Below are 454,470 nucleotides of genomic sequence, written 5' to 3' on the forward strand. Positions count from 1 at the left end.
TGACCGGCGGCTGGGCGCCGCTGGCCCTGGGCGCGGGCCTGTGTCTGCTGATGTCGATCTTCGTCAGCGCCACCGAGCGCCTGCGCACCAAGCTCAACAAGGACGGTCTGCCGTTCGCCGACTTCCGCGAGATGATCGCCCGCCGCCCGGCTGCCGCGACGCCCGGCACGGCCGTCTATCTGACCTCGGACCCCGAGACGACGCCGCCGGCCCTGATGCACAGCCTCAAGCACTTCAAGGTCCTGCACGAGCGCAACGTGCTGCTGAAGGTCGTCAACGAGACCACGCCCTACGTGCCGGACGACCAGCGTATCGAGACCAAGACCCTCGACGACCGCTTCTCGCTGGTCACCGTGCGCTACGGCTACATGGAGAGCCCGAACATCCCGCAGGCCCTGGCGGCCTGCCGCAAGCACGGGCTGAAGTTCGACATCATGAGCACGTCGTTCTTCGTCAGCCGCCGCACGATCGTGCCGTCGGTGGCGCCGGACGCCCTGCCCGCCTGGAAGCGCAAGCTCTTCACCTTCCTGACCCGCAACGCCGCCGACCCCACCACCTTCTTCCACCTGCCGCCGGGACGGGTGGTGGAGCTGGGGGCTCAGGTCAGCCTGTAGGGTTCAGCGCCGGGTCTCGAAGGCGATCCAGACGGCGGTCGCCAGCAGGGCGACCGCGAAGGCCCGCCGCGCCCGGATGCTGTCGCCGATGGCCGCGAAACGTCGCGCCAGGCTGTCGGAAGACAGGACTATGGTCCCGTGGACGGCGATGCTGACCAGGATATGGGTCGCGCCGAGGATCAGCGCCTGCAGCACGGGCGACGCGTGCCCCGCCTGGATGAAGCCCGGCAGCAGGGTGACGTAGAAGAGCGCGGCCTTGGGATTGAGCAGGTTTGCCAGCAGACCTTTTCGGTAAAGCGTCCAATCGCTTGCCTGTCGCGGCGCGACCTCGGCCGCCTCGCCGCCGCGCCAGGTGTCGACCGCCAGCCAGAGGATGTAGGCCACCCCGGCCCAGCGTAGCAGCTGGTAGAGCGAACGATTGACCCGCAGAACCTCCGTCACGCCCGCCACCGAGGCCAGCATGTAGAAGAGCAGGCCGGACGTGATCCCGGCCACGGTCACGAAGCCCGCGCGACGCCCCTCGACGGCCGACAGACCGGCCAGATAGCCCATGTTCGGGCCGGGGGTCAGTTCGACGAGGACAACCGCGACCAGGAACGGGACGATCGCGCCGGGATCAACCGGCCAGGCCTGGTGCGACAAGGTCCTCTCCCAAGGGGCGCGCGGATCGCGTTACCCCTCGACAGCCTGCTCCACCGCCAAGGCCAGGTCCAGCGCCCGCGAAGCCTCCTCCCCCGTCACCACCGGACGCGGGGCCTCGCCACGCACGGCCGCGAGGAAGCCGGCGACCGACAGGCCCAGGGGATCCTTGCCGGCCGGGGTCTCGGTGAAGTTCTCGATCAGCGGGAATGGCGTGGTGTTGCGGAAGGTGCGCGCCAGGAAGTCGATCTCGACCTCGCCCGAGGGGTAGGCGACCTTCATGGTCCGCTCACGGGCCTCGGCGACGCGCGAGCTGTCGAACACGGCGATGAAGCCGTTCTCGAACATCGCTTCGACCTTCACCCAGTCCAGCGACGACGAGCGGGTGATCGCGCCTTCGCCGTCCACCGTCATCGGCTGGGCCTCGCAGATCGCCAGGGCCAGGTCGATATCGTGGATCATCAGGTCCAGCACCACCGAGACGTCGAGATTGCGATCCGAGGGCACGCCCCGTCGCACGGCCTCCAAACGCAGCGGCTGCTCGGGAATGTCCAGCAGGCCCATGGCCTGGAACACCACCCGCTCCTGGTGACCGCAGGCCAAGGGGACCCCAGCCTTGGCGGCGGCGGCGACCATCCGGTCGGCGTCTTCGGGCGTCACCGCCAGCGGTTTTTCGGAATAGACCGGCTTGCCCGCCTTCAGCGCCTTCAGCGCCGCTTTGGCGTGGTGGACGGCGGGCGTGGCGACCGTGACCACGTCGACCGCCGCCAGGAAAGCGTCCATGTCGTCGAAGCCTTGGGCGCCCAGCGGCTCGGCCAGGGCCTGGGCGCGCGTCAGGTCGATGTCGAACACGCCGACCAGGGTCACGCCCTCCAGCTCGGCGTACTTCTTGGCGTGATAGCCGCCGAACACTCCGGCGCCGACGACGCCTGCTCTTAGAGTTTGGGTCATGGCCCGCTGTCTACTCCGCTTCGGCGACGCTTAGAAGCACTGGAGCCTTGCGTAAGGACGCGCTAAACATTCGTTTGAATTAGCAACACTGGCCATGAGCCAGGGAGGAACGACCATGACCACCTCGCGCGAAATCCGCCTGAAGAGCCGTCCCGTGGGCGTGCCCAAGGTCTCCGACTTCGACCTGGCCACGGTCGAACTGGCCGCGCCGGGCGACGGCGAGATCCAGGTCAAGAACCTGTGGATGTCGGTCGACCCCTATATGCGCGGCCGCATGTACGACCGTCCCAGCTACGTCCCGCCGTTCCAGATCGGCCAGGCCCTGCAGGGCGGCGCGATCGGCGAGGTCGTCACCTCGAACGATCCGGACTTCAAGCCGGGCGACATCGTCAATTCGATGTTCGGCTGGCGCGAGGCCTTCAACGCCAATCCCAAGGCTCTGGCCGCCGCCGGCATGGGCGCGATCACCAAGGTCGACACCCAGGGCGTGCCGCCCCAGGCCTTCCTCGGCGTGGCCGGCATGCCGGGCCTGACCGCCTATGTCGGCCTGCTGCGCGTCGCCGCGCTGAAGGACGGTGACGTGGTGTTCGTCTCGGCCGCCGCCGGCGCGGTGGGCTCGATCGTCTGCCAGATCGCCAAGCTGAAGGGCCACACCGTGATCGGCTCGGCCGGCGGCCCCGAGAAGACCGCGTTCCTCAAGTCGATCGGCGTGGACCACGTCATCGACTACAAGGCCACGCCCGACGTGGTGGCCGAACTGGCCAAGGTCGCCCCCAAGGGCATCGACGTCTATTTCGAGAACGTCGGCGGCATCCACCTCGAGGCGGCCATCAACTCGGCACGCCCCTTCGCCCGCTTCGCCCTGTGCGGGATGATCTCGCAATATAACGAGACCGGTAAGGCCGAAGGCCCGTCCAACATCATCCTGGCCGTCGGCAAGAGCCTGCGGCTGGAGGGCTTCATCGTCTCCAACCACTACGACCTCTATCCGCAGTTCGCCAAGGACATGGGCGAGTGGATCAAGTCCGGCAAGATCACCTGGAAGGAGACCGTCGAGGACGGCGTCGAGCGCGCGCCGGACGCGTTCATCAAGCTGTTCTCGGGTGAAAACATGGGCAAGATGCTGGTCAAGCTGGGCTAGTTCTCGCCATCGCCTGGGGGTAGATGACGCGCATCTGCCCCCAGGAGTCTCCCATGCCCGTCGCCCACCTCAAGCGCTGGAACATCTCGATCGGCGACGGCCAGCCTCTGGCCGTGATCGCCGGCCTGAACGTGCTGGAGAACCTGGACCTGGCCCTGGAGGTCGGTCGCGAGCTGAAGGCGACCTGCGCCGATCTCGGCCTGCCCTATATTTTCAAGGCCAGCTTCGACAAGGCCAACCGCTCGTCGATCAAGAGCTATCGCGGCCCGGGCTTGGCCGAGGGCCTGCAAATGCTGGCCGAGGTCAAGCGGCAGCTGAACGTGCCGATCGCCACCGACCTGCACGAAGTCGACCAGGCCGAGCCGGTCGCCGCCGTCGCCGACCTTGTCCAGATCCCCGCCTTCCTGGTGCGCCAGACCGACCTGATCGTCGCCGCCGCCAAGGCCACCGCCGCCCAGCAAGGCATCATGCACGCCAAGAAGGCGCAGTTCATCGCGCCCTGGGACTGCAAGAACATCATCAGCAAGGCCCGCGAAGCCGCCCCGGACCTGGAAATCGTGCTGTGCGAGCGCGGCGCCTCGTTCGGCTATAACAATCTGGTGGTCGACATGCTGGGCATCGCCGAGATGCAGGCCCTGGGCGTGCCCGTGTCGATTGACGCCACCCACGCCGTGCAGTTGCCGGGCGCGGACCCGCGCACGGGCGGCGCCTCGACCGGCGGCCGCCGCTCGGGCGTGCCGATCATCGCCAAGGCGGCGGTGGCGGCCGGCGCGGACGCGGTGTTCCTGGAATTCCACCCCGATCCCGACAAGGCCCTGTGCGACGGCCCCAGCTGCCTGCCGCTGGACGGCGCGGCGGCGCTGCTGAAGACGCTGAAAGCCCTGCATGGGGCGGTGCGCGCCTAGGCTCGCGGCTCCGTGATCGCGCGTGAGAATTCGGCTTTCCCGATCCGAAATCACGCGCGACACGTCAGCCTTTGGCGGGCAAATCGGCGCTCCTAAGCGCTCGCGCCAGGCGGGAACGTGAAGAGGCGTGTGGCCAAGCTTTGCGATCCATTTCGACTTATCGAGTTTAAGTCGCCACCATCAAGGTCTTGCCAATTCAATAGCTTATGTAAACTCCCTCAGCAGGCGAGCGGTCGCAACCCAGGTCGCCGAGGATGTTTTTTCTCGCACCTGCGAAAATCACGTGATTTCCGGTAGCGAATTTGTGATCGAAGTTTTACTCTAGGGGAAGTCGGCGGGTCTCCGCGCCGAAACAGCCCGAGATTTCAAGACATGAGCGACCGCTCCAGCCTCTTCGACGTGCGCTCCTCCACGAGCGTGACCCTCGATCAGGTCGTTCGCCGTGACTCGGTGGAAATTCCCGCCGAGGCGCCGCTGGCCATGCCGGTCCAGCCGCTGGGCTTCTGGCAGGGCGGCTCGCGCCGCGCCACCGCTCTTGCGGCCAACATGACCGTGCGCCGCTGGGTCGTGGCCCTGGCCACGATCGCCATGGGCTTCGCGGGCTGGAAGGCCACGTTCGACACCATCGCCCTGGGCGGCGTGACCCGCCTGGAAGGCGTGGTTCTGACCCTGCTGGCCCCGCTGTTCCTGGCCCTGTCGCTGTGGTTCTGCACCGCCGTCGCCGGCTTCGTGATCCTGCTGGGCAAGCCCAAGGATCCGCTCGGCATCGACGGCGAGGCCCCGATGCCCAAGCTGCACACGCGTACGGCCATCCTTATGCCCGTCCACAACGAGGACGCCGCCGGCGTCTTCGCCCGCCTGCGCGCCATGGACGCCTCGATCGCCGAAACGGGCATGAGCCGCCAGTTCGACATCTTCGTGCTCAGCGACACGCGTGACGCCCAGGTGGCCCTCGCTGAGCAGGCCTGCTTCGCCCGCTTCCGCCGCGAGGCGCACAGCAACGTCTTCTACCGCGTCCGCAAGGAAAACACGGGTCGCAAGGCCGGCAATGTCGCCGACTGGGTGCGCCGTTGGGGCAGCGCCTACGAGCACATGCTGGTGCTGGACGCCGACAGCCTGATGACCGGCGAGGCCATGGTCCGCCTGGCCGACGCCATGGAGCGTCACCCCGGCGCCGGCTTGATCCAGACCATGCCGATGATCATCAACGGCCAGACGATCTTCGCCCGCACCCTGCAGTTCGCCACGCGCCTGTACGGCCGCGTCGCCTGGACGGGCCTGGCCTGGTGGTCGGGTTCGGAGAGCTCCTTCTGGGGCCACAACGCCATTGTCCGCACGCGCGCCTTCGCCGAGACCTGCGGCCTGCCGCACCTGGCCGGTCCCAAGCCGTTCGGCGGCGAGGTGATGAGCCACGACGCCCTGGAAAGCGCCCTGCTGCGCCGCGGCGGCTGGAGCGTCCACCTGGCGCCCTATCTGGAAGGCTCGTACGAGGAGAGCCCCTCGAACCTGCTGGACTTCGCCACCCGCGACCGCCGCTGGTGCCGGGGCAACGTCCAGCACGTGCCGCTGGTCGCCCTGCCCGGCCTGCATTGGATGAGCCGCATGCACCTGGTGATCGGCGTGCTGAGCTACGCCCTGTCGCCGCTGTGGTTCATCGCCCTGACGGCCGGTATCACCTCGCGCGCCCTGATGCCCGAGCTGAAGAAGGCGGCCTTCACCATGGCCGACCTGCAGGCCGCCGCCCACGCCCTGATCGACTGGCGCGAGATCCAGGCCACCGCCTGGGCCATGATCATCACCTTCCTGCTGCTGTTCGGGCCCAAGATCATGGGCTCGATCCTGGTCTTTAGCCGCAAGGCCGAGATCAAGGGCTTCGGCGGCAAGCGCCGCGTCGCCGCCGGCCTGGCCGTCGAGATGCTGCTCTCGGCCCTGGTGGCCCCGATGCTGATGTTCACCCAGACTCGCGCCATCGTGGAAATCCTGGCCGGCAAGGTCGGGGGCTGGGCCACCCAGCGCCGCGACGCCGACAAGGTCGCCTTCAAGGAAGCCTCGGCCGCCATGGGCTGGATCAGCGTCACGGGCCTGGTTCTGGGCGGCGTGTTCTGGTTCACCCCGGACCTGTTCACCTCGACCGCTCCGATCCTGCTGGGCCTGGTTCTGGCCGTGCCGCTGACCATGCTGGGCGCCAACAAGATCGCCGGCCTGAAGGTCAAGACCAACGGCCTGTTCATGACCCCGGAAGAGCGCCGTCCGCCGGCCATCGTCCGCGCGGCCCTCGGAACCGCCTGCGAGCCGCCGATCCGCTGGTTCGCCCGCGACGGTCGCCCGATCGGCCCGACCACCCGGGTCCGCGACGCCGCCTGATCCACTGTTCGAACACGAACCAGAGCCTGTCCGAAAGGACAGGCTCTTTTCGTATGGGCGCTGCGCGTTGGGCTGGCCGTGAGGTTCGCGCCGGAGTAGAAGCGCGGCTCCTGTCCTTCCCGGGGAGCCGCCTGCCGTGTCGCGTCTGTTCAGCGCCTATGTGATCGTCGACTGGAGCGCCGCGGCCAAGCCGACGACGGGCGCTGACTCCATCTGGATCGGCGTGCTCAAGCGCGACGTGCGCTTCCGGCTGACCTTCGAGAGCTACAACCCCGCGACGCGCGGCGAGGCCGAGACGCGGCTGGCCGCCGTTCTGGACGACCTGAAGAAGCGCGGCGAGCGGGCCCTGGTGGGCTTCGACTTCCCGCTGGGCTTCCCGCGCGGGCTTTCGCAGGCCCTGTCGCTGCCGGGCGAGACCGCCTGGCGCGCGGTCTGGGACCAGCTGGCCAAGATGGTCAAGGACAAGGCCGACAACACCAACAACCGCTTCGGCGTCGGCTCGGAGATCAATCGTCGCCTGACCGGCGGCCCCTTCCCGTTCTGGGGCTGCCCGCCCAAGGACGCCCTGACGACGCTGCAGCCCAAGCGCCCGCGCGAACATGGCGAAGGCGACCTGCCCGAGTTCCGCTACGCCGACCAGGCCGCCAAAGGCGCGCACTCGATCTGGAAGCTCTATTACAACGGCTCGGTCGGCGGTCAGGCGATCATGGGCATCCCGGCCGTGCGCCGGCTGAAGGACGCGCGTGGCGACGCCGTGCGAGTCTGGCCGTTCGAGACCGGCTTCAAGGCCCTGACCGAGGCCGACCTCGAAGGCGTCGCCGTGGTGGCGGCCGAGGTCTATCCGTCGCTGCTGAAGATCACGGCCGCGCCGGGCGAGGTCAAGGACCTGACCCAGGTGCGCACCCTGGCCGAACACTTCGCCAAGCTGGACGAAGCGGGCAAGCTGGGCGCGCTGTTCGATGCGCCGAAGGGTCTTTCTGAAGACGCACTGGCGGCGGCCGAGACCGAAGAGGGCTGGATCCTGGGGGCCTGATCCCTTCTCCCCCTGCGGGAGAAGGTGGCTCGCGAAGCGAGACGGATGAGGGGTCGAAAGCCCTATCCGTCCTGCCCCTTACAACCCCTCATCCGACGGCTGCGCCGCCCCCTTCTCCCGCAGGGGGAGAAGGGGAATTGCGACGATCCCGCCAGTCCAGCATCCTGAACCTGAACAGCAGGAATGCCGCCGCCAGGAAACTGGTGACGATCACCGAAATGATCACCCCGTTCAGGCCCATGCCGCGCGGGATGGCCAGCCACCAGGCCAGCGGCCCCATGACCAGGGCGTAGCTGATCAGGTGGGTGAAGGTCGGGACCCACACCTCGCCGCGCGCCCTTAGCGCCTGGGCCACCACCACCTGCACCGCGTCGGGCGCCAGGAAGAAACAGGTCAGGACCAGGGCGGGCAGGATCAGGCCCAGGGCCGCCGGATCGGTCGTATAGGCCAGGGCCACCCAGTGGCGGGTCGGATAGAGCAGCAGGCCGCACGCCACGCCGATCACGGCGATCACCGCGAAGGCGATCCAGCCGGCGCGCTTCATGCCTTCCGGATCGCGGGCGCCATAGGCCCGTCCGACCTGCACGGCCGTGGCCGAGGCCAAGCCCAGCGGGATCATGAAGATCACGCCCGCCACGTTCAGCACGACCGCCCAGGCCGCAACGGCCAGGCCGCCGATCCAGCCGGCGACCAAGTTCATCCCCGCGAAGGCCGAGACCTCGAAGAAGTTCGACGCGCCGGCGCCGTAGCCGATCCGGCGCTGCTCGATCTCGGCCGGCCGGTCGCGCGCGGGCTTGTCGAAGACGCCCAGCGCCCGGGCGTCCTTCATGCGCAGGACGTAGATGGCCAGGGCGACGGCCAGCACGGTGCGCGCCACGAAGGTCGACCAGGCGCCGCCGACCGCGCCCAGGGCTGGCAGGCCGAAGGTCCCCGGCACGAACAGCAGATTGGCCGCGAGGTTCACGACATTGGCCAGCCACATCATCACCGCCCCCGGCGTCGGCCGCGCCAGGCCTTCCAGCCAGAAGGTCAACGCCACTGAGATCGCATAGACCGGCAGGGACAGCGAGAAGACGATCAACGGCGCCGTCGCCCCGTCGGCCAGGCCGTCCTTCAGGCCCAGGCTGTGCAGGAACAGCGGGCCGAACAGCGCCAGCACCGCCGCCGAGCCGACGCCCAGCCACGCGCCGTAGCTGAGGCCGCGCCGCAGCACCGCGCCGGTCTCGTGCCGGCGACCTGCGCCGATGGCGCGGGCGGTCATCACCTGCACCCCGACCAGCAGGCCGACCGTGGCGGTGACGAACACCGAGGTCGGGGCCCAGGCCATGGCGTGGAAGCCCAGCTGCCGGGCCGAGAAGTGGCCGACGACAATGGCGTCGGTCAGGCCCATCACCATGATGCCCAGGCGCGACAGCACGACCGGCCCCGCCAGGCGGAGCAGTTCGAGCAGATCGGTCAGAATGGGGCCGCGCGGCCGCTCCGGGGGGAGCGCCGTTCCGGCCGCGTCGCGCGGCATGGTCGTCACCAATGTCAAAGAGGGCGCAACCTGACCGATGCCCGTTTTGCAGGCAACCCGCTTTCGGTCAGGCTTGGAACATCGGCGGACGCCAGTGGTTTTCCGGGCTCAGTCCTTCAGGAGCACGCCATGGCCGAGACCCAGACCCCCGAGTTCGAGCACACCGGCGACCGCGTTGCGGAAGCCTATCGCGACATCCAGGCGCCGCTCGACGCCAAGGAGGAGCGGTCCTTCAAGTCCGACGGCGAGGAGGAAGGCGACAAGCCCAGCCACGCCATGCAGGCCGGGGCTCGCCCCTACCCCGCTCCGCCCTACCCCGAACAGCACCAGACCAAGCCCGGCGACGAGGCCGCGCTGAATCCCGCCCCGATGTACGACGCCCCGTTCTACAAGGGCTCGGGCAAGCTGGAGGGGAAGGTCGCCCTGATCACCGGCGCCGACAGCGGCATCGGCCGCGCCGTGGCGGTGCTGTTCGCCCGCGAAGGCGCGCACGTCGCCATCGGCTACCTGAACGAGGACGACGACGCCAACCTGACCCGCATGGCCGTCGAGCAGGAGGGCCGCCGCGCCATCCTGCTGCCCGGCGATGTCGCCGACCCCGCCTACGCCAAGGCCGCCGTAGAAAAGACGGTGGCCGAGTTCGGCCGCCTCGACATCCTGGTCAACAACGCCGCCTTCCAGGAGCACGTGCTCGACTTCGAGGACCTGACCGAGGAACACTTCGACCGCACCTTGAAGACCAACCTCTACGGCTATTTCTACATGGCCAAGGCAGCGGTGAAGCATCTGCCCAACGGCGGCGCGATCATCAACACAGGCTCGGTGACCGGCCTGCTGGGCAACAAGGACCTGGTGGACTACTCGATGACCAAGGGCGGGATTCACGCCTTCACCCGCTCGCTGGCCACGCACCTGATCGACAAGGGCATCCGCGTGAACGCCGTCGCCCCTGGCCCGGTCTGGACGCCCCTGAACCCGGCCGACAAGCTGGGACCGGACGTCGCCCAGTTCGGCGCCAAGACTCCAATGAAACGCGCCGCCCAGCCCGAGGAGATCGCCCCGGCCTATGTGTTCCTGGCCTCGCCCCAGACGGCCAGCTACATCACCGGCGAGATCCTGCCGATCATCGGGGGCTACAACGGGGGCTAGTGGCCTCATCGCTTTCCTTCCCGGCGGGATTGGCTAGGCTCGCGCTTCCCTGAAGCTCGAGTCTCGCCATGGCCCGCCGCGTCGCCCTCGTCTCTCTGCTGGTCGCCGACTATGACGAGGCCATCGCCTTCTATGTCGGCAAGCTGGGCTTCACCCTGGTGGAGAACACCGACATGGGCCACGGCAAGCGCTGGGTCGTGGTCTCGCCGGGGACCGACGGCACCAACTTCCTGCTGGCCCGCGCCACGGGCGAACAGGCCGAGGCGATCGGCCGCCAGGGCGGCGGACGCGTCTGGCTGTTTCTGCACACGGACGACTTCGCCGGCGACCACGCCCGCATGAGCGCCGCCGGGGTCACCTTCCTGGAGGAGCCGCGCCATGAGGCCTATGGCACGGTGGCGGTGTTCGAAGACCTTTCCGGCAACCGCTGGGACCTGCTGCAACCCAAGAGCTGAGACGACGATGCGCCGACTGCTGACCCTGTTCGCGGCGGTCGCCGCGCTCTTCTCCGCTTCCTTGGTCGCCCCAATCGCCGTCGAAGCCGCGCCGGCCAAGATCCGGGTGCTCTATCTCGATCAGTCCGTCGGGTTCGTGCACAAGCCGGTCACGCGCCCCGCCAACAGCAACGGCCCGACCCAGTCCGAGATCGCCCTGGCCGAGATCGGGGCCAAGACCGGCGCCTTCACCGTCGAGTCCACCCAGGACGCCCGCGTGATCACGCCTCAGAAGCTGAAGGATATCGACCTCCTGATCTTCTACACGACCGGCGAACTTCCGATCTCGAACGAGAACTGGGCCGCCGTGCAGCAGTGGGTCGAGAGCGGCAGGGGCGGCTTCATCGGCCTGCACAGCGCCACTGATACCCACTGGGACTACAGCGGTCCGGGCCAGACCTACACCGCCTACATCAACGGCAAGTTCGCCGGACACCCCTGGACGCAGGGCACGCCGATCACCGTGCAGGCCCTCGGCCAGAAAGCGGGCGGCGGCAAGGATCCCGTCAACACCGCCTGGCCCGCCCGCTTCCCCTATGCCGAGGAGATCTATCAGTACTCGGACTATGACCCCACCAAGGTCCGCGCGCTGCAGGCCCTGGACTTCACCGACATGGCCCTGAAGCGTCCATGGTTCGTGCCGATCACCTGGACCCGCCAGATCGGCAAGGGTCGCCTGTTCCAGACCAATCTGGGCCACACGCCCAGCACCTGGAACGATCCGCTCTACCGCGCCCAGATCCTGGAGGCCGTGCTCTGGACGGCGCATCGCAAGCCGGGCGCGGCCAAGCCCAATCCGGACGAGCAGGCCCTGTGGGCGCTGCGCTCGCTGCTGGCCTATGACGGTCGCCCAAAGGCCGAGATCGACACGCGCCTGGCCAAGCTGGCCAAGGCCGATACGGCCTGGCTGCGCGACGCCGCCGCCCGCACGGCCGCTCTTCGTCCGCTGTGGCCCGCCAAGCCCGACAGCGACAAGGCTCCGTTCGACGCGGCCTACAAGACGGTGCTGGACGACGTCGTGGCGAAGTCAGGCGGATAAGAACGCCTCCGCCGCATAGGTGCGTAGCTGGCTGGCGATGTCGACCGGCCAGCCTTGGATCCGCGCTTCGAAGCCCTTGTCGTCGCTGGCGAACAGGGCCCGCATGGCCTCTTCGAAGTCCGGCAGGTCGCCGCCGATCGCCGAGGCGAAGCGGTATGCGGCTTCGCGAGCGGCGCGGATGCGGTCTGGCCCCTCGCTGGCCCGCCGAGCGGCCTCGACCAGCTTGCGCAACGCCACCGAAGCGCCGCCGGGCTGCGCGGCCAGCCAGTCCCAATGACGGGGCAGCAAGGTCACCTCGCGCGCCACCACACCCAGCTTGGGCCGGCCACGACCGCGCGGGGCCTCTTCCGGCGGCGCGAGACGCGCGGCCAGGGCCTCGGGTCCGCCGCTGAGATCGAAGTCCACCGACCGACCTGCGGGGTCGAAGATCAGCACCCCCGCCTCGCCGATCAGCCTCTGGGCCGCCAGGGCCGCGTCGAGGCGCGAGCCGACCGCTACCCGCAACTGATCATGAAAGACGACATAGGGCTCTTCGCCCGGGTTGATTGGCATCAGTTCAGCCCCGTGGCGTTCAGCGTCGCGATCCAGTGGGCGCGACGGTCCTTGAGCTTGGCGGCTCGCATGGAGCCCTCAAGCCCCTCGATGTCGACCGCCTCCACGGCTTCGAACAGGAAAGCCTCCGCGCCATGGGCGTTCCAGGCGGCCTGCAGGCTTTTCTCGCGATGCGAGCCCTGGCGCAGCGAGAACCAGACGCCGTTCTGACGGTTGGACAGGTCGGGGGCGACGCCGATCCAGACCTCGCCCGTCGGCACGCAGCGCACGGCATAGACGCCGGACTCGACCTTGCGCTCCCTGTATTCGCGCAGCAGCGCCTTGCGGTCCGACATGCCAAACTTCTCCGGAGGCGAAACGCCTGGCGCGCCTTTTACCCGGACGAAACTCGAAGTCAATATTGCCCGGGTAATTATCCCTCGAGGGCGCGGAACGGCACGTAGCCTCGCTCGACCAGACGCCGGGTCGCCTCGTAGACCGCCACCAGCTCCTCATACGCCGAGCGCAGGTGGGCCAGACGCGCGACCTGAGCCTCGGACAGCGAAGCGGTGGCGTCGGCCATCGATGCGGCCTCGGCCACCCACTTGGCGCGGGCCGTCGCGGTGGCCACCGCCAAGCGCTGGAAGCGGCTGGCGTCGGCGTTCGGCACGGTCGCGCCCAGCACCGCCTTGTTCGAGGCGTAGGCGGTGTAGTCGATCTGCTCCAGATAGCCGCGTAGGCGGCGCTGGACCAAGGGATCGGTGTCGGTGGGCTCGAAGTGGTCGCCGGTGCGGCGCGTGCTGGAAGTCATGGTCGCCATGACGGCCTCCGATCCGGCCGAGGGCGGCCGTTCTAGCTGGAAGCGTGCGCCTGAGAGTTTAATGACATATTGAGCCGCGATGCGACCAATCGACTGACGCGCAGGTTGATCGCACTGGCTTGGCGGCCGGCGGCTTGGCCAAGGGCGGGTAGGCCGCCCCGGCCAAGCCGCGGGGTCTAAAGCAGCTTGCGGAAGCCCAGGCGCACCGTCCGGCCCAGCGGGTCCAGATAGTCGCGCTGATAGGCCTGGGGCGTCGCGCCGCTCTGGTCGCGCACCGACTGCTTGGAGTCGAACAGGTTCTCGAAGTTCAGCGACACCTGGGCGCCCTTCAGGAGCGGGAACTTGTCGACCATCGGCTTGCGCGCGGGGGCGCTGAAGTTGGCGAACAAGTTCACGCCCAGCGTGGCCAGGTCCGAGAAGTAGAGGGTCTGGCCGCCGGTCGAGCCGCCGTCGACCCAGGTCGAGGCCTTCCACGCGCCGTTGAAGCGGAAGCCCAGGCCGTCCTTGAAATAGCCGCCCTGGATCGAGACTTCGTGGCGCGCCTGGCCGTTGCGTGCGCTGATCGCCGCGCCGTCCAGTTGGTCCAGGACCGGCATGCCCTTGCGGACCGTGATCTCATCGCTGAGGCGCCAGGTGTGATAGACCGACAGCTGGAACAGGCCCTGGCCCGGACGCATCATGCCGACGGGCGGTCCCCCCATGCCGCCGCCGGGACCGCCGCCGCCGCCGCCCGGGGGACCGCCAGGACCGCCGCCGCCCATGCGCATCATGCCGCCGCCACCGGGCGGTCCGCCGCCCGGGCCGCCGAAGCGCGCGCCGGGACCGCCGCCGGCTCCAGGCGTCGGCGTGCCGACCGCCTTGAACAGGTTGAAGCCCCAGCGGATGTTCTCGTTCTGGGCGCTGGCGAAGTTCACCGGACGGGCGTCGATCGACAGCAAACGGCCCGAGGCGTCCCGCACGAAGCGGTCTGGGAAGGCGCGCTCCAGGTCCGGGGTGATCGCCGGGAAGGAAGCGATCACGTTCTTGGTCTCGGCGCGGGTATAGGTGGCGTTGAAGGTCAGCTCGATCTTCTCGAACGGCTTGTAGTTGACGCCGAACTTGCTGACCTGGCGATTGTCGTTCAGCAGGTTGGCGTTGCCGCCGTCCGTACGGCTGATGATCACCGTCTGGCCGGTCGTGAAGTCGAACACCGAGACGTTTGGCGTCACCACCAGCGGATCGTTGATCTGGTTGGTCGTGGGCGCGCCTTCTTCGTCGGTGTAGCTGGCGATGAAGCTGATCAGCTTGATCGGCGACCAGTTGAAGCCGCCGCCCAGGGTGGTCAGTCCGCCCAGGTCCGACAGGTTGTCATAGCCGGCGTTGAAGTTGGCCGAGAGGTCGCCCAGCTTGGCCAGCACGTTGTTGCGCGTGCTGGTGATCGGCAGGTTGAAGCTGCTCTGGAAGCTCTCGGTCGTGCGGGTGATGTCGCGCTTGGTGGTCACGCCCGAGCGGACGGTCTCGGAGTTCAGGCCCTTGCTGTTGGCCCCGACCTTGAACGTCGTCTGCAGGCCGCCGGCCGGCAGCATGAAGAGGTTGCCGTTCAGCACCAGTTCGGCGCTGGCCGCGGTCGAGATCGAGTGGGCCGTGTCCGGGGCCACGGTCTTGTAGAGGCTGGGCGCGATGACGCCGAACGGATTGACGGTGGGGTCGCCCGCCGCCACGGCGGCCTGGAACGCCGAGGCGTCGAGGCCGCGGCCTGTCTCGGTGTCGGTCTTGGTGCGGTCGAAATCGCCGGTGACGTTCCAGCGCCAGTCCTTGACCCGGCCGTTGGCGGCCATGCTGACCTGGGTGCGCAGGGTGTCGACGTCGCGCGACAGGGCGCCCGGCGCATCGATATAGCGATAGCCGGTCACGGTCTGCGAGAACGGCGAGAAGGGGCTGCCGCCCGGCAGGCTGAAGGTCACGCCCGGCAGGCCCAGCAGGGCGTGGGTGCTGGAGTCTTCCAGGTTGCCGCTGAGGGTCAGCTGGGTCTGCTTGTTGAGGTCGCGGCTGATCGAACCCCGGAACGTGCCCTTGTCCGCCTTGGAGATCAGCGAGCGGCTGGCGGTCAGGTCGCCGGTGTTGTAGCGGCCGGCCAGCGGACCGAAGTCGGCCAGCGGCGCGCGGCCGTTCACCGCCGAGTCCGGCACGCCGGCGAAGCTGGAGGCGATCGTCGGGTCGAGATTGCCGCCGTTCAGGCTCGAGACATTGCCCACCAGATCGAACGGCTGGCCGTTCGGCGCGCGGACGATGTTGCGGTCGGTCTCAAGCAGATAGGGGTCATGCGACAGCTGGACGTCGACGTTCCAGCGTTTGTCGCCGTTGATGTTCACCCGGTTGCCGCCCACGTTTGGCGAGGTCCGGCCGCCATCGGTGGCCACCGTGACTGCGGCTTGCGTCTGCAAGGCGTTGTAGTTCTTCTTGAGGATGATGTTCACGACCCGCTGGTCGGCCTTGTAGCCGTAGCTGAGCGCGACCTCTTCCGGCAACACCTGGAACTTCTCGATCGCTTCGGGCGGGATCCCCTGGATCTCCTGGAAGCCCGAGATACGGCGACCGTTGATCAGCAGCACTGGTCCGCTGCTGTCGCGGCCGCGCGTGCTGGTGGTCTGGGGCGTCAGCATGGTCAGCAGTTCGCCGATGCTGCCCGCGCCGAAGCTCTTGATCTCTTCCTCGTTCAGTTCGATCTCGGGCTTGATGTCGCCCTCGACCTTGCCGCGCGGATCGGCCTGGATGACCAGACCCTCAACCTCGTTGGGGCCGTCGTCCTTGACCTGCGGCTTCTTCGGATCCGCTTCGGCGACCGCCTCGGGCGGGGCCATGGGTGGGATCGCCGGCGCGGCCGAGGCGGCGGACACGGGGTCGAGCGCGGCCGAGGCCAGCCCGTACAGGAGGATGGTCGAAAGGGTCATATAGGCCCACGAAAACACGAGTGACAGGAACGTCGACGCTCGGCCGCGCCAACGCTGGGTTGCCGCTCCTTACGGGGGTGCGACGCCCTCCGCAACGCCCCCCGGCGTTAAGAAAAAGCAATGCGCCATAAAGCGCACACTCGTGTGTCTTCAGGCGCTCAAACAACGTCCAGGCATTGAAATATCGTCACATTTTCGGCCGTGGCGTGTTGCGCGCGAAACGATGTTGCAGCTTGGCAATAAAGCGCGCCAGCATGTCGCACCGACGCATGAGGCGCGGATTGGAGGCGTCGCGCGGCGGAGCCTTCAAAAAGCGCCTGCAACCTGAGCGTGCTAGCCCTTAGGGAACACCTGGCAGCCGCCGGCGACCTTTCGCTTGCATGACGACCAGGACGTTCAGCGGCCCGTCGTTCCGACAGCCCCCTCGCGAATTTTCGCGATCAGGCCGAGGATGGCCTTGGCGTGACCATTCGAGAGGTCGCCATCGGGAAAGACGGCCATCGGCACGTCGGGGACGAGCCCCCTGCCCTCCAGGTCCTGGCCCTCCGGTCCCTTATAGAGCTCGGCCGGCAGCGCCATCGCCCAGCCGTTCGGCAATGGCTTGGGCAACTGATCGGAGAACGCCCCGCGCGTCGTGCCGCCCACCTGGGTGACATTGGGCAGGGCCTTCATCATCAGGGTGAAGGTCTCGCCCGCGCTGACGGTGATGTCGCTGGTGACCAGATAGACCGGCCCGGTGAAGCGGACCGCGCTGGCGGGCTCTATCTTGATCGGCTGCGGCGGCGCCTTGGCCCCGACCGGAACCTTGGCGTAGGCCGCGCGCGGCCGCGCGGCGAAGCGGGCGGCGATGCGCTGGCCGATGGTGTCGTAACCCCCGCGGTTGTTGCTGACGTCGACGATCAACGCCTTGGCCCCCGCGAAGGCGGCCATGGCTTCGTCTAGCACGGGATCCAGGGGCCGGGGATCGTCCGGCGCCGCATTGCGGGCGAAGGCGCCCATGGTCACGATGTTCAGATAGCCGATGTCGTCGACCCGCCCCCAGAAGACGCGGTTATTGGCCGCCTGCCGACCGCGCCCCTGCAGGATCCCGGTCAGGATCCCTTCCCGATAGGCCTGCAGCCACGCCTTCTCCTCGCCCTGCGGATCTGCGGCGTGGACGCGGTTCAGGGTCGGAGACTCGCCGGGTTCCAGGTCGCGCCGGGAGCCGTCGACAATGCCGTGCAGCTCGACATGCGGATCATCAAGCCCGGCGATCAGACCCGACAGCGCCGTCCAAAGCTGGGCGTCGGTGGCGCTCGGCCCGACCTGGGCCAGGGCCGCGGCCTTGCGCGCCGGCCAGTCCAGCTTGCGCTCGGCCGAACGCGGGTAGTAGGCGGCGAAGGTGTCGGCGGCGAAGGCGACGATGCGGTCCGGGGTCCAGGCCGCTGCGGCGATACAGGGCGTGGGCAGGTTGGGCAGCTTGTCGAACAGATAGCGCGTGCCGTCCTGGCTGCCGGTCAGGGTGATCGTTCCCTGCCCCTCGGCGCGCCAGAGGGCCATGACGCCGTCGGGATCGGGCTCCCGGCGCGGATCCGGATAGCAGGCCTCGCCGGCGGTCTGGAACAGCTGGGCGCCGTCGGGGCCGAACTGCACGATCCAGCCGTAGCCGCGCGACTTCCAGGCCCCGCGCAGCTCCGCCGCCACGGGTTGTCCCTTGGCCTGCACCGGCCAGAACGGGCTTTCGGCGATGGCCGGAGCGGCGACGGCGAGGACGGCGACGGCCGCCAGCAGACTCAAGCGTTTCATTGAACGGTTCATGGGCCGCGACGGTGGAGATGTCTCCGCCGCCGCGCCAGTTAAATCGCTGCAAGGGCCGCCGCTAGGGGAGCAGAACGGCCTGAGGGGCGCGGCGCAAGGACCGAGGCAAATCAGGTCCGTAACCGAAGCGGACGACAAGATCGGGGCGTTTGGCCGGCTCACCCAGCCAGGCGGCCATTCGGCGGCGCGTCCACAGATCCTCGACCGGCTGGTTGAGAAAGGCCAGCTTCAAGCCTGCGGCGGTAGCCGTCAGCGCGAACCGGGTGAAGGCGCGTCCCACGGCGATCCAGCCGGCGGGCGTCTCCGCTGGACCGGTGAAGACCACCGCGCCCGCCGAGCTGCTCATCCAGCCCGCGAGGCGATCGGTCTCGCTCTTCTTCGTCATGACCATGGGAAGCAGCCGCTCGCCCAGCCAGCGCGGTGCGGTGAGGTTGCCGGAAGCGGCCGTGAACAGTCCGTCCCGCTTCACCAACGCTTCTCCGGCGTCGAAGCGGATCCAGTCCGTCAGTTCGCGCATGAAGGCGGGATCGGCCAGTTGGGCGCTATTCCCGGCGACGATCATGTCCGTCAGGTGAGCGCGCTCGCCTGGCTCCAGCACCCATCGAAGCTCCACGTCCCGTCCGATAGCGGCCTCAAGCTGTCGCAACGTGGCCGCGTCCACGGCTCTGCCGTCATATTCGGTCCGGGTCGAGGCGCGGCGGTGGATGGCCTGGAACAGGACGTCGGGGCGAGCCGGCGCGCTGGAGAAAGCGATGCTGACGCGGCCTTCCGGCAAGATTTCCGGCTCGCCCGCCCATCCGTAGCCGGCGCCCGCCTGTAGCAGCGTCTCCAGAGCGCAGCCCAGGCTGACGAACAGGTGATGGTCGTCCGGATCCACCACCGAGGTCCGCCGTGAAAAGTCCGGAAGAATCTCGATCGCGCGAGGCTCGATCCGAAAGCGCCAGGGCTGGGTGTTGTGTCCGTTCGCCGCCAGCGTCGCGGCATGGATCAGGGCGATCATCGGCACGCCGCCCCCGCCCAGGTCCGGCAGACGCCAGAGATCCCGGACCGCGCGTTCGTAAGGGCTTTCGCCGCCGGAACATCCCGCGACCAGCAAAGGCATGGCGGCGATCAGGGCGCGGCGGGAGGGCATGGCGGCGGCTCCGAAAGCCTGAGCTTTAGCCGCCGCCACTCGCCTCGCCTAGCGGCGAGTCAAACCCGCCCGCCCTATTCCGTCTTCAGATAGATCTCCGAGCCCTGTTCCTTGAACTTCTCGCTCATCTCGGCCATCCCCAGCGCCGCGTCGTTCGGCGCGATGCCGGCCGCGAAGTCGCGGACCTCGTGGCTGATCTTCATCGAGCAGAACTTGGGTCCGCACATCGAGCAGAAGTGGGCGGTCTTGTGCGCTTCCTTCGGCAGGGTCTCGTCGTGGAACTTGCGGGCCGTTTCCGGGTCGAGCCCGAGGTTGAACTGGTCCTCCCAACGGAACTCGAACCGCGCCCGGCTGATGGCGTCGTCCCACATGGCCGCGCCCGGGTGGCCCTTGGCGAGGTCGGCGGCGTGGGCGGCCAGCTTGTAGGTGATGACGCCAGTCTTGACGTCGTCGCGGTCCGGCAGGCCCAGGTGCTCCTTGGGCGTGACGTAGCAGAGCATCGCCGTGCCGAACCAGCCGATCATGGCCGCGCCGATCGCCGAGGTGATGTGGTCGTAGCCAGGCGCGATGTCCGTGGTCAACGGGCCCAAGGTATAGAAGGGGGCCTCGTGGCAGTGCTTCAGCTGCTCGTCCATGTTGGCCTTGATCTTGTGCATGGCCACGTGGCCCGGCCCCTCGATCATCACCTGGACGCCGTGCTTCCAGGCGACCTTGGTCAGCTCGCCCAGGGTGCGCAGTTCCGAGAACTGGGCCTCGTCATTGGCGTCGGCGGTCGAGCCGGGACGCAGGCCGTCGCCCAGCGAGAACGACACGTCATAGGCGCGCATGATCTCGCAGATGTCTTCGAAGTGCTCGTAGAGGAAGTTCTCCTTGTGGTGGGCCAGGCACCACTTGGCCATGATCGAGCCGCCGCGTGACACGATCCCGGTGACCCGCTTGGCGGTCATCGGAATGAACGGCAGGCGCACGCCGGCGTGGATCGTGAAGTAGTCGACGCCCTGCTCGCACTGCTCGATAAGGGTGTCGCGGAAGACCTCCCAATTCAGGTCTTCGGCCACGCCGTTGACCTTCTCCAGCGCCTGGTAGATCGGCACCGTGCCGATCGGGACGCTCGAGTTGCGGATGATCCAGTCGCGGATGTTGTGGATGTTGCGGCCCGTCGACAGGTCCATGACCGTGTCGGCGCCCCAGCGCGTGGCCCAGACCAGCTTGTCGACCTCGTCGGCGACGGTGGAGAGCACCGCCGAATTGCCGATATTGGCGTTGATCTTGACCAGGAAGTTGCGGCCGATCGCCATCGGCTCCAGCTCGCCGTGGTTGATGTTGGCCGGGATGATGGCGCGGCCGCGAGCGATTTCCTGGCGCACGAACTCAGGCGTCACGAAGTCGGGGATGCTGGCGCCGAAGTCCTCGCCGTCGCGCACGCACGGACGGTCCTGCTCGCGGCGCAGGTTCTCGCGGATGGCGACATATTCCATCTCGGCGGTGATGATCCCGGCGCGGGCGTATTCCAGCTGGGTGACCAGCTTGCCGGGCTTGGCGCGATAGATCGGACGGCTGTTGTCCGGGAATTCCGGAGCCAGGTGCTTGCCCTGGGCGAAGCCGTTGTCCTCGGGCTTCACCTGGCGGGGATTGGCGACCAGCTCGACATCGCCGCGCGCCACGACCAGGGCCTCGCGGGTGCGCGGCAGGCCTTTCTCGATGTCGATCGCGACAGTCGGGTCGCTGTAGGGGCCCGACGGGTCGTAGATGGTCACCGGCGGTTCGTTGGCCGACGGGTGGACAGCCACCTCGCGGAACGGCACGCGGATGTCGGGGAACAGCTGGCCGGCCTGGTAGACCTTGCGCGAGCCGGGGATCGGGCCGGTGGAGATGGTCTCGGCCACGGACTTGATGGTGGTCTGGATATTCATTTCGGGCGCTCCTCAAGCTTCTAAGGAGACCCGGACGTGTCGCGCTTGAGTCGGTTTACGGACGGACGACGGGCGCCCCGACCGCGTTCCCTCCCTTCGCCGGCATGACCCGGATCAGGTTCTACGGGTCAGGGCCTAAGCCCAATCTCAGCCGCGCGAGCGACCCCCCGGTGAACAACGGCCGGAGACTAGGCGTGTTGACGCAGGGGTCAAGGGCGAACGACGTGACGGTAAATTCACTTGCCGCCGACGGGCGGCCACGCGATCCGGAGACCTAAGTTCTTCGGAGATCCGCTGATGGCCTTCCGTCGCCTGCTCTTGCCCGTCCTCTGCGCCCTGGTCGCCACGCCCGTCCTGGCGCAGGAGACCTATCCGAAGACGATCCCGTCCTCGGGCGGCGAGGTGATCATCCCCGCCGAGCGCAATCAGAAGGCCTATGACGAGTTCAAGTACGCCCCCGCCCGTCGGGCCGGCGACATGCTCTACGTCTCGGGCGCGGTCGCCGGCCGGGGCAAGGACGAGGGCACGGACCCCGAGTCATTCAAGCGGCAGGTCCGCCGCGCCTTCGTGGCCCTGGACAACACGCTGAAGGCCTCGGGCGCCACGTTCGATGACGTGGTGATGATCAACAGCTTCCACGTCTGGGAAGGTCCCGATCAGCCCGCCCCGCGCTGGGAGCAGCTGGCCATGATCAACGCGGTCAAGAGCGAGTTCATCAAGGGCGCCCATCCGGCCTGGACCGCCGTCGGGACGAGCGGCCTGCTGCCAGAAGGCGGCATCGTCGAGATCCAGCTGATCGCCTACGCCCCGAAGAAGAAGTAGACCTTAGAGCCGGCTGGCCTTGAAGGTATCGCAGGCCGACGGGTCGCCCTGGTCATAGCCCCGCGTGAACCAGCGCATGCGCTGGGCGCTGGAGCCGTGGGTGAAGCTGTCGGGTACGACCTGGCCTTGGGTCTGCTTCTGGATGGTGTCATCGCCCACGGCGGCCGCGGCCCCCAGGCCGTCCTCGATGTCGGCGCGATTGATGACGATCTTGCCGCCCGAGGCCTCGCCCGCGTGGGCCGCCCAGACGCCGGCATAGCAGTCGGCCTGCAGCTCCAGCCGCACTGAGCCGCTCTCCTCACCCCGCGCGCCCAGGCGGCGGGCCTGCTGGTCGGCGCCCAGCAGGTGCTGCACGTGGTGGCCGATCTCGTGGCTGACGACATAGGCGCGGGCGAACTCGCCCTTGGCCCCGAAGCGGCTTTCCAGCTCCTGCCAGAACGACAGGTCCAGATAGACCTTCTGGTCGGCCGGGCAGTAGAACGGCCCCATGGCCGACTGGCCCGTGCCGCAGCCGGTGCCGGTGGCCTGCTTGTAGAGCACGATGGCTTCGGGCGGACGGTAGTCGACGCCTTCGTTGCGGAAGATCGGCGTCCAGACGTCCTGGTTGGAGGCCTCGATCACGTCGATGAACTGGCCCTCGCGGTCGGAGACCTCACCGCGCGTCCCCTCTTGCGCAGCAGGCTGCTGCAGACCTTGCGTGGCCTCCATTGTCGTGCGCGGATCGATGCCGAACACAAAATAGCCGATGGCGGCCAGCACCACCGCGCCGATGCCGCCGCCGGCGATGCCGACAGGCCCCAGACCACGCCGATCCTCGATGTTGCCGGATCGGCGACCGCCTTCCCACTCCATGCAGTCCTCGCTCAGTTCGGTTCGCTGGCGGGCTTGATGGCCCGCATGCGTGCATTGCTCTGGTCCAGCGCGTCCTGCGTCAAGCGTTCCATGCGGTTCGCGGAGGCCGCAAGCTCGGCATCGCGCCGCGCGGCCTCGTCACGCGGCGGGATCGTCCCGTTCCGCTGGTCGCTGAGATCGCGCAGAATCACCTGGGTTCTGGCCCGCTCATTGGCGTTCGAGGTCTCGATCTGGCTGGCCAGCGCATCGCGCCGTACGTCGTCCACCGCTTGAGCGGCGGCGTTACGCGCCTGGATGTCGCGCAAGGTCGTCTGGGCCTGAGCCGCGCCACTCAGCGCCAAAAAGCCAACCGTGAGCAAAAGAACCGTGCGCGTCATCGGGATACTCCTAGCCACTAGAGCGAGCCGACGACGCGCTGTGCGTCAGGGCCGCTTGACCGTGAAACGCGCGAGTTCGGTCTTCGGCGCCAGCCAGCCCGGCTTCAGTTCGGCCGCCCGCGAATAATCCCTGTAGGCGGCTGTCAGGTCGCCCAGGCCTTCATGGGCGAGGCCGCGATTGAAAAAGGCCTTTTCCGGCGCCTTGACGCCCATGCCCAGACCCTTGTCGATCTGCTCGACGCCTTCACGATAGCGCTCCTCGCCCACGAAGGTCGCGCCGCGGTTCACATAGGCCTCGCCCAGGTTCGGGTCGATGTTCGAGGCCTCGTCGAAGTCGGCGCGGGCGGCGCCGAACTGGCGCTGGCGCATCTGCAGCACGCCACGGTTCACATAGGTCCGGGCGCGGTCGCGGAAGTTCAGGGTCTCGACCTCGAGGGCCGTGGTGCAGGCCAGGACGGCGCGGTTGTCCGTCCGGCCCTTCTCGGCCGCATCGGAACATTCCCTGGCCGAACCGCCGCCGATGATCAGGTCCGAGGCGCCGGCGGCTCCGGCGGCGGCCAGGACGGCCGTGGCGCAGAGCGCGGCGAGAGGGATCGCTCGCATGTGTCTTCCTCCCATGGGGCCGGTCTCTATGGCCGGCCGCTTATGATGTGATCATAGCACCGTCGCGCGGTCCGTCGAAGCGTCGCCATCGCATCGAGCGCCGGGCGTGCTAACAGAGGCGGCGACTCCGTCAGGGACCTTACCGATGCACCTCGCCCGCTTTCCCCGCGCCCGCTTCGCCCACCTGCCGACGCCGCTGGAGCCCCTGCCCCGCCTGGGCGCCGCGCTGGGCATCGATCTCTGGGTCAAGCGCGACGACTGCACGGGCCTGGCCGGCGGCGGCAACAAGACCCGCAAGCTGGAATTCCTGCTCGGCGAGGCCCTGGCCCAGGGCGCCGATACGCTAGTGACGCAAGGCGCTGTCCAGTCCAACCACGTGCGCCAGACCATCGCCGCCGGCGCGCGCTATGGCCTGAAGACCGAGGTGATCCTGGAGGAGCGCACCGGCTCCAAGGCCAGCGACTACATGGGCAACGGCAACGTGTTGCTCGACAAGCTGATGGGCGCGGCGATCCGCTATGTCCCCGGCGGCACGGACATGGTCGCCGAACTGGAGAGCACGGCCGAGAGCGTCCGCCAGCGCGGCGGCAAGCCCTATGTCATCCCCGGCGGCGGCTCGAACACTGTCGGCGCCCTGGGCTATGTCGACTGCGCCCGCGAACTGGTGGTCCAGGCCGACCAGATGGACTTGAAGATAGACCGCTTCGTGACAGCCACGGGCAGCGCCGGTACGCACGCTGGCCTGGTCGCCGGCTTCGCGGCCCTTTCGGTCGACATTCCGATCCTGGGCTTCGGCGTCCGCGCGCCCAAGCCCAAGCAGGAAGAGAACGTGTTCAACCTGGCCGTCGCCACCGCCGAGAAGATCGGCGCGGCTGGCCGGGTCAAGCGCGAGATGGTCGTGGCTGACTGCGACTATGTCGGCGAAGGCTATGGTCTCGTCGACCAGGGCGTGATCGACGCCCTGGCCCTGGCGGCTCGCACCGAAGGCCTGCTGTTCGACCCGGTCTATTCGGGCAAGGCGTTGAAGGGCCTGATCGACCAGGCCGGCAAGGGCGCTTTCAAGGGTGAGCGGGTCGTGTTCCTGCACACTGGCGGCGCGCAAGGCCTGTTCGGCTACCAGTCAGTCCTGGAGCCCGCCCTCTGATGAGCAAGGTTCTGGGCGTTCTGGGCGGCATGGGTCCGGCGGCGACGCTGGACTTCCTGGCCAAGCTGCAGGCCGCCACGCCGGTCAAGCGCGAGCAGGACCACCTGCGGGTGCTGGTCGACATCAATCCCAAGGTCCCGGACCGCAACGTCTCGACCTCCGATCCCGGCCCGGTGCTGGCGGCCATGGCCGCTGGCCTGCGCGATGGCGGGGCCCAGGTGCTGGCCATCGCCTGCAACACCGCCCATGCCTATGCGGAAGACGTCCGCGCCTCGGGCCTGCCCCTGGTCGACATGCTGGAGACCGCCGGCCTGGCCGCACAGGCCAAGGGCGCCAGCGTCGTCGGCGTGCTGGGCACCGGCCTGGCGCTCGGTCTCTATCGTGACCGCTTCTCGCACATGGGCCTGGAAGTGGTGATGCTGGACGACCACGAGCAGGTCGAGTTCATGGCCCTGCTCTATCGCATCAAGCAGGGCCATATCGGCCCGGACTCGCGCGAGACCATGGCCGCCCTCGCCCACAGGCTGGTCGGCAAGGGCGCCCAGAGCGTGGTGGCGGGCTGCACCGAAGTGCCGCTGGTGCTGAGCGCCGCGGACCTCTCGGTCCCGTTCCTGGATGCGACGGAAGAACTGGCCCGGCGCTGCGTGGCCGTCTGCCTAGGCGAAACCGCCTAAAGGCTCAGAGCGGGCCGCTCATCGCCATAAGCCTCGAACAGCCCCATCAGGGCCGCCGCGCCGCGCGAGGCCTGGGCCATGCGCAACAGCGCCGCCCGGGCGTGGCCATTGTCGGCGATCTCGGCCTGACGCTCGAGATGCTTCGCTTCGCTGAGATGATCGTTTCGGTTCCCCATGCCGCAAACGTTTATAGAACATGAACGAGGCCGCCATGCGACCGCTGGACGCACACCGTTCATTAACCATTGTTTGGACACGCGCCGAATGTCACGACGGCTGGGGCATGGCGCTAAATGAAAACACCCCCGGACCTTATGAGGCCCGGGGGTGTCGTCCTGTTCCCCAACAGGACAGCGTCGGCTGCGCTCGTTCCAGCGCGGCGGAGTCGCCTCTAAATCGGTAGGCGTTGTTTCGCCGAACGAGAGTCCACAAGCAACGTGTCGCCCTGTCGCACCCCCCATTATGGGGACGCCACGACGCTTGAAATCCTTTGCCCACAACAACTCGGCCCAAGGTGCGGCGCGCTGCCGCAGACCATCCCAGAATGAGGGAAGCCGTCGCAAAAAGTGGGTAGCCAAATCCATGACACCGGTAGCAAGATGTCTGAAACCGTTGCAGCAGACGACGGGGCCTGGATGGGCTGGGAGGAACGCCAAAGCCGTACAGCGTGACAGCCACAAGGGGGCGCCGGTTTCGGCGCCGGTCACGCTTCGAGCTTTCAGATAGCGCCTGTCAGACAGGCGCCGGCGGCTTCCCGATCATCGATGGCTCCGCCTCACCCGGAGTTCCGCATGCCGCTCAGCCCCCTCTCCCGCCGCCGCCTGATGGCCACCACGGCCGCCGCCTTCGCTGCGGCAGGTCTGCCGCTCAACGCCGTGGCCGCGCCGACCAAGGCCGACGCCCTGGGGACCATGAAGAAGGCCGCCCGATTCATGGTCGAGAAAGCCGCCTACAAGGGCGGTTATGTCTGGTCCTACTCGGCCGATCTGACGCGCCGCTGGGGCGAGATGGAAGCCTTCCCGACGATGATCTGGGTGCAGCCGCCCGGCACCGGCACGGTCGGCCACCTGTTCCTGGACGCCTACCACGCCACCCGGGACGACTATTACTACGACGCCGCCTGCAAGGCTGCCGACGCCCTGATCGCCATCCAGAACCCGGCCGGCGGCTGGAACTATATCGGCGACTTCGCCGGCGAGGCCTCGCTGAAGAAATGGTACGACACCATCGGCAAGAACGGCTGGCGGCTCGAGGAATTCCAGCACTACTACGGCAACTGCACCTTCGACGACGAAGGCACCGCCGAGTGCTGCAAGTTCATGCTGCGCATGTACGTCGAAAAGAAGGATCCGAAGTACAAGGCCGCCTTCGAGAAGGCCCTGAAGTTCGTGCTGGAAAGCCAGTATCCGGTCGGCGGCTGGCCGCAGCGCTATCCGCTGAAGGACGAGTTCCACCACCACGGAAATCCGGACTACACCGGCTTCATCACCTTCAACGACGACGTGATCGGCGAGAACATCGAGTTCCTGATCATGGTCTACCAGGCCCTGGGCGATAAGACCGTCCTGGAGCCGATCCGCCGCGCCATGGACTGCTATATCGCCTGCCAGCAGCCGCAACCGCAGCCGGCCTGGGGTCTGCAGCATACCGTGGCCGATCTGAAGCCGGCCGGCGCCCGCACCTATGAGCCCAAGGCCTTCGCCACCCACGCCACGGCCAGTTGCCTGTCGCAGATGATGACCTTCTATCAGCTGACCGGCGATCCGAAGTATCTGGCGCGCGTGCCCGAAGCCCTGGCCTGGCTGGACTCGGTGCGCTTGCCCGACGACGTCATGCCGGGCAAGCCGCGCTATCCGACCTTCATCCAGATCGGCAACGGCCGTCCGCTATATGTGCACCGCACGGGCTCCAACGTAGTCAGCGGCCGCTACTTCACCGACGAGAACCCGCACAACACGGTCACCCACTATTCGTCATTCCGGAACGTGGACGTCAAAGGCCTGCGCGCCCGCTACGAGGCACTGAAGGCCACGCCGCCGGAAGAGGCCAGCAAGCACTCGCCGCTGAAGGGCCAGCGCCCGCTGCCTAAGTACTTCATGGTCAAGGACATCTCGGTCGAGGACCTTTCGGTCGGGGGCGACCTGTCGAGCTCGGCCCCCAAGGCCGTGTCGGCCGACGCCGACAAGGTCACCAAGCTGACAATGGAACTGAACGCCGAGGGCTGGTGGCCCACGCCCCTGACCTCGACCAGCCAGCCCTATGCCGGCGAGCCTCCGGCCACGCCGACGCCAGGCGACTTCTCGGAGACCAAGGTCGGCGACAAGTACGACACCTCGCCCTATCCCGATCCGAACCCGAAGATCGGCATCTCGACCGGCGCCTTCATCGCCAACATGGCGACGCTGATCAAATATATCGACGGCTAGTTGGTCAGGCGCTGAGCCTAAGGGACGGCGAAATCAGGTCCAGAAGGCGATCGACAGCGTAACGGTACAGGGCCAGGTCGAACTGGTTCTGGCCGTCCAGCTTCTGATAGGCCCGCCGCCCCAGTTGGCGGGCCGCTTCGGGGGCCTGGGTCTCGTTCAGGCGATCAATGGCCGCGAGGCGACCGTCGAAGGCGCTTTCGGCCCAGATCATCGACTCATAGGCGTGCTCGGCGACGAAGAACCACGGCATGTGGTCGATCAGGTCCATCGCCTGACCGAGCTCACCTTCGACCGCCCCTGACCAGCCCGAACCGGTCAGCTGACGGAAATGGTGGTCGCAGGTGTGGATGCGCACGGCCGGGTCGTCGCAGGTCACGTAGTCGTCCATCGTCAGGATCTTGGCCAGGACGACCGATCGGAACCGAGGATCGGCCGCCTCCGCGTCGGTGATCTCCACGACATGGCGAAAGTATCGGTACAGCGAAATGACCCGCGCCACGGGCCAGCGGAAATTGGTGACGCAGGCCATCGCCGGACCGATCGCCTGCTGAATGTCCCGCCCGTAATGGCCGCCGTAATAGTCATAGCCGCGATAGGCGCCGTAGCGCCCACGATGGGCGGCGTGCTCCACCGCGTCGTTCTCGATCCTGGGGCATCGTTGTTCGGCTTCGAAGAGACCGGCCAGCGCGGTGGCGACCGAGGTGCCGCCAGCCTTGGGATTATGGAAGAAGAACAGCTGCTTGATCATGCAACGCTCCGCGGAGAGGTCTGGACCGTCTCCGCGGCCCCATGATGCTCACACGGCCAAGCGTCGCCATTCCGTCGCAAGGAAAGCTTGATATTGATCGTTAAATTCGGTGGCTAACGCCGCCTACTCGCAGGCGCGCCTGAGGTTCATCAGGACCTTGGGCGTATCCTTGCGCAGCGCCTCGCGCATCATCCCCTTGGGCACGGGCCAGTCGACCGCGAGACGGTTGTCATAGAACACGCGCGTGCGGCGCCCGCCGTCCAGCGCCTGCAAGCGCCATTCGCCCTGCTCGACCTTCAGGTCGCCCTCCACCAGGTGAAAGCGGATCCGGCTGAACGGCTCGTAGTCGGAGCGAAAGACGATCCGCATGCCGGGAAAGACGAAGGTGCGTCGCGTGACATGCTCGCGGATGTCCCAGCCCCTGCGCTGGTCGCCGGACAGGATGCGGCAACTGGCCAGATTGGTGATCATCCGACCAGCCGTGGCGCAGTCGGTCATGATCGCCCAGACCTTCTCCGGCGGCGCGGCGATGTCGACCACCGCCCGCACCCGGCCGGAAATGCCGTCGGGATCAGGCGAGACCTCGGCATAGGCCTCGCCCCTGGCCAGCGCCGCCTGGGCCTTGGGCGTCAACTCGAAGGCCTGAGCGGACCCGCTCAAAGCCCACGCCATAACCGCCGTCACGATCCATCGCCGCATGCGTCTGCTCCTTCACCTGAAGCAGCTACGTCGGCCGCGCGCGCCTGGACGCTACAGCCCCGCTACAGACCGGCGCGCTCCAGCGCCTCGCGCACCACATCGGGGGCGTGATCGATCACGCGGAGGTAGGCGGTCAGGGCGGCGTCGGGGCGGACGTCGCCGTGTTCCAGGTCTTCCAGCAGCGTCCGGTCGATGTGAAACGCGCGGGCGAAGTCGGTCTGGCTGAGCCCGGTGCGCCAGCGCACCGCCTGCACCAGGGCCCTGGCGGATCGCGCCCGCGACGGGGCGGCGGCTTCGTCGATCGCGGGGTCGGCGGGTCTGATCATCGTTACGCTCCTACGGCCTATCCCCGAGGAGGCTTCTAGAGCGGCTCGATTGCAGAAATTCGACGGCTTTGAGTCAGGGCCGCTTTATCCACCAGCCTTCTTGGCCAGGAACGCCGCCGTCGCCTCGATAGCCTCGACCAAGCTGACCCGCTCCAGGGTGATGCCCTCGGGCAGGCTGGAGAACAGCCGGGTCGGGGCGGCGGCGTCCAGCATGACGAAAACGCCTCGGTCGTCGGCGCGGCGGATCAGGCGGCCAAAGGCCTGGCTGATCCGCGCTCGGGCCACGGCGTCGTCATAGCCCTTGCCGCCGAAGCGCAGACGGCGCGCCTTGTGCAGCACGTCGGGACGCGGCCAAGGCACCCGGTCGAAGACCAGCAAGCGCAGGGATCGGCCCGGCACGTCGACGCCATCCCGGATCGCGTCGGTACCCAGCAGGCACGCGTCCTCCTCGGCCCGGAAAATGTCGACCAGCGCCCCCACCTCCAGCGGATCGACATGCTGGGCGTACAGAGCCAGCCCCTGGTCGGCCAGCGGCGCGGCGATGCGCTCGTGCACGGCCTTCAGGCGTCGAATGGCGGTGAACAGGCCCAGCCCCCCGCCCCCGGCGGCCAGGAACAGCTCGCGCATGGCGGCCGAGACCTGACGCGGGTCTTCCTTGTTCACGTCGGTGACGACATAGGCCTTGGCGTTGTTCTCGTAGTCGAACGGTGAGACCAGCCGCAGCACCTTGGGCGCGGTCGGCAGGCGGGCCGCGCCGGTGCGCATCTCGGCCAGGGCGAACGGATCCTCCAGGGCTGGATCGACCAGGGTGGCGCTGGTCACCAGCACCCCGTGGGCCGGCGACAGCACCGCCGCGCGCAGCGGCTCGGTCGGGTCCACCCAGTGGCGGCGGCAGGCGGCGTCGACGACGCGGCCGTACAGGAAGGTGGCCTCGAACCAGTCGACGAAGTCCGGATCGGTCTCGCTGGGCTCGGCGTCCTCGTCCTCGATAGCCTTCAGGATCGAGCGCCAGGCCGGCAGGGTCATGCGGGCGCGGCGGTCCAGGCCGCGTAGCGCGCCTTCGATCCGGGCGCGCTCGGAGGCGCCCAGGTGCTCGGCGTCCTCATCCAGAACGTCTTCCAAGGCGCGGGCCAGGGCCAGCAAGGGCGCTTCGATGGCCGCCAGGGCCTTGGCGGCCTCCGGCGCGCGCTCGCGGACCAGATCGGTTGCAGGACGGGCGTCGCATTGCAGGCCCAGATCCGCGCCGCCGCCCCGCTCGCTGGTGCGCGCGCGCAGTTGCTCGATCACCGCGACCAGGAAGTTCTCGATCGGTCCGATCGGATTGATCTGGCCGTCCGGCGGCGCGACCCGGCCCGACCAGCCCTCGCCCGGCAGGGCGGCGGCCGCGTGCAAGGCCTGGGTCATCGCCCCGCGCGCACCTTCGCGGTCGCCCAGGATGTCCAGCAGGCGCGCTTCCAGGCCCCGCCCCCGCCGGCCACGCCCTTCCGGCCCGCGGATCCAGCGGCGCAGTTCAGCGGCCTCGGCCCCGGACAAGGCGGCCGAGAAGGCGCTGTCGGCGGCCTCGAACAGGTGGTGGCCTTCGTCGAAGACGATGCGCTTGAGACTGGTGGTCTCGTTGTCGCCCTTCAGGCCTCGGGCGGTCCGCGCGCCGTCGAAGGCGGCTTGCGTGAGGACCAGGGCGTGGTTGGCGATGACGATGTCGGCGCGCTTGGACGCCCGTACGGCCTTTTCGATGAAGCAGATTCGATAATGCTGGCAGCCGGCGTGGATGCACTCGCCGCGCCGATCGACCAGGTTCGACGGGCTAGCCTGGGCGGAAGGCGGTACGGCGGAAAGCGTCGGCAGCCAGGCGGGGAAGTCGCCGCCGGTCATGTCTCCGTCGCGCGTAGCCCGCGCCCACCGGGTCGTCAGGGCCAAGCCGATCAGGTCGCCATTGCCCAGCTGGGCGCCGTTGATCTGCTCCTGGAAGTTCAGCAGGCAGAGATAGTTCTCACGCCCCTTGCGCACGACCGCCTTCTTGGCGCGCTCCTTGGGGTCGGGATAGATCGATCGGCTCTCGCGCTCGATCTGCCGCTGCAGGGCGCGGGTATAGGTGCTGACCCAGACCGACGGCCCATTGGCCTCGGCCCACAGCGAGGCGGGGGCCAGATAGCCCAGGGTCTTGCCGACGCCGGTGCCGGCCTCGGCCAGCATCATGCGCGGCTCGCCCTCGCGCTCGCGCGGTTGGAAGGCGAAGGCAGCCTCCTTGGCGAAGGTGATCTGGGCCTCGCGCACCTCGTCCAGGCCGGAGCGCTTCAGCAGCTCGGCCAGGCGCTCGCCGGCGCGTTCGGGATCGATCGGCCGCGAGCCGGGCTCGCCGGGCGGGGCCTGGTCCTCCCACTCGACCAGACGCGCCCAGACGTCGAGGCCCGAGCCCCGGAACTGGTTGCCGGCCTGCACCGAGCGCAGCGCGCCGATCACGGCCGGCCCCCACGACCAGCCGGCCTTGGCCAGGGTCTCGGCGACGGCCAGGGCCTCCTCGCGCGACGGAACCGGCGTCAAGGCCAGGTCGCGTAGCAGCGCGTCGGCGCTCTCGCGCAGGCTCTGGGCCTGTTCGGCCGCGCCGTGCGGCTCGCGCAGACCCAGCGCCATGGCCAGGCCCACGGCCGACGGGGCGCAGAAGGTCGCCGGCCGGACAAAGGCATAGAGCTCCAGCACGTCGAACAGCCGGGCATGGCGTGACGGCGCCGACAGGTTCAGGCGACGGGCGGTCATGGCCGCGTGGGCCACCAGAACCGGCCCATGCTCGAACAGGTCGCGGGCGTCCGGGGGACGCAGCATCCGGCCCTCGCCCGCCCCGTCAGCCACGCCCGCGCGCGGCCCGGGCAGCACGACGAGCGCGGGGGCGAGATCCAGAGTCGGCGGGAAAGCGGTCACCCGACTCCGTTAGCAGAAACCGCCACGAAACAGAATAAGAACAGAGGCTTCAGACGACAGGGACCTCATCGTCGTCGAAGCCTTCCAGGCGGTTGATCGCCTTCTGGGCCTTCTGGCGCAGGTCGGCGTCCTTGCTCTCGGCCGCCTTGCGGTACATCCGCAAAGCCAGCTCATCGTCGGCCTTGATGCCCTGGCCGCGCTCGCACATGACGCCAAGGTCGTACCAGGCCTCCAGATAGCCGCGGTCGGCCGCCAGCTGGAACCAGTGCATGGCCTGGGTGTAGTTGACCGGCACGCCCTCGCCATTGTGGTGCACGACGCCCAGATTCGACATGCCGGCCGCCAGATCGTTGGCGGCGGCGGCGCGGTAGAACTTCAGGGCCTCGGCGTGGTCCAGGCGCACGCCCGTCCCTTCCGAGTGCAGCCTGCCCATCTCGTTCATGGCGTCGGGCGAGCCCATCTCGATCGCCTTGCGCAGCAGGGCCACGCCCTTGGCCGTGTCGGCCCGCGCGCCGTCGCCGTCCAGATAGGCCTCGGCGGCGCTGTAATAGCCGCGCGCGGAACCGGCGGCGGCGGCCTTCAGGTACCAGGCCAGCGCCAGGCGCGGATTCTCGGGCAGCCCCTCGCCGCCTTCGTAGGCGACGCCGAGATTGTACATGCCGTTGGGGTCGCCCAGCCGGGCGGCCTGGGCATAGAGCTTCATTGCGGCGCGGCGGTCGACCTTCACCCCATCCGCGCCGTCGAAATAGACATTGCCTAGCTCGACCATGGCGTCGGTGTCGCCGCCCGCCACGCCCTTGCGCAGCCAGGCCAGGGCCTGGGGCACGTCGCGGTCAACGCCCTCGCCGTCCAGGTAGAGCAGAGCCAGGTCGACATAAAGCGTGGCGTCGCCGCCCTGGGCGTCCTTCAAGGCTGCCGCGAAGATCGCCTTGGCCTCGGAAGAACCGTCCGGTCGTGCGAAGGCAACGCCGCCGCCCATCAACAATGACGGCGACAACGCCAACACCAACGCCAACACCACGGGCGGCACTCTGCTACGCATCACATCCCCACCGCTTCCGGATCGTCGCATCGACCAGGGGAGCGTCAAGGCAGACAACCGCGCGCTGGACGCCGCGCAACCGGACTCGCCCGATACGGGTTCAAAAGACGGATGAAACAGAAAGGGAACATGCTATATCGCGGTCAATGCTCGCGGCTGACGCCCTTCCTCCCAAGTTTCGAGACTGGTTCGCCGCCCGCGGCTGGAGCCCGCGCGAGCATCAGTTGGCCATGCTGGAGAAGGCGCGCGCGGGGCGCGGCGCCCTGCTGATCGCCCCGACCGGCGGCGGCAAGACCCTGGCCGGCTTCCTGCCCAGCCTGATCGAGCTGTCCGAGCGCCCGCCGCGCAACACGCCGGCTGGCGTTCACACGCTCTACATCTCGCCGCTGAAGGCGCTGGCCGTCGATGTCGAGCGCAACCTGATGACGCCCATCCGCGAGATGGGCCTGAAGATCGTGGCCGAGAGCCGCACCGGCGACACCGGCGAGGCCCGCAAGACTCGCCAGCGGATCAAACCGCCGGACATCCTACTGACCACGCCGGAGCAGCTAGCCCTGTTCTGCGCCTGGGAGGGCGCGCGCGAATACTTCAGCGACCTGCGCTGCGTGATCATCGACGAGGCTCACGCGATCTGGCCGTCCAAGCGGGGCGACCTGCTGGCGCTGGGCCTGGCGCGCCTGCAGCAGTTCGCGCCGTCAATGCGACGGGTGGGCCTGTCGGCGACGGTGGATGATCCGGATCTGGTACGGAAGTGGCTGGGGCGAAATGATCCTCCCCCGCAAGCGGGGGAGGTGTCGGCGGAGCCGACGGAGGGGGCCAGCACGGCCGACCTCCAGCCTGCCCCCTCCGGCCCTCTGGGCCACCTCCCCCGCTCGCGGGGGAGGATCTTTGACATCGACCTCGTCCTCGGCTCCGGCGGCGCCCAGCCGGTCGTCGAGGTGCTCGTCTCCGGCGGCCGTGTCCCTTGGGCCGGCCACACGGCCGAGCACGCCATGGCCGAGGTCTATGAGATTATCCAACAAGCCCAGACGGCGCTGATCTTCGTCAACACCCGCTTCCAGGCCGAGTTCGCCTTCCAGCGCCTGTGGGAGCTGAACGACGCCGACCTGCCGATCGCCCTGCACCACGGCAGTCTGTCGGCCGAGCAGCGGCGCAAGGTCGAGGCCGCCATGACGCGCGGCGAACTGCGGGCGGTCGTCTGCACCTCGACCCTGGACATGGGCATCGACTGGGGCGATGTGGACCTGGTCATCCAGTTGGCCGCGCCCAAGGGGGCCTCGCGGATGGTCCAGCGGATCGGCCGCGCCAACCACCGCCTCGACGAACCCAGCCGCGCCCTGTTCGTGCCCGCCAGCCGCTTCGAGATGCTGGAGTGCCGCGCCGCCGCCGACGCTATCCTGGAAAACCACCTGGACGGCGAGCCGGCCCGGATCGGCACGCTGGATACCCTGGCCCAGCATGTCATGGGCTGCGCCTGCTCAGAGCCCTTCAAACTAACCGCCCTCTATGACGAGGTCTGCTCGGCCGGGCCCTATGCCGAACTCAGCTGGGAAGACTTCGAGACCGTCGTCGACTTCGTCTCGACCGGCGGCTACGCCCTACGCACCTACGACAAGTTCCGCCGCATCGTGCAGACGCCCGAAGGCCTTTGGACCGCCCGCAACGCCCAGGCCCGCCAGCAGCACCGGATGAACGTCGGGGCGATCATCTCGCCGGGCATGATCAACATCCGCATCGGCGGCGGCAAACGTCCCATGGGCGGGAGAAAGATCGGCGAGGCCGAGGAAGGCTATTTCGAGCAGCTGACACCGGGCGACACCTTCGTCTTCGCCGGCCAGGTCTGGCGCTACAACAGCCTGGTGGGCGCCGACGCCTTCGTCTCGCCCGCGCCGAACGACGACCCGAAGATGCCCAGCTGGGGCGGCTCGAAATTCCCGCTTTCCACCTATCTGGCCAGCCGCGTGCGCCAGATGATGCACGACGAGCGCGAATGGGCCGCCCTGCCGCCAGACGTACAGGAATGGCTGAGCTGGCAGAAGGTCCGCTCGGCCATTCCTGGCGATGGCGAGATGCTGTTGGAGACCTTCCAGCGCGGCAAACGCTTCCACCTTGTCTGCTATCCGTTCGACGGCCGCCTGGCCCACACCACCCTGGCCATGCTGCTGACGCGGCGGCTGGACCGCCTGGGCGTCGGGCCGCTGGGCTTTGTGTGCAACGACTACGCGCTGAACATATGGTCGCTGCGGCCGATGGACGGTCTGGATCTCGACGAACTGTTCGCCCAGGACATGCTGGGCGACGACCTCGAGGCCTGGCTGGACGAGAGCTTCATGATGAAGCGGGCCTTCAAGCATTGCGCCCTGATCGCCGGGCTGATCGAGCGCCGCCACCCGGGCGCCGAGAAGTCCGGACGCCAAGTGACCTTCTCCACCGACCTGATCTACGACGTGCTGCGTAAACACCAACCCGACCACCTTATGCTCCGCTGCGCCCGCCACGACGCCGCTACGGGCATGCTCGACATCGCCCGCCTGGGCGACATGCTGACCCGCGTGCAGGGCCGCATCCGCCATGTGCGGCTGGATCGCGTCTCGCCCTTCGCCGTGCCGATCATGCTGGAGATCGGCCGCGAGCGCGCGCCGGGCGACGCCGCCGGAGAAATGATCCTGGCCGAGGCCGAGGAAGACCTGATCGCCGAGGCCATGTCGTGACGCGTTTCGAACCTTCCCTCTGCGGCGGCCTGCGGGTCGGCCTGGCCAATGTCGAGGTCATGCTGCGCTGGTCCGGCGCCCTGTGGTTGGAGCGCGAGAACACGCTGGTGGTCGCCGACCTGCACTTCGAGAAGGGCAGCAGCTACGCCGCGCGCTTTGGCCAGATGCTGCCGCCTTACGACACCCGCGAGACCCTGGACCGCCTGGACCGGGAGATCGCTCAGCTGTCACCGGCGACGCTGATCTTCCTGGGCGACAGCTTCCACGACGGCGGCGGCGAGGCGCGGCTGGCGGCGGACGACTATCGGCGGCTGGAGGGCTTGGCGGTTGGCCGGGAGCTCGTGTGGGCGGTGGGCAACCACGACGCCGACGGCCCCAAGGTGCTGCCCGGCGACATCATCGACGAGGCTTCGGTCGCGGGCCTGACCTTGCGCCACGAGCCCGTGCCCGGCGTCCAGCTTGGCGAGGTCGCCGGCCACCTGCACCCGGCCGCCAAGATCACCAGCGGCCGCGCCACGACGCGCCGCCGCTGCTTCGTGACGGACGGCCAGCGCCTGGTGCTGCCAGCGTTCGGGGCTTTCACCGGCGGGCTGAACATCCTGGACGAGGCGTTCTCGAACCTGTTCGCCGGGCCGCTCCTGGCGGGCGCGCTGGGGCCGAAGCGGGTCCACGCGGTGGGACGCAAGTCGCTGCGGCCGGATTAGGCAGCAAGCGCGTGCGCTACATATGCAGCGCCTGCTCCAGGGCGAAGGCCAGGGAGATGGCCGCGCCGGCGGTCATCAGGGTGCGCATGCGCGGGCGCCAGCTGGGGCCATCATGGTCGGTGACGTCCCAGACCCATTGCAGCAGGAACACCAGCAGGAAGCCCGACAGCTGCCAGGCCGGCTCGAACTTCAGCTCGCCCAGCAGCAGGCCGAAGCCCGACAGCGGGAACAACAGCGAGATGCCCAGGATACGCCAGCGCGGGCTGGGGTTCTCGATCTCCAGCCCCGTGCGCACGCCGCCGAAGTACGAGACCATGGCGGCAGAATAGGCCAGCAGCGCCAGCAGCGACGACTTCTGGATGCTGTCGGGGCCATAGCAGAACAGCACCGACGAAATGAAAAAGGGAATGAGGGTCGACAGACCAAAGACCCACACCGCCGGCGGAACCGGCGTCCGCTCGCCCGCGGACTCGTTCATGCTCAACTCCTTCGGAAGGCGACCGAAGCCGCCCACCCTGCCCCGAGGGCGACTATTACCGACACAAGCCCATAGGTCCACGGACGATCTTTGGCGAACAGATACAATGCTCTCTCCGCTCCGGCCTTCTCGACCACCAGGGTGCGGTCGCGGATCGACACGGGCTTGCCGTCCTGGAACAGCACGATGCGGGCGGTGTACTGGCCGATCGGCGCCTCGGCGGGCAGGTCCAGCTCGGCGCGGAACAGGCCCTTGTCGACGAAGCGGACGCCTTGCGGGTCGGCCGCGTAGAGGCCGGCCTTTTCCTTCAGGCGCAGCACCGCGCGCCGCCAGTCCAGATAGTCGGCGCCCAGCCGACTGACCACCACGTCGCGGACGCCGTAGGTCGTCTCGACGCGCTGCTCCAGGGGCGCGGCGATGGCCAGGTGCTCCAGCCCCGCGCCCAGGTGGCGCAGCGGCGCGAAGCCGGCGATGTCCTGCAGCCTGCGGGTCGAGGCCACGCGGTAGAAGCCCGGCGCGCCCCGGAACACCACCGGCCGACTGTTCAGCCACAGGCCGGCGACCTGGGTTTTGCGGGCGATGCGCAGCGGCTGGTCGGGGCCGCGCACGATGACGACGATGTCGCTGGGCCGGTCCTTGGGGTCGAAGACCGCGCCATAGAGCACGATCCGCGCGCCCCGGAAGCCCGAGCTGACCCGGATCTCGGTGTCGGTGAGCGCCGCAGAAACGGCGGGCGCGGGCGGGGCGGCGACCAACGGAATCATCGGCTCGTCCCCGTCATGATGACGAAGGCTTCCTCGGGCCTGATGAACAGGTCCGCGCCCATGCGCAGCCCGACCAGCAACACCAGCAGGGCCAGCAGCGCCCGCAGCTCCTCGGCGCGGAAACGGCCCGAGGCTCGCGCGCCCAGCTGCGCCCCCACTACCCCGCCGATCAGCAGCAGGGTCGCCAGCACGATATCGACCGTCTGGTTGCGGCCGGCCTGCAGCACGCTGGTCAGCGAGGTGGTGATGACGATCTGGAACAGGCTGGTGCCGACGACCACCGGCGCGGGCATGCGCAGCAGGTAGATCATGGCCGGCACCAGGATGAAGCCGCCGCCGACGCCCATCACCGCCGACAGGACGCCGACGAGCACGCCCAGCAGGATCGGCGGGATGACGCTGATATAAAGCCGCGAGCGCGGGAAGCGGACCTTGAACGGCAGGGCGTAGAGCAGCGCCGGCCGGCGGTCACGGCGCGGCTTGGGCGGCTGGCCGCTGCGGCGGCGCAGGATCGCGCCCACGGACTCCGTCAGCATCAGCGCGCCGATGACGCCCAGGAACAGCAGATAGGACAGCGATACGGCGAAGTCCGCCTGGCCGATCAGGCGCAGCCAGCGAAACACCTCGACCCCGATGAAAGAGCCGATCGCCCCGCCGCAGGCCAGCACCCCGCCCATCCGGAAGTCGACCGAGCGCTTCTTGCTGTAGGCGATGACGCTGGAGACCGACGAGGCGGCGACGTGGTTGGCCTCGCTGGCCACGGCCACGACCGGCGGAATGCCCATGAACACCAGCACCGGTGTCATCAGGAAGCCGCCGCCGATGCCGAACATGCCGGAGATGAAGCCCACGAGCCCGCCCAGCACCACCAGCAGCAGCGCGTTGACCGACACCTCGGCGATGGGCAGGTAGAAGTGCAAGGCGCGCGCGGCCCTTCCGGCGTCAGGGGTATCCCTGATTGCCGGGTGAAGTCCGGAGGGTCAACGCGATAGATGCTCCACCGCGTCGCAGGGGAGGATCAAGTCAGCGCGCGTAGACCGACAGGCGGTTCAGGGTTTCGCCGTCCATGCTGCCCGAGGCCGGCAGGCCCTGGTCGCGCTGGTAGGCGGCGATGGCCATGCGCAGGGCCGGCGAAGCGACGCCATCGCGCGGACCTTGGTAGTAGCCGAGCTGCGACAGCACCTTCTGGGCCAGGCCCAGATTGGCGTTGGCGGCCGGGGCCGACGCGGTCAGGCTGGCCGTCTGGGTTTGGGTCTGCGGACGGAAAGCCAGGGCCGAACGGTCGGCGGTCTGTTGGGCCTCGGCCGTCAGCTGGGCCCGCAAGGCGTTGGCGCGGCTGCGAGCCGTGGCGTCGCCCGAACGGCCAGCGATCACGTACCACTTGTAGGCCTCGGCCGGGTTCTGACTGACGCCCAGGCCGCTCTCATAGAGCTGGGCCAGGTTGAACTGGCTGTCGACCAGACCGGTGTCGGCGGCCTTGCGGAACCAGGTCGCGGCCGTGGTCGAGTTGCGCGGACCGCCCTCGCCCTTGAAGTAGTAGAGCGCCAGATTGTGCATGGCGCGAGGGTCACCGCCGGCGGCCGCGCGCTCGCTCCAGCGACGGGCTTCCGGCATGTCCTGCTTCACCCCGCCCTTGCCGCCCTCGTACATCTTCGAGAGATAGAACTGAGCGGCGGGGTAGCCGCCGTTGGCGGCCTTGCGCAGGGCGTCGAGGCCCGAGCGATCGCCGGTCTCGATCTTGCGGACGCCGTCCTCGAACAGAGCCTTGGCGTTGTCGGTGGCGACTGGCGCTGGGCCGACGTCGGCCTGGACCGGCGTCGGGGTCGTGGTCAGGGCCACGGCGGCGCGCGGCTGGCCCGGCGAGGTGTCAGCCTCGGGACGGGTGATCTCGACGTCGGACTTGCGGCCGGCGATGGCGTCGGCGACGCGGGTCGGCGTCGCCCCGCTGCCGTCGGCGCTGAGCAGCAGGAAGCCGCCGACCATGGCGCCCAGGGCGCCGGCGCCGCCGAACACCATCACGGCGGTGGCGACGGTCGCGCCCAGGCGGCTCTTGGACTTCTTGGCGAACCCAAAGCCGCTGAACAGCGGCGTTCCGGTCTTTTCGCCCTTGGCAGGCTTGGAAGCCTTGGCCTTCTTTTCCGGCTTGGCCTTGCCGAGGCTCTTGGCGTCGGCAGCCGCCGCGGCGCGGGCGGCGGCGCGGGCCTGCTCGATGATGTCGCGGGTCGACATTGGGCGAGCGGGCTCGACCGGGGCGAAGTCGGAGACCTCAGGCTCGACCTCTTCATAGCGCGGCGCTTCCGGCTCGAAGCCGTCGGCCATGGCGTAGTCGTCGTGCGCGAAGGTGCGCTCTTCCGGCTCGGCGGCCGGGAACTCGGCGATCTCGAAGCTGGGTTCACGCGACGGGGCGATGGGCGCGTCGAACACGTCCTCGTCGACGTCGTCGTCGAAAGCGGTCGACTGGCTGAACGAAGCCGACTTGCCGAAATAGGGGTCGTCGAAAGGCGAGACGGCCGGGGCCGGCGCGGCGCGGGACGGCGTGGGGGCCTGGGCGGGCGCCGGGGCCGGCGTCTCCAGCTTGCGGGCCGCGTCATGCAGGCGGGTGTCGATCTTGTCGCGCGCTTCTTCCAGCATGCGGAGCGTGCGCTCCTCGCTCTGGCGGATGCGGTCGACCAGTTCCTGGCTGGAGCGCTCGTGGCGTTGGTTCAGGCGCTCGGTGACGCGGGCGACCTGCTCGCCGACATCGTCGATGGCCAGGGCGTTGCGACGCTCGGCGCTGCCGATGCGCTCGGCCAGCTTCTCGGTGATGCGGGCGATTTCCGCGCCCAGCTTTTCCAGGGCTTGAGCCTGGACGCTGTCGGCGCGGTTCAGCTTGTGCTCGACGGTGGCGGCGATGCGGGCGACTTCGCCGCCGACCTGCTCGATGGCCGTGGTGTTGCGTTGCTCGGCGGCCTGGACGCGGCGATTGAAGGCGTCGGCGACGCCGACCACTTCGCGGCCCATGCGCTCGATGGCCTGGGCCGAGCGCTGCTCGGCGGCCTGAACGTGGGCGGCCATCTCGCCCAGCTTGCGCTCCATGCGGTCGAAGCGGCCGTCCGCGCTCTCGCGCAGCTTGGCGGCCATCTCCAGGCGAGCGGCTTCCATCTTCTGGGTCAGGCTCAGGGCCAGGCCGTCCAGGCGCTCCTGCACGCCGGCGACGGGATTGGCGCCCTCCAGCGCGCCCATGCGCTGGTCCAGGGCCGAGAACGACGAACTCATGTCGCGCAGGGCCTCGGTGGTGCGGGTCTCGGCGGCTTCCAGGCGTTCGGAGAGGCGCGCCACAACGGCGTCGACCAGGGCGGTGGGATCCTGCGGCGCGGCGGTGGCGTTGACGCGGGCTTCCAGGGCGGCGATCGCCTCGCGGGTGCGGGCCTCGCCGTCATAGAGGTGGCCGGCGACCTTACCCAAGGCGCCTTCGAGCGCGCGAAGCGCCTCGGCCGAACGCGGCCCAGCGGCCTCGGCTTCCATCCGACGCGCGCGCTCGGCGGCGCGGGCCTGCTCGGTTTTCAGCTCGTTGACGGCGCCCTCGAAACGGGCGGCCACGGCGATCTGTTCACGCTCGGACTGTCCCAGACGCGAGAGGGCGTCGCGGACGGAATGGTCGATGCCGGAGATGGCGGCGGCGTTGCGGCCTTCAGCGGCCTCGATGCGCTGGGTCAGGCGGTCCAGGGCCACGGCCACGCGGCCGACTTCGTCCGCCGGGTGTTCGGCGATTTCGATACGCGGGGGCGCGTCTTCCTTGACGATTTCCAGATAGGCGCGGTTGTGCGCCTCGCCCCGATCCCCGGGCTTGTCGGCAAACTGATCCGCCGCCTGACCATCGCCTTCGATGATCATGCGATTGAGCCATTCGCCAAGAGTCATGCCGGAGCGACGCGCGAGGTCCTTAGCGACCTCCCGTGCCTTGGGGTCTATCCCCTTAACGCTCCATGGCGAAGCCGCCGTCATGCGAATCGATCTCCCCGCATCTTGGGGAAACGCTAGTCATCGATTCCTAGATAGTAAACGCGACGAAAACGCCAGATGTAGTGGCGGTGCGGTTCACTGTGGAGGAATCAGGACAGAGTCTTGGAGTTCTGTAGCGCGCCTTAAAAGCAAGAGGGTTAACGCGGGTTAACCATTTGCCAGGCCGATTGTCGCAGGCCTAGAAGCGGCCATGGATCTGCCTCTGACCCTTTCCGCCGCGGCTGTGTTCCTGGCGCTTGCACTTGTCTGCGGGTGGCTGGGGGCGCGTCCCATTAACGTTTTAAAGGGCCCGCGCATGATTCCGTGGCGCCCGCTGATGATGGTCTGCGTGGTCGGATTGATGCTGATGCTGGTGCATCTGTTCAACCTGCTGGGTGTGCAGACCGGCAACCAGCCGCGCTACTAGGTCGCGGGCCGCGCGGGGGTCTTCTTGGGCCTTTTGGTCAGGCCCGACATGCCGCCCGAGGACAGCAGACCGATGTCGGCGAGTAGGAAAGGGATCGCCCACTTGTGAGGCGCGGCAATGTAGCGCGGCTGCCAGACGGGGTCGTACTTGTCCTTGTACCGCCGCACGCCCTGGAAATTGTAGATCTCCTCGCCGCGCTCGTAGAGCAGCCGGCCAACGCGCGACATGATCGGCGCCAGCGGCCGGTCCTCGAGACCCGCCAGGGGGGCCATGCCGAACTCGAAAGCCTGGTAGCCCTCGTCCTTGCCCCACTGCAGGAGCTCGACGAACAGATAGTCCATGACGTTCTTCGGCGCCTCGTCGGAGTAGCGCATCAGGTCCATCGAGAACGCGGTCTTGCAGGCCGTCAGCCACAGAGTGGCGAAGGCGACGATCTTGCCCTCTTCGCCCCGCACCACCGCGACCGGGAACTCGGCCACGTAGCGGGGGTCGAAGCCGCCCATCGAAAAGCTCTTCTCGCCGCCGGCGTGGTGGCTGAGCCAAGCATCGGAGATGGCCTTCAGCTCGTCCATGATCGCTACGGCAGCGCCGGCCGGCAGCACTTCGAAGGCCGCGCCGCCCTCCCCGGCCTTGCGCCAGTTACGGCGAAGCACCTCGCGGCGGCGGCCGGCCAGGCTGAACGCCTCCAAGGGGACCGCGGCGCTCTCGCCGGTTTTCTGGATGGCCAGGCCCAGGTCGACGGAGTCCGGAAGGTCGTCGGGACCCAGGCCATAGAAGCCGGCCCGCGCGGCGTGAGCGTCGGCCAGCTCCCGGAAGCGCCAGAAGAGCTCCATGCGCTCTTCCTCCTTGCCGATCGGCGCGCCCAAGGCGATCCACGACCGCCCGCGCACGCCGAACATCAGGAAGCTCTCGCCCGAGGCCGAGAACAGGAAGCGCTTGTCGCCCAGCAGGGCCAGGTTGGCGCTGGGCTCGGCGTCCTGAGCCTTGGCCAGGATGGCCCGGACGCGGTCGAATTCCGGATCGGTGTCGTCGACGACGGACGGGGTGGCGGCAGTGGCGATCAGGCGCCAGACGCCAACGGCCAGCAGCACGATGGCGGCCGCCACCGACGAGCGGATCGCCCGAAGCTCATCGTCCTGCAACACGCGCAGGAAGGACTTGTCGACATATTCGGTGTGGTTGAACGACCACCAGCCCAGCAGCGCAACCCCGCCGACGACCGCGCCGGCCGACAGCAGCCAGCCCGGCGTGACCTCCATCCGGGTCAGGGCCGCCTTGCGCGGGAAGGCGTCGTGGAAAGGAACGATCGAAAGGAAGCAGACGCTCAGCATCGCCGTCTCCTCCCAGTTCAGGCCCTTGAAGATCGCCAGCACCGCCGAGGCGGCCAATACGACCAGGGCCGCCCACCAGGCCGCCCCCAGCCGCGCCCGCAGGCCGAACGCCAGCAGCAGCAGGACCAGGCCCAGGATGGAAGAGAAGAAGTGGCTGATCTCGATCAGCAGATCCGGCGCGAAGGCCAGCAGCAGCAGGAACCGGGTCGGCTCGGACGGGGTGGCCCCCGAAGCCAGAAGCATGACGCCGGCCGACGCGGTCAGGATCGCCGCCAGGGTCGGGGCGATCGCCAGGGCCGCGGGCCTGAAAACTGTCGAGGACATCCAGATCCCGAAGTGACGAATCCCCTGCGGGATCCAACAGCGAGCCCTTCTATACCGCGCAAACCGTGACACGGTCGCCAGTCAAGATGCGAACGACCGTTTGAATCGACTTGCCGCCGTCGCGGGGCGGCGTAGTGTGTCGACCAATAACCGTCCGCTTAGGGAGATGAGACGATGGCCGATTTCGGGGGAACCGAGCTCGACGCCTTCCGCGCCGAGACCCGCGCCTGGCTCGAGGCCAACTATCCGCCGTCCCTGAGCGCCCCGATGGGCGAGGACGAAGCCCCGTGGGGCGGCCGCAAGATGGTCTGGAAGAACCCCGACGCCAAGCTGTGGCTGGACCGGATGGCCGAGCGGGGTTGGACCGCTCCGATGTGGCCGAAGGCATACGGCGGCGGCGGCCTGTCCAAGGCCCAGAACAAGGTGCTTGAGCAGGAACTGCGTCGCCTGAAGGCGCGCCCGGCCCTGATGAGCTTCGGCGTCTGGATGCTGGGCCCGGTTCTGCTGGAATACGCCACCGAAGAGCAGAAGCAGCGCTTCCTGCCGCAGATCGTGCGTGGCGAGACCCGCTGGTGCCAGGGCTACAGCGAGCCCGGCGCCGGCTCCGACCTCGCGTCCCTGCAGACCAAGTGCGAAGACAAGGGCGACCACTACCTGATCAACGGCCAGAAGGTCTGGACCAGCTATGCCGACCAGGCCGACTGGATCTTCTGCCTGGTGCGCACCGACACCACTAAGAAGCACGAGGGCATCTCGTTCGTTCTGTTCGACATGACCTCGCCCGGCGTCGAGGCCCGGCCGATCAAGCTGATCAGCGGCTCCTCGCCCTTCTGCGAGACCTTCTTCGACAATGTGAAGGTCCCCAAGGAACAGCTGGTCGGCAAGCTGAACGGCGGCTGGGACATCGCCAAGCGCCTGCTGCAGTACGAGCGCCAGAACATCAGCGCCTCGGGCTTCGGCGGCGGCGGCGGCCTGGGTCCCGTCGAGGCGGCCAAGAAGGAGATCGGCGTCGACAGCGAAGGCCGGATCGCCGACGGCGACTTCCGTGCGCGCCTGGCGGCCCATTCGATGGACGCCCACGCCTTCATGCTGACCGTGCGCCGCGCCGAAGCCGAGTCCAAGCAGGGCTCGGGCCCCAGCGCCGCCGTCTCGATCATCAAGTACGCCGCCGCCAAGATGAACCAGGAGCGCACCGAGCTGCTGGTCGAGGCCTTGGGCCTGCAAGGCCTGGGCTGGGAGGGCGAAGGCTTCACGTCGGAAGAACTGGCCGCCCCGCGCGCCATGCTGCGCGCCAAGGGCAACTCGATCGAGGGCGGCACCAGCGAGGTGAACCTCAACGTCGTCGCCAAGCGCGTCCTCGGACTCCTGGACCACCAGTAGAGCCATGATCGAATTCTGGCCATGTTAGAATTTTGGTACGAGTTCGCCTCGGTCAATTGGAAGGTTGCACACCCTTATTTCCAAGGACTCTGCTTCGCAAGGTAGGCGCCAGCGTCGCCTCGGGGTGCCTATTGCGCTCTAAGAAAGCCTGAGCGATCTTTCGCCGTGCGATGGCGGTCGTCCGCTTAGAGCGAATGACCGTGGGGCTCGGCGTCGCGTGGAAACGGCGCCGAGCCAACCCTCAAAGCGTTCAGTGCAGCGTCGCTTGCGGCCAGTGCTCATCGACAAAGGCCTGAATCCAACGTCGCATAGCCCGGTCTCGATCCGGCGGCTTCGCGGCCAGGATGGCCGCTCGCAGGCTGTCCACGATGACTGTGATCGTCTCGCGAAGCTCTTCCCAACGCTCAACCGTCTCGGGGTCCGCCGTCCCGGCCTCGACCTCCCGGCGGATCATCCAAAGGCGAGTGTAAAGCTCGTCGCCAAGCAGGTTGTCCTGATCATCCGGCATGAACGCCACCCAGAACGCCAAACAAGCCCATGAGGGCCAATACGGCAGCAACGCCCAAGCAGGCCCATCCGACCAGTGTCAACGGCCCATTGGCCCGCAGAAATCGGCGCCACCCAGCATCACGCCTCTCGCTCATTCCGCGATGGCACTTTTCAGATAGATCAGGGGTCAAACTCATCCTCCCCGGAACAGAGACAGAATCCACTTGGGAGCAGCGTTCGCTATCGCAAGTGCAGTTTGGGACAACTGAACTTGCGCTTTCCCAGCCTCCACCTCGGCAGCCTCTTTCGCCATATCAGCGTCGGTGATGTTCCCTACGCCGGTCTCAAGAGTGTTGCCCTGCGCGACCGCCTGAGCGGCCATTCCCTCGACGGCGTTTTGCTGTCGGCCAATGGATTGCCCCACGTCGCTGACTCGTGAGATCGCCTGCCCCACTGAATTCAGCAGCGTGGCCGGATCGTCTGAAAGCGGGTCAAGCCCAAGCGCGCTCTTCGTGATGTCGTAGTCCTTGAGGGCGTATCGCTCGCCCTCCGGGTTGGTCACAACTTCGTTGTGAACGACCTGCGGGCCATCAGGAATGAACTTGATCGACTTGATGTAAGTTTGATCGGAACCGTGAAAGCTCAGCCAGATCGCCGAGCTACCGGTGAATGGGAACGAAACAACCGGATTGGCCGGAGTATTCAGGGGAATACCCGACAAATAAACTTGGGACGGCGAGAAAGTCTGTGCCCCGTAGTTGATGGGGAACGAGGCTGAAACGGATGGTGGATTGATCCACGCAATCTCAATCTTTCCGCTTACCGCTGGCGCCGAGTCCCACCAGTCCCAAGCGTGCACATTTGGCCCAGCCAGCACCGGCGCCGGAGGGTGGAGGTCTATCGCTGTGGCCGACGATTGGGGCACGTTCAACAAGTTCACGCCGTCGAACTCCGCGCTACCCACGGCCCTGTCGGCCAGATCGACGAGTTGCTGAATGCTGGCCTTGATCGTCTTCCGCTGGTCGTCGGCTATGGACGGGTCCGTGTAAGCGAGAGCGAGTTCCTTGGCCTTGCTGAGAATGTCCTGGACGTTCTCCGAGGATGTTGCAGCAACGCCTAAGATCGACTGGCCACGATTGAGGCTGTCGCCGACCGTCTTCCATGCCTGAACGTCGGAGTTCATGCGCGTGGCTATGGAATAGGTCGAACCGTTGTCCTTCGCCGAGGAAACTCGCTTGCCGGTCGCGATCCGTGTTTGGGAAGTGGTCAGATTCCGCTCAGCAGCAGCCAGAGCTTGACGGGCTTGGTTCGCCCCAACACCTGACAACGACGACACCACTTATCGAGCCCCCTCAGAACGCCTTGTATTTGCTGCTGGCGTTGCAGCGCAGGCAGCGACCAGACGGGTTAAGCGAATGGTTCCCGCAACGCGGCTCCCGGCACCCAACAACCCCGCAGGCCAAACAGCGGAAAAGGCTCCCGCCATGGCGTCCAACACACCCGACCACTTGTCCCGGACAACTTGACATTCAACCTCACGCAGCGCGAGTCGCGCAAGTTGCGTGTCACACACTTTAGTTGATATTGTTATACATACTATAGTTGATAAACCCCACGTGTCCGAACGGCGACGTTGCCGTCATGGACATGAGGCTGACGGTCGGACAGAATGTGCGGAGGGCGCGTTTGGCGTTAGGCCTCACTCAAGAACAGTTGGCTGAACAATCGGGCTTCTCTCAACAATACCTCAGCGACCTTGAGCGGGGCCGTAGAAATCCGACGATTGTTTCCCTGTGGGAACTTTCGCAAGTATTGAAGGTTACTCCAGCCATTCTTGTTTCTTCTGAAAGTTAGTAACTGTTTTCAGACATGGCTCCGCCAATGCGGGCAAATCACCCGCAGTTCGACAAGAAATTTATGATGAAATCTGATTGCGCTGGATCAGCAATCAACCACGACAATCATCATCCCCTCTGAGCGTAGAAATCGCTTAGAATAACCATCGTCTCCGGGGAAGACGATGCGAACTGCTCCTTTGTGATGTAACGAGCAAAACCGGCAGGATCGTGGGCAGTTCTTACAAACTGTGTTCCTGACTTCCAAACATCTGACCAAATGCCGCGACCGCATTCCGGGAATAGCTCCATGAAGCGACCGACGCGGCTTGGCTGAACTTGCAGCAACCCGTGAGCGTGAATGTTTGAATTCACATGTTCAAAAAAGAACACACCCTCGGTTCTTGCATCTCTATACTTATTGAATCGCGACCCAAGAAGAACCCTGTCTACATCACGAAATAGCGTGCCTATGCACGCTCCAGCATTACCTACCGAGATAGGTCCATTGAAGTTCAGTGTAATCGCTACGTTGAAGGACGGATCGCCCAACCAACGCGCATAGTGCTCACGGCGACACGCATTGAACTGTGCCTCGAAGCTGATCTTGTCGTAGTAACTTCCCATACCAATACTATTTAGTCAACGAGACCATTCTGGCGGTAACACCAATTACCAGTCAATTTAATTCGCTGACTTCCGGGATAAATAGAAGTGGAACAATTGGAGACCACTCTATGATCGTCGGAGAACTTTACAACTACATGCTCGAACGTGAACTTACACAGTCCATGCGCTCTTGGAGTGAAGACTGGGCTGGAAAATCGCACAACTTCTGCTCGACGAACTGGCACCGCCCGCTTCCAGCCGACATCGCCGTTCGCCTACATCGAATGCTTCTGACTGAGGGCCAGCCCGACCTCGCGGCCCGCCTCCTCGTCTCGCTGCTGGATGACACGGCCCATGGATGATCAGCACAGCGAGTTCAGCGTCGCCGCACTCATCGAGAACGCACGGAAGCGGACACTCGACCGGGACTTCGCCGAGGCCTACGCGGCCCATGTCCGTCGCAAGATGGCAGCCACGCAGCGGGAGATCGACGAAGCCATGATCCTGAACCCCGACCTCCGGGATATGAGGCTGTGACATGCGCTATCGCGAACTAATCGAAACGGGCGGCGAACTGACCACGAAGATCGGGCATCAGCGAGAGCGCGTAACCTCCGCGTCCGCCGTCCTGGCCTCCAAGGAGGCCAGCGCGAAGGACGCCCGCGTCGCTGCTCAGAAACTCCCCCTTGGCAGCGAGAGAAGCCGTCGCCTTCAAGCTGCGGGGAGACGTGAAGCTGACGCCCGCCGCGCATACAACGACACTCGCAACACCGCGAACGACCGCATTCGCGATCTCATGGCAAAGAAGTAGAACAGATACTCTCAAAGACCATGCCCATGCGAGACGACCATTTTGAGTATCAGATGACTCTAAGTTTGACTTTTGAGATATAGAGTCTCATATGGTCTTTATGTCTAATGATATTATTTCGTCTAACGCCATTGTTGGATACGCTCGCACCAGCAGCGTTGAACAAATTGCCGGTCTGGAAGACCAAATTTGCGAACTCAAGGCGGCTGGATGCACGAACATATATTCGGAACAAATTTCGAGCGTTGACGCGAACCGGGACAGACTGAGGGAAGCTCTACTATTTCTCCGAAGCGGAGATGAGTTTGTTTTCACAAAGCCAGATAGGCTTGCTCGAAATACGTCCGAACTCGTCCGTATAGTCGATCAATTGTCGAATCGAGGGGTGCGCGTAAGAATTCTATCCATGAATATCGACACGCAAACTTCGACAGGAAAATTGCTTCTGACAATGATGGGAGCCGTTGCCGAATTTGAGCGCGAAGTCATGCTGGAACGCCAGCGAGTTGGCATCGCGAAAGCAAAAGCCGATGGCAAATTTAAAGGCCGACCTGCGACAGCACGGTCCAAGTCTGGTGAGATTTTTAAACTCTCGCGCGCCGGTTTCACAGCATCCGAAATTCAAAAGCTCGCGGGAGTTAGTCGCGCAAGTTATTATAGGATAGCAAAAGAAATGCCGCACTCATTGTAGCATACCTGATTTTACCTGCCGTCGCTATCCACCTCAATCAAGCCGGAGAATTCCAAGATTTCTTCCTGAGAAACGCGAATGTGTTCCACATGAACATCCCGCAGCCCGTCGAGTGGATGAGGATTGTGGGCCTTGCTACTTTCTTCTGTTTCTAGGCGCCGCATATAGTCTTCGGATGCCCGAGCCCACGTCGGCGTATGAGCCTTGAGCGCAGCAAGTTCAGCGGGCGTTGCCGGGGTGCCAACCGTCTGCCGGTAGACGACCTTGCCGTGATTGTCGAAGCGAGCCGTGAACAGGCCGCCAGCCATCACCAGCCAAAGAAACCGCTCCGCACCTTCAACACCGCACCGCACATCGACGCCCATCCCTTTGATGGCCGCCGCGACCTTCATTCGCGCCGCCGCTCTCGTCTCGTCATCCTCGGCGTAAAGGGCCTCACGGACCCCCACAACCCGTTCAAGGTGCTCCGCAGGGCTCACGGCTCCACGGGCCGCTTCTAAGGCCTTCTCAGCCTGTTCTATGACCGTCCTGGCCTCGCGCTGACGCGCAGTCAGGTCCGACAATACGGCTTGGAGATCAGCGTCGTCGTCTTCCAGCATCGACGACCTCACCAACAGCCGTCGCTTCTGCTCGGACAGGTCGGTCACGACCTTCTTGGCGTCAGCCAATTCGACCGTTCGCCTATAGCTGTCGTCAGCCTTTCGGAAATGGCGGTCGTCAAGAGCAAGGTGCAGGATTTCGTTTAACGCAGCCGCCTCAAACGGCGCGTAGGCGAACATGGCCTTCTGATCGCAGCCGCGACCGTGGAAGGCATTTGAGCACTGGAAGTAACGATACAGACGCGATTTCACTGCACTGGAACGAAGGTGCATCTTCGCTCCGCAGGCAACGCACTTTACCAGCCCCGCGAACAGGTTGACGACCTCAGACCGGCGGGCGCCACCGGTGCGGTCGCGACTCGTCATCCCGGCGCGGGCACGGGCGACCAAATCAGCGTCAACGATGCCCTTGCCGTAGTAGCCAACGAGTCGCTCACCGTTGCCGACCTTCGCGGGCGTGAGCCACCCCCGCACGTAATCACCCTCAACGGCTGGATGACGCAGCAGCATCGCCACGGACGACCCTTCCCACTTCCTCGGCCCCTTCCGCCAACCGCCCCACGGCTCGCGCTTCAACTCGTTCAGCTTGCGCGCGATGGTCGGCACGCCGTAGCCGTCCGCCGACATTTGATAGATGACCTGGATGGTCGCAGCACGGTCGGCGATCACACTGAAACCCGTTCGGCCTTCGTTCAGAACGAGCCACCCCGGCGGTTTGGCGGTTAGCTTTCGTCCCTTCTCCTTCGCCGCGTCCAGATTGCGAGCGAAGGCCTCTTGGACCCGTTCCGACTTGGCGTCCGACTCTTCCTTGGCAAGTTTGGCCTTCATCAGGATTTCGATGGTCGGAAGAAGGTCGCTGTCGGGTCCGAAGATCGTGTCACCAGAACCAACGGCGGCGATGGAAAGACCGTGGTCGAACATGTCGTTCATCCACTTGTGGGCCACCCGATGGCCTTCACGGGAGAGACGGTCGAGACGTTCGACGAGAAGAATTGCCCCCGGCGAAATGTCCCCGGCGCGAACGCGGTCGGCAAACTCGCCGAGATTGCCAGTGGCAAGGTGCGCGCCAGACCATGCCGACTTCCCAAGATCGCGGATGATCTCGACGACGTTCCAGCCACGACGCTTGGCGTAGTCCTCGCAGAGTTCCTGCTGACGGACCTCGGATGTCCCTTTGTCTTGCTTGGGCGTCGAGAACCTGATGTAGATGTAAACAGGCGTTTGAACTTCGTCCATCGGGCCACACTAGGGAGAGTTCGTTGAGACTGAGCGTATCCCTCGTTCGAGTGGACGAAAGGGCTTATAAACTAAGGTGTGTAACCTTCCAATTAGGCTCGACCTACTCCTATCCGGCGGCCATGCGCATCGAGCGACTGGCCGCCAACAAGGGGGTGGCCGTGGCCTGGCGGCCGTTCATCGTCGGCCCCCTGTTCCATGAGCAGCAGGGGCTGAAAGACAGTCCTTTCAACGTCTTCCCCGTGAAAGGCGAGTACATGTGGCGCGACCTGGAGCGGGTCTGCGATCAGCAGGGCCTGCCCCTGCATCGTCCCAGCCAGTTTCCGCGCAACAGCCTGCTGGCCGCTCGCGTGGCGCTGGTCGGACTGGAGGACGGCTGGACGCCTCAGTTCAGCCGCGCCGCCTATCAGGCCAACTTCGTCGACGACCTGGACATCGGCAGCCCCGAGGTCCTCAGCGCCCTGATCGCCGAGGTCGGCGCGGGTCCCGAACACGTCCTGGCCGCCGCTCAGTCCGATCCGATCAAGGCCCTGCTCAAGGACCATGTCCGCATGGCCAAGGAACGCGGCCTGTTTGGCGCGCCCAGCTTTCTCACCGCCGACGGCGAGCTCTTCTGGGGCAACGACCGTCTGGAACAGGCCCTCGACTGGGCCGTCCGTCATCAATCCAGGGAGCACGCCTGATGGCCGTCCTGACCGAAGAACAGACCATGCTGCGCGACGCCGCCAAGGGCTGGGCCAGCGAAAGCGCCCCCGTCGGCGCCCTGCGCAAGCTGCGGGACGGCAAGTCCAAGCAGAGCTTCGATCCCGCTGCCTGGGCGCAGATGGGCCAGATGGGCTGGGCTGGGGTGATCGTTCCGGAAGACTATGACGGCTCGGCCTTCGGCTATCTGGGCCTTGGTTTGATCCTTGAAGAGACCGGCCGCACCCTGGCCGCCTCTCCCCTGCTCTCCACCGCCTTGATCGGGGCGTCGGCCCTGCAACTGGGCGGCTCGGACGCGCAGAAGGCGGCCTGGCTGCCGAAGATCGCCACCGGCGAGGCCGTCGCGACCCTGGCCGTCGATGAGGGCTCGCACCACAATCCGGCCCGCACGGCCCTGACCGCGACCAAGGCCGCCTCGGGCTATGTGCTCAACGGAACCAAGACGCTGGTGCTGGACGGCGAGGCCGCCGACCTGCTGATCGTCGTCGCTCGCACCGGCGGCGCGCCGGGCTCGACCGAGGGCCTGACGCTGTTCCTGGTCGCCGGCGACGCGCCCGGCGTGGTGCGCACGCACCTTTCGCTGATCGACTCGCGCGGCGCGGCCCGGATCGCCTTCGACGGCGTCGAGGTCGGAGCCGACGCCGTGCTGGGCGAGGTCGACAAGGGCTGGGCGGTCCTGGAACCGGTCCTGGACCGCGCCTATGCCGGCCTCGCCGCCGAAATGCTGGGCAGCGCCTCGGCGGCTTTCGACATCACCCTGGACTACATCAAGACCCGCACCCAGTTCGGTCAGGTCATCGGCACGTTCCAGGCCCTGCAGCATCGCGCCGCCAAGTGGTTCACCGACATCGAGACCACCCGCTCGTGCGTCGAGGCCGCCCTGGAAGCCTTTGACGCCGGGGGTGACACCCGGGCCCTCGCCTCCCTCGCCAAGGCCAAGGCCAGCGACCTGGCGCACCTGGCCACCAACGAGATGGTCCAGATGCACGGCGGCATCGGCATGACCGACGCCCACGACGCCGGCCTGTATATGAAGCGCGCCCGCGTCACCGAGGCCCTATTCGGCGGCGCCAGCTTCCACCGCGACCGCTATGCGCGGCTGATGGGCTTCTAAGGCTTTTTCCTTACGCGCGTCCGGGCGGCGAACCGCTCACACGTCGCCCGACGCGCTTTGCCTACCCCCAGCCCTGGGGATAGGCCCTCCCGGCGCGCTCCGGATACCGTCGTTCTCGTACTGACGGACCGGGGTCTCGCGGGGAGCGGGTTTCATAGACGGCTTCCGTCCAAGGGAGCCATCATGACCAAGACCATCGCCGCCACCGCCCTCGCGCTGAGCCTGGCCCTAGCCTCTTCCGCCCACGCGCAGCTGCAGCTCAGCTATCCCGCCGACGCGATGATGAGCTGCGACCAGATCAGCGCCGAGATGGTCCGCATGGACCAGTTGATGGGCGTCTCGAATAACGCCATCGCCAGCGCCGAGGCTGGCGCGCGCGGAGCCGAGACGGCCGCCAGCCTGGGCGTCAACGCTGCACTCTACAGCGGGGCCCTGGGCCGCGTTCCCGGCCTCGGCATGTTCGCCAACGCCGCCGCCGCACAGGCCAAGGCCTCCGCCGCCGCCAAGGCCCAGCGTGAAGCCCAGGCCATCCAGGTCGCCCAACAGCGCCGGGCGATCATGGGCGGTCTCTATCAGGGCAAGTGCGGCGCGGCGGCTGTCACGCAAGTCTCGGCCACCCTGACCACCTCCGCGCCGGCCGCGTCCGCCGCGCCGAACCTGCTGGCCACGACCCAGGAAGTCGCCTTGCGCGGCGCCGCCTCGCCCACCGGCGCCATCGTCGGCAAGGTCAAGGCTGGCGGCACGGTCTATCCGACTGGCCAGCGCAACGGCGTCTGGATGGAGGTCGACGACGAGAACGGCGCGCGCGGCTGGATGTCCTCGGCCTTCGCCAAGTCGAAATAGGCTGAAACAGCGGAGGCGTCGGCGGTGCGCCTCCAAAAGACCCTCGAGCGTTCGAGCCTTCGCCTTCAGGGTAGCTGACGGGGGCTCGCACGCGTGGGACCAGATCGCCCGAGCGCCTCCCATCCCCGGGTGAGGCTCGGCGACCTGGGGCGCAGGAACCGCCGCCCGCGCCGACGGTTCTTCCTTGCGATTACCCGATCGCAAGGAAGACCTCCCATGCATGACACCGTTCAAGACCAGGGCGAGGCCGAGCGCCGCCTCTGGAAGGAAATCGACCACGCCCGCTTCGGCATGCTGGGCGTGCCCGCCACCGGCGGCCACTTCCAGCCCATGACGGCTTTCGCCGAACAGGACGACAACGCCCTGTGGTTCTTCACCAACGACGACAACGACTTGATCAAGGCCGTGCGCGATGGCCAGGACAAGGCGATGTTCATCGTCGAGGCCAAGGATCAGGAGTTCCAGGCCTGCATCGGCGGGCGCCTCTCCGAGGATCGCGACCGCGCGCGGATCGATCGCTACTGGACCCCGATGGCCGCCGCCTGGTTCCCGCGCGGCAAGGACGACCCGAGCCTCACCCTTCTGCGCTTCGACCTGATCGACGCCCAGACCTGGGCCTCGAAGGGCGGCGTGCGCTTCGCCTGGGAAATCGCCAAGGCCAATATTACCGGCGACAAGCCGGACGTGGGCCGAGAAACCCACGTCAATCTGTCCTGATCCCTTCCCCCTTAAGCCCCTACCAGCCGCCCTCGCGAGGGCGGCTTTTCTTTGCCCGCTTCAGATCACCTCAAGTTGCGACGCGCCTTGACTGAGCAGTTATGTCGGCAACCCGACGAACCTGCTCTCGATTAAATGATGGCGAAAAACAGACAGTTTAGTGGACTCCTCTGCTTTTGCGGCGCTCCTTACTGGATTGTGTCGGCTAAGCGACGGCGCCCCAGAACGGCCCCACCTATAGCTTGCAACCCTTGCCGTGAGACGGCGTTCGATTCCTTATGACTGGGCCGTTGGCGACCTTGAAGAACCGTTTGCTTTCCGCACTGCCGTCCGAAGACGCGGCCATCCTCGCGCCTCATCTGTCGACGGTCGATCTTGGGAAGGGGCGCCTGCTCTACGATCCGGGCGACCTGATCGATCAGGTCTATTTCCCGAACGACTGCGTCATCTCGCTGATGACCCTGATGGAAAGCGGCGCGGCCATTGAGTCGGCAACGATCGGTCGTGAAGGCGCTCTTGGCCTGATGGTCGCCGTCGCGCCGCGCCAGTCGCTGAGCCGCGCTATCGTCCAGGCTCCGGGCTCGACCCTCCGAATCGCCGCCGGGCCGCTGCATGACGCCTGGCGGCGCAGCGCGGCTCTGCGAGATCTGGTCGACCGTCACAACGAGGCGCTTTTCGGCCATGCCATTCAGTCGGTGGCCTGCAACGCCCTGCACGCCGTCGAGGCGCGCTTCTGCCGCTGGCTGTTAGGCTGCCACGACCGCATCGACAGCAACACGGTCAACCTCACCCAGGAGTTCCTGGCCGACATGCTGGGCGTCCAGCGCACGACCGTCACGGCCGTCGCCGGCTCGCTGCAAAGCAAGGGCCTGATCCGCTATCGCCGCGGCGTGGTCGACATCCTGGACCGCGCCGGCCTCGAGGCCATGGCCTGTGAGTGTTACAGCGCGGTGCGGCGTGGCTACGAGCGCCTGCTGCCCGCTTCCTTCGCCGGTTAGAGCCCTTTAACGCCGGCGAACCGGCGCGGGCGCGTGGGCCAGCCGCAGCAGGTTGGCCGCGCCCGGCGCGCCGAACGGCGTCCCCGCCACGACCAGCAGGCGTTCGCCCGGCGCCACGAGACCCAATTCCAGCGCCTTGCTCGAGGCGTCGGTCGTGACGACCTCCAGGCTGTCGGGCTGGGCGCTGACGCGCGGCTCGATCCCCCAGCACAGCGTCATGCGGCGCACGGCGTTGATGTCGGGCGACAGCGCCAGAACCGGCTGCAGCGGCCGTTCGCGGGCCAGGCGACGCGCGGTCGCGCCCGTGGTGGTGAAGGCCACCAGGCACTTGGTCGAGCCGGACTTGGCCGCGCCTGCGGCGGCGACCACCAGCACGTCGGCGTCGTCATCGTCGTGCTTCTGCTCGGCCTGCATCAGCTCGGGCCAACGCGGGTCGCGTTCAACGCGCTCGATGATGCGGTTCATCATCGAGACCGACTCTTCGGGATAGTCGCCGGCCGCCGACTCCGCCGACAGCATCACCGCGTCCGCGCCTTCGTAGACGGCGTTGGCCACGTCCGAGGCCTCAGCGCGGGTCGGGGTCGGCGAGCTGATCATCGATTCCAGCATCTGGGTGGCGACGATCACCGGAATGCCGCGCTCGCGCGCCGCCCGCAGGATTTCCTTCTGGGCCACCGGCACTTCTTCCGGCGCCATCTCGACGCCCAGGTCGCCGCGAGCCACCATGACGCCGTCGCAGAGGTCCATGATCGGCCCCAGCACCTTCAGGGCCTGGGGCTTCTCGATCTTGGCCAGCACGGCGGCGCGGCCTTCGACGATGCGGCGCAGTTCGGCCATGTCTTCCGGAGCCTGCACGAACGACAAGGCGATCCAGTCGACGCCCAGACGCAGAGCGAAGGCCAGGTCCTCGCGGTCCTTGGCGGTCAGGGGCGACATGGGGATGACGACGTCCGGCACCGCCACGCCCTTGCGTTCCGACAGCTTGCCGCCATTCGAGACGGTGGTGTTGGCATAGCCAGGACCCGCGTCGGTCACGACCATGCGCAGCTTGCCGTCATCCAGCAGCAGGGTGGCGCCCGGCCGCATGGCGGTCAGGATTTCCGGGTGCGGCAAGTGCACGCGGGTCTCGTCGCCCGGGGTCGGGTCGTTGTCGAAGCGGAAGGCCTGGCCGGCCTTCAGCATGACGGGACCGTTTGCGAACTTGCCGACGCGCAGCTTGGGACCCTGCAGGTCGGCCAGGATGCCCAGCGGACGGCCCACGGTCTTCTCTGCCTCGCGGATCGCCGCGTAGACGGCCGCGTGGGTCTCGTGGGCGCCGTGGCTGAAGTTGAGGCGGAAGACATCCGCCCCGGCCTTGGCCAGGGTGACGATCATTTCGGGCGAGCTCGAGGCCGGACCGAGGGTGGCGACGATGCGAGAGCGGCGGGCGCGGATCATGCCGTCGCTCCTTCTTTATTCAGCTTGGCGGACAGAAGGCGTCGCCCTCGTTGGAGACCAGCGTGATTTCCGTGAATGACAGGGTCATGCGCCCGGCGGTGGACAGGACGAAGGGGGACGAAACATGCGTCATCTCCGCGCCCTTGGCCTTGAAGCAGGAAAGTTTGATCTTGGCTGTACGCCATTCGCCGCGTTTCACACCTGACAACGTTGACGTTACGTCTACCGTCGCCCCGCAGGATTCGCCACAGGCCAAACCCAGGGAAACCGGTTTCTCTGGGGACGCCTCCACCCTGTATCGGATCGAGATCGCCATGTCGCCGGTGGTCTGACGCGACAGATCCGCAGGCGGGCCAGCGATGGTAACGGTCCCACTTCCTTCACCGTTCCAAGTCGCCTCGCGTGCATTTTCTTGAGCGCCCGCATCGACCGTTTTCAGCGACACCGCTCCGGCGACGGTCATCGTCCACGGCGCGGGGACGTGGCCGGCGACGAAATAGCGGTCCACATTGACCGCCGTCGACGCGATCCCGGCGTCTTCCGAAAGCTTCACGACCTTGCCCGGCTTGGCGTAGCTCAGCCCATAGCCGTAGGCGAACTGCGGGTCGTAGGCCTTGTCGCCGACATTCAGCGGCTCCTGGTCGGCGCGCTTGGGCCACGAGAATGAGAGCTTGCCGCTGAAGTCGTGGCGCGGCTTGCCCGCCTTGTCGCCGATCAGAACGTCAGCGACGCCGCCGCCTTCCGAACCGGGCAGCCAGGCCGCGACGAAGGCGTCCGAGGCGTTGATCTCGGGATTGGTCCACAGCGGCCGGCCGCTGAGGAACACCGCCACCACGGGAATGCCCGCCGCCTTCAGCGTCTTCAGCAGAGCCAGGTCGGTCTTGTCGCCCGGCTGGTACTCGACATTGGCGATGTCGCCCTGGAACTCGGCATAGGGGTTCTCGCCGAACACCACGATGGCGACGTCGGGCTTGGTCTTGAACGCGCCCGAGGGCGAGAGCTCGGCGCCGCCCCCGCCAGCCGCAAGCGCTTCCGCGATGCCGGCATAGATCGACTGGCCGTTGGGGAAGTCGCTGTTCTTGTTGCCCGTGCCCTGCCAGGTCAGGGTCCAGCCGCCTGCGGCCTTGCCGATGTCGTCGGCGCCGTCGCCGGCCACCAGCACATGGGCCGAGCTCTTCAGCGGCAGGACGCCGTCGTTCTTCAGCAGGACGAGCGACTTGCGGACCGCTTCGCGCGCCACGGCGCGGTGGGCGGGCGAGCCCAGAAGTTCGTACTTGCCCTCCAGCGGCCGCTTGTCCTCGAACAGGCCCGCCTTGACCTTGACCCGCAGGATGCGGCGCACGGCGTCGTCGATCCGCGCCATCGGTATCTGGCCGGCCTTCACCTGGGCGAGCGTGTTGTCGTAGAGGCCCTTCCAACTGTCGGGGGCCATGATCATGTCCATGCCGGCCAGATAGGCCTGGGCGCAGTTGGTGTTGGTGCAGCCCTCGACCTGGCCGTGGGCGTTCCAGTCGCCGACCACGAAGCCCTCGAAGCCCAGCCGCCCCTTCAGCACGTCGGTCAGCAGGCTCTTGTTGCCCGTGTGCTTGACCCCATGCCAGCTGGAGAACGAGACCATCACCGACAGGATGCCGGCGTCGATGGCGGGCGGATAGCCAGCGGCGTGCAGGCGCACGAGATCAGCTTCGGAGATCTGGGCGTCGCCCTGGTCCTTGCCGCCCGCCGTGCCGCCGTCGGCCAGGAAGTGCTTGGCCGAACCGGCCACGTGGCCGGCGGCCAGCGGCTTGCCGGCGACCAGCGCGCCCTGCAGGCCCAGGGTCATCGGACCGGAATAGCTTCTCACCACCTCCGGATCCTCGGCATAGCCTTCATAGGCGCGGCCCCAGCGCTCGTCGCGCGGCACAGCCAGCGTCGGGCCGAAGGTCCAGTCCGCGCCGGTGGCCGCCATCTCCTGAGCCGTGGCCTCGCCGATGCGGCGGATCAGGTCGGGATCGCGCGCCGCGCCCAGGCCGACATTGTGCGGAAACAGCGTGGCGCCGACGACGTTGTTGTGGCCGTGCACGGCGTCGACGCCGAAGATGATCGGGATTTCCTGGTGGCCGCCGCGGCTGGTCAGCGCTGCGGCGCGGAAGGCGCGGATCCACTCGACCCAGCGCTGGGGCGTGGCGCGGTCGTTGCCGTCCGGCGCGCTGTTGCCGCCGACCAGCACCGAGCCCAGACGGTACTTGGCCAGCTCCTCCGGCGTGATCGAGGCGCCATCGGCCTGGATGGTCTGAGCGACCTTTTCCTCGACGGTCATCTGGCTCATCAGCTTGGTGATGAAGGCCTCGGTCTTGGCGTCGGTGATCGTCGCGGGGCTGTGGGCCTTGGGCCAGGCTCTGGGATGGGCGGTCGCGGCCGAGGTTTGCGCGGGGGCCGTACCCGTCAGGCCGCCGGCCAGGATCAAGGCCAAGGCGGACGCGCGGACGAGGCTGGATGCGGACATGGTTCTTCCCAGGATGCCCGCCCCCGGGCGGATCGAATGAGGTGAGGGAGAAAAGCGCTCGACGCGGCGCTTGCGGGAAACCGCGCCGAGCGAAAGGCAGCGGTTAGGACCGCCTGGAGGGGAGTGATCGTGCGTCAAGCAGGACGCGACGGACGCTGTCGGGCGAAGTCATTGGCGTTTCCTCCGACGCCGCCTTCGTGGGCGACCGTCTTGATCGAAACGATCTCGCGCTAACGGGACAGCGCTGTCAAGCTCAATATGATTGCGGTAACACCGGGCGCGCGTCATCAAGTGGTCCTAGAGCCTGTCCGTTTCTGATGGAATCATCAGAAACGGATAAACAGGCTCTATCTCAAACACCTAGAGCGTGGCGGGCGCCGAAACCGCTCACACTTTCGGCTGCCACGCTCTAGTGAGCGGCCTGTCCGGTGGACTCTCGGACCACCAGCTCGAAGTCCAGCACCTTCGAGGGCGGCGGCGCGCCCTCCTCCTGCTCGACGCCCTGCATCAGCATGTCGGCGGCGGCGCCGGCCATGGCGAAGATCGGCTGGCGCACGGTGGTCAGCTGCGGCCAGGTGATCTTGGCGCCGGGCGTGTCGTCGAAGCCGGCGACCGACAGCTGGGCCGGCAGGTCCAGTCGCATGCGGTTGGCCACGGCCATGACGCCCAGGGCCATGTCGTCGTTGGAGGCGAAGATCGCGGTCGGACGGTCCGCGACGCCCAACAGCTTCTCGGCCGCGTCGAAGCCCGAGCGGAACGAGAAGAAGCCCTGCTCCACCCGGTCCTCGCGGACCACCAACCCGCTGTCGCGCATGGCGTCCAGGAAGCCCTGATGGCGCTGGCGCGAGGCGCCGTGGTCGGGGTGGCCGATGATGAAGCCGATGTCGCGGTGGCCCAGTCCGATCAGGTGCTTGGTCATCTCATAGGCGGCCAGGCGATCGTCCATGCTGACCCACGGGGCGCGGTCCAGATCGCCGCCCGGCGCGATGCGGACATAGGCGACGCCCGCCTGCTCCAGCGCGGCCAACACGAGCGGATGGTCGCTGAGCGGCGGCGTCAGGATCACCCCGTCCATGCGCAGGGTGGCCAGCATCGGCTCGACCTGCTCCTGGATGTCGCCCGTCGAATCGATCGGCTCGACGATCAGGTGGAAACCCTCCTGGCGGCAGCGCGCAATGGCGCCCAGCTGGACGTCGGTGACGTAGCCTGGGCTGGGGTTGTCGAAGAAGACGCCGATCAGATAGGCCTTGGACCCCGCCAGGCTGCGGGCCGAGATGTTGGGGCGATAGTTCAGCGCGGCCACGGCGGCCTGCACCCGGTCGCGGGTGTCGGCCTTGACGTTGGGCTCACGGTTGAGGACCCGCGAAACGGTCTTGATCGAGACCCCGCTCTCGCGGGCCACGTCGTGGATCGTGACTTTGGCGCTCAATTCCATCCCCCGCCGCACCGATTCTTTCCGGCGTTGCGGATACTAAGCCATGACAAGGTTGTCATGGCGAGCCCCTCATAGAGCAGACCTCTGGATCGCCCGCGATGGGTGGAGAGAGGACACGCTCCCTCTCCCATAGGGAGAGGGCTGGGGTGAGGGGTTACAGCGCTCGACGGAGTGCCGGCACGCCGTCAAACCTCGTAACCCCTCACCCTCCCACCGCTTCGCGGCGGGCCCCTCCCTCTCCCTAAAGGAGAGGGGCTCAAGATCGCCTATGGGTCGAAAGCAGCCCTTAGCTCGATCGCCGAGTCGAGACGCCAGCGAGGCAGACGCACCGTCGCCGCGGCGTTCGCCTACGAAACCGCCGCCCTGCCCTCCGGCGTCAGCGCCACCGCCGCGCCGATCAGGGCGGTGTGGGGATGCAGGATGACGTGGGTCGGGATCGCCAGGGTGAAGTGCGACAGGCGGCCCTTGGCGTCGAAGCGCTCGCGGAACGGGCTCTTTTCCAGGATGTCGATGATCCGGGGCGCGATGCCGCCGGCGATGAACACGCCGCCGCGGGCGCCCAGGGTCAGGGCGATGTCGCCGGCCGTCGAGCCCAGCACCGCGCAGAAGCGGTTCACCGTGGCCAGGCTGTCGGCGCAGCCCTCGACCGCGCGTTCGGTGATCTGCTTGGCGGCCAGGGGCTCCACCTTGCGGCCCTCGGCCTCGGCCAGCGCGACGTGCAGGTCTTCCATGCCGGGCCCCGACAGGATGCGCTCGACCGATACCCGGCCGCCGTCCAACTGCTTGGTCAAGGCGCGCAGCACCTCGATTTCGACCGCGTCGACCGGGGCGAAGGCCACGTGGCCGCCCTCGGTGGCCAGCGGGATCTCCTGGCCGTGACGCCGCACGAGGCCGGCGACGCCGAAGCCAGTGCCCGGACCGAGGATCGCCAGGTCCCCCTCGCCCGAGGTCGGCAGGTGGCCGACCTGTCGCAGGTCCTTGGGGCTCAGGCGCGGGGCGGCCAGGGCCTGGGCGGTGAAGTCGTTGATCAGCTTGGCGTTCCGGAAGCCGCCGGCGCGACGCAGGCTGTCTTCCGAGATCCGCCAGTCCAGGTTGGTCATGTGGACCGAGCCGTGCTCGATCGGACCGGCCACAGCCACCACCGCCTGGTCCGGATGCCGGACGCCGACCTTCTGCAGGTAGGCTTCGATGGCGTCCTCGGCCGAGCGGTAGTCCTGGCCCTTATAGGTCGTGGGCTCGATCAGGCGCGGGTCCTGACCGTCGAATTCGACCAGGGCGAAGCGGGCGTTGGTGCCCCCGATGTCGCCGACGAGGCCGAGCCCCACGCTGTGATTGCCGTCCATGACGATGCGCTTTTCCCTAGGCGAAGACGGAGGCCCCGGCGTCGGCCGCGCCGACCCCGCTGCGCATCCATCCGAACAGTTCCCTACCAAAGCCCGGCTTGGACGCCGGGACGTTCGCTGGCGTGCGAGCGCGCAGAACCGCCTCGTCCACCAGGATCTTCAATTCGCCAGTCTCGGCGTTGACGCTGATCACGTCGCCGTCCTGGACATAGGCCAGGGGTCCGCCCTTGGCGGCTTCCGGCGTCACGTGGATGGCGGCGGGCGTCTTGCCCGAGGCGCCGGACATGCGGCCATCGGTGACCAGGGCGACCTTGTAGCCGCGATCCAGCAGCACCGAGATCGACGGCGACAGGTTGTGCAGCTCGGGCATGCCATTGGCCGACGGCCCTTGGAACCGGACGACGACGACGACATCGCGGTCCAGCTCGCCGCGCTTGAAGGCGGCGATGAAGTCTTCCTGTTCCTGGAACACGGCCGCCGGAGCTTCGATCACGTGGTGCTCGGGCTTCACCGCCGAGATCTTCATGACGCCCCGTCCCAGGTTGCCGGCCATCAGGCGCAGGCCGCCCTCGGGGCTGAACGGGTCCGAGATCGGGCGGACGATGGCGGTGTCCAGGCTCTCATGCGCACCCTCGCGCCACTTCAGGACGCCGTCCTCGAGGTGCGGCTCCTGGGCGTAGAGCGACAGGCCGGGGCCGGCGATGGTCTGGACGTCCTCGTGGACGAGACCGGCCTTCAGCAGCTCGCGGATGATGAAGGCCATGCCGCCGGCGGCCTGGAAGTGGTTCACGTCGGCCGCGCCGTTCGGATAGACGCGGGCCAGCAAGGGCGTGGCCTTGGAAATGTCGTCCAGGTCTTCCAGCGTCAGCTGGACGCCGGCCGCGTGGGCCATGGCGATGATGTGCAAGGCGAGGTTGGTTGAGCCGCCGGTGGCCATCAGGCCGACCACGCCGTTGACGATCGACTTCTCGTCGATCATCCGGCCGACCGGGATGAATTCGTTGCCCTTGTTGGTCACGGCGGCGGCGCGGCGCGCGGCTTCCTTGACCAGGGCCTCGCGCAGCGGCGTGTTGGGGTGGACGAAGGCCGAGCCCGGCAGATGGAAGCCCATCAGCTCCATCAGCATCTGGTTGGTGTTGGCCGTGCCGTAGAAGGTGCAGGTGCCCGGACCGTGATAGCTGGCCTGCTCGGCTTCCAGCAGTTCGGCGCGGCCGACCTTGCCCTCGGCGTAGAGGGCGCGGATGCGGGCCTTCTCGCTGTTGGGCAGGCCCGAGGTCATGGGCCCTGCGGGCACGAACAGGGCCGGCAGGTGGCTGAAGGTCAGGGCGCCGATCACCAGGCCCGGCACGATCTTGTCGCAGACGCCCAGATACAGCGCGGAGTCGAACGCGTCGTGGGTCAGGGCCACGGCCGTGGCCATGGCGATGACTTCGCGCGAGAACAGCGACAGCTCCATGCCCGGACGGCCCTGGGTGACGCCGTCGCACATGGCCGGCACGCCGCCGGCGAACTGGGCCGTCGCGCCGACTTCACGGGCCGCGACCTTGATCAGGGCCGGGTATTCTTCCAGCGGCTGGTGGGCCGACAGCATGTCGTTATAGGCCGAGACGATGCCGATGTTCGGCGCGTTCGGGTCCAGCGCCCGCACCTTGTCGACGCCCGGCGAGGCGGCGAAGGCGTGGGCCCAGTTGGCGCAGGACAGCTTGGCTCGGCCCGGTTGGCTGTCGATCGCGTGCTGCATGTTGGCCAGATAGGCCGCGCGGCTGTCCTGGCTGCGCGCCACGATACGGGCGGTGACTTCGGCGATGACCGGGTTCAGGCTCATGGCGACTACTCCGCCCACAGGATGCGGACCTTGGCGCGGTCCTGGTTCAGAATGGCGGCGATCGGCAGGGTCGGGTCGACCTCGCCGTCCAGCAGGGCGCGCTTGGCCTGGCCGGTGATCAGCAGCACGATCAGCGCCGAATTGGTCAACGCCTGGAAGGTCAGGCTGATCCGGGGAATGTCCGGGGCGGGATCGCCCGGCGGCACGGCCAGCACCAGCCGGTCAGACGCGGGGTCGAGGCCGCGCGCCAGCACCGGCGAGCCGGGGAACAGCGAGGCGAAGTGGCCGTCGGGACCCACGCCCAGCAGAACGACGCCGAAAGGCGCGGCGGACGCGACGCCGGCCTGGGCCTTCAGCGCCGCCTCTTCATGGCTGACGCCTTCGAAATAGAGCGGCGAGAAGCCGGCCTTGGCCGCGTGGCCCCTCAGCAGATGACGGCGCACCAGGCCTTCGTTGCTGCTCGGATCGGACGCCGGAACCCAGCGCTCGTCGGTCAGGGTGACCATGACCTTGTCCCAGGGGGCGGTCAGGGTCGACAGGCGGTCATAGACCGGGGCCGGCGTCGAGCCGCCCGTCGCGGCGAAGCCGGCCACGCCATGCGTCGCCACCGCCGTGGTCAGCGCCTGGGCGATGGTCGAGGCGGCGGCGTCGTACAGCGCCTCGCGGGTCGGGAAGGCTTCGATTTCGGGCCTAGGAAACGAGGATTGAGCCATGGCTACGCCTTCCAGGCCCGGCCGCCGGGCGAGATCAGGCCCTGGGCCGACTGCGGTCCCCAGGTGCCGGCCGCGTAGGGCGCGGGCTCGATGCCGGCCTCGGCCCAGGCGGCCGAGACGGCGTCGATGAACTTCCAGGCCTGCTCGACCTCGTCACGCCGCACGAACAGGGTGCGGTCGCCGCGGAACGCGTCGACGAACAGCTTCTCGTAGGCGATGCGGCGGCGGCCGCCGCTCTGGCCGAACGACAGCGACAAAGGCAGCGATTGCAGGCGCATGCCCTCTTCCGACAGGCCCGGACGCTTGTTCATGATCGTCAGCGAGATGTCTTCGTCCGGCTGCAGGTCGATGACCAGACGGTTGGCGCACAGTTCGCCGTCGGTCGCCTGGCCGAAGATGTTGTGCGGCAGCGGCTTGAACTGCACGACGATCTGGGTGCGGCGGTCGGGCAGGTTCTTGCCGGTGCGCAGGAAGAACGGCACGCCGTCCCACCGCCAGTTGTCGATCGCCACCTTCATGGCCACGAAGGTCTCGGTCTTGGTGGGCTTGCCGACTTCCTCGACATAGCCAGGACGGGCGCCGCCCTCGACCACGCCGGCCACGTACTGGCCGCGCACGGTGTCGTGGGCCACGCTCTCCTTGGTGAAGGGGCGCAGGGAGCGGAGCACCTTGACCTTCTCGTCACGGACGGCGTCCGGATCGAAGCCCGACGGCGCCTCCATGGCGACCAGGCACAGCAGCTGCAGCATGTGGTTCTGCACCATGTCCCGCAGCGCGCCGTACTCGTCGTAATAGTGCCAGCGGTCGCCGACCTTCTCGGTCTCGGCGATGGTGATCTGCACGTGGTCGATCGTGTTGCGGTCCCACAGGGGCTCGAACAGCACGTTGGCGAAGCGCAGGGCGGTCAGGTTCTGGACCGTCTCCTTGCCCAGATAGTGGTCGATGCGGAAGACCTGGCTCTCGTCGACCACGGCGGCGACGGCGGCGTTGGTGACCTTGGAGCTCTCCAGGTCGCGGCCTAGCGGCTTTTCCAGGATCAGGCGGGCGTTGGGGCCGGTGAGACCGGCGGCTTGCAGCGCCTGGCAGGCCGGACCGTAGAGGCTGGGCGACAGCGAGAAGAAGATGACCAGCGAACCGTGCTCGCCGATGCGGTCGGCCAGCTTCTTGGCGTCGGCTTCGCTGGTGATGTCGGCGGGCACGTAGTCGAGACGCTCGGCCAGGCGCTTCCACACGCCCTCCTCGACCGTCGCGCGCTTGCCCAGCTGTTCGCGCACAAGCGCCTTGTAGCTGGCCGCGTCATGGTCCGCGCGGGCCACGCCGACGATGCGCAGATCATGCGGCAGCAGACGATCAAGCTCTAGGAAGTACAGCGAAGGCAACAGCATCCGCAGGGCCAGATCCCCCGCGCCGCCCAGCAGCACCAGCACTTCGCGCCCATTCTCGGCGTCTTGGTTCTTCTTAGCCAAAGTCGTCCACCCTATGACAACGTTGTCATGACATGCCTGCGACGGAAAGGCAAGCGGTCGGGGACCGCAAGCCCCTACGGGCGCAGGGACCGACCCTAACTAGGCTAAACGTCCGGACCCCGCCACAAGACCAATCCGCTTTCGACGGGTGAATTTTCGATGACGCGGGCCAAAGCGAGACAGTCGTGCCTCGACATCCCGCGCGAAGGGCGGTTTCGGGAAAGTCCCTGCCCTGCAAGAGCGCGACAGCGGAAAGTGAGCGCCGGTTTCGGCGCCCGTCGCGCTCTAGGCTAGTATATAGCTAAGCCTGCTTGGCAGGCTTAGCGGCCAGCGCGTGCGGGCGATCCGGCGGGCTGGCCGGTGCGGAACCTGTCCTTCATCCGGCCGATCCAGCCGTTGAAGGCCTCGTTGTCGGCTGTGACGCGGCTGAAATCCGAGGCCGACAGCGATTCGACGTTCATGCCCTGCAGGGCGACGCGCAGGCCGTCGGGATTGCCGGCGCTGTCGATGAAGCCCGACCAGCGCGCGCGCAGCCGGGCTAGCGCGGCGTCGTCGTCCGCCAGGCTGTAGGCCACGGCCGAGCGCAGCAGGCGGGCCTCGTCCCCCGCGGTCAGCGCGCCCGGGGTCTTGAAGCGGTCGCCCAGCGAGCGTTCGTACAGCGCCCCGGCCGTCGGCCAGGTGTGCTGCTTCCAGGCGATCTCGGCGCGAATCTCCTGGCCGTCGCGGCTGTTGTCCTTGTCGATCAGTTCGAGGGCGTCGTCGAAACGGCCCAGCCCCATCAAGGCGCGGGCGGTGGCCAGTCGGCGCTCGGCGTTCAGGGCCGGCGGCAGGATGGTCGTGCGCGTGTCGTTGATCGCGGCCAGAGCGTCCTCCGGCTTCTTGTTCATCAGGTAGATCCAGGCCAGGTCCGTGGCGACCTGGGCCTTGGGCACGCCGTTCAGACGGTTGTCGACCTGGTATTTCAGCAGCTTGCCGGCGTCGTCCAGCAGGTCGACATCGACCAGGCGGCGCACCAGGTTGCGGACCATCTGGTCGCCGTCCGCGCCGATCGGGGTCAGGTCCTGGAAGTCGTAGAACAGGCCCACGGCCTGGACCGGCTGCATGCCGTCGGCCAGGCCTTGCAGGAACAGCTGCCGGAAGGTGTTCGACAGGTCGTTCTGCAGCGCCACGGCTTCCGGGCGGTCCGGCAGCTGGCGGCCGGCCGAGCGCAGCACTTCCAGCGCCTCGCGATAACGGCCCTGGTCGATATAGAGGCGGCCCAGCGAGCGGATGACCTCCAGCTCGACGCCGTCGCCGCGCCAGCGATAGCGCAGCTGGTTCAGGGTCTCGGCGGCCTTCTGGGCGGGGATCTGGCCCTTGGCGTAGCCCAGTTCGGTGGCGTGCAGCATGGCCGGGGTGGCGATGCGGTCGTACGGGGCCTTGGCGATGGCCTCGAACATGCGCCGGGCGCGGACCTTCTCGCCCTTGGCTTCGAACGCGCGCGCCTGGGTCAGTCGGATGTCCAGCTGGTCCTCGAGCGGGACCTTGGGCACGGCCAGGGCCTTGGCGATGAGCTGCATGGCGCCGGTCACGTCGCCGACGCCCAGCGCCGCCTGGGCCTGGGCGTGCAGGAAGCGCGCGCGCCAGATCGGCGGGAACAGATCCAGGGCCCGGCCGCCGCCGGTGAACTTGGCGCGGGCGTCGGCCCACTGGCCCTGCCTGGCCGAGATATAGCCGCGCCACATCGCGCTGGACGGATCGTCGGCCAGCACCGGCGAGGAGAAGTCGGCGTCGGCCTCGGTCAAGCGGCCGGCGAACACCTTGGCCACGCCGCGCAGGCCGCGGAACTCGGCGTCGCCCAGCAGGGTCTGGTGCTTGCGGCCCGCCGCGTTCAGCACGCCAATGGCCTCGAACGACATCTGTGAGCCGACCAGGAAGCGGGCCAGCGACATGCGCGCGGCGCGGTCGCTGTCCTTACCCTCGCCATCCGGCGCGGCCGCGACGGCGCTTTGCAGGGCGTTGTAGCGCGCCAGGAAGCCGCCCGAACCGGTCTTGGGCCAGTTGTCCAGGTCGATCAGGGCGGGCATCGACATCGGCTGCGGCGCGCCGGCGGCGGCCTCTTCCGGCGGGGTGCTGGCCGAGATCGGCGACAGGATCAGCCCCTTGGGACGACCGATGCGCAGCAGGTCGCCGCTGGCCTGAACCACGAGGTCGCCGGCATAGGCCTCGGCGGCCAAGCCCTGCGCCGATTGCAGCAGGGCCATCTCGACATATTCGCGGCGCGACGGCAGCCCCTTGGAGGGCGCCAGGGCCGGGGCCACCATCAGCTTGTCGCCGACGGCGGGATCGTCGACCCAGACCGGCTTGGTCACGCCCGAGACGGTGGCTGACAGGGTCGCCGGACGCACGCTTTCGTCACGCGCCACCCTGACGACGTCCGGCGTCGCCTGCGTGCCGGCGCCCAGACTGATCTTCCACAGCCCGCCCAGCCCTTCGGCGACATAGGGCGTGCCGGACGGTGTGACGATGCGCAGCGCCGTGTAGTCCGCGCCCTTCAGGGCCTGGATCTTGGAATAGCGCAGGCTGGACGATGGCAGCTTGGAGATGTCGAGTCGCGCGGGGGTGTCGAACACGATCCAGACCGCCTCGCCGCGCCGGAAGACGGCGGCGCCGGCCTGGGCGGCCCACTCGAACGACAGCGTGACCTGCTGGTCCTGGCGGTCGAAGCCGACCTTGACCACGCCGCCCGCGGGCATCGGGTTGGGACGGCCGATCGGCGCCGCGGGCGCGGGCGTCGGACTGGCCGGCGGCGCGCCGGGACGGGCGAACAGATTGACGAAGTCAACACCATCGGCGACGCCCAGACGGGCGTCCGCGTCATCCGTCAGTGTAATGACGATCTCGAGCGCGCCGTTGACGTGGCGGGCCTCCGCGGCCTTCAGCCAGCGCGGCGGCGCGATCTTCAGGGTCGAGATATCGGGGTTGGCGTCGCGGCTGAACCGCAGCACCAGGGTCTGGCCTTCGCGACGGGAAACAAGCTTCGCGGCGCCGCTCCAGTGGAACTCGATGCGCGAGAAGTCAGCCGCCTGCGCCACGCGCACGTCCAGCGACGCGCGCGCGGCCGGGGGCGGCGGCGCGGCGTAGGCGGACGGCGCCAGAGTCCCCGCGATGACCGCGGCGGCGACGCTGGAGCGCAGGAGCTCGCGAAGGTTCATGGGCCTCCCTTAACCGGCCTTCTTGAGGGGCGACTTGGCCTTGGGCGCGGCGGGATCCGCGGCGCCAGCCAGACCCGCGTCGGCCTGTTGCTTGTTCGGCGCGGCGCCGGGGGCCGCCGGCGCGGCGACATTGTCCGCGATCGCGGCCTTGCCCTTCTCGACAGCCGGATTGGCCATGCGCGAGGCCAGGCGCTCGGTCAGGATCTTGGCGTCGCCGGGGCTCATGTTGGCCAGGATCTGCGACAGGGCCCGTTCCTTCATCTTGGCGGCGATGGGCAGGCGGACCTCGTCCGACAGAAGGGTCATGCGGGCGGCGGCGTCCTTGGGCTTCATGCCCTGATAGACCGTGACCAGGCGATCGACCTCGGCCTGCTTCTGGGCGTCGACCTGGCCCAGCAGGCCCGAGATGTCGCCCTTCAGGCCGGTCAAGGCCTTCATCTTGGCGTCCAGCTTGGCCTCGGCGGCGGCCAGCAGCTGCAGTTGGACGTCGATGTCCTGCTCGCGCTGGTCCAGCTGGCCGCGACGGGCGCCCAGGCTCTGCAGCACGCGCAGCTCGGCGGGCGAGAGGCCGGCTTCCTTGGCCAGGGCGTCGGCGGACGGGGCGCAGACGCGCGGCGGCGGCGCGTTGGCGGCGGCCGGCTGGCCAGCGCCTTCGGCCGACGGAGCCTCTTCGCCGCCCTTGGCGTCCTTCTTCTCGGCGACGCCTTCGGCGAAGGCTTTCGCCCCGCTCACCAGATCGGGCAGCGACTTCGCGCCGGCCATGGCGTTGATCGCCAAGACGCCGCCGACGGCAACGCCGACCAGGGGGAGGATGCGCGGAACGTTCTTCATCGGCGGGGAGCCCTGGGGTTGGCGGACGAGCTGTCGCTCGGTCCGTCGAAGAGGTCATCATCGATCCGCGCGCGTGAACGCGGCGTTTCGCTGGTCATGTTTGGCGCCACGCCTGGGCGCGAGGCCGGGCGCGGAAGGGGTTCGCCGCGGGCGGCGCGCTCGACGCGGTCCTCGCGGTCCAGCAGACGTTCGAAGTCGGCGGCCGACAGGCGGCGCTCCTCCTGCGGCGTGGGGGCTGGCGGCGTCTCGCGGCTCAGGCGCGGCGCGGGACGCTCGGCCGGGGCTTGCGGCCGCGGCTTCGGCGCCAAGGTCGGCGCCGACGGCGGACGATCGATGATCTCGCCCAGCTGGGCGGCCAGGGCCTGAGCCCGCTCGATCCGCATCGCCAGGGTCTCGGCGGCTTCGTCGGTGGCCGCGCGCAGGTCGGCCAGGCCCTGTTCGGCGCGGGCGGCTGCATGATCCAGGTCGGCCACGGCCTTGGCGAAGCCCTCGTGGCTGTCGCGCAGAGCCTTCAGACGACGCTCCAGGCGCCAGCCGAAGATCAGCGCCGCGATCAGCAGCACCGCCAGGAACCCGTTCATGGCAAAGGCGACGAGGCTCATTTCAGCTTCTGCACGGCCTTCTTGGCGGCGGGCGTCAGCGGCGCCTCCGCCCGCACGGCGATCGAGTGGTTGCGACGGCCCATGCGGCCGCGCGTCAGCGGAATGGCCCCGGCGCGCAGCTCGACCAGGCTGTCGGGCGTGGCGTTCAGCATCAGGGTGTCGCCGATCTGCATGTTCAGGACGCGCGACAGCGGCACCTGCTGCTCGTCGAGCACGGCGCGAACCTCCATCTGGGTGGTCCACAGCTCGGTGGCCAAGTGGCCTTCCCAGATGTTGTCGCGGCCGAACTTCTCCCCCATGAACTGCTGCAGCAGCATCTTCCGGATGGGTTCGAGCGTGGCGTAGGGCAGCAGCAGCTCGATGCGGCCGCCGCGATCTTCCATGTCGATACGCAGCTTGACCAGGATCGCGGCGTTGGCCGGCCGGGCGATGGCGGCGAAGCGCGGGTTGGTCTCCAGGCGGTCCAGCGTGAAATTGACCGGATGCAGCGGCTCGAAGGCGCTCTTCAGGTCATGCAGCACCACCTCGATCATCCGCTGCACCAGCACGCGTTCGATCGTGGTGTAGGGACGGCCCTCGATGCGCATCGCAGCCGTGCCGCGACGACCGCCCAGCAGCACGTCGACGATCGAATAGATCAGGTTGGAGTCGACCGTCAGCAGGCCGTAGTTGTCCAGTTCCTCGGCCCGGAACACCGCCAGGATGGCCGGCAGCGGGATCGAGTTCAGATAGTCGCCGAAGCGGATCGAGCTGATGTTGTCGAGGCTGACCTCGACGTTGTCGGACGTGAAGTTCCGCAAGGACGTCGTCATCAACCGCACCAGGCGGTCGAAGACGATTTCCAGCATCGGCAGGCGCTCGTAGCTGACCAGCGCCGAGTTGATGATGGCGCGGATGCCCGTCCGGTCCTCGCCGCCATCGCCGGAGAGATCGAAGCCCAGCAGGCTGTCGATTTCGTCCTGGTTCAGGATGCGTTCGGAACCGGGCTCGCCGCCGCCGCCGTCATCCCAGCCGCCCATGCCGCCGGAGAAATCGCCAAATTCATTGCCGCCGGCCGCAGCGTCACCTTCACCGAAGGCGCCTTGAGGATTTTGCGAGGCCCATTGGGCCATCGCGGCCTGATCGTCGGTTTCGTCCGCCATGATCGTTCGCCCAACCAGCCCGAAGGCTAGTTGATCAGCATCTCCTCGATGAGGACCGCATTCACCTTGGCCGGCGCAGCGACCAGGTTCACCCGACGCAGCAGCTCGTAGCGCAGCTGATAGGTGCCCTGGCTGCCGTTCAGGTCTTCAGGGCGCAGTTCGCGCAGGAAGGCCTGGAACATGTCCTGCAGTCTGGGCAGATTCGGCGTCAGCTCTTCGGCCGTATCTTCGTCCGGCAGCTCGAAGGTCAGCTTCAGCTTCAGGAAGGTCGACTTGCCGTCGGCGGTCTGCATGTTCACGACGATGTCGGGCAGGGTGTAGAAGACCACGCCGTCGGGGCCTTCCTTGATCACAGGCGCAGGACCGCCGGCCGCGGCCGCGCCGCCCTCGCCTTCCTTCTTCTCGCCGTGGCCGCCCTTTTCTTCCTTCTTTTCCTTCTTCTTTTCCTTCTTTTCGGCCCCGTGCTCGCCCGCCTCGGCGGCCGGCTTCGGCTTCATCAGGAAAAAGGCCGCGGCGCCGCCGCCACCCAGGACGAGGACGCCCGCGGCGATCGCGATGATCAGGATCGGCGGCTTCTTTTTTGCCGGAGCTTCGCCCTCGGCGCCGTCTTCGCCTTCGGGAGCCGGAGCTTCCTTTTCGGGTTTCTTGGCCACGCGCGCGTTTCCTTGGAATCTATACCCCGTACTCATGCGGGAGCATGGTTAACGATGTGTTTTTGAGGCCATTTGGTCGCAGGCTGAATCTGCCCGGCAGACTCCGACCCACACCCCGCCGTTAACCTTCCTATTCGTTGATTTAGAACGACTTTCGGCGTTGGCACGAAGGTTGCTTCAAGGGTTTCGGCGCATTTGTCGCGCCAGCCGCCCGAGTTAACTCGCCATGGACAACGCGCTCTACGTCGGCCTCTCGCGTCAGATGACGCTGCGCCGCCAGCTCGACATCGTGGCCAACAACATCGCCAACGCCAACACCACTGGCTTCAAGACCGAGGACCTGATGGTCCGCACGGAACAGGCCAAGCCGGCCAAGACCCTGGATGGCGCCTCGCCGGTGAAGTTCGTGCTGGACGACCGCGTCGCCCGCGACTTCACGCAGGGCGCCATGACCAAGACGGGCGGCGATTTCGACATCGCCATCGAGGGGACGGGCTTCTTCCACGTCCAGACCGCCGGCGGCGATCGCTATACCCGCGACGGCCGCTTCACCACCAACCCCGAAGGCCAACTGGTCACCCAGGCCGGCGCCCAGGTGCTGGACGACGGGGGCGGCCCGCTGCTGATCGACCCGACCCTGGGGCCGGTTTCGATCGGCAAGGACGGCACGGTCAGCCAGGGCGCGGTTCGCGTCGGCCGCCTGGCCGTGGTCCGCCCCGACAGCCTGGCCTCGATGGCCAAGGATGGCGACAACCTCTACCGCAACACGACCAACACCACCCTGCAACCCGCACCGGACGCCCGCGTCCACCAGGGCATGCTGGAATCCTCGAACGTCCAACCGGTTGTCGAGATCACCAAGCTGATCGAGATCCAGCGCGCCTACGAGGGCGTCGCCAAGATGATGGACAACACCGCAGAACTTTCGCGCAGCGCCGTCGAGCGTCTGGGCAAGCTGAATTAAGGGGCCTAGCCGATGCAAGCTCTCCGCACCGCCGCTTCGGGCATGTCAGCGCAACAGCTGAACGTCGAAGTCATCTCCAACAACATCGCGAACATGAACACCGTCGGCTTCAAGCGCCAACGGGCCGAGTTCCAGGACCTGCTCTACCAGCAGGTGGAGCGCGCCGGTTCGCAGTCGTCCAGCGACGGCAGCATCGTCCCGACGGGCGTGCAGGTCGGCGGCGGCGTCAAGGCCGGCTCGGTCTACCGCATCACCGAGCAGGGCACCCCGACCCTGACCGACAACCCGCTGGACGTCGCGATCCAGGGCAAGGGCTACCTGCAGATTCTGCTGCCGTCGGGCGAGACGGCCTATACCCGGGCCGGCAACTTCTCGACCAACGACCAGGGCCAGATCGTCACCGAGGACGGCTACACCGTCCAGCCGGGCATCACGGTCCCGCAGAACACCACCGACATCACGATCAGCAAGACCGGCCTGGTGCAGGTCAAGCTGGACGGCCAGCCGCAGCCGCAGACCATCGGCCAGCTGCAACTGGCCACCTTCATGAACGAAGGCGGCCTGGAGCAGATCGGCGACAACCTGCTGCTGGAGACCGCCGCCTCGGGCGCCGCCAACCTCGCCGCCCCCGGCCAGCCGGGCTTCGGCACCCTGCTGCAGCACTACACCGAAGCCTCGAACGTCGACGCGGTGACGGAAATCACCTCGCTGATCACGGCCCAGCGCGCCTACGAGATGAACTCGAAGGTGATCACCACGGCCGACCAGATGCTCCAAGCCACCTCGCAGCTACGGTCGTAAGCGCATGAAAGCCTTCCTCCTCGCCGCCGCCGCCACGCTGGTGATCAGCGCCCTCTCCGCCCCCGCCCATGCCGGCACGCCGGTCAGCCTGCGCCTGGACACCACCGACGCCGACCGCCGTATCACCCTGGGCGACCTGTTCGACGGCGTCAGCGGCCCCGCCGCCAACATCGTCGTCGCCGCCCGCCTGGGTCCGACGGCCGTGCTCGAGGCCGGCCAGGTTCAGGTCTCTGCCCGCCGCGCCGGCTTCGACTGGACCAACAGCAACGGCATCCGCCGCATCATCGTCCGCGAGGGCCAGGACTACGGCGGCGTCGCAGCCGGCGGCAAGACCCTGGCCGGCGCCGCGCGCGGCAATGTGGAAGTTCTTGCCTACGCCCGCAGCCTCACGGCCGGCGAAATCGTCCAGCCTCAGGACCTCGTCTGGGTAAAGATGGCCGGCGCCCCCATGGACGCGCCCCGCGACGCCGACGCCGTGATCGGCCTGGCCGCCAAGCGCCCCCTGCGTGAAGGCGCCGCGGTCCAGAGCCGCGACGTGGCCGCCGCCCAGGTCATCAAGACCGGCGACCTGATCAACGTCACCTATGACGACGGCGGAATTTCCCTTTCGCTTCAAGGCAAGGCCATGGCCGCGGCCGCGACCGGCGACGTCTTCGCCGTCCAGAACACGCTCTCGAAGAAAGTCATCCAGGCCGTCGCTACGGGTCCTGGCTCCGCAGCGGTCGGTCCGCAGGCCCAAGCCTTGCAAGCCCGCTCGCAACCCGTCCGTTTCGCCGCTCGCTAAGAGGTCATCCACCCCATGCGTCGCCCCGTCATCATCGCCGCCGCCCTCCTGCTCGCGCCGCTGGCCGCCTGCTCCACCGTAACCGAAGCCGTGAAGGGTCCGCAGCTGGCCCCGGTCGGCTATCCGGCCGAACTGGCCCCGATGCAGCAGCAGTATGTCTCGGCCCGCGAGCCCGCCCCGCAGGCGGCCTCGGCCAACTCGCTGTGGCGCGTCGGCGCCCGCGCGTTCTTCAACGACCAGCGCGCCAGCCGCGTCGGCGACATCGTCACCGTCATGATCGACATCGACGACAGCGCCAGCACCAAGAACCAGACGGCCTCCTCGCGCACCGCGAACATGAAGGCCGGCGTGCCGAACTTCCTGGGCCTGGAGTCCAGCCTGGGCAAGGTCCTGCCGGGCGGGTTCGATCCGGCCAACGCCATCAACACGAACTCGGCCACCACCAACGCCGGCGCCGGCAGCGTCCAGCGCTCGGAAAAGATCAGCCTGACGATCGCCGCCGTGGTCAGCCAGGTCCTGCCGAACGGCAACATGGTCATCCAGGGCACCCAGGAGGTCCGCACCAACGCCGAGCTGCGCCAGCTGACCGTGGCCGGCATCGTGCGTCCGGAGGACATCTCCTCGGCCAACACCATCAAGCACACCCAGATCGCCGAGGCCCGCATCAGCTACGGCGGCCGCGGCGACATCAGCCGCGTGCAGAAGACCCCGGCCGGCCAGTCGCTGGTCGAGAAATTCTCGCCGTTCTAGGCGCGACATTCGGGCGGAAAGATCCAAGGCCTCTCATAGGCCTGCAAGATCGTCGGGCGCGGCTACCGGAAGGTGGCCGCGCCCGATGCGTTTCAGGAGCCATTCAGGTTCAGGCTGCGTTGATTGGGGCGAGGAGAGCTTCATGGGACGCCGCATCACCGCCTTCGCCGCTCTGGGTCTGGCCGCCGCCCTGGCCGGCTGCGCGCATGAGAAGGTCGCGGTGGACGGCTATCGCTGGGCCTATCTGGCGGACGACGCCGAAGCCCCTCGCCTGGCCTATGGCCGCCCCAACTCCGATGACGTCGTACTGATGATCAGCTGCCGCCCGGGTCAGGATCAGGTCGACGTCTCGGCCGTGGGCCTCACCGGCGGCGAGATCGTCCTGGCCTCGGGTCGCACGGAGAGCCGCTTCGCCGCCGCCAAGGTCGATGACGCGCTGAGCCAGGGCGGCTTCCTGGAAGGGCGCGGCAAGGCCAGCGCCCCGGCGTTGGACGGCTTCCGGAAATCAGGCGACCTGGCTCTTCTGACGAAGGGCGAACGCCACAGCCTGGCGGCAGACTCTGCCGACCGGGGTCGCGTCAGGGCGTTCTTCAAGGCGTGCGGGGTTTAAGCCCACCGAGCTTACGCCCGACGGCCAGCCCCCGCCGCGCTGACATTGTCCATGCCCATGGCCGACAAGGCCCCGCGCAGTATGCCCTCGGCGTCGAGACCGGCCTGGGCGTACATGACGTCGGGCTTGTCCTGGTCCTGGAAGACGTCGGGCAGGCACAGGGTGCGGATCTTCAGGCCGCGATCCAGCGCGCCGTGCTGGGCCAGCGCCTGCAGCACGAAGGCGCCGAAGCCGCCCATCGAGCCCTCTTCCACGGTGATGATCGCCTCGTGCTCACGCGCCAGGCGCAGCAGCAGGTCCAGGTCAAGCGGCTTGGCGAAGCGGGCGTCGCAGACGGTGGCCGACAGGCCGCGCGCGGCCAGCAGATCGGCGGCCTTCAGGCTTTCGGACAGGCGCGTGCCGAACGAGACGATGGCGACGCTGGTCCCCTCGCGGACGATGCGGCCCTTGCCGATCTCCAGCGGCTCGGCGATCGCCGGCATCTCCAGGCCCAGGCCCTCGCCGCGCGGATAGCGGAAAGCGCTGGGGCGGTCATCGATCTCGGCGGCGGTGGCGACCATTCGGGCCAGCTCGACCTCGTCGGCGGCGGCCATCAGCACCATGCCGGGCAGAGCGCCCATGAAGCCGATGTCGAAGCTGCCGGCGTGGGTCGGGCCGTCGGCGCCGACCAGGCCGGCGCGGTCCATGGCGAAGCGCACCGGCAGACCCTGGATGGCGACGTCGTGGACAACCTGGTCGTAGCCGCGCTGCAGGAAGGTCGAATAGATCGCCGCGAACGGCTTCATGCCGTCGGCGGCCAGGCCGGCGGCGAAGGTCACCGCGTGCTGCTCGGCGATGCCGACGTCGAAGGTGCGGTCCGGGAACGCCTTCTGGAAGATGTCCAGGCCCGTGCCCGAGGGCATGGCGGCGGTGATGGCGACGATCTTGTCGTCGCGCTGCGCCTGCTTGACCAGTTCCTGGGCGAAGACCTTGGTGTAGCTGGGCGGGCCGGCGGCCGGCTTGTGCTGCTGGCCGGTGACCACGTCGAACTTGGCCACGGCGTGCAGCTTGTCCTCGGCCCCCTCGGCCGGGGCGTAGCCCTTGCCCTTCTGGGTGACGCAGTGGACCAGCACCGGCTTGTCGCCGAAGGCCTTGGCGTTCTTGAGCACGCTGACCAGGGCGTCCATGTCGTGGCCGTCGATCGGGCCGATATAGTAGAAGCCCAGCTCCTCGAAGAAGGTGCCGCCGGTGACCATGCCCCGGGCATATTCTTCCGCCTTGCGGGCCGCTTCGCGCATCGGCGTCGGCAGCTTTTCGACGACGGTCTTGCCCAGCTTGCGCACCGAGCGATAGGCGCCGCCCGAAACCAGGTTGGCCAGGTAGGCGCTCATGCCGCCCACCGGCGGGGCGATCGACATGTCGTTGTCGTTGAGGATGACGATCAGGCGCTTGGTGGTGTCGGTCGCCGCGTTCATGGCCTCATAGGCCATGCCGGCGCCCAGCGAGCCGTCGCCGATCACGGCGATGACGCTGTTGTCCTCGCCTTTCGCGTCGCGCGCGGCGCAGAAGCCCAGGGCCGCCGAGATCGAGGTCGCCGCGTGGGCCGCGCCGAACGGGTCGTATTCGCTCTCGGCCCGCTTGGTGAAGCCCGACAGGCCCCCGCCCTGGCGCAGCGTCTTGATGCGATCGCGACGGCCGGTGAGGATCTTGTGCGGATAGGCCTGGTGGCCGACATCCCAGATCAGGATGTCCTTGGGCGTCTCAAACACGTGGTGCAGGGCCACGGTCAGCTCGACCACGCCCAGGCCGGCGCCCAGGTGGCCGCCCGTCACCGACACCGCGTCGATCATCTCGGCGCGAACTTCCGCCGACAGCTGTTTCAGCTCTGGGAGGGAAAGCCCTCGCGTGTCAGCCGGCGAGGCGATCGAGTCTAGCAAGGGTGTGTTGGTGGGCATGTTTGAAGAAAGCGCGGTCAGTTCCGGCGGTCCAGCACGAAATCGACGCTTTCGCGCAGATGTCCGGCTCGTTCGCCAAAGATTTCAAGATGGGAGCGGGTCTGGTCGGCCAAAAGCGCCACGCGCTCTTTCGCCGCGTCCAGTCCCAGCAGGGTGACGTAGTTGGCCTTGCCCATGGCGGCGTCCTTGCCGCCGGTGGCCTTGCCCATGGTCTCGGGATCGCCCTCGGCGTCGAGAATGTCGTCGACGATCTGGTAGGCCAGGCCCAGGTCCTGGGCGAAGGCCATCAGGGCGGCGCGCTCGGATTCCTTGGCGCGGGCGATGATCAGCGGGATCTCGAACGCGAAGGCGATCAGGGCGCCCGTCTTCAAGCGCTGCATGCGGGCGACCGCGCCCAGGTCGTCGCGGACGCCCAGAATGTCGATCATCTGGCCGCCGGCCATGCCCTTGGCGCCCGAGGCGATGGCCAGCTTGCGCACCAGTTCCGACCGCACATGGCCGTCGTCGTGGGTGTCGGGGTGGGCCATGATCTCGAAGGCCGCCGTCTGCAGGGCGTCCCCCGCGAGGATGGCGGTGGCCTCGTCATATTGCTTGTGCACGGTCGGACGCCCGCGGCGGACGTCGTCGTCGTCCATGGCCGGCAGGTCGTCATGGACCAGGCTGTAGGCGTGGATGCATTCCAGCGCGCAGGCCGCGCGCAGAACCGGCCGCTCGGGCAGGTCGAACATCTTGCCGGTCTCGAGCGCGAAGAACGGCCGCAAGCGCTTGCCCGGCCCCAGGGCCGCGTAGCGCATGGCTTCCGTCAGGCGCGTTTCCGGACCATCGCTGCGGGGCAGCAGTTCGTCGAGCGCCACGGTGACGATGTCAGCGGCCTGGACGATCCGCTTCTCAAGATCACTGGACGGACGCGAACTCGCCATCAGTTGAACTCGGCCGGCTCGGCGGCGACGGCGCCGCCCTGACCCAGGACGATCTTCTCGACCTTCAGGCGCGCGGCCTCCAGCTTCTTCTCGCAGTGGGCCTTCAGGGCCGCGCCGCGCTCATAGATGTCGATCGACCGCTCCAGCGGAGCTTGGCCCGACTCCAGCTCGGCCACGATCCGCTCAAGCTGCGCCAGGGCTTCTTCGAAGCTCAGGGCGGAGATATCGGCGGGATTGCTGGCGGCGTCGGTCATTTCAACTCTCAGGTGAACAGGCGTGAGCCTAGTGTCCCGGGCCGACGCGAGCAACGGCCTAGAGCCTGGGCGTGGTTAAGGGAAGAGGGTTTGCGAGATCGGTGACAGATCAGCCGCGGCGGAAGCGCTTGAGGCTCCAGTAGGCGTGACCTTCATCAAGCAGTTTCGTCAGCCCACGCGCCTTCAGCGCATCGGCGATCATCCAGTTGAAGAAGCCGTGAGCCACGAGCAGTACGTCCTGGCCCTGGTCGGACAGCGCCACCAGCCGGTCGGCGGCCTTGCCGGCCCTGACCTCGGCTTCGGCGCGGGTCTCCTGGCCGCCGTGATTGTTGAAGAACCACCACCAGAAGCGGGCGAAGAAACCCAGGCGCTTGGGCGACATCCGCAGCCACAGCGGCCAGGGCGGCGGCGGCAGCGGGGCTTCGATGAAGGTCTCATCGGTGGTGAAGGTCCGCTCGCCGACCACCGCCTTGGCGGTCTCGATGGCGCGGCGGCGGGTCGAGACGATGATCACGTCCGCGTCACGGGCGATCTGGATCAGCCCGTCCGGCGGGGTCTGTCCGTCCTTCAGGCCGCCCACCTCGTAGCGCGCCCACCAGTCGCCGTATTCAGGCGCATTGAGGCGGACCTTGCGCGACAGGGCGGGCTCGCCGTGGCGGGCCAGGGTGACGGTCCCCGACTTCACGGGCGAGGACGCTTGGTCGGCGATGGTGACGTCGGCCATGTTGAAGAGAAGTCGGTGGGCCCAGCGGCCTTTCCGTCCCCTCACCCCTCCTGAAGAGCGCGCACATGCGCGGCGGCGGAACGCCCCAGCGCCTGGAGGTCGTAACCGCCCTCGAGCGAGGACACAACCCGGCCCTTGGCGCGGGCGTTGGCCACCGAGACGATCGCCCGCGTCGCCCAGGCGAAATCGTCCTCGTCCAGGCTCTGGGCCGACAGCGGATCGCGGACGTGGGCGTCGAAGCCGGCCGAGACGATCAGCAGCTCGGGCGCGAAGGCGTCGACCTTGTCCATCAGCCCCTCGAATCGCGACCGCCACAGTTCGCGCGGCGCATGCGGGGCCACCGTGGCGTTGGCGATGTTGCCCAGACCGGTCTCGGACGGATCGCCGGTGCCCGGATAGAGCGGCGACTGGTGGATCGAGGCGAAGAACACGGTCGGGTCGTTCTCGAACACGGCTTGTGTGCCGTTGCCGTGGTGGACGTCGAAGTCGACGATCGCCACCCGCTTCAGCCCGGCCGCCTGGGCCGCGCGGGCCGCCACGGCGACGCTGGAAAAGACGCAAAAGCCCATGGCCACGCCCGGCTCGGCATGATGTCCCGGCGGCCGCACGGCGCAGAATGCTCGCCTGGCCTCGCCCGCCGCCACGGCTCGCACCGCCGCGACGCTGGCCCCGGCCGCGCGACGGGCGGCCGCCAGGCTGCCGCTCGACATCACCGTGTCGGGGTCCAGCGCCAGCCGGCCCGACCTGGGCGCGGCCTCGAACACGGCGTCGACGAAGGCCTTGGGATGCACCCGCAGCAGGTCCTCGACCTCGACCAGCGGCGCATCCAGCGCCTCCAGCGCCAGATTGGGATCATCGTTCAGGGCGTCGATCACGGCGCGCAGGCGCTCTGGGCTCTCCACGTGGCCATGGCCGGGCTGGTGGTCGAGCATGTCGAGATGGGTATAAAGCGCCACGGTCATGCGAGGATTCTAGACCTTGAACGCTGCTCAGACCATCCGCCCGTCTTCCATTCGCCGCGCCACGATCGACGACGCCGACACCGTGTCCAGCCTGGGCGCGCGCACCTTCACGGAAACCTTCGCCCACCTCTATCCGCCCGAGGACCTGGAGACCTTCCTGGCCTATGCCTACGGCTTGGAGCGGACCCGCAACGACCTGGCCCATCCCGACAAGGCGACCTGGCTGCTGGAGGACGAGGACGGCGAGGCCATCGGCTACGCCCTGGCCGGACCGTGCGACCTGCCCCATGAGGACGTTGAGCCCGCCCATGGCGAGCTGAAGCGGGTCTATGTGCTCAAGAGCCACCAGGGCGGCGGGCGCGGCTCGGCGCTGCTGAACACCGCCCTGGACTGGCTGGAGAAGGACGGCCCCCGCCCGCTGTGGATCGGCGTGTGGTCCGAGAACTTCGGGGCGCAGAAGCTCTATGGCCGCCTGGGGTTCGAGAAGGTCGGCGAGTACCACTTCCCGGTCGGGGAGACGCGGGACCTGGAGTTCATCCTGCGGCGGGGATGAGGCTCGGCATTGCGTCGCGATTGAGAACCCTCCATTCTCCCGAACATCTGTTCGAAAGCCGCGCCGATGTTCCTTCGCTTCTTCTCCGAGCTCCGCCAGGCCAAGGTGCCGGTGAGCCTGCGTGAATACCTCCTGCTGATGGAGGCCCTCGACAAGGACGTCATCGATCGCAGGATCGAGGATTTCTACTTCCTGTCGCGCGCCAGCCTGGTGAAGGACGAGAAGAACCTCGACAAGTTCGACCGCGTGTTCGGCCACGTCTTCAAGGGGCTGGAGACCGTCAATGACGGCCTCGCCGCCGATATCCCGGAAGAGTGGCTCAAGGCCCTGACCGAGAAGTTCCTGACCGACGAGGAGAAGGCTCAGATCGAGGCCCTGGGCGGCTTCGAGAAATTGATGGAGACCCTGCAGGAGCGGCTGCGCGAGCAGCACAAGCGTCACGAGGGCGGCAACAAGATGATCGGCTCGGGCGGCACCTCGCCGTTCGGCAACAACGGCTACAACCCCGAAGGCGTGCGCATCGGCCAGGACAAGAGCCGCCACGGCCGCGCGGTGAAGGTCTGGGACAAGCGCGAGTACAAGAACCTCGACGACTCGGTCGAGCTGGGCACCCGCAACATCAAGGTCGCCCTACGGCGCTTGAGGAAGTTCGCCCGCACCGGCGCGGCCGAAGAGCTGGACCTGAACGGCACCATCAAGGGCACGGCCGAGAAGGGCTATCTGGACATCCAGCTGCGGCCCGAGCGCCGCAACGCCATCAAGGTGCTGATCTTCTTCGACATCGGCGGCTCGATGGACGGCCACATCAAGCTCTGCGAGGAGCTGTTCAGCGCCGCCAAGACCGAGTTCAAGAACCTGGAGTTCTACTACTTCCACAACTGCCTCTACGAGACCGTGTGGAAGGACAACAAGCGCCGCAACACCGAGAAGATCCAGACCTTCGACGTGCTCCACAAGTTCCCGGCCGACTACAAGGTGATCTTCGTCGGCGACGCGACCATGAGCCCGTACGAGATCACCTATCCGGGCGGCAGCGTCGAGCACTGGAACGAGGAGCCCGGCGCGATCTGGATGCAGCGGGTCACCGACATCTACCAGAGCTGCATCTGGCTGAACCCGACGCCGGAACGGCACTGGGACTACACCCAGTCGATCGGCGTGATGAAACAGATCGTCTCCGACCGCATGTATCCGCTGACCATCGACGGCCTGGACAAGGCCATGCGCGAGCTGGTTAGGGGCTAGAGCCCCAGCTAGACGGGGGACAGGCTCTAACGCCCGGTCGTCGTATCGCCGTAGTGGCCGGCGTCCGCAGTCGGCTGGCCGATCAGCGGCACTTCGGGCGGCGCGGTGTGGTCGTTGGCGATCGTCGTCCCGATCCGGAAGGTGGCGCTGGCGGCCCCGCCGAGCAGGATGAAGACGTCTTCTTTTCCGTCACCGTCGATATCGAAACCGACGCGAGTCCCCGACACCGCCGCACTAACGTCCGTCGCCTGCGCGAGGGTGGTGTCGTTCAGCACCTCAATCTGCGTCCCCAGCACGTTGCTGACGGCGGCGGTGCTGACCACGGTCACGTGGCCGTCGCCCATCACGGCCAGGTGGTCGCCCTTGGCGGCCGTGTAGTCGAGCACCACGCCGAGCAGCGCGGCGGTCTTGTCGGCCGGTGGCGCGGCGGAGATCAGGAAGGTGTCGGCCCCGGCCCCGCCCTTGGCGACCACGCGGGCGTTCATGACGATGCGATCGGCGCCTTCGCCGCCCTCCAGGTGATCGACCTCGCCCTTCGGCGCGCCGCGACCGTCGATATAGTCGTCGCCCGCCCCGCCCCGGATCGTGTCCGCGCCGGCCGTGCCATACATGACGTCGTTGCCAGAGGATCCCACCATGACGCTCTTGGTGGCGGCGAAGCCCTGGTTGCCCACGTCTTCGACGACCGCCCTTTCGTCCGCAGCAGCCGGCGCTTGAACGGGGCTCGGAGCCGGCGCCGGCGCCGGCGGAGCCTGCTCGCCGGTCAGATGGGCGATCTTGAACACCGACAGGCCCTGGGGAGCCTCGCTCGGCGCCTGGACCACGATCGACCCGGCGCTCTCCGGCTTGATCGCCGCCGGCGCCGCCGCTGCCTCGCCCGTCGCCGCGGCCGGCGTATGCGCCGGGGTCCGGTCGGCTTCGAGGTTCAGGGCGGCGACCAGCCTGGAGGCCATCGTCTGAAGGGCCGGATCATCGATGCGCGGCAGGTTGTCGAAGGTCAGGTGGCCCGCCTGGCCCAGTTCGGCGCCGCGCAGCTCGAGATAGAGACCGACGGCGATGACCAGCGACAGGAAGGACTGGGCCTCGCGGCTGGACGGATTGAAGGCCACGACCGTGCCGTTCTGTTCGGTCATGCTCGAGGACAGCACCTGGCGCAGCGCGCCCCACAGGCTGCCCACCTGGTGGAACATGTCGATCGCCGCATCGTGGACGACGAACTGGCCATCGATGCGGGCGACATGGACCAGGACGTCCTGGTTGGAGTCGGTGACCACGTACCAGGGGTCGCCCGAGTCGGTCTGGCCGAAGATCCCGTCGACCTCGCCATAGGCCGTCTCCAGCTGCTGCGTCAGCAGCATCAGCAGGCCGCGCTCGTTGGCGGACCAGTCGCTGGCCGGAGGCCGCGGGCTGAAGGCTAGGATCTCACCCATATTGTCGTCGCTCGTCAGGCCTGGGCCGCCCGTTCGGTCACGACCGGCTCAGCCTCTTCGGCGGCGCCGTCGAACAGAAGCCGGTACAGCTCGGGTTCGTAATATCGCAGCAGGGTGCGGGCGAACTGACCGGGATCAAGACCCAGGCTCTCCGCCCAGACGGCTTGAGCCTCGATCGGAACGCGACCAAGACCGTTCTCAACCTGCGAGACGAAGGTGTAGTAACGCAACCCGGTCTTCTCGGCCAGTTCCGCCTGCGTGAGGCCCGCGGCCTCGCGCGCGGCCTTAAGCCAGCGCCCCGCTTCGCGGCGCAGGGTCTTGGTCAGGGCCGCCTTGGCGGGATTCATCGCCGTTCTGGACATTGCAAAGCCGCTTCCTCGCCCACTACGCGGGCGCTGCCCTAGTTGTTACACAATGCGTAAAAACGCAACAATCGATCGCCGGTCTCGCTGTGAGGCCTTGCGGATCATCTTCGACCCACATACAGTTTTTATGCAACTATTTTGAATGCATCGGGCCGCATGTACGTTTCGATCGACCCCGCCCCCTTTCGCACCGCAGCCCCGCTGAAGCAGGATTGGGCCATCCGCCCGCGCCTGTCGCTGATCATGGTCGTCTACATGACCGGTCCGGCGCTGATGGAGAGCGTGCGCTACGCCCTGGCCGAGCCTCGGGTCGAGGAGTTCGTGATCGTCGACAACGGCTCGTCCCTAGCCGACGCGGCCTGGCTGCGCGATCTGGCCCGCCGCGAGCCGCGCGTGCGCCTGCTGCAGGGGCTGGGTAATATCGGCTTCGCCCGCGCCGCCAATCTGGGCGCGACCTCGGCGAAGGGCGAGGAACTGGTCTTCCTCAATCCCGACGCCTACCTGACCCCCGGCGCGGTGGCGGCCCTGTCCGACGCCGCCCGCGACCGCCCCTCGCCCTGCGTGATCGGGGCCAGGGTGTTCAATACCGACGGAACCGAACAGCGGGGCGCGCGGCGCGGCGAGATCACGCCCGTCACGACCCTGCTCAGCCTCTCGAAGCTTAGCGCCCTTCTGCCCCCGCTGCGCCGCTTCGAGATCCACCGGGAAAGCGAAGCCCCCCCTTCGCACCCGGTGGACACCCCTACGATCTCGGGCGCCTGCTTCTATATGCGGGCCGCCGATTTCCAGGCTCTCGGCGGCTTCGACGAGGGCTATTTCCTGCACGTCGAGGACGTCGACCTGTGCTGGCGGGCCCGCAAGACGGGCGGCAGCGTGCTGTTCCAGCCCGCCGCCCGCATCGTCCACGTCGGCTCGACCAGCAAGGAGAACCCGCTGATCGTCGAGTGGCACAAGGGCAAGGGCCTGGTGCGCTATTTCCTAAAGCGCGCCGACAGCCTGCCGCGCAAGGCCCTGGCCGTGCTGCTGGCGCCGCTGATCCTGGGCGTCGCCGTGGGCCGGCCGTTGCTGCGCCAGCTGCGGCGCGGTCGGATGGGCCGCCCCGTCGCGCGCCTCGCCGCCGCCGGCTGAACGCCCGCGATCGGGCGGAGCGTCACGCGCTTGACGGAAAATGCCACAAACAACCCTCGATCCGCGTTCGGACGATGATCTTGACGCTTGCGCCAAATTCGAACGCCCGTAAGACTTCCCCACGGGTAAAGGGGAATATGTAGTGAGTCCGACCACCGACGCCGCCGCTTCTAACGAAGTCGAGGCCGCCGAGACCGAAGCCGCCACCAAGAACCTGGTCTTCGTGGCCGCCGAGCGCCTGTTCGCGCTGCACGGTTTCCAGAACGTCTCCGTGCGCGACATCACCGCCGCCGCCGGCGTGAACCTGGCCTCGGTGAACTACCACTTCGGGTCCAAGGACGCCCTGCTGTTCGAAATCTTCCGGCGTCGCACGGCCGAGCTCAACCGCGAGCGGGCCAAGATGCTGCACGAGGCCAACGACCGTAACGACGGCAGCCCGCCACTGCGCGAGATCCTCGCCGCCCTGCTGACCCCGCCCCTGCGCTGGCTGGCGCCCGACCACGAGCGCCGCATCTCGCTGCAGTTCCTGATCCGCGCCCGCAGCGAAGGCACCGACGAGATCCGCGCCGTGCTGAAGACCGACGTCTCGCACCTGCGCCGCTTCTCCGACGCGCTGCTGAAGGCCCGTCCGGACCTGTCGCCGGAAGAGGTCTACTGGCGGCTCCACTTCACCCTGGGGATGCTGCACAACAACCGCTTCGCCGAGTTCGACCGCCTGAACGTGCTGTCGGAAGGCCAGACCAGCGAGGCCGACGTCGTGGCCCTGCTGGACCGCATGCTGGCCTTTGCCGAGGCCGGCTTTCTCGCCTAGCTCATAGGCGGAACGGTCTCCCGGCCGGCGCGTTGTCGCTCTGGCATGGGACGGCTGCGGATCCTTCACGAGACCCGATACTATTATGAACGGCCGGTGCGGTTCGGACCGCAGCGGCTGATGATCCGCCCGCGCGACAGTCACGCCCTGCGTATCGTCGAGGCCAGCTTGCGCCTCTTCCCGCCCGGCGGCACGCGCTGGAGCTACGACGCGAACGGAAACTGCGTCTGCATCTTCGAGCCGACCGGCGAGGCCGACGCCATGCGGGTGGCCAGCGAACTGGTCATCGACCGCTACCCCGCCCCGCTGGCGCCCCAGCGGATCGAGAACCCCGACACCCTGACCCCGATCGTCTATTCCCGCGAGGATCGGACGACTCTGGAGCCGTTCATCGCGCCCGTCACCGATGACCCCGACGCGGTGCTGCTACGATGGCTGCGGGGCCTGCAAGGCCATCGCGATGAGCCGGCGCTGGCCTTCCTGCTGCGCGTCAACGAACTGATCCATCAGCAGTTCGAGTACCGAAATCGCTACGAAGAAGGCGTTCAAACGCCGGTCGAGACCCTGCAGAAGCGCAGCGGCGCCTGCCGCGACCTGGCCTGGCTGATGGTCGAGGGCCTGCGCCGCCTCGGCTACGCGGCCCTGTTCGCCACCGGCTACATCCACTCGCCCGGCGCGACGATCCGCGGGGCTGGGGCGACCCACGCCTGGTGCGAGGTTTTCCTGCCGGATCTTGGCTGGCTGGAGTTCGACCCGACCAACGGCCTGGCCGAGTCGCCGGATTTGATCCGCGTCGCCGCCACCCGAACGCCGGCTCAGGCGTTACCCGTCTCCGGGGCGATCATCGGCGACCCGGGCTCCGCGCGTCTTCACGTCTCCGTGGAGGTGCGCCTAATCGATCCGATCAACCAGGTGGCGTGATAGAATGAGTGTGCGTACGGGAGGAAAAGCCATGACCAGCGGCTTCCAGAACCAAGACCCCATGCGGAACGTCTGCTTCCCGAAATCGGAGCCCAAGGCTCAACACGGCCAGAAGCCCGACCAGGACTGCCTGAAGGTGAAGGAACGACGGACCTTCGAACCCAGACCGGGGCACTGAATTGTAAAAAAGCGTGAACACGAGGGCCTTCCGCCACCCCTGCCACGCGAGCGACCTATACAGACACCCGCGGCGCCATTAATTTTTGACGCCAGGGGAATGGGGGAGCACTGCAAACATGCGGCGCGTCGCGCTCGGATGTCTGTTGGCGACGGCTGGTCTTGCGGTGGTAAGCGCCGCGACCGCCCTGTCGACTCGCGCCCCTGAGGAATTCAACCAGACCCTGACCTTGGCTGGCGGACCTGGGGCCGGCGCATCTGAAGTCCGCGCCCCGGTTGACGATCCCGACGCCCCGATCGCCACGGCCCGCTACGGCGGCGAGCGTTCGCGTGTCGCCGTCCCCGCGGTCGTCGCCGCCGAAACCCACGCCGTTCCCGCCGTCGCCATGATGGCCCTGGCCGGTGGCCCCCAAGACGTCGGCCTCGCCGGCGCCGCGCCGGCCGTCGCCCTGGCCGTCGCCACTTCGCGGACCCCGCCGCCGCCCGCGCCGGTCGCCGCCCCCGCAGGTCCATCTGCGCGGATCCTGGCCGAGGTCTCGGCCGCCCCTCACCGTCCGGTGCTGGCCCTCACGCGGGTCGAGCATCGCCGCCCGGCCGGCAAGATTCTGCAGATGCAGGTTGACGACCAGCCTCTAGCCTTCACGCCGATGGGCCTGCAGTCGGGCGCGGTGAAGCGCCTGACGCTGAACGCCTCGAACCTGATGTCCAAGGCCAGCGCCTCGGCCGAGGACCTGCGGCGCGGCCGCTGGATGCTGTACGCCGCCAGTTCGGGCAAGGCGTATGGCCTGAACCTGATCCGCGACACCTTCGGCGGCTGGCGCAACGCCGGCTACAGCGAAGAGAAGATGGCCCGCTTCGGCAGCCGCCAGATCGGCCTGGGCTATCGGAAGGGCAACAGCCTCATCTCGCTGAGCGCCACCCGCCGCAAGCTCAACTCGATCGACTATTCCAACAAGGACACGGTCTTCGGCGTCAGCGTCTCGGTGCGCGGCCGCTAGGCCGCCCATTTCGGTTCTGCAAGGATGTGACGCACGCGCGTATGGACCCCCGCTGTGCAGGGGCGTAAAGCGCCCTCGTGCCCGATCAGTCTCCAGCATCCTCGCCCCTCGCGACGCGCCTGATCTCCATCGCCGTGGCCAGCGCGCTGCTGATGGAGTTCATCGACTCCACGGCCCTGTCGACCGCCCTCCCCACATTGTCGCGAGCCTTCGCGGTCGATCCGATCCACCTGAAGCTGGCCCTGACCTCCTACATTCTGGCGCTGGCGGTTTTCACGCCGGCCAGCGGCTGGGCGGCGGAACGGTTCGGCGCGCGGCGGGTGTTCCTGTCAGCCATGGTCGTCTTCCTGCTGGGCTCGGCCCTTTGCGGCCAGTCGCGCAGCCTGGAGGCCCTGGTCGCCTCGCGGATCGTCCAGGGGATCGGCGGGGCGATGATGACGCCGGTGGCGCGGCTGATCGTGGTCGGCGCCACCCCCAAGGACAAGCTGCTGACCGCCATGGGCTGGTTCACCATGCCCGCGCTTGTTGGCCCCTTGATTGGCCCGCCGATCGCGGGGCTTGTGCTCAGCGTCGCCGAATGGCCCTGGATCTTCTACATCAACCTGCCGGTCGGGCTGCTGGGCGTGATCGCCGTCAGGCGTTTCGTGCCCAAGAGCGAGCCCAAGCGCGACCTGGGCCGCTTCGACACGCTCGGCTTCGTCCTGTCGGCCCTGGCGGTCAGCGGTCTGGTGGTCGTGGCCGAGACGGCGGGCGTCAACCTGCTGCCGCCCTGGGCGCAGATCACCCTGCTGGCGCTCTCCGTCGCCTGCGGGACCATCTACCTGCGCATCGCCAAGCGCACCGGTCGCCCGATCCTGGACCTGACCCTGCTGCGCTATCCGACCTTCCGCGCCAGCCTGGTCGGCGGGACGCTGGTGCGGCTGGGTATCGGGGCCAGTCCCTTCCTGATGCCGCTGCTGCTGCAGGTGGCGCTGGGCTGGAGCCCACTGAAGGCCAGCGTCGTCACCCTAGCGACCGGCGTCGGCGTGCTGGTCGCCCGCCCGTTCGCGACGGCGGGCCTCAAGCGGTTCGGCTTCCGCACCTCTCTGGCGGTCTTCGTCACCCTGACGGCGCTGTTCACCGCCGCGCCGGGCTTCTTCGGCCCCGCTACGCCGATGGCCGTGATGATGGTCGCCCTGACCCTGGGCGGGTTCTGCCGCTCCAACCAGTTCATCGCCGCCAACACCATCGCCTATGCCGATGTCCCGGAGACCTCGACGGCGGCCGCCTCGACCCTGTCGGCCGTGACCCAGCAGGTGGGCCTGGCCTTGGGCGTCAGCTTCGGCGGCATCATGCTGCACCTGGCGCGGGGCGCCGGCGGCGCCCTGACGCCAGACCGCTTCACCTTGCCGTTCGTGGCGATCGGCCTGGTGACCCTGCTGGCCCTGCCGGTCTACCTGTCGCTGGACAAGGACGCCGGCGCGGCGATCAGCGGCCGCAACCGGGCCTCGGCCTAGGACTTGGTCCGGCGACCGCCCCGGGAGTGGTTGGCGGTCATGGGATCCGGCTTCTTCGGCGGGACCCAGCCTTCGGGCGTCTTCGGAACCGGCTGGTCGGTGCCCAGGCCCATGCGGCCGGGAACCTGGCGCTGGAAATAGGACGCTTGCGCCGCATCCTCGACGCCCCGCACCAGAGCGCTGTGCTGGATGCCGCCGATCTCGTCGCGCAGCTTGGCCGCCGCCTCGAAGTCCTGAGCGGCGATAGCCTCTTCCATCTGCGTTTTCAGGTCGTCGATGTGCGACATGACGTTCTCCATGGGACCGCCAGGAAGAACGCCTGAGGCCGGTTTTAGCCGCGCGCCGCCGCAATGCGGGCGCGGGCGATCTCGTCGGCGACCAGATTGGCAGGACGCTTCTCGCTGATCGACTGGTCGATGACCTCGGCCAGGGTCTGGGCCAGGCGGTCCAGCTTGGTCGCCACCCAGGCGCCGTCGAAGGCCGCGCCGGCTTCCAGGCCCCGGATCTCGGCGGCCACGTTGATGATGCCGCCGCCGTTGATGACGTAGTCCGGGGCATAGAGGATGCCGCGATCGAACACGGTCTGGCCGATCATGGCGTCGGCCAGCTGGTTGTTGGCCCCGCCGGCGATGACCTTGACCTTCAGGCGCGGCAGGGTCGCGGCCGAGATCGCCCCGCCCAGGGCGCAGGGCGCGAACACATCGGCCTCGACGTCGAAGATGGCGTCGGTCGGCACGATCGTCGCGCCGGTCTTGGCGGCCACTTCGTTCAGGGCGGCCTGGTTGACGTCGGCGATGGTCAGGACCGCGCCGGCGGCGTGCAGCTTCTCGGCCAGATAGGCGCCGACATGGCCGACGCCCTGGATGGCGACCCGCACGCCCTTGAGGTCGCGGTTCAAAGCGCGCTCGACGGACAGGCGCACGCCGCGGAACACGCCCTCGGCGGTGACCGGCGACGGATCGCCCGAGGCGGCCGCGTGGCCTTCCAGGCCGGCGACGAAGCGGGTGGTCTTGCGGGTGTTTTCCAGGTCCGAGGGCGAGACGCCGACGTCCTCGGCGGTCCAGTACTGGCCGTTCAGGCTGTCGACCGCGCGGCCGAAGGCCTCGAACAGTTCCGGCGTCTTCTGGCTGCGGCTGTCGCCGATGATCACGGCCTTGCCGCCGCCCAGGTCCAGCTCGGCCATGGCGTTCTTGTACGACATGCCGCGCGACAGGCGCAGAGCGTCGGTCACGGCCGCCTGGCTGCTTGAATAGTCCCACATGCGGCAGCCGCCAGCGGCCGGGCCGCGCGCGGTCGAGTGGATCGCGATAATCGACTTCAGGCCAGTTTTTTCATCGAAGAAAGCGTGGACGCCTTCGTGTCCCTCGAAATCGGGGGAATCGAACAAGGTCATGCCGTCGGTCTCGCCTATGCCAGAATGAACGTGGCGGCTTTACGCCCCCTCGCCGCCCCTCACAACCCCGAAGGCTGACGCTAGGGCTTCTTGTGTTTGGCCGGCTTGGGCGGATCCAATGCCGTCATCGCCGCCACGCTGGACGGAATGGGCGGCGCGCCGGACGGGGGCCAGGGCCCCGGCGCGTCGCGCAGGAACGCCTCGGCGTCGCCCCAGACCTTGGCGGCCTGCTTGTCGACCAGCAGCAGGTGATAGCCGTGCGCATAGTAGGCGGTCTTCGCGCCCGGCTTCAGGCGGCCGATGGCCTCGACCGTCGGTTCGCGCGGGATGATGTGGTCGTTGGCGCCGTAGAACCAGGCGACCGGGACATTGATCCCGCCCGTCGACTTCCAGGCGCGCTCCATCAGCCCGACCAGCCCATAGATGGTGTCGGAGCGCGCCCCCCAGATCATCAGCGGGTCGCGGCCCATGCGGCGCAGTTCGTCGATATTGTCGGAGGCCATGACGTTGCGGACCAGCCAGTCGGGGGGCTTGACCACCCACTGGCCCAGCACGTGGGCGCTGACCCACAGGCTCATGCGGTTGGGCAGCGGCTGGTTCGACCAGCCCCAGACGGCGGGCGCGAACAGCATCAGCTTGTCGACCGGCGGCGGATTTTCGGAGGCCATGGCGCTGATCGCCAGCGCGCCGCCCATGCTGATCCCGGCCAGGGCGAGCTTGGCGTTCGGATGGCGCTCGCGCACCGCCGTGATCAGCGCCCGGACATCGTCGAGCACCAGTTCGGTCGGCGCCCAGACGCCCCGCTCGGGCGAACGGCCAAAGCCCCGGACATCCAGCGCATAGGTCGCGATCCCCTTCCCCGCCCACCAGCCAGCCGCCAGGTGAAAGGCGTTGGAATAGTCGTTCATGCCGTGCAGGCCGACCACGACCCACTCCGGCTCCGTGGCCGGCAGCCAGCGCATCAGGCCCAGGCGCGCGCCGTCGAAGCTGACGAAGGCGTCGGTCTCGATCCGAGGCCCTCGAAAGCCCAGCGGCCCAAGGCCCGGCCCTTGCCGCAACGGCGCGCAGGCCGAGAGCACGGCGGCGGACGCGGTCAGGATCAGGGCGCGGCGGTTCATCGTCCCAGAATGTCCGCGACACGCTGGCGAAGGAAGGGCACGACCTCTTCCTCGAACCATGGATTGCGTTTCAGCCAGGCGGTGTTGCGCCAGGACGGATGCGGCATCGGCAGGACGTTAGGTCCGAACTCGCGCCAGCGGGCGATGGTCTCGGTCATGGTTTTGCCGGTCCGCCCCGGCAGCGCCCAGTCCTGGGCGTAGCTACCGACCAGCAGGGTCAGCTCGACATTCGGCAGCTCGGCCAGCAATTGAGACCGCCACATCGCCGCGCAGCGGGGCGGCGGCGGGAAGTCGCCACCCTTGGGATTGGTGCCCGGAAAGCAGAAGGCCATGGCCGCCACGCCGATCTCGGGCCGGCCATAGAAGGTCTCGCGGTCGACGCCCATCCACTGGCGCAGACGGTTGCCGGACGGGTCGTTGAACGGCAGGCCGGTCTCATGGACCAGCCGGCCCGGCGCCTGGCCGGCGATCAGGATGCGGGTCTCCGCACGGACAAGCGTCACCGGGCGGGGAACGTGCGGCAGGTATGGCGCGCACGCCCGGCAGGCGGCGATGTCGGCCAGGATCTCGTCGAGCGGCATGGTCGCCACTTAAGCCCGATGCCCGCGAAAACAAGCGCGACGCGCGGTCGACGTCAGCTCCGCACCAAGGCTAGGACGTCGGCCAGGCGATAACCGGCGGCGGCGACGCGGGCATCGGCCACGGTCCGCATCTTGGCCATGTAGCCGGGCGGCAGCACCGGAGCCCGGGCCTTGTCCTTGGCCGGAACCCGGGCCAGCGCGCCGTTGCGGTAGGCGACGTCCTTGGCCAGGCCCCAGCTCTCGCGCTCCCAGCCCTTCAGGGCGGCCGAAGGATCCGCGCTCAAGTCGACGCGCGCGGGACGCGGATGGGCCGCCTCGACGGCCGCCGCCACCGCCTCGGCGCCGGCCTCGCGGTTGGCGATGGGACGATCGGGCGCGCTGTCCCAGAGGTCGTGCATGTCGACCGGCGCCGCGCCCGGCTGGCGGCGGACATAGGCGATGGAGCCCGCCCGGTCGCTCTTGGGAAAGTCCCACGACAGCCAGTGGCCGGCGTGCAGCGGCTGATGCTGGTCGCCGACCAGGTGCATGAGCCAGCACAGGGCCACGGCCCGCTCTGCGCGAGGCGCCTTGGGATCGCGGGCGATGGCCAGTTGTTCGTCGAACGCCTTCTCGGCCTTGCCCACCGTGAACGGCAGCACGAACCGCGCGGGCGAGACCAGCTTGAGGGCGTAGTGCCAGTCGGGACGGTCGTGCGGGCTGCCGCGCGTATCGTCGGGCCAGACGGCCATCAGGGCGAACAGCCGCCGCTCCCGCGCCTTGCCGGAGAGGCCGGCCAGGCGCTTCTCGAACAGCGCGTGGTCGGGATGGGCCTGCATGATCGCGACAATGGCGGCCACGGCCCTGGGATCGCGCGCGGCGAGCGTGTCGTAGGCGATGTCGCCGGTGGCCATGTGGCCCTGGTCGTTCCAGGCCAAGGCCGGCGCGGGCGTCAGCGCGCCCAGGGCCATGGCCGTCGACACGGCCACGGCGATCACGAGCTTGCGCATGGTCACTCCCCTTTCGCGGCAGAACACAGGCCCCGCCGCCTCGGGGTCAAGCTTCCGTAGCGTCGTCGCCGGCTTCATCTTCGACGACAGTGTCCTCGAAGCTGGTCGGATCGCCCTCAAGCCGCGTGCGGATGCGATAGACGCCGCGGAATTTCTCGGGATTGACCGGCTTGTTGTGGCGCAGGATCACGACCTTGCCCTCGCGGGCCAGTTCGATGGCGTTGGTGCGCACGTGGCCCAGGATCTGCTGCCAGCGCTCGGGCTGGACCGCCTTGGCGACGTTCATCGGGTCGATCGACTTGCCCTCGGCCAGCGGCGCGAGAAGGGACAGGATCGTGTCTTGGATCGGGGAGGTCATGAGCGCTCCCTTGCCATGGATTGCCAGCAGAGGCGAGACCGTAGGCAAGAACTGGCGGCTTGCACCGGATGCCGCGCCCTTCTAACTGAACAACGATAAGAACAAGCCGAGGGGATGCGCCATGGACGGCGGAAATGAAATCTTGAGCGGCCCGCGCCGGGTTGAGGCCGGCGACTGGGCCGGTTGGCAGACCTGGTCGGGCCTGGACCCGTTCGAGGACCAGTCGGGGCCCTTCTACTTCCGCGAAGACGAGAACGGCCGGGTCACCACCGCCTTCCGCGCCGAGACCAAGCACATGAACGGCGGCGGTTTCATGCACGGCGGCTGCATGATGACCTTCGCCGACTTCTCCCTGTTCGCCATCGCCTGGAAGGAACTGGCCGACAGCCGCGCGGTGACCGTCAGCCTGAACGGCGAATTCATCGGCCCCGCCCGCCCCGGTGATCTGATCACCGGCGGGGGCGAGGTGATCAAGGCCGGCGGCTCGCTGCTGTTCATCCGCGGCCTGATCTCGACCGGTACCGGGCCGATGCTGAACTTCTCCGGCGTGGTGAAGAAGATCAGGGGACGCTAGGCGGAGCCGAAAACCTCGTCCTTCGACAAGCTCAGGATGAGGTTTTCTACTGAACCGTCTCAACGGTCGTCCTCACCCTGAGCCTGTCGAAGGGCGAGGACGGCCGCACCAGACCTGCCCGCTAAACCCCCGCCTTCGCTGCAGGCCGCTCCATCATCGCCTTCAGCCAGCGGTTCACGTGGACCAGCTCCGCGTCGGGCCGGAAGCGGACCATGCGGGCGAAGTCGATGCCCGTGACCGCCAGGATGTCGGCGATGGTCAGGCGGTCGGCGGCGATGAACGCGCTGTCGGCCAAGCGGCGGTCGAAGACCTTTAGCGCCCGCTCGGCGGCCTTGCGGTTGGTCTCGGCGATCTCGGGCACCTGAGTCTCGATCGCGGCTAGGGCCGGATGACCGTGGCGCACGGCCATCATCAGCGGCGTCGACAGCAGCATCTCGGCCCGCCGAGTCCACATCTCGATCACCGCCGTCTCCAGCGGGTCGCGACCGAACAGGTTCGGCTCGGGATAGACGCTTTCCAGGTAGCGGCAGATCGCCACCGACTCGGTGATGGTGGTCGCCTCATCGATCTCCAGCGCCGGCACGTTAGGCAGGCCGGCCTTGGCCAGATAGTCGGGCTGGCGATGCTGCCCGCCGAAGATGTCGATGTCGACGATCTCGACGTCCTCGATCCCCTTCTCCGCCATGAACCAGCGGACCCGCCGAGGATTCGGCGCGCGACGGCTGTCGTAGAGTTTCATGCGTTCCTCCCGTTTCCCAACATAGGAGCCCTTCCCCCTTGATGGGGGAAGGGAGAGGCGGCTCAGCCCCGCGTGACAGAAGCCCTTCCCCCTTGATGGGGGAAGGGTTGGGATGGGGGTGACCGCTGAATTTCAGCCGCGACACGTTCGGCCACGCGGTACGGATTGCCGAACGCCTCGCCGTCGCGAACACGCATCACCCGATAGCCCTGCTCGGCGAGCCACGCATCGCGCTCCGCGTCACGCAGCTGCGCCTCGGGATGATCATGCCAGCCGCTATCGACTTCGATCACGAGTTTCGCGCCGTGATGGATGAAGTCGGCGATGTAGCGGCCGATCGGCGCCTGGCGGCGGATGTGGAGATCGAGGGCGCGAAGGACCTTCCAAAGGACCCTTTCGCTGGCGGTCATCTGTTTGCGAAGACGACGGGCGCGCTTTGCGGCGCCGGGTGCGTGTCTTGGTCTTGGCGCTTCGTCTGACACGCTGTCACCCCCATCCCCGACCCTTCCCCCATCGAAGGGGGAAGGGAGAACATAAGGGCAACTCTTAGTTGATCAAAGCCCGAACAGCGCCCGGGGCATCAGGCCGATCAGGGAGCCGGTCAGGCAGGTGGCCAGGAAGCCGGCCATCATGGCTTTCCAGACCAGGCTCAGCACCTCGGCGCGGCGTTGCGGCACCAGGACCGAGAAGCCGGCCACGTTCATGCCGACCGAGCCGATATTGGCGAAGCCGCACAGGGCGTAGGTCATGATCATGCGCGTGCGCTCGTCCAGCGCCACGCCGCCGACCTTGGCCAGCTGGATGAAGGCGGTGAACTCGGTGAGGATCAGCTTCACGCCCAGCAGGCCGCCGGCCGTGCCGGCCTCCTTCCAGGGCACGCCCATGGACCAGGCCAGCGGCGAGAAGACCACGCCCAGACCGCGCGCAATGCTCAGCGGTTGCCCGCCGATCGGGGGCATGGCGCCCAGGATCTTGTCGACCATGGTGGCCAGGGCCACGAAGACGATCAGGGTCGCGCCGACGTTCAGCGCGATCTGCAGGCCGTCGGTGGTGCCCTTCATCACCGCGTCGATCGAGGAGCCGTAGGTCTTGTCCTCGGTCGAGAGATCTAGGTCCCCGCCCTTCTCCATCGGGTCGGACGGCACGATGATGCGGGCTAGCAGCACGCCAGCCGGGGCCGAGATGATCGAGGCGGTCAGCACGTGGGCGGCGGCGTTGGGCAGCACGCCGGCCAGGATGGTGGCGTAGGCGACCATGGTCGAACCCGAGACGCAGGCCATGCCGACCGTGATCAGCATGAAGAGCTCGGAGCGCGACAGCTTGTCGAGATAGGCGCGGATGAAGATCGGCCCCTCGATCTGGCCCATGAAGATGGTGGCGGCGGTGGCCAGGGCCGGCGGGCCACGCAGGCCCAACGTCTTCTGGAAGATGAACCCGAAGCCCTGAGCGGCCCATTTCAGGATCTTCCAGTGCCACAGCAACGCCGACAGGGCGCAGACCACCAGGATCACCGGCATGACGCGGAAGGCGAAGATGAAGCCCGCGCCCGGATTGCTGACCGGATACGGCTGGTCGCCGCCGGCCAGGAAGCCGAACACGAAGGCGGTGCCGGCCTGAGTCGAGCTGGCCAGCCCTTCGACGGCGCCATTGACGCCCTGCAGCAGCTGGCGCGCCTGGGGCAGGCCGAACAGCACCACCACCAGCAGCACTTGCACGACGAGGGCGGCGATCGCCAGAACCCACGGGAATCGCTTGCGATTCTCGGAAACGAGCCAGCAGAGGCCCAAAGTGAGCGCCAGACCCGCGAGGGCCTGAACGTTCTCGGGACGGAACATCAAGACGACAACCTTACAAAGGGGCGACGCCCCCGCGACGCCGATCAAGGGGCGAAGAATGACACCAAGTCAGCCGTCGCACGCAAGCGCCTTGCGTAAGGTTTGGTTAAGGAAGGCGTCGAATGCCTAAGTCAGAACCCTATTACCAACGATCGCCGTCATCCCGCGCTTTAGGCGCGGGACCCATTTGTCCGTCGCGGGTGCGGAGCGGAAGAACGCTCTCACGTGAAAGCTGAACCATGGGTCCCGCGCATAAGGCGCGGGATGACGCCGTAGATTTAAGCCGTAACGTTCGTCCCGCCGCTCGCCGCCGTGCTGGTCGTCGACGACGACGTCATCGCCTTGTCCAGCTGGGCCAGCAGCTTCTGCATCAGGTCGGCGGCGACCGTGGAGCCCGATATCAGGCTGGACAGGGTCGTGGACGCGTCGGTCCCCGTCGACTTTCCCTGGTCGAGCAGGGCCGCGAACTCGCCGCCGCTCAGGGTCCCGTCGCCGTCCTGGTCGGCGGTCTTGATCAGGTCGGAGGCGGCGCTGGCTGCGCTCGTGCTGTCGCTGCTGTTGGCGGCGGCCAGCTCCTCGGCCGAGACCGTGCCGTCCTGGTTGGTGTCGAGGCTCTCGAACACGCCGCTCGAGCCCGACGCGCCCGACGCGCCGCCGGAGGGGGGCGGACCGTGGTGGTGGCCGTGGGCGCCGCCCATCGCCTGGGCGGACGACTCGTTCGCGGCGGCCGTGGTGATCGCCGACGAGATCTCGGACGACGACAGGCTGCCGTCGCCATCAGTGTCGAGGGCCGACATGATGTCCGACGCCATCTTGTCCTCGATCCCCTGCCCTTCCGCGCCCTCAGGAGCGTTGGCGGCCAGCGCCGAGGAGAGTTCGCTGGCGCTCATCTTGCCGTCGCCGTCGGCGTCGCCGGCCTTCATCAGAGAGCTGGTCAGGTCGTCGACCGACTGGGTCGAGAGCAGCGACGACAGTGTGTCGCCTTTGAAATGTTCGCCAGGTCCGCCGCCCCCGCGCATCGGCGGCGGGCCCTGCTGGCCTTCCGCCCCCTGCACATTTTGCCCAATGGACTGGAATTCGGTCAGCGAAAGCTGCCCATCGCCGTCGGCGTCCGCCGTCTTGAAGGCCGCCTGCTGCAGTTGGCGAAGCTGGGCCAGACTCGTCGATGAGCCAGCGCTGGTTATGGTCATAGTGCTCACCCTCTGTTGGAAGGCCGCCTGCGTGGGCGAGCCCCTTCCTTCGCGCCGAGTGTCGACGCCCGAGGGATCACGCGAGAAACATTCCAGTTTTCAGCATGTTGCAATTAAGACATGAGGCAATTTGCGGGCAAGGTTAACGCTGCACGGCCGCCGCGAAACGCACCCCTCCAGCTCGCGCTGAGCGCGCGCTACGGGCCTGTCAGTTCGCGGACCAGGGCCGTGCGGTCATAGACCTTGCGCAGCACCTCGACGATGGCCGCCGACGACACCGACACCGTCCGGTTCCTGGCCGCATCGTAGCCGTAGGCGCCGCCCAACGCATGGACATTGCCGTCGAAGGCCACGCCGATCATCCGCCCCTTGGCGTCCAGCACGGGCGAGCCGGAATTGCCGGCGATGATGTCGTTCGTGCTGACGAAGTCGAACACCGTGCCGGATTTCAGATCGTCCTTGGCGGCCAGCCAGCGCGGGGCGGCGGCGAACGGTTCGGCGCCGGTGACGCGGTCGTAGAAGCCGGCGAAAGTGGTGACGGCCGCGACCGGCCGCCCCTGCTCACGCCAGCCGGCGACCTGGCCGTAGGACAGGCGCAGCGAGAAGGTGGCGTCCGGATAGGCTGCATCGCCCAGCACGGCGAAACGGGCCCGAGCGATCTTCTCAGCGGCCTTGTCGACAGGTCCCGAGACCTCGGCCTCGTAGGCGGCGCGGGCCGCGCGGGCCAGCGGATCGACGCGCCGCACGAACTGGATCAGCGGATCGTCAGAGGCCTCGACGGCCTCCAGCCCGCCCTTCCACAGCGCCTCGCGCACGGCCGGATCGCCGAGCCGGCTTTCGGCCAGGCGTTCAGCGATGGCGTCGGGGCTTTCCTTGCCCAGCAGGGCCCGAACCTGCGGCGCGTCGACGGTCAGGACCTCGCGGGTCTTGAGCAGCCAGTGCTCCATATAGACCCGCTCCAGTACGGGATCGACGGGTGGCAGGTCGGCCAGCTTCCGTTCGATCATCGGCAGGCGGGTGTCGGCGTATTCGGGCAGCCGCGCGACGTTGGGCTTGGTCCGCTCCTGCGCCGCCCGGACCAGCAGGCGGGCATAGTAGAAGAGGTCCGAGCCGCCGCCCGCCCCGCTCTCCAGCATCCGCATGGACGGGTACAGTTCGGCCGCCTGGGCTTGGGCCCCGGCGATCTGGTCCCAGGCCTTGCCGGTCAGGGCCGCCAGCTTCGGATCGGCGGCGACCTTGGCGCGCAAGTCGTCCTCGGCCGCGCGCTTGGCGGCCATGAAGACCTTGTCGTTGAGCGCGGCCTGCTTGCCCAGCCCCGCCTTGTAGCCGTTCTCGACCCAGGCCAGGCCTTGTGTCGCGGCGCGGGCGTGGTCGTCATCCTGCTGGCGCAGCTGGATCAGGCGACCGCGCAACTCGGCCCGCTGCAGCTGCTGCATCGGCAGGACGAGGTCGCGCTGGGTCTCCAGCTGGGCCACCGTCAGCTGCCGGTCAGTCGCGCCGGGATTGCCGACCACGAAGGTCGGCTCGCCCTCGACCGGGGCGCTGGTCCGCAGGCGCAGGAAGCCCGGCGTCGCGGCCGGCTGGCCGTCGGCATACAGCCGCACGAAAGCCGCATCGAGCGCGTGACGGGGGAAGTTGTAGTTGTCCGGATCGCCGCCGAACGCCGCCGAGGCCCTTTCCGGCGCGAAGACCAGCCGCACGTCGTCGTAACGGCGGTACTTGTAGACCTTGTACTGGCCGCCCCGGAAAAAGCTGATCGCCTGGCAGCGCAGGGTCTGGTCCTGGCCGCAGGCCGCCAGTTCGGCCAGCGCCAGCGCGGCCTCGCGGGTCTGGACGAAGTCGCGGCCGCTCTTGCCGTCCACCGCCGCCCGCACCTGGTCGGTGACGTCGGTGATGGCCAGCAGCACCTCGGCCTGCAGGCCGGCGCACCTGCGCTCGTCCTCGCGCCCGTCGGTCAAGAAGCCGTCCTTGACATAGTCCGCCCTGCCGTCCGAGAGGGCTTGGGCGCAGTCGGCGAGACAGTGGGCGTTGGTGGCGACCAGACCCAGGGGACTGACGATCCCGCCCGAGCAGCCATTGGTCAGCCGCACCGCCGAAGCCTGGGCGGCGTCCAGCCAGGCCTGATCCAGGGTGACGCCATAGGCCTGGCGGATCGCCTCGACCGGGACCTTGTCGAAGGTCCACATCCCCTCGTCCGCCCGCGCTGATCCCGTCGCGGCCCCCGTCGCGGCCAGGGCGAGGGCCAGGACGCTGATCTGGGCGGATGCTGTGCGAAGAACCGTCATGAGCCCGTGGGTCGCTGCACTCTGCCTTGCCGCTTAGCCCCGGCGCCGAGGACTAGCCAGCCTCCTTCCGCGCACTTGTCCAATATTTCATGCCCGCAACGCCGCCTTACCTCGATTTAACTTGGCCGCTGGGCGATCGCCGTCCATTGCTGCAACCGTCGGTTTGGGGGAGCTAGAGTCCGGATGTCGTTGGCCTTGGCCACTCTTCTCTATGAGTGGCGTCGTTACATGGCGGCCGTGGTCGCCCTCGCTTTCTCAGGCCTTCTCGTCCTGGCGCAGGTCGGCATGTTCGTCGGCATCGGCAAGGGCTTCACGGCCCAGATCGACCGCGCCCGCGCCGACATCATGGTGCTGGGCCCGGGCGCCAAGGCGCTGTTCGGCGGCCCCTCGGGCCTGCCGCGCCGGATGATCCCGCTGGTCTACAGCCATCCGGAAGTCACCCAGGTGGCCCCGCTGGACGGCTCCGGCGGCCGCTTCCAGAACATCCAGACCCCCGAGCAGCAGGCCAAGGAAGAGGCCCGCGCCAAGAAGGCCGGCAAGGGCAAGGGCGGCGGCGGCGGCTCGTCGCGCAAGAGCGAGTTCGTCAACGTCACGGTGATCGACGCGATCCCCGGCTACGTGACCGTGCCCACCGACTACACCCAGTCGATGATCGAGGCCCTGCGCCGTCCCTACGCCGTGGCGGTGGACGAGACGGCCCTCAAGCGCCTGGGCGTCAAGAAGGGCGACAAGGCCCTCTACAACGGCAAGACCATCAACATCGCCGTCGTCACCCGCGGCTATCCCAACATCATCCAGCCCACCCTGGTCATGTCGCGCGACACCCTGCGGATGCTGGGCGAGGCCGACACCGGCCAGCGCGTCGGCCCGCTGATGGTCGAGATCCAGGATCCCTCGCGCGCCGAGATCGTCGCGGCCCAGCTGAACAAGAAGGCCGACGGCAAGTTCCGCGCCTGGACCCGTCAGGAGCTGGCCGACGCCAATTCCGGCGCCATGCTGGACGACCAGATCATCGGCATCATGCTGGGCTTCTCGGCCTTCCTGGGCCTGCTGATCGGCGTGGCCATCACCTGGCAGACCCTGCGCGGCGCGATCATGGCCAACATCAAGGAGTTCGCCTCCCTGCGCGCCCTGGGCGTGTCGATGGGCGACCTGCGCAACATCGTCATGGAGCTGAGCTTCTGGGTCGGCTGCGTCGGCGTGCTGGCCGCCGGCCTGCTGACCTGGCTGGTCTCGCTGCTGGCCGTGGCCGGCGGCGTGCCGATGTACTTCCCGCCGACGCTGGTGATCGTCGTCGCCGTGTTCCTGATCCTCATCGCCATGCTCTCCGGCTTCCTGTCGCTGGGCATCCTCAAGAACAGCCAGCCGGCGGACCTGCTGCGATGAGCCCCGAATACACACACGATCACAGCCACAAGCGCGGTCAGAGCGCGCTCTCCGCCCAGGGCCTGGTCAAGCGGTTCAAGACCGGCCGGACCTTCATCGAGGTGCTCAAGGGCGTGGACTTCGACGCCAAGCACGGCGACGTGACCATGGTCATGGGCCCCTCGGGCTCGGGCAAGTCGACCCTGGTCGCCGCCCTCTCCGGCCTCTTGATGCCCGACGAGGGCAAGGTCTCGGCGCTGGAGGCCAAGGACCTGTGGGCCCTGCCGAAAGGCAAGATCGACAAGTTCCGCCTCGACCACTGCGGCTTCATCTTCCAGGGCTTCAACCTGTTCCCGGCCCTGACGGCCAAGCAGCAGGTGATGACGGTCCTGAAGTACCAGGACGTCGGTCCGGGCGAGGCCTCGCGCCGCGCTCAGGCGGCGCTGGAGTCGGTGGGCCTGGGCCCCCGCGTCAACCAGCGCCCGTCGGAACTGTCGGGCGGCGAGAAGCAGCGCGTGGCCATCGCCCGGGCTCTCGCCAAGAACCCGAACCTGATCTTCGCGGACGAACCGACCTCGGCCCTCGACGGCAAGAGCGGCGAGATCGTGATCAAGCTGCTGCGCGCCGCCGCCACCGAGCGCGGCGCGGCAGTGATCTGCGTGACCCACGACCCGCGGCTCGAGGCCTATGCCGACCGCGTCATCCACATCGAAGACGGCCGGATCCTGGACGACGTGCGTAGAACGCCCGACGCCAATCCCGCGCCGCTCAGCCACTGATTTCCTGGGGGAACTTGAGAATGCCCGCGTTTCTGCGCCGACCCGCCTTCTGGATCGTGATCGTTGTCGCCGTGCTGCTTGGCGGCGGTTTCTTCTACATGAAGGGCCAGGCGGCCGAGAAGAAGAAGAAGCTCGAAGTCGCCGCCGCCCAGGAGGAGCCCTCCCCCTACGCGGCCATCGCCCAGGGCAAGGCCGACGTCGAGGGCGGCGTGATCCAGGTGGCCGCGCGCCGCCAGGGCATCGTCCGCGAGGTCTTCGTCCAGGAAGGCGACATCGTGAAGGCCGGCCAGCCCCTGGCCAAGCAGGAGGACGACGACGTCCGCCTGGCCGCCCAGACGGCCTCGGCCAACCTGGCCTCGGCCCGCGCCCAGCTGGCCCTGTTCCAGGTGCAGCTGCGCACGGCCCAGCGTGAATACGCCCGCCTGCAGAACCTCAGCGCCTCGAACTTCGTCGCCGCCCAGCGCCTGGACAACGCCCGTGACCAGATCGCCTCGGCCCAGGCCAATATCGGCGCCCAGCAGGCCGCCATCGGCGTCGCCTCGGCCCAGGTCGCCCAGGCCAAGTATAACCAGGAACTGACGATCATCCGCGCCCCGGCCGACGGCCGCATCGCCCGCCGCCAGGCCAATCCGGGCGCCGGCGCCTCGACCCTGAACGTCACGGCCATGTTCGACCTTGAGCCCAACACCCAGCGCATCGTCCGCGCCGAGATCGTCGAGGCCGACATCCCCAACGTGAAGATCGGCCAGGAGGTCGAGATCCAGCCGGAAGGCAATCCGGACCAGACCTTCACCGGCAAGGTCCTGCGCCGCGCCGCCGTCTTCGGCGCCCGCAAGCTGGCCTCGGACGACCCCAGCCAGCGCAGCGACGAACGCGTCGTCGAAGTCGTGGTCAGCGCCGACGGCGCGCCGTTCCTGGTCGGTCAGCGCGTGCTGGTGAAGTTCATGAAGCCCGGCCAGAAGGCCGGCGTGAAGCGCGATAAGCCGACCCAGCCGGTGGCTGGCGGGATGACGAAGAAGAAGGTTTAGGGGCGCTGATTCAATCCCTCTCTCTTTGAGAGAGGGAGGGGCCCGCCGCCGCAGGCGGTGGGAGGGTGAGTGGTTACGCCCTCGCCGATTTGAGCGCCGCCAGGATCTCGTCGGCTACCCCGCCGGGGTCGGTCATGACCCGCTCGTTGCGGAACCTCAGGACGACATAGCCGAGCCGCTCCAACGTCTCGGTGCGCAACTCGTCATAGTCCTCGCGCCCGTCGTGAGCCGCGCCATCAAGCTCCACGATCAGCTTGCCCGCCTCGCAGACGAAGTCCGCGAAATAGCGGTCGATCGCGATCTGCCGCATGAACTTGAAGCCGCCAAGGCGGCGATTGCGGACGAGGCCCCACAGGACCTTTTCCGCCAGGGTTTGACCTTGGCGCAAGCGACGGGCGTAAGCGGTCCTCTCCATGGCGCGAGCGTGAACAAGCCCCCGGGGCGCCTCAACCCAAGGAATCAGGATTTCCCGGCTGACGGCGTAACCACTCACCCTCCCACCGCTTCGCGGCGGGCCCCTCCGTCTCTCAAAGAGAGAGGGTTTCTTGAGGGCGACCTTGCGGGCGCCAATGTCGGCTAACGACCCTTACGCGATCTTGAGCCCCTCTCCTTTAGGGAGAGGGAGGGGCCCGCCGCGTAGCGGTGGGAGGGTGAGGGGTTACGAGGTTTGACGGCGTGCCGGCACTCCGTCGAGCGCTGTAACCCCTCACCCCAGCCCTCTCCCTATGGGAGAGGGAGCATGTCCGCCATCCACCCATAGCGGACATCTGGAGCGCTCACTTTTCGGCCGACGACGGGGATTGGCGCGTCCTTATCCTCGGCGTTCAAGATATCGACTTTAGAATAATCAATTGCTTGTCGATTTTTCACGCCCCTGAATCCCCCGCGTTCGCCACCACCCCATACTAACCCCACCTGACAGCGCGAAAGGGACGTCCGGCCGGCGATCGTGACGGCTGTCAGGGGTGGTCGAGCGGGTAGCGCTCGTCGGTGCGGGGGAAGCTCCGCAACCGCATCCCTCTGGCGGCGGTCGGCCCTGGAACACAGAAACGACGTGGGATGTCGGGCCGATGAGGCAGCAGGCGCGGGCTGAAATCGCCCGTGCGGTCCGGGACCGGGGTTCGTCGCCCTGGCCCGCCCGTCGGGGGCCTCCTTCGGAAGCGGGTTAAGACCCCGCGCGTCGTGGGGCTCACCGGATAACGGCTGCGCGGAGCGCTCGGCTTCGTCGAAACGGTAACCTCTACCCAACCCTCCGGGCGTCGCCCGGGCGCTCCGCTTCCCTTCCCTGCCTTCAGCGGCCAGCCGCGTGAAGTCGAACACGCGTGCGTGCCGCGCAGGAGGATCGCTCCCCTTGACGCCCCTTCTCCCGCGCCGCACAACACGGCCAAACCAAACATGCGTTTGAGGGAGACTTGGGCATGGCGGACATCCGCTTCGACGGCAAGGTGGCGATCGTGACGGGCGCCGGTGGCGGCCTTGGCCGGCAGCACGCCCTGGAGCTGGCGCGGCGCGGCGCCAAGGTCGTGGTCAACGACCTGGGCGGCAGCGTCGACGGCTCGGGCGGCTCGTCCGACGCGGCCCTGAAGGTGGTCGCCGAGATCGAGGCCTTCGGCGGCGAAGCCATCGCCCACGGCGCCTCGGTGACGGATGACGCCGGCGTCGCCAACATGGTCCAGACGGCCATGGACAAGTGGGGCCGCATCGACATCCTGGTCGCCAATGCCGGCATCCTGCGCGACAAGACCCTGACCAAGATGGAGCTGGCCGACTTCGAGCTGGTCATGCAGGTGCACGTGTTCGGCACCTTCAAGCCGATCAAGGCGGTCTGGGACATCATGAAGGCCCAGAACTACGGCCGCATCGTCGTGACGACCTCGTCGTCGGGCATGTACGGCAACTTCGGCCAGAGCAACTACGGCGCGGCCAAGATGGCGGTGCTGGGCCTGATGAACACCCTCAAGCTCGAGGGCGCCAAGAACGACGTGAAGATCAACGCCATCAGCCCGGTCGCGGCCACCCGCATGACCGAGGGCCTGATGCCCCCGGAAGTGCTGGCCAAGCTGGCCCCGGAATATGTCACCCCGGGCGTCGTCTACCTGTGCTCGGACGAAGCGCCCACCGGCGCGATCCTGACCGCCGGCGCCGGCGCCTTCGCCCTGTCGCGCATCTACGAGACCGAAGGCGTCTATCTGGGCGAGGACGGCCTGTCGGCCGAAGAGGTCCGCGACAGCTGGGACAAGATCACCGCCGAGGATGGCCAGAAGGCCTACTTCAACGGCGGCGAGCAAGGCCAGAAGTTCTTCCGCAAGATGGCCGGCGGCTAAATTGGCACAGGCCTTGCCGATTTATTGCCAAGTCGCGACTAGATTTTGACATAACGACGATTGATACGGGGCCTTTACGGCCCCGTATCTTTAACAGAACTGACAAAATTCATGTTCTCGACAATTTATAGCAACGGTATTTGAACAGATACGTTAAACGCGGCGCTCCTCGAGCGCCCAACAGGTGTTCGGCGAGCCTCTTCCTCCCCAAGAAGGTCGCACGTAACAATGTCTCTCTCGCGTACCAGCCTCGCCGCCGGCGTCGCTCTGCTGGCGCTCGCCGCCGCTTCCCAGGCCTCCGCTTCGGCCTTCTATCTGCAGGAACAATCGGTGCGCGGCACCGGCCGCGCCTATTCCGGTGAAGTCGCCGACAAGGGCGTCGGCAGCCTGTGGTGGAACCCGGCCTCGATCGCCGGCATCCAGCGCAACGAAGGCTATATCGGCCTGAACATGATCCAGGTGGACTCCAAGGTCACCAACACCGGATCGACCATCACCCGCCCGGTGCCGCCGGCCGGCCTGACCACCGCGGTGGGCGGCGACGCCACGGCCTATGACCCGATCAATGACGGCGTCGTGCCGAACGCGGGCGTCGCGTTCCGCATCAACGACAAGCTGGCCTTCGGCGTCTCGGTCGCCGCGCCCTACAACTTCACCACCGAATACAACACCAACAGCTGGACGCGTTACGACGCCCTGAAGTCGCAGCTGCGCACGGTCAATGTCGACGGCGTCGTCGCCTATCGCGTCAACGACATGATCGACCTTGGCGTGGGCGTCACCGCCCTCTACGCCGACGCCAAGCTGACCAACGCCCTGCCGAACATCTCGCCGCTGCAGGCCGATGGCAGCCAGTCGCTGAAGGGCGACGGCTGGGCCTATGGCTACACGGTCGGCGCGCAGATCCATCCGAGCAAGGCCCTGACCATCGGCGCCAGCTATCGCTCGAAGATCGACCAGAAGCTGGACGGCACGGTCACCGTCGGCGGCCTGCTGGCCCCGATCCCGGCCGCCAACAACTTCTCGGTCGACGGCCAGGCCAAGATCAGCCTGCCCTGGATCGCCAATGTCGGCGCCCGCCTGGCGGTGAACGACCAGTGGACCCTGAACGCCTCGGTCAGCCGCGTGGGCTGGAAAGAGTTCGACGCCATCCGCGTCAGCTTCCAAGGCGGCGGCTCGACCAGCGTGCAAGACTACAAGAACGTCACGACCTACGCCGCCGGCGTCGACTATCAGGCCTCGCCTCGCCTGACCCTGCGGGCCGGCGTCCAGTACGACCCGACCCCGACGCCGGACGTCGGCCGCACCGCTCGCGTGCCGGACGGCGACCGCATGATGTACGCCGCCGGCGCCACCTGGGCCGCGACGGACAACATCAAGCTGGACGCCGCGATCAGCTACATCAGCTTCGATGACAGCAAGATCAACCGCACCGACGTGACCGCGACCAGCTCGACCGTCCGCCTGAACGGCGACGTGACCGGCTCGGCCGTCGTCCTGGCGACCGGCGCCCGCTTCAGCTTCTAAGGCTGACGCAGCGCGATCAAGAGAAGCCCGCCCGGAGCGATCCGGGCGGGCTTTTTATTGATCAGAGGCTGATGCTCTTCCACAGCGTTTCCGCCGCCGCGACGAAGACCTCCGCCGCCTGGCCCTTGGGCTCGGAGATCACGGCCGGGACGCCCTGGTCGCCGCCGATGCGCACGGCGATCTCGATCGGCACGCGGCCCAAGAGCGGCACACCCAGGCGCTCGGCCTCGGCCACGCCGCCGCCTTCGCCGAAGATCGGGATCGGCGCGCCGGTCGAGGGATCGGGGAAGAAGGCCATGTTTTCGATGAGGCCCAGGATCGGCGTGGCGGTCTTCTGGAACATCGAAGCCGCGCGGCGGGCGTCGATCAGGGCGATCTCCTGCGGCGTCGTGACCAGCACCGCCCCGTCGATCCGCAGCTTCTGGACCAGGGTCAGCTGGACGTCGCCGGTGCCCGGCGGCAGGTCGACGACCAGCACGTCCAGCGGCTGGGCCTCCGAGCCCCAGGCCACGTCATGGATCATCTGGCGAACGGCCGACGAGGCCATCGGACCGCGCCAGATCATCGCCTTGCCCTCGTCGACGATGAAGCCGATCGACATCAGCTTGACGCCGTGGGCCTCCAGCGGCTGCAACTTCTCGTTCTCGAACAGCGGATCGCCATCGACGCCCATCATCTTGGGGGCCGAGGGGCCGTAGATATCGGCGTCCAGCAAACCGACGCGCAGACCCATTTTCGCGAAGGCCACCGCCAGATTGGTCGAGACCGTGGACTTGCCCACCCCGCCCTTGCCCGAGGCCACGGCGATGACGTGGCGGACGTGGGCGGGCTTTTCGGCTTCCGGCGGCGGGACCACGCGGGCCTGAGGGTCTTCACTGATCTTGGCGCCCTTGCGAACCCGGGTCGCGCCCTCGACGGCCTGGGCGGTCAGGACGACCTGGGCCTGCTCGACGCCCGGCAGGGCGGCCAGGGCCTTCTCGGCAGCGTCGCGGATCGGGGCGTAGGACGCGGCCTGGCTGGCCGGGACTTCCAGCATGAAGCCGGCGCGGCCGTTGCGGACCACCAGGCCCTGCACGAGGCCGGCGGCGACCAGCCCCTGCCCGCTCGCCGGGTCGGCGATGCGGTCCAGCGCCACGCGGGCGTCGTCGAGGGTAGCGGTCACGGGCGAGGCCTCCAATTGGGAGGGCCTCATATCCGCGCGACCGGCCGCTTTTACAAGGCCGTGGAGGCGCCTAGCGCTCCACGACCTTGCGCTGCATCGGCGCCAGCTTGGCCAGCAGCTTGCCCTGGACGGCGAAGGGCACGCCCTCCTTGTCCATCGCCCACTGCAGGTTCTCGACCAGCGCGTTGAAGTCGCGGTTGGTGACGCCCATGTCCTTGTGGACCGCCGCCATGTCCCGGCCGCTGTAGACACAGCCGCCGCCCAGCACGTAGCAGAACTGCTCGGCCAGCGTCCGCTTCAGACGCGGGACATCGGTGGTCGCGAAGATGTCCTTGATGCGCGGGTCAGCGATGCTGCGGTCGACCAGGTCGCCGGCGATGCGGGTCAGCCCCTCCTTGCCGTGGAAGGCCTGGAAGGCGGCCGGATCCGTCAAGGGCGCGGCGCCAGCGTTGGCGGGCGACGGCGTATAGGGATCCACCGGCTTTTCGCCCGGCGGCGTGGCGTCCTGGGCGAAGGCCGAGCCGACCAGGGTGAAGGCGGCGATGGCCGCGAGGACGAAGGTCTTTCTCATCACGCTCCCCCTAGAAGCCGGCTTGCAGCGACAGGTAGAAACCGCGCTGGTTCTTGAAGGTGGCGATGTCACCAAGGTCGACATAGGCCGCCGTGACCGACAAGTGCTTGTTGACGGCATAGGCCGCGAACAGGTCCACCCAGTCATCCTCCTTGGCGAAGGCCAGATTGCTGGGCTTGGTGCGATATTCAGCGCCGATCACCAGGCGTTTGCTCAGCAGGTAGCCCGCCGAGCCCTCGAACTGGGGCTTGTAACCGCCATTGACGCCGCCGAAGCCCAGCAGGCCCGTCTGGTTGGCCTTGGTCATCCGCACCGCGCCGTTCAGCACCAGCGACTGGCTGAGCAATAGCTTGGTCGCGGCGACATAGACGTCGACGCCCTTATCGTCCTTGGCGCCGACCGCGCGGACGATGGCGTCCTGACTATTGTCCTTGTACTGCGCCCCGACACTGACCTGCGGGACCCAGCTGTCCTGGGCGTAGACCGCGTCGCCCAGGATGCGGACCTTGGCGCCCAGCACCGTCTGCTTGAAGGTGAAGCCCTTGCCGAGCCCCAGCTTGGCGCCGGTCGCGCCGGTGTCGAATTCCTGGCGCGTGGCCGACAGTTCGAGGCGGTCATGCCAGCCGACCGCGCCGCCGAAGGCGCGCAGCTTGTAATCCTTGACGTCGACATAGGTCCCGTGGACCTCGCCGCCGACGCCGCGATTGGTCTCGGCGCCCGCGATCACGGCCCAGGTCGCCAAGCCGCCGCCCGCGCCGCCTTCCAGCGCGCTGACCCCGTGGGTGAGCAGCAGCTTGCCGCCAGTTTCGATCTCGCCCGCCGTTGCGGTCGACGCCAGACAGCAAGCCAGCGCGGCGCCGGCCGGCCCTCCAAGTCGCTTCATAACTCCTCCAGACCGGAGACGGCTGACGTCTCGGCGCGCGGAACCTGACGGGCAAAGCTTTTACGGAGCGTTTCGAAGTAGTTTCAAAACCCAAATCTGGTTCGACGCCGAATGCCGCACCCCAACTGGGGCGTTAACGCGCATTTCATCGGCAAAAGGATAGGAGAAGTCTGATGAGATACGTCGCTCTGCTTCTGATGGCTGCGCTTTGGGCCGGACCGGCTCTGGCGGGTGATTTCACCGTCACGGTGCGCGGGGCCGACGGCAAGCCCGTGCCCGACGCCGTGGTCATGATCTATCCGAACGGCCAACCGACCAAGGGACCGATAAAGTTCGCCTGGCCCTATCGCGTGGCGCAGCAGAACATCCAGTTCAATCCGTTCGTGCTGGTGGTCCCGGTCGGGGCGGACGTGGCGTTCCCGAACCTCGATAAGGTCCGCCACCACGTCTACTCGTTCTCGGCGGGCAACAAGTTCGAGATCAAGCTGTACGGCCACGAAGAGAACCGCACCGCCAAGATGAACACGGCGGGCGTCGCGGCCATCGGCTGCAACATCCACGACCAGATGGTCGGCTTCATCCGCGTGGTCGACACTCAATACGCCGGCAAGACCGACGCCACCGGCGCGGTGACCATCCAGGACGTTCCTGCCGGCGCCGTGGTCGCCAAGGTCTGGCACCCCTATCTGCGCGGCCTGAAGAACGAGACCGCCTTGCAGACGAAGAGCGTTGGCGCGGGTCCCGCCCGTGAACAGGTCACGATCGACCTCCGCGCCCCGGCCGGGCACTAGGCCGCCCGGATGTTCCAGCGCCTGCAGACCAAGCTGACCGTCCTCTACGCCGGGCTGTTCGCCCTGGCGCTGAGCGTCGTGGCGGTCGCGGTCTATGTGGCGATCACCAGCAACGCACAGCGCACCGTTCGCCAAGAAATGGCAGGGTCGGGCGCCGTGTTCGACCGCGTCTGGGCGCTGCGCACCCAGCGCCTGCACGACGGCGCCGAACTGCTGTCGCGCGACTTCGGCTTCCGCGCCGCCGTCGCCACCCATGACCGCCCGACCGTCGAGTCGGCCATCGCCAACCTGCGCCAGCGCCTGGGCCTGGACCTGGCCTTCACCGTCGGCGTCGACGGCGAGGTGGTCGGCCTGGATCCGGCCCGCCTGAATCTCGAGACTTTGTGGAGCGCGCTGGACGCCGAGGACGGCGCTCAGGGTGTCTTCACCATCGACAACAAGCCTTACCAATTGATCTCGGCCCCCATCCTGTCGCCGACCCTGACGGGCTGGATCGTCTTCGCCGCCAGGCTGGACGAGCCGGAAATGCTGGCCCTGGAGAAGCTGTCGGCCATCCGCCTGGACGCCCAGGTCTTCGATCAGCGCAGTGGCCACTGGGTTTCGGCGGACCGGGGGCCTGTCGACAAACCGCTGGCCGCCTTCGTCGGCCGGGCCATGCATGACAAGTTGCTTGAGCCGGTCCTCCTGCGCGGCGGCGCTGACAGCCTGGTGCTGGTCAAGCCGATCAAGGCCCTGGATCGCGGCGGCGGCGCGGCCCTGGTGCTGCGCTATCCGATGGCCCAGGCCATGGCCCCCTACCGTCCGCTGATGGCCGCCGTGCTCATCGTCGGCCTGCTCGGCGCGACCCTGGTCGCCGCCGCGAGCTGGGCCCTGTCGCGCGGCCTGGCCAAGCCGATCACCGCTCTGGACATCGCCGCCCGCCGCCTGCAGCGCGGCGAGGATGTCACCGTCGAGGTCACGACCCGCGACGAGATCGGCCGCCTGGCCGAGAGCTTCAACCTGATGGCCGCCGAGATCCGCGAGCGCGAAGCGGAGATGATCCGCCAGGCGTTGCACGACGGCGAGACCGGCCTGCCGAACCGCCGCGCCCTGGAGCGCGCCATCGAGAAGCGCCTGGCCGCCGTCGGTCCCGGCGAGCAAGTCATCATCGCCGCCATCGGCTTCGACCGCTTTACGCAGGTTCGCGCCGCCATCGGCTATGAACTGGCCACCGAGTTGGTCGCCAAGCTGGGCCAGCGGATCTTCGAGATCGCGCCCGGCGTGCTGGTGGCCCGCATGACCACCTCGATCATCTGCGTCGTGTCGGACAGCAACAACCTCGACGACCTCCTGAAGATCGTGGAAGAGGCCCTGCCAGCGCTGGAAGCCCCGATCGAGCTCGGCGGCGAACCGGTCGACGTACACATCACCCAGGGGCTGGCCGCCACGACCCTAGGCGAGCTGGACGCCGCCCGCCTGATAGAACGCTCCCTGATCGCCCTGGACCAGGCCCGCGCCGCGCACCGCAAGTTCATGGCCTTCGACGCCGCCGCGTATGGCGACCCCTCGGCCAACCTCTCGCTGATGAGCGAGATGCTGGAGGCGGTCCGCAAGGGCGAGCTCTATCTGAACCATCAGCCGAAGCTGGACCTGCGCACCGGCGCGATCACCGGTGTCGAGGCCCTGGCGCGCTGGAACCACCCGACCCGCGGCTTCATTCGACCGGACCTCTTCGTCGGGATGGCCGAGGAGACCGGCCACATCCGCGCCCTCACCGACTACGTCCTGGCCCAGGCCATCGAGGACCAGGCGCGCCTCCGCGCCGCCGGTCACGACGTGCTGATGTCGGTCAACATCTCGGGTCGCCTGATCGACGACCATGCGTTCGCCCAGTACGCCATCGCCCAGGTCGCCGCCGCCGGTGCGCGACTGTGCTTCGAGATCACCGAGACCGCCGTGATCGGCAATCCGGACGTCGCCCTCTCCGTGCTTGATCGCCTGGCCGAGGCCGACATCCCGGTGTCGATCGACGACTATGGCTCTGGCCTGTCGTCCCTGGCCTATCTCAAGCAGATCCGCGCCGACGAACTGAAGATCGACAAGGCTTTCGTCACGAGCCTGGAGGCCGGCGACAAGGACGCCCTGCTGGTCAAGTCCACCATCGACCTGGCTCACAGCCTCGGCATGAAGGTCACCGCCGAGGGCGTCGAGACCCGCGAAGGCCTGGCCGCCCTGCAACTGATGGGCTGCGATCTGGCGCAGGGCTATCACGTCGCCAAGCCGATGGGCCTGGAGAAGCTGATCGCGTTCCTCGGCGAATGGTCGATCGAGCTGCCGGCGCGGGACGACGCCCGCAAGACGGCCTAGGGGCTAGGCGGCGACCTCTTCCACCGACGCCCTCAACAGGTCCAGCACATGGTGCAGGCTGTCGGCGATGTGCACGCACTTGTCGTGCATCTCCTCGTTCGGATCGAGGATGTCGGGCACCATGATCGTCATCATGCCGGCCGCGTGGGCGGCGCGGACGCCTGGGTGACTGTCTTCCAGCGCCAGGCAGTGAGCCGGATCGACGCCGAGTCGCTGCGCGGCCAGCAGATAGGGATCCGGGTTCGGCTTGTGCTTGGTGACGTCCTGGTGCGCGACCACCGCGTTGAAGCGTTGCAGCAGATCGAAGCGACCCAGATACTTCTCGACCGCGACCATGCCGTTCGAAGTTGCGATGCCGCGCGGCAAGCCCAGATCGTCGAGATAGTCGAGGATCTCGATGACACCGGCCTTCAGCTTGGTTTCGGCCGCCAGCAGGTCTTCGACATCGGCCCAGACCCGCTCGAAATAGGCCTGGACAGGAAACGCCTCGCCGTACAGGTCGCGCAGCATGACGCCGCACTCAGGCGTCGTCTTGCCCACCATCGCCGCATAGGTCTCACCGGTGAAATGAACGCCGAAGACAACGCCTGCCTCGATCATGGCGGCGCGGTAGACGATCTCGGTGTCCAGCAGCAGGCCGTCCATGTCGAACACGACGGCCTCTACGCGGCGGGGAAAGCTCACTTATGGAACTCCTCGGTCCTGTAGCCCTGGAAGTAGAGCAAGGCGGTCAGGTCCGTATGGTCGACCTTGGCGTCGGCCTGGGCGGCGACGATCGGCTTGGCGCGGTAGGCGACGCCCAGGCCGGCGGCCTCGATCATCGCCAGGTCGTTGGCGCCGTCGCCGACGGCCAGGGCGTCGGCCGGGGTCACGCCCATGGCCGCCGCCTCTTCGTTGAGGGCGGCCAGCTTGGCTTCCTTGCCCAGGATCGGGTCGCCCACCTGGCCGGTCAGGACGCCATCCAGCTCGATCAGGGTGTTGGCGCGGTTCAGATGGAAACCCGCGGCCTGCGCCACCCGGCTGGTGAAGAAGGTGAAGCCGCCCGAGACCAGGGCGCAGCGCGCGCCGTGCTGGGCCATGGTGCGGACCAGGATCTCGGCGCCGGGGTTCAGCCGGACCCGCTGGTCGTAGCAGCTCTGCAGCGCCTCGACCCCCAGGCCCTTCAGCATGCCGACCCGCTCGCGCAGAGCGCCCTCAAAGGCCAGCTCGCCGCGCATGGCGCGCTCGGTGATCTCGGAGACCTGCGCCTTGACGCCGGCGAAGTCGGCCAGTTCGTCCAGGCATTCGACGTTGATGATCGTCGAGTCCATGTCGGCGATCAGAAGGCGCTTCCTGCGGTTCTCGGCCGGCTGGATCGCGTAGTCGACCGGCAGGTCAGCCAGGTCGGACTTGAGCGCCGGTAAGTCGCCGCTTTCGAAGAAGAAGTCGGCGGCCAGCGGCCCCAAGTCCTCGCGACGGCTGGACAGCCTGGCTTCGACGCGCGACACGGCTTGTGCGTATGCGTCGGGGTCGGCCCCCACGACGGTGAGGACGGTCGGAATGGTGGAGAGTTCGGACATCGCGCCCCGCATCTGGCTGATCGCGGGGCCGACCGCAAGCGGCAAGTCAGCCCATGCGCTGCAATTGGCCGAGTGGACGGGCGCGGAGATCGTCAACGCCGACTCCATGCAGATCTATGCCGGCCTTCGCGTCCTGACCGCCGGCCCGTCGCCCGAAGAGCGCGCCAAGGTCCCGCATCACCTGTTCGAAGTGGCCGACGCCGCCGTCGGCTGGTCGGTCGGCCGCTGGCTGGAGGCGGCGACCAAGGCGATCGCCGAGATCGAGGCGCGCGGCAATCCAGTGATCGTGGTCGGCGGCACCGGCCTCTATTTCCGCGCCCTGACCCACGGCCTGGCCGACGTGCCGCCGGTGTCGGAGACCCAGCGCGAGATCTCCGGCCTGCTCTACGCCGCCCGGGGCGAGGAAGACTTCCGTGAGATCCTCAAACCCCTCGACCCCGAGGCGGAGGCGCGCATCGAGGTCGGCGACCGCCAGCGCCTGGTCCGCGCCCACGCCGTGGCCATCGCTACCGGAAAGTCGCTGACCTCGTGGCAGACCGACACCAAGCCGGCGCTCAAGCCGGGCGCGTGGGAGGGCCGCGTCCTCGACCCGCCCCGCGCCGAACTCTATGCCCGCTGCGACGCGCGCCTGTCGGCCATGGTCGAGCAAGGAGCCCTGGACGAGGTGCGGGCCATGGAGACGCGGGGCCTGGACCCGTCCCTCCCCGCCCTCAAGGCCGTCGGCTATCGCGAGTTCGCCGCCCATCTGCGAGGCGAAACCACGCTGGAACAGGCCCTCGACGCCGCTCGCCAGGAAACCCGCCGCTACGCCAAGCGTCAGCTGACCTGGTTCCGTAACCAGACGCCGGACTGGGAACGGATCAGCGTTCCTTGACGGTGGCGCCCGTCCCAACCAGTTGCGGCTTGACCGCCAGCCTGTAGTCCTCGTCGAACAACTGGTCCTTGGTGCGATCAAGGGCGGCGATCGCGCGGCCTTCGGCCGCCTCGACCGGCTTGGCGGAAACCTCGCAGGCCGCGCCGGCGGGCAGGTCGGCCTGCCCCCGCTCACTGGCCATCAGCGGCTTGGTCATGGCCTCGGTGCAGCCCAGCAGGCCGGTGATCGAATAGAAGCAGATGTCCCGCTGCAGATAGGCCTCGACCGTCCAGACGCAGGGAATGGCCGACACGGATACCCCCTCCGGCGTCGCCACCGACGCGCCGGGCTTGACCACGCTGCGCAGAAAGATCTGCTGATGCACAACCACCGCCTCGGTCCGCCCCGCCTTGGCCAGCAATAGCTGCCGCGCTTTCTGGGACACCGGCGCCAGCCGTTGCAGCTGAGGCGGCTGGGGATCGGCGGGCGCGGTCGCGGCGGGCGGGGTGGCGGCTTGCAGGAACACGAACGGCCTCCAGGTTGAGCTTGGCCATGCAGAGCATGTTCGCTCAATCTTGGCGAGAGCTGTTGTTCGCACATGTTTGCAGGCTCGCCGGTTGCCCCTATGGAGAGGCGTCAGCACGAAGGAAACCGGATGTCCGATCTCAACGTCCACGCCGAACGCGTCGCCGCGCTTCTGACCGCCCGGGGCGAGACGATCGCCATCGCCGAGTCCTCGGCCGGCGGCCTGATATCTGCGGCGCTGCTGGCGGTGCCGGGGGCTTCGAAATTCTATATCGGCGGGGCCGTCGTCTACACCGCCCGCGCCCGTCTGACCCTGATGGACATCCCCCAGAAGGCCATGGACGGCCTGAGATCGGCCAGCGAACACTATGCGGTGATGCTGGCCCGCGTGGCCCGCAAGAACCTGAAGGCGACCTGGGCCCTGTCGGAAACCGGCGCGGCCGGTCCTGACGGCAACCGCTACGGCGACGCGCCGGGCCACTGCTGTTTCGCCGTGGTGGGCGAAGAGGTGTCTGTCAGCACGACGCTGGAAACCGGCAGCGACCAACGCGCCGCCAACATGCAGGCTTTCGCCGCCGCAGCGCTCGAGTTCCTGACCCAGACCCTGGAAACGCTGGAAGCCTAGACCGTTCCGAACAGGCTGTAGGCGAACTCGTCCATGGCCTTCTGGCTGATGCTGGTATTGTTCAGCAGCACGACGGTGGTCTGGTCGTCGAAGCGGTGGCCCAGCACAGAACGGTAGCCGGCCGCCCGGCCCGTCTCCCAGGCGAAGACGCGCGGCATGCCGTCGGCGAACAGGGTCTTCACCCGGCCGCCCAGCGCATAGTCCTGATCCGGCCAGCCGACCGCCAGCAGTTCCTTCTTGTGAGCTGGCGGCAGGAACCCGCTGTCGAGCACCGCATGCGCGGCCTTCAGCAGGTCGCCCGCGGTGCTGACATAGCCGCCGCTGGCCGCGAAGAATGGGAAGCGCTCATTGGATTGCCGGACCAGCGGCTCCAGCGTGCGGTACGAGATGGCGATGTCAGCCGGGTCGGCCGGCGTGGTGCGCGTCAGGCCCAGCGGACCGATCACAAGCTCGGTCATGGCGTCGGCATAGGCCTTGCCCGTCACCGCCTCGATGATAGCGGTGATGATCACCCAGTTGGTCAGAACGTAGTCGAACTTGGCCCCCGGCTCGAAGGCTAGGTCGCCCGAGCACCATAGCTTCACCGCCTGAGCGGTCGTAAAGGTCTTCTTGAACAGGTCCGGATCCGGATTGGCCTTGGTCCAGGTCGAAAAGCCGTTCGGTACGCCGCTGGTATTGGTCATCAGGTAGCGCAGCGTGACCTTGGCGCCCGTGTCGGCCCGGTAGTCGGGCAGATATCGGGTGATCGGCGCGTCGAGATCGATCTTGCCCGCCTCGGCCAGGCGCAGCAGCGCCGTCGAAGTCAGCCATTTGGAGATCGAGGCGATGACATAGGGCGTGCCCAGAGCGGCCGGCTTCTTGGCCTCGATGTCGGCGAACCCGATGGTCCGCGAGTAGATCGGCTTACCGGTCCGGCCGATCAGCACCACGCCTTGAAAGGGCTGGACCTTGAGGAACGCGTCGACCGCCCGGTCCGCCGCGTCACCCGTCAGCACGCTCGCGCTCGCCTTTTCGACCAGCCCCAGCGCCGCGGCGCCGGCCAGAAATTCACGCCGTCCGAACACCGATGCACTCCGTCATTCCAGGAGCGCGACCGTGCGGGGGAAAACCTGCCCCTGTCACGTGAATCTCCGGTAAGGTCACACCATCAAGAAAGGCAGAACGTTGCGGCAAAGGGCGCCTTGACGCTCTAAGGGGCGCATGTCATGACCCATTCCGTAGCTTTGGAGCAAGACTCGTGCGCAAAACCATGATCGTACTTATGGAGCGGCCGTTCGCGGGGTGACCTTGAAGTCACGTCGTAGCTCGGTCGCGCGCGCAAAGGTCCTTCGGGACCTTTTTTCTTTTCCGCTTCCCTCCAGTTCAGTTTCCCGCCCCTTCGCCACTCGGACCCGCCCCATGACCGCCCATCAAACCATCGAGAGCACTGCTCCCGCCGACACCTCGATCTCTTCTCAAGAAGGGCGCGCCCTGACCGGCGCCGAGATCGTGGTTCGCGGCCTCGTGGATCAAGGCGTCGAAGTGCTGTTCGGCTATCCTGGCGGCGCGGTCCTGCCGATCTATGACGCGCTGTTCCATGAGCCGCGCCTGCAGCACATCCTGGTCCGCCACGAGCAGGGCGCGACCCACGCGGCGGAAGGCTATGCGCGCAGCTCGGGCAAGCCCGGTGTCGTGCTGGTCACCTCGGGTCCGGGCGCGACCAACGCCATCACAGGCATCATGGACGCCCTGATGGACTCGATCCCGATGGTCGTCATCACCGGCCAGGTCCCCACCCACCTGATCGGCACCGACGCCTTCCAGGAAGCCGACACGGTCGGCATGACCCGCTCGTGCACCAAGCACAACTACCTGGTCAAAGACGTCCGCGACTTGCCGCAGATCATCCATGAGGCCTTCAAGATCGCCACCACCGGCCGTCCGGGTCCGGTGCTGATCGACATCCCCAAGGACGTCCAGTTCGCCAAGGGCGAATATTTCGGCCCGACCGAGGTCAAGTCCAGCCACGCCTACGCGCCGCGCACCAAGGCCGACGCCAGCCGCATCGCCGAGGCCGTGAAGCTGATCGCCGGCGCCCGTCGGCCGATCTTCTACACCGGCGGCGGCGTCATAAACGCCGGCCCCAAGGCCAGTGAAGCCCTGCGTGAATTCCAGGCCCTGACCGGGGCGCCGGTGACCTCGACCCTGATGGGCCTGGGCGCCTTCCCGGCCGCCGATCCGGCCTGGCTGGGCATGTTGGGCATGCACGGCACGTTCGAAGCCAACAACGCCATGCACGACTGCGATGTCATGATCTGCGTCGGCGCCCGCTTCGACGACCGGGTCACCGGGCGCCTGGACGCCTTCTCGCCGGGATCGAAGAAGATCCACATCGATATCGACCCATCGTCGATCAACAAGAACGTCCGCGTGGAGTTGCCGATCGTCGGCGACGCGGGCTCTGTGCTGGAAGACCTGATCGCCGCCTGGAAGGCCGCGAACCTGCAGCCGAACAAGGTCGCCCTGACCGACTGGTGGACCCAGATCGACCAATGGCGCGCCCGCGACTGCCTGAAGTACCGGACCTCGGACTCGGTCATCAAGCCACAGTACGCCATCCAGCGCCTGTACGAGCTGACCAAGGACAAGGACGTCTACATCACCACCGAGGTCGGCCAGCACCAGATGTGGGCCGCGCAGTTCTTCCGCTTCGAGGAGCCGAACCGCTGGATGACCTCCGGCGGCTTGGGCACCATGGGCTACGGCCTGCCCGCCGCCTTGGGCGTGCAGCTGGCCCACCCGAACAGCCTGGTCGTCGACATCGCCGGCGAGGCCTCGATCCAGATGTGTATCCAGGAGCTGTCGACCGCGATCCAGTTCGACCTGCCGGTCAAGATCTTCATCCTCAACAACGAGTGGATGGGCATGGTCCGCCAGTGGCAGCAGCTGCTGCATGGCGAGCGCTACAGCCACTCCTATTCGGACAGCCTGCCCGACTTCGTGAAGCTGGCCGAGGCCTATGGCGCCCACGGCATCCGCTGCTCGGACCCGGCCGAACTGGACGGCAAGATCCTGGAAATGATCAACAGCGACAAGGCGGTGATCTTCGACTGCCGCGTCGAGAAGCACGAGAATTGCCTGCCGATGATCCCCTCGGGCAAGGCCCACAACGAGATGATCATGGGCGAGGTCGAGGATATCGGAAACGTCATCGGCGAGGCCGGCGCGGGGCTGGTTTAAGGTACGGGACGGGTTAGAAACGACACATGACCAGCAACATCCAACCTGCCCCCGCCTCGGCCTACGACCTTAGCCCAACGGGCGAGCCCGAGCAGACCGCGACCTTCGCCCTGCTCGTCGACAACGAGCCTGGGGTGCTGCACCGCGTGGTCGGCCTGTTCGCCGCGCGCGGCTACAATATCGAGAGCCTCACGGTCGCCGAGACCGATCGCAAGGCTCACACCAGCCGCATCACCGTGGTGACCCGCGGCACGCGCCAAGTGCTGGACCAGATCGAGGCTCAGCTGAACAAGGTGGTCAACGTTCGCCGCGTGCACGACGTGACCCGCGACCCCAACGGCGTCGAGCGCGAACTGGCCCTGGTCAAGGTGCGCGGCTCAGGCGCGGACCGCGTAGAGGCCCTGCGCGTCGCCGAGATCTTCCGCGCCAAGCCTGTCGACACCACGCTGGAAAGCTTCGTGTTCGAGATCTCGGGCGCGCCGTCCAAGATCGACAAGTTCCTAGACCTGATGCGCCCCCTGGGCCTCGTGGAACTTTCCCGCACCGGCGTCCTTTCCATCGAGCGGGGCGTCGAAGGCATGTAGCGCGGAGAACGGCGGATGAGCCTGACCGGACTGATCGCGGGCCTCGCCCTCGCCGTCCAGCAGGCGCCGCCGCCCAAGCCCTATGCCGACCCGGCGGCCTGGTGGTCGCCCGAAATTCCCCGCCCGCCGCCCGAGGCCGAGCCGCTCCACAACCGCCGGCTCGGCAAGAACGAACAGCCTATTCCGATCGACAACGGCGTCGCGCCCCTGCTCTACCGCCTCTGGGGCCTGCAGCCGCTGCAGAGCCAGATCGTCCACAAGGGCGAGCTGATCCTGGAAGTCTGGGCCCGCCCCGCGCGCGGCGTGCGCCAGGCCGTGGTCCGCGTCACCCTGCGTCGCGACGGCCGGGCCTTCGTGCAGGCCCGCGCGGGCCTGGGCTGCTGCACCCCCGAGATCGGCCGCCGCGTCGACATCAACGCCGAGCTCGCCGACATCCAGATCGCGCCGTTGAAGGCCTTGCTCGACGATCCGGTCTGGAGCCAGCCGCGCTCGGTCATCGTCGACTATGGCGGCGGGGCGGTGTCGGCGCTGTGCGTGGACGGCGTCTCCTGGGACGTCACCCTGGTGGTCCCGGGCCAGGCGCGCCATCTGCGCCGCGCTTGCGACGACGCCGAGGTCGGCTCGGTCGCCGCGATCTTGTCGGCCGCTATCGGCGCGGCGGCGGGGCGTGATCCGCGCTTCGACGCGGTCTTGCCGCGCGGCGCCGACTTCTCGGCCCAGCGGCGAGCGTATGACGACCTTTTAGCCTCGGGCGGCCGGCTAACGGCCGGCGAAAGCAACCGGCCGCAACCGCCGGCGGTTCCCCTGCCTTCGGAGGAACCGCCCGAAGCGACGCCAAACGGCGTCAGCCGACCTTGAGGATCTTGAAGCGGTAGAGCAGCGCGCCGAGGATCGCGCCGATCGCCGGCGCCACAAAGAACAGCCACAGCTGGGCCAGCGCCTGACCGCCAACCAGGACGGCGGGACCGAAGCTCCGGGCCGGATTGACCGAGACGCCGGTCACCTGGATGCCGACGATGTGGATCACCGCCAGGGCGATGCCGATGCCGAGTCCAGCGAAGCCCGGCGCGGCGTCGGCCCCGGTGGCGCCCAGGATGACGATCACGAATAGCGCGGTCATCACCACCTCGAACACGAAAGCCGCCTGCAGCGGATAGGCGCCCAGATAGCCGGGACCCCAGCCGTTCTGACCCAGGCCGTGAGCGGTGCCGCCAGCGATGCAGGCCAGCACGGCAGCGCCGGCCAGGGCGCCGGCGAACTGGGCGATCCAGTACAGCCCCATCTCCTTGGCGCTCATGCGGCCGGCGACGAACGCCGCCAGGCTGACGGCCGGATTGACGTGGCAGCCCGAGACGGGACCGATCCCGTAGGCTAGGGCGATAATGGCGAAACCAAAGGCCAGGGCGATGCCCAACTGGCCAACATGATCAGCGCCCAGAACAGCCGCGCCGCAGCCAAATAGAACCAGAGCGAAGGTCCCGATGAATTCGGCAACAATTTTTGACATTTCCAAGATCTCCCCGATTTTGCTCCCGCAGGATCTGGAGCATGCGTGAGCTAACCATGGAGAATTTATCCGAGTATTGGAATACTCGTATCGGGCTAGGCGTCCGCCATCGGCTCCGGCTGCTCCCGCAAGCGCGCCACGTCCCGCAGCGGCGGCGCGCCGAACAGGCGGGCATATTCCCGGCTGAACTGCGAAGGACTGTCGTAGCCGACCGTATGGCCGGCGGTCGCCGCGTCCAGGCGCTGGACCAGGATCAGCCGACGGGCTTCCTGCAGGCGGATCTGCTTCTGGTACTGGAGCGGCGACAGCGAGGTCACCGCCTTGAAGTGCTGGTGCAGGGCCGACGCGCTCATCCTGGCCTCGTCGGCCACGGCGTCGATGCTGAACGGCTGATCGAAGTTGCGCTTGATCCAGCCAATGGCGCGGTTGACCTGGCGCAGGCGGCCGTCGCGGCGCGCGATCTGGGCCAGCCGCGGCCCCTGCGGCCCGGTCAGCAGGCGATAGAGCATCTCACGCTCGATCAGCGGGGCCAGGGTCGGCGCATCCTCGGGGCAGTCCATCAGGCTGACCATCCGGCAGGCGGCGTCGAACAGCTGCGGCGTCATCGATCCGACCGACATGCCACCGACCAGCGGCGCGGCGGCGTCCAGCCGCGCGGCCAGGCCGCACTCCATGATCATCTCGCTGATCAGGTTGGCGTCCAGCACGACACGGAAGGACAGATAAGGCTTCTCTGGCGAGGCCTCGATCACCTGACCGGCCACCGGCACGTCGATCGACGACAGGAAGAAGTTCAGGTCGTCGTATTCGTGGATGGCGTCGCCGACCAGCACGCGCTTGCGGCCCTGGGCCAACACGCAGAACGAGGGGTCGTGCACGGCGTGCATGGGCTCGGTGGGCGCGTGCACGCGGTAAAGGTTTACCCTGGGGCAGCAGGTGTCGACCGGACCTTCGTCCGGCGCGAATCGTTCAATCAGAGCGGCCAGGGCCTCGCGCGTACTCATGGAATTCCCGTTGCCTGTACGAGACCATTTGTAAGCCTTGCATGATCCTCCGTCACGCGACGCCGTTCGGTTCTGGATTTTCGTGCAATCAAGTCGGAGCATCGATCTACCGACTGGACGGACCCGTGCGCCATAGTGGCCTCGTTCCGCTTCCCAACGCGGCAACCCCCGAAATTCAGGTGCGCCTTGCGACGCTACACGCCCAGACGCGGCATGGCGGCTCCGCGCTGGTTCGTCGCCGCCCTGCTGGGCGGGACAGCCGCGCTGACCGCCATGACCGCCGCCCTTCCCACCGTTTCGGCCGCTCCGGCCTCCTCTTCACCATGGAGCATCGCCCGATGATGATGTCCGCCATCGTTCCCCATATCCCCGTTGCCGGCGTCTGGACTTCCCCCGACGGCCACATCTCGCTGGAACTGCGCGCCGATGGGCGGTTCATCGAGACCCGCGCCGACTTCGCCGACGTCTTCACCGGCGTCTACGTGCTGGTCGGCGAGCGACTGAAACTGTTCGAGGACCGCGGCGCGGTCATCAGCGGCACGCTGGTGGACGGTCGCCTGAGCCTGGGAACCGCCTAAGCCTGGGGACAGCTTGTCCCCGCCCTTCCCTTGGCGGGTCGAACCCCCTATATTGGAACTGTCCGACCTCGGTCGGACTATGGGGATAAACGCGCACGTAATAAGCGGACTGGACCCGGGTGCGATTCCCGGCGGCTCCACCAATCTCTCCCAAGTTATCATGGGACTGCATGGGGCCGATCAGCATCGACAGACGTGTAAAGGTGTATGCTTTCTCTCGGCTTGATCCACCGTTTCGGGTCATTTTTCTAAATGCGAACGATAACTTCGCTGAAGAGTTCGCCGTCGCCGCGTAATGCGGTGCAGGTGAATTCGCCTCTTAAGTCCTAGGGGTTCAGATCCCTAGGCGGGGCCCGGAGGGAGCCTGCCAACAGAATCCCTCCACTTTCCACGACATCGCTATAAATGACATCGATTGCGCTCTGGAGGAATCCGCAGGCGCCCGCTTTGCGCGAAGCCTTTGACGCGCTAGGTTCCGAACTTCGTTTTCAGTTCGAAGTACCCAACCCGCGCATGTCTCAGACCAATCCGCCCGAAGACCTCATGCAGTACGAGGCCATGGCCCAGGACGCCCTGCGCGGCGTGGTCAAGGCGGCCTTGAAGAAGGCGGCCGCGCCGGGCGGCCTGCCCGAGCCGCATCATCTGTACATCACGTTCAAGACCAAGGCGGCCGGCGTCTCGGGCCCGCAGGACCTGCTGGGCAAGTACCCGGACGAGATGACCATCGTCCTGCAGCATCAGTACTGGGACCTCGCCCCCGGCGAGACCTTCTTCTCGGTGACCCTGAAGTTCGGCGGCCAGCCCAAGCGCCTGTCGGTGCCCTATGCGGCGCTCACGCGATTCTACGACCCGTCGGTGCAGTTCGCCCTGCAGTTCTCCGCCCCCGAAGTGATCGAGGACGAACCGGAGCCCGAACCCGAGGCCGAAGACAAGACCTCGGCTCCGACCGGCGAAGAGGGTCCCAAGATCGTCTCCCTCGACCAGTTCCGGAAGAAATGAGCGACATCGCCTCGGACGCTCCGCAGACCCTGACGGACGAGGCGATCCTCGCGCGCTTCCGCGCGTCCAAGAACGCGCCCACCGGATCCCAAACCCTCGGCTTCGACCTCCTCGCCGTGCGCCAGGCCGATCGCGAGGTCGAGGTCGGCTTCACGGCGCGCGCCGAGCTGCTGTGCAATCCGATGGGGCAGATCCAGGGCGGCTTCGTCTGCGCCATGCTGGACGAGTGCATGTCCGTCGCCGGCATGATCACCTCGGGCATGAGCCACGTCGTACCGACCCTGGAGATGAAGACCAGCTTCCTGCGCCCAGCCATGCCTGGATCGCTGCGGGGCGTCGGCCGCGTGGTCAAATGGGGGCGGACCGTCTGCTTCATGGAAGGCGAGCTCTACGACGCGGAGCGGCGGCTGTTGGCCAAATCCACGGGCACGGCCATTCCAACGCCCTTCGCCAACTTCAAGAAGAAGTAGAGGACGGAACCATGCGGGGGACGGCGGCGGTCATCGGACTTCTGGCTTTCCTGCTCGCGCAGCTTTCGTCCGCACCGGTCGCCGCCCAGGCGCTCAAACCCGCAGGAACGTTCGCCAACTGGAGCGCGGTCGTGGTGGCCGGCGATTTCCACGCCCATTCCGGCGGCCCGACCGAGGCCTTCGACAACGCCCGCCGCGACGTCTCAAAGGCGCTGGTAGAACTGGGTTTCGACAAGGCCGCGATCCGGCAGTTCTCGGTGCGCCCCGAGCGCTATCCAAAGGACGCCCCCAGCAAGTCTGAAGCCCGGACCATCTACAACGCCCTCAAGGCCCAGGCTGCGACAACCTCCGCAGGATGCCTGTTCTACATCAGCACCCACGGCGATCCGGAGGGCGTGATTCTGGGTCAGCAGATGCTGCGCCCCCCGTTGCTGGCCACCCTGCTGGACGACGCCTGTCCCAGCCGGCCCAGCGTGGTGGTGATTTCCGCCTGTTTTTCGGGCGTCTTCATCCCACCGCTGCAGAAAGCCAACCGCCTGATCCTGACCGCCGCTCGGCCCGACCGCGCCTCGTTCGGCTGCGGCGAGGACGACAAATACCCCTATTTCGACGACTGCTTCCTGGCGGCGGCGCCCAGCGCGCACGACTTCGCGGCCCTGGGCGCGGACGTTCAGGCCTGCGTGGCGCGCCGCGAGAAGGAGACGGGGGCCGAACCGGCCTCCGAGCCTCAGGTGTGGATCGGCCCCGCCCTGCGACCGATGCTGCCGCTCTACGCTTTCCATCGGAAAACCAAACTGGATTGACCGGTTATCGGGTTTGACCCTCGCGCCCAGCACGTTACACCACCCCTAGAGCATGATAGCCGAAAGTGGCTGCCGGTTTCGGCGGCCATCGTGCTCTAAATGTTAGATTTCGAGCCTGTCGTCGTCAGATGGACTCATCTGATGACGACAGGCTCTTGGGGTTCTTCCGCTTTACCCAGGGGACATCGTTGACGTCGCGCGTATCGCCCGCAGCCGCCCTTGCGGCGGCCTTCATCGCACTATGGTCGATCACGGCATCGGAGGCGCAGGCGCAGGACGCGTCGCCGCCTCCCGCCGCGAGCGAGCCGACGCTGAATTCCGCCCCTCGCCCCTATAACAGCCTGCGTCCGCGCCGGGTTCGGCCCCGCCCAGCCGTGAGGGCGGTGACGCCGCCTCCCCTTGTCGCGACACCGACCGCCGCCGCCGTAGCGACGCCGGCTCCAGCAGCCCTCGCCATCCCGGCGCCGACCGTCGGCGCACCGATGTCGACGCCGGAGCTGGAAGCCTTTGTCGACGGCGTCGTCCGCCGCGCCATGAGCCGCGACCACATCGCCGGCGTCACCCTGTCGGTCGTGCAGAACGGCCAGGTGGTGCTGAAGAAGGGCTATGGCTTCTCGAACCTGGGCCAGCGCAAGCCGGTCGATCCCGACAAGACCCTGTTCCGCGTCGCCTCGATCTCCAAGACGTTCACCTGGATCACCCTGATGAACGAGATCGAGGCCGGCCACATGCGCCTCGACGGTCCGGTAAACCTCTATCTGCCCGAGCCGCTGCAGCTGAAGGACCAGGGCAAGAAGACCCAGGTGCGCCTGCGCGACCTGATGACCCACACCGGCGGGTTCGAGGATCGGGCCTTGGGCCAGCTCTTCGAGCGCGACCCCCGCCGGGTCCGCACCCTGGCGGACTATCTGCGCCAGGAGCGTCCGCGCCGGGTGCGCGAACCGGGCCTGCTGCCCAGCTATTCCAACTATGGCGCGGCCCTGGCCGGCGCTGCTGTCGCTAACGTCACGGGCAAGCCTTACGAGCAGCTGGTCAGCGAGGAGATCATCCTGCCGGCCGGCATGAACCACACGACCTTCCGCGAGGCTCGTCCGTGGCGAGACGGCCTGCCCGCGCCGATGAACGAGACCCTGGCCGCCGATCTTTCGGACGGCTTCTCGTGGACGCCGATGGGCTGGAAGACCCAGCCGCGCGAGTTCATGGGTCAGGTGGCGCCCGCCGCTTCGGCTTCGAGCACGGCCGGCGACATGGCGCGCTACATGACCCTGCTGCTGAACAGCGGCGTGATCGACGGCAAGACCATCTTCTCGCCCAAGACCGCACAGGCCTTCCGCACGCCGATGTACCGTCCCGCGCCGGAAGCGGCCGGCTGGAACGCCGGCTTCCAGGACAACCCGATGCCCGGCAATCGCCGCAGCTACGGCCACCAGGGCGCAACGCTCTACTTCTATTCCAACATGGTGATCGTGCCGGACCTGGGCCTGGGCATCTTCGTCTCGGTCAATACCGACAGCGGCGCGAACCTGCCCGCCACCCTGCCCGCGACGATCGTCGAGCATTTCTACGCCCCTGCCCCGGCCGTTCCGGCCGACAGCGCCATCAGCTACGAGCAGGCCAAGGCCTATGAGGGCGACTACCTGACCACACGCCGCGCCTATGGCGGCCTGGAGGGCTTCACCAACCGCATCATCGGCCGCGCCAATGTCCGCGCCACCGCCGACGGCCGCCTGACCGTGACCGAGGGCGGCGTCAGCAGCCTCTATAACGGTACGGGCCGCCCCGGCGTGTTCAAGGCCGTCGACGGGCCGCTGATGCTGGTGTTCGACGCCAATGGCGACCGGCCTTCGCGCTTCTACGCCGCGCGGGGCCTATCGACCTATGATCGGATCAGCTTCTTCCGTTCGGCTGGCCTGTTGAGCTGGACGGCGATCATCGCGGGTTTCGCCAGCGTCGCCACCATCCTGGGCGTCCTGTTCCGCAACCGCCGCGAGGCCCGCCAGACCCCGGTCCAGGCGCGCGCCGCCCAGATGCAGACCATGCAGGCGGTGCTGTGGCTGATCTCGGCCGGCTGCATGGGCGTGTTCGCGGCCAAGGCCTCGGACCAGACCGCGGTCTTCTTCGGCTGGCCCTCGGGCTGGCTGCTCAGCGGTTCGGCCTGCGCCCTGGTCGCCGCCGCTCTTAGCGTGATGACCCTGGGCGTCCTGCCGATGGTCTGGCGTGGCGGCCGCCGGGTCGACAGCTGGAGCAGCAGCCGCAAGCTTGCCTTCACCTTCACCGCCCTGCTGTTCATTCTGCTCAGCGTGCTCTTGGGCCTGTGGGGTTACCTGCTGCCCAAGAGCTGATCCTCCCGTCACGGCCCCCTCCCCCGTCTCGTTCCAGGCGCCTGCCTTGCAGATCAGCGTTCCAGAAGACGAGCGAGGGAGACGCGACGTGTCAAAACTGGACGGTCTGGCGTTTGGGGGAGCGGGGCTCGCGGCCTGGTCGGCGGCCACCCTGTTCTATGCCGCTTTCGGTGGGGGGCTTCTGGAAAGCGCCTTCTGGTTCTATGCGATCAATGCGTTCGCGGCGGCCGCCGCCGCGACGTTCACCTTCCAGGCGGTCGCGCGGCTGACGCACACGCCGCGCCGCCGCCGTCTGTTCGCGATGATCCTGTTCTCGACGCCCGGCCTCGTCGCTGGAGGCCTGGTAGTTTCGCGCTATGCAGAGGTGATGCCGGCAGGCGATCCGGTGAGCGTCGGCCGCTATGGCGCGTTTCTGGTGGTGCTGTACGTGGCCGTGGCCGCGTCAGTCTTCGAGCGTGCGCCGCATAAGGCTTGAGTTCAGCTTACGCACTTGAATGATGATCCGCTCGCGCTCGCCCGGACGCCGTTCGACCAGCAGCCGGGCGACCTGGGCGTCGTCGTGGAAGGCATAGCCCTTGATGGCGTCCAGCAAGGCCTTGGCCAGGTTGTCTAGGTCCATCCACGGCGGCTCGCCCAGATATTCCATGCCGATCTCGACGCTGAACTCGCCCCAGGCCGGCCGTGAACCGCGCCAGGACTTGCGGAAGAACTCGTAGATCAGCGGCTTGTAATACTTGCCCTGGGTGGTCAGTCCGTCGACCACGATGGTCAACTCGCCCCCCGCCTCGCGGGCGCGGACCTTGCCGTGGTGGGTCCAGTCGTCGTCGAGCAAATCAGAGCCTCAGGTGGATCCCACGCGGTGCGACGGGATCAGGATCACGGTGATCAGGCCAAGAACCAGAACCGCGCCGGCAAGGGAAGCCGGATAAGGATCGGACGCGTCCTCCACGCCCGGCGCCTAGCCGCCGATCAGCTCGGCCAGCTTCAGCACGGTGTTCCAGTTCCGTGTCGTGCCGACCGGATTGCGCTTGGTCTTCTTCCAATCCCGATCCAGCAGCGAGTCGGCGATGCTGATCGGAAAGTCGATGTAGAGCTCGCGCGCCGCGACCGCGAACCGTTCGGGCCCTGTATTGGCCGCGCGCAGGATCTCCTCGTCGCCGGCCGGCAGCGGAACCTTGAGGAAATTGACGATCACGTGGCTGGGATGGTCCTCGGCTTCGGCCTTGAACGGGTTGCCGTCGACGATTGCCCGCAGGTCCCCCGGCGCCCGGACCATGAAGTCGGTGCGCAGGCCGATGCGGGCCTCCAGGGCGTCCTCGAGCTGACGCTCCAGGGCCTCGCCGCCGACATGGTCGCCCCACAGCAGCAGGTTGCCGCTGGCCAGATAGGTCTTGGTCTCCTTGAAGCCGACGTCCTTGGCGATGCCCAGCAGGTCTTCCTTCAGCACCTTGCGCTTGCCGGTGTTGACCGACTGAGGAAACGCGACGAAAGCCGCCACCTACAGCGCCTCGACCCGCACGGCCGTGCCGTAGGCGAGGACCTCGGTGATGCCTTCCATGATCTCGTTGGCGTCGTAGCGCATGGCCAGGATGGCGTTGGCGCCGACCTCGCGGGCGTGCTGGACGAGGAGGTCATAGGCTTCCTGCCGGGCCGTCTCGGCCAGGCTGGTATAGATCGACAGGTTGCCGCCGAAGATCGACTGGATCGAGCCGCCGATATTGCCGATCACGCTGCGCGAGCGGACGGTCACGCCCCTGACCAGCCCCAGGTGCTCGACAATGCGATAGCCGACGAGATCGTTGGTGGTGGCGACAAGCATGGGCTTCTCCTGGCTGGCTTGAGCATAACGAACGGCGTTGTGCGGCGCCACACGTTGCGAACCTTCTCCCCAGGGTCTAGACCGCGCTCGACCGTTTTTCCGGAGATCGCCGCATGACCGCCACGCGCATCGAGACCGACACCTTTGGCCCGATCGAAGTCGCCGCCGACCGCTATTGGGGCGCGCAAGCTCAGCGCAGCCTGGGCAACTTCAAGATCGGCTGGGAGAAGCAGCCCCTGCCGGTCGTTCGCGCTTTGGGCATCGTCAAGCGCGCCGCCGCCGAGACCAACCTGAAGCTGGGCAAGCTGGACGCTAAGATCGCCGAGACGATCATCGCGGCCGCCAACGAGGTGATCGACGGCAAGCTGAACGATCACTTCCCGCTGGTCGTCTGGCAGACCGGCTCGGGCACCCAGTCGAACATGAACGCCAACGAGGTGATCAGCAACCGCGCGATCGAGATGCTGGGCGGCGAGATGGGCAGCAAGAAGCCCGTCCACCCGAACGACCACGTCAATATGAGCCAGTCGTCGAACGACACCTATCCGACGGCGATGCACGTGGCCTGCGCCGAACAGATCGTCCACGACCTGCTGCCGGCCCTGAAGCATCTTCACGCCGCCCTGGAAGCCAAGACCAAGGCCTGGGCCGGCATCATCAAGATCGGCCGCACCCACACCCAGGACGCCACGCCCCTGACGCTTGGCCAGGAGTTCGGCGGCTACACCCAACAGGTCGCCAACGGCATCGAGCGCATCGAGAGCACCCTGCCCAAGCTGATGCAGCTGGCTCAAGGCGGCACCGCCGTCGGCACCGGCCTGAACGCCCCCATCGGTTTCGCGGAAGGCGTGGCCGAGGCCATCGCCGCGATCACCGGCCTGGAGTTCACGACGGCCCCGAACAAGTTCGAGGCCCTGGCCGCCCACGACGCCATGGTGTTCAGCCACGGCGCCATCAACACGGTCGCCGCCAGCCTGTTCAAGATCGCCAACGACATCCGCTTCCTGGGCTCGGGCCCGCGCGCCGGCCTCGGCGAGCTTTCGCTGCCGGAAAACGAGCCGGGCTCGTCGATCATGCCGGGCAAGGTCAACCCGACCCAGTGCGAGGCCCTCACCCAGGTCTGCGTGCAGGTGTTCGGCAACAACGCCGCCCTGACCTTCGCCGGCAGCCAGGGCCACTTCGAGCTGAACGTCTACAACCCGGTAATGGCCTACAACTTCCTGCAATCGGTCCGCCTGCTGGCCGACGCGGCGATCAGCTTCACCGACAACTGCGTGGTCGGCATCGAGCCGCGCGTCGACAACATCAAGAAGGGCGTCGAGAACAGCCTGATGCTGGTTACGGCCCTGAACGGCCGCCTCGGCTATGACATCTGCGCCAAGATCGCCAAGACGGCCCATAAGAACGGCACCACCCTGCGCGAGGAAGCCGTCGGCGGCGGCTACCTGACGAACGAAGAGTTCGACCAGTACGTCCGCCCGGAAAACATGGTCTCGCCGGGCTGAGCCTGACTTGCTCCAGCTCGTTCGCCTCTTCGACGAGCTGCCGGACGGCTTCGACGACATGGTCGCCGAGGCCTCCAGCGAAGGCGTGCGCAACATGGCCCTGCTGGCGGTCGGCTGGGTGAAGGGCGCACGCTTCCAGGACGACGGCGAGGCCATCCTCGCCGCGTTCCAGGCCGGAGCGCTGGCGGGGATCGGCGCGCTCAGTGTCGAACCCGCCGCTCCCAAGCCGGCGCGCCGCCTGCGCCGCTTCTACGTCCGCCCAGCGATGCGCCGCCGCGGCGTGGCGACCGCCCTCGCCTCGGCCCTGATCCACGAGGGCTTCGACAGCATCGGCCTGCTGACCGTCAACGCCGCCGCCTCGCCGGCCGCCGGACCGTTCTGGGAAGCGCAGGGTTTCGTCCCCGACGCGACGGGTCCATGGACCCATGTGCTGCGACGGAGCGTTGGCTCCGACGATGCCCCACGCCCGTAGCCTCCTTCGCCTGTTACTCGCGGCCGTCTACGCGCCGTTCGGCGTCGTGCACGTGGTCGCGCCGCATGGCTTTCTGGCGATCATGCCGCCGGGCATCCCGTATGCGCGTGAGGTGGTGATCTTCACCGGGCTCTGCGAGATCGCCGGGGCGATCGGGCTGTTGATCCCGAAGACCCGGCGACTGGCCGCGATCATGCTGGCGCTCTACGCCGCCTGCGTCTGGCCGGCCAATATCTGGCACGCGCTGAGCGGCGTCGCGGTCCCGCCGCTGCCGAGTTCGTGGTGGTACCACGGGCCGCGTCTGTTGATCCTGCAACCGCTGTTCATCTGGGCGCCGCTATGGGCGGCGGGGGTGATCGACTGGCCATTCCGCCGACGCGCGACCGTCTGATTTCCCGTCGGCCTAAACCGCGTTATGCTCCGCCAATGGACGCGCCCGAACTCGACCTCGGCATCGACCCCGAGCTGCTGGCCCAGGCCAAGCGGCTGGGCCTCTCCGTCTCCGGCCTGAGCGAGACGCAGCTGCGGTTGCACCTTCAGAAGGTGGATCCTGCAGGAGCCGAGGAGCGGGCGCGGCGATGGGCTGAAGAGAACGCCGAGGCGATCAAAGCCTACAACGAACGGATCCAGCGTCGCGGCGCATTCGGGGACGACCTCCGGACGTGGTGATCCGTCAGTTCGACGTCTTCGCCAACCCATCGCTTCGAAGCCGTGACGAGGCCCCGTTCGTGGTCGTCTTACAATCGCACCATGCCGGCGAGTTACCCACGGCGGTGGTCGCCCCGCTTTATCGCCGTGAAGCCTTCCCGCTCCTCACGCGACTGACGGTGGAGGTCGAGAGGGATGGCCAGGATCTGATCCTTTCCATCCCGGAGCTCGTCGCCTTGAATTCGTCGTTGCTGCACAAGAAGGTCGGCAGCTTGGTCGAGCACGAGGACGCCATCCGCCGCGCGCTCGACCGCCTGTTCACCGGTTTCTAGTCGACCCGCACCACGTCCCGGCCGATCGGCGCCAGGGCGATGTAGGCCAGTTGCAGGTCCTTGATCGCGAACGGGATGCCGATGATCGTGATCGCCTCGGCGGCGGCGACCAACACGTGGCCCAGGGCCAGCCACCATCCGGCCAGGACGAACCAGATCACGTTCAGCACCACGCCCAGCGGGCCCGACGCCAGCCCGACCTCGCGGTGGACGATTTCCTTGCCGAACGGCCAGAAGGCGAAGCCCGCGATCCGGAAGGCGGCGCCGGCATAAGGTAGCCCGACAATTGTGATCGCCAAGAGGACGCCGGCCAGCAACCAGCCCAGGCCGGTGACCAAACCGCCGAAGAAGAACCACAGCACATTCAGGATGAAACGAATCACGTCCAAAAGTCCCCAAGAAGGCGAAGCGCCCAGACCATAGACGTGGCCCCGCCCGCCCCTCCTGTGAAGGGCGTTACGGCGAATTCACCTCAGGGCTAGGACTTGATCAACTGCCATTTGCGCGCCCAGCGCCCCTTGCCGAAGCGGCTGAGCGTCAGGAGGTAGATGCCGGCATAGAGCACGGTTCCGACGCCGATCAGCACCCAGCTCCAGGTCCCCGGCATATGCAGGGCCGGCGCGGTGGTGATCCAGTCATGGCGCGGCGAGGTGAATTCCAGCCACAGGCCGCCGACCCAGATCAGTGCGAACAGGGCCACGACCGGGTAGCGCACAATCGGGCTACGCTGGATCAGCAGCCAAGCCTGGGCGAGCGCGGCCAGCAAGCCCACGGCCAGGCCCGCCAGCCAAGCCCACAGGGGGTCGGGCGCGAGTCGCGCGACCCGCAGTCCCGCCCATAACGGGACCCACAGGATCGGGCCCAGCATCAGGATGATCAGCACGGCGCCGACCAGCAAGCCCAGACCGCCGCCAATCACCTTGCCGGCGACCTCGCCGGCCTCATGCGGCCGGATGTTTGGATCGCCGCCGGGATTTTCCGGCGATGTCGCGACGATGGTCTGCAGGCGCGGCAGGGGCTCGCCGGGCCGCGCGGGAGGAAGTCCGCCGTAGGAGGGTGACTTCCGCTTGAACATCAGGCCCTGCGACTGACCGCGAAATCGGCCAGGTCTTCCAGCGCCTCGCGCCAGTCATTGGCCGGGAAGATCGCCAGCGCCGCCTTGGCCTTGTCGGCATAGTCGGCGGCCAAGTCGAGCGTGGCGTCCAGAGCGCCCGAGCCGACAATCAGCTCGCGGGCGCGGCGGAAGTCGGCTTCGGTCTGCTCGCGACGACCTATGGCGCGCTCCCAGAACTCGGCCTCGCGAGGACCAGAGCGGGCGATGGCCAGCAACAGCGGCAGGGTCGCCTTGCCTTCGCGGAAGTCGTCGCCGGCGTTCTTGCCCAGCGTCTCGGTGGTGCCGCCGTAGTCCAGGGCGTCGTCAACCAGTTGGAAGGCCAGGCCGAGGTTCAGGCCATAGGCCTTCAGGGCGTCGGTCTTGGCGGCGTCGACGCCGGCCGAAACCGCGCCGGCCTCGGAGGCCGCGGCGAACAGCTCGGCGGTCTTGGCCTGGATGATCTCAAGATAGACCGCCTGCGACAGGTTCAGGTCGTGGCTGCGCATCAGCTGCAGCACCTCGCCCTCGGCGATGACGCGGCTGGCGCGAGCCAGGATCTCGAGCGCTTTCATCGAGTTGGTTTCGACCATCAGCTCGAAGGCGCGGGCGAACAGGAAGTCGCCGACCAGCACGCTCTGGGCCGCGCCCCAGATCAGGTGCGCGGCGACCTTGCCGCGACGCAGCTGGCTGCCGTCGACCACGTCGTCGTGCAGCAGGGTGGCGGTGTGGATGAACTCGACGGCCGCGGCCAGCTTCAGGCAGTGGTCGTTGTCGGATTCGGCTAGACGCGCGGCGGCGACGGTCAGCAGCGGGCGCAGGCGCTTGCCGCCGGCGGCGATCAGGTGCTCGGCCAGGGCCGGGATGATCGGCACGTCGCTCTGCATGCGATCGGTGATCAGGGCGTTGACGCCCTTCATGTCGGCCTCGGCGAGGCGCACGAGACGATCCACCGAACCCGACTTCCGGGTGAGGGTCGCTGTCGCTACGTCCAAAACCATAGTCTCCTTGCGGCTTCCCCCCTTGCCATTCAATTCGGCCGGCGAACGCCGGCCGTGGGATGAACCGTTGCGAGGGACAATGGTGGCGGGATAGGTCAGGGTCAAGGCGAGCACAAGGCCTAGAAAGCATTGGACGATCAGCAGGTGACAGAGGATCGGGTTCTGGGCGGCCGCGTGCGGCTGCGTCAGAGGCCCGACGGATACAGGGCTGGCATGGACGCGGCCCTGCTGGCGGCCGCCTGCGACGCCATGCCCGGCCAACGCGTGATCGAGCCCGGCTGTGGGGTCGGCGGGGCTTTGCTGGCGGCGGCGACTCGCCGGCCGGAGACGATCTTCCAAGGCGTGGAGCGTGATTCCACCGCCGCCGCCCTGGCCGCCGGCAACGCCGCGCTCAACGGCCTCGATGGTCGCGTCAGCGTGGCGGAGGGCGATGTCGAGGCAGGTTTCCGCGCCCTGGCCCTGCCGGTCTTCGACGCTGTGATGACCAATCCCCCGTTTTTCGACGACCCCACCGCCTTGCGCGCCCCTGCCCCGGCCAAGAGCGGCGCCTGGATGGCCGACGGCGGTCTGGCCGCCTGGACCGGCTTTTGCCTGAAGGCCGTGCGCGAGGGCGGGACGATCACTATCATCCACCGCGCCGACCGCTTGGCCGACCTTCTCGAACAGCTGGCCCCCAAGGCAGGTTCATTCAGGATTCGCCCGATCGCCCCCTTCGCCGACGCCCCGGCCAAGCGGGTGGTCTTGCGGGCCATCAAGACGGGCAAGGCGCCGCTCGTCCTGCTGCCGCCGCTCGTCCTGCACGACCGCGAGGGCGGCAAGCACTCGCCCGAGGCCGAAGCGATTCTGCGCGGGGAAGCGGCGTTGGGGTGGTGAGCTCGCCTACTCCGCGTAGAGCGCGAGGGCTTCGAGACAAAGCTCCAGGCCCGTCAGGTCGCGCAGCGGATCCTGGGTGACGATCACGAACAGCCGCCGGGCCTCGCCCCATAGCATGATCGTCTCGGGCAGGCCGTTGTCCTCGATCACGCAGCCGTCGCCGTCACGCCAGATTCGCGTCTCGTCCAGGGTCGCGCCCAGCAAGGTGTCGACCCGGGCGACATACTCGGCCTGGATCTCGCTGGTGACGTTCAGATAGGCGAAGATCGGCCGGCCCAGGCCCGCCAGGACGCCGGCTTCGAACACCGTCGCCGTGTCGGCCGACGGCCCGCGGAACGGCGTCAGATTGACCACGGCCGCATCGGCCTGGCGTAATTGCGCCATGCGGGCGGCATAGAATTCACGGGCCGCCATCTCGTCGCCGCCCTCGCCGGGCGGCAGACGGGTGGGAACAATGGCCTCCAGGCCGGACTCCAGGCACAGGGCGCGCTGACGCGCCGCCTGGACGTCGCTGTCGGGGAGCCAGAGTTCAGGGCCGGCGAGCCAAAGGGAACGGACTGGGCGCATACCCTCTTAGGTCTGGTCCCGGACCCTCGCTGTCAATGTATGTCGGAGATTCAATGGCGTCGATCGCGCGTAGAACCTTGTTGACGGGCGGCCTGGCCCTGGCCGCCGCGCCGCTTTTCGCCACGTCTGGATTCGCCGCATCGCCCCAACCGTGGATCGCCTATGACCGCCGCCTGCGGGGCCTTCTGGCAGATCCGCCCGAGGGCGGCGATTTCGACGCAGACTTCGAGCAGACCCTGTTCGACCTCAACAACATCTTTCGCGACCGCCAGGGGCCGCGCGCGCTCGCCTGGGACAAGGGCCTAGCCCTGGCCGCCCGGGCCCACGCGGCCGACATGGCCGTGACCGGCGACTTCGACCACATGACGCGCGAGGGCTATTCCCCGGCTGGCCGGGTCGGCCTGCTGGCCCGCGACCTGGTGGGCGCGCCGGGCGAAAACATCGCCATGCGCCGCAATGTTTCCACCACCGTGCGACCCGAACAGATCATGGAGCAGTGGCGCACCAGCCCCGGCCACCGCGCCAACCTGGTGGCCCCAGGCTTCACCCATGTCGGCTACGGCGTCTATCGCCAGGGCCAGCGGGTCATCGCCGTCGGTGCCTATGCCGAGGTCGCCGCGCGCCTGGCCGCCCCCGCGCCGCTGCGGGTGGCCTCGGCCGACACCATCGCCGCGGCCCTGTCGCACGCGGCGCCCGCTATCCAGCAGTTCTCGGTGTCCGAGCCCGGCGGCGAGATCCTGACCACGACCTATGTCGAGGGCCGTCCGGAAAGCGTGTTGGCCCCAGGCGCCTGGCAACTGCGCCCGCACCTGTCGACGGGCGACCACCGCTATGAGGTGGCATGGGGGCCGGTGTTCGTGCTGGGGTAGCTCGCGCTACCCCACACGGTATTATTGCGCCACCGCCAGCGTCTCGATGCGGATCGCGACGGTGTCGCCGATCGCGCCCGCGCCGCCGGCGCTGCCGAAGGCCTTGCGGCTGATCGAGCCCGTGATGGTGAAACCGGCCATCTTCTTCGGCCCCATCGGCCCCGTGCCGATCTTGTTGAGCTTGACGTCCAGGGTGACCGGCTGGGTCACGCCCATGATCGTCATGTCGCCCGTGACCTTGGCCGTGTCGGAGCCGGTCTTGACGACCTTGGTCGACTTGAAGGTCATGTCCGGGCTCTTGGCGGCGTTCAGCCAGCGCTCGCCCTTGATGTGCTCGTCACGGGTCGGATTGGCGGTCAGCAGGCTGTCGACGGACACTGTGGCCTCGACTCGCGACTTCTCGGGGGCGGCTTCGTCCAGCCAGATCGTGCCTTCGGACTTGGCGAAGATCCCGAGGATCGAGGTAAACCCGAAGCGGTCAATCGAGAAACTGGTCTCGGTGTGGGCCGTGTCGAGCTTATAGGCGACCTCGGCGGCGAAGGCGGGGGCGGCGGCGGCCGTCAGAGCGGCGCCGGCGATCACGGCGGCGAGCAGGCGTTTCATGGGGTGTTCTTCCCTCGCGTCCCCGAACGGGACCTGGGACTGACCTTTCCGCGCGCGGCCTCGCCACGCAAGCCACAAACGAAAAGCCCCCGGCCTTGGGAGGGCCGAGGGCTTCGTGGGATTTAGTGGGTAGACCTTAGATTAGTTCTTGGCCTGGTCGACCAGCTTGTTCTTGGCGATCCAGGGCATCATGTCGCGCAGGCGGCCGCCGACTTCCTCGATCTGGTGCTCGGCCGCACGGCGACGCGTGGCCTTGAACGAGGGCTGGCCCACGGCGTTTTCCAGCATGAAGTCGCGCACGAACTTGCCCGACTGGATGTCTTCCAGCACGCGCTTCATCTCGGCCTTGGTTTCCGGCGTGATGATGCGCGGACCGGTGACGTACTCGCCGTACTCGGCCGTGTTCGAGATCGAGTAGTTCATGTTGGCGATGCCGCCTTCGTACATGAGGTCGACGATCAGCTTCAGCTCGTGCAGGCACTCGAAATAGGCCATTTCCGGCGCGTAGCCGGCTTCCACCAGCACTTCGAAGCCGGCGCGGACCAGCTCGACGGTGCCGCCGCACAGGACGGCCTGTTCGCCGAACAGGTCGGTCTCGCACTCTTCGCGGAAGTTGGTCTCGATGATGCCCGAGCGACCGCCGCCGATGGCCGAGGCATAGGCCAGGCCGAGGTCGTGGGCGTTGCCGGTGGCGTTGTGGTGCACCGCGATCAGGCAGGGCACGCCGCCGCCCTTCTGGTACTCGCCGCGCACGGTGTGACCCGGGCCCTTCGGCGCGACCATCAGGACGTCGATGGTGTCCTTCGGCTCGATCAGGCCGAAGTGGACGTTCAGGCCGTGGGCGAACAGCAGGGCGGCGCCGTCACGGATGTTGGGGGCGATCTCGTTCTTGTAGATCGCGGCCTGATGCTCGTCCGGAGCCAGGATCATGATCAGGTCGGCCCAGGCGGCGGCCTCGGCGACGGTCATGACCTTCAGGCCTTCGCCTTCGGCCTTCTTGGCGGTCGGCGAACCGGCGCGCAGCGCGACCGCTACGTTCTTGATGCCCGAGTCCCGAAGGTTAAGCGCGTGGGCATGACCTTGCGAACCATAGCCTACGATCGCGATCTTCTTGTCCAAGATGCGGGCGAGGTCGGCGTCGCGATCATAATAGACGCGCATGTTTTATCTCCAAGGACTGGTCAATTTGGCCGCTTCGCGCAACGGCGTAGCGACAAAGGCCGGGCGTTTGAGCGTTTTTTTGCCGTTTCGTCAAGGTGAAGCCGACAGAACGCCGAAATGCGACAGCCGCTGCGGCCCCGTTTTAGACGCACACGCCGTGGATCGCCATGGCACGACCCAAAAAGGACGGCCACGATCCGCCAAATGAACCTCGCCCTGAGCTTTCAAGGGCGAGGTTCACGCGGGATCTACCAGAAGAGATCGTAGTAGACGCTCAGGACCTGGCCGCTCCAGACGTCGACCAGGAGGGCGTCATCGCCGACCCGGACCCACTCGCAGCCGATCGGCGGCAGCGGCAGGCCGTATGAGCCCCAGTTCAGGTAGTACGAGCTGCCGTACCAGCCGCCCGGCAGATAGTCGCCGAACGACCAGCTGCGCGCGTACCAGCCGCTCGGATAGCGGTAAGCCGGCGCCCTGTAGCGCTGCGAGGAGCGATAGCTGGGGCGGTAGTAGCTGCGATCGTACTGGTGACGGCCGCGGTCACGATCGCGGTACTGGCCCTGCCCCGGACGACGGTCGTTGCGGTCCCAGCCGCCACGGTTGCTGTCCCAACGATTGCTGTCGTTGCGATCCCAGCCGCCGCGATTGTCGTTGCGGTCCCAGTTGCCGGGACGGCCGCCGTCGCCACGGTTGTCGTTCCGGTCGGGCCGGCCGCCGCGATTGTCGTCGCCGCGATTCCAGCCGCCCCGGTTGTCGTTCCCGCCCCGGTTCCAGCCCGGGCCGCCGTTGTTCTGGGGCGGCTGAGCCTGCGGTTGCGGTTGAGGCTGTTGCTGCGGTTGGGTCTGCGGCCGGTCGCCACGATTCCACCCGCCGCGATCACCACGGTCGCCGCGATCGCCCCGGTCCCAGCCGCCGCCATTGTTCTGCTGCGGTTGAGCCTGGGGTTGCGGTTGAGCCTGGGGTTGGGATTGAGGCTGCGGACGCTCGCCGCCACCACGGTTCCAGCCGCCGCCGCCGGCTTGGCCACGGTCACCACCGCCGCGGTCGCCACGATCACCGCCGCGATCCCCCCGGGGGCCGCCGTCGCCGCGATCGCGCTGGGCGAACTGCTGCTGAGCCACCACCCCGGCGGCGGCTCCGGCCTCTGCCGCCGCGCCGCCCAGCAGCGAAAGCGCCAGCGCGGTCGTGATCAGACGTTTCATTTCTTGCTCCGAAGGGCCTTGAAGCGCGGCCCAGGCTTGTCCCTTGATAGCAGTGTCGGACTCGCCCGATGAACCGTGCTTGAACGAAGAACGCGTGAGGGCCTCGATGAGCGCGCACTACAACGACATCGTCGCCTTCTGGCGCGGCGCCGGACCCAAGAAATGGTTCAAGAAGGACCCCGCCTTCGACAGCGCCATCGCCCTGAAGTTCGAGCAGACCCACTATCGCGCCTCGATGCGCCGCTATGACAAGTGGACCGAGATACCGCTAGGCTCGCTAGCCCTGCTGATCCTGCTCGATCAGTTCCCGCGCAACATGTACCGCAACACCCCGCACGCCTTCGCCACCGACCCGCTGGCCCGGATGTTCGCCCACGAGGCCATCGCCGCCGGCCACGACACGGATCCGGCCATCGACGCGGACCTGCGCCCCTTCTTCTACCTGCCGTTCGAGCACTCCGAGTCCCTGGTCGACCAGGAGCTCAGCGTCCAGCTGTTCGCCGCTCTCCAGGCCGACACCGGCGACGAGGAGTCGATGAAGTTCGCGATCATCCATCGCGACATCATCGCCCGCTTTGGTCGCTTCCCCCACCGCAACGCCGGCCTTGGTCGCAAGACCACCGATGTCGAGCAGGAGTTTCTCGACGAAGGCGGGTTCGCCGGTTAACCGCCTCTCAATCTTGGCGCGATCGTCCCTCGCCTGTAGGGTGACGCCTCAAGTTCGGGCACCGACCGGGGAACACCACGTATGAAAGCCTTCCGTAGCGCGCTGGCCGTTGGTCTGGCGCTGACCACCCTGACACCTGTCACGGTCTTCGCCCAGGCCAAGGCCAGCAAGGGCCAGACCATGCAGACGCAGGCCTCGGCCGAGGTTCCGCACTGCGCCCACAAGCTGGGCACGCTGTCGATCGTCGACGGCGACGATTCCAGCGGCTGGACCCAGTACAACCTCGCCTCGCCGCAGAAAGTGCTGCGCGCCATCGTCCAGCGTTCGGGCTGCTTCAACCTGGTCGACCGGGGCGCGGGCCTCAGCGCGGCCGAGAAGGAACGCACCATCGGCGGTAACCTGGGCCTGCAGCGCGGCTCCAATGTCGGCCAGGGCCAGGTCAAGGCGGCCGACTATGTGCTGGTCGCCGAGGTCCAGGGCAGCAACAGCAATGTCGGCGGCGGCGCGGTGGCCGGCGCCATCGGCGGCCTGATCGGCGGTCGCGTCGGCGGCCTGGTCGGCGGCATCAAGACCAAGAAGCTGGAAGCCAACACGGTCCTGTCGCTGACCAACGTCCGCACCACCGAGACCATGTCGGTGTCGGAAGGCTATGCAGTGAAGAACGACATCGGCTGGGGCGCGGGCGGCGGCTACGGCTTCGCCGGCGCGGTCGGCGGCGGCTACGAGGACACCGACATCGGTCGCATTGTCACCCTGTCGTTCATCAACGCCTATTCGAAGATGATCGGCGACTTGGGCCTGCTGTCCGAAGCCGGTCCGGCCGCCGCGGCGGCGCCGTCGAAGACCTTCGTGGCCACCCGCGTCACCAACCTGCGCGCCACCCCGGTGGCCGCCGGCAAGCTGATCCGCGCCCTCCCCGCCGGCGCCATCGTCTATCCGACGGGCAAGAAGCAGGACCTGTGGTGGGAAGTCGCCGACGAGAACGACAATGTCGGCTGGGTGCTGAACACGGCGCTCGAGCCGGGGAAGTAACGCTGAAGTGAAAGTGGTCTCTCCTCCCCCGTTGGGGGAGGTGGATCGCTGCGAATACGCAGCGAGACGGAGGGGGTCAGCACCCCAGCGCGGAGCAAGACCCCCTCCACCGCCGTTCGGCGGTCCCCCTCCCCCAACGGGGGAGGATAGTTGGCGCCGCCCTGTGGACGCTTCCCCGCGCCGCAGTGTTCAAGCCCGCGATTCGCGACCACACTGGACGCCATGCACGCCCAAGTCCTCGACGCCCCGAAAGCCGCCGCCGACCATCCCGAGCGGCAGTATCTGGCCCTGCTCGCCGACATCCTCGAGAACGGCGTCCAGCGCGGCGACCGTACGGGCACCGGCACGCTGGGCGTCTTCGGTCGGCAGATCCGGTTCGATCTGGCCAAGGGCTTCCCGGTCCTGACCACCAAGAAGCTGCACCTGCGCTCGATCTTCATCGAGCTGCTGTGGTTCCTGAAAGGCGACACCAACATCGCCTATCTCAAGGATAACGGCGTGCGCATCTGGGACGAGTGGGCCGACGAGAACGGCGACCTCGGCCCGGTCTATGGCAAGCAGTGGCGCTCGTGGGCCACGCCGAACGGCCAGTCGATCGACCAGATCGCCAACCTCGTCGAGAACCTGAAGACCAATCCCAACAGCCGCCGCCACATCGTGACGGCCTGGAACCCGGCCGATGTCGACGACATGGCTCTGCCGCCCTGCCACTGCCTGTTCCAGTTCTTCGTGGCGGATGGAAAGCTGAGCTGCCAGCTCTACCAGCGCAGCGCCGACGTCTTCCTGGGCGTGCCGTTCAACATCGCCAGCTACGCCCTTCTGACCCTGATGGTCGCCAAGGTCGTGGGCCTGGAGCCCGGCGAGTTCGTCCACACCTTTGGCGACGCTCACCTCTATCTGAATCACCTGGACCAGGCCCGCGAGCAGCTGACTCGTGAGCCGTTCGACTTCCCGACGCTGAAGATCGCCGACAAGCGCGACCTGTTCGCCTTCGCGTACGAAGACTTCACCCTGGAAGGCTACCAGGCCCACCCGCACATCAAGGCCGAGGTCTCGGTTTGATCCCCCTCGCCATCGTCGTCGCCCGCGCGGCCAACGGCGTGATCGGTCGCGACGGCGACCTGCCCTGGCGGTTGAAGTCGGACCTGGCCCTGTTCAAGGCCAACACCCTGGGCAAGCCGATCCTCATGGGGCGCAAGACCTGGGACAGCCTGCCCCGCAAGCCCCTCCCCGGCCGCATGAACGTCGTGCTGTCGCGCGACGGATCGTTCGAGCCCGAGCAGGCCGTCGTCTGTGAAAGCTTCATGGAAGCCGTGCAGATGGCGCGCGAGCAGGCTGAAGACGACGGCGCGGCGGAGGTCTGCGTGATCGGCGGACGCAGCCTGTTCGAGGCCGCCCTGCCCAAGGCAAAGCGCCTTTACCTCACCGACGTCGCCGCCGAGGTCGAGGGCGACGTCCATTTCCCCGATTTCGACGAAAGCGCCTGGACCGAGGTCCGCCGCGAGGAATACCCGGCCGGCGAAGGCGACGACCACGCCTTCGTGTTCCGGGTGCTTGAGCGGCGCTAGTTCGCGCTGCCCACCGGCAGTGGCTTGGGCTTCTTCTCCAGATCGGCCAGCTTGCGCGTCTTCAGGTGCTTGCCCGTGCAGGCCTGGAATACGATCTCGACCTCGCCGCCTTTGTGGAGTTCTGGCATGGCGAACTTGGCCGGGCCGATCCGTTGAGCGGTGATCACGGTATTGCCCTTGTCGGTCTTGCTCCAGGCCAGCCGCACATGGATTCCGGTGTCGCCGAACCGCTTCTGAAGATCGCGATCGAAGGTCTTGTGGATCGCTTCGTCGACCACCGGGCGCCAGGCCTGGGTCTTCATCGGCGGGCAGCTCGCACGGGTCGGCATCGCCGAGGGCTTCCACGATCCCAGCAGAGGCAGCTTGGTCCCACACCCCGCCAGCAGCAGCCCGACCGCCCCGACCGCCCCGACCGCCCCGACCGCCATCACAGATGCGCGCATACCCAGAATCCCTTGTCCGTACATAGTCCCCACGCTCACCGCGAACCATGGCGCGCGCAAGGCCTCAGTCCTCGGTGAGGTCGTCGGCGCGCGCCGCCTCCCCTGCCAGCGCTGCCTCAACGGCGCCCTCGCCAGGTTCAAACGGACGTTTATAGTCGTCGCCAGCGCTCATCAGAGGCGCATAGGGAGACGTCGATGGACATCCAGCTGGTCGCCGAAGGTCTGCAATTCCCCGAAGGTCCCGTGGCCATGGCCGACGGCTCGGTGATCCTCACAGAGATCCAGGGCCAATGCCTGACCCGTATCTGGCCGGACGGTCGCAAGGAGACGGTGGCGCGGACGGGCGGCGGCCCCAATGGCGCGGCGATCGGACCGGACGGCGCGCTCTATGTCACCAACAACGGCGGCGCCTTCCAGTTCTTCGAGGCCAACGGGCTGAACATCCCCGGCCCTACCCCGCCGACCCACACCGGCGGTTCGATCCAGCGGATCGACATCGCCACGGGCGCCATCACCACGCTTTACACAGAATGCGACGGCAAGGCGCTGGTCGGCCCCAACGATCTCGTCTTCGACAAGCAGGGCGGCTTCTGGTTCACCGATCATGGCTGCTCGACGCCGGACGGCCGCAAGTACGGGGCGCTGTACTACGCCCTCCCCGATGGCTCGAAGATCACGCGCTGGCGCGACCACTTCGTCTCGCCCAACGGCGTGGGCCTCTCGCCCGACGAGAAGACGGTCTACATGGCCGACACCATGCTTGGCAGACTGTGGTCGTTCGAGGTGACCGCGCCGGGCGTGCTGGCTGACGCGCATCCGCTGATGCCAGGGTACGTGGTCTGCAACCTGCCAGGCTACCAGCTGCTGGACAGCCTGGCCGTCGAGGCCGGCGGCAAGGTCTGCGTGGCGACGATCATCAACGGCGGGATCACCGCCTTCGCCCCGGACGGCACGACCGAGCACTACGCCTTCCCAGACGTGATCGTGACCAACATCTGCTTCGGCGGCGCCGACATGTGCGACGCCTGGATCACTGCGTCAGGCACCGGCAAGCTCTACAAGGCTCGCTGGCCGCGCCCCGGCCTGAAGCTGAACTTCAACGCCTAAGCGTCCAATCGGTGAACTGAAGTCACAAGTCCTGTGCCTGTCCACGGCGTAGTTTCGCGTCGTGGCGGGCCCATCTGTGGAACCGTCAAAGCAACGGAGCCCAGCGATGGACCTCAAACTGAACGACAAGACCGCGCTGGTGACCGGCTCGACCGCCGGCATCGGCCTGGAGATCGCCCGCACCCTGGCCGTCGAAGGCGCCAAGGTGTTCGTGACCGGTCGCACCGAGGACAAGCTGGACGAGGCCTTGGCCAGCATCCGCGCCTCGGGCGGGAACAAGGTCGAAGGTGTGCTGGCCGACGCGGCCACCGCCGACGGCGCCGCCGCCATCCTCAAGGCCGTCCCCTCGGTCGACATTCTCGTGAACAATCTCGGCATCTACGAGATGAAGGCCTTCGCCGACATTCCGGACGAGGACTGGCTGCACCTGTTTGAAGTCAACGTGATGAGCGGCGTTCGCCTGTCGCGCGGGTATTTCCCCGGCATGCTGGAACGCGACTGGGGCCGGGTGATCTTCATCTCGTCCGAGTCGGGCCTCGCGATCCCGGGCGAGATGGTTCACTACGGCATGACTAAGAGCGCCCAGCTGGCGGTCGCGCGCGGCATGGCCCAACAGACAAAGGGCACCGGAGTTACGGTGAATTCCGTCCTGCCGGGTCCGACCCGCGCAGCCGGGATCTTCGAGTTCCTGAAGAGCGTCTCAGCCAATCCGAACGGGACGGCCGCCGAGCACGAGGCCGAGTTCTTCGAGAAGCACCGCACCTCGTCGCTGCTGCAGCGAATGATCGAGCCGCAGGAGATCGCCAGCCTGGTCGCCTATGTCGCCAGCCCGCTGTCGGCTGCGACCAACGGCGCGTCGCTGAAGGCCGAGGGCGGCCTGGTGACCACCATCGCCTAGATAAAAGCGGAGGGGGAGCGTCAGCCCCCGCTCCCCCGCCTACTCCCGGAGGAACGCGCCGGCGACCAGCAAGGCCATGGCCAGCAAGGCGAGCAAGCCGGACAGATAGGGCAACCAAGTCATCGACGCCTCCCTCTCGTGAGCAAGACGACGATGGTCCGGGGCCGGCCTCAGGCACAGCCCCGGAACAGGGGGTGTCGGCTATCCGACGCCTAGTAGAGCGTGCCCAGGGCCTCGCGCTCGAAGTTCTGCAGCTCGTCGTTGCGGCCGTCGCGGATCTTCACGACCCATTCCGGATCCTGCAGCAGGGCGCGGCCGATGCCGACGAGGTCGAACTCGTCACGCTCCAGGCGCTCCAGCAGGCCATCTATGGAAGCGGGCTGGCTGCCCTCTCCGCCGAACGCGGCGATGAACTCGCCCGACAGGCCCACCGAGCCGACTGTGATGGTCGGCGCGCCGGTCAGCTTCTTGGCCCAACCGGCGAAGTTCAGGTCGGATCCCTCGAACTCCGGCTCCCAGAAGCGACGTTGCGAGCAGTGGAAGATGTCGGCCCCGGCGTCGGCCAGCGGCTGCAGCCAGGCTTCCAGCAACTGCGGCGTCTCGGCGTTCTTGACCGCATAGTCCTGCTGCTTCCACTGCGACAGGCGGATGATGACCGGATAGTCGGGACCCACGGCCGCGCGGACGGCCTTCAAGATTTCTGCGGCGAACCGGCTGCGGTCGGCGATGGTCGCGCCACCGAACAGGTCGTCGCGAACATTGGTGCCGTTCCAGAAGAACTGGTCGATCAGGTAGCCGTGCGCGCCATGCAGCTCGATGGCGTCGAAGCCCAGGCGCTTGGCGTCGGCGGCGGCCGTGGCGAAGGCGGCGATGGTGTCGGCGACCTCGGCGTCGGTCATCGGCTCGGTGAAGGGATTGCCGCCAGCCTTGGACAGGCCCGAGGGGCTGTCGATCTTGCCAAGCACGTCCTTGCCGCGCGCGGCGCCCACGTGCCACAGCTGCGGGGCGATCAGGCCGCCAGCGGCGTGGACCTCGTCGACCACTTTCTTCCAGGCGGCCAGCTCGGCGTCGCCGTGAAAGCGCGGCACATTGGCGTCGTTCAACGAGGCCGGACGGGCCACGCCCGTGCCCTCGGTGATGATCAGGCCGACCAGCCCTTCCGCCCGACGACGGTAATAGGCGGCGACGTCGTCGGTGGCCACGCCGCCGGGCGAGAACGACCGCGTCATCGGCGCCATGACGGTCCGGTTGGGCAGCTTCAGCGACTTGAATTCGAACGGCTTGAACAGGGCGTCGAGCGACATGGGGGCTTCCGAAACAGGAGTTGTTGCGGGCGATCCAAACACACGTTTGGATCGCCGCGCCATCCAGAAAAACTGAGGCCCTAAAGCCCCAGCACCATCTTGGCCATGATGTTGCGCTGGATCTCGTTGGACCCCGCGTAGATCGAAGCCTTGCGGTAGTTGAAATAGGCCGGCGCTGCGGGGGCCGCGTAGTCCGGACCGGCGCGCAGCTCGTTGCTCTTGGACCAGGGGTCCTCGACGAACGGCGCGGCATAGGTCCCCACCGCTTCCAGGGTCAGCTCGGTGATCGCCTGTTGGTACTCCGAGCCGACGCATTTCAACATCGACGAGGCCGGGCCGATCGCCTTGCCGGCGGTGCGGCCGGAGAAGATCCGCAGCTCGGTGGCGTTCAGCGCCTCGACCTGGATCTCCAGATTGGTGATCTTGCCCCGGAAGTCGGCGTCGTCGATCAGCCTTCCGCCGTCGTCGGCCAGCTCCATCGCGGCGATCCGCTTGACCTTCTTGAGCATGTTCATCAGGCCCGGCGCATAGGCGTTGCCGCGCTCGAACTCGAGCAGGTACTTGGCGTAGGTCCAGCCCTTGTTCTCCTCGCCGATGCGGTTGGCGACCGGCACGCGGACATTGTCGAAGAAGACCTGATTGATCTCCTGCTCACTGGCCGGCGGGCCGTCCAGCGTCGGCAGCGGCTTGATCTGGATACCGGGGGTGTCCATCCGCAGCAGCAGGAACGAGATGCCCTCCTGCGGCTTGCCCGCGTTCGAGGTGCGGACCAGGCAGAACATCCAGTCGGCCCACTGGGCGTGGGTGGTCCAGATCTTTGAGCCGTTCAGGACGTAGTCGTCGCCATCGCGCTCGGCCTTCATCTGAAGGGAGGCCAGGTCCGAGCCCGAACCGGGCTCAGAATAGCCCTGGCACCACCAGATGTCGGACTTCAGGATCGGCGGCAGGTGCTGGGCCTTCTGCTCAGGCGTGCCGAACGCCATGATCACCGGCGCGACCATCTTCAGCCCCATCGGCGAGGAGGTCGGCACGCCAGCCAGGCTCATCTCCATGTTGAAGATGTAGCGCTGCGAGGTCGTGAAGCCCGCCCCGCCCAGCTCGACCGGCCAGTCCGGCGCGGCCCAGCCGCGTTCGGCCAGCTTCTTCTGCCAGGCCACCTGCCCGGCCTTGTCGAGATAGCCGTTCTTGGATTGGCTGAACTGCTTCCTCAGGCCGTCGTCATAGGCGGTCGCGATCCAGTCGCGGACCTCCTGCTGGAAGGCCAGGTCCTCGGGCGAGAAGGCCAGATCCATGGTCTGCCTACTCCACCGCGTCGAGATATTCGATCTCGGGACGACCGGCCATGAACGGCCCCATCGCTCCGCCGGCGGCCTTGAAATAGTCGGTGCCGCCATGGTGCTTCAGCGCGTCCTCGGAGGCATAGAGCTCCAGCACCTTATAGGTCCCTGCCTCGGTCTTGGACCGGGTCAGCTGGTAGACGAGACAGCCTGGCTCGTTGGCCTTGACCTTGTTCTGCAGGTCCAGGAACACCTTCTCGAAATCCGAAGCCTTGTCCGGCTGGACCTTCAGAACCGCGACGACGCCAATCATGCTTGCCTCCCAACATCTGTTTGAATGCAGGATGAAGGACGGGCGTGCGCGGAGCAAGGGGGACGTAGCGGTAATGCGGAATCGGTAGGACGGAGAGAGAGTTTAAGACCGCTCGTTCCAGCCATAGGCGACCCACGAATGGCCGCCGACATTGCGGGCTTCAATCAGGCTCGGATCCCCCGCTGGGGCCTTGGCGACCTTGCGGCCGCGGAAGGCGAAGGCGGCGAGGCCGAACAACGCGCTGCCCAGGAAGCCCACGGCGACCACCGTAGCGGCGAACACCACCGCCAGAACCGCGCCGATCACCACCGCGACCGAGGTCGCCAGAGCCCCGGCCATCCAGGCCAGGCTATGTAGGGGCGAAGCTGCGGCGCCTTGGCGGGTCATATTGATCCTCTCGTCCACGCTCATGATCAACTCAAGTTGGTTCACAAGCGCTGAACCGCAACAGAACACCCGCCGGATCCGGATGAAAAGCCTTTTTCCGGTCCTTACGGAGCGACGGATCGCCCCAACCGACACCCGACCTCAACCTGCGGCGGCCAGGCCCAGTTCCCTGCGCTCCTGCATCACCGTCGTGAAGGCTGCGTTGATGGCGGCGGCCTTGGCCTCGGCGACCTCGATGAACTCCGCCGGCAAGCCGCGCGCCCGCGCCCGGTCTGGGTGAGCGCTGGACAGGGCCAGCTTCCAGGCCTTGCGCACCGCGGCGTCGTCGGCATCGGCCGGCACTTCCAGGATGGCGTAGGGATCGTCCTTGCCCACGCCCAGGTGCGTGGCGCGCAGGCGCCGGAAGGACAGCGGCGACATGCCGAACAGGTCCGAGACCCGCTCCAGGTAGTCCAGCTCATCCTGGGTGACGACGCCGTCGGCCTTGGCGATGTGGAACAGGCCGTCGACCACGTCCTCCAGCAGCTGCGGGCAGGTGCTGTAACGCTTGGCCAGGCGCTTGGCGTAGCTCTCAAAGCCGTGAGTCGTCTGGCGCGCCAGGTCATACAGGCGGTGGATGTTCTGCTCCGAGGCCGGATCCGGCTGGAACACCTCGGTGAAGGCTAGGAACTCACCACCGTCCGCGCGACCGTCGACCTTGGCCAGCTTGGCGCCCAAAGCGGTCACTGCGGTCGAGAACGCCGGGTCCTCGCCGGGCAGACCGCTCGGACATTCCGTGCAGTCGGCCAGGTCCAGGCGCCGGGCGGCGATGCTCGCGATGTTGCGCCAAAAAGTCATGAAGCGCCTCGAAACCAGCGACGGACGTTAGAAATACGCGCGACGGGCCGATACGGATCACCCCGTCGGATCGCTTCTAGCACAATGAGAATGATCGTTCACATGACTTTAGTGCAATGCGGCAAAACGGCCATATCGTGCGACGAGGGAGCCGATTGACGCTTCGCTCGTTATGGCGACGCTTGATCGAAAGCGCCACGCAACGGTCCCAATCGGGATCGAAATGCTCTAGTCAGACTCGACAATTGTAAAAAGGACATCCGCCCACATGGCGAACGCCCTCTTCCTCGCTCTCGCGCTCTTCGCCCAGGACGGCCAGGCCAGCCAGTCGCCCAATGCGCCGCCGACCGACGAGTACGGCTATGTCGCCTGGTGCTACGGCGCCCTGGGCGGCTACGCGAACCTGTACGACCGCGTGATGCCGGAGGTGACGCGGATCGAGAAGGCGTTCCCGGGTCCCGACGGCGTGGCCGCCTCCCTGAAGACCTATCCGGAAATGCGCGAGCAGGCCCAGAAGGACCTCAAGGTCTTCGCCTCGGCGATCACGGCGGCCGAAAAGGCCAGCCCGCGTCCGATCTCGGAATATGGCGGCGCCCAGGTCAAGCGCGGCCAGTCCGTCTGGCAAGGCGCCGACACCGTCGACAAGGCCCGCCTGGCCCAGATGTGGATGAGCTGGAGCCCGCCCGGCGACTGCGAGAAGCGCGCCAAGGCGCTGGAAACCCGCTCGACCATCCTGGGCAGGGCCCTGAACTACAACAACGCCGCCGCGGCCACCAAGGTCGAGACCACGCCGGAAACGTCGAACCCCGCGTTCGACGCCACGCCCTCGGCCGCCCCGGCGCCGGCAGCGCCGCCGGCCCAGGATCCCACCCCGGTCGCCACGCCCGCGCCGAAGCCCTCGGCCGCCAAGCCGGTGCCGACGAAGAAGGCCGAAGCCAAGCCGGTCGCCGCCGCCAAGCCGCTGACCAAGGCTCCGGCCGCTAAACTGCCGCCCATCGGCGGCAACGAGGTGATCGTCGATCCAGCTAATCCCGTCCCCTGCGCCGGCAGCCTCGTCCCCGCCAAGCGCGGCGGACGCGACGTGCTGATCTGCAAGGCGGATTGACGGCTACTAGAGCCTGTCCCGTTTAGATGAGACCACCTAAACGGGATAAACAGGCTCTAGAATCAAACATTTAGAGCCCTTTTGAACGCTTTAGATGACCCCATCTAAAGCTAAAGGGCTCTAGGCCGGCAGCAAACCGTTACCGGCCAAGGCCTTGAACCAGGAATAGGACGCCTTCGGCGTTCGCACGCCCGTCTTGCGGTCCATCGCCACCAGGCCGAACTTCGAGGTGTAGCCCAGGTCCCATTCGAAATTGTCGATCAGGGTCCACTCGAAATAGCCGCGCACGTCGCAGCCCGCCTCGCGCGCGGCCAGCACCGCTTCCAGATGACGGCGCAGGTAGGTGATGCGGAACTGGTCATCCAGGATCGCCGGGCCGCTCCCGAACGGATCAGAGCACCCGTTCTCGGTCACCATCATCCTGGGCGCGCCGTACTCACGACGCACGCGGTCCAGGGTCTCGAACAGGCCCGAGGGATCGATGTGGCGGCCGAAGGCGTCCAGCTCCGCGCCCCTGGGCGGATTGGCCGGGGCGATCTTGCTGGGCGAGGACAGGTCCAGCCGCACATAGGCCGGGGCGTAATAATTCACCCCCAGGAAATCGACCGGCTGGCGAACCGTCTTCAGGTCGCCATCCTGGATGACGCCCTTCAAGAGATCGTCCATGTCCTTCGGATAGGTCCCCTTGAACAGGGGATCCAGCCACGCCTTGTTCCACAGCGCGTCGAGCCCGTCGGCGGCCAGGCGGTTCCAGAACAACCCGCCCGCCGGCCGGCAGGGCTGCAGCGCCATGGTCGTGCCGACCTGAAGATCGCCTTGAGCAGCCCTTAGCGCCCGCATGGCCAGGCCTTGGCCCAGGTTCATGTGGTGGACGACCTTGCCCAGCAGGTTGATGTCCTTCAGCCCCGGGGCGTGCTCGCCCAGCACGTGACCGAAGACGGCGTGCACGGCCGCCTCATTGAGGATGATGTAGTTCTTCAGCCGATCGCCCAGCTTGTCGACGACCGCGTGAGCGTAGTCGGCGAAGCGCAAGGCGGTGTCGCGATTGGCCCAGCCGCCCTTGTCTTGCAGGCCTTGAGGCAGATCCCAGTGGAACAGGGTCGCGTACGGCGAGATCCCCTTGGCCAGCAGAGCGTCGACCAGCTTCGAATAGTGGTCGAGACCGGCGGCGTTCACCGTCCTCCCCCCGGTCGGCATCACACGCGACCAGCTGATCGAGAAGCGATAGGCGGAAAGGCCCGCACCGGCGATCAGGTCGACATCCTCCTGAAAGCGGCGATAGCTGTCGGTGGCCACGGTGGCGTCGGACTTGTCCTTCACATGGCCCGGGACCTTCTCGAACAGATCCCAGACGCTGGGTCCGCGCCCGTCGACGGCCTGCGAGCCCTCGGTCTGGAAGGCGGCTGTCGCCACGCCCCAGACGAAGTCCTTGGGAAACTGTCGGCTCCTGGGTTTGAGGTCGGTCTCGTGTCCGCCCTCGCAGCCCGACAGACCCATGGCCGCGCTGCCCAAGGCTAGCGCGCCGAGCGCTCGGCGGCTGACGCCTGAACGTTCCATCGTCCCCTCCTCTTATCGTTGGGACGGAAGATGCGGCCGGGGCGTCGGCTTGGCTAGTTCTCGTGGCGGAAGCTAGCGAACCTTGGCCGCCTCGCGCACGCCCGCGATGGCGTCGGCGGGCATTGGGCGGCCCAGCAGGAAACCCTGGAACTCGCTGCAGCCCAGCTTCACCAGCGCGTCGAACTGGCCTCGAGTCTCAACGCCTTCGGCCGTGGTCTTCAGGCCAAGGGATTTGGCCAGGCTGACGATCGCCGAGGCGACGGCCATGCTCTCGGTGTTGCCCGGCAGGCTTGAAACGAACGAGCGATCAATCTTCAACTTGTCGATCGGATGGCGACGCAGATAGCTCAGGCTGGCATAGCCGGTGCCGAAGTCGTCGAGGGCCAGACGGAAGCCCAGGCGCTTGAGGCGACGCAGAGCCTCATGGACGCCGTCGCTGTCCTTCAGCAGAGCCGTCTCGGTGATCTCCAGCATGAAAACGTCCGCGCGGGCCCCGGTCTCGGCCAGGGTGGCGACCATCTCGTCCACGAAGCCGGGGCTGGACAGCTGGATGGCCGAGACATTGACCGACACCTCCAGGCCCGACCAGCGCAGACTGTCGTAGCAGGCGCGCCGGAATACGGCCGCCCCGACCAGGCCGATCAGGCCGCAGGACTCGGCCAGCGGAATGAAGATGGCCGGCGAGATTTCGCCGCGTTCCGGATGGGTCCAGCGGGCCAGGGCCTCGACCCCGATCATCGCGCCGCGCACGTCGGTCAGCGGCTGATAGGCGACGTTGAGCGCCTCGCTTTCAAGGGCCGCGCGGAGGTCCCGCTCCAAGCCCTTCCGCAAGCGCAGGGCGGCGTCCATCTCGGGCTCGAAGAAGGTGAAGCGGCCGCGGCCTGCTTCCTTGGCGCGGTACAGGGCGACGTCGGCCTGGCGCAGCAGCTCGGCCTGGCCTTGCTCGGCGTCCGACACCACCGCCACGCCCACCGAACAGGAAAGCTCGGCGCGGCCGATCGAGAGATCCACCTCGCCCGACAGGCCGTCGACCACGCGCTGGGCCAGGGTGGCCGCGCCGGACGGGGTGGTGTCGGGTTGGATGATCGCGAACTCGTCGCCGCCCAGGCGGCAGATGGTGTCGGTCTCGCGGCAGATCCCTACCAGCCGGCGGGCGACCTCGCGGATCAGCTGGTCGCCGGCGTCGTGGCCATAGCTGTCATTGACCTCCTTGAACCGGTCGAGGTCGATGCACAGCACGCCCAGATGGCCCGGCTTCCGGCGCAGCAAGGCGTGGGCGTGGATCAGGCGGTCGGTGAACAGGGTGCGGTTGGCCAGCCCCGTCAGCGGATCGTGCAGCGCCAGGTGCTTGGCCTCGGCCTCGCTGAGCAGCAGCTTCTTGGCCGCGCGTCGGGTGACGCGGAACAGCAGGAACGAGCCGACCGCCGCAGCCAGCACGGCCAGGGCCAGCATCGGCGAGGCCGACTTCATCAACTCTTCGCCCGGCCGGCGCGGCGTCCACCGCAGGACGACACGGCGTCCGTCCGCGGCCTTGCCCATCACGGCTTGGCCGGCGTCGGTGCGGATCGCGTCCGGCTTGACCACCTCGATATGGGCGTCGTGGAGCAGGAAGCGTTCGGAGAAGGTCTTGATGACGCTGTTGGCCACCGGGACGCCGGTCACCAGCAGCGGGGCGCGGGCCCCGCGGGTCTTGGCCTTCAAGTCCGGGCGGATCAGCGAGACGGTGATCAACACGGGCTCGTCGCCGATCAGTTCGACGCGGCTCGTATGGACGGCGCGAAGCTCAGCGACCTTCTTTGGGTTGGTCTCGATCTTGCGGATGGCGTCGACCAGGCGCCCGGTCGGCGCGGCGTATCGGGCATAGGCTTCCGGCGCGACGTCCTTACCGTTGAGGTGGCCGTAGATCGGCTTGCCGTCGGCATCGAGAACGAAGACGACCTTGTAGCCCAGGGCTCCGCCCAGCGAGGCGCCGATGTTCTGGCTGGCCCAGGCCGGATCATACTGGTTGTCCAGCTTGATGATCGCCTCGTCCCAGATGACGTAGGGATTGAGAGCGGTCTGCACCTCTTTGCCGCGCTGGCGCAGGCCGTTGCCGACCAGGGTCTGCTCGTATTGGCGCTCACGCACGTCGGCGTGGCGGGTGGCCACGGTCAAGGCGACACCGGCAAGCAGAATCATGCCCGCCGCCATGCTGGCGATCAGGCCAAAGATCTTGAGCTCGATGTTCCTGCGATCCATCCCACTCCCCGGAGATGGCTACATCCTTCATGGGAACGGTTGCGGAAATCCTTACCGCAACCGCACAGTGGACGATTTACCGCACACCGTTACGCGATTTGGGTTTCGCTCCCCCGCAAGGAGGAGGATCCCTCAAGCCGCCGCGTCGCGCGCCCTGGCGGCCGGGTCGTAGTTGAGGATCGGCGACAGCCAGCGCTCGGCCGTGGCCAGATCCCAGCCCTTGCGGCGGGCATAGTCCTCGACCTGGTCCGCATCGACCTTGCCCACCCCGAAATAGTGCGCCTTCGGGTGGCTGAAATAGAGACCGGAAACGGCCGCGCCCGGGGTCATGGCGTAGCTCTCGGTCAGCTTCAGGCCGGTGGCGGCTTCCGCGTCCAGCAGCTGGAACAGCGTGCCCTTCTCGGTGTGGTCGGGCTGGGCCGGATAGCCGGGGGCCGGGCGGATGCCCTGGTACTTCTCGGCGATCATCACGTCGGCGTCGGCCGCCTCGTCGGGAGCGTAACCCCAGAGTTCGACGCGGGCCTTGTAGTGCAGCCACTCGGCAAAGGCTTCTGCCAGGCGATCGGCCAGGGCCGAGGCCATGATGGCGCTGTAGTCGTCGCCGGCGTCCTTGAACGTCTTGACGATCTCGTCCTCGCCGTGGCCGGCGGTGACGGCGAAGCCGCCGACATAGTCCCCGCCCTGTCCGATCGGCGCGACGAAGTCGGATAGCGCCACATTGGTCTTTCCGGCGCCCTTGTCCATCTGCTGGCGCAGGGTGTGCAGGCGCGACAGCTCGACGGTGCGGGTGTCATCCGTATAGAGAACAATGTCGTCACCCTGGGCCTGGGCCGGCCAGAAGCCGATCACGCCCTTGGCCCCGAACCACTTCTCGGCGACCACCTTGTCGAGCATCTCGCGGGCTTCGCGATAGAGCTCGGTGGCGGCCTCGCCGACCACGTCGTCTTCCAGGATCTGCGGGAAGCGGCCGATCAGCTCCCAGCTAGCGAAGAACGGCGACCAGTCGATGAACGGGACCAGCTCTTCCAGGCTGGGCTCGAAGGTGCGCGCGCCGATGAAGGTCGGCTTGGGCGGAACGTAGCCATCCCAATCGATGGCGAACTTTTTCTGGCGAGCCTCGGCGATGCTGGTGCGCGCCTTGGCCGTCTGGCCCCGGGCGTACTGCTCGCGGATGCGAACATATTCGGCGCGGGTCTCGGCCTGCAGGCGGTCGCGCTCGGTGGCGGACAGCAGGCCTGAGACCACGCCCACGGCCCGGCTGGCGTCCAGCACATAGGTGGTCAAGCCCTTGTGATAGGCCGGCTCGATCTTGACTGCCGTGTGGGTGCGGCTGGTCGTGGCGCCGCCGATCAGCAGCGGGATGGTGAAGCCCTGGCGCTCCATCTCGGCGGCCACGAACACCATCTCGTCCAGCGACGGGGTGATCAGGCCCGACAGGCCGATCATGTCGACGTTGTGCTTGCGGGCTTCGTCGAGGATGCGGTCGGCCGGGACCATGACGCCCAGGTCGATGACCTCGTAGTTGTTACACTGCAGCACGACGCCGACGATGTTCTTGCCGATGTCGTGGACGTCGCCCTTCACCGTGGCCATCAGGATGCGGCCGGCCTGCTCGCGCGGCTTGCCGGCCTTCTCGGCCTCCATGAACGGCTCCAGCCAGGCCACGGCCTGCTTCATGACGCGGGCCGACTTGACCACCTGCGGCAGGAACATCTTGCCCGAGCCGAACAGGTCGCCGACCACGTTCATGCCATCCATCAGGTGGCCTTCGATGACATGCAGCGGCCGCTCGACCGACAGGCGCGCCTCTTCGGTGTCCTGGTTGATGAACTCGGTGATACCGTGGACCAGGGCGTGGGTGATGCGCTCGTTCACGCTGCCCTTGCGCCATTCCAGGTTGGCGGTCTGGACCTGGCCCTTCTCGCCCTTGTAGCGCGGGGCCATGTCGACCAGGCGCTCGGTGTTGGAGACGTTGGTCCGCTGCGGGCGGTTGAGGATCACGTCCTCGACGGCCTCGCGCAGCTCAGGGTCGAGGGCGTCATAGACCGGCAGGTCGCCGGCGTTGACGATGCCCATGTCCATGCCGGCATTGATGGCGTGGTACAGGAACACCGAGTGGATCGCCCGGCGCACCGGCTCGTTACCGCGGAAGCTGAACGAGACGTTCGACACCCCGCCCGAGATGCGGGCGTAGGGGCAGCGCTTCTTGATCTCGCGCGTGCCCTCGATGAAGTCGACGGCGTAGTTGTCGTGCTCCTCGATCCCGGTCGCCACGGCGAAGATATTGGGGTCGAAGATGATGTCTTCCGGCGGGAAACCCACCTTGTCGACCAGGATGCGATAGGCCTTCTCGCAGATCTCGATCTTGCGGGCGGCGGTGTCGGCCTGTCCGACCTCGTCGAAGGCCATGACCACCACGGCCGCGCCATAGCGCAGGCACAGCTTGGCCTGCTCGATGAACTTCTCTTCGCCTTCTTTCATCGAGATCGAATTGACGATCGCCTTGCCCTGGACGCACTTCAGGCCCGCCTCGATCACCTCCCACTTGGAGCTGTCGATCATCACCGGCACGCGGGCGATGTCGGGCTCGGCGGCCATCAGGTTCAGGTAGGTGACCATCGCCTGCTTGGAGTCGAGCAGGCCCTCGTCCATGTTGACGTCGATGACCTGGGCGCCGGCCTCGACCTGCTGGCGCGCGACCGACAGCGCCTCGGGGTAGTTCCCCTCGACGATCAGCTTCTTGAACTTGGCCGAGCCGGTGACGTTGGTGCGCTCACCGATATTGACGAAGACGGGTCTCATAAGTGGGTCTCGCGCCCCTCCCCTTGATGGGGAGGGGTAGGGGTGGGGTGACGCGGCGGTCAATGACGACCACGGCGCTCAATTCTGAAACGCTGCCACCCCCATCCCTGCCCTTCCCCCATCAAAATGGGGAAGGGAAAGAAGAGAGGCCGCGAAAGCTCCTACGCCAACTCGAACGGTTCGAGCCCCGCCAGGCGCATGGCCTTTGGGCGCTCGGGAATGGCGCGCGGCGCGACGCCGCGCACTTCGTCGGCCACATGGCGGATGTGGTCCGGCGTCATGCCGCAGCAGCCGCCCAGGATGTTAACGAGACCGTCCTTGGCCCACTCATGGAGGGCGTGGCCGGTCTCATGCGGCTCCTCGTCGTACTGGCCCATGGCGTTGGGCAGGCCGGCGTTGGGATAGGCCGCGACCAGGGTGTCGGCGATGCGGGCCATCTCGGCGATGTGCGGGCGCATCAAATCAGCGCCCAGCGCGCAGTTGAAGCCCACCGCGAACGGCTTGCAGTGTTTGATCGAGTTCCAGAACGCCTCTGCCGTCTGGCCCGACAGCGTACGGCCCGAGCGGTCGGTGATGGTGCCGCTGATCCAGATCGGCAGCTCCTCATGGCCCTCGTCGCGCAGGTCGAGGATGGCCTTGATCGCGGCCTTGCAGTTCAGGGTGTCGGTGATGGTCTCGATCAGGAAGAGGTCCACGCCGCCCTTGTAGAGCGCGTCCACCTGCTGGCGGTACGCCGCGTAGACTTGGTCGAAGGTTACCTTCCGCGCGCCAGGATCGTTCACGTCCGACGACATCGAGAGCATGACGTTCAGCGGCCCGATCGAGCCGGCGATGAACTTCGGGCTAGCCGGGTTTTCGGCGTTCCAGCGGTCGGCCACTGAGCGGCCGATCTTCGCGCCTTCGAAATTGATGTCCCAGACGTCCTGCTCGCCCAGGTGATAGTCGGCCTGAGCAATCGTGGTGCCCGAGAAGGTGTTGGTCTCGGAGATGTCGGCGCCGGCGGCGAAATAGGCGTCGTGAAGTTCCGCCACGAGATCCGGCCGGGTCAGGCACAGGATGTCGTTATTGCCCTTCATCTGGCCGTTGTAGTCGGCGAAGCGATCGGCGCGGTAGTCGGCCTCGGTCAGCCCCTTCTTCTGGAACATCACGCCCCAGGAGCCGTCCAGGATCAGGATCTTCTGCTTGGCAGCGGCCTTGAGGGCGGCGACGCGGCCAGCTCTCGTGGAAATGTCGCGGATGGACAGGTCGGTCATCGCTTTACTCCGGGAGCGGCGGCCTGCTGGCGCGCCAGTTCCTGGTTGAACTGGCCTTCATAGGCGTCGACAAAGCGGGAGAGCTCGGTCGGGTCGACGAAGGCGTTGGGGTCGCCCCGCAGCAGCTTCTGGCGCTTGGCCAGCAGGTCGCCCTGCTCCTCGTGGCTGGGCAGCATGACGTCGGTCGGGATGGCGCGCATCGCCGCGAAGCTCGCGCGATAGTCGGCGACGATGTCGCGGTAGGTCTTGTTACCGATCAGCTGGTTGCCGGCCACCGACAGTGAGCACGGGAACGTCACGTTCAGCGGACGGCCCTTCTCGGTCACCTGCGTCGTCCAGGTGGTGCAGCCGATCGTATGGCCCGGCGTCAGGTGGGCGATCAGCGCGGTCTCGCCCAGCTTCAGCTTCGCCCCGTCGCCGAAGCCCTTGTCGACCTTCACGGCCGGAAACGGCGTCAGGCCATTGTCGTTGTCGCCGAAGTGCTGCCCCTTCTCCAGGGCCGGTTCGTCGGCGCGCGAGGCCCAGACCTTGGCGGTCGGAATGTCGGCCTTCAGCTGGGCCAGACCGCCGGCGTGGTCGAAGTGGGCGTGGGTGTTGATCAGGATCTTAACGTCGGCCAGCTGGAAGCCCAGGGTGGCGATATTGCGCTCGATCAGCTTGGCGCCCTCGGCCGAGGGGCCGCTGTCCAACAGCACGTGACCCTGCGACGAGGTGATCAGCCAGGCCGACAGCCCCTCGGAGCCGACATAGTAGATGTTGCCGACCACGCGGTACGGGCGGATCGGCTTAGTCCAGTTGCTGTTGTCAGCGTGCGCCGCCGGGGCCGCGACGGCGGCCACGGCGAAGGCCAGGGCGATCAGGGTGCGTTTCATGCGGCGGCCTCCGCCGGGGCCGGCGCGGTCTCGCGAACGCCCAGCACGCGGCAGATCGCATAGACCAGATCGGCCCGGTTCAGGGTGTAGAAGTGGAAGTCCTCGAACCCCTGTTCCTGCAGCTTGGCGCACATCTCGGCGGCGACCGAGCAGGCGATCAGGCGGCGGGTTTCAGCGTCATGCTCCAGACCGTCGAACAGGTTGCCCAACCACGACGGGATCGCCGTCTGGCAGGCCGCGGCCATCTTCTTCAGACCCGCGAAGTTGGTCACCGGCATGATCCCCGGCACGATCGGGATGGTGATCCCCGCAGCGCGGACCTTGTCGACGTAACGCAGGAAGGCGTCCAGATCGAAGAAGAACTGGCTGATGCCCAGCGTCGCGCCAGCGTCGACCTTCTGCTTCAGCACGTCGATGTCATGCTCCAGCGACGGGCTTTCCGGGTGCTTCTCCGGATAGACGCCAACCAGCACCTCGAACGGCGCGATGCCGCGCAGGGCCTTGGTGAGCTCGGTGGCGTTGGCGTAGCCGTCGGCGCGCGGGACATAGACCCCGCCGATCCCGCCCTCGCCCGGAGGCGGGTCGCCGCGCAGCGAGACGATATGGCGCACGCCCGTCTCCCAGTACTCGCGGATCACCTCGTCGACTTCGTCGCGGCTAGCGCCGACGCAGGTCAGGTGGGCGGCGGGCTTGAGATTGGTCTCGTCCAGGATGCGCTTGACGGTGCGGTGCGTACGCTCGCGGGTCGAGCCGCCGGCGCCGTAGGTCACCGACACGAAAGCCGGATCCAGCGGGGCCAGGCGGGTGATCGCCTGCCACAGGCTCTCCTCCATCGCCGGGGTCTTGGGCGGGAAGAACTCGAACGAGACGCGCGGACGATAGGAGCGCTCGCCGGCGCGGGCGACGGGACCGATCACGCGGCGGGTGGGCGGAAGGGTCATGCGGCGTTCCTCTCGGCCACGGCGGCGACGGGTCGACGGGCCGTCCAGATCTTGACGGTCAGCCCCTCGTCGGTGGCCGGCGGCAGGGCGATATTGCTTTCCAGCGCAAGGCCAGCGGCCTGCAGCCAGGTGACGATCTCAACGTCGTCGAAGCCCAGGCGCCTGTGCTGGTGCACCTCGCGCAGGAACTCGTGGTCATGCGGGGCGAAGTCGGCGATCAGCAACAGGCCGCCGGGCGTGACCAGCCGCGCGGCCTCGGCCACGGCATTGGCGGGGTCGGTCAGGTAGTGCAGGACCTGGTGGACGGTGACCAGATCGGCGCAGCCGCCCGGCAGGCCGGTGCGGAAGATGTCGCCGTGACGCAGCTCGCAACTGGCCAGGCCCGCCTTGGTCACCTCGTCGCGGGCGATGTTCAGCATCTGCTGCGACAGGTCCAGGCCCAGGGCGTTGCTGACGCGCTTGCCCAGCAAGGTCAGCATACGGCCCGCGCCAGCGCCCAGGTCGACCATCTCGTCAAACGGCCCGTCCCCCGCTGCGCGCAGGATCGCCGCCTCGACCTCGGCCTCGTCGACATACAGCGAGCGGATTTCGTTCCAGCGCGCGGCGTTGCGGGCGAAATAGGCCTGGGCGTCGGTCGAGCGTTCGGCGCGCACGGCCGACAGCTTGTCGGCGTCCAGGCGCACGATCGGATCGGTGTCGTCGATCAGGTCAAGCGCTTGCTCCACAAGGAAGCGGCCCGGCGACTTGGCGGCCAGGCGGTAGAACACCCAGGCCCCATCCGGGAAGCGCTCGACCAGGCCGGCTTCGGCCAGGAGCTTCAGGTGCCGCGAGACGCGCGGCTGGCTCTGATCGAGGATTCGGCACAGCTCAAGCACCGACAGCTCTTCGGCCGCCAGCAGCGCCAGCAGGCGCAGCCGCGTCGATTCGCCGGCGGCGCGCAGCACTTCGACAACCTGTTCGGCGGTGAGCTTCATGGGGACATAAAGATATCTTTATGTCCGATTTGGCAAGGGGAATTTATGCCTCGGCGTCGGCCGCAGGGGGCTCCCAGAGCTCGATTTTAACCCCGGCTGGGTCCATCAGCCAGGCGAAACGGCCCATGCCGTCCTCGTCCTGGCGGCCGGTTGGCTCGACGCCCTCGGCGGCGGCCTTGGCCAGCACGCCATCGATATCATCGACCACGAAATTGATCATGAACGGCGCGGTCGACGGCGCGAAATACTGGGTGTCGGCCGCGAAAGGCGACCAGGTGGCCGTGTTGCCCTTGGAGGCCGTGAAAATCGTCCCGCCCCAGTCATGGACGTCGAAGCCCAGCACTCGCGCGTACCATTCGCGCACAGCCGTGGGATCCTCGACCTTGAAGAAGATCCCGCCCAGACCCAATACCTTGGCCATAATCGGGCCTCCGAACGTTGTGAGAGTTGATCGTAGCACGGTTCGGAGTTCCGTCATGCCGCTCCTCGTCGCCGCCCTGACCGTAGCCGCCTGCCTGTCGCATACGGGGCGCCAAAGCCTCGACGGCGTGCTGGTCGCTCACACTTTCGCCGGTCCACCGAACTTCGAGTCCATCAAGGATGGCGATCGCCCGGAGCGCTACTGGCTGCTGCGCCTGCCGAAGCCGATCTGTGTCGCTGACGACCCGTCCGATCCGGACATGGGCGCTGGCGCTCAGGGCGTGCGCGAGATCCAGCTGATATTAAAGGCCGAGGACTTCGACCGCTACCGGCCGCTGCTGGGCAAGCCGGTCACGGCGGAGGGCGACTTCATGAGCGCTATCAGCGGCCACCACCACACGCCGATCCTCCTCCAGGGCGCGACGCTCAAGAAGCGCTGACGTCCAGGTCCCGCGCCCAGGCCTCGGACCATTCGAGCAAGGGCCAAAGCGCCGCGATCAGCAGGCCGCCCCGCGCGCTGAGCCGATAGCCTTCCTCGGTCGACACCACATCCGCGGCGCGCAGCTCGGCCAAGCGCGTGTTCAGCGTTCCCGGGGGCAGTTCAGCCGCCGCTTGCAGCGCGCGGAAGGTCAGCACGCGGCCCTCGCGAAGCTCCCAGACGATCCTTAGCGCCCCGCGCCGGCCCAGCAGGTCCAGCGCCGCCATGATCGGCCTGCCGGTCTCCGAGCCACGGACGGCATGCCCGGGCAAAGACGCTTCATTTTTTGTAGCATTGTCGGAATTTTCCATGTTACAAATTTTGTAGCACGGAGAAGCCGCCCATGTCGCCAAGGATCCAGCCCGCTGAAGCCCCCTACCCGCCCAGCGTCGCGCGCACGCTGGACCAGTTGAAGACACCCGGCGAGCAGCCGCTGTCGCTGTTCCGCACCCTGGCCCGCGACGAGCGCCTGTTCGCCCGCTTCACCGGCGGCGGGCTGCTGGACCCTGGCCATCTGACCTTGCGCGAGCGCTAGATCGTCATCCATCGCATCTGCGCCCTGAACGGCGCGGCCTACGAATGGGGCGTCCATGCAGCGATCTTCGCTGGAGCGGCCGGTCTCGGCGCCGAGCAGTTGGCCGCCACCACCGCCCCGGGGATCAAGCCCTGCTGGGGCCCGCGCGAGGCATTGCTGATCGGCTTCTGCGACGCGGTCAACGCGCGCGCGGACATCGACGACGCCCTATGGACGCGTCTGGCCGCAGCCTTCTCGGAAGAGGCCCGGATCGAGCTGCTGATGCTGGCCGGCTTCTACCGGACGGTCAGCCTGTTGGTGAACGGTTTACGGCTGGAGCCCGAGCCCTTCGCCGCGCCTTTCCCAACTTAGGCCGCGACCGGCGTCGCCAGTGGCTCGCCGTGGAAGTAGCGGCGCAGGTTCTCAAGCGTCAGGCTGACCATGGCCGGGATGCTGTCCAGAGTCGCGCCGGCAGAGTGCGGGGTCAGCACGGTGTGCGGTACGTCCGCCCAGCGCGCGGCCGGGGTCGGCTCCTGCGCAAAGACGTCGAGGGCCGCCATGCCCAGCGCGCCGGTCTTCAGCGCCTCGATCAGGGCTTCCTCGTCGATCAGGGCGCCCCGCGCGACATTGACGATCAGCCCCTGCGGCCCGACCGCCTCTATGACCGCCCTGTTGATCAGGTGATGGTTGGAGGCGTCCGAGCGCGAGCAGACCACCAGGATCTCGCTGTCGCGGGCCAGGGCCAGCAGGCTGTCGGCGCGAGGATAATCGCTCTCCTTGGGGCGCGGCCCCCACCAGGCGACCTTCATCTCGAAGGCCTGCAGGCGGCGGGCGACGGCCTCGCCAATATGGCCCAGGCCGACGATGCCGACCTTGCGGCCGCGCAGGCCGTGACGCGGCGCCATCCGCTCGGCATGAGTCCAGTGGCCAGAGCGCAGGCGTTGGTCACCCTCGACGATGCCCCGCCAGGCCGCCAGCACGAGGCCTACTGCATGGTCGGCGACGTCGGCGGCGTTCAGGCCGGTGGAATGGGTGACGGCGATGCCGTGTGCCTTGCACCAGGGCACGTCGACGCCGTCATAGCCGACGCTGACACAGGCGATCAGCCCCAGTTGCGGCATCTCCGAGAGCATGTCGCGGCTTAGCGCGAACTCGCCTGCGTGAACGATGGCGCGCACCCGGCGGCCCGGCCCCTCGAAGAACACCATCCTGTCGGGATAGTCCCACAACCGGTGAACCTCGTAGGCGCTCTCAAGCAGCGGCTGCAAGGGCAGCAGCATCTCGTGCGAGAGCAGGATGTGGGGCTTGTCGACAGGCGGCTTCGCGAGGGTGGAATCCGGCATGCATATCCTCCATCTGCGCGGGTCGTTGGCCCCGCGGCGGATCTTTGTCTCGCCCCCGGCGCTTCGGTCGAAACGCCTCTCCGAAGCTAGGCAGAGCCCCGCGCGGACGCCAGTGTCGGGAACATCACGCTGTAGTGACGAGCTTCCCGCACGTCGGGCGCCCGCAGGACGAGCCCGCCAACAACCCAGCCTGGACGCGGCGGTTCCGCTCAGCGCCGCCTTTGCACGGCAGAGCTGTGAACAACCGGCGTTCTAGCGGGTTCTGCTAGCGGCGCCCCATGGCGCTTCAGGTCAGGAGACTATCCAATGTTGACCAAGATGCTCGCCGCGTCCGCGGCCCTGTCCATGCTGGCGTTCGGCGGCTCGGCGCTGGCCCAGGCCAAGGCGTCGGCCCAGCTCGGCCCCAAGCAGCCGATCCCCTACTCGCAGCTCAAGGCCTATTCAAAGGCCTCGCCCAAGGCCCAGGCTAGCAAGGACTGGTCGGCCGGCGCCGCCACGGGCATGTCGGCCGACACCTCGGCTACCGCCCCGGCCACGTCCGCAGCCGGCGCCGACACCAACGCGACTATGCCGCCGGCCACGTCCAGCGCGCCGGATACGGCCGTGAACCCGGCGCCGTCCGCCGCGCCGCCCAGCTTGCCGATGACCCCGCCGACCAACGCGCCGATGACCGAGGACAAGATGACCCAGCCCGGCGTCGCGGGCGCACCGCCCATGACGCCGCCGACCGATCCAAAGTAGACCTCTCAGCCGGGACGGCGCGAGCCGTCCCGGCGGCTCAACCGCCGAAGATGAAGTCGGCCTTGTAGTAGCCGTTGGCGGGATCGAGGATGTTGACCGCGAACGGCGCCGAGCCATCGGCGAGGTCCGCGAGCCACGCGTCGTTTGACTTGGCCATCACGCCCAGATTCTCGGTCGCGGCGGCGGCCAGCAGGAACCCGACCATGGCGGCCTTGGTGCCAATTCCGCTCGGACCATCGCCGCCATAGTAGGCCAGGTAGTCGACCCGCGTGTCGATCAGTTGATGGGCCTTGGCGTCGGTCGGCGTGGCGCCGAAGATCGCCGCATAGGCCTTCTTGGTGGCGTCGAGGAGCGACAGATCGCCATAGGCCGCCGCGAAGCTCGCCTTACCGTCGCCGTCCTTACCCAGGTTCACCGCGAAGTTGATGTAGCGGTTCACTGTGTCGAACTTGGCGTAGTAGGCGCTGTTTAGGTTGGTCGTGTTTGGACCGGTCGGCGAGATCAGGAAGTCGACGCCAAGCTGGCTAGGGACCTTGCCGGTGAAGAACTGATAGCTCATCGATGCGACCGAGGTCGTGGAGTCGGCGGCGTTGACGATGGCCTGGGTGACCTGGTCGGCGGTCAGCGCGCCAATCGTCCACTTGTTGATCAGGTCCTTGGTAAGATCCGAGCCGAGAGTCGCGCTGGTCGGTAGTCGCAGGATGTTAAGCATCCGGCTGGCGACCTCATTGACCGACGGGACAGACGAGAAGCTGATGGTCTCGACATTGACCAAGCGATCAACACCGTCGGGCGAGCCGTTCCGAAGATCCGTCACGGTGATCGAGCCATCGGCGTTCGTAATGACCCCGTAATCCGCCTTAGCGCCCGCATAGCGCACGGTGTCGCTCCCCGCGCCGCCATCAATCGTGTCGTTGCCAGCGCCGCCCGTTAGGATGTCGTCGCCGCCTCCGCCGCTAAGCGTGTCATCACCCGCGCCGCCGTCCAGCGTGTTGACGCCGGCGTCGCCGGTCAGGACGTCGGCGTATGCCGAGCCTTTGAGGCCTTCGATGCCATCGAGCAGATCTACGCCCGCGCCGCGCGTGTTCTGTAAGACGTCCGCCTTAGCCAGGTCGACGGTGACGCCGCTAGATGCGGTCTCGTACGAGGCCGTGTCGAAACCGGCGTTCCCAAAAAGGGTGTCGTCGCCCTCGCCGCCCATCAGGATGTCATCGCCGTCGGCGCCCATCAGGGTGTCCGCCCCGGCGCCGCCGGAGATCACGTCGTTGCCGGACCCGCCGTCGATGTAGTTGGCGTTGTTGTCGCCGGTCAGCGTGTCGGCATAGGCCGACCCCCACAGGTTCTCGATGGAGATCAGGGTGTCGACGCCCGCGCCCTTGGTGTTCTGCGCGGAGACAAAGCTCAGGTTAACGGTGACGGCCGACGTCGCGTCGCGATAGTCGGCCCAGTCGCTGCCAGCGCCGCCATCCAGCTTGTCGCCCCCCTCCCCGCCTTTCAGCAGATCGCTGCCGGCGCCGCCGATCAGGATATCGTCGCCGTCACCGCCGCTGAGCGTGTCGTCGCCGCCATAGCCCTGCAGGCGGTCGGCGCCGCTAGTGCCGACCAGGGTGTCGGCGTTGTCCGTGCCGCCTTCCGCCTTGAGCTTGGTCAGATCGACCGAAACGACGCTGACGTCGCTGCTGATCAGCATCCGCGCGCCGTCGGCGCTGACGATTACGCGGTCGCCGTACCCCGCCTCGTAGTAGCCCGAGGAGCTGAGGCCGACGTCGACGCCCAGGGCGTAGACCTGTTCGATGTTCCAGGTGGTGGTGGAGAACTGGAAGATGCGGTCCGTCGTGGCGTCGACCACATAGAGGCGTTGGCCATCGGCGCTGAAGTCCATGCCGAACACACCCGAACCGAGGTCCGGATGGGTCGCGGACACGTTCTGGATGAACTTTAGCGACCCGTCATAGACATAGAGGCTGCCCGAGAACTGAGCGACGAAGTTTCCGTTGTCCGCGATGGCGGCGACGGGGACACCGTAGCCGTAGACGCCATCGGCGTACATGCCGTGATAGCCGGTCTGTCCTGCGGCCGTGTAGATGAACAACGGAGCGTCGGAGATTCCCCCGATGCTAAGGAGCAGTTTGCTGTGGTCCGCGGTCGGGGAAATCGTTCCGTAGACGGAGAAGGATTGGCCCGTGCGGGAAAAGACACCCGTCGCCAGGTCGAGGGTCTGAGCCACGGAGCTGCTGCCATAGCCGTCCTGGCCGAACAGCACCTTGTTGTCGCTTGTGAAGGCGACGTCGTAAAAGCCGTTCGTAAAGCTACCCGTCTGGGCGTAGTCCTTCACCGCGCCGGTGAGGGTGTCCAGCACGTGGATCTTGATCGTGGCCGTCGAGCCGTACGCGGTATAGACGACGCTCTCGGTAGCCCGCTCGGCGATGACGACGTAGCGGCCGTCTGTCGACACATCCATGCCGCCTAGTTGCGTGCCGACCTTCCAGCGCCCCAAAATGTCGCCGGTCTCCACGTTCAGCGCGGTCAGATAGCCTTCGCTGTTGGAGACATAGGCCGTCCTGCCATTGGGCGAGAGCACCGCATCGGCGATCTGGCCTGTGGCGATGGTGTCGACCGCCTTCGACCTCAGCATATCGTCCACCGTGACCGTGGCGTCCGAGGGCGAGAGGCTCACAGTCCTGTCGGTGAACTTTAGCTGCTCGATGTTGAGCAGCGTGTCGACGCCTTCGCCGTTCGTCGCGCGCAGGTCGCGCACGGTCCAGGTTCCGTCGACGTTGGAGGTCCAGGAATAGTTCGTGGAGGCAGCGCCATAGATCGCCGTGTCGACGCCGGCGCCGCCGTCGATGACATCGTCGCCGCGTCCGCCCTGGAACGTCTCGTTGGTCGCAGAGCCCACGAAGACATCGTTGAACGCAGAACCCTTGACCCCTTCGATGTTCGTCAGGGTGTCGAAACCGTCGCCATGCGTGTTCTGCATCACGCCGGTCTTGTTCAGGTCGATGCGGACGCCGGCCGAGGCGTCCTCGTAGGACGCGATATCGACGCCGTCCCCGCCGTCGACGACATCATCGCCGGCGCCGCCATTCAGCAGATCGTCGCCCACCCCGCCCGACAGGACGTCTGAACCGACCTTGCCCTCGAGCACGTCGTTCCCGCCGCCGCCTTCGAGGCGGTTGGCGTTGAGGTCGCCGGTCAAGGTGTCGGCGAAAGCGCCGCCAACCAGGCCTTCGATTGACGTCAGCGTATCGAGGCCAACCCCGGTTTCTTGGGTGTACGCGCCGAGATCAACCGTAACCGAGCCCGAAGCGGCGGAGTAGTCTGCGATGTCGAAGCCGGCGCCGCCATCTAGGCTGTCGTTGCCCGCTCCGCCGACCAGGCGGTCGTCGCCCTGGCCGCCATAGAGCGTGTCGTTGCCGGCTCCGCCGTCGATGACGTCATTGCCGCCGTAGCCCCGGATCGTGTTGAACGCGGCGTCGCCGGTCAGGGTGTCGGCCTTGTCGGAGCCGTCCGGGGTCGTGACCGTCGTCAGGTCGATCACGGTCATGGCCTTGTCGCCGAGAAGCACGAGGTGCTTGCCGTCGGCGGAAACGGTCACGCGGTCGCCGTAAGCGCCGCCGTTGAAGAAGCTGTAGTAGGAGCCGTTCGAGGTCAGGCCGGAGTCGAACGCCTTCTGGATCGACCAGTCCGTCGTCGACAGTTGCATGACCTTGGCGGTCATCGTGTCGAAGACATAGAGGCTGGCGCCGTCCGGGCTGAACGCCATGCCGCCGACGAAGATCGCTTCCTTCTGAAGACTCGCCAGCGTCCCTTTGAACTTCAGGTTGCCGTCATAGACGTTGCCACCCTGGACGATCAGATCGCCAGACGGCGAGATGGCCTGGTAGCCCGCATTGTAGCCTTGAACGCCGTCCGCGTAGCCTTCGTGCCCGATGGTGATCCCCTTGCCGGCCTCATAGATGAAGATCGGCATGTCGGAGATGTTCTGGGGCGCGAAGATGATCTTCGAGCCCGTCTTGGAAGCCGAGAAGACACCGTCCTGGGAATAGGCTTGCGTCCCGGCCGCGAATAAGCCCGTGCTGGGATCCAACACGGTGATCGGCTCCCAGCCCGACCCCTGGTAGCTTTGCGAAAGCAGGACCTTGCCTTCCGACGTGAAAACCGCGTCGTAGAAGGGCCCATCGCCGTTGCGCGCAGCCGTGGTCGTGTAATCGCGCACCTGGCCGGTGACGAGGTCAAGCACGTGAACGGTCGCGACGACTTTGGTGTCGTACCCCGTCCCTGTCGTCGTGAAGGAACGCTCGGTGGCGACCAGGTACCGGCCGTCCTGGGACAGGTCCATGCCGCCCAACGTCGTTCCCAGCTTCCAGCGGGTGACGAACTCCCCCGTCGCCACGTCGAACGCATTGACCACGCCCTCGCCATTGGAAACGTAGGCGATCTTGCCATCATTGCTGAGGACGACGTCCTTGAGATCGCCCGTAGCGATCGTCTGGAAAGTACTCACGAAACCCCACCCGACTCCGAACGCTTCGAGGTTCGCACTACACTATGTTGAGTTGAGACGCATCAACCCACTAAATCGCCAGTGACGATCCCTACGAAAAAGGCTGCGGGTCACCCCGCAGCCTTCGATCGCCTGCCATCCGGATCACCCTGGAGCCTGTCCGGGTTAAATTGAACCATCCAACCCGAATAAAAAGGCTTTAGAATCCAGGCGTTAAACCCTCTTTTTTACTGCCTAGATGGCTCCATCTAAAGCTAAATCCCCCTACCGCGCGAACTTCTGGAACTTGATGCGCTTGGGAATAAGGCTGTCGGCGCCCAGGCGGCGCTTCTTGTCTTCCTCGTACATCTCGAAGTTGCCCTCGAACCACTCGACGTGGCTGTCGCCTTCAAAGGCCAGGATGTGGGTCGCCAGGCGGTCCAGGAACCAGCGATCGTGGCTGATGACCACGGCGCAGCCCGCGAACTCCTCCAGCGCCTCTTCCAGGGCCTGCAGGGTTTCGATGTCCAGGTCGTTGGTCGGTTCGTCGAGCAGCAGCAGGTTGCCGCCGGTGGCCAGGGTCTTGGCCAGGTGGACGCGGTTGCGCTCACCGCCCGACAGCAGGCCGACCTTCTTCTGCTGGTCGCCGCCCTTGAAGTTGAACGAACCGACATAGGCGCGGCTGTTGATCTCGCGCTTGCCGACGATCATCACGTCGGTGCCGCCGCTGATCTCCTGCCAGATGGTCTTGTTCGGGTCGAGCGCGTCGCGCGACTGGTCGACGTACGAAAGCTTGACCGTCTCGCCGACCTTGACCGTGCCGTTGTCGGGCTGCTCGCGGCCGGTGATCAGCTTGAACAGGGTCGACTTGCCGGCGCCGTTCGGACCGATGACGCCGACGATGCCGTTCGGCGGCAGGCGGAACGACAGGTCCTTGAACAGCACCTTGTCGCCGTATTCCTTTTCCAGGCCCTCGACTTCCAGCACCAGGTTGCCCAGGCGCGGACCGGGCGGGATCTGGATGTGGGCGTGGGTCTGGGCGGCGCGGGCGTTTTCCTGCGCGGCGACCATTTCCTCGTAGCTGGCCAGACGGGCCTTCGACTTGGACTGACGGGCCTTCGGCGAGCTGCGGACCCATTCCAGTTCGCGGGTGAGCGCGCGCTGGCGGGATTCGGATTCCGACTGCTCCTGGACGACGCGCTTCTGCTTCTGCTCCAGCCAGCCGGAGTAGTTGCCCTCGTAGGGGATGCCCTTGCCGCGATCGAGTTCCAGGGTCCACTTGGTGACCTGATCCAGGAAGTAGCGATCGTGGGTCACCAGGATGACGCAGCCCGGGAAGTTTTCCAGGTGGTGCTGCAGCCAGGCCACCGACTCGGCGTCCAGGTGGTTGGTCGGTTCGTCGAGCAGCATGATGTCGGGCTTGCTGAGCAGCAGGCGCGCCAGGGCGATGCGGCGCTTTTCACCGCCCGACAGGCTTTCGATGTTGGCGTCGTTCGGCGGGCAGCGCAGGGCGTCGATGGCCATCTCGACCTTGGAATCGATGTCCCACAGGTCGCGGGCGTCGATGATCTCCTGGAGCTTGGTCATCTCCTCCATCAACTCATCGGTGTATTCCTCACCGAGCTGAGCCGCGAGGGCGTTGTACTTGTCGAAGATCTGCTTGTCTTCGCAGTCGGCGATGACGTTGCCCCAGACGTCGAGCGTCGGGTCCAGCACCGGCTCCTGCGGGAGGTAGCCGCGGCGGATGCCCTCGGCGGCCTTGGCCTCGCCCGAAAACTCCTGGTCCAGGCCGGCCATCACCTTCAGCAGGGTCGACTTACCCGAGCCGTTGACGCCGACCACGCCGATCTTGGCGTCGGAATAGAACGACAGCCAGATGTTCTCGAAGACCTTCTTGCCGCCGGGATAGGCCTTGGTCAGGCCCTGCATCTGGAAAATATATTGCTGCGCCATGAGGCTCGCGTTCTCGCTGGACGAGGGTTTCTGGGATTGGGCGCTGAAATAGCGGTCCGGAGCGCTTCGCGCAATCGCGGCAGGCCCCAGACGGCCGGATCGCAAGCGCGCATGCGTCACCGTTCAGTCTTCAGACTGTCGAACAGCCGACACAGCCCCGTCGCCTCGCCGTCGTCGACCGCTGTTACCGCAAGCTCCCAACCGGCCCCTCCCCTTCTGTTTCGGGCCGGATTGGGGACTGTCATGAAAAAGCACGCCTTGTTGCTGAGCGCCGCCGTCTGCGCGCTCGGCCTGTTCGCGAACCCGGCCTTCGCGGCTGATGATGTGAAGCCCGCCGCCGACGCCGCCGCGCCGACCGCCGCGCCCGCAACCGCGGAAGTCGACGCGATCATCGTCCTGGGCCGTGGCGAAAGCCGCCAGGTCCAGACCGTCAACGCGCAGCAGGTCGCCCTGCAGGCCGCCGGCTCCAGCCCGCTGAAGGCCATCGAAAAGCTGCCCGGCGTGTCGTTCCAGTCGGCCGACGCCTTCGGCGCGTACGAGTGGTCGACTCGCATCTCGATCCGCGGCTTCGATCAAGGTCGCCTGGGCTTCACGCTGGACGGCGTGCCGCTGGGCGACATGAACTATGGCAACTACAATGGCCTTCACATCAGCCGCGCGATCGCCAGCGAAGACATCGGCAAGATTGAGCTGGCCCAGGGCGCCGGCGCCCTGTCGACCGCCTCGACCTCGAACCTGGGCGGCACGCTGCAGTTCTTCTCGCGCAATCCCACGGAAGACTTCGGCCTCCAGGCCAACGCCACGGTCGGCTCGGACAACATGCACCGCGTGTTCGGTCGCCTGGACACCGGCGCGATCGAAGGTTTGAACGGCCTGAAGGGCTATCTCTCGGTCGCCGAGCAGCAGGCCGACAAGTGGAAGGGCGGCTCCAAGCAGAAGCAGCTGCAGATCGACGGCAAGGTCGAGCTGCCGCTGGGCGACAACGGCTCGCTGACCGCGTGGTGGGATCACTCGGAACGCCGCGAGCAGGACTACCAGGACATGTCGTTCGACATGATCAAGCGCCTGGGCCGCGACTTCGACAACTTCCAGCCCGACTGGGCCAAGGCCGTCGGCGTCGGCGCCGTGCTGAACAACCCGGCTAACTACGCCGGCGCCACGCCGCTGCTGAACGGCGGCTACTGGACCGGCGTGGGCGTGAACCCCTACCGCGCCTACGGCGTCGACACCCCGGACGACGCCTACTACGCCGGCGCCGGCATCCGTGACGACGACCTGTTCGCGGCCACCTTCAAGCAGAAGATCGGCGACAATGTCCGCGTCGACCTGACCGGCTACGGCCACAAGAACAAAGGCCAGGGCCTGTGGTACACGCCCTACACGGTCAGCCCCGGCTATGGCACGGCCGGCTCGACCGCCGCGCCGCTGTCGATCCGCACCACCGAGTACGACATCGACCGCAAGGGCCTCATCGGCAACCTGGTCGTCGACCTGGCCAGCCACCAGATCAGCGCCGGCTTCTGGCACGAGGACAATGACTTCGCCCAGGCGCGTCGCTTCTACGCCGAGACCCTGTCTGCCCCGTCGCGTGACCCGCTGGACTTCCAGTCCAACCCGTTCACCACCTCGTGGGAATACAAGTTCAACACCAAGACCACGACCGGCTACCTGCAGGACGTCTGGTCGGTGACCGACGCCTTCAAGGTCAACTTCGGCTTCAAGGCCATGAAGGTCGAGAACGAGGTCAAGTCGATCGTCGGCAAGATGAACGGCAAGATCGAGAGCAAGGACAGCTTCCTGCCCCAGGTCGGCGCCGTCTACAGCCTGGACAACGGCGTCGAAGTGTTCGGTGGCTACACCGAGAACATGGCCGCCTTCGTGTCGGCCGCGACCTCGGGTCCCTTCGCCTCGCAGAACCAGACGGTCGTCGACTACGTCGCCAAGAACCTGAAGCCGGAAACCTCGAAGACCTTCGAGGGCGGCCTGCGCCTCAAGACCAGCCGCTTCCAGGGCGTGGCGGCCCTCTACCACGTCAAGTTCGATAACCGCCTGGACAGCGCCTCGACGGCTCCGCCGATCCTGGGCCTGCCGGCCGTGCTGTCGAACGTCGGCTCGGTCACGACCAAGGGCGTCGAAGTCGCCGGCGAGTTCCGCATGACGGACGAGTGGTCGCTGTACGGCTCCTACAGCTACAACGACTCCAAGTATGACGACGACGTCCCGGGCGCCGGCGGCCTGGTGGCCATGAAGACCAAGGGCAAGGACGTGATCTACACGCCCAAGAACCTGCTGAAGGCCGAACTGAAGTACGACAACGGCGGCCTCTATGCCCGCGCCGGTCTCTCGTATGTCGGCTCGCGCTGGTACACGTTCGAGAACGACGGCGGCAAGGTCGACAACTACACGGTCGCGGACCTGACAGTCGGCTATCGCTTCAGCGAAGACGCCGCCCCGATGCTGCGCGGCCTGGAGATCCAGGGCAACGTCACCAACCTGAACGACGAGGACTACATCTCGACGGTCGGTTCGGGCGGCGCTTCCAAGGCCGACCGCGCCGGCACGGCCATGACCCTGCTGCCGGGCGCCCCGCGTCAGGCCTACCTGACGATCAAGAAGCGCTTCTAGAACCTAAACCTTGTCCTCCCGGAAGCCTCGCAGAGGCTGTCCGGTAGGACAGAAAGAAATGGAGGGCCGGGAGCATGTCTCCCGGCCCTTTTTTTGATGTCCGGACACGAATTCCCGGACGTCCGGACAGGCCTTTGCTGGCGCTGGCGGCTGACGCGAGGCCTGCTTCAGACATGACCGACATCCCCTCCCCCGACACCGCCCCGACCTCGGCCAGCGCCTGGCGCGAGTTTGTCGAAATCCTTCGCACCGTGGGCTTCGCGCTGGCCATAGCGCTGACCTTGCGGGTCGTGATCTTCCAGCCTTTCACCATTCCCTCGTCCTCGATGGAGCCGGGACTGGTGACCGGCGACTACATCGTGGTCTCCAAGTCGTCGTATGGCTGGAGCCGGGCCTCGTTCCCGCTCAATCCGCCGCTGTTCAAGGGTCGGTTCCTGGAGCGCACGGCCCAGCGCGGCGACGTGGTGGTGTTTCGCCTGCCGCGCGATCCCTCGCAGACCTGGATCAAGCGCGTGATCGGCCTGCCGGGAGATCGTATCCGCGTGCGAAGCGGACAGGTCTTCGTCAAAGGCGTGGCCATTCCCCAGACGCCGATGGGCATGACCCAGGACCATGACGCGCCGGACCGCACCGTCCTGCGAGTGGGCGAGCGGACGCCGAACGGCCGCGCCTATGTCACCTATGACGGCGGCCCCGGCCAGCCGGGCGACGACACCGGCGTTTATGTGGTGCCGGCGGGCCAGTATTTCGTGATGGGCGACAACCGCGACAACTCGCTGGACAGCCGCTTCGCCCCATCAGACGGCGGCGTCGGCCTGCTGCCGGCCGAAAACCTGGTGGGCCGGGCGAAGTTCGTGCTGGTGTCCTGGCGACAGGGCGCGTCGCTGTTCAAGCCTTGGACCTGGCTGGACCTGCAGTGGGACCGGCTGCTGAAGCCGATACGTTAGCGCCCGCTGAATTCCTCGAAGCTCAGATTGCCATCGTGATTGGCGTCCAGTCGCTCGAAGGCCGTGTGCGAGGGCGTGGTCGGACGGGCGAGCGAGGGCGCGGCCACCGCGCCGACGGCGAGACCCGCCAGCGCCGCCGCCAGAAGACGTCCCCATGGGGCGCGCCAGACCGGGCCGTGTGAACGCGGCTTGGCCGCGCGTCCGTCCAGTTCCTGGTCGATGAAGATCCGCACCACCTCGCTGGCGGTGCGCTGTGTCTCGCGGCAGCGGGCCATGAAGGCGGTCTTGGTCTCGTACGGCAGACGGACCTCGAGCATTTCGCTCTTCTTGGGCTTGCCAGCGGTCATGTGGAGAAACCTCGCGACGTTCGTCCCTGACTATCATCTTTCGCGATGCGCAAAAAGAAAGCCCGGCCAAACGACCGGGCTTGAAGTCAATAGGGAGGAAACGCCCAGGAAGGGCAGAGGCGCTCGGCGCCTCACAGACCTCTGATAGCGCTAACACTCCGAACAGCGCAACCCTTTTCCGACAGGCGCGACGGCCTGCCGCATCTCCGCCTTGAGATCGTTTAACCACAGCGGCGCTTTACGACGGTGGCGAGAGGTCATACCAATGTTACCGCTACCGACGCAGCAAGTTCGGAGTGGGGAGAAACGTCGATGAAGATGCTCGCGCGGCTGGCCGTGTTCGGGGCCGCCCTGGCCCTCGCTTTCCCGGTTCATTCCGAGTCGCCCAAGAGCCCCCGCTGGGTCGGCGCCTGGGCCAGCGCCCAGATCGCGCCGGACGAAAAGAATCGCCTCGCCGCCGAGGACTATGCCGACGCCACGTTGCGCCAGGTCGTGCGCCTGACCCTGGGCGGCGAGACGCTGCGGGTGCGCCTGTCCAACGCTTTCGGGACCGCGCCCCTGACCATCAAGGCCGCCCATGTCGCGGTCTCGGCGAATCTGGCCAGCGCTCGCATCGATCCGGCCACCGACCGCGCCCTCACCTTCTCCGGCCGCGCCGAGGTGACCATTCCCGCCGGCGCCGACTACTGGTCCGATCCGGTCGCCTTGAAGGTCGCCCCCCTAAGCAGCTTGGCCATCAGCCTCCACTACGCTGCCGCGCCCAGCGTCCAGACCGGCCACCCCGGCTCGCGGGCGACCTCCTACGTCCTGGCCGGCGACCACGTGGCCGCCGCCGACCTGCCGGGCGCCAAGACCGCCGACCGCTGGCTGCAGATCTCCAGCGTCGACGTGGTCTCGGCCAAGGCTCGCGCCATCGTGGCGCTGGGCGACAGCATCACCGACGGCTACGGCGTCCAGCCCAACACCAATCTGCGCTGGACCGACGGCCTGATCGAACGGCTGAAGGGCAAGAACATCGGCCTCCTGAACCTCGGCATCGGCGGCAACCGCGTACTGCTCGACGGCCAGGGCCCCAACGCCCTGGCGCGGTTCGAGCGGGACGTCCTCTCCCAGGCGGGCGTCACCCACGTGGTGCTGCTGGAAGGCGTCAACGATCTGGGAACCCTGACCCGCGAGGCGCCCGCCGCGCCCGAAGCCCACAAGGCCCTGGTCGAGCAGGTCATCGCCGGCTATCGCCAGATGATCGACCGCGCCCAGGGCCGGGGGATCAAGGTGATCGGCGCGACCATCCTGCCCTATGGCCGCTCGGCCTATTATCACCCCGGCCCCGAGAGCGAGGCCGACCGCCAGGCGATCAACGCCTGGATCCGCGCGCCCGGGAATTTCGACGGCGTCATCGACTGGGACAAGGCCCTGCGCGACCCGACCAAGCCGACCGCCCTGCTGCCGGCCTACGACAATGACGGCCTGCATCCGAACATGGCGGGCTACAAGGCCATGGCGGACGCCGTGCCGCTGAGCCTGTTTGAGAAGTAAGCCATGATCGCCGCCGCTCTTCTTCTGGCCGCTTCCGGTCCCGTCATCGCCTTCACCTGGGATGACCTGCCGGCGCACAGCGCCCTGCCGCCCGGCGTCACACGCGTGCAGATCGCAGCCGATTTGCTGAAGGCCGCCGCTGACGCCAAGGCGCCGGCGTTCGGCTTCATCAACGGCGCCCAGGCGGCGGCGACCACCACAGAGCCGGACTCGACGCCGGTGATGAAGATGTGGCGCGCGGCCGGCCAACCGCTGGGCAACCACACCTGGTCGCACCGCAACATCGCCACCGCCACGCCGGAGCAATACACGGCCGAGATCGCCCAGAACGAGCTGCTGCTACGGGACCTGATGGGTAAGGAAGATTGGCGCTGGCTGCGCTATCCGTACCTGGCCGAAGGCGAGACGCTGGAGAAGCGCCTGACCGTGCGCGCCTGGCTGGCCGACAACCACTACAAGATCGCCAGCGTGACGATGAGCTTCGCCGACTACGCCTTTAACGAGCCCTATGCCCGCTGCGTGGCCAAGGGCGACCAGGCCGCGATCGCCGACCTGGAGAAGCGTTACCTGGACGGCGCCGCCGCCGTCGCCGACCGCGCCCGCACGATGAGCCGGACGCTCTATGGCAAGGACATCCCCTACGTCCTGCTGATGCACGCCGGCGCCTTCGACGCACGCATGGCCCCGCGTCTGTACAAGCTCTACCAGGATCGCGGCTTCGGCTTCACGACGCTGGCGAAGGCGCAGAAGCATCCGTTCTACCGCACCGACCTCGCCCCCGGCCTGCCGCCCGAGCCGACGACGCTGGAGAACGCCCTGAAGGCCAAGGGCCTACCGGTTCCGGCCGATCCGGTGGATGCGAAGGCGCTGGGCGAGATGTGCCGCTGAGCGTTTCACCCCCGCAACAACTTCGCTGCTGACAACGGCGACGCTCCCGCATAGCGTCCCGCGCCATGATCAAGCCCTCGCTCACGGCGCTCGCTGCCGTCCTCGCCCTTTCGACCCCGGCCATGGCGGAAAAACTCACCCCACAGCGCGTGTTCGCCGACCCCAGCCTGAGCGGCCCGACCGCCAAGGGCGTGGCCTTGTCGCCGGACGGCAAGCGCGTCACCTACCTGAAGGGCAAGGCCGAGGCGGCCAATGTCCAGGACCTGTGGGCGGCCGACGTAAAGGGCGGCGAGCCCTATCGCCTGATCGACTCGGCGACCCTGTCGTCGGGCGCCAAGGAGCTGTCGGAAGCCGAGAAGGCCCGTCGCGAACGCGCCCGCGTCTCGGCCCGCGGCATCGTCGAATATAGCTGGGACAAGCAGGGCCGCTTTATCCTCGTCCCCCTGGATGGCGACCTCTATCTGGACAGCATCGCCGACGGGAAGGTCACCCGCCTGACCGAAACCCCGGGCGACGAAGTCGACGCCAAGGTCTCGCCCAAGGGCGCGTACGTCAGCTACGTCCGCGACCAGAACCTCTATATAAAGCCGGTAAGCGGCGGGCCCGAGAAGGCCCTGACCACCGAGGGCAAGGACGCCCTGTCGTTCGGCGTCGCCGAGTTCATCGCCCAGGAAGAGCTCTCCCGCGCGACCGGCTACTGGTGGAGCCCGGACGAGGCCCATATCGTCTATGCCCGCGTCGATGAGAACGGCGTCGACATCGTGCCGCGCGCCGACATCGGCCCGACCGGCGCCACCGTGGTCAATCAGCGCTATCCGCGCGCGGGCCGCCCCAATGCCGTGGTCGACCTGTTCGTCCGCGACCTGGCCTCGGGCAAGGTGGTCCAGCTGGACCTCGGCGCGAACAAGGACATCTATGTCGCCCGTGTCGCCTGGGCCAAGGACGGCAAGACCGTCTATGTCCAGCGCTTGTCGCGCGATCAGAAGACCCTGGACCTGATCGCCTTCGACCCGGCCACCGGCGCCGGCAAGACGATCCTGACCGAGACCGACACCCACTTCATCGAGCTACTCGACAACTTCCGAGCGTTGCAGGATGGCACCTTCCTGTGGGGCTCGGAGCGGGACGGCAACAGCCACCTCTACCGCTACGCCGCCGATGGCAAGCTGATCGCCCAGATCACCAACGGCGACTGGCCGGTCGACAAGCTGGAAGGCGTCGACGAGGCCCGCAAGGTCGCCATCTTCGGCGCCTCGATGGACAGCCCGCTGGAGCGCCGCATCTATGAGGTCTCCTACGCCAAGCCTGGCAAGCCGAAGGCCCTGACCTCGGGCGGCGGCTGGTGGTCGGCCAAGGTCGCCGACGCGGGCGGCGCCTTCGCCGGATCCTACAGCGATCCCAAGACCCCGCCGCAGACCGCGCTCTATTCGGCCGACGGCAAGCGGGTCCGCTGGATCGAGGAGAACAAGCTGGCCGAGGGCCACGCCTACTGGCCCTACGCCTCGACCCTGCCGGTTCCGGAGTACGGCTCGCTGAAGGCGGCCGACGGTTCGGCGCTCTACTATGAGATCCTAAAGCCGACCGGCTTCGATCCGGCCAAGAAGTATCCAGCCATCGTCTCGGTCTATGGCGGCCCGCACGCCCAGCGCGTCACCAAGGGCTGGCATAGCCCGAACGAGCGCACCTATCTCGAAGCCGGCTATGTCGTCTTCAAGCTGGACAACCGCGGCAGCGGCAACCGCTCGGCGGCCTTCAAGCGCGCCCTCGACCGCAATCTCGGCACGGTCGAGGTCCAGGACCAGCTGCAGGGCGCCAAGTTCCTGCAGAGCCTGCCCTATGTCGATCCCGACAAGCTGGGCGTGATGGGCTGGTCGTACGGCGGCTTCATGACCCTGATGCTGCTGACGGCCGACAACACCCCGTTCAAGGCCGGCGCGGCCGGCGCACCGCCGACCGAGTGGGGCCTCTACGACACGGCCTATACCGAGCGCTACATGGGCACGCCCGCCGACAACAAGGCCGGCTACGCCTATTCGGACATCAACACCCGGCTGGACAAGCTGAAGCCCGGCAGCCTGCTGCTGCTGCACGGCATGGCCGACGACAACGTGATCTTCGAGAACAGCACCCGCGTCATCGCGGCCCTGCAGAAGAAGGCCATCCCATTCGAGATGGCGCTGTATCCCGGCGAGCGCCACAGCGCGCCGGGCAGCAAGACCAAGGGCCTCAGCGTGCTGAACACGCACCTGGAGTTCTTCGATCGCAAGCTGAAGGGCCAATAGGCTCTAAACCCTCGCGCGGCCCTGTCACACCGGGTGCGCGCGAGGCGCCTGCGACGGAATGCTCCACCCGCAAGCCGATTTGTCGCAGGCCTGAACCGCGAACCAAGCTCTACGTTCCGCCACAGTGGACTCCCGAGGAGCGCGCTGTGGCGAGAACGACCGAAGAAGCCATCGAGCAACTGATCGCGACCGTGAAGGAAGCGCTTGAGGACGGCCGCGCCTCGGCCTCGGAGCTCGAGGAATGGCTGCTGGCGGCGATCATGCTCGAAGAGATGGGGCTGGATGAACAGTGCGACGCGCGTGACGTCCGCACGTTATCCCGCTGGATGCTGACCGGCGCGACGCTGCACTAGCGACGCCGCCATTACGTCGAATTCACGTATCACGGGCTAGCCGCGCTACAGGCGTAGCGCTACACATGTAGCGGACACCGGATAGCGGAAGCCGCCATGATCGAATCCCTGCCCCGACGCGAACGCGAGGTCTTCGAGACCCTCTGTCGCCTGGAGACCGGCGCTGTCGCCAACGTGCGTAGCGCCCTGTCCGACCCAATCAGCGACTCGGCCATCCGCACCATGCTCTCGCGCCTGGAGGCCAAGGGCCTGGTAGAGCGCGAGGCCGGTCCCGACGGCTTCGTCTACCGCCCCGCCCCGCGCCCCGAGGCCGTCGCGGCCAGCGCGCTGAAGCGGGTGATCGACACCTTCTTCGCCGGCTCGGCCGCCAGCGCCGCCACCGCCCTCCTGGGCCTGGCCCAGCGCCTGACCACCGAGGAAGCCGCGGCCCTGGAGCGGGTCATCGACAAGGCTGTGGAGCGCAAGCCATGACCTGGACGCTTCTCCTTTCGCTGCTGATCAAGTCAAGCGTCGTCGCCGGCGCGGGCCTGGCCTGCGCCCGCTTTCTGGCCCAGCGCCCGGTAGATCGCGTGGACATCCTGCGGGCCACGGTCGGTCTGCTACTGGCCATCCCCGTGATCATGAACGTGCTGCCGGCGCTGGACCTGGCCCTGCTGCCGCCGATCGCGCCCTACTTCCCCGTAGAAGGCGCGGCCATGGCCAACGCCGCCGCGCCGGCCCCCGCCGCCCTGTCCTGGCCGCCCTCGGCCAGTCTGGTTGGCGGCCTGTGGCTGCTGGGCGTGGCCGCCGTGATCGGCCAACTGCTGCTGGGCCTTAAGACTCTCGACCGCTGGACCCGCCAGGGCCGTCCGGTCGAGCACGAGGCCTGGCTGGAGCCGCTGGAAGACCTGTCGCCCGAGGAAGACCGTCCGCGCCTGATCGCCAGCGAACGCATCAGCAGTCCGCTGAGCTGGGGCGTCGCGCCCGGCTTCATCGTCGTCGATACCGCCAGCCTGGACGAGCGTCACGCCGCCCGCGCCATCCTGGCCCATGAGCTAGCCCACCTGCGCCGTCAGGACTGGATCTTCCTGGTCCTGTCCCGCCTGGCCCTGGCGGTGTTCTGGTTCAACCCGCTGGTCTGGCGCCTGCACGCCGCACTGGCCGAACGCTCGGAAGAGACCGCCGACACCATCGCGCTCGAGGCCGTCGACCGCACCCTCTACGCCCGGACGCTGGTGCGTCTGGCCGCCCATCATCCCGCCCGCCTGATGAGCCCGCGTCCCGCAACCGCGATGGCCGCCAGCGCCCGCACGCTGAAGACAAGGATCGCCCACATCATGACCGACACCGCTTCACGCCGCCGCCCCGTGACCGTCGCCCTCAGCGTCATCGCCCTGGCCGCCGTCGCCACGCCGCTGGCCGCCCTGGGCCTGACGCACCAGGAATGGGTCGCCCCACCACCGCCTCCAGCACCCCCAGCCCCGCCTGCGGCGATGGCCGCCCGTCCGGCTCCGCCCGCGCCACCGGTCAGCGCGCCCGCCGCCCCGGCCCCGCCAGCGCCTCCCGCTACTCCGCCGGCCCCGCCCGCCTACACGTCGGGCTACGCCTATAGCTACTACCGTGTCCCAACGGACGCTGAGCGACTGGCTGCCGACCAGGCGCGCGCCGAGGCCGATCAAGCGCGTGTCGAGGCCAACCAGGCCCGCATCGAGGCCGACGTGATGCGGCGCCAGGCCGACCAGAGCCACATCCGCGCCGACGAGGCCCGCGCGCAGGCCGACATCGCCCGCCAAGCCGCCGAGGGCGCGCGGATCGGCGCCGAACAGGCCCGTCTCGCCGGCGAACAGGCTCGCATCATCGGCGAACGCGCGCGCGAGCAGGCCATGCGCCAGGTGGCCAACGCCCGCATTCACATGGCCAATGGCGCCGTGCAGATGCGGCGCGGCGCCCAGCAGATGCGCGAGGAAGCCGTCCGCCTGCGCGACCCGGCCTATCGCGCCAAGCAGATCGCCGAGAACCGCGAGCGCGGCGGCGACGTCACCGATGCCGAACTGCGCGATCTGGCCGAGACGCTCCCGGACAAGGCCAAGGACATGGAGCGTCGCGCCGACGAGCTGGAAGCCCGGTCGCGCAACCCGAGCTAAACCAGCGATCGGTTGCGACAACGGCGCTTGACTTCCGTAGCGAAAGAAAACGAACTTCTTTCGTATGACGCTCTACACCGACCTGATCGCCGCCGTCGCCGCCACCGAGTCCGGCTTTTCCGCCTTCGTCACTGACGACTGGAAGCAGGGCCGCACCACCTATGGCGGCCTCTCAGCGGCGCTCTGCGTCGAGGCCGCCTTGCGGACCTTCCCGGAGGCGCCGCCCCTGCGCTCGGCCCAGTTCGCCTTCGTCGGCCCCGCCTCCGGCGAACTGGCGATCCAGGTCAAGCCGCTGCGGCAGGGCAAGTCGACCCTGTTCGTCGCCGTCGACCTGGTCGGCGAACAGGGCGTGGCCACCCACGGGGTCCTGACCTTCGGCGCGGCCCGAACCTCGACGCTGTCGTACAGCGAGGTCCCCGCCCCGGATGTCGCCGCGCCCGAGGCCTGCGAGTCCTTCTTCCCGGAAAGCCGCCAGGGCGCACCGCACTTCTCGGCCCAGTTCGAAGTGCGCAAGGCCGGCGGCACGCGACCGCTGGCCGGCGGAGAGCCCGAATATCTACTTTGGATCCGCCATCGCGATCCCGCCGCCCGCTCGCTGTCGGCCTTGATCGCCCTGGCCGACATGCCGCCGCCCCCGGCCATGGCGCTGTTCACCCAGTTCGGTCCGATCTCGACCATGACCTGGGCCATGGACGTGGTGGGTCTGCCGGATGAGGGCGACGACGGCTGGCGTTTGCTGCGCACCAAGGCCGAGACCGTCGGCGAGGGCTATTCGACCCAGGAAATGCACCTGTGGGACAGGAACGGCCGCCCGCTGGTCCTGGCGCGCCAGAACGTGGCGGTTTTCGTCTGAACCTTCCTTTATCCGATCTCCCCGGCGAACGCCGGGGCCCAGATCGAACCCACGAGCGCTTGACGGACTGAAGGGGGCGTATCTCGGATCATCCCCAACCGCTCAGGCCGAACCTGGGTCCCGGCGTTCGCCGGGAAGATCGGAAGAGGGGGCAAATCAGAACTTCCTGCACGGACGTTCTCTGAAGCCTTGGCGAACGCGGATTTTTGACCTCATCCTCACCGCCGCGCACGCAGAGTCGAGGCGCGTTCGGGGAAACGTCCATGACCAAGTTCGCCTGCCTCCCTTCCGTGTATCTGGCCGGCGCGGCCGCCCTCGCCCTGCTCGCCGGAACCGCGCAAGCCCAGACCGCCGAACAGGCGACCAAGGCCTATCTGGCGGTCATCAAGGACAGGAACCCGACGCTGCATGCGGTGATCGCCACCAATCCCAACGCCGTGGCCGACGCCAAGGCGCTGGACGCCGAGCGCAAGGCCGGCAAGGTCCGCTCCGCCCTGCACGGCGCGCCGATCCTGCTGAAGGACAATATCGAGAGCGCCGGCCCGCTGCCAACGACCGCCGGCTCCCTGGCGCTGAAGGACAACATCACCGGCCGCGACGCTCCGATCGCCAGGCGCCTGCGCGACGCGGGTCTGGTCATGCTGGGCAAGGCCAACCTGTCGGAATGGGCCAATATCCGCTCGGGCAAGTCGATCAGCGGCTGGAGCGCGGTCGGCGGCACGGTGCGCAACCCCTATGTCCTGGATCGCAGCGCCTGTGGCTCGTCCAGCGGTTCGGGCGCGGCGGTGGCGGCGGGCCTGGCCCCCCTGGCCATCGGCACCGAGACCGACGGCTCGATCACCTGCCCGGCGGCGATCAACGGTCTGGTGGGCCTAAAGCCAACCGTGGGTCTGGTCTCGCGCACCTATATCGTGCCGATCAGCCACAGCCAGGACACCGCCGGCCCGATGACCACCACGGTCGAGGACGCCGCCAAGGTCCTGACCATCATCGCCGGCAGCGATCCCGCCGATCCCGCGACGAAGGAAGCTGACGCCCGCAAGAGCGACTATGCCGCAGGCCTCTCCAAGGACGCGCTGAAAGGCGTCAAGCTGGCCGTGGCGCGGTTCTACACCGGCTATTCGCCCAAGACCGACGCGGTGTTCGAGGCGGCGCTGAAGGACCTGCAGGCCCAGGGCGCGATCCTGGTCGACGTGAAGGACTTCGACGAAGGCCCGATCGGCAAGGCCGAGGGCGTGGTCCTCTATACCGAACTGAAGGCCGACATGGCCGCCTATCTCGGCTCCACCGATCCAAAGAAGGTCCCCAGCCGCACCCTGGCCGACCTGATCGCCTTCAACAAGGCGACCCCTAAGGAGTTCGAATGGTTCGGCCAGGAGAGTTTCGAGCGCGCCGAAAAGACCAAGGGTCTCGCCGATCCCGACTACCTGAAGGCCCTGGCGGATTCGAAGCGGCTGGCCGGTCCGGAAGGCATCGACAAGATCCTGAAGGACACCGGCGCGGTAGCGATTATCGCCCCGACCACCGGTCCGGCCTGGACCATCGATCCGCTAAACGGCGACAACTATGGCGGCTCGTCGACCACCCTCCCCGCCGTGGCCGGCTATCCGCACCTGACCGTGCCGATGGGCGCCGTCACCGGCTTGCCGGTCGGGCTGTCGTTCATCGGTCCGGCCTGGAGCGAGAAGCTGCTGCTGAACCTGGGCTACGCCTACGAGCAGGCTACGCATCACCGCAAGCCGCCGACTTTCTTGAAGACGATCGCGCCGTAAGGGATCAACCCCACGGAGAGATTGTCGCCGCCTCGCTTTCGACATATTACGTTTGTAATTGAAGAAAACGCATAAAGGGAGGCGACCATGGCTCATCGCACGCTTCGGTTCACGGGGGTCGGCGCGCTGTCGCTGGCCCTGGTCGGGTCCAGCGCCTCGCCGGGCCTGGCCCTGCCTCGCCCGCCGATCCAGGATGGCGCCGTCACCCCGGACGCCTGCGCGGCTTTGGGCTTCGCCGCCGCGCCATCGCGCGAGGACGTCCGCATGACGGCAACCCGCAAGGTCGGCATTGCGCGGTCCGGTCAGGCGATGCACGAGTCGCGGGCGCAGGTCGCTCCCGGACCGCCCCCGCCGCCGTTGCCGATCCCCCCGGTCCAGCGTCGCCTGGAGCCCGCCCTCGCCTATGCCGCCCCCCCGATCATCAGCGGCGTTCCGCCCGTTCCACGCGGCGTGCCGCCCCAACAGCAGGACACCGAGCGCTACCCCGGCGCGGCCTCCAATCCGGTCAAGCGCGTGGCCGAGGAGCCGGTCTCGACCTTTTCGATCGACGTCGACACGGCGGCCTACGCCAACACCCGCCGCTTCCTGAACGACGGCAGCGCGCCGCCGCGCGCCGCCGTCCGGGTCGAGGAGCTGGTGAACTATTTCGACTACGGCTACGCCCGACCGGCCAGCGCCCAGACGCCGTTCCGGGCCACGGTGGCGGTCACGCCCTCGCCGTGGGCGCAACAACGCCAGATCGTCCATATCGGCCTGCAGGGCTACGCCGCGCCGCGCGCCGACGCGCCGCCGCTGAACCTGGTGTTCCTGGTCGACACCTCGGGCTCGATGATGGGCGAGGATCGCCTGCCGCTGGCCCGCAAGGCGCTGAACGTGCTGATCGACCAGCTGCGGCCGCAGGACCGCGTGGCCATGGTCGCCTATGCCGGCTCGGCCGGCGCGGTGCTGGCCCCGACCGACGGCCGCTCGAAGCTGAAGATGCGCTGCGCCCTCGGGGCCTTGCAGGCCGGCGGCTCGACGGCGGGCGGCCAAGGCCTGGAACTGGCCTACGGCCTGGCCAAGCAGAACTTCACCAATGGCTCGGTCAACCGCGTGATCCTGGTCACCGACGGCGACTTCAATGTCGGCATTTCGGACCCCGCAAGGCTGAAGGACTTCGTCGCCGACCAGCGCAAGAGCGGCGTCTACCTGTCGGTCTATGGCTTCGGCCGGGGCAACTACAACGACACGATGATGCAGGCCCTGGCCCAGAACGGAAACGGCGTGGCCGCCTATGTCGACACCCTGAATGAGGCCCGCAAGCTGCTACGCGACGACTTCCAGGCCAGCCTGTTCCCCATCGCCGACGACGTGAAGATCCAGGTCGAATTCAATCCCGCGCGGGTCAGCGAGTACCGGCTGATCGGCTACGAGACCCGACTGCTGAACCGCGAGGACTTCAACAACGACCAGGTGGATGCGGGCGAGGTCGGCGCCGGGGCTTCGGTGACGGCGCTCTACGAGATCACCCCCGCCGGCGCGCGGCCGTCGTCGGATCCGCTGCGCTATGGCGACAAGGCCACGCCCGTCTCAACGTCGGGCGAACTGGCCTTCCTGAAGCTGCGCTACAAGCCGCCGGGCGGGAAGGATTCGAAGCTGATCGAAAGGCCGATCGGGGCCGCGGACACCTACGCCACGCTGGCGGCCGCGCCGGAGGCGACCCGCTTCGCCGTGGCGGTCGCCGCCTATGGCCAGAAGCTGCGCGGCGATCCGTGGCTGGACGAAGGCTTCGGCTGGCCGGCCATCACCGCCCTGGCCCAGGGCGCGCGGGGCGCTGATCCGGACGGCCTCCGCGCAGAGTTCGTGCAGCTGACCAAGGCGGCCGAGGACGTGAAGGCGCGCTAGAGCATGGCAGCCGAAAGTGTGAGCGGTTTCGGCGCCCGCCACGCTCTAAATGTTTGAGATAGAGCCTGTCCGTTTCTGATGATTCCATCAGAAACGGACAGGCTCTAAGCGCCGCCGGCTACGGGACCTTCGGCCGAATGACGTCGATCGGCGGCGGGGGCGGCGTCACCTTGTGCCGGTTCGGGGCCGAAGGCGGCGGCGGGCCGGCCGGCGGATAATACGGAATGTACGGCCTTTGCGGGGCGCAGGCCGCCAGGGCCGTCGTCGCCAGGACCAGAAGACAAACGGTTCTCAGCATCGACGGCCGCCGGCGGCGGCCGGGCCGAACAGGCCCGTGCCCGAGCGGAAGCAGTAGTTCTCGTAGCGCGGATCCCAGACGTCGGTCCGGCCGTCGGCGCGGGTGAACTGGTAGCGCTCGCCCCGATCGTCACGACCGCTGAGCGTCACCTGACCCGGACGGTCAGAGGTCACGCCGTAGGACTCGCGGGTCAGTCCATCGACCGCACAGGACGACACCAGGCCCGGCCGGCTGAGGTCGCCCGACAGGCCCGCGGCCGAGCCGGTCTGGGCGTTATAGGCGGCCACGTCCGTGCCGCCGCCGCGTTGGCCGCCGACGAATACCTGGGTGCCGGTGGCGCTGTCGTAGGTCATGATGTCCGGCGCCTGGCCGGCGATCGGCGCGCCGCAGATGTCGCGGCGCTTTGGGGCATAGCCTTGCGGCTGCCCCTGAGGCGCGGAGAAGGTCGGCTGATAGCCGCCCCCGCCCTGCTGGGCGAAGGCCTGCGTCGAGATCAGGGTCGAGGCCGCGACAGCGGCGACGACCAGACCATGGGCCAGCTTGCTCATTTGGGGGCTCCCCCTTGTTGCGGCGCCGGGGACCGAGGCGGTGGCGCGCCCGCCAGGCCCGTCGCGGCGGCGTCATTGGCCAGGTCGGCGGGCCCCGAGCCCATGGCCAGCGGCGCGGGACCGATTGACGGGGCCGGCCAGTAGGTTTCGTAGTCGAGACGGGCGCGGTCGCGCTGGGTGCGGTAAAGCTCCGGCGCCTCGAACCACGGGCGGCAGGTCAGCTCGCCGTCGAAGAAGCCGCTGACCAGGGCCTTGCAGCCTTCGGGACGGGCATAGATGCGATTGTCGACCGCCCGGATCTGGCCGCCGGCGTCGGCATAGATGCCCGAGCGCATGACGCCCACGATCTTGTTGTTGGCGGCGTAGACGATGCCCGAGGCGACATAGAGGCCGACATCGGTCGCCTCCAGCTCGCCCTCGTTCAGGCGCAGGTTGCCGTTCTCGACCGTCACGGCCCAGTCGCTGTCGCGGACCACCGGACGCAGCAGGGTCGTCTCGTCGCCGCCGCCGATATAGACGCCGCGCGAGAAGCCATCGACGTACAGGCCATCGATGGTCACCAACTGCTGGCGGTTCATGCCGCTGAGCACGAAGCCGGCCGAGTTGCGGGTGCGCGAGGAGCCGGTCCAGTCGCCCAGGCGGACGATGCGGATGTCGCGCAGGCGGCTGTCGCCGGAGGTCTCGAAGGCCCCGCCGATGGCGGCGGCGGCGATCTCGACATCCTGGGCCATGATCGTGCCGGTGGCCTTGACCACCGCCGAGCGGGTGCGGCCGATGAAGGCCACGCCGGCCAACTCGATCCGGCTGTCGCCGACGTCGAAGGCCGAGGCGTCGCCGTCATAGCGTACCGTGACGTTCTTCAGGGCGATCTCGGTGGCCCGGCCGGTGATGCACGAGGACGAACCGGCGCGCGAGGCCTCGATGCCAAGACCCTCCAACACGACGTACTGCACGCCCGGCTGGATGCGGATGCAGGGCTGTCCGGCCGGGGCCACCAGGATCGGACGATCCAGGCTGGGCGCGTAGTTTCGCACGACGATGCTGACCGACTGGGTGATGTTCAGCGAGTCGACGCAGGCCCCGCCGTTGGTCGAGGTCAGGGTCAGGGTGTCGCCGTCGTAGAGCCGCGCCAGGGTCTGCGAGACCTGGCCCGGATAGGCGTAATCGCAGTTGATCTCGCGCGGCGCATAGCCGCCGCCGTAGCCGGGACCATAACCGCCGCCCGCCACGCAGCGGCCGCGCGAGCGGTAGTAGCCACGGGCGCAGGGGCGCGGCTTGGCGTAGCGCACCTTGCAGCCCTGCGAGAGGTTCGGCTGGATCAGAAGGCCGAAGCACGGGCGGATCTGCTGGTCGATCCTGGCGTCCGGCGAGGCGATCGCGATCTCGGGCGCGGCGGCCGCGACGCCGAGGATCAGGGCGGCCCAAAGCGCCAGCAGGCGGCTGAGGCTGCGCATCTAGAAGTCCCTTTCGCTGTACGGACGGCCGCGATCGGCCGCGGGCCGAGGCGGACGCGAGACCTGGGCCAACAACTGCTGCAGCCGATACGCCGACGGCTTGAAGCCCGAGAGCGCCCCGTCGATCTGGTAGACCACCGCCTTGGCGCGATCCTGGTCGGCCACGCCCTGCAGGCCCAGGGAGAAGAAGGTCGACATGGCGTACTTGGCCTCGGCCGAGCCCTGGCGTTCGGCCTCTTCGTACCAGTGATAGGCCCGGGCGTAGTCGCGCGGGACGCCGACGCCTTCGGAGTACATCACCGCCAGCACCAGCTGAGCCTTGGACGAGCCGTTGACCGCCGCGAACTGGATGGCCCGCACCTTCTCGATCGACGACAGGCGGCCATTGGCCGGTCGGCCCAGCATGGCTTCCAGGCTCTGGGCGTCGTTGACGCTGAGCAGCTTCTCGTCGAGCACCGCCGAAGGAATCACGCGCAGGTAAGTCAGCGCCTCGGCCACGTGGACGAAGGGCAGTTCGTTGATCCGGCTCAGCGCCGCCTCGCGCGCCTCGCCCGACAGGTCGGACTCGTCGGAATGCGGCACGCCCGAGTCGGGCGATTCCGGCGGATAGAACTCGTAGGGCGGGATCCAGCGCTTGGCCTTGGTCTCGACGAACGAGCCGTAGGAAGCCCGCTGCGGCGAGCTGCGCTCGAAGTCCTTGAGCATGACATAGGCCGACACGTCGCCGGTCTGCACCGCCAGATAGTTGTAGAGATAGGCGTCGACGTCGTTGCGACGGAACAGGTCCAAGGCGGCCGGCGCGCCCGGCTGGCTGGGCTTGCCGTAGGCCGCGATGGCCTGGAGGTTGTCGGATGGCTCGCCGAACGGGCCGAAATAGGCGTCGTGGATGCGCGCCAGGGTGCGGAAACCGTCGGCGCCCTGGGCCGACAGCACGTAGATCACCCGGTTGCGGACCTTCTCGCGCTCTTCGGTCGACATGCGCGAGAGAAGCCGATCAAGGGCGAAATAGGCGCTGCGGCGCTCGAAGGCGCGGCAGTCGTCGAAGCGCGACACAGCCTTCGATTCGGAGCCTCGACGCTCATAGGACGAGATCGGCGCGTAGCCGCCAGCATTGGACAGGGCCATGGCGTACCAGACGGCCGCCTCGACCGGATCCTCGAGGTTCTTGTCGACCGCGCGCTGACCTTCATAGCGGCGGGCCAGCTCCAGCTGGGCGAAGAAGTCGCCGCGGAAGCCGCCCTGGCGCAGGGCGCGAATCTCTTGCTGCTGCTGATTGAATTGGCCCGAAACGCCCTGCGCCGCCTGCGGTCGCGGGCATGCGCTGGCGCGCTTGTGGAACCAGAAGCTGGGTCCTGTGTCGCAGCCCACCAGAGGGATCACCACCGCCGCCACCAACGCGCCCACGGGGGCACGGCGCAGCAGGACGGCGCGGCTGGCGAACACGCGCTCGGCCGCTGCACGGAGCATCCGAAGGCGCGCAAATGCGTCGCCGGCCTCGCGCATGAATCCCCCTTCAGCCCAGCCCGTTAACCATAAAACAACGATCTCTCATGTGCCTGGGATCGGCTACTGTCAAGGTCAGCCAAACCCACCGGCCAATGAAGACTTTGTCACGACAGTCTGGGTTCGCCCGGCAGGCGAATTTCCCGGATTTCGCGCGACTTCACCGCGCACGGAACATCTTCCCAAACATCGAGAAGCCGGCAGCTAACCTCGTTAGCTGCCGGCTTCAGTGTATCGACGGAAGACGAAGATTCGACGAAATCAGCGTCCGGTCGGCATGTCCTTGAACGCCACGTCCTTGTCGACGCGCACATCGCCGGGCAGGCCCAGCACCCGTTCGGCGATGATGTTCTTGAGGATCTCGTCGGTGCCGCCAGCGATGCGCAGACCCGGGGCCCACATCAGGCTCTGCTGGAACGCCGCCTCGGCCGGGGCATGGTCGGGATCGACGAGGATCCCGTACTGGTCCTCCATCTCGACGGCGGTGTTGGCCATCTCCTGCAGCTGATTGGCCGAGATGATCTTGCCGATCGAGCTTTCGGGTCCCGGCGTCTGGCCGCGCGACAGGGCGGTCATGGTCCGGAAGCGGGTGAACTTCAGGCCCTCGGACTGGACATACCAGTCGGCGATCTTCTCGCGGAACGCCTGGTCCTTGATCGCCGGGCCGGTGGGACCGGTGAGATCCCGCGCCAGCTTCATGACCTCGCGATAATTGGGACCGGCCGAGCCGCCGACCGCCAGGCGTTCATTCATCAGCGTGACCAGAGCCACCTTCCAGCCGTCGCCGACCTCGCCCAGGCGCTGACTGTCCTTGACCCGCAGGTCGGTGAAATAGACCTCGTTGAACTCGCGGCCGCCCGACATCTGGTGGATCGGCCGGCACTCGACGGCGGCGTCCTTCATGTCGATCCAGAACATGGTCAGGCCCTTGTGCTTGGGCACGTCCGGGTCCGTCCGCGTGAGCAGGATGCCGTAGTCACAGTAGTGGGCGCCGGTGGTCCAGACCTTCTGGCCGTTGATCACCCACTCATCGCCGTCTTTCACGGCGCGGGTGCGCAGCGCCGCCACGTCGGAGCCGCCTGCCGGCTCGGAGAACAGCTGGCACCAGATCTCCTCGCCCTTCACGGCGGGAGAGACGAAGCGCTTCTTGGTCTCGCTGTCGGAGAAGGCCATGACCGTGGGCACGCACATGCCCAGGCCGATCGTGAAGTAGCCGTAGCCCAGGCCCGCCTTGCCCTCTTCCTGGCCGAAGATCACCGACTGGATCGGCGTGCCGCCGCCCCCGCCGATTGCCGCGGGCCAGGTGATGCAGGCATAGCCGGCGGCGGCCTTGGTCGCCTGCCAGTCCTTGGCGGCGGCCATGTGCTCGGCCGTGTTGGGCTTGAGTTCGCCGAACTTGGCGCGGTGCGCGGCGGCGTTCTCGGCCAGCCAGGCGCGAGCTTTCTCGCGGTAGGCGGCTTCTTCGGGGGAGTCGTTGAAATCCATTTTCGTTTCCTCGCCTTACGCCGCGTTCTTCTTCTCGAGTTCGCTCACCAGCCGCTCTTTCCAGAGCTTGGGCGCGCCGGCCACCAGGCTCAGCTGCCGCGAGCGGCGGTAGTAGAGGTGGCAGTCGACGTCCCAGGTGAAGCCCATGCCGCCATGCACCTGGATGTTCTCCTTGCTAGCGAACCAGAAGGCGTCCGAGGCGGCGATGCGGGCGGCCGAGGCCGCGATCGGCAGCTCGGGCGCGTCGTCGTTCAGGGCCCAGGCGCCGTAATAGGCGTTGGAGCGGGCGACCTCGTTCTTGACGTACATGTCGGCCAGCTTGTGCTTGATCGCCTGGTAGCCGGCGATCACGCGGCCAAAGGCGTAGCGGCCCAGGGCGTACTCCTTGGCCATTTCCAGGCAGCGGTCGGCGCCGCCCAGCTGTTCGAAGGCCAGCAGCACGGCGGCGCGGTCCAGAATGGCCTGGACGATGTCGAAGCCGGCCCCAGCCTCCCCCACCCGCTCGGCGATCGCGCCGTCGAAGACGATCTTGGCCACGCCCCGCGTGGGATCGAGGCTCTTCAGGGTCTCGCGCGTCACGCCCGCGCCGGTCAGATCGACCAGGAACAGGCCCGGACGGCCGCCCTCGCTGGCCAGCACCAAGGCGGAGTGAGCGACATCGCCGTCGGTGACCGGGATCTTGGCGCCCGAGAGCTTGCCGCCCTCTACCCGGCACTGCAGCGTGTTGGGACCCACGACGCCCGGACCTTCGGAGGTCGCCAGGCAACCGATCACCTCGCCGGCGGCGATGCGCGGCAGGATCGCGGCCTTCTGGCCATTCGTGCCGTGGGCCATGATCCCTTCGGCCAGGATATAGACGGTGGAGGCGAACGGGATCGGCGCGACGGCGCGGCCAAGCTCCTCGGCGATAGCGCACAGCTCGATGCGGCCCAGGCCCAGACCGCCGTGCTCCTCGGGGATCGAGGCGCCCAGCCAGCCCTGCTCGGCCACGCCTTTCCAGAGTTTCTCGTCGAAGGAGCGGTCGGCATTATCGAGCACGCCGCGCACGACCGCCACGTCGCAATGGGCGGCGAGGAACTTGCGCGCCTCGTCCTTCAGGAACTTCTGGTCGTCGGAATAGTCGAAATCCACGAGCGTTCTCCCTGGACCGGACTCTGGTGGCCGATCTCGGGAAGCACACTGGACGACGTTCACGCGAAGGGAAAGATTGACCCGGCGTCAAGAATTTCAGGTTCTTATGCGCGTCTGTCAGCGCATTCGGACGTTACTCAACGGCATGGCCAAGACCGTCTTCCAGAAGAACCAGAGGGTGTGGGTCGAGAGCGTCGGCTGCTGGGCGACGGTCGACAAGATCGTGCCCATCTGGGCCAAGGGCTTCGACGAGCCGGTGCGGGTTACCTACGATGTCGGGCTGGGCCGCGAATTCCTGGCTCACGAGCTGAAGGCCGAGGACAAGATCGACCCTCAGGAAGGAGGCGTGACCTCCAACTGGCGTATCCTGCGGGCCCGCAACAAGTGGCAGCAAGAGAACGACTGCGCCCACCATCCCTATCCGGGCACCTATCCCGTGGTGGTCACGGACGCCCAAGACTGGGGCGGCTGGCGCACGCCGGGGGCCGAGTACGACCGCGACCCGCACAAGATGGAGCACCAGGCCCGGCTGATCGCCAGCGCCCCGCGCCTGCACGCCGTCGCCCGGGAATTGCTGACCCTTGTGGCCGACAATCCCGAGGACGCGCCGCCGGCCCTGACGGACCTGGCCCAGAAGATCGCGGCGATCGAGCGCTACCTGCAGGAAGCGCCCGCCGCCGGACCTGGCTCGGACTAGGTCGTAGTCACGATTTAGAAGCGCCGACCGAAGCCGACCGAGACGACCAGCGGGTCAAGCTTGACCTTGGACTTCAGGGCGCCGCCGTTGATCTTGGCGTCGGTGTCGAACCAGACCTTCTTGATGTCCAGGTTCAGGTTATAGGAGGCGTTGATCGGGATGTCCGCGCCGGCCTGCAGGGCGTAGCCGAAGCCGTTGTCCAGATCGACCGTGAAGCCGTTTTTGTCCTTGCTGCTGTAGAACAGCATGTAGTTCAGGCCAGCGCCCACGTAGGGGCTGAAGCGGGCGCCGGGCAGCGGGTGGTATTGCAGCGACACGACCGGCGGCAGCACCCAGGTCTTATGCACCTCGACGTCAGTCCCCGGGCCGACGGCCTTGACCGTGTGCTGGGTGGTGCCGGCGATCACCTCGACGGCCAGCTTGTCGGTAAGGAAATAGCTGAGGCCGATCGTCGGCTTGATGTCGTCATTGACGTCGGCCTTCAGGCCTGTGGCCGCGCCGGCGGCGGTCAGGATCGGGTCGCCAGCGTTCGGCGCCACGTCGGTCAGACGGACGTTCAGGACGATGTCGCCCTTGGCCTTGGGCGTGACGGGCTCGGCCGCGAAAGCGGGGGCGGCGCTCAGGCCAGCCGCCACGGTCAGGGCCAGGAAAAGTTTCGTGGTCATCGGTATCCCCTTTTCGACCTCGTTGTGTCGAAAGGGGTTTGCGCCCACGTCAGCCCGGTTTCGTTGACCCGGCTCAAGAAAAGACCACAAAAAGATTGCGGTTATTACGTAGTCACGTCGGGCCGGGCTTTGAAATTGCCCTGCTTCCAGGCCATCCAAAGCACCAAGATCGCCACCAGCGTGCCGACAACCATGGCCGGCAGCGAGGCCTCGGGACCGAAGGCGCCGCCGCTCAGGAACTCCGGCGCGCCCGGCTTTGGCTTGCTGACCAGCCAGCTCTCGGTGACCGGGATGCCCGACACCGAGGCCCCCCACACCCAGCCTTGGGTGAAATTCCAGGCAGCGTGGACGCCGACCGACATCCATAGGCGCCCGGTCAGCAGATAGAAGCCGGCGAGCATCAGTCCGGCCTCGACGGCGATGGCCGCGGCGGCGACCGGCGTGGCGTTGGGATTGGCCAGGTGCAACGCTCCGAACAGGGCCGCCTGCACAACCAGCGCCGGCCAGATCCCGAAGGCCCGCATCAGCAGGCGCAGCAGGATGGCGCGCATGATCAGCTCCTCCATGAAGCCGGACTCGATGGCCATGGCGATCGTGCCCCACACCGAGGCCGGGCGCGGACCGCTGATGTCATAGACGCCCAGCAGGTAGAGCCCGCCCACGGCCGCGCTCAGCATCAGCGCCCCGATCACAAGACCAATAGCCAGCTCGGCCGGCATTTGGCGAAGGTTCAGCTCCTCGGGCCAGCGGCCCTCGGCCAGTTTCACGACGACCGCGTAGAGGCCAAAGCCCGCGCAGCAGATCGCCAGCACTTCCAGGACTTCGAGAAGATGGCCGCCCTTCTTGAACATCGGGTTGGCCACAGCCTGGGCGCCCGCATAGACGACGCTGAACAGGACGAAGAGCAGGATCATCCAGGCCAACGCTCGCAGCCATCTCAGCGGTCCCGGATGCAGGAACCGCTGTCGCCCGACTTCCAGACCCGCCTGATCACTCGTGATTTCGTGCGTCATAGCCAAGCCCCTCCCGCCTTAACCCAGACGAGCACTGACCATTAATTCGGGCGCGGCCGTCAAGGTCCTCTCGCGGAGGCCGCCCCGGGCGACTAGGTTAGAGGAATGCGCACCGACACGCCCCAAGCCGTCCGTCTGGCGGACTATCGTCCGTTCCCGTTCGCCATCGAGACCACGCGACTGGTCTTCGAGCTGCATCCATCTCAGACCCGCGTCAAGGCTGAGCTCGCGGTGCGCCGGACCGGTGCGAAGGACGAACCGCTGGTGTTGAACGGCGAGCGGCTGAAGCTGGTGTCCGCAGCCGTGGACGGCCAGGCCCTGAGCGCCAACCAGTATGTGCTGGACGCCGAGCACCTGACGATACCGGATCTGCCGGACCAATTCGTCCTGACCACCGAGGTCGAGATCGATCCGTCGGCCAACAAGGCGCTGATGGGTCTCTACATGTCGGGCGGACGCTTCTGCACCCAGTGCGAGGCCGAGGGCTTCCGGACGATCACCTACTTCCCCGACCGACCAGACGTGCTGAGCCGCTACAGCGTGCGCATCGAGGCCGATCGCAAGTTCACGCACCTTCTCAGCAACGGCAACCTGATCGACTCGGGCGCCCTCGAGGACAATCGGTTCTTCGCCGAATGGGAGGACCCCTTCCCCAAGCCCTGCTACCTGTTCGCCTTGGTCGCTGGGCACCTGGACGTCCTGGTCGACAGGTTCATTACCATGAGCGGCCGCGAAGTGGCGCTGCGGGTCTTCGTCGACCCCGGCCAGGCCTCGCGCGCGGCCTATGCCCTCGACAGCCTGAAGCGGGCGATGAAATGGGACGAGGACACCTTCGGCCGCGAATACGACCTGGACCTGTTCATGATCGTCGCCGTGCGCGACTTCAATTTCGGCGCCATGGAGAACAAGGGGCTGAACATCTTCAACAGCTCCCTGCTGCTGGCTGATCCGCACACCGCCACCGACCTGGACTACGAGCGCATCGAGGCGGTCGTGGCGCACGAATATTTCCACAACTGGACCGGCAACCGCATCACCTGCCGCGACTGGTTCCAGCTCTGCCTGAAGGAGGGCTTCACCGTCTTCCGCGACCAGAGCTTCAGCGCCGACCAGCGCGGCGCGACGGTGGAGAGGATCAAGGGCGTCCGGGCTCTGCGCGCGCGCCAGTTCGCCGAGGACGCCGGCCCCCTCGCCCACCCGGTGCGGCCGTCCAGCTACATGAAGATCGACAACTTCTACACCGCGACGATCTACGAGAAGGGCTCGGAGATCATCCGCATGTTGAAGACCATCCTGGGCGCCGAGGCGTTTCGGAAGGGCAGCGATCTCTACTTCCAGCGCCACGATGGCCAGGCGACCACGGTCGAGGCCTTCATCGCCTGTTTCGCCGAGGCGTCGGGCCGCGACCTGTCGGACTTCTTCGGCTGGTACGAGCAGGCGGGTACGCCGGCCGTGACGATCGAGACGGCCTATGACGAGGCCGCCAAGGCCCTGACCTTGAACTTCACCCAGTCGACCGCACCGACGCCGGGCCAGCCCGACAAGAAGGCCCTGCCGATCCCGATCGCCATCGGCCTGCTGTCGGAGACCGGTGAGCCGCTGCGCGAAACTGAAGTGGTGCTGCTGGACAAGGACGCGCTGACAGTCCGCTGGGAGAACGTGCCCAGCAGGCCGATCCTGTCGGCCCTGCGCGGCTTCTCGGCCCCGGTGAACCTGTCGACCGACGCGCGACCGGCCGACCGCTACGTGCTGTTCGCCGCCGACCCGGATCTCTTCAACCGCTGGGAGGCCGGCCAGACCCTGGCCCGCGACCTGATCCTGGCCCGCGCCGCCGGGACGCCCGACGAAGTGGGCGAGGAACGCTACGCCGACGCGCTGGGCCGCGCCTTGGTCGACGACACCGCCGAGCCGGCCTTCAAGGCTTTGCTGCTGGCCCTGCCATCGGAGCAGGATCTGGCGCTGATGTCCGAGCCGGCCGAGCCCGCGGCCCTCCACGAGTCCCGCAAGACCCTGCGCACGCGCATCGCCGTCCACCTGGGGGACCTGCTGCGCCGCCTGCACGGCGAGATGCAGAGCGACGCCGAGTTCTCGGCCAGCGCCGAAGCCGCCGGTCGCCGCGCCCTGCGAAACGCCTGCGCCAACATGCTTTCGGCCGATCCCAGCGCCGACAACCTGTCGCGCCTGGTCGGCCACTACGCCGTCAGCGGCAACATGACCGATCAGATCGGCGCCCTGCAAGCCATGGTGGCCAGCGGCGACGCTCAGCGCGAGATCGCCCTGAACAATTTCCATGGCGTCTGGCGCAAGGAACCGCTGGTGCTCGACAAGTGGTTCTCCGTGCAGGCCCAGGACCCCTCGGAAAACGCGCTTGAGCGGGTGATCGCACTGACGAAACACCAGGACTTCGAGCCGACCAATCCTAACCGCCTGCGGGCCCTGGTCTCGACCTTCGCCAACTTCAATCCGGCGCGCTTCCATGATTCCAGGGGCGCGGGCTACCGTTTCCTGGCCGACCAGATCCTGGCCGTGGACAGCTTCAACCCGATGACGGCCGCGCGTCTGGTCGAGCCGCTTGGCAACTGGCGGCGCTACAAACCCGCGTTGGGCAGGCTGATGCGCGAACAACTGGAACGCGTCGCGGCCCACCCGGATCTGTCCAAGAACGTCCTCGAATTGGCGACCAAGGCGCTCGGCTAAGGCGCCTTTTCGAGACTCGTTCGGCCCTGAGTTGCGACCAATGGGCTCATACATGTCGAATCCGCCTTTCCGGCGGTGACGGAGCGGTTAGCGGTACGGTAGATTCATCAAGTCGGCGAAGTGACTCGCCCGAGGGCCCGTCCGTGACAGGCCTTTGACCAAGGTTGGAGCGCGCCCCCGCGCGCTCGGTGAATCCAGGAGCCGCGTGATTTGGACAGGGGCTTAGCGAGACACGGGGGGACGGCGCCCGCCGGACCGACCGCGCCCGCGGCCGTGCGCGCCAAGTCCGTCCGGGCCCCATCGCAGGCGTTCGTCCGCATAGCCATCCTGGCCGCCCTGCTGCTGCTGGCCGTCTACACCGCCTTCGGCGTCAAGCGCCTGCAGGAGGAAGCCTCGGCCCAGCCGGGCGGCGCGCCGCTGTCGGCCAAGGCCGGACTGATCGCCGGCCGCGTCGAAGCCAATCTAGCCGCCCAGCGCGCCGGTCTTTCGGCCGCCGCCGACATGCTTAAGCGCGATCCTGGCGCGACCATGGACGCCGCCGAGACCGCCCTGCGCGCGGCGGGCGGCGAGGCCGCGGCCGTCGCCGTGGTCAGCCCCGCAGGCGTCGTCTCCGTCGCGGGTCGCGATGACGGGGCCGACTGGAAAGCCGCCGCCCAGGCCGCCGCCGCCTCCGGCCGCACGACCTGGACGGGTTCGGTCAGCGACACCGGCCGGCTCTATGTCGCCACCACCGCTTCGCTGGACAAGGTCCGCGCCTTCGTGATCGCCAGCGGCGACGCCACGCGCCTGATCGACGAGCCCGAGAAGAACGACAGCGGAGCCCTCGCCTTGCCCAGCGGCGCGCTGATCGCCGCCCGAGGGCGCGCGGCCCAGGGCGCAGCCACCTTCCGCGAAGCCTTCGCCCTCGCGCCCGAAGACGTCACCGGCGGTCCCGTCGCCCTGCGCGGACAGGCCGTCGATGGCGCGACTCTCGACGTCGCCGTCCGCCCGGTGGCCGAGGGGGCGCTGCTGGTGATGGCCGCCACCCCGATCCACAGCGTCGCCAATATCGACCGCCAGGTCATGGAAGGCGCAATCAATCTGCTGGCCCCTCTGGCCGTCGGCATCGCCCTGGCGCTGCTGCTGATGATCCAAAGCCGCAAGGCCGAGCTGGCGCACCGAGAGTTCGTCGACAGCGAGCAACGCTTCCGCCTGGCGGTCGAGGCCGCCCGCTGCGGCATCTGGGAATGGGATCTCAACGCCGACCAGGTCTATCTCTCCGACGTCACCGGCGCGATGTTCGGCTGGGGCGGCGGCGGGGTCGTCTCGGGTCAAGACCTGCTGGAGCGGATCTCGATCGACCACCGCGAGCGCGTGCGCCAGGCCCTGGCCAACGCCGCCATGTACGGCGCCTTCGACGTCTCGTTCCGAGTGCCGGCCAACGAGCATGGCGCGCGCTCGCTATGGATCGACGCCCGCGGCCAGGGCTTCGGCAAACCTGGCGCGGACGGCTATGTCCGGATCATAGGCGTGGCCCTGGATGTCACCGAGGAGCGCCTGGCCCAGGCTCGCGCTCAGGCCGCCGAGAACCGCCTGCGCGACGCCATCGAGAGCGTGTCGGAAGCCTTCGTCCTCTGGGATCGCCAGGGCCGGCTGCTGATGTGCAACCGCAACTATCGCAGCGTCTTCTCGCTGGAGCCCAAGCTGCTCAAGCCCGGCGCCGCCCGCGCCGAGGTCAATCGCTTTGCCGCCCTCGCCATCAAGCACGACCACCCCGCGCCCGACGGGGCCAAGGGGGTGCGCGAGGCCGAGATGATGGACGGTCGCTGGATCCAGATCAGCGAACGCCGCACGGCCGAAGGCGGCCTCGTCATGACCGCCGCCGACATCACGGCCATCAAGACCCAGGAAGAAGCCCGCCGCCTCAATGAGGAGCAGCTGCAGAACGCCATCACCGGCCTGGAGCGCAGCCAGGAGCAGCTGGCCGAGCTGGCCCGCAAGTACGAGACCGAGAAGGTCAAGGCCGAGAGCGCCAACAAGGCCAAGAGCGAGTTCCTGGCCAATATGTCCCACGAGCTGCGGACGCCGTTGAACGCCATCAACGGCTTCTCCGAGATCATGATGAACGAGATGTTCGGGGCCTTGGGCGACGCGCGCTACAAGGGCTACAGCCAGGACATCCACTCGTCGGGCCAGCACCTGCTGGCGCTGATCAACGACATCCTCGACATGTCGAAGATCGAGGCGGGCAAGATGAACCTCAAGTTCGAGCGCATGCACCTTGAGGATGTCGCCGAGGACGCCGTGCGCCTGGTCCGCAACCGCGCCGAGGCCGCCGGCCTGAAGCTGAACGTCGACTTCCCGCACCTGCCCGAGATCGAGGCCGACTACCGTGCGGTCAAGCAGGTGCTGCTGAACCTGCTGTCGAACGCCATCAAGTTCACGCCGCGCGCCGGCAGCGTCACGATCAGCGCCGAGATCCGCCGCGATCCGTTCGGCGACAAGGTCAAGGTGTCGGTCACCGACACTGGCATCGGCATCGCCAAGGAAGACCTCGCGCGCCTGGCCAAGCCTTTCGAGCAGGTCGAGAGCCAGTTCTCCAAGACCACGCAGGGTACTGGCCTGGGCCTGGCCCTGACCAAGTCGCTGATCACCATGCACGACGGCCTACTGGAGATGCACTCCCAGCCCGGCGAAGGCACCACGGTCAGCTTTACGCTACCGATCCGCCAGAGCGAGCACAAAGCGTCCCGCGACTTCGTGGCGGCCTAGGCTTTAGGCGCTGAGTGATGTGCGCAGCGGTGGCCCTGGCCTCGTCAATCTCGGCGACGATCTGGACCGAGACCCGTCAATGATGCCAAATATTACTTTCGTTTCATAGACTTAATTCGAAGTCATGAAGCACTCGTAACGGGTGTTCGGCGAGGCCGGCGACTACACCCTCATTCAACGGATCGCCGCGGGCGACCACACGAATTGAGGGACAAGATCATGAGCAAGCTCGTCAACCGCATCGCCGCTATCGCCGCCCTGGCCCTGGCCGCTACCCCGATCATCGGCCTGACCGCCGCTCACGCCGCCGAGCCGGCCACGCCCATCGCCCGCGTCCGCGTCGGCGACCTGACGCTGTCGAACCCGGCCGACGCGCGCGAGTTCGCCCGCCGCGCCCATGCCGCCGGAACCCGCGCCTGCGACGCCAAGGGCTTCAGCGGCCTGTCGGCCAGGGCCTGCATGATGGACTTCCACCAGGACCTGCAGCACGCCCTGACCAAGCAACAGGCCGCCCAGCTACGGGTCGCCAAACGCGCCGGCGCCTGACGAGCCTCAAGTTCTAACCGCGACGCAGCCACGCCGCGACCGCCCACGAATGGGCGTCGTGGCGAAGGGCGACCACCGCGTCCTGTGGATCCAGCCAGACCAGCTTGTGGTCGTCCTCGACCTTCAGGCGCGGCTCTTCGCCGGTCACCTTGACCACGTAGACGCCGCCGAAGTTCCGCACCGGCTGGCCGTCGGACTTGAGGAACAGCTGCGAGACCGTCTCGACAAGCGCCCCGGCCTCGACCACCAGGCCAGTCTCCTCGCCGAACTCGCGGACTACCGCTTCCCGCTCGGTCTCGTCGCCGTCCACCGCCCCGCCCGGCAGGTCGAAGTACGGCGCCTTGCTGGGCTTGCTGACCTCCGCCAGCGCGATCTGGCCCAGGCTGTTCTCGGCGATGCCGAAGGCGGCGGCGCGGTCCTTGTAGGTCTTGCGCGCGACGGGCGCGCCGAAAGCCAGCATGCCTTAGTCCTTGCCGTAGAGGTCGTTCCACGGATCAGCCTTGCCGGACGCCACGTCCGCCACGCTGATCTCGGGACGGTAGCCGATCGTGCCGTTGGCGCTGGCGGTCCAGGCGTCGACCACCAGGTCGCGCAGGGCTGTGGCGCCGGCCGCGATGCGGGCCTGGACGAAGGTCTTGGCGCGCGGATCGGTCTCGACCATGCCGCCGGCCTTTTCCAGCTGATAGAGCGGCTCGGTCTGCTTCCAGGTGTCGGTCAGATAGCCGACCACGCGGGTCTCGATCGAGCAGTCGCAGGCCTTATAGGCCGGGACCAGCGCCTTGACCGAAGCCTCGTCGCCCAGCGTCTTGGCCAGCGGGCCTTCGAACTGGAAGTGGGTCGAGCGCGCGTTTGTGTAGCCGTTCGGGTTGGGATAGTCGCCCCAGCCATTATAGTGGACCGACAGGTGCAGCGGCTGGCTGCCGTCGCCCACATAGTGCGCCCAGACGCCCAGGTCGCGCAGCAGCAACGCCTCGCGACGAAGCAGGTCGGCCTTGTAGTAGGCCAGGCGGGTCTGATCCTTCTCGATCTTCAGCGCGGCGGTCAGCACGCGCCAATAGGTGAAGTCCTTCACCAGCTGCTGGTAGCCGTCGATGATCGCGTACGGCAGGTAACCGGCCTTCCAGCTGTCGACGCCGGCCGCCTGCAGGGCCTTTTCGTAGTCCGCGCGGGTTGGCGGCAGGGTCGCCACCGTGAACATCGGGCCGCCGTACATGCGGCCCTGGTCGTCGATGTCCAGGAAGTGCGCCGCGTCGCGGTCCGTGTCGTGGATCTTGCCGGAGCCCTTCCAGCGGTCCGGCTCGCGGGCGTACTCGCCGATCGCGGCGATGGCCGTCGGGGTGCGGAGGAAGGCCGGAACATCGGCCGGCAAGCTCTCGGCGCCGACGACGCCCACCACGCGGTGGCCCGACGAGCCCCAGGCCAAGGCCGAGGCGGCCGGCGCCGACAGGGCGGCGGCGAGGACGAGGACTTTCAGGCTGGACGACAGGCGCAAGGCAGGGGCTCCGAAGATCAGATAGGCCGGACGAGCCGGTGTAAGGCGCCGAGACGCTGTCGGCCAGTGTCGCGCGCTCCCAGACCAGAGACGCCCAGTGTTGCGGCCGTATTTCTGGCGAAAGCGGCGCTCCGGAACCGATTGGCGAGTCGCGAAGGACAGCCTGTTCAAGGCCGGGTTCCGCCTGTGAAGCTCGCAAAAGGTAAAAATCGACTCCTCCAAAGCCCCGTTTCAAGCGACTGAATCCACGTTGTTTTCTCGCCTTTCGGGCGAAAACGGCCTGGAGCGCGTCGACTCCCGGGGTTGTCACGGGTCCGTGATCGGAATATCCAAGCCGCCAACCGACAGACACGCCGATAAGAGGACCCCCTCGATGCGACGCAAGCTCGCCGGAATTTTGGCCACCGCGGTCATCTCCGCACTCGCCATTCCCGCCCTCGCCTATGCCGCCCCCGCGGACCCGGCGCCTGCCTCGACGCAGCGCGTCGATCCTCTGGGCGACCTGATCACCTCGGCCCTTAGCGGCGGCGCACTGCCCGGCTCGGTCGAGTTCACGATGAGGGCGACGATGTATCACGCCGGCGCCAAGGGCATCCGCGCGTTCGACTCCCTGGGCTGCAAGGTCGCGGCCATGCGCACTGTGGCGGTGGATCCCAAGGTGATCCCGCGTCGCACCGTGATCTTCATCAAGGAAACCGTCGGCCTGCCGATGCCCGATGGCGGCCGGCACGACGGATACTGGTACGCCTCCGATATCGGCGGTGCGATCAAGGGCCTGAAGCTGGACCTGTTCAGCGGCTTCGGCGCCAGCTCGATGAAGGCCCTGGGCGGTCTCGACCTCTCCAGCCTGTCGGTCAGCAAGGTCGGCGAATTCAAGGGCTGTCCGCCGCAATAGCGGCCTCCGCGCGCCGCGCGGACTAGAATTGTTCTCCGGACTCGGCTTGGATCCCCGCCTTCGTGGGGAGTTCGGGGAACATCATGCGCAATCTGTCCATCAGCGTCCTGGCCCTCGCGGCGGTGCTCGCGGCTGCTCCGGCCCACGCGGATGATCTCTCCCGCCTGAAGAAAAGGGCCGCGAAGGTCCAGATCATCCGCGACGACTGGGGCATCGCCCACATTCACGGCAAGACCGACGCCGACGCGGTGTTCGGCATGGCCTACGCTCAGGCCGAGGACGACTTCAACCGCGTCGAGACCAACTTCATCACCGCGCTTGGCCGCACCGCCGAAGCCGAGGGCGACAAAGCGATCTGGGCCGACCTGCGCCAGAAGCTATTCATCGATCCCGTCGTGCTGAAGGCCGACTACGCCAAGAGCCCCGCCTGGCTGAAGGCGCTGATGAACGCCTGGGCCGACGGCCTGAACTTCTACCTGGCGACCCATCCAGACGTGAAGCCGAAGGTCATCACCCACTTCGAGCCCTGGATGGCGCTCAGCTTCTCGGAAGGCAGCATCGGCGGCGACATCGAACGCGTGGCCCTGACCCAGCTGGAGGCCTTCTACGGCCAGCGCCAACTGGCCATGACCGCCGACGAGAAGGGCCTGCTGTTCAAAGAGCCGAAGGGCTCGAACGGCATCGCCATCGCCCCGTCCAACACCTTGGGCGGCCACGCCCTGCTGCTGATCAACCCGCACACCAGCTTCTTCTTCCGCTCGGAGATGCAGGTGGCCAGCGATGAAGGCCTCAACGCCTATGGCGCCACGACCTGGGGCCAGTTCTTCATCTATCAGGGCTTCAACGCCAAGGCCGGCTGGATGCACACCTCCAGCGGCGCCGACGTGGTCGACGAGTTCGCCGAAACCATCGTCGAGAAGGATGGAAAGCGCTTCTACAAGTACGGCTCTGAACTGCGCCCGCTGAAGAGCGAGATCATCGCCGTCCCCTACCGCGCCGCCGACGGGACGATGGCCGAGAAGAAGTTCACTGTCTTCAAGACCCACCACGGCCCGATCGTCCGCGAAGAAGCCGGCAAGTGGATCAGCATAGCCCTGATGAACAAGCCGATGGCGGCGCTGGAGCAGTCGTTCCTGCGCACCAAGGCCACGGACTACGCCAGCTTCATGAAGGTGGCCGAGCTTAAGGCCAATTCGTCGAACAACACCCTGTTCGCCGACAGTAGGGGCCAGATCGCCTATCTGCACCCGCAGTTCATCCCGGTGCGCGACGACCGCTTCGACTACACCAAGCCGGTCGACGGATCGGACCCTGCCACCGACTGGAAGGGCCTGACGCCGCTGGACAAGGCCCCGTACGTGCTGAACCCGAAGAACGGCTGGGTCTTCAACAGCAACAACTGGCCCTATGGCGCGGCGGGCGAGTACAGCCCGAAGAAGGCCGATTTCCCGAAGTACATGGACCAGGCCGGCGAGAACCCGCGCGGGCTCCATGCGCCGCTGGTGCTGAAGGACCGCAAGGACTTCACGCTGGGCGGCCTGATCACCGCCGCCTATGACCCTTATCTGACCGCCTTCGCGCGGCTGGTCCCGACGCTGGTCGCGGCCTACGACGCAGCCCCCGATCCCAAGGTCGCCGAGCAGGTCGCCGCCCTGAAGGCCTGGGACTGCAAGTGGTCGGCGCGCTCGACGGAGACATCGCTGGCCGTGTTCTGGGGCGAGGCGATGTGGGCCAAGGCCGCGCCGGCCGCCAAGGCGTCGGGCATGAACGTCTATGACTACATGGCCGACAAGCTCTCGCCCGCCGACAAGCTGGCGGCCCTGGCCGAAGCCTCCGACCGCCTGACCGCCGACTTCGGATCGTGGAAGACGCCTTGGGGCGAGATCAACCGTTTCCAGCGCAACGACGGCGCGATCGTCCAGGCCTTCGATGACAGCAAGCCCAGCATCCCGGTAGCCTTCACCTCGGCCCAGTGGGGCTCGCTGGCCTCATTCGGGGCCAAGCGCTGGCCGGGGACGAAGAAATACTACGGCACGCTGGGCAACAGCTTCGTGGCGGTCGTCGAGTTCGGCGACAAGGTCCGGGCCCGCGCCGTCTCGGCCGGCGGCGAAAGCGGCGACCCCGCCTCCCCGCACTTCAACGACCAGGCCCTGCGCTACAGCCTGGGCAACCTGCGGGATGTGTATTTCTATCCGGAGGACGTGAAGGCCCACGCGGTGAAGACGTACAGGCCTGGGGAGTAGCTAGATATCCCCGCCCACGTTCGGCGCCGCGCCGGGCGCGCGGGCGACGTGGATGCCGCACTCGGTCTTTTCCTGGCCGGCCCAGCGTCCCGAGCGGCCGTCTTCCGACGGCTGGGTGCAGGGCCAGCAGCCGATCGAGGCGTAGCCCTGGGCGACCAGAGGGTGGGACGGCAGGTCGTGCTCGGCGACATAGGCCTCGAGCTCAGCCTTGCCCCAGTTGGCCAGGGGATTGAACTTCAGCTTGCCGTCGGCCGCCTCGACCACCGGCAGGCTCAGGCGGTCGCCGCCGTGGAAGCGCTTGCGGCCGGTGATCCAGCCGTCGAAGCCGCTTAAGGCGCGGTCCAGCGGCAGCACCTTGCGGATGTGGCAGCAGCCGTCGATGTCGGTGCGCCACAGGTCCGACTTCGGGTCCTGGGTGGCGATGTCCGCGAAGGCCGGGCGCAGGTCGCGCACGTCGGTCAGGGCGAAGCGTGAGGCCAGGTTCTTGCGGTAGTCCAGGGTCTGGCCGAACAGCATGCCGGTGTCGAGAAACAGCACCGGGATGGTCGGCGACACCTGCGAGACCAGGTGCAGCAGCACGGACGACTCGGCGCCGAACGACGAGACCAGGGCCAGACGTTTTCCGAGGTGCTGGTAGGCGGCGCGCAGGATCGTCAGCGGATGGGCGTCACGCAGCTTGGCGTCCAGCCGGGCGGCGAGGCCCGCGGCGCTCCCCCCGATCTGGTCGTAAGCCATCAGGAGGTCCTTTCCTCGAACGCGACCGGTTTGTCGTCGACGGCGCGCTGATAGACGTGACGGAAGCGGTTGGCCGCCTTGGTCCAGGCGTCCGGCGTCGCGCCATCGGAAGGTTCGAAGGCGTCGAAGCCGCAGCGGACCATGAAGCCGGCCTGCTCCTGCAGCACGTCGCCCACGGCGCGGATCTGGCCCTCGTACTTGAAGCGCTCGCGCAGCAAGCGGGCCGAGGTGTAGGCGCGGCCGTCGCGGAACTTCGGGAAGGCCAGCGCGACCACCGCGATGCGCGGCAGGTCGTAGGCCAGCACCTCGATCTCCTCGTTCGACTCGACCCGCACGCCCACGCGGCGGCTGTTCGAGGACAGCAGGGCGTCGCCCTCGGCCTCGAAGCGGGCCAGGGACAGGATCACGTCGCCGGTTTCCGGGATGGCGTCCTCGTCGGTGACGTTGACGAAGGCGTCGTCGGCCCAGCGGGCCTGGCCGTCAGCCAGCTCAATCAGCCTGGGCATAGACCGCCTCCTTGAAGGGCTCGAGGCCGACGCGGCGATAGGTGTCGAGGAAGCGCTCGCCGTCGGCGCGGGTGTTCAGATAGGCCCCGACCAACTGGTCGACGGCGGTGGCGACCCGGTCGGCCGGCAGCGCCGGGCCGAGGATCTTGCCGATCGAGGCGTCTTCCGCGCCCGAACCGCCCAGCGACAGCTGGTAGAATTCCTCGCCCTTCTTATCGACGCCCAGGATGCCGATGTGGGCCACATGGTGGTGGCCGCAGGCGTTGATGCAGCCGCTGATCTTGATCTTCAGCTCGCCGACGTTCTCGGCGCGATCGGGATCGGCGAACTGACGGGCGATGTCCTGGGCGATGGGGATCGCGCGGGCGTTGGCCAAGGCGCAGTAGTCCAGGCCCGGGCAAGCGATGATGTCGCTGATCAGGTCGATGTTGGCGGTGGCCAGACCAGCGGCCTGCAGCGTGGCGAATACGGTCGGCAGGTCGTCCAGCTTGATGTGCGGCAGGACGAGGTTCTGCACGTGGGTCACGCGCAGGTCATTGAAACCGTAGCGCTCGGCCAGATCCGCGACGACCTCCAGCTGATGGGCCGAGGCGTCGCCCGGCGTCTGGTCGGCGGCCTTCAGCGAGACCTCGACGATCGCATATCCCGGCTGCTTGTGCGCCTTGACGTTATTGCGCACGAAGCGGGCGAAGGCGCTGTCATTGGCCTTGGCGACCTCGAAGGCCTCCGAGCGGGCCGGCAGCGCCTCGAAAGGGGTCGAGGCGAAGGCGGCGCGGATACGCGCGTACTCGGCGGCCGGCAGGTCGGCGCGCGCGGCGTCGATCTTGGCCCACTCTTCTTCCACCTGGCGACCGAACTCTTCGGCGCCCAGAGCGGCGACCAGGATCTTGATGCGGGCCTTGTAGATATTGTCGCGGCGGCCGTGGCGGTTGTAGACGCGCAGCACGGCTTCCAGATAGCTCAGCAGACGGTCGGTCGGCAGGAACTGCTTGATGGTCGGGCCGACATAGGGCGTGCGCCCCTGGCCGCCGCCGACGATCACCTCGAAGCCCAGCTGGCCGTCGCGGCCCTGGCGCATCAGCAGCCCGATGTCATGCACCTTGGCCGCCGTGCGGTCCTTGGCCGAGGCAGTGATGGCGATCTTGAACTTGCGCGGCAGGTACGAGAATTCCGGGTGCAGGGTCGACCACTGGCGGATCACCTCGGCCCAGACGCGCGGATCGTCGACCTCCTCCGCCGTCGCGCCGGCATAGGGGTCGGAGGTCGTGTTGCGGATGCAGTTGCCGCTGGTCTGGATGGCGTGCAGGTCGACCTCGGCCAGCTTGTCGAGGATCTCCGGCGCGTCCTTCAGCTTGATCCAGTTGAACTGGATATTCTGGCGCGTGGTGAAGTGGCCGTAACCCTTGTCGTAGTCGCGAGCGATCTCGGCCAGACGTCGCGCCTGGGCCGCGTTCAGCGAACCGTAGGGGATGGCGACCCGCAGCATGTAGGCGTGGAGCTGCAGATAGAGGCCGTTCATCAGCCGCAGCGGCTTGAACTGGTCCTCGGTCAGCTCGCCGGCCAGGCGGCGGGCGACCTGGCCCCGGAACTCGGCCGAGCGGTCGGCCAGGAATTCCTTGTCGATGAGGTCGTACTGATACATGCCCTACTTCCTGCGGATCAGGTCGACGCGGCCGGTCGAGCGCGCCGCGCCCGAGGCGTGGCGCAGGGCCTCAATGACGTCGCCGCCCTCGGCCTGCTTGCCGTGCGTGGGTTCGTTGGTGGGGCCCAGGGCCCGGATACGTTCGCGGTAACTGACGGGCGCCCAGTGGCCCTCCGACGGCGTCAGGTCGATCGGATAGACGTCCACGACCACGGTCGGCTGGCCTTTGCCCGTGGCGATGGCGGCCTCCAGGTCGGCCTCGGCGGTCTCGTCGAACAGCTGGGCGTCCCCGAAGCGCTCGACCCATTGGCCGGCCTTCCAGAACACGACATCCCCGTCCAGCAGGCGGTTGGCGGTGATAGCTTTCATCAGCGCGAGCTCCGCTCGAACGACAGGGTTTCAGAGACTTCGGGCGCGGCGGTGACCGTATCGGCCATGCCCATCGCTTCGCCGACCATCAGCAGCGCAGGGCCCTTCACGCCCTGCGCTGCTTGGGCCAGGCCCGCCAGAGTGGTCAGCACGCGGCGCTCGTCGGCGCGGCTGGCGTTTTCGACGATCAGGGCCGGGGTCGAAGCCGCGCGGCCTGCGGCGATCAGGCGCTCGGCGATCAGGCCAGCGGTCGAGACGCCCATATAGACGACGACGGTCTGGTTCGGCCGGGCCAGCGAGGCCCAGTCCAGATCCGGATCACCGTGAGCCGCGTGGCCGGTGACGAAGGTGACGGCCTGGGCCATGCCGCGATGGGTGAGCGGCGCGCCGGCGCCGGCGCTGGCGGCCAGGGCGGCGGTGACGCCGGGCACCACATGGCACTCTACGCCGGCCTCGCGGCAGGCCAGCAGTTCCTCGCCGCCACGGCCGAACAGGAACGGGTCGCCGCCCTTCAGGCGCACAACGTTCAGGCCGTCCAGAGCCAGACCCACGATCAGCTGGTTGATGTCGTCCTGCGGCAGGGTATGGCGCGACTTGCGCTTGGCCACATTTATCCGGCGGGCCCGACGCGGCGCCAGGTCCAGAATCTCGTCGGAGACCAGGCCGTCATGCACCACCACGTCGGCGGCGCGCAGGGCGTTGAAGGCGCGGAAGGTCAGGAGGTCCGGATCGCCTGGACCGGCGCCGACAAGCCACACCGCGCCGAGCGCCCGGTTGGCCCGCGTCCCGCCGACCACCACCAGGCCTGGCTTGCTGTTTCCGACCGGCGGGCGGGCCATGCGGTTTAGAACCTCTATCAACGCGCTTGGAATAAAACGTTAGAAAGCAAGGCGGGGTCGCCCCTAGAGACGACCCCGCTGATGCACGCTGACGAAAAGGGCCAATCCGGCAGCGAACGCTTGCAAACTCGTCGCGAAGGGCTCAATTCGCAAACAAGGACTTCTGCCGGGGCGTTCAGTAAAACTATGGAAAGACCCAACGAGCGCCGACGCCTGCCGCCGCTGAATGCGTTGCGCGCCTTCGAGGCCGCCGCTCGCCACCTGAATTTCAGCCGCGCCGCCGACGAGCTGTCGGTGACCCCCGGCGCCGTCAGCCAGCAGATCCAGAATCTGGAGGACTATGTCGGCGCGGCGCTGTTCAAGCGCACGCCCAAGGGCCTGTTGCTGACCGACGCGGCCCAGACCGCCCTGCCCGCCCTGCGCGAGGCCTTCGACCGCCTGGCCGAGGCCGCGTCCCTATTGACCGCCGCCGTCGACGGTCGCCGTCTGACCCTGACCGCGGCGCCCTCGTTCGCCGCCAAGTGGCTGGTCCCACGCCTGGGCAAGTTCGAGCAGGCCCATCCGCAGGTCGATGTGTGGCTGTCGGCCGGCATGGAGGTCGTGGACTTCGCCACCGGCGAGGTCGACATGGCCATCCGCTATGGCTCGGGCCGCTATCCGGGGCTGGAAGTCATCCGCCTGATGCACGAGACCGTGGTGCCCGTCGCCAGCCCCGAACTGCTGGAGACCAACGCCCTGGAGCGTCCTGAGGATCTGGCCCACCACATCCTGCTGCACGACGGCTCGCCCGACGCCGACGACAGCTGCCCCGACTGGGCGATGTGGCTGGCGGCGCGGGGGATCAAGGGCGTCGACGGCGCGCGCGGGCCGCGCTTCAACCAGTCCAGCATGGTCATCGAGGCGGCCGCCAACGGTCGCGGCGTGGCGCTGGCCAAGCGCACCCTGGCCCAGGCCGACCTCGACTCGGGGCGCCTGGTCATCCCGTTCGAGGCCTCCACGGCGGTCGACTTCGCCTATTACGTCGTCCACCCCAAGGCCAAGGGCCGCCTGCCGCAGGTGAAGGCCTTCGTGACCTGGCTCAAGACCGAGGCCGAGGCGCATGAGGCGGCGCTCCAGACCATGGACAACGGCTCAGGGATCTAGAGGCTCAGGCATTTGAGCCCTTACGGCTCTGGTTTTGCGGCGCGGAAACCGCTTAAAGGAGCCCATGAAAATCACGACTCTAACCGTCGACGAGCACCTCGCTCCCGCCGAGTGCCAGACCATGGCCGACGTGCGCCAGGGCGTGGACGCCTTGGACCGGGCCCTGGTCCAACTGCTGACCGAGCGCCAGGGCTTCATGGGCGCCGCGGCCCGCATCAAGGCCGACCGTACCAAGGTCTTCGACCGCGCGCGGATCGAAGACGTGGTGGAAAAGGTCAAGGCCGCCGCCCGCGAAACCGGCCTGTCGGAAGCCATCGCCGAACCGGTCTGGCGCACGCTGATCGACCGCTGCATCGCTTACGAATACGACAGCTGGGACAAGACCAAGGGCTGATGAAAAGCGCCCTCTCGCGAGGGCGCTTCCAAGCCTAGTTCCCGTCGATCAGATTACCGAACTGCCCGAGGATGCTGCCCTCCCCGCGATTGCCGCCCTGGCCTTGCGCGGCCTGCAGCATGCGGCCGGCCAGACGCGCGAACGGCAACGACTGGATCCAGACCTTCCCCGGGCCGCGCAGACGGGCGAAGAACAGGCCTTCGCCGCCGAACAGCACGCTCTTCACGCCGCCGGCCATCACCAGGTCGAAGTCGACGCCCGGCGTGTAGGCCGCCAGACAGCCAGTATCGACGTGCAGTTCCTCGCCGGGAGCAAGCTCGCGCTCGACCAGCGTGCCGCCCATCTGGACGAACACCCAGCCGTCGCCTTCCAGGCGCTGCATGATGAAGCCCTCGCCGCCGAACAGGCCGGTCATCACCCGCTTCTGGAAGTGGATGCCGATCGACACCCCGCGCGCGGCGGCCAGGAAGCTGTCCTTCTGACAGATCAGGGTCCCGCCCAGCTGACCCAGGTTCAGCGGCAGGATGGTGCCCGGCGTCGGCGAGGCGAAGGCGACGCGAGCCTTGCCCGAGCCCCGGTGGGTGAAGACGGTGGTGAACAGGCTTTCACCGGTGACCAGGCGCTTACCCGCGCCCAGCAGCTTGCCCATGAAGCCGCCGCCCTGATCGGCTGAGCCGTCGCCAAACACGGTGGTCATCTGAACGCTGGCGTCCTTCCAGACGAAGGCGCCGGCCTCGGCCACGGCGCTCTCGCCCGGATCCAGTTCGATCTCGACGAACTGCAGGTCCTCGCCCTTGATCTCGAAGTCGATATCGTCGGCGACGCTGGCGCTGCGGGTGTGGCTCCAGGGGCTCGGGGGCATGGAAAAGGCTCCTCATCTTGCGGAACATCGTTCTAGCCAGCCGCGGGCCGCCACGCCAATGAAGCATCCTTCATGTGCATCCGGCCTCTGGCGGAGCGGCCATAGGGAGCGTTGCCACTTGGCCGCACCTGGATACCAACATCGACGTTCGGTCATGTCGGTGGACCACGCTGGCCTTACCATTCATCAGATAATTGGCGACCATCGCCTCCCAGAACGTCAGTAGGACGGTCGCCAATTGCGGAATTTTCTCCAGATATTCAGCACCTAGAGTCATCCTCGGGCAATCGCGCCCCGCTCGCGGTGGAGACGCCCCGGGCCTTCAGGGCTGGCCTGACCAAGTGGTTACCACCCCCGACTAACTGGCATTACCAATTATTGACAACGTTCCCAACTGGTCGGATAAGTCAGTTAAGGGCGCCAAGTCAGTGCGCCGGGGGAGGCCATTTCATGAATCATGCTCGCAACACGTTCGTTCTTCGCGCCGCGCTGATGGCGTCGTGCGCCGCCCTGGCGGTTGGCTCGACCGCCCAAGCCCAGCAATCCGCCGGCGAGAAGAAGCCCGAGGCCGACACCGTTGAAGCCGTCGTCGTCACGGGTTTCCGCCAGGCCTACGCCAACGCCATCTCGACCAAGCGCGAGACCCTGGAAATCTCGGACGGCATCTCGTCGGACGGCCTGGGCCGCTTTCCTGACCTGAACGTCGGCGAGGCCATCCAGCGCATCCCGGGCGTTCAGATCAACCGCGAGGCCGACAGCCGCAACGCCACCATCAGCCTGCGCGGCCTGCCCGGCACCTTCGCCCGCACGACCCTGAACGGCGGCGCGTTCGCCGATCCGATCCTGAACGGCTCGACCCCGCTGGGCGCCTTCAACTCGGACATCTTCACCGCCATCAACGTCATCAAGTCACCGTCGGCGTCCAACCTGGCCGGCGGCCTGTCGGGCAATATCGACCTGCGCATCAATCCGGCGCTGGCGCGCAAGGACGGCGGCTTCGCCAAGCTGTCCTACGAGTATAATGACCTCGGCAACCTGGGCAGCCCGCTGGCCTCGCTGGGCTACAACAAGCATCTCTCGGACGATTTCGCCGTGTTCGGCGTCGTGGCCTGGAAGGACGAGAAGTTCCGCCGCGACTCGATCACGGTGAACTCCTGGGGCAACAAGCTGGGCGCGATCCAGGTCGGCAACCAGGCCGCCGCAGGGTCGAACCCGGTCTATGACGCCCTGATCGCCGCCAATCCGGGCGGCGTCTACTATCCCAGCCAGACCCGCCAGCTGGTGAAATTCAACAAGGGCACGACCCTGTCGTCGGCTGGCGGCTTCGAATGGCGCATCAACGACGAATGGAAGTTCGGGGCCAACGCCTTCATCACCAAGCGCAAGCTGGATGAGGGCACCAACAACCTGCTCTATATCGACGCGGGTCCGGGCAACGGCACCAATACCGCGCTGGGCGCGACCTCGGCCGTGGCCAAGATCACCGAGATCGGCACGCCCTATATCGTCAAGACGCCGAACGGCGACCGCGCCTACATCAACAAGTTCAAGGCCGAGAACATCAACACGTTCGACTCGGTCCGTTCCGAGCCGGCTGAAAACCGCACCTGGGCCTTCAACCCGACCCTGGAGTTCAAGAACGACCAGTGGAAGGCCACGGCCAACCTGACCGTGTCGAAGGCCAAGGCCCTGGCCAACCAGATCGAGCTGGACGTCGTCCAGAACCCCTATCGCAACCTGGGTTCGGCGGGCCTGAACGGCATCGTCACCACGGTTAACCTGGGTGGCTCTGACCTGTCGAATTACGCCGCGACCCTGGTCACGCCGCACGCCACCCACCTGCCGACGGGCGGTTTCCTGATCCCGTCCACCCCGGCCGCCGCGACCCAGGCCGGCGCCCAGATGCCGGGCCAGGCCGCCACTGTGGCCGGCGACAAGTTCGGCGTCACCGGCACCAACGGCCAGGCCGACAACGTGCTGAACGCGGCCCAGCTGGACTTCGACCGCTCGCTGGACAGCTCGTTCTTCACGAACCTGCAGTTCGGCGGTCGCGCCGAGCACAACAAGTTCACCTCGGCCGGCTCGCGCAACACCGCCTTGGGCGCCCTGACCCAGAACATCACGCCGGACATGGCCGGCCAGCTGTCGTACGCGCGTGACTTCTTCGGCGGCAAGGCCGAGGGCGCGACGACCAACTGGATGAACGTCGACGTTAACAAGGTCCTGTCGGTGATCACCCCGGTCAACACCGCGCCGCGCACGACGGCCAACCCGAACGGCCTGCCCGACCAGTTCGCCCTGGGCGCTCCAGGCGTGTTCCTGACGCCCTACGGCGTGGTCAACAACTACACCGACGGCAACTACTGGAATAACAACTTCAGCAACCAGAACGACGTCTTCTCGGCGTACGCGACGGCCAAGTTCAAGACCGAGCTGTTCAGCGTCCCGGTCCGCGGCACGGTCGGCATGCGCTACGAATATACCGAGCAGGAAATCGTCGCCCTGAACTGCAAGAACTGCGCGACCGGCCCGGCGTCCCTACCCGGCGCAATCAACCACTCGCTGTCGACCCAGACGACCAAGAACAACTACGACTACTGGCTGCCCTCGGCGATCCTGGTCGCCGACCTGCGAGACGACCTGATCTTCCGCGCCGCCGCCTACCGCACCTATGTCCGTCCGCAACCGCGCGACAACGTGCCGACCACCTTCCTGCAGGCGCCGGTCGATCCGAACATCGACCCGATCTACACCGTCACGCTGGGCGCCACGGACATCAAGCCCTACACCTCCGACTCGTATGACGCGTCGCTGGAATGGTACAATCGTCCGGGCGGCCTGATCTCGGTCGCGGCCTACCGCAAGGAGATCAAGGGCTATATCGGTCCGATCACCGATCAGTCGGTCCTCTGCCCGGCCAACGGCTTCCCCGGCCTGGACGTCAACCTGGGCACCCTAACGATCGACCGCTCGGCCGGCACACCCAAGTGCCTGAGCTCGAACGTCTTCGTGATCAACGGCGTGTCGAAGCAGGCTCAGGTCAATGTCAGCGGCAAGACCAACCAGTCGCCGATGACAGTCACTGGCTTCGAGTTCAACATCCAGCAGAACCTCGACTTCCTGCCGGGCTTCTGGAAGAACTTCGGTGGCGCGTTCAACTACTCGTATACGAAGATCGACGGCAAGGACACGGCCGGCAACAAGATCACCCTGCCCAGCGTGTCGAAAAACAACCTGAACCTGATCGGGTACTACGAGTCGACCAAGTTCGGCATCCGCGTGGTCTACAACTGGCGTGACAAGTACGACCTGGCCGCCGGCAACTCGTTCGTCGGCGACGCCCGCACCGTCAAGGCGCGCAGCCAGTTGGACGCCTCGGCCTCGTACAACCTGACCGAGGACCTGACGATCTCAGTCGACGCCTTCAACCTGACCGACGCGACCCGTTCGGAATATGAGAACGACCCGATGCTGCCGCGCCGCATCGACTACGACGGCCGCACCTATCAGGTGACTATGCGCGCCAAGTTCTAGGGCGTCGAGAACCACCCTCTCCCTGCCGGGGCCGGAGCATCGCTTCGGCCCCTTTCTTTTGGCCGCTATCCTTTAAGCGACCTCAGGGCCTGTTCGTGGGCGTAGGCGGCGATATCCATCAGGGCGGCGTCCAGGGCCGTCTTGACCGCTTCCAGGCCCTCCTGGCCCGCCTCGCAGCGTTCACAGACCTCGCCCAGCTGGAAGGCGCCTACCCCGCGCGCAGCGCCCTTCACCGTGTGGACCGCATCGCGCCAGCCCGGATGGGTCGGATCCAGCATCGGAGTCCACAGCGCGGCCTGTTCGCGAAACAGCGCCAGCACCTCCTCGACAACCCCGAAATCGCCCGCCGCGAACCCTTCCAGGTAAGCGAAATCCACGGCTCCGCTAATATCTCGTCTGGCCATGAAAAAAGCTCTTGCGCTCCCAAATTCATTGCGTATGTTCCGCGCCTCGCCGCCGGGGCTCGCAAGTGCTTCGGACCGTCGAATGGGTGTATAGCTCAGTTGGTAGAGCAGCTGACTCTTAATCAGCGGGTCGTAGGTTCGAATCCTACTACACCCACCATTCCCGCTTAATTTGAACGACTTACAGAAATTCCCCTCCGGGGACCCGGCCGCTCGCCGTGCGCCTGGAAGGTCAGTGAGCGCCGCGAACGGCGCGCGGGAAAGCAGCCGGTTCCAGCTTCGAACCGCCCTCGGCAAGCCACTGGCAACGTGGCTCGAGCGGGGCTCCAAAGCCAGCGGCGTCCGGGCGGATCACGTCGCGATGCGCGGCGTCAAAGCTCCCTGGCGCCCATCGCCCACGCCCCCCTTCAGACCGGATCGGCGCTCGCCCGTATCGCGGGACAGGTCCGCGACCGCAGCGGTGTGGCTCAGGTCACCGAACCGCCCACGTCAGGCCCTGCGGATGAGGTTGCGGCGTTAAACGCCCACGCAACGTTCTCTGCGCGCCGGCGAACAGCGAGGCGCGCCCCAAAAGAAAAGGCCCGGCCTTGCGGCCGGGCCAGGGGGAGGTCGAGAGGGCGAGCCCTGCGTCCTGAGCCTGGATCGGGCCGGCAAGGAAGGAACGCCGGCCCGATTTTGGAGAAGGCGAAGCCGGCGCCAGAAGCGCCGAGCCCGCCCAGAGGCTCTAGAAGCTCATCCGCAGGCCGACCACGTATTGGCGGCCGGGCTTGTAGTAGGTGAAGGTCGCGTTGTCGTACTGGAAGTGCGAGCGCAGCGACTCGTTGGTGATGTTGGTCACGTTGAACGTCAGTTGCGGCGCGTTCTTCATGCCGAAGATTTTCTCCAGGTCGTAGCTCGAGGAGAAGTCGGTCTGCTTGTAGTCGTCCGAGAACAGCGCGGCCGCCGTGACGCCGTTCTGGTTGGCGCCGCTGGACTGCGACCCCTTCCGGAACACGTGGCTGAGACGCAGGCTGACGCCGTTGTGCTCGTAGTAGCCCGTCAGGTTGTAGGTGTACTTGGCCACGCCGTAGGCGATCGCCGCGCCGTCGCTGGTCTGGTCGACGATGGTGGCGTTGGCGTTGACGCCCAGCCCCTCGACGCCGAACCGGCTGGTCAGGAAGTCGAGCGGTTGCACCCACTGGAATTCCAGGCCGTTGATCGTCAGCTTGTTAGGCACGTTGATCTGCGACTGAATCTGGACCTGCGCCGCGGTCGGACCGCCGCGCGAATTGATCGCCGTCTTCTGGGTGTCGTTCAGGGTGTCGTAGGTGATGCCGTACTGGGCCAGATACGCGAACGGCTGGGTCACGACGTTATTGGTCGTGAAGCCGGTCAGCGACTTGCGGAACGCATTGACGGCGATCACGCCTTCCTGGCCGGTATAGAACTCGAAGCCCAGGTCGATGTTCTTCGAGAAGTAGGGCTTAAGGGCCGAGTTGCCGATCGTGGCCTGGTCGGCGGACGGGGCGCCGAAGGACACGCCCGGCAGCTGGGCGGCGGGATCCGGACGGGTCATGGTTTCCGACACCGCCACGCGGGCCACGGCGTGCTCGCTCACGTCATAGGCGATGTTCGCGGCCGGCAGCCACTTCGAATAGGTGTTCTCGGTGTAGACGAAGTTGGTGATATTCGGATAGCGCGCGCCATCGGCCAGCTGAGCGCCGCCCGGCAGGGTGTTGCGCGGATCGGCGATCGAGACGCGGCCGCCGATCGTCTGCTTGGTGTGGACGTAACGGACGCCGATGTTGAAGCGCAGGTCGCTGTCCATCACCTGGGTGACGCCGTTGAGCTCGGTATAGGCCGCGCTGTTCTTCTCGTTGATGTAGCCGCCGCTGGCGCCGGTGTTGGAGCCGCCGGTCTCGACATACGCGTCATGCAGCTTGTCGTAGCCGGTGGCTTGCTTGACCTTGTCCCAGTCGACCGTGACGAAGCCCGCCGGACCCGGCTTGAGATAGCTGGCCAGGCTGGCGGTCGGGATCAGCGAGCCGGCATAGGTGAGCGTCCCGGTCTGGCCGGCCGTAGCGCCCGTGCCGTAGCCCGGGTAGGTCGGATAGCCGGCCGGGGCGGCGCCCGGCTGGTTCAGGCCTTGGCACGCCGGGGTGCTGTTCGGCGAGGTCAGGTTGATGCTGGGGTTGTTACCGCAGGTCGCGTTCTGCCACGGGGTGGTGTTGTCGTAGCCACGGATGGTGCGCGAGATGTCGTCGTAGTTGCCGCCGAACTTCAGGTTCAGCTTCTCGTCGCCCCAGGTGACGGCCGCGCGGGCGCCCTTGGTCTCATACCAGCGCTTCTCGTCCTGCATGTTCAGCCGGCCGCCGGTCCAGACGAAGTTGGCCGGGTTGTTCAGGTCGACGCTGCTCTTGATCGTCGGGATGCCGTTAGCATTGTAGGTGTAGTCGACGGTCGTGCCGACGCCCAGCGCGGTGACCGGACCGAAGGTCGGGCTTTCCCGATGGAAATTGCTCTTGGTGTAGTTGGCCTGGGCCTCGACCTTCAGCTTGTCGTTGATGCGCCACTCAGCGCCCGGATTGATGCCCCAAAGCTCGGTCTTTTCGATGTAGGGACGGTATTCCAGGAAGAACTGCGAGTTGGCGTAGGTGCCTGACGTGACCGTGCAACCGGCCGAGCAGTCTGTCTTGTCGTACTTGGTGTTGGTCGGGATGATCGCGCCGTTGCGCACGATCCAGGCCATGTCGATCCGCTCGAGATCGTTTTTCTTGTAGCCGTACATCCCGTCGACATAGAAATTCAGGTTGTCGTTAGGACGCCATTCGAGGCTGCCGACCAGGTTCAGTCGGTCGCGGCGGCCGTATTCGGCCGAGGGGCGGCCAAGGCGCGGCAGCAAGCCGTTATCGATCTGCTGGATCGTCGCGCCGGGGTTCTTCGACAACAGGAACGCCTGGTCGATGACCGTGCCAGCCACCAGGCCCGCGCCGGCGCCCACCGGCACCGTGGCCGGGATCGTCCAGTTGCCGCCGCCGGTCGGGTTACAGCCCGTGGCGGCGCCGCACTGGGCGGCCGACAGGTTCGGGTTGGTGAAGCCGATGGTCTCGTAGCCGCGCGTGTCGGTGTGCAGGCGCTGGCCCGAAACCCCGAACAGGACGCCGAAATTGTCCCAGGTCTTGCTGGCGATGACAGAGCCCTTGCCGCCCAACTTGGCGCCGTCCGGCTTCACGCCCTGGACGTTCATGGTCAGGTGCTGGCCGGGACGGTCGAACGGACGCGCCGAACGCATGTCGATGTTACCCGCCGCGCCGCCTTCCAGCAGGCTGGCCGAATAGCTCTTGTTGACCGTCAGCTTGGTGAACAGGTCGGTCGGGAAGAAGCTGAGGTCAACCGAACGGTCGGTGCCCTGCGCGTCGGTCGCGCCCGACGAGGCAACGGCGATCGAGGCGCCGTTCAGCGTCACGTTGGTGAAGTTCGAGCCCAGGCCGCGGATGGCGACGTTGGTGCCCTCGCCCGTGATGTCGCGGGTGATGGTGATGCCGGGGATACGGTTGAACGACTCGGCGATGTTGGAGTCGGGGAACTTGCCGATATCTTCGGCGAAGATGGCGTCGGCGAAGCCGGTGGTCTCACGCTTGGCGACCGTCGATTGCGCCAGGCTCTTACGATAGCCGGTGACAACGATTTCGGTGACCGCATCGGACTCGACAGCGCCGGCGGGCGGCGTGGTCTGCGCGTGGGCCTGGGCGGCGATCAGCCCGGAAAGCATCGTAGCGCCCAGCAGCGCGGCGCGCCGCAGGCGCGCGGCCATAAGTACCCGTTCCATCTCATTCCCCTCTAATTGGAGCTCGCCACCCGACGAGCCGTCCTAGTTTTTTGGGCGCTGGCGATTTTGTTAGCGCTACCAGACACTCACTCAAATCCGCACCGACGTCAATATGTAGGACAACCTTTGGTCTGACCATGAAAACGCCCTGGCCAGACCTTTGCGGTAGCCACGCTTCTATCTGTATTAATTGGATTATTTTTCCAGTCGTTCGCCCTGTCGCTCGCCGAAAGCCCGACGAGGGGCGCCGGAAAAGGACGGGATAACTGCGACAAATCGTCGTTCACAGTCCAGGCCAATTGGCCTATATGGGCTAGCCTACCCGGCGTTTAGCCGCATCCGGATCAAAAACGCTAATTTGCCTTTAGTCGGAGTTTATTCTGGCAAAATAGACGGTGTCGGACGAAGAAAGATGTGAGTTGGCGGCCTTCCCGTTGTGAGGCTCGTCAAAGGGCTTTGGCCAGGACACTCGGGCGCCCCGCTGTCGGGAGACGTGACGGGAAGCCAACCCATACCTAGGCCTTCTCGCGCCGAGGCTGTGGATTGATTACTCAACATCCACCGCCTGACGAATGAAAAACACCCGACGAGATCATCGCCCCGTCAGACAAGGATACCGCGCCTCATGATTCGAAAGACCCTGATCGCCCTTTGCCTCGTCGCCGGCGGCGTCGCTCACGCCGCGCCCTTGCCACAGCCGGCGCCTGATCGGATCTCGACTCCGGAAGCCAGGTTCGACTGGTTCGAGTACGAGGGGGCCGATCCGTCTGACGAGGCCTTCAGGCCGACCCCGACCCAGTACGCCAATCCCATTCTCAAGGGGACCTATCCCGACCCCGCGGTCATGCGGGTCGGCAAGGACTTCTACTACGTCAGCTCGACCTTCGCCTGGTTCCCCGGGCTGCCGGTCTTCCACTCCACAGACCTCGTGCACTGGAATCAGATTGGCAATGCGATCGACCGTCCCGGCATGCTCGATTTCGGACGCCTTGGCCTCTCGCGCGCGGTGTTCGCCCCCACACTGAGCCATCACGACGGGGTCTTCTACATCCTCAACACCTGCGTCGACTGCAAAGGCAACTTCCTGATCACGGCGACCGATCCCAAGGGACCCTGGTCGGATCCGGTCTGGCTGCCGGCGGTCGAGGGCATCGATCCCTACCTCTTCTTCGATGATGACGGCAGCGCCATGATCGTCTTCAACGGCGAGCCGCCCGGCCCGCCGGAGTACAGGGGCCATCGCGCCATCTGGGCGATCAAGTACGACATCAACGCCAAGAAGACCGTGGGCGAGCGCAAGCTGTTGCTCGACAAGGGGGTCGATCCCTCCACCAAGCCCATCTGGCCCGAGGGACCGCACATCCTCAAGAAGGACGGCTGGTACTATCTGATCGCCGCCGAGGGCGGCACCGCCGAGGGCCACAGCCAGGTCGCGCTGCGCTCCAGGAGCGCCTGGGGTCCGTATGTTCCCTACCCCAACAATCCGATCCTGACCCAGCGGGGCCTGCCCAAGGATCGCCCGCTGCCGATCACCTCGGCCGGTCACGCCAATCTGGTCGACACGCCGGACGGCAAGTGGTGGGCGACCTTCCTGGCGGTGCGTCCCTACGGCGATGACCTCTACAACACGGGGCGCGAGACCTTCCTCTTGCCGGTCGAATGGAAGGAAGGCTGGCCGATCATCCTGGAGAACGGCAAGACCATTCCCTACGTCCACGCCAAGCCGGATCTGCCGGCGACCACGCCCACGCCGCCGCCCACCTCAGGCGCCTTCAAGGTCCGTGAGGCGTTCGACGGCAAGGCCCTGCCGCTCAACTGGGTGACCATGCGGATCCCGCAGCAGCGCTGGTGGCGACTGGAGGGCGGGAAACTGGTCCTGAACGCGCGCCCCGAAGCCATCGGTGGCATGACCCAGCCCTCATTCTGGGGCCGCCGTCAGCAACATATCAACGCCAGCGCGTCCACGGAAATGCGGTTCCAACCGACCATGACCGGCGACAAGGCCGGCTTGGTCGCCGTGCAGAACGACGACCATTTCTTCTTCTTCGGCGTGACCCGCGACGCGGCCGGTCAAGACAAGCTGGTGCTCGAACGCCGCGCCAGCGCTCAGGACCCTGTCGAGGGCGTCGTGGTCGCCAGCACACCCGTCGCCTTGAAGGGCGGCGCGCCCATCCGGCTGAAGATCACCGCACGCGGCGGCGCCTATGATTTCTCCTACGCGCTCGCCACGGGGTCCTGGAAGACGTTGAAGGCGGACGAGGACGGAACGATCCTGTCGACGAAGAAGGCTGGCGGCTTCGTCGGCGCGCTTTTGGGGGTCTACGCCCACCGCGCGAGCCCCGATCCCATTCATTGACGGAACGCCCCTAGTCACCGAGTGATCCGGGGATAGCCTGCCGCGAACCCTATTCAGGCGCGTCCAGCAATCCTCGGATTACCGACGCCAGCTGGCTCTCGGAGACCGGCTTGAAGAGAATGCCTGCGGGATGGTCGCCCTCGATCCGCGTCAGGGTCGCCGGCTCGCGCGATCCGGTGATGAAGATCACCTTTGAGCCGACCTGCTCATGGATGTCGCTGGAGGCGTCGACGCCGTCGCGATCCCCCTGCAGACGCATGTCCATCAGGACGATGTAGGGCTGGTGCGTCAACGCCAGGTCGAGAGCCGCCTCGGCCGTCTCGGCCGTGCCGCAGACCTCCAGCCCCAGATCCTCCACATAGATGCGGAGCGTCTCGGTGATGATGAACTCGTCGTCGACTATCAGGACGCGGTCACGGTGCAACATCGTCAGGCGCTCCTCGGCGCGGGCAGGTGCGCCTCCCAGCAGACGCCGTCGGTCTGAAGGGACCGGATTGTTCCACCCAGTTGACGTACCAAGCCTCTGACGATCTTCAACCCCATCGATGGTTTGGCCTCGGCCGCGGTCTCGGAAAACCCCACGCCGTTGTCTGCGACCCGCAAGACCACCTCGCCCTCGGCGGCGGCGCCTAGCGTGACGGAGACTTCGCCCTCCCGTCCGGGAAAGGCGTGCTTCAGGGCGTTGGTCGTCAGTTCGGTGACGAGCAGTCCTAACGGCACGGCGAAGTCGAGGTCGACGCTCAAGGGCTCCGCGTCGATTCGCAGGTCCACGTTTTCGGGCGCGCCGACCTGGAGGTGGGCGATCAGCTGGGACAGGAAGGCCCCGACGTCGAACGTCTTCAGGTCGGCCGAACCCATCAGTTGGTGATGCACCAGGCCCAAGGCGTAGACCCGCTTGCGCAAGCCCTCGATCGCCGCGACCGCGTCGGGATCGGAGAGCTTCCGCGACTGCATCAGCATCAGGCCGTCGACCACCTGAAGATTGTTCTTCACCCGATGATAGACCTCGCGAAGGAGGAGATCGCGCTGCGCGAGGGTCGCCGTACGCTCTTGAACCAACTCCTCCAGCCGAAGATTGGCGGCCTCCAGCGCCGCCCTGGCCGCCTTCTGCTCCTCGAGGCCGTTCAGAACGCTCTGGCGAGCGGCGATCAGCTCGAGCTCGTAGGCGCGGCGCTCCGGCGCGGAGAACAATGCGCCGTAGCGCCGCCCCGCATCCTGGCCTGGCGTCACCGTCAACAGAACAGGGCGCGGGGCGCCATCCGCATGGGCGAGTTCCAGAAACACCTCTTCGGCCGAGCCGCTTGTCAACAAGGAGGGTTCGGCCTTGAGGGCATAGACGAATTGCGAGGACCGGGTGAGGAGCTCCCGGAAGGCGCGGCCGACAAGCGCGGCAGCCGGCGCGCCCGTCATGGCGGCCATGCGTGGGTTGACGGCTTGGATGACCATGTCGGCGTCCGCCTCGAACAGCGCTACAGGCGCCAACCTGCCCAGGGTGTCGCCGTCGTCTTCCCTCAAACGCCGGCCTCCTGGAGGAAGCGCTCGATGGCCTCGATGACCGCCGCGGGCGCGCTCAGATGCGGATAGTGACCCCGCGCGCCGAGCATCTCCAAACGGGCATTTGGAATTTGGTCGGCGAGGAAGCGCGCGGCCGCCAGCGGCACGACCGCATCGGCGCTGGCCTGCAGAACGAGCGTGGGGACCCGACATTCAGCAAGGCGCGCCCGGTGGTCCGACATGAACGTGGCCCGCGCGAAACGGCGCGTGAGCTCAGGATTGGCGCGACTGAAGCTGTAGACGAGTTCCTGCGTCAGGGCCGGCCGGTCGGGCTGGTCCATGACTTTTGGCGCCAGCGTCCTGGCCCAACCCTGGAAATCCAGTTCCATCAGGCTCAGCAGATCGTCCACGTCCGCCCGTTCGAAGCCTCCCTCATAAGGCCCGTCGTTCAGGTAGCGCGGCGATGAGCCGACCATGACGATGCGCCCGATCCGCGCGCTGCGCAGCGACGCGAGCAGTGCGATCATGCCCGACACCGAATGGGCGGTGAGCGTGACATCGCGCAGGTCGAGGGCGTCGAGAATGTCGACGAGATCGTCGGCATAGCCTTCCAGGGTCTGGTAGCGATCGACGTCGTACTGGGCCAGATCCGACGCGCCGCTGCCCATGTGATCATAGAGCACCACGCGCCGGGTCGTCGCCAGGTGCGGGGCCACCTCGCGCCAAACCGTCTGATCGGTGCCGAACCCATGCAGGAGCATGATCGGGGGCTCGCCGGTTCCCAACGCGCTGACGGCATGGGCCTGCAGCAGCGTCCGGTGCTCTCCCGGCGTCAAGACAGGGCGAACGATCCCCTGCGGCAAAGCTACTCTCCCCTAGTGCGAGCCACGCATGACTATACGTCCTCAGGAAGAACATTCACCGGGATTGGCGCGAAGCCAAGATGCGGCGGTGCGTCGCAGGCGCAAAAAGCCCAGCCTCATGTCCCGCCAAAGAGAGCGGACAAAAGTCGCCCCCCGCGAGTGTCGGCCATGGCTCCTGGCGCCATGACGTGCTTAACCGCCGCGGGGCCGCCTCGCGCCCGACCTCTGAGCTCGGAATGACCATGGCGCCATCGACCGCGAACCTGGCGATCTGGACAATCTCGGCGATAGCGACCGCCGCCGTCATCGTTCGCCCGTTCAAGGCTCCGGAAGCCTTATGGGCAATGGGCGGCGCGCTCCTGCTGCTGGCGACAGGCCTGCTGCCCTTTTCTGACGGCCTCGCGGCAGTGGCCAAGGGTTGGGACGTCTATCTGTTCCTGATCGGCATGATGCTGCTCTCGGAGGTCGCGCGCCGAGAGGGCCTGTTCGACTGGGTCGCGGCCTATGCCGTCAATCACGCCCAAGGCTCGCCGCGCCGCCTGTTCCTGCTGATCTACGTCGTCGGGGTGGTCGTGACCGTCTTCCTGTCCAACGACGCCACGGCCGTCGTTCTGACGCCGGCCGTGTTCGCGGCGGCGCGCAAGGCCAAGGTCGATCCCCTGCCCTACCTGTTCATCTGCGCCTTCGTCGCCAATGCGGCCAGCTTCGTCCTGCCGATCTCGAATCCCGCCAACATCGTTCTCTATGGCGACCACACCCCGCCGCTGGGCCGATGGCTGGCCAGCTTCGGCCTGCCCGCCTTGCTGGCCATCCTGGCGACCTATGGCGTGCTGCGCCTTGTCGAAGCCAACCGCCTTGGCCAGACCTGCGAGCGCGACATCGACCAGCCGGCCCTGTCGCGCGGCGGCAAGCTGGCCCTCGCCGGCATCGGCCTGACGGCCCTCAGCCTGGTGATCGTGTCGGCGTTCGATAGGCCGCTGGGGCTGCCGACCGCCCTGCTGGGCGTGGCCACCACCATCCTTGTCCCGATCGCCGCCCGCGCCTCGCCCTGGCCCGTTCTGAAAAGCGTCTCCTGGAGCGTGCTGCCGCTCGTGGCCGGGCTCTTCGTGCTGGTCGAGGCCCTCGGACGCACCGGGCTCATCAACCGCCTGGCCGACGGGCTCAAGACCTCGTCCGAAGCCGGACCATCGCTCACCGCCGCGGCGGGGGGCGGTATTCTCGCCATCGCCTCCAACCTGATGAACAATCTGCCCGCCGGCCTGATCGCCAGCACGGCGCTCGCCCAGGCGCAGCCGCCACGGGTGGTGACTGACGCCCTGCTGATCGGCGTCGACCTGGGCCCCAACCTGTCGATCACCGGATCGCTGGCGACCATCCTGTGGCTGACCGCGATCCGCCGCGAGGGCGAAGACGTCACCTTCTGGCGGTTTCTGAGGGTTGGCGCGCTGGTCATGCCGCCGGCCCTGGTGCTGGCGATCGGCGCCCGACTGCTCTTGGAGTCGGCGGGCTAAGCCTCGCCCAGCCCTAGACGAAGAGTGGGATCGGCGCGACCTTGTCCTGCGCCGCGTCGGGATGCTCCTCGTGCTCGACAAGCACCGTCGTGCCTGGAGCGGTCCCCACGACCTTAACGGTCGCCTTCAACTGAGTGGCCAGGGCCCTTACGATGCTGGTGCCCAGCCCGGGCTTGCCGCCCTCGGCGTCGGGAATACCGACGCCGTCGTCGGCGACAGAGAGCCGCCATGAAGCACCCTGCGCGTGATAGGCGACCTTGATCGCGCCGCCGCGATCACCCGGGAACCCGTGCTTCAGCGCGTTGATCACCAGTTCGGTGACGATCAGGCCAAGGCTGACAGACGTCTCGGAACTGGTGACGCTGGCGTCCGCCTCGACCGTCAATTTCAACAGGGCCGGATCCCGGATCATCGAGGCGCCGATGCTCTCGCACAGCTCGGTCAGGTAGGCCCGGATCCGGACCTCGTCCTCCCCCGTCGTGGCCAGCTGGCGCTGAACCGCAGCCACCGACATCACGCGATGATGGGCGCTGCGAAGATGATCGCGGGTTTCGTCGGATTGGACCCTGCGGGCGCTCTGCAAGAGGACGCTGGCGATGATCTGCAGGCTGTTGGCGACGCGATGCTGCAGCTCCTTGAGCATGGTCGCCTTCTCGACCAGGAGGTTATCCTTGACCCGCTCAGCCAATCGAAGATCCGTGACATCGGCCATGGCCAGGATCAGCAGCTCCTCCGCCTGGCCAAACTGCAGCTTCTCGGCATTGAGGACCAGTTGCCGCGTGGTGCGACCAGGGACCACCAAGTCCATTTCGTAGGCGGCGATCTTGGCCTTGCCCGATGCGGTGGCCTTGAGCAGGGATCTCAACTGCGGCACGTCCCATTCTCCCGCGCCGAGATCGGCGACGCGCAGGCCGGTCGTGCGGGCAGGGTCGATCTCGAACGCCCGGCAGAAACTGGTGCTGGCCGCGATGACGACCATGTCGTTGTCCAGCAGCAAGGTAGGTTCAGCCGAGGTGGCGATGATCGCCATGGCCAAGCCATGGCCGGCGTCGACGTGCAGGATGGGGTGGGCAGCCATGGCTGTCCTTAACCGACCAGAGGCTCGCGGAGCGAAAGCCATACCTGGCTAGGAACGTCTGGGATTTAGCCGCGAGCGAAAGCGGATTAAACAACCGTACCACGACCAGTCCAGCTTGCGCGCGGTTGTTCTGCCCGGGCAGAAGTTTACGCGTACGCTATGGCTTGATCACCGCCGCGGCTTCCACGCACTCGATCAAGGTCGAAGGGCGATAGGGTTTTTGGAGAAACCGCCCATTGGGAGGAAGATCCACGGGATCGACGGTCGCCGCGCCGGAGGTGGCGATGATCGGCAAGTTGGGCCATCGCAGGGACACGAGGCGCGCCAGACCCAGACCGTTGATCTCGCCAGGCATGTCGACATCGGTGAACAGCAAGGCGACGTCGGGGCGAGCATCGAGCAATACGAGCGCCTCTTGAGCATCAACCGCTTCCAGGGCGTCATAGCCGGCGTCCCTCAGGATGTCGCAGGCCAGCATGCGAACCAGGACCTCGTCCTCCACCACCAGCACCACAGGCGCCGCCGTGACAGCGCCCTCCGCGGCCTCGCCGATTTCACTGCTCATCGCCTTACCCCTAACCCGACAGCCGCGTTTCGACGGCCCTATAAGCGTCGGGTAGCCGACTAAATTCGAGATCACGGTTTTAGTTGCGTGGGGCGCGCCGATTTGTGGCCCCTTCCGTTGGAGCTGTTCCAACAGCCCACGGAAACCCGTTTTCAATCGCCCAATATCGGCAACTGCCGCCGCGCCTTGGCGTTGACCTGCCCCGGGATAAAGTCTGAACGGTGGGAGAAAGCCCTTGAGCTACGCGCCCTTACCCCTCGCCGACCAAGGCCCGCTCGACCGCAGGGAGCTCGTGTTCGCCGCTGTGGACCGCACCCGCACCCCCATGGTGATCTGCGATCCGAGGCAGGCCGACAATCCGATCGTCCTGGCCAACCAGGCCTTTCTGGATCTGACCGGCTATACGCGTGACGAGGTTCTCGGCCGCAACTGCCGGCTGCTGCAGGGGCCGGAGACCGACCGCTCGGCCATCGACGCCCTCGGCTCGGCGGTCCGCGACGCGCGCGAGGTCGAAGTCGAAATCCTCAACTATCGCAAGGACGGTTCAATGTTCTGGAACCGGGTCAGCCTCAGCCCCGTGCAGGATGATGCGGGCGGTCTCCTCTATTTCTTCGCCTCGCAGGTCGATGTCACCCGACATCGCCAGGCCGAGGCCAGCGAGGCCGAGGCCAACCAGATCCTGCTGCGCGAGATCGATCATCGGGCCTTGAACGCCCTGGCGATCGTCGAGGGCATCGTGCGTCTTAGCCAGGCCCAGGACGTTGGACGATACGCCGCGGCGGTCCAGCAGCGGGTGCAGGCCTTGGCCAGGGCGCACGCCTTCCTGTCGCAAAGGCGCTGGCAGCCCGCTCCGCTGGGCGACCTCGTACGGCTCCAGATCGCCCCATTTGATACAAGTCGCGTGACCCTGGACGGTCCTGACATCCCCGTCGGAGCGACGCTCATCCAACCGCTGGCGCTCGTTCTGCACGAGATGATTTCCAACGCGACGATACATGGCTGCCTGTCGGCGCCGTCCGGGGGCGTGACGGCGCACTGGCAGCCCTACAACAACGACGGCGGCTTCCGCCTGGTCTGGGAGGAAGCCGGCGGCCCGCCGCCGCCGCAGACGCGAAAGCCAGGCTTCGGCTCGGCCATGGTCACCGCCATCATCGAGCGCCAGCTACGGGGACGGGCGCGGCTGGAATGGCCCCCGACCGGCTTGCGTGCGGAGTTCATCGTTCCCGACACGGGACGAGATCCCAAGCCGTTCCAACTGGCCGCCCGTCGCTGACGCCGGATTGACGATCAGGAAGCGCCTGCCGGCTTCAGGTAGCCGTGCATGCCCAACCACCGGGAAAAGGCTTCGAACCAGCCGGTGCTGGTCGTTTTCTTCGGGTACATGCCAAAGCCGTGGCCGCCTTGTTCGTAGAGGTGGAACTCGACCGGCCGCTTGGCCGTCCGCCAGCTCTCGATCAGGCCAAATCCGCCGTTCGCGAAGAAGGGATCATCGGCCGCCAGCGCGACGAACAGCGGCGGCGCGTCAGTCGGAACGGCGACCGGCGCGAGTGAGCCGTAGATCGTCCCGATGAACGCGGGCTTGGCGTCCTGCCCCGCGAGCGTGGTGGCCATGGTCAGCATGGCGCCCGCCGAAAATCCCACCATCCCGATCCGGTCGGGATCGACATGCCATTCGGCCGCGCGCTTGCGCACCAGCGCGAACGCGGCGCGGGAGTCGGCGATCTGCGGGGCCAGGCCCGCGATAGCTTGCTCAGGGCTTGGCCGAGGGTTTCGGGCCGTGTTGGCGAACATCTCGGTCATCGAGCGTTCGAAGCCGGCCATGTCTGCGGGCGTCTGGTTCAGGCGATACTTGAGCACGAAGGCCGCCACGCCCTTGTCGGCCAGGGCCTGGGCGACCTGCCAGCCTTCATTTTCCATGGACAGGGTGCGAAACCCGCCGCCCGGCGCGACGATGACCGCTACGCCCGTGGCCTTGGCCGGGTCAGGCAGGAAAGGGGTCAGGGTCGCGACGGTGACGTTGCGGGCGAAGACGCTGCCATATTGGCTGTGCCAGGATTCAGCTGCGGTCGCGCCCGGCAGCGGGCCGGTGCCCAGCTCGATCGCCTTCGGCTGCGCCGGAATCGCGATCGGCGTCATCTTATTGGCCTGAGCCCAGACCGGCGCGGCGATCGCGCATGTGACGGCCATGACTCCCACGGCAAGGCTGGCGCGCGCCAGCCTCAGCCACGTCGACCGACCACGATTGTTCATCAACGCCACGGCGCAACCTCCCATTTCAACTTTGTGACCGGTATCATTCCGGCTTTTTACTCCTACAAATAAGCGAGAGGCTTGTCACGCGCCGATCACGGCCCGTTCTGGTTGAACGCCGTGGGCGGCCGCACATGTTCGGAAGGCAAAAAACGCCCGAGCCTGGCGCTCTGACCGGGCTCGGGCGGGCCGCCCAGGAGGGGGAAAGCGGGCAGTCGAAAGCTCGCGACCAAGAGCAGAACGCGACAAGGCGTCGGAAACACCCTCGGCGCGTCACGCCTTCGATCTGTAGTACAGATCGCGAAATGATTGCGTTAACGTAACCGTATTAACTTGAACCTCTCCAACCCATAACGGTGCGGATAGCGATGATCGTCGCGCGTGGTGAGGTCTAGCTTTCTCCGACGGGGTCGATTTTGCGTCGCGCCGACAATCGACTAGATAGGGATCAGATGACGGTGGCGGGATAAACGATTGGCTAGAAGCACTGAGGGCGCCCGCGGCCCAACGATCGTCGATGTCGCGGCCGCCGCCGGTGTTTCCCCGATGACCGTGTCGCGCGTGATCAATGCCCGCCCCGGCGTCGGCCCCGACACCCGTCTCGCCGTCACAGAGGCGATCCAACGCCTGGGCTATACTCCCAACGTCGCCGCCCGCAGCCTCGTGACATCGGCGGAACTGCGGATCGGCGTGATCTATTCCAACCCCAGCGCCGCTTTCATGAGTGAGTTCCTGACCGGGGTCTATGAAGAGGCCTCCACGCGCGGGGCCCGCCTGATCCTGCTCAAGGGCGGCGAAGGCGGACGCCCGCCGCAGGACGCCGAACTCAAGAACCTGATCGCCGCCGGCGTCCGCGGCGTGATCCTGGCCCCTCCCCTGGGCGAATCGCCCACGGTCCTGCAGGTGCTGCGCAAGGCGCGCCTGCCGCTGGCGGCGGTCGGCGCCTACAGCGTGGCGGGCGCCATCTGCGTGCGCATCGACGACCGGCGCGCGGCCTACGAGATGACGCGAGACCTGATCGCCGAGGGCCATCGTCGCCTGGGCTTCATCGTCGGCAATCCGGACCAGGCGGCCAGCGCCGAGCGGCTGGCGGGCTTCTATGCGGCCGTCCGCGAGGCCGACGACGTGCAGACGGTGATCGCCCAGGGCGATTTCAGCTTCACCTCAGGCCTCGCGGCGGCCGAGCTCCTTCTCGACTCCTTGCCGGCCCCGACGGCGATCTTCGCCAGCAACGACGATATGGCCGCAGCCGTGGTCTCGGTCGCGCACCGCCGCCACCTCGACGTGCCCGGCGAACTCACAGTCGCCGGGTTCGACGACACCGCCGCGGCCGTTACCCTTTGGCCGCCGCTGACCACGGTGCGTCAGCCCGTTCGCAAGCTGGCCGCCGAGGCGCTCGGCCTGCTGGCGGCGCAGATCTCCGGGGCCGAGGCCCATCTGAACGACCACCGCGATCGGGTGCTCGATCACCAGGTCGTTCGCCGGCTGTCTACCTCGCCGCCCTGAGCTAATCGTCCCCCCGACCTTCGTAGCGGAAGAAGGCGAAGTCGGCGGGCGTCGCCCTCCCCGACATGTCCTGGCAGGCCATACCCACAAAGGTCCCCGTGAAATTGGGCAGGCCGGGCAAGGACGCCTCGTCGGACAGGATGCTGGCGTCGAGTTCATCGGGCAGGTCGCGCCAGTCGTTTTCTCGATCGCCGCGCCAGGCGAACCGAAGCTGTTCCAGGTCTACCTCCACACGCAGGTCGATCGGTCCTTCGGGCAGGCTCTCGACCAGAACCTGGAGGGTGCAGCCGCCCGCGTCCGGCGAGGCGGTCATAAGTTGCAGCTGACGTTCGCTCCCCTCGCGGCTCACGTGGAGATAGTGGAACTTGGTGCTGTTGTAGTAGCAGACCAGCCCGGCCGCCTGCTGGAAGTCGACCGGGGCGAACTCGAGCCGCGTGGTGGCCGTGAACCGCAGATCCTCCTGGCGCCGGGCCACCAGCGCCTGGCGGAAGGGGCTGCCGATGGTCTCGCGTCCGTAGAGGCGCAGATATCCGGGCCGCGCCGCCAGACTGAAGAGCTCGTCAGGATAGGGCGTGCGCAGCCACTGAAATTCTGTCGGCAATGCGTCGACCGCAAAGCCGCCGTCCCACGCTTGTTGCGGCCAAGGCGCGGGCGGGAGACCAGGAGCAGCGGGCGCGGGATCCAGCGCGCCGCCGACCGTTAGACTTCTGAGCCAGCCATCCTCGCACCACCGCATCGGCTGCAGGGCCGTCTCGCGGCCCAGGACGCATCGCTGCCGGCCCGGCAGGGGCCTGCCGCACAGATAGGCCATCCAGGGCGTCTGGGCGGAGCCTTCGGTGAGGCCAAGGGCCAGGCGCAGCCCGGCGAAGGGGACCCAGCCTTGGGCGAAGATGTGGGCCATGGTGATCAGGGACCACAGGATAGCGCAGAGGGCGAAGCCGAGACGCAGCCCGACGCCGTCGAGGAAGTAGCCCACGAGCGGCTGGAACATCACGCCCAACTGGAAGGCGCTGGTGATCCACGAATACTGCTCGCTGGAGATCGACTGCTCGCTGAGCACCATCGGCGCGGCTACGCCCGGCACCGATCGCGACAGGTAGTTCAGCACCATCGCCAGGACGAACAGGCCCAGAATGGTCATCGGATGTAGGCGAAACGCGGACGTCGAAGCGCTCGATCGTCCTTCTGATCTGCTGGCACGCCCCCTCCTTCGATAACGTTATCATTCTCGATCAGCGAGAGCGCCGACCGGCTTTTTCGAGGCCTGGCGCGGTTTCAGCCGCCAGTCCACAACCGAATAGCGAACCAGAATGATCGCTTCAATGATAATATGTCGGAGTATTGACATCCGGGCGGCGACCATACCAAGATCGATGATAACGTTACCATGGCGGTTGGCCATGGCGACGATCAATCACGCAGAGCCGGTGAGCCTGCGGATAGGGAGGGATGAGAATGAACGCCAATGGCATGACGTCCTCTGAGGGCGGCGGCGCGCACAGCCGCGTCCAGATCGAGGCTCGGAACAACACCGCACAGATTCGGACCCGCATTCTGCGGTCGGCCAGCGCCGGCGCGATGACCGCGGCCCTGTTCGCCGCCGCGCCCGCCCTGGCCCAAACGGCTTCGGCGCCGGCCAACGACTCGGCCACGGTCACCGAGGTTGTCGTCACAGGCACGCGCATTCAGACCACGGGCTTCACGGCGCCCACCCCGACCTCGGTGATCGGTGAAGCCCAGATCCAGAACAACGCCCAGCCGAACGTCTTCGCCACCATCGTCCAACTGCCGTCGCTGCAGGGCTCGAGCGGTTCGGCGACCAACACCTTCAGCACGTCCAGCGGCCAGCAAGGCCTGAGCTCGTTCTCGCTGCGCGGCCTGGGTACGATCCGCACCCTGACCCTGCTGGACGGCCAGCGCGTGGTCGGGGCCTACTATACGGGCGTCACCGACGTCAGCCTGTTCCCGCAACTGCTGATCCAGCGCGTCGATGTCGTGAACGGCGGCGCCTCGGCCTCCTATGGCTCGGACGCGGTGGGCGGCGTCGTCAACTTCATCACCGACACCCGCTTCGAGGGCCTGAAGGGCAACGTCCAGGCCGGCATCTCGAAGTACAACGACAACGAACAGGGCCTGGTGCAACTGGCCGGCGGCCGCAGCTTCGCGGGCGACCGCATACACGTGGTCGGCAGCGTGGAGTGGGCTAAGGAAAACGGCGTCGGTCCGGGCGATTTCGGCCTGGATCTGGCCGGTGATCGCCACTGGTTCACCCAGACGACGATGATCAACCGCAACGTCACCAACGACGGTTCGCCGCAGTACCTGATGCGCGACAACGCCCAGCCCTACGCCTACACCAAGTACGGCCTGATCACGGCCGGTCCGCTGCAGGGCATCGCCTTCGACCAGAGCGGCAACCCGTTCCAGTTCCAGTATGGTTCGGGCGGCGTGCCCTCGAAGACGGCGGGCGGCGCGGTCACCGGTTGCTTCCCGGGCTTCTGTGTCGGCGGCGACCTGTCGGGCAATGTCGACAGCGGCCGCACGTTGCAGTCCAAGATCGAGCGCAAGGTGGCCTACGGGCGTATCGGCTATGACTTCGCCGAGAACAACGAGGCCTATGTCTCGTTCAACCTGGGCCAGGTCAAGACCAGCAACCAGCCCGTCAACGGCATGAACAAGACGGGCCTGACGTTGCAATGCGCCAACCCGTTCGTGCCGGCCTCCGTCCAGGCCGCTTGCGCGACAGCGGGTATCACCAGCTTCCAGTACGGCGTCAGCAACGCCGTGCTGCCCAACACCGAGGTTCACACCGATCGTCGCCAGTACCGGGTTGTCGCCGGCCTGAAAGGCAAGTTCGCGGCGGTCGGCTCCGACTGGACCTACGACGCCTACTACGAGCATGGCGTCAACAAGACCGCCATCGACGTCGACCACATCCTGCTGACGCCGCGTTTCAACCAGGCGATCCAGGCCATCACGCTGAACGGCGCGATCGTATGCGCCGACCCGGTCGCGCGCGCCAGCGGCTGCCAGCCGCTCAACATCTTCGGCGGCAAGGCCCCGTCGGCCGCGGCCCTGGAATATGTCCAGCCCGCCGCCGGCCCGTTCCAGCGCCTGCGCATGACCCAGGACGTCGCCAGCCTGAACTTCTCGGGCGCGCCGATCGACCTGTGGGCCGGTCCGCTGTCGGTGGCTTTCGGCGCCGAATATCGCCGGGAATTCTATACCGTCCGCGCCGACCCGTACGGCGCCGGCGTCGCTGACCGCAGCCCCAACGACGCTTCCTATCCCGCCGATCCGCTCCTCGCCTCGGTGGGCAACAACTGGCACGCCGGCAACTACAAGAACGGCAACGGCGTCTACAACGTCAAGGAAGCCTTCCTGGAGGCCGACCTGCCGCTGTTCAACAACGAGACCATCGGCCGCGCCAACTTCAACGCCGCGGCGCGGGTGACCGACTACAGCACCTCAGGCACGATCTGGACCTGGAAGGCGGGCGGCACCTGGGACACGCCGATAGAGGGCCTGCGCTTCCGCGGCGTGACCTCGCGGGACGTGCGCGCGCCCAACCTCTCGGAGTTGTTCGCCGCGCCCGTCACCACGACGCTGCCGAACTTCTTCGATCCGGTGAACAACCGGAACGTGGTGGCGATCCAGAACGCCGTCGGCAACCCGAACCTGACGCCGGAAATCGCGCGCAACTCGCAGATCGGCGTGGTCCTGGCCAATCCGTCCTGGCTGCCCGGCTTCAGCGCGTCGTTCGACTATTACAAGATCAAGGTTGACGACGTCGTCTCCAGCCTGGGGGCGGCCCAGATCGTCGACTACTGCTACCGCAACATCCTGCCGCAGACCTGCGGGGCCTATAACCTCAACAACACCAGCGGCCCGAACTATATCAACGTCCAGTCCTTCAACCTGGCGTCGATCAAGACCAGCGGCTTCGACATCGAGGCCAGCTATCGCTGGCGGCAGCCGCTGGGCCTCTCGGGCAACTTCACCCTGCGAGCCCTGGCCACCCACATCCGCGACTTCTGGACCGACACGGGCCTGCCCGGCACGGTGCCGGTCGACTCCGCGGGCGTGAACCAGGGCAACACCCCCAACTGGAAGTGGCTGGCGATCCAGAGCTATGAGACCGACCGCTTCTCCCTGACGCTGCAGGAGCGTTGGTTCACCGACGGCAACTACGGCAACCAGTACGTCGTCTGCGCCCCGGGAACCTGCCCGGTCTCGACGGCCAACGCCCCGACGATCGACAAGAACTTCATGCCAGGCGCCTTCTACATGGACGTCGGCGGCACCTACAACATCCGCAAGGACGTGAGCGCCTACTTCAAGGTCGACAACCTGTTCGACCGCGATCCGGCCAAGTCGCCGAACTACGCAAACCCGGCGCTGTACGACATCGTCGGCCGGATGTACCGCGCCGGCGTGCGCTTCCGCTTCTAACCGAGATTCCCCCTCGATCACTGAGGCCAGGCGTCCAGCGCCTGGCCTCTTTTTTTGGTTTAGGCGTCTCGCCGCGGCGCCGCGATCAGTTCGAGTCCATAGAGGACACTCGTCCCCTTGCGACCGATCAGCCTGACCTTCGAGCGCTTCTGGTCGCTCGGCGGCAAGGGATAGTCGACGGTGACCCAGTCGTTGCGCTTGGGTCCGGACCGACGCTCTACGGCGACTTGCTGTCCGTCGAACTCGATCGCCATCTCGCGGTCGGCGTCATTGCCCCAATAGGTCGCGCGCAGGAACGCGGCGCCGGGCCGACGGGCCATCGTGAACGACACCTCCGCGCCCTCGGGGATCGACCGGCTGTGGCGGCCATAGAAGGTCCCCGGCTGTCCGGCTGTCGCCGTCAGCCCGTGATCGCGCTCGGGCTGCATCTCGCCGATGTGGAAGACGTCGATCCTCCGCCGCGCCAGATCGGCTCGCTGGGCTTCGGACGCCAGATAGTCCCGGCGCTGAGCCTTCCAGTCCGCCGGCGTGAAGGTCTGGAAGTAGACCGCCGTGCGCCGGTCATAGAGCGCATTGAACGGCCGCAGGGTTTGGCTCTGCCCCAAGACATCGACCGTGGCGTAGCGATGAGCCCCGCCGCCGGGGACGAGCGTGTCGGTCGGCGCGGCCCTGGCCAGCAGCGCCGGCGCGGGGCCGTCGAACGCCTTGTCCGCAGGTCCGAGATCTGCCGCCAGGACCAAAGGTCCGCTGAGGAAGGCGTAGGTGGCCGGCGCGCCCTTGAGCGGCTCGGCGCGCAAGGTCATCGGCAAGGTCACGGTGATCGTGTCCCCTGCCCGCCACGCGCGCGTCACGCGCCAGTAGTTGTCCGAGACCGGCGCGGCGATCGTTTTGCCGTTGAGCGTGATCCGCGCGCCCAGCGCCCAGCCGGGTCGGCGAATGGCCAGGGTCGTGGCTGTCGCCGAAGGACGGGCCACCCGAAGCACGACCTCGCCCTGCTCGGGATAGCGGGTCCGCAGTTCCAGCTTGGCGTCGCCGGGAAGATCCAGCGTCGAGGGCGTGAAGAGGTTGACGTAGATCGCGTCCGGTCCGTGCCAGAAGATGCTGTCGGCGTGCTTGGCGTGGCTCTCCATGCCCGACCCCACGCAACACCAGAAGCTGTCTTCCGGCGTGGAATAGTCGCGCTTGGCGCCCGCCTGAAGCGGCATGAAATAGACGAACTGACCGGTGTCGGGACGCTGATGCGCCAGGATGTGATTGAGCTGCGCCCGCTCGTAATAGTCGAACAAGGCGCCGTCCGGCTTCCAGGCGTAGAGATGCCGCGTCAGCTTCAGCATGTTGTAGGTGTTGCACGCCTCGCACGTGCCCGTCGTCAGCGTGCCGCCCAGTTGGTCGGCCGGACCGAAGTGCTCGCGTTCGGAATTGCCCCCCAGCACATAGCTGTGGTGGTCGACGACCGTCTGGTGAGAGAACGCGGCCGCCTCGCCATGATCGGCCTGGCCACTGGTCTCGTAGAAGCGCGCCAGGCCGACGGCCTTGGGAATCTGGGTGTTGGCGTGAAGCCCCGCCAGGGCGTCGCGACGGGCCAGGAGAGGGTCGACGAAAGCGCGGTGGCGCAACCGCTCGGCGGTGTGTAGCCAGCGGGCGTCGCCCGTAATGGCGTACAGCTCGGCATAGGATTCCAGGATACCGCCGTGCTCGACGGAGAGGACCTTCTGGACCTGTTCCTCCGAGAGGGGCGCCAGGACGCCGGCCAGATAGTCGGCCAGGCCCAGGGCGATCGGCAGCGCTCTCGCATTGTGGGCCAGCAGGTGCGCGTCGATCACCCCCGCCAGCACCTTGTGGTACGCGTAGATCGGCACCCAGCCGCCGTTCAGCGTCCAGGTGACCTCGATCTGGCCGCGCCGGACTTCCTCGAAGATGACCTTTCCGGGAACCTCCTTGCCGCCCCGGTCGGCGGTCGTGCCGCCGGCATAGCCGTCACCCTCGGCGGCCTGGATCTTGGCCATCTCCGCGAGCGTGTGGTCGAGGACGGCCGCGACGGCCGGATCGCCGGTGTTGGCCACCGTCAGGCTGCAGGCCGACAGCCAATGCCCCACGGAGTGACCGGCGATGCTTTCGCTTTCCCATCCGCCATAGCGCGGCTTGTTAGCCGGCAGGCCCGCCGACCAATAGAAGTTGTGCAGCAGCCGCTCGGGGTCCAGCGAGAGCAGGTAGCGACGGTTGGCCGCCATGGCGTCGGCGAACGGCGACGGCTCCAGCGTCACGTAGCGGGCCGGGATCGGCTCGACCTTGCGCAACGACGTGGGCGTTTGGGCAGAAGCCTTGGCGGCGAACGTGACGGTCAGGCAGGCGCCGGCCAGGAGCACCGAACGCCGGCTTTGGGTGAGAGCTTGGCCGCTCATGCGCGCACCAGGGCGCCGTTGCGGACCGCGAGGCGGACGCTTTGACCTTGCTTCATCTCGATCTCCAGGGTCGACGCCCTATGAACTACAGTGTGGCGGCCGTGGGCCGTGGCGGTCAGCACCGCCTCTGAAAGCTTGCCGCCCGCCCAACGCACATCGACACCGACCGCGCCCCTCGCCCTCAGGCCGGTCATATGGCCGGTCGGCCAGGCCGACGGCAGGGCCGCCAGCAGGTAGATGCGGTCGTTGCGGCTCTGCAGGACCATCTCGGTCATGCCCGAGGTCCCTCCGAAATTGCCGTCGATCTGGAACGGCGGGTGGGCGTCGAACATGTTGGGATAGGTCCGCTCGGGGCCCAGCAGCAGCTTCAGCACGCTGTGCGCATGATCGCCGTCGCCCAGCCGCGCCCAGAGGTTCAGCCGCCAGGCGATGGCCCAGCCGGTGGTGATGTCGCCCCGCTTCAGCAGCGAAGTCCTGGCCGCCGCCGCCAGCTTCGGCGTGGTGTCGATCCCGATCTGGTCCGACGGGAACAGGCCATAGAGGTGCGAGACGTGCCGGTGCTGGGGTTCCTTGGCGTCGGCGTCCCAGTCCTCCTGCCATTCCTGCAGTTGGCCGTCCTTGCCGATCCTGTACGGCGCCAGCTTGTCGCGCGCCGCCGTCAGCTCGGTGACGAACGCCGGATCGGCGCCGAGGATGCCCTCGGCCTTCAGGCAGTTGTCGAACAGGTCCCGGATGATCGCCTGGTCCATGGTCGGACCGGCGACCAACGACGAGCCATGACCATGATCGTTCTCTGGCGATACCGACGGACTGGTGACCAGCACCCCGAACTTCGGATCGACGACCAGGGTGTCGAGGAAGAACCGCGCCGAGCCCTTCATCAGCGGATACACGCGGGCCAGATAGGCCTTGTCGCGGCTGTAGTCGTAGTGGTCGAAGACGTGCTTGCAGATCCAGGCGCCGCCCGTGGGCCAGACGCCCCAGAGCGCGCCGTCGATCGGCGCGGTGGCGCGCCACAGGTCGGTGTTGTGGTGGGCGACCCAGCCGCGCGCGCCATACATGACCTGGGCGGTGCGCGCGCCGGTCGTGGCCAGGTCCTCGACCAGCGCGATCAACGGCTCGACACAGGGCGCGAGGTTGGTCGGTTCGGCCGGCCAGTAGTTCATCTCGGTATTGATGTTGATCGTGTACTTGCTCTCCCACGGGGGCGAGGTCTTCTCGTTCCAGATCCCCTGGAGGTTGGCCGGCTGGCCGCCGGGGCGTGAGCAGGCGATCAGCAGGTAGCGGCCGTACTGGTAGTACAGCGCCGCCAGCGACGGATCGTCCGTGGTCGGCGACTGCCGGATGCGCTCGTCCGTCGGCAGCAGGTCGGCGCGCGTGCGGCCAAAGTCGACGCCGACCCGACGGAACAACGCCCGGTGATCGGCCTGGTGATCGGCCAGGATCTTCGCCCAGGACTTGCCGACCAGCCCGGCCAGCGTCGCGTTGTTCAGCGCCTGGGGATCGCCGGAGACGTCGTCGTACCTGCGATAGCTGGTGGCCGCCGCGATCAGCAGCACGACCTCGTCGGCGTTCCTGACCGTCAGCACGCCGCCCTGCCCCGTCAACGCGCCGCCCTTGGCGCGGACCTCGACGCGGCACTCGAAGGTCAGGGCGGCGGGGATTCCCTCCCGGCTCTCATTGGCGCCGACCAGGACCAGGGCGCTACCCTCGACCCTCGCGACGGGCTTAGACTTCAGCGGGCTGGCGAAGGAAAGATCGACGCTGATCGCGCCCTTGCGGCTGGCGCTCAGGCGCACGGCGATGACCCCGTCCGGATGACTGCCGATCACCTCGCGGCGATAGCGCACACCGCCGGCCGTGAAGGTCGTGGCGGCGATCGCCCCATCGATGTCGAGGTCGCGCACATAGTCGCCGCTCGCTTCGCCCAGCCCGGGAAAATCGAGCTTCAGATCGCCGATCGTCTGGTAGGCCATCTGCCGCCTGGGCTTGCCCAGGAACTTGGCGTCGGCCAGCTTCGTGGCTTGGACATAGTCACCGGCGTCGATCAGGCGGCGGATCTCCGGCAGCGCGGCCAAGGCCTCAGGATTGGCGGGATCGTAGGGGCCGCCCGCCCACAGCGTATCCTCGTTGAGCTGCAGCCGCTCGGAGGCGACGCCCCCAAACACCATCGCGCCCAGCTTGCCCGAACCCACCGGCAGGGCTTCGACCCACGCCTTGGCCGGCTGGCGGTACCACAGGCGCAGCGGCGAGGCCTTGGCCGTAGCAGCTTGAGACTTGGTCGCGGCGACGGAAGCGGCCACGACCGCCAGCGCGGACCGGCGGCTTAACCCCGCCCCCCGACGCGTGCGCATCGCTTGCGGTTCCGAACATCGCGCCATAGCTTCCTCACGCCAGTTCTTGGTGTGCGCCAGGTCCCCCAGCTGACGCGCCGCGACGGTTCGGTCGCTTGACGCATACCCTATCTACTCGGACAATTAAGGCAACCGACGAGCCTTGCGCCCGGAGCGTCAAGGGCCGCGCTTATTGGGTTATCATGGACGCTCAAGTCGAACGCGCCCAGCGTTCGCCAGCAGCTTGACCCGATATATTGTCTGACTATTATCGCGCTGAACCTTGGCGCGAAGCCTTCAAAAGACAAGATCCGCGAGACGGGTCGCCGCTCCGGGTCGCATCATGTCGATCCTGAGCGAGCACGGGGAGAAGACATGCTCAAAATCGCTCGGCCCATGGCCGCGTCCGTCCTGGCCATGATGATCGCCTCGCCCGCCCTGGCGCAGGCCAAGGCCGATGCGCCGATCGCGGTCCGCATCGAGGCCGGGGCGCCCGGCGCCAAGATCGATCGCAACATCTTCGGCCAGTTCGCCGAACATCTCGGCTCGGGCATCTATGGCGGCGTCTGGGTCGGCAAGGACTCGCCCATCCCCAATGTCCGCGGCATCCGCACCGATGTCGTCAAGGCGCTGCGCGACATCAAGGTGCCCAATGTGCGCTGGCCGGGCGGCTGTTTCGCCGACGAATATCACTGGCGCCACGGCATCGGCCCGGTCGAGGGTCGCCGCAAGACGATCAACTCCAACTGGGGCGGCGCGGTCGAACCCAACACCTTCGGCACCGACGAGTTCATGGACTTCGTCGGCCAGATCGGCAGCGACGCCTACATCTCGGTCAATGTCGGCTCGGGCACGGTCCAGGAAGCGGCCGAGTGGGTCGAGTACATGACCGCCGATCCAGAGACCACGGCGGGCAAGGAACGCGCCGCCAACGGCCACCGCGAGCCCTACAAGATCAAGTATCTGGGCCTGGGCAACGAGAGCTGGAGCTGCGGCGGCGCCATGCGGCCGGAGTACTATGCCGACGAGATGAAGCGCTACGCCCGATTCGTGCGCAACTACAACCCCAAGCAGACCGGCGCAGACGCCATGCAGCGCATCGCCGTCGGTCCCGACCAGGGCAAGCCGGCCTACACCGAGACGGTCATGGCCGCGCAGAAGGGCCACGACTGGGCCTGGAACATCGAAGGGCTGTCGCTGCACTCGTACACGACCGGCGGCTGGCCGCCGTCCTATTCCAGCACCAAGTTCGACGAGACCGCCTATGCCAAGCTGCTGAAGGAAACGCTGGGCATGGACGGGCTGATCACCCAGCACGCCGCGATCATGGACAAGTACGATCCGGACAAGAAGGTGCCACTGGCCGTCGACGAATGGGGCGTGTGGCTGGCGCCGCTGGAAGGCACCAATCCGGGCTTCCTGGTCCAGCAGAACTCGATGCGCGACGCGCTGGTGGCGGCGCTGAACCTGAACATCTTCGCACGTCACGCCGACCGCGTGCGGATCACCAACATCGCCCAGATGATCAACGTCCTTCAGGCGATGATCCTGACCGACAAGGACAAGATGGTCCTGACGCCCACCTATCACGTCTACAAGATGTACCTGCCCTTCCAGGACGCCACCTTCGCGCCCGTCAGCTTCGACGCCGGGACCTATACGCAGGGCGACATCACGCTGCCGCGGATCGACGCCATCGCGGCGCGCGACACGCAAGGCAAGCTGTGGCTGGCGGTCTCCAACCTCGACCCCGTCAAGTCGGCCAGCATCCGGGCCGACATCGCCGGCGTCAAAGCCGCCTCCGCCACCGGCCAGGTCATGACCGCGCCGCGCGTCGACAGCATCAACACGTTCGACGCCCCCAACGCGGTCGCGCCCAAGCCGTACACGGCCAAGGCCGGCGCGGGCGGCCTGGTGCTGCAGGCGCCGCCGAAGTCGATCATGGTCATCCGCCTGGACTGATGACATCTGACCACTTCCTGCATGATGAGAGAGGGCGCTCATCCATCATGCAGGAAGAAACTTCTTTGCGATCAATGCTGAAACGCTCGTGCGCAGCACGCAAACTAGCCTGACAACTTGCCAAGGGCCGTGTGCTTGCGCTTATAGAAACGAGCCCACCCACGCAGGAGCCTGTGCCCATGCCCACCGACGAACCGGACGACAAGTCGATCCCCCGATCGGCGAGAGGGTCTGGTCGACGGCTGCGGGGCGCGGTGGCGCACTATCTGGGCAGCGCCATCGTCTCGGGCCAGATCGCGCCCGGCGAAAAGCTGACCGGCGAGATCGCCAACGCCGAGGCCCTGGACGTCTCGCGCAGCGCCTACCGGGAAGCCGTCCAGGTTCTGACCGCCAAGGGTCTGGTCGAAAGCCGCCCCAAGGCGGGCACCCGGGTGCTGCCGCGCAGCCGCTGGAACATCCTGGATCCGCAGGTGCTGGCCTGGGCATTTTCGGCTGAACCCGACGTCAGCTTCGTGCGCGACCTGTTCGAGCTTCGGGCGATTGTCGAGCCCGCCGCAGCGCGCCTCGCCGCCGAGCGACGCGACAAGGACGACCTCAAGGCCATGAAGGACGCCCTGACCAAGATGCGACGCCACACCCTGGCGACCGAGGCCGGCCGGGCTGCCGACCGCGCCTTCCACGACGCCCTTCTGGGCTCGACGCACAATAGCGCGATGATGGCGCTCAGCGCCAGCATCAGCGCCGCGGTCAGCTGGACCACCGAGTTCAAGCAGCGCTCGCGCGCCCTGCCCCGCGACCCGGTGCCCGACCACGCCAAGGTCTTCGACGCCATCGCGGCGGGCGATCCCGAAGCGGCCAGCGCGGCCATGCGGGCCCTCGTCGACCTGGCGCTGGATGACACCCGATCGGCGATGTAGGCCGCCTTCCTAGGGCTTGCTCAGCGTGAAGCTGTCGACGTCCAGCCGCCCCTCGCCGCCCTTGGGATTGTAGCAGAACAGGCCGTACTGCTGCCCCTGGAAGGTTCCGGTCCGCCAGTCGAAGGCCAGGGGGAAATCGCCGGGCATGGCGGTCCAGGCCTTGCCGTCCAGGCTGTAGGCCAGGGCGGCCTTGTCGGTCGTGAAATCCATCTCGACCGACAACCACAGGTCCACGAGAGGGATCGCCAAGGCCTCGCCCAGAGGCGTCGTCTTGGGCCCCTCCTGGGTGCTCTCGACCAAGCGCGCGGACAGCGCGCCCCGCCCGTCGGCCGTCCGGGTGACGACCAACTGGCTGGAGAACTTGCCGAACGTGCCGAAGCCGCAGGCGTCGCCGCCCGTTAGTCCCCGCACGTCCAGCTTGACCACGCCCCGCCCGCGCGGCGCCTGGCCCTTTTGCAAGAGGGTGTTGCGCGCGGTCCAGAACTGGTCGCTGGTCGTGGCCTTCAGGCGCAGATAGCCGGGGCGCTCGCGGAGCGACCAACGCCGGTCGTCGGGATTGTGGTTCCACTGCCACTGCCGGCCCAGCACCCGGCCGCTGAAGTCGTCGGAGCTGGGCGGCTCGACGAAGGGGCCGCCGGCGATCGGCTTGACGGCGACGTCGGGCACGCGACCCGGTGCGTCCGGCGTTCCCCATACCGGCCAATCGTCCCGCCAGAACATCGGACTGACGTTCGTGACTCGGCCTACCGCTCCGGAGTCGCGCATGACGAAGCCGTACCAGCCGCCGCCCGGCAGATCGACCAGGGCGCCCTGGTGGCCGCCGGTGGTGTCGTCGATCTGGTCGCGCGTCTCCCACGGCCCGGTCAGGGACCGGGCGCGCGAGACCGTCAAGGCCAAGCGTCGGGGGATCGAGTTGAAGATGTAGTACCAGCCGTTCCGCTTGATCAGCTTCGAGCCTTCGGCGCCTCGGATATAGTGGATCTTGCGCGCGTCGGTGACCTTCGTGAGGTCCGCGCTGAGCGTCAGCAAGGTCGTCGTCCCATCGGCGCTGCTGGCGGTGGCGATATAGGCCTTGCCGTCATCGTCGAAGAACAGGGCCGGATCGAAGGCTTCTCGATCCAGTTCGCGCGCGGTCCACGGCCCCCTGATATCGGTGGCGGAATAAAGCCTGGTGTGGCGCCCGACGGGGGTGACGGCGATGTAGAAGCGGCCCTTGTGATAGCGCAGGCTCGGCGCGTAGACGCCATGGCGATAGTCCCCGCCATCGGCCAGGTCGTATTTGGGATTACCCGTCAGCCTCGGCATGACGTGGCCGGCGATGTCCCAGTTCACCAGGTCCCTGGAGTGCAGGAGGGTGAGCCCCGGCGTGTTCATGAAGGTGGTCGAGGCGAAATAGAAGTCCTGGCCGACCCGAATGATGTCGGGATCGGGATAGTCCGCATTGAGCGGCGGATTGTGATAGGTCCCTTGCCCGCTATCGGCGCGCCAGACCTGGGCCTGCACGCTCGCGGCGGCGCAGGCCAGGCCCAGAGCTAAGGCCGACACGATCAGCGTGGATGGCTTTGGCATGAGGTCCTCGGATCGTCGCCAGGCGACTAGTGGTTGTCGCGCGGCAGGCCCTTGGTCTGGGCGATGCGCTGATACTTCACGGCCGGTTCGAGGACCGCGCCGGTCTCCATCTGGCCAACCACCGCGCGCTGCATTTCCTGCCACGGCGTCTGGCTTTCCGGATAGGCGAAGCCGCCCGCCGCATCGAGCGCCTTGCGGCGCTCAACGATCTCGGCGGCCGAGACCAGCACGTCGACGCGCGACTTGCGCAGGTCGAAGCGCACGCGGTCACCGGTCTTCAGCAGCGCCAGGCCGCCGCCCACCGCCGCTTCCGGCGAAGCGTTGAGGATCGAGGGCGAGCCCGAGGTGCCCGACTGGCGGCCGTCGCCGACGCACGGCAACTGGTGGACGCCTTGTTTGATCAGGTAGTCGGGCGCGCGCATGTTCACGACCTCGGCCGCGCCGGGATAGCCGACGGGGCCCGCGCCGCGCATGAACAGGATCGAGTTGGAGGTGATCCCCACCGCCGGGTCGTCGATGCGGCGGTGATAGTCCTCGGGTCCGTCGAATACGACCGCGTCGCCCTCGAAGGCGTCCGGGTCATCGGGATTGGAGAGATAGCGCTCGCGGAACTCCGGGCTGACCACGCTGGTCTTCATGATCGCCGAGTTGAACAGGTTGCCGCGCATGACCACAAAGCCGGCCCGTTCGACCAGCGGTCGCGAGAACGGACGGATGACGTCCTCGTCCTCGATCACCGCGCCGCGATACTGCTCGCCGATGGTCTGGCCGGAGGCGCACCTGGCGTCTTCACGGATCAGCCCCTGCTCGATCAGCTGGCCGAACACCGCCGGCACGCCGCCGGCGCGGTAGTAGTCCTCACCGAGATATTCGCCGGCCGGCTGCAGGTTGACCAGCAACGGCACCTGCTCGCCGGTCTGTTGCCAGTCGTCGATCGACAGCTCGACCCCGATGTGGCGGGCCAGAGCGTTGAGATGGATCGGGGCGTTGGTCGAACCGCCGATGGCCGAGTTGACCACCACGGCGTTCAGGAAAGCGTCACGGGTCAGGATGTCGGACGGCTTGAGGTCCTCGTGGACCATGTCGACGATGCGCAGGCCCGTCCGATAGGCGTTCTCCTGGCGGTCGCGATAGGGCGCGGGGATCGCCGCCGAGCCGGGCAGCGACATGCCCAGGGCCTCGGTCAGCGAGTTCATGGTCGTGGCCGTGCCCATGGTGTTGCAGTAGCCGGTCGAGGGCGCGGAGCTGGCCACCAGCTTGATGAAGCCGGCATTGTCGATCTCGCCCGCCGCCAGCATCTCGCGAGCCTGCCAGACGATGGTGCCCGAGCCCGTCCGCTTGCCCTTGTGCCAGCCGTTCAGCATCGGTCCGACCGACAGCGCGATAGCCGGGATATTCACGGTCGCCGCCGCCATCAGGCAGGCCGGCGTGGTCTTGTCGCAGCCGATGGTCAGCACCACGCCATCCAGCGGGTAGCCGTAAAGCAGCTCGACGAGGCCGAGATAGGACAGGTTGCGGTCCAGGCCCGCCGTCGGGCGCTTGCCGGTCTCCTGGATCGGGTGGACGGGGAACTCCAGGACAATGCCACCAGCGGAGCGAACGCCTTCGCGCACGCGCTCGGCCAGAACCAGGTGGTGCCGGTTGCAGGGCGACAGGTCTGATCCGGTCTGGGCGATGCCGATGATCGGCTTGCCCGACTGCAGTTCTTCCAGCGACAGGCCGAAGTTCATGTAGCGCTCAAGATAGAGCGCGGTCATGTCGGTGTTATCGGGGTTATCGAACCATGCGCGCGAACGGAGCTTGGGTGCGTCGCTTTTGGGGGAAACCATGAATAGCCTTGTCGTTGCTTAGTCCGGCGCGGCGCCGGTCACTTGCTGAACTCCCTCGGAGTGGCAAATCACCATGCGCCTTGCTCGTATTTGTCTGACTATAATTTCGACGAAACACGGTCAATCGACTAGGCCGAGCCTTGGCCCCTCGCGCAACCATATTGCGCGCGGGATCACGTCGATTCAGGCCTCGTCGCCGGCCCTGTCCAGCTCTTGCGCGGCGCCGGTCGGTTTGCAGCCCCAGAGCGCGTAGAACAGCACATAAAGCTCGCAGACCGCCGTCAGCAGGAACGAAATCTGCAGGCCGTAGGCGTCGGCGATCTGCCCCTGGACAACCACCAGCGCGCCGCCGGCGATGGCCATCACCAGCAACCCCGAACCCTCTTCGGTCAGCGGTCCCAGGTTCTTGATGCCCAACGTGAAGATGGTGGGGAACATGATCGAGTGGAAAAGGCCCACGGCGATCAGGCTCCACATCGCCACGGGGCCATGGGCCAGGACCGTGACGATCATCACCACGAAGGCCAGCAGGCTGGCCACGGCCAGGATCCTTTCTGCGGCGACCTTGCGCATCAACTGGCTGCCGACGAAGCGGCCGACCATCATCCCGCCCCAGAGCAGGAATAGGTAGCGAGAAGCTTGCGCGTGCGTGACGCCGCCGATCTCGGGCGCGGAAATGAAGTTGATGAAGAGGTTGCTGACGCCGATTTCGGCGATCAGGTAGATGAAGATGGCCGGCACGCCGAGCACCAGATTGCGGTGGCGCCACAGCGAGTGCTTCTTGCGCTCCTCGACGCCGGCGCGTTGGGCGGCCAGCCCCAGTTCGGGCAGCTTGTAGAAGGCGATGACGACCGCCAGGGCCACCAGCACCACCGCGACGATGAAGTACGGCAGTTGCACCGACTGGGCGTCGGCCAGGCGCTGCGCGGGGGTTAGGACCGCCCCGGCCTGGCTGTTGCCCGAGGCCGAACGCGACAGGATCAGCCAGCCGCCGAACAGCGGCGCCAGCGTCGTGCCCATCGAGTTGAAGGCCTGCACGAGGTTCAGGCGCGAGGACGCCGTCTCGGGCGGCCCGATCACCGCCACATAGGGGTTCGCCGCGACCTGCAGCAGGGTGATGCCCGAGGCGATGATGAACAGCGCCGTTAATACCACGCCGTAGGACGGGATACGCGCGGCCGGGATCATCAGCAGCGCGCCCAGCGCCATGATCAGGAGGCCGGTCACCAGGGCGCGCTTGTAGCCGATCTTCTCGATCAGCTTGGCCGACGGCAGCGAGGCGACGAAGTAGGCGATGAACCAGGTCGATTCGATGAGGGTGGTCTGGGTGTAGTTGAGGTCGAACACCGAGCGCAGATGCGGCAGCAGGGTGTTGTTGATCACCGTGATGAAACCCCACATGAAAAAGAGGCTGGCCAGCAGGGTCAGGGCCGATTTCTGCGTGACCGCGGAGCCGCCGTCCGACCGCGCGGCCGACGTCATGGGCGCTGGCGCCATTGGATAGTCTCCCGAATGTGATGCTGGGCGCGACGTCGGTTGCGCACGTTTGTTTTGTCGGAGTATATGGCGGTCACCATGACCGTCAATCGAGAGCAGTCAACAGGATCGGGGAGAAGGTTCGAATGCGCGTCGCAAACCTGTCGGCTGGAGCGGTGGCTCTGCTCACCCTCGCCGGCCCGATCGCCGGCCATGCCGCGACCCTGTCGCGCGCCGCCTTCGGCCAGACGCCTTCGGGCGAAGCGGTGGAGGCCTTCACCCTGACCAACGCCCACGGCGTCAGCGCTACGGTGATCACCTATGGCGCCACCCTTCAGTCGCTGGTGGCGCCGGGCCGCAACGGCACCAAGGCCGACATCGTGCTCGGCTTCGCCGACGCCGGCGCCTATGCCCGCAACGCAAGCTATTTCGGCGCGACGGTCGGACGCGTCGCCAACCGCATCGGCAAGGGCCGCTTCACGCTGGACGGCAAGAGCTACCAGCTGGCGCTGAACAACAACGGCGTCGCCGCTCTGCACGGCGGCGTGAAGGGCTTCGACAAGGTCGTCTGGAAGGTGCTTGACGTTAAGTCCGGCGCCGCCGCCGCGTCCGTGACCCTGGGCTATGTCAGCCCCGATGGCGAAGAAGGCTATCCGGGCGCCCTGACCGCCACGGCGACCTACGCCCTGGACGAAAAGAACCAGCTGACGGTGACGTACGGCGCGACGACCGACAAGCCGACCATCGTCAACATGAGCAACCACGCCCTGTTCAACCTCGCGGGCGAAGGCTCGGCCGACGGCGCGATGGGCAACGTCCTCACCCTCCCCGCCGACGGCTACACGCCCGTCGACGCCGAACTGATCCCGACCGGCGAGATCAAGCCGGTGGCCGGCACGGCGTTCGACTTCCGCAAGCCGACCGCCGTGGGGACGCGCATCCGCGACGCCCGCGATCCGCAGATGGTCATCGGCCGGGGCTACGACCACAACTACGCCCTGAACGGCAAGGCCGGCGGCGCGCTGCGCCTGGCCGCGCGCCTGTCCGACCCCAAGAGCGGCCGCACGCTGGACGTCCTGTCGGACCAGCCCGGCATCCAGTTCTACGCCGGCAACTTCATCGACGGCACGATGGTCGGCAAGAGCGGCAAGATCTATCGGCAGGGCGACGGCATCGCGCTGGAGCCGCAACACTTTCCCGACGCGCCGAACAAGCCGGCCTTCGCCTCGATCCGCCTGAACCCGGGCGAGCGCTACAGCAACCGCATGGTCTTCAAGCTCTCCATCGCGAAGTAGCCAGTAAGGACAGTCCAGAATGACGTTTGTACAATTTGTCGACGGCGCGGGCCGGCGCGGCCTGGCGATGCTCGACGACCAGGGCGCAGCCAATAGGGTCAGCGTCGCCGACACCCTGCTGGACCTGGCCCACAAGGCGCTGGCCGCGCAATCGACCCTGGTCGAGACCGCGCGATCGGCGCTGGGCGAGACGCTCGACATCGCCGCCGCCCTGGCCGAAGGCCGGGTGCTGGCGCCGATCGACCATCCCGATCCCGCGCACCTGTTCCTGACCGGCACCGGCCTGACGCACCTCGGCTCGGCCGAGGGCCGCGACAAGATGCACAAGGCGGCTCAGTCGGGCGAACAGCTGACCGACTCCATGCGGATGTTCCTGATGGGCGTCGAGGGCGGCAAGCCGGCGGCCGGCCAGACCGGCGTGCAGCCCGAGTGGTTCTACAAGGGCGACGGATCCCAGCTGGTCGGCCCCGGCCAGGCGCTCACCTCCCCCAGCTTCGCCCAGGACGGCGGCGAGGAACCCGAGATCGCAGGTGTCTATCTGATCGGTTCGGACGGCACGCCGCACCGGCTGGGTTTCTGCCTGGCCAACGAGTTCTCCGACCACGTGATCGAGCGTGGCAACTACCTGTGGCTGGCGCACTCCAAGCTGCGCAACGCGGCGCTCGGTCCTGAGCTGCTGCCCGGCGCCCTGCCCGCCGATGTGCGCGGGACCAGCCGCATCGTCCGCGACGGCGCGACCGTCTGGGAAAAGCCCTTCCTATCGGGCGAGGCGAACATGTCCCACGCCATCGCCAATCTCGAACATCACCACTTCAAGTACGACCTGTTCCGCCGCCACGGCGACGTGCACGTCCACTTCTTCGGCACCGCCACCCTCTCCTTCTCCGAGGGCTTCCAGACGCAGGCAGGCGATGTGTTCGAGATCGAGGCCACGCCGTTCCGCTATCCGGTCAGCAACCCTCTGGCCCAGGCGGTCGAGCAACCCGTGACCGTGAAGGCGCTGTGACTCCGATCCGTCTCGCACTCGTCGGCCTGGGCAAGATCGCCCACGACCAGCACGCGCCGGCCATCACCGCCGATCCGCGCTTCGAACTGGCCGCCGTGGTCAGCCGCCATGCCAGCCTCGACGGCGTCGCCCACTTCGCCAGGCTAGAGGACCTGCTGGCCGACGGCTTGGCGATCGACGCCGTGGCCCTATGCACGCCGCCCCAGCCGCGCCACGCCCTGGCGCATCTGGCGCTGGCCGCCGGCAAGCACGTCATGCTGGAGAAGCCGCCGGGCGCGACGCTGAGCGAAGTCGAGGACCTGCGCCAGGTCGCGGCAGCCCAGGGCCTGACCCTGCAGGCGACCTGGCACTCGCGTTACGCCGCTGCGGTGGAGCCCGCACGCGCCTGGCTGGCCGAGCGGTCGATCAAGGCTGTGCGGATCAACTGGAAGGAAGACGTCCGCGTCTGGCATCCAGGCCAGGACTGGATCTGGGAGGCTGGCGGCCTGGGCGTCTTCGACCCGGCCATCAACGCCCTCTCGATCGCCACGCGCGTCCTGCCCCGCCCGTTCTTCCTGTCGCAAGGCCTGCTGCACGTGCCGGCCAACCGCCAGTCGCCGATCCAGGCAGAGCTGGACTTCCGCGACACGGCCGGCGCGCCGATCCGCGTCGAGCTGGATTTCCTCCAGACCGGCCCGCAAAGCTGGGACATCGAGGTCGACACCGAAGACGGCGCGATGAAGCTGACGAACGGCGGCGCCAAGCTGTGGGTCGACGGCCAACTGCTGCACGAAGGACCCGACCGCGAATATCCGGGCCTCTACGACGCCTTCGCCCGACTGATCGCGGACGGGGCCAGCGACGTGGACACCTCGCCGCTGCGCCATGTCGCCGACGCGTTCCTGCTGGCCGAGCGGCGGGTCGCGCGAGCCTTCGAGTGGTGAGACCGCGCCCGTAAAGCCGCGCCGCGCGTTGCGCCCGAGGTTCAAAAAAGGACTGAGTAATGGGGAGAAGGAAAATGCGGTACGGGTTGGTGCTGGGCGCTTGCCTAGCTGGATCGATGGTCGTCACCACCGCCCTCTCCGCGCCCCTCGCCCCGGCCAAGCCCGAGGCCTCCGCCGCCCGCGCCAAGGCCGAGCGGTTGGCAGCCGAACTGGTCGGCAAGATGACCACCGAAGAGAAGCTGGACCAGCTGCTCAACACCGCCCCGGCCATCTCCCGGCTGGGAATCCCAGCCTACAACTGGTGGACGGAGTCGCTGCACGGCGCGCTGGGAACCCTGCCGACCACCAACTTCCCCGAGCCGATCGGCCTGGCCGCCAGCTTCGACACCGCCCTCGTCCAGGACGTCGCCACCGCGATCAGCACGGAGGTCCGCGACCTGCATATCCTGTCGCGGCAGACCGGACGGATGGGACGCATCGGCACGGGCCTGGACACCTGGTCGCCGAACATCAACATCTTCCGCGATCCGCGCTGGGGCCGCGGCCAGGAGACCTATGGCGAGGACCCGTTCCTGACCGCGCGCATCGGCGTAGCCTTCGTGCAAGGCGTCCAGGGACCCGATCCCGATCTGCCCCGCGTCATCGCCACGCCCAAGCACTTCGCGGTCCATAGCGGGCCGGAATCGACCCGGCACGGCGCCAATGTCTTCGTCTCGCGCCACGATCTGGAAGACACCTATCTGCCCGCGTTCCGCGCCGCGATCACCGATGGCCAGGCCGGCTCTGTGATGTGCGCCTACAACCGCATCGACGGCCAGCCGGCCTGCGCCAGCGACCTTCTGCTGAAGGACCATCTGCGCGGCGCCTGGAAGTTCAACGGCTACGTCGTTTCCGACTGCGACGCGGTCAAGGACATCGCCGACAATCACAAGTATTCGCCCGATGCGGCCACCGCCGTCGCCGCCGCCATGCGGGCTGGCGTCGACAACGAGTGCAACGGCGCGACCCTGACCGACACAGCGGGCCTGGCCAGGCCCTATGCCGAAGCGCTGCGACGCGGCCTGATCACCCAGACCGATGTCGACCAGGCGCTGGTGCGGCTCTATTCGGCGCGACTGCGGGTCGGCGACCTGCCCGGGGTGCGAGCGATCGAAACGCGCCCTGCCCCGGTCACCTCGGTGATGACGCCCCAGCACGAGGCCCTGGCCCTGGCCGCCAGCGAGAAGAGCCTGGTGCTGCTGAAGAACGATGGTCTGCTGCCTCTGAAGCCCGGCCTGCGCATCGCGGTGATCGGCCCGCTGGCCGACGCCACCCGCGTCCTGCGCGGCAACTATTCCTCGGCCCTGTCGGCCCCGCCGATCTCGGTGCTGGACGGTCTTCGCCGCGCCATGCCGTCGGCCAAGATCGTCCACGCCCCGTTCGGCGCGTCGTTCACCGATGGCGATCGCGTGCCCAGCACGGCCCTGGTCGCGCCGGACGGCAAGCCCGGCCTGCTGACCCGCTACTACAACACCGTTGAGCCGCCGCCGACGCGCTTCCAGCCGGGGACCTTCGGCGAGGCGGTGGCCAAGATGCGCTACCAGGAAAAGCCGGTGGTCACCCGCGTGGAGCCGGACATCGCCTCGCGGAGCCTGGACCTGGCCGCCGTCTCCGACCACCACCGCGTGGTCTGGACGGGCTTCCTGGTTCCGCCCGAGAGCGGGACCTATCGCCTGGGCCTTGGGGGATTCAACGGCGAGCTCAAGTTGGACGGCAAACCGTTCGCCGACCTGCGCAAGGCCGGCTGGGCCAGCCTGCCGACGCTGAAGAACATCCGCCTGGAGAAGGGCCATCGCTATCCGATCGAGATCGTCTCGGAGTCTCACGCCCTGTCCGGCGTCAATCTCATCTGGAAGCGCGTGGCCGATGATGCGGCCGCCGAGCTTAAGAAGGCGGCCGCCCAGGCCGACGTGCTGGTCGCGGTGGTCGGCCTGACCTCGGACCTGGAGGCCGAGGAGTCTCCGGTCGAGGTCCCCGGCTTCAAGGGCGGCGACAAGACGACTCTGGACCTGCCGCCGGATCAGCAGAAACTGCTGGAACAGGCCAAGGCCCTGGGCAAGCCGCTGGTCGTGGTGACCATGAACGGCAGCCCGGTGAACCTGGCCTGGGCCAAGGCCAACGCCTCGGCCATCGTCGAAGCCTGGTATCCGGGCCAGTCCGGCGGCCTGGCGGTCGCCAATGTGCTGTCGGGCAAGACCAACCCGTCGGGTCGCCTGCCGCTGACCTTCTACCGTTCGATCGACGATCTGCCGCCCTTCGGCGACTACGCGATGGCCGGCCGCACCTATCGCTACTTCACGGGCGAGCCGGTCTATCCGTTCGGCTTCGGCCTCAGCTACACCCGCTATGACTACGCGCCGGTCACGGTCGAGCCCCTGCCGGGCGGCGCGGACCATGGCGTTCGCGTGACGACCACCGTGCGCAATGTCGGCGCACGGCCCGGCGAGGAAGTCGCCCAGCTCTATCTGAACTTCCCCGACACGCCTGGCGCCCCGCGCGTGGCCCTGCGGGGCTTCCAGCGCGTGACGCTCAAGCCGGGCGAGGCCCGCAAGGTGACCTTCACCCTGTCGCCGCGCGATCTCAGTTCTGTGACGCCCGACGGCGATCGTCGCGTGGCGGCGGGTGCCTATCGCGTCAGCGTCGGTTCGGGCCAGCCGGGCACGGGGGTCCCGAGCCAGTCGGCCCCGTTCTCGATCGAGACCGCTGTGGCGCTGGCGAAATAGGCCAAGGCTTCGGCCAACCGTCCGTTGCCGGGCGCGCTTGCTCCGCGCCCGGCCACAAGACCCCTCAGCGCTCCAGAAGCGCCGCCTCGCCCCAGGTCACGGGCAGACGCTGGTTGTCGCCGCGAGGGCTGCGCGCCACCAGCTCGATCAGCTTGACGCCGGCGACCGACGCCGAGATCGGCTGGGCGGCCATGCCCCATTTGAGCGGCTTGCTGGTCGCCAGCAGCTTGCCGTCGCCATAGATGGCGAAGGTCACGACGCCAGCCTTGTCGCTGGCGCTGTCGTCGACCCCGACCACCGCGGTGAAGCGCTTGGCCCCGTTGTTGCGCACCTCGAGCCGCGAGTTGGCGAGGATGCCGATCCCGGCAGCGAAGGGCTTTCCCGCCACATGGAGCACTTGGCCGTAGGGGGCGCTGTCGGCGCGCGCGCCGCCCCAGCCAGCATAGGACGGCCTGTCGCCTGCCCCGCCGGTTCCACCCCAGCCCGCCGCAGTCCGGAAGATGGAAGGATCAGGGGTCGGATAGACGACGCCGTCCACCGCCGGGTTCACGCTCCCCGGCTGCTCGGACAGATAATATCCCCCTTGCAGGGCGCGCGTCCCCTGCGCGCGGAAGACCAGGGTCTCGCGCGGCTTGACGTGGAGCTTGGTCCGCTTGGTGAAGGTCGTCTGCTGCTTGCTCCACAGGTCCGTCAGCGCGATGGGCGCAACGTCGCTGAACTTCAGGTGGGTCGCGCTGAGATCGACGTCATAGTCGACCGATCCCCGGTTGAAGATCGCCACGGCCTTGTCGCCGGACGCCAGGGTCTTCACCAGGATCTGCAGATCGCTGGAGTCGTGCGCCAGCGTCGCCTGGTTGCCGGCGGGATCCTGGTCGAGCGCGATGATGTCGTCGTTGCCGAAGATGTCGAGCAACGCCTTGGGCGTCTTGCGCAGGTCGGTCCCGATCATCAGTGGCGCGTTGAGCATCGCCCACAGCGCGAAGTGCGAGCGGGCCTCGGTCAGGTGATCGGCGTCGAAGTCCCCGGCGCCGATGTGCAGCATGTCCGGATCGTTCCAGGACCCCGGATGGGCGTAGAGAGAGCGGGTTACGGTCGTGTCGTAGTTGACCAGCAGCCGTCCCCAGGCCGGGGAGATGTCGTCGCTGGTGCGCGAGATGCCGCCATAGTCCTTGCCCCAGGCGCGGACATTGGCCGCCCCCCAGACGCAGAGCGACAGCAGATAGTCGCCGTCCGGATTCTCCCGGGCCAGCGCCACATTGATCTGCCGGAACATCGCCTGGATCGCCGGGATGCCGGTTCGCGTCACGGCCCCGGAATCCAGGAAGGGCCCCAGCGCCCGAAACTTGCCCGAACGCACCCGTTCGCTTTGCGGACCATAGTCGCGCAGGCCGCAGCCATCGACCTTGATGAAGTCGAAACCCCAGTCCCTGAAGTAAAGCGCGATGTCCTGGTCGATACGGCCATAGATGCCGACCTCGCGCTCCAGCACCGTGCCCTTGGGCAGGTCGTCGTCGGTCGGGGAATAGGCCTCGGAGCAGGTGTTGCGGCCCAGGTCGGAATAGTTGCCGGCCTTCAGCCCCATGGCGTGCAGCTTGTCGGTGAACGGCTTGAAGCTGGGGGCGTCGCCGCCGGTGCGCGCCGACGGGAACTTGTCGTCGCGGATGATCATGCGGCCATCGGGCATCCGGCGCTTCAGCGCCCAGCCGTCGTCGATATTGATGTAGCGGTAGCCCTTGGCCGCCAGGCCGCTGTCGACGATCTGCTTCGCCGAGCCGAGGATCTTTTCCTCGTCGATGTCGGTGGCGAAGGCGTTCCAGGTGCTCCAGCCCATGGGCGGCGTGGCGGCGCGTCCGGCGGTATAGGCCGACCAACGCGCGGTCGGCGCCAGCGGGTCTGCCTGCGCGGCGGCGGCGGCGGACGGTCCGAGCAGCGCCGCGATCAGCCCTGCGGTCAGTAGCGTTCTCATCGTCTTCCGCCCTACTCAAAGTCGTGCGTCCAGTCTCGCGCACGTTGATGGTAGCGGTACCCAACCCACCGCCCGATATCAATGGTTCGATGGTCTTAGGCTTAGAGGCCCGGCCGATCTTGCGGGAGCCCGACCTTTCCCGTCGATCCGAACCGATAAATCTCCTCCGATCCAGGCCTTGTCAGGCCGAGCGCCCCGGGGTCACAAAAGGTTGTCGGCGCGGGTTGCGTCGCACTGGGCTCACAGGGTTTCGAAGATGGACATGACCGCACTTCAAGAGCTGGGCCGGCGCGGCTTCCTGGCCGGCGCAGCAGCGAGCTCGGCCGCGATGGGCGCGCCAGCGTGGGCGCGGCAGACGCCCTCGAAGAAGATGACCGACGGCGTCGCCCTGATCGGCCCGGCCGAGCGGCGGGCGCGGCTGGAACGCGCCCAGGCCCTGATGGCAAAGCTGGGCCTGTCCGCGATCATCACTGAGCCGGGCTCCTCGATGGACTACTTCACCGGCGCGCAGTGGAGCCGCAGCGAGCGGGCTTGCCTGGCGATCATCCCGCGCGAGGGCCAGGTTGGCATGGTCGTGCCAAAGTTCGAGGAGCCCTCGATCCGCCAGAGCCTGGGCGTGCCGGCCGAGGTCCGCACCTGGGAAGAGGACGAAAGCCCGTACGCGATCGCCGCCGGGCTGCTGGCCGACCGCAAGCTGGCCTCCGGCAAGATCGGCGTCGAAGAGACGATCCGCACCTTCATCGTCGACGGCCTGACCGGCGCCCTGCCCTCGGCCCAGGTCGTCTCGGGCGCGGCGGTGTTCCGCGGCTGCCGGATGATCAAGTCGCCGGCCGAACTGGCCCTGATGCAGGTCGCCGCCGACATCACCGTCGCGGCCCTGCGTCACACCCACGCCAACGTCAAAGCCGGCATGGGTCCCAGGGACATCGGCGCCCTGATGGCCGAGTTCACCGTGAAGCAAGGCGCGCGGGTCAGCTTCAACCTGATCCTGATCGGCGAGGCCAGCGCCTACCCGCACGGCTCGCGCCAGCCCCAGGTGCTGGGCGAGGGCCAGGTCGTGCTGATGGACTGCGGCTGCAATGTCGGCGGCTACGAGTCGGACATCTCGCGGACCTTCGTGTTCGGCGAGCCCACCGCCCGCCAGCGGAAGGTCTGGAACGACGTCGCGCGCGGCCAGCAAGTCGCCTTCGAGGCCGCCCAGATCGGCGTCGAGGCCGGCTCGGTCGATCGCGCCGTCCGCGCCTACTACGACAGCCTGGGCTGGGGTCCGCGCTACAAGCTGCCCGGCCTGTCGCATCGCACCGGCCACGGCATCGGCATGGACGGCCATGAGCCGGTGAACTTCGTGATGTCGGAGACCACCAAACTGGCGACGGGCATGTGCTTCTCGGACGAGCCGGGCATCTACATTCCGGGCGAATTCGGCGTGCGGCTGGAAGACTGCATCCACATGACCCCGCAGGGGCCGCAGTGGTTCAGCAAGCCGCCGACCACGCTCGACAAGCCGATGGGCTGATCGGGACCTCGAGCCCCCCAACCTGTGGCGACTTTCCGACGCTAAAGCGGAGCCATATCGAGGCTCGATCATTTCAGTCCTGCAAACCGGCGTACATGTTCGACCTCTAGGGGACTCCAGGTCCGTCGGCTCATGACGGCGCGTTCCCTATGGGCGGCCAGTCGCCGCCCGCTCACGCCGCGCCGCGCGCGGCTCCTCGAAGGCTGACGATGACTGACTTTCACGCCCCGCGTACGCCCCCGCGCCGCCGGACGCTGATCCTCGGCGGACTGATCGCGATCCTGGCCCTGGCCGGCGTGGCCTGGCTGGCCTGGACTCTGCTGCACGGCGACAAGAGCGGCGAAGGCGGCCCAGGCGGTAGCGGCGGCGGCTTCGGCGGTGGCGGCGGTCGGCGCGGGCCGGCCAGCACGGTGGCGGTGGCCACGGCCAGCGCGACGGACCTGCCCATCGTCATCGAGGCGCTGGGCACGGTTAAGCCGGCCGCGACCGTGACCGTGCGTCCGCAGGTCGGCGGTACGATCACCCAGGTGATGTTCCGTGAAGGCCAGGTGGTGCAGCGCGGCCAAGCCCTGGTCCAGATCGATCCGCGCCCCTACGAGATGGCGCTGCTGCAGGCGCAGGGGAACCAGACCCGCGACGAGGCCCAGCTGACCGCGGCGCGCCTGACCCTCAGCCGCTACCAGACCCTGCTGACCCAGGACTCGATCGCCCGTCAGGAGGTCGACACCCAGGCGGCCACGGTCAAGCAATTGGAAGGCACGGTGATGGCCGACCGGGCGGCCGTCGGCACCGCCAGGCTGAACCTCGGCTTCGCCCGCATCGTCGCGCCCGTTTCCGGCCGCGTGGGCCTGCGCGTTACGGACGTCGGCAACTATATCGGCGCGGGCGACGCCAACGGCGTGGCGGTGATCACCACCGTCTCGCCGATCGACGTCGAGTTCACCGTCCCGCAGGATGACGTGCCGCGTATCGCCGCCCGCCAGGGTCGCGCCAACGTGCCGGTCATCGCGCTGGACCGCACACGCACCCAGACCCTGGATCGCGGGTCGTTCTCGACGCTCGACAATATCGTGGACACCGGCACCGGCACCGTGAAGGCCAAGGCCCGCTTCCCGAATACCGGCAACGCCCTGTTCCCCAGCCAGTTCGTCAATGTCCGCATGGAGCTGGACACCATCAAGGGCGCGATCGTCGTGCCGGCCACGGCCGTGCGCCAGGGCGGGGACGGCGCGTTCGTCTGGCTGCTGAACAGCGACCAGACCGTCTCCAAGACCCCGGTCAAGACCGGTCAGGCGACGGGCGTCCAGGTGCAGATCACCGAGGGCCTGAAGGTCGGCGACAAGGTGATCACCGAAGGCGGCGACCGCCTACGCGACGGCGGCAAGGTCCAGCTGCCGGGCGCACGTCCACAAGGTCCGGGCAAGGGCAAGGGCAAGGGCGATGGCAAGGGCCGTCGCCAGCATCAGCAGCGTCCGCAATAGCCGGACCCGCGCCCGATGAACCCCTCGCGTCCCTTCATCCAGCGGCCGGTCGCCACGGCCCTATTCATGGCGGCCATCGTCCTGGCTGGCCTGGTCGGCTTCCGGCTGCTGCCGCTGTCGGCCCTGCCCCAGGTCGACTATCCCACCATCCAGGTCCAGACCCTGTATCCCGGGGCGAGCCCCGAGGTGATGAGCCAGACGGTCACCGCGCCGCTGGAGCGCCAGCTGGGCGAGATGTCGGGCCTGGCGCGGATGAGCTCGGTCAGCACGGCCGGGGCCTCGGTCATCACCCTGCAGTTCAATCTAGGCGAGACGCTGGACGTCGCCGAGCAGGAGGTGCAGGCCGCCATCAACGCCAGCAACTCGTTGCTGCCGGCCGACCTGCCCGCGCCGCCGGTCTATGCCAAGGTCAACCCGGCCGACGCGCCGGTCCTGACCCTGGCCATCACCTCCGACACCCTGCCGCTGACCGAGGTGCAGAACCTGGTCAACACCCGCCTGGCCCAGAAGATCAGCCAGGTCTCGGGCGTGGGCCTGGTGTCGCTGTCCGGCGGCCAGCGGCCGGCCATGCGAATCCAGGCCGACACCCAGGCCATGGCCAGCTACGGCATGACCCTGTCGGACGTGCAGACCGCGATCAGCGCCGCCAACGCCAACAGCGCCAAGGGCAGCTTCGACGGCCCGACCCGCAGCTACACGATCAACGCCAACGACCAGCTGCTCAGCGTCGACGACTACCGCTCGCTGATCGTGAGCTACAAGAATGGCGCGCCGATCCGCCTGTCGGACATCGCGCAAGTGGTCGAGAGCGCCGAGAACACCCGCCTGGGCGCCTGGGCCGGCAAGACGCCGGCCATCATCGTCAACGTCCAGCGTCAACCCGGCGCCAACGTCATCAAGACCGTCGACGCCATCAAGGCCAAGCTGCCCGAGCTTCAGGCCGGCCTGCCCGCCACCCTGGACGTCCAGGTGCTGGCCGACCGCACCACGGGCATCCGCGCCTCGGTGCACCATGTCGAGATCGAGCTGCTGCTGGCCGTGGGGCTGGTGGTGCTGGTGATCTTCTTCTTCCTGCACAGCCTGCGCGCCACGGTGATCGCCAGCCTGGCCGTGCCGATCTCGCTGATCGGCTCGTGCGGGGTGATGTACCTGATGGGCTTCTCGCTGAATAACCTCTCACTGATGGCCCTGACCATCGCCACCGGCTTCGTCGTCGACGACGCCATCGTGATGATCGAGAACATCACCCGCCATCTCGAGAGAGGTGAGAAGCCCATGGAGGCGGCGTTGAGGGGCGCCAAGGAGATCGGCTTCACGATCATCTCGCTGACCATCTCGCTGATCGCCGTGCTGATCCCGCTGCTGTTCATGGGCGACGTGGTCGGCCGCCTGTTCCGCGAGTTCGCCATCAGCCTGGCCATCACCATCCTGATCTCCGCCGTGGTCTCCCTGACCCTGACGCCCATGCTGTCGGCCCGCTGGCTGAAGCCGCACGAGGGCGAAGAGGCCAAGGGGATCAGCAAGAAGACCCAGGACCTGTTCGCCAAGGTCGAGGCGCGCTACGAGGTCGCCCTGGCCTGGGTGCTGGAGCGGCAGATCGCGACGCTGGTGGTCGCCGTCGCCACCCTGGTCCTGACCGGCGTGCTCTACATGATCATCCCCAAGGGCCTGTTCCCGACACAGGACACCGGCCAGCTGCAAGCCCGCACCGAAATGGCCCAGTCGGTGTCCTACGACCGCATGGCGGCCCTGCAGCAGCAGGCGGCCGAGGCGATCCTGGACGATCCGGCGGTCGAGAACGTGGCCTCGTTCATCGGCGTCGACGGCGCCAACAACGCCATGCTCCACACCGGACAGATGCAGATCAACCTGAAGGCCGGCCGTTCGGGCTCGCAGGAAAAGATCATGCAGCGGCTGCGCGAGCGCGTGGCCAATGTCCCCGGCGTTACGCTGTATCTCCAGCCCACTCAGGACCTGACCATCGACGCCGAGACGGGGCCGACCCAATACCGCCTGTCGCTGGAAGGCGCCGACACCGCCACGATCAAGGAATGGGCCGGCAAGCTCACCGCCGAACTGGCGAAGGTGAAGGCTGTCCGCAATGTCTATTCCGACGCCTCAGCCACCGGCCAGGCCGCCTATGTCGACATCGACCGCGACACCGCCGCCCGTCTGTCCATTACAGCGTCGGATGTCGACGATGCGTTGTACAGCGCCTTTGGCCAGCGGATCGTCTCGACCATCTTCACCGAGACCAACCAGTACCGGGTGATCCTGGAGGCCAAGCCCGGCGTCCTGGTCGACCCGACCACCCTGGGCAATCTGAACCTGAAGACCGGCGGCGGCGCGCCGACACCCCTGGCCGCCTTCTCGACGATCAAGACCCAGCAGTCGCCGCTGCAGGTCACCCACGTCGCCCAGTTCCCGGCCACCACCATCGGCTTCGACACCGCCCCCGGCGTTTCGCTGGGCCACGCGGTCGACGAGATCCGCAAGGCCATGAAGGCGATCGACATGCCCGTCTCCGTGACCACCACCTTCCTGGGCGCGGCGGGGGCCTATCAGAACTCGCTGTCCAACCAACTGTGGCTGATCCTGGCGGCCGTGGTCTGCGTCTATATCGTGCTGGGCGTGCTCTATGAGAGCTACGTCCACCCGATGACCATCCTGTCGACCCTGCCCTCGGCCGGCGTCGGCGCGCTGCTGGCCCTGTGGATCACCGGCAACGACCTGGGCGTCATCGGGATCATCGGCATCATCCTGCTGATCGGCATCGTCAAGAAGAACGCGATCATGATGATCGACTTCGCCATCGACGCCGAGCGCGAGGACGGCAAGAGCCCGCGCGACGCCATCTTCCAGGCGGCCATCCTGCGCTTCCGGCCGATCCTGATGACCACCCTGGCAGCCTTGTTCGCGGCCATCCCGCTGATGCTGGGCTTTGGCGAAGGCGCTGAACTGCGCCGACCGCTGGGCATCGCCATCTTCGGCGGCCTGCTGCTGAGCCAGCTCTTGACCATGTTCACGACCCCGGTCGTCTATCTGGCCTTCGACCGCCTGGCCCCGACCGCCAAGCGCGAGCGCCGCGATGACGGCCCGCATCCCGAACGGATCGATCCCGAGCCGATCCCGGGGGCGCCCTCGTGAACCTGTCCGGACCCTTCATCCGGCGGCCGGTCGCCACCATCCTGCTGACCATTGGCCTGGCCATGGCCGGGATCGCGGCCTTCTTCGTGCTGCCGGTCTCGCCCCTGCCGCAGGTGGATTTCCCGACCGTCTCGGTGTCGGCCAACCTGTCGGGGGCCAGTCCCCAGACCATGGCCTCCAGCGTCGCCACGCCGCTGGAGCGGCGGCTGGGCACGATCTCGGGCGTCAACGAGATGACCTCGCAGAGCTCGACGGGCTCGACGCGGATCACCCTGCAGTTCGACCTCAACCGCCAGATCGACGGCGCCGCGCGCGAGGTGCAGGCCGCGATCAACGCCGCCCGCGCCGACCTGCCGGCGACGCTGCGCAGCAACCCGACCTATCGCAAGGCCAATCCGTCCGACTCGCCGGTGATCATCCTGGCCCTGACCTCGGACTCAAAGACGCCAGGCCAGATCTATGACGCGGTCTCCAACGTCGTGGCCCAGCGCCTGGCCCAGGTCAGCGGCGTGGGCGATGTCGAGATCGGCGGCGGCTCGCTGCCGGCCGTGCGCATCTCGGCCAATCCGTTCCTGCTGAACCAGTACGGCGTGGCCATGGAGGACGTCCGCGCGGCGATCCAGTCGGCCAATGCCAACCGCCCCAAGGGCGCGCTGGAGGGCAATGGCCAGCGCTACCAGATCTACACCACCGGCGCGGGCCGCAAGGCCGCCGACTATGCCGGCCTGGTCGTGGCCTGGCGCAACGGCGCGCCCATCCGCCTGTCCGACGTCGCGCAAGTCACCGACAGCGTCGCCGACACCCGCACCCTGGGCCTGTTCAACGGTAAGCCCTCGATCATTGTCCTGATCACCGCCCAGCCCGGCGCCAACATCATCCAGACCGTCGACAGCGTCCGCGCCGTCCTGCCCGAGCTGCGCGCCCAACTGCCGGCCGACATCACCGTCGACGTGGCCAGCGACCGCACCAATTCGATCCGCGCCTCGCTGCACGAGATCGAGGTCACCCTGCTGATCTCGATCATCCTGGTCATCGTGGTGGTCAGCGTTTTCCTGCGCAGCGCCCGCGCCACCTTCATCCCAGCGGCGGCGACCATCGTCTCGCTGCTGGGCACGTTCGGGGTCATGTACCTGCTGGGCTTTTCCCTCAACAACCTCAGCCTGATGGCCATCACGGTGGCGACCGGGTTCGTGGTCGACGACGCCATCGTCGTGCTGGAGAACACCGCCCGTCATATCGAGAAGGGCATGGACCGCTTCGAGGCCGCCCTGCTCGGCGCTCGCGAGGTCGGCTTCACGGTGTTGTCGATCAGCATCTCGCTGGTCGCCGTTTTCATCCCGCTGCTGTTCATGGGCGGCCAGGTCGGACGGCTGTTCCGCGAGTTCGCCGTCACCCTGTCGTCGGCCGTGCTGATCTCGCTGGTCATCAGCCTGACCACCACGCCGATGATGTGCGCCTACCTGCTGCGCCCGGAGAACAAGGACAAGGAAGGCCGCCTGTCGCGCTTCTTCGAGGCGGCGTTCAACCGTGTGCACAAGACCTACGAGCACAGCCTGGACTGGGCCCTGCACGCCAAGCCGCTGGTCATCGCGCTGCTGGTGGCCGTGATCGCCATGACCGCCTGGCTCTACATCGCCGTGCCCAAGGGCTTCTTCCCACAGCAGGACAGCGGCCAGCTGATGGCCGGCATGCGGGCCGACCAGTCCGTCTCCTCACAGGCCATGCAGCAGAAGCTGCGGCAGGTGGTGAACATCATCCGCAAGGACAAAGCCGTCGACACCGTGGTCGGCTTCACCGGCGGCGGCCGGGCCGGCGGCGGCTTCATGTTCGTCAATCTCAAGCCCGTCGGCGAGCGCAAGGAGAAGGGCTCCGAGGTCATCGCCCGCCTGCGTCCGCAGCTGCAGCGCGTGACCGGCATCAGCGTTTTCTTGAACCCGGTGCAGGACCTGCGCATGGGCGGCCGGCAGAGCAACTCGACCTATCAGTACACCCTGACCAGCGACAACAGCGCCGCCCTCAAGGAATGGGCCGCCAAGCTGGCCGAGGCGATAAAGGCGCGCAGCGACGTGCTGACCGACGTCGATTCCGACCAGCAGGAGAACGGTGTCGAGACCTTGGTGACCATCGACCGCGACAGCGCCTCGCGGCTTGGGATCACGCCTCGCGCCGTCGACAACGCGCTCTACAACGCCTTCGGTCAGCGTCAGGTCGCGACCATCTATGAGGACGTCAACCAGTACGCCGTGATCCTGGAGTGGCAGCAGAAGTTCGCCCAGGGTCCCGAGGCGCTGAACGATGTCCACGTGCCGACCCGGCCCTCGGGCACGGCGACGGCGACCGGTCCCAGCGTCAATCCGGCCCTTCGCGACCAGTCGACCGGCTCTGCCCTGAACACCTCAGCCACGGCCATGACGCCGCTATCGGCGATCGCCAGCGTCTCCCAGAACGCCACCCCGACCTCGGTCAATCACCAGAACGGCGAGCTGGCCACCACGGTCTCGTTCAACCTGGCGGACGGCAAGTCGCTGAGCGACGCCCAGGCCGCCGTCGCCCAGGCCGAGGCCGAGATCGGCATGCCGACCAGCGTGCGCGGCAGCTTCCAGGGCCAGGCCCGCCAGGCCGACGACCAGATGAAGCAGCAGCCGCTGCTGATCCTGGCCGCCATCGTGGCGATCTACATCGTGCTGGGCATTCTCTACGAGAGCTACATCCACCCGATCACGGTGCTGTCCACCCTGCCCGCCGCCGGCGTCGGGGCGGTGATCGCCCTGCTGATCTTCAAGATGGAATTCTCGATCATCGCCCTGATCGGGCTCTTCCTGCTGCTGGGCATCGTCAAGAAGAACGCCATCCTTATCATCGACTTCGCCCTCGACGCCCAGCGCAGCCGGGGCCTGTCCGCCCAGGAAGCGGTGCGAGAGGCCAGCCTGCTGCGCTTCCGCCCCATCCTGATGACCACCCTGGCCGCCGCCCTGGGCGCCCTGCCCCTGGCCATCGGCTTTGGCGAAGGCGCCGAGCTGCGTCGTCCGCTGGGCGTGGCCATCATCGGCGGCCTAATCGCCAGCCAGCTGCTGACCCTGATCACCACCCCCGTAGTCTATGTCTATCTCGACCGCCTGCGCGGGAAGACGCGCAAGGACGAGCGACATCTGACCCACCACCCGACCGCGCCGGAACCCGCTCGATGATCCGTCTTTCGCGCCTGATTGGCGCCGCCTCGCTCCTCACCCTCGGCGCCTGCTCGATGACGCCGGCCTACGAGGCGCCCGCGCTGAAGTCCGCGCCGCCAGCCCAGTTCAAGGCCCTGGAGGGCTGGAAGACCGCCACGCCGTCCGATCATCTGGATCGCGGCGACTGGTGGACGCTGCTGGGCGATCCGCAGCTGAACGCCCTGGCCGAGCGCGTGAAGGTGGACAACCAGACCGTCGCCCGCGCCGAGGCCGCCTATCGCCAGGCCCGCGCCCTGGTCCGCGAGCAGCGCGCCAGCCTGTTCCCGTCGATCGACCTCTCCAGCTCCGCCACCAAGTCCGGCGGCGGCGGAACCAAGACCACGACCTCGGTCGGCGGCGCGACCCGCGCTGGCGACACCCAGCGCTACCAGGTCGGCATCGGCGCCAGCTGGGAGCCGGACGTCTGGGGCCGCGTCCGCGCCGGGATCAACGGGGCCAAGTTCAGCGCCGAAGCCAGCGCCGCCGACCTCGCCGCCGCCCAGCTTTCCGCGCAAGGCGAGCTGGCGACCAGCTATCTGGGCCTGCGCCGCGCCGACGCCGAGATCGCCATGGTCGGGGCTACGGTCGAGGGCTACCAGCGCAGCCTGCAGATCACCACCAACCGCTACAACGCCGCCATTGCGCCGAAGTCCGACGTGCTGCAGGCCCAGGTCCAGCTGGCCAACGCCCAGTCGACCCTGGAGGGCCTGGTTCAGGATCGCGCCACCTTCGAGAACGCCATCGCCGTGCTGGTCGGCGAGCCGGCCAGCGGCTTCCGCATCGCGGCCGTCACCGACTGGAAGCCGGTCGTGCCCGAGATCCCGATCGGCGTGCCCTCGACCCTGCTGGAGCGCCGTCCCGACGTCGCCGCCGCCGAGCGCCGCGTCGCCGCCGCCAATACCGACATCGGCGTGGCCCGCGCCGCCTTCTTCCCGACCTTCAGCCTGTCGGCCAACGGCAATTCGACCTCCAGCGTGCTGGGCGACCTGTTCACCACCTCGGCCAATACCTGGTCGCTGGGCCTGTCGGCCGCCCAGACCCTGTTCGACGCTGGCGCCCGCAAGGCCCGCGTCGAGCAGTCGCGCGCCGCCTATGACGCCACCGCCGCCGACTATCGCCAGACTGCGCTGACGGCCTTCGAGGACGTCGAGAACCAGTTGGGGGCGGCTCGCGCTCTCGAGCGCCAATACGCCCTGCAACTGACCGCCTCCCAGGCCGCCGACCAGACCGAGCAGATGCTGCTGAACCAGTACAAGGCCGGCCAGGTCGCCTATACCGACGTGGTCGCGGCCCAGGCCTCGGCCCTGTCGGCGCGGCGGACGCTGGTGCAGACGGCGGTCTCGCGCCAGACGACGGCGGTGGCGCTGGTCCAGGCCCTGGGCGGCGGCTGGCGCTGAAAACTTGTTGAGGCTCGCCCCTCGCGACTCTAACACTTGTTTGAGCGCGACGATCCGGGAGCCTTAGCATGACTACCGCCTATCTCTGTGACGGCATCCGCACCCCCATTGGTCGCTATGGCGGGGCGCTCTCCAAGGTTCGCGCCGACGACCTGGCGGCGATCCCGCTGAAGGCCTTGGCCGCGCGCAATGCCGGCCTCGACCTCGAAGCCATCGACGAGGTGGTGCTGGGCTGCGCCAACCAGGCCGGCGAGGACAACCGCAATGTCGCCCGCATGGGCCTGCTGCTGGCCGGCTGTCCGGTCGGCGTGCCGGGCGTCACCGTCAACCGGCTCTGTGCTTCGGGTCTAGAGGCCATCGGCTACGCCGCTCGCGCCATCCTGTCGGGCCACAACGACCTGTTGATCGCCGGCGGCGTCGAGAGCATGAGCCGCGCGCCGTTCGTGATGGGCAAGGCCGACAGCGCCTTCTCGCGCAACGCCGAGATCTTCGACACCACCATCGGGTGGCGCTTCGTCAACCCCGCCATGCGCAAGGCCTATGGCGTCGACTCCATGCCCGAGACCGCTGAGAACGTCGCCGCCGACCATGGCGTGAACCGCGAGGACCAGGACGCCTTCGCCCTGCGCAGCCAGCAACGGGCGGCCGCCGCCCAGGCCAACGGCTTCCTCGCCGGCGAGATCACCCCCGTCGAGATCCCCGGCAAGGCCGGCCCGACGCTCGTCGACCGCGACGAACACCCGCGCGAGACCACGATCGAGGCGCTGGCCAAGCTGAAGCCCGTCGTCCGCGAAGGCGGCACGGTGACGGCCGGCAACGCCTCGGGCGTCAATGACGGCGCGGTCGCCCTGATCGTCGCCTCCGAGGACGCGGTGAAGCGCCACGGCCTGACGCCCCGCGCCCGCATCACCGGCTACGCCACCGCCGGCGTAGCGCCGCGTGTCATGGGCATTGGTCCCGTGCCTGCTGTTTGGAAGCTTCTCGCCAAGACAGGTCTCACGATCGGCGACTTCGATACCGTCGAACTGAACGAGGCCTTCGCCGCCCAGGGGCTGGCGGTGCTGCGCCAGTTGGGCCTGCCCGACGACGGCGCCCACGTGAACCCCAATGGCGGCGCCATCGCCCTGGGCCACCCGCTCGGCGCGTCCGGCGCGCGGCTGGTGCTGACAGCCCTGCGTCAGCTGGAAGCCACTGGCGGCAAGCGCGGCCTGGCCACGCTGTGCATCGGCGTCGGCCAGGGCGCGGCCCTGTCCTTCGAGCGCGTCTAGTGTCGCTGGCCGATCCGGAGCTGATCGAGGCCCTGCGCCAGACGGTGCGGGCCCTGTGCCGCGATTTCCCACCGCCCTACTGGCGCGCCCTGGATCGCGAGAAGGCCTATCCGACCGAGTTCGTGGCAGCCATGACCAAGGCCGGCCTGCTGGGCGTGCTGATCCCCGAGGAATATGGCGGCGGCGGGCTTGGCCTGACGGCGGCGTCAGCGATCCTGGAGGAGGTCCACGCCAGCGGCGGCAACGCCGCGGCCCTGCACGCCCAGATGTACACCATGGGCACGGTGCTGCGGCACGGCTCGACGGCGCAGAAGGAGACCTGGCTGCCCCGGATCGCCGATGGCTCGATCCGCCTGCAGGCCTTCGGCGTCACCGAACCCACCGCCGGCACCGACACCACCTCGATCTCGACCTTCGCCCGGCGCGAGGGCGACACCTATGTGGTCAACGGCCAGAAGGTCTGGACCAGCCGCGCCGAGCACTCCGACCTGATGGTCCTGCTGGCGCGCACCACGCCCAAGGATCAGGTGACCCGCAAGGCCGACGGCCTGTCGGTGTTCCTGGTCGACATGCGGGAAGCCAAGGGCAAGGGCCTGACGATCAAGCCGATCGCCACCATGCTGAACCACGCCACGACCGAGGTGTTCTTCGACAATCTGGTCATCCCCAAGGGCAGCCTGATTGGCGAGGAAGGCAAGGGCTTCCGCTACATTCTGGACGGCATGAACGCCGAGCGGATCCTGATCGGGGCCGAGTGCCTGGGCGACGCGTCCTGGCTGATCGGCAAGGCCCGCGACTACGCCAACAGCCGCGTCGTGTTCGGCCGGCCGATCGGCCAGAACCAGGGCGTGCAGTTCCCGATCGCCCGCGCCTATGCTCAGGCTCACGCCGCGCGGCTGACGATCTACGACGCCGCCGCCCGCTACGACGCCGGGCTTCCATGCGGCGAGCAGGCCAATATCGGCAAGATGCTGGCCTCGGAGGCCTCGTGGGCGGCCGCCGACATGTGCCTGCAGACCCACGGCGGCTTCGGCTTCGCCGAGGAGTACGACATCGAGCGCAAGTTCCGCGAGACGCGGCTCTACCAGGTGGCGCCGATCTCGACGAACCTGATCCTGGCCTATGTCGCCGAGCACGTGCTCGGCCTGCCGCGCTCGTACTGATGCAGAGGCGGCGGACGGCGGTCCTGGCGGCTTCGGACCTGGCGCGCCTGGCGGCGGTGTTGGACCGGCCGACGCCGGCCGAGGTCCCACCCGCCTGGCATTGGGGATGCCTGGCCGAACCGATCCCGCGCGCCGATCTCGGTCCCGACGGTCATCAAAGGCGCGGTCTGTTCCTGCCGGCGATCGACGCCCCGCGCAGGATGTTCGCGGCGGCGGACCTTCGGTTTACAAAACCGCTGCACCCCGGCCTCGACACCGAACTCGTCGAGACCATTGCCAGTGTCGAGGAGAAGCCCGGCGCGAGCGGGCCGCTGACCTTCGTCACGGTCGAGCGGACGTTCAGCCAGGCCGGCGAGGTCCGCGTCACCGAGCGCCAGACGATCGTCTACACCGCCGCCCCGCCCGCGGCCCGCGCGCCCTACGCCCAGCTTCCGCCCGCCGAGTGGTCCCGCGAGACGCCGACCGATCCTGTGCTGCTGTTCGCCTTCTCGGCGGCGACCTCCAACAGCCATCGCATCCACTACGACCTGCCCTATACGACGCAGGTCGAGGGCTATCCCGGCCTCGTCGTCCACGGTCCCCTGATCGCCCTGCTGATGCTGGAGGCCATGCCCGCCCGGCCGCTGACGCGCTTTTCGTTTCGCGCCCTCAAGCCCGCCTTCGCCGGCGAGACGATCACGGCCAAGGGCCGTCTCACCCACGACGGCGCGGCGCTGTGGGCGGAGGTCGATGGGGCCGTGGTAATGAAGGCTTCTGCGACCTTCTAGGCCGCCCTACTCCTCCAGGGTCGAGGTATCGAACCCGTGGTAGAGGGACAGGAACCGGAACGGGTGGCCCTCGACATATTCCTTGAACATCACGTTGTTGATGTCGCTCTGGGTGTCGAAGGTTCCGACCTTCGCCCCCGGCGCATGCAGCTCCAGATGCCGGCGCGCCAGGTTCAGGGCTACCTGGTCGATCCAGCGGGTGACGGTCGCGCGCGAAAGCCGATCATCCAGATAGGCCCGCAGCCAGCGCAGCAGGATCGACGTCTCCGGAGTCGGTCGCGCCAGCACCAGGTTGGCGGTGATGCGCGAGCCGGCCTGGAAGTTCTTGTCGTTCAGGTTCAGCACCAGATCGGCGTCGGTCCACTGCTCCAGCAGGTCGGCGACGCCGCGCTGCAGCAGCAGGTCGATGTCCGACACGAAGACCGGCCGTTGCAACAGGTCCAGCAGGCCGCCCAGGCGCTGGAAGCGCACCGACTGGTAGTGGGCGACCGGGATCTCGATCAGGCCCTTCGGCGGCGCCTCGAAGCACTGGGTGGTCACCGTAGAGGCGTCGAAGTCGTCGCCGACGAACACCACGCGCGGGTCGTCGATCCGCACCGTCGCGGCCGCCTCGGCCAGCTTGCCCGAGCCGCCGATCACATGAATCAACACCAGGAACGGCACGTCGCTGTGCTTGAGCACCGACAACGCCAGCCAGCGGCCGTACAGCTCCACATAGCGAGGGTCACCCGCCGCGAAGAACACCACCTGTGCGCCCAGGGCGTTGGCGTGGGCCTTCAAGCCCTCACCGTCCAAGGTCTGGCCATCGCCGGTCAGGAAGGTCTGCGGGCCGTCGTCAGGCGCGGGCGAGGTCGGACCGTCCAGCTCGGCGCCGGTCAGGGCGTCCATCACCGCGCGGTAGTGATTGACCCAGTCGCCCCACTCCGGGCCGGGCGACTCCATGCCCATGGCCGCGGCCTCGGCCAGCAGTAATTCGAACAGCTCCAGGCGCTCGCGGGTCAGGGGTTCGCAGAGGATCAGGCTGACGGCGTCGTGGTAGAACTTCATCCGGCCCAGCGGATGCAGGCCCGCCTGCGTATCGCGCGCCGTGCCGATGGCCTTGGCCAGCTCGGCGGCGACGTCCAGCGCGGGCTCCTGCGACGGCGCGGCGGCCGGCGGCGCCTCGGCCGGCACGCCCTCGAAGAAGCGGCCCAGAAGGGCCAGGGCCTGGGCGCCGACTGGCAAGGTCCCCTCGCCCAGCATCACCGTGAAGTTCAGGCCACCGCGCCAGCCGACCTGCAGCTCGAAGCGCTGCGGGGCCTGCGCCCAGACGGCTTCGCCCGGGAAGGTCAGGTGCTCGAGCAGAGGCGTCTTGGGGGCCAGCACCAGGGCGCCGTCCAAGTGGTCGGCGGCCCAGCGATGATGGGCGAAGCCGCGATAGGCGCCTTCGGGCTTGACGGCCTCGAGATAGCGCGACGGCGTGGTGATCCAGCCGGTCTCGGCGATCAGCGGCAGGCGCTCCAGCAGCACGGACGGCCGGGCCAGGGTCTGGACCACGTGCGTGGTGAGCACACAGTCGAAACGGCCCTCGCGCGCGACATGAGCCAGCACGGCGCGATAGGTCTCGGGATCGGAAAGGTCGCCGGGGAACTCGGCGTCCACCCCGCCCAGCGCGGCGTCGCGCAGATCGTCCGGCCAACGGGGCGGACCGGCGCCAACCATCAGGATGCGGAAGTCCGGGTCCTCGGCTTTGCATCGCCGCAGCTGGTCCACGAGACCCGATAGATCGCCCAAGCTCGCCAACTGGCCGAACTGCGACGGCCGCGTCGCGCGACGTTCGAACAGATCAGCCGGCGAGACTTGGCTCACGAAGCGCCGCCTTCCCAAAGCCGGCCGTCGGAGGGGATGGCCTTGACCCGATCGCGCCGCGCCAGCTCCTGGCGATAGAGGCCGTGCAGGTCCAGCTCGGTCTGCATCTCGCGATCGTCCCGGTCCAGCGAGAGCCCGATGCGGAAGTAGCTCTCGAGATTGGTCAGGTTGGGTCGCGGTGTTTGGCCGGCCTGATGCTCGGCGATCATCTCGAAGTACAGGTCTTCCAGCTTGCCGGTCAGGAGGTCCATGTTGAACAACACACAGCTGTCGCGGTTGGCCTCCAGCGTGGCGCGCAGAGCCTGGGCCTGGGCGCGGTCGGCGCCGAGCTCGACGGCCTTCTCGACATAGGCCTGCGCGCTGTCGACGACCAGTTCGGGCAGGCCGGCGCTGCGCACCAGGCTGCCGCAGACCCGCGAGGCGAAGCAGCGGCCCGACCAGGTCAGGACCGGCACGGCCATCCACAGCGCGTCCGAGGCCGTCGTGTGGGCGCCATAGGGCGTGGTGTCCAGGAACAGATCGGCCAGGCGATAGCGAGCCAGGTGGAAGGCGTTCTGAAGCTTCTGGGCGAAGACCAGGCGGGTGCGATCCACGCCCCGCGCCTCGGCCGCGTCGCGCAGGCGGGCGTTGGTCTCGGGATTGCTGTCCAGCAGCCACAGCACACTGCCCGGCGTGCGCTTGAGGATGTCCATCCACCGGTCGAAGACGTGCGGCGTGATCTTCTGCGTGCCGTTGAAGCAGCAGAACACGAAGGCGTCTTCGGGCAGGCCGGTCTCGGCGCGGGTCGGGACGGTCTCCTCCACCTTCCGGCGCCGGTCGTTGGGCTGGTAGCAGGGGATCCGGCGCACGGCCTCGGAGTAGTAGAGCTCCATCTCCGGCGGGATGATCCACGGATCGGCGATGATGTAGTGATGGTAGTCGCTGCCCATCGTGCCGGGATAGCCCAGCCAGTTGACGAGGATCGGCGCCGGACGGCGGGCGAAGACCGAGGTGCGGGCGTCGCGGGTGTGGCCGTTGACGTCGACCAGGATGTCGATGCCGTCGTCGACGATGCGTTGGGCGGCTTCGTCGTCCGACAGGGGGCGAATGTCGGTGAAGTGCTCCACCGCCGCGCGGATGCGGGTGTTCAGGCCATCGCTGGACTCCGGACCGCAATAGTAGGCGAACACCTCGACCTTGGACTTGTCGTGGACCTCGAACAGCTCGGCCATCAGGTAGCCGACGGCGTGGTCGCGCAGATCTGAGGAGATGTAGCCGATGCGCGGACGACGGCCGGCGATGTCGATCGGGGCGTCGCTGCGATCCACCCGGACTTGCTCGGGCGTAACCTTGGCCTCGCGCTCGACGAAGTTGGCGCCGGCGGCCAGCAGCAGCAACGGGTCGTCCGTATAGGCGGCGATCGAAAGCGGATTGACCCCTTCCAGCAGGGTCTCGCGGGTTACGCGCTCAGTCGGCTGCAGGGCCGGCCACTTGCACTGCGACAGGCGCGTGGCGACCAGCTGGCCGATCACGTCCATGGCCGTAGGGTCCAGTTCGGCCGCGCGCTGCAGGGCCAGTTCAGCGCGGGCCGACTGATGCATGTCGCCCAGCAGGCGCGCGATCTGCTTGAGGCAGGTGAAGGCGTAGCCGGCGCCGACGCCGCTGATCACGACCTGGCGGTTGGCGCCCGCCTCCCAGGTGGCGACGGCCAGCTCGGCCAGACCGGCCCGCTCCTGGATGCCGCCCAGGTTCACATAGGCCGGCAGGAAGTCGGGATTGATCTTGATGGCCTGTTCCAGAGAGGCCGCCGCGCCCGGGTTGTCGCCCAGAGCCGCCTGCAGGACCGCGCGGTTGAACAGCGCCACCGACAGCTGCGGATGCTCGGCGTTGAACTTGATCCAGATCTTGTAGGCCTGGTCGGCGAGGGCGGGCTGCCCCCCTGCCCCAAGGTCGGACGCAAGGGTGATCAGGTCGCCCAGCGAGCACCCTTCGGCGGTCAGCGTACTGAGGAGGTTCAGCGTAACGTCGGCCATTGTCTTCCTGAAACCGATAGGCGGCGGACAGGCGTGCGCGAAAGCCGCGCGCGAGTCAGCGCTGCGTGATCATGGCATGGGGTTGGGAACTCGACCAATGCCAGAGCGCATCGATCGGAGGCTATCCGCCGCCCGGGTCTCGCAGACCCGGGCGGCGGACGGGATCAGCTCACGGTCAGATAGGCCGAGATCTGGGCGTCGCTCAGGCTCTGCACCTGGGCGGTCGTCAGGGCGTTGGCCTGGGTCGTGGTCAGCGCCGCGATGTTGGTGGTCGACAGATAGTCTAGCTGGGTGGCGGTCAAACCGGAGATCTGCGTGGCTTGCAACTGACCGATCTGGGTCGTGCTCATCGCGTCGATCACCGTCGTACCCAGGGCCCCGAGCTGGGTGCTCGTCAGGGCCGCCAGCTGCGAGGCCGCCAGATCGCCCACGTCGGTCACCGACAGGCCCTTCAGCTGCGAAGCTGTCAGCCCCTTCACCTGGGTCGTGGTCAAAGCCGCGGTCTGGGTCGCGTCCAGGGCCGAGATGTTGGTCGGCGACATCGCCGCCAGTTGCAGGATGCTCAGCGCCGCGATCTGGGTGTCGATGAACTGGCCGACATCGGTCGAGCTCAAGGCCGCCAGCTGGCTCGCGACGATGCCCTTCACCTGGGTGGCGTTCAGAGAGCCGACCTGAATGGCGTCCAGGGCCGAGAAGGCCGTGGTCGACAGGGCGCCGACCTGGGTGGCGGCCATCTGAGCGATTTGGGTGGTCGACAGCGTCCCGGCCTGGCCCGCGCTCAAGGCGCCGACCTGAGGCGCGGTCAGGGCGGCGACCTGGGTATCGGCCAAGTCGCCGATATCGGTCGTCGACAAACCCTTCACCTGATCAACGGTCAGGCCCTTGATCTGGGCCGTCGTCAGCGCGGCGGTCTGGGCGGCGTCCAGGGCCGAGATGTTGGTCGCCGAGATCAGCGCCAGCTGGGTCGGGGCCAGGTTGGCGACCTGGGTCGTCGTCAGCTCACCGATGTCGGTGGTGTTCAGGCCCTTCAGTTGGTCGGCCGTCAGACCCTTGATCTGGGTCGTCGTCAGCGCGGCCACCTGGGTGTCGACCAGGGCCGAGAAGGCGGTGGCGGTCAGGGCGCCGATCTGGGCCGCCGACAGCGCGCTGACCTGAGTGGTCGAAAGCTCGCCGATGTCGGTCACGGTCAAGCCCTTGACCTGTGCGGCCGTCAGCCCCTTCAGCTGCACCGGGCTCAGCTTCGCCATCTGGGTGACGTTTAGGCTGGAGAAGCCGGTGGGCGTCATGCCGCCCAGTTGGGTCGAGCTTAGCGCTTCCACCTGGGTGTCGGCCAGGGCGGCGATGTTGCCGGTGGTCAGACCGCCCATCTGCTGCGCGGTCAGGCCCTTGATCTGGGTCGTCGTCAGCGCGCCGAGCTGGGTGTCGCTCATCAGGGAGACGTTGGTCGCAGAGATCGCGCCCAGTTGGGTCGACGTCAGGCCGCCGATCTGGGTGGTCGACAGTTCCTGCAGCTGGCTCGGGACCAGGGCGGTGATCTGGGCGGCCGCGAGCTGGCCGATCTGGGTCGCCGACAGCTCATCGATGTCGGTGACCGACAGACCCTTCAGCTGGGTCGTGTTCAGCGCCTGGAGCTGGGTGTTGACCAAAGCCCCGACCTGGGTGCTGGACAGCGCCGAGATGTTGGTGGCCGACAACTGCTTCAGCTGATCCGCAGTCAGCGCCTGGATCTGGGTGGTCGAGAACTTATCGATGTCGAAGACCGTTAAGCTCTGCAGCTGGCTAGGCGCAATGCCCTTGATCTGGGTAGCGTTAAGCGCCGCGAACTGGGTTGGTTCCAGCTGCGAGAAGCTCGTGGTGCTGAAAGCGCCGACCTGCAGGGCAGAGAGCCCCTGAATCTGTGTTTCGCTCAGCAGGGGAAGCGCACCGATCGGGGCCAAGCCCTTGATCTGGGTGGCAGTCAAACCCTTGACCTGGGTCGAGGTGATCGCGGCGAAGTGGGTGGCGTCCAGATTGTTCAGCGCGGTGAACTCGAAGCCGCTGAGCTGGGTCCCGCTAAGCGCGCCGATGGCCGTTTCGCTCAGCTCCGTCGCGTCGAGGCCCATTCCAGAGATCTGCGTCGCCGCCAGACCCTTGACCTGGGTTGTCGTAAGGGCTGCGGTCTGGGTGGGGTTCAGCGCCTTGAGGTTGGTCGCCGACAGGGCGCCGACCTGAGAGGAAGACAGCGCGGCGAGTTTGGTCTCGTTGAAAGTAGCCAGAATGCCTTGCGGCAGCGCGCCGATCTGAGCAGTCGTCAGACCAGGGATCTGGCTGGCTTGCAGGTAGTTATAAAACTGGTTGGCGAAGTTGCTGATCGCTTCCTTCTTGATCGCGCCGATCTGGCTGGTGGTCAGCGACTGCATCGCCGTTGCGTCGAGCGAAGCGATATTGGTCGCGTTGATCGCGCCTATCTGCGCCGTCGTCAGATTGCTCAGCTGCGTGCCGGTCAGCTCGTTCAGCAGGTTGCCGGAGACAGCGCCCATCTGAGAGACCGTCAGCGCTTTAAGCTGGGTCGCCGTGAAGGCTTGGGTCTTGGTCTCGTCAAGGCTCTCCAGCAAGTTCGCCGACAGCGCCGACAGCAGGTTAGTCGACAGGGAGCCCGCCTGGGTTGCGTCGATATAGTACAGGAAGCCGCCGGACAGACCATTTGCCTGCGTGCCGGTCAGACCCGCCATCTGGGTGGTTGTCAGGGCGGCGACCTGGGTCGAGTCCAGAGCATTGAGGGTAGTGGTGGTCAACGACCCGATCTGCGAGGTGGACAGATTGGCCACCGCAGTCGAGAACTCGTAGGTGTTGACGCTGTCCAAGGCCTTGAGCTGGGTGGCCGTCAGCCCCTTGATCTGGGTCGCGGTCAGGCTCTGCACCTGGGTGCCGTCCAGGGCCAGGAAGGCGGTGTTGCTGAGCGCGCCGACCTGGCTGGCGGTCAGACCCGAAAGCTGGGTCGTCGACAGCTCATGCACCTGGGTGTCGGCCAGGGCGCCGATCTGCAGAGCCGAAAGCGCGCCGATCTGGGTCGACGACAGCTCGTCGATGTCCGTGACCGACAGGCCCTTCAGCTGGGTGGCGCTCAGCGCCTGGATCTGGGTGTTGGCCAGAACCGCGACCTGGGTGTCGGCCAGGGCCGAGATGCTGGCCGCCGAGAGGTTTTTCACCTGGTCGGCCGACAGGGCCTGGATCTGAGTCGTCAGCAGTTCGCCGACGTCGGTGGTCGTCAGGGCCTTCAGCTGGTCGGCCGTTAGGCCCTTGATCTGGGTCGTCGTCAGGGCCGCCATCTGATTGGCGTCCAAGGCCGAGAAGCCGGTGGCCGTCAGCGCGCCGACCTGCGCCGCCGAGAGCGCGTTGACCTGGGTGGTCGACAGCTCACCGACGTCGGAGATCGTCAGCGCCTTGAGCTGCGAGGCCGAGACGCCCTTGATCTGGGTGGTCGACAGCACGCCGACCTGGGTGGCGTCCAGGGCCGAGAAACCCGTGACCGAGAGCGCGCCCAGCTGGGTCGGCGTCAGGGCCTTGACCTGGGTGGTGGAGAACTCGGCGATATCCGTCGAGCTCAAGGCCACCAGCTGCGAGGCGGTCAGGCCCTTGATCTGGGTGTCGTTCAGCGCGCTGACCTGGGTGGCGTCCCAGGCGGCGAACTTGGTCGCGCCCAGCGCCCCGATCACCGAGGCGCTGAGGCCCGAGATCTGGGTGGTCGAAAGGTCCGCGACGTTCAGCGCCGAGATCTGGCCGGTCGACAGTGCGCCGATCTGCGTCTCGTTCAGCTCGCCGATGTCTGTGACATTCAGACCGGCGATCTGGGTGTTGGTCAGACCCTTCATCTGGGTCGCCGTCAGGGCCGCGGTCTGCGTGGCGTCGAGGGCCGAGAGATTGGCCGGCGCCAGGTTCTTGATCTGGTCAGCGCCCAAGGCGCCGATCTGGGTCGCGGACAGTTCGCCCACGTCGGTGAGGGACAGACCGCCGATCTGGGTGGCGGTCAGGCCCTTCATCTGGGTCGCCGTAAGCGCCGCGACCTGGGTGTCGGCCAGGGCCGAGAAGTTGGTCGCCGACAGCGCGCCGATCTGGACGGTCGACAGGGCCGACAGCTGCGTCGTGTTCAGCTCGCCGATGTCGGTGACAGACAGACCCTTCACCTGGGCGGTCGTCAGGCCCTTGATCTGGGTCTCGTTGATCAGCGCGACCTGGGCCGAATTCAGCGCGGAGAAGCTGGTCGCGGCCATGGCGCCCAGTTGGCTCGCGCTCAGCGCCTGGACCTGCGTATCGGCAAGGGCGGCCACGTTGGTGGTCGTCAGCGCCGCCACCTGGGCGGTGGTCAGGCCCTTCAGCTGGGTCGAGGTCAGGGAACCCATCTGGGTGGCGTCGAGCAGGCTGAAATTGGTCGCCGTGATCGCGCCCACCTGCGTGCCGGTAAGGGCGCCCAGCTGCGTGGTCGAAAGCTCCTGAACCTGGGTCGAGGCCAGGGCGGTCAGTTGGGCGGCCGACAGCGCACCGACCTGGGTCGCCGACAGCTCGTCGATGTCGGAGACCGAAAGGCCCTTCAGCTGGGTCGTGTTCAGCGCCTGGATCTGCGTGTTGACCAGGATGGCGATCTGGGTGTCGACCAGGGCCGAGATGCTGGCCGCCGAGAGGTTCTTGATCTGGTCCGCCGTCAGGGCCGAGACCTGCGTGGTCGACAGTTCGCCGATGTCGGTGACGGTCAGGTTCTTCAGCTGATCAGCCGTGAGGCCCTTGATCTGGCCCGTCGAGATCTGCGCCATCTGGGTGGCGCTCAGGGCCGAGAAACCCGTCGAGGTCATGGAGCCCAGCTGGGTCGCCGTCAGGGCGCCGATCTGGGTGTCGGCCAGGTCGCCGATGTCGGTCGTCGACAGAGCCTTCAGCTGCGAAGCGGTAATCCCCTTCATCTGCGTGGTCGTCAGGGCCGCCGTCTGGTTCGCGTTCAGCGCGGTGAAAGCCGTCGCCGTCAGGGAGCCGACCTGGGCCGCGCTCAGGGCGCTGATCTGGGTCGTGGCCAGCTCGCCGATGTCGGAGGCCGTCAAGGCCGCCAACTGGGCGCTGGTCAGGCCTTTCACCTGGCTCTCGGTCAGCGAGCCGACCTGCGTGGCGTCCAGGGCCGCGAAGTTCGTCGCTGACAGCGAGCCAACCTGGGTAGCGGTCAGCTGGCCCAATTGAGCCGTCGAAAGGCTCTTCACGTTGGTAAGGTTCAGAGCCGACAGCTGCGAGGTCGCCAGGGCGCCGATCTGCGTGTCGGCCAGCTCGGCGATGTCGCTGGCCGTCATGGCCTGCAGCTGGGCCGCGGACAGACCCCTCACCTGCGTGCTGCTCAGCACCGCGACCTGGGTGTCGACCATCGCCGAGACGGCGGCCGTGCTCAGGTTCTTGATCTGGTCGGCGCTCAGCGCCTTGACCTGGGTGGTGGTCAGTTCGCCGATGTCGGTGGTCGTCAGGTTCTTCAGCTGATCGGCCGTCAGACCCTTTACCTGGGTCTCGGTCAGGGCGGCCATCTGGTTGGCGTTGAGCGCCGAAAGGTTGGTCGTGGACATCGCGCCCAGCTGGGCGGTCGTCAGGGAGGCGACCTGGGTGGTCGACAGTTCGCCGACATCGGTGGTCGTCAGCGCCTTGATCTGATTGGCGGTCAGGCCCTTGATCTGGGTCTCGTTGATCAGCGCGACCTGGGTGGCGTTCAACGACGAGAAGCTGGTCGTCGAGATCGCGCCCAGCTGGGTCGACGAGAGGCCGCCGATCTGGGTGTCGGCCAGATTGCCGACATTGGTCACCGTCAGGGCGCCCACCTGCTGGGCGGTCAGGCCCTTCAGCTGCGTCGTCGACAGGGCGCCCAGTTGCGTGGCGTCCATGAGCGTCAGGTTGGTCGTGCTGACCGCGCCCAGCTGGGTCGAGGTGAGGCCGCCGATCTGGGTGGTCGTCAGCGCCTGCGCTTGGGTGGTGGCCAGCACGCCCAGTTGAGCGCTCGTCAGGCCGCCGATCTGGGTCGACGACAGTTCACCGATGTCGGTGACCGTCATGCCGCGGATCTGGGTCGCGCTGATGCCGGCGATCTGGCTGCTGTTCAGCCTGGCGACCTGGGTATCGGCCAAGGCCGAGAACGCGGCCGCCGTCAGCGAACCCACCTGGCTGGGCAGCAGGGCCTCGACCTGGGTCGTGGACAGCTCGCCGACGTCCGTGACGCTCAGACCCTTCAGCTGGTCGGCCGTCAGACCCTTGATCTGGGTCGTCGTCAGCGCCGCCACCTGGGTGTCGGCCAGGGCCGAGATGTTGGTGGAGGTGATGGCGGCCAACTGGCTGGTCGCCAGGGAGCCGATCTGGGTCGTCGTCAGCTCGCCGATATCGGTGGTCGTCAGGGCCTTCAGCTGGTTGGCCGTCAGACCCTTGATCTGGCTCGTCGACAGGGCCGCCACCTGCGTGGCGTCCAGGGCCGAGAACGCGCCCGTGGTCAGCGCGCCCAGCTGGGTCGCGCTCAGGTACCCGACCTGCGTGGAGCTCAGCTCGCCGACGTCGCTGACACTCAGGGCGGACATCTGCTGGACCGTCAGGCCCTTGATCTGATTTTCGTTCAGCCCGCCGACCTGGGTCGCATCCAGGGCCGAGAGGGCGGAGGTCGACAGGGCCGCGATCTGGGTCGAGGCCAGGATCGCGATCTGGTCGGTCGACAGCGTCGCGGCCTGACCCGTGGTCAGGGCGCCGAGCTGACCAGCGCTGAGGCCGCCGACCTGGGTCGAGGACAGCTCACCGATGTCGGTGCCCGTCATGGCCTTGATCTGGTCGTTGGTGACGCCCTTGAGCTGCGTCGCCGTCAGCACGGCCATCTGGGTGGCCGCCAGGGCAGAGAACGCGCCCGTGGTCAGCGCGCCGAGTTGAGCGGCCGACAGAGCGCCGACCTGCGTCGTCGACATCTCGCCGACGTCAGTGGTGGTCAGGCCCTTGATCTGCGCCGCCGTCAGGCCGGCGACCTGGGTGGTGGTCACCGACCCCATCTGGGTGGCGTCCAGCGCCGACACGTTGGTCGTCGACAGCGCCGCGACGCGATCGACGCCAAGGGCGGCGATCTGGGTGCCCACCAGCTCGCCGATGTCGCCGACGCTCAGGCTCTTGGCCTGGACGACGCTGACGCCCTTGATCTGGTCCTGGCTAAGCGCGGCGATCTGGGTGCCGACCAGGCCCGAGAAGTTGGTCGCCGAGAGGGCGCCGATCTGGGTCGAGCCGAGGCTGGCGATGTGCGAGGTGTCGAGGGCCGCCAGCTGGGTCGAGGTGAGCGCCGAAACCTGGTTGGTCGAGAGCTGCGTCAGCTGGGTGACGTCGAAGACCACCGAAGTCGCGAACTTCGGGATCTGGGTTGTCGTGAGAGCCTTGACCTGGGTCGTGCTGAGCGCGGCGACCTGGGTGTCGGCGAGCGCGCCGATCCCCGTCGCGCTGATCGCGGCGATCTGCGAGCCGTTGAGCGACTGGATGTCCGTCGTGGACAGCCCCTGGATCGCCGTGACCGAGAGGTTCGAGATCTGCGCTGCAGAAAGGCTCGAGATCGACATTCATCCATCCTTGCTGGGCCGACACGCGCTTTCGCGCGCACGACGCAAACCATGGAGACGCCCCCCAAAATCAAGCGCCCCGCAACAAGCCCAACTATGGCTTGATTCCGGTAACCATATTTCCTTTCCAAGTCCTTTCAACGAGACATGCCGACGCAGCGTAATACCTGCCATGCGTGTGTTCACGCGGACCTTTATTTCCGAGTGCTCGGATCGGCCATAAGCCTTATAGGACAAGGCCTTGGCCTGTCCCTGCATCGTCCGTTCACAGCACCTGAGCAGCCAAGATTTAGCTTAGCGCGCACTTAACGCGGACGCCTCGAAGCGAGGCGATGGCCCGATTCACGCCTCAATTCCTAACAGCGCCGATTCGGGTTCACCCCTGCCCGGCGGCCAGAAGCTCGAAGCTGGCCATCAGGCCGTCGACCGACGAATTGGCCAGCCAGACGTCGAACATCCCCGGCTCGACGACCCAGTAGTCGTTGTCGCCGACGAACATCAGGTTCTCGCGCTTCAGATCGAACCGGACCTCGCGCTCGGCGCCCGGCGCCAGGGAGACGCGCTGGAAGCCCTTCAGCTCGCGCACCGGCCGGGTGCGGCTGGCGACCTTATCCCGGATATAGAGCTGGACGACGTGGTCGCCGTGCAGATTGCCGCTGTTCTTGACCTTGGCGGTCACATGCAGCGTGTCGGTCCAGCCCAGCCGCGCCGTCGAGAGCTTCATGTCGGTGACGTCGAAGCGCGTGTAGCTGAGCCCGAAGCCGAACGGATAGAGCGCATCGTTGCGGATCGAGCGCCACCGCGCCTTGTACTCCTGGCCATTCGGATCGGCCGGAGCCGGGCGCCCCGTAGTACGGCCGTTGTAGAAGAACGGCTCTTGGCCGCTGTCGATCGGGAAGCTGACCGGCAATCGGCCCGAGGGGTTCACGACTCCGAACAGCACGTCGGCGACGGCATTGCCCATCTCGCTGCCCAGGAACCAGGTCGCCAGGATCGCGGGGGCGTCGCGGACCACGCCCTCAAGCTGGATGGCGCGGCCGTGGCGCAGCAGGACGATGACGGGCTTGCCGGTGGCGGCGATCGCTTCGGCCAGGCGCTGCTGCACCGGCGGGATGCGGATGTCGGTGCGCGACTTGGCCTCGCCCGTCATGTCCTGACTTTCGCCGATGGCCAGTAGGACGATGTCCGCGGCCTGTGCGGCGGCGACGGCGCGTTCGAAGCCGTCGGCGATGGTAGTCTCGACCTCGCAACCGCGCTCAACGAGCAGACTTCCCGGATCGGCCAGCTGGGCGCGGACACCGTTGGCGAGGTCCACGTTCAGGCGACGATCGGCGAAGAAGCCGCCCCAGGCGCCCAACACGTTATCGCGGTCATCCGCGAACGGACCAATCAAGGCCAGCCGCTTGCCAGCCTTGGGCAGGGGCAGGAGGGCGCGATCGTTCTTCAGGAGCACGATTGAGCGCGCGCCGGCCTCGCGACTAAGCGCGCGCAGGGCGGGCGTGGCGGTGCGGGCCGCCTCGTCGCGCGGGTCCAGCGAGCGGTAGGGATTGTCGAAAAGGCCGATCGCTTCCTTCAGGGCCAGAACCCGGCGCACGGCCGCGTCGACCGTGGCCATCGGCACCGCGCCTGAGGCGACCAGTTCCGGCAGGTAGCGATTGTAGAGGCCGCTCTGCATGCTCATGTCGACCCCGGCCAGGATGGCCAGGCGCGCGGCGTCGCGGTCGTCGGCGGCGTAGCCGTGGGCCACCAGCTCCTGATCGGCCGTGTAGTCCGAGACCACCACGCCCTTGAAGCCCCACTCCCCGCGCAGGATGTCGGTCAGCAGCCTCCTGTTGGCCGTCGCCGGGACGCCGTTGACGTCGTTGAAGGCCGACATGGTGGTCAGGGCGCCGGCCGCGAAGGCGGCCTGGAACGGCGGCAGGTGCACCTCGCGCAGGGCGGCCTCGGAGACCTCGACCGAATTGTACTCCATCCCCGCCATCACCGCGCCGTAGGCGGCGAAATGCTTGGGCGTGGCCAGCATGCTGTCGTCGGCCTTGAGATCCTTGCCCTGGAAGCCGCGCACGCGGGCGGCGGCCATCATCTCGCCGAGATAGGTGTCCTCGCCGGCGCCCTCCGCGACCCGGCCCCAGCGCTGATCCCGGGCGACGTCCACCATCGGCGCGAAAGTCCAGTGCAGGCCCGAGGCGGTGGCCTCCATCGCCGTGGCGCGGGCGGTGCGCTCGGCCAGGTGCGGGTCGAAGCTGGCGGTCTCGCCCAGCGGGATCGGGAACACGGTGCGGAAGCCGTGGACCACGTCGGCCGCGAATAGCAGCGGGATCTTCAGGCGCGAGTCTTCGACCGCGGCCTTCTGGGTGTCGCGCGCGGCCTGGGCCCCAACCCCGTTGAACAGCGCCCCGATCCGGCCCGCCCTCACCTCGGCCAGCAGGATCTCGGCGTTACGGATATTGACCAGCGGATTCATGTCGCCGATCGGCGGCCGGATCATGTCGGCGAAGCACGACAGCTGGCCGGCCTTCTCCTCGATCGTCATCTGGGCCAGCAGCCCCTCGACGCGATCCGACGCCCGGGCGAAGGCGCGGGGGGCGGAAACGGCCAGGCCCATCAGGGCCGCGGCGCTGGACAGGAAGGCGCGCCGGTTCGGCCCCTGCGGGCCGCCGTTCGTCGTCTTCAAAGCCATGGAATCCCCCGGGGACGCTTTACGAGGCCGGCAAAATTGCCGCTAAAGCTTCCCAGCGCAACAGCGCTCGCCTATTCGGCGGGGTGCAGCACCGTCTCGGCCGGAACGCGAGCGGTGTTGTAGACCTCGAGATCCAGGATCCCCTCGCGCTTGGCCACGATGGTCGGGACCAGCACTTGACCCGCCACGTTCACGGCGGTGCGGCCCATGTCCAGGATGGGGTCGATGGCCAGCAGCAGGCCCACGCCTTCCAGCGGCAGGCCCAAGGTCGACAGGGTCAGGGTCAGCATCACCGTCGCGCCGGTCAGGCCCGCCGTGGCGGCCGAACCGATCACCGAGACGAAGACGATCAGGAAATAGTCCGACAGGGCCAGGTGCACGCCGAAGAACTGCGCCACGAAGATCGCGGAGATCGCCGGATAGATGGCCGCGCAGCCGTCCATCTTTGTGGTCGCGCCGAACGGTACGGCGAAGGCGGCGTAGGCGCGCGGCACGCCCAGGCTGGTCTCGGTCACCGCCTCGGTCACCGGCAGGGTGCCGATCGACGAGCGCGAAACGAAGCCCAGCTGGATCGCCGGCCACGCGCCCTGGAAGAACTTCACGGGGTTGAGGCCGTTCAGCGCCAGGATCGTCGGATAGACGACCAGCAACACCAGCCCGAGACCGATGTAGATCGCGCCGGTGAAGGCGCCGAGCTGGCCGAGCGTCGTCCAGCCGTACTGCGCCACGGCGTTGCCGAACAGGCCGACGGTGCCGATCGGCGTCAGGCGGATCACCCACCACAGCACCTTGCGCACGATCGCCAGGGCCGAGGCGTTGAACTTCAGAAAGGCCTCGCCCGCCTCGCCGACCCTCAGGGCCGCGACGCCAGTCACCAGCGAGATGACCACGATCTGCAGAACGTTGAACGACAGCGAGGTGGTGGCTGCGCCTGCGTCCGAAATCTTGGTCGAGGCGGCCAGGCCCAGGATGTTTCCAGGGACCAGGCCGGTCAGGAAGTCCAGCCACGAGCCGTGGGTCTTGGGCGCCTTGGCGGCGGCGGCCGCGACGGTGGTGTGCAGGCCCGGCTGCAGGATCAGGCCCAGGGCGATGCCGATCAGCACGGCGATCAGGGCGGTGACCGCGAACCAGAACAGCGTCCGCCAGACCAGGCGGGCGGCGTTCTGCAACTGGGCGATATTGGCGATCGAGGCGACGATGGCGGTGAACACTAGCGGCGGCACCAGGGTGCGCAGCAGCTGGACGAAGATCGAGCCGACCTGATGCAGGGTCTCGGCCAGGGCATAGCCCGCCTGCCCCTCGTCCGGCCCCAGGTTGCGGGCCAGCAAGCCCAAACCCAGGCCGACCACCATGGCGGCCAGCACCTGGACTCCGAACCCGCTGATGAAACGGCTGCTCTTCGGCTGGGCGACGGCCATGCGCGATCCTCGACGATATTGAGGACGGAATGTCGTGCCGCGTGATGGGAATTGCGAGCGAGGTTTTCCGGTAGCCGCCCCCAGGAAAACTGAAACGGAGCCTGTGCCTAAAGACGCGGCAGTCACATCCCCGGGCTGAAGACAAAAAGAACCCCGGGAAGCCGCGCTTCCCGGGGGGCTTGCAGGTGGTTCTGTTCGGAAAAGTAGCGGCGACCTAGTGGCCGCCGGCCACGCCTTCCTGAATCTCGTGGGTCGGGGCCTTCTTGGCGACGATCGCGAACCACAGGACGTAGACGTAGCAGACCAGCGGGGCGATGAAGCCCATCGAGATCGAGCCGGTCAGCTCCTCGATCTTGGCGAAGGCCAGCGGCAGGAAGGCGCCGCCCACGATGGCCATGCACAGCAGGCCCGAGGTCGCCGAGGTCGGCGCCGAGGACCGTTGCAGGGTCAGGGTGAAGATCGTCGGGAACATGATCGAGTTGAACAGGCCGATCAGCAGGGCCGCGAAGGCCGGGATCAGACCCGACGTCATCGGGGCCGAGGCCAGCAGCAGGTTCACCGTGCCGGTGTGCGCCGTGGGGGTCATGTCCTTGGTCAGGATGACGACCAGGCACAGCGCGATGGCGCCGACGGCCACGGCGGTAAGCAGGGCGTAGTCCTTGATCGTCTTCAGCATGGCCGAGCCGGCGAAGCGGCCGATCATGGCGAACACCATGTAGAAGGTCGTCAGCTTGCCGGCCTGCTCGGACGGGATGTCCAGAATGCGCGACTGCTCCAGGAACAGCAGCAGGTGCAGCGAGATCGCCACCTCGGCGCCAACATAGAGGAAGATGCCGATCGCGCCCAGGTTCGCCCACTTCGAGGTCAGGGCGGTGAACGGATTGACCAGTTGGCCGGTCTTCGGCGCCGCATCGGTGATCTTCTGGCGGACCAGGAAGATCAGCAGGATGAACAGGGCCAGGCCAATGCCGATCACGAGATAGACGTTCGAGACGAAGCCCAGGGCCTGCTCGCGCATGGCCTGGGTGATCACCACGCCCTTGGTGAAGATCTCGCCCTTGAGCAGGAAGTTGGCGCCGAACCACAGGCCGCATGCCGCGCCCAGCGAGTTGAACGCTTGCGACAGGTTCAGTCGGAACGACGCCTCGTCGGGCTTGCCCATCGAGGCGATCAGCGGATTGGCCGCCACCTGCAGCAGGGTCACGCCCGAGGCCATCACGAACAGGCCGACCAGGAAGACGCCGAAGGTGTGCAGCTTGGCCGCCGCGATTGCGATGAAACAGCCCGCGACGATGCTGCCCAGGCCGACCATGACCGACTTGGCGTAGCCGAGCTTGGACAGGAACGCGGCCGACGGCAGCGACATGATCCCGTAGGCGATGAAGAAGGCGAAGCCCGTCAGGCTGGCCTCGACGGGGCTCAGGGTGAAGACCGTCTTGAAGGTCTTCAGCAGCGGGTCGAGCAGGTTGGTGACGAGCGCCCAGATAAAGAACAGGCAGGTCACGTAGACTACGGCGAGCTTGACGCCCCCGCCCTTGCCTACGTCTTTGGTCGTGGTTTTCGCGATCGCGGCGTCGGTCATCGGACGGCGCCCTCAAGGCTGTATTTCAACGCAATCACTTCACCACTCCCTAGTGACGTTTATTCGTGGAATCCGTCTTTGCGCGGACGCGCCATTCACAGGAAGCGTGACAACGTTGTCAACCACAAGCCAAATTTTTCCGCGCTTGAGGGCGCGACAACAGGAACCGCTCCGCCCTTCTGTCGCTTGATCCTGCGAAGTGGGAGTTTCCTATGTCGGCTCTGATGGTTCTTCTGATTTCCAGCGTCTTCGTGCTGGCGGCGATGGTCGGCCTGGCCGACGCGCTGGTGCACTTCATCGGCTGGAGCATCGACCGCCTGAAGACGCCCCGCGAGGCCGTCGAGGCGGGTCAGTCGCCGGCGCAGGGAATCACGGCGTAACGCTCGGCGGTCATCCGGCGGCCGTCCAGGTCGGCGTGGAACGACGCCTTGGGCGTCCAGTCGCGTGCGGCAAGGCCCGGGGATAGCGGCTGATCATTCCATCGGGGCCAGATGATCCAAGCCGGGGCGTCGGGCGCGGCGCAGAAGGCGCGGACCTTCTCCAGGCTCGGCGGCGGCGCGCGCGAGGCGGCGACGGTCAGTGGCCTGATGGAGTCGCGCCCCATGAGGCGCGCCTTCTCCAGACGCCCGGCGCGCCGCCAGAGCTCCAGCGCGAGAGGTTCGGAGAATACCACGCCGGCGCTCTGCACCGGGCTGAACCAGTTCGGCCGGCCCATCAGCAGCCACGGCTCGACATCGCCCGACAGCCACAGCACCGCGCCAGGCCGTGATGCGGTCATGGCGACCAGCGCGGGATCCCTGCCCGCGTCGCGATCACGGACATAGGCCGAGCGGTCGTCCCAGAGCAGAACGGCAAGCAGCCCGATCACGACGGCGCCAAGGACACGGACGATCGCGGGCGGCGAGGTCCAACCCCGCGCGAGCCAGACGCCGAAGCAGACGGCGATGATCAAGGCCGGGACGTCGCTGAACCAGAAGGCGTTCTGGCTATAGGCTCCTGTCCTGGCGAACTCGGCGACGAGTCCAGAGCCTGTCAGCGCGGCGCAGGCGACCACGGTCGTAGCGATCAGCCCCACGGCCGCCGCCGAGATCAGGTCCGGACGACCGAAGCGCGCCTTGTCACCCACGGCCGCGAACAACACGCCGATCGGCGCGACCAGCAAGCCGAACGCGCCTACGTCGCGGACCATCCACGCCATGCCGATCAGGGCCAGACCGAGCAAACCGACCGGTCCACGCCGGGGCAGTTCGGCGCTGAGCAGCGCCAGACACGCCAGGGCCAGCACGGCCAGCGGCTGCAGCGTGCGCCAGCTCTGGACCTGCAGGAACAGGATCAAAGATAGTCGGTCGCCCAGCACCGCGACCATGGCGACTCCGACCAGACCGGCGATCAGCGCCCCCAGCGCCAGGCGACGCGAAGCGCCTTGCAGCAGGAGCGCCGCCCCCGCGACCGTACAGGCCTGCACGGCCAGGCGACTCCAGGCCTCGATCGGCCAGAGCGACGGGAACAGGAACGGGCTGCGAGCCTCGACCACCGCGCGCCAGGCCGGATCCATGAGGGTGATCAGGCGGTCGGCGACCGGCAGATGCGCCAGACCCGCCGCCATGACGACGCCGGCGCCCACCAAGGCGGCCCACAGCCAGCGGCGATCCTCGAAGCACAGCGCAATGCCGATCGCGGCGGCCGAGCACAGGCCCATGATCGGATGGAACAGCATGCCGACGACGCAGAGCCCAAGGCCCAGCCAACGCCGACCGGACAGATAGGCGGCCATGCCGGCCAGACCCGCAGCCTCGACCAGGCCGCGCGGCGTGGCATAGGCCTCGCCGAAGCCGATGACGTTCATCGGGCCGTACAGCGCCGGCAAGGCGACCAAGAAGACCAGCGCCGCCCAGCGCAGGCCCGGCGACCGGTCGGCCAGGAAGCGCTCGACCATCAGCGCCGCCGCCGCGAACCACAGCGTCAAGGTCACAAGCACGATCGCCATCGTCGCGCCCGACAGGCCCAGCAGGGCGATCAGGCGCGCCAGCATCGGCGTGTAGAGGCTGAAGCCAAACTGCCCGTCGTGGACGAACATCAGGTCCCGCCCGACGCCGGCCGGATCCAGCTTGGCCAGGGCGTCGGCCACGTAGAGGCGGCCGTCGTGGTGGATGCCGAGATAGGGACGGCTCAGCAGGAACAGCCCAAAGGCGGCCAGCCAGCCCAGCCAGCGGCTATCGGCGAGGTTCTTCAGCTGGCTCACGGTTCGACGGAATTGACGCCCGCAAGGCTTTTGGGAGCCTTGAACAGCAGCGCCCGGCGGACGGTGAAGTTGAATACGAAGACGATCCCGGCGGTCGGGATTTTGGCCAGGCCGGGGCTCAGGTGCAGCGCCTCGACCCACAGGGCCATCAGGCCTTGAGTCAGAACCAGACCGGCCAGACCCACGCCGACGAAGCCGACGAACTCGCGCCGGCGGTCAGCGACCGGGCGGTGGCGAAACACCATCGAGACCGACAGCAGATAGGTCGCGGCCATGCCGCTGACGAACCCCGTCGCCGAAGCCACGAGATAGTTCACGCCCAGCGCCGTCAGCGCCAGCAGCAGGCCCCAGTCCAGCCCCAGCGCAAGGGCGCTGGCTAGGCCGTACAGCGCCAGTTCCTGCAGCCCTTCAGGCAGAAGCCGCCAGAGCCGGATCATGATCAGGCGGCGACCTTGGTGGGAACCAGGCGTTCGCTGCGCAGGGCCTCGCGGGCGCCGGAGACGCCGGCCTCGCCGTACTCAGCGTCCTCATTGACCTCCCACACGTCGTGCAGGGTCTCGCCGGCGATGATGTTCTCGGCCGTCAGCAGGCCGGTCATCATGGCGTGGTCCTGGTTGTTGTACTTGTGCATGCCGTTGCGGCCGACGAGGTGCAGGCCCGGGAAGTGCATCTTCAGATCCAGACGGATCATCTTGATGTGCTCGGCATAGGCGTCGTCATAGACCGGATAGGCCTTGTGCTGGCGCACCACGCAGGCGTCGTAGACGTCCGCCGGATCCATCAGGCCGATCTTGGCGATCTCGCGCTTGGCCTGGGCGACCAGATCCTCGTCCAAAGTGACCCACAGGCCGTCGCCCTCGAAACAGAAATATTCGAGACCCAGGCAGGTCGAGACGCCGTCGGGGATCATCTCGGGCGACCACGAGCGGAAGTTCTGCACACGGCCGACCTTCACCGACGGATCGTGGATGTAGATCCAGTTGTCCGGCAGCTCCTTCTGCGGCTTGCCGATCAGCACCACGGTCAGGAAGTCGCGGTACATCAGTTCGCCGGCGTGGAAGACGCTGATGGGGGTCGGGCTGACCGACTGCATCAGTTCACGGATCGGCGCGGACGAGACGACGTCGTCGGCCGTGTAGATTTCCTTCTTGCCGTCGGCGCAGGAGACGCTGACGGTCCAGATCTTGGCAAGCTTGTCGTAGTGCAGGCCGTCGACCTTGCGGCCCATGCGAACCTGCCCGCCCAGGGCGGTGACCTTGCGGGCGCAGGCTTCCCACATCATGCCGGGGCCCTTGCGGGGATAGCGGAAGCTCTCGATCAGGGTCTTGGGCGCGCCCTCACCCATCTTGGCCTTGACGCCGAGCGAGCGCTTGAGGCCGTCGATGATGGCCGAGGCCAGGTCCAGACCCTTGATGCGCTGGCTGGCCCAGTCGGCCGAGATCTCGTCGCAGCTCATGCCCCACACCTTCTCGGTGTAGGTCTTGAAGAAGATCGAGAACAGCTTCTCGCCGAACTGGTTGCGGACCCACTGGTGGAAGGTGGTCGGCGCCGCGATCGGGTTCAGCTTGGCCCAGCCGAAAGAGGCCATGCACTTGGTCGCCGTCCAGACGCCCAGGTTCGCGAGCGCCTCGAAGGCCTTCAGCGGGTAGGCGTAGAACTTCTCGCGGTAATAGATGCGCGACAGGCGCGGCCGGTCGATGAAATCATCGGGCAGGATCTCGTTCCAGAGGTCGACGATCTCCTTGCTTTTCGAGAAGAAGCGGTGGCCGCCGATGTCGAACTTGAAGCCCTTGTAGTCCACGGTCCGGCTGATGCCGCCGACATAGGTCGGGTCCATCTCCAGCACGGTCACGGCGCGGCCGGCCTTGGCCAGGGTGTAGGCGGTCGTCAGGCCGGCAGGGCCGGCGCCGATCACCAGGGTCTCCACGTGCTGGCCCATGCGGCCGTCTCCTAATCCCGTTTCGATACAGGATGCCGGCGGATGGTTAAGGCGGGGTCGCGAGGCTTGGTGAATCCCGATTAATCGTGAATCCGGGACGATCGGTCGCGGGGGCTGTTTATCGGGGGTGACAGGCGCGAAAGGCGACGCTAGGCTTGCCGTGATGACCCTCGCCGCCAGCCAACAGCTGTTTTGGTATTTTAGCTATCCGACGCCTCTGGCGCCGGGAGGGTTTCGTTCGGCCTGACATCAGGCCACCAAGAACACCTTCACCAGCCGCCAGGGGTTCCCCGGGCGGCTTTTTTCCATGGCCGCCGGACCTCGCCAGATCTTCCGGAGTACGCCATGCCTTCCTCGACCGCCGCCCATCTCGTCTCGCTGCCGGTCCCCACTGACGACCTGCGCATTGAAAAGCTGCAGACCCTCAGCCCGCCCGCCCAGGTGATCGGCGAGGCGCCAGCCAGCTCGTCGATCGCCGAGATCGTCGGCGACGCGCGCACGGCCGTCCACGAGATCCTGCATGGCCGCGACGACCGCCTGGTGGTGGTGATCGGCCCCTGCTCCATACACGACCCGAAGGCGGCCCTCGACTATGCCCAGCGCCTGGCCGCCGAACGCGAGCGCCACGCCGGCGAGTTGGAAGTGATCATGCGGGTCTATTTCGAAAAGCCACGCACCACGGTGGGCTGGAAGGGCCTGATCAACGATCCGGACCTGGACGGCGGCTTCCGGATCAATGAGGGCCTGCGCCTGGCGCGCCGAGTGCTGCTGGACATTAGCGCCCAGGGCCTGCCGACGGCCTGCGAGTTCCTGGACGTCACCACCCCGCAATACATAGCCGACCTGGTGGCCTGGGGCGCGATCGGCGCCCGCACGACCGAGAGCCAGATCCACCGCGAGATGGCCTCCGGCCTCTCCTGCCCGGTCGGCTTCAAGAACGGCACCAATGGCGACGTCAAGGTCGCGGTCGACGCGGTCACCGCCGCCTCTCAGCCGCACCATTTCCTGGCCGTGACCAAGGAGGGCCGCGCCGCCATCGCCACCACGACCGGCAATGACGACTGCCACGTCGTTCTGCGCGGCGGCAAGACGCCGAACTATGACGCCGCCAGCGTGGCCGCCGCCGCGCAAGCCGTGGCCAAGGCCGGCATGCCGGCCCGGATCATGGTCGATGTCAGCCACGCCAACAGCGGTAAGAACCACGAGAACCAGCCGGCCGTCGTCGCCGACGTCTGCGCCCAGGTGGCGACCGGGACCTCGCCGATCATGGGCGTGATGATCGAGAGCAACCTTGTCGCCGGCCGTCAGGACATCGTCCCCGGCCAGTCCCTGACCTACGGCCAGTCGGTCACGGACGCCTGCGTCGACTGGGCGACCTCGGTGACCCTGCTCGACCAGTTGGCCTCGGCGGTTCGAGCCGGGCGCGAGGCGCGCAAGGCCTAGCGGAGCGAGACGTGAACGGCGGGCGATAAGTCGACATCCCGCCGTTCGCGCATCCTTCTGCCCACGAGACGCGTTGTGAAGCCCGAGGGACCTTCACCAAAGCGAAGTTCACATGACCCGTCTCGTCATCATCGGCCTGGCCCTCGGCGCCATCGCCCTTCCCGCGACGCTGGCGCCCACGGACGCCGACGCCGCCACCTGCCGCAGCCGCAAGGCCACAGGAACCATCATCGGCGGCCTGGGCGGCGCTCTGGTCGGCAACGCCATCTCCAAGGGCGGCGGCGGTCTGCTGGTCGGCGGTGTCGGCGGCGCCCTGGTCGGCCGCGAAGTCGGCAAGAGCGGCTGTCGCACCCGCACGGCCTATTACAGCTCCGGCTCCAGCTATCGCGCCGCCTCGCCGGCGCCTGCGCGGCCCGCGCCGGTCCGCCAAGTCTATTACGACCACATGGGCAACCCGGTCGCCACCGGCGAAGTCCGCGACGGGACTTTCCAGCAGGTTTCCGCGCCGGCCGGCGGGACGTGCCGCAACGCGACAGTCTCCTACTACGACGAGCGCGGCCGCCTGGCCCAGCGCCCGGTCCAGATCTGCCCCCGCTAGAAATCCGGAAATCAAAACGATGATCCGCCAGCCCGTGATGGCCGCCCTGGCCCTCGCCACCCTCGCCCTGGCCGCCTGTGAAAACGGGCATGAGGCCATGTCCAACCCGAAGATCTGCGCCGACTTCCGCAACAACGCCGGTCCCGGCGCTGCGGCGGCCTCGGATCCGTCGACGCCGGTCGACGAGTGCGCCCGCCGCTGGGCCTACAGCCTGGCCGGCTCAAAGGACGGCGCCGAGATCGTGGCCGAGGCGGTCGTGGCCGCCTGCGCCCCGGTGCTGAGCCGCTGGAATCAGGCCTCGCTGGGCCAAACCGCCAACAGCGGCGAGCAGGCCCTGAGCCTGACCACCGGCCAGCCGACCAATCCGCTCGCCGAACACAGCAGCTTCGCCCAGGGCCGCGCGCTGTTCTACGTGGTCCAGGCCCGCGCCGGCCGCTGCAAGCCGCCGCCCGTCACCAACGGCTTGCCCGCGGGTCTCTAGAACTGTCGGTTTCCCTGTGGCAGGGTCGGAGCTGGACACCGCTCCACATCGGGTACGCGCACCGCCGCCCCTGCCCTTTCCACAGGGAACTCGCGAGCGATGACTTCCTCGAACTCGAACATCCGGTTCGGCCGTCTGGCCGCGTCGGCCTTCACGCGCGACATCCAGGCCGCCTGCGCCTTCTATTGCGACATCCTGGGCTTTACGAAGACCTTCGAAAACGGCGATCCGGTCGGCTTCATGATCCTGGAGAAGGACGGGGCGGAACTGCATTTGAGCCTGGTCCGGGACCACAAGCCCTCGACCACCAATGTCGCCCACCTGATGGTCGACGATGTCGACGCCCTGCATGAGGTCCTGATTGCGGCCGGCGCGCGGATCATCAAGTCGCTAGCCGACAAGGACTACGGCCTGAGGGCCTTCGTCTTCGCCGACCCGGATGGCAACCGCATCGACGTCGGCCAGCCGCACGAACCCGCAGAGGCCACGCGCTTCGAGAACCGTGACCTGTCGGGCGCCGCCTTCGCGAACTGCCGCCTGGCTGGCGCGACATTCACGGATGTCGACCTGTCGACTGCCAGCCTCAGCAACGTCAATCTCAGCGGCGTTACGATAGATGACGCCAGGATCGACGGACTGACGATCTTCGGCATGGACATTCAAGCGCTGATCCGCGCCGAACTGGCCCGCCGGCGCGAAGACTAGGCCAGCGACGCGCGCTCCCATTCCAGGAACTCCGGCGTCGCCAGCAGGCGCTCGGCATAGGCTGCCGCCGGTCCGTTATCGCCATACTCCGAAAGCTTGATGCCATAGGTGCGGAAGCGCGTCGCCACCGGGGTGTAGAAGGCATCGGCGATCGACCATTCGCCCAGCAGGAACGGCCCGCCGGACCGCGACAGCAACTGGTTCCAGCGCTCGACGATCGTGCGGACGTTCTTCTGGGTGGCCTCGGAGATGTCGACCGCGCGCGGTTCCTCTTCCAGCGCCATCGCGCACTCGCCGCGCAGAGCCTGGAAGCCGCCATGCATCTCGGCCGCCGCCGAGCGTCCCAGGGCGCGCACGACCGGGTCGGCCGGCCAAAGCTTGGCCTCGGGATAGGTCTCGGCCAGGTACTCGCAGATGGCCAGCGAGTCCCAGATGGTCAGGTCGCCGGCCTTCAGCACCGGCACCTGCCGGCTCGGCGAGTGCTCGGCGATGGCCGCGTCGCTGGCCGCACCCTGGCGCAGTTGGACCTCGATCTCCCGGAACGGCGCGCCGGTGCGCTTCAGCGCCAGCCACGGCCGCAACGACCAGCTGGACCACCGCTTGGTGCCGATCACGAGTTCCATGGCGCGCGCTCCCTGATGCGATTGCCGCCCGGCTTACCCTGCGTCTAAGGTGGCCTCAACGATTAGAACAACTGTTCGAGGGAGAGCGCTCATGGCGGACGTACCGTCGCCGGTCATCAATCCCGTTTCGACGGGCTATCGCCGTTACGCCCTATGGGTGCTGCTGATCATCTACACCCTGAACTTCCTGGATCGGCAGGTGGTCAACATCCTGGCCGAGCCAATCAAGCGCGACCTTGGCCTGGCCGACTGGCAGCTGGGCATGATGACGGGCCTGGCCTTCGCCATCTTCTACACCGTCCTCGGCATCCCGATCGCCCGCCTCGCCGAGACCAGGAACCGGCCCTTCATCATCGGCGCCTCGGTGGCCGCGTGGAGCGCGTTCACCGTGCTGTGCGGCTTCACCCAGAACTTCTGGCAGCTGATCCTGGCGCGGATCGGCGTGGGCGTCGGCGAGGCCGGCTGCACGCCGCCCGCCCACTCGCTGATCACCGACTACGTGCCGCGCGAGAAGCGGGCCAGCGCCATCGCCTTCTATTCGATCGGCACGCCGCTGGGCACCCTGGCCGGCATGGCCATGGGCGGACTGGTCGCCGACGCCTATGGCTGGCGGGCGGCCTTCATGGTGGCGGGCGCGCCGGGCGTGATCTTCGCCCTGATCGCGGCCTTCACCCTGGTCGAGCCGCGCAAGAAACTGGCCGCCGAGATGGCCGCCCGCGCCAGCTCGCAGATCAGCTTCGCCGCCGCCCTTGCGGTGCTGGCGACCAAGAAGACCTTCTGGCTAGTAGCACTGGCCGCCTCGATCAAGGCCTTCATCGGCTATGGCCACGCGCCGTTCACCGCCTCGTTCTTCTTCCGCAACCACGGGCCGGAAATCGCCCAGTTGGCCTCGACCTTCGGCCTCAAGTCGGCGGGCTTCCTGGGCCTGGCCCTGGGGCTGATCGGCGGCACGGCTGGCGTCATCGGCGCCTGGCTGGGCGGGGTCTTCGCCGATCGCCTGGGGGCCCGCGACCTGCGGGCCTATGTCATGGTGCCGGCCATCGCTTCGCTGGTGACCATTCCCATCTTCATCACCGCCGTTAGCCTGGACGCGCCGATGCACGCGATCGGCTTTCTATCCATCAACGCCCTGCTGGCCACCCTGTGGTACGGCCCCGTCTACGCCACGGCCCAGAGCATCGTCGAACCCCACATGCGGGCCACCGCCTCCGCGGTGCTGCTGCTGATCATCAACCTGATCGGCCTGGGCCTGGGGCCGGTAGCCGTCGGCCTCCTGAGCGACGTGCTGGCCGGCCACATGGGCCTGGGCGAGGCGCAGGGGGTGCGATGGGCTTTGATCGTCTCGTCGACGCTGGGCCTTGTCGCCTTCGGTCTGTTCTGGGCCGCCCGCAAGAGCATCCGCGAGGAGATGGTCGCCTGAGATGCTCCCCCGCGACGCGGGGGAGCTGTCGCGGAGCGACTGAGGGGGCGAGCTGGAAATTGGCCGAGCTGGCCCCCTCCGGCCCTTTGGGCCACCTCCCCCGCGACGCGGGGGAGGATCTCCATTTCCCCTCTGGCGCTTTGGCTTCCGCTCGGTCACAGTCCCTTCAAAGAATTAGAACAAATGTTTGAAGGGAGAGAGTCAGGATGGCCGACGCGCGTGCGTCCGGCGGCGAACGGCCGCTTTATTCGAATGGCTACAAGGCGACGGTGCTGGGGCTGCTGCTGGCCACCTACACCTTCAACTTCATCGACCGGACGATCATCGCCACCATCGGTCAGGCCATTAAGGTCGACCTGAAGCTGACCGACACCCAGCTGGGCTTGCTGGGCGGTCTCTACTTCGCCCTGCTCTACACCCTGCTCGGCATTCCGATCGCCCGTCTGGCCGAGCGCTGGAACCGCGTGACCATCATCTCTCTGTCGCTGGTCGTCTGGTCCGGCTTCACCGCCCTCTGCGGAGCGGCGACGAGCTTCGCCCAACTAGCCCTGTTCCGCTTCGGCGTCGGCGTCGGCGAGGCCGGCTGTTCCCCGCCCAGTCACTCGCTGATCAGCGACTATTACGAGCCCAAGAAGCGCGCCTCGGCGCTGTCGATCTACTCGTTCGGCATCCCGCTGGGCACGATGTTCGGCGCCGTGGCCGGCGGCTGGCTGGCCCAGGAGTTCAGCTGGCGCGTGGCCTTCGTCATCGTCGGCCTGCCGGGCGTGATCCTGGCCCTGATCGTCAAGCTGGTGATCAAGGAGCCGCCACGGGGCCATTCCGAGATCGTCGAGCGACCGATCGAGCCTGAGAACCTTGTGGTCGAACCGGCTCCGAAGCCGGCTTTCTCTCTGGCCACCGAGTTCTCCGAACTGTGGGCGGTCTTCAAGGTCCTGTTCTTCAAGTGGCCCGTCCTGAACATGGTGCTGGGCGTGACCATCGCCTCGTTCGGCTCGTACGGTTCGGGCGCCTTCGTGCCATCGTACTTCGTGCGCGCCTTCGGCCTGGGCCTGGCGCAGGTGGGCCTGATCACCGGCCTGATCGGCGGCTTCTCGGCCGGCATCGGCACCCTGGTCGGCGGCTTCCTGAGCGATTGGGCCGGCAAGCGGAGCTTCAAGTGGTACGCCTGGGTCCCCGCCATCGGCCTGATCATCTGCACGCCGATCTACATCCTCGCCTATCTGCAGACCGACTGGCAGGCGACGGCGATGATCCTGCTGGTCCCCGGCATCTTTCACTACGTGTACCTGGCCCCGACCTTCGCCGTGGTCCAGAACTCGGTGGAGCCGCGCCGCCGAGCTACCGCCACGGCCCTGCTGTTCTTCTTCCTGAACCTGATCGCCCTGGGCGGCGGGCCGGTCTTCACCGGCTGGCTGATCGACCACCTGGCCCAGTACCACTTCAACACGCCCGACGCCGCCGGCGTGATCCACAGCGTGCTGGCCTCGTTCGGAGTCGAGGGCGGCCAGAGCTTCGCGGCGACCTGCCCCGGCGGCATCGCCCCCAAGGGCTCGGCGTCCGAACTGGCGGCCCAGTGCCGAACGACCCTGGCCCTCTCCAGCCAGCAGGGCATCATCGTCTCGCTGTGCTTCTACGCCTGGGCCGGCGTGCACTACGCCCTGGCGGCGATCGGCATGGTCAAGCACATGAAGTCGCGCGAAGCGGCGTAAGTAATAAGCCTCTTCCCTTGACTCCGGGGGCGGTCGGGCCGAAACGGCCGCCCCATGATCAGCCGCTACGCCCGCCCCGAAGCCGCCGCCATCTGGTCCAGCCAGACCAAGTACAAGATCTGGTTCGAGATCGAGGCCCACGCCGCCGACGCCATGGCCGAGATCGGGGTCATCCCGAAGCTCGCCGCCGAGACGATCTGGGAAAAAGGCCGCGACGCGGTCTGGGACAGCGACCGCATCGACGAGATCGAGCGCGTCACCAAGCACGACGTCATCGCCTTCCTCACGCATGTGGCCGAGATCGTCGGCCCCGAGGCCCGCTTCCTGCACCAGGGCATGACCAGCTCGGACGTGCTGGACACCTGCTTTGCCGTGCAGCTGTCTCGCGCCACCGACCTCTTGCTGGAAGACGTCGACCTGATCCTGGCCGCGCTGAAGCGCCGGGCGTTCGAGCACAAGATGACCGTCTGCGTCGGCCGCAGCCACGGCATCCACGCCGAACCGATCACCTTCGGCTTGAAGCTGGCCGGCTACTACGCCGAATTCCAGCGCGCCAAGGAGCGCCTGGCGATGGCCAAGTTCGAGATCGCCACCTGCGCGATCTCCGGCGCCGTCGGCACCTTCGCCAATGTCGATCCGCGGGTCGAACAGCACGTCGCCGACAAGATGGGCCTGGCCGTCGAGCCGGTTTCGACCCAGGTGATCCCCCGCGACCGCCACGCCGCCTATTTCGCCGCCCTTGGCGTCGTGGCCTCGTCGGTCGAGCGCCTCGCCACCGAGATCCGCCACCTGCAGCGCACCGAGGTGCTGGAAGCCGAAGAGCCGTTCGATCCGGGCCAGAAGGGCTCGTCGGCCATGCCGCACAAGCGCAACCCGATCCTGACCGAGAACCTGACCGGCCTGGCCCGTCTGGTCCGCTCGGCCGTCGTCCCGGCGATGGAGAACGTCGCCCTCTGGCACGAGCGCGACATCAGCCACTCGTCGGTCGAGCGCGGCATCGGCCCGGACGCCACCATCCACCTCGACTTCGCCTTGCGCCGCCTGGCCGGCGTCATCGAGCGCTTCAACATCTATCCCGACAACATGGCCAAGAACCTGGACAAGCTGGGCGGGCTGGTCTTCTCGCAGCGCGTCATGCTGGCCCTGACGCAAGAGGGCGTGTCGCGCGAGGACGCTTATGCGGCCGTGCAGGGCAACTCGATGAAGGTGTGGCGCGGCGAAGGCCGGTTCATCGACTTCCTGAAAGCCGATCCGGTGGTCTCCAAGGCGCTATCGGACAGCGTGCTCGAGGAGCTGTTCGACTACGGCTATCATACCAAGAACGTCGACGTGATCTTCAAGCGCGTCTTCGGCGAGCAAGGCTGACCATGAGCGAACCGCCGGTTCTTCGCCTCAATCCGGCGCTGGATCCGGCGGTCTTCGCGCAGGCCTATGCGCGCGACGGCCTCGTGCGCATTCCCGAGGTGTTCGAGCCGGCGGTCGTCGATCGCCTGGCCGGCATCCTCGAACAGACTATCGACTGGGACATCATCTGCTCCAACCAACGCGGCGGGGCCGAGGTCATTACCCGCGCCCGCCGGGCCGAGCTGGGCGATCAGGTCGTGGCGGGCAAGCTGCACGCGGCCACGGTGCAGGCCCGCAACGGCTTCGCCTATGTCTATCTCGGCTATCCGATGATCGACGCCTATGTCGAAGGCCGCGATCCGGGACATCCGATCCACGCCTTGACGGTGTTCCTGAACAGCCCAGAGTTTATTGCCTTCGGCGCCGCCGTCACCGGCGAGGCGGGGATCACCAAGATCGACGGCCAGGCGACCTGCTATCGCCCTGGCGACTTTCTCACGCAGCACGACGACACCGGCGTCGGCGAGCGCCTGGCCGCCTACACCCTGGGCCTGACCCGCGAGTGGCGGCCCGACTGGGGCGGCCAGCTGCTGTTCCACGACGACAACGGCGACGTGGCGCGCGGCTTCGCGCCGGCCTTCAATGTCCTGACCCTGTTCAAGGTGCCCCAGCAGCATTCCGTGGCCCCGGTGGCGCCCTATGCCGGCGCGCTGCGCCTGACCGTCACCGGCTGGCTGCGCAACGATCCGCCCAATGGCGCAGGCGCCCCCCTTGGCGGCTAAGCGCGGCTTCCCGCCCGTCGTCGACGCAAACACCCGCGTTCTCGTGCTGGGCAGCCTGCCCGGCGAGGCCTCGCTGGCGGTCAGCCAGTACTATGGCAATCCCAGGAACGCCTTCTGGCGGCTGATGGAGGGTGTGATCGACACGCCCCTCGTTCCGCTGGCCTACGACGCGCGCCTGACGACCCTGCTGGTCCACGGCGTCGGCCTGTGGGACGTCATCGCCGAAGCTCAGCGCGCCGGCAGCCTCGACGCCGCCATCCGAGATCCGGCCGCCAACGACCTGCTGACGTTGATCGACAGCCTGCCCGCGCTTCGTTGCGTCGCCTTCAACGGCGGCATGGCTGCGAAGCTGGGCGCGCGGCTGGTCGGCGACCGCGTCTCGACAATCGCCCTGCCCTCCTCCAGCCCCGCCCACGCTGCGCGGAGCTTCGAACAGAAGGCGGAGGCGTGGAGCGGGCTCAGGCCCTTCGTCAGCGCCCCGGCGGTTTCCAATTGATCACGTGATAGACCGCGTTGGTCGTCCCGATGTTCTTCAGCGCGTGCGGGCTGTTGCTGGCATTGAAAATGACTCCGCCCGGCCCGACCGTCTTCCACGCGCCGCCTGACAGCGTCTCGACCTGGCCCTCGCGGATGATGACCAGTTCCTCGTTCGGATGGGTGTGCGGCGGGTGCGAGCTGAGGCCGGGCTTCAGGGTCGTGACGTGCATCTCCAGCTCGTCCAGGGTCGCGGTCGGCCCCTTGGCGATCTGGGCGTAAGCCCCGACGTCGGTGTCGTGGGCCTTGAGGTCCTCCCAGCGCCAAACCGAAGGGCCGATCAGGGCGGGCTTGGGGGCCTGAGCGACGGCGACGCCGGCCAGGGTGAGAACCACCGCACCGGCGGCGACGGCGAGGTCGCGCTTCGTCATCATCATCCGGCTCCTAGAAGGTGTACGGCTTGCGCTGCGGGCGGCTGAGCAGAGCGTTGGCGGCGTCGTCGCCGATGAAGCGCTCGGCCTTCGGATCCCACTTCAGATGGCGGCCGGTCTTCATGGCCGCATGGTGCAGCAGGCAGGTCGAACAGGCGCGGTGACCGACCTCGGCCGGGGCCGACGGCGGCTTTCTGGAGCGGATGGAGTCCAGCCAGTCACCGTGCTGCTCGGCCGACTTGCGCAGGTGGATCTCGTTGGGCCCGATCACGCCGGTCAGGATCGCGGGATTGCTGGCCGAAAGGCCCGGGCTCGGCTTCTGGCCGAAGTTCGGATCGCTGGCCGTGACGGCCGCATCGCGGGCGACGAAGATCCAGCCCTCCGTACCGATGAACTTCACGCCGTTGGGAAAGTCGCCGGAGATGTCCATGGTCACGCCGTTGGCGTAGCGGGCGTGGGTCAGGAACTTGCCGTGTACGTTCCACAGGCCGCTGGTCGGGAACTCGGCCGAGCCCCAGATTTCGACCGGACCGGAGTGCTCCATGTCCATGCCCCAGTGGGCGGTGTCGACATGGTGCGCGCCCCAGCCGGTGATCATGCCCGCGCCGAACTGCTCGCAGCGCAGCCAGCCGGGACGATCGAACGAGCCCTGCGGATGGACCCGCATCTCGGTGTAGTAGGCCTCCGGCGTCGAGCCGAGCCAGGCGTCGTAGTTCAGGTTGGCCGGGATCGGCTGCTGCGGCGCCTCGGGTCCGGAAGGATCGCCCGGCAGGCCGACCTCGACGTGTTTCAGCTGGCCGATGCGGCCGTTACGGACCAGTTCGCAGGCGCGGCGGAACTGTGGCCAGGGACTGTCCGACCGCTGCTGCGAGCCGATCTGCAGGATGCGGCCCGAGGCGGCCACGGCGTCGGCCATGGTCCGACCCTCGGCGATGGTCAGCGACGCCGGCTTCTGCAGATAGACGTCCTTGCCGGCCTTGACCGCGTGCACGGCCAGGATGGCGTGCTGGTGGTCGGGCGTGGCGACGATGACCGCGTCCAGGTCCTTGGCGGCCAGCAGTTCGTGATAGTCGCCATAGGCGCGAGCGCTGTCCCAGGGTCGGCCGTACTTCTTGCTGTAGGTCTCGTCGACGAGCTGCTTGCCCAGCGCCAGGCGCTTGGAGTCGACGTCGCAGACCGCCAGGATCTGGGCGTGGTCGTACTTGAAGGTCTCGGCCATATCGTGGACGCGGGCGATGCGCCCGACCCCGATGACGCCGATATTGATCCGGTTCGACGGCGCGTTTTGGCCGAAGACCGTGGCTGGCACGATCGTTGGAAAGGCAATGCCGGCGGCGATGACGGAACGGCGGGTGAGATGGCTCATGGCGCTATCCCTCAACCCAGCTTCGGCCGGGTGGCGTTCTTCTGGGCCGTCAGCACCAGCTCGGCGGCCAGCAGGGCTTGCGCCTGGTCCTGGGCGACGGCGGTGCGCTCGACGATGTCGGCGACGAACTGCGGGCCGAACGGTAGCTGAACCTGGCTGCAGTCGATGTAGCGGGCCTGCTTTTTGTCGACGATCAGCAGGTGGTTGGCGCCCGGCCGGCCCGTCGGATCGATATACTTCCGCAGCTCGATATAGCCCTCGGTCCCGAGGATGAAGAGCCGGCCGTCGCCCCAGACGCCCAGGCCGTCCGGCGTGAACCAGTCGACCCGCACATAGCCCGTACCGCCATCGCCGACGGCGGTCAGGTCGCCGAAGTCCTCGAACTTGGGATGGTCGGTGTTGTTGAAATTGCCGGTCTGGCTGGCGACGGCCTTGGCGGTCTTGCTGCCGGTATAGAACAGGAACTGGTCGGCCTGGTGCGAGCCGATGTCGGTCAGGATGCCGCCATAGCGGGCCTTGTCCCAGAACCAGTCCGGACGTCCCGTCCCGATCCGGTGCGGGGCCAGGTTGACGGTCTGCACGACCTTGCCGATCGCTCCGGCCTGGACCAGCTCGCCGGCCTTGATCGCCGAGGGGACCTCCAGCCGTTCGGAGTACATGATCGCGTACTTGCGGCCCGTCTTCTTCACCGCCGCGCGGACCTGAGCCAGCTGTTCCAGGGTGATGATGCCGGGCTTGTCGGCCAGATAGTCCTTGCCGGCCGCCATCACCTTCAGGCCCAGCGGCGTGCGTTGGTCCGGGATCGGGGCGGCGGCGACCAGTTGGATCGACTTGTCGTTCAGGATCTCATCGATGCTACGGGCCACCGGCACGTCGCCATGCTGCTTCCGGAAGTCGGCCAGCTGCTTTTCATCATTTCCATGGGCGTAGACGTAGGCGCACTCGCCCCCGCCCCGCTTCACGGCCGCCGTCATGCTCATGATGTGGTAGTGGTCGAGGCCGATCACCGCGAACTTGATCTTGTGTTTCGCCGTCAGGGTCGGCCCCGGCGCGGCGACCTCATGCGCGACGGTCTGGCCCAGGGCGTCGCCGGCGAACGCCGCGCCGCCCAATCCCGCCGCCAACAGAAACGCCCGGCGGCTCGCAAGATCGTCCATGGTGTCTTCCTCTCCGCTCGCCAGCTTGCCTGACCTCTTGTTGGCAGAGATCAGGCCACCAAAATGAGGCTGAGGAAATACCTTCTTGGTCGTAGGCGGGCGTTGGCCGCCCAAAAGGCGAAGGGCCGCGACATTACGGGAAATTCATCTGCACGTCGGCCGCGCTTAGGGCAGCATCCGCCGCCTAGAGGGGAATCCTACACATGCGCATCTTCCTGCTGGCCGCCGTTTCCGCGGTCGCTCTTTCCGGCGCGGCGTTCGCCGCCGACAAGCCGATGTACGGGACCTGGGGCGTCGACCTGACGTCGCGCGACCTGACGGTCAAACCGGGCGACGACTTCAACAAGTTCGCCAATGGGGCGTGGGAGAAGCGCACCACCATCCCGGCCGACCAGGCCTCGGCTGGCGTCGGCTACGACGTCTACAACCGCTCCCAGGATCAGCTACGCACCCTGATCGAGACGGCCGACGCTTCGACCCCGATCGGCGCGCTGTACAAGAGCTTCATCGACGAGGCCAAGGTCGAGCAGGTCGACGACGCGGCTCTGAAGGTCGACCTGGCCGCCATCCAGGCGATCACGTCCAAGGCCGATCTGGCCAAGGCCATGGGACGCGCCCACGGCGGCTTCGGCCCCGACCTGTTCTCGCTGGACATCGCCGCCGACGCCAAGAAGCCCGAGCTCAACACGCTCTATATCGGCCAGTCGGGCCTGGGCCTGCCGGACCGCGACTACTACCTGACCGACGGCTTCAAGCCGCAACTCGAAGCCTACAGGGCCTTCGCCGAGCGGGCGCTGAAGATGGCGGGCTATCCGGATCCCGCCAAGGCCGCCGCCGACGTGGTCGCCTTCGAGACCGCCGTGGCCAAGGTCAGCTGGGCGGTCGCCGACCGCCGCGACATCGACAAGGTCTACAACCCCATCTCCCTGACCGAGCTGCAGGCCTATGCGCCCGAAGTGCCGTGGGCGGATTATCTGGCCGCCGCCGGCATCACCGGCCGCGACCAAGTGGTCCTGGGTGAAAAGACCGCCGTTCGCGACATCGCCAAGCTGTTCGCCGCCACGCCGCTAGAAACCCTGAAGGCCTGGCAGACCGTCCAAGGCGTCCAGGAGATGTCGCCCTATCTGTCCAAGCGCTTCGTCGACAGCCGCTTCGAGTATGTGAAGGTGCTGAGCGGCCAGACCCAGCTGCGCCCCCGCTGGAAGCGTGGCGTGGCGCTGGTCGACGGCAGCCTCGGCGAAGTGGTCGGCCAGACCTATGTCGCCAAGTACTTCCCGCCTTCGTCCAAGGCCCAGATGGTCGACCTGATCGCTAATCTGAAGGTCGCCATGGCCGAGCGGATCCAGAAGTCTCCCTGGATGGCTCCGGCCACCAAGCAGGCGGCGCTGACCAAGCTGTCGAAGATGACGGTGATGGTCGGCTATCCGGACAAGTGGCGCGACTATTCGGCCCTGAAGCTGGACGCCGGCGACCTCTACGGCAATGTCCGCCGCAGCGGGGCCTTCGAGTGGGCCTATGCCCTGAGCGACCTGGGCAAGCCCGTCGACCACGCCAAGTGGGGCATGACCCCGCAGACGGTGAACGCCTACAACGGCGGCCTGGAAAACAAGATCGTGTTCCCAGCGGGCATCCTGCAGGCGCCCTATTTCGATCCGGCCGCCGACCCGGCCGTGAACTATGGCGCGATCGGCGCGGTGATCGGCCACGAGATCAGCCACGGCTTTGACGACCAGGGCCGCAAGATCGACGAGACCGGCAAGCTGCGCGACTGGTGGACGGCCGAGGACGCCAAGCGCTTCGACAGCCAGGCCGCGGTCCTGGGCGCGCAATATGACGCCTACGAGCCGGTGCCCGGCATGCGCATCAACGGCCAGCTGACCATGGGCGAGAACATCGCCGACCTGGCCGGCCTGCAGGTGGCCTACGACGCCTATCACGCCTCGTTGAAGGGCAAGCCCGCCCCGGTCGTGGGCGGCATGACCGGCGACCAGCGCTTCTTCCTGGCCTTCGCCCAGGCCTGGCAGGACAAGTCGCGGCCCGACTCGCTGAAGCAGCAGATGGCGTCCGACCCGCATTCGCCGTCGAACTTCCGGGTGATCGGCCCGACGCGCAATGTCGACGCCTGGTACGCGGCCTTCGGCGTCAAGCCGGGCGACAAGTTCTACCTTCCGCCGGAGAAGCGCTCGCGCATCTGGTAGGGACAAAAGAAAAGGGCCGCTCGAAAGAGCGGCCCTTGTTCGTTGGACGAGGAGAAAGGCTTACTCGCCGGTCTTGATCTGCTCGCGGGCCTGGGCCAGCAGTTCGTCCATCTTCCGGCGAACCTCGCCTTCGGAGGTCGCGACGCCCGAGCCCTTCAGGTCCTCGAAGACCTTGCGCAGCACGTCCTCATCGCCCGGCTGCTCGAAGTCGGACTTGACCACCGCTCGCGCGTAATCTTCCACCGTCGCCAGGCCCATCAGGCCGGCCGCCCATTCACCGAGCAGGCGGTTGCGGCGCGCGGTCGCCTTGAATTCAAGCTCTTGGTCGTGAGCGAACTTGTTTTCGAAAGCCTGTTCGCGGTCGTCGAAGGTGGTCATGAAGGCCCCAAAGTCGTCGAGAGCCCGTCGCGGCCAGATAAATCCTCTGGTGGCGACAGGCTCCAATCCTAAACGTTTAGAGCATGATGGTCGCCGAAACCGGCGTCCACTTTCGGCAGTCATGCTCTTCAGCCGGCTGCATATCCCGTGGCGCTCTCCGCCGCAATCGGCGGATAAGCCGCAGGCGATGTTTCCCGTCGCGGCGTAGCCCAAAACACCGACCGAAAGCTGTCCTTCGTTTGCGCGGCCGCGTTGATTCAGATAGGTTCCACAAGACATTTTCCAGTGAGCGGCCTTGAGTCGAACGCCGCGCGCAGCTATCCGCCGCGCGCGCTTTTCGTTTCTCCGGAAGATTCCGGACTTGAGGAGCGGCGCGCGCTTACAGAAGGGCCTCGACGAGAGCCATGACGACCCGTCGCAAGAAGATCTACGAAGGCAAGGCCAAGATCCTCTACGAAGGCCCCGAGCCCGGCACCCTGATCCAATATTTCAAGGACGACGCGACGGCCTTCAACGCCCAGAAGAAGGCCATCCTGGAAGGCAAGGGCGTCATCAACAATCGGATCAGCGAGTACATCATGACTCGCCTGAACTCGATCGGCGTCCAGAACCACTTCATCCGCCGCCTGAACCTGCGCGAGCAGCTGATCAAGGAAGTCGAGATCATCCCGCTCGAGGTCGTGGTGCGCAACATCGCCGCGGGCTCGATCGCCACGCGCCTGGGCTTGACCGAGGGTCAGCCCCTGCCCCGCTCGATCATCGAATTTTACTACAAGGACGACAAGCTGGGCGACCCGATGGTCTCCGAGGAGCACATCACCGCGTTCAACTGGGCCGCGACCCAGGAGATCGACGACATGATGGCCACCGCCCTGCGGGTCAACGACTACCTGTCGGGCCTGTTCAGCGCGGTCGGCATCACGCTGGTGGACTTTAAGATCGAGTTCGGCCGCATCTACGAGGGCGACTTCTCGCGGATCATCCTGGCCGACGAAATCAGCCCCGACAGCTGCCGCCTGTGGGACAGCCTGACGAACGAGAAGCTGGACAAGGACCGCTTCCGCCGCGACCTGGGCAATGTCATCGAGAGCTATACCGAGGTGGCTCGCCGCCTGGGGATCATGAAGGAAATGCCGACCGTCATCCAAGGCGGCGTGCACTAGTTGGGATCTCCTCCCCCGCGCGCGGGGGAGGAGGCGCGCGGCGCAGCCGCGTGACGGAGGGGGCGCACCCGGCCCTCATCCCCGTGAGGAGAGAAGAGTGAAAGCCACCGTCCACGTGTTCCTGAAGCCCGGCGTGCTCGACGTCCAGGGCAAGGCCGTCGAGAACGCCCTGCATGGCCTGGGCTGGCCGTCGGTGAAGGAGGCCCGCGTCGGCCGCGTCATCGAGTTCGACCTCGAAGCCACGGACGCCGAAGCCGCCAAGGCCGAGGTCAAGACCATGTGCGAGAAGCTGCTGGCCAACACGGTCATCGAAAGCTACCGCATCGATATCGCCTAAGCCGATCTAGGCGCTGAAGCTGGCCTTCAGCGCCGCCAGGCTGGTCTCCCGGATGGGCTCAAGGTCCATGCCGGGATCGACCAGGCGCTGGGTCGAGAGGCCCAGCAATAGCGCCCCCACCATCAGCGCGACCGCGTCAGCGTTCAGCCCGGCGCGGATCACGCCCTCGCTCTGCCCGCGCAGGACCAGCGCCTCCAGCCGGACCTCGACCTCCTTGTGCGCCGCCGCGAACGGCGCGCGCAGGTCCGAGACGTCGGACACGGCGCCGGCCATCAGCGTGAAGTAGGCCCGCATCTCGCCGTCGCTGGCCAGATTGCCCAGGAAGACGTCGACAAAGCCCAGCACGGCGTCCAGGCCGCTCAGATCGTCCAGGTGACGGGCGTCCAGCAGCGCCTCAACCCGCGCCTGCAACCGCGCGATCAGCGCCTCGATCAGCCCCTGCTTTGAACCGAACCGCTGGGTGACCAGCCCCCGGCTGTAGCCCGCGCGCTGGCCGATGCTCTCGAAGGTGGCCGCCGCCACGCCCCGCTCGGCGATCAGCTCCGCCGCCGCCCGCAAGAGCTCACTCTCGGATTGCTGGCGGCGATCGAGCTGGGTGCGGCGCGCGGCGGGCGCCTTAAGGGTCGCGGTCATCTTGCGGAACATAGTTATTTGTTGAACAACAAGCAAATAACAAGGACGGCCGCCAGGCCGCCGGGAGGAAGGAGGAGCCCCCATGACGATCTCGACCGACATCGCCAACACCATCGTCGATCCGAAGGCCTATGCCGACGGCGACCGCGTCGACCAGGCCTTCGCCCAGCTGCGCCGGGACGCGCCGCTGGAGGTGGCCCAGCCCGACGGCTTCGATCCGTTCTGGGTGGTCACCCGCCACGCCGACATCCTGGAGGTCGAGCGCCAGAACGAGCTGTTCCACAATGGCGACCGCGCCACGGTGGTGACCACGATCGAGGCCGACAAGAAGGTTCGCGAGATGATGGGCGGCTCACCTCACCTCGTCCGGTCCCTGGTCCAGATGGATAACCCGGACCACTTCGCCTACCGCAAGATCACCCAAGGCTCGCTGCTGCCCCAGAACCTGCGGACTCTGGAGGCGAGGATCCGCGAGATCGCCCGGGGCTTTGTCGACCGCATGGCCGAGCACGGTGATCGCTGCGACTTCGCCCGCGACGTGGCGTTCCTCTACCCTCTGCACGTGATCATGGAGGTCCTGGGCGTCCCTGAGAGCGACGAGCCCCGGATGCTGAAGCTGACCCAGGAACTTTTCGGCAGCGCCGACCCCGACCTGAACCGCGGCGGCAAGATCGCCACGGACGTCAATGAGGGCATAGACAGCCTGCAATCGGTGATCATGGACTTCATGATGTATTTCAACGCCATGACCGAGGACCGCCGCGCCAAGCCGCGCGAGGACCTTGCCAGCATCATCGCCAACGGCAAGATCAATGGCCAGCCGATGGGACACCTGGAGGCGATGAGCTACTACATCATCGCCGCCACGGCCGGCCATGACACCACCTCCTCGACCACCGCCGGCGCGCTGTGGGCCCTGGCCGAGAACCCCGACCAGTTCGCCAAGGTGAAGGCAGACCCGTCGCTGATCGCTGGCCTGATCGAGGAGTCGATCCGCTGGGTCACACCGGTGAAGCACTTCATGCGCACCGCCACCGCCGACGCCGAACTGGCGGGCCGCAAGATCACCAAGGGCGACTGGATGATGCTGTCCTATCCGTCGGGCAACCGCGACGAGACAGTGTTCGAGGATCCGTTCGCGTTCCGTGTCGACCGCACGCCCAACAAGCACGTGGCCTTCGGCTATGGCGCGCACATCTGCCTGGGCCAGCACCTGGCGCGGATGGAGATGCGAGTGCTGTGGGAGGAGCTATTCGCGCGCCTCGACAGCGTCGAGTTGGATGGAGCGCCAAGCCGCATGGTCGCCAATTTCGTCTGCGGACCGAAGTCCGTGCCGATCCGCTTCAAGATGCATTGAGGCGACGATGAGCGCGGAACCCTTCAAGGTCTGGCAGTGCCGCACCTGCGGCTACATCTACGACGAGGAACAGGGCGATCCGAGCGAGGGTCTGGCGCCCGGAACCCGCTGGGGCGACATCCCGGCCGGCTGGATCTGCCCGATGTGCGGCACGCCGAAGTCTGACTTCGACATGATCGAACTGTAGGAAATCGGACCGCGCCCCTTCCGTTTCGCGCTTGGCCGCACGATGTTCGGCCGAGTGCGAAGGGGAGACCGTCGATGAGCGCGAAGTTCCATCTGGCGGAGGTCAACGTCGGACGCCTGAGGGCGCCGATCGACCATCCGACGATCAAGGACTTCGCCGACAATCTCGACCGCATCAACGCCCTGGCCGAAGCCTCGCCCCGCTTCGTCTGGCGACTGAAGGGCGACGGCAACAACGCCACGGATCTCGCGATCGATGGCGATCCGCTGTTCATCCCGAACCTTTCGGTCTGGGAGGACATCCCGTCCCTCGGCGCCTTTGTCTATCGCAGCGGCCACATCGAGATCATGCGCCGCCGCAAGGAATGGTTCGAGCCCATGGACACCTACATGGCCCTCTGGTGGATCCCAGTGGGTCATGAACCGACCGTGGAGGAAGCGCTGGAAAAACTGGCCCTGATCGCCGCCCATGGCCCGACGCCGGCGGCCTTCACCTTCAAGTCTCCGTTTCCGGCGCCGACAGGCGAGCCTGAGGAGCCTGAGCTTGATGAGTGCGCATAATTGTCCGTCACTCGTGACTGACATTCGCTCCGAACGGTGCTACAGGCCCGCGCCATGAAAGCCGCCGTCGTCGTATTCCCTGGTTCGAACTGTGACCGCGACTGCAAGGTCGCCATCGAGCGCTCCGCCGGCGCCCGTGTCGAGATGGTCTGGCACCAGGAGACGGCTTTGCCGGACGACCTGGACCTGATCGTCCTGCCCGGCGGCTTCTCGTACGGCGACTACCTGCGCTGCGGCGCCATGGCGGCCCAGAGCCCGGTCATGAAGGAAGTCGTCGCGGCCGCCGACAAGGGCGTCGCCGTCGTCGGCATCTGCAACGGCTTCCAGGTCCTGACCGAGGTCGGCCTGCTGCCCGGCGCCCTGCTGCGCAACGCCGGCCTGAAGTACGTTTGCAAGGCCATCGACCTCGACATCGTCAACGGCCAGACCCGCTTCACCGCCGGCTATGGCGAGCAGCGCGACGCGGTCATGACCGTCGGCAACGGCGAAGGCAATTACTACGCCGACGAAGAGACCCTCGACCGCATCGAGGGAGAGGGCCAAGTGGTGTTCCGCTACAAGCAGAACCCCAACGGCTCGGCCCGCAGCATCGCCGGCATCGTCAACAAGGGCGGCAACGTCCTGGGCCTGATGCCCCACCCCGATCGCTCGTTCGACCCGGACCTGGGCTCCGACGACGGCGCCGTGCTGTTCCGCAGCATCTTCCAGAGCGCCTGAGCCCGCCTTCCGCCCGCGGATCAAAAAGTGGGCTGCGGAGCGCTGTTACAGTGTAGCAGCTCGAAAATCCCCGGCCTAAGGTGCCCGCCTCGTTAGGAGGGCGCCCCATGAATCTCGTCTCCACCCTGCGCGCGGGCCTGCTGGCCGCCGTGGCCGCTTCGACGTTCGTCGTCGCCGCTCACGCTCAGACACCGCCGCTAGCGCCGGACATCGCCGGCAAGTACGTCGCCGCCAAGATCAACTACGACTACGAAAAGCGCGTCGTGATGATCCCGATGCGCGACGGAACCAAGCTCTACACCGTCGTCGTGATCCCCAAGGGCGGCAAGAACCTGCCGATCCTGCTGACGCGGACGCCCTACAACGCCGCCAAGCGCGCCGCGCGCAACGACAGCTCCAAGATGGTCGCGGCCCTGGCGCAGGGCGACGAGGTGTTCGTGGCCGACGGCGGCTATATCCGCGTCTTCCAGGACATCCGCGGCAAGTACGGCTCGGAGGGCGAATATGTGATGACGCGCCCGCTGAAGGGCCCGCTGAACTCGTCCGAGGTCGACCACTCCACCGACGCCTACGACACCATCGACTGGCTGGTGAAGAACGTGCCGGAGACCAACGGCAATGTCGGCATGCTGGGCAGCTCGTACGAGGGCTTCACCGTCGTCATGGCCCTGGTCAATCCGCACCCTGCCCTGAAGGCCGCCGCGCCGATGAGCCCGATGGTCGATGGCTGGATGGGCGACGACTGGTTCCACCACGGGGCCTTCCGCCAGCCAAACTTCGACTACATCACCGGCCAGACCACCGTGCGCGGCGCCGGCGAGGGCGTGCAACGCCAGGGCTATGACGACTATGCCAACTTCCTGAACGAGGGCTCGGCCGGCGACTACGCCAAGAACCACGGCCTGGACGCCCTGCCCTTCTGGAAGAAGGTCAGCGAGCACCCGGCCTATGACAGCTTCTGGAGCGAGCAGGCCCTCGACAAGACCATGGAGAAGACGCCGCTGAAGGTGCCGACCATGTGGATCCAGGGCCTTTGGGACCAGGAGGACATGTGGGGCGCTGTGCACTCGTACCCGGCGCTGGAGTCCAAGGACACGAACAACGACATGAACTACCTGGTGCTGGGCCCATGGCGGCACAGCCAGGTGAACTACGACGCCTTCAACCTCGGCCCGTTCAAGTGGGACGGCGACACGGCCCTGCAGTTCCGCCGCGACGTGCTGAAGCCCTTCTTCGACCAGCACCTGAAGGGCGCCGCCAAGGCCGACACCCCGCCGGTGCTGATCTACGACCCTGGCCAGAACAAGTGGAACCGCTACGCGTCGTGGCCGCAAGGCAAGACGAAAAACCTCTACCTGGAAGCCAAGGGCGGCCTGGGCTTCGACGCCCCGGCGGCGGCCAAGGGCGCGGGCGCCTATGACGAGTACGTCTCCGATCCCGCCAAGCCCGTGCCGTACATCCCGCGCCCGATGCAGTTCGGCGACCGCAGCCGCTGGACCCAGTGGCTGGTCACCGATCAGCGCGGCGTCGACGGCCGGCCGGACGTCCTGACCTACACCTCCGAGCCCCTGAAGGAGCCCCTGAAGATCGCCGGCGTGCCCAAGGTCAACCTGATCGCCTCGACAAGCGGGACCGACAGCGACTGGGTCGTCAAGCTGATCGACGTCTATCCGGACGAGGTTCCCAGCCAGCCCGAACTGGGCGGCTACCAGTTGGCCGTGGGCATGGACATCTTCCGTGGCCGCTATCGCGAGAGCTTCAGCGATCCCAAGGCGATCAAGCCGAACACCCCGCTGAAGTACCAGTTCATCCTGCCGACCGCGAACTACACCTTCCAGCCGGGTCACCGGATCATGGTGCAGGTCCAGTCCAGCTGGTTCCCGCTCTACGACCGCAACCCGCAGACCTTCGTGCCGAACATCTTCTTCGCCAAGCCGGCCGACTACGTGAAAGCCACGCAGAGGGTGTTCCACAGCGGCGCCGACGCCAGCTTCATCGAACTGCCGGTGGTGGAGGCCAAATAACAACGAGAAAGGCCGGCGGGGTCACCGCCGGCCTTCCTTCTACGGAGAGGGTGTCGATCAGGTCAGCGGTCGCCGCGCCTGACGTTTTCGTCCTGCTGATTGGCCTCGCCGCCGGGGTTGCGGCCCTGCTCGTCCTGCTTGGGTCCGTCCTGCCTGGGCCCATCCTGCCTGGGTTGGCCTTGCTGCTGTTGCTGGCCGGGCGTTGGGCGTTGCTGGTCGTTCTGCTGCTGCTGCGGATCGCGGTTGTTGTCAGCCATGGGCCTTACTCCTGTTACACAGCGCGCTCGTGACGCACGGAGATAGAACGAGCCCGGACTCGCGACGTTCCTACGGTCGAGCCGCCTTAATTCAGGCTAAGCTTTGGGAATTCAAAGCGCTTTACTAGAAAGCCGCGCCACGCCGACGCGATTGGCCGGAGCCGAAACGTTCATTCCGCCGATCGCCGCCCTTACAGCAAAGCTTTCGCCTCAAGCGTGAGATTCAAGGTTAATCCGCACTTAACGGGGGAGAGAACTGGCATCTCCGTTTCGCAGCGCGCAACGTCCGCCCGAACACTGAATGGGGAGGCGTCGGCGGAGCCCTCCGAAGACGCGCAGAGTCAAAACACCATGGCCGACCACGAAGTTCGGTTCCCAGAGACCTATGTCAGCGGCGTGCCCGTCTGGGCCAAGCGCCGCAAGCGTTCCAGCGTACATCCCCTGCTGAACTTGATCCTGATCCTGCTGGCCCTGTTCGGCGCCGTGGTCATCGGCGTGTCGCTGCGCATGGGCTCGGTCGAAAAGGGCGGCGTGGTGATCGATCACTGGCTCGGGGAGGGCGGCGCCTACATGGAGCGGCTCATCAAGTCGATGTAGCTCGACGTTCGGCCGGTAAGAAACGCGACAGGCTGTGGCGGAATCTGAACGACCGGGGTAGAAGGCGCGCCCATGAGCACGCCCCAAAAGCCCATGGCCGAATTGGCCGCCGAGTTCGGCCTGAAACCCGCCGAATATGACGTTGTCCTCAAGCGCCTGGGGCGAGAGCCCAACCTGGTGGAACTGGGCGTCTTCTCGGTGATGTGGTCCGAGCACTGCTCATACAAGTCCTCCAAGAACCAGCTGAAGAAGTTCCCGATCGACGGTCCGCGCGTCATCTGCGGTCCGGGCGAGAACGCCGGGGTCATCGACATCGGCGACGGCGACGCGATCATCTTCAAGATGGAGAGCCACAACCACCCGTCCTACATCGAGCCCTATCAAGGCGCGGCGACGGGCGTGGGCGGCATCATGCGCGACGTCTTCACGATGGGCGCGCGGCCGATCGCCCTTCTGAACGCTCTGCGCTTTGGCGATCCGGAGCACCCCAAGACCAAGCGCCTCGTGGACGGCGTGGTCGCCGGCATCGCCGGCTACGGCAACTGCGTGGGCGTTCCCACGGTCGCCGGCGAGACCAACTTCCACAAAGGCTACAACGGCAACATCCTGGTCAACGCCATGTGCGTGGGCCTGGCAAAGGCCGACAGCATCTTCTACTCGGCCGCCCCGGGCCCGGGCCTGGCGGTCGTCTATTTCGGCTCCAAGACCGGCCGCGACGGCATCCACGGCGCGACCATGTCCTCGACCGAGTTCACCGAGGACTCCGAGGAGAAGCGCCCGACCGTGCAGGTCGGCGACCCCTTCGCCGAGAAGCTGCTGATCGAAGCCACGCTGGAGCTGATGGCCACCGGCGCAGTCGCCGCCATCCAGGACATGGGCGCGGCGGGCCTGACCTCCTCGTCGGTCGAGATGGCCGGCAAGGGCGGCGTCGGCATCGAGCTGAACATGGACATGGTCCCGCAGCGCGAAGAGGGCATGTCGGCCTACGAGATGATGCTGTCGGAAAGCCAGGAGCGCATGCTGGCGGTCCTCAAGCCCGGCCGCGAGCAGGATGGCCATGCCATCTTCGAGAAGTGGGGCCTGGACGCCGCCGTCATCGGCTACACCACCGACACTGGCCGCCTGGTGCTCAAGCATCACGGCGAGACGGTCTGCGACGTACCGCTGGCCCCGCTGTTCGACGACGCGCCGCTTTACGACCGCCCCTGGGTCCAGCCCAAGCTCGACGCCCGCCTCGACCCGGCGACCATCCCCGCCCCGATCGACTGGAACGAGGCGGTCCTCAAGATCGTCGGCAGCCCCGACATGGCCTCCAAGCGCTGGCTGTGGGAGCAGTACGACCGCCACGTCATGGCCGACACCCTGGAAGACAGCGCCACCGGCTGCGACGCCGGCATCGTGCGCATCCATGGCTCTGGCAAGGCCATCGCCGTGACCAGCGACTGCACCCCGCGCTACGTCCAGGCCGACCCCTACGAGGGCGGCAAGCAGGCCGTCGCCGAAGCCTGGCGCAACCTGACGGCGGCCGGCGCCCTGCCGATCGCCATCACCGACAACCTCAACTTCGGCAGCCCGGAAAAGCCCGAGACCATGGGCCAGATCGTCCGCGCCACCGACGGCATGGCCGAGGCCTGCCGCGCGCTGGACTTCCCGGTCGTGTCGGGGAACGTGTCGCTCTACAACGAGACCAATGGCGTCGCCATTCCGCCCACCCCGACCGTCGGCGCCGTGGGCCTGCTGGAAGACTACGACCTGCGCACCGGTTTTGGCGCGGTGGCCGAGGGCGACACGCTGGTGCTGATCGGCGAGACGCACGGCGAACTGGGCGCCTCGATCTATCTGCGCGAGATCCTGGGCCGCGAGGACGGCGCCCCGCCGCCGGTCGATCTGGCCGTCGAGCGCAAGAACGGCGAGTTCGTGCGCGGCCTGATCTCGTCGGGCCTGCTGGCCGGCGTCCACGACCTGTCGGACGGCGGCCTGCTGATCGCCGCGGCCGACATCGCCCTGGCCAGCAAGGTCGGCGTCACCCTGAACGCCACCAGCTCGACCAACGCCCACCCCTACCTGCTGGGCGAGGACCAGGCTCGCTACCTGATCGCCACGCCGGATCCCGACGCGGTGCTGGAAGCGGCCAAGGAAGCCGGCGTCCACGCCCATGTCGCGGGCGTCGCGGGTGGGAACGACTTCGCGTCGACCGACCTTTTCAACGTCTCGCTCGACGCCCTGCGCACGGCTCACGAAGCCTGGTTGCCGGGCTACATGAACGCCCCTAAGGCCTAGCCCCGAAAGGCTCCAGTACAATGCGTATGCTCGCCCTGACCGCCGCCATCGCCGCCCTGATGCTGAGCGCCTGCGCGGCGCCGTCGTCTCAGCCAACTGCTCCGTCGGCCCAGACCTTGGCCGCTCAATGCGCGGCCAAGGGCGGCGCGATCCAGCCGGTGGGCAAGGCGCAGATCCCGACTTGCGTCGTGCCCTATGCCGACGCCGGCAAGGCCTGCACCGACAAGAGCCAGTGCGAGGGCGCGTGCATCCTCGAGGGCAACCTGGAACCCGCGAACAACGTCACCGGCCAGTGCCAGAAGACCAATCGCCAGTTCGGCTGCTACGCGAAGGTCATGAACGGCAAGAGCACCGGCGCGATCTGCGTCGACTGATCCGTTCGAAATCGCCGGCCCGGATCACCGGGCCGGCGTTATCGAGCTAGGGCATCAGGACCGTGTCGACGACGTGGATCACGCCGTTGGATTGCGGCACGTCAGCAATGGTGATCATCGACTTGCCACCCTTGGCGTCGGTGATCGCCCATCCCATGCCCGCCTTCGAGACGGTCAGCGTCTCACCTTGGACCGTCGTCAGCGTGGCCTTGCCGCCATGGGCCTTGGCGTTTGCGGCGATGTCGGCGGCCGTCAGGCGGCCGGCGACCACGTGGTAGGTCAGGATCTTGGTCAGGGTAGCCTTGCTCTCAGGCTTCACCAGCGTCTCGACCGTGCCGGCCGGCAGCTTGGCGAAAGCGGCGTTGGTGGGCGCGAACACCGTGAACGGACCCGCGCCCGACAGCGTGTCGACGAGGCCGGCCGCCTTGACGGCGGCGACCAGGGTGGTGTGGTCCTTGGAGTTGGCGGCGTTCTCGACGATCGTCTTCGAGGCGGACATCGCCGCTCCGCCGACCATCACGCTAGCCGGTTTCATGGCGGCGTGGTCCATTTGCGCCAGGGCGGCGCCGGCGTACGAAAGCGACAGGGCGCCAACGGTCGCGAGCATCAGGAACTTCTTCATGCGGTTGTCTCCGGAGAGTTCATCGGCCCGTTATTCGGACGCCCGCAGCTACGGATCCTCGCCGTTCAAGGATGCGCGAATTTTTAAACAATGTCGCCACGCGACGTATCTCGGCTCAGAGACCCTGGGCGCCTAGGGCTTCGTGTGTGTCCGCCCCGACCACCGCGCGACGGCTTCCAGCAACTTCGTCGGATTGATCGGCTTGCCCAGGTGGTCGTCCATGCCCGCCGCCAGGCAGGTGGCGATCTGTTCGGGCAGGACGTTGGCTGTCATGGCCACGATCGGGGTGGCCGCGCCGCGCGCGCCCTCCATGGCCCGGATCTCGCGCGTGGCGGTCAGGCCGTCCATGACCGGCATCTGAACGTCCATGAGCACCAGGTCGAATTGGCCCTGGCGCATGGCCTCGACCCCGGCGACGCCGTCATTGGCGGTCTCAACCTCGACGCCGAACGGCTCCAGCATGGCTTTGACCAATTCGCGGTTGACCGCGTTGTCCTCGACCAGCAGCAGGCGCACGCCCGCCTCGCCGTCCAGCGGCGGAGCGGCGTCCGCCTCGGGCGCGGCGAGTTCGGCCAGCGGCCCTCGGACTTCGAACCAGAAGGTCGAGCCCTGCCCTTCGACGCTGTCGACGCCGATCTGGCCGTCCATCCGCTCGACGATCCGGCGCGAGATGGCCAGACCCAGGCCCGTGCCGCCGAACCGCCGCGAGACGGCCGCGTCGGCTTGCGAGAAGCGATCGAAGATGTTGTCCAGATGCTCGGGCGCGATGCCGATGCCCGTGTCGGTCACCGCGCCGCGCAGGATCGCCGCGCCGTCCTCGACCTTCTGGCTCAGCGCAACCGTAATTTCGCCATGGGCCGTGAACTTCACGGCGTTGGACAGGAAGTTCAGCAGCACCTGCGACAGGCGCGGCCCGTCCAGGTTCATGGGCTTGAGACCTCTGCCCGTCTTGACCTTGATAACCAGACCCTTGGCGACGGCCCGCTCCTCGACCAGGGCCGCGCAGGACGAAGCCATGGCAGCCGGGTCGAACGGCGCGGGGTCCAGCTCGAGCCCGCCGGCCTCCAGCCGCGAGAAGTCCAGCACGTCGTTGACGACGCTGAGCAGCGTATTGCTGGCGTCGAGGATATGGCCGACCTGGCGGGCGGCGGTCTGGTTCAGGCCGCGCGAGCGGCGCAGCACCTCGGCGAAGCCGATGATGGCGGTCAGAGGCGTGCGCAGCTCGTGGGTCATGTTGGCCAGGAAGTCGGACTTGGCCGCCGACGCCGTCTCGGCCAGTTCCAGCGCCTTGGCGATGTCCAGTTCCAGCCGCTTGCGCTCGGTGATGTCGCGGGAGGTGACCAGCAGGATCCCGGATCCGTCGCCGAGCAGCGAGTAGGCGCTCTCCAGCCAGATCGACGACCCGTCCTTGCGCGTGCACTCATAGTCGGCCGTAGCGGGCGGACCGCCGGGCGTCAGGCCGCCGATCAGCTTCTGGACGCTGTCGAAAGCGGCCTTGCTGACCATGGCCTGGGGCGGCAGAGCCATGAACTCTTCCAGCGTGTAGCCCGTGATCCGCTGGATACTGGGCGAGCTATAGACCCGCTCGCCCGTCGGGGACCACAGGGCCACGTGGTCGGTCAGGTTGTCGCCCAGCAGGCGGTAGAGGCTTTCGGCCTTCTCGGCTTCAGCCCGGCGACGGTCCGCCTCCTCGATGGCCTTCTGCCGGGCGTCGAGACTGGCGGACAGGTCGTCGCGCAACCGTTCCAGCCTCAGGCGCTGACGGGTCATCCAGTAGGCCAGCGGCGTGGCGACAACCAATGAGACCAACAGGGTCGTGAACGGCGTATAGACCTCGGGCGCCTTCAGCAGCAGGATGTTGACGACGTAGTCCACCGCCATGGCGGCGCCCACGATGAGGGCGACCGTCGGCGCGGTTTTGAAAATCCGGTCTTTCCAGACGGCCGGGCTGATAACGCGCTCCTAGTGCTGGCTTGAATCACGTTGGATGCCGCCAGAATTAGGAAAGATCGCGCGTCTCCGCTAGCCGCGTCGACTATTCGAACGACGAAAGTTCGAATGAAACCCGAGATTTAGCGCCCCGAAGCCTTGGCCACGTCGTTGAGGTTCTTCTCCAGCGCCAGGCTGGCCTGGATGACCGTCGCGACCGATCGCTTGAAGAAGTCCTGGGGCACGGTCGCGAAATCGTCCGTGGGCTTATGATATTCGGGATGGTCCTCGACGCCGAAATAGACCCAGGGAACGCCCTTCTCGCCGAAGGCGTAGTGGTCCGACTGGTTGGTCCAGTTGTTCTGCTTGCCGTCGGCGTCGGTGTCGTGGCCCAGCTTCAGGGTGACCGGCGCGGTCGCGGCGACCTTGACCAGGATCGGCTTCAGGAACGGAAACGGCGAAGCGCCCGAGACATAGAGCTCGTTCTTGGCGTTCTTGCTCAGCATGTCGAAATTGACGTCGAGCGCGATGCTCTCCAGCGGAACCGGCGGGGCGGCGGCGAAGGCCTTGGCCCCGCGCAGACCGCTCTCCTCGGCGTCGACCACCGCGAAGATCACGTCGTGCCTGGGCGGCTTGGCCTTGAAGGCCTCGGCGACGGCCAACAGGCCCGCCACGCCCGAGGCGTTGTCATCCGCGCCGTTGTAGATCTCGCCATTGCGGACGCCCAGGTGATCATAGTGGGCCGAGACGACCATGGCCTTGCCCGGCTTGGTCCCCTTGATGCGGGCCACCAGGTTGGTCCCCTGGACCTTGGTCCCGTCGCGCTTGGCGAACTCGAAGGACTGCTCGAATTTGTCGCCGATCGGCGAGAGACCGATCTGCGCGAACCGCGACAGGATGTAGGCCCGCGCCTTTTCCGAACCCGGCGTGCCAGGCGCGCGCCCCTGCATATCATCAGCCGACAGGGTGCGGATGTCATCGACAGCCTTGTCTCCGGGGCCGGCGAAGGCCGGCGCGGAGGTGGCGACGGAAAGAACAGCGGCGGCGGCGAAGATCGCCAGCAAGCGAGAAAGACGGATCATGGCGCCTACATGCCGTGCGCGACGCGGCGAATTCAATTAAATCTCGGTCATATCGCCGTGGACCCTGGTGACCAACGCTGTCAGCTTAGGCGCGTTGTTAAGGAATCCCGGCCACATAAGCCCTTCAGAGACCGGAGCCTTCCCAGTGCCCATGTCCCATGCCGAACTCGAGGCCCGCCTCACCACGGCCTTCCCCGATTCCGAGATCGTGCTGACCGACCTGGCCGGCGACAACGACCATTGGAAGGCCCGCATCGTCTCGCCCGCCTTCGCCGGCCTGAACCGCGTGCGTCAGCACCAGCTGGTCAACAAGGCCCTGGCCGACGTCCTGGGCGGGACCCTGCACGCCCTGGCCCTCGAAACCGCCGCCCCCGCCGAATAGGAGCAAACGCGTGCGCTATCGGCCCTTCGGCGCCACGGGCATGGCGGTTTCGGCGCTGACCCTGCGTCTGGCCGACAGCTCGCGCCTCCGGGCCAGCGAGTGGCGCGCCCTGATCTTCACAGCGCTGGAAAACGGCATCAACAGCTTCCAGGTCGAGGGCGACTCGCCTGAGCTGCTCAAGGGCGCCGCGGAGGCCTTCGCCAGCGTCGAGCGGCGGCTGCTGTTCCTGACCTGGCGCGTGCGCGGCGACGCGGCGGCCCTGGGCCAACAGGCCATCGACGGCCTGTTGAGCTCTGCGTTCGAGAGCCTGTCGCTCGACTATCTCGACCTTGTGCTGATCAACGATCCGCTGGCCCCCGCCCTGCCGTCCGCCTTCGAGGCCGGCCTGCGTACGCTGTTCGACAGCCATGCGCTTCACGGCGTGGGCGTCGCCAGTCGTGGCGACATCGACCCGCGCCTGCTCAAGAACGACATGGTCACCACCATCTCCTCGCCCTTCAATCTCTCGTCCGGTTGGGCCGTGCGTCACCGCATCCGCCACGCCTCGACCCACGACTTCGCCGTCATCGGCGAGGACTTCTGGCCCCAGGCGCTGCGCGAGGGCGGCGAGCTGGCGGGTCCGAAGCCGTCCCTGTGGCGACGCCGCTCTGACCCCCTGTCCGACATGGGCGGCTACGAGTTCCTGCACGCCACCCAGGGCTGGAGCGGCGAGGATATCTGCCTGGGCTACGCCCTGACCGAACCGTCCCTGTCGACCGTGCGCATCACCGCCGATACCCGCGCCGATGTCGAGCGCCTGGCCGCTGTGGTCGAGCGCGACCTGCCCAACGGCGTCTGCGCCCAGATCGAGATGGCCCGCTTCTCGGCCCAGGAACGCGAGAAGGCGGCCAATCGTACTTGATGGCCAAGGCGCTCTTGACCCTTCGGCTCGGGGCGCCTAGCTGAAAGCCTTGAGTTCCAGGACAATCCCGATGACCGACGTCGCCTCCTCCCCCGCCCTCGACTTCATCGCCAAGACCGTGGCCGAGAATCCGGTCGTGGTGTTCATGAAGGGCGTGCCGGACCAGCCGCGTTGCGGCTTCTCGTCGGTCGTCGTCCAGATCCTCGACCACCTCGGCGTCGAGTTCATCGGCGTCGACGTCCTGCAGGACGACGACCTGCGCCAGGGCGTCAAGACCTTCACCGACTGGCCGACCATCCCGCAGCTCTATGTGAAGGGCGAGTTCCTGGGCGGCAGCGACATCATCCGCGAGATGTTCCAGTCGGGCGAACTGAAGACCCTCTTCGTCGACCAGGGCCTCATCGCGACCTGATCCGCGCGTGAGCCGAGTCTTCGTCCCGCCTTCGGACGCCTATTCCCTTACCTTCGAGCCCAAGGCGTCGGACATCGACGCCAACGGCCACGTCAATAACGTGGTCTATCTGGGCTGGGCGCAGGACCTGGCCATCGCCCATTGGGAAGCTTGGGCGACCGAAGAGCAGCGTGCGCCCTGGAGCTGGATCGCGCGCCGTCACGAGATCGACTACCGCCGCGAACTGCTGCCGGGTGAGACCGCCACCGGCTACACCTGGGTCGGCGAGCTGAAGGGTCCGCGCTTCGAGCGCTATGTCCGCATCGACGGCCCGGACGGCGAGATGTGCGCCCAGAGCCGCACTGACTGGGTATTGATCGACATCGCCGCCAAGCGCCCCGCCCGCGTCCTGCCCTGGATGATCGAGCGCTTCACGCCGAAGGGGTGAGCACCTTGTTGGCGATGACGATGCGGTCGGCATGGGTCAGGCCCAGCTCGTCATAGGTGAACCGCAGTTCGACCGCGACCGACGGACCCTTGCAGGTCTCCAGCCGTCTCCGCGCGAACGCCACTACCGCATGACCGTCGTGGCGATCGACCCGAAACACGAAATCGGCCTTGGTCGCGCAGCCCTTCGAGGCGACGCGGACCGTCAGGGCGTCAGACCCGGCCTTCGCCGCCAGCAGCGGCTCCAGTTCCGGAAAGGCCTCGCCCGGCGCGGCGGCCAGCAGGACGGGCGTCGTCGCGCAACCGGCCAAAACCAGGGCCGCGCCGGCCAGCACCAAACCCCTGCGGGAAAGAACGAAGTTCATCGACCTCTGTACGAGCCGCCCAACTTGAGGTGAAGATCGCCCACCGCTGCCGACGTGACCAGCGTCTTTGGGGATCGTACCGTGCGTCTTCGTTCCGTTGTCCTGGCCGCGTCGCTGGCCGGCCTCATGACCACACCCGCCCACGCAGCGACCGACTACAGAAAGCTCGACGCCGAGATCGACCGTCTACTGACCATCAGCAAGGTCCCTGGCCTAGCCGTCGCCGTGATCGACAACGGCAAGGTCGCTCACGTGGTCGCCAAGGGCGTGCGCAACGCCAAGGGCGATCCGCTGACGACCGACACGATCATGTATGCGGCGTCGATCACCAAGCTGACCTTCGCCTACTACGTCCTGATGCTGGTCGACGACGGCAAGCTCGACCTGGACAAATCCATCGCCGAGTACCTGCCCAAACCGCTGCCCAACTATCCGAGATACGCCGATCTCGGGGTCGACGAGCGCTGGAAGACGATCACCCTCCGCCGTCTTCTGACCCACAGTTCGGGCTTGGCCGACCAGCGGTTCTACGATCCGGAGAACAAGTTCCGGTTCAATCTGGAGCCGGGCACGCGCTACGCCTATTCCAACGAAGGCATCAATCTCGCGCAATTCGTCATCGAGGAAAGCCTGGGTCTGAAGGTCGGCGACGAGATGAACCGCCGGATCTTCCAACCCTTGGGCATGACCCGCTCCAGCATGATCTGGCGCGACGATTTCAAGGCCAACCTGGCCGACGGCCTGCACGAGGACGGCAAGTGGGAGGAGCACGACGACCGCTCCAGTGTCAAAGCGGCCGGCTCGCTCGACACCACGATCAGCGACATGGCCAAGCTGACGGCGGCCCTGGTGTCGGGCTGGGGTCTGTCGGCCAAGACCCGCGCCGAGCTGGACAAGGCGAGCTTCCCGATCGTCAGCGAGAGCCAGTTCCCGCCGTTCCTGATCAGGGACAATCCCGCCAACGCCAAGATCGGCTTGGCCGCCGGCATCGGCGTGGTGGTCTATGACGGCCCGCAAGGCCACGCCTTCTACAAGGGCGGCCACAACGACATCACCGACAACCACTTGGGCTGCGTCGAGAAGGGCAAGCGCTGCGTCGTGCTGCTGAGCAACAGCGGCGTGGGACAACGCCTCTATCCGACCCTGGCCAAGATGGTGCTGGGCGACCTGGGAACGCCTTGGGCGTGGGAGTACAGCCGGCAGCTGCCGATCGCGCCTTAGCCCCAGGGACCTGTGTTCCGCCCCTGGCTAGGCGGGACGAGCGTCTGGACCGGCTCCGGACGCCGCGCTGCCGTCCCCTGCCCCACACCGAGACGCATCAGGGCCTCGACGCGGTTGCGGGTCGACGGGTGGGTCGAGAACAGGCTGTCCGCGCCTTTCCCGTTCAGCGGGTTGATGATGAACATGTGGGCCGTGGCCGGATTGCGCTCGGCCTCGTAGTTCACATAGCCGCCGCGGGCGTAGGCCTCGATCTTCTCCAGCGCGCGGGCCAGCGCCGCCGGGTCGCCGCCGATCTGCGCGCCGATGCGGTCAGCCTGGTACTCGCGAGACCGGCTGATGGCCATCTGCACCAGCATGGCGGCGATCGGGGCCAGGATGGCGATGGCGATCGCGCCGATCATGCCGCCCGGCCGCTCCTCGTCTCGCGAACCGCCGAAGAAGAACGCGAAATTGGCCAGGGCCGAGATCGCGCCGGCGATGGTCGCCGTCACGGTCATGGTCAGGGTGTCGCGGTTCTTCACGTGGGCCAGCTCGTGGGCCATCACGCCCCGGATCTCGTCGCGGGTCAGCAGGGACAGCAGGCCCGTGGTGGCGGCGACGGCGGCGTGGGCCGGGTCGCGGCCGGTGGCGAAGGCGTTGGGCTGGTCGCTCTGGATCACCGTCACGCGCGGACGGGGCAGGCCGGCCCTCTGCGCCATCTCCACCACGTCCGTCACATAGTGACGGATCAGCGGCTCGGGATGGCTCTCGTCGACCTCCTGCGCGCCATAGCTGCGCAGCACGATCTTGTCCGCGTTCCAGTACGAGAAGGCGTTCAAGGCCACGGCGAAGGCCAGGGCGATCAGCATTCCCGTGGGACCGCCGATCAGATAGCCGGCGCCCATGAACAGCGCGGTCAGGCCCGCCAGCAGCATGTAGGTCTTGAAGTGGTTCATCGGTCTATCGGGATCGTCAGTCGAAGATGTCGAACAGGTCGAAGCGCTTCTTTTTCTGACCGTTCTGGCCCGCGCGGCGATAACGATCGTCGTCATCGTCATCGTAGCGCTTGTGCTGATCGTGGTGGTGATCGGGGCGCGTATAGGGACGCGGCTCGTTGTAGATCGCCTGCGTCTCCTCGCGCTCCAAGCTCATAAGCTTTTCAAGTTCGCCCCGGTCCAGCCAGACGCCTCGGCAGCGCGGGCACATGTCGAACTCGACGCTGGCGCGCTGCACGGCCTGCATGGAGCCATCGCAGTTGGGGCACATCAGAAGGGGCATCAAGAAACCTCCGGTCCAAAAAGATGGAACGGGTGTCCTCGATGACAGGCGGCGCCTTTGGGGAGGGGGCGGTGGCAGCCGGACCCAGACATCGAGAACACCCGATGCGGTCCGACATCACGAGTGCTTGCATCACTCGCCAGAGGGGCCCGGTCCCGCTCCCTAAAGCTGGGATAGGGCCCGAGACGTTTCAAGACCCGGGAAGCCCTTAAGGGGCAACAAAAAAGGCCCCGGATCGCTCCGGAGCCTTTTCCGTATCTGTTCGGATCCGACGCTTACGAAGCGTAGAATTCGACGACCAGGTTCGGTTCCATCTTTACCGGATACGGAACTTCCGACAGTTCCGGAGCGCGGACGAACGTGGCCGACAGGCCCTTGGCGTCGACCGACACGTACTCGGCGAAGTCGCGCTCGTTCGAGGCGACGGCTTCGAGCACGAGCGCCATATTGCGCGACTTTTCGCGGACCGCGATCACGTCACCAGCCTTGCAGCGGTACGACGGAATGTTCACGCGCTTGCCGTTCACGGTCACGTGGCCGTGGTTCACGAACTGGCGGGCGGCGAACACGGTCGGCACGAACTTGGCGCGATAGACGATGGCGTCCAGGCGCGACTCGAGCAGCGAGATCAGGTTCTCCGAGGTGTTGCCCTTGCGGCGAGCAGCTTCCTCGTAGGTGCGCGAGAATTGCTTCTCGGTCAGGTTGCCGTAGTAGCCCTTCAGCTTTTGCTTGGCGCGCAGCTGCAGGCCGAAGTCCGAAACCTTCTGCTTGCGGCGTTGGCCGTGCTGGCCGGGGCCGTACGAGCGTTGGTTGACCGGGGACTTGGGACGGCCCCACAGGTTTTCACCCATGCGACGGTCGATCTTGTACTTGGCGCTATGGCGCTTGGACATAAGTCACTCTTCTATTCGATCCGTGCCGGCCCCTCGAACGAGGTGCGATCTCAACGGCGGCGTCGGGTCAATCCGTCATGCGTTTTTCGCGCCGGCCGGCGAGCCGGCGGCGTGAAGGCGCGGTTTATGCCGGAGGGGCCTATGCGAGTCAACTTCAGAGGCGTTCAGCGTGGAACGCCACGTGCTCGCCAATGAAGGTCGTGATGAAGAAGTAGCTGTGGTCGTAGCCCTCCTGGCGGCGCACCGTGACCTTGCGGCCGGCCTTCTCGGCGGCGGCTTCGATCAGTTCGGGCTTCAGCTGGTTTTCCAGGAAGCTGTCGGCCAGACCCTGGTCGATCAGTATGTCGTCGAAGGCCGCGCCGGCACCGTCCTCGATCAGCGCGCAGGCGTCGTGGGCGCGCCAGGCGGCGCGGTCCGGTCCCAAATAGGCGGTCATCGCCTTGTCGCCCCACGGGCAGTTCAGCGGCGAAACGATCGGCGAGAACGCGCTGACCGACTTGAAGAGGTCCGGATTGCGCAAGGCGAGGGTCAGCGCCCCGTGGCCGCCCATCGAGTGACCGAATATCCCCCGCCGCGCCGGGTCCAGTGGGAAGGCGCCGTCGACGGCCTCCAGCAGGTCCTTGGTGACGTAGGAATACATCTGGAAGTGCGGCGACCACGGGGCCTGGGTAGCGTCGACATAGAAGCCCGCCCCCTGCCCTAGGTCGTAGGCCGGATCGTCGGCCACACCCTCGCCACGCGGCGAGGTGTCCGGCGCCACGATCGCCACCCCGTGCTTGGCCGCATAGGCATAGACGCCCGACTTCACCGTGAAATTGTCCTCGGTGCAGGTCAGGCCCGACAGCCAGACGAGATACGGGAAAGGCCCCTGACCGTCGGGCATCCACACCGTGAACTTCATCGGCGTGCCGGTGCTGACGGACGCGTGCTTGCAATAGCGCAGGGTTCCGCCGTGGACGCGGTGGGTGCTGAGGGTCTCGACGGTCATGGACGTCTTCTCCCCCTTCCGCCTTGATGGGGGAAGGGTCGGGGATGGGGGTGAACAGCGGTGGCGGACGTCACTGAGGCCGCGCCTAATCCTGAAGCGGGGTCACCCCCACCCTGCCCCTCCCCCATCAAGGGGGAGGAAAACTTCGCCTAGAACGTCACCACGGTCCGGATGCTCTCGCCCGCGTGCATCAGGTCGAAGGCCTTGTTGATGTCTTCCAGCGGCAGGACGTGGGTGATCATCGGGTCGATCTGGATCTTGCCGTCCATGTACCAGTCGACGATCTTGGGCGTGTCGGTGCGGCCGCGCGCGCCGCCGAAGGCCGTGCCGCGCCAGACGCGGCCGGTGACCAGCTGGAACGGGCGGGTGGCGATCTCCTTGCCGGCCTCGGCCACGCCGATGATGATGCTCTCTCCCCAGCCGCGGTGGCAGGCTTCCAGCGCCTGGCGCATGACCGTGGTGTTGCCGGTGGCGTCGAAGGTGTAGTCGGCCCCGCCGTCGGTCAGGGCCACTAGGTGCTGGACGAGATCGCCGTCGATGGTCTTCGGATTGACGAAGTGGGTCATGCCGAACTTGCGGCCCCACGATTCACGGTCCGGGTTGAGATCGACGCCGACGATCATGTTGGCGCCGACCAGCTTCAGGCCCTGGATGACGTTCAGGCCGATGCCGCCCAGGCCGAACACGATGGCGTTGGCGCCCGGCTCGACCTTGGCGGTGTTGGTCACCGCGCCGACGCCCGTGGTCACGCCGCAGCCGCAGTAGCAGGCGGTTTTGAACGGCGCGTCGCGGCGGATCTTGGCCACCGCGATCTCGGGCAGCACCGTGTAGTTCGAGAAGGTCGAGCAGCCCATATAGTGGGCGATGGCCTGGCCCTTGTACGAAAAGCGGCTGGTGCCATCGGGCATCAGCCCCTTGCCCTGGGTGGCGCGGATGGCCGTGCAGAGGTTGGTCTTGCCGGAAAGGCAGCTTTTGCACTGGCGACATTCGGGCGTGTAGAGCGGGATCACGTGGTCGCCAACGGCCACGCTGGTGACGCCCGGCCCGACCTCGACCACCACGCCCGCGCCCTCGTGGCCCAGGATCGAGGGGAAGATGCCTTCACTGTCCAGGCCGTCCAGCGTGTAGGCGTCGGTGTGGCAGACGCCGGTCGCCTTGATCTCGACCATCACCTCACCGAACTTCGGCCCTTCCAGGTCGACTTCCACGATCTCCAGCGGCTTCTTGGCTTCGAAAGCGACGGCGGCGCGGGTTTTCATCGAGTTGGCCTCATGCAGATTCTGTCGGCCGCACCTTGGCCAAACCGAGCGCCCTGGTCGAGGCCCGTGTTGGGTTGCAAACGGACAGGACCTTCACAGGGATGTTAGTGACCCCGCCCGGCGCGGCCACTAGACTGACAGCGACCGTGAGGACTTCTGACTTGTATTCTATCGACAGCGACATCGCCGCGATCGGCAGGATCGACGTGGTCCCCAAGATCCTGGACGTGGTGTGCCGCACGACGGGCATGGGCTTCGCGGCCGTCGCCCGGGTGACCGGCGAGCGCTGGGTGGCCTGTGCGGTCAAGGACGACATCGCCTTTGGCTTGAAGCCCGGCGGCGAACTGGAACTAACCAGCACCATCTGCGACGAGATCCGCCTGAGCGGCGTCGCGGTCGTCATCGACCATGTGGCCGAGGATCCCGACTTTCGCGATCATCACACGCCGGCCCAGTACGGTTTCCAAAGCTATATCTCCACGCCGATCCGCTGCGACGGGCAGTTCTTCGGCACGCTATGCGCCATCGACCCGGATCCGGCGCGCCTGCGCACGCCCGAGATAATCGGCATGTTCGAGTTGTTCGCCGACATGATCGGCAGCCAGCTGGAAATCCAACAGCGGCTGGCGCGTAGCCAGGCCGCCCTGCTGGACGCCCAGGCCACCTCCGAGCTTCGCGACCAGTTCATCGCGGTGCTGGGCCATGACCTGCGCAATCCTTTGGCCGCGATCGATGGCGGCGTGCGGCTGCTGAACAAGACCCCGCTGAACGAGCGCGGAACCTGGGTAGTCGGCGAGATCACCAAGAGCGTCGCCCGCATGGCCGATCTGATCGACGACGTGCTGGACTTCGCGCGCGGTCGCCTCGGCGGCGGCATCGGGATCGAGCGCCGCGAGAACCTGGGTCTCGCCGAATCCCTCGAGGAAGTGGTCAACGAACTGCGGACGGGGAATCCGACCCGCGTTGTCATCAGCGACATCCGCCTCAGCCAGGCTCCGGCCGTCGACATCGGCCGGATCAATCAACTGCTGTCCAATCTTGTCGGCAACGCCCTGACCCACGGCGCTAAGGACCAGCCGGTGCGGATCGAGGCTCTCGACGAGGGTGGCGTGTTCCGCGTGTCGGTGGCCAATGGCGGTGCGCCGATTCCGGCGGATACCGCCCAGCGCCTGTTCCAGCCGTTCGTCCGTATCTCCTCGGCCCCGACCCAGGGCGGGCTGGGCCTGGGGCTCTACATCGCGTCCGAGATCGCCCGCGCCCACGGCGGGACCCTGACGGTGACGTCCGACGAGCACGAGACTCGCTTCACCTTCGCCATGCCAATCGCCGGAACCTGAGTCGCCGATCAGGCCTTGACCACCGCTGGCATCCTGAAGCGGCCGTCCAGCAGCTCGGCCTTGGGCAGATAGGCGCGCAGATAGAGGGCGAACGGCCCCGACTTCGGCGCCGGGAGCCAGTTGGCGCTCTTGTCGCCGCCGGGGTCGGTCCGGCCGATCCAGAGGTCGAGGGCACCATCGGCGTTTCGCTTCAGACCCGGCGTGCGATCGCCGATCGCGTAGCGCTTGATCGGGTTGTCGGTGAAGAAGAACTGGCCGTCGGCCGTGGCCTCGTACATCGACAGCGACCAGAAGCCGTCCAGCGGCAGCTGGGCCGGCAGGCTCAGGCGATAGGGGCCGTCGCCCGTGAAGGTCCCCGCCCCGTCGTCGCCGGCCGCCTTCAGATACATGGCCTCAGCCACGGGCAGCGCGCCCAGGCCCTGCAGGGCGACAATGGCGCGGTAGAGATAGTCCTGGCCGTAGTCGCCGAGGTTGGGACGTGGATAGGCCCAGCCGCCGGTGAACACCTGCCGCCCCCTGGCGAAGACGGTGATCATCTTGGCCTCGTCGACGCCGTCGGCGGCCGCGGCCTCGCTGAACGGCCCCGCGCCGAGGAAGGCGCTGGTGCGGCGCAGGATCTTCAGATCGGTCGGCGGGGCCGGATCGCTGGCCAGCAGGGCGCGCGCGGCGGCGAAATAGTCAGCCGGCTTGGCGTCGCGGGCGGCGTAGGCGGCAAGCGGTCCGCCTGGCGGTCCCTTCAGCACGAAGCCGTCCTGGGCCTTATGAGTGGCGGCCAGATCCTCGCCGCCGTCGGTCAGGATGCGGACCAGCATCCAGGCATGCGGGGTGGCGATGCGGACAGGGGTGGGACCGGTCGAGGCCTGGCCCGGTCCGACCAGGGTGAAGGTTCCCCCGTCACCGCCGATCGTCCGCGTGCCCAGCACCACGTTGTTGTTGGTGAACATGTCCATCACCGCCACCGAATAGTAGCGCTGGCCCATGGGCGGGATGGTCAGGGTCACCGGCCCCCTGGAGAGATCCAGGAAGGCCGGCGAATAGAGGGTGTCGTTGTTGGGCGTCGTCACCCAGCGGGCCGTGTGGTCCGACAGGGTGCGCGTGTGTCGCAAAGCATTGACCGCCGCGCCAGGGATCTTGAGGATCCGCTCGCGGGTGGTCGCCATCTCGATCAGCGGCAGGGCGTAGAGATAGGCGTCCCTGGCGGCCATGGCGTCTCCCTGGGCCGCCTGAGTAGCCCAGGCTGGCGACAGGCCCAGCGCGCCGGCCACGGCCAGCAGTTCTCGACGGTTCATCACGCCCTCCCCGAACGTTTGTTTGATCGGGAGTGAACGCGCGAACCGCGCGAGACGCAAGGCCCGTGGCTGGCCTCTCGCCGGCTTCAGGCGGCGTGGGCGAGGCGCGCGGCGTGGACAACGCTCTGCAGGGTGATGATGGTGGCGTCGACCCGTTCATGGGCGTCCGAGCCGACCACCTTGCGCATCACCGCCGTCGACAGGCCGCGCCGCAGGTGGCCCAGTGCGCGGGGCGGGGCGACCAGGATCACATGATCGAAGCCTTGGCGGGCGTTCAGGTCGTCGATGCGACGGGCCAGGTCATCCAGGAACGCCTTCTCTGCCCGGTCATGGGCGTCGCCGGCATGGGTGATGTGACTGGGCGCGGCGTGGTCGTGCTGCTCCTTCAGGCCGGGCAGCCATTCAGGACGATCATGCAGCGGACCGTCGAGGCGCGGCTGCTCCAGCAGCCGGGCGCGGCGTCCGTCCGCGACGACGATCAGGGTTCTTGCGTCGGGGGTCATGCGAAAAGCTCCTTGGCCTTGACCCAGAAAGCCTGCGCCCTCGCGCGCCGCCGGCGGATGATCGACGTCAAAAACCCGCCGGACGACAGCCCTTAAAGGTTCGCTCTTAAGGCGCTTCGCCATCCGACTTGGCGGCCTTCTGCGCGGCCAGCTTAGCCAGCACCCTTCCGCGCCCCTTGCTCAGCGCGGTGACCACACCCCGGAAGGTGCGGACCTCCTGGTCGCTCAATCGGGCGCGGGCCAGGGGGACGCGCAGGTTGCGGACCATCGAGGGCTTCTTCTCCGGCGGATGGTAGAAGCCGGCCTTGTCCAGTTCGCCCTCGAGGTGCTCGTAGAGGCCCATCAGGGTCGCCTGGTCGGCCGGCTCCTCGACATTCTGCTCGAACTTCTTCCAGGGCCGGTCGTCCTGGGTCATCTTCCATTCGTAGGCGTTGATCGACACCGCCTGGGCCAGGTTCAGCGAGCGGAAGCGCTCGTCGATCGGGATCGAGACGATGGCCTGGCAGAGGGCGATGTCGTGGGTCTCCAGCCCCGCGCGCTCGCCGCCGAACAGCAGGCCGACGCCGCGGCCCAGGTCGACCTCCTCGGCCAGGTGGCCGGCGCTCTCGCGCGGGGTGTAGACCGGCAGGCGCGTCTCGCGCGGGCGGGCCGTGGTGGCGTAAACCAGCTTCAGGTCGGCGATCGCCGCTTCCAGCGTGTCGAAAACCTTGGCGTCGTCTAGCGGCCAGCTCGCGCCCGAGGCGCTGGCCCAGGCCCGCTCCTGCGGCCAGCCGTCGCGCGGCCGGACCAGACGCAGGTCATAGAGCCCGAAATTGGCCATCACCCGGGCCACCGCGCCGATGTTCTCGGCCAGCTGGGGCTCGTTGAGGATCACGCAGGGGGGCGTGACTTTGGGCGGGACGGGCTTGAAGTCTTCGGTCATCCGCACCCTTTGCCGCCGACAGCACACCGTATGCAAGAGGCAGAGCAGCCGAACCGCCACGGCCGCGTTTAGCCCGCATGACTCGCCGCACCCTCCTGACCGCCCTCCTCGCCCTGCCCTTGTTGGCCTCTTGCGGCGAGAAGCCGATGCTGGGGCAGGAAGAGCCGGCCATGAAGCCCAAGAACCTCCAGAAGCGCATCGAGGCCATCGCCGCCCGCGCCGCGCCGGCCGTGTTGGGCGTGGCGGTCGAGGACCTGGGCACGCGCCAGCTGTGGGCGTTCAATGGCGACCGGCGCTTCGCCCTGGGCGGGGCCGCGCGCATCCCGATCCTGGCGGCGGTGATGGCCGAGACCGAGGCCGGACGCCTGCCGCTGGATGAGATCGTGACCGTTCGCGATGTCGACCTGTCGCCGCCGCCCAGCGCCGTCGCCGACGCCTGGCCGGGCCGTAACACCTGGAGTATCGCCGAGTTGGAGACCCTGGCCCGTCAAGGCGACAACACCGCGCTGGACCTGCTGATCAAGCGGGTCGGCGGACCCGGCGCCGTCAATGGCTGGCTGGACGTCAAGCGGATCGAGCACGTCAGCGTCGACCGCTATCGCCGCCAGATCGCCACCGACGCCCGAGGCCTGGCCTCGTTCCGCGCCGGCTGGAAAGGCGAAGCCGCCTGGCGCAAGGCGGTCGACGCCGTGCCGGCCGACCAGCGCGCCAAGGCCGCCCGTGAACGCGCGACCGACCCGCGCGACACCGCCACGCCTATCGGCTTGCTGCGCCTGATGGAGGCCTTCACCAATCGCGAGCTGTTCTACAAGCCAGATCCGGCCCGCCTGCTGGGTCGCGACGCCGGCTACCTGGCCAAAGCCTTGCCGGCCGGCGCGCGGATCATCCAATTGGCCGGCGCCGCGCGGCCGGACCTCGGCGTGCAGCCGACCAACCACGCCGCGGCCTTCGTCGAGTTGAAGGACGGCCGCCGGATCGCCTTCGTCGTCTTCCTGACCGCCTCGACCGCCGACGCCGCCCAGCGCGAGGCGATCATCACCGACGTCGGCGAGGCGGTGCTGAAGGAATTCTAGCCGTTCTTAGCTCTCGCCAGGGCTTCCAGCAGTTGGGCCGGGTGCAGCGGCTTGGCCAGGTGCAGGTCAGCGCCGGCGGCCTGGGCGGCGGCGATGTGCTCTTCCATGGCGTTGGCGGTCAGCATGATCACCAGGATCGGCGGCGCCCCCGAGGCGGCCTCGCGGGCGCGGATGGCCCGGGTGGCCGACAGCCCGTCCATGACCGGCATCTGCATGTCCATCAGCACCGCGTCGAAACGGGCCCGGTCCAGCGCCTGCAAGGCCGCCTCGCCGTCGCCGACCATGGTCAGATCGACCCCGAACGGCTCCAGCACGATCTCGACGACCTTGCGGTTGGTCGGGTGATCCTCGGCCACCAGGACCCGCATGCCCTCCAGCGAGATCTCGCGATCCTCCTCGATCGCGGCCTCGGCCAGGTTGGCGCAGCGGGTCAAAGGCAGGAGCACCTCGAAGCGCGCGCCATGACCCGGCGAGGCGTCGGCGCTGATGCCGCCGCCCATCATTTCGGCCAAGGCGGCGCAGATCGACAGGCCCAACCCTGTGCCGCCGAACTGGCGGGTGATCGACTGGTCGGCCTGGACGAAGCGCTTGAACAGGCGTTCGCGCACGCCCTCGTCGAAGCCGACGCCTGAGTCGCGAACGACAAAGCGGACCTTGTCGTCCACTCTATCGACTTCAAGCGACACCTCGCCCTGGGCGGTGAACTTCACGGCGTTGGCCAGCAGGTTGGAAAGGATCTGGCTGATCCGTCCCGAGTCGCCCTCGTAGGTCCCTTCCGCATCGGGCGAGACCGACCAGCGGAACACCAGGTGCTTGGCCTCGGCGGCGGCGGCGTGCAGTTCGGCCATACCGCGCACCAGTTGGGACAGGTCGAAGGGCCCGGTGGTCAGTTGGAACTCGCCAGCCTCGATCTTGGAGACATCCAGTATGTCGCCCAGCACCTGCTCCAGCAGGCGTCCCGACGACGACACCAGAGCCGCCAGCTCGCGGCGCGCGACGGGATCCTCCTCGTCGCCCAGGCGATCGCCGATGGCGATGACCCCGTTCAGCGGCGTGCGCAGCTCATGGGACATATTGGCCAGGAACACCGACTTGGCCTGGTTAGCGCGTTCAAGCTCGGCAGTGCGCTCGGCCACGCGGTCCTCAAGCGAGCGCCGCAGTTCCTCATTGCGCTCGCGCTGGCTGCGCAGAGCCCGTGCCAGGGAGCCGATCTCGTCGGTGCGGCGCTCGATCGGTTCGGCGGCGGCGGGGTCGCCCCGGCGCTGGGCCTCGGCCAGGGCCTCCAGCGGCGCGGCCACCATCTGGTTGGTCAGGCGATAGAGCAGCAGCACCTGCAAGGCCACGCCGATGAAGCCGAACAGCAGCACCCAAGAGGCCGTCTTCAGCGACGACCAGACGATATCGCCCGACGGGAAGGTCACCACGAACCACCAGCCCGGCTCGACCAGGCGACCATAGGCGACGAGCCGGTCGCCCTTGGGCGTCAGCACGGCGCCGACGTCGCGCTTCTGGGCGCGGATCGTGTCGACCAGGCCCTTAAGGTCGTTGTCGACCTCGAACTTGCGCAGCAGGGCCGCGTCGACGACACCGTTGCGCGACAGGCCCTGGGCGCCGACCAGTTCACCGTCATCGGCGACGATTAGATTCCGCCCTCCGGGAAGGGCGTCAGCCACCGCGCGCGACAAATAGCTGTCCAGCGACAGGGTGGTGCCGAACGCTCCCTTGAACTGGTCCCTGTAATAGTAGGGCGTCATGCAGGCCGCGTTCAGCGCCCGGCCGCTGGGGTCGGAAACAAGCCGCCGCAGCTTGGTGCACTTCATGACCCGGTCCGGATTGTTCTCCGGCAGGGTCAGCAGGTTCATCTCCTCGTCGGCGATCGACAGGGTCGGCGGGGCGTCGCGGCGGTAGTAGAGCAGCTTGTCCTGCCGGTGCGGGCCGAACATCACCATCCGCGTCTTGGGCGTGAAGAAGTAGAAGTTGTCGTAGTGGCGGATCCCGGCCTCGCCCGCCGCGGCCACGACATCGGTGGCGGCGACGAACAGCTGCCGTTCGGGCAAGCTCATGGCGTCGGCTTGGGACAGGTAACCGCCAATGCCGTAGACGTAGTGGTTGTCGATCCGAGCCCCGTTGAACAGGCCATCGACCGAGCGCCGCGTGCCGTCGCCCTTCTCCGGGAACCATCGCTGGAACCGAGCATCGATCTCAGGGGCGCCACCCATGTCCAGGCGGCGCGTCAGGGCCTCACTGGCCGCGTCGTGAACCTTGACCAGGTCGGAAAAGAGCCGGTCCTCGGTCTTGACCCGCTCACCGACATATTCGGCCAGGTGACGGATCTGGGTGTCGGCGGCGCTCTTGCGCACGAAAACGAAGGCCGCCGCCGTCGCAACGCCCGTCACCGCGATCGACAGGATCGCCACCATGGTCAGGAGCCGACGCGCCAGTGGCGTCGTCACGGTCGTCACCGTTCCGGGGCTGCTGTTCAAAAGTGCTCCCTCAAGCCAGCCCGGGACAGACGGGCTAGCGTCATTAAAGAAAGAAGCCGCGTTTCGCGAAACACGGTCGCCCCCGCCCCCCGGAGCCGTTGTCGTAAAAACCCTACGCTGGAAAACCGAACTTGTTCACGAGGCCCAACCGACCCGCTTTTCCCCCGCGACGCAACAGTCTATAGGCTCCCGGACCGCGCCGCTTCCTGGCCCTGTGCGCCAGATCGCCACAGTCGCGCCACCGCCAGAGGAACATCCCCGCAATGGCCAAGATCAAAGTCGCCAATCCCGTCGTCGACATGGACGGCGATGAAATGACCCGCATCATCTGGAAGCTCATCAAGGACAAGTTGATCTTCCCGTACCTCGACCTCGAGCTCGACTACTACGACCTGTCGGTTGAGAACCGCGACGCCACCAACGACCAGGTGACGATCGACGCCGCCGAGGCGACCAAGAAGCACGGCGTCGCCGTCAAGTGCGCCACCATCACCCCCGATGAGCAGCGCGTCACCGAGTTCAATCTCAAGAAGATGTGGAAGTCGCCCAACGGCACGATCCGCAACATCCTGGGCGGCGTGATCTTCCGTGAGCCGATCATCTGCCAGAACGTGCCGCGCCTTGTGCCCGGCTGGACCCAGCCGATCATCGTCGGCCGCCACGCGTTCGGCGACCAATACAAGGCCACCGACTTCCTGTTCCCCGGCAAGGGCACCCTGACGATGAAGTTCGTCGGCGAGGACGGCGCGGTCATCGAGCACGAGATCTACAAAGCCCCGGGCGCCGGCGTGGCCATGGGCATGTACAACCTCGACGAGTCGATCCGCGACTTCGCGCACGCCTCGTTCGCCTACGGCCTGGGCCGCGGCTATCCGGTCTATCTCTCCACGAAGAACACCATCCTGAAAGCCTATGACGGCCGCTTCAAGGACATCTTCCAGGAGATTTACGACGCCGAATACGCCGACAAGTTCAAGGCCGCCGGCATCCACTACGAGCACCGCCTGATCGACGACATGGTCGCCTCGGCGCTGAAGTGGTCGGGCGGCTACGTCTGGGCCTGCAAGAACTACGACGGCGACGTGCAGTCGGACATCGTCGCCCAGGGCTTCGGCTCGCTGGGCCTGATGACCTCGGTGCTGATGACGCCGGACGGCAAGACGGTCGAAGCCGAAGCCGCCCACGGCACCGTCACCCGCCACTATCGCCAGCATCAGAAGGGCGAGAGCACCTCGACCAACTCGATCGCCTCGATCTTCGCCTGGACCCGTGGCCTGGCCCACCGCGCCAAGCTGGACGACAATCAGGCCCTGGCCGACTTCGCCCTGACCCTGGAAAAGGTCTGCGTCGACACCGTCGAAAGCGGCTTCATGACCAAGGATCTGGCGCTGCTGGTCGGCGACAAGCAAGGCTGGCTGACCACGGAAGGCTTCCTCGACAAGATCGACGAGAACCTGAAGAAGGCCATGGCCTAAGACGTTCGGGCTCCGGCCTGAAACAAGAGCGCCCCGGAGGTCATGCTCCGGGGCGTTTTTCGATTCCGCTACTCCGCTCTGCCGCGCTGCATCAGCGCCCCGGCGAAGTCGATGACGCACATCGAACCCCACTGTCGGTGCCCGCCACAGGCTACGCCGACGGCGGTGTAGCTGGCCGTGAAGATGTTGCGCCGATGCCCGCGCCCGACCACGCGGCTGTCGATGACCAGTTGCCGCACGACCGCTCGGGCGTCGTCGTAGCCGTAGGAGATGTTCTCGGCCGCGAGACCCGCATAGACGCCGACGTCGCGGAGGCGCTGCCCCAGGCTTCCGGCCGCGCCATGGCCGACGTCGCCGCGCGGCCCCTGGACCCGGACATGCTCCAACGCCGCCGCCCCCAGGCGTCGGTCGCCTTTCAACGGAGCCAGAGGCTGCTGGCGCTCCAGAAAAGCGATCGCCTCCTCCACCGCGTCAGGCTCCTCCTGCCGCAACGTCCACTCAGGCGCGCCTCGCAGCTCTTGGGCATACTCAGCCGGATGGGCGCGAACATAGTTCAGCTCCGCCAGCACATCCGAGTCGAGATCGGCGGCGTGGGCGGCGACGGGGAGCAGGAAGAACGCCGCGCCGAAGGCGACGGCGGCGCGGACGCTCAAAGGACGGCGCAACACGTGGCGTTACTCTCGATACTGAAGTCCTCGAAGATCGCTGATATCAGGGGCGCGCCGTCGCGGCGACCGGCGTGTTGTCGCGCCCTGCCCCAATGCTCCGCCCGTCCCACGCGAGCGCTATTGCGGGAAACGGCGATAGCTGGGATATCCGACGTTAACCTTTCGGAGGCGGCATGACCCTGCAGAAGCGGATCTGGGACCTGATCGTGCTGGCGATCTTCGTCTTCGCCGCCGCTTTCGCCACGGCGCCGTGGTTCGCCTTCCGCGCCCTGAAAGCCGCCGCCCAGTACGAGGACGTGCAGGCGATCGGCGAACTGGTCGACTTCCCCGCCGTGCGTCGCAGCTTGACCGGCCAGTTGGTCGCCGACGCCCCGGCCGCCCAGCCGGAGACCCCCTCGATCTGGCGCGATCCGCTCAGCGTGTTCAAGAAGGCCATCGAACCGCTCGCCCCGCCCGAGCCCAAGGTCGACCGCTACCTGACCGTGGCCGGCGTCTCGGCCCTGACCCGGGGCTACGCGCCGGGCAAGGCCCCGCCCGCCTCGGCCCAGGACAGTACGTTCGGCGGCCAGGTCAAGGCCGCGATCCAGGGTCCCTACCCCACCATCGCCTATTGGGACCCCAACCGCGTGCGCATCGCGGTCAAGCGTCCGGACGGCAGCGGCCGGGTCACGATCTTCACCTTCGAGCGCACGGCGCTGTTCACTTGGAAGCTGGTGCACATCCGCCTGCCGGGCGACGAGCGCCAGGGCTGATCCGGCCCCAAGAAACCTGATGGCTTTGACCGCCCTCGTTCTCGACGTCCTGTCCAGGGTCTGGCCGTTCTTCCTGCTGGTCGGCGCGGGTCTGGCCCTGGCCCGCCTGCGTCTGCTGGACGGGCGGATGACCCAGGGCCTGTCGGCCTATGTCTACTGGATCGGCTTTCCAGCCCTGTTGCTCCACTCGTTGTCGCGCCTGGGCCGACCTGGCCATGATCTCCTCCTGGGCCTAGTCGCCTATGCCGGCGTCGGCCTCCTGCTGATGGCCGCGACCGTGGCGGCGGGCCGCCTGCTGGGCTGGAGCAAGGATGAGCGCGCCGGGGCCGGCATGGCGTCCGGTGTCGGCAATAGCGCTTTTCTGGCCCTGCCGGTCACCGCCGCCGTCCTGGGGGCCGAGGCCGCGCGGCTGGTCGCCGGCGTGGTGGCTGTCGACTTCGCGGTGCTGGCGACCGCCGGCGTGGGCCTGCTGGGTTGGGCGGCGGGCCGATCGGTCTGGCGATCGACGGTGCAGGCGTTCCGCAACCCGGTCGTGGCCGCAGCCTTTGCTGGCGTCGCCCTGGCCCTGCTGGACATCGCCCTGCCGGAGCCGCTGGACCGCGCCGTCGGCATGGCCGCCGCCTCGGGCAGCCCGGTCGGCCTGGTGGCGCTGGGCGCGGCCCTGGGCCTGCGCGAGACCGAGGGCGAGGCCGCGCCCTCCGGCGCGCCGGTCGTCCTGGCCGCCCTGGTCAAGCTGGTCGCCTTCCCGTTGCTGGTCTGGCTGGCCGTCGGCCTGACCCCGGCTCCGCCGCTCTTCCGCGCCGGGGCGACCCTGCTGGCGGCGGCGCCCACGGCGGTCAATGTCTTCATCCAGACCCGCGCCTATGGCGTCTGGCCGCGCGGGGCGGCGCGGATCGTGGCCCTGACCACGGCGGCGTCGGCCGTGACCCTGGCGGTGGCCGCTTTGCTGCTGACAGCCCGAGTCCGCTAGGGGCTCTAACGGGCAGGCTGAACCTTCGGGGCGAGCAGGTTTGAAGCCGGACCGCCGCCGATCTTGGCCTGGTCTCCCGCCTTCCAACCCGCGGGACAAGCGCCGAGACGATGGTAGCGGCGAGCCTGCACGACCGTGCCGATGTCGGCCTGCAGGGGCTGCAACGCGAAGCGGACGGTGAAGTCGCTGGCGCGGTCGCCCTTGGTCGACACGTAGAGGCCATAACGCTGGCCGTTCGCCTCGCAGCGTCCCGTATAGTCGGTCGGGGTGTCGGTCGCGGGCTTGCCGTACGGTTCGCAGGGCTGGCCGGCGATGCGGGGCTCGGCGCGGGAGAAGGCGGCGAAGATTTCCGGGTTGGCGCAGACCTCGACCGCGCCGGTCTGGCCGCCGGAGTCCTCGACGATCTCCACCCGCCAGAACGACGGCGGCGGGATGGCGGTCGACGGGGCCTGGGTCTGGTCGCAGGCGGTGAGCCCCATCAGCAGCGCCAGTCCGATCCAGTTACGCATCTCGCAAGCCCCAAAGACTACACGCGTAAATCAACTCGCAACCGGGTGCGCCGTCAAGCTTCGGGCACGAAAAAGGGGACGCCTTCCAGCGTCCCCTTCGTCATTCGAATGTCTCGGCGATCAGCCGGCCAGGATCGCCTTGACGGCGGCCAGGCCTTCGTTGGCCTTGCTGTCGTCGGGCGCGCCGCCTTGGGCGAAATCGGCCTTGCCGCCGGCGCCCTGGCCGCCCATGGCGATCACGGCGGCCTTGGCGAGGTCGGCGGCGCTGTACTTGCCAGTCAGGTCGGCGGTCACGGCCACGGTGACGGCGGCCTTGCCGTCGGACGTGCCGACCAGAGCCACGACGCCGCCGTTTGTCAGCTGCTTCTTGAACTCCTCGGCGACGCCGCGCAGCTCCTTGCCGCCGACGCCATCCAACACGCGGGCGATCAGGGCCACGCCATTGACGTTCTCAGGACCCGAGGCCGCGCCGCCACCGCCCAGGGCCAGTTGCTTCTTGGCGTCGGCCAGTTCCTTCTCGAGACGCTTGCGTTCGGCGATCAGGGCGTCGACGCGCGCGCCGACCTCAAGGACCGGGGTCTTGAACTGGTCGGCCAGCGCCTTGGCCACACCGGCCTGGTCCAGCAGGAAGCGACGCGCCGCCTCGCCGGTCAGGGCCTCGATGCGGCGCACGCCGGCGGCGACGCCTTGCTCCGAGACGATCTTGAACAGGGCGATGTCGCCAGTGCGCGCCACGTGGGTGCCGCCGCACAGTTCGACCGAATAGGCCTTGGCCTCATCGGCCAGCGACTTGCCAAGCGTGAGGACGCGGACGCTGTCGCCGTACTTCTCGCCGAACAGCGCCACGGCGCCGGCCTCGATAGCCTCTTGCGGGGCCATTTCCTTGGTCTCGGCCGGGACGTTCTGGCGGATGACTTCGTTGACCTCGGCCTCGATGCGGTCGAGCTCCTCGGCGGTCAGCGGACCGCCGTGGCTGAAGTCGAAGCGCATGCGCTCGCCATCGACCATCTGGCCCTTCTGGGCGACATGCGGGCCCAGCACATGGTGCAGGGCGGCGTGAACCAGGTGGGCGGCCGAGTGGTTGGAGCGCGTGGTGTGGCGGCGCTCGGCGTCGACCGAGACCACGACCTGGTCACCGACCTTCAGCTCGCCCGACAGCTCGACACGGTGGACGAACAGCTCGCCGGCCTGCTTCTGGGTGTCGATGACCCGGTTCTCGCGGCCGTTGGCTTCCAGCACGCCGGTGTCGCCGGCCTGGCCGCCGCTCTCGGCGTAGAAGCTGGTGCGGTCCAGCAGCACCTCGACGGTCGTACCGCCCGTGGCGCTTTCGACCTCGACGCCGTCGACCAGCAGCGCCTTCACGACGCCCGTGGTCTCAGTGTTTTCGTAGCCGACGAAGTCCGTCGCGCCGGCCTTTTCCTTGATCGCGAACCAGGCGGCCGCGCCGGCCTGCTGGCCCGAACCCGCCCAGTTGGCGCGCGCCATCTGGCGCTGCTTTTCCATGGCCGAGTCGAAGGCGTCGGTGTCGACGGTCAGGCCCTTGGCGCGGACAGCGTCCTGGGTCAGGTCCAGCGGGAAGCCATAGGTGTCATAGAGCTTGAAGGCGGTCTCGCCGTCCAGCACGCCGCCGGCGGTCAGGTTGGCGGTGGCCTCGTCCAGCAGGCCCATGCCGCGACCCAGGGTGACGCGGAAGCGCTCTTCTTCCTGGCGCAGGGTCTCGATGATCGAGGCCTCGGCGCGGCGCAGTTCCGGATAGGCCTGGCCCATCTCGGCCACCAGGGTCGGAGCCAGGCGGTGCATCAGGGGCTCCTGAGCGCCCAGCAGATAGGCATGGCGCATGGCGCGGCGCATGATCCGGCGCAGGACGTAGCCACGGCCTTCGTTCGACGGCGTGACGCCATCGGCCAGCAGGAACGAGGACGAGCGCAGGTGGTCGGCGATGACCCGGTGCGACGGCGCTTCCGCGCCTTCGGCCTTGACGCCCGTCAGTTCGACGCTGGCGGCGATCAGGCTCTTGAACAGGTCGACGTCGTAGTTGTTGTGCACGCCTTGCAGGACGGCCGCGACGCGTTCCAGGCCCATGCCCGTGTCGATCGAAGGCTTGGGCAGCGAGAGGCGCTCGCCGCCAGCCAGCTGCTCGAACTGCATGAACACGAGGTTCCAGATCTCGATGAAGCGGTCGCCATCCTCATCGGGGCTGCCCGGAGGGCCGCCGGGGATGCCTTCGCCGTGGTCGAAGAAGATCTCCGAGCACGGGCCACAGGGGCCGGTGTCGCCCATGGACCAGAAGTTGTCGCTGGTCGGGATGCGGATGATGCGATCGTCCGACAGGCCGGCGATCTTTTTCCACAGATCCGCCGCCTCGTCGTCGGTGTGATAGACCGTGACCAGCAGCTTCTCCTTCGGCAGCGCGAAGTCGCGGGTCAGCAGGGTCCAGGCGTGGTGGATCGCCTGTTCCTTGAAGTAGTCGCCGAACGAGAAGTTGCCCAGCATCTCGAAGAAGGTGTGGTGGCGGGCCGTGTAGCCGACATTGTCCAAGTCGTTGTGCTTGCCGCCGGCGCGGACGCACTTCTGCGAGCTGGCCGCGCGCGGATGGGCCGGCGTCTCGGCGCCGGTGAACACGTTCTTGAACGGCACCATGCCGGCATTGACGAACAGCAGGGTCGGATCGTTCTGCGGCACCAGCGGCGCCGACGGAACGACGGCGTGATCGGCCTTGCCGAAATAGTCGAGGAAGGTGCTGCGGATCTCGTTCAAGCTGGGCATGAGCGTCTCAAGTCTGGCGTACCGGTCCGGCAGGCGGCCGGGAGTCGGGCGCTGCATAGCGCGGTTTTTAGCGAAGGGGAAACCGACTCGAAGATGGGGGCTGTCGACACGGGAGAAAAGAGCCCGTTCGCGGGCTGGGAGGCGCACGACCTACCCCCTCCACCGTCGCTCCTGCCGCCCCCTCCCCAAGAGGAGGAGGAAAAGTAGAGGCGCCATTTCGGCCCATGACACATGGCCTCTTCAGGCGCTTCGCGCCAGTTCCCCCTGAGGGGCCTGATCAACGAAAATAGGCCGCCTGGCATGGGGTCCAGGCGGCCTGCAATCGCGGCCCCCGCGGCGGTCCGGCCGCGGGCGTGTTGAAGGCGGGGACGCCCGGGGTCGGGCGAGGGCCGCGAAACCTTGCGAGGAGACTATTCTTCCTCGCCATCCTCCGGGCCGCCGACCAGGAGCTCTTCCTCGATCTTTTGCGACGACTTGCGGACGGCCGCTTCGATGGAGGCGGCGACGTCGGGATTGGTCTTCAGGAACTCGCGGACATTGTCGCGGCCCTGGCCGATGCGCTGGCTGCCGTACGAGAACCACGAGCCGGCCTTGTCGATGATCCCGGCCTTGACGCCCAGGTCGATGACTTCGCCCAGCTTGGAGATGCCCTCGCCGTACATGATGTCGAACTCGACCTCGCGGAACGGCGGGGCCACCTTGTTCTTGACGACCTTGACGCGAACATTGTTGCCGATGATCTCGTCACGGACCTTCACCGAGCCGGTGCGGCGGATGTCCAGCCGCACCGAGGCGTAGAACTTCAGCGCGTTGCCGCCGGTGGTCGTTTCCGGGCTGCCATACATCACCCCGATCTTGTGGCGGATCTGGTTGATGAAGATGACGATGGTGTTGGCCTTGTTGATCGAGGCGGTCAGCTTGCGCAGCGCCTGGCTCATCAGACGGGCTTGCAGGCCCGGCAGGCTGTCGCCCATCTCGCCTTCGATTTCGGCCTTGGGCGTCAGGGCGGCGACCGAGTCGATCACGACGATGTCGACGGCGCCCGAACGCACCAGGGTGTCGGTGATCTCCAGGGCTTGTTCGCCGTTGTCGGGCTGCGAGACCAGCAGGTTGTCGAGATTGACGCCCAGCTTGAACGCATAGCCCGGATCCAGGGCGTGCTCGGCGTCGACGAAGGCGGCGGTGCCGCCGGCCTTCTGGACCTCGGCCACAACGTGCAAAGCCAGGGTCGTCTTGCCCGAGCTTTCCGGGCCATAGATCTCGATGATCCGGCCCTTGGGCAGGCCGCCGATGCCGAGCGCGATGTCCAGGCCGAGCGAGCCGGTGGAGACGGACTCCATCTCGACCTTGCCCTTTTCGCCCAGCTTCATCACCGAGCCCTTGCCGAACGCGCGGTCGATCTGGGCGAGAGCCGCCTCTAGCGCGCGTTGCTTGTCGCCTTCTTCTTTGCCCACGAGTTTCAAAGCCGCCTGACTAGCCATTGTTGTCCGCCCTCTATCCCATGATTCCGGTCGCCCGATCGGCGCTTCCCGCGCCGCGTCCCAACGACCTGTGGAACATGATGAAGTCGTACGCCCTTTGTTCCATGTTCGCAAGATGTTCCCGTCGCTTCCCGCGCCAGAAACGACCGTTTCTGTCGTAGGCCCGAACGCCGCACGGAAAGACACTGGAATTGGGCTCGTGCGGACGCCTCTGAAACGGCTCTTTAAGTCCCGCCGTGCAAGCTTCTAAGCATCTTGGGGGAACGCCGACTTGTCCATCGACCCGCGCCGCCTTCTGGGCCTGGCGTTCGCCAGCGCCGATCTTCTCGTCGAACTGCAGAACGGCCGCGTGCGCCTGGCGCTGGGAGCCGCGCAGAAGGTCATGGGCCAAGGCGAGGCCGCTCTGACCGGCAAGGTGTGGCCGCATCTCTTCCATGCCGATGACCAGCCGCTGATGGACGCCATGCTGAACTGCGCCGATGACGGCGTGCGCCGGGGTCCCGTCGTGCTTCGCCTGAGCGGTCCCGGAGACCGCCACGTCCGCGTGATCCTGCGCGCCCTGCCCGAAAACGACGGCCGGGTCTCGCTGGCCGTCACCGCCGCCCAGTCGGCCGGTCCGCCCCTGACCGCGGGTACGCTGCACCCGCGAGATTCGTTCGACGACATCGCCAAAGGCCTGTTCGAGGCCGCCCGCGTCACCGGCCTGGAACTGGAGCTCGCCATGGTCGAGTTCGCCGGTCTGGAGGCCATGCGGAACGACCTTCCCCCGGTAGAGGCGGCCGCCCTCGATGTGCGCGTCGCCAGCGCCGTCCGCGCCGAATCGCACGGCGGTTCCGCCGCCACTCAGCTGTCGCCCGATCGCTTCGCCCTGCTGCGCACCCGGGACGACCGCCCGGACAACATGATCAAGCGCCTGACCCGCATGGTCAGCGCCGAGGCCAGCGCCCATCTCGTGCCGCTGGAAGGCGGCAGTGGCTCGGCCCGCGCCTTGCGCGCTCTGCGGTACGCGCTCGACGACTTCCTGCGCGAGGGCCTGAAGAGCGCGCCGCCGCTCACGCTGTCCGAGGCGATGAACCGCTCCGTGAAGCGCACCCTGGCCCGCGCCGGCGCCCTGGGCGTGGCCGTCAGCCAGCGCCGTTTCACCCTTGCCTACCAACCGGTCGTGTCTTTGGCGACCGGCGCGACGCACCACCACGAGGTGCTGGTGCGCTTCGAGGACGGCGGCAGTCCGTTCGCCCTGATCCGCATGGCCGAGGAATTCGACCTGATCGAGGAACTGGACCACGCCATCGTCGAACAGGCGGTGAAGAAGCTGGCCAACGACCAGGAGCGCAAGCTGAAGCTGGCTGTGAACGTCTCGGGACGCACCATCGTCAGCGAGACCTTCGTCGACCATATCGGCCGTCTGCTGGCCAAGCACGACGAGGCCAAGGGCAGGCTGATCTTCGAGGTCACCGAGACGGCCGCGATCGACGACCTGCCGCGCGCCAACCGCCATATCCAGAGCCTGCGCGCCATGGGTTCGTTGGTCTGCCTGGACGACTTCGGCGCCGGCTCGTCGTCCTTCGCCTATCTGCAGCAGCTGTCCCTCGATATCGTCAAGATCGATGGCCGCTATGTCCGCGAGCTGGCCGACAACGGCCGCGACGGCGCCCTGGTGCGTCGCCTGGTCGATCTGTGCCGCGACCTCAACATCCGCACCGTGGCCGAAATGGTCGAGACCGTGGAGGTGGCCGATATCGTCCGCGCCGCCGGCGTCGACTTCGCCCAGGGCTGGCTCTACGGCAGACCCGCCGACAAGCCGAGCCCGGCCCTGCGCCCCAATCCGCCGATCGCCGCGATAGCCCGCCGGACGGGCGCGTCGGAGAGCTGGGGGTAAAATAGACTCTCCTCCCCCTTTATGGGGGAGGTGGCCCGAAGGGCCGGAGGGGGCGGCGCAGGCGCATCGCGGCGTCGCCCCATCCACCACTTCGTGGTCCCCCTTCCCCATAAAGGGGAAGGAGAATTCAGGACGTCAGGCCTTGCCGCCCTTGCTGACGATGTAGTCGTCGATCACGCGCTCCAGCGTGGTCAGCGGGGTCATGCCCGAGAGCAGGCCCGCGTCGTGGAACTCGCGGATGTCGAACTTCTTGCCCAGCGCCTTCTGGGCCTTGGCGCGGGCGCGCAGCCAGACGATCTTGCCGATCATGTAGCTGCAGGCCTGGCCCGGCCACACGACGTAGCGTTCGATCTCGGTGATCGAGCCGCTTTCCTCGTCGCCCATGGTCTCGGCCATGTACTTCACGGCCTGCTCGCGGCTCCACTTCTTGTAGTGCATGCCGGTGTCGACCACGAGGCGCACGGCGCGGAACAGGGCGTCGTGCAGCATGCCGATGTGGCCGCGCGGGTCGGTCTTGTAGATGCCCATCTCGACGGCCAGTTGCTCGGAATAGAGCGCCCAGCCCTCGGTGTAGCCCGAGAAACCGATGATCTTGCGGATCATGGGCAGGCCCTTGGCCTCGTTCGAAATCGACAGCTGCAGGTGGTGGCCCGGGACGCCCTCGTGCACCGTCAGGGTGGTCAGGGTGTACTTGGCCTGCTCCTTGGTGTCGCGCAGGTTGATCCAGTAGATGCCCGGACGCTTGCCGTCGAGCGACGGCGAATTGTAGTAGCCGCCCGGCGCGCCGGCCTCGATGGCCTTGGGCACGCGGCGGATCTCCAGCGGCGCCTTGGGCAGGGCGCCGAAATAGGCCGGCAGCTGCTTCTGGATCCAGGCGGCCTTGTCGTTCAGGTCCTTGATCAGCTGTTCCTTGGCCGCGTCGGTGTTCGGATAAATGTCCTCGCCCAGCTTGGCCAGGCGCTCGCCGACCGTGCCCTTGGTCATGCCGATGCTCTTGAAGAGCTTGTCGGCCTCGGCGTTGATCGACTTCACCAGGTCCAGGCCCAGCTGGTGGATCTCGTCCGGCTTCAGGTCCGAGGTCGTATAGTTCTTCAGCGACACGGCGTAGTAGTCGCCGCCGTCCTTCAGGCGCCATACGCCGGCGTCGTGGGTGGCCTTGCTACGGACGCCTTCGAGCAAGGCGATCTGGCGCTTCAGGGCCGGCAGGACCGAGCCTTCATAGATCCGCGAAGCCTCGGCGGCCCAGTCGCCGGCGATCTTCTTGTCTTTCGTCCGGCGGGCGATCGACTTGACCAGCGGCGCTTCGGCCGTTGGAGTGTCGGCGAAGGCCTTCATCTGGACCAGGGTCTTGTCGATGATGAAGTCCGGCGGAATCACGCCGTCGGCGAAGTCCTGTTTCGCGATCGCGCTCTCCTGATCCATCAGGCGGGCGAAGCCCTCCATGCGCGACAGATAGGCGTCGGCGTCGGCCTTGGTCTCGATGCTGTGCTGGGTGTCCAGGAAGTCCGGCATCTGCTGGTAGCTGCCGGTCAGCTGGCTGAGCACGTAGGGCGCGCCCGAACCGCCGCCGCCGTAGCTGAACTTCTTGTTGCCCTCGTCCTGCACCGACAGCACGAACTCGACGGTGTCATAGTTGGCGGCGTCCATGCCCTTCAGAGCGCGGCGGTCGATGCTACGCAGGGCGGCCAGTTGCTCGGTGGTCTGGGCCGCGCCAGCCTTGATGGCGGCGAACGAGCGGTCGCTGAGCAGACCCTTGGTCCAGGCCAGCTCGCCGCTGTCGAGGCCCAGGCCGGTCGCCGTCTCGGGCGACTGGCGCAGCTGCTTGGCCATGATCTCGTCGAACAGGGCGTTGAGTTTGGCGACCTCGCCTTCACGCGCAAAGGCCAGGGACGGCACGCCGCCAGTGGCGGCGAAACCCGCAGCGGCGGTGGCGAACATCATGTGACGACGATTGAGCAAGGCTTTTCCTCCCCCGGACCTGATTTGAGGGCGAAGGCGTAAGCCCCTGCCCGAGTTTGGCGAAATTAATTCCGCGTCATGCGGTCGATTGCAATCGCCAAGCTCACGCCAGGGTCACGAACAGCTCGTTCTCGATCACCCACTGGCCGGTGACCTTCTTCCAGGTGGCCAGGTAGGTCCCCGACTGCTCGGGCGCGTCTTTCCACTGGCCCACCCAGCGGCCGCGCTCGGCGGCGCGGGTCCCCTCGGCGTTCAGGGTGATCGCCTCGGTCGTGCGGACATAGGCCCCGAAGCCCTTATCGGCGAACTGGCTGGCGAAGGCGGCCAGCACGTCCTCGGCGCCCAGCAGCAGGGAGCCGTCGCCCGCGATCAGGGTGATGCGCGGATCGAAGAATGGCCTCAGGCGCGCGGCGTCCTTGGCCGCGATCAGCTTGTTGGTCAGCTTGCGGCGGGCGGCGATGGCGTCTTCCGGCGTGGTCATGGTCTTCCCTACTCTGCGCGCCGGTGTAGCTTGCTCACTGTTCGACGCAAACTAAGAGACGCGATGCCCGCCCCGACCCTGACCACCGCCCGCCTGACCCTGGCGCCCCCGACGCTGACTGACTTCGAGGACAGCCGCGACATGTGGGCCGATCCGGTGGTGGTCCGCCACGTCGGCGCTAGGCCGTTCACCGAAGAGGAGACCTGGACGCGGCTGATGCGGGCCCGGGGCCTGTGGGAAGTGCTCGGCTTCGGCTACTGGGCGGTGCGCGAGACCTCGACAGGCCGCTATGTCGGCGAGGTAGGCTTCGCCGACCTGCGCCGCGATATCCAGCCCAGCCTGTACGGCCTGCCGGAGATGGGTTGGGTGCTGGCGGCATGGTCACACGGCCACGGCTTCGGGACCGAGGCGGTCCGCGCGGGTCTGGCCTGGATCGACGAGACCCTCGCCCCGCCGGTCGTGCCCTGCATCATCGACCCCGAAAACACCGCCTCCCTGGCCCTGGCCGCCAAGGTCGGCTTCACGCTGAAGACCCACACCACCTTCAAGGGTTCGCCAATCATGGTGCTGGAGCGCCGCCGGTAAGGCTGCGCCATGCTGGGCATACTTCTCGCTCTCGCTTGCGCAACCTTCGCGGCCTGGATCGGTGCATACGACAGCTACATCGCCTGGAAACGAGGCTATGTGCGGCTTGGCCGCTCGCGGGCTCGCAAGCTATATCGCGCCGACAATCCTCGCATGTTTCGTATCAACGTGATCGGCAACGCCCTGGTCGGACTTCTCGGAGTTTCTGGGATCGTCTTGATAATCACGGGAATGATCTAGACCTCGGAAAGCCCCAGACTTCGCGTGACGCTCTTCATCGAAGCGCCGCGCGGAACGACGGCCCAGTCCTTCGGCGCCGAGGCCCGCACGGCCACGACCGCGCCCTTGGGGCAGACGTCCAGGCAGTCGACCTCGATCACGGCAGCGCAGGCTTTGCGGCCCTTGCCCTTCGCGCCGATGGCCTGGCGCAAGGCCTTGGCCAGCTTCTGGTCGCCATCCTCGCCGAAGCCGCCATCCAGCTTCTTCGAACACTTTCGGCACACCAGCACGACTTCGCTCCAGTCGGCCTTCACGCGCTTGATTGGCTTCTCGCTCATGGACCTAAGATGGGCAGTCGCCGCATCCAGTGCTAGGACGACGCCATGGCTCGCAAACTCATCGCCAAAGTTGTCAAGGATCCTACCGCCGAGGCCGATCGCGCCTGGTTCGAGGCCAACCCTGAGCGCCTGTTCCGCCTGCGCGATCCGGCACCGGTCGAGTTCAAGGACCCGTTGGGCGATCCCGGCGAGGGCTTCTCCTGGCGCGTGCTGATCGCCCGCCTGCCCGACGGCGGTCGCCTGCGCCTGCCGGTCTCGCTGTCGTGGGAGCTGCACAACGATCACGCCAAGGACCAGCACCTGAAGATCCTGTTCGAGCAGGTCGCCCCGGCCGAGGCCAAGGCGCGGTTGGGCTGATCCCGGCCATGCGCGGGGCCCGCACGATCCTCCTGTGGGCCTTGGTCCTGGCGCTGGGCGCCTTCGCGCTGCAGTGGCTGGAATACCGGTTCGTGACCCGCGCCTTCTCCTGGCAGATCTATGTCGGACTGATCGGCGCGGCCTTCGCGGCCGGCGGAGTCTGGGTCGGCTTCAAGCTGGCGGCCCGCGCCCGCCCAGAGACTTTCCAGCGCAACGACGCCGCCCTCGCCGCCCTGGGCCTGACCGGCCAGGAGGTGAGGGTTCTGGAGCGCCTGGCCGCCGGCCGTTCCAACAAGGAGATCGCCCGCGACCTCGGCCTCTCGCCCAACACCGTCAAGACCCACGTCGCCAACCTCTACGCCAAGCTGGAGGTCGGTCGCCGCACCCAGGCGATCGGCAAGGCGCGCGAGCTGGCCCTGATACCTTGACCCTCCGCCGATAGGGCGAAACTGTTGAACTCACCCGTTTGGGCGATACCGCTTTGGCCAAAAGAGCGGGCAGCCTCGGGACGCGTCGCAGGGGGCGGCGCGGAGGAGGAGTTCCATGCAACGCACCATCGTGACCTACGGGCTGATCTCGGGCGTCATCATCATCCTGGGCATGATCGCCACCATCGTCTTCTCGGCCCAGCACAGCCTGTGGCTGGGCTATCTGATCATGCTGGTCGGGCTTTCCGCGATCCTGCTGGCGATCAAGTCGCATCGCGACAAGGTGCTGGGCGGTGTGATCAAGTTCTGGCCGGCTTTCCTAATCGGCCTGGGCGTCGCCGTGGTCGCCGGAATCGCCTATGTCGCCATCTGGGAGGCCTATCTGGCCATAACCCACTACCGCTTCATGGACGAGTACACGGCCAGCATCCTGGCCTCGAAGAAGGCCGAGGGACTCTCCGGCGCGGCCTACGCCAAGCTCGCCGCCGAAATGGCCGAGATGAAGAAGAGCTACGCCAACCCGCTCTACCGGATGCCGATGACCTTCATCGAGATCTTCCCGGTGGGCCTGCTGGTCGCCCTGGTCAGCGCCGCCCTGGTCCGCAATCCGCGTTTCCTGCCGGCCAAGGCCTAGAGCCTCGTCACCCGCACCGCCATCCACGGCCGGCCGGGCAGCGCCACGGTCGGCCGATCGGGGTCGTGGAGGAAGTAGGCGTCCTTCTTGCCCATGACGAAGACGCCCTCGGCCGGTGTCACGGTCATGTTCCAGGTGTCGAGCACCTCGACCTGGAAACGCTCGCCGCCCTTCAGCTCGTCCTTGGGCAGGGCCACGGCCCATTCCGTCGGCGCGGCCTCGCCGAAATAGCGCAGGTAGTACGACCCGGCCTTGCCGCCCAGGTGCTGGTCCCACCACTTGTCGATCGGCTCCAGGCCTGGCGCCGGACACGCTTCCATCACGCTTCTCAGGAAAGCCAGGCGTGGCGTGCTCTCGCCGTGCAGCTTTCCGCCCTTGGCGGTCCAGCCGTCGTCACCCTTGTAGATCTCTCCGTGGCCGACATAGGTCCCGGCGACCAGCCCGTGCCAGAAGCGCTCGACCATCCCCTCGGGCTTGAGGTCGCCCCATCGCTTGTCGATGTCGCCCTCGTAGCGGACCTCCTCGTAGATCACCGGCTTCTTCCAGACGCTGCGCAGGATCTCGGCCCGCGTGTCGTCCAACACCGCCGCGCCGTTCTGGATGCTGGCGTGGGAGATCCACGACCGGCCGTTGTCGTAGAACTCCCGCCAGTTGTGGATCGAGCACAGGCGGCCGTATGGGTCCTCGGCCTTGATCAGCTGGCCGAGGCGCTCGAAGTCGGCGACCGACTTGGCCTTCACCAGGTCCCACTCGTTGGCCAGCGACCACCAGACGTTCGAGAAGCTGGCGAACCGGGCGACCATGTAGCGGACATAACGGTCGTCGCGCGCCGGAGTCATGGCGTGCCAGCCGGTCTTCTCGTCATAGGGATGGAACAGGATCAGGTCGGCCTGGACGCCCTGCTCGCCCAGCCGCTGGACGCGGTCCTCGAGGCGGCGGAAATAGGCGGGGTTCAGACGGTCGTAGTCCCAACCCTCCCCGACTTTTTCAAACGGATAGATCGGCTCGCCCGGCACGTTCGGGAAGACGCACATGCGCATCTTGTTGAACGGAGAGGCCTTCAGCGTGGCCAGGGTCTGGTCGCAGAGGGCGTCGCTCTGCTGGGCCCAGGCATAGGCCGTGGTGCCGACCTGCCGGTAGGGCGTCCCATCGGCATGGGCGAAGTGGTAGCCACCCGTCACGCGCAGCGGGCCATGCTCGCCGGGGCGCGGCGCGACGGCGGTGACCGTTCCGGCCTGGCCGTTCAGCGCCTTGACCACGCTCGTCGTCCGCCAGCGCCAGACGCCCTCGCTCGGCGGGCTGAAGCGCACGCGCCACGTCCCGTCGCCGTCGTAGAAGCCCCTCGCCTTCAGCGTGGTCTTGCCGTCGGTTAAGGCTGCGGTCAGCGCGACGTCGAACGGATTGCCGGGAACGGGCGCCTTCAGGGCGATCTCGTGCACGCCCCATCGCGGGACGGCGGAACCCCGCGCCAAGGCCGGCGCGGCGATGAAGGCCAGGCCCAGGCCCGTGGCGGCCCGGCGGGTCAGAAGCGGAGAACGCATGGCCACAGTAGCGAGGCCATGCCTGGATTCTGCAAGCCTTAAGCCGCCTGCAGCTGCTGCTTGACCCGCTCGGCCAGGGTCTTGATGTCGATCGGCTTGGGCAGGAAGGTCACGCCCGTCTCGCCTTCCAGCAGGTCGCTGAACTCGGCCTCGGCATAGCCGGAGATGAACATCACCGGCGCATTGCCCAGATAGCCGCGCGCCTTCTTGAGCAAGGTCGGGCCATCGATGCCGGGCATGATCACGTCGGAGATCAGTAGGTCAATCGTACCGGCGTGCTCCTCGGCGATCAGCAGGGCCTCCTCGCCGTCGGCGGCTTCCAGCACCTCGTAGCCACGGGCGCGCAGCAGGCGGGCGGCTACGCTGCGGACAGCGTCTTCGTCCTCGACGAACAGGATGCGGCCGGCGCCGGACAGGTCGCGCGCGGCGCGCGGCTTGACCGGCTCCGCAGCGGCCTGGGCGGCAATAACGCCGGCCGGGGCGTCGTAGATCGGCAGGAAGATGCGGAAGGCCGCGCCTTCGCCCGGACGGCTGTGGACGTGGATCCAGCCGTCGCTCTGCTTGACGATGCCATAGACCGTGGCCAGGCCCAGGCCCGTGCCCTCGCCCACCGGCTTGGTGGTGAAGAACGGGTCGAAGATCTTGCCCATCACGTCGGGCGGGATCCCCGGACCGTCGTCGGACACCTCGATGAAGGCGACGTCGCTCTCGGCGGCCGGGAAGCCCAGGCCGATGGCTTCGTCGCGGGTCAGGCGGGCGGTACGGATGCGCACGATGCCGCCGCCCTTGGCCGCGCGAACGGCGTCGCGGGCGTTGACGGCCAGGTTCATGACCGCCGTCTCGAGCTGGCTCTTGTCGGCGCGCACCTTCGGCAGGTCACGGCCGTAGTCGGTGATCAGCTTGACGTCTTCGCGCAGCAGGCGGCGCAGCAGGACCTCGAACTCCGAGATCAGCTCGCCCAGGTCCAGCACCTCGCGCTGAACGGTCTGCTTGCGCGAGAAGGCCAGCAGCTTGCGGACCAGGTCGGCGGCGCGCACGCCGGTCTGACGGATTTCGTTCAGGCCCTCGTAGGAGGGGTCGCCGACGGGGTGACGGTGCAGCAGTTCGTCCAGGCGCAGCTGGATGGCGGTCAGCAGGTTGTTGAAGTCGTGGGCGACGCCGCCGGCCAGCTGACCGATGGCCTGCATCTTCTGCGACTGAGCCAGCTGAAGCTCCATCTGCTTCTGCTCGGATACGTCGATCATGTAGGCGACGACGCGGCCCTCGGCGCGGTAGAGATAGAGATGGGCGATGCGGGTCTGGTCGCGGGCCAGGCGCACCTCGAAGGGGCCGGCCTTGCCCTCGTTCAGGCGGGTCTCGGCCTCGGCGCGCGTGGTCGCGTCGATCAGGTCGCCGAACACCATGCCGGCCTTGCCGCCAGTCATGGTCGTCAGGGCCGGATTGACCTCCAGCACTCTCGACTTGAAGGGCTCCAGCCCCTCCAGCAGCGCCGCGCCGAACGGGGAGGCGCCCGCGAAGGCGTCCAGGGTGGTGGGCGGCGGGGCGACGCGCTCGGCGACCGGCGCGGCCTCCAGGGTCTCAACGGCACGCTGCGGCTCGACGATAGGCGTCAGGCGGATCAGCAGGCGACCGCCGGCCAGGCGCGAGACGTTGGCGGTGTGGTCCACGCCGCTGGCGCGCAGCACGCCCTGCGCCATCTCGCCCTTGCGGGCCTGGACCAGGGCGGCGAACAGGCTGGAGCCGGCCACGCCCTTGGGCAGGCGCCGCTGGTCGCCCATCACCTCGCGCCAGGACAGGTTGGCGGCGAGCAGGCGACCGTCCGGCGCGGCCAGGGCCGCAGGCTCGCTCAAGGCGTCGATGAAGTCCTCTGCCTGGTCGACATCACCGCCCGACACGGCCGAGCCGCGGATAGCCACCAGCCCGAGGATCGCCACGCCGGCGACACCCAGAAGCAGCAGCAAGCCGGCCAGGGTCACCGGTCCGGCTTTCAGCGCCGGCGCCACGGCGAAGGCGGCCGCGCCCACGAAAAATACCGCCGCGCCCGCCAGCCACGGATCGAAGCGCCGGCGCGGCGCGCCAGTCGAAGCTTTGTCCTGAAGCTGGAAATCGGCCATGGGCGGGGTTGTTACCTTTGTTACGGCAAAGCCGCGACTCACCTGTAATCGGAGAAACAATAGCCTTTCCCGAGCGGTAGGTCAGTTTTCTGGAAATTGAGTGTTAGAGAGGACGCGCGCGCTGCCCGGCGCCGCCCCCAGCCCGTGTCTGGGGCTTCTTGCCGTTCATGATGAAGCTGATGACCTTGGCGACGGCTTCGAAGTGTTCGACCGGGATTTCCTGGTCGATTTCGACGCTGGCGTAGAGAGCGCGGGCCAGGGGCGGATCCTCCAGCACCGGCACGCCGTGCTCCTCGGCCAGGGCGCGGATCTTCAGGGCCAGCTCGTCGACGCCCTTGGCCACGCACATCGGCGCGGGCGTCTCGCCGGCCTCGTACTTCAGCGCGACGGCGTAGTGGGTCGGGTTCATGACGACCACGGTCGCCTTGGGCACGGCCTGCATCATCCGCTGGCGCGAGCGCTGCATCTGGATCTGACGGCGCTTGCCCTTGATGTGCGGGTCGCCGTCCGACTGCTTGAACTCGTCCTTGACCTCCTGAAGGGTCATGCGCATGCGGTTCATGAACCGGATCCGCTGCCAGAAGTAGTCGAAGGCGGCGGTGGCGACCAGGAAGATGATCACCATGATCAGCAGCTTCTTGGACAGCTTCAGCGCCTCGGGAATCAGCAGCGATACGTCCATGCCGACCAGGTTGCGCACCTCGCCGACATTGGGCTTCAGCACCATCCAGGCGATGAAGGCCGTGACGCCGATCTTCAGGACCGACTTGGCGAACTGCACCATCCCGTCCATGCCGAAGATCCGCCCCAGGCCCTTCATCACGTCCAGCTTGCTGAAATCGGGCTTGAGCTTGTCCGGCGTCAGCATGAAGCCGGTCTGCGAGACGTTGGCGATCACGCCCAGGGTGGCGGTGACGATCATCACCAGCAGCAGCGGCGGCATGGCGGCCATCACCGCCTGCTTCATGATCAGCACGGCCCCGCCGCTGGAGATCTCGATGGTGCCGGCGTGGGCGATGAACGGATAGAGCGCGCTCATCAGGTCGCGCGTCAACCAGCCGCCGGCGATCAGGATCACCGAGACCGCGCCGGCCAGCGAGGCCAGCTGCGGGATATCCGCCGACTTGACGACGTCGCCCTTGGCGCGGGCGTCCGATAGCTTCTTGGCTGACGGTTCTTCTGTTTTCGACTCGGGATCTGAATCTTCCGCCATGCCGCGCCCCTAGTTGAACACGGCGAGAAGTTCGCGGTAGCGGTCGGTCCAGACCATGGCGATGCCGCCCAGCGACAGCGCCAGCAGGGACAGGCCCAGGATCACGCTGAGCGGCGAGGTCACGAAGAAGATCTGGAAGGCGGGCATGACCCGGCCGACCAGGCCCGTGGCCAGGTTGAAGACCAGCGAGAACACGATCACCGGCGCGGCCAACTGGATGCCCAGCGAGAACGACTGCGCCACCGTCCGCACCGCCAGGGTGACCGCGTCGTTGATCGGCACGGCGCGGGTGAACGGGAAGATCGTGTACGACTTGACGATCGCGCCGATGAACAGGTGATGCAGGCCCGTGGCCATGATCAGGGTCAGGCCCATCATCGACAGGAAGCTGGCCACCGCCGTGCTGGAGCCCTGCATCGAGGGGTTCACGCTCTGGGCGAAGGACAGGGTGGTCTGCATCGAGATGATTTCACCGGCCGTGGTCAGCGAGCTCATGAACAGCCGCAGCACCGAGCCGATCATCAGGCCGATCAGGATCTCGTGGATCACCCCGCCGACCAGGCCGCCCAGGGTGTTCGGGATCGGCGGCACGGTGTTCTGCACCAGCGGCCCCAGCAGCAGGGCCATCAGCAGGGCGAAGGCCAGGCGCACGCGCGGCGGCACCGACTGCTCGCCGATGCCCGGCATGGTCATGACCATGGCCCCGACCCGCGCGAAGACGAGGCCGGCGACATAGACCTGGAACGCCGTGGCGAAGGAGTTCACCTTAAGGCCCCTGCCCTTCCGCTACATGCCTGCGATGCGGGCGGCGATCTGGCGCATGAAGCCGCTCATCAGCGCGCCCATCATCGGCAGGAAGATCAGCAGCGACACAAAGATGGCGACGATCTTTGGGGCGTAGACCAGGGTCTGTTCCTGGATCTGGGTCAGAGCCTGGAACAGGCCAATGGCGACGCCGATCACCAGGCCGACGATCAGGCACGGGGCGCACAGCTGAAGCGTCAGCCAGATCGCGTCCCGGCCGACATCAAGAACCTCTGCGCCCGTCATGCGAAGCCTCGTGGGAATCGGCCCTACTGGCCGCGTTGTTTCGAGGCCCGAAGATGGGCGAAATATGGTTAACAGGGCGTTAGGGGTTGTGGTCTGGGCGGCGGGGAAACCGGGAGCGCGACGGTGGGTCGCGGGCTATCCGAAGATGATGCGGCTGCCCACGACCGTGCGGAAGACCTGGTCGGGCATCTGGGCGATAGCGGGGGCGATGAAGGCCTCGCCCGTACAGTGCCCGGGCAGGATGAAGTCCGGCTTCAGCGCCTGCATCATCGCTAAGGTCTGGAGCGCTTGCTGCGGCGTCTGAGGTGGCACGAGATGAAAGCCGCCGATAATCGCATGGATCTTGTCGATCCCTGAGGAGGCCTGCGCGGCCCGTACGGTGTTGATGATGCCCCGGTGGCTGCACGAGCCGATCACCACCAAGCCCCTGCCCTTGAGATGGAAGGCTGTTCCTAGTTCATGGACGGCGTCGTCGACGAAGAAGTCGAGATCGCGCCGGTCGGCATCGAGTTCGGCGCGGCGGCAACCCTGGCCGGGCAGCATGGCCGTCGGCACCTTCGGCCGTTCAGACGAGACGAACGGGATCCGGCCGGTCGTGAAGCCGATGCCGGCGACGTCTTGTGGCGTGGACGTAACGCGCAGGTCGATGCCCGCCGCGATCAGGTCAGCCTTTTCCAATTGTCCAAAGCTAGGCCCGTCTGGCGAGACCCCGCGCAACCGGCCGCAGAAAGCTTCCTCGCCGCCGACATAGAGCGGCGTGCCGCGCTTGACACGCCCGACTAGGGCGGCGAGCCCGCCAAAGTGATCGTAGTGGCCGTGGCTGAGCACCATGGCGTCGATCGTCACGGGGTCGACGCCCAGGAGAGCCATATTGGAAGCGAGCGCTTCGGGCGTGTAGCCGAAATCGATCAGCGCCCGATGGCGCGCACCGGCATTGACCGCGTCGGCCAGGACCGAATAGCCCCACTCGCCGCGCAGGGTGAGCTTATAGGATGAGGCCGCGCGCTCGGGCGGCAGGATCTTCATTCCCGGACGCTCGACCGACGTCGCGAAGCTGGAGACCGTGCTGTCGGCGAGCAGCGTGAGGGCCAGGCGATCGATCTCGGGAACGACGATCGGCGCGGTCGCGCCTGACTGAGGCGCGACCATGGCCAGACTCGAGGCCAAAATCATTCGACGCGTTAGCATGACGGGCCCTCCAGACGGAAAGCCTATCGCGTGGATCGGCTCAACCGCTAGGGGCAATCCGCTTCCGGTCGCTGATGCAACCTCGGAGCGGAGAAAGTTGACGCTTAGGACCTTAGCGAATGCGAATCCGCACCGGCACCTGGATGTACGACCCCGCGCGGCTCTTGCCGTCCGGGCCCAGCAGGTCGACCTGGGTTTGCGAGATCATCGACAGGGCGGCTTGGCCGACGCCGAGGTCGTTCGGGCTCTCTTCTTGCACCGTGCAGGCGGTCAGGTAGCCGTCCTGCTTGACCATGCAGTTCAGTAGGGCGACGGCGACGCGCGGCTCGGACACGGGGGTCAGCAGGTTCGACGGAGCCTTGGCTTGGGCCGGGGTGGCGACGACGGCGGCGGCGAGAGCGAGCAGAGCAATCACGAGTTCATCCCTTACTTATCTTTGTTGGCCGGCCTTCCGCCGCCCCTTCTCCCGCTTTGGGAGTGTTCCGTTTCGGATCAGGCGGCCTGGGCCTGCTTCAGGCGTTGCAGGCCTTGTGCCGCCAGGTCCGTGAGCGAGCGCAAACCCAGCTCTGAAAAGACGTCGAAGGCGCTGGCCAGGGCCGCGCCGGCGCGGGCCAGGCGAGCATCGTCGCGGCCGGTGATCTCGACCCGGGCTTCGTAGAGACGGGCCAGGTTCATCTGGGCGACGGCCCAGCTGGCCGGATCGCGACCGCCAGGCGCGGCGGCCAATTCGGACTTGAAGGCCAGTTCGGCGGCGTCCAGCACCGCGAGATCCGCGGTCAGCTCGGCGCAGCGCGCCAGGCACAGGGCGCGGTTGTTGGCGACCACGGCGCGCAGGGCCAGGGCCGGCTGGGCCTTCAGCACCTGGGTGGCGCGGTCATAGGCCGAGACGGCTTGCTCGAAGGCGCGCTCGCTGGTCGAGGCCTCGCCCAAAGCCTGGAGCCCCGCGCCCATCGCGGCGCCGGCGCGGGCCCAGTCCATCGGGCTGTGCTCGATCGACAGCACGTCGACGGCGGCGAAGTGGGCCTCGACACCCTTGGTGATGTGGGTCAGCTCGCCGTCCAGCTCGCCCAGCAGGACGAGCGCCTGGCCGCGCAGGCCTTCCAGGCGGGCCCACGCCAGGGGTTCGAAGTCGGAGTCGAGCACGCCGGCGGCCGTCTTGGCTTCGGCGGCGGCCAGCTCGGCCAGGGCGCGGTCCTTCAGACGCTCGGCGCAGGCCAGGATCAGTTCGAGACGCGCGGCGCGCTGGTCGGCCAGCAGCAGACGAGCGGGACCGCCCTTCACGCGCTTGGCCGCAGCCAAGGCGCGCAGCGGCGCTTCATAGGCCTGAACCGCGGCCAGGGCGCGGTCAACATTGTTGTCGGCCAGGGCGGCGCGGCCTTCCAGACCAGCGGCCAGGGCGTTGCACAGCGGCGTTCGCCGATCGGCCGGCGTGCGGGCCAGGGTGGCCGAAGCGGCGGCGATCAGGCCCTCGTCTCCGAACAGGTCGGCGCCGAGGATGGCCAGTACGGCTTGCTCACAGCGCGCGCCGGCCAGCGCGTCGTGGCGGCGCTCGGCCTCGAAGATCTTCACGGCGGCCTCGGCCTGGGCCGCGCCCTTGCGCAGCGCCGTGGCGTCGCCGCTGCGGCGGGCCAGTTCGCGCCAGACGACGGCGGCCTCCAGGAGACGCGCGCCCCGGTCCTTGGCGCCGATGCGGCCGGCGACCACGTCCGCCGAACGCGCTTCGTTGTTCAGCAGGCGCAGATCCAGCAGCTCGAGCAGCGAGGTGTCGCCGCCGGTCAAGCCTTCACGCCAGGCTCCCTTGGAGTCTGCGTCCACACCAAACAACCGCTTTAGATCCCGCCCGAACTCGAACATCGCCTTGCGCACTCCGCCTACGGATCGTCCCACGCCGGGACAGCCCGACAGAGGTTCAACGCACAATCAGCAAAACCGGAGCCAACGACTTTAACAAGTGGTTAACAGGTGTTTACGACACGTTAACCATAAATATTTCCTATATTTTTACACCTTGTTTCGAATTCCGACCAATTTGGTTGACCATGTAGTGAATTGGCACACTTCTTGCTTTGCCGAATACAAGCTGGACCGCGGAAAGACGCGCGTTGTTAGAACTTCGTTCATTGAACTGAAAATGACGTTAACCCTAAGATTTAAGCCCTGGTTTACCTTTCGTTCACGGGCGCCCTCCCCTTCTCGCGGCGAAGCAGGCTAGAACGCGGCCAGGAACGATTTCTCCGGAGCCCGCCCATGGTCGCCGTCACTCTCTGGATCGCCAGTCTCTGCCGCGCCGAACCGGGCTATGGCGGCTGGTCGTATGTGCGGCGGCTGGACGGCGAGAGTGGCCCAGAGGCGATCAAGGGCGCGGCCGGCGGCGAGCGGCGCACAAGCGCCGCGAAGATGAGCCTGACGGCCCTGACCGAGGCGCTGCAGAGCCCGTCGGACCTGCCCAAGGACACGCCGATGACCCTGCGCTTCGCCGATCCGGATCTCGCCGGACAGTTGGTGGCGTCGGATGGCGCCTACGCCACGGCGGAGCCCGAAGCCTGGGCCGCCGCGCGCGCCGCGCTCGCGGCCCGTCCTGTTCTGGAACTAATCCCCGCGTCGCCCTCCGCGCCAGCGAACGGCTTCCTCAACGCCTGGGCCGAGTTCGGGCTGGATACGGCCAAGTCGCGCGGCAGCTTCAAGGCCGCGATCCCGAAACCGAACCTGCTGAAGTTCCCGGGCTAGGCGGGCCGACCGCCCACGATCAGGTCCGCCGTCGCCGGATTGCAGGCGAACGGGATGTTCGCCAGGGTCGCCATACGGATCAGCGCCTTGACGTCGACGTCGTGCGGCTGCGGCGACAGCGGGTCGACGAAGAAGATCAGCACGTCCAGGCGTCCCTCTGCGATCATCGCCCCGAGCTGCTGATCGCCGCCCAGAGGACCGCTCTTCAGCCGCACCAGATCAAGATGCGGCAGCGCGTCCAGGATCCGTCCGCCGGTCGTGCCGGTGGCGAACAGCGCCTTGCCCTTCAGATAGGTTTCATGCGCGACAGCCCAATCGACCAGGGCGGCCTTCTTGTCGTCGTGGGCCACCAGACCGATGGCGAGGGGAGCGGGCATGGCGCGATTCCCGAGAGGCTAGGGCCGCACTCATTTCGCGCCGGCGCGCCGATGGCAAGCATCGCTCTGCTCGCGGCTTGAGCATGGCGCGCTTTTGCGCCGGCCGCCTCTTGCGCGCGCCGCCGGAGCGGTTCGTCCTGAGCGCGTCGGGAAATGGGGAGAATGATCATGACCAAGCGGATGTCTGGCGAGCCGGCGCTGGGGCGCCGAACCTTTCTGCGGAGCGCGGCCTTCCTGGCCGCCGCGGCGCCGATCCTGACCGAGGCTCAGCTGGCCAGGGCCGCCGCCCAGACCAGCGCGCCGCCGTCCGGCATGGCTCTGCACGGCCAGAGCCCCAATGCGCCGCCGCCCAGCATGACGCTGATCAACGCCAACGAAAACCCGCTGGGTCCCAGCAAGGCGGCGTGCGACGCGATCGCCCGCGTCGCCCCCTTGGGCGGCCGTTATGACCTGAACGGCGAGACAGACCTGCTGGCGCGAACGTTCGCCGCCCAGAACGGCCTCAAGCTCGAGAACGTCGCCGTGTATGCCGGCTCGTCAGAGCCCCTGCACTACAGCGTTCTGGCCTTCACCTCGCCGACGAAGAGCTTCGTCACGGCCGATCCGTCCTACGAGGCGGGGATGTACGCGGCCAAGACCAGCCAGGCCAAGGTCGTGAAGGTTCCCCTGACCGCAGACTGCGCCCACGACGTCAAGGCCATGGTCAAGGCCGACGCCCAGGCCGGCGTCATCTATATCTGCAACCCGAACAACCCAACCGGCACGCTGACCACCAAGCAGGACATCGTCTGGGCGCTGGAGAACAAGCCGGCGGGTTCGATCTTGCTGGTCGACGAGGCCTATATCCACCTCACCGACGCCCAGGACACCCTGGACCTGGTGGCCGCCGGCAAGGACCTGATCGTCCTGCGGACCTTCTCGAAGATCTACGGCATGGCCGGCATCCGCTGCGGCTTTGCCGTCGCCCGTCCGAACCTGCTGGCCAAGCTGGCCCCGTTCGGCCAGAACGCCATGCCGATCACCGGCTCGGCCGCCGCCCGCGCCTCGCTGGAGGACGCCAGCCTGGTCCCGACGCGTCGCAAGATCATCGGCGACACCCGCCGCGACACCCTAGCCTGGCTGAAAGCCAACAATTACAAGGTCATCGGCGATCCTCAGACCAACTGCTTCATGATCGACACCGGCCGCAACGGCAAGGCCGTGTTCGCGGCGATGAAGGCCAAGAACGTCCTGATCGGCCGCACCTGGCCCATCTGGCCCAACGCCGTCCGTGTCTCCGTCGGCACGCCCGAGGAGATGGCCAAGTTCAAGGTCGCCTTCAAGGAGGTCATGGACGCCAAGCCCATGGCGCTGGGCGACCACGTTCAGCACGCCGAAATGGACTACTACGCCACCCTTTAGGGCGGCGTAGCGGTTACGCCCGTTCCTTCGTCCGCTCGAAGCGCACCTTCGGATAGCGCTCAGCGACGTAGCCGATTTCCCAGGACGACTTGCCCAGGAACACCGGCTGCTCGTCGATGTCCTGGCCCATGGCCGACTTGTGCTTGCTGACGAAGTCCTCGACGTCGGCCCTGTCGCCGCCCAGCCAGCGGGCCTCGGCATAGGGGCTGGCTTCGAAGATGCACTCCAGCTGGTATTCGTTGGCCAGGCGATCGGCCATGACCTCGAACTGCAGCTGGCCGACGGCGCCGACGATGAAGTCGCTGCCGATCATCGGGCGGAACAGCTGGGTGACGCCCTCCTCGGCCAGACCTTCCAGCGCCTTCTTCAGGTGCTTGGCCTTCAGCGGATCCTTGACCCGCACGCGGCGCAGGATTTCCGGGGCGAAGTTGGGCAGGCCGGCGAAACGCATCGTCCCGGTCTCGGACAGGCTGTCGCCCACCCGCAGGACGCCGTGGTTGGGAATGCCGATCACGTCGCCGGCGAAGGCGTCCTCGGCCAGTTCGCGGTCGGACGCGAAGAACATGATCGGCGCGTTGACGCTCATGGCCTTGCCGGTGTTCTGGGCCTTCAGCTTCATGCCGCGCGTGAAGCGGCCGCTGGTCAGGCGCAGGAAGGCGATGCGGTCGCGGTGGTTGGGGTCCATGTTCGCCTGGACCTTGAAGACGAAGCCCGACACCTCCGCGTCGCCCGGCGCGACATGGGTGTCGACACCGCCCTTATTGACCTTGGCCGGGTGCGGCGGCGGGGCATAGGCGCCGATGCCCGCCAGGAGTTCGTTGACGCCGAAGTGGCGCAGGGCCGAGCCGAAGAACACCGGCGTCATGTGGCCCTCCAGGAAGCTCTGGACGTCGAACGGCTTGGCGGCCTCGGACACCAGCATGGCGCCCTCCTCGACCTCGGCCAGCTCCTCGGGGTCGAGGTACTGCACCACCGCGTTCGACTTCAGGGCCACCGGGTCGGGATGCCCCTCCTCGTCGGTCGAGCTCTTCTTGGCGTAGGGGATGAACTTCTGGCCGCGCAGGTCCAGCATGCCCTTGAAGCGACCGCCCGAGCCGGCCGGCCAGTACAGCGGCGCGGGGTCCAGGGCCAGCTTGGACGAGACCTCGTCGAGCAGCTCGAACGGGTCCTGGGCCTCGCGGTCCATCTTGTTGATGAAGGTGATGATCGGAATGTCGCGCAGGCGGCACACCTCGAACAGCTTCAAGGTCTGGGGCTCGATGCCCTTGGCGGCGTCCAGCACCATGATCGCCGCGTCGGCGGCCGTCAGGGTGCGATAGGTGTCTTCCGAGAAGTCTTCGTGGCCCGGGGTGTCCAGCAGGTTGAACATCAGGCCGTCGTGGTCGAACGTCATGACCGAGGCCGAGACCGAGATGCCGCGCTCGCGCTCGATCTTCATCCAGTCCGACTGGGTGCGGCGGGTCTGGCCGCGCGCCCGCACGGCGCCGGCGGCCCGGATCGCCCCGCCGGCCAGCAGCAGGTTTTCCGTCAGGGTCGTCTTGCCGGCGTCGGGGTGGCTGATGATGGCGAAGGTGCGCCGACGGGCGGCTTCAGCGGCGGGGGAAGAGCTCATGCGCGGGGACTAGCCCCATCAGCCCTTTTTGTCACCTTCCCTCGCCGCTTGGCCTCGTAGATTAGAACTTCGCCGACACGCGGGCGTACCAGAGGCCGCCATCGGTGTCGTAGGGGGCGTTGCGCGAATAGATCAGACCGCGCGAGGCCTGGAACGTCGCTTCGTCCGGATAGGTGTCGAACAGGTTCTCGGCGCCCACCGTCAGCTTGATCGCGTCGGTGACCTGGGCGCTGACCGAGAGGTCCACCAGGGTCTTGCCCGCGAAGTTCTGGATCAGGTCGGCGGCGCCATTGGCCTGGGCGTCGGTCCACTCGCCCGACCAGCGGGCGCGGACCATGCCGCTGAAGATGCCGCGCGCATAGTCGAACGACACGTTGGCGGCGTTCTGCGGCAGGCCGTTTTCCAGGTTGATGCGGGCTAGGTTCGAGACCTCGGTCAGCTTGGAGCGGGTGACCTTGGTGTCGTTCCAGTTCCAGGCCGCCGTCAAGCCGGCCCGCCCGCCCAGAAGCTGGCCGCGCCACGAGCCGACCACGTCGACGCCCTGGGTCCGGGTGTCGAACGAATTGGTGAAGTAGCTGACCGTCGTCAGGCTGTCGGCGCCGGGAACGCCAGCCGCGACCAGCTGGGCCCGCAGCGTCGGGGTCACCGTGAAGTTCGGCGACACGGCGAAGCGGTTGTCGACATCGATGCGGTAGTAGTCGACCGAGGCGGTGAAGCCGCCCTGGCGGAAGACCGCGCCGAACGACAGGTTCTTCGACTCTTCCGGTTCCAGCGGCTTGCCGCCCAGGGCCACGGAGATCGGATTGATCGGCGACAGGCGGCCCGAGGTGAACAACAGCAGGGTCGTGGTGTTCAGGCCCTGCGAGGTGCGGGTGTTATTGATCTGGCCAGCCGTCGGAGCGCGGAAGCCGGTCGAGACCGCGCCGCGGAGGGCGAAGTTCGGCGTGAACTCATAGCGCGCGGCGATCTTGCCGTCGGTGGTCTGGCCGAACTCCGAGAAGTCCTCGTGGCGCACGGCGATGTCGGCGTCGAGCTTGTCGGTGATCGGCAGGTCCAGATCGACATAGGCCGCGTAGCTGGTCTGGTCCCACGACCCCGCCTGGCTGGGCGCGTAGCCCGGGAAGCCGTTCGAGCCGCTGGGCAGGCCGGCCGGCGCGCCAGGGCCGACATCCCACGAATAGCGGTCGCCCGCCTGGATCTTGTAGGTCTCCTTGCGGGCTTCCAGGCCCACGGCCAGGTTCGCCGGCTTGGCCAGGACCGACCAGTCCAGGGGACGCGAGGCGTCGAAGTTCAGCGTCTTTTCTTCCTGGATCAGCGCGCCGGCGTCGAAGCTGGTCGGCGACTGCGGACCGAACGAGGCGTTGATGCTGTTGTTCAGGAAGTAGTCGACCTTGTCCTTGCCCCAGCCGGCCGACAGGTCCCACGACCAGCCCATGGCGTCTCCGCGCAGGCCGCCATTGACCGAGGCGTTGGTCTCGTCCTGGCCGAACTTCGGCGAGAAGCCGGCCGGATAGATCTGGCTCAGCGACCAGCCTGGGAAGACGGGGCTGGTCCTGTACGAGGTGTCGGTCGAAGGGTTGCGCCAGTTGAAGTCGGTGACGCCGTGCATGTCGCTGTGGGTGGCGAAGCCGTAGGCCTCGACCGCGTCGCTGATCGGCAGGACCAGGTTCAGCGAGCCGCGCCACACTTCACGGTCCGGCTGGCCCCACCGCTGGACGGGGTTGGGGACCTTGATGCTGGGATTGGCGGCCTGGAAGGCAATGGCGTCCGGACGCTGGCGGGTGCGCGAGGTGGCCTCGGCATTGGTGTAGTCGATCGCGCCGACCAGGCTGCCGCCGTTACCGATCGCCAGGCCGTAGCGCGCGCCGATCTCGGTCTTGCCGCCGTCGCCGGCATAGTAGCGACCGAACTGGCCGTAGCCTTCGAAGCCGGTCTTGTCGCTGAGGATGATGTTGATCACCCCGGCTATGGCGTCCGAGCCGTACTGGGCCGAGGCGCCGTCGCGCAGCACCTCGATGCGCTCGATGCCGCTGGTCCCGAGAGACGCCAGGTCGACGCCCTGCTGGCCGCGTCCGCCCAGCACCGCCGAGCGGTGGCGGCGCTTGCCATTGATCAGCACCAGGGTCTGGTCGGGCGAGAGGCCGCGCAGGGTGGCCGGTCGCACGAAGGCCTGGCCGTCGGCGGCCGGCAGGCGCTGGACGTTGAACGACGGCGTCGTCGCCGCCAGCTTGTCCATGATCTCGTCAGAGACGGTGTTCTTCAGCGCTTCTTGGCTGACGACGTCCACGGGGGCGACCGACTCGAAGGCGGTGCGATCGACGCGGCGTGTGCCGGTGACGACCACGGTGTCCACCTCGGTGGCGGCCGCTTGCTGAGCCGCCTGCTGGGCGTGGGCTTGGCTGGAGAGGGCCAGGGCGAGCGCGCCCCAAGCGACCGTGGACATGAGCTTCATCGTCAACCTGCACTGGAGAGTTTCAGCGCGGGGTAGCGGCAGGTCTTGTCGAGCCGGCGACGGTGAGACGTCGGTTTGATGAAGCCTCGTACACCCCCGTTCTTCCGAAAGCCGCAATTCGCCTTGAAATGCGTCAAAATGCCCCTATTCGAAGAATGGGTTTGGAGTCATGCTTCTCCCATTCCGCACCGACGGCGTCAGATCGTCGGACGAATGGAGGAAATTGAAAGATGGCCCTGCTCGAGCATCATCGCGCCCCTACCCGGCAGCACCCCGCCGGCAGCGCGCTTTGCTTCGGTGTCACCATCGCCGGACTGGTCGTCCTGGCGATGACGCTGAGCTGGCTCTTCAAGCTGGTCTCATTCTAGGCCCTAGGCGGCCAGGCGCCGCCAGACCTGGCGATCGGCTTCGAGATTGGTGAGCGCGCCGGAGTTCTGGCGCTGCAGCAGCGCGGCCATCACCTCTATGCCCAATTGCGCATAGCGCACCTGAACGTCTTCCTTGCGGCAGCCCCGGCCCGGCGCGATGAACAGAGCCGCATTGACCTCCGGCGCCTTGGCCACGATCAGGGCCGCCAGGCGCTCGGCCCTTTCGCGATCCTTCTGGTGCAACAGAGGCTCTTGCGCGAACAGCTCCTTGCCCAGCTCGCCGACATAGTTGAGCGACAGCGCGGCGAAACGGTCGCGCGTCATCGGCGGCGAGAGATCGGCCGCGTCAAAGCTCAAGATGACGTCGTTCATGAGAAAAAGCATGGCGATACTGGCTGCTGAACTCTGGGGAAGGGGTTCGAAAGCTGCAGCAGCATGCCCAAAATGAGCTTTAGGTCAGGTTTAGGATCAGGGTTAACGGCTGCCTGGATTCGAGTTCTCCCCAATCCCTCCACCGATATTGAAGGCTCTAGGCCTCGACGGGTTCGGTCAGGAAGTGACGGCCGTCGCGGTCCTCGATCTCGACCACCCAGACGTCCGGATCGATGCGGGCGGCGCGCTCTGTATAGGCGTCGAGGTCGGGTTCGAACTCGGAGCGGACCGGCTGCATCCAGAAGCGCTCGCCGTCGCCACGGGTGGCTTCGCTATAGAGGCGCGCGGTTCCGGCCCGGCGGTCGACGATCTTGACCAGCACCGCCCCGGCTCGCGCATCGCCCTTGCGGGCGACCATGGCGAAGGCCCCGCCCAGCTCTGCCCGACGGATCAATGCGCCAACCCAGATATCCGTCGAAAGAAGCATCGCTAACCGAACCGCAACCCGCGGGGCGTATGGCTGCCCCTTCAAGTTCGAAGCATACGAGCAAATGACGCCCCTCCGCTCGCCTAAATAGGCGAGTGGGACTTTCAGGAGTTGAAGCGCGATGGCCGCCGAAACCGGCTTCCACTTTCGGCTATCGCGCTTCGGCACGCACAGGAAAGCTCGCTGGGCGCGATGGATCGGGGTGTTGATCGGGTTGGCGACCTTCGCCGTCCCGACGGCGCTGTACGCCAACGCCGCCGACCAGCTCTACGAACGTACGCTGATGACGGCGGCCGACGGCCGCTGCCGGCTGTTCTCGCCCACCGTCTCGGTCGCGCTCGACGCCTCGCGGGCCCAGGCGCGCGGTGCCACGTTGCGCTCGGGCGCCAGCGAGCTGCAGGTCGCCGCCCTGGAGCAACGGGCCCGCGCCAAGGCGGCTGGCACGGGCTGCGATTCCAAGGACCTGGCCCTGGCCGCCGCGCGGGTGAAGAAGGCCTTCGAAGGCTACTCCCAGATGCTGGCCATGACCTATCCGGGCGACGTCGCGTCCTGGAAGGCCGAGCGCTCGGTGTCGGCGACCATTCCGGTCTGGCGGCTATCGCAGCCGGCGAGCTTCGGCAGCGACCGGCTGATATTCGGCCTGGTCGGACGCGCCCTGGCCGTGACGACGGTGGCGACCTTCGACAACGGCCAACGCCCCTATGCGGCGCGACTCATCGTGCGGGACACGAGACGGACCCTCGGGCCCTATATCGCCTCCAACGCGGGCCGGAACCTGGCCGCCAAGGTCGCGCCGCGCAACGCCAACCTGGTGTTCGTCGCCCAGACTCGCGATGAAGCCCCCCTCACCCTGCTGCCGACCGGCGCCAAGACGGGCCTGGCCTTCCGCTTCCCGCCGGCGGTGATCGGCGCCATGTCCCAGCTGGATCCGCGCGAGGCCGTGACGGTGGAGTTCGTGTTCCAGGGCGGGGGTCGCGACGAGGTCACCCGCAAAGCCTATATCGAGGTGGGGGATTTCGCGGCGGGTTTCGCGTTCCTGCGCTGATCAGCGCGGCGCGAAGGCGATCACATTGTCGCCCAGGGCGGTCGGCGCGGGCTTGGGCTCGCCCTCGACCGGCGCCTCGGCCTGCGGCGCCGGCTCGGTCAGCGTCTCCAGCGTCACCGACTTCAGCGGGGCCAGCAGCACCGGCAGGCGCACCGACACGCTGGTGCCCGCGCCCAGGCGGCTTTCGATCGTCATCTCGCCGCCATGCAGCTTGGCGAAGGCGCGCACGAGGGACAGGCCCAGGCCCGTGCCCTTGGCGCGCTGTTCGACGCCGCCGGCCTGCTCGTAGGGACGGCCCAGGCGCTCAAGGTCTTCGGGGCTGATACCGACGCCGGTGTCGGCGACGATGATCTCCAGCACGCCGTCATAGCCGTGGGCCGTGACCGTCACCTGTCCGCCGCGCGGCGTGAACTTCAGGGCGTTGGAAACCAGGTTCAGCACGATCTGCTTCAAGGCGCGGCGGTCGGCGTCGACCTCCAGCTCGCCCGGCGGCAGCACGCCGCGCAACTGGACGCCGGCGCCGTCGGCCTGGACGCGCAGCAGGCGCATGGCCGCCTGCACCGCCTCGCGGGCGTCAAACACGCCGCGCTGAAGCTCGAAACGCTCTGCCTCGATCTTCGACATGTCCAGCACATCGTTGATCAGGTCCAGCAGGTGGCCGCCGCTTTCGTGGATCAGCTCGGCATATTCGGCGTAGCGCTCGCTCAGCGAGCCGAACATGCGGGCGCGCATGATGTCCGAAAAGCCCATGATGGCGTTCAGCGGCGTGCGCAGCTCATGGGACATGTTGGCCAGGAACCGGGCGCGGCCGGCCGCCAGGGCCTCGGCGTCGGTGCGCGCCTGGTCTAGGGCGGCCTCGCGGTTGCGCTCGACGGTGACGTCGCGCAGGACGCCGACCAACTGGTTCGGTGCTATGCGGACCAGATCCAGGGCCACGATGCGCTCGACGCCCAGGGCGGGATTGAAGGTCAGGCTGGCCACGCCCTCGCGATGGGCGGCGGCGATGGCGGCGGTCAGGCGCTGGCGGTCGCCCGGGGCGGCCGCGCCGGTCAGGCCGCGATTGACGAGGTCGACGGTGGTGACGCCGCGCGGCGGCGCGCCGCGCACGGCGGTCACCTGGCCTTGGCCCCGGATGGCGATCGCCAGATGCGGCAGGCCGTCGAGCAGGCTCTCGAGCCCGATGATCTCGGAGGCGTAGCGATCATCGCGAGCCCCCTGGCGGCGCCGGCCGATCAAGAGGCCGGCAGCCAGGCCAAGGCCCGTGGTGACCAGGGCGAGAAAGCCCAGCACGAAGGCCAGCGGTCCGGTCGGGGCCGGCGGGGCCAGGCCGGAAAGCTGGGTCAGGGCGGCCACGCAGCCGCCGATCAGGGCCAGGGCCGCGCCCTCGGCCAGTCGCTTGGGCTGGTCCAGGGTCGAGGCCGCCGCGACGGGGGCCAGGCACCATGCGGCCATGGCGCCCGAGACGCCGCCCGTCAGCACCGCCGCGATCGAACCGCCCACGGCCCACAGGACCAGCAGCACCGACTGGGTGCGCTCGTCGTCGCGTGAGAAAATCAACGCCGCCAAGGCCGGGACCGCGCCCGCGCCCAGGGCGGCCCAGACAGGCCAGCCGCCGGTGCTGTTGGCGAACAGCGCTGCGGCGGCGGCCAGACAGATAGCCGCCAGCCAGCCCAGACGCCACGCATGCGCGGGGTCGAACCCCGCCGGGGGGGCGGGGCGTCGGATCGGGTCTGGAAGCGTTTCGAATTCCAAGGGCCGGTCGACTTGCAAGCGCGGCGGGGAGGCGCCGTCTTCAAACCTTAACGCGAGGGAGCCCTTCCCTCCAAGGCCACACAATCATTGAGCGACCTTTCCTCGTGGAAGCGCTGTGGATGGAAACGGAATCGTAAGCGCGAGTCGGCATCCTCCCGATCTCAAGTTGTAACGGACAGAAGGTCCGGGAGCCCGCCATGCCAGAACCGGCGTCCCTGGACGCACTGTCCGACCGCGCTTTCGCGGACCCCGCTCCGGCCGACCGCCGGGCGGTCGCGAACGAGCGCCGACGGCTGGCGCTCGACGATCGCAAGCGCTCGTTCCTGCGCATGGTCAGCCACGAGCTGCGCACCCCGCTGAACGCCGTGATCGGCTTCTCGGAGATCCTGTCGCACGAGCTCTACGGACCGCTCGGCAACCCGCAATACAAGGAATATGCGGGGATCGTGCACGAGAGCGGCATGAAGCTCCTGAAGCTGGTCAACCAGATCGTCGAGATCGCCCGCCTTGAGGGGCATGTGACCGATATCGAGATGACGCCCGAGCCGCTGGACGAGGCGCTAGACGACGTCATCGACGGCCTGAAGGCCGACATCGCCCGTCGGGACGTCATCGTTCACGTGGTCAATCAGGGCGCCCTGCCCAGCGCTGTCGCTGACAGTCGCGGCCTGCGGACCATGCTCTCCAATCTCCTGCAGAACGCTGTCACGCACTCGCCTGCTGGGGGAGTCGTGCATGTCGCCGCCGCCAGGATCGGCGGCGAGATCGAGATCACCATCCGCGACCAGGGCCCCGGCGTGGAGAGTTCCGAACTGCCGCGCCTGCTGCAGCCGTTCGAACAGGGCGGTTCGGCACTGACCCGGACCCAGGAAGGCGTGGGCCTGGGCCTGCCGATCGTCGACCTGCTGTCGCGAGCCATGGGCGGGCAGCTGAGGCTGTCCTCCAGCCTGGGCGCGGGCTTCCTGGCGCGGCTGATCCTACCCGCCGCGTAGGCCCAAGCTTGCCTTGGACCGGCGCGCCCCCTAAGTGGCCGCCATGACCAGTCCGATCGACACCGCCCTCAACGACCTCGCAGACGAGTTCGAGCTCCTCGGCGACTGGGAAGAGCGCTATCGCTACGTGATCGAACTGGGCAAGGAGCTCCAGCCGCTGACCGATGCCGAGCGCTCGGAAGACAACAAGGTGCGCGGCTGCGCCAGCCAGGTCTGGCTGGTCACCCAGCCTCAAGCCGATGGGACCCTGGCGTTCAAGGGCGACAGCGACGCTCACATCGTCAGCGGCCTGGTCGCCATCATGCTGCGCCTCTATTCCGGCCGCACGCCCGCCGACATCGCCGCCTTCGACGCCAAGGGCGCGATGGACAAGCTTGGTTTGTCCGAGGCCCTGTCCTCGCAACGCTCCAACGGCCTGAAGTCGATGGTCGCCCGCATCCAGCACGACGCCCAGAGCGCGCTTGGAAAGCTCGCCCTTGGCTAGTTTCCGCGTCGCCGCGCTGTATCGCTTCACGCGGTTCGACGATCCGGCGGCTATTCAGGGCCCGCTGGCGGCGCTGTGCTGCGGCCTCGGCGTCAAGGGCACCCTGCTTCTGGCCCGCGAAGGGATCAACGGCACCATCGCCGGCGAGGACGCCGCGGTCGAGGCGGTGCTCACCCACATCCGCGCCCTGCCCGGCTGCGCCGATCTGACGCCCAAGACCGCCTGGGCCGAGCGCATGCCGTTCCACCGGATGAAGGTCCGCCTGAAGAAAGAGATCGTCACCCTGGGCGAGCCGGACCTGGATCCGACCGACGCCGGCACCTATGTCGATCCCCGCGACTGGAACGCCCTGATCGCCGATCCCGATGTCGTGGTGATCGACACCCGCAACGACTACGAGGTCGCGGTCGGCCAGTTCGCGCGCGCGGTCGATCCCAAGACGGCCAGCTTCTCGGAATTCCCGGCCTGGTTCCGCGACTTTCGCCAGACCCTCGAGGCCGAACGCGGTCCGGACGCCGCGCCGCTGAAGGTGGCCATGTACTGCACCGGCGGCATACGCTGTGAGAAGTCGACCGCCTTCCTGAAGGCCGAAGGGATCGAGAACGTCTTTCACCTGAAGGGCGGCATCCTCGACTATCTGGAGCAGGTGCCCGAACCCGAGAGCCTGTGGCGCGGCGAGTGCTTCGTGTTCGACGAGCGGGTCGCGGTCGGCCATGGCCTGTCGCAAGGGACCCATGTCCTGTGCCGGGGCTGCCGCATGCCGGTCAGCCCAGAGGCCCAGGCCTCGCCACTTTATGTCGAGGGCGTCGCCTGCCCCGCCTGCCACGACCAGCGTAGCGACGACCAGAAGGCTCGCGCCGCCGAACGCCACCGGCAGGCCCAGCACTGCGAGGCCCTGGGCATCGATCACGTCGGCGCGACATTTCCTTCACGGTCAAGCTGAACGCTTCGCCACCGCCCCGCGTTGACCCGGCTCCCCTTCCTTCCCAACGAGGAGCCGCCCCATGGCCCATACCAACGAAGACCACATCAAGCTCGTCAACGGCCTGGTCGAAACCACCATCGACAGCGCCGACGGCTATGCCGAAGCCGCCAAGGACGCCGACGCCTCGCGCTACAAGGACCTGTTCGAGCGCCGCGCCCAGGAACGCCGCACGGTCGCCTCAGAACTGCAGGACGAGGTTCGCCGCCTGGGCGGTGAGCCCAAGGACGACGGCACCATCCTGGCCGCCGCCCACCGCGTGTTCCTGAACCTGAAAGACTCGATCACCAAGGGCGACGAAGCCGTCGTCAACGAGGTCGAGGCCGGCGAGGACCACATCAAGGCCAAGTACGAAAAGGCTCTGCAGGACACCGACGTCGACGCCCAGACCCGCGCGGTGATCGACAAGGCCTGGACCTCTGTGAAGTCCGGCCACGACCAGATGCGCGACCTCAAGCTCTCGCTGAAGCACTAGGCTTCAGCGCTGAAAACACCGAAGGGCGGGATCGAAAGGTCCCGCCCTTTGCATGCGGATTTGCCTCCGCGCCCGACCGAACGCATATGAAGGCCATGGAAGACGCGCCGCCCATCGTTCTCGACGCCCCTCTTGTTCTTGACGAGAGGCAAGTGAACCTGATCGCCAAGGCCCTGGCCGAGCCCCGCCGTCGCCAGATCCTGAAAGAGATCGGCGCCAACAGCGAGCCGACGGCCTGCGGCGCGGTCGCCCAGCACGTGGCGGTCAGCGCCGCCACCTTCTCGCACCACATGAAGGAGCTCGAGAACGCCGGGCTGATCAAGATCTGCCGCCAGGGCAAGTTCGCCTTCCTGGTCCTGCAACGCGACGTCCTGAACGCCTACCTCGCCCAGCTCGCGGAGATCTGAAGACGGCGCGACACTCCCTGCGTTGGCTTGAACCGTTGTCCTCGATCTAAGCCTTGGCCAAGGCGCTGGCCACCTTGCCGTCATACTGGCCGCCGAAGCTGGTCTTCAGGTGGGCCATGATCATCCCGACGTTGGCGCCGGGGTTCTTGGCCCGGAAGTCGTCGATCGCCTCGCGCAACTCCGATTCCGTCATCTGCTTTGGGCCATACGAGGACAGGATCGCCAGTTCGGTTTCAGCCGCCTTGGTTCGCGCGTCCACCTTCGACGCATCGCCACCGGCTTCGATCAGACGCGCGCGTTCGGTCGCGAGGTTATCCAGCGTCAGCTTCGTGTTCTTCAAGAACTTCGCGACGGTCGCGACAACCTTTTCGTCCGTGACTTCCGTCACGCCGCGCTTGAATTCCTCGGTCGTGATCTGCGTCGCTTCGCCGATCAAGGTGGTGAGCACGTCGGCCTTGAGACGGTCGTTCAGCTTGCGCGCCGCGAGTTGGTCAGCCTTGAGTTCGTCGAGCAAAGCCATGTCGTCGTCCTTTCAGTTCACTCAATTAGATAGTGTCGTAGCGGCCTTCGCGACGGGCACGCGATTTTGACAGCTCTAACCCGTTTACGGGACACTTCTAGCCTGTGCCGACAGCCCTTCAGAAAATCTCGCGAACCTCGCTCATTGAAACGCTTCGATATGTATCTAAATGTCGAAACATGCGCCGTTAGGGCGTAAACGAGTGAGAGAGATCATGAGCAAGCTTGCTGGCAAGACCGCCGTCGTCACGGGCGCCTCGAAGGGCATCGGCGCGGCTATCGCCAAGGCCCTGGCCGCCGAAGGCGCGGCCGTCGCCGTCAACTACGCCTCCAGCCGTGAAGGCGCCGACAAGGTCGTGGCCGAGATCACCGCCGCCGGCGGCAAGGCCATCGCGGTTCACGGCGACGTGGCTAACAGCGTCGCGCGTCTGTTCGACGAGACCCACAAGGCGTTCGGCGGCGTCGATATCCTGGTGAACAACGCCGGGGTCTATGAATTCGCCGCGCTGGAAGACGTCACCGAGGCGCACTTCCACCGCCAGTTCAACATCAACGTCCTGGGCCTGCTGCTGGCCACCCAGGAGGCGGCCAAGCGCTTTGGCGCCGATGGCGGCAGCGTGATCAACATCAGCTCGGCGGCGACCACGGTCGATATCCCCACCGCGGCGGTCTACACGGCGACCAAGGCCTCGGTGGACTCGATCACCCGCGTGCTGGCCAAGGAGCTGGGTCCGCGCAAGATCCGCGTCAACGCCATCTCGCCCGGCGCGGTCGAGACCGAAGGCACCCATACCGTGGGCATCATCGGCAGCGATCTGGAGACCCAGATGGTCGCCCAGACCCCGCTGGGCCGCCTGGGCCAGCCGTCGGACATCGCCCCGGTGGCGACCTTCCTGGCCTCGCCGGAAAGCTTCTGGATCACCGGCGAGATCATCGCCGTGGCCGGCGGCAACCGCTAACCCCCGAGGGCTTTCACGCCATCCGATAGTGCCGCGCCAGGCGCTGCAGGGCGAGTTTCAGGACCGTCTTGCCCGCCCGGCGCGGCAGCTTCAGCGACCGCTCGGCCGTCTCCAGCGCCGAGCCCAGCAGACACACCCGCTCCAGGATCTCGCGCAGGCCGGGGCCGACCTCGGTCAGCGCCTTGGCGATCCGCTGGCGGGCCGCGATGTCGCGTTCGGCCGGGGCCAGGCCCGGTCGCCCGCCATCGACACGCGGCGTCGCGTCCCAGCGCATGGTCATCCGGCCCTGGGCGCCCAGGCTCTCGAACTCCTCACGAAGGCGCTCGCCGGCGGCCGCTTCGATCGGCGTCAGCCAGGGCTGTCCATTCCTGTCGCGACGACGCGCCAGCCAGGCGATCGGCGACTCGCCGAGATTGCGCCGCACCAGACCGCTGGGCGTAGCGACCTCTTCTTCGATCACGCCCGGCCGCCCCGCCGGCGGCGCAACGGGCTCCGGCCGCGCCGTCATCGTCCAGCCGCCCTGAGCGCGGGGCGTCAAGGTCGCCTCGCGAGCCAGCGCCTGGAACGCCGCCTCGTCCAAGGTCAGCATCACGCTGCGTCGGCGACTGGCCCCCAGGCGTACGCCGTAGCCCAACGCCTGGGCCTCGACCACCGCGCCGGGCCGCGACAGCAGCCGCATGGCGCGTTCGGCCAGACGGCGGGCTTCCAGGTCGGTCTCGAAGATTTGGCTGGGGGTCGCGCTCACGCCGGGATCTCCTCGGCATGGGCCGGCGCCTGGCGCAGGCAGGCTTCCAGATCCGAGAGCCGGCGATCGAAGGTCGCGTCCTCGCGCATGTCCTCGATCTTGCGACACGCGTGACCGCAGGTGGTGCGGTCACGGCCGAACGCGAAGGCCACCCGGGACAACGGCCAGTGGAAGGTGATGTGGGTAAGGTAGATGGCCAGTTGCCGCGCGCGGACCGCGGCGTGGGTGGCGCGCCTGGGCGCGCTGATCTCGGCCGCCGGCACGCCGGTGGCCAGGGAAACAAGATGGGTGACAAAACCGACCGTCAGGCGGTCGCGACGGGGATCGGGCGTGATCGCCCAGATATCCTCAAGGGCTTGAACCAGCATGGCGTCCTCTCCTCCCTGCCGCGAGCGCGGCGGGCGAGAACCACTATAGGTTTATTTTCCTGAGGTGAGGAAGATATTCCTATTACACTCAAGCGAACAAACGCTAAGCCTTTGAAAGAAAATAGATCTGCGTTCTCTAATCCCGCACCCAGACGGGCATTGAGTCCACGGGAATGATCGCGCCCTTGCAGCAGACCACGGTCGCGGCGAGCGCGTGCGACCGCCTCACCGATTCGTCGATCGAAAGCCCTGCCAGCCGCGATGACAGGTAGGCGGCGTTGAAGCTGTCCCCCGCGCCCGTGGTGTCGACAGCCTTCACCCGGCCCGGCGGCGGCGTCGCCGTGCGGCCTTCCGGCTGGTGGACATTGACCGCGTGGCTCTCGTCGCGCGCCACCACCTCCGCGCCGGCCGCGGCCCATTCGGCGGCCAGGTCCTCGGCCTCGCGGCCGTAGAGCGGGCGGCTGTCCTCGCTGCTCAGCGAGATGTAGCGGCAGGACGGAACGACGCCGTCCAACCCCGCGCGAGCCGCTTCAGCACTGGGCCACAGGGCCGGGCGGTAGTTGAAGTCCAGGGCCACGGCGACGCCCAGCGAATGGACATAGGCCAGGATGTCCTTCAGACGCGCGCGGCCGATGTCGCCGACCACCGCCAGGGTGACGCCCGACAGGTAGACGAGGCCGCTGGCCTTGGCCGCCTCGATCAGCTGGTCGGCGGTGTGGGCCGAGAACAGGTCTCGGATCGGGGCCCGCTCGCGCCAGTAGTGGAACTTCCGCTCGCCGTGCTCGTCGAGAACGATGGCGTAAAGGCCCGGCAGGCGGTTCTCGACCTGGCGGACCAGGCGGGTGTCGATGCCCTCGCGGCGCATGGCCGACAGCACGCCCTCGCTGAACGGATCGCCCTGCCCCAACGCCGTGCAATAGGCGACCTCATCGCCGAGCCGCGCCATGTAGATCGCGGTGTTGAACGTGTCGCCGGCGAAGCCCATCCGGTAGAGGCTGTCGGAACTCTCCGGCGAGAGCTCGACCATGCATTCGCCCAGTACGGTGATCCTGGCCATGGTCAGCTCCGCGTCAGTCAGCTCGGTACATAGGATAGATTCGCAGTAGGGCTGGCCCCATCATTGGTTTCAGTCCTGGCAGGAATTCTCCTTCCCGATGTGTCTCAAACATCGAATGAACGAGTTCGACGATGTCGTCGTCACCTGTCGCCAGAGCATCGTCGATCCGCGCCAGGATTCGGGCCGGCGCGTCGACCGTCACTGTCTCATCCTGGCCCGCCAGTACGGCGCCCAAAGCCCAGAAAAAGGTGTAGGGCAATTCAGCGCCGTTCTCGTCCAAATAGCCGGCAAGGAACGAGAACTCGTCCACCAGCCGCCTCGCCAGCACCCAGCCGCCACCCGTGATCATGGCTATTTCTTCTTGGCCGGCTGAGCCTTGGACTGCTGGTCGATCCAGGCGTCGATCCGCGTCTCCAGCACCGCCAGCGGCAGCGAGCCGTGCAGCAGCACCGCGTCGTGGAAGCCGCGCTCGTCGAACCTGTCGCCCAGCTTGGCCTCGGCCCGCTTGCGCAGTTCCAAGAGCTTCAGCTCGCCTATCTTGTAGGCCAGGGCCTGGCCGGGCCAGGAGACGTAGCGTTTCAGTTCGACCTCGATATTGGTCGGCGACAGGGCCGTGTTGTCGGTGAAGCAGGCGCGGGCCTGTTCCAGGGTCCAGCCCTTCCAGTGCATGCCGGTGTCGGCCACCAGGCGGCAGGCGCGCCACATCTCGTAGGACAGGCGGCCGAACACCTCATAGGGGTCGCGATAGATCCCCATCTCCTCGCCCAGCCATTCCGAATAGAGGCCCCAGCCCTCGCCGAAGGCGTTGAAGTAGAGGTTGCGCCGGAACTCGGGAACGCCCGTCTGCTCGGCGGCCAGCGAGGTCTGGATGTGGTGGCCGGGGGCGCCCTCGTGCAGCACCAGGGCCGGCAGCTCGTACAGCGGTCGCTGGTCCAGCTCCGAGGTGTTGATCATCAGCCCGCCGGCCCGACCGAGCTTGGCGTCGCCGCCGAAATAACGGCCGGTGGTGTAGCCCCTCTCGATGCTCGCCGGCACCGGGCGCACGCCATAGGTAAGGCGCGGCAGGACGCCGAAGTGGGCCGGCAGTTGGTCGTCGGCGCGCTTGGCGATCTCTGAGGACTTTTCCAGCAGTTGCTGGCGGCTGGCGGCGTAGAAACGCGGGTCCTTGCGCAGCATGGCCAGGAAGGCCGGCAGGTCGCCCTGGAAGCCGGCGGCCTTCATGGTCTCCTGCATGCGGGTGCGGATGCGGGCCACCTCGGCCTGGCCGATGTCGTGGATCTGGTCCGGCGTCAGGGTGGTGGTCGTGTGCCGGCGCGCCAGGAAGGCGTAGTAGCGCTTGCCGTCCGGCAGATCCGAGGCCGCCAGACTCTTGGCCGCGTGCGGGACGTACTCGTCGTTCATGAACTTCAGGAACGCAGCGCGGGCCGGCGCGACCTTGTCGGTCATCGCCTTCTCGCCCTCGGCGACCAGGGCCGCGCGCGTGGCTTGGGGAATGCTGGCCGGAAGAGCGCGCAGCGGGGCCATCAGCGGATCGTCGGCCAGCGGCGTGGCGAGCGCGCGTTGGGCGCGCTCCTGCACCGCCTGGGCGGTCTGAATGGCCTGGACGAAGCCGGTCTTCACACCGCGACGGGCGTTGTCGATATTGGCCGCGCACCAGCCGGGCATGGCGTTGAGCAGGCCGATCCAGCGCCTGGCCTCGGCCTCGCTCTTCAGATTCATGCCGCTGGCGCGGTACAGCATCATCACGTCGAACCCGCCGTCGCTGCTGAACGGCATCCGCGACTCGTCGTAGCCCGCCGCCTCGATGCGGTCCTTGACGGTCCACAGCAATAGGTCGCGGGTCAGCCTTTCCTCGTCGGATAGACCTTTCGTGTCCATCGACGACAGGGCGGCGGAGATCGCGTTCAGCTTGGTCAGGCGCGCGGCGTCGGCGGACGGCGAGACGTCGGGCAGACGCCAACGCGCCTCGTTGGCGCCGCCGGAATCCGGATCCTCGTCGGCATTGCCCAGCGCCTCGTAGCGGGCGACCAGGCTGCTCAGATTGTCGGAGGGCGCGGCCCACGCGGCCGAGACGGCCAGGGCTGCGAGACAGACGCCCGCCAGGGCGGCGCGCCAGGGTGCGATGCGAGTCATGAGGCGCAGCTTAGGCGAACGCGGATCGCCCGGCGACACGCGAATCGCTGACCGCGATCCCCTGGCGGGGACCGGTAAGAGGTGTCTGAATTTTCGGAAGAGGATCGAGAATGGAGCGGGCGAAGAGATTCGAACTCTCGACCCCAACCTTGGCAAGGTTGTGCTCTACCACTGAGCTACGCCCGCCCATTCGCGAGATATATAGTCGCTCCATTCCTCCGAAATTCCGGAAGAATGGAGCGGGCGAAGAGATTCGAACTCTCGACCCCAACCTTGGCAAGGTTGTGCTCTACCACTGAGCTACGCCCGCATCGGCGAGGCTCAAAAGAGCGCCCCGCGACGAGGAGGCGGCTTATGGCAGAGGGCTTCGCGCTTGGCAAGCGCCCTTTGAGGGGTTGCCGACAGCCTTTTTTCGGAGGCTTGATCCGAACTGCATTTCCGGGGGCGGAGTTCTAGCCGTTGCGTCTGTTTGTGTTCGGTCTGGGCTATGTCGGCGCGGCGTTTTCGCGCGCCTTGCGAGCCCGAGGGTGGGAGATCGCCGCCACGGCGCGGGACGCGGACCAGGCCGATCGGCTGCGCGCCCAGGGAATCACGCCCGCCCATCCGGACGATCGAGAGGCCATGGCCGCCGCGCTCCAGGGGGTGAACGCCGTGCTCGTCACCGCCCCGCCGGGCCCTGATGGCTGCCCAGCCCTCGAATCGCTGGTTCCCGCCCTGGCCCAGGCCCGGGCCTTCCCCGACTGGATCGGCTATCTGTCCACGACGGGCGTCTACGGCGACTACGATGGCCGCTGGGTGTTCGAGACGGCGCCGCTGAAGGCCCAGTCGGTCGAGGGCGCCCGCCGCGTGGGGGCCGAGCGCGACTGGCGTGAGGTCGGGCGCGGCATGGGACTGACCGTTACCACCTTCCGCCTGCCCGGGATCTACGGTCCTGGCCGCAGCGCTCTGGACCGCCTGCGGGCCGGCGAAGGCCGTCGCATCGTCAAGCCGGACCAGGTGTTCAGCCGCATTCACCTGGACGACATCGTCTCGGGCCTGCTGGCCTCACTGGACCGGCCTAAGGCGGGCGGGGTCTACAACCTGGTCGACGACGCGCCGGCTCCGCCGCAGGACGTCATGGAGCACGCCGCCCACCTGCTGGGCGTCCCGGTCCCGCCGGACCTCCCCTTCAACGAACTGGGCATGTCCCCCGCCACCCGCCGCTTCTACGCCGAGAACAAGCGCGTCTCGAACGCGCTAGCCAAGGCCGAGCTGGGCTGGCGGCCGGCCTATCCGACTTATCGCGAGGGGCTGGCGGCGATTTTGCGGGTGGGTGGTTAGAGGCTCACTCGTCGTCGATCGCGGGCGTGATCGGGGTGATCCCCACGGCCTCCAGGCCCGCCGCGTTGCGGAGCCGCGCCGCCCGCGCCAGGCGGCGGGAGACGAGGTCGCCTTCCTCCGGTTCGGCCAGGCCGTTGGCCTCGGCGACGGCGGCGACCAAGCGTTGCAGGTCCTGGGGACGCGAGAGACGGTGGTCGCCGTCCTTGATCAAGGTGAAGACGACATCCTGGCTGTTGAGGGCGTTGGCCAGTTCAAGCGCGTGGGTCCACGGCACGTCCGGGTCGTCGCCGCCTTGCAGCACCCGCACCGGAACGTCGATCGGCACGGGTCCCGGCAGGATCGACCACCGCGCGCCGTCTTCCAGCAGTTCGCGGGTGATCGCATAGCCGCCGTCGTCGTACTCGGACGGCCGGGTCCAGAAGCCGTCGCGGGCGATGGCCGCCTTGGCCTCGGCCGACAGTTCCGGCTCCATCAGCTTCTCGGTGAAGTCCGGCGCGGGGGCGATCAGCACCATGGCCTTGACCCGGTCGGGCCGGGCGATGGCGGCCAGGCACGCCAGCCAGCCGCCCATCGATGAGCCAACCAGCACCAGCGGCCCGTCGGTCAGGTCGTCGATCACCGCCAGGGCGTCCTCGCGCCAGCGGCTGATCGTGCCGTCCTTGAAGGCGCCATCGGACGCGCCGTGGCCGAAGTAGTCGAAGCGGACATAGTTGCCGCCGGTCGCCTTGGCCTGCTCGGCCAGGACCTCGGCCTTGGTTCCGGTCATGTCGCTATGGAAGCCGCCCAGCCATACGACCGTGGGGCCTTCGCCCTCGACACGGCGGAAAGCGATCTTCGAGCCGTCTGCGCGCGACAGCGCGCCGGGGGATTCGGTCATGGCGTCGCCTTGATCCTTTCGCTAACTAAAACGCGTTCGTTTCGCCGAGAGTCGCGTGCCCGACCTACCCGCCGGTTTCACCCTGCTGCAAGTCACGCCCGAGCTGGAAACAGGCGGGGCCGAACAAACGACGATTGATGTCGCCCATGCCGTCGTGGCGCAAGGCGGTAAGGCGCTGGTCGCCACCAAGGGCGGTCGCATGGCCTCGCGGCTGGAGGCCGACGGCGGCCGTCTGGCCCAGATGCCGGCCCACACCAAGAACCCGCTGGTCATGCTGGGCAACGCCGCGCGGCTGATCGACCTGATCCGGCGCGAGAAGGTCAGCCTGGTCCACGCCCGCTCGCGCGCCCCGGCCTTCAGCGCCCTTTGGGCGGCGCACGCGACCAAGGTCCCGTTCGTGGCCACCTATCACGGGGTCTACAACGCCAAGTCCAATCTCAAGCGCTGGTACAACGCGGTCATGACCAAGGGCGACCTGGTCATCGCCAATTCCGAGTACACGCGGGAGCACGTCATCCGCGAGCACAATATCGCGCCGGAGAAGGTCGTGGCCATCCCGCGCGGCGTCGACCTCACCCGCTTCGAGCCGGGCGTGGTCAGCGCCGACCGCATCGCGGCCCTGCGCCAGGCCTGGGGCGTCCCCGACGGCGAACGCCGGCTGAAGGTGCTGCTGGCCGGCCGCCTGACGCGCTGGAAGGGCCAGGCCCTGATGATCGAAGCCATGACCCTGCTCAAGGCGCGCGGCGAGGATCGGGTGCTGCTGCTGCTGGCCGGCGACGACCAGGGTCGCAAGGCCTATCGCGCCGAACTGGAGGCCGCCATCGCCGCCGCCGGCTTGCAGGACGCGGTGAAGCTGGTCGGACACTGCGACGACATGCCGGCCGCCTATCTGCTGGCCGATCTGGCCATCGCCCCGTCGCTGGAGCCCGAAGCCTTCGGCCGCACGGCGGTCGAGCCGCAGGTGATGGGCCGCCCAGCCATGGCCTCGGACCACGGGGCCACGCGCGAGACCATTCTCCCCGGCGAAACAGGCTGGCTGGTGGCGCCCGGCGACGCCCAGGCCTGGGCCGACGCCCTGCTCGAGGCCTGCGAAATCGGCGCGGCCGGACGACAAACCCTGGGACAGGCCGCGCGCCTTCGTGCGCGACGGTTGTATTCAGTGGACGCTATGTGCGAAGCGACCCTCAAGGTTTATGCCCAGATCTTGGGGGCCCATATCCTGAGGGCACGCGTATTGGGTTCGGAGCGTTCGTCTTGAGCAAGGAGATCAAGAAGGTTCTGGTGATCAAGCTGGGGGCTCTGGGCGACTTCGTCCTGGCGCTCGCAGCGATGAAAAAGATCCGCGAGGCTCATCCGAAGGCCAAGATCACGCTGCTGACTACCCCGCCCTTCGAGGCCCTGGCCAAGCTCAGCCCGTATTTCAATACGGTCGAGACCGATGGCCGCCCCAGCGACGTGGGCGAAACCCTGGCCATGATCGGCCGGATCCGCAAGGCGCGCTACGACCGGATCTACGACCTGCAGACCAACAGCCGGACCAACTGGTACTTCCAGCTGCTGCGTCCGTTCCCGCCGCAATGGAACGGCGTCGCCTTCGGCGCGTCCCTGCCGCAGAAGGGCTCGGCCCGGCTGCGCATGCACACCCTTGAGCGCCAGGCCGACCAGCTTCGCGCCGCCGGCATCTGGCCTGACGCCCCGACCGAGCCGGGCAGCGCCCCGCCGCCGGACCTGACCTGGATCCTGCGCAAGCACAAGGAGCCCCGCCCGGTGGCCGGCGCCGCGACTCCGCGTCCCTATGTTCTGTTCGTGCCTGGCGGCTCAGCCCATCGGCCCGAGAAGCGCTGGCCGGTCGAGAACTACGCCCAACTGGGCTCGCTGCTGAAGGCGCGCGGCCTGGATATCGTCATCATCGGCGGTCCGCAGGAAAGCGCCATGGCGCGCCACATCCAGAAGGCCGTCGGCGGAGCCCGCGACCTGACCGGCCGCACCGACTTCGCCCAACTGGCCGTGCTGGGCGCCAAGGCGGCCCTGGCCGTCGGCAACGACACCGGCCCGACCCACCTGCTGGCCGCCGCCGGTGCCCCGACCATCGCCCTGTTCTCCGACGCCTCGGATCCCGAACTGTGCGGCCCGCGCGGCCACGTGGCGGTCATCCGCTCTCCGGATCTGAAGGCCCTGCCGGTCAGCACCGTGGCCAGCGCCGCGGTGGCGCTGCTGCCGCACTGACTACAAGGGTCAGTACCCCGCGTACCGGCCCGGCTTGTGGTTGGCGATGATCACCGCGCTCAGCGCCACCGCGCTGGCGATCGACAGCAGCAGCTTGTCGAACGGGATCGTGAAGAACGCCGCCAAGACGACCAGGCAGTCGGCGGCCATCTGGACCTTGCCGGCGCTGACGCCGCGGCGCTCGTGCAGATAGAGCGCCAGAACACCGACCCCGCCGACGCTGGAGCGGTGACGGGCCAGGGCCAGGATCCCCATGCCGATGATCGTGCCGCCGAACACGGCCGAGAAGATCGGATCGACATGGCTGACCTTCAGCCAGTGCGGCATGCCGAAGGCCAGGCCCGCCAGCAGCAGGTTGGTCACAAGAGTCTTGAAGGTGAAGGTCCAGCCCATGGTCCGCTGGGCCAGGATGTAGAACGGCAGGTTCAACAGGAAGAACACCGTCCCCACCGGCCAGCCGCCCAGATAGGATATGATCAACGCCACCCCGGCCACGCCGCCGGTGACGAGTCCCGCGGCCTTGAGCAGGGTCAGGCCCACAGCGATGAAGCTGGAGCCGATCAGGAGGGCGTGGACGTCCTCCAGGGCGGTGTGGCGATGCTGATTCATGGAGCTCTGGCAGGCGTCTTGACGAGGGAAAAACCTCCCCGCCTCGCCGTTTCCACCCCTCCGCCCGCTGAGATCAGAAAAAACTGGACCCGCGTGACGTCTGTTTAGCCGCCTTCGCTTGATAGAGCGCGGCGGGCGCGTCATATATCACTTTCTCGCGGCGCGCCCAGCGCGGTGCGCGCGCGTTCAGCTATACCCTTTCTAATCACGCTTCACATCAACAGTCCCGGAGCCGCCCCTATTCGCCGTCCTATGCAAACGCCGCCCGTTAAAGACGGACCGCGTATCAACGAAGACATCCGCGTCCCCCGCGTCCTGCTGATCGACCAAAACGGCGAGAAGCAAGGCGAGATGCCGACCGCGTCCGCTATGGAAGCGGCCGAGGAAGCTGGGCTGGACCTGGTGGAAATCGTTCCGAACGCCAATCCGCCCGTCTGCAAGATCCTGGACTACGGCAAGTTCAAGTTCCAGGAGCAGAAGAAGAAGAACGAGGCGCGCAAGCGGCAGAAGGTGGTCGAGCTCAAGGAGATCAAGCTCCGCCCGAACATCGACATCCACGATTACGAGGTCAAGGCCAAGGCCATGACCCGTTTCTTCGAGGAAGGCGACAAGGTGAAGGTCACCCTGCGCTTCCGCGGTCGTGAAATGGCGCACCCCGAGCTGGGCATGAAGCTGCTGCACAAGGTCAAGGCCGACTTCGACGAAGTCGCCAAGGTCGAGTACGAGCCGCGCATGGAAGGCCGTCAGATGATCATGATCCTGGCCCCGCGCTAGGATCCGATCACTGGGTAGACAACAAACGCCCCGGCCCTAGCGGCCGGGGCGTTTTGTTTTGCCCCCGGTGCGAGCACTCGACACGGGCGCGCGCCTTGGTAGATTTGCTCGTCGAATCTGGGGGATTTCGTGCTCAAGACCTTGTGCGCCGCGACCGCGGCCTGCTTCGCCATGCTTTCCGGACCGGCCCTGGCCGCGCCCAAGCCGAACCTAGCCATCTACGGCCAGCTTCCGACCATCGAGATGGTCGAGATTTCGCCCGAAGGGACCAAGCTGGCGATCGTCGCGTCCAGCGGTGACCAGCGCATCCTGACCGTCCGCCAGATCGGCGGAGGCGTCATCAGCGGCATGAACCTCGGGACCGCCAAGCTGCGCGGCGTCGAGTGGGCGGGGCCCGATCACCTGCTGCTGGTCGGCTCGCAGACCGCCATCGTCCCCGGCGTCCAGGGACCGAAGCAGGAATATTTCATGGTGTCCGACTTCGACGTCGCCACCGGCAAGCAGGCGCCGCTGCTGAACGATCAGGCCGGCGCTATGAACATCATCGTCGGCTGGCCCATGCCGCGCACGATCGACGGCCAAGCCGTGGCGATCCTGGAAGGCGTTCGCTTCGTCGACAATCGCGGCCAAGTCACGCTCTACCGGACGCTGATGTCCACCCGGGCCACCAAGATCCATGACCTGGCGGGCGAACCAAACACCAACGGCTGGCTGGTCAACGCCGCTGGCGAGCCCGTCGCCCAGTCGCTCTACGACCAGAAGCGCGGCGTCTGGTATCTCAAGACCAAGGTAGGCGGGGCGTGGCGCCAGATCGACGAAGCCGTCACCCCGATGGGCTCTTACGGGCTGTCGGGCTTCGGCCGCGACGGCAAGTCGATCCTGGTCTGGCGCACCGACGACCAGGACGAAAGCATTCTGCGTGAGTACCAGATGGACGGTACGCATCAGGACTTGGCGCAGGGCGTGGATCAGACAGCCCTGATCCACGACCCCGTGACCCTGGCGTTGCTCGGCGGCTACAAGCTGGACGGCGACGACCTGCGCTACACCTTCTTCGACGCCACGACCCAGAAGACCTGGGACTCCGTCCGCAAGCCGTTCGGCGCGGACTATGTCAGCCTGGCCTCGTGGTCGCACGACCGGCGCAAGGTAGTCGTGCGCGCCGACTCCAAGACCGAAGGTCCCGGCTACTTCCTGGTCAATCTCGACACCAAGCGGGCAGACTTCCTGGGCCCGGTCTACAAGGGCGTGGACGCCAACAGCGTCTCACCGGTGCGTTCGATCAAGTACAAGGCCGCCGATGGCCTGGAGATCAGCGGCTACCTGACCCTGCCCAAGGGACGCGATCCCAAGAACCTGCCCTTGATCGTCCTGCCGCATGGCGGCCCCCAGGGCCGCGATACGCCGTCCTTCGACTGGTGGAGCCAGGCCCTGGCCTCGCGCGGCTATGCGGTGCTTCAACCGAACTTCCGGGGCTCGGAGGGCTTTGGCTGGGACTTCATCAAGGCCGGCTTCGGCGAGTGGGGCAAGAAGATGCAGACCGACCTGTCAGACGGCGTCCGCGATCTCGCCCGGCAAGGTATCGTTGATCCCAAGCGGGTCTGCATCATGGGCGCCTCCTACGGCGGCTACGCGGCCCTGGCCGGCGCGACCCTCGACAAGGGCGTCTATCGTTGCGCCGTGTCTGTCGCGGGTCCATCTGATCTGCAGACCATGCTGGCGACGGACCGGGAACTGCACGATGGCGAACGCTCGTCCGCCCAACGCTATTGGATGCGCTTCATGGGCGCCAACGGCCTTCGGGATCCTGATCTGGCCACCATCTCGCCGGCCCGTCAGGCGGCCAAGATCGACATCCCCGTCCTGCTCATCCACGGCAAGGACGACACCGTGGTGCGCTACGACCAGAGCCAGATCATGGCCAGCGCGATGAAGCGGGCCGGCAAGCCGGTCAGCTTCGTCACCCTGGACGGCGAGGACCACTGGCTGTCGCGCGGCGCCACGCGCCTGAAGATGCTGACCGAAGCGATCGCCTTCGTCGAGAAGCACAATCCGCCGGAGTAAGGCGCAGCAACCCCAGCCTCCGCGCCCCGGCCCCAGCGGCCGGGGCGTTTTGTTTTGGGCGCGCCCTTTCGCGCCGCGCACGTCCGATTACGAGCGCCTGGACAGCCTAGCGCCCTATGGTAGAGCTTGCGAAATTGGGGGGCGTTGTCAGTGCTCAAGTCTGTTTTGGCGGCGGCCTTGGCCGGCTGCGTCCTGGTGGCTTCGCCCGCGCTCGCGGCGGACAAACCGAATCTGGCGATCTATGGCGCTCTGCCGAACATCGAGGAGGTGAAGATCTCCGCGGATGGCGCAAGGCTGGCGGTCATAGCCACCGACGGAGACCAGCGCTTCCTCTCGATCCGACAGGTCGGCGGCGGCGTCCTGAAAGGCATTATTGTCGGGTCGACCAAGCTTCGGGGCGTGGAGTGGGCGGGCCCCAACCACCTCCTGTTGATAACCTCGCAAACGACGGCGGTGTTCGGCCTGCAGGGCCCGGCGCGCGAATACCTGATGGCGACCGACTACAACATCGCCACCGGAAAGCAGACTCCCCTGCTGAAGGACCAGCCCGATGCGATGAACGTCATCATCAGCTGGCCCATGGTTCGAATGATCGACAACGAGGCGGTCGTCTTCGTCGAGGGCATCCGCTTCGTCGAGCAACGCGGCCGCGACACACTCTACAGGATCAATCTCGACAAGCGCGCGACGCGGATGCTGGACTTCGGCGCACGGGAGAACACCGACGGATGGTTGGTCGACGCCGCGGGAGCCCCAGTCGCGCAGTCCCTGTATGACGAGCGCAACGGACGCTGGTCACTGAAGATCAAGTCCGACGGCGCATGGCGCAAGGTTGACGAGGCCGTTACGCCGATGGGGTCGTACGGCTTGTCGGGCTTTGGCCGCGACGGCCGGTCGATCCTGGTCTGGCGCACGGACGAGGAAAACAACGATCTCCTCCGCGAATACCGGCTGGATGGCGGGCATCAGGATCTGCCCAAGGACGTCAGCCTGTCAGGCTTGGTCCATGATCCCGACACCCTGGCCCTGCTGGGCGGCTACAAGCTGAGCGGCGACGACCTGCGCTATACCTTCTTCGACCCCAAGACTCAGAAGATCTGGAACGCAGTGGCCAAGGCGTTTGGCGAAGACCGCGTGAGCCTGGCTTCGTGGTCGCGCGACCGACGCAAGGTCGTCGTGCTGGTCGACTCGAAGACCGAAGGACCGGACTACGCCCTCGTCGACCTTGACACGCACAACGCCGAATTCCTGGGGTCCGTCTATCGGGGCGTCAACGCCGACACGATCTCGCCCGTCCGCTCCCTCAAGTACAAGGCCGCCGACGGCCTGGAGATCAGCGGCTACCTCACACTGCCCAGAGGCCGAGATCCCAAGAACCTGCCCTTGATCGTGCTGCCCCACGGCGGACCGGAAGGCCGTGACGAGCCGGGCTTCGACTGGTGGAGTCAGGCCCTGGCCTCACGCGGCTATGCGGTGCTGCAGCCCAACTTCCGAGGTTCGGAAGGTTTCGGCTGGGACTTCGTCAAGGCGGGGTTTGGCGAATGGGGCAAGAAGATGCAGACGGACCTGTCCGACGGCGTCCGCGACCTCGCGCGACAGGGTGTCGTCGACCCCAGGCGCGTCTGTATCGTCGGCGCGTCCTACGGCGGCTACGCGGCGCTGGCGGGCGCGACCCTGGACAGGGGCGTCTATCGCTGCGCCGTCTCGGTGGCGGGGCCTTCCGACCTCAAGAAGATGCTGCAGACGGTTCGGGACGCGAACAACGGCGATATGTCGGCGACCCAGCGCTATTGGTTGCGCTTCATGGGAGCGGACGGGATCAAGGATCCCGACCTCATCGCGATATCGCCCGCCAGGCTGGCCGCCAAGATCGATATCCCCGTCCTGCTGATCCACGGCAAGGACGACACCGTGGTGCGCTACGACCAGAGCCAAGCCATGGCCGACGCCATGAGAAGGGCCGGCAAGCCCGTCGAATTCGTCACCCTGGACGGCGAAGACCATTGGCTCTCACGCGGCGCCACGCGCCTCAAGATGCTGACCGAGGCGATCGCCTTCGTCGAGAAGAACAACCCGCCGGATTGAGGCCGGGCCTGAACAGGGCCAGCTTTGTGCAACCGGATCGTGTCTTCCGGCACGCCTAGTCGAACGACAAGCGCGGTGCGCGGATTTCTTTATCAGACGCTTGCTGGAGCCCTCGACACACTCACACCCTCTGGTAGAGTTTTTCGAGCTTTTGGGGAAGCGCACATGTTCAGAACCGCTCTCGCCGCCTGCGTGGCGCTTTTGACGAGCCTGACGACGCCGGCCGTCGCGGCGGACAAGCCGGACCTGGCGATCTACGGCGCACTGCCAAAGATCGAAGAAGTGGTCATCTCGCCCGACGGCTCGAAGCTGGCGGTGGTCACCACCGATGGTGAGCAACGCTACCTGACGGTGCGCAAGACCGAGGGCGGCGGCATCGCCGGCGTCGCCCTGAAGGCCACTAAGCTGCGCAGCGTCATGTGGGCGGGTGAAGAACACGTCGTGCTGGTCGTCTCGCAGGCTTCGCAAGGCATGACGCTGGTGGGCCCGCCCCGCGAATATTTCATGGCCAGCGACTTCAACATCACCACCAACATACTCCGGCCGCTGCTGGATGGCGCAAAGAAGACCAGCAGCAAGATCGGGGTGGAGGAGACCTTCAACATCATCGTCGGCCCGCCTCAGGTCCGCATGGTCAAGGGCGATCCGGTGGTGTTCCTGGAGGGCGTTCGGTACCTGCGCGGCACGGCCGCCGACACGCTGTACGCCACGAACCTGCGGACCGGTACGTTACGCCTTGCCGAGAACACGCCGCGCTACGGCACCAACGGCTGGCTGGTCGACATAGACGGGAAGCCGATCGCGCAGACCACCTATGACACCAAGAGCGGTCGGGGAACCTTGCTGGTCAAGGCCGGCGCCAACTGGAAGAAGGTGGATGAAGCCGACTCGCCGACCGGCGCCTATGGCATTTCCGGTCTGGGCCGTGACGGCAAGTCGGTGCTGGTCTGGCGGCGCGCCGACGACGACGTCCTGCGCGAATACACCCGGAACGGCGGCCGCGAGGCCCTGCCGGACGATCTCGCGTTCGACGGCCTGATCCACGATCCGTACAGCGCCCGCCTGCTCGGCGGCTACACCCTGGACGGCGACGAACTGCGCTATACCTTCTTCAATCCGGCCGTGCAGAGCGCCTGGTACGCCGCCATCAAGCCGTTCAGGGATGCGCGCGTCAGCCTCAAGTCCTGGTCCAGGGACTGGAGCCGCGTGATCGTGCAGGTGGATGCGCCCACCGAAGGCCCGGCCTACTACCTGATCGACCTCAAGACCGGAAAAGGCTGGTTCCAGAGCCGCGTCTACGAGAGCGTCAAGCCCGAGGCGATCTCGCCGGTGCGCCCGATCAAGTACAAGGCCGCCGACGGCCTGGAGATCAGCGGCTACCTGACCCTGCCGCGCGAGCGTCAGCCCACGAACCTGCCCCTCATCGTCCTGGCGCACGGTGGCCCTGAAGGGCGCGACGCCCCAGGCTTCGATTGGTGGAGCCAGGCCCTGGCCTCGCGCGGCTACGCCGTACTGCAGGCCAACTTCCGGGGCTCGGCGGGCTTTGGGAAGGACTTCGTGAAGGCCGGCTATGGCGAGTGGGGCAAGAAGATGCAGACCGACCTGTCGGACGGCGTCCGCGATCTGGCCCGCCAAGGCGTCATCGATCCCAAGCGCGTCTGCATCATGGGCGCCAGCTACGGCGGCTACGCGGCCTTGGCCGGCGCGACCCTGGACAAGGGCGTCTATCGCTGCGCCGTCTCCGTCGACGGCCCGTCCGACCTCAACCTGGTTCGCCAGGAGGTCGTCTCGCCCAAGGAGGTCTGCATGTCGACCATAGGGGAGACTCCCTGTCCCAAGTCGGGCGCCGGCCCCGTCAATCCGGGCCGGATGCTGTCGGCAAACCTCGAGGACCATGGCGCCCGGTCCTCGACCTCGCCCCGCTACTGGCTGCGCTTCATGGGCGCGGACAAGAAAGCCGACCTGGACGCCCTCTCGCCGGTCAAACTGGCGAATCGCGTCGATGTCCCGGTCCTGCTGATCCACGGGACCGACGACACCATCGTGCCCTTCGCGCAGAGCCAGATCATGGCCGACGCGCTGAAGAAGGCTGGCAAGCCCGTCAGCTTGGTCGCGCTGAAAGGCGAGGACCACTGGTTCTCCCGCGGCGAGTCGCGCGTGAAGATGCTGACCGAAGCCGTCGCTTTCGTCGAAAAGAACAACCCGCCCGACTGAGTTCGTCGATTGGCTGATCGCCAAGGCCGGGGTTCGGGCGTAAACCGCGCGTCCTGATGTCCGAACCCGCCAACAGTCCCCGCGCCCTGGCCGTCCTGCTCCTGGTTGTCTTCATCAACCTGGTGGGCTTCGGCGTGGTCATTCCGCTGCTGCCCTTCTACGCCAAGGCCATGCATGCCGCCCCGTGGCAGGTGACGACCATGTTCGCCGCCTACAGCCTGGGCCAGTTCTTCGGCGAGCCGTTCTGGGGACGACTGTCCGACCGGATCGGCCGGCGGCCGGTGCTGATCGTCACCATCATCGCCAACGCCATCGCCTACCTGGCCCTGGCCTTCGCGCCGAACATCTGGATCGCCATGGCCATCCGCTTGGTCGGCGGCTTCGGCAGCGGCAACATCTCGACGATCCAGGGCTACATGGCCGACGTCACCCCGCCCGAGAAGCGGGCAGGCCGCATGGGCCTGCTGGGTTCGGCGTTCGGAGCTGGCTTCGTGATCGGCCCGTCGCTGGGCGGCCTCCTGGCCCGTCCCAGCGCCGGCCAGCTGGGCTTCCAGATCCCGTTGTTCGTGGCCGCCGGCATGGCCGCGCTGGCGGCGGTCGGCGTCCTGCTGTTCGTGGCCGAGAGCCGCGCGCCCTCCGCTCCCGGCGTCAAGCAGCCCGGCCGCCGCGAGGCGCTCAGCGCGGCCTCGGCCCACCCGATCCTGTCGCGCGTGCTGCTGGTCACCCTGGTCTCGACCGGGGCCTTCGCGGGCATGGAATCGATCTTCGGCCTTTGGGCCAACGCCCGCTTCGACTGGGGTCCGCGCGAGGTCGGCCTGTGCTTCGCCGTCATCGGCGTTATCGCCTCGCTGGGCCAGGGCCTGCTGACCGGACGCCTCGCCCGCCGCTTTGGCGAAGGCCGCGTGCTGACCACGGGCCTGGCCATCATCTGCGTCAGCCTGTTCGTCTCGCCGTTCGTGACCCATCCCGGCCTGGCCATCGTCGCCGTGGGCAGCACCGCCTTTGGCCAGTCGCTGGTCTTCCCGTGCGTGGCGGCCCTGATCTCGCGCGCCAGCCCGCCAGACCGCCAGGGCCAGATGCTGGGCCTGAACATGGCCGCCGGCTCCCTGGCCCGCATCGGCGGTCCGCTGCTGGCCGGTCCGCTGTTTGGAATCGCCATCGGCGGCCCCTACTGGTTCGGCGCGGCCCTGATGATCCCGGCCATCTTCTTCGCCGTGACCATCGTTCACCGGACGAAAACGCCGGCCTAAGGCCTAAGCGCTTGCCTTGAGCGACTCTTTCACCTAGTAACGCCCCCTTTCCGGAACCGCCTGGCCAATTGGCATGCCATGGCGGTTCGTCTTGCTATCCCAGAGGACGGGGCGAAAGCTCCGACGCGAAATGCCTAAGTTGAAGACCAAGTCGGGCGCTAAGAAGCGCTTCAAGATCACGGCCACGGGTAAGCTGAAAGCCGGCGTCGCCGGCAAGCGCCACCGTCTGATCGGCCACAACGGCAAGTACATCCGCCAAAACCGCGGAACGAAGGTGATGAGCGAGGCTGACGCCAAGACCATCCGTTCGTACCTGCCCTACGGCCTTTAAGAGGAGCGCTGACACATGGCTCGCGTCAAACGTGGCGTTACCGCCCACGCCAAGCACAAGAAGGTTCTTGAACAGGCGAAAGGCTTCTACGGCCGCCGCAAGAACACCATCCGCACCGCCAAGGCCGCCGTCGATAAGGCCGGTCAATACGCGTACCGTGACCGCAAGGTGCGCAAGCGCGCCTTCCGCTCGCTGTGGATCCAACGCATCAACGCCGGCGCTCGCATCGAGGGCTTCACCTACTCGCAATTTATCCACGGCCTGGACGTGGCGGGTGTGGTGATCGACCGTAAGGTCCTCGCCGACATCGCGGGTAACGACCCGGCTGCGTTCAAGGCTATTGCTGACAAGGTCCGCACCGCCCTGGCCGCCTAAGGTCTTTCTCGGGTCCGTCCCGATTGCGATCTAGAAAAGCCCTCCGGTGCGAACCGGAGGGCTTTTTGCTGCGCGCTCCCCTACTCCGCCCCGCCCGAATGCTCTAGACGGATGCCCGTCATGACCGATCTCAACACCCTCGAATCCGACGTCCTGGCCCAGGTGGCCGGCGCGACGGACCTCGCCGCCCTCGATGCGGTGCGCGTCGCCGCCCTCGGCAAGACCGGCTCGATCTCCGGCCTGCTGAAAACCCTGGGGGCGATGAGCCCCGAGGAGCGCAAGACGCAAGGCGCCGCGATCAACGCCCTGCGCGACGGCGCCTCAACCGCCATCGCCGAGAAGAAGGCCGCCCTTGAGGCCGCCGAACTCGACGCGCGCCTGGCCAGCGAGACGCTGGACCTGACCCTGCCTGCGCCCTACCGCCGCAAGGGCAGCGTCCACCCGACCATGCAGACCATGGACGAGATGATCTCGATCTTCGCCGAGATGGGCTTCGCGGTCGCCGAAGGTCCGGACATCGAGGACGACTTCCACAACTTCACGGCCCTGAACTTCCCGCCGAAGCACCCGGCCCGCGAAATGCACGACACCTTCTTCTTCAATACGAAAGAAGACGGCGAACGCATGCTGCTGCGCACGCATACAAGCCCGGTCCAAGTCCGGACCATGGTCAGCCAGAAGCCGCCGATCCGCATCATCGCGCCGGGCCGCACCTATCGCGTGGACAACGACGCCACCCACACGCCGGTGTTCCACCAGGTCGAGGGCCTGGTGATCGACAAGGGCATCCACATGGGCCACCTGAAGTGGACCCTGGAGACCTTCCTGGCGCGGTTCTTCGAGACCGACGCGGTGACCACCCAGTTCCGTCCGCACCACTTCCCGTTCACCGAGCCGTCGGCCGAGATGGACGTGCAGTGCGACCGCTCGGGCGGCGAGATCAAGATCGGCCAAGGCACGTCGTGGCTGGAAATCCTGGGCTGCGGCATGGTTCACCCGAACGTGCTGCGCGCCTGCGGCATCGATCCCGACGAGTACCAGGGCTTCGCCTTCGGCATGGGCGTCGATCGCCTGGGCATGCTGAAATATGGCATGCCGGACCTGCGCGACATGTGGTCGTCGGACGTCCGCTGGCTGTCGCACTACGGCTTCAGCGCCTTCGCCGCGCCGAACGCCGCCTCGGGCCTGAGCTGAGACAAGAACAATGAAATTCACCCTCTCCTGGCTCAAGGATCACCTTGAGACCACCGCCACCGTCCCCGAGATCGTCGCGGCCATGACCATGGCAGGGCTCGAGGTCGAGCACGTCATTGATCCGGCGACCAAGCTGGCCCCCTTCACGGTCTGCAAGATCGTCGAGGCCGCGCGTCACCCCAACGCTGACCGCCTGCAGGTCTGTCAGGTCGACACCGTCGACGGCCGCAAGGAGATCGTCTGCGGCGCGCCGAACGCTCGCGCGGGCCTGACCACTATCTACGCCCCGATCGGCGCCTATGTGCCGGGCCTCGACGTGACCCTGGTCGAGAAGCCGGTGCGCGGCGTCGTCTCGAACGGCATGCTCTGCTCGGCCGCCGAGCTGGAATACGCCGTCGAGAGCGACGGCATCATGGAACTGCCCGACGCCCTGCCGGTCGGGACCTCGGCCGTCGACGCCCTGGGCCTGGAAGCCGTCATCGACTTCGAAGTCACCCCCAACCGCCCCGACTGGCTGGGCGTCGTCGGCATCGCCCGCGACCTGGCCGCCGCCGGCGTGGGCAAGCTGAAGGACGTGTCGATCGCCGCGATCCCGGGCGCGTTCCCAAGCCCGATCAGCGTCAAGGTCGATGGCGAGGCCTGCCCGGCCTTCGCCGGCCGCTACATCCGCGGCGTCAAGAACGGCCCCTCGCCCAAGTGGCTGCAGGATCGCCTGACCGCCATCGGTCTGCGTCCGATCAACGCGCTCGTGGACGTCACCAACCTGATCTCCTACGACCGCGCCCGCCCGCTACACGTCTATGACGCGGCCAAGCTGTCGGGGACCGAGATCTCGACGCGCCTGGGCCGCCATGGCGTCCACGGCGACGAGCACCTGATCGCCCTGGACGGCAAGACCTACGAGCTGACGCCCGAGATGTGCGTGATCGCCGATGCGCATGGCGACAGGCCGATCGGCCTGGGCGGCGTGATGGGCGGCGAAAGCACCGGCTGCTCGGACGAGACCACGGACGTCTTCGTCGAGAGCGCCTGGTTCGAGCCGATCCGCATCGCCCAGACAGGCCGCGCCACCGGCATCGCCAGCGACGCCCAGTACCGCTTCGCCCGCACGGTCGACACCAGCTCGCTGGTCCCCGGCGTCGAGCTGGCCACCAAGCTGATCCTGGAGCTGTGCGGCGGCGAGCCGTCGGACGTCCTGATGGTCGGCGAGCCTCCCGAGGCCCCCAAGCCCGTGCTGTTTGACCCGGCCTATGTCGGCCAGCTGTCGGGCCTGGAGATCGCGTCCGAGCGGTCCTTGCAGATCCTGCGCGACCTCGGGTTCACGGTCGAGCCGCCCAATGATGTCTCGGCCGCGGACTTCGTCACCCATGCCGAGAGCGTGGTCTGCGTGACCCCGCCGACCTTCCGCCGCGACGTGGAAGGCAAGGCCGACCTAGTGGAAGAAGTCGCCCGCATCGCCGGCTATGGCGCCCTGCCCTCGACGCCGCTGCCGGACGTTCCGCGCGCCGTCGGCGGCATCCTGACCGCCAAGCAGGCCCGCGCCCGCACCGCCCGTCGCGCCCTCGCGGCGGCCGGCTATGCCGAAGCCGTGACGTTCAGCTTCACCAGCCACAAGACGGCGCAGCTGTTCGGCGGCGGCCAGCCGGAAATGCTGCTGGCCAATCCGATCGCCTCGGAACTGGACTGCATGCGCCCGTCGCTGCTGCCCAACCTGATCGACGCGGCCGGCCGCAACGCGCGCCGGGGCTTCCCCGACGCGGCCCTGTTCGAGATCGGCCCGACCTTCCACGGCGAGCGCCCCAACGACCAGCGCACCGTGGTCTCGGCCATCCTGGCTCCGAAGGCGCCGCGCGGCTGGGGCAAGGCCGCGCAAGAAGACGTCTTCACCGTCAAGGCCGATCTGCTGGCCCTGCTGGAAGAGCTGGGCGCGCCGGTGGCGTCGCTGCAAACCGCGCAGGGCTCGGCCTCGTCCTGGTGGCACCCGGGCCGTTCGGCGCGACTGCAGCTGGGCCCCAAGGCGGTGATGGCCGAGTTCGGCGAGATCCACCCGGCGGTGCTGAAAGCCCTGGACGTGGCCGGCCCGGTCTACGGCTTCGAGATCACCCTGGAGGCGATCCCCGAGCCGAAGAAGAAGGCGATCAAGAGCCGCCCGGCCTTCTTGCCCTCGGCCCTGATGCCGCTGACCCGCGACTTCGCGTTTGTCGTCGAGAAGGCCAAGGCCGCGGGCGACCTGGTCAAGGCCGCGCTCGGCGCCGACAAGGCGCTGATCACCGCCGCGCGCGTGTTCGACGTCTATGAAGGCCCCGGCGTGCCGGAGGGCTTCAAGTCGATCGCGATCGAGGTCGTGGTGCAGCCGCGCGACGCCACCCTGACCGACGCCGAGATCGAGGCCCTGTCGGCCAAGGTCGTGGCGGCGGCCGAGAAGGCCGGCGGTAAGCTGCGGTCGTAAGCTGTCTGGGGGCCGGCTCGGCGCTGGCCCCCTCCACCGCCGTTCGGCGGTCCCCCTCCCCCAATGGGGGAGGAGAGGCGCTCTGCCCTTCTCCGTTCCGCTTGGGGGCGGACAGACCTGCGCAGCAGGTCAGGTGGGAGCCTGTGCTGAGTTTCAAGGCGCCGCGAGCCAATTTTTACCCTAGGCCGCGACCGATCGCCTCTCAAGCAGGCAAGACCTTGCGCACAGCTCAACGTCACGCTACCTGTATCAAGCGCTAACTGGATTCATCGCTCCACATGCAATCGACCTCCGCCTTTGCCGCCTTCGTGACCACCGGCCTCGCCGCCGTGGCTGCGATGTCGTGCGTGGCGATGTGGAGCATGATTAATAACCAGATTAAAACCGTGCGAATTCGAACGGGGCAAAATCGGCGCAAGCGGTAGGAAACCCTACCCACCACACAGCCGAAGGATCGCAAGATCTCCAAAAAGCCCCGCTCCCACGAGCGGGGTTTTTTGTTGCGCGGTTCCTCGGTCTCCAAGCCTCTCATGCAAGGGACCACTCCAATGAGCTATCTGCCTTCTCCACCTTCTTTCCATAGCGACCTGGACGGGGTCACCGTTCACCAGCTGCTGCTGGCCGCCCAGGACGCGCCCAGCGCGCTGGAAGCCGTGCGCCAGGGTCTCGCCGACAGCGGCGCCGAACTGTGCGGCCTGACCATGAAGCCGGTCGGCCAGATCGTCGAAGCCTCTCTGCGCGTCCGTCACCTGGGCGATCAGGCGGCCCGCCTGCTAGCCCGCGACCTTGCCGCATGGCCGGGGGTCAATTCGGCCTCGGTAGAGCATCAATGGTTCCGACCGTGAGTTCGCTCGTAGACCCACTCAAACCCGAAGACGACGCTCTCGCCAGTCTTCGGCGCCGTCTCTTCCTCGTAACCATCGACGACACGCCTGACGCCCTCATGCGGGTGCTGGGCGTGGCCTCGGTCCAGCAGGCCCGCCTGCGCGCCCTGTCCGCCGCTCCCGAGGGTCAGCACATGGCCATTCGCCTCGAGATCGACGACCAGGGCGACGCCCGGGCCGAGGTGCTGGCCTCGCGTCTGGCCGCCTGTCCCAGCGTGCGCGGCGTCGGTTTTGGTTGGCGGGCGTAACCTTTCGGCGTTTCCCTGCGTATCTAAATCCGAGTCCGCTTCTGGAGAGACTTCGATGCGCCGCCTGCTTGCCCTCCTCGCCACCCTCTTCGCCCTCACCGGCGTCAGCGCGTCCGCCGCAGCGACGCTGAAAACCGAGACCGCCGTCTTCGCCGGCGGCTGCTTCTGGTGCATGGAGCACGACATGCAGGGCGTGCCGGGCGTCATCAAGGTCGAGAGCGGCTACACCGGCGGCCATCTGAAGAACCCGACCTATCGCGACGTCACCAGCGAGACCTCGGGCCACTACGAGTCGGTGCGCGTCACCTACGATCCCGCCAAGCTGGACTACGGCTTTCTACTCTATCGCTATTGGAAGCTGGTCGACCCGACCGACGATGGCGGCCAGTTCTGCGACCGCGGCCCGTCCTATCGCCCGGCCGTCTTCGTCACCCCCGCCCAGCGCCCGATCGCCGAGAAGTCCCGCGCCGACGCCGCCAAGCGCCTGAAGAGCGGTACGATGAAGACCGAAATCCTGCCGCTGCAGACCTTCTACCCGGCCGAGGAATATCACCGCGACTACGCCAAGCGGAACAAGCTGAACTACTTCGCCTACCGCACCGGCTGCGGACGCGACGCCCGCCTGAAGCAGGTGTGGGGCGGCTAGTCTGAGACAGGGAGGGGGCTCAAAGGCCCCCTCTAATCGTTAGAGCGGCATCCAGCGGCGTTTGCGGCTGTAGCCGAGATAACCCACATTGGCCCCAAGGCGCAGGCCGACTCCGGCGCGGATCGGGGCCAGGGTGATATCGTCGGCCTTCTGGTAGTTCATGCCCAGGCCGCCGATCAGATAGGCGCTGCCCTCCACGCCCGGGAACCGGCGGAAGACGGCGTCGGGGTATTGCAGGTTATAGCAGAGGGTGAAGACCCGGCTGGCGTTGCCGCCCCAGTCCCAACCCACGGTCGGACCCTGCCAGAACGTCTCCAGGGTCGGGCGGCCCTTCATGTAGAGCAGGCCACGGCCATAACGCAGGCCCGCCACGAAAGCGCCCGAGCCTTCCTCGCCGGCGATGTAGCCCGTGGGCTGGCCCTTGTCCTTGAAGATCTTCTCGATCACCGCGCCGGCGCTCTCGGCCGTCACGCCCAGGAAGTCGGACGTGGCGCGGATCATCTCGTCGGCGGAATAGGTCTGGGCGCGGCCGGTGTCATAGACCGGCGTATTGCCATTCGAACCCGGCGTCTGGGCGGCCGGCGGCGGGGACGCATAGGCGTCCTGCGGGGGGGGGCGATACTGCGGCGGCGCGGCGTTCGGGTCGGTGATCGGCTGGGCCGGCGGCAATTGCTCGGACGTGATCCGCTGGCGGGCCAGAGCCTCGCTGGCCATGGCGCTCAGGCCGACTGCGGCGCCCGAGACGATCAGCTTGCGACGGTCCATGTCAGGCCCTCCAGGTCAGTTTCATTGCAACACTGTTGCAAGCCATTGAGACCGGTTTGCGGCTCCAAACTTAACGACCGGTTAAGCATGCGCCGACCGTGGCCGCATCCCGGATGCGCTCACCCCTCGCGAAGCGGGCCAAATGTGATATGCGCACGCCTATGACTTCGACGCCTCTCGACAAGATCCGTAACTTTTCAATCGTGGCCCACATCGACCACGGCAAGTCCACGCTGTCCGACCGCCTGATCCAGGAGACCGGCGGCCTGACCGCGCGTGAGATGAGCGCGCAGGTTCTCGACAACATGGACATCGAGAAAGAGCGCGGCATCACCATCAAGGCCCAGACCGTGCGCCTGGAGTACAAGGCCGACGACGGCGAGACCTACATCCTGAACCTGATGGACACCCCCGGGCACGTCGACTTCGCCTACGAGGTCAGCCGCAGCCTGGCCGCGTGCGAGGGTTCGATCCTGGTCGTCGACGCCAGCCAGGGCGTGGAGGCCCAGACCCTGGCCAATGTCTATTCGGCCATCGACAACAACCACGAGATCGTCCCGGTCCTGAACAAGATCGACCTGCCCGCCGCCGAGCCCGAGCGCGTGCGCGCCCAGATCGAGGACCTGATCGGCCTGGACGCCAGCGACGCCGTCCTGGCCAGCGCCAAGTCGGGCCTGGGCATCCACGACGTGCTGGAAGCCATCGTCACCCGCCTGCCGCCGCCCAAGGGCGACGAGAACGCGCCCCTGAAGGCCCTGCTGGTCGACGCCTGGTACGACGCCTATCTCGGCGTCGTCGTGCTGGTCCGCGTCATGGACGGCCGCCTGAAGGCCGGCATGAAGATCAAGATGATGCAGCACGGCTCGACCCACTTGGTCGACCGCGTCGGCGTCTTCAAGCCCAAGAACACCCCGGTCGAGAGCCTGGGCCCCGGCGAGATCGGCTTCTTCACCGCCCAGATCAAGGAAGTGGCCGACGCCGCCGTCGGCGACACCCTGACCGACGAGAAGCGTCCCACCGACAAGGCCCTGCCGGGCTTCAAGGACGTGCAGCCGGTCGTGTTCTGCGGCCTCTTCCCGGTCGACGCCGCCGACTTCGAGGACCTGCGCGCCGCCGTCGGCCGCCTGCGCCTGAACGACGGCAGCTTCACCTACGAGATGGAAAGCAGCGCCGCCCTCGGCTTTGGCTTCCGCTGCGGTTTCCTCGGCCTGCTGCACCTGGAGATCATCCAGGAGCGCCTCTCACGCGAGTTCGACCTCGACCTGATCGCGACCGCCCCCTCGGTGGTCTACAAGATCCACATGCGCGACGGCTCGGAAATCGAGCTGCACAACCCCGCCGACCTGCCCGACCCGATGCACATCGAGAGCATCAGCGAGCCCTGGATCAAGGCCACCATCTTCACCCCCGACGACTATCTGGGCGGCGTGATCAAGCTGTGCCAGGACCGTCGCGGCATGCAGCGCGAGCTCTCTTACGTCGGCAACCGCGCCATGGTCGTCTACGACCTGCCGCTCAACGAGGTGGTCTTCGACTTCTATGACCGCCTGAAGTCGATCTCGAAGGGCTATGCCAGCTTCGACTACCAGGTCGAGGACTACCGCAAGGGCGACCTGGTCAAGATGTCGATCCTGGTCAACGCCGAACCCGTCGACGCCCTCTCCATGCTGGTCCACCGCGACCGCGCCGAGAGCCGTGGCCGCGGCATGTGCGAGAAGATGAAGGACCTCATCCCGCAGCACATGTTCGTCATCCCGATCCAGGCGGCCATCGGCGGCAAGATCATCGCCCGCGAAACCGTCCGCGCCCTTCGCAAGGACGTGACCGCCAAGTGCTACGGCGGCGACGCCTCGCGCAAGCGCAAGCTGCTGGACAAGCAGAAGGCCGGCAAGAAGCGCATGCGCCAGTTCGGCAAGGTCGAGATCCCGCAGGAAGCCTTCATCGCCGCGTTGAAGATGGACGAGGATTGATCGTCCGACACCTCCGTTTCGAAAAGCCCCGCCGGTCCCACCGGCGGGGCTTTTTCTTGGGCGCGTTCAAGAAAGCCGGCGGCGAGCAGGCTAGGATGGCCGCCATGACCATCGCCATCATCGACCATGACGAGATCGTCGAGCGCGAGTTAACCCCGCTGCGCGCGGATCGGCGCGGACTTTCCCGGCTATCGCAACCACGTCTACCGGGTGCTGACCTACGCCATGCATTTCCTGGGCGGCGATGCGCGATGGCGCGAGGTGGTGGCCTTCGCGCTGGCCTATCACGACGTCGGCCTGTGGACCGACGGTAAGCTCGCCTATCTCGAACCCTCCGAAGCCCAGGCGGAGCAGGCCCGACAAGCCCGCGCTCCGCATCTGGACGCCTGCCTCGTCTGCAACCTGATCCACTGGCATCACAAGGTCACGCCCTTCAGGGGGGCGGACGCAGAGGTCGTCAACGCCGTGCGCAAGGCCGACTGGGTCGACGCCAGCGGCGGCAGGGTGACCAAAGGCCTGTCGCGCCGCGATATCCTCACCGTCAGACCGCGATCCCGCCCCTGGGCTTCTACGAGACGCTGATGCGCCTGCCGGGGGATTTGAACGGCGGCCGCCCCCTGGGCGGCCTGGGCGTGATGCTGGCGCACGTCTTCAAGGTCTGACGGCGCAACTCAATTATCCCGGAAATAGTGCAGAAAAGCACTTTCAGATTGTTACATAACGTCGTTACGTAGGGGGCGCGCTGAAAGCTGAACCTTGGCGCGATGCAGCGCCTTCAGCGAGGAAGCCATGGCCTACCCGACCGCCGTCAACAGCCAGATCACCGACGCCGTGTCGCAGGCCGGTACGAACGTTCTGGGTAACGCCCCGGCCGTCGCGATGGGTAACCTGTATCAGGCTACCGCCCAGGCCCTGGCGCTCGCCGCTCACAACGCCACCAATTCGCAACAACAGGCCTACGTGACCGCCCAGGCGGCCACCACCATGGGTGTGGCGACGCTCTATTCGATCGACACCGCTTCGTCCGGTCACGCGACCGCAGCCATCCTGACCGGTCGCGTTCGCGGCCTCTAGATCCTCCACGACCCGCAACGTTCAAGAGAGACCCACCATGGCATTCCCAACCGCCGTCAACGACCAGATCACCGACTCCGTCACCCAGGCCAATGTGAACGTGCTTGGCGACGCCCCAGCCGTGGCCCTGGCCAATCTCTACCAGGCCACCGCCCAGGCCCTGGCCAATGCCGCCCACAACGCCACCAACAACCAGCAGCAGAGCTATGTGACCGCCCAGGCGGCGACGACGCAGGGCGTGGCGACGCTGTACTCGATCGACACCGCGTCGACCGGGATGGCGACCAAAGACATTCTGGGCGCCTGAGGTTCGCCATGGCCTTTCCGACAGCCGTCAACAACCAGATCACCGACGCCCTCTCCCAGAGCGGCGTCACCAACCTGGGCTCGGCCCCTGCGGTCGCGACGGGCAACCTGTTCCAGGCCACGGCGCATGCCTTGGCCTTGGCGGCGCACAACGCCACCTTCGCCCAGCAGCAGTTGCAGATCGTCGCCCAGGCCGTGACCACCCAGGGCGTGGCCCTGATCTACGCCGCAAGCGCGCAAGCGAGGGCCGGGACGACGATCAATGGCTAAGCGGCCCACGCCCTCCAAGCCGGACGCCGCGTCGCCGGCCGTCGACACCACCGCCCCGGACGGGGACGTTTCAGCGCCCGCGCCGTCGGCGCCCGAGCACGTCGAAGCGGCCCATGCCGCCAAGGCGGCTGTCGCCCAGGCCACGATCACGCCACCGGCCGCAGAGGCTGATCCGGCGCCCGAGCCAGAATCCCACGCGCCCAAGCTTGCCGCCGACAACGCGGGGTCCGACGAACCTCGCGCCGATATTCCAAGCCTGATCAACGGCCAGACCCTCTCCAGCGTGATCGACGCGGACCTTCTGGCCCTGGGCCTGGCGCCGTCTCAGAGCCAGGCCATGCTGGACGCCGTGCTGAGCCAGACCCTCGGCTTGGCGATGCACAACGCCGTGGTTCGTCAGCAGGCCGATCGCGTGGTCAGCCAAGCCCTGATCAGCGCTGCCTGCGCCCGCATGGTCGAGCACGTCGGCTTCGCGATCGGCGCGCCTCCGCCGCCACCAGTCACGTCCAGTCCGTCGGCCCCATCGAAGCCTGCTGCGGAGAAGGCGTCATGAGCGCTTCCAGAGTCGACGCCGAAGTGATCGACGCGATCAACCAGGCGAACATGGCCGTGCTTGGGGCGGAGACCATCCTGACCAGCGGCGCCGGCAAGGCCTATCAGATGGTCGCACAAGCCAGCGCCCTGGCGGTTCAGGACGCGGTCGACAGCCTGCGCAACGCCGGGACCCTCGCGGACGCGGCGTCCGCCGCCGCTCTGTCGCAGCTGACCGCTACGGGCGAGCCGCGCTATCTCGACATCCTCAAGGCCGTGGAGCAGATGCGGACCGACGCCGTCGCCGTCTTCAACACCCGCGCCAAAGCCGCCATCGACGTCCTGAAAAACTTCCCGAGCGGCTAGGTCCTCACCCGAACGGCGGCTTCATCCTGTAGAACCGCGCCTCGCCCAGCAGGTCGTAGACACGGCGGATACGGAAGGCCTCGGGGCGGGCCTCGGCGAGGTCGAACTCGGTCTGGCTGAGGCCGAAGGGCGAGACATCGCCGGACAGGGTGGTCTTGACCACGATCAGGCGCGGGCTCTCGTCGAGCCCGAAACCGATCACGTCGCAGCCATCCGGATCGCCGTCGCGCGAGGGTCGGATCTTCGCCGCTAGGTCGGGGCGCCCTCGGTCAAAGAGGCGACGGGCCTCGAAGGCGATGACGCTGGAAACACCCAGCCCCTTCAGGAAGCGGTCTTCAGCCTCCCGGGAACCCATGTCGAAGCGCTGGATAACCCGGATAAGGCGCTCGTCCATCGGCATCGGCTTGGGCGGCGCGGCCTCGATCAGCGGCACGGCCGGCGGGGCGGTGAACAGCGAGGCCGGTCGGACGGCGGCGCTAAGCAGGGCCGGCTTGGCGGCCAGTTGCTCCTCGACAGCTTCCAACAGGGCCGTGTCGTAGGACCAGCGCGGCGGCTGATCGCGCAGGATCGGCAGGCCGATCAGTGACAGCACCGCCGAGATTTCGCCCTGTTTCCAGATGATCGGCATGTCGGACTTGCCGGTGACGAAGCGGACGGTGCGATCGTGGGCGCTACGATCCACCGGCTTTCCGGCCAGTGTTTTTTCCAGCTGGGCGACATAGTCGCCCACCACCACCGCGAGGTCAGCCCCCGTCCACTCGCGCCCCGATTCCCCCGTCATCAGGTGATGATGCGTTACCGCGAGGGCTTACGCCACAAGCTAAGGTAAGCTTGGCGGCTTCGCCGCGCCGGCCACGGCCATGGGCGCGTCCTGCACCGGCATCTGATCGGCCTGCAGCTTGGCGGCCTCCATGGCGCGGCGGACGGTGGTGACTGGCGTGTCGGAATCGACCTTGAAGGTCAGCACCGCGGTGTGGGCCGGGTTCTCGCCGAGATTGGCGAAGCCGCCGGTCCGCTCGGCGTTGAAGGTCACGCCGTAGGTGCGGTTGGCCAACACTCGGCACAGCAGCACGAAGGTCTTCTGGTCGCCCAGCAGGCGGGGCGTCTTCACGCAGTCCATCGGCTCGGCGCCCGGCGCGGGGGCGTAGTTCCAGGCGGTCGGAGCCATTTGCTGGTCGAAGGCCGCCTTCAGGATCAGCACGCCCGGCGCGACGATCTGGTCCTGGGCCGGATAGGTCGAGACCAGGTTCGGCGGCAGGGTCGGCGGCAGGATCAGGATCGGCGAGACCGCGTTGGGCGCCTCCGGAGGTGTCGGTTTGGTCTGGGCATGGACCATCGTCGCCGTCAGGACGACAAGGACCGTCAAAAGGGGAACCGAACGGCGCGACAACATCTTTCCAGACTGTCCTTCAAGCGCGGTCTTCTCAAGGCGCCATTCGAGGAATACATCGCCTTCATGACCGATAAAACCGAAGTCCCGGCCCCCAATGCGCAAGCTGGCGAAGCGCAGGACGGCGAAACGCCGATGCAGCGCGCCCTGCGCCTGAAGAAGGCCGCCCAGGGCAAGCACGGCCACGGGGCCAAGGCCTCGACCGGCAAGATCGAGCGCTCCAGCGTCGCCGCGCCGACCGGCAAGTCCAGACCCTGGATGACCCGGTGACGATCCCCAAGGTCCTCGGCCGCACCTCGTCCATCAACGTCCGCAAGGTCCTCTGGACCCTGGACGAGCTGGGCCTGGCCTATGAGCGCGAGGACTGGGGCCAGGGCTTCGCTCCCACCAACGACCCGAAGTTCGTCGCACTGAACCCGAACGCGCTGGTGCCGGTGCTGATCGACGAGCACGGGCCGGTCTGGGAGAGCAACGCGATCTGCCGCTATGTGGCGGCCGATACGCCGCTGTTCCCGGCCGCCCGCCGCCAACGGGCGCTGGTCGATCAGTGGATGGACTGGCAGTGCACGGAACTGAATACGGCCTGGCGCCATGCCTTCGCCGGCCTGGTCCGCAAGATTCCCGGCTTCGACGATCCCAAGCAGATCGCCGCCAGCGTCACGGCGTGGAACACGGCTATGGGCCTGCTCAGCGCACGGCTGGTCGACACCGGCGCCTATGTCGCGGGCGACACGTTCACACTGGCCGACATCGTGCTGGGCCTGTCGGTGCATCGCTGGCTGTTCAGCCCGATCGCGCGCGAGGACTGGCCGACGCTTACCGCCTATTACGAACGCCTGCGGGAGCGGCCGGCTTTCCGGACGTGGAGTCTTCCGGAGGTTCCGTGACCACCGGCTCGGAGCCCTCCTGGGGCAGGCTGGAGATCGGCACGCCGGGCAGCAACGGCTCCCCCGTCCACTCCCAGTGCCAGGGCTCATAGGCGTAGTTGACGAAGCCGAACCGGCCTGCGTTGACGACCATCCAGCGATAGAGCGGCGAGCGCGCCATGACGAGCCTGCTGGCATCGGCCGAGCTGTCGGGGCGCAAGCCCGGCGCGGCGTCGATCACCACGTCCATGGCCAGGCCCGTGCGGTGGGCCGAGCAGATGGTGCGGATCAGGCCCTGGCAGTTGCGGTCCCGCGCGCAGCGCTGGGCGTCGGCGTCCGGGGCGCGAAAGCCGGAGAAGATCATCAACGACTCCGGCCGAGACAGCACGCCCGCCGCTCGGGCCGCGTCGGTCATCCGGCGATAAGCCTCCAGCGCGGCGGGCCGCATCTGGATGACCTTCCCGCCATAGCTTTCCTTGGGACCAGCCTGGGCCAGATTGGCTTCCGGCGGGGCGCCGGGGCACACACCCTCGCGGTTCACCCGCACGAACGGTCGGGCCAGGTGCCAGCGGACCAGCATCGCCCCGAACACCGTCGGATCGACCACGCCGGTCTTCGGCAGGCCATGCGCCCCCTGCCACCGGGCCAGGGCCGAGGCAAAGCCGTTCGACCCCGGACCGCAGGTCGTCCCGATCTCCGCGGCGATGCGCGGAGCATAGATCTCCCAACCGGTCTCGGGCTTGCCGAAGGGCGTCCAGGCCAGCGTCGACAGCGAGGCGGCGTTGACGGCGGCGGCGGTCTCGGGGGCGTCGGTCCCATCGCAGGTCTCGGCCGCCCCAGCCAGCGGTGTCAGGGCCGAGGGCGGATCGATCGAGGCGAAGTGCTGGTTCGCCGGCGCCTCATGGGCGGCCTCGTCACGCAGCGTCGCGGCCGTCGGCGCGGTTCCGCTCGAAGGCCAGGTCGCCCACAGCCAGAACCCGCCGAACGCCAGCAGCATCAGGCACAAGCCCCAGAGTAGTCGGCGCAACGCCTTCAAGTCATTCCTCGCATCTGGCCTCGCGCCTCGTGGAACTTCGCCATGGCTCAAGGCTTGAGCACGGTGAGTCGTTCCCGCCTGTTGGCCCGCTGGAGTCTGTATGACCGTCCTGGTTTCCCGTTTCGCCCTGATCGCCGTGCTGGCCCTGTCGGCCTGCGACGACAAGCCACCGGCCAAGCCCGCGCCGGCCAAGACGGTCCAGAAGTCCGCGCCCGCCCAACCCGCGGTCGTCGCCGCGCCGCCGGCCGCTGCGGCCAGCTCGCCCCTGGCCCAGACGATCAACGCCGCGACCTTCGATCCCGCCGCCACCGATCCCGAGGCGCATCGCAACCTGCTGATCCGCATCCAGACCCTGCTGGACCGCGCCCACTTCTCGCCGGGCGTCATCGACGGCCGCGACGGCACGAACCTGACCCTGGCGATCAAGGCCTTCCAGACCTCGCGGAGCCTGACGCCCGACGGCGCGATCACGCAAGCGTTGGTCGAAACCCTGACCGCCGGCGACGCCGGGCCGGTGCTGGTCGACTACACGATCACAGCCCAGGACGAGGCGGGGCCGTTCTCGCCGGCGATCCCCAAGGACGACTACGAGGCGATGGCCAAGCTGCCTGCGCTCGACTACATGACCCCGCTCGAAATGCTGGCCGAGCGGTTCCACATGGACGAGGCGCTGCTGCAGGCGCTGAATCCCGGTGTCGACTTCGGCGTCGCGGGGACGACGATCGTGGTGACGGCGGCCGGCGCCGACACCCTGGACCGCAAGGTCGAGCGCATCGAGATCGACAAGGCCCTGGGCCAGGTCCGCGCCTTCGACAAGGACGGCGCCCTGCTGGCGACCTATCCGGCCACGGTCGGCAGCACCGAGCGCCCCGCGCCGTCGGGCGAGTGGGCCGTACGCACCCTGGCGCCCCGGCCGACCTACACCTACGACCCGTCGCGCCTGACCTTCGGCAAGCCCAAGGGCAAGCTGACCATCAAGGCTGGGCCGAACAATCCGGTCGGCTCGACCTGGATCGACCTGACCAAGGACACCTATGGCATCCACGGCACACCCGATCCCAAGCTGGTCAACAAGCGCGCCTCGCACGGCTGCGTGCGCCTGACCAACTGGGACGCGGCCGAGCTGGGCTCGGCCGTGAACAAGGGCGCCAAGGTGGTGTTCATGGGCGCAGAGGCCCGGGCAAAATAGCCCTTCTACACGCACCAAATTGTCATCCCGGAAAGCCTGCAAGGCTTGTCCGGGACCCACAGGGGGTGCGTGAACGCCGCGCCTGCCGCCCCTGGGTCCCGGACAGCCTCTACGAGGCTTCCGGGATGACAAGCATTTGAATCACTTCGGCTTGCGGAACTTCAGGATGAACTGATCCGTCTTCCCGCGAATGCTGGGGTCGAACACGCTCGCCGTATGCGGATCGTCCTTGCTCGCCAACAGAGGGCTCTCGGCCTCAAGCTTGAAGCCCGCCGCCTCGACTTCGCTCTTCACCGCGGCGATATCGATGCGGTGCAGGCTGTCGGCGGCGGTAATCCCCGAGCCGGCGGTGGCGGCGTGGTCGATGACCAAGTAGACGCCGCCCGGCTTCAGCGACTTGAAGATCTCGGCATTGGCCTTGGCGGCCGTGTCGACCGGGAACGGCTTCAGGTGCTGGTCGTGATAGTTCTGGACGGTGATCGCCACGTCGGCGCCGTCCGGCAGGTCCAGCGCGGTCATCGGGCCGTTCAGCGGCTTGACGTTCGAGAGCGCCGCCGCGACCGTCTTCTGGTCCTCGCCATACTGGGCCTTGAACTGGATGAACTCGGCCGGCTGGAAGGCATAGACCGTCCCTGTGGGGCCCACGGCGGCCGACAGGATGCGGGTGAAATAGCCGCCGCCCATGATGTAGTCGATCACCGTGTCGCCCGGCTTGACGCCAGCTAGGGCCAGCACCTCGCCCGGATGGCGGGCGGCGTCGCGGGCCGCGTCAGCGGCCGGGCGCGACGGGTCGGCCAGGGCCTTGGTGATGTTGGCGGGAACCTGGGCGAACGCGCCGCCGCCCACGCCGAGCGCACCGAAAGCCAGAACGCCGGCGAGTACCGAAACCAAGTGCTTGCGAGCCATGAGCCGCCTCCCTCGTTGTTTAAACCGAACCTAGCAGCCCAGTTAGGGATGGCGAACGACGTTATGGCGACGTTCCAGCCAGCTTTCGTCGAAACCGGCTCTAGGCACGACCAAGCCGGCCAGACATGATCAGCGGTAACAAATAATGGGCTGGGGAGGCTCGGATGAAGTGGATCCTGCGCGGGATCGGCGTCTTGCTGGCGCTTGTGGTGCTGGCGGCTGCAACGCTGATCGTGATCGACCAGGCCAGCCTGCCCAAGGCCCCTGCCCGCCAGACCCTGCTGGACAAGGCCAAGGCCTATGACGTCCGCATCCGCCGCGACGACTGGGGCGTGCCGCATGTGCTGGGCAAGACCGACGCCGACGCCGCCTTCGGCCTCGGCTACGCCCAGAGCGAGGACGATTTCGCCACCCTGCAGGACGTGGTGCTGGCCACCCGCGGCGTGCTGGCCCGCGACAAGGGCAAGAGCGCCGCGCCGACCGACTATGTCACCGCCCTGCTCGACGTCTGGCCGACCACCAACGCCCACTACAATGAACTGCCGGCCGAGCTGCGCAAGATCATGGAGGCCTATGCCGACGGGGTCAGCGTCTATGCCGCCAAGCATCCGGAGAAGGTCAAGGCTGGCCTGCTGCCCCTGACCGGCCACGACATCGAGGCCGGCTTCGTCTTCAAGCAGCCGTTCTTCTACGGTCTGGACGGCGAGCTGAAGCGCCTGACCTCGCCCGGCGCCCCGCCCCCGCCCGCCAAGGGCTCCAATGGCCTGGCGACCGCGCCCGCCCGGAGCGCCGACGGCGCCACCCGCCTGCTCGTGAACTCGCACCAGCCCTATACCGGCCCGGTCGCTTGGTACGAGGCCGTGGTCGAGAGCGGCGAAGGCTGGCACGTGGCCGGCGGCTTCTTCCCCGGCGCGCCGTTCATGCTGCACGGCCACAACGCCAACCTCGGCTGGGCCAATACGGTCTCCAAGCCCGACCTGGTGGACATCTACCGCCTGACCATCAACCCGGCGAACAAGAACCAGTACAGGCTGGACGGACAGTGGAAGGACTTCGACAAGCGCTATGTCACCCTACGCGTGAAGCTGCTGGGCCCCATCGTTCTGCCGGTGAAGAAGGCGGTGCTGCGCTCGGTCCATGGCCCCGTGCTGGAGACGGATCACGGCCTCTTCGCCATCCGCTACGCCGGCATGGGCGAATGGCGCCAGCCCTTGCAGTACTGGCGGCTGAACCGCGCCCGCACCGTCGAGGAATGGCGCGCGGCCATCGCCACCCACGCCATCCCCAGCCTGAACTACGTCTATGCTGACAAGGCCGGGAACATCGGCTTCGTTCACAACGGCCAGTACCCCAACCGCACCGTCGACGCCGACTGGAAAGGGATCCTGCCCGGCGACCGCTCCGACCTGATCTGGCAGGGCTATCGCTCCGTCGAACAGATCCCGCAGCTGTGGAATCCGAAGTCGGGCCTGGTCTTCAACTCCAACAACAGCCCGTTCCAGGCCAGCGAAGCGGCGGACAACCTGAAGCCCGAGGCCTTCCCGGCGTCGATGGGCCTGCAGACCAACATGACCAACCGCGCCTGGCGAGCGCTGGAGACCTTCGGGACCGACCACGCGATCACGGACGCCAGCTTCCGCGCCCACAAGTTCGACGTGGCCTTCAGCGACCGCTCGTCGGTGATGGAGATGGTCCGCGAGGTCACCGCGATCGATCCCAAGGGCGACGCCGATCTCGCCAAGGCCCAGGCCATCCTGCGCGCCTGGGACAGACAAGCCGACGTCCATGATCGCGGCGCGGCCCTGGCGGCGCTGATGACCCAGCCGATCCTGTTCGCCCACTCGAACGGCGATCCGGCCCCGACTCCCCTGGCCAGCCTCCAGGCGGCGATCAAGCAGCTGAAGACCCACTTCGGCCGCCTTGATCCCGATTGGGGCGAGGTCAACCGCATCCGCCGGGGGACCGTGAACTTAGCCATTGACGGGGCGGCCGACACCTATCGCTCGGTCTGGGGCAAACCGGAGAAGGACGGCACGACCACGGCGGACGGCGGCGACACCTTCATCATGTTCGTCACCTGGGACAAAGGCGGGACGCTGCGATCGGAGAGCATCCACCAGTTCGGCTCGGCCACCCTGGACGCCGCCTCGCCCCACTATGCCGACCAGACGCCGCTGTTCGTGGCCATGAAAACCAAGCCGGTCTGGTTCACCGAGGCGCAGCTGAAAGGACACGTTAAGGTCGACTATCGCCCGATCGATCGTTAACTTTCACAGCTAGACCGTTCAGGCGCCGTTCAGTTGGGGAACGGCTAGGTGCCGACAACGAAGCTTCTGTGGGGAAACAGACATGCGTAAAATCCTCGGCCTGACGGCCCTTTCCGTCATCGCCCTGTCGGGCTCGCTGGCGGCCAGCGCCGCCTCGGCTCAGGCGCCCAGTTGGAACGGTCGCTACGACGATCCGCCGCGCGGCTCCTACACGCAGTCGTGCCGCGAGATCACCGCCTTCAACGGCCAGGTCTGGGCCCGTTGCCAAAGCAGCCGCGGCGGCTGGGAGTGGACCAGCGCCCGTTCGCGCGACTGCGGGAGCCAGGGTCTGGAGAACCGCGACGGTCGCCTGGAATGCGCGGGCTTCAACGGTCCCGGACAAGGCGGCGGCGGCTGGGGCGGCGGCAACAATGGCGGCTGGAACAACGGCGGCGGCGGTCGCCCCGGTGGTGGTGGCGGCTCCCGCGACGGCGTCGTGCTCTTCGAGGATCCCCAATACCGGGGCCAGTCCTTCGAGGTGATCGGCGACATGCCCGACCTCGGCGCCGTGAGGTTCAACGACAAGGCCTCGTCGATCCAGGTCGGTCGCGCCGGCGGCCGCTGGGAAATCTGCGAGCATGCCAATTATCAAGGCCGCTGCAGCCGTCTCGACGCCGACCAAGCCATCCTGCCCCGCGAATGGAACGACGCGATCAGCTCGATCCGTCGCGTCCGCTAGAAGATCGCCGATATGCGCAAGATCGCTTTCCTGATCGCTTGCGGGGCCATCGCCCTGGCAGCCACCGGCGCCGTGGCCCAGGACCGCTACCAAGGCCGCGACGATCGCTATGATCGTCGTGACGACAGACGTGATGACCGTCGCGACGATCGCCGTGACGGCCGTTGGGGTCCCGGCGGCGGCGTGGTTCTGTTCGAGCACGACGGCTTCCGCGGCGAGGCCCGCCCGCTGCGCGGCGACGAGCCGGACCTGGGCCGCATCGGCTTCAACGACCGCGTCTCGTCCATGCGCATCTCGCGCGGATCGTGGGAGTTCTGCGAGCACGCCTACTACCAGGGCAAGTGCTGGCGCTACGACTACGATATGGCCAGCCTGCCCAAGAAGCAGAACGACCGCTACAGCTCGGTTCGCCGGGTGCGCTGATCCTTAAGCCGCGCCGGGCTCTTGAAGCTCGGCGCGGCGCACGGTTAAGGTCCGCCGCCTTCCAAGCTGGAGCTCTGATCTATGCGTAAGTTCGTCGTCCTCGCCGCCGCCGCGGCCGCCCTGCTGGTCTCGGCCTGCAACACCATCGAAGGCGCCGGTCGCGACGTCTCGTCGGCCGGCAAGGCCGTCGCCGGCGCCGCCCGCGACGCCAAGCACTAAACCGCCCCAAGCCCTAACCCGCTAAGCGTCTTCCTCGCGCGAGGTCTCGGCGCCGATCGTCCGCTTCTCATGCGGCGCAACGGCGGTGTCCGGCGCGTGACGGACGGCATGTTCGGCCTTGGAGGCGCCGGCGCCCTTTCGCGGCGGCGTCTCCTGGCCGGTGTCGGGTTTGGTAGGGCGTTCGGGGGCCATGGCGCGTCTCTTGTGCAATCCAGACGATCAACGTCGGCTTGCGGCAACTGTTCCCGAACCCTCCGGCCAGGAACTCAAGGTCCGGGAATGCAGTTTTGCAATAACCGACGTTAACCAGACCCAGTCTTGCGGCCCGCCGCGATATCGTTTGCATCGCTTGATCGAGATCGATTTCGAGGCCTACTGCGTTCTACTCAGTCCAAAAATCTACAAGAGCTTACACCCAGTTCGGACATAACGTCGCCGTGCGACGGCTGGTCGCCCTTTTCCCGCCGGATCCGAGAGCGCATATGAGCGGCATGTCAGAGTTTCAGTCCTCCGCACCGCCCATGCTCGTCGGCCTCACGCGCGGCGTACGGCATCGCTGCCCCAACTGCGGCGAGGGCCGACTTTACCGCGCCTACCTGAAAGTCGAGCCGGTGTGCGAGGCTTGCGGCCACGAACTAGGCAGCTACCCAGCCGATGACGGCCCGGCCTATTTCACGATCCTGCTGGTTGGCCACCTGATCGTGGCGCCGCTGCTGTTCTTCCGGTGGATCTGGGAGGCCTCGCCCTGGATCGTCGCGCCCCTGACCCTGATCCCTCTGGCGGCGCTGACCCTGCTGCTGCTGCCGCGCGTCAAGGGCGCGGTGATCGGGGCGCTGTGGGCCATCCGCCTGCGCAAGGCCGAGGACACCCCGGCCTAGAGCGAAACAATCAAAGCGGAACCGACAAGCGGCGCCGCGAATTCCGAAGTCCTGACCTAGCGTCGCCACGGTGGCTGACGCGGATTGGAGGGAACCTCGGACCATGCTCGGCACGATCCTCATCATCATCCTGATCCTGGCTCTCATCGGCGCGCTGCCGACGTGGGGCCACAGCCGTTCGTGGGGCTACTTCCCCTCGGGGGGTCTTGGCCTGATCCTGATCATCCTGATCATCCTCGTTCTGCTCGGCCGCATCTAGCGTCCCGGTTCCGGAGTCGGGGACAGCGAGTCCTTGCTCCGGAACGATGTTCGCTTAAGCTCCCCTTCCGAACGGGAGGGGAGTTCACATGACGGCGACCGCCGACGCGGCATCCGGAGCGCGCCTGTCGCCCGTGGCCCGCGCCAAGGCCATCCTGGGCGGCTCAGCCGGCAATCTGGTCGAATGGTACGATTGGTTCGCCTACGCCGCCTTCACACTCTATTTCGCGCCCGCCTTCTTCCCCAAGGGCGACCAGACCGTGCAGTTGCTGCAGGCGGCGGCGGTCTTTTTCCTGGGCTTTGTCGCGCGCCCGATCGGCGCCTGGCTGATGGGGATGTACGCCGACCACGCCGGCCGTCGCGCGGCCCTGTCGGCCTCGGTGGCCCTGATGTGCGGCGGCGCCCTGATCATCGCCATCACGCCCGACTTCAAGACCATCGGCCTGTGGGCCCCCGCCATCCTGCTGTTCGCCCGCGTGCTGCAAGGCCTGTCGGTCGGCGGCGAGTATGGCGCCAGCGCCACCTATATGAGCGAGATGGCCGGCAAGGCCCGTCGCGGCTTCTGGTCCAGCTTCCACTACGTGACCCTGATCGCCGGGCAGTTGATCGCCCTGGGCGTGCTGATCGTGCTGCAACGGACCCTGGGCGAAGCCGAGTTGAAGGCCTGGGGCTGGCGCGTCCCGTTCATCATCGGCGCCCTGCTGGCCGTGGTCGTCTTCTGGATCCGCCGAGGCCTGGAGGAGAGCATCGCCTTCAAGAGGTCCGAACAGCGCGAGACCCTTTCGCGCGGCCAAGTGATCAGCGCTTCGGTCTTGCTCCTGCTGACCGTGATCGCCGGCGTCATGGGCGTCACCACCGGCCCGCTGGCCAGGCCTGGCCAGTACCTGGGCGCGCTGTTCCTGGTGCTGTTCTTCGTGTCGCTGATCGTACCGCTGGTTCGCCGCCATCCGCGCGAGAGCCTGCTGATCATGGGGCTGACGGCCGGCGGCTCGCTGACCTTCTATGTCTACACCACCTACATGCAGAAGTTCCTGGTCAACACGGCGGGCTTCAGCAAGGGCCAGGCCTCGGAGATCAGCGCGCTCAGCCTGATCGGCTTCATGCTGGCCCAACCCCTGGCCGGCTGGCTGTCGGACCGGGTCGGCCGCAAGCCGATGCTGATCCTGGCCTTTGGCGGCGGGGCCCTGACCATCTGGCCGATCATGACCGGCATCAGCCACGCCACCTCGGTGACGAGCGCTCTGATGCTGATCCTGGCCGGCATGGCCTTCCAGTCCTGCTACACCTCGATCAGCGCCGTGGTGAAGGCCGAGATGTTCCCGGCCGAGATCCGCGCCCTGGGCGTCGCCCTGCCCTATGCCCTGGCCAATGTGCTGTTCGGCGGCACGGCCGAGATGGTCGCCCTGGCCTTCAAGCACGAACAGATGGAAAGCACCTTCTACCTGTATGTCGCCGCGGTGATGACCGTGGGCCTGGTCTGCTCGGTCCTTCTGAAGGACACGATGCGCAACAGTCTGATCCACGAGGACTGAACCTGGTTTTCCGACTCCCCGCGTCCGTCTAGGCTTAGGTCATGTCGCCGTCCCAACTATTCGACCTCTTCTCCGTCGCGGTCTTCGCGTTCTGCTGGCTGCTGTATGAACCCATGCTCAAGCGCCTGGGCGAAGGCGGCGGGGTGCTGAACACCGATATGACTGTCATCCGTCGCAGGTGGATGCAGGAAATGGCGGTGCGCGAGATCGCCCTGCTGGATGGCCAACTGCTGGGCCACGCGATCAATTCGGCCAGCTTCTTCGCCTCGTCGAACCTGATCCTGATCGCCGCCGCGGCCGGGGTGCTGTTCGGCGGCGACAACGCCTGGAAGAGCGTCGAGGGCCTGGCGGTGTTGGCCAAGACCACGCCCGTGATGTTCCAGATCAAGCTTGGCCTGGTGCTGGTAGCCCTGGCGCGCGGCCTGCTCGACTTCATCTGGGCGATCCGCCAGATGAACTACTGCCTGGCCGCGATCGGGGCCGCGCCGATGTGGGCCCCGGCCGCCGTGCTGGCCGAATATGCCGAAGCCGCCGGCGGCATCCTCAACCCGGCCCTCTCGGCCTTCAACGCCGGCGTCCGCGCCTATTATTTCGCCCTGGCCGCTGCGGTGTGGCTGCTGGGTCCCTTGCCGTTCCTGGTCGCCACCCTGGGGGCCATGATGCTGCTGCTCTGGCGCCAGCGCCGCAGCCGCGCCTCGATGGCCGTGCGCAAGGTTCGCCAGATCCTCGAGCGTCAACCGGTCGTCCACGGCCCGCACCTGGTCCGTCAGAACGGCGCGCCGCCGGAAGACCGAATTTAGACGCCTGACAGCAGAAAAACGCCCGTCCTGGCGAGGCGCTCTTCTCGTCGAAACAGCCCAAGGCTGAAAACTAGCGCCCCAACGCAATAAGCCCCGCCGGAGACATGGTCTCCGGCGGGGCTAATGGGAAGTCTTGTGGGTAGACCCCTTTTACATACCTTAACCGGCAGCACTCTGCAACCGCCCAACCACGAGAATGCGACGTTTCGTTATGATTTCGGGTTGCAACTTCCGATATTGCAGCGTTTCACACAGATTCCCACGACACACGCCGAATATCGAAAACAAAGCCCGACACCAAGAGACAGGCATGGCGAAATCTTCGATTCCCGGAGTTCTCCAAATAAGGATTGCTCGAGCCTAGTTTAATCAAAAGCAGGGAATGAAGCATTGATTTTATAAATTCACTTCACGAAGTGAGCCAATCTACATCTCCAAAAACGCTTCATTACGCCTGAATGGACATCTAGATCTGACGATCACTCTCCGGAGAGGCGAGGGCTGATGCGACCTGTGAGAATGCAGAAGGCGCGGATCGCGCCAGCTCTCGTCAAAAGTGTTCGAAACTAAATTCCCAGCGCCGTCCAGAGCGGCAGGGTCGTGGCGCCCCACTTCTCCGCCTGGGACGTCAGTTCGGCCAGGTTGTCTTCGCCTTGCAACGTGACACCATCCTTGACGATGCTCTGGTTCTGACTCTTGAGCACCGACCAGACGAACCCGGCCCAGTCCGCCGACGTCTTGCCGCCATTCTGTTTGCTGAGCCAAAAGAGCTGACTGAAGCGCTGGGCCAAGACGCCTCCGCCCGTGACGGGCGAGGCGAAGTAGGTGATGTCGCCCAGGGACAGCGAGCGACGCGCAATGGCCTTGTTCAGCGCCAGACAACGCCCCTTGGCCTTGCTGTAGTCCTGCGCCGGCGCCGCCGTCTGTATGACACCCAGGCCGAGCAGGATGGACAAAGCCGAGGTCAGCTGGGCGAAACTGACGCCCCTGCTGACCAGATGGGCCTCCAATTCGAGGATTGTGTGCGGCTTATGATCCAGCAACAGCTCGTAGATCGGCTGGTAGATATTATCGAGCAAGCTAGCCTCACCCAGGGCGCCACGCACCTTCGTGGGCAGATCGGCCTTGGCGATCGTGAGGACAATGCGTTCTTCGCGCAGCGCCGCCAACTGCTCATGATGGACCAGGGCGCGCGCCCCGCGGATCCAATAGTCGCGCCGGAACTGCTGGTTCACACAGTAGTCACGCACCGTCTCACGCAACGAGACATCCGGAATGCCCCGCATGAATTCTGTCTGCGCGGGGGTCATGTTCAGCTCGAGGAGGTTGTCGAGCGTGTGGGCGGAGCCGGCGAAGCCGACCTTGGCGTCGGTGAGACAGCTCTCGATGTCAGCGAAGTACATCGGGTGCCAATCCCGGTTCATGTACTCGTGCGCCAGGTACTTCCGGTCCAGCCCTTTGATCTGCTTCAGTCTCTCGACGGCGGCGGGATTGACCTTGGCATAGGCGGGCTCCAGCGTCAGAAACTGGTCGATAAAGCCCAGAGCCGTGTCGGTCTGGCTGATGATCCCCTGTCCCGGAGCGCCCATTACCTCGGCGTGGCGCTTCATCAGATGGCGTAGGGGCGCAACGGCCGACCAGCCTGGAAGGGTGTTGTACGAAATGTAGAGCACGCCGCCCGGGCGCAGCTTCCGACGGATGAAATCGACTAGGACGCCGCGATTGCTGTCCGAAATCCAGGTCCAGATGCCGTGTAGGCCGATGAAATCGAACTCCGGCAGATCCTGGCGACCGCAGAATTCGGAGAAGGCCTCGTCGTAGAGCTTGGCCTCGGCGCCCGAGAGGCGCACCATTTCAGACGCGAAGGCGGCCTGGGAAGGGTTGAAGTCCGTGCCGTACCAATTCACGCTCGGCTGAGCGGCGGCATGGATCGACACAGAGAGCCCTTGGCCAAAGCCCAGTTCACAGGCGTTTTCGATTTTTGGCGCGTGGCGGCCGACCAGCAGCAGCGGAAGGCGGCAACGCAGCGGGCTCAATTCGCCGTAATAGCCGAAGGTGTAATTCACGTCCGTGACGTAGCCGGCATTCCACTCAGTCGACACAAGTCCCCCACGGCTTTGTTTGATTGGATGCTGTTTTTCACGCCCAGGCCGCTAGTCGCGACGTTTTCCCGTGGGCCACCAACGCCAGAGATCGCTATAGGTTCCCATCCGCGCCGGACTTATTAGCACCCTTGTCGATGAAATCGGATCTCCTTTCTGTCTGGCGACGCCTGCCAGCGCCCGTGCGTCGTGCGGCGCACCTTATAGTCGGTGCACCACGGGGGCTGTATCTGTCGGCGAGCAAGGCGATCGACGACGCCGCCAAGACCTGGGCCGAGCGCAACGCGCAGGCGCGCGCGCGGCGACGCGCCTGGCGGCGGAACCTGCCCGCCGCCCTGCCGGTGACGATCGTTGGCTTCCACGGCGCCGTGCATGGCCTCGGCGAGGGCGCGCGTATGCTGGCCCGTGGCTTTGCTGACGCGGGCGTACCGGTCCGCGCGGTCGACCTCTCGGCCGACGTCGGCTTTCCGGTCGATCTGCCCGCCGTCTTCCCAGCACCGACGGCTGAAGAACGCGGCGTGGTGATCTCGCATATCAACCCGCCGGAGCTGCTGCGCTGGGCGCGCGACACTGGCGGCCGTCCGCTAGAGGGTCGCCGCCACATCGGCTACTGGGCCTGGGAGCTGGAGGATGTTCCCGCCCACTGGGCGCCGGCCTTCGACCTGGTCGACGAGGTCTGGACCCCCTCGGCCTTCGCCGCCGACGCCATTCGCAAGATGGCCCCCCGCGCGTGAAGGTCTCGCCGGCCCCCTACCCGCTCTATCTGAACCTTCGCCCCGCGCCTGATCGGCTCCGCTTCGGCCTACCTGACGAAAAGGTCGTGGTGCTGATGGCCTTCGATCTTCGCTCGACGGCGCAGCGCAAGAACCCCCAAGCCGCGCTACGATCTTTTCAGAAGGCGGCAACCGGCAACGCTCTGCTCGTCTGCAAGGTCGTCGGCGCCGACCTCTATCCGGAGACCTTCCAGGCCTTGCGAGATGAGGTCTCCACCGATCCCACGATCCGGCTGATGACCGAGAATCTGTCAGCGGAGGACATGGCGGCCCTAACGGCCAGCAGCGACATCGTGCTGTCGCTGCACCGCTCCGAGGGTTATGGCCTGCTGCTGGCCGAGGCCATCTGGCTGGGCAAGCCGACCCTGGCGACGGGCTGGTCGGCGAACGTCGAGTTCATGGACCAAGCCTCCAGCCAACTCGTCGACTTCGAACTGATCCCGGTCGAGGGTGACGGCGCGATCTATCGAACGGGCCGCTGGGCCGCAGCGGATGAGGCCGACGCGGCCGAAAAGCTGGCGCGTATGCTCCGCGACGACGCCTGGCGCTCGGAACTCGGCGCCGCGACGGCGCGCAACGGCCATGTCTCGTTCGACCGGGACGCCTGGCTCGCGATGACCGCCAGGCTTTTGCCGCTCGTCTAGAGCACTTTATCGACGAAGACTGACCGGTTCCGTCGTTGAAAAGCGTCTAGCCTTTTGGTGCGGTCTTCACCGGCACGTCGTCACTAAGCGCCGGCAGGTCGTTGATGGATTGAGGCGGGGCGACTTGCACCGCCGGGATCGGCGCAGCGGGAAGCTCAGAAGACGGCGGGCGAATTGGCGTCGTGTCGCCGGCCTTCGGCTTCTTCGCCTCCATCGGCAGCGCTATCTTGTCCAGCGTCTGGACGACCAAGTCCGTCGGCAACATGCCCTTGTAGCGGACCTTCTTGAAGTGCCGCTCGGGATCATAAGTCTGAACGCCCGGCGCCAGGTCACCGACTTCCAGCGTACCGACCTGAGCCAGCAACTGCAGACGGCCCACATATTCGCTGACGCGGCCGCGGACAAAGTTGATCTGGGCGTTCTGGAGTTCGGCCTGAGCGTTCAGCACTTCGATCGTGCTGCGCAGAGCAAAGCGCTCTTCCTCGCGCACACCGTACAAGGCGATCGTGTCAGCCTTCATTTCCTCTTCGAGGCTCGCGAGCGAGCGGCGAGCCGCGACCAGCTGGTCCCAGTACTGCGAGACGCCCAGCACCATGTTGCGGCGCGCGTCTTCGATCAGAAGCTTGTCGCGATTGTTTTCCTCGATCGACTGGCGGACCTGCGAATTCAGCTGGCCAGAGGAGAACAGGGGCTGGGTAAGGGTGATCGATGCATTGAGCGCGTTGGAACGGTTCGAATCCTTGGCGCTGTAGGGAAGGTAGGGCGAGTTGCGATAGTCAGCGCGCGCCGAGACCGAAAACAGCCGCTGGGCGCGCGCCTCGGCGACGCCCGAGCGCGAGGCCTTCTCGGTGAAGAGCGCTGCGTTCAGCGTTGGATTGGATTGCTCGCCCTGGTTAAAGGCCTCATCCAACGTGGCGGGCAGCCCATCTATATCCGGCTCGGGCTCGAGATCGGCGGGCAAGTGGCCGACGAGCGACGCATAGGCGGCGACAGTGACGTTCAATTGCGCCTGGGCGTTGGCCAACTGAGTGCTGGCCGACGCCAGGCGAGCCTTCGCCTGCTGGACATCGGTGAGGGTGACCTGGCGGACGCCATATTTGTCCTGGGTGTCCTGCAACTGCTTGCGCAGGAAGGCCTCGCCGCCTTGGCTGATCCGCAGCACCTCACGATCACGCCGCACCGACACGTAGGCGTCGGTCACCCGGATCAGAAGATCCATCTCGATGCGCCGGAGATTCTCGCGCGAGGCTTTGATCTGGGCCTCGACGCCAGCAAGGCGGGCGGCGTAACGGCCGTTGGTGTAGAGCGCCTGGCTGACGGACAGCTCATTCGATTGGCTGATCGCCTCTTCGGAGGTCCTTTTATACGATGGGAAGTTGGTGGTCGTCTGCGGGCCCCTGGCGTAGGCATAGCCCTCCGACACCGAGGCGCTGGCCTGCAAGCCATACGCCGCCCGCGACTGGACGTAGTTCTCGTCCAGAGCGCGCATGGCGGCGCGCTGGGCCTGAATGTTCGGATTGCTTTGATAGGCGGCCGTGATCGCGTCGGCCAGGGTCTCGGCGTGGGCGAGTTCGGCGTGGCCGCTCACGGCCATGGCAACGGCCAAAGCAATGAAGGACGAACGAACGGACAGGACTTTCGACAGCACTCGCGTTTCCTAGACTTGGGCGGAACTCACCGTAATCCGGTCTTCAACCCAATATTTGTGGCTTAATCAAGAAGACGGCGGACCGTCTCCTCCCATGTGACATTCTTGGCGCGCCAGAGATCGCGCGCGGCGCTCCCCAGTGACTTAGCCCGAACCTTGTCCGACGTCATGCGATCTAACGCCTGCGCCAAGGCCTGGGGTGTCGGTTCGGCGACCGCGCCGGTGGCGTCGCTGACGATCTCCAGCAGGCCGCCGGAGTCGGTGACGGTCAGGACGGCCTTGCCCGAAGCGAAGGCCTCCATCGTGACGTAGCCGACGCTGTCCTCGTCGAAGGGCAGGTAGGCGCAGGCCAGGGCGTCGTTGGCCCACCGCGCGATATCGGCGCGCGGATGGAAGCCGAAGCGCAGATCGACGCGGGCCTTCAGGTCCAGGTCCTCGACCAGCTTGGTCAGGCGGTCGGCATAGGCCTGGTTCTCCGGCGGACCGGCGATGACCAGGCGCGGGCCGTTCGGCAGCAGCGCCAGGGCCTCGATCAGCAGGTGCTGGCGCTTGCCCGCCGCCACCCGGCCGCCGGCGAAGACGTAGTCGCCGTACTCGCCGCCGGTGAACAATTCACCGTCGTTGAGGGGCGGATAGAGCACCTCGCTGGAAACGCCGTTGAACCGGGACAGGCGGTTCTGGGTGACCGGCGAGTTGCAGAAGATCTTCCGGCATTGCGCGAAGCAAGCGTTGTCGGCCTGGCGGATCGCCGCCTTCACTGCCCTGCCCGTGTCGTCGAAATCAAGGTGGCTCTGGCCTGCGTCGGACAGGTCATAGGCCTGACGGAACTGGTGCAGCAGCCACAGCACCTTGTCCTGGTGCGGGATCAGATAGGCCGGGAACTTCAAGCCGATCACGCGGTCGACATTGTAGAGCCGCATGCCCTTGGAGATCAGCATCTCCTCGATCAGGCGCTCGGCGGGCTCCCAGGTGAACGGCACGCGCACCAGCTCGGACTGCACGCCGGGCGTGGCGTTCAGGCGGCGGACCAGATGGTCGGCCAGCTCCTCGGCCCCGCCGCGCTGGAAGGGAGCGGCGTTGTTTACGACAAGAACCTTCATGCGGTCAGCCGATCCACGACGGTGCTCCAGTCGATCTTCATCTCGGCCAGGCGGTTCAGTGAAGCCGTCCCCATCTTGGCGACGCCCTGCTTGTCGGCGTGCAGGCGGTCGAACTGCTCGGCCAGGGCCCGAGGATCGGGCTCGCTGATCAGGCCGTTGCGACCATGCTCGACCAGCTCCAGCACGCCGCCGGAGTCGGTCGTCGTGATGATCGGCTTGCGGGCGTGGGCGCCTTCCAGCGACGGGTAGCCATAACTGTCCTCGTCCTTGGGCAGGTAGGCGACGGCCAGCGCTTCCTTCAGCATTTCGGCCTTCTCATCCTCGCTGATCCAGCGATCCTCGAGGATGACGCGGTCCTGGACGCCGAGGTCCTTGGTCATCTGCACGAGCTGGCGGCCGTATTCGGCGCTCGACGCCGTGCCGGCCAGTCGCAGCTTCACGCCGGTCTTCACGTGCTGCATCGCCTCGATCATCAGGGCCTGGCGCTTGTGCGGCTCCAGGCGCGAGATAGCGACGATCTCGTCGCCATAGCCGGTGTGGCTGAAGCGCTCGGGCCGATAGATCGGCGGGTACAGCGGCGTGGCGTCCAGGCCATTGAACGTCTTCAGGCGGTCGGCGACCACCTGGGAGTTGGTGAACACCGCCCGCGCTTCCGAGATCGCCCGCGTGTCGAGCGCCCGCAGGTTGTCGCGGATGGCGCGGTGATGAGCGTCGTCGGGCATGCCGCGATAGGGCGTGTCCCACAGGTCGTAGAAGGTGCGGATGTGGTGGATGAACCACAGCACCTTGTTGGGGTGGTCGACCACATAGGCCGGCGGCCGGAAGCAGATCACCCGGTCACACCACTGGGTCAGGTCCATCATCCGCCAGGCGGCGATCTGGTGCAGGATCTCGTTCGGATCGTCGACGAACGGCAGGTAGAACCGCTCGACCTCATGACCGGCCTCGAGCAGCTTCTCCTCCAGCCATTCGACGATGAAGCGCGCCCCGCCGTTGATGAACGGCACGATCGAGGACAGCAGGACGATGCGCATGGCCTAGACCAGCACCTGATCCAGGGCGGCCACGACGCGATCGATGTCCGCTTCGCAGAGGCCCGCGTGGGTCGGCAGGTTCAGGCCGTCGGCGCCGCAGGCCTCGGCCTGGGTGAGATCGCCCGTCGCCAGGTGCGCATAGGGCGGCATCACGTGCATAGGGTGGAACACGGGACGGCTCTCGACGCCCAGGGCGTCCAGTTTCTGGATCACCTCGTCGCGCGAGATGGCCAGGCCATCACCCAAACGCACCGTGTACATCCAGAATACATGGCGGCCGGTGTCCTCGACATGCGGCTTGATCACCCGATTGCCCAGGCGCGCCAGCTTCTCCTCGTACCAGGCCACCACGCGCTCACGGGCGGCCAAGTGATGCTCGATACGCTCCAGCTGGGCCAGCCCGATGGCGGCCTGGATGTTGGTCATGCGGTAGTTGAAGCCGACGACCGGGAACCAGTAGCGGCGGTTGGGGTCCATGCCCTGGCTGCGATAGAGGCGCATCACCCGGGCCAGCTCGTCGTCATTGGTCGTGATCATCCCGCCTTCGCCGGTGGTGATGATCTTGTTGCCGAAGAAGCTGAAGGTCGCGCAGTCGCCCAGCGATCCCGACAGCTTGCCCTTGTAGGTCGCGCCCACGGCCTCGGCCGCGTCCTCGATGACCATCAGGTTGTGCTTACGGGCGATCTCCAGGATCGGGTCCATGTCGGCGACCTGGCCGTACAGGTGGACAGGCATGATCGCCTTGGTGCGCGGCGTGATCTTGGCCTCGATCAGGGCCGGATCGACATTGAAAGTACGCGGGTCGTTGTCAACCAGCACGACCGTGCCGCCGCAATAGGTCACGGCGTTGCACGAGGCGATGTAGGTCAGGCTGGGGATGATCACCTCGTCGCCAGGACCGATGCCCATGGCCACCAGGGCCAGGTGCAGCGCCGTCGTGCCGTTGTTGCAGGTGATCGCGTGCTTGACGCCGCAATAGTCGGCAAAGGCCTTCTCGAAGTCGGTGATGAAGCGGCCGGCCGACGAGATCCACGTCGAGTCCATGCACTCCATGACGTAGTCGCGCTCGTTGCCGTCGAGGCTGGGTGCGGCGACGGAAATCCGCGGCAGGCTGGTCAAGAACGCTCTCCTTTGATCTGGGCCGGCACGCCGATCGCTACGACCGCGTCCGGCAGGTCACGCACCACGACGCCGCCGGCGCCCAGGATGGTGTCGGCTCCGATGCGCACGCCCGGGATCGCCCGCGCGCCCACGCCGAGGAAGGCCCGCTCGCCGATGGTTACGCCGCCGGCCAGGGCCGAGGCGGGACCTACGTGGCAGGCCGCGCCAAGGTCGCAGTCATGGTCGATGACCGCGCCCGTATTGATGATGGCAAGGTCGCCGATCCGGCTGTCGGCGTTGATCGCCACGCCCGCCATAACGGCCACGCCCTCGCCGATCCGCGCCGACGGCGAGATGACGGCCGACGGATGGATGGCGTTGACCAGGGTGAAGCCCAGCGCGCGAGCCTTGTCGCCCAGCTTCTGGCGCAGGCGGTTGGAGCCCAGCGCCACGAACAGTTCGGTGAACCCTTGCCCTCGCAGGTCCGCCAGCGCCAGGTCATCACCGACCACGGGAACGCCCAGCACCTCGCGCGGCGTCGGATCGGCGTCGACGATCACCGCCACGGTCTTGCCGCTAGCGCGCAGGCTTTCGATGACCACCTTGGCGTGGCCGCCGCCGCCGATGATGACGACGCCGGCTCCCATCAGTTCCTGGACCGACGGGCGATGTCCGCCTCGACCATCTCGGCGATCAGGTCCTGCATGGTGATCTTGGGCTCCCAGCCCAGCGTCTCCTTGGCCTTGGTCGGATCGCCCAGCAGCAGATCGACCTCGGCGGGACGCAGGAACTTCGGATTGATCGTGACGTGGTCCTGGTAGTTCAGGCCGACGGTGGCGAAAGCCACCTCGCACATCTCGCGGACCGTCCAGGTCTTGCCCGTGGCGACCACATAGTCGTCCGGGGTTTCCTGCTGCAGCATCAGCCACATGGCCTCGACATAGTCCTGGGCGTGGCCCCAGTCGCGCTTGGCGTCCAGGTTGCCCAGTTCGACCGTCTTCTGCTGGCCCAGCTTGATGGCCGCCACGGCGTCGGTGACCTTGCGGGTCACGAACTCGATGCCGCGCAGCGGGCTCTCGTGGTTGAACAGGATGCCAGCCGACGCGTGCAGGCCAAAGCTCTCGCGATAGTTCACGGTCATCCAGTGGGCGTACATCTTGGCCACGGCGTAGGGCGAGCGCGGATAGAACGGGGTCTTCTCAGACTGGATCGGGTGCTGCACCAGGCCGTACATCTCCGACGACGAGGCTTGATAGAAGCGCGACTGGGGCGATTCCAGCCGCACGGCTTCCAGCATGTTGGTGGTCCCGATGCCGGTGACCTGACCCGTCAGGTTCGGCTGGTCCCAGGAAGCGCCCACGAAGCTCTGGGCGGCCAGATTGTAGACCTCGTCTGGCTGCAAGCGGCGCATCAGGCGCGACAGGCCGCCCGTATCCAGCAGGTCGCCAAGCTCCAGCTGGACATCTTCATAGACGCCAATCCAGCGGAGGCGGTCGCCGATCACATCGGCCGACGCCGAGCGGCGCAGCATGCCGTGGACTGTGTAGCCCTTCTCCAGAAGCAGCTTGGCGAGATACGCCCCGTCCTGTCCGGTCACACCGGTGATCAAAGCCGTCTTCGCCACGCTCTTGCAAACTCCAGTAACAACGAAGGGTCCTGACTACACTATTGCCGCCGATTGAAAAGCGGCGCGCGCGACATTTCCGTCGACGCACGCCGCCCTCCGAAAGACGTTCGGAATCAGACTTTTAAAAACCTGCGCCCTACTCCTCGCGCATGGTCGTGCGCAGGGTCTCGCGCAGCGGCGAGAACAGGTATTGCAGTACCGTCCGCTCGCCCGTCGGCACGACCACCTGGGCCGGCATGCCGGCGGTGACACGGTTGCGGAACTTCGGAGGCAGTTGCTTGACGTCGACGCGCACGATGCCGAGGAAGTAGGCCGTCTTGCCTTCCGGATCGGACAGACGGTCGTTCGAGATCGACTCGATCTTGCCGTTCAGGATCGGAATCTCGCGCGAGTGGAACGCCGGCAGGCGCACCTCGGTCGTCATGCCGGCATGAATGTTGTCGACATCGGTGGGCGAGAAGTGCGCCTGGATGACGAAGCCTTCGCCGTTCGGGGCGATATCGACCAGCGGCTCGGCCGCGCGGACCACGGCGCCTTCGGTGAAGAAGCGAAGGTTCTGGGCCGTGCCGTTGACCGGCGAGACCACATTGATCCGGCGCTGCTGATCGGAGGCGACCACTTCCTTTTCCGTCACCTCGGCCAGCCTCACGCGCGTCTCGGCGATGTTCTGACTGACCTCCTCGTAGAATGTCTGCTTGATCTGGCGGATCTTCAGCTGAGTCTCGGCCATGCCCTGCACCGACTTGGCGCGGTCGGCCACCAGGCGGCCGATCGAACCGGAGAGGTTGGCTTGCTCGCGCTCCAGCGCCAGCAGACGCGGCCGCGGCACCAGACCCTTGTCGTAGATCTTGCGCAGGTCGCCCAGCTCGTCCTCGATGAAGCCCAGCTGATCCTTCAGACCCTGGGTCTGGCGATCAATGCCATCGACCTCGCTGCGGTACTGGTCCCGCTGCGAATTCATCAGGTCGACCTGACCCTGGAGGGTCTGGCGGCGCTCCTGGAATTGCGACTGCTCGTCGGCCAGCACGCGCGCGACGATCGGGTCCGAACGCTGGGAGAGCAGCTCGGCGGGGAACGCGATGGCGCCGCGCTGATCCCGCTCGGCCAGAAGCCGGGCTTCCATGGCCTTGAGCGCGACATACTGGCTGCGCGTGATCCCGGCGGCGGCGTTGGCCTGGGTCGGGTCCAGCTCGAACAGCACCTGTCCGGCCTTCACCCTCTCGCCTTCGCGGACCAGGATCTTGCGGAGGATGCCGCCTTCCAGATGCTGGACGGTCTTGCGGTTGCCCTCGGACGAAATCACGCCGCTGGCGATGACCGCGCTGTCCAGAGGCGCGAACGCGGCCCAGCCCAGCAGACCCACGAAGGTCACCAGGATGACGCCGTAGCCGATCCGGGCCACGCCTTTGTAGTTGTCCGTCGGACGCTTGATCGTGGGAAGCTTCATCGTGTTCTTGGGCCTACTGGGCGCGCCATCGGGCGCGCCGCTGGGAAAAGGGCTGACGACTGTTAGTGGGCGCTCTGGATCGGCGCCGGCGCGGGCGACTGCGGCGGGGGCGGGGCGGCGCCCGACAGCTTGGCCAACATCGCGTTACGTTCGCCGAAGTCGGCGATAACACCTTGGTTGACCACCATGATGTAGTCAGCCTGGGACAGCAGGTTCACCTTGTGCGTCGCGAAGATGACCGTGCGCTTGGCCGCCTTGAGGCGGTTCATCGCCTCAGCCAGCGCCATTTCGCCCAGTTGGTCGAGGCTGGCGTTCGGCTCGTCGAGGACCACCAGCGCCGGCATCCGGAAGAGCGCGCGCGCCAGGGCCACGCGCTGGCGCTGACCGCCCGACAGGGACGCCCCGCCCTCGCCGATCGGCGTGTCGTAACCGTTGGGCATGCTCTGGACCAGTTCATGGACCCCAGCCAGCGTCGCCGCCTCGATGACTTCCTGCGGCTGGAACTCGGTGAAGCGGGCGATGTTCTGAGCGATGGTGCCCGAGAACAGCTCGATGTCCTGCGGCAGGTAGCCGATGTGGCGGCCGAGCTTTTCCGGATCCCACTGCTTGATGTCATAGCCGTCCAGGCGGATGACGCCCGCCGTGCACGGCCAGACGCCGACGACGCCGCGCAGCAGCGAGGACTTGCCCGCGCCGCTGGGCCCCACGATGCCGACCGAGGTGCCGGCGTCGATGCGGAAGCTGGCCTGGCGCAAGGTCGGCGCCTGCGCGCCCGGAGGCACGATCGAGGCCGCTTCGGCCGACAGCACGCCGCGCGGATCGGGCAGCGGCATGTGATCGCTGGTGTCGCGCTCCTCGCGCAGCATCGACTGCAGGCGATCCCACGAGCTGCGCGCGCCCAGCAGGCCCTTCCACTGACCCACGGCCCCTTCGATCGGGGCCAGGGCGCGACCGACCAGGATCGAGCCGGCGATCATCGAACCGGCGGAAATCTTGCCCTGGATGGCCAGATAGGCGCCGCCGCCCAGGATCAGGGTCTGCACAACCTGGCGGAAGACCTTGATCCCCGACATCACCGCGCCGCCGGCGTCGCTGGCCGAAGCCTGCCAAGCCACCTGCTCGTCGCGGCGCACGCGCCAGCGCGCCTGCAGGCCGCCCCACATGCCCATGGCCTTCATGACCTCAGCGTTGCGCAGGGTGGAGCTGGCGTCGTTCTGGGCCGCGATCGAGGCCATGGTGGCCATCTGGATCGGGTTCTTGGTGGCGCGGTCGTTCATCACGGCCAGGCCGAAGATGATGATGCAGCTGATGACGGCCAGGATGCCGAAATAGGGGTGCAGGACCCACGACACGATGATGAACACCGGGGTCCAGGGCGCGTCGCAGAAGGCGATCAGGCCGCCGGTCATGAACTCACGCACCTGGTCCATGTCGCGGAACGCCTGGGCGCCCGCGCCACGGCGGTTCAGCGTCGAGTCCAGCACCGAGCGGAAGATCGGGTCGCGGGCGATGCCGTCGAACTTCAGGCCGCCGCGCACCAGCACCTGGGTCCGCAACGCTTCCAGCAGGCCATAGACCGCGAACAGGAAGATGCAGAGCAGCGTCAGCACCACCAGGGTGGCGACGTTCCGGCTGGACAGCACGCGGTCATAGACCTGCAGCATGTACAGCGGGCTGACCAGCGCCAGTACGTTGATGAAGAAGCTGAACACCATCGCGGTCAGCACCGCGGGACGGATGGCGTAGATCGCGCGATCGAGGACGGTCGGCTTCGCGCCAGAGCGGTTGAAGATCATTTCGAGCCTTCAGGACGCCGCGCCGGACGGCGGGCCAAGTACAGTAACAACTGAGGTGGCGTCTCGACCACGAAATTGTGGCCAAAACTAAGCAGCTCTCTTGCTGGGCGTAAAGCATGCCGCCCGGAACCGCGCAAGCGCCGCCGCGCGGCGCGATGGCGACACAAATAAAAACCCCCGCGCGGCGAACCGCGCGGGGGCCAATAGTCCGGGTCCGGCCGAGGCCGGACCCGCCTCCGAAGAGGTTTAGTGGATGCCGAGAACGACGCCCGTGCCGGTCGCGGTGTTCAGCGAAGCGGTGCTGAGGTCGACCAGGCCGGTGATCTTCACGATCACGTCCGAAGCGTTGACGAACGACGAAGTGTCGTTCGAGATGTTTTCGACAACGTAGGTGTTGCCGGCATACTGGAACCAGGTGATGGCGCCGGTATCCGTGCTGGCGATGGCGAGGTTGGCGAAGTCTTGGAAGACCGCCGTGTCGCCGAGGCTCAGCTTGGCTGCCGTGAACGTCTCAACCGAGCCGGTGTCAGCGAACTTCAGGAAGTCGCCGGCGGCCAGGTCAGTGATCGTGGCGTAGCTGTTGGCGTTGGTCGTGGAGTAGCCCACGTCGAACGTGTCGGCGCCCGTGCCACCCGTGAGGGTCTGCAGGTTGCCGTGCACGACCAGCGTGTCACCACCAGCGCCACCGATCAGCTTGTCGTTCGCACCGTTGCCGGTCAGGACGTCAGCGCCAGCGCCACCCGTCAGGGTCGCACCGCCGGTGACGCTCGAAGCGGCAGTCAGCTTGCCGGTCATCGCGCTGCCGTCGATCGACGTCAGAGCCACGCTGTCCGAGGTCAGCGTCACAGCGGCGTTGCCGGTGATGACGACCGACTTCAGCGCCGTGTCGGCGAGAGCGACGGTGGCCGTGTTGATCGTCGAGGTCACCGAGTCGGTGGCCGCGATGTTGATCGACTCGACGCCGCTGGCCGTGACCGAACCGAAGTTCAGGCTCGACGTGCTGACCTTCAGGGCCAGGTTCAGGGTGTCAGCCGTACCGGTCGCGTCGGTCATGTTGACCGTCACGCCAGCGCCAGCCGAACCCAGTTCCAGGGTGCCGTTGTTGGCCAGGTGGTTGATCGTCAGCGAACCGTTGGACGTGTTGGTCGACGTCGTGATGTCGGTAACGTTGGTCGTAGCGGTGGTGCTGGTGAACACGGTGTGGGCCGAAGCGCCAGCAGCCGCGGTCCAACCCGTCAGCGTACCCGAAACGGTCAGGTTGCCAGCCGAGGTGCCCGAGCTGAACGCCGTGGCGACATCAGCGGCCGTGGCCGTGCCCGAAGCGGTGACCGTACGGCCCGCGACGGTGTAGCTTTGGCCAGCGACCAGACCACCGAACGTGATGTCCGACGATTCAGTCGTGGTCGCCGCGACGCCTTGGGTCGTGTTGACGATCAGCGCGCTCGCAGCGCCCGGAGCCGCCGCGTTCGAGCTGATCACATAGGCGGCGTTGCCGAGGTTGGCGAGATCGACCGTGGCCGAGGTGCCGCCGGTGACGGCGCCCAGCTTGATCTTCTCGAAGCCGCTGATGTGACCCGCGAAGGCCGCGTTGGCCGAGAGGGTCTGAGCGTCAGCAGCAGCCATCGACAGGGTGTCGGTGCCGTCACCGCCGGCCAGGGCGCCCGTCACCGAGGTGGTGCCGGTGGCCAGGGTCAGGGTGTCGTCGCCGGCGCCCAGGGTGATGTCCTTGGTGACCGTCGTGTTGGAGAGCGTGACGCTGTCCTTGCCGGCGCCGCCAGCGTAGCTGGTGGCGACCGCGCTGATCGTGGACGTGACCGAACCGGTGGTGCCGGTCGTGTCAATCGACTTCAGACCGGTCGAACCAGCGCCAGTGGCGTTGTAGGTCAGGCCAGCCGTGCCGGTGACGGTGATCGTTTCCAGCGCGTTCAGAGCCGAAGCCGAGGTGCTGTTGGTGATCGTGTTCACCGAACCGGCGCCGCCAATGGTCAGGGTCTTCACGCCGTTGGCGATCACGTCGACCAGGTTGGTCCCGGCGTTGGTGACGTTCAGGGTCGTGTAGGTGCTGCCCAGAACGAGCGTGGCGGCGTCCTTGGTCGTGCCGTCGATCAGCGTGGCGCCGACCGTGTCCAGACCCAGGGCGAGCGCGGTGCTCGTCGCGTTCTGAACCTGGACCGTGCCATTGGTGCTGGCCAGCTTCAGCGAGGTCAGGGCGTCGGAGTAGACGTAGATGCTTTCGCCGCCCTTCACGGAGACGGTCGACAGAACGTCGGCGCCCGTGATGTTGCCGTTGATGTTGATGTAGCCGGCTTGAATGCCAGCAACACCGGCCACCGCGTCAACATAGGTCACGCCGTCGGTGACGGTGCTGGCCGAAGCGTTGGTGGTGGTCAGCAGAGCCTGGTCACCAGCCGTGTAGCTGACCGAACCCGTATAGGTCACCTTGCCGTCGGCGGTCGCCGCACCCGTCGTACCCGACAGGGTGGTGAACGCGCCCGAGTACGAGCCCAGCGAGGCCGAGGCCGAACCGACCGTGGCGCTGCGCGCCAGGTTGGCGAAGGCCGAAGCCACTTGAGCCGCGGTCAGGTCGACGGCGGCCTTGAAGTTCAGGCCGTTGACCGAAACCGTCGTACCGGCGGTGACGTCCGAGAAGGTCACGGTCTGGACTTCTTGCGTGCCCTGAGCGGCCACGGCGTCGACAGCTTCAACAGCGGCCGATTGATTGACGGTCACCGAGGTCTGCTTCGCACTGCCATAGGTATAGGCATAGCCGGCATAGATCGTGTTGCCGGTGTTCGAGCCGTAGTCGGCCGCGAACGCCGTCGAAGACGTCGCCGCCTGGCTGATGGTGACGGTGCTGCCACCGTAAACATCGACTTCGCCAGCGCTGAAGCCGCCGCCGGCATAGGCGACGCCCGTGGTGTTCACCACAACCGCGCCCGAGGTGTAGACGGACGAGCCGTTGTTATCGCCAACGCCGATGTAGCTGCTGTCGGTCTTGGTCGCCGTGACCGACACGTCGCCAGCCGTCGCGACATAGATGCTACGGTTACCCAGGTTGGCGTCGGTCACCGAGACGGCGCCCTTGGCCGCGCCGTAGTAACCAACATAGATGTTGTTGCCGCTGGTCGAGTCCGTGACGTTAACGGTCGAACCGCCGGCGGTGTAGACATCGCCGGTCGAGTTGGCGATCGAGATGGCCGTCGTCGCCGCCGCCGCCACATCCACGCCTTGCGATTGCGTGACGTTCAGGGCGGTGAGGCCGTCATAACCCGAGAAATCGCCTTCAACGCCGCCGGCGCCGCGAATGTTGATCGTCTCGATGCCGGTGATCGTCAGGCTGCTCAGGTTGCCGCTGCTCAGGCTGGTGACAGCGTTGATGTTCAGCGTGTCTTGACCAGCGCCGCCGCCGATGATGTCCAGCGCGTTCAGCGTCGAATTGACGCCGCCGTTGCTCTGATCCCACACGCCCGTGTAGGTGTCAGCGGCCGAGGTGCCCTTAATGGTGTCGATGGCGGTGGTCAGGTTCTTCACTTCACCGACGGTCGGGCCGGCGGGGTACGAAACGAAGATGCTGGCCGAATCCGTGTTGGTCAGCGCGCCGTCCGACAGATCCTTGATCAGGGCGGTCGTCGCGGTGGCGTAGGCGCCGAGGCCCGAAACCGTGGCGGCGTTCAGGATTTCGCCGATCAGGGCGGCCTTGACGGCCAGATCGATCTGGGTCGCGCCGGTGATGCCGTTGGCCTTCACGAACGAGGTCAGATAGTCGATGTTGGCTTGACGGCTGAAGAAAGCGACCGAAGCGGCCACGTCGACGCCGGCGGCGGTGGCCGTGGCGTTGCCGATGATCTTGTCATAGGCCGACGCGACGACTTGAGCGTAGGTCACGGTCGAGGTCGCGGTGTTGCCGTACTGAGCGGCGAAGTTCGCGGCGCCGTCGCCGAAAACGGCGAGGTTGATCGAGAAGTTGATGAAGCGGTTTTCGGCCGAGAACTTGCTGTAGTAGGCGTCGTTCAGGTCGGTCGTGTTGGTGGCCGAGTTGACCAGGTAGGCCAGACCAGCGGCCGACGGGGCCTTGCCCGTGAAGAACTGGTAGGTTTCGACCGCAACGGCGGTCGTGCCATTGACCCACTTCAGGGTGCTGGCGGCGGCGGCGTCATCGCTCAGGCCGCCGACTTGCGTCTGCGTGGCGTAGGCGTCGAGGGTGAGCGTCAGAGCCGCATCCGGCCCCTTGCCCAGGTTGGCGTTGGTGTAAAGATCCACCAACTGCTGCGTCGTATAAGCCATGTGGCTCGTCTCCCAAAAAAATCCCACACCCCCGTGCGACCGATTGGCGCGCATGAGAGCAGCGAAGGCTATAGAGCAAACGTCATACGTCGACAATAGCTGAAATCAGGGTGTACAGCATTTTTCTAACCGGTACAGCAAATTCCTATGTCGCGTTCCTTGAACCCCCCCTCCGAAAGCGATATAGAGAGAGCGGTTTTATTCGTCGGATAAGCGAGTGCGCGTTCGCGCCGCCGTCCGGTGACCCGCGAGGCATTATAATGTATGGTAACCCGCAACGCCGCAGCGCCACGGACGTCCAGGACCTCCGTCGCGAGGGTGGTCGCTGGCTGAAGGAACAGCGCGAGGCCGCCGGCCTCTCGCAGCGCCAGCTCGCCGCCAAGGTCGGCGCGGACTATTACACCTTCATCTCCCAGCTGGAGACGGGGCGCGGCCGCATTCCGCCCGACCGCTACAGGGACTGGGCGCTGGCGCTGGAAGTTCCGGAGAAGATCTTCGTCCGCGAGCTGCTGCGCTTCTACGATCCGATCACCTACGAAATCCTGTTCAGCGAAGCATAGTTCGGTTAGTGTGCCTGGCCGGCGGGGGAGCCGGTTCTCGCTCTAGACGTGAGGAAACGTCCACCGCATGGCCGCACAGGTCCTTTCGTTCTTCCAGCGCTCGCCGCGCTACGCGCCGAAACCGGCGGACTGGAGCCAGCAGGAGCTGGCCGAGTTCTACCGTGTCGAGAGCGCTCTGATCCGCGCCGGCATCCGCGTCGGCACCGATCGCGGCATGAGCGACGAGAACGAGCCGTGGTTCTGCTTCTATCGCTCTGACGACGGCGATGTGGTGATTCACTTCGCCCGCATCGACGGCGAGTACATCATCGCCGGCCCCGCCTATGAAGAGATCGCGCGCGGCTTCGACTTCACGCAGCTGGTCCGTAACATGGTGGCGCGCCATCCGCTGATCCGTCGCTCGGAAAGCGGCAGCAACATCTCGGTCCACCCGGCCGCCCTTCTGGTGGCCGTGGTCGGCACGGCGTTCTTCAAGTCTGGCGAAGCGCGCGCGAGTGAAAGCGGCGCCGCCAATGGCCCGTCGCAACAGAGCCGCCCCGTCCTGCTGTCCTCCAGCTCGGCCGCCAGCCTGGCCGGCGTGACCTCGGCGCAGAACGCCCCGCTGGCGACCTACGACCGCGTTTCGCTGCCGGCCAATCAGGCCGTCCTGATCCTGGCCGCCGCGTTGCTGGCCTCGGACTACAGCGTCGACACAACGGGTCTTGACCCTTCGGCTCACGCCGCGGTCGCCGCCGCCGCCGCATCTCTGGACTTCGGCCCGGGCGGCCCTGCGGCTCACGCCGTCGCCGTCGCCTCCGACGGCCTCGCCCTGGCGCCCGCCAGCCACGCCACGTCGTTGGTGGACAATACGCCGGTCCAGGCCGTGTCGTCTGTGCTGACGCTGGTCGCTATCCTTTCGACCCTGCCCCAGGCGAGCGACACGTCGGCCACCGCAAAGGCCCTGCTGACAGCCGCCGGCAACGACGAACACAGCAGCCCGACGCTCCTGCCGATCACGGACAAGGATGGCAACTGGGCGCTGGACGTGCGCCTGGGCCAGAACGTCAACGGCCTGCCCGCCCTGGAAGCCGTCCAGCTGATCCGCGGCATCGTGGGTGAGGCTGCGGCGCAGAAGATTTCCGTGGTCGAGGTGAGCAAGCTCCCCACGATCCTGGCTGATCTCATCGCCAAGGGCGATCACCACATCGTCTTGCCCACGCAGATCACACCGGCGGTCGAGGCTCCGACGAAGGACGCTCCGACGACGACGCCGCATATCGTCGAACCGACGACGCCTACGGCCGACACCGGTGCGACGACGCCGATTACGGGTCAGCCGGCCCCGTCGCAGCCCGACGTCCTGCCCGACACAAAGCCGACCCCCACCGCGCCGGCGCTCAGTGAACCAGCGCCCAGTCAGCCCACGCCCAGTCAGCCCGCGCCGGTCTTCGCGTCGGTTAGCCTGGTGAAAAGCTTCATCGACTACTTCCTGGCCCACACCAGCGGCGTGGAGATCATGTCCAGTGGCGCGGGCATCGTGATGTTCGACGTTCGGGTGCTTCACGACGTCGGCTCCATCGTCCATCTGGAGAGCATGACGTTCGACTTCGCGGACGGCGGCTCGCTCAGCCTCGTGGGTGATAGTTCGTCCTTCCAGCACGTCGGGATTCTGGTCTAGACGAGACGCCTGGAGCGTCCGCTCCGGATGTTGCGAGATCAGAGGAACGACGGCCTCTCGCGGGCCGCGTTCGGGAAGGACGACCTTGAGGCCCGTACGCCTGGACCTGGCGATCAGCAGCGCGATGCGCGCTCCCGCCGCCGTCGAGACGCCCCACGCCCAGCCTGAGGCTCCGCCGCCGGCTGGCCCGCCGCCCCGCCGCCGCTTCGCTTTCGCGCGTCGTCTGCTGGCTCCGGTGCTCGCGCCAGTCGCTGGCTATGCGCGTCGCTATCTGCAGGCCAGCGTAGAACATGAGCTGCGCGAGACCCAGGGCCAGATCAAACTTCTGGCTGGCGCGTTGGACGCGACCCAGGGCCAGTTGGACCACACCCAGAGCCTGCTGCACCTGGTCCTCCAGCAGCAACAGGCCGCCGCCCTCGCCACGCAAGCCATCGCCACGCATCTCACGCGGATCGAGGCCGAGACGATTGGCGCTCGCGAGCTCAGCGCCCTCGCCGCCGACCACGGCGTCAGGATCGAAAGCCAGGCGCACAAGCTGGAAGTGCTAAGCGAGCGCGCGATCGACGACCTGGCCCGCCTGCCCGGCCTATTCGGCCCCCGCTTCGACGAGCTGGAGATCAAGGCGCGGCCGCTGATCCACTATGACGCCGAGTCGACCGCCATCCGCATGCGCGACGGCTACATTCTTGCGCCAACCGCCCTGCCCACCTTCGTGACCATGCTGGCCAACGCCACCAGCCGCGGCCTGGAGCCCGGCACGGGCGACGTGCTGCGTCGCCTGGTCCAGCCGGGCATGGTCGTCGCCGATGTCGGCGCCAATATCGGCCTGCTCACCTTGGTGATGGCGTGGGCCGCTGGTCCGGGCGGCAAGGTCATCGCCTTCGAGCCGGAAGCCATCCCGCGCGCCAACCTCGAGAAGATGCGCCACCTCAACGGCCTGTCCTGGGTCGAGGTCCGCGACCAGGCCGTGGGCGCGGAGCCTGGCCAGCTGACCTTCCACGTCAGCGACATCATCGGCCACAGCTCGCTCTACGCCCTGCCCGAGACCGAGGGCTCGCGCGAGATCCAGGTCGAGGTCGTGCGCCTGGACTCTGTCGCGCCAGCCCAGCGCATGGACGTGGTCAAGATCGACGTCGAGGGCGCCGAGCTGGACGTGCTGGCCGGCATGTCGGGGCTGATCGCCAAGAACAAGGACCTGGCCATCGTCGCCGAGTTCGGTCCCGAGCATCTCAAGCGCGTCGGCCAAACCCCGGCCCAATGGTTCAAGGCCTTCGCCGATGCGGGCTTCAAGGCCTACATCATCGATGAGACGACCGGCGCGGCCGGGCCGACCAGCGCCAAGGCGGCGGCCAAGGTGGTGTCCGCCAACATCGCCTTTGTGCGCGCCGGCGGCGACGCCGAAAAGCGTCTGCTGCGGCGCTAGGGATCTCTGCCATGAAGATCTGCTGGGTGACGCCCTTCGTCCTGCGCTCGTCGATCGGCCGGGTCAGCGCCGAGGTCGCCAATCATCTCGCCCTGCGCGGCCACCAGGTCGAGATCCTGCGCTGCGAGGACAAGGACGACCCGGCCGAACCGCTGCACCCGACGGGACTGCGCGTGCATCACTGGCGGTCCTATGACCTCTCGCGCCTGCGGACCGAGTTCGACGTGGTGGTGGTCAATATCGGCGACAACTATCCCTTCCACGCCGGCGTGTTCGCGATCCTGGACGCCGCGCCATGCCTGGGGATCTTCCACGACTTCTATATCTACAACCTGTTCTCGGGCTGGCTGCACTACAACGGCCTGGACTACCGTCGGCACGACGCCGAGATCGTCGCGACCTATGGCCAGGCGGCCCTGCCCCACGCCGTGGCCGTCCGCTCGGGCCAGATGCTGGACATGGGCGAGATCGCCCAGCACCTGCCGATGACCGAATGGCTGGCAGGCCGCTGCGAGGCCGCCCTGGCTCACGCCCGGTTCTACGCCCCCAAGCTGGAGGCCGTCGTGCAAGGCCCGGTCGCCGTGACGCCGCTGTGCTGCCCCGATCGCGCCACCCCGCCGGGGCCGCCGAAGGCCAAGAGCCAGCTGACGATCACCACGGTTGGGGTGATGAACCCCAACAAGCGTGTCGACGACGTGATCCGCGCCATCGGCGGCTCCGAAGCGCTGAAGGCCTGCATCTATCGCCTGGTGGGTCCGATCTCGGACGAGGAACGCGCCAAGCTGGAAGCCGCCGCCGCCGAGGTCGGGTTCAACAACCTGGTCATCGACGGCGCGGTCGACGACGACACGCTGGACCGCCGACTCGACGAGGCCGACATCATGGCTGCCTTGCGCAAGCCGGTGCTGGAAGGCGCCTCGGGCTCGGCCTGCGAGGGCATGCTCAGCGGCCGCCCGACCGTGGTGGCCCGCGCCGGCTTCTATGGCGAGCTGCCCGACGACCTGGTCTTCAAGATCGACGGCGGGATCGTGGTCGAGGAGCTGCGCGACGTGCTCGAGCGCCTGGTCGCCAATGAGGCCCTGCGCCGCGAGACCGGCAAGGCCGCCCGCGCCTGGGCGCTGGCCAACCTCAACGCCGCCCGCTACGCCGAGGCCATTGAGGACCTGGCCCAGGCCCAGCTGACCGGCCGCCGTCTGCTGGCCGTCGGCCGCCGCATCGGCGGCGAGCTGACCGCCATGGGCCTGGCCGACACCGACCCCGCCGCCACGCGAATCGGGGCGACACTACAGAGACTATTCGCGCCGCTCCCGATTTAGGCGCTCTTGCTCACCGGCGGCGCGCAGTAGTGGTCGAGGAAGGCCTGATGCTGCGGCAGCCGGGCGACCATCCCATCGATGTTGCGCTTGAGGTCCTCCAGAGCGGACTTCAACTGCTGAGGCGGCATCAGCCGACCCATGTGGTGGTGGGCCTGCGGCTGGATCCGCTGGCCCAACAGAACCTGTAGCCACGAGTCGACCTGGAACAGCTCTCCCGGCGCCTGATAGACCTGAGCGCTCTGGCGGAAGAGTTCGATGCGCTGGGCCAGGCTGTCAGGGATGTCCATCGCGCGCACGCGATCCCAGAACGGGCTGTCGGTCCGCTCGGTCGCCTTGTAGTGCAAGATGATGAAGTCGCGGATCTTCTCAAGTTCGTCGTCGGCCTGACGGTTGTAGCGATCGACCGCCGCCTGGCTGATCCCGGCGAAGGGGAACAGCTGCATCAGCCGCGTCACCCCGATCATGATCAGGTGGATCGAGGTCGATTCCAGCGGCTCGACGAAGCCGCTGGCCAGGCCCAGGGCCACGACGTTCTTGTCCCAGGTCTTGCGCCGACGCCCGGTGCGATACCGGATCAGGCGCGGCTCGATCAGGGTCTCGCCCTCGATCTCGCCCATCAATTTGGCGCGCGCCTCGTCATCGGACATGAAGTCGCTGCAGTAGACCAGGCCGTTGCCGACCCGGTGCTGCAGCGGGATCTTCCAGCGCCAGCCCGCCTCGTGGGCGATCGCGCGGGTGTAGGGGACGGCGGGCTCGGTCGAGCGGGTCTGCACGGCCAGGGCGCTGTTGGTCGGCAGCCAATGGTCCCAATCCTCGAAACCGGCCTTCAGGGTCTGCTCTATCAGCAGGCCACGGAAGCCGGTGCAGTCGATGAAGAGGTCGCCCTCGACCACCTCGCCGCCCTCCATCACCAGGGCCTCGACGAAGCCGCTCTCCGCATGCTGACGGACGGAGGCGATCTTGCCCTCGACCCGGCGCACGCCATCGGCCTCGGCCATGCCGCGCAGGAAGCGCCCATATAGGCCGGCGTCCAGGTGGTAGGCGTAGTTCAGCGGGCTCTCGTCACCAGTGTAGAATCGGTTCTGCTCGGCGGCCTTGAGCTCCAGGCAGTAGTCGCCCAGATCGCCGCCGAAGCCCTGCTCGCGGGCCTGCATCCAGAAGTGATGGAAGCCGCCCATCCAGGTGGATTTGCCGACCTGGCCGAACGAGTGGATGTAGCGGTCGCCAATCTCGCCCCAATTCTCGAACGAGATGCCCAGCTTGAAGGTCGCCTGGGTGGCGCGCATGAACTCGGCCTCGTCGATGCCAAGCAGGGCGTTGAAGGTGCGGGCCGTCGGAATCGTCGACTCGCCCACGCCGACCGTGCCGATGTCCTCGGACTCGACCAGGGTGATGTCGAGCAGCGGACCGAGCTGCCGGGCCAGGGCCGCGGCCGCCATCCAGCCGGCCGTGCCGCCGCCCGCGATCACCACCTTGCGGATCATCTGCTGGGTCATGACGCCCCTCCCCTTTTCTTCTTATCTATTCAGACGGTCGAGCAGGTATGCTCTCAACCGCCTGGCTTTTATCTCGTCCATCGGTCCCAGCGGCCCCCGCGCGACCTCGGGCAGATGCGCCCCGGCGCGCTCGGCGGGGCCGAACAGGTAGTAGTCGAACAGGGCCTTCCAGCCCTGCTTCTCGAAGTCTGGCCGATCGCGCAGGCTGAGCAGGCCGTGCAGCAGCGTTGTCATCGGCGTGTCGACAAAGCCGGGCGAGGCGTTCCACCAGTAATTCACCAGCACGTTGAACGGCTCCAGAGCCTCGACCTGGTGCCACCACAGCGCCGGATAGACGAGAACGTCGCCGGGCTCGAGCTCGGCCACCTGGGCGTTGGCGATGGCATCGAGGAAGCCCGGATGCCGCTCGAAGTCGGGGGCCTCGAAATCCACCAGGCTGACCACCTGGCCGCCGGGCGTCGGCTCCAGCGGGCCGGGATAGAGATTGGCCACCTGGTTCGGCGGGAACAGGGTGAAGCGCCGACGGCCCACGGCGCAGACGGCGATATTGTTGGACATGTCGTAGTGGGCGGCGGCCGTCGTGCGGTTGCCGATCCAGATCCCGGCCATCGGCGGCTGCGGGCCGAACACCTCGGACCCCAGGCCCAGGTCGTTGGCGGCCTTCAGGCTTGGGAAATAGGCGTCGAGATCGGCCGAGCCGACATAGACCGACGGGGCGTCGTTGCGGCCCTCGACCTCTTCCAGGCGGCGCAGAAAGGTCTCCAGCGCCGCGCGCTCGGCCTTGAAGTTCATGGCCGTCAGGGTCTCGTCGTAGGAGAACCGACCGTTGATCGACGGATCACCGCTATAGCCGACCACCCGGCCGCCCTGGTCGTGAGCCCGGATATAGTCGCGGGCCGCTTGGCTGGATTCGAGGCCTGCCTGCACTAACGGCCAATCCCGCGCCAAGCCCTTGAACACCATCGGCGTCTGGCCGGCCAACACGGCGTCGAACGGAATATCGGCCGGCGTCGCGACCGTGGTCTCCAGCGTCCGGCGGGCCGTCAGGGCGGGCACGTCAGGCCAATCCCGAGGAAGCGGCGCGCTTGCGGGTCTTGCGGGCGATCAGGTCCTCGATATTGCCCATGGAGGCGATCAGGGCCCAAGCCGCGCGCAGCAGGCCCGACTGATGCAGCCGCTCGAGGTCCGCGCCGGTCACGGCCGCCAAGCGATCCGGGGCCACGGTGTAAACGTCCGGCACGTCGTAGCTGGTCTGGTCGTCCAGCTTGATCTCGATGTCGATCGGCTCGATCAGCCCCAGGTCGTCGAAAGCGGCGAACATCGGGCCGGTGACTTCCAGGCCTTCGTGGATGAGAGCCAGGGTCCGATTGACGCTCTGCAGGTAAGGCGCAGAGCCGCCGGCCGGCAGGAACAGAGGCTCGCCCGCGTCGCGGCTGACGCGCGGATGGTCGAGGTCGACATGGATCATCGCTCGCGGCTCTTCGCCGCGCGCATCGTGCTGCAGGGCGATCGAGAACGGGCCCCGCCGCTGGACGGCGGGGATGTAGCGGGCGTTCCAGCCGGTCTCGTCGAGGAACAGGTTCTCGTCGCGATCCAGGCCCAGCAGCGCCACGGCCTGGTAGGCCCCGGCGGCGTCCTTGCGGATCAGGATCGGATATTCGCGCTGCGCCGCCTCGAACTCGGTCGGCAGGAGCAGCGTCTGGTTGATCGCATCGCCATAGGCGACGCCGTGGCCGGCGATCACGCGCAGGTCGGCGTGATCGACGTTGTTGAGAAGCACTCGGTTCATGTCGGCCAACTGATGCTCGCGGGAGGCTACTTCAAAGGAAGAAAGGGGCCGCCGCAAGCGGCGACCCCTTCATCCACTTCCAGGACTTCCGGTCTAGAAGCGGTAACGAGCGCCGAGCAGGAAGCGGCGGTCGATTTCCTGACCGAACCACAGCTCGTTCTCGTCACGAGCATAGGTGCGCAGGTGCTCCTTGGTCAGGTTGAGGCCTTCCAGCGAGATCGCCAGCTTCGGCGTGACGTCGTAGTTGACGCTGAAGTCCACCTGGCCGAAGGGCGCGACGTTAACCGGGTTGCGCGAACCCCCGCGGTTGGTGGCTTGCAGGAACTTGTCACGCCAGTTGTAGATCAGGCGGGCCGAGATTCCGTTCTTGTCGTAGATCAGCGTCGCGTTGGCCGTGTCCGACAGACCCAGCAGCGCGAACTGGTCTTGCGACGGGTCCACGCCGTTGTCGAAGCCGACGTCGCCGCGCACCAGCGTATAGGCCGCGGAGACGCCGAAGCCGGTGTCGCCGAAGAAGTGCTGGCCCGCGATTTCGAAGCCGTGGATCTTGCCGGTCTTGTTGTTGATCGGCTGCGAGATCTGGAAGTTGAACAGCGGGTCGCTGCTGTTGGCCGTGATGTCGGTGGCCGCCAGGATCTGATCGACGAAGGACTGGTTCAGGTCGCCGCCGGAGATGCGGTTGGCCTGGAACTGCGTCGTCGCCGCCGCCACCGAGCCGGTCCGCTGGATCAGGGCCGTCATGGTGAACAGGTTCACGTCGGTCTGGTTGGCGCCGATCGCGGTCAGAGCGGTCTTGGCGTCGCCCGAACGGGTGCCCGCCGCGCCCGAACTCGGGTCACGCAGGCCGAACAGGTTGCCGTTCTTGGTGCCCGTGCCGACGAAGTTGTTCACCCGCTTCTCGAAGAAGCCGACCGAGATGTAGCTGCTGGGCTTGTAGTACCACTCCACCGACACATCGAAGTTGTCCGAGATCAGCGGCTCCAGGTCCGGGTTGCCCGAGGAGCCGAGCGGGATGGCCCCGTTGGCGACCGGACGGTTCGGCGCGCCAGCCGACTGCGAGGCGAACAGGTTGCCGTATTCCGGACGCGCGACGGTGCGGCTGAACGAGAACCGGCTCGTCAGATTGTCCCGCAGGTCGACGCGGAAGTCCAACGAGGGCAGCAGGTTGTTGTACTTGCCCTTGCCGGAGATCGGCTGGTAGGTGGTCGAGGTCTGGACCGTGAAGTCGTTGTCGGCGGTCCACACGATGGCGCTGGGCGTGCGCACCAGCGACGTCGAGGTGACATCCGTCCGCTCGTAGCGAACGCCGGTGACCAACTCGGCCGGGAGACCGGCCAGTTCGGCCTTCCAGGTCACCTGGCCATAAACCGACGCGATGTTTTCCTTGACGCGGTTGTTGTCCTGGCCGGTGACACCGACAGCGTTGCCCAGCGCCGCGTAGGGCTTGGACAAGGCGTTGTAGAGGTCGATCGCGTTGGCTCGGAAGGACACGAGGCCGGCGCCCGACTGCTTCAGGTCAAACGAGTTGAACTGGCACGCCAGGCAGAACTGCTTCACCAGGCTGCCCGCGTACTGCTGGACGTCGCGCGGCGAGGAGATGCCCCAGCTGCCCAGGTCCTGCTGCGTGTTCAGGCTGGTCTGGATCATGGTCGAGGTGCGGTAGTCAGCCCCGAAGTCGAAGCGGCTGCCGTTGTCGTCCAGGTCCCAGCGACCGTCGAGTCGGACTTCCTTGACCTTCTGCTGCTGGCGTTGGGCCGAGGTGCGGGCCACCTGGCTGCCCAGGTCGCCGGCGTCCAGCACGCCGTTGCCATTGCCGCGCGGCGCCGCGTCATTGATGCTGATGGTCTGCACCGGCACCGTGCCGCTGTAGTCGACGCTGTGGGCGGAGACGACCGGCGCGCCGATCGAGACCGAGGTCATGCTGGTGCCGTTCGGGGCGTCCGGACGGCTGTCGGCCTTGGAGACGTGGGCGTCCAGGGCCAGACTGAAGCGGTCATTGACCTTCCAGTCGCCATTGAAGCCGACCGACTTCAGCGTGTCCTTGGTGGCGCGGTACTGTTGCTCGAAGCCCATGTCCTTGGTGCCCGAAAGCGCTTCGGACAGCAGGACGGCGGTGGCGACGACGGGGTTCTTGTCGAACGTCACCTTGTCGAACGGACGATTGAACCAGTTGGTGCTGTCGTTGCGGCGTTCGAACTGCTTGTTCTGGGCGTACAGCCCGTCCACGGTGAGGGTCAGGTTCTCGACGGGACGGTACTGGACCGACATCTGGCCGTTGATGCGCTCACGCTCGCCTTGCGAGAAGTGGTAACGGCTGTCGTTCGGGATCGCGACCAGGGTCGAGCCGCTGGCCGGCGCGTTGGTGATCTGGGTCGCGCCGCCATTGCGGACGAAACCGTTGGCGGGATTGATGAAATCCGAATAGGTCCGGATGTTCCAGTCGTTCGAGGTGGTGCTACGGCTGGTGAAGTCGCGCTTCTGATAGCTGCCGAACGCCGAGACGCCGAACTTCTCGCTGTCATCGGCCCAGTTCAGCAGGCCCGAGACTTCCGGCGTGAACTTGTGGCCGAAGTCGTCGACCTTCTTGTCCATGCTGGTGTCGTAGACGCCCTTGACGCCGATGCTGCCCGTCAGACCCGGCTTGCCGTCCAGCGGACGACGGGTCTTGACGTTGATCGTGGCGCCGATGCCGCCCGTCGGAATGGCCGCGCGGCCGGTCTTGTAGACCTCCAGCGTTGTCACACCTTCCGAAGCCAGGTTCGAGAAGTCGAATGAGCGGCTGGTGCCCGACGCGAAGTCGGCAGACTGGTCGCCACCGACCGTGGCGACCTTTGCGGTCGGCATCGAGCGGCCGTTGAGGGTGACGAGGTTGAAGCTGGGACCAAAGCCGCGGACGGTGACTTGCGAGCCTTCGCCGTTGGTGCGGTCGATGGACACGCCGGTGATCCGCTGCAGGGATTCCGCGAGGTTGGTGTCCGGGAACTTGCCCATGTCCTCGGCGGAGATGGCGTCGACGACGCCGCTGTTGTTGCGCTTGATCGCGATCGACCGTTCGAGAGAAGCGCGAATGCCGGTGACGACGACTTCGTCGACGGCGGTGTTTTCTTGGGTCTGCTGAGCCAGCGCTGAGCTGGCGAACATGGCCGCCGTGATGGCGACGCACGAGGCAGACGCTTGCAAGCGACGATGCCGCTTCATAGGCCGTTCCCCCTAATTAGCCCCTGTGGGGCAGTGTTTTTGTTACGCGCCGGAAGCATTTCCGACTGCTCTTCCCGTCCCGCGAGCCCTGGAGAAACAACCAAAGCACGAGGTACTAGTTAGCGGTAACATCGGTCGCTGACGGCTGCAATGGCAAAATGACAGCGCTGGCAGGATTTTTTCAAGCCCGTCCGAACGGATTTTTATGGCCCGTAAATCGGCCCGCCGGCGTCAACGCACACAACCTGACACGCGCGCGAGTCTGGACTTCGCGCCCTGGTTGCCCACTATTTCAGGATGGTAACCGGTGTCCAGCGGACAATTCGGCGCTTATAGCCGCATGCGAATGCCGAAACCGAACGAGCGCCCCGAGCGGCCGATCTGCAGCGGGCGGTTGCGCTGGCCCTCATAGGCGGCCTCGACCGTGTCGGTCAGGTTGCTGGCCTCGACGTACAGCGAGACGCGCCGGCTGAGGTCGTAAGAGCCGGCCGCGTCCAGATAACCGGCGCTGGCGACCACGAAGCTGGACACTCCTCCCCCCTGCATGTCGGCCTCGGAGCCGAACGGAGAGCGCCAGGTCCAGGAGAGATGGGCGTGCAGCGGCCCGCGCTCGACAAAGGGGCTGATCGACCAGGATAGACGCGAGACGCCGTTCAGCCGCCCGCGCCGGCCCTGATCGTCACGGCTGGCGGCGTCGACCCAGGTCGCGCTGGCCCACACCCCGAGTCCGTGGGCGAAGCGCCGGCTGAAGGCGGCTTCCAGGCCCGTGACCTTCGCCTCGCCCGCATTGCGCGGTCGGGACATCATCACCGTGGCCACGACCGGCGGCCCAGCGCGGGTGGCGAAGGCCAAGCGCTCGGGCTGGGCCGAGACGACGATGAAGTCGTCGATGGTCTTGTGGAACACCGCCAGGCTGACGCCGCCGAAACCTTTGAATTCACGCTCCAGCGAAAGGTCGTAGTTGGTGGCCAGGTACGGCTTCAGCGCCGGATTGCCGCCGACGCCGGAGAACAGCGTCCCAGGTGCGGGGTGGTCGATCTCGGCCTGGCCGCGCTGGTAGAGGATCGAGACCAGGCTGCTGGCCGGCACGGTGGCAGAGCGCAGGTCGGCCAGCGACGGCCGGGTGATGCTGCGCGAGGCGGCCAGCCGCAGCCGCCAGTGCGGGTCGAGGGCGATCGCCAAGTTGGCGCTGGGCAGCACCACCGCGTGAGCGCCAGCGTAGCGGACCGGCTTGACGTCGATATAGCCCGTCGACGAAACGCCCAGCAGCGTGCCGGCTACGTCCGTCCGTGTCCGCGCGGTCCGCACGCCGACATTCCCCGTCGTCGGCAGGCCCAGCACGGTCGTCGAAAAATCCAGTCGTCCGTAACCGGCCAGGATCCGCTCGCCGACCTTGTAGGAGCCTTGCAGGTCCGCGCCGGTGGGGACCAGATCCTGGGCGTCGACAATCACCCCGTCCGCCTCGCCCGGCAGCACGAAGCCGGCGCGAAAGGCGGTGAAGTCGGCGGCTGTCCAGGCGGGCGGCCGCGCGGCGATCAGGCGGTCGAAGGCGTCGCTGGGGGCGCCGACGTCGAAGAAGCCGGCGTCGACGACCGTCCCGATGCGCGGCGCGGCCTCGCGGTCGCGTCGCTGGAAGTCGCGCCCCCGATCGGTGGCCTGGCCGCCCAGGCGCAGGCGTTCGAAACGCAGCGGTCCCAGCGTCCAGTCGACCGACCGCTCGGCGGCGACCAAGGCGGTGACGTCATGGTCCTCTACGTGGGTGGCGCGCACCCCATAGCGAGAGAAGGTCAGTTGGACGGGATCGCTCAGGTCGAAGGGCGTCGACAGCAGCGGCGCCTTGCGGCGCTCGACGAGGTTGGGCCCCAGGTCGAAGCTGTAGGAGACACCCAGGGGGCTGACCGCGCCAATCCGCTGCAACGGCGTGTCGAGGTTGGAGCGGGCGCTGGACAGGCTGAGGCGCGGTTCCAGGGTCCAGGCGCCGGCGTCGGCCTTCACGGCCACGCTCAGGGAGACGTTCTCATGAACCTGGTCGGAGACTTCCAGGTTGTTGCCGATCTGGCCGGCGGTGATGCGTCCGCCGAGCAGAGTGCGGCCCTCGATCCGCGCGCCCCCTGCCGCCAGGACCTGGGCGGCATAGTCGCCGACCGTATAGACGACGCGGTCCTCGCGGATACTGTTGTCGAAACGCGAAGCGAGGGCGTCCACATACAGCGTGGCGCTCGGCGCGACCCGCCATTCGGCCCCGACGAAGGCCGTGGTCCGCGCCCGCTGTTCCTGCTCGACCGTGGTTCGGATATCCTCGGGCGTGGTCAAGGTCGCGCCGTTGACGACAAGGTCTCGATAGCGGGAGATCTGGAAGCGGTCGTACTGCACCTCTCGCCGCTCGGTGGACACGCCGGCCACCAAGCCCAGCCGACCATCGGCCCGCCGCCAGCGGCCGGATACGGCGACATCCGGCGAGACCACGCCCGAGCGGGCCTCGGCATGGGCGTCGGCGCGGATCGACAGATATGACGGTCCTTCCAGCCCCCGCACCGTGCGGATGTCGATGTTCGAGCCGATGCCGCCGTCGACCAGATCGGCCGTCGCCGACTTGGCCACCACGGCCCCGGCCAGCAGATCGGCCGAGAGAGCGCGGAATCGGAACTGCCGGCCGCTCTGGGTGGAGTTGCGGATGTTCTCGTTGAACGCCACCGGCGCGCCGTTCAGGGTCACCGACTGGAACAGCGGCCCCAGACCCCGGACGCTGACGAACTGCCCCTCGCCCACCTCGCGCTCGATGGCCACGCCCGGCACGCGTTGCAGGGCCTCGGCGAGGTTGGCGGCCGGGAGCTCGCCGATCCGGCCGGCCGAGACGGCGTCGACAATGGCGTCGGCCCGGCGCTTCTGGAGCAGGGAGTCCTCGATCCCGGCCACGAAGGCGGCGGTGATCGTGACCGCCTCCAGGTCGACGGGCGCCTCAGGGACGGGCGCGAAACGGCGTGGCGCCGGCGCCGCCTCCGCCCAGACGCGCACCGAGGTCTCGTCGGCGATCTCGTAGCGCAGGCCGGTGCCCGCCAGCAGGCGCTTCAGCGCCTCGCGCCACGGCATGGTCCCGGTGACGGCGTTGGCCCGGTAGGCGCGGCCTGGCTCGGTTGAAAACGCGAAGGCGCAGCCCGCCTTCAAGCACAGCGCCATCAGGGCGGCGCGGGCGTCCTGGGCCGGAATGTCGAAACGCGAAGCCGGGCCTTGCGCGAAGGCCGGCGCGGTCGCGGTCAGCGCCGCGATCGTCAGGGCGGACACGCGGCGGAATGACATGCGGCGACTGGTGAAAACCCCGGCGCAGCTAGGCGCTCAGGGTCTCGTAGCGGCCCTTCATGACAGACTTGCGAAGCTATCTCGCCGTGGCGACGACCTCGCCCGGAGCGGTGCTTTTCAGCACCACCGGCAGCACCTTGGCGGCGCGATCGATCACCGTGCCCTGGCCGTCCAGCGGCAGCATGGCGGTGACGCGCTGGCGGCCCAGGGCCGGGTCGGCCAGGCGGATCCTGGCGTCGGTATAGCGGCCCAGCTCGGCCAGGACCTCGGACAGCGCCGCGTCCTGGAAGACCAGTCGGCGCTGGCGCCAGGCGACGGCCGTGGCCGGATCGATGCGGGCCTCGCGCCGCACCGCGCGACCGGCCTGGTAGCTGACCTGGTCGCCAGGGACGAGACGGACGGGCTCGGTCGAGAATCGGGGCTGCGAAACCTCGACCGAGCCCTCCAGCAGCTCCACCCGGGCACGGCCGTCGCGGAGGCTCGTGGCGAAGTGGGTGCCGGTGACGATGACTTGCCGGTCGGCCAGGGCCACCTGGAACGGATGGGCCTTGTCGTGGGCGACCGCGAAATAGGCTCCGCCCTTGTCCAAAACGAGGCGACGCACCTTGCCGTCGACCTTGGCGCGCAGGGTGGTGGCGGTGTCCAGCGTGACGACCGAGCCGTCGGCCAGGGTCACGTCGCGGATCTCGCCGACGGCGGTCGTGTAGATCGCGGCGCCGGACAGAGGGTCTTGGAAGCGG

General features: G+C 67.3%; 411 protein-coding genes, 3 tRNA genes, 1 other RNA gene, 7 pseudogenes and 1 riboswitch (2 of these 423 only partly in view). Of the genes and pseudogenes, 209 read left to right on the forward strand and 213 right to left on the reverse strand.

Going from position 1 to position 454,470, the window contains the following annotated elements; genetic code table 11:
- On the forward strand, positions 1-614 hold the 3' end of the coding sequence (locus CSW62_RS16690) for a potassium transporter Kup (RefSeq protein WP_099579712.1). 1,354 nt of this gene lie to the left of the window's left edge; 614 of the gene's 1,968 nt are visible here — the last part of the coding sequence; the start codon falls outside the window, past its left edge; its stop codon occupies positions 612-614.
- A 3-nt stretch (positions 615-617) separates the two neighbouring features.
- On the opposite strand, the gene CSW62_RS16695 is transcribed toward CSW62_RS16690, so the two are convergent.
- Together CSW62_RS16695 and CSW62_RS16700 are read right to left on the reverse strand one after the other, a co-directional pair.
- The gene (locus tag CSW62_RS16695) at positions 618-1,256 is read right to left on the reverse strand and encodes a LysE family translocator (RefSeq protein ID WP_099579714.1); all 639 of its coding nucleotides are present in this window, start codon (positions 1,254-1,256) and stop codon (positions 618-620) included.
- A gap of 30 nt (positions 1,257-1,286) precedes the next feature.
- Positions 1,287-2,204: a Gfo/Idh/MocA family protein gene (locus CSW62_RS16700; RefSeq protein ID WP_099579716.1), complete on the reverse strand. Its 918-nt coding sequence runs from the start codon at positions 2,202-2,204 to the stop codon at positions 1,287-1,289.
- A 115-nt stretch (positions 2,205-2,319) separates the two neighbouring features.
- Here CSW62_RS16700 and CSW62_RS16705 point away from each other — a divergent pair, with 115 nt between their 5' ends.
- The 4 genes from CSW62_RS16705 to CSW62_RS16720 all read left to right on the forward strand — a co-directional run bounded on the left by CSW62_RS16705 (position 2,320) and on the right by CSW62_RS16720 (position 7,647).
- On the forward strand, positions 2,320-3,345 hold the full coding sequence (locus CSW62_RS16705; RefSeq protein WP_099579718.1) for an NADP-dependent oxidoreductase: 1,026 nt from the start codon (positions 2,320-2,322) through the stop codon (positions 3,343-3,345).
- A 53-nt stretch (positions 3,346-3,398) separates the two neighbouring features.
- Positions 3,399-4,250 (forward strand): 3-deoxy-8-phosphooctulonate synthase, encoded by an 852-nt coding sequence (kdsA, locus tag CSW62_RS16710; RefSeq protein WP_099579720.1) that lies wholly within the window; start codon positions 3,399-3,401, stop codon positions 4,248-4,250.
- A gap of 372 nt (positions 4,251-4,622) precedes the next feature.
- Positions 4,623-6,614, forward strand: a complete 1,992-nt coding sequence (mdoH, locus tag CSW62_RS16715) for a glucans biosynthesis glucosyltransferase MdoH (protein ID WP_099579722.1) — start codon at positions 4,623-4,625, stop codon at positions 6,612-6,614.
- A gap of 136 nt (positions 6,615-6,750) precedes the next feature.
- A complete protein-coding gene (locus CSW62_RS16720) occupies positions 6,751-7,647 on the forward strand; it encodes a cobalamin biosynthesis protein CbiG (protein ID WP_099579724.1) in 897 nt (298 codons plus the stop codon).
- An 88-nt stretch (positions 7,648-7,735) separates the two neighbouring features.
- Here the strand turns inward: CSW62_RS16720 and CSW62_RS16725 are convergent, their stop codons facing one another.
- Complete coding sequence (locus tag CSW62_RS16725; protein WP_099579726.1) at positions 7,736-9,181, reverse strand: MATE family efflux transporter; 1,446 nt, start codon at positions 9,179-9,181, stop codon at positions 7,736-7,738.
- Between the two features lie 111 nt (positions 9,182-9,292).
- Between CSW62_RS16725 and CSW62_RS16730 the strand changes: the two genes are divergently transcribed.
- The 3 genes from CSW62_RS16730 to CSW62_RS16740 all read left to right on the forward strand — a co-directional run bounded on the left by CSW62_RS16730 (position 9,293) and on the right by CSW62_RS16740 (position 11,845).
- Complete coding sequence (locus tag CSW62_RS16730; protein ID WP_099579728.1) at positions 9,293-10,312, forward strand: SDR family oxidoreductase; 1,020 nt, start codon at positions 9,293-9,295, stop codon at positions 10,310-10,312.
- Between the two features lie 68 nt (positions 10,313-10,380).
- Entirely contained in the window at positions 10,381-10,767 is a 387-nt protein-coding gene (locus CSW62_RS16735) for a VOC family protein (protein WP_099579730.1), read from the forward strand.
- Between the two features lie 7 nt (positions 10,768-10,774).
- Complete coding sequence (locus CSW62_RS16740; protein WP_099579731.1) at positions 10,775-11,845, forward strand: ThuA domain-containing protein; 1,071 nt, start codon at positions 10,775-10,777, stop codon at positions 11,843-11,845.
- Here CSW62_RS16740 and CSW62_RS16745 read toward each other — a convergent pair.
- The 7 genes from CSW62_RS16745 to thiC form a co-directional block, all read right to left on the reverse strand.
- Positions 11,834-12,397: a DUF2239 family protein gene (locus tag CSW62_RS16745; RefSeq protein WP_099579732.1), complete on the reverse strand. Its 564-nt coding sequence runs from the start codon at positions 12,395-12,397 to the stop codon at positions 11,834-11,836. The two genes, CSW62_RS16740 and CSW62_RS16745, sit on opposite strands and share 12 nt — an antisense overlap.
- Positions 12,397-12,732 (reverse strand): GIY-YIG nuclease family protein, encoded by a 336-nt coding sequence (locus CSW62_RS16750; protein ID WP_099579733.1) that lies wholly within the window; start codon positions 12,730-12,732, stop codon positions 12,397-12,399. Before CSW62_RS16750 ends, CSW62_RS16745 begins: the two co-directional genes overlap by 1 nt.
- A 77-nt stretch (positions 12,733-12,809) precedes the next feature.
- Positions 12,810-13,196, reverse strand: a complete 387-nt coding sequence (locus CSW62_RS16755; RefSeq protein WP_099579734.1) for a hypothetical protein — start codon at positions 13,194-13,196, stop codon at positions 12,810-12,812.
- Positions 13,197-13,372: 176 nt separating this feature from the next.
- The gene (locus tag CSW62_RS16760) at positions 13,373-16,126 is read right to left on the reverse strand and encodes a TonB-dependent receptor (protein ID WP_099582332.1); all 2,754 of its coding nucleotides are present in this window, start codon (positions 16,124-16,126) and stop codon (positions 13,373-13,375) included.
- A gap of 396 nt (positions 16,127-16,522) precedes the next feature.
- Complete coding sequence (locus CSW62_RS16765) at positions 16,523-17,911, reverse strand: S41 family peptidase (protein WP_099579735.1); 1,389 nt, start codon at positions 17,909-17,911, stop codon at positions 16,523-16,525.
- A 73-nt stretch (positions 17,912-17,984) separates the two neighbouring features.
- A complete protein-coding gene (locus CSW62_RS16770; protein WP_099579736.1) occupies positions 17,985-19,055 on the reverse strand; it encodes a hypothetical protein in 1,071 nt (356 codons plus the stop codon).
- A 74-nt stretch (positions 19,056-19,129) separates the two neighbouring features.
- Complete coding sequence (gene thiC / locus CSW62_RS16775) at positions 19,130-20,968, reverse strand: phosphomethylpyrimidine synthase ThiC (protein WP_099579737.1); 1,839 nt, start codon at positions 20,966-20,968, stop codon at positions 19,130-19,132.
- Between the two features lie 74 nt (positions 20,969-21,042).
- Positions 21,043-21,148, reverse strand: a riboswitch (TPP riboswitch).
- A 117-nt stretch (positions 21,149-21,265) separates the two neighbouring features.
- Between thiC and CSW62_RS16780 the strand changes: the two genes are divergently transcribed.
- Complete coding sequence (locus CSW62_RS16780) at positions 21,266-21,790, forward strand: RidA family protein (protein WP_099579738.1); 525 nt, start codon at positions 21,266-21,268, stop codon at positions 21,788-21,790.
- A gap of 3 nt (positions 21,791-21,793) precedes the next feature.
- On the opposite strand, the gene CSW62_RS16785 is transcribed toward CSW62_RS16780, so the two are convergent.
- The 3 genes from CSW62_RS16785 to CSW62_RS16795 are packed head-to-tail and all read right to left on the reverse strand — an operon-like array spanning position 21,794 to position 23,622.
- Complete coding sequence (locus CSW62_RS16785; protein ID WP_099579739.1) at positions 21,794-22,642, reverse strand: neutral zinc metallopeptidase; 849 nt, start codon at positions 22,640-22,642, stop codon at positions 21,794-21,796.
- Positions 22,643-22,653: 11 nt separating this feature from the next.
- The gene (locus CSW62_RS16790) at positions 22,654-23,019 is read right to left on the reverse strand and encodes a hypothetical protein (RefSeq protein WP_099579740.1); all 366 of its coding nucleotides are present in this window, start codon (positions 23,017-23,019) and stop codon (positions 22,654-22,656) included.
- A 45-nt stretch (positions 23,020-23,064) separates the two neighbouring features.
- Positions 23,065-23,622, reverse strand: a complete 558-nt coding sequence (locus CSW62_RS16795; protein ID WP_099579741.1) for a hypothetical protein — start codon at positions 23,620-23,622, stop codon at positions 23,065-23,067.
- A 145-nt stretch (positions 23,623-23,767) separates the two neighbouring features.
- Here CSW62_RS16795 and CSW62_RS16800 point away from each other — a divergent pair, with 145 nt between their 5' ends.
- Together CSW62_RS16800 and CSW62_RS16805 are read left to right on the forward strand one after the other, a co-directional pair.
- Complete coding sequence (locus CSW62_RS16800) at positions 23,768-24,766, forward strand: D-cysteine desulfhydrase (RefSeq protein ID WP_099579742.1); 999 nt, start codon at positions 23,768-23,770, stop codon at positions 24,764-24,766.
- Positions 24,766-25,440 carry an aspartate/glutamate racemase family protein gene (locus CSW62_RS16805; protein WP_099579743.1) on the forward strand — a complete coding sequence of 225 codons (675 nt, stop codon included), beginning with the start codon at positions 24,766-24,768 and terminating at the stop codon, positions 25,438-25,440. Before CSW62_RS16800 ends, CSW62_RS16805 begins: the two co-directional genes overlap by 1 nt.
- On the opposite strand, the gene CSW62_RS16810 is transcribed toward CSW62_RS16805, so the two are convergent.
- On the reverse strand, positions 25,437-25,616 hold the full coding sequence (locus CSW62_RS16810) for a hypothetical protein (protein ID WP_099579744.1): 180 nt from the start codon (positions 25,614-25,616) through the stop codon (positions 25,437-25,439). The genes CSW62_RS16805 and CSW62_RS16810 overlap by 4 nt on opposite strands.
- Positions 25,617-26,231: 615 nt before the next feature.
- Between CSW62_RS16810 and CSW62_RS16815 the strand changes: the two genes are divergently transcribed.
- Complete coding sequence (locus CSW62_RS16815) at positions 26,232-27,866, forward strand: pectate lyase (RefSeq protein ID WP_099579745.1); 1,635 nt, start codon at positions 26,232-26,234, stop codon at positions 27,864-27,866.
- 4 nt (positions 27,867-27,870) lie between these two features.
- On the opposite strand, the gene CSW62_RS16820 is transcribed toward CSW62_RS16815, so the two are convergent.
- The 5 genes from CSW62_RS16820 to CSW62_RS16840 form a co-directional block, all read right to left on the reverse strand.
- The gene (locus CSW62_RS16820; RefSeq protein WP_099579746.1) at positions 27,871-28,614 is read right to left on the reverse strand and encodes a hypothetical protein; all 744 of its coding nucleotides are present in this window, start codon (positions 28,612-28,614) and stop codon (positions 27,871-27,873) included.
- A gap of 123 nt (positions 28,615-28,737) precedes the next feature.
- Positions 28,738-29,313 carry an SRPBCC family protein gene (locus CSW62_RS16825; protein WP_099579747.1) on the reverse strand — a complete coding sequence of 192 codons (576 nt, stop codon included), beginning with the start codon at positions 29,311-29,313 and terminating at the stop codon, positions 28,738-28,740.
- Positions 29,314-29,375: 62 nt separating this feature from the next.
- Positions 29,376-29,639: a DNA-binding transcriptional regulator gene (locus tag CSW62_RS16830; protein WP_099579748.1), complete on the reverse strand. Its 264-nt coding sequence runs from the start codon at positions 29,637-29,639 to the stop codon at positions 29,376-29,378.
- Positions 29,640-29,723: 84 nt separating this feature from the next.
- Positions 29,724-32,555 carry an ATP-dependent DNA helicase gene (locus tag CSW62_RS16835; protein ID WP_099579749.1) on the reverse strand — a complete coding sequence of 944 codons (2,832 nt, stop codon included), beginning with the start codon at positions 32,553-32,555 and terminating at the stop codon, positions 29,724-29,726.
- A gap of 49 nt (positions 32,556-32,604) precedes the next feature.
- Positions 32,605-33,597: a tetratricopeptide repeat protein gene (locus tag CSW62_RS16840; protein ID WP_158235456.1), complete on the reverse strand. Its 993-nt coding sequence runs from the start codon at positions 33,595-33,597 to the stop codon at positions 32,605-32,607.
- 146 nt (positions 33,598-33,743) lie between these two features.
- Here CSW62_RS16840 and CSW62_RS16845 point away from each other — a divergent pair, with 146 nt between their 5' ends.
- Positions 33,744-36,308, forward strand: coding sequence for a ligase-associated DNA damage response DEXH box helicase (locus tag CSW62_RS16845; protein ID WP_099579751.1), 2,565 nt, complete (start codon positions 33,744-33,746; stop codon positions 36,306-36,308).
- A complete protein-coding gene (gene pdeM / locus CSW62_RS16850; protein WP_099579752.1) occupies positions 36,305-37,012 on the forward strand; it encodes a ligase-associated DNA damage response endonuclease PdeM in 708 nt (235 codons plus the stop codon). The genes CSW62_RS16845 and pdeM overlap by 4 nt, the downstream gene beginning before the upstream one ends.
- Positions 37,013-37,028: 16 nt before the next feature.
- On the opposite strand, the gene CSW62_RS16855 is transcribed toward pdeM, so the two are convergent.
- The 4 genes from CSW62_RS16855 to CSW62_RS16870 all read right to left on the reverse strand — a co-directional run bounded on the left by CSW62_RS16855 (position 37,029) and on the right by CSW62_RS16870 (position 42,238).
- Entirely contained in the window at positions 37,029-37,490 is a 462-nt protein-coding gene (locus CSW62_RS16855) for a DUF3429 domain-containing protein (protein ID WP_099579753.1), read from the reverse strand.
- A gap of 2 nt (positions 37,491-37,492) precedes the next feature.
- Positions 37,493-38,254, reverse strand: coding sequence for a TIGR02186 family protein (locus CSW62_RS16860; RefSeq protein WP_099579754.1), 762 nt, complete (start codon positions 38,252-38,254; stop codon positions 37,493-37,495).
- The gene (locus tag CSW62_RS16865; RefSeq protein WP_099579755.1) at positions 38,251-39,174 is read right to left on the reverse strand and encodes a sulfite exporter TauE/SafE family protein; all 924 of its coding nucleotides are present in this window, start codon (positions 39,172-39,174) and stop codon (positions 38,251-38,253) included. Before CSW62_RS16865 ends, CSW62_RS16860 begins: the two co-directional genes overlap by 4 nt.
- A 103-nt stretch (positions 39,175-39,277) precedes the next feature.
- Positions 39,278-42,238 carry an SEL1-like repeat protein gene (locus tag CSW62_RS16870; protein ID WP_099579756.1) on the reverse strand — a complete coding sequence of 987 codons (2,961 nt, stop codon included), beginning with the start codon at positions 42,236-42,238 and terminating at the stop codon, positions 39,278-39,280.
- Between the two features lie 208 nt (positions 42,239-42,446).
- Between CSW62_RS16870 and CSW62_RS16875 the strand changes: the two genes are divergently transcribed.
- Positions 42,447-42,662, forward strand: a complete 216-nt coding sequence (locus CSW62_RS16875) for a hypothetical protein (RefSeq protein ID WP_099579757.1) — start codon at positions 42,447-42,449, stop codon at positions 42,660-42,662.
- Here the strand turns inward: CSW62_RS16875 and CSW62_RS16880 are convergent.
- On the reverse strand, positions 42,659-44,317 hold the full coding sequence (locus CSW62_RS16880) for a bifunctional lysylphosphatidylglycerol flippase/synthetase MprF (RefSeq protein WP_099579758.1): 1,659 nt from the start codon (positions 44,315-44,317) through the stop codon (positions 42,659-42,661). The two genes, CSW62_RS16875 and CSW62_RS16880, sit on opposite strands and share 4 nt — an antisense overlap.
- Positions 44,318-44,491: 174 nt before the next feature.
- Between CSW62_RS16880 and CSW62_RS16885 the strand changes: the two genes are divergently transcribed.
- Positions 44,492-45,697, forward strand: coding sequence for an acyl-CoA dehydrogenase family protein (locus CSW62_RS16885; RefSeq protein ID WP_099579759.1), 1,206 nt, complete (start codon positions 44,492-44,494; stop codon positions 45,695-45,697).
- Between the two features lie 250 nt (positions 45,698-45,947).
- Here the strand turns inward: CSW62_RS16885 and CSW62_RS16890 are convergent, their stop codons facing one another.
- Together CSW62_RS16890 and CSW62_RS16895 are read right to left on the reverse strand one after the other, a co-directional pair.
- Entirely contained in the window at positions 45,948-46,205 is a 258-nt protein-coding gene (locus CSW62_RS16890; protein ID WP_143324420.1) for a hypothetical protein, read from the reverse strand.
- Between the two features lie 174 nt (positions 46,206-46,379).
- Entirely contained in the window at positions 46,380-47,525 is a 1,146-nt protein-coding gene (locus tag CSW62_RS16895) for a flagellin (protein WP_099579761.1), read from the reverse strand.
- Between the two features lie 308 nt (positions 47,526-47,833).
- Here CSW62_RS16895 and CSW62_RS16900 point away from each other — a divergent pair, with 308 nt between their 5' ends.
- Complete coding sequence (locus CSW62_RS16900; RefSeq protein ID WP_233206798.1) at positions 47,834-48,040, forward strand: helix-turn-helix domain-containing protein; 207 nt, start codon at positions 47,834-47,836, stop codon at positions 48,038-48,040.
- A 110-nt stretch (positions 48,041-48,150) separates the two neighbouring features.
- On the opposite strand, the gene CSW62_RS27020 is transcribed toward CSW62_RS16900, so the two are convergent.
- Positions 48,151-48,648 (reverse strand): hypothetical protein, encoded by a 498-nt coding sequence (locus tag CSW62_RS27020; protein ID WP_143324421.1) that lies wholly within the window; start codon positions 48,646-48,648, stop codon positions 48,151-48,153.
- A gap of 110 nt (positions 48,649-48,758) precedes the next feature.
- Between CSW62_RS27020 and CSW62_RS26440 the strand changes: the two genes are divergently transcribed.
- From CSW62_RS26440 to CSW62_RS16920, 4 genes are all read left to right on the forward strand, one after another.
- Positions 48,759-48,992: a hypothetical protein gene (locus CSW62_RS26440; protein ID WP_099579763.1), complete on the forward strand. Its 234-nt coding sequence runs from the start codon at positions 48,759-48,761 to the stop codon at positions 48,990-48,992.
- Positions 48,985-49,167 carry a hypothetical protein gene (locus tag CSW62_RS16910; protein WP_099579764.1) on the forward strand — a complete coding sequence of 61 codons (183 nt, stop codon included), beginning with the start codon at positions 48,985-48,987 and terminating at the stop codon, positions 49,165-49,167. The genes CSW62_RS26440 and CSW62_RS16910 overlap by 8 nt, the downstream gene beginning before the upstream one ends.
- Position 49,168: 1 nt before the next feature.
- Positions 49,169-49,441 carry a hypothetical protein gene (locus CSW62_RS16915; protein ID WP_099579765.1) on the forward strand — a complete coding sequence of 91 codons (273 nt, stop codon included), beginning with the start codon at positions 49,169-49,171 and terminating at the stop codon, positions 49,439-49,441.
- Between the two features lie 100 nt (positions 49,442-49,541).
- Positions 49,542-50,132 carry a recombinase family protein gene (locus tag CSW62_RS16920; RefSeq protein ID WP_099582333.1) on the forward strand — a complete coding sequence of 197 codons (591 nt, stop codon included), beginning with the start codon at positions 49,542-49,544 and terminating at the stop codon, positions 50,130-50,132.
- An 11-nt stretch (positions 50,133-50,143) separates the two neighbouring features.
- Here CSW62_RS16920 and CSW62_RS16925 read toward each other — a convergent pair whose 3' ends face one another.
- On the reverse strand, positions 50,144-51,967 hold the full coding sequence (locus CSW62_RS16925; RefSeq protein WP_099579766.1) for a recombinase family protein: 1,824 nt from the start codon (positions 51,965-51,967) through the stop codon (positions 50,144-50,146).
- A 50-nt stretch (positions 51,968-52,017) separates the two neighbouring features.
- Here CSW62_RS16925 and CSW62_RS16930 point away from each other — a divergent pair, with 50 nt between their 5' ends.
- From CSW62_RS16930 to CSW62_RS16950, 5 genes are all read left to right on the forward strand, one after another.
- On the forward strand, positions 52,018-52,650 hold the full coding sequence (locus CSW62_RS16930; RefSeq protein WP_099579767.1) for a 2-hydroxychromene-2-carboxylate isomerase: 633 nt from the start codon (positions 52,018-52,020) through the stop codon (positions 52,648-52,650).
- Positions 52,650-53,783 carry an acyl-CoA dehydrogenase family protein gene (locus tag CSW62_RS16935; protein ID WP_099579768.1) on the forward strand — a complete coding sequence of 378 codons (1,134 nt, stop codon included), beginning with the start codon at positions 52,650-52,652 and terminating at the stop codon, positions 53,781-53,783. The genes CSW62_RS16930 and CSW62_RS16935 overlap by 1 nt, the downstream gene beginning before the upstream one ends.
- Positions 53,784-53,966: 183 nt before the next feature.
- Positions 53,967-54,626, forward strand: coding sequence for an SH3 domain-containing protein (locus CSW62_RS16940; RefSeq protein WP_099579769.1), 660 nt, complete (start codon positions 53,967-53,969; stop codon positions 54,624-54,626).
- Between the two features lie 216 nt (positions 54,627-54,842).
- Entirely contained in the window at positions 54,843-55,343 is a 501-nt protein-coding gene (locus tag CSW62_RS16945; protein WP_099579770.1) for a pyridoxamine 5'-phosphate oxidase family protein, read from the forward strand.
- A 311-nt stretch (positions 55,344-55,654) separates the two neighbouring features.
- Positions 55,655-56,341, forward strand: coding sequence for a Crp/Fnr family transcriptional regulator (locus CSW62_RS16950; RefSeq protein ID WP_233206707.1), 687 nt, complete (start codon positions 55,655-55,657; stop codon positions 56,339-56,341).
- 6 nt (positions 56,342-56,347) lie between these two features.
- On the opposite strand, the gene pyk is transcribed toward CSW62_RS16950, so the two are convergent.
- The 3 genes from pyk to CSW62_RS16965 all read right to left on the reverse strand — a co-directional run bounded on the left by pyk (position 56,348) and on the right by CSW62_RS16965 (position 61,692).
- A complete protein-coding gene (gene pyk, locus CSW62_RS16955) occupies positions 56,348-57,778 on the reverse strand; it encodes a pyruvate kinase (RefSeq protein ID WP_099579772.1) in 1,431 nt (476 codons plus the stop codon).
- A gap of 19 nt (positions 57,779-57,797) precedes the next feature.
- Positions 57,798-60,263, reverse strand: a complete 2,466-nt coding sequence (locus CSW62_RS16960; protein ID WP_099579773.1) for an exo 1,3/1,4-beta-D-glucan glucohydrolase — start codon at positions 60,261-60,263, stop codon at positions 57,798-57,800.
- A gap of 409 nt (positions 60,264-60,672) precedes the next feature.
- Positions 60,673-61,692, reverse strand: coding sequence for a LacI family DNA-binding transcriptional regulator (locus tag CSW62_RS16965; RefSeq protein WP_099582334.1), 1,020 nt, complete (start codon positions 61,690-61,692; stop codon positions 60,673-60,675).
- A gap of 104 nt (positions 61,693-61,796) precedes the next feature.
- On the opposite strand from CSW62_RS16965, the gene CSW62_RS27025 reads away from it, so the two are divergent.
- On the forward strand, positions 61,797-61,943 hold the full coding sequence (locus tag CSW62_RS27025) for a hypothetical protein (RefSeq protein WP_233206708.1): 147 nt from the start codon (positions 61,797-61,799) through the stop codon (positions 61,941-61,943).
- Positions 61,944-62,045: 102 nt separating this feature from the next.
- On the opposite strand, the gene glk is transcribed toward CSW62_RS27025, so the two are convergent.
- The 9 genes from glk to fliL form a co-directional block, all read right to left on the reverse strand.
- On the reverse strand, positions 62,046-63,041 hold the full coding sequence (glk, locus tag CSW62_RS16970) for a glucokinase (RefSeq protein WP_099579774.1): 996 nt from the start codon (positions 63,039-63,041) through the stop codon (positions 62,046-62,048).
- A gap of 16 nt (positions 63,042-63,057) precedes the next feature.
- On the reverse strand, positions 63,058-64,866 hold the full coding sequence (gene edd, locus CSW62_RS16975; RefSeq protein WP_099579775.1) for a phosphogluconate dehydratase: 1,809 nt from the start codon (positions 64,864-64,866) through the stop codon (positions 63,058-63,060).
- A 5-nt stretch (positions 64,867-64,871) separates the two neighbouring features.
- Complete coding sequence (gene pgl / locus CSW62_RS16980) at positions 64,872-65,579, reverse strand: 6-phosphogluconolactonase (RefSeq protein WP_099579776.1); 708 nt, start codon at positions 65,577-65,579, stop codon at positions 64,872-64,874.
- Positions 65,580-65,581: 2 nt separating this feature from the next.
- Positions 65,582-67,045 carry a glucose-6-phosphate dehydrogenase gene (gene zwf / locus CSW62_RS16985; protein WP_099579777.1) on the reverse strand — a complete coding sequence of 488 codons (1,464 nt, stop codon included), beginning with the start codon at positions 67,043-67,045 and terminating at the stop codon, positions 65,582-65,584.
- Positions 67,046-67,365: 320 nt separating this feature from the next.
- Positions 67,366-70,239 (reverse strand): lipopolysaccharide assembly protein LapB, encoded by a 2,874-nt coding sequence (locus CSW62_RS16990; RefSeq protein WP_099579778.1) that lies wholly within the window; start codon positions 70,237-70,239, stop codon positions 67,366-67,368.
- A gap of 9 nt (positions 70,240-70,248) precedes the next feature.
- Positions 70,249-71,070 (reverse strand): MotE family protein, encoded by an 822-nt coding sequence (locus tag CSW62_RS16995; protein ID WP_099579779.1) that lies wholly within the window; start codon positions 71,068-71,070, stop codon positions 70,249-70,251.
- Positions 71,067-71,672, reverse strand: a complete 606-nt coding sequence (locus CSW62_RS17000) for a DUF6468 domain-containing protein (RefSeq protein ID WP_099579780.1) — start codon at positions 71,670-71,672, stop codon at positions 71,067-71,069. The genes CSW62_RS16995 and CSW62_RS17000 overlap by 4 nt, the downstream gene beginning before the upstream one ends.
- Positions 71,669-72,814: a flagellar motor switch protein FliM gene (fliM, locus tag CSW62_RS17005; protein WP_099579782.1), complete on the reverse strand. Its 1,146-nt coding sequence runs from the start codon at positions 72,812-72,814 to the stop codon at positions 71,669-71,671. Before fliM ends, CSW62_RS17000 begins: the two co-directional genes overlap by 4 nt.
- Before the next feature lie 26 nt (positions 72,815-72,840).
- Positions 72,841-73,467 (reverse strand): flagellar basal body-associated protein FliL, encoded by a 627-nt coding sequence (fliL, locus tag CSW62_RS17010; RefSeq protein ID WP_099579784.1) that lies wholly within the window; start codon positions 73,465-73,467, stop codon positions 72,841-72,843.
- A 226-nt stretch (positions 73,468-73,693) separates the two neighbouring features.
- Between fliL and flgF the strand changes: the two genes are divergently transcribed.
- From flgF to CSW62_RS17035, 5 genes are all read left to right on the forward strand, one after another.
- Positions 73,694-74,431, forward strand: a complete 738-nt coding sequence (gene flgF, locus CSW62_RS17015) for a flagellar basal-body rod protein FlgF (protein ID WP_099579786.1) — start codon at positions 73,694-73,696, stop codon at positions 74,429-74,431.
- 12 nt (positions 74,432-74,443) lie between these two features.
- A complete protein-coding gene (flgG, locus tag CSW62_RS17020; RefSeq protein ID WP_099579788.1) occupies positions 74,444-75,232 on the forward strand; it encodes a flagellar basal-body rod protein FlgG in 789 nt (262 codons plus the stop codon).
- Between the two features lie 4 nt (positions 75,233-75,236).
- A complete protein-coding gene (gene flgA / locus CSW62_RS17025) occupies positions 75,237-76,016 on the forward strand; it encodes a flagellar basal body P-ring formation chaperone FlgA (protein WP_099579790.1) in 780 nt (259 codons plus the stop codon).
- A gap of 15 nt (positions 76,017-76,031) precedes the next feature.
- The gene (gene flgH, locus CSW62_RS17030; protein ID WP_099579792.1) at positions 76,032-76,766 is read left to right on the forward strand and encodes a flagellar basal body L-ring protein FlgH; all 735 of its coding nucleotides are present in this window, start codon (positions 76,032-76,034) and stop codon (positions 76,764-76,766) included.
- A gap of 142 nt (positions 76,767-76,908) precedes the next feature.
- Entirely contained in the window at positions 76,909-77,376 is a 468-nt protein-coding gene (locus CSW62_RS17035; protein ID WP_199170626.1) for a hypothetical protein, read from the forward strand.
- Between the two features lie 11 nt (positions 77,377-77,387).
- On the opposite strand, the gene dxs is transcribed toward CSW62_RS17035, so the two are convergent.
- The 5 genes from dxs to CSW62_RS17060 all read right to left on the reverse strand — a co-directional run bounded on the left by dxs (position 77,388) and on the right by CSW62_RS17060 (position 82,170).
- Positions 77,388-79,310, reverse strand: a complete 1,923-nt coding sequence (dxs, locus tag CSW62_RS17040; RefSeq protein ID WP_099579796.1) for a 1-deoxy-D-xylulose-5-phosphate synthase — start codon at positions 79,308-79,310, stop codon at positions 77,388-77,390.
- Positions 79,311-79,327: 17 nt separating this feature from the next.
- Entirely contained in the window at positions 79,328-80,230 is a 903-nt protein-coding gene (locus tag CSW62_RS17045; RefSeq protein WP_099579798.1) for a polyprenyl synthetase family protein, read from the reverse strand.
- Positions 80,230-80,484: an exodeoxyribonuclease VII small subunit gene (locus CSW62_RS17050; RefSeq protein ID WP_099579800.1), complete on the reverse strand. Its 255-nt coding sequence runs from the start codon at positions 80,482-80,484 to the stop codon at positions 80,230-80,232. Before CSW62_RS17050 ends, CSW62_RS17045 begins: the two co-directional genes overlap by 1 nt.
- 109 nt (positions 80,485-80,593) lie before the next feature.
- The gene (locus CSW62_RS17055; RefSeq protein WP_099579802.1) at positions 80,594-81,253 is read right to left on the reverse strand and encodes a histidine phosphatase family protein; all 660 of its coding nucleotides are present in this window, start codon (positions 81,251-81,253) and stop codon (positions 80,594-80,596) included.
- Positions 81,250-82,170: a histone deacetylase family protein gene (locus CSW62_RS17060; protein ID WP_099579804.1), complete on the reverse strand. Its 921-nt coding sequence runs from the start codon at positions 82,168-82,170 to the stop codon at positions 81,250-81,252. Before CSW62_RS17060 ends, CSW62_RS17055 begins: the two co-directional genes overlap by 4 nt.
- Positions 82,171-82,186: 16 nt before the next feature.
- Between CSW62_RS17060 and CSW62_RS17065 the strand changes: the two genes are divergently transcribed.
- Both CSW62_RS17065 and CSW62_RS17070 read left to right on the forward strand, forming a co-directional pair.
- Positions 82,187-82,723 carry a GNAT family N-acetyltransferase gene (locus tag CSW62_RS17065; protein WP_099579806.1) on the forward strand — a complete coding sequence of 179 codons (537 nt, stop codon included), beginning with the start codon at positions 82,187-82,189 and terminating at the stop codon, positions 82,721-82,723.
- A gap of 66 nt (positions 82,724-82,789) precedes the next feature.
- Positions 82,790-83,968, forward strand: a complete 1,179-nt coding sequence (locus CSW62_RS17070) for a VWA domain-containing protein (protein ID WP_099579808.1) — start codon at positions 82,790-82,792, stop codon at positions 83,966-83,968.
- 26 nt (positions 83,969-83,994) lie between these two features.
- Here CSW62_RS17070 and CSW62_RS17075 read toward each other — a convergent pair whose 3' ends face one another.
- Together CSW62_RS17075 and CSW62_RS17080 are read right to left on the reverse strand one after the other, a co-directional pair.
- Positions 83,995-85,398: a hypothetical protein gene (locus tag CSW62_RS17075; protein WP_099579810.1), complete on the reverse strand. Its 1,404-nt coding sequence runs from the start codon at positions 85,396-85,398 to the stop codon at positions 83,995-83,997.
- A gap of 14 nt (positions 85,399-85,412) precedes the next feature.
- Positions 85,413-85,760, reverse strand: coding sequence for a helix-turn-helix domain-containing protein (locus tag CSW62_RS17080; RefSeq protein ID WP_099579812.1), 348 nt, complete (start codon positions 85,758-85,760; stop codon positions 85,413-85,415).
- A gap of 159 nt (positions 85,761-85,919) precedes the next feature.
- On the opposite strand from CSW62_RS17080, the gene CSW62_RS17085 reads away from it, so the two are divergent.
- From CSW62_RS17085 to CSW62_RS17105, 6 genes are all read left to right on the forward strand, one after another.
- Positions 85,920-86,891 (forward strand): glycosyltransferase family 2 protein, encoded by a 972-nt coding sequence (locus tag CSW62_RS17085; protein ID WP_099579814.1) that lies wholly within the window; start codon positions 85,920-85,922, stop codon positions 86,889-86,891.
- Between the two features lie 142 nt (positions 86,892-87,033).
- Positions 87,034-87,702: a TetR/AcrR family transcriptional regulator gene (locus CSW62_RS17090; protein ID WP_099579816.1), complete on the forward strand. Its 669-nt coding sequence runs from the start codon at positions 87,034-87,036 to the stop codon at positions 87,700-87,702.
- A gap of 45 nt (positions 87,703-87,747) precedes the next feature.
- Positions 87,748-88,623, forward strand: coding sequence for a transglutaminase family protein (locus tag CSW62_RS17095; RefSeq protein ID WP_099579818.1), 876 nt, complete (start codon positions 87,748-87,750; stop codon positions 88,621-88,623).
- Between the two features lie 31 nt (positions 88,624-88,654).
- Positions 88,655-88,801: a hypothetical protein gene (locus tag CSW62_RS26620; protein ID WP_199170627.1), complete on the forward strand. Its 147-nt coding sequence runs from the start codon at positions 88,655-88,657 to the stop codon at positions 88,799-88,801.
- 118 nt (positions 88,802-88,919) lie between these two features.
- Positions 88,920-89,798, forward strand: a complete 879-nt coding sequence (locus tag CSW62_RS17100; protein WP_099579820.1) for a hypothetical protein — start codon at positions 88,920-88,922, stop codon at positions 89,796-89,798.
- Between the two features lie 77 nt (positions 89,799-89,875).
- Entirely contained in the window at positions 89,876-91,294 is a 1,419-nt protein-coding gene (locus CSW62_RS17105; RefSeq protein ID WP_233206709.1) for an MFS transporter, read from the forward strand.
- Here CSW62_RS17105 and CSW62_RS17110 read toward each other — a convergent pair.
- The 6 genes from CSW62_RS17110 to CSW62_RS17135 form a co-directional block, all read right to left on the reverse strand.
- The gene (locus CSW62_RS17110; protein WP_099579822.1) at positions 91,291-91,581 is read right to left on the reverse strand and encodes a UvrB/UvrC motif-containing protein; all 291 of its coding nucleotides are present in this window, start codon (positions 91,579-91,581) and stop codon (positions 91,291-91,293) included. The two genes, CSW62_RS17105 and CSW62_RS17110, sit on opposite strands and share 4 nt — an antisense overlap.
- 44 nt (positions 91,582-91,625) lie before the next feature.
- Positions 91,626-92,687 carry a Glu/Leu/Phe/Val dehydrogenase gene (locus CSW62_RS17115; RefSeq protein ID WP_099579824.1) on the reverse strand — a complete coding sequence of 354 codons (1,062 nt, stop codon included), beginning with the start codon at positions 92,685-92,687 and terminating at the stop codon, positions 91,626-91,628.
- A gap of 80 nt (positions 92,688-92,767) precedes the next feature.
- Positions 92,768-93,805: an alpha/beta hydrolase gene (locus tag CSW62_RS17120; RefSeq protein ID WP_099579826.1), complete on the reverse strand. Its 1,038-nt coding sequence runs from the start codon at positions 93,803-93,805 to the stop codon at positions 92,768-92,770.
- Positions 93,802-94,386, reverse strand: a complete 585-nt coding sequence (locus CSW62_RS17125) for a uracil-DNA glycosylase family protein (RefSeq protein WP_099579828.1) — start codon at positions 94,384-94,386, stop codon at positions 93,802-93,804. The genes CSW62_RS17120 and CSW62_RS17125 overlap by 4 nt, the downstream gene beginning before the upstream one ends.
- Before the next feature lie 53 nt (positions 94,387-94,439).
- Complete coding sequence (locus CSW62_RS17130; protein ID WP_158235458.1) at positions 94,440-95,372, reverse strand: S1/P1 nuclease; 933 nt, start codon at positions 95,370-95,372, stop codon at positions 94,440-94,442.
- Between the two features lie 46 nt (positions 95,373-95,418).
- Entirely contained in the window at positions 95,419-95,730 is a 312-nt protein-coding gene (locus CSW62_RS17135) for a DUF3253 domain-containing protein (RefSeq protein WP_099579832.1), read from the reverse strand.
- Between the two features lie 121 nt (positions 95,731-95,851).
- Here CSW62_RS17135 and CSW62_RS17140 point away from each other — a divergent pair, with 121 nt between their 5' ends.
- A complete protein-coding gene (locus CSW62_RS17140; protein WP_099579834.1) occupies positions 95,852-96,304 on the forward strand; it encodes a PaaI family thioesterase in 453 nt (150 codons plus the stop codon).
- Here CSW62_RS17140 and CSW62_RS27520 read toward each other — a convergent pair.
- The 6 genes and pseudogenes from CSW62_RS27520 to CSW62_RS17165 form a co-directional block, all read right to left on the reverse strand.
- Positions 96,301-96,410: pseudogene (locus tag CSW62_RS27520) on the reverse strand (hypothetical protein); the annotation flags it as partial. The gene CSW62_RS17140 and the pseudogene CSW62_RS27520 sit on opposite strands and share 4 nt — an antisense overlap.
- Positions 96,411-96,425: 15 nt before the next feature.
- The gene (locus CSW62_RS17145) at positions 96,426-97,043 is read right to left on the reverse strand and encodes a glutathione S-transferase family protein (protein WP_099579836.1); all 618 of its coding nucleotides are present in this window, start codon (positions 97,041-97,043) and stop codon (positions 96,426-96,428) included.
- 62 nt (positions 97,044-97,105) lie between these two features.
- Positions 97,106-97,525, reverse strand: a complete 420-nt coding sequence (locus CSW62_RS17150; RefSeq protein WP_255408360.1) for an endonuclease domain-containing protein — start codon at positions 97,523-97,525, stop codon at positions 97,106-97,108.
- 72 nt (positions 97,526-97,597) lie between these two features.
- Positions 97,598-98,878, reverse strand: a complete 1,281-nt coding sequence (locus CSW62_RS17155; RefSeq protein ID WP_099579841.1) for a NupC/NupG family nucleoside CNT transporter — start codon at positions 98,876-98,878, stop codon at positions 97,598-97,600.
- Positions 98,879-99,156: 278 nt separating this feature from the next.
- Positions 99,157-100,068: an EF-hand domain-containing protein gene (locus tag CSW62_RS17160; protein ID WP_099579843.1), complete on the reverse strand. Its 912-nt coding sequence runs from the start codon at positions 100,066-100,068 to the stop codon at positions 99,157-99,159.
- Between the two features lie 197 nt (positions 100,069-100,265).
- Positions 100,266-102,353, reverse strand: a complete 2,088-nt coding sequence (locus CSW62_RS17165) for a S46 family peptidase (protein WP_099579845.1) — start codon at positions 102,351-102,353, stop codon at positions 100,266-100,268.
- 183 nt (positions 102,354-102,536) lie between these two features.
- Between CSW62_RS17165 and CSW62_RS17170 the strand changes: the two genes are divergently transcribed.
- The 3 genes from CSW62_RS17170 to CSW62_RS17180 are packed head-to-tail and all read left to right on the forward strand — an operon-like array spanning position 102,537 to position 105,525.
- On the forward strand, positions 102,537-103,739 hold the full coding sequence (locus tag CSW62_RS17170) for an ABC transporter permease (RefSeq protein WP_099579847.1): 1,203 nt from the start codon (positions 102,537-102,539) through the stop codon (positions 103,737-103,739).
- Positions 103,736-104,497 (forward strand): ABC transporter ATP-binding protein, encoded by a 762-nt coding sequence (locus tag CSW62_RS17175; RefSeq protein ID WP_099579849.1) that lies wholly within the window; start codon positions 103,736-103,738, stop codon positions 104,495-104,497. The genes CSW62_RS17170 and CSW62_RS17175 overlap by 4 nt, the downstream gene beginning before the upstream one ends.
- A 20-nt stretch (positions 104,498-104,517) precedes the next feature.
- Positions 104,518-105,525: an HlyD family secretion protein gene (locus CSW62_RS17180; protein ID WP_099579851.1), complete on the forward strand. Its 1,008-nt coding sequence runs from the start codon at positions 104,518-104,520 to the stop codon at positions 105,523-105,525.
- A 73-nt stretch (positions 105,526-105,598) separates the two neighbouring features.
- On the opposite strand, the gene CSW62_RS17185 is transcribed toward CSW62_RS17180, so the two are convergent.
- Positions 105,599-105,940 carry an endonuclease domain-containing protein gene (locus CSW62_RS17185; protein WP_099579853.1) on the reverse strand — a complete coding sequence of 114 codons (342 nt, stop codon included), beginning with the start codon at positions 105,938-105,940 and terminating at the stop codon, positions 105,599-105,601.
- Between the two features lie 199 nt (positions 105,941-106,139).
- Positions 106,140-106,279, reverse strand: a pseudogene (locus tag CSW62_RS27030) (hypothetical protein); the annotation flags it as partial.
- Between the two features lie 664 nt (positions 106,280-106,943).
- Between CSW62_RS27030 and CSW62_RS17190 the strand changes: the two are divergent.
- Positions 106,944-107,849 (forward strand): SDR family NAD(P)-dependent oxidoreductase, encoded by a 906-nt coding sequence (locus CSW62_RS17190; RefSeq protein ID WP_099579855.1) that lies wholly within the window; start codon positions 106,944-106,946, stop codon positions 107,847-107,849.
- 228 nt (positions 107,850-108,077) lie between these two features.
- Positions 108,078-109,376 (forward strand): outer membrane protein transport protein, encoded by a 1,299-nt coding sequence (locus CSW62_RS17195; protein WP_099579857.1) that lies wholly within the window; start codon positions 108,078-108,080, stop codon positions 109,374-109,376.
- A 61-nt stretch (positions 109,377-109,437) separates the two neighbouring features.
- On the opposite strand, the gene CSW62_RS17200 is transcribed toward CSW62_RS17195, so the two are convergent.
- The 3 genes from CSW62_RS17200 to CSW62_RS17210 all read right to left on the reverse strand — a co-directional run bounded on the left by CSW62_RS17200 (position 109,438) and on the right by CSW62_RS17210 (position 111,992).
- Complete coding sequence (locus CSW62_RS17200) at positions 109,438-110,538, reverse strand: Mrp/NBP35 family ATP-binding protein (protein ID WP_099582336.1); 1,101 nt, start codon at positions 110,536-110,538, stop codon at positions 109,438-109,440.
- Between the two features lie 70 nt (positions 110,539-110,608).
- Positions 110,609-111,109, reverse strand: coding sequence for a group 1 truncated hemoglobin (locus CSW62_RS17205; RefSeq protein ID WP_099579859.1), 501 nt, complete (start codon positions 111,107-111,109; stop codon positions 110,609-110,611).
- 10 nt (positions 111,110-111,119) lie between these two features.
- Positions 111,120-111,992, reverse strand: a complete 873-nt coding sequence (locus CSW62_RS17210) for a DUF3034 family protein (RefSeq protein WP_099579861.1) — start codon at positions 111,990-111,992, stop codon at positions 111,120-111,122.
- Positions 111,993-112,165: 173 nt separating this feature from the next.
- Here CSW62_RS17210 and CSW62_RS17215 point away from each other — a divergent pair, with 173 nt between their 5' ends.
- Both CSW62_RS17215 and CSW62_RS17220 read left to right on the forward strand, forming a co-directional pair.
- Positions 112,166-112,783, forward strand: a complete 618-nt coding sequence (locus tag CSW62_RS17215; protein WP_099579863.1) for a methylamine utilization protein — start codon at positions 112,166-112,168, stop codon at positions 112,781-112,783.
- Positions 112,784-112,792: 9 nt separating this feature from the next.
- Positions 112,793-115,129, forward strand: coding sequence for a bifunctional diguanylate cyclase/phosphodiesterase (locus tag CSW62_RS17220; RefSeq protein ID WP_099579865.1), 2,337 nt, complete (start codon positions 112,793-112,795; stop codon positions 115,127-115,129).
- 3 nt (positions 115,130-115,132) lie between these two features.
- Here CSW62_RS17220 and CSW62_RS17225 read toward each other — a convergent pair whose 3' ends face one another.
- Positions 115,133-115,813 (reverse strand): HAD family phosphatase, encoded by a 681-nt coding sequence (locus CSW62_RS17225; protein WP_099579867.1) that lies wholly within the window; start codon positions 115,811-115,813, stop codon positions 115,133-115,135.
- Positions 115,810-116,688, reverse strand: a complete 879-nt coding sequence (serB, locus tag CSW62_RS17230) for a phosphoserine phosphatase SerB (RefSeq protein WP_199170628.1) — start codon at positions 116,686-116,688, stop codon at positions 115,810-115,812. Before serB ends, CSW62_RS17225 begins: the two co-directional genes overlap by 4 nt.
- Here serB and miaA point away from each other — a divergent pair.
- Positions 116,669-117,562 carry a tRNA (adenosine(37)-N6)-dimethylallyltransferase MiaA gene (gene miaA / locus CSW62_RS17235; protein WP_099579871.1) on the forward strand — a complete coding sequence of 298 codons (894 nt, stop codon included), beginning with the start codon at positions 116,669-116,671 and terminating at the stop codon, positions 117,560-117,562. The two genes, serB and miaA, sit on opposite strands and share 20 nt — an antisense overlap.
- Here miaA and CSW62_RS17240 read toward each other — a convergent pair.
- Positions 117,549-118,067 (reverse strand): hypothetical protein, encoded by a 519-nt coding sequence (locus tag CSW62_RS17240; protein WP_233206710.1) that lies wholly within the window; start codon positions 118,065-118,067, stop codon positions 117,549-117,551. The two genes, miaA and CSW62_RS17240, sit on opposite strands and share 14 nt — an antisense overlap.
- Before the next feature lie 129 nt (positions 118,068-118,196).
- Between CSW62_RS17240 and CSW62_RS17245 the strand changes: the two genes are divergently transcribed.
- Positions 118,197-118,691, forward strand: coding sequence for a CinA family protein (locus CSW62_RS17245; protein WP_099579873.1), 495 nt, complete (start codon positions 118,197-118,199; stop codon positions 118,689-118,691).
- Here the strand turns inward: CSW62_RS17245 and CSW62_RS17250 are convergent.
- A complete protein-coding gene (locus CSW62_RS17250; protein WP_099579875.1) occupies positions 118,688-119,755 on the reverse strand; it encodes a serine hydrolase in 1,068 nt (355 codons plus the stop codon). The genes CSW62_RS17245 and CSW62_RS17250 overlap by 4 nt on opposite strands.
- Before the next feature lie 173 nt (positions 119,756-119,928).
- Between CSW62_RS17250 and CSW62_RS26625 the strand changes: the two genes are divergently transcribed.
- The 4 genes from CSW62_RS26625 (at position 119,929) to CSW62_RS17265 (ending at position 123,352) form a co-directional block, all read left to right on the forward strand.
- Positions 119,929-119,976: a hypothetical protein gene (locus CSW62_RS26625; protein ID WP_024265762.1), complete on the forward strand. Its 48-nt coding sequence runs from the start codon at positions 119,929-119,931 to the stop codon at positions 119,974-119,976.
- A 113-nt stretch (positions 119,977-120,089) separates the two neighbouring features.
- Positions 120,090-121,910, forward strand: a complete 1,821-nt coding sequence (locus CSW62_RS17255; RefSeq protein ID WP_099579877.1) for an acetolactate synthase 3 large subunit — start codon at positions 120,090-120,092, stop codon at positions 121,908-121,910.
- Positions 121,911-121,936: 26 nt separating this feature from the next.
- On the forward strand, positions 121,937-122,494 hold the full coding sequence (gene ilvN, locus CSW62_RS17260; RefSeq protein ID WP_099579879.1) for an acetolactate synthase small subunit: 558 nt from the start codon (positions 121,937-121,939) through the stop codon (positions 122,492-122,494).
- A gap of 15 nt (positions 122,495-122,509) precedes the next feature.
- Complete coding sequence (locus CSW62_RS17265; protein WP_099579881.1) at positions 122,510-123,352, forward strand: hypothetical protein; 843 nt, start codon at positions 122,510-122,512, stop codon at positions 123,350-123,352.
- Here CSW62_RS17265 and CSW62_RS17270 read toward each other — a convergent pair.
- Together CSW62_RS17270 and CSW62_RS17275 are read right to left on the reverse strand one after the other, a co-directional pair.
- The gene (locus CSW62_RS17270; protein WP_099579883.1) at positions 123,339-124,001 is read right to left on the reverse strand and encodes an aquaporin; all 663 of its coding nucleotides are present in this window, start codon (positions 123,999-124,001) and stop codon (positions 123,339-123,341) included. The genes CSW62_RS17265 and CSW62_RS17270 overlap by 14 nt on opposite strands.
- 95 nt (positions 124,002-124,096) lie before the next feature.
- A complete protein-coding gene (locus CSW62_RS17275) occupies positions 124,097-125,005 on the reverse strand; it encodes an AraC family transcriptional regulator (RefSeq protein ID WP_099579885.1) in 909 nt (302 codons plus the stop codon).
- Positions 125,006-125,218: 213 nt separating this feature from the next.
- On the opposite strand from CSW62_RS17275, the gene CSW62_RS27275 reads away from it, so the two are divergent.
- From CSW62_RS27275 to CSW62_RS17310, 8 genes are all read left to right on the forward strand, one after another.
- Complete coding sequence (locus tag CSW62_RS27275) at positions 125,219-125,347, forward strand: hypothetical protein (RefSeq protein ID WP_255408364.1); 129 nt, start codon at positions 125,219-125,221, stop codon at positions 125,345-125,347.
- Entirely contained in the window at positions 125,344-125,583 is a 240-nt protein-coding gene (locus CSW62_RS17280) for an Atu4866 domain-containing protein (RefSeq protein WP_158235461.1), read from the forward strand. The genes CSW62_RS27275 and CSW62_RS17280 overlap by 4 nt, the downstream gene beginning before the upstream one ends.
- A gap of 21 nt (positions 125,584-125,604) precedes the next feature.
- Positions 125,605-125,969, forward strand: a transfer-messenger RNA (tmRNA) gene (gene ssrA, locus CSW62_RS17285).
- Positions 125,970-126,096: 127 nt separating this feature from the next.
- On the forward strand, positions 126,097-126,582 hold the full coding sequence (locus CSW62_RS17290; RefSeq protein ID WP_099579889.1) for an SspB family protein: 486 nt from the start codon (positions 126,097-126,099) through the stop codon (positions 126,580-126,582).
- The gene (locus CSW62_RS17295; RefSeq protein ID WP_099579890.1) at positions 126,579-127,052 is read left to right on the forward strand and encodes a PaaI family thioesterase; all 474 of its coding nucleotides are present in this window, start codon (positions 126,579-126,581) and stop codon (positions 127,050-127,052) included. Before CSW62_RS17290 ends, CSW62_RS17295 begins: the two co-directional genes overlap by 4 nt.
- Positions 127,053-127,063: 11 nt before the next feature.
- Entirely contained in the window at positions 127,064-127,855 is a 792-nt protein-coding gene (locus tag CSW62_RS17300; protein WP_099579892.1) for a C13 family peptidase, read from the forward strand.
- Between the two features lie 188 nt (positions 127,856-128,043).
- Entirely contained in the window at positions 128,044-130,197 is a 2,154-nt protein-coding gene (locus CSW62_RS17305) for a serine hydrolase (protein WP_099582337.1), read from the forward strand.
- Positions 130,198-130,285: 88 nt separating this feature from the next.
- The gene (locus CSW62_RS17310; RefSeq protein ID WP_099579894.1) at positions 130,286-130,672 is read left to right on the forward strand and encodes a hypothetical protein; all 387 of its coding nucleotides are present in this window, start codon (positions 130,286-130,288) and stop codon (positions 130,670-130,672) included.
- Here the strand turns inward: CSW62_RS17310 and CSW62_RS17315 are convergent.
- The 3 genes from CSW62_RS17315 to CSW62_RS17325 form a co-directional block, all read right to left on the reverse strand.
- Positions 130,640-131,029 carry a RusA family crossover junction endodeoxyribonuclease gene (locus CSW62_RS17315; protein ID WP_099579896.1) on the reverse strand — a complete coding sequence of 130 codons (390 nt, stop codon included), beginning with the start codon at positions 131,027-131,029 and terminating at the stop codon, positions 130,640-130,642. The genes CSW62_RS17310 and CSW62_RS17315 overlap by 33 nt on opposite strands.
- A gap of 126 nt (positions 131,030-131,155) precedes the next feature.
- The gene (locus CSW62_RS17320; protein ID WP_099579898.1) at positions 131,156-131,695 is read right to left on the reverse strand and encodes a DUF1697 domain-containing protein; all 540 of its coding nucleotides are present in this window, start codon (positions 131,693-131,695) and stop codon (positions 131,156-131,158) included.
- Positions 131,696-132,016, reverse strand: a complete 321-nt coding sequence (locus tag CSW62_RS17325) for a YbjQ family protein (RefSeq protein WP_099579900.1) — start codon at positions 132,014-132,016, stop codon at positions 131,696-131,698.
- A 113-nt stretch (positions 132,017-132,129) separates the two neighbouring features.
- Between CSW62_RS17325 and fumC the strand changes: the two genes are divergently transcribed.
- The 5 genes from fumC to CSW62_RS17350 are packed head-to-tail and all read left to right on the forward strand — an operon-like array spanning position 132,130 to position 134,973.
- Positions 132,130-133,521, forward strand: coding sequence for a class II fumarate hydratase (gene fumC, locus CSW62_RS17330; protein WP_099579902.1), 1,392 nt, complete (start codon positions 132,130-132,132; stop codon positions 133,519-133,521).
- 7 nt (positions 133,522-133,528) lie between these two features.
- Entirely contained in the window at positions 133,529-133,993 is a 465-nt protein-coding gene (locus CSW62_RS17335) for a GNAT family N-acetyltransferase (protein WP_099579904.1), read from the forward strand.
- A complete protein-coding gene (locus CSW62_RS17340; RefSeq protein ID WP_099579906.1) occupies positions 133,977-134,384 on the forward strand; it encodes a DoxX family protein in 408 nt (135 codons plus the stop codon). The genes CSW62_RS17335 and CSW62_RS17340 overlap by 17 nt, the downstream gene beginning before the upstream one ends.
- A 35-nt stretch (positions 134,385-134,419) precedes the next feature.
- Positions 134,420-134,662, forward strand: coding sequence for a type II toxin-antitoxin system CcdA family antitoxin (locus tag CSW62_RS17345; RefSeq protein WP_099579908.1), 243 nt, complete (start codon positions 134,420-134,422; stop codon positions 134,660-134,662).
- A complete protein-coding gene (locus CSW62_RS17350; RefSeq protein WP_158235462.1) occupies positions 134,659-134,973 on the forward strand; it encodes a CcdB family protein in 315 nt (104 codons plus the stop codon). The genes CSW62_RS17345 and CSW62_RS17350 overlap by 4 nt, the downstream gene beginning before the upstream one ends.
- Here CSW62_RS17350 and CSW62_RS17355 read toward each other — a convergent pair.
- The 3 genes from CSW62_RS17355 to CSW62_RS17365 all read right to left on the reverse strand — a co-directional run bounded on the left by CSW62_RS17355 (position 134,970) and on the right by CSW62_RS17365 (position 137,058).
- The gene (locus tag CSW62_RS17355; RefSeq protein WP_099582338.1) at positions 134,970-135,356 is read right to left on the reverse strand and encodes a YccF domain-containing protein; all 387 of its coding nucleotides are present in this window, start codon (positions 135,354-135,356) and stop codon (positions 134,970-134,972) included. The genes CSW62_RS17350 and CSW62_RS17355 overlap by 4 nt on opposite strands.
- Before the next feature lie 95 nt (positions 135,357-135,451).
- Positions 135,452-136,048, reverse strand: coding sequence for a hypothetical protein (locus CSW62_RS17360; protein WP_099579912.1), 597 nt, complete (start codon positions 136,046-136,048; stop codon positions 135,452-135,454).
- Positions 136,048-137,058, reverse strand: coding sequence for a polyprenyl synthetase family protein (locus CSW62_RS17365; protein WP_199170728.1), 1,011 nt, complete (start codon positions 137,056-137,058; stop codon positions 136,048-136,050). Before CSW62_RS17365 ends, CSW62_RS17360 begins: the two co-directional genes overlap by 1 nt.
- Before the next feature lie 135 nt (positions 137,059-137,193).
- On the opposite strand from CSW62_RS17365, the gene CSW62_RS17370 reads away from it, so the two are divergent.
- Positions 137,194-137,937 (forward strand): tRNA1(Val) (adenine(37)-N6)-methyltransferase, encoded by a 744-nt coding sequence (locus CSW62_RS17370; protein WP_099579916.1) that lies wholly within the window; start codon positions 137,194-137,196, stop codon positions 137,935-137,937.
- 6 nt (positions 137,938-137,943) lie between these two features.
- Here CSW62_RS17370 and CSW62_RS17375 read toward each other — a convergent pair whose 3' ends face one another.
- Entirely contained in the window at positions 137,944-138,504 is a 561-nt protein-coding gene (locus CSW62_RS17375; protein WP_099579918.1) for a nucleoside 2-deoxyribosyltransferase, read from the reverse strand.
- A gap of 53 nt (positions 138,505-138,557) precedes the next feature.
- Here CSW62_RS17375 and CSW62_RS17380 point away from each other — a divergent pair, with 53 nt between their 5' ends.
- On the forward strand, positions 138,558-139,373 hold the full coding sequence (locus tag CSW62_RS17380) for a CAP domain-containing protein (RefSeq protein ID WP_099579920.1): 816 nt from the start codon (positions 138,558-138,560) through the stop codon (positions 139,371-139,373).
- Positions 139,374-139,394: 21 nt separating this feature from the next.
- On the opposite strand, the gene CSW62_RS17385 is transcribed toward CSW62_RS17380, so the two are convergent.
- The 3 genes from CSW62_RS17385 to CSW62_RS17395 all read right to left on the reverse strand — a co-directional run bounded on the left by CSW62_RS17385 (position 139,395) and on the right by CSW62_RS17395 (position 142,339).
- Positions 139,395-139,976 carry a YceI family protein gene (locus CSW62_RS17385; protein WP_099579922.1) on the reverse strand — a complete coding sequence of 194 codons (582 nt, stop codon included), beginning with the start codon at positions 139,974-139,976 and terminating at the stop codon, positions 139,395-139,397.
- Between the two features lie 141 nt (positions 139,977-140,117).
- Complete coding sequence (gene ilvC, locus CSW62_RS17390; RefSeq protein ID WP_099579924.1) at positions 140,118-141,137, reverse strand: ketol-acid reductoisomerase; 1,020 nt, start codon at positions 141,135-141,137, stop codon at positions 140,118-140,120.
- Between the two features lie 248 nt (positions 141,138-141,385).
- Entirely contained in the window at positions 141,386-142,339 is a 954-nt protein-coding gene (locus tag CSW62_RS17395) for an RcnB family protein (RefSeq protein WP_099579925.1), read from the reverse strand.
- Between the two features lie 106 nt (positions 142,340-142,445).
- Between CSW62_RS17395 and CSW62_RS17400 the strand changes: the two genes are divergently transcribed.
- The 4 genes from CSW62_RS17400 to CSW62_RS17415 all read left to right on the forward strand — a co-directional run bounded on the left by CSW62_RS17400 (position 142,446) and on the right by CSW62_RS17415 (position 145,606).
- Complete coding sequence (locus CSW62_RS17400) at positions 142,446-143,006, forward strand: DUF924 family protein (RefSeq protein ID WP_099579927.1); 561 nt, start codon at positions 142,446-142,448, stop codon at positions 143,004-143,006.
- A gap of 81 nt (positions 143,007-143,087) precedes the next feature.
- Positions 143,088-144,038, forward strand: coding sequence for an SH3 domain-containing protein (locus tag CSW62_RS17405; protein WP_099579929.1), 951 nt, complete (start codon positions 143,088-143,090; stop codon positions 144,036-144,038).
- A gap of 222 nt (positions 144,039-144,260) precedes the next feature.
- The gene (locus CSW62_RS17410) at positions 144,261-145,100 is read left to right on the forward strand and encodes a thymidylate synthase (protein WP_099579931.1); all 840 of its coding nucleotides are present in this window, start codon (positions 144,261-144,263) and stop codon (positions 145,098-145,100) included.
- Positions 145,097-145,606 carry a dihydrofolate reductase gene (locus CSW62_RS17415; RefSeq protein WP_099579934.1) on the forward strand — a complete coding sequence of 170 codons (510 nt, stop codon included), beginning with the start codon at positions 145,097-145,099 and terminating at the stop codon, positions 145,604-145,606. The genes CSW62_RS17410 and CSW62_RS17415 overlap by 4 nt, the downstream gene beginning before the upstream one ends.
- On the opposite strand, the gene CSW62_RS17420 is transcribed toward CSW62_RS17415, so the two are convergent.
- The gene (locus CSW62_RS17420) at positions 145,603-146,049 is read right to left on the reverse strand and encodes a hypothetical protein (RefSeq protein WP_143324422.1); all 447 of its coding nucleotides are present in this window, start codon (positions 146,047-146,049) and stop codon (positions 145,603-145,605) included. The genes CSW62_RS17415 and CSW62_RS17420 overlap by 4 nt on opposite strands.
- A 195-nt stretch (positions 146,050-146,244) precedes the next feature.
- On the opposite strand from CSW62_RS17420, the gene CSW62_RS17425 reads away from it, so the two are divergent.
- Both CSW62_RS17425 and CSW62_RS17430 read left to right on the forward strand, forming a co-directional pair.
- Positions 146,245-147,156: an SMP-30/gluconolactonase/LRE family protein gene (locus CSW62_RS17425; protein WP_099579938.1), complete on the forward strand. Its 912-nt coding sequence runs from the start codon at positions 146,245-146,247 to the stop codon at positions 147,154-147,156.
- A 106-nt stretch (positions 147,157-147,262) separates the two neighbouring features.
- A complete protein-coding gene (locus CSW62_RS17430; RefSeq protein WP_099579940.1) occupies positions 147,263-148,054 on the forward strand; it encodes an SDR family NAD(P)-dependent oxidoreductase in 792 nt (263 codons plus the stop codon).
- A 212-nt stretch (positions 148,055-148,266) separates the two neighbouring features.
- Here the strand turns inward: CSW62_RS17430 and CSW62_RS17435 are convergent, their stop codons facing one another.
- From CSW62_RS17435 to CSW62_RS17455, 5 genes are all read right to left on the reverse strand, one after another.
- Positions 148,267-149,358 carry an NADH:flavin oxidoreductase gene (locus tag CSW62_RS17435; protein ID WP_099579942.1) on the reverse strand — a complete coding sequence of 364 codons (1,092 nt, stop codon included), beginning with the start codon at positions 149,356-149,358 and terminating at the stop codon, positions 148,267-148,269.
- An 80-nt stretch (positions 149,359-149,438) separates the two neighbouring features.
- Positions 149,439-150,650: an acyl-CoA dehydrogenase family protein gene (locus CSW62_RS17440; RefSeq protein ID WP_099579943.1), complete on the reverse strand. Its 1,212-nt coding sequence runs from the start codon at positions 150,648-150,650 to the stop codon at positions 149,439-149,441.
- Between the two features lie 7 nt (positions 150,651-150,657).
- Positions 150,658-150,948 carry a putative quinol monooxygenase gene (locus CSW62_RS17445; RefSeq protein WP_099579945.1) on the reverse strand — a complete coding sequence of 97 codons (291 nt, stop codon included), beginning with the start codon at positions 150,946-150,948 and terminating at the stop codon, positions 150,658-150,660.
- A 102-nt stretch (positions 150,949-151,050) separates the two neighbouring features.
- Positions 151,051-151,365 carry a hypothetical protein gene (locus CSW62_RS17450; RefSeq protein WP_369827493.1) on the reverse strand — a complete coding sequence of 105 codons (315 nt, stop codon included), beginning with the start codon at positions 151,363-151,365 and terminating at the stop codon, positions 151,051-151,053.
- Positions 151,366-151,476: 111 nt separating this feature from the next.
- On the reverse strand, positions 151,477-152,172 hold the full coding sequence (locus tag CSW62_RS17455) for a DnaJ family molecular chaperone (protein WP_099579947.1): 696 nt from the start codon (positions 152,170-152,172) through the stop codon (positions 151,477-151,479).
- Between the two features lie 268 nt (positions 152,173-152,440).
- Here CSW62_RS17455 and CSW62_RS17460 point away from each other — a divergent pair, with 268 nt between their 5' ends.
- On the forward strand, positions 152,441-153,277 hold the full coding sequence (locus CSW62_RS17460) for a hypothetical protein (RefSeq protein WP_099579949.1): 837 nt from the start codon (positions 152,441-152,443) through the stop codon (positions 153,275-153,277).
- 120 nt (positions 153,278-153,397) lie between these two features.
- Here the strand turns inward: CSW62_RS17460 and CSW62_RS17465 are convergent, their stop codons facing one another.
- The 8 genes from CSW62_RS17465 to CSW62_RS17500 form a co-directional block, all read right to left on the reverse strand.
- Complete coding sequence (locus tag CSW62_RS17465; RefSeq protein ID WP_099579951.1) at positions 153,398-154,834, reverse strand: GH1 family beta-glucosidase; 1,437 nt, start codon at positions 154,832-154,834, stop codon at positions 153,398-153,400.
- Between the two features lie 72 nt (positions 154,835-154,906).
- Complete coding sequence (locus tag CSW62_RS17470; RefSeq protein WP_099579953.1) at positions 154,907-157,072, reverse strand: bifunctional diguanylate cyclase/phosphodiesterase; 2,166 nt, start codon at positions 157,070-157,072, stop codon at positions 154,907-154,909.
- A 132-nt stretch (positions 157,073-157,204) separates the two neighbouring features.
- Complete coding sequence (gene metH / locus CSW62_RS17475) at positions 157,205-159,874, reverse strand: methionine synthase (RefSeq protein ID WP_099579955.1); 2,670 nt, start codon at positions 159,872-159,874, stop codon at positions 157,205-157,207.
- A 161-nt stretch (positions 159,875-160,035) separates the two neighbouring features.
- Positions 160,036-161,112 (reverse strand): homocysteine S-methyltransferase family protein, encoded by a 1,077-nt coding sequence (locus tag CSW62_RS17480; RefSeq protein ID WP_369827553.1) that lies wholly within the window; start codon positions 161,110-161,112, stop codon positions 160,036-160,038.
- 11 nt (positions 161,113-161,123) lie between these two features.
- Positions 161,124-161,999 carry a CAU/MBL1b family subclass B3 metallo-beta-lactamase gene (gene blaCAU / locus CSW62_RS17485; RefSeq protein WP_099579959.1) on the reverse strand — a complete coding sequence of 292 codons (876 nt, stop codon included), beginning with the start codon at positions 161,997-161,999 and terminating at the stop codon, positions 161,124-161,126.
- A complete protein-coding gene (gene metF, locus CSW62_RS17490) occupies positions 161,996-162,940 on the reverse strand; it encodes a methylenetetrahydrofolate reductase [NAD(P)H] (RefSeq protein WP_099579961.1) in 945 nt (314 codons plus the stop codon). The genes blaCAU and metF overlap by 4 nt, the downstream gene beginning before the upstream one ends.
- Positions 162,937-163,914, reverse strand: coding sequence for a metalloregulator ArsR/SmtB family transcription factor (locus CSW62_RS17495; protein ID WP_099579963.1), 978 nt, complete (start codon positions 163,912-163,914; stop codon positions 162,937-162,939). Before CSW62_RS17495 ends, metF begins: the two co-directional genes overlap by 4 nt.
- Positions 163,915-163,957: 43 nt before the next feature.
- A complete protein-coding gene (locus CSW62_RS17500) occupies positions 163,958-164,335 on the reverse strand; it encodes a VOC family protein (RefSeq protein WP_099579965.1) in 378 nt (125 codons plus the stop codon).
- Positions 164,336-164,390: 55 nt separating this feature from the next.
- On the opposite strand from CSW62_RS17500, the gene CSW62_RS17505 reads away from it, so the two are divergent.
- Complete coding sequence (locus tag CSW62_RS17505; RefSeq protein ID WP_099579967.1) at positions 164,391-164,774, forward strand: DUF4431 domain-containing protein; 384 nt, start codon at positions 164,391-164,393, stop codon at positions 164,772-164,774.
- On the opposite strand, the gene CSW62_RS17510 is transcribed toward CSW62_RS17505, so the two are convergent.
- Positions 164,761-165,084, reverse strand: a complete 324-nt coding sequence (locus CSW62_RS17510; protein WP_233206711.1) for a helix-turn-helix domain-containing protein — start codon at positions 165,082-165,084, stop codon at positions 164,761-164,763. The genes CSW62_RS17505 and CSW62_RS17510 overlap by 14 nt on opposite strands.
- Before the next feature lie 71 nt (positions 165,085-165,155).
- Here CSW62_RS17510 and CSW62_RS17515 point away from each other — a divergent pair, with 71 nt between their 5' ends.
- Both CSW62_RS17515 and CSW62_RS17520 read left to right on the forward strand, forming a co-directional pair.
- Positions 165,156-165,347, forward strand: coding sequence for a hypothetical protein (locus tag CSW62_RS17515; protein ID WP_099579972.1), 192 nt, complete (start codon positions 165,156-165,158; stop codon positions 165,345-165,347).
- Between the two features lie 55 nt (positions 165,348-165,402).
- Positions 165,403-165,698: pseudogene (locus CSW62_RS17520) on the forward strand (hypothetical protein).
- On the opposite strand, the gene CSW62_RS17525 reads toward CSW62_RS17520, so the two are convergent.
- Entirely contained in the window at positions 165,695-166,669 is a 975-nt protein-coding gene (locus tag CSW62_RS17525; RefSeq protein WP_099579974.1) for a 2-hydroxyacid dehydrogenase, read from the reverse strand. The pseudogene CSW62_RS17520 and the gene CSW62_RS17525 sit on opposite strands and share 4 nt — an antisense overlap.
- 306 nt (positions 166,670-166,975) lie before the next feature.
- On the opposite strand from CSW62_RS17525, the gene CSW62_RS17530 reads away from it, so the two are divergent.
- Positions 166,976-167,410 (forward strand): hypothetical protein, encoded by a 435-nt coding sequence (locus CSW62_RS17530; RefSeq protein WP_199170629.1) that lies wholly within the window; start codon positions 166,976-166,978, stop codon positions 167,408-167,410.
- 37 nt (positions 167,411-167,447) lie between these two features.
- Here CSW62_RS17530 and CSW62_RS17535 read toward each other — a convergent pair whose 3' ends face one another.
- Together CSW62_RS17535 and ettA are read right to left on the reverse strand one after the other, a co-directional pair.
- Positions 167,448-171,917 (reverse strand): hypothetical protein, encoded by a 4,470-nt coding sequence (locus CSW62_RS17535; protein ID WP_099579976.1) that lies wholly within the window; start codon positions 171,915-171,917, stop codon positions 167,448-167,450.
- 264 nt (positions 171,918-172,181) lie between these two features.
- Entirely contained in the window at positions 172,182-173,849 is a 1,668-nt protein-coding gene (ettA, locus tag CSW62_RS17540; protein WP_099579978.1) for an energy-dependent translational throttle protein EttA, read from the reverse strand.
- Positions 173,850-174,092: 243 nt separating this feature from the next.
- Between ettA and CSW62_RS17545 the strand changes: the two genes are divergently transcribed.
- Entirely contained in the window at positions 174,093-176,474 is a 2,382-nt protein-coding gene (locus tag CSW62_RS17545; RefSeq protein WP_099579980.1) for a TonB-dependent receptor, read from the forward strand.
- A 173-nt stretch (positions 176,475-176,647) separates the two neighbouring features.
- Positions 176,648-177,421, forward strand: coding sequence for a signal peptidase I (lepB, locus tag CSW62_RS17550; protein WP_099579983.1), 774 nt, complete (start codon positions 176,648-176,650; stop codon positions 177,419-177,421).
- On the opposite strand, the gene CSW62_RS17555 is transcribed toward lepB, so the two are convergent.
- Positions 177,418-177,768: a hypothetical protein gene (locus tag CSW62_RS17555; protein ID WP_099579985.1), complete on the reverse strand. Its 351-nt coding sequence runs from the start codon at positions 177,766-177,768 to the stop codon at positions 177,418-177,420. The genes lepB and CSW62_RS17555 overlap by 4 nt on opposite strands.
- Positions 177,769-178,080: 312 nt before the next feature.
- Between CSW62_RS17555 and CSW62_RS17560 the strand changes: the two genes are divergently transcribed.
- The 9 genes and pseudogenes from CSW62_RS17560 (at position 178,081) to CSW62_RS17600 (ending at position 189,459) form a co-directional block, all read left to right on the forward strand.
- A complete protein-coding gene (locus tag CSW62_RS17560) occupies positions 178,081-179,304 on the forward strand; it encodes an SGNH/GDSL hydrolase family protein (protein ID WP_099579987.1) in 1,224 nt (407 codons plus the stop codon).
- Between the two features lie 3 nt (positions 179,305-179,307).
- Positions 179,308-180,192 carry a polysaccharide deacetylase family protein gene (locus CSW62_RS17565; protein ID WP_099579989.1) on the forward strand — a complete coding sequence of 295 codons (885 nt, stop codon included), beginning with the start codon at positions 179,308-179,310 and terminating at the stop codon, positions 180,190-180,192.
- A gap of 65 nt (positions 180,193-180,257) precedes the next feature.
- Positions 180,258-182,474 carry a S9 family peptidase gene (locus tag CSW62_RS17570; RefSeq protein WP_099579991.1) on the forward strand — a complete coding sequence of 739 codons (2,217 nt, stop codon included), beginning with the start codon at positions 180,258-180,260 and terminating at the stop codon, positions 182,472-182,474.
- A gap of 146 nt (positions 182,475-182,620) precedes the next feature.
- On the forward strand, positions 182,621-182,827 hold the full coding sequence (locus CSW62_RS17575) for a hypothetical protein (protein WP_099579993.1): 207 nt from the start codon (positions 182,621-182,623) through the stop codon (positions 182,825-182,827).
- Positions 182,828-182,923: 96 nt separating this feature from the next.
- Complete coding sequence (locus CSW62_RS17580; protein ID WP_099579995.1) at positions 182,924-183,298, forward strand: BlaI/MecI/CopY family transcriptional regulator; 375 nt, start codon at positions 182,924-182,926, stop codon at positions 183,296-183,298.
- Complete coding sequence (locus CSW62_RS17585; RefSeq protein ID WP_099579997.1) at positions 183,295-184,950, forward strand: M56 family metallopeptidase; 1,656 nt, start codon at positions 183,295-183,297, stop codon at positions 184,948-184,950. The genes CSW62_RS17580 and CSW62_RS17585 overlap by 4 nt, the downstream gene beginning before the upstream one ends.
- Positions 184,951-185,014: 64 nt before the next feature.
- Positions 185,015-185,803: a thioesterase family protein gene (locus CSW62_RS17590; RefSeq protein ID WP_099579999.1), complete on the forward strand. Its 789-nt coding sequence runs from the start codon at positions 185,015-185,017 to the stop codon at positions 185,801-185,803.
- A gap of 181 nt (positions 185,804-185,984) precedes the next feature.
- Positions 185,985-187,575: pseudogene (locus CSW62_RS17595) on the forward strand (amidase).
- Between the two features lie 87 nt (positions 187,576-187,662).
- Complete coding sequence (locus CSW62_RS17600) at positions 187,663-189,459, forward strand: VWA domain-containing protein (protein ID WP_099580003.1); 1,797 nt, start codon at positions 187,663-187,665, stop codon at positions 189,457-189,459.
- 118 nt (positions 189,460-189,577) lie between these two features.
- Here the strand turns inward: CSW62_RS17600 and CSW62_RS17605 are convergent, their stop codons facing one another.
- The 6 genes and pseudogenes from CSW62_RS17605 to CSW62_RS17630 all read right to left on the reverse strand — a co-directional run bounded on the left by CSW62_RS17605 (position 189,578) and on the right by CSW62_RS17630 (position 195,878).
- The gene (locus CSW62_RS17605) at positions 189,578-189,757 is read right to left on the reverse strand and encodes a hypothetical protein (protein WP_099580006.1); all 180 of its coding nucleotides are present in this window, start codon (positions 189,755-189,757) and stop codon (positions 189,578-189,580) included.
- On the reverse strand, positions 189,751-190,305 hold the full coding sequence (locus CSW62_RS17610; RefSeq protein ID WP_099580009.1) for a hypothetical protein: 555 nt from the start codon (positions 190,303-190,305) through the stop codon (positions 189,751-189,753). The genes CSW62_RS17605 and CSW62_RS17610 overlap by 7 nt, the downstream gene beginning before the upstream one ends.
- Positions 190,302-191,741, reverse strand: coding sequence for a hypothetical protein (locus CSW62_RS17615; protein ID WP_369827554.1), 1,440 nt, complete (start codon positions 191,739-191,741; stop codon positions 190,302-190,304). Before CSW62_RS17615 ends, CSW62_RS17610 begins: the two co-directional genes overlap by 4 nt.
- Positions 191,629-193,262: pseudogene (locus CSW62_RS17620) on the reverse strand (tetratricopeptide repeat protein); the annotation flags it as partial. The pseudogene CSW62_RS17620 and the gene CSW62_RS17615, both read right to left, overlap by 113 nt.
- Positions 193,263-193,523: 261 nt before the next feature.
- Positions 193,524-194,747: an acyl-CoA dehydrogenase family protein gene (locus CSW62_RS17625; protein ID WP_099580014.1), complete on the reverse strand. Its 1,224-nt coding sequence runs from the start codon at positions 194,745-194,747 to the stop codon at positions 193,524-193,526.
- Between the two features lie 15 nt (positions 194,748-194,762).
- Positions 194,763-195,878, reverse strand: a complete 1,116-nt coding sequence (locus tag CSW62_RS17630; RefSeq protein WP_099580016.1) for an acyl-CoA dehydrogenase family protein — start codon at positions 195,876-195,878, stop codon at positions 194,763-194,765.
- Positions 195,879-196,023: 145 nt separating this feature from the next.
- Here CSW62_RS17630 and CSW62_RS17635 point away from each other — a divergent pair, with 145 nt between their 5' ends.
- A complete protein-coding gene (locus CSW62_RS17635; RefSeq protein ID WP_099582341.1) occupies positions 196,024-196,575 on the forward strand; it encodes a hypothetical protein in 552 nt (183 codons plus the stop codon).
- A gap of 14 nt (positions 196,576-196,589) precedes the next feature.
- On the opposite strand, the gene CSW62_RS17640 is transcribed toward CSW62_RS17635, so the two are convergent.
- A complete protein-coding gene (locus tag CSW62_RS17640; protein ID WP_099580018.1) occupies positions 196,590-197,240 on the reverse strand; it encodes an OmpW family protein in 651 nt (216 codons plus the stop codon).
- Between the two features lie 104 nt (positions 197,241-197,344).
- Positions 197,345-198,253 (reverse strand): CPBP family intramembrane glutamic endopeptidase, encoded by a 909-nt coding sequence (locus CSW62_RS17645; RefSeq protein ID WP_099580020.1) that lies wholly within the window; start codon positions 198,251-198,253, stop codon positions 197,345-197,347.
- 105 nt (positions 198,254-198,358) lie between these two features.
- Here CSW62_RS17645 and pepN point away from each other — a divergent pair, with 105 nt between their 5' ends.
- The 3 genes from pepN to CSW62_RS17660 all read left to right on the forward strand — a co-directional run bounded on the left by pepN (position 198,359) and on the right by CSW62_RS17660 (position 204,247).
- Positions 198,359-200,950 (forward strand): aminopeptidase N, encoded by a 2,592-nt coding sequence (pepN, locus tag CSW62_RS17650; protein ID WP_099580022.1) that lies wholly within the window; start codon positions 198,359-198,361, stop codon positions 200,948-200,950.
- Between the two features lie 210 nt (positions 200,951-201,160).
- Positions 201,161-203,701 (forward strand): PAS domain-containing sensor histidine kinase, encoded by a 2,541-nt coding sequence (locus tag CSW62_RS17655; RefSeq protein WP_099580024.1) that lies wholly within the window; start codon positions 201,161-201,163, stop codon positions 203,699-203,701.
- 219 nt (positions 203,702-203,920) lie between these two features.
- Positions 203,921-204,247, forward strand: a complete 327-nt coding sequence (locus CSW62_RS17660; RefSeq protein ID WP_099580026.1) for a UrcA family protein — start codon at positions 203,921-203,923, stop codon at positions 204,245-204,247.
- 13 nt (positions 204,248-204,260) lie between these two features.
- Here CSW62_RS17660 and CSW62_RS17665 read toward each other — a convergent pair whose 3' ends face one another.
- A complete protein-coding gene (locus tag CSW62_RS17665; protein WP_099580028.1) occupies positions 204,261-204,707 on the reverse strand; it encodes an NUDIX domain-containing protein in 447 nt (148 codons plus the stop codon).
- Positions 204,708-204,710: 3 nt separating this feature from the next.
- Positions 204,711-205,739 (reverse strand): S1/P1 Nuclease, encoded by a 1,029-nt coding sequence (locus CSW62_RS17670; RefSeq protein WP_099580031.1) that lies wholly within the window; start codon positions 205,737-205,739, stop codon positions 204,711-204,713.
- Positions 205,740-206,112: 373 nt separating this feature from the next.
- On the opposite strand from CSW62_RS17670, the gene CSW62_RS17675 reads away from it, so the two are divergent.
- Complete coding sequence (locus CSW62_RS17675; protein ID WP_099580033.1) at positions 206,113-206,634, forward strand: 3D domain-containing protein; 522 nt, start codon at positions 206,113-206,115, stop codon at positions 206,632-206,634.
- Between the two features lie 83 nt (positions 206,635-206,717).
- Positions 206,718-208,877 (forward strand): acylase, encoded by a 2,160-nt coding sequence (locus CSW62_RS17680; protein ID WP_099580035.1) that lies wholly within the window; start codon positions 206,718-206,720, stop codon positions 208,875-208,877.
- On the opposite strand, the gene CSW62_RS17685 is transcribed toward CSW62_RS17680, so the two are convergent.
- The 5 genes from CSW62_RS17685 to cobA are packed head-to-tail and all read right to left on the reverse strand — an operon-like array spanning position 208,878 to position 212,968.
- On the reverse strand, positions 208,878-209,612 hold the full coding sequence (locus tag CSW62_RS17685) for a phosphoadenylyl-sulfate reductase (RefSeq protein WP_099580037.1): 735 nt from the start codon (positions 209,610-209,612) through the stop codon (positions 208,878-208,880).
- Positions 209,612-210,118, reverse strand: coding sequence for a DUF934 domain-containing protein (locus CSW62_RS17690; RefSeq protein WP_099580039.1), 507 nt, complete (start codon positions 210,116-210,118; stop codon positions 209,612-209,614). Before CSW62_RS17690 ends, CSW62_RS17685 begins: the two co-directional genes overlap by 1 nt.
- A complete protein-coding gene (locus CSW62_RS17695; RefSeq protein ID WP_099580041.1) occupies positions 210,102-211,760 on the reverse strand; it encodes a nitrite/sulfite reductase in 1,659 nt (552 codons plus the stop codon). The genes CSW62_RS17690 and CSW62_RS17695 overlap by 17 nt, the downstream gene beginning before the upstream one ends.
- Before the next feature lie 3 nt (positions 211,761-211,763).
- Entirely contained in the window at positions 211,764-212,129 is a 366-nt protein-coding gene (locus CSW62_RS17700; protein WP_099580043.1) for a DUF2849 domain-containing protein, read from the reverse strand.
- The gene (gene cobA, locus CSW62_RS17705) at positions 212,129-212,968 is read right to left on the reverse strand and encodes a uroporphyrinogen-III C-methyltransferase (RefSeq protein ID WP_099580045.1); all 840 of its coding nucleotides are present in this window, start codon (positions 212,966-212,968) and stop codon (positions 212,129-212,131) included. The genes CSW62_RS17700 and cobA overlap by 1 nt, the downstream gene beginning before the upstream one ends.
- A 186-nt stretch (positions 212,969-213,154) precedes the next feature.
- On the opposite strand from cobA, the gene gcvA reads away from it, so the two are divergent.
- Positions 213,155-214,111 carry a transcriptional regulator GcvA gene (gene gcvA / locus CSW62_RS17710; RefSeq protein WP_099580047.1) on the forward strand — a complete coding sequence of 319 codons (957 nt, stop codon included), beginning with the start codon at positions 213,155-213,157 and terminating at the stop codon, positions 214,109-214,111.
- A gap of 64 nt (positions 214,112-214,175) precedes the next feature.
- Complete coding sequence (locus CSW62_RS17715; protein WP_099580049.1) at positions 214,176-214,505, forward strand: chorismate mutase; 330 nt, start codon at positions 214,176-214,178, stop codon at positions 214,503-214,505.
- 34 nt (positions 214,506-214,539) lie between these two features.
- On the opposite strand, the gene CSW62_RS17720 is transcribed toward CSW62_RS17715, so the two are convergent.
- Entirely contained in the window at positions 214,540-215,367 is an 828-nt protein-coding gene (locus CSW62_RS17720; protein ID WP_099580051.1) for a TIGR00266 family protein, read from the reverse strand.
- A gap of 450 nt (positions 215,368-215,817) precedes the next feature.
- Here CSW62_RS17720 and CSW62_RS17725 point away from each other — a divergent pair, with 450 nt between their 5' ends.
- Positions 215,818-218,901, forward strand: coding sequence for a TonB-dependent receptor (locus CSW62_RS17725; protein WP_099580053.1), 3,084 nt, complete (start codon positions 215,818-215,820; stop codon positions 218,899-218,901).
- Positions 218,902-218,966: 65 nt separating this feature from the next.
- Here the strand turns inward: CSW62_RS17725 and CSW62_RS17730 are convergent, their stop codons facing one another.
- On the reverse strand, positions 218,967-219,305 hold the full coding sequence (locus tag CSW62_RS17730; protein ID WP_143324423.1) for an Hpt domain-containing protein: 339 nt from the start codon (positions 219,303-219,305) through the stop codon (positions 218,967-218,969).
- A gap of 84 nt (positions 219,306-219,389) precedes the next feature.
- Here CSW62_RS17730 and CSW62_RS17735 point away from each other — a divergent pair.
- Positions 219,390-219,465, forward strand: a tRNA-Lys gene (locus CSW62_RS17735).
- A 564-nt stretch (positions 219,466-220,029) separates the two neighbouring features.
- Here CSW62_RS17735 and CSW62_RS17740 read toward each other — a convergent pair.
- Complete coding sequence (locus tag CSW62_RS17740; protein WP_099580056.1) at positions 220,030-223,113, reverse strand: TonB-dependent receptor; 3,084 nt, start codon at positions 223,111-223,113, stop codon at positions 220,030-220,032.
- Positions 223,114-223,738: 625 nt separating this feature from the next.
- Here CSW62_RS17740 and CSW62_RS17745 point away from each other — a divergent pair.
- Positions 223,739-225,469: a glycoside hydrolase family 43 protein gene (locus tag CSW62_RS17745; protein WP_099580058.1), complete on the forward strand. Its 1,731-nt coding sequence runs from the start codon at positions 223,739-223,741 to the stop codon at positions 225,467-225,469.
- Positions 225,470-225,518: 49 nt separating this feature from the next.
- On the opposite strand, the gene CSW62_RS17750 is transcribed toward CSW62_RS17745, so the two are convergent.
- The 3 genes from CSW62_RS17750 to CSW62_RS17760 are packed head-to-tail and all read right to left on the reverse strand — an operon-like array spanning position 225,519 to position 227,826.
- On the reverse strand, positions 225,519-225,896 hold the full coding sequence (locus tag CSW62_RS17750; protein ID WP_099580060.1) for a response regulator: 378 nt from the start codon (positions 225,894-225,896) through the stop codon (positions 225,519-225,521).
- A gap of 2 nt (positions 225,897-225,898) precedes the next feature.
- A complete protein-coding gene (locus tag CSW62_RS17755) occupies positions 225,899-226,984 on the reverse strand; it encodes a sensor histidine kinase (RefSeq protein ID WP_099580062.1) in 1,086 nt (361 codons plus the stop codon).
- Positions 226,981-227,826 carry an alpha/beta fold hydrolase gene (locus CSW62_RS17760; RefSeq protein WP_099580064.1) on the reverse strand — a complete coding sequence of 282 codons (846 nt, stop codon included), beginning with the start codon at positions 227,824-227,826 and terminating at the stop codon, positions 226,981-226,983. The genes CSW62_RS17755 and CSW62_RS17760 overlap by 4 nt, the downstream gene beginning before the upstream one ends.
- Before the next feature lie 242 nt (positions 227,827-228,068).
- On the opposite strand from CSW62_RS17760, the gene CSW62_RS17765 reads away from it, so the two are divergent.
- On the forward strand, positions 228,069-229,337 hold the full coding sequence (locus CSW62_RS17765) for an arsenic transporter (protein ID WP_199170630.1): 1,269 nt from the start codon (positions 228,069-228,071) through the stop codon (positions 229,335-229,337).
- A gap of 13 nt (positions 229,338-229,350) precedes the next feature.
- Here CSW62_RS17765 and CSW62_RS17770 read toward each other — a convergent pair whose 3' ends face one another.
- Positions 229,351-230,415 carry a sensor histidine kinase gene (locus CSW62_RS17770; RefSeq protein WP_099580068.1) on the reverse strand — a complete coding sequence of 355 codons (1,065 nt, stop codon included), beginning with the start codon at positions 230,413-230,415 and terminating at the stop codon, positions 229,351-229,353.
- Positions 230,416-230,572: 157 nt separating this feature from the next.
- Entirely contained in the window at positions 230,573-230,980 is a 408-nt protein-coding gene (locus tag CSW62_RS17775; RefSeq protein ID WP_099580070.1) for a response regulator, read from the reverse strand.
- A gap of 292 nt (positions 230,981-231,272) precedes the next feature.
- Here CSW62_RS17775 and CSW62_RS17780 point away from each other — a divergent pair, with 292 nt between their 5' ends.
- The gene (locus tag CSW62_RS17780) at positions 231,273-232,253 is read left to right on the forward strand and encodes a PAS domain-containing protein (RefSeq protein ID WP_143324424.1); all 981 of its coding nucleotides are present in this window, start codon (positions 231,273-231,275) and stop codon (positions 232,251-232,253) included.
- 14 nt (positions 232,254-232,267) lie between these two features.
- On the opposite strand, the gene CSW62_RS17785 is transcribed toward CSW62_RS17780, so the two are convergent.
- Positions 232,268-233,167, reverse strand: coding sequence for an alpha/beta hydrolase (locus tag CSW62_RS17785; RefSeq protein ID WP_233206714.1), 900 nt, complete (start codon positions 233,165-233,167; stop codon positions 232,268-232,270).
- 537 nt (positions 233,168-233,704) lie between these two features.
- On the opposite strand from CSW62_RS17785, the gene CSW62_RS17790 reads away from it, so the two are divergent.
- Positions 233,705-234,736, forward strand: coding sequence for a LacI family DNA-binding transcriptional regulator (locus tag CSW62_RS17790; RefSeq protein WP_099580077.1), 1,032 nt, complete (start codon positions 233,705-233,707; stop codon positions 234,734-234,736).
- Position 234,737: 1 nt separating this feature from the next.
- Here the strand turns inward: CSW62_RS17790 and CSW62_RS17795 are convergent, their stop codons facing one another.
- The gene (locus CSW62_RS17795; RefSeq protein ID WP_099580079.1) at positions 234,738-235,877 is read right to left on the reverse strand and encodes an MFS transporter; all 1,140 of its coding nucleotides are present in this window, start codon (positions 235,875-235,877) and stop codon (positions 234,738-234,740) included.
- An 81-nt stretch (positions 235,878-235,958) separates the two neighbouring features.
- Positions 235,959-236,138 carry a hypothetical protein gene (locus tag CSW62_RS26190; protein ID WP_143324425.1) on the reverse strand — a complete coding sequence of 60 codons (180 nt, stop codon included), beginning with the start codon at positions 236,136-236,138 and terminating at the stop codon, positions 235,959-235,961.
- A 176-nt stretch (positions 236,139-236,314) separates the two neighbouring features.
- Between CSW62_RS26190 and CSW62_RS17800 the strand changes: the two genes are divergently transcribed.
- Positions 236,315-239,188, forward strand: coding sequence for a TonB-dependent receptor domain-containing protein (locus CSW62_RS17800; RefSeq protein WP_099582342.1), 2,874 nt, complete (start codon positions 236,315-236,317; stop codon positions 239,186-239,188).
- Positions 239,189-239,247: 59 nt separating this feature from the next.
- Here CSW62_RS17800 and CSW62_RS17805 read toward each other — a convergent pair whose 3' ends face one another.
- Together CSW62_RS17805 and CSW62_RS17810 are read right to left on the reverse strand one after the other, a co-directional pair.
- Positions 239,248-241,590 carry a glycoside hydrolase family 127 protein gene (locus CSW62_RS17805; RefSeq protein ID WP_099580081.1) on the reverse strand — a complete coding sequence of 781 codons (2,343 nt, stop codon included), beginning with the start codon at positions 241,588-241,590 and terminating at the stop codon, positions 239,248-239,250.
- Positions 241,587-243,893: a glycoside hydrolase N-terminal domain-containing protein gene (locus CSW62_RS17810; RefSeq protein WP_233206715.1), complete on the reverse strand. Its 2,307-nt coding sequence runs from the start codon at positions 243,891-243,893 to the stop codon at positions 241,587-241,589. Before CSW62_RS17810 ends, CSW62_RS17805 begins: the two co-directional genes overlap by 4 nt.
- A gap of 405 nt (positions 243,894-244,298) precedes the next feature.
- On the opposite strand from CSW62_RS17810, the gene CSW62_RS17815 reads away from it, so the two are divergent.
- Complete coding sequence (locus CSW62_RS17815) at positions 244,299-245,885, forward strand: alpha-N-arabinofuranosidase (protein WP_099580085.1); 1,587 nt, start codon at positions 244,299-244,301, stop codon at positions 245,883-245,885.
- Positions 245,886-246,064: 179 nt separating this feature from the next.
- Entirely contained in the window at positions 246,065-246,802 is a 738-nt protein-coding gene (locus CSW62_RS17820) for a FadR/GntR family transcriptional regulator (protein WP_099580087.1), read from the forward strand.
- A gap of 9 nt (positions 246,803-246,811) precedes the next feature.
- Here the strand turns inward: CSW62_RS17820 and CSW62_RS17825 are convergent, their stop codons facing one another.
- The 3 genes from CSW62_RS17825 to CSW62_RS17835 form a co-directional block, all read right to left on the reverse strand.
- The gene (locus tag CSW62_RS17825; RefSeq protein WP_199170632.1) at positions 246,812-248,371 is read right to left on the reverse strand and encodes a glycoside hydrolase 43 family protein; all 1,560 of its coding nucleotides are present in this window, start codon (positions 248,369-248,371) and stop codon (positions 246,812-246,814) included.
- A 26-nt stretch (positions 248,372-248,397) separates the two neighbouring features.
- Positions 248,398-250,200 (reverse strand): IlvD/Edd family dehydratase, encoded by a 1,803-nt coding sequence (locus CSW62_RS17830; protein WP_099580089.1) that lies wholly within the window; start codon positions 250,198-250,200, stop codon positions 248,398-248,400.
- Positions 250,201-250,383: 183 nt separating this feature from the next.
- A complete protein-coding gene (locus CSW62_RS17835) occupies positions 250,384-251,697 on the reverse strand; it encodes a sugar MFS transporter (RefSeq protein ID WP_099580091.1) in 1,314 nt (437 codons plus the stop codon).
- 125 nt (positions 251,698-251,822) lie between these two features.
- On the opposite strand from CSW62_RS17835, the gene CSW62_RS17840 reads away from it, so the two are divergent.
- The 4 genes from CSW62_RS17840 (at position 251,823) to CSW62_RS17855 (ending at position 257,662) form a co-directional block, all read left to right on the forward strand.
- Positions 251,823-252,971 carry an aldose epimerase family protein gene (locus tag CSW62_RS17840; protein ID WP_099580093.1) on the forward strand — a complete coding sequence of 383 codons (1,149 nt, stop codon included), beginning with the start codon at positions 251,823-251,825 and terminating at the stop codon, positions 252,969-252,971.
- Between the two features lie 19 nt (positions 252,972-252,990).
- On the forward strand, positions 252,991-253,977 hold the full coding sequence (araD1, locus tag CSW62_RS17845) for an AraD1 family protein (RefSeq protein WP_099580095.1): 987 nt from the start codon (positions 252,991-252,993) through the stop codon (positions 253,975-253,977).
- The gene (locus CSW62_RS17850; protein WP_099580097.1) at positions 253,974-254,900 is read left to right on the forward strand and encodes a Gfo/Idh/MocA family protein; all 927 of its coding nucleotides are present in this window, start codon (positions 253,974-253,976) and stop codon (positions 254,898-254,900) included. Before araD1 ends, CSW62_RS17850 begins: the two co-directional genes overlap by 4 nt.
- Positions 254,901-254,974: 74 nt before the next feature.
- Positions 254,975-257,662 carry a glycoside hydrolase family 3 C-terminal domain-containing protein gene (locus tag CSW62_RS17855; RefSeq protein ID WP_233206716.1) on the forward strand — a complete coding sequence of 896 codons (2,688 nt, stop codon included), beginning with the start codon at positions 254,975-254,977 and terminating at the stop codon, positions 257,660-257,662.
- A 64-nt stretch (positions 257,663-257,726) separates the two neighbouring features.
- Here CSW62_RS17855 and CSW62_RS17860 read toward each other — a convergent pair whose 3' ends face one another.
- Positions 257,727-259,628: an NPCBM/NEW2 domain-containing protein gene (locus CSW62_RS17860; RefSeq protein ID WP_099580101.1), complete on the reverse strand. Its 1,902-nt coding sequence runs from the start codon at positions 259,626-259,628 to the stop codon at positions 257,727-257,729.
- Between the two features lie 262 nt (positions 259,629-259,890).
- Here CSW62_RS17860 and CSW62_RS17865 point away from each other — a divergent pair, with 262 nt between their 5' ends.
- The 8 genes from CSW62_RS17865 to CSW62_RS17900 all read left to right on the forward strand — a co-directional run bounded on the left by CSW62_RS17865 (position 259,891) and on the right by CSW62_RS17900 (position 273,576).
- Complete coding sequence (locus tag CSW62_RS17865; protein WP_099580103.1) at positions 259,891-261,144, forward strand: Xaa-Pro peptidase family protein; 1,254 nt, start codon at positions 259,891-259,893, stop codon at positions 261,142-261,144.
- Between the two features lie 209 nt (positions 261,145-261,353).
- Positions 261,354-262,625 (forward strand): MdtA/MuxA family multidrug efflux RND transporter periplasmic adaptor subunit, encoded by a 1,272-nt coding sequence (locus CSW62_RS17870; protein WP_099580105.1) that lies wholly within the window; start codon positions 261,354-261,356, stop codon positions 262,623-262,625.
- 15 nt (positions 262,626-262,640) lie between these two features.
- Positions 262,641-265,772, forward strand: a complete 3,132-nt coding sequence (locus tag CSW62_RS17875; RefSeq protein WP_099580107.1) for a multidrug efflux RND transporter permease subunit — start codon at positions 262,641-262,643, stop codon at positions 265,770-265,772.
- Entirely contained in the window at positions 265,769-268,960 is a 3,192-nt protein-coding gene (locus CSW62_RS17880; protein ID WP_099580109.1) for an efflux RND transporter permease subunit, read from the forward strand. The genes CSW62_RS17875 and CSW62_RS17880 overlap by 4 nt, the downstream gene beginning before the upstream one ends.
- Positions 268,957-270,378, forward strand: coding sequence for an efflux transporter outer membrane subunit (locus CSW62_RS17885; protein ID WP_099580111.1), 1,422 nt, complete (start codon positions 268,957-268,959; stop codon positions 270,376-270,378). Before CSW62_RS17880 ends, CSW62_RS17885 begins: the two co-directional genes overlap by 4 nt.
- A 68-nt stretch (positions 270,379-270,446) precedes the next feature.
- Positions 270,447-271,646 carry a 3-oxoadipyl-CoA thiolase gene (pcaF, locus tag CSW62_RS17890; RefSeq protein ID WP_099580113.1) on the forward strand — a complete coding sequence of 400 codons (1,200 nt, stop codon included), beginning with the start codon at positions 270,447-270,449 and terminating at the stop codon, positions 271,644-271,646.
- Positions 271,646-272,809: an acyl-CoA dehydrogenase family protein gene (locus CSW62_RS17895; protein WP_099580115.1), complete on the forward strand. Its 1,164-nt coding sequence runs from the start codon at positions 271,646-271,648 to the stop codon at positions 272,807-272,809. The genes pcaF and CSW62_RS17895 overlap by 1 nt, the downstream gene beginning before the upstream one ends.
- Positions 272,809-273,576, forward strand: coding sequence for a MaoC family dehydratase N-terminal domain-containing protein (locus CSW62_RS17900; RefSeq protein WP_099580117.1), 768 nt, complete (start codon positions 272,809-272,811; stop codon positions 273,574-273,576). The genes CSW62_RS17895 and CSW62_RS17900 overlap by 1 nt, the downstream gene beginning before the upstream one ends.
- A gap of 6 nt (positions 273,577-273,582) precedes the next feature.
- Here CSW62_RS17900 and CSW62_RS17905 read toward each other — a convergent pair whose 3' ends face one another.
- The 6 genes from CSW62_RS17905 to CSW62_RS17930 form a co-directional block, all read right to left on the reverse strand.
- Positions 273,583-275,424 (reverse strand): FkbM family methyltransferase, encoded by a 1,842-nt coding sequence (locus CSW62_RS17905; RefSeq protein WP_233206717.1) that lies wholly within the window; start codon positions 275,422-275,424, stop codon positions 273,583-273,585.
- On the reverse strand, positions 275,421-277,436 hold the full coding sequence (locus CSW62_RS17910; protein ID WP_099580119.1) for an N-acetylglucosamine transferase: 2,016 nt from the start codon (positions 277,434-277,436) through the stop codon (positions 275,421-275,423). Before CSW62_RS17910 ends, CSW62_RS17905 begins: the two co-directional genes overlap by 4 nt.
- Positions 277,437-277,600: 164 nt before the next feature.
- Positions 277,601-285,007: an ice nucleation protein gene (locus CSW62_RS17915; RefSeq protein ID WP_099580121.1), complete on the reverse strand. Its 7,407-nt coding sequence runs from the start codon at positions 285,005-285,007 to the stop codon at positions 277,601-277,603.
- A 376-nt stretch (positions 285,008-285,383) separates the two neighbouring features.
- Entirely contained in the window at positions 285,384-287,687 is a 2,304-nt protein-coding gene (locus CSW62_RS17920; RefSeq protein ID WP_099580123.1) for a glycoside hydrolase family 3 N-terminal domain-containing protein, read from the reverse strand.
- Between the two features lie 71 nt (positions 287,688-287,758).
- Positions 287,759-289,105: a dicarboxylate/amino acid:cation symporter gene (locus CSW62_RS17925; RefSeq protein WP_099580125.1), complete on the reverse strand. Its 1,347-nt coding sequence runs from the start codon at positions 289,103-289,105 to the stop codon at positions 287,759-287,761.
- A 214-nt stretch (positions 289,106-289,319) separates the two neighbouring features.
- Positions 289,320-290,687 (reverse strand): sugar MFS transporter, encoded by a 1,368-nt coding sequence (locus CSW62_RS17930; protein WP_099580127.1) that lies wholly within the window; start codon positions 290,685-290,687, stop codon positions 289,320-289,322.
- Positions 290,688-290,899: 212 nt separating this feature from the next.
- On the opposite strand from CSW62_RS17930, the gene CSW62_RS26450 reads away from it, so the two are divergent.
- Positions 290,900-291,067, forward strand: a complete 168-nt coding sequence (locus CSW62_RS26450; RefSeq protein ID WP_158235464.1) for a hypothetical protein — start codon at positions 290,900-290,902, stop codon at positions 291,065-291,067.
- Here CSW62_RS26450 and CSW62_RS17935 read toward each other — a convergent pair.
- Genes CSW62_RS17935 through CSW62_RS17945 form a run of 3 tightly spaced genes read right to left on the reverse strand, consistent with a single transcriptional unit; the run spans position 291,037 to position 294,868 of the window.
- Positions 291,037-292,929 (reverse strand): hypothetical protein, encoded by a 1,893-nt coding sequence (locus CSW62_RS17935; protein ID WP_099580129.1) that lies wholly within the window; start codon positions 292,927-292,929, stop codon positions 291,037-291,039. The two genes, CSW62_RS26450 and CSW62_RS17935, sit on opposite strands and share 31 nt — an antisense overlap.
- Entirely contained in the window at positions 292,926-293,366 is a 441-nt protein-coding gene (locus CSW62_RS17940; protein ID WP_099580131.1) for a GtrA family protein, read from the reverse strand. Before CSW62_RS17940 ends, CSW62_RS17935 begins: the two co-directional genes overlap by 4 nt.
- Before the next feature lie 2 nt (positions 293,367-293,368).
- Positions 293,369-294,868: an NAD(P)/FAD-dependent oxidoreductase gene (locus tag CSW62_RS17945; protein WP_099580133.1), complete on the reverse strand. Its 1,500-nt coding sequence runs from the start codon at positions 294,866-294,868 to the stop codon at positions 293,369-293,371.
- A gap of 163 nt (positions 294,869-295,031) precedes the next feature.
- On the opposite strand from CSW62_RS17945, the gene CSW62_RS26195 reads away from it, so the two are divergent.
- From CSW62_RS26195 to CSW62_RS17965, 5 genes are all read left to right on the forward strand, one after another.
- Positions 295,032-295,115, forward strand: coding sequence for a hypothetical protein (locus tag CSW62_RS26195; RefSeq protein ID WP_125156646.1), 84 nt, complete (start codon positions 295,032-295,034; stop codon positions 295,113-295,115).
- Between the two features lie 98 nt (positions 295,116-295,213).
- Entirely contained in the window at positions 295,214-296,311 is a 1,098-nt protein-coding gene (locus tag CSW62_RS17950; RefSeq protein WP_099580135.1) for a 3-deoxy-7-phosphoheptulonate synthase, read from the forward strand.
- 112 nt (positions 296,312-296,423) lie between these two features.
- The gene (locus tag CSW62_RS17955) at positions 296,424-296,909 is read left to right on the forward strand and encodes a hypothetical protein (protein WP_099580137.1); all 486 of its coding nucleotides are present in this window, start codon (positions 296,424-296,426) and stop codon (positions 296,907-296,909) included.
- A gap of 19 nt (positions 296,910-296,928) precedes the next feature.
- The gene (locus CSW62_RS17960) at positions 296,929-297,390 is read left to right on the forward strand and encodes a hypothetical protein (RefSeq protein ID WP_099580138.1); all 462 of its coding nucleotides are present in this window, start codon (positions 296,929-296,931) and stop codon (positions 297,388-297,390) included.
- 99 nt (positions 297,391-297,489) lie between these two features.
- Positions 297,490-298,095 (forward strand): VOC family protein, encoded by a 606-nt coding sequence (locus CSW62_RS17965; RefSeq protein ID WP_099580140.1) that lies wholly within the window; start codon positions 297,490-297,492, stop codon positions 298,093-298,095.
- Here the strand turns inward: CSW62_RS17965 and CSW62_RS17970 are convergent.
- The gene (locus CSW62_RS17970) at positions 298,092-298,718 is read right to left on the reverse strand and encodes a glutathione S-transferase family protein (RefSeq protein ID WP_099580142.1); all 627 of its coding nucleotides are present in this window, start codon (positions 298,716-298,718) and stop codon (positions 298,092-298,094) included. The genes CSW62_RS17965 and CSW62_RS17970 overlap by 4 nt on opposite strands.
- A 91-nt stretch (positions 298,719-298,809) precedes the next feature.
- Between CSW62_RS17970 and CSW62_RS17975 the strand changes: the two genes are divergently transcribed.
- From CSW62_RS17975 to CSW62_RS18000, 5 genes are all read left to right on the forward strand, one after another.
- Positions 298,810-300,138 (forward strand): MFS transporter, encoded by a 1,329-nt coding sequence (locus CSW62_RS17975; RefSeq protein ID WP_099580144.1) that lies wholly within the window; start codon positions 298,810-298,812, stop codon positions 300,136-300,138.
- 206 nt (positions 300,139-300,344) lie between these two features.
- Entirely contained in the window at positions 300,345-301,847 is a 1,503-nt protein-coding gene (locus CSW62_RS17985) for an MFS transporter (RefSeq protein WP_099580149.1), read from the forward strand.
- 54 nt (positions 301,848-301,901) lie between these two features.
- Positions 301,902-303,212, forward strand: coding sequence for an adenylosuccinate lyase (gene purB / locus CSW62_RS17990; RefSeq protein ID WP_099580150.1), 1,311 nt, complete (start codon positions 301,902-301,904; stop codon positions 303,210-303,212).
- A gap of 2 nt (positions 303,213-303,214) precedes the next feature.
- Positions 303,215-303,973 (forward strand): 2OG-Fe(II) oxygenase family protein, encoded by a 759-nt coding sequence (locus tag CSW62_RS17995; protein WP_099580152.1) that lies wholly within the window; start codon positions 303,215-303,217, stop codon positions 303,971-303,973.
- Positions 303,963-304,469, forward strand: coding sequence for a DNA-deoxyinosine glycosylase (locus CSW62_RS18000; protein ID WP_233206718.1), 507 nt, complete (start codon positions 303,963-303,965; stop codon positions 304,467-304,469). Before CSW62_RS17995 ends, CSW62_RS18000 begins: the two co-directional genes overlap by 11 nt.
- Here CSW62_RS18000 and CSW62_RS18005 read toward each other — a convergent pair.
- The 3 genes from CSW62_RS18005 to CSW62_RS18015 are packed head-to-tail and all read right to left on the reverse strand — an operon-like array spanning position 304,444 to position 307,401.
- A complete protein-coding gene (locus CSW62_RS18005) occupies positions 304,444-304,881 on the reverse strand; it encodes a cupin domain-containing protein (protein ID WP_099582344.1) in 438 nt (145 codons plus the stop codon). The two genes, CSW62_RS18000 and CSW62_RS18005, sit on opposite strands and share 26 nt — an antisense overlap.
- A 10-nt stretch (positions 304,882-304,891) precedes the next feature.
- Complete coding sequence (locus CSW62_RS18010) at positions 304,892-306,244, reverse strand: Gfo/Idh/MocA family protein (protein WP_099580156.1); 1,353 nt, start codon at positions 306,242-306,244, stop codon at positions 304,892-304,894.
- An 11-nt stretch (positions 306,245-306,255) separates the two neighbouring features.
- Positions 306,256-307,401: a Gfo/Idh/MocA family protein gene (locus CSW62_RS18015; protein WP_099580158.1), complete on the reverse strand. Its 1,146-nt coding sequence runs from the start codon at positions 307,399-307,401 to the stop codon at positions 306,256-306,258.
- Positions 307,402-307,604: 203 nt separating this feature from the next.
- Between CSW62_RS18015 and CSW62_RS18020 the strand changes: the two genes are divergently transcribed.
- A complete protein-coding gene (locus tag CSW62_RS18020) occupies positions 307,605-309,599 on the forward strand; it encodes a M13 family metallopeptidase (RefSeq protein WP_099580160.1) in 1,995 nt (664 codons plus the stop codon).
- Between the two features lie 60 nt (positions 309,600-309,659).
- Here CSW62_RS18020 and CSW62_RS18025 read toward each other — a convergent pair whose 3' ends face one another.
- The gene (locus CSW62_RS18025) at positions 309,660-309,977 is read right to left on the reverse strand and encodes a DUF1476 domain-containing protein (protein WP_099580162.1); all 318 of its coding nucleotides are present in this window, start codon (positions 309,975-309,977) and stop codon (positions 309,660-309,662) included.
- Between the two features lie 404 nt (positions 309,978-310,381).
- Here CSW62_RS18025 and purC point away from each other — a divergent pair, with 404 nt between their 5' ends.
- Positions 310,382-311,140 carry a phosphoribosylaminoimidazolesuccinocarboxamide synthase gene (gene purC, locus CSW62_RS18030; RefSeq protein ID WP_099580164.1) on the forward strand — a complete coding sequence of 253 codons (759 nt, stop codon included), beginning with the start codon at positions 310,382-310,384 and terminating at the stop codon, positions 311,138-311,140.
- 97 nt (positions 311,141-311,237) lie between these two features.
- Entirely contained in the window at positions 311,238-311,477 is a 240-nt protein-coding gene (purS, locus tag CSW62_RS18035; protein WP_099580166.1) for a phosphoribosylformylglycinamidine synthase subunit PurS, read from the forward strand.
- A 6-nt stretch (positions 311,478-311,483) separates the two neighbouring features.
- On the opposite strand, the gene CSW62_RS18040 is transcribed toward purS, so the two are convergent.
- Complete coding sequence (locus CSW62_RS18040; protein ID WP_099582345.1) at positions 311,484-312,110, reverse strand: TetR/AcrR family transcriptional regulator; 627 nt, start codon at positions 312,108-312,110, stop codon at positions 311,484-311,486.
- Positions 312,111-312,192: 82 nt separating this feature from the next.
- On the opposite strand from CSW62_RS18040, the gene CSW62_RS18045 reads away from it, so the two are divergent.
- The 5 genes from CSW62_RS18045 to CSW62_RS18065 all read left to right on the forward strand — a co-directional run bounded on the left by CSW62_RS18045 (position 312,193) and on the right by CSW62_RS18065 (position 316,955).
- Positions 312,193-313,467 carry a cytochrome P450 gene (locus tag CSW62_RS18045; RefSeq protein WP_099580168.1) on the forward strand — a complete coding sequence of 425 codons (1,275 nt, stop codon included), beginning with the start codon at positions 312,193-312,195 and terminating at the stop codon, positions 313,465-313,467.
- A 7-nt stretch (positions 313,468-313,474) separates the two neighbouring features.
- Complete coding sequence (locus CSW62_RS18050) at positions 313,475-313,654, forward strand: rubredoxin (protein ID WP_099580170.1); 180 nt, start codon at positions 313,475-313,477, stop codon at positions 313,652-313,654.
- Positions 313,655-313,728: 74 nt separating this feature from the next.
- On the forward strand, positions 313,729-314,214 hold the full coding sequence (locus tag CSW62_RS18055; RefSeq protein WP_099580172.1) for a DUF3291 domain-containing protein: 486 nt from the start codon (positions 313,729-313,731) through the stop codon (positions 314,212-314,214).
- 54 nt (positions 314,215-314,268) lie between these two features.
- Positions 314,269-314,931 carry a phosphoribosylformylglycinamidine synthase subunit PurQ gene (gene purQ, locus CSW62_RS18060; protein ID WP_099580174.1) on the forward strand — a complete coding sequence of 221 codons (663 nt, stop codon included), beginning with the start codon at positions 314,269-314,271 and terminating at the stop codon, positions 314,929-314,931.
- A 107-nt stretch (positions 314,932-315,038) separates the two neighbouring features.
- The gene (locus CSW62_RS18065) at positions 315,039-316,955 is read left to right on the forward strand and encodes a CocE/NonD family hydrolase (protein ID WP_099580176.1); all 1,917 of its coding nucleotides are present in this window, start codon (positions 315,039-315,041) and stop codon (positions 316,953-316,955) included.
- A 62-nt stretch (positions 316,956-317,017) separates the two neighbouring features.
- Here CSW62_RS18065 and CSW62_RS18070 read toward each other — a convergent pair whose 3' ends face one another.
- On the reverse strand, positions 317,018-317,212 hold the full coding sequence (locus CSW62_RS18070; protein WP_099580178.1) for a hypothetical protein: 195 nt from the start codon (positions 317,210-317,212) through the stop codon (positions 317,018-317,020).
- Positions 317,213-317,563: 351 nt separating this feature from the next.
- On the opposite strand from CSW62_RS18070, the pseudogene CSW62_RS18075 reads away from it, so the two are divergent.
- The 3 genes and pseudogenes from CSW62_RS18075 to CSW62_RS18085 form a co-directional block, all read left to right on the forward strand.
- Positions 317,564-317,764, forward strand: a pseudogene (locus CSW62_RS18075) (hypothetical protein); the annotation flags it as partial.
- A 117-nt stretch (positions 317,765-317,881) separates the two neighbouring features.
- The gene (gene purL, locus CSW62_RS18080; protein ID WP_099580180.1) at positions 317,882-320,089 is read left to right on the forward strand and encodes a phosphoribosylformylglycinamidine synthase subunit PurL; all 2,208 of its coding nucleotides are present in this window, start codon (positions 317,882-317,884) and stop codon (positions 320,087-320,089) included.
- 20 nt (positions 320,090-320,109) lie between these two features.
- On the forward strand, positions 320,110-320,463 hold the full coding sequence (locus CSW62_RS18085) for a hypothetical protein (RefSeq protein ID WP_099580182.1): 354 nt from the start codon (positions 320,110-320,112) through the stop codon (positions 320,461-320,463).
- A 46-nt stretch (positions 320,464-320,509) separates the two neighbouring features.
- Here the strand turns inward: CSW62_RS18085 and CSW62_RS18090 are convergent, their stop codons facing one another.
- The 3 genes from CSW62_RS18090 to CSW62_RS18100 form a co-directional block, all read right to left on the reverse strand.
- Complete coding sequence (locus tag CSW62_RS18090; RefSeq protein ID WP_233206719.1) at positions 320,510-321,085, reverse strand: fasciclin domain-containing protein; 576 nt, start codon at positions 321,083-321,085, stop codon at positions 320,510-320,512.
- Between the two features lie 132 nt (positions 321,086-321,217).
- Positions 321,218-323,038 (reverse strand): ATP-binding protein, encoded by a 1,821-nt coding sequence (locus CSW62_RS18095; protein ID WP_199170730.1) that lies wholly within the window; start codon positions 323,036-323,038, stop codon positions 321,218-321,220.
- 119 nt (positions 323,039-323,157) lie between these two features.
- The gene (locus CSW62_RS18100) at positions 323,158-324,096 is read right to left on the reverse strand and encodes a M20/M25/M40 family metallo-hydrolase (protein WP_099580184.1); all 939 of its coding nucleotides are present in this window, start codon (positions 324,094-324,096) and stop codon (positions 323,158-323,160) included.
- 145 nt (positions 324,097-324,241) lie between these two features.
- Between CSW62_RS18100 and CSW62_RS18105 the strand changes: the two genes are divergently transcribed.
- The 4 genes from CSW62_RS18105 (at position 324,242) to CSW62_RS18120 (ending at position 326,218) form a co-directional block, all read left to right on the forward strand.
- On the forward strand, positions 324,242-324,478 hold the full coding sequence (locus CSW62_RS18105) for a BolA/IbaG family iron-sulfur metabolism protein (RefSeq protein WP_099580187.1): 237 nt from the start codon (positions 324,242-324,244) through the stop codon (positions 324,476-324,478).
- A gap of 10 nt (positions 324,479-324,488) precedes the next feature.
- On the forward strand, positions 324,489-325,379 hold the full coding sequence (locus CSW62_RS18110) for a hypothetical protein (RefSeq protein ID WP_099580189.1): 891 nt from the start codon (positions 324,489-324,491) through the stop codon (positions 325,377-325,379).
- Positions 325,380-325,449: 70 nt separating this feature from the next.
- Positions 325,450-325,791, forward strand: coding sequence for a Grx4 family monothiol glutaredoxin (gene grxD / locus CSW62_RS18115; RefSeq protein WP_099580191.1), 342 nt, complete (start codon positions 325,450-325,452; stop codon positions 325,789-325,791).
- Positions 325,792-325,798: 7 nt separating this feature from the next.
- Positions 325,799-326,218, forward strand: coding sequence for a thioesterase family protein (locus CSW62_RS18120; protein WP_099580193.1), 420 nt, complete (start codon positions 325,799-325,801; stop codon positions 326,216-326,218).
- Here CSW62_RS18120 and CSW62_RS18125 read toward each other — a convergent pair.
- Complete coding sequence (locus tag CSW62_RS18125; protein ID WP_099580195.1) at positions 326,202-326,582, reverse strand: hypothetical protein; 381 nt, start codon at positions 326,580-326,582, stop codon at positions 326,202-326,204. The genes CSW62_RS18120 and CSW62_RS18125 overlap by 17 nt on opposite strands.
- An 81-nt stretch (positions 326,583-326,663) precedes the next feature.
- Here CSW62_RS18125 and CSW62_RS18130 point away from each other — a divergent pair, with 81 nt between their 5' ends.
- Positions 326,664-327,803 carry a serine hydrolase gene (locus CSW62_RS18130; RefSeq protein WP_233206720.1) on the forward strand — a complete coding sequence of 380 codons (1,140 nt, stop codon included), beginning with the start codon at positions 326,664-326,666 and terminating at the stop codon, positions 327,801-327,803.
- On the opposite strand, the gene htpX is transcribed toward CSW62_RS18130, so the two are convergent.
- The 5 genes from htpX to CSW62_RS18155 form a co-directional block, all read right to left on the reverse strand.
- Positions 327,800-328,738, reverse strand: a complete 939-nt coding sequence (htpX, locus tag CSW62_RS18135; protein WP_099580197.1) for a zinc metalloprotease HtpX — start codon at positions 328,736-328,738, stop codon at positions 327,800-327,802. The genes CSW62_RS18130 and htpX overlap by 4 nt on opposite strands.
- Positions 328,739-328,754: 16 nt before the next feature.
- Positions 328,755-329,060: a zf-TFIIB domain-containing protein gene (locus CSW62_RS18140; RefSeq protein ID WP_099580199.1), complete on the reverse strand. Its 306-nt coding sequence runs from the start codon at positions 329,058-329,060 to the stop codon at positions 328,755-328,757.
- Between the two features lie 275 nt (positions 329,061-329,335).
- On the reverse strand, positions 329,336-329,953 hold the full coding sequence (gene rpsD / locus CSW62_RS18145) for a 30S ribosomal protein S4 (RefSeq protein ID WP_099580201.1): 618 nt from the start codon (positions 329,951-329,953) through the stop codon (positions 329,336-329,338).
- A gap of 154 nt (positions 329,954-330,107) precedes the next feature.
- Complete coding sequence (fghA, locus tag CSW62_RS18150; RefSeq protein ID WP_099580203.1) at positions 330,108-330,941, reverse strand: S-formylglutathione hydrolase; 834 nt, start codon at positions 330,939-330,941, stop codon at positions 330,108-330,110.
- A 149-nt stretch (positions 330,942-331,090) separates the two neighbouring features.
- Positions 331,091-332,200 carry an S-(hydroxymethyl)glutathione dehydrogenase/class III alcohol dehydrogenase gene (locus tag CSW62_RS18155; RefSeq protein ID WP_099580205.1) on the reverse strand — a complete coding sequence of 370 codons (1,110 nt, stop codon included), beginning with the start codon at positions 332,198-332,200 and terminating at the stop codon, positions 331,091-331,093.
- Positions 332,201-332,361: 161 nt separating this feature from the next.
- Here CSW62_RS18155 and CSW62_RS18160 point away from each other — a divergent pair, with 161 nt between their 5' ends.
- Positions 332,362-333,537, forward strand: a complete 1,176-nt coding sequence (locus tag CSW62_RS18160; RefSeq protein WP_199170633.1) for a GAF domain-containing sensor histidine kinase — start codon at positions 332,362-332,364, stop codon at positions 333,535-333,537.
- A gap of 8 nt (positions 333,538-333,545) precedes the next feature.
- Here CSW62_RS18160 and CSW62_RS18165 read toward each other — a convergent pair whose 3' ends face one another.
- From CSW62_RS18165 to CSW62_RS18175, 3 genes are all read right to left on the reverse strand, one after another.
- Positions 333,546-334,826, reverse strand: a complete 1,281-nt coding sequence (locus CSW62_RS18165; protein WP_099580209.1) for a DUF1254 domain-containing protein — start codon at positions 334,824-334,826, stop codon at positions 333,546-333,548.
- Between the two features lie 86 nt (positions 334,827-334,912).
- Positions 334,913-335,329, reverse strand: a complete 417-nt coding sequence (locus CSW62_RS18170) for a host attachment protein (protein ID WP_099580211.1) — start codon at positions 335,327-335,329, stop codon at positions 334,913-334,915.
- 106 nt (positions 335,330-335,435) lie between these two features.
- Positions 335,436-336,251, reverse strand: coding sequence for an RNA methyltransferase (locus tag CSW62_RS18175; protein ID WP_199170634.1), 816 nt, complete (start codon positions 336,249-336,251; stop codon positions 335,436-335,438).
- 77 nt (positions 336,252-336,328) lie between these two features.
- On the opposite strand from CSW62_RS18175, the gene CSW62_RS18180 reads away from it, so the two are divergent.
- Positions 336,329-337,324 (forward strand): serine hydrolase, encoded by a 996-nt coding sequence (locus CSW62_RS18180; RefSeq protein ID WP_099580213.1) that lies wholly within the window; start codon positions 336,329-336,331, stop codon positions 337,322-337,324.
- Here the strand turns inward: CSW62_RS18180 and CSW62_RS18185 are convergent.
- Positions 337,321-339,744 carry an ATP-binding protein gene (locus CSW62_RS18185; protein ID WP_099582350.1) on the reverse strand — a complete coding sequence of 808 codons (2,424 nt, stop codon included), beginning with the start codon at positions 339,742-339,744 and terminating at the stop codon, positions 337,321-337,323. The two genes, CSW62_RS18180 and CSW62_RS18185, sit on opposite strands and share 4 nt — an antisense overlap.
- A 326-nt stretch (positions 339,745-340,070) precedes the next feature.
- Between CSW62_RS18185 and CSW62_RS18190 the strand changes: the two genes are divergently transcribed.
- The gene (locus tag CSW62_RS18190) at positions 340,071-341,282 is read left to right on the forward strand and encodes an NADP-dependent isocitrate dehydrogenase (protein WP_099580215.1); all 1,212 of its coding nucleotides are present in this window, start codon (positions 340,071-340,073) and stop codon (positions 341,280-341,282) included.
- A gap of 68 nt (positions 341,283-341,350) precedes the next feature.
- On the opposite strand, the gene CSW62_RS18195 is transcribed toward CSW62_RS18190, so the two are convergent.
- Complete coding sequence (locus CSW62_RS18195) at positions 341,351-341,950, reverse strand: CAP domain-containing protein (RefSeq protein WP_099580217.1); 600 nt, start codon at positions 341,948-341,950, stop codon at positions 341,351-341,353.
- A gap of 173 nt (positions 341,951-342,123) precedes the next feature.
- On the opposite strand from CSW62_RS18195, the gene CSW62_RS18200 reads away from it, so the two are divergent.
- Complete coding sequence (locus CSW62_RS18200; RefSeq protein ID WP_099580218.1) at positions 342,124-342,702, forward strand: DUF2939 domain-containing protein; 579 nt, start codon at positions 342,124-342,126, stop codon at positions 342,700-342,702.
- A gap of 19 nt (positions 342,703-342,721) precedes the next feature.
- Positions 342,722-343,672 (forward strand): AEC family transporter, encoded by a 951-nt coding sequence (locus tag CSW62_RS18205; RefSeq protein ID WP_099580220.1) that lies wholly within the window; start codon positions 342,722-342,724, stop codon positions 343,670-343,672.
- Positions 343,673-343,677: 5 nt separating this feature from the next.
- Here the strand turns inward: CSW62_RS18205 and CSW62_RS18210 are convergent, their stop codons facing one another.
- From CSW62_RS18210 to recA, 3 genes are all read right to left on the reverse strand, one after another.
- A complete protein-coding gene (locus tag CSW62_RS18210) occupies positions 343,678-344,181 on the reverse strand; it encodes a hypothetical protein (protein ID WP_099580222.1) in 504 nt (167 codons plus the stop codon).
- 120 nt (positions 344,182-344,301) lie between these two features.
- The gene (alaS, locus tag CSW62_RS18215) at positions 344,302-346,947 is read right to left on the reverse strand and encodes an alanine--tRNA ligase (protein WP_099580224.1); all 2,646 of its coding nucleotides are present in this window, start codon (positions 346,945-346,947) and stop codon (positions 344,302-344,304) included.
- A 410-nt stretch (positions 346,948-347,357) separates the two neighbouring features.
- Entirely contained in the window at positions 347,358-348,428 is a 1,071-nt protein-coding gene (recA, locus tag CSW62_RS18220; protein WP_099580226.1) for a recombinase RecA, read from the reverse strand.
- A gap of 271 nt (positions 348,429-348,699) precedes the next feature.
- Between recA and CSW62_RS18225 the strand changes: the two genes are divergently transcribed.
- A complete protein-coding gene (locus CSW62_RS18225) occupies positions 348,700-350,307 on the forward strand; it encodes an EAL domain-containing protein (protein WP_099580229.1) in 1,608 nt (535 codons plus the stop codon).
- Positions 350,308-350,442: 135 nt separating this feature from the next.
- On the opposite strand, the gene CSW62_RS18230 is transcribed toward CSW62_RS18225, so the two are convergent.
- A complete protein-coding gene (locus CSW62_RS18230; protein WP_099580231.1) occupies positions 350,443-352,266 on the reverse strand; it encodes a DUF885 family protein in 1,824 nt (607 codons plus the stop codon).
- Between the two features lie 103 nt (positions 352,267-352,369).
- Positions 352,370-352,747 carry a nuclear transport factor 2 family protein gene (locus CSW62_RS18235; protein ID WP_099580234.1) on the reverse strand — a complete coding sequence of 126 codons (378 nt, stop codon included), beginning with the start codon at positions 352,745-352,747 and terminating at the stop codon, positions 352,370-352,372.
- 63 nt (positions 352,748-352,810) lie between these two features.
- On the opposite strand from CSW62_RS18235, the gene CSW62_RS18240 reads away from it, so the two are divergent.
- Positions 352,811-353,332: a GNAT family N-acetyltransferase gene (locus CSW62_RS18240; RefSeq protein ID WP_099580236.1), complete on the forward strand. Its 522-nt coding sequence runs from the start codon at positions 352,811-352,813 to the stop codon at positions 353,330-353,332.
- Positions 353,333-353,341: 9 nt separating this feature from the next.
- Positions 353,342-353,572, forward strand: a complete 231-nt coding sequence (locus CSW62_RS18245) for a hypothetical protein (RefSeq protein WP_099580237.1) — start codon at positions 353,342-353,344, stop codon at positions 353,570-353,572.
- On the opposite strand, the gene CSW62_RS18250 is transcribed toward CSW62_RS18245, so the two are convergent.
- Positions 353,569-353,889 carry a (2Fe-2S) ferredoxin domain-containing protein gene (locus CSW62_RS18250; protein ID WP_199170635.1) on the reverse strand — a complete coding sequence of 107 codons (321 nt, stop codon included), beginning with the start codon at positions 353,887-353,889 and terminating at the stop codon, positions 353,569-353,571. The genes CSW62_RS18245 and CSW62_RS18250 overlap by 4 nt on opposite strands.
- 45 nt (positions 353,890-353,934) lie before the next feature.
- On the opposite strand from CSW62_RS18250, the gene CSW62_RS18255 reads away from it, so the two are divergent.
- The 3 genes from CSW62_RS18255 (at position 353,935) to CSW62_RS18265 (ending at position 355,308) form a co-directional block, all read left to right on the forward strand.
- The gene (locus tag CSW62_RS18255) at positions 353,935-354,246 is read left to right on the forward strand and encodes a hypothetical protein (protein WP_099580239.1); all 312 of its coding nucleotides are present in this window, start codon (positions 353,935-353,937) and stop codon (positions 354,244-354,246) included.
- An 8-nt stretch (positions 354,247-354,254) separates the two neighbouring features.
- Positions 354,255-354,674 carry a response regulator transcription factor gene (locus CSW62_RS18260; RefSeq protein WP_099580241.1) on the forward strand — a complete coding sequence of 140 codons (420 nt, stop codon included), beginning with the start codon at positions 354,255-354,257 and terminating at the stop codon, positions 354,672-354,674.
- A gap of 115 nt (positions 354,675-354,789) precedes the next feature.
- Positions 354,790-355,308, forward strand: coding sequence for a DUF4199 domain-containing protein (locus CSW62_RS18265; protein WP_099580243.1), 519 nt, complete (start codon positions 354,790-354,792; stop codon positions 355,306-355,308).
- Here the strand turns inward: CSW62_RS18265 and CSW62_RS18270 are convergent.
- From CSW62_RS18270 to CSW62_RS18305, 8 genes are all read right to left on the reverse strand, one after another.
- Positions 355,305-356,849 carry a DUF5605 domain-containing protein gene (locus tag CSW62_RS18270; RefSeq protein WP_099582352.1) on the reverse strand — a complete coding sequence of 515 codons (1,545 nt, stop codon included), beginning with the start codon at positions 356,847-356,849 and terminating at the stop codon, positions 355,305-355,307. The genes CSW62_RS18265 and CSW62_RS18270 overlap by 4 nt on opposite strands.
- A 38-nt stretch (positions 356,850-356,887) precedes the next feature.
- Complete coding sequence (gene cckA, locus CSW62_RS18275; protein WP_099580245.1) at positions 356,888-358,963, reverse strand: cell cycle histidine kinase CckA; 2,076 nt, start codon at positions 358,961-358,963, stop codon at positions 356,888-356,890.
- A 103-nt stretch (positions 358,964-359,066) separates the two neighbouring features.
- Positions 359,067-360,176 carry a flagellar biosynthesis protein FlhB gene (gene flhB, locus CSW62_RS18280; protein ID WP_099580247.1) on the reverse strand — a complete coding sequence of 370 codons (1,110 nt, stop codon included), beginning with the start codon at positions 360,174-360,176 and terminating at the stop codon, positions 359,067-359,069.
- A 9-nt stretch (positions 360,177-360,185) separates the two neighbouring features.
- Positions 360,186-360,941 carry a flagellar biosynthetic protein FliR gene (fliR, locus tag CSW62_RS18285; RefSeq protein ID WP_099580249.1) on the reverse strand — a complete coding sequence of 252 codons (756 nt, stop codon included), beginning with the start codon at positions 360,939-360,941 and terminating at the stop codon, positions 360,186-360,188.
- Positions 360,942-360,962: 21 nt separating this feature from the next.
- Positions 360,963-361,226 carry a flagellar biosynthesis protein FliQ gene (fliQ, locus tag CSW62_RS18290; RefSeq protein ID WP_099580251.1) on the reverse strand — a complete coding sequence of 88 codons (264 nt, stop codon included), beginning with the start codon at positions 361,224-361,226 and terminating at the stop codon, positions 360,963-360,965.
- 135 nt (positions 361,227-361,361) lie between these two features.
- On the reverse strand, positions 361,362-362,375 hold the full coding sequence (locus CSW62_RS18295; RefSeq protein WP_199170636.1) for an MBL fold metallo-hydrolase: 1,014 nt from the start codon (positions 362,373-362,375) through the stop codon (positions 361,362-361,364).
- 151 nt (positions 362,376-362,526) lie between these two features.
- Positions 362,527-362,829 (reverse strand): energy transducer TonB, encoded by a 303-nt coding sequence (locus tag CSW62_RS18300; protein ID WP_099580255.1) that lies wholly within the window; start codon positions 362,827-362,829, stop codon positions 362,527-362,529.
- A 77-nt stretch (positions 362,830-362,906) separates the two neighbouring features.
- The gene (locus CSW62_RS18305) at positions 362,907-364,280 is read right to left on the reverse strand and encodes a hypothetical protein (protein ID WP_099580257.1); all 1,374 of its coding nucleotides are present in this window, start codon (positions 364,278-364,280) and stop codon (positions 362,907-362,909) included.
- A gap of 381 nt (positions 364,281-364,661) precedes the next feature.
- Here CSW62_RS18305 and CSW62_RS18310 point away from each other — a divergent pair, with 381 nt between their 5' ends.
- Positions 364,662-365,141: a ribonuclease H gene (locus CSW62_RS18310; RefSeq protein ID WP_099580259.1), complete on the forward strand. Its 480-nt coding sequence runs from the start codon at positions 364,662-364,664 to the stop codon at positions 365,139-365,141.
- Here CSW62_RS18310 and CSW62_RS18315 read toward each other — a convergent pair.
- Positions 365,138-365,518 (reverse strand): methylglyoxal synthase, encoded by a 381-nt coding sequence (locus CSW62_RS18315; protein ID WP_099580261.1) that lies wholly within the window; start codon positions 365,516-365,518, stop codon positions 365,138-365,140. The two genes, CSW62_RS18310 and CSW62_RS18315, sit on opposite strands and share 4 nt — an antisense overlap.
- A gap of 168 nt (positions 365,519-365,686) precedes the next feature.
- Here CSW62_RS18315 and CSW62_RS18320 point away from each other — a divergent pair, with 168 nt between their 5' ends.
- Positions 365,687-366,919 carry a pyridoxal phosphate-dependent aminotransferase gene (locus CSW62_RS18320; protein WP_099582353.1) on the forward strand — a complete coding sequence of 411 codons (1,233 nt, stop codon included), beginning with the start codon at positions 365,687-365,689 and terminating at the stop codon, positions 366,917-366,919.
- A gap of 13 nt (positions 366,920-366,932) precedes the next feature.
- Here CSW62_RS18320 and CSW62_RS18325 read toward each other — a convergent pair whose 3' ends face one another.
- The gene (locus CSW62_RS18325) at positions 366,933-368,531 is read right to left on the reverse strand and encodes a peptide chain release factor 3 (protein ID WP_099580264.1); all 1,599 of its coding nucleotides are present in this window, start codon (positions 368,529-368,531) and stop codon (positions 366,933-366,935) included.
- A gap of 61 nt (positions 368,532-368,592) precedes the next feature.
- A complete protein-coding gene (locus CSW62_RS18330; RefSeq protein ID WP_233206721.1) occupies positions 368,593-370,974 on the reverse strand; it encodes a TonB-dependent receptor in 2,382 nt (793 codons plus the stop codon).
- A gap of 239 nt (positions 370,975-371,213) precedes the next feature.
- Between CSW62_RS18330 and CSW62_RS26630 the strand changes: the two genes are divergently transcribed.
- Complete coding sequence (locus tag CSW62_RS26630) at positions 371,214-371,351, forward strand: hypothetical protein (protein WP_199170637.1); 138 nt, start codon at positions 371,214-371,216, stop codon at positions 371,349-371,351.
- A 3-nt stretch (positions 371,352-371,354) separates the two neighbouring features.
- Here CSW62_RS26630 and CSW62_RS18335 read toward each other — a convergent pair whose 3' ends face one another.
- Complete coding sequence (locus CSW62_RS18335; protein WP_099580268.1) at positions 371,355-371,735, reverse strand: hypothetical protein; 381 nt, start codon at positions 371,733-371,735, stop codon at positions 371,355-371,357.
- A gap of 145 nt (positions 371,736-371,880) precedes the next feature.
- Complete coding sequence (locus CSW62_RS18340; protein ID WP_099580270.1) at positions 371,881-372,210, reverse strand: DUF1491 family protein; 330 nt, start codon at positions 372,208-372,210, stop codon at positions 371,881-371,883.
- A 121-nt stretch (positions 372,211-372,331) separates the two neighbouring features.
- On the opposite strand from CSW62_RS18340, the gene CSW62_RS18345 reads away from it, so the two are divergent.
- Entirely contained in the window at positions 372,332-373,255 is a 924-nt protein-coding gene (locus CSW62_RS18345) for a hypothetical protein (protein ID WP_233206722.1), read from the forward strand.
- Here CSW62_RS18345 and CSW62_RS18350 read toward each other — a convergent pair whose 3' ends face one another.
- Complete coding sequence (locus tag CSW62_RS18350) at positions 373,256-375,007, reverse strand: HAMP domain-containing sensor histidine kinase (RefSeq protein ID WP_099582355.1); 1,752 nt, start codon at positions 375,005-375,007, stop codon at positions 373,256-373,258. It abuts the gene before it with no gap.
- A 197-nt stretch (positions 375,008-375,204) separates the two neighbouring features.
- Between CSW62_RS18350 and CSW62_RS18355 the strand changes: the two genes are divergently transcribed.
- The 5 genes from CSW62_RS18355 (at position 375,205) to CSW62_RS18375 (ending at position 378,347) form a co-directional block, all read left to right on the forward strand.
- On the forward strand, positions 375,205-375,999 hold the full coding sequence (locus CSW62_RS18355) for a sensor histidine kinase KdpD (protein ID WP_099580272.1): 795 nt from the start codon (positions 375,205-375,207) through the stop codon (positions 375,997-375,999).
- 43 nt (positions 376,000-376,042) lie between these two features.
- Entirely contained in the window at positions 376,043-376,483 is a 441-nt protein-coding gene (locus CSW62_RS18360) for a SufE family protein (protein WP_099580275.1), read from the forward strand.
- Positions 376,476-377,426 carry a rhodanese-related sulfurtransferase gene (locus CSW62_RS18365; RefSeq protein WP_099580277.1) on the forward strand — a complete coding sequence of 317 codons (951 nt, stop codon included), beginning with the start codon at positions 376,476-376,478 and terminating at the stop codon, positions 377,424-377,426. Before CSW62_RS18360 ends, CSW62_RS18365 begins: the two co-directional genes overlap by 8 nt.
- A 61-nt stretch (positions 377,427-377,487) precedes the next feature.
- A complete protein-coding gene (locus tag CSW62_RS18370) occupies positions 377,488-377,940 on the forward strand; it encodes a PA2169 family four-helix-bundle protein (RefSeq protein ID WP_099580279.1) in 453 nt (150 codons plus the stop codon).
- Positions 377,941-378,026: 86 nt separating this feature from the next.
- On the forward strand, positions 378,027-378,347 hold the full coding sequence (locus CSW62_RS18375) for a helix-turn-helix transcriptional regulator (RefSeq protein WP_099580281.1): 321 nt from the start codon (positions 378,027-378,029) through the stop codon (positions 378,345-378,347).
- A 46-nt stretch (positions 378,348-378,393) separates the two neighbouring features.
- Here CSW62_RS18375 and CSW62_RS18380 read toward each other — a convergent pair whose 3' ends face one another.
- Positions 378,394-378,867: a GatB/YqeY domain-containing protein gene (locus CSW62_RS18380; RefSeq protein WP_099580283.1), complete on the reverse strand. Its 474-nt coding sequence runs from the start codon at positions 378,865-378,867 to the stop codon at positions 378,394-378,396.
- 214 nt (positions 378,868-379,081) lie between these two features.
- On the opposite strand from CSW62_RS18380, the gene CSW62_RS18385 reads away from it, so the two are divergent.
- Positions 379,082-379,825 carry a glucose 1-dehydrogenase gene (locus CSW62_RS18385; RefSeq protein WP_099580285.1) on the forward strand — a complete coding sequence of 248 codons (744 nt, stop codon included), beginning with the start codon at positions 379,082-379,084 and terminating at the stop codon, positions 379,823-379,825.
- 13 nt (positions 379,826-379,838) lie between these two features.
- Here the strand turns inward: CSW62_RS18385 and CSW62_RS18390 are convergent, their stop codons facing one another.
- From CSW62_RS18390 to CSW62_RS18420, 7 genes are all read right to left on the reverse strand, one after another.
- On the reverse strand, positions 379,839-380,504 hold the full coding sequence (locus CSW62_RS18390) for a DUF6456 domain-containing protein (protein WP_099582356.1): 666 nt from the start codon (positions 380,502-380,504) through the stop codon (positions 379,839-379,841).
- Between the two features lie 62 nt (positions 380,505-380,566).
- Positions 380,567-380,938, reverse strand: coding sequence for a helix-turn-helix domain-containing protein (locus CSW62_RS18395; RefSeq protein ID WP_099580287.1), 372 nt, complete (start codon positions 380,936-380,938; stop codon positions 380,567-380,569).
- A 136-nt stretch (positions 380,939-381,074) separates the two neighbouring features.
- Entirely contained in the window at positions 381,075-381,995 is a 921-nt protein-coding gene (locus tag CSW62_RS18400) for a sugar kinase (protein WP_099580289.1), read from the reverse strand.
- A gap of 13 nt (positions 381,996-382,008) precedes the next feature.
- Positions 382,009-382,344 (reverse strand): hypothetical protein, encoded by a 336-nt coding sequence (locus CSW62_RS18405; RefSeq protein WP_099580291.1) that lies wholly within the window; start codon positions 382,342-382,344, stop codon positions 382,009-382,011.
- Positions 382,345-382,346: 2 nt separating this feature from the next.
- The gene (locus CSW62_RS18410) at positions 382,347-384,128 is read right to left on the reverse strand and encodes a DUF885 family protein (RefSeq protein ID WP_099582357.1); all 1,782 of its coding nucleotides are present in this window, start codon (positions 384,126-384,128) and stop codon (positions 382,347-382,349) included.
- Positions 384,129-384,239: 111 nt separating this feature from the next.
- A tRNA-Gly gene (locus CSW62_RS18415) sits at positions 384,240-384,314 on the reverse strand.
- Between the two features lie 49 nt (positions 384,315-384,363).
- A tRNA-Gly gene (locus CSW62_RS18420) sits at positions 384,364-384,438 on the reverse strand.
- 149 nt (positions 384,439-384,587) lie between these two features.
- Between CSW62_RS18420 and CSW62_RS18425 the strand changes: the two genes are divergently transcribed.
- A complete protein-coding gene (locus CSW62_RS18425; RefSeq protein WP_099580293.1) occupies positions 384,588-385,448 on the forward strand; it encodes an SDR family oxidoreductase in 861 nt (286 codons plus the stop codon).
- Between the two features lie 4 nt (positions 385,449-385,452).
- On the opposite strand, the gene CSW62_RS18430 is transcribed toward CSW62_RS18425, so the two are convergent.
- Complete coding sequence (locus CSW62_RS18430; RefSeq protein WP_099580295.1) at positions 385,453-386,325, reverse strand: alpha/beta fold hydrolase; 873 nt, start codon at positions 386,323-386,325, stop codon at positions 385,453-385,455.
- A 55-nt stretch (positions 386,326-386,380) separates the two neighbouring features.
- Here CSW62_RS18430 and CSW62_RS18435 point away from each other — a divergent pair, with 55 nt between their 5' ends.
- Positions 386,381-387,583: a glycosyltransferase family 4 protein gene (locus CSW62_RS18435; RefSeq protein WP_099580297.1), complete on the forward strand. Its 1,203-nt coding sequence runs from the start codon at positions 386,381-386,383 to the stop codon at positions 387,581-387,583.
- Entirely contained in the window at positions 387,580-388,551 is a 972-nt protein-coding gene (locus CSW62_RS18440) for a glycosyltransferase family 9 protein (protein WP_099580299.1), read from the forward strand. Before CSW62_RS18435 ends, CSW62_RS18440 begins: the two co-directional genes overlap by 4 nt.
- 9 nt (positions 388,552-388,560) lie before the next feature.
- Here CSW62_RS18440 and CSW62_RS18445 read toward each other — a convergent pair whose 3' ends face one another.
- Positions 388,561-389,160: a YitT family protein gene (locus tag CSW62_RS18445; protein WP_099580301.1), complete on the reverse strand. Its 600-nt coding sequence runs from the start codon at positions 389,158-389,160 to the stop codon at positions 388,561-388,563.
- Positions 389,161-389,412: 252 nt separating this feature from the next.
- Between CSW62_RS18445 and infC the strand changes: the two genes are divergently transcribed.
- The 14 genes and pseudogenes from infC (at position 389,413) to msrA (ending at position 403,674) form a co-directional block, all read left to right on the forward strand.
- Complete coding sequence (infC, locus tag CSW62_RS18450; RefSeq protein WP_099580303.1) at positions 389,413-389,934, forward strand: translation initiation factor IF-3; 522 nt, start codon at positions 389,413-389,415, stop codon at positions 389,932-389,934.
- Between the two features lie 129 nt (positions 389,935-390,063).
- Complete coding sequence (locus CSW62_RS18455; protein WP_233206723.1) at positions 390,064-391,998, forward strand: S9 family peptidase; 1,935 nt, start codon at positions 390,064-390,066, stop codon at positions 391,996-391,998.
- A gap of 150 nt (positions 391,999-392,148) precedes the next feature.
- Positions 392,149-394,083, forward strand: coding sequence for a S9 family peptidase (locus tag CSW62_RS18460; RefSeq protein ID WP_099580305.1), 1,935 nt, complete (start codon positions 392,149-392,151; stop codon positions 394,081-394,083).
- 165 nt (positions 394,084-394,248) lie between these two features.
- Positions 394,249-396,297 carry a S9 family peptidase gene (locus CSW62_RS18465; RefSeq protein WP_099580307.1) on the forward strand — a complete coding sequence of 683 codons (2,049 nt, stop codon included), beginning with the start codon at positions 394,249-394,251 and terminating at the stop codon, positions 396,295-396,297.
- 56 nt (positions 396,298-396,353) lie between these two features.
- Positions 396,354-397,547, forward strand: a complete 1,194-nt coding sequence (locus tag CSW62_RS18470; protein ID WP_099580309.1) for an MFS transporter — start codon at positions 396,354-396,356, stop codon at positions 397,545-397,547.
- A gap of 130 nt (positions 397,548-397,677) precedes the next feature.
- Entirely contained in the window at positions 397,678-397,878 is a 201-nt protein-coding gene (gene rpmI, locus CSW62_RS18475) for a 50S ribosomal protein L35 (RefSeq protein ID WP_018061454.1), read from the forward strand.
- 15 nt (positions 397,879-397,893) lie between these two features.
- Complete coding sequence (gene rplT / locus CSW62_RS18480; protein ID WP_099580311.1) at positions 397,894-398,253, forward strand: 50S ribosomal protein L20; 360 nt, start codon at positions 397,894-397,896, stop codon at positions 398,251-398,253.
- A gap of 120 nt (positions 398,254-398,373) precedes the next feature.
- A complete protein-coding gene (pheS, locus tag CSW62_RS18485; RefSeq protein WP_099582359.1) occupies positions 398,374-399,447 on the forward strand; it encodes a phenylalanine--tRNA ligase subunit alpha in 1,074 nt (357 codons plus the stop codon).
- A gap of 10 nt (positions 399,448-399,457) precedes the next feature.
- Entirely contained in the window at positions 399,458-401,896 is a 2,439-nt protein-coding gene (gene pheT, locus CSW62_RS18490) for a phenylalanine--tRNA ligase subunit beta (protein ID WP_099580313.1), read from the forward strand.
- A 1-nt stretch (position 401,897) separates the two neighbouring features.
- Positions 401,898-401,975, forward strand: a pseudogene (locus tag CSW62_RS27040) (hypothetical protein); the annotation flags it as partial.
- A gap of 199 nt (positions 401,976-402,174) precedes the next feature.
- Positions 402,175-402,321: a hypothetical protein gene (locus tag CSW62_RS26200; protein ID WP_143324426.1), complete on the forward strand. Its 147-nt coding sequence runs from the start codon at positions 402,175-402,177 to the stop codon at positions 402,319-402,321.
- A 123-nt stretch (positions 402,322-402,444) separates the two neighbouring features.
- Entirely contained in the window at positions 402,445-402,741 is a 297-nt protein-coding gene (locus tag CSW62_RS18495; RefSeq protein ID WP_099580315.1) for a hypothetical protein, read from the forward strand.
- Positions 402,726-403,028: a hypothetical protein gene (locus CSW62_RS18500; protein WP_099580317.1), complete on the forward strand. Its 303-nt coding sequence runs from the start codon at positions 402,726-402,728 to the stop codon at positions 403,026-403,028. Before CSW62_RS18495 ends, CSW62_RS18500 begins: the two co-directional genes overlap by 16 nt.
- Positions 403,029-403,083: 55 nt before the next feature.
- Positions 403,084-403,674 carry a peptide-methionine (S)-S-oxide reductase MsrA gene (gene msrA / locus CSW62_RS18505; protein WP_099580320.1) on the forward strand — a complete coding sequence of 197 codons (591 nt, stop codon included), beginning with the start codon at positions 403,084-403,086 and terminating at the stop codon, positions 403,672-403,674.
- A gap of 39 nt (positions 403,675-403,713) precedes the next feature.
- On the opposite strand, the gene CSW62_RS18510 is transcribed toward msrA, so the two are convergent.
- Positions 403,714-404,439 (reverse strand): DUF1134 domain-containing protein, encoded by a 726-nt coding sequence (locus CSW62_RS18510; protein WP_099580322.1) that lies wholly within the window; start codon positions 404,437-404,439, stop codon positions 403,714-403,716.
- A 161-nt stretch (positions 404,440-404,600) separates the two neighbouring features.
- Here CSW62_RS18510 and lepA point away from each other — a divergent pair, with 161 nt between their 5' ends.
- The 7 genes from lepA (at position 404,601) to CSW62_RS18545 (ending at position 408,956) form a co-directional block, all read left to right on the forward strand.
- Positions 404,601-406,409 carry a translation elongation factor 4 gene (gene lepA, locus CSW62_RS18515; RefSeq protein ID WP_099580324.1) on the forward strand — a complete coding sequence of 603 codons (1,809 nt, stop codon included), beginning with the start codon at positions 404,601-404,603 and terminating at the stop codon, positions 406,407-406,409.
- Positions 406,410-406,619: 210 nt separating this feature from the next.
- A complete protein-coding gene (locus CSW62_RS18520) occupies positions 406,620-406,991 on the forward strand; it encodes a hypothetical protein (protein WP_099580326.1) in 372 nt (123 codons plus the stop codon).
- 207 nt (positions 406,992-407,198) lie between these two features.
- Positions 407,199-407,483 (forward strand): RebB family R body protein, encoded by a 285-nt coding sequence (locus tag CSW62_RS18525; RefSeq protein WP_099582360.1) that lies wholly within the window; start codon positions 407,199-407,201, stop codon positions 407,481-407,483.
- 37 nt (positions 407,484-407,520) lie between these two features.
- Entirely contained in the window at positions 407,521-407,790 is a 270-nt protein-coding gene (locus CSW62_RS18530; protein ID WP_099580328.1) for a RebB family R body protein, read from the forward strand.
- Between the two features lie 8 nt (positions 407,791-407,798).
- Positions 407,799-408,059, forward strand: a complete 261-nt coding sequence (locus CSW62_RS18535; RefSeq protein ID WP_099580330.1) for a RebB family R body protein — start codon at positions 407,799-407,801, stop codon at positions 408,057-408,059.
- Positions 408,052-408,612 (forward strand): RebB family R body protein, encoded by a 561-nt coding sequence (locus CSW62_RS18540; RefSeq protein ID WP_099580332.1) that lies wholly within the window; start codon positions 408,052-408,054, stop codon positions 408,610-408,612. Before CSW62_RS18535 ends, CSW62_RS18540 begins: the two co-directional genes overlap by 8 nt.
- Positions 408,609-408,956 carry a RebB family R body protein gene (locus CSW62_RS18545; RefSeq protein ID WP_099580334.1) on the forward strand — a complete coding sequence of 116 codons (348 nt, stop codon included), beginning with the start codon at positions 408,609-408,611 and terminating at the stop codon, positions 408,954-408,956. Before CSW62_RS18540 ends, CSW62_RS18545 begins: the two co-directional genes overlap by 4 nt.
- 4 nt (positions 408,957-408,960) lie before the next feature.
- On the opposite strand, the gene CSW62_RS18550 is transcribed toward CSW62_RS18545, so the two are convergent.
- Positions 408,961-409,737, reverse strand: a complete 777-nt coding sequence (locus CSW62_RS18550) for a protein NO VEIN domain-containing protein (protein WP_099580336.1) — start codon at positions 409,735-409,737, stop codon at positions 408,961-408,963.
- A gap of 39 nt (positions 409,738-409,776) precedes the next feature.
- Positions 409,777-410,322, reverse strand: a complete 546-nt coding sequence (locus CSW62_RS18555; RefSeq protein WP_233206724.1) for a hypothetical protein — start codon at positions 410,320-410,322, stop codon at positions 409,777-409,779.
- Positions 410,323-410,412: 90 nt separating this feature from the next.
- Between CSW62_RS18555 and CSW62_RS18560 the strand changes: the two genes are divergently transcribed.
- Both CSW62_RS18560 and CSW62_RS18565 read left to right on the forward strand, forming a co-directional pair.
- Entirely contained in the window at positions 410,413-410,616 is a 204-nt protein-coding gene (locus CSW62_RS18560; protein WP_099580340.1) for a hypothetical protein, read from the forward strand.
- Positions 410,613-411,233 (forward strand): glutathione S-transferase family protein, encoded by a 621-nt coding sequence (locus CSW62_RS18565; protein WP_099580342.1) that lies wholly within the window; start codon positions 410,613-410,615, stop codon positions 411,231-411,233. The genes CSW62_RS18560 and CSW62_RS18565 overlap by 4 nt, the downstream gene beginning before the upstream one ends.
- On the opposite strand, the gene CSW62_RS18570 is transcribed toward CSW62_RS18565, so the two are convergent.
- Positions 411,163-412,239 (reverse strand): M15 family metallopeptidase, encoded by a 1,077-nt coding sequence (locus CSW62_RS18570; protein WP_233206725.1) that lies wholly within the window; start codon positions 412,237-412,239, stop codon positions 411,163-411,165. The genes CSW62_RS18565 and CSW62_RS18570 overlap by 71 nt on opposite strands.
- Before the next feature lie 109 nt (positions 412,240-412,348).
- Here CSW62_RS18570 and CSW62_RS18575 point away from each other — a divergent pair, with 109 nt between their 5' ends.
- Positions 412,349-413,437 (forward strand): L,D-transpeptidase, encoded by a 1,089-nt coding sequence (locus CSW62_RS18575; RefSeq protein ID WP_099580346.1) that lies wholly within the window; start codon positions 412,349-412,351, stop codon positions 413,435-413,437.
- Between the two features lie 141 nt (positions 413,438-413,578).
- Here CSW62_RS18575 and CSW62_RS18580 read toward each other — a convergent pair whose 3' ends face one another.
- A complete protein-coding gene (locus CSW62_RS18580) occupies positions 413,579-414,343 on the reverse strand; it encodes a class I SAM-dependent methyltransferase (RefSeq protein WP_099580348.1) in 765 nt (254 codons plus the stop codon).
- A 164-nt stretch (positions 414,344-414,507) separates the two neighbouring features.
- On the opposite strand from CSW62_RS18580, the gene CSW62_RS18585 reads away from it, so the two are divergent.
- The 4 genes from CSW62_RS18585 to CSW62_RS18600 all read left to right on the forward strand — a co-directional run bounded on the left by CSW62_RS18585 (position 414,508) and on the right by CSW62_RS18600 (position 417,970).
- Positions 414,508-416,610 carry an acylase gene (locus CSW62_RS18585; RefSeq protein ID WP_099580350.1) on the forward strand — a complete coding sequence of 701 codons (2,103 nt, stop codon included), beginning with the start codon at positions 414,508-414,510 and terminating at the stop codon, positions 416,608-416,610.
- Between the two features lie 82 nt (positions 416,611-416,692).
- Positions 416,693-417,328, forward strand: coding sequence for a beta/gamma crystallin family protein (locus CSW62_RS18590; protein ID WP_099580352.1), 636 nt, complete (start codon positions 416,693-416,695; stop codon positions 417,326-417,328).
- A 12-nt stretch (positions 417,329-417,340) separates the two neighbouring features.
- The gene (locus CSW62_RS18595; protein ID WP_099580354.1) at positions 417,341-417,751 is read left to right on the forward strand and encodes a beta/gamma crystallin-related protein; all 411 of its coding nucleotides are present in this window, start codon (positions 417,341-417,343) and stop codon (positions 417,749-417,751) included.
- 81 nt (positions 417,752-417,832) lie between these two features.
- The gene (locus CSW62_RS18600) at positions 417,833-417,970 is read left to right on the forward strand and encodes an entericidin A/B family lipoprotein (protein WP_099580356.1); all 138 of its coding nucleotides are present in this window, start codon (positions 417,833-417,835) and stop codon (positions 417,968-417,970) included.
- Between the two features lie 21 nt (positions 417,971-417,991).
- Here CSW62_RS18600 and CSW62_RS26455 read toward each other — a convergent pair whose 3' ends face one another.
- Positions 417,992-418,162, reverse strand: coding sequence for a hypothetical protein (locus CSW62_RS26455; protein ID WP_158235466.1), 171 nt, complete (start codon positions 418,160-418,162; stop codon positions 417,992-417,994).
- Positions 418,163-418,452: 290 nt separating this feature from the next.
- Between CSW62_RS26455 and CSW62_RS18605 the strand changes: the two genes are divergently transcribed.
- From CSW62_RS18605 to CSW62_RS18620, 4 genes are all read left to right on the forward strand, one after another.
- Entirely contained in the window at positions 418,453-418,848 is a 396-nt protein-coding gene (locus CSW62_RS18605) for a DUF983 domain-containing protein (protein ID WP_099580358.1), read from the forward strand.
- Between the two features lie 103 nt (positions 418,849-418,951).
- On the forward strand, positions 418,952-419,107 hold the full coding sequence (locus CSW62_RS18610) for a DUF3309 family protein (RefSeq protein ID WP_099580360.1): 156 nt from the start codon (positions 418,952-418,954) through the stop codon (positions 419,105-419,107).
- 88 nt (positions 419,108-419,195) lie between these two features.
- On the forward strand, positions 419,196-420,638 hold the full coding sequence (locus CSW62_RS18615) for an MFS transporter (RefSeq protein ID WP_099580363.1): 1,443 nt from the start codon (positions 419,196-419,198) through the stop codon (positions 420,636-420,638).
- 41 nt (positions 420,639-420,679) lie between these two features.
- Positions 420,680-421,438: a DUF599 domain-containing protein gene (locus tag CSW62_RS18620; RefSeq protein ID WP_099580365.1), complete on the forward strand. Its 759-nt coding sequence runs from the start codon at positions 420,680-420,682 to the stop codon at positions 421,436-421,438.
- 566 nt (positions 421,439-422,004) lie between these two features.
- Here CSW62_RS18620 and CSW62_RS18625 read toward each other — a convergent pair.
- Entirely contained in the window at positions 422,005-423,540 is a 1,536-nt protein-coding gene (locus tag CSW62_RS18625) for a class I SAM-dependent methyltransferase (RefSeq protein ID WP_099580367.1), read from the reverse strand.
- Between the two features lie 137 nt (positions 423,541-423,677).
- Between CSW62_RS18625 and CSW62_RS27045 the strand changes: the two genes are divergently transcribed.
- Both CSW62_RS27045 and CSW62_RS27050 read left to right on the forward strand, forming a co-directional pair.
- The gene (locus CSW62_RS27045) at positions 423,678-424,274 is read left to right on the forward strand and encodes a hypothetical protein (RefSeq protein ID WP_233206726.1); all 597 of its coding nucleotides are present in this window, start codon (positions 423,678-423,680) and stop codon (positions 424,272-424,274) included.
- Positions 424,271-424,957 (forward strand): glycosyltransferase, encoded by a 687-nt coding sequence (locus CSW62_RS27050; RefSeq protein WP_233206727.1) that lies wholly within the window; start codon positions 424,271-424,273, stop codon positions 424,955-424,957. Before CSW62_RS27045 ends, CSW62_RS27050 begins: the two co-directional genes overlap by 4 nt.
- 46 nt (positions 424,958-425,003) lie before the next feature.
- On the opposite strand, the gene CSW62_RS18635 is transcribed toward CSW62_RS27050, so the two are convergent.
- From CSW62_RS18635 to CSW62_RS18675, 9 genes are all read right to left on the reverse strand, one after another.
- A complete protein-coding gene (locus CSW62_RS18635; RefSeq protein WP_099582361.1) occupies positions 425,004-426,551 on the reverse strand; it encodes a TolC family outer membrane protein in 1,548 nt (515 codons plus the stop codon).
- 116 nt (positions 426,552-426,667) lie between these two features.
- Entirely contained in the window at positions 426,668-427,705 is a 1,038-nt protein-coding gene (locus tag CSW62_RS18640; RefSeq protein WP_099580369.1) for a glycosyltransferase family 4 protein, read from the reverse strand.
- Positions 427,702-428,739 carry a glycosyltransferase family 4 protein gene (locus tag CSW62_RS18645; RefSeq protein WP_099580371.1) on the reverse strand — a complete coding sequence of 346 codons (1,038 nt, stop codon included), beginning with the start codon at positions 428,737-428,739 and terminating at the stop codon, positions 427,702-427,704. The genes CSW62_RS18640 and CSW62_RS18645 overlap by 4 nt, the downstream gene beginning before the upstream one ends.
- Positions 428,740-428,742: 3 nt before the next feature.
- Entirely contained in the window at positions 428,743-429,858 is a 1,116-nt protein-coding gene (locus tag CSW62_RS18650; protein ID WP_099580373.1) for a DegT/DnrJ/EryC1/StrS aminotransferase family protein, read from the reverse strand.
- Positions 429,855-430,487 carry an acetyltransferase gene (locus CSW62_RS18655; RefSeq protein ID WP_099580375.1) on the reverse strand — a complete coding sequence of 211 codons (633 nt, stop codon included), beginning with the start codon at positions 430,485-430,487 and terminating at the stop codon, positions 429,855-429,857. Before CSW62_RS18655 ends, CSW62_RS18650 begins: the two co-directional genes overlap by 4 nt.
- Positions 430,487-431,464 carry a GDP-mannose 4,6-dehydratase gene (gmd, locus tag CSW62_RS18660; RefSeq protein WP_099580377.1) on the reverse strand — a complete coding sequence of 326 codons (978 nt, stop codon included), beginning with the start codon at positions 431,462-431,464 and terminating at the stop codon, positions 430,487-430,489. Before gmd ends, CSW62_RS18655 begins: the two co-directional genes overlap by 1 nt.
- Before the next feature lie 139 nt (positions 431,465-431,603).
- Positions 431,604-432,914, reverse strand: coding sequence for an HlyD family type I secretion periplasmic adaptor subunit (locus CSW62_RS18665; RefSeq protein ID WP_099580379.1), 1,311 nt, complete (start codon positions 432,912-432,914; stop codon positions 431,604-431,606).
- Between the two features lie 62 nt (positions 432,915-432,976).
- Positions 432,977-434,707, reverse strand: coding sequence for a type I secretion system permease/ATPase (locus CSW62_RS18670; protein ID WP_099582362.1), 1,731 nt, complete (start codon positions 434,705-434,707; stop codon positions 432,977-432,979).
- 249 nt (positions 434,708-434,956) lie between these two features.
- On the reverse strand, positions 434,957-438,994 hold the full coding sequence (locus tag CSW62_RS18675; protein WP_099580381.1) for a hypothetical protein: 4,038 nt from the start codon (positions 438,992-438,994) through the stop codon (positions 434,957-434,959).
- A gap of 260 nt (positions 438,995-439,254) precedes the next feature.
- On the opposite strand from CSW62_RS18675, the gene CSW62_RS18680 reads away from it, so the two are divergent.
- The 4 genes from CSW62_RS18680 (at position 439,255) to CSW62_RS18695 (ending at position 443,950) form a co-directional block, all read left to right on the forward strand.
- Complete coding sequence (locus CSW62_RS18680) at positions 439,255-439,554, forward strand: helix-turn-helix domain-containing protein (RefSeq protein ID WP_099580383.1); 300 nt, start codon at positions 439,255-439,257, stop codon at positions 439,552-439,554.
- 67 nt (positions 439,555-439,621) lie between these two features.
- The gene (locus tag CSW62_RS18685; protein ID WP_099580385.1) at positions 439,622-441,211 is read left to right on the forward strand and encodes a hypothetical protein; all 1,590 of its coding nucleotides are present in this window, start codon (positions 439,622-439,624) and stop codon (positions 441,209-441,211) included.
- 85 nt (positions 441,212-441,296) lie between these two features.
- Complete coding sequence (locus tag CSW62_RS18690) at positions 441,297-442,634, forward strand: FkbM family methyltransferase (protein WP_099580388.1); 1,338 nt, start codon at positions 441,297-441,299, stop codon at positions 442,632-442,634.
- Positions 442,635-442,645: 11 nt separating this feature from the next.
- Positions 442,646-443,950 carry a glycosyltransferase family 4 protein gene (locus CSW62_RS18695; protein WP_099580390.1) on the forward strand — a complete coding sequence of 435 codons (1,305 nt, stop codon included), beginning with the start codon at positions 442,646-442,648 and terminating at the stop codon, positions 443,948-443,950.
- Here the strand turns inward: CSW62_RS18695 and CSW62_RS18700 are convergent.
- The 6 genes from CSW62_RS18700 to CSW62_RS18725 form a co-directional block, all read right to left on the reverse strand.
- Entirely contained in the window at positions 443,947-445,446 is a 1,500-nt protein-coding gene (locus CSW62_RS18700; protein ID WP_099580392.1) for a tryptophan halogenase family protein, read from the reverse strand. The genes CSW62_RS18695 and CSW62_RS18700 overlap by 4 nt on opposite strands.
- A gap of 21 nt (positions 445,447-445,467) precedes the next feature.
- Complete coding sequence (locus tag CSW62_RS18705; RefSeq protein WP_099580394.1) at positions 445,468-446,502, reverse strand: cupin-like domain-containing protein; 1,035 nt, start codon at positions 446,500-446,502, stop codon at positions 445,468-445,470.
- Position 446,503: 1 nt separating this feature from the next.
- Positions 446,504-447,235 carry a SapC family protein gene (locus CSW62_RS18710; RefSeq protein WP_099582363.1) on the reverse strand — a complete coding sequence of 244 codons (732 nt, stop codon included), beginning with the start codon at positions 447,233-447,235 and terminating at the stop codon, positions 446,504-446,506.
- Between the two features lie 93 nt (positions 447,236-447,328).
- Positions 447,329-450,433 carry a TonB-dependent receptor gene (locus CSW62_RS18715; RefSeq protein ID WP_099580396.1) on the reverse strand — a complete coding sequence of 1,035 codons (3,105 nt, stop codon included), beginning with the start codon at positions 450,431-450,433 and terminating at the stop codon, positions 447,329-447,331.
- A 330-nt stretch (positions 450,434-450,763) separates the two neighbouring features.
- Positions 450,764-453,730 (reverse strand): TonB-dependent receptor, encoded by a 2,967-nt coding sequence (locus CSW62_RS18720; RefSeq protein ID WP_099580398.1) that lies wholly within the window; start codon positions 453,728-453,730, stop codon positions 450,764-450,766.
- A 76-nt stretch (positions 453,731-453,806) separates the two neighbouring features.
- Positions 453,807-454,470: the 3' portion of a FecR domain-containing protein gene (locus CSW62_RS18725; RefSeq protein ID WP_099580400.1), read on the reverse strand. Its footprint extends 338 nt past the window's final position; only the last 664 of its 1,002 coding nucleotides appear in the window; the start codon falls outside the window, past its right edge; its stop codon occupies positions 453,807-453,809.

Source organism: Caulobacter sp. FWC2, assembly GCF_002742625.1.
Classification (GTDB): Bacteria; Pseudomonadota; Alphaproteobacteria; order Caulobacterales; family Caulobacteraceae; genus Caulobacter.

Excerpts from the sequence above, each read along its gene's own strand:
- CSW62_RS17140 (WP_099579834.1), top strand. The coding sequence starts at position 95,852 with ATGGACGGCGGAAATGAAATCTTGAGCGGCCCGCGCCGGGTTGAGGCC.
- CSW62_RS17060 (WP_099579804.1), bottom strand. The coding sequence starts at position 82,170 with ATGACCGTGGCGCTTTATACCCATCTCGACATGCTCGACCACCAGCCC.
- CSW62_RS17380 (WP_099579920.1), top strand. The coding sequence starts at position 138,558 with ATGGCGTCGATCGCGCGTAGAACCTTGTTGACGGGCGGCCTGGCCCTG.
- CSW62_RS18005 (WP_099582344.1), bottom strand. The coding sequence starts at position 304,881 with ATGATGACGAAGCGCGACCTCGCCGTCGCCGCCGGTGCGGTGGTTCTC.
- CSW62_RS18545 (WP_099580334.1), top strand. The coding sequence starts at position 408,609 with ATGAGCGCTTCCAGAGTCGACGCCGAAGTGATCGACGCGATCAACCAG.
- ettA (WP_099579978.1), bottom strand. The coding sequence starts at position 173,849 with ATGGCGCAGCAATATATTTTCCAGATGCAGGGCCTGACCAAGGCCTAT.
- CSW62_RS17430 (WP_099579940.1), top strand. The coding sequence starts at position 147,263 with ATGGACCTCAAACTGAACGACAAGACCGCGCTGGTGACCGGCTCGACC.
- CSW62_RS17820 (WP_099580087.1), top strand. The coding sequence starts at position 246,065 with ATGCCCACCGACGAACCGGACGACAAGTCGATCCCCCGATCGGCGAGA.
- CSW62_RS18600 (WP_099580356.1), top strand. The coding sequence starts at position 417,833 with ATGCGTAAGTTCGTCGTCCTCGCCGCCGCCGCGGCCGCCCTGCTGGTC.
- CSW62_RS17700 (WP_099580043.1), bottom strand. The coding sequence starts at position 212,129 with ATGAAAGCTATCACCGCCAACCGCCTGCTGGACGGGGATGTCGTGTTC.
- CSW62_RS18245 (WP_099580237.1), top strand. The coding sequence starts at position 353,342 with ATGCTGGGCATACTTCTCGCTCTCGCTTGCGCAACCTTCGCGGCCTGG.
- CSW62_RS17660 (WP_099580026.1), top strand. The coding sequence starts at position 203,921 with ATGAGCAAGCTCGTCAACCGCATCGCCGCTATCGCCGCCCTGGCCCTG.
- recA (WP_099580226.1), bottom strand. The coding sequence starts at position 348,428 with ATGGCTAGTCAGGCGGCTTTGAAACTCGTGGGCAAAGAAGAAGGCGAC.
- CSW62_RS16820 (WP_099579746.1), bottom strand. The coding sequence starts at position 28,614 with ATGATCAAGCAGCTGTTCTTCTTCCATAATCCCAAGGCTGGCGGCACC.
- CSW62_RS18610 (WP_099580360.1), top strand. The coding sequence starts at position 418,952 with ATGCTCGGCACGATCCTCATCATCATCCTGATCCTGGCTCTCATCGGC.
- CSW62_RS17965 (WP_099580140.1), top strand. The coding sequence starts at position 297,490 with ATGACTTCCTCGAACTCGAACATCCGGTTCGGCCGTCTGGCCGCGTCG.
- CSW62_RS17600 (WP_099580003.1), top strand. The coding sequence starts at position 187,663 with ATGGCTCATCGCACGCTTCGGTTCACGGGGGTCGGCGCGCTGTCGCTG.
- CSW62_RS17625 (WP_099580014.1), bottom strand. The coding sequence starts at position 194,747 with ATGGATTTCAACGACTCCCCCGAAGAAGCCGCCTACCGCGAGAAAGCT.
- CSW62_RS17425 (WP_099579938.1), top strand. The coding sequence starts at position 146,245 with ATGGACATCCAGCTGGTCGCCGAAGGTCTGCAATTCCCCGAAGGTCCC.
- cobA (WP_099580045.1), bottom strand. The coding sequence starts at position 212,968 with ATGGCCCGCCCGCCGGTCGGAAACAGCAAGCCAGGCCTGGTGGTGGTC.
- CSW62_RS17470 (WP_099579953.1), bottom strand. The coding sequence starts at position 157,072 with ATGGATCGCAGGAACATCGAGCTCAAGATCTTTGGCCTGATCGCCAGC.
- CSW62_RS18335 (WP_099580268.1), bottom strand. The coding sequence starts at position 371,735 with ATGCTTTTTCTCATGAACGACGTCATCTTGAGCTTTGACGCGGCCGAT.
- CSW62_RS18445 (WP_099580301.1), bottom strand. The coding sequence starts at position 389,160 with ATGAATCAGCATCGCCACACCGCCCTGGAGGACGTCCACGCCCTCCTG.
- CSW62_RS17750 (WP_099580060.1), bottom strand. The coding sequence starts at position 225,896 with ATGTTGCACCGTGACCGCGTCCTGATAGTCGACGACGAGTTCATCATC.
- CSW62_RS18640 (WP_099580369.1), bottom strand. The coding sequence starts at position 427,705 with ATGAAGGTTCTTGTCGTAAACAACGCCGCTCCCTTCCAGCGCGGCGGG.
- CSW62_RS18045 (WP_099580168.1), top strand. The coding sequence starts at position 312,193 with ATGACGATCTCGACCGACATCGCCAACACCATCGTCGATCCGAAGGCC.
- CSW62_RS17995 (WP_099580152.1), top strand. The coding sequence starts at position 303,215 with ATGAGCGAACCGCCGGTTCTTCGCCTCAATCCGGCGCTGGATCCGGCG.
- CSW62_RS18010 (WP_099580156.1), bottom strand. The coding sequence starts at position 306,244 with ATGAGCCATCTCACCCGCCGTTCCGTCATCGCCGCCGGCATTGCCTTT.
- CSW62_RS17220 (WP_099579865.1), top strand. The coding sequence starts at position 112,793 with ATGTTCCAGCGCCTGCAGACCAAGCTGACCGTCCTCTACGCCGGGCTG.
- CSW62_RS18700 (WP_099580392.1), bottom strand. The coding sequence starts at position 445,446 with ATGACCCAGCAGATGATCCGCAAGGTGGTGATCGCGGGCGGCGGCACG.
- CSW62_RS18495 (WP_099580315.1), top strand. The coding sequence starts at position 402,445 with ATGAGCTATCTGCCTTCTCCACCTTCTTTCCATAGCGACCTGGACGGG.
- CSW62_RS18715 (WP_099580396.1), bottom strand. The coding sequence starts at position 450,433 with ATGAAGCGGCATCGTCGCTTGCAAGCGTCTGCCTCGTGCGTCGCCATC.
- CSW62_RS17130 (WP_158235458.1), bottom strand. The coding sequence starts at position 95,372 with ATGCGCAAGCTCGTGATCGCCGTGGCCGTGTCGACGGCCATGGCCCTG.
- CSW62_RS17115 (WP_099579824.1), bottom strand. The coding sequence starts at position 92,687 with ATGACCTTGTTCGATTCCCCCGATTTCGAGGGACACGAAGGCGTCCAC.
- CSW62_RS16750 (WP_099579733.1), bottom strand. The coding sequence starts at position 12,732 with ATGTCGGACCGCAAGGCGCTGCTGCGCGAATACAGGGAGCGCAAGGTC.
- CSW62_RS17640 (WP_099580018.1), bottom strand. The coding sequence starts at position 197,240 with ATGACCACGAAACTTTTCCTGGCCCTGACCGTGGCGGCTGGCCTGAGC.
- CSW62_RS16935 (WP_099579768.1), top strand. The coding sequence starts at position 52,650 with ATGGCCGTCCTGACCGAAGAACAGACCATGCTGCGCGACGCCGCCAAG.
- CSW62_RS17100 (WP_099579820.1), top strand. The coding sequence starts at position 88,920 with ATGCGGCGCGTCGCGCTCGGATGTCTGTTGGCGACGGCTGGTCTTGCG.
- CSW62_RS16875 (WP_099579757.1), top strand. The coding sequence starts at position 42,447 with ATGGATCTGCCTCTGACCCTTTCCGCCGCGGCTGTGTTCCTGGCGCTT.
- CSW62_RS17720 (WP_099580051.1), bottom strand. The coding sequence starts at position 215,367 with ATGCCCCCGAGCCCCTGGAGCCACACCCGCAGCGCCAGCGTCGCCGAC.
- CSW62_RS18165 (WP_099580209.1), bottom strand. The coding sequence starts at position 334,826 with ATGAACCGTCGAGAACTGCTGGCCGTGGCCGGCGCGCTGGGCCTGTCG.
- blaCAU (WP_099579959.1), bottom strand. The coding sequence starts at position 161,999 with ATGAAACGCACCCTGATCGCCCTGGCCTTCGCCGTGGCCGCCGTCGCG.
- CSW62_RS18680 (WP_099580383.1), top strand. The coding sequence starts at position 439,255 with ATGTATGGTAACCCGCAACGCCGCAGCGCCACGGACGTCCAGGACCTC.
- CSW62_RS17695 (WP_099580041.1), bottom strand. The coding sequence starts at position 211,760 with ATGTATCAGTACGACCTCATCGACAAGGAATTCCTGGCCGACCGCTCG.
- CSW62_RS16915 (WP_099579765.1), top strand. The coding sequence starts at position 49,169 with ATGCGCTATCGCGAACTAATCGAAACGGGCGGCGAACTGACCACGAAG.
- CSW62_RS18085 (WP_099580182.1), top strand. The coding sequence starts at position 320,110 with ATGCGTATGCTCGCCCTGACCGCCGCCATCGCCGCCCTGATGCTGAGC.
- purL (WP_099580180.1), top strand. The coding sequence starts at position 317,882 with ATGAGCACGCCCCAAAAGCCCATGGCCGAATTGGCCGCCGAGTTCGGC.
- CSW62_RS17265 (WP_099579881.1), top strand. The coding sequence starts at position 122,510 with ATGAGCCTGACCGGACTGATCGCGGGCCTCGCCCTCGCCGTCCAGCAG.
- CSW62_RS16705 (WP_099579718.1), top strand. The coding sequence starts at position 2,320 with ATGACCACCTCGCGCGAAATCCGCCTGAAGAGCCGTCCCGTGGGCGTG.
- CSW62_RS18170 (WP_099580211.1), bottom strand. The coding sequence starts at position 335,329 with ATGACCCCCGACGCAAGAACCCTGATCGTCGTCGCGGACGGACGCCGC.
- CSW62_RS26630 (WP_199170637.1), top strand. The coding sequence starts at position 371,214 with ATGGCCCTGCTCGAGCATCATCGCGCCCCTACCCGGCAGCACCCCGCC.
- CSW62_RS18295 (WP_199170636.1), bottom strand. The coding sequence starts at position 362,375 with ATGGTCGCGCCTCAGTCAGGCGCGACCGCGCCGATCGTCGTTCCCGAG.
- CSW62_RS17245 (WP_099579873.1), top strand. The coding sequence starts at position 118,197 with ATGTCCGATCTCAACGTCCACGCCGAACGCGTCGCCGCGCTTCTGACC.
- CSW62_RS16755 (WP_099579734.1), bottom strand. The coding sequence starts at position 13,196 with ATGGCGACCATGACTTCCAGCACGCGCCGCACCGGCGACCACTTCGAG.
- CSW62_RS18360 (WP_099580275.1), top strand. The coding sequence starts at position 376,043 with ATGACCAGTCCGATCGACACCGCCCTCAACGACCTCGCAGACGAGTTC.
- mdoH (WP_099579722.1), top strand. The coding sequence starts at position 4,623 with ATGAGCGACCGCTCCAGCCTCTTCGACGTGCGCTCCTCCACGAGCGTG.
- CSW62_RS17765 (WP_199170630.1), top strand. The coding sequence starts at position 228,069 with ATGGCGCCATCGACCGCGAACCTGGCGATCTGGACAATCTCGGCGATA.
- CSW62_RS18015 (WP_099580158.1), bottom strand. The coding sequence starts at position 307,401 with ATGGACGATCTTGCGAGCCGCCGGGCGTTTCTGTTGGCGGCGGGATTG.
- CSW62_RS17270 (WP_099579883.1), bottom strand. The coding sequence starts at position 124,001 with ATGTCAAAAATTGTTGCCGAATTCATCGGGACCTTCGCTCTGGTTCTA.
- CSW62_RS26440 (WP_099579763.1), top strand. The coding sequence starts at position 48,759 with ATGATCGTCGGAGAACTTTACAACTACATGCTCGAACGTGAACTTACA.
- CSW62_RS16785 (WP_099579739.1), bottom strand. The coding sequence starts at position 22,642 with ATGGAGTGGGAAGGCGGTCGCCGATCCGGCAACATCGAGGATCGGCGT.
- CSW62_RS27275 (WP_255408364.1), top strand. The coding sequence starts at position 125,219 with ATGGCGGCTCCGCGCTGGTTCGTCGCCGCCCTGCTGGGCGGGACAGCC.
- CSW62_RS27020 (WP_143324421.1), bottom strand. The coding sequence starts at position 48,648 with ATGGGAAGTTACTACGACAAGATCAGCTTCGAGGCACAGTTCAATGCG.
- CSW62_RS18355 (WP_099580272.1), top strand. The coding sequence starts at position 375,205 with ATGCCAGAACCGGCGTCCCTGGACGCACTGTCCGACCGCGCTTTCGCG.
- CSW62_RS18645 (WP_099580371.1), bottom strand. The coding sequence starts at position 428,739 with ATGCGCATCGTCCTGCTGTCCTCGATCGTGCCGTTCATCAACGGCGGG.
- CSW62_RS17395 (WP_099579925.1), bottom strand. The coding sequence starts at position 142,339 with ATGAAACGTCTGATCACGACCGCGCTGGCGCTTTCGCTGCTGGGCGGC.
- CSW62_RS16790 (WP_099579740.1), bottom strand. The coding sequence starts at position 23,019 with ATGACGCGCACGGTTCTTTTGCTCACGGTTGGCTTTTTGGCGCTGAGT.
- CSW62_RS16880 (WP_099579758.1), bottom strand. The coding sequence starts at position 44,317 with ATGTCCTCGACAGTTTTCAGGCCCGCGGCCCTGGCGATCGCCCCGACC.
- CSW62_RS17070 (WP_099579808.1), top strand. The coding sequence starts at position 82,790 with ATGTTCCTTCGCTTCTTCTCCGAGCTCCGCCAGGCCAAGGTGCCGGTG.
- CSW62_RS18310 (WP_099580259.1), top strand. The coding sequence starts at position 364,662 with ATGGTCGCCGTCACTCTCTGGATCGCCAGTCTCTGCCGCGCCGAACCG.
- CSW62_RS17915 (WP_099580121.1), bottom strand. The coding sequence starts at position 285,007 with ATGTCGATCTCGAGCCTTTCTGCAGCGCAGATCTCGAACCTCTCGGTC.
- CSW62_RS17295 (WP_099579890.1), top strand. The coding sequence starts at position 126,579 with ATGAGCGACATCGCCTCGGACGCTCCGCAGACCCTGACGGACGAGGCG.
- CSW62_RS18340 (WP_099580270.1), bottom strand. The coding sequence starts at position 372,210 with ATGCTTCTTTCGACGGATATCTGGGTTGGCGCATTGATCCGTCGGGCA.
- grxD (WP_099580191.1), top strand. The coding sequence starts at position 325,450 with ATGACCGACGTCGCCTCCTCCCCCGCCCTCGACTTCATCGCCAAGACC.
- CSW62_RS17155 (WP_099579841.1), bottom strand. The coding sequence starts at position 98,878 with ATGTTCCGTCCCGAGAACGTTCAGGCCCTCGCGGGTCTGGCGCTCACT.
- CSW62_RS17930 (WP_099580127.1), bottom strand. The coding sequence starts at position 290,687 with ATGACCGACGCCGCGATCGCGAAAACCACGACCAAAGACGTAGGCAAG.
- CSW62_RS17825 (WP_199170632.1), bottom strand. The coding sequence starts at position 248,371 with ATGCCAAAGCCATCCACGCTGATCGTGTCGGCCTTAGCTCTGGGCCTG.
- CSW62_RS17375 (WP_099579918.1), bottom strand. The coding sequence starts at position 138,504 with ATGCGCCCAGTCCGTTCCCTTTGGCTCGCCGGCCCTGAACTCTGGCTC.
- CSW62_RS17165 (WP_099579845.1), bottom strand. The coding sequence starts at position 102,353 with ATGACGGTTCTTCGCACAGCATCCGCCCAGATCAGCGTCCTGGCCCTC.
- CSW62_RS18200 (WP_099580218.1), top strand. The coding sequence starts at position 342,124 with ATGACCCTGCAGAAGCGGATCTGGGACCTGATCGTGCTGGCGATCTTC.
- CSW62_RS17255 (WP_099579877.1), top strand. The coding sequence starts at position 120,090 with ATGACCGCCCATCAAACCATCGAGAGCACTGCTCCCGCCGACACCTCG.
- CSW62_RS16730 (WP_099579728.1), top strand. The coding sequence starts at position 9,293 with ATGGCCGAGACCCAGACCCCCGAGTTCGAGCACACCGGCGACCGCGTT.
- CSW62_RS17975 (WP_099580144.1), top strand. The coding sequence starts at position 298,810 with ATGGCGGACGTACCGTCGCCGGTCATCAATCCCGTTTCGACGGGCTAT.
- CSW62_RS17545 (WP_099579980.1), top strand. The coding sequence starts at position 174,093 with ATGAAAAAGCACGCCTTGTTGCTGAGCGCCGCCGTCTGCGCGCTCGGC.
- CSW62_RS26200 (WP_143324426.1), top strand. The coding sequence starts at position 402,175 with ATGCAATCGACCTCCGCCTTTGCCGCCTTCGTGACCACCGGCCTCGCC.
- gcvA (WP_099580047.1), top strand. The coding sequence starts at position 213,155 with ATGGAAAGACCCAACGAGCGCCGACGCCTGCCGCCGCTGAATGCGTTG.
- CSW62_RS16800 (WP_099579742.1), top strand. The coding sequence starts at position 23,768 with ATGCACCTCGCCCGCTTTCCCCGCGCCCGCTTCGCCCACCTGCCGACG.
- fumC (WP_099579902.1), top strand. The coding sequence starts at position 132,130 with ATGACCGCCACGCGCATCGAGACCGACACCTTTGGCCCGATCGAAGTC.
- CSW62_RS18320 (WP_099582353.1), top strand. The coding sequence starts at position 365,687 with ATGACCAAGCGGATGTCTGGCGAGCCGGCGCTGGGGCGCCGAACCTTT.
- CSW62_RS16870 (WP_099579756.1), bottom strand. The coding sequence starts at position 42,238 with ATGACGGCGGCTTCGCCATGGAGCGTTAAGGGGATAGACCCCAAGGCA.
- CSW62_RS18175 (WP_199170634.1), bottom strand. The coding sequence starts at position 336,251 with ATGACCGAAGACTTCAAGCCCGTCCCGCCCAAAGTCACGCCCCCCTGC.
- CSW62_RS18585 (WP_099580350.1), top strand. The coding sequence starts at position 414,508 with ATGAAGTGGATCCTGCGCGGGATCGGCGTCTTGCTGGCGCTTGTGGTG.
- CSW62_RS18470 (WP_099580309.1), top strand. The coding sequence starts at position 396,354 with ATGTCCGAACCCGCCAACAGTCCCCGCGCCCTGGCCGTCCTGCTCCTG.
- CSW62_RS17120 (WP_099579826.1), bottom strand. The coding sequence starts at position 93,805 with ATGAACCGCCGCGCCCTGATCCTGACCGCGTCCGCCGCCGTGCTCTCG.
- CSW62_RS17135 (WP_099579832.1), bottom strand. The coding sequence starts at position 95,730 with ATGACCTCCCCGATCCAAGACACGATCCTGTCCCTTCTCGCGCCGCTG.
- CSW62_RS16770 (WP_099579736.1), bottom strand. The coding sequence starts at position 19,055 with ATGCCCTCCCGCCGCGCCCTGATCGCCGCCATGCCTTTGCTGGTCGCG.
- CSW62_RS17400 (WP_099579927.1), top strand. The coding sequence starts at position 142,446 with ATGAGCGCGCACTACAACGACATCGTCGCCTTCTGGCGCGGCGCCGGA.
- ilvC (WP_099579924.1), bottom strand. The coding sequence starts at position 141,137 with ATGCGCGTCTATTATGATCGCGACGCCGACCTCGCCCGCATCTTGGAC.
- CSW62_RS17585 (WP_099579997.1), top strand. The coding sequence starts at position 183,295 with ATGACCTGGACGCTTCTCCTTTCGCTGCTGATCAAGTCAAGCGTCGTC.
- CSW62_RS18535 (WP_099580330.1), top strand. The coding sequence starts at position 407,799 with ATGGCCTTTCCGACAGCCGTCAACAACCAGATCACCGACGCCCTCTCC.
- CSW62_RS17445 (WP_099579945.1), bottom strand. The coding sequence starts at position 150,948 with ATGATTGGCGTCGTCGCGGTTCTGAAGGTCCAGCCGGACAAGGCTTCG.
- CSW62_RS18525 (WP_099582360.1), top strand. The coding sequence starts at position 407,199 with ATGGCCTACCCGACCGCCGTCAACAGCCAGATCACCGACGCCGTGTCG.
- rpmI (WP_018061454.1), top strand. The coding sequence starts at position 397,678 with ATGCCTAAGTTGAAGACCAAGTCGGGCGCTAAGAAGCGCTTCAAGATC.
- CSW62_RS17800 (WP_099582342.1), top strand. The coding sequence starts at position 236,315 with ATGACCGCGGCCCTGTTCGCCGCCGCGCCCGCCCTGGCCCAAACGGCT.
- CSW62_RS18260 (WP_099580241.1), top strand. The coding sequence starts at position 354,255 with ATGCGCGGGGCCCGCACGATCCTCCTGTGGGCCTTGGTCCTGGCGCTG.
- CSW62_RS17085 (WP_099579814.1), top strand. The coding sequence starts at position 85,920 with ATGTACGTTTCGATCGACCCCGCCCCCTTTCGCACCGCAGCCCCGCTG.
- CSW62_RS17185 (WP_099579853.1), bottom strand. The coding sequence starts at position 105,940 with ATGGAGAGGACCGCTTACGCCCGTCGCTTGCGCCAAGGTCAAACCCTG.
- CSW62_RS26190 (WP_143324425.1), bottom strand. The coding sequence starts at position 236,138 with ATGGCCAACCGCCATGGTAACGTTATCATCGATCTTGGTATGGTCGCC.
- CSW62_RS18595 (WP_099580354.1), top strand. The coding sequence starts at position 417,341 with ATGCGCAAGATCGCTTTCCTGATCGCTTGCGGGGCCATCGCCCTGGCA.
- CSW62_RS17410 (WP_099579931.1), top strand. The coding sequence starts at position 144,261 with ATGCACGCCCAAGTCCTCGACGCCCCGAAAGCCGCCGCCGACCATCCC.
- CSW62_RS18665 (WP_099580379.1), bottom strand. The coding sequence starts at position 432,914 with ATGAAGCTTCCCACGATCAAGCGTCCGACGGACAACTACAAAGGCGTG.
- CSW62_RS18695 (WP_099580390.1), top strand. The coding sequence starts at position 442,646 with ATGAAGATCTGCTGGGTGACGCCCTTCGTCCTGCGCTCGTCGATCGGC.
- CSW62_RS17940 (WP_099580131.1), bottom strand. The coding sequence starts at position 293,366 with ATGATCCGGCTCTGGCGGCTTCTGCCTGAAGGGCTGCAGGAACTGGCG.
- CSW62_RS18315 (WP_099580261.1), bottom strand. The coding sequence starts at position 365,518 with ATGCCCGCTCCCCTCGCCATCGGTCTGGTGGCCCACGACGACAAGAAG.
- CSW62_RS17110 (WP_099579822.1), bottom strand. The coding sequence starts at position 91,581 with ATGTCGCACATCGACGACCTGAAAACGCAGATGGAAGAGGCTATCGCC.
- CSW62_RS17860 (WP_099580101.1), bottom strand. The coding sequence starts at position 259,628 with ATGAGAACGCTACTGACCGCAGGGCTGATCGCGGCGCTGCTCGGACCG.
- CSW62_RS17910 (WP_099580119.1), bottom strand. The coding sequence starts at position 277,436 with ATGGCCGACGTTACGCTGAACCTCCTCAGTACGCTGACCGCCGAAGGG.
- CSW62_RS18210 (WP_099580222.1), bottom strand. The coding sequence starts at position 344,181 with ATGCGTAACTGGATCGGACTGGCGCTGCTGATGGGGCTCACCGCCTGC.
- CSW62_RS18140 (WP_099580199.1), bottom strand. The coding sequence starts at position 329,060 with ATGCCCCTTCTGATGTGCCCCAACTGCGATGGCTCCATGCAGGCCGTG.
- CSW62_RS17125 (WP_099579828.1), bottom strand. The coding sequence starts at position 94,386 with ATGCCGCTCGACGAGATCCTGGCCGACATCGCCGCCTGCCGGGCGTGC.
- CSW62_RS16940 (WP_099579769.1), top strand. The coding sequence starts at position 53,967 with ATGACCAAGACCATCGCCGCCACCGCCCTCGCGCTGAGCCTGGCCCTA.
- dxs (WP_099579796.1), bottom strand. The coding sequence starts at position 79,310 with ATGCCCACCAACACACCCTTGCTAGACTCGATCGCCTCGCCGGCTGAC.
- msrA (WP_099580320.1), top strand. The coding sequence starts at position 403,084 with ATGCGCCGCCTGCTTGCCCTCCTCGCCACCCTCTTCGCCCTCACCGGC.
- CSW62_RS18235 (WP_099580234.1), bottom strand. The coding sequence starts at position 352,747 with ATGACCACGCCGGAAGACGCCATCGCCGCCCGCCGCAAGCTGACCAAC.
- pcaF (WP_099580113.1), top strand. The coding sequence starts at position 270,447 with ATGACTACCGCCTATCTCTGTGACGGCATCCGCACCCCCATTGGTCGC.
- CSW62_RS17000 (WP_099579780.1), bottom strand. The coding sequence starts at position 71,672 with ATGAGCCTCGTCGCCTTTGCCATGAACGGGTTCCTGGCGGTGCTGCTG.
- purQ (WP_099580174.1), top strand. The coding sequence starts at position 314,269 with ATGAAAGCCGCCGTCGTCGTATTCCCTGGTTCGAACTGTGACCGCGAC.
- lepA (WP_099580324.1), top strand. The coding sequence starts at position 404,601 with ATGACTTCGACGCCTCTCGACAAGATCCGTAACTTTTCAATCGTGGCC.
- CSW62_RS16840 (WP_158235456.1), bottom strand. The coding sequence starts at position 33,597 with ATGCGTAGCAGAGTGCCGCCCGTGGTGTTGGCGTTGGTGTTGGCGTTG.
- fliQ (WP_099580251.1), bottom strand. The coding sequence starts at position 361,226 with ATGACGGGCGCAGAGGTTCTTGATGTCGGCCGGGACGCGATCTGGCTG.
- CSW62_RS17360 (WP_099579912.1), bottom strand. The coding sequence starts at position 136,048 with ATGTTCAAGCGGAAGTCACCCTCCTACGGCGGACTTCCTCCCGCGCGG.
- metF (WP_099579961.1), bottom strand. The coding sequence starts at position 162,940 with ATGACCCTTCCGCCCACCCGCCGCGTGATCGGTCCCGTCGCCCGCGCC.
- flhB (WP_099580247.1), bottom strand. The coding sequence starts at position 360,176 with ATGGCGGAAGATTCAGATCCCGAGTCGAAAACAGAAGAACCGTCAGCC.
- pheT (WP_099580313.1), top strand. The coding sequence starts at position 399,458 with ATGAAATTCACCCTCTCCTGGCTCAAGGATCACCTTGAGACCACCGCC.
- CSW62_RS26450 (WP_158235464.1), top strand. The coding sequence starts at position 290,900 with ATGTCGGCTCTGATGGTTCTTCTGATTTCCAGCGTCTTCGTGCTGGCG.
- CSW62_RS18675 (WP_099580381.1), bottom strand. The coding sequence starts at position 438,994 with ATGGCTTATACGACGCAGCAGTTGGTGGATCTTTACACCAACGCCAAC.
- CSW62_RS17505 (WP_099579967.1), top strand. The coding sequence starts at position 164,391 with ATGCCGCTCCTCGTCGCCGCCCTGACCGTAGCCGCCTGCCTGTCGCAT.
- CSW62_RS18530 (WP_099580328.1), top strand. The coding sequence starts at position 407,521 with ATGGCATTCCCAACCGCCGTCAACGACCAGATCACCGACTCCGTCACC.
- CSW62_RS17440 (WP_099579943.1), bottom strand. The coding sequence starts at position 150,650 with ATGGATCTGGCCTTCTCGCCCGAGGACCTGGCCTTCCAGCAGGAGGTC.
- CSW62_RS17745 (WP_099580058.1), top strand. The coding sequence starts at position 223,739 with ATGATTCGAAAGACCCTGATCGCCCTTTGCCTCGTCGCCGGCGGCGTC.
- CSW62_RS17855 (WP_233206716.1), top strand. The coding sequence starts at position 254,975 with ATGCGGTACGGGTTGGTGCTGGGCGCTTGCCTAGCTGGATCGATGGTC.
- CSW62_RS18400 (WP_099580289.1), bottom strand. The coding sequence starts at position 381,995 with ATGGCCAGGATCACCGTACTGGGCGAATGCATGGTCGAGCTCTCGCCG.
- CSW62_RS17215 (WP_099579863.1), top strand. The coding sequence starts at position 112,166 with ATGAGATACGTCGCTCTGCTTCTGATGGCTGCGCTTTGGGCCGGACCG.
- CSW62_RS16795 (WP_099579741.1), bottom strand. The coding sequence starts at position 23,622 with ATGCGAGCGATCCCTCTCGCCGCGCTCTGCGCCACGGCCGTCCTGGCC.
- CSW62_RS17840 (WP_099580093.1), top strand. The coding sequence starts at position 251,823 with ATGCGCGTCGCAAACCTGTCGGCTGGAGCGGTGGCTCTGCTCACCCTC.
- CSW62_RS18655 (WP_099580375.1), bottom strand. The coding sequence starts at position 430,487 with ATGGGAGCCGGCGTCGTCATCATCGGCGGCGGCGGCCACGCCAAGGTG.
- CSW62_RS17325 (WP_099579900.1), bottom strand. The coding sequence starts at position 132,016 with ATGCTTGTCGCCACCACCAACGATCTCGTCGGCTATCGCATTGTCGAG.
- CSW62_RS17605 (WP_099580006.1), bottom strand. The coding sequence starts at position 189,757 with ATGCTGAGAACCGTTTGTCTTCTGGTCCTGGCGACGACGGCCCTGGCG.
- CSW62_RS17570 (WP_099579991.1), top strand. The coding sequence starts at position 180,258 with ATGATCAAGCCCTCGCTCACGGCGCTCGCTGCCGTCCTCGCCCTTTCG.
- CSW62_RS17525 (WP_099579974.1), bottom strand. The coding sequence starts at position 166,669 with ATGCCGGATTCCACCCTCGCGAAGCCGCCTGTCGACAAGCCCCACATC.
- CSW62_RS17205 (WP_099579859.1), bottom strand. The coding sequence starts at position 111,109 with ATGAGAAAGACCTTCGTCCTCGCGGCCATCGCCGCCTTCACCCTGGTC.
- CSW62_RS16995 (WP_099579779.1), bottom strand. The coding sequence starts at position 71,070 with ATGAAGAACGTTCCGCGCATCCTCCCCCTGGTCGGCGTTGCCGTCGGC.
- CSW62_RS16860 (WP_099579754.1), bottom strand. The coding sequence starts at position 38,254 with ATGATTCCGTTGGTCGCCGCCCCGCCCGCGCCCGCCGTTTCTGCGGCG.
- CSW62_RS17465 (WP_099579951.1), bottom strand. The coding sequence starts at position 154,834 with ATGGAACGTTCAGGCGTCAGCCGCCGAGCGCTCGGCGCGCTAGCCTTG.
- CSW62_RS18395 (WP_099580287.1), bottom strand. The coding sequence starts at position 380,938 with ATGCTGGTTCAAGCCCTTGAGGATATCTGGGCGATCACGCCCGATCCC.
- CSW62_RS17740 (WP_099580056.1), bottom strand. The coding sequence starts at position 223,113 with ATGGAACGGGTACTTATGGCCGCGCGCCTGCGGCGCGCCGCGCTGCTG.
- CSW62_RS17405 (WP_099579929.1), top strand. The coding sequence starts at position 143,088 with ATGAAAGCCTTCCGTAGCGCGCTGGCCGTTGGTCTGGCGCTGACCACC.
- CSW62_RS18380 (WP_099580283.1), bottom strand. The coding sequence starts at position 378,867 with ATGGCTTTGCTCGACGAACTCAAGGCTGACCAACTCGCGGCGCGCAAG.
- CSW62_RS17805 (WP_099580081.1), bottom strand. The coding sequence starts at position 241,590 with ATGAGCGGCCAAGCTCTCACCCAAAGCCGGCGTTCGGTGCTCCTGGCC.
- CSW62_RS17385 (WP_099579922.1), bottom strand. The coding sequence starts at position 139,976 with ATGAAACGCCTGCTCGCCGCCGTGATCGCCGGCGCCGCTCTGACGGCC.
- CSW62_RS17435 (WP_099579942.1), bottom strand. The coding sequence starts at position 149,358 with ATGTCGCTCGACGCCCTGTTCAAGCCGTTCGAATTCAAGTCGCTGAAG.
- CSW62_RS17955 (WP_099580137.1), top strand. The coding sequence starts at position 296,424 with ATGACCCGTCTCGTCATCATCGGCCTGGCCCTCGGCGCCATCGCCCTT.
- CSW62_RS18370 (WP_099580279.1), top strand. The coding sequence starts at position 377,488 with ATGGCCCATACCAACGAAGACCACATCAAGCTCGTCAACGGCCTGGTC.
- flgF (WP_099579786.1), top strand. The coding sequence starts at position 73,694 with ATGGACAACGCGCTCTACGTCGGCCTCTCGCGTCAGATGACGCTGCGC.
- fghA (WP_099580203.1), bottom strand. The coding sequence starts at position 330,941 with ATGACCGTCGAGACCCTCAGCACCCACCGCGTCCACGGCGGAACCCTG.
- ilvN (WP_099579879.1), top strand. The coding sequence starts at position 121,937 with ATGACCAGCAACATCCAACCTGCCCCCGCCTCGGCCTACGACCTTAGC.
- CSW62_RS18190 (WP_099580215.1), top strand. The coding sequence starts at position 340,071 with ATGGCCAAGATCAAAGTCGCCAATCCCGTCGTCGACATGGACGGCGAT.
- CSW62_RS16960 (WP_099579773.1), bottom strand. The coding sequence starts at position 60,263 with ATGTCCGCATCCAGCCTCGTCCGCGCGTCCGCCTTGGCCTTGATCCTG.
- CSW62_RS18685 (WP_099580385.1), top strand. The coding sequence starts at position 439,622 with ATGGCCGCACAGGTCCTTTCGTTCTTCCAGCGCTCGCCGCGCTACGCG.
- CSW62_RS16890 (WP_143324420.1), bottom strand. The coding sequence starts at position 46,205 with ATGCCGGATGATCAGGACAACCTGCTTGGCGACGAGCTTTACACTCGC.
- CSW62_RS17925 (WP_099580125.1), bottom strand. The coding sequence starts at position 289,105 with ATGGCCGTCGCCCAGCCGAAGAGCAGCCGTTTCATCAGCGGGTTCGGA.
- CSW62_RS17495 (WP_099579963.1), bottom strand. The coding sequence starts at position 163,914 with ATGAAGCTCACCGCCGAACAGGTTGTCGAAGTGCTGCGCGCCGCCGGC.
- thiC (WP_099579737.1), bottom strand. The coding sequence starts at position 20,968 with ATGAATATCCAGACCACCATCAAGTCCGTGGCCGAGACCATCTCCACC.
- CSW62_RS18635 (WP_099582361.1), bottom strand. The coding sequence starts at position 426,551 with ATGGCCGTGAGCGGCCACGCCGAACTCGCCCACGCCGAGACCCTGGCC.
- CSW62_RS16920 (WP_099582333.1), top strand. The coding sequence starts at position 49,542 with ATGTCTAATGATATTATTTCGTCTAACGCCATTGTTGGATACGCTCGC.
- CSW62_RS17075 (WP_099579810.1), bottom strand. The coding sequence starts at position 85,398 with ATGGGTGAGATCCTAGCCTTCAGCCCGCGGCCTCCGGCCAGCGACTGG.
- CSW62_RS17340 (WP_099579906.1), top strand. The coding sequence starts at position 133,977 with ATGCCCCACGCCCGTAGCCTCCTTCGCCTGTTACTCGCGGCCGTCTAC.
- miaA (WP_099579871.1), top strand. The coding sequence starts at position 116,669 with ATGGTGGAGAGTTCGGACATCGCGCCCCGCATCTGGCTGATCGCGGGG.
- infC (WP_099580303.1), top strand. The coding sequence starts at position 389,413 with ATGCAAACGCCGCCCGTTAAAGACGGACCGCGTATCAACGAAGACATC.
- CSW62_RS18265 (WP_099580243.1), top strand. The coding sequence starts at position 354,790 with ATGCAACGCACCATCGTGACCTACGGGCTGATCTCGGGCGTCATCATC.
- pyk (WP_099579772.1), bottom strand. The coding sequence starts at position 57,778 with ATGATCCGCGCCCGCCGCTCTCGCATCGTCGCCACCCTCGGTCCGGCC.
- CSW62_RS16990 (WP_099579778.1), bottom strand. The coding sequence starts at position 70,239 with ATGAACCTTCGCGAGCTCCTGCGCTCCAGCGTCGCCGCCGCGGTCATC.
- CSW62_RS16765 (WP_099579735.1), bottom strand. The coding sequence starts at position 17,911 with ATGAAACGCTTGAGTCTGCTGGCGGCCGTCGCCGTCCTCGCCGTCGCC.
- CSW62_RS17555 (WP_099579985.1), bottom strand. The coding sequence starts at position 177,768 with ATGACCGCTGGCAAGCCCAAGAAGAGCGAAATGCTCGAGGTCCGTCTG.
- CSW62_RS16740 (WP_099579731.1), top strand. The coding sequence starts at position 10,775 with ATGCGCCGACTGCTGACCCTGTTCGCGGCGGTCGCCGCGCTCTTCTCC.
- CSW62_RS16700 (WP_099579716.1), bottom strand. The coding sequence starts at position 2,204 with ATGACCCAAACTCTAAGAGCAGGCGTCGTCGGCGCCGGAGTGTTCGGC.
- CSW62_RS17180 (WP_099579851.1), top strand. The coding sequence starts at position 104,518 with ATGCCCGCGTTTCTGCGCCGACCCGCCTTCTGGATCGTGATCGTTGTC.
- CSW62_RS17290 (WP_099579889.1), top strand. The coding sequence starts at position 126,097 with ATGTCTCAGACCAATCCGCCCGAAGACCTCATGCAGTACGAGGCCATG.
- CSW62_RS26195 (WP_125156646.1), top strand. The coding sequence starts at position 295,032 with ATGACCCTCGCCGCCAGCCAACAGCTGTTTTGGTATTTTAGCTATCCG.
- rpsD (WP_099580201.1), bottom strand. The coding sequence starts at position 329,953 with ATGTCCAAGCGCCATAGCGCCAAGTACAAGATCGACCGTCGCATGGGT.
- CSW62_RS16885 (WP_099579759.1), top strand. The coding sequence starts at position 44,492 with ATGGCCGATTTCGGGGGAACCGAGCTCGACGCCTTCCGCGCCGAGACC.
- CSW62_RS18025 (WP_099580162.1), bottom strand. The coding sequence starts at position 309,977 with ATGACCACCTTCGACGACCGCGAACAGGCTTTCGAAAACAAGTTCGCT.
- CSW62_RS18180 (WP_099580213.1), top strand. The coding sequence starts at position 336,329 with ATGACTCGCCGCACCCTCCTGACCGCCCTCCTCGCCCTGCCCTTGTTG.
- CSW62_RS17170 (WP_099579847.1), top strand. The coding sequence starts at position 102,537 with ATGTCGTTGGCCTTGGCCACTCTTCTCTATGAGTGGCGTCGTTACATG.
- CSW62_RS27045 (WP_233206726.1), top strand. The coding sequence starts at position 423,678 with ATGAAATCGGATCTCCTTTCTGTCTGGCGACGCCTGCCAGCGCCCGTG.
- CSW62_RS18720 (WP_099580398.1), bottom strand. The coding sequence starts at position 453,730 with ATGTCATTCCGCCGCGTGTCCGCCCTGACGATCGCGGCGCTGACCGCG.
- pgl (WP_099579776.1), bottom strand. The coding sequence starts at position 65,579 with ATGGCTCAATCCTCGTTTCCTAGGCCCGAAATCGAAGCCTTCCCGACC.
- CSW62_RS17885 (WP_099580111.1), top strand. The coding sequence starts at position 268,957 with ATGATCCGTCTTTCGCGCCTGATTGGCGCCGCCTCGCTCCTCACCCTC.
- CSW62_RS17865 (WP_099580103.1), top strand. The coding sequence starts at position 259,891 with ATGACCGCACTTCAAGAGCTGGGCCGGCGCGGCTTCCTGGCCGGCGCA.
- CSW62_RS17590 (WP_099579999.1), top strand. The coding sequence starts at position 185,015 with ATGACGCTCTACACCGACCTGATCGCCGCCGTCGCCGCCACCGAGTCC.
- CSW62_RS17095 (WP_099579818.1), top strand. The coding sequence starts at position 87,748 with ATGGGACGGCTGCGGATCCTTCACGAGACCCGATACTATTATGAACGG.
- CSW62_RS16810 (WP_099579744.1), bottom strand. The coding sequence starts at position 25,616 with ATGGGGAACCGAAACGATCATCTCAGCGAAGCGAAGCATCTCGAGCGT.
- CSW62_RS18240 (WP_099580236.1), top strand. The coding sequence starts at position 352,811 with ATGCCCGCCCCGACCCTGACCACCGCCCGCCTGACCCTGGCGCCCCCG.
- CSW62_RS16805 (WP_099579743.1), top strand. The coding sequence starts at position 24,766 with ATGAGCAAGGTTCTGGGCGTTCTGGGCGGCATGGGTCCGGCGGCGACG.
- CSW62_RS18205 (WP_099580220.1), top strand. The coding sequence starts at position 342,722 with ATGGCTTTGACCGCCCTCGTTCTCGACGTCCTGTCCAGGGTCTGGCCG.
- CSW62_RS17900 (WP_099580117.1), top strand. The coding sequence starts at position 272,809 with ATGCAGAGGCGGCGGACGGCGGTCCTGGCGGCTTCGGACCTGGCGCGC.
- htpX (WP_099580197.1), bottom strand. The coding sequence starts at position 328,738 with ATGAACCACTTCAAGACCTACATGCTGCTGGCGGGCCTGACCGCGCTG.
- CSW62_RS18560 (WP_099580340.1), top strand. The coding sequence starts at position 410,413 with ATGACCGATAAAACCGAAGTCCCGGCCCCCAATGCGCAAGCTGGCGAA.
- CSW62_RS17730 (WP_143324423.1), bottom strand. The coding sequence starts at position 219,305 with ATGGCCAGACGAGATATTAGCGGAGCCGTGGATTTCGCTTACCTGGAA.
- CSW62_RS18100 (WP_099580184.1), bottom strand. The coding sequence starts at position 324,096 with ATGATCCGTCTTTCTCGCTTGCTGGCGATCTTCGCCGCCGCCGCTGTT.
- CSW62_RS17045 (WP_099579798.1), bottom strand. The coding sequence starts at position 80,230 with ATGGCGAGTTCGCGTCCGTCCAGTGATCTTGAGAAGCGGATCGTCCAG.
- CSW62_RS18575 (WP_099580346.1), top strand. The coding sequence starts at position 412,349 with ATGACCGTCCTGGTTTCCCGTTTCGCCCTGATCGCCGTGCTGGCCCTG.
- CSW62_RS17775 (WP_099580070.1), bottom strand. The coding sequence starts at position 230,980 with ATGAGCAGTGAAATCGGCGAGGCCGCGGAGGGCGCTGTCACGGCGGCG.
- CSW62_RS17565 (WP_099579989.1), top strand. The coding sequence starts at position 179,308 with ATGATCGCCGCCGCTCTTCTTCTGGCCGCTTCCGGTCCCGTCATCGCC.
- CSW62_RS17645 (WP_099580020.1), bottom strand. The coding sequence starts at position 198,253 with ATGACGCACGAAATCACGAGTGATCAGGCGGGTCTGGAAGTCGGGCGA.
- CSW62_RS18255 (WP_099580239.1), top strand. The coding sequence starts at position 353,935 with ATGGCTCGCAAACTCATCGCCAAAGTTGTCAAGGATCCTACCGCCGAG.
- CSW62_RS17160 (WP_099579843.1), bottom strand. The coding sequence starts at position 100,068 with ATGACCATAACCAGCGCTGGCTCATCGACGAGTCTGGCCCAGCTTCGC.
- CSW62_RS18050 (WP_099580170.1), top strand. The coding sequence starts at position 313,475 with ATGAGCGCGGAACCCTTCAAGGTCTGGCAGTGCCGCACCTGCGGCTAC.
- CSW62_RS17675 (WP_099580033.1), top strand. The coding sequence starts at position 206,113 with ATGCGACGCAAGCTCGCCGGAATTTTGGCCACCGCGGTCATCTCCGCA.
- CSW62_RS18580 (WP_099580348.1), bottom strand. The coding sequence starts at position 414,343 with ATGGCTCGCAAGCACTTGGTTTCGGTACTCGCCGGCGTTCTGGCTTTC.
- CSW62_RS17690 (WP_099580039.1), bottom strand. The coding sequence starts at position 210,118 with ATGCCCAGGCTGATTGAGCTGGCTGACGGCCAGGCCCGCTGGGCCGAC.
- CSW62_RS16825 (WP_099579747.1), bottom strand. The coding sequence starts at position 29,313 with ATGCGGCGATGGATCGTGACGGCGGTTATGGCGTGGGCTTTGAGCGGG.
- purB (WP_099580150.1), top strand. The coding sequence starts at position 301,902 with ATGATCAGCCGCTACGCCCGCCCCGAAGCCGCCGCCATCTGGTCCAGC.
- CSW62_RS17920 (WP_099580123.1), bottom strand. The coding sequence starts at position 287,687 with ATGGCTTTGAAGACGACGAACGGCGGCCCGCAGGGGCCGAACCGGCGC.
- CSW62_RS26620 (WP_199170627.1), top strand. The coding sequence starts at position 88,655 with ATGACCAGCGGCTTCCAGAACCAAGACCCCATGCGGAACGTCTGCTTC.
- CSW62_RS18385 (WP_099580285.1), top strand. The coding sequence starts at position 379,082 with ATGAGCAAGCTTGCTGGCAAGACCGCCGTCGTCACGGGCGCCTCGAAG.
- CSW62_RS16925 (WP_099579766.1), bottom strand. The coding sequence starts at position 51,967 with ATGGACGAAGTTCAAACGCCTGTTTACATCTACATCAGGTTCTCGACG.
- CSW62_RS17035 (WP_199170626.1), top strand. The coding sequence starts at position 76,909 with ATGGGACGCCGCATCACCGCCTTCGCCGCTCTGGGTCTGGCCGCCGCC.
- araD1 (WP_099580095.1), top strand. The coding sequence starts at position 252,991 with ATGACGTTTGTACAATTTGTCGACGGCGCGGGCCGGCGCGGCCTGGCG.
- CSW62_RS18465 (WP_099580307.1), top strand. The coding sequence starts at position 394,249 with ATGTTCAGAACCGCTCTCGCCGCCTGCGTGGCGCTTTTGACGAGCCTG.
- CSW62_RS17875 (WP_099580107.1), top strand. The coding sequence starts at position 262,641 with ATGAACCCCTCGCGTCCCTTCATCCAGCGGCCGGTCGCCACGGCCCTA.
- CSW62_RS18405 (WP_099580291.1), bottom strand. The coding sequence starts at position 382,344 with ATGATCACGGGTGGCGGCTGGGTGCTGGCGAGGCGGCTGGTGGACGAG.
- CSW62_RS17455 (WP_099579947.1), bottom strand. The coding sequence starts at position 152,172 with ATGACTTTTTGGCGCAACATCGCGAGCATCGCCGCCCGGCGCCTGGAC.
- CSW62_RS18125 (WP_099580195.1), bottom strand. The coding sequence starts at position 326,582 with ATGAACTTCGTTCTTTCCCGCAGGGGTTTGGTGCTGGCCGGCGCGGCC.
- CSW62_RS18020 (WP_099580160.1), top strand. The coding sequence starts at position 307,605 with ATGCGCATCTTCCTGCTGGCCGCCGTTTCCGCGGTCGCTCTTTCCGGC.
- CSW62_RS17175 (WP_099579849.1), top strand. The coding sequence starts at position 103,736 with ATGAGCCCCGAATACACACACGATCACAGCCACAAGCGCGGTCAGAGC.
- CSW62_RS17950 (WP_099580135.1), top strand. The coding sequence starts at position 295,214 with ATGCCTTCCTCGACCGCCGCCCATCTCGTCTCGCTGCCGGTCCCCACT.
- kdsA (WP_099579720.1), top strand. The coding sequence starts at position 3,399 with ATGCCCGTCGCCCACCTCAAGCGCTGGAACATCTCGATCGGCGACGGC.
- CSW62_RS18375 (WP_099580281.1), top strand. The coding sequence starts at position 378,027 with ATGAAGGCCATGGAAGACGCGCCGCCCATCGTTCTCGACGCCCCTCTT.
- CSW62_RS17815 (WP_099580085.1), top strand. The coding sequence starts at position 244,299 with ATGCTCAAAATCGCTCGGCCCATGGCCGCGTCCGTCCTGGCCATGATG.
- CSW62_RS17560 (WP_099579987.1), top strand. The coding sequence starts at position 178,081 with ATGAAGATGCTCGCGCGGCTGGCCGTGTTCGGGGCCGCCCTGGCCCTC.
- CSW62_RS17680 (WP_099580035.1), top strand. The coding sequence starts at position 206,718 with ATGCGCAATCTGTCCATCAGCGTCCTGGCCCTCGCGGCGGTGCTCGCG.
- CSW62_RS18615 (WP_099580363.1), top strand. The coding sequence starts at position 419,196 with ATGACGGCGACCGCCGACGCGGCATCCGGAGCGCGCCTGTCGCCCGTG.
- CSW62_RS17985 (WP_099580149.1), top strand. The coding sequence starts at position 300,345 with ATGGCCGACGCGCGTGCGTCCGGCGGCGAACGGCCGCTTTATTCGAAT.
- CSW62_RS18325 (WP_099580264.1), bottom strand. The coding sequence starts at position 368,531 with ATGAGCTCTTCCCCCGCCGCTGAAGCCGCCCGTCGGCGCACCTTCGCC.
- CSW62_RS18540 (WP_099580332.1), top strand. The coding sequence starts at position 408,052 with ATGGCTAAGCGGCCCACGCCCTCCAAGCCGGACGCCGCGTCGCCGGCC.
- CSW62_RS17830 (WP_099580089.1), bottom strand. The coding sequence starts at position 250,200 with ATGGTTTCCCCCAAAAGCGACGCACCCAAGCTCCGTTCGCGCGCATGG.
- CSW62_RS18345 (WP_233206722.1), top strand. The coding sequence starts at position 372,332 with ATGGCCGCCGAAACCGGCTTCCACTTTCGGCTATCGCGCTTCGGCACG.
- CSW62_RS17665 (WP_099580028.1), bottom strand. The coding sequence starts at position 204,707 with ATGCTGGCTTTCGGCGCGCCCGTCGCGCGCAAGACCTACAAGGACCGC.
- alaS (WP_099580224.1), bottom strand. The coding sequence starts at position 346,947 with ATGCCCAGCTTGAACGAGATCCGCAGCACCTTCCTCGACTATTTCGGC.
- CSW62_RS17345 (WP_099579908.1), top strand. The coding sequence starts at position 134,420 with ATGGACGCGCCCGAACTCGACCTCGGCATCGACCCCGAGCTGCTGGCC.
- glk (WP_099579774.1), bottom strand. The coding sequence starts at position 63,041 with ATGGACGGCAATCACAGCGTGGGGCTCGGCCTCGTCGGCGACATCGGG.
- CSW62_RS17195 (WP_099579857.1), top strand. The coding sequence starts at position 108,078 with ATGTCTCTCTCGCGTACCAGCCTCGCCGCCGGCGTCGCTCTGCTGGCG.
- CSW62_RS17635 (WP_099582341.1), top strand. The coding sequence starts at position 196,024 with ATGGCCAAGACCGTCTTCCAGAAGAACCAGAGGGTGTGGGTCGAGAGC.
- CSW62_RS17715 (WP_099580049.1), top strand. The coding sequence starts at position 214,176 with ATGAAAATCACGACTCTAACCGTCGACGAGCACCTCGCTCCCGCCGAG.
- CSW62_RS16760 (WP_099582332.1), bottom strand. The coding sequence starts at position 16,126 with ATGACCCTTTCGACCATCCTCCTGTACGGGCTGGCCTCGGCCGCGCTC.
- CSW62_RS17835 (WP_099580091.1), bottom strand. The coding sequence starts at position 251,697 with ATGGCGCCAGCGCCCATGACGTCGGCCGCGCGGTCGGACGGCGGCTCC.
- CSW62_RS18270 (WP_099582352.1), bottom strand. The coding sequence starts at position 356,849 with ATGCGTTCTCCGCTTCTGACCCGCCGGGCCGCCACGGGCCTGGGCCTG.
- CSW62_RS26455 (WP_158235466.1), bottom strand. The coding sequence starts at position 418,162 with ATGGCCCCCGAACGCCCTACCAAACCCGACACCGGCCAGGAGACGCCG.
- CSW62_RS18055 (WP_099580172.1), top strand. The coding sequence starts at position 313,729 with ATGAGCGCGAAGTTCCATCTGGCGGAGGTCAACGTCGGACGCCTGAGG.
- CSW62_RS18065 (WP_099580176.1), top strand. The coding sequence starts at position 315,039 with ATGAATCTCGTCTCCACCCTGCGCGCGGGCCTGCTGGCCGCCGTGGCC.
- CSW62_RS17210 (WP_099579861.1), bottom strand. The coding sequence starts at position 111,992 with ATGAAGCGACTTGGAGGGCCGGCCGGCGCCGCGCTGGCTTGCTGTCTG.
- CSW62_RS17725 (WP_099580053.1), top strand. The coding sequence starts at position 215,818 with ATGAATCATGCTCGCAACACGTTCGTTCTTCGCGCCGCGCTGATGGCG.
- CSW62_RS18550 (WP_099580336.1), bottom strand. The coding sequence starts at position 409,737 with ATGACGGGGGAATCGGGGCGCGAGTGGACGGGGGCTGACCTCGCGGTG.
- CSW62_RS16855 (WP_099579753.1), bottom strand. The coding sequence starts at position 37,490 with ATGAACGAGTCCGCGGGCGAGCGGACGCCGGTTCCGCCGGCGGTGTGG.
- CSW62_RS18510 (WP_099580322.1), bottom strand. The coding sequence starts at position 404,439 with ATGGACCGTCGCAAGCTGATCGTCTCGGGCGCCGCAGTCGGCCTGAGC.
- CSW62_RS27025 (WP_233206708.1), top strand. The coding sequence starts at position 61,797 with ATGGGTGGAGAGAGGACACGCTCCCTCTCCCATAGGGAGAGGGCTGGG.
- CSW62_RS17050 (WP_099579800.1), bottom strand. The coding sequence starts at position 80,484 with ATGACCGACGCCGCCAGCAATCCCGCCGATATCTCCGCCCTGAGCTTC.
- rplT (WP_099580311.1), top strand. The coding sequence starts at position 397,894 with ATGGCTCGCGTCAAACGTGGCGTTACCGCCCACGCCAAGCACAAGAAG.
- CSW62_RS18605 (WP_099580358.1), top strand. The coding sequence starts at position 418,453 with ATGAGCGGCATGTCAGAGTTTCAGTCCTCCGCACCGCCCATGCTCGTC.
- CSW62_RS18430 (WP_099580295.1), bottom strand. The coding sequence starts at position 386,325 with ATGACCGAATCCCCCGGCGCGCTGTCGCGCGCAGACGGCTCGAAGATC.
- cckA (WP_099580245.1), bottom strand. The coding sequence starts at position 358,963 with ATGGCCGATTTCCAGCTTCAGGACAAAGCTTCGACTGGCGCGCCGCGC.
- CSW62_RS18040 (WP_099582345.1), bottom strand. The coding sequence starts at position 312,110 with ATGACCGCGACCCTTAAGGCGCCCGCCGCGCGCCGCACCCAGCTCGAT.
- CSW62_RS17970 (WP_099580142.1), bottom strand. The coding sequence starts at position 298,718 with ATGGAACTCGTGATCGGCACCAAGCGGTGGTCCAGCTGGTCGTTGCGG.
- CSW62_RS17580 (WP_099579995.1), top strand. The coding sequence starts at position 182,924 with ATGATCGAATCCCTGCCCCGACGCGAACGCGAGGTCTTCGAGACCCTC.
- metH (WP_099579955.1), bottom strand. The coding sequence starts at position 159,874 with ATGAGACCCGTCTTCGTCAATATCGGTGAGCGCACCAACGTCACCGGC.
- CSW62_RS18390 (WP_099582356.1), bottom strand. The coding sequence starts at position 380,504 with ATGCGGCTGCTGTCGCGGCCCGGCGCGGTGGTCGAGGCCCAGGCGTTG.
- CSW62_RS16945 (WP_099579770.1), top strand. The coding sequence starts at position 54,843 with ATGCATGACACCGTTCAAGACCAGGGCGAGGCCGAGCGCCGCCTCTGG.
- CSW62_RS16900 (WP_233206798.1), top strand. The coding sequence starts at position 47,834 with ATGAGGCTGACGGTCGGACAGAATGTGCGGAGGGCGCGTTTGGCGTTA.
- purC (WP_099580164.1), top strand. The coding sequence starts at position 310,382 with ATGACGACCCGTCGCAAGAAGATCTACGAAGGCAAGGCCAAGATCCTC.
- CSW62_RS18590 (WP_099580352.1), top strand. The coding sequence starts at position 416,693 with ATGCGTAAAATCCTCGGCCTGACGGCCCTTTCCGTCATCGCCCTGTCG.
- CSW62_RS17145 (WP_099579836.1), bottom strand. The coding sequence starts at position 97,043 with ATGAAACTCTACGACAGCCGTCGCGCGCCGAATCCTCGGCGGGTCCGC.
- CSW62_RS17795 (WP_099580079.1), bottom strand. The coding sequence starts at position 235,877 with ATGACCATTCTGGGCCTGTTCGTCCTGGCGATGGTGCTGAACTACCTG.
- CSW62_RS18070 (WP_099580178.1), bottom strand. The coding sequence starts at position 317,212 with ATGGCTGACAACAACCGCGATCCGCAGCAGCAGCAGAACGACCAGCAA.
- CSW62_RS18710 (WP_099582363.1), bottom strand. The coding sequence starts at position 447,235 with ATGAACCGAGTGCTTCTCAACAACGTCGATCACGCCGACCTGCGCGTG.
- CSW62_RS17610 (WP_099580009.1), bottom strand. The coding sequence starts at position 190,305 with ATGAGCAAGCTGGCCCATGGTCTGGTCGTCGCCGCTGTCGCGGCCTCG.
- CSW62_RS17280 (WP_158235461.1), top strand. The coding sequence starts at position 125,344 with ATGATGATGTCCGCCATCGTTCCCCATATCCCCGTTGCCGGCGTCTGG.
- CSW62_RS16815 (WP_099579745.1), top strand. The coding sequence starts at position 26,232 with ATGCCGCTCAGCCCCCTCTCCCGCCGCCGCCTGATGGCCACCACGGCC.
- CSW62_RS17460 (WP_099579949.1), top strand. The coding sequence starts at position 152,441 with ATGGCGAACGCCCTCTTCCTCGCTCTCGCGCTCTTCGCCCAGGACGGC.
- CSW62_RS16910 (WP_099579764.1), top strand. The coding sequence starts at position 48,985 with ATGGATGATCAGCACAGCGAGTTCAGCGTCGCCGCACTCATCGAGAAC.
- CSW62_RS17275 (WP_099579885.1), bottom strand. The coding sequence starts at position 125,005 with ATGAGTACGCGCGAGGCCCTGGCCGCTCTGATTGAACGATTCGCGCCG.
- CSW62_RS17515 (WP_099579972.1), top strand. The coding sequence starts at position 165,156 with ATGTCGCCAAGGATCCAGCCCGCTGAAGCCCCCTACCCGCCCAGCGTC.
- CSW62_RS16745 (WP_099579732.1), bottom strand. The coding sequence starts at position 12,397 with ATGCCAATCAACCCGGGCGAAGAGCCCTATGTCGTCTTTCATGATCAG.
- CSW62_RS17785 (WP_233206714.1), bottom strand. The coding sequence starts at position 233,167 with ATGGCCGTCACATGCGCGATCGCCGCGCCGGTCTGGGCTCAGGCCAAT.
- flgG (WP_099579788.1), top strand. The coding sequence starts at position 74,444 with ATGCAAGCTCTCCGCACCGCCGCTTCGGGCATGTCAGCGCAACAGCTG.
- CSW62_RS16780 (WP_099579738.1), top strand. The coding sequence starts at position 21,266 with ATGGCCTTCCGTCGCCTGCTCTTGCCCGTCCTCTGCGCCCTGGTCGCC.
- CSW62_RS16845 (WP_099579751.1), top strand. The coding sequence starts at position 33,744 with ATGCTCGCGGCTGACGCCCTTCCTCCCAAGTTTCGAGACTGGTTCGCC.
- CSW62_RS18330 (WP_233206721.1), bottom strand. The coding sequence starts at position 370,974 with ATGTCCACGGTCGCTTGGGGCGCGCTCGCCCTGGCCCTCTCCAGCCAA.
- CSW62_RS18500 (WP_099580317.1), top strand. The coding sequence starts at position 402,726 with ATGGTTCCGACCGTGAGTTCGCTCGTAGACCCACTCAAACCCGAAGAC.
- flgA (WP_099579790.1), top strand. The coding sequence starts at position 75,237 with ATGAAAGCCTTCCTCCTCGCCGCCGCCGCCACGCTGGTGATCAGCGCC.
- CSW62_RS17945 (WP_099580133.1), bottom strand. The coding sequence starts at position 294,868 with ATGGGCCAGCACGTGGAGACCCTGGTGATCGGCGCCGGCCCTGCCGGC.
- edd (WP_099579775.1), bottom strand. The coding sequence starts at position 64,866 with ATGAGCCTGAACCCGGTCATCGCCGAAGTCACCGCCCGTATCGTGGCG.
- CSW62_RS16830 (WP_099579748.1), bottom strand. The coding sequence starts at position 29,639 with ATGATCAGACCCGCCGACCCCGCGATCGACGAAGCCGCCGCCCCGTCG.
- pheS (WP_099582359.1), top strand. The coding sequence starts at position 398,374 with ATGACCGATCTCAACACCCTCGAATCCGACGTCCTGGCCCAGGTGGCC.
- CSW62_RS16735 (WP_099579730.1), top strand. The coding sequence starts at position 10,381 with ATGGCCCGCCGCGTCGCCCTCGTCTCTCTGCTGGTCGCCGACTATGAC.
- CSW62_RS17300 (WP_099579892.1), top strand. The coding sequence starts at position 127,064 with ATGCGGGGGACGGCGGCGGTCATCGGACTTCTGGCTTTCCTGCTCGCG.
- CSW62_RS18410 (WP_099582357.1), bottom strand. The coding sequence starts at position 384,128 with ATGACTCGCATCGCACCCTGGCGCGCCGCCCTGGCGGGCGTCTGTCTC.
- CSW62_RS17870 (WP_099580105.1), top strand. The coding sequence starts at position 261,354 with ATGACTGACTTTCACGCCCCGCGTACGCCCCCGCGCCGCCGGACGCTG.
- CSW62_RS17530 (WP_199170629.1), top strand. The coding sequence starts at position 166,976 with ATGTTGACCAAGATGCTCGCCGCGTCCGCGGCCCTGTCCATGCTGGCG.
- CSW62_RS17080 (WP_099579812.1), bottom strand. The coding sequence starts at position 85,760 with ATGTCCAGAACGGCGATGAATCCCGCCAAGGCGGCCCTGACCAAGACC.
- fliM (WP_099579782.1), bottom strand. The coding sequence starts at position 72,814 with ATGGCGGACGAAACCGACGATCAGGCCGCGATGGCCCAATGGGCCTCG.
- CSW62_RS17420 (WP_143324422.1), bottom strand. The coding sequence starts at position 146,049 with ATGCGCGCATCTGTGATGGCGGTCGGGGCGGTCGGGGCGGTCGGGGCG.
- CSW62_RS18250 (WP_199170635.1), bottom strand. The coding sequence starts at position 353,889 with ATGAGCGAGAAGCCAATCAAGCGCGTGAAGGCCGACTGGAGCGAAGTC.
- serB (WP_199170628.1), bottom strand. The coding sequence starts at position 116,688 with ATGTCCGAACTCTCCACCATTCCGACCGTCCTCACCGTCGTGGGGGCC.
- CSW62_RS18620 (WP_099580365.1), top strand. The coding sequence starts at position 420,680 with ATGTCGCCGTCCCAACTATTCGACCTCTTCTCCGTCGCGGTCTTCGCG.
- CSW62_RS17685 (WP_099580037.1), bottom strand. The coding sequence starts at position 209,612 with ATGGCTTACGACCAGATCGGGGGGAGCGCCGCGGGCCTCGCCGCCCGG.
- pepN (WP_099580022.1), top strand. The coding sequence starts at position 198,359 with ATGCGCACCGACACGCCCCAAGCCGTCCGTCTGGCGGACTATCGTCCG.
- CSW62_RS18090 (WP_233206719.1), bottom strand. The coding sequence starts at position 321,085 with ATGAAGAAGTTCCTGATGCTCGCGACCGTTGGCGCCCTGTCGCTTTCG.
- CSW62_RS17770 (WP_099580068.1), bottom strand. The coding sequence starts at position 230,415 with ATGGCTGCCCACCCCATCCTGCACGTCGACGCCGGCCATGGCTTGGCC.
- lepB (WP_099579983.1), top strand. The coding sequence starts at position 176,648 with ATGACCGACATCCCCTCCCCCGACACCGCCCCGACCTCGGCCAGCGCC.
- CSW62_RS18185 (WP_099582350.1), bottom strand. The coding sequence starts at position 339,744 with ATGGTGGCGATCCTGTCGATCGCGGTGACGGGCGTTGCGACGGCGGCG.
- CSW62_RS18155 (WP_099580205.1), bottom strand. The coding sequence starts at position 332,200 with ATGAAAACCCGCGCCGCCGTCGCTTTCGAAGCCAAGAAGCCGCTGGAG.
- CSW62_RS17960 (WP_099580138.1), top strand. The coding sequence starts at position 296,929 with ATGATCCGCCAGCCCGTGATGGCCGCCCTGGCCCTCGCCACCCTCGCC.
- CSW62_RS17500 (WP_099579965.1), bottom strand. The coding sequence starts at position 164,335 with ATGGCCAAGGTATTGGGTCTGGGCGGGATCTTCTTCAAGGTCGAGGAT.
- CSW62_RS17190 (WP_099579855.1), top strand. The coding sequence starts at position 106,944 with ATGGCGGACATCCGCTTCGACGGCAAGGTGGCGATCGTGACGGGCGCC.
- flgH (WP_099579792.1), top strand. The coding sequence starts at position 76,032 with ATGCGTCGCCCCGTCATCATCGCCGCCGCCCTCCTGCTCGCGCCGCTG.